Source organism: Engelhardtia mirabilis (assembly GCF_007748095.1).
Lineage (GTDB): Bacteria > Planctomycetota > UBA1135 > UBA1135.
In genome coordinates, this window is record NZ_CP036287.1 from 3,228,265 (window position 1) to 3,689,637 (window position 461,373).

Annotated in this window: 362 protein-coding genes, 6 tRNA genes, 1 other RNA gene, 5 pseudogenes and 1 riboswitch (1 of these 375 only partly in view); of the genes and pseudogenes, 251 read left to right on the forward strand and 123 right to left on the reverse strand. The window is 69.7% G+C overall.

Annotation, left to right across the window (positions count from 1 at the left end; all coding sequences use genetic code 11):
- Window positions 1–94 precede the first annotated feature (94 nt).
- The 14 genes from atpE (at window position 95) to Pla133_RS11890 (ending at window position 14,272) form a co-directional block, all read left to right on the forward strand.
- The gene (gene atpE / locus Pla133_RS11825; RefSeq protein WP_419192405.1) at window positions 95–346 is read left to right on the forward strand and encodes an ATP synthase F0 subunit C; all 252 of its coding nucleotides are present in this window, start codon (window positions 95–97) and stop codon (window positions 344–346) included.
- Between the two features lie 214 nt (window positions 347–560).
- On the forward strand, window positions 561–1,094 hold the full coding sequence (gene atpF / locus Pla133_RS11830) for a F0F1 ATP synthase subunit B (RefSeq protein WP_145065418.1): 534 nt from the start codon (window positions 561–563) through the stop codon (window positions 1,092–1,094).
- On the forward strand, window positions 1,091–1,651 hold the full coding sequence (atpH, locus tag Pla133_RS11835) for an ATP synthase F1 subunit delta (protein WP_419192406.1): 561 nt from the start codon (window positions 1,091–1,093) through the stop codon (window positions 1,649–1,651). Before atpF ends, atpH begins: the two co-directional genes overlap by 4 nt.
- Window positions 1,652–1,829: 178 nt before the next feature.
- On the forward strand, window positions 1,830–3,398 hold the full coding sequence (gene atpA / locus Pla133_RS11840; protein ID WP_145065422.1) for a F0F1 ATP synthase subunit alpha: 1,569 nt from the start codon (window positions 1,830–1,832) through the stop codon (window positions 3,396–3,398).
- Window positions 3,399–3,466: 68 nt separating this feature from the next.
- Window positions 3,467–4,375, forward strand: coding sequence for an ATP synthase F1 subunit gamma (gene atpG / locus Pla133_RS11845; protein ID WP_145065424.1), 909 nt, complete (start codon window positions 3,467–3,469; stop codon window positions 4,373–4,375).
- A 63-nt stretch (window positions 4,376–4,438) separates the two neighbouring features.
- Window positions 4,439–5,878 (forward strand): F0F1 ATP synthase subunit beta, encoded by a 1,440-nt coding sequence (gene atpD / locus Pla133_RS11850; protein WP_145065426.1) that lies wholly within the window; start codon window positions 4,439–4,441, stop codon window positions 5,876–5,878.
- 51 nt (window positions 5,879–5,929) lie between these two features.
- On the forward strand, window positions 5,930–6,349 hold the full coding sequence (gene atpC, locus Pla133_RS11855; protein ID WP_145065428.1) for an ATP synthase F1 subunit epsilon: 420 nt from the start codon (window positions 5,930–5,932) through the stop codon (window positions 6,347–6,349).
- Window positions 6,346–8,169: an aspartate--tRNA ligase gene (gene aspS, locus Pla133_RS11860; RefSeq protein WP_145065430.1), complete on the forward strand. Its 1,824-nt coding sequence runs from the start codon at window positions 6,346–6,348 to the stop codon at window positions 8,167–8,169. Before atpC ends, aspS begins: the two co-directional genes overlap by 4 nt.
- Before the next feature lie 144 nt (window positions 8,170–8,313).
- A complete protein-coding gene (gene infC, locus Pla133_RS11865) occupies window positions 8,314–8,826 on the forward strand; it encodes a translation initiation factor IF-3 (RefSeq protein ID WP_145065432.1) in 513 nt (170 codons plus the stop codon).
- A 393-nt stretch (window positions 8,827–9,219) separates the two neighbouring features.
- Window positions 9,220–9,417, forward strand: coding sequence for a large ribosomal subunit protein bL35 (locus Pla133_RS11870; RefSeq protein ID WP_145065434.1), 198 nt, complete (start codon window positions 9,220–9,222; stop codon window positions 9,415–9,417).
- A 3-nt stretch (window positions 9,418–9,420) separates the two neighbouring features.
- Window positions 9,421–9,780, forward strand: a complete 360-nt coding sequence (gene rplT / locus Pla133_RS11875) for a 50S ribosomal protein L20 (protein ID WP_145065436.1) — start codon at window positions 9,421–9,423, stop codon at window positions 9,778–9,780.
- A gap of 131 nt (window positions 9,781–9,911) precedes the next feature.
- Window positions 9,912–10,955 (forward strand): phenylalanine--tRNA ligase subunit alpha, encoded by a 1,044-nt coding sequence (gene pheS, locus Pla133_RS11880; protein WP_145065438.1) that lies wholly within the window; start codon window positions 9,912–9,914, stop codon window positions 10,953–10,955.
- Window positions 10,955–13,375: a phenylalanine--tRNA ligase subunit beta gene (pheT, locus tag Pla133_RS11885; RefSeq protein WP_145065440.1), complete on the forward strand. Its 2,421-nt coding sequence runs from the start codon at window positions 10,955–10,957 to the stop codon at window positions 13,373–13,375. Before pheS ends, pheT begins: the two co-directional genes overlap by 1 nt.
- Window positions 13,376–13,852: 477 nt before the next feature.
- A complete protein-coding gene (locus Pla133_RS11890; RefSeq protein ID WP_145065442.1) occupies window positions 13,853–14,272 on the forward strand; it encodes a hypothetical protein in 420 nt (139 codons plus the stop codon).
- On the opposite strand, the pseudogene Pla133_RS11895 reads toward Pla133_RS11890, so the two are convergent.
- Window positions 14,198–15,354: pseudogene (locus tag Pla133_RS11895) on the reverse strand (IS256 family transposase). The gene Pla133_RS11890 and the pseudogene Pla133_RS11895 sit on opposite strands and share 75 nt — an antisense overlap.
- 347 nt (window positions 15,355–15,701) lie before the next feature.
- Here Pla133_RS11895 and Pla133_RS11900 point away from each other — a divergent pair.
- Together Pla133_RS11900 and Pla133_RS11905 are read left to right on the forward strand one after the other, a co-directional pair.
- On the forward strand, window positions 15,702–16,136 hold the full coding sequence (locus Pla133_RS11900) for a hypothetical protein (protein ID WP_145065444.1): 435 nt from the start codon (window positions 15,702–15,704) through the stop codon (window positions 16,134–16,136).
- A gap of 1 nt (window position 16,137) precedes the next feature.
- Complete coding sequence (locus Pla133_RS11905; protein ID WP_145065446.1) at window positions 16,138–17,814, forward strand: carboxypeptidase-like regulatory domain-containing protein; 1,677 nt, start codon at window positions 16,138–16,140, stop codon at window positions 17,812–17,814.
- Between the two features lie 106 nt (window positions 17,815–17,920).
- On the opposite strand, the gene Pla133_RS26220 is transcribed toward Pla133_RS11905, so the two are convergent.
- Both Pla133_RS26220 and Pla133_RS11910 read right to left on the reverse strand, forming a co-directional pair.
- On the reverse strand, window positions 17,921–18,055 hold the full coding sequence (locus tag Pla133_RS26220; RefSeq protein ID WP_419192407.1) for a hypothetical protein: 135 nt from the start codon (window positions 18,053–18,055) through the stop codon (window positions 17,921–17,923).
- A 133-nt stretch (window positions 18,056–18,188) separates the two neighbouring features.
- Window positions 18,189–19,438, reverse strand: a pseudogene (locus Pla133_RS11910) (IS256 family transposase).
- 139 nt (window positions 19,439–19,577) lie between these two features.
- Between Pla133_RS11910 and Pla133_RS11915 the strand changes: the two are divergent.
- The 3 genes from Pla133_RS11915 to Pla133_RS11925 all read left to right on the forward strand — a co-directional run bounded on the left by Pla133_RS11915 (window position 19,578) and on the right by Pla133_RS11925 (window position 23,977).
- Entirely contained in the window at window positions 19,578–20,045 is a 468-nt protein-coding gene (locus Pla133_RS11915) for a hypothetical protein (RefSeq protein WP_145065448.1), read from the forward strand.
- Window positions 20,046–20,221: 176 nt separating this feature from the next.
- Entirely contained in the window at window positions 20,222–21,646 is a 1,425-nt protein-coding gene (locus Pla133_RS11920) for a B12-binding domain-containing radical SAM protein (RefSeq protein ID WP_145065450.1), read from the forward strand.
- A 699-nt stretch (window positions 21,647–22,345) separates the two neighbouring features.
- On the forward strand, window positions 22,346–23,977 hold the full coding sequence (locus Pla133_RS11925) for an FG-GAP repeat protein (RefSeq protein ID WP_145065452.1): 1,632 nt from the start codon (window positions 22,346–22,348) through the stop codon (window positions 23,975–23,977).
- Between the two features lie 154 nt (window positions 23,978–24,131).
- On the opposite strand, the gene Pla133_RS11930 is transcribed toward Pla133_RS11925, so the two are convergent.
- The 3 genes from Pla133_RS11930 to Pla133_RS11940 all read right to left on the reverse strand — a co-directional run bounded on the left by Pla133_RS11930 (window position 24,132) and on the right by Pla133_RS11940 (window position 29,450).
- A complete protein-coding gene (locus Pla133_RS11930) occupies window positions 24,132–25,991 on the reverse strand; it encodes a sulfatase (RefSeq protein WP_419192408.1) in 1,860 nt (619 codons plus the stop codon).
- A 58-nt stretch (window positions 25,992–26,049) separates the two neighbouring features.
- Window positions 26,050–26,982 (reverse strand): NAD-dependent epimerase/dehydratase family protein, encoded by a 933-nt coding sequence (locus Pla133_RS11935; RefSeq protein WP_145065456.1) that lies wholly within the window; start codon window positions 26,980–26,982, stop codon window positions 26,050–26,052.
- Between the two features lie 89 nt (window positions 26,983–27,071).
- Entirely contained in the window at window positions 27,072–29,450 is a 2,379-nt protein-coding gene (locus tag Pla133_RS11940; RefSeq protein WP_419192409.1) for a fused MFS/spermidine synthase, read from the reverse strand.
- A gap of 118 nt (window positions 29,451–29,568) precedes the next feature.
- On the opposite strand from Pla133_RS11940, the gene Pla133_RS26225 reads away from it, so the two are divergent.
- The 20 genes from Pla133_RS26225 (at window position 29,569) to Pla133_RS12035 (ending at window position 54,394) form a co-directional block, all read left to right on the forward strand.
- The gene (locus Pla133_RS26225) at window positions 29,569–30,243 is read left to right on the forward strand and encodes a 5'-methylthioadenosine/S-adenosylhomocysteine nucleosidase family protein (protein ID WP_419192410.1); all 675 of its coding nucleotides are present in this window, start codon (window positions 29,569–29,571) and stop codon (window positions 30,241–30,243) included.
- 238 nt (window positions 30,244–30,481) lie between these two features.
- Window positions 30,482–32,014 carry a sugar transferase gene (locus Pla133_RS11950; protein ID WP_145065460.1) on the forward strand — a complete coding sequence of 511 codons (1,533 nt, stop codon included), beginning with the start codon at window positions 30,482–30,484 and terminating at the stop codon, window positions 32,012–32,014.
- 25 nt (window positions 32,015–32,039) lie between these two features.
- On the forward strand, window positions 32,040–33,173 hold the full coding sequence (locus Pla133_RS11955; RefSeq protein ID WP_145065462.1) for a glycosyltransferase family 4 protein: 1,134 nt from the start codon (window positions 32,040–32,042) through the stop codon (window positions 33,171–33,173).
- Window positions 33,170–34,288 carry a glycosyltransferase gene (locus Pla133_RS11960; RefSeq protein ID WP_145065464.1) on the forward strand — a complete coding sequence of 373 codons (1,119 nt, stop codon included), beginning with the start codon at window positions 33,170–33,172 and terminating at the stop codon, window positions 34,286–34,288. Before Pla133_RS11955 ends, Pla133_RS11960 begins: the two co-directional genes overlap by 4 nt.
- 39 nt (window positions 34,289–34,327) lie before the next feature.
- Window positions 34,328–35,539, forward strand: coding sequence for a hypothetical protein (locus tag Pla133_RS11965; RefSeq protein WP_145065467.1), 1,212 nt, complete (start codon window positions 34,328–34,330; stop codon window positions 35,537–35,539).
- A 119-nt stretch (window positions 35,540–35,658) separates the two neighbouring features.
- Entirely contained in the window at window positions 35,659–36,111 is a 453-nt protein-coding gene (locus Pla133_RS26230) for a DUF5658 family protein (protein WP_419192411.1), read from the forward strand.
- Between the two features lie 101 nt (window positions 36,112–36,212).
- Window positions 36,213–37,427, forward strand: a complete 1,215-nt coding sequence (locus Pla133_RS26235; protein ID WP_419195442.1) for a glycosyltransferase — start codon at window positions 36,213–36,215, stop codon at window positions 37,425–37,427.
- Window positions 37,424–38,563 (forward strand): glycosyltransferase family 4 protein, encoded by a 1,140-nt coding sequence (locus Pla133_RS11975; RefSeq protein ID WP_145065474.1) that lies wholly within the window; start codon window positions 37,424–37,426, stop codon window positions 38,561–38,563. Before Pla133_RS26235 ends, Pla133_RS11975 begins: the two co-directional genes overlap by 4 nt.
- Entirely contained in the window at window positions 38,560–39,630 is a 1,071-nt protein-coding gene (locus Pla133_RS11980) for a glycosyltransferase family 4 protein (RefSeq protein ID WP_145065477.1), read from the forward strand. The genes Pla133_RS11975 and Pla133_RS11980 overlap by 4 nt, the downstream gene beginning before the upstream one ends.
- On the forward strand, window positions 39,627–40,562 hold the full coding sequence (locus Pla133_RS11985) for a glycosyltransferase family 2 protein (protein ID WP_419192413.1): 936 nt from the start codon (window positions 39,627–39,629) through the stop codon (window positions 40,560–40,562). Before Pla133_RS11980 ends, Pla133_RS11985 begins: the two co-directional genes overlap by 4 nt.
- Window positions 40,559–42,400, forward strand: coding sequence for a hypothetical protein (locus Pla133_RS11990; protein WP_145065482.1), 1,842 nt, complete (start codon window positions 40,559–40,561; stop codon window positions 42,398–42,400). The genes Pla133_RS11985 and Pla133_RS11990 overlap by 4 nt, the downstream gene beginning before the upstream one ends.
- 66 nt (window positions 42,401–42,466) lie before the next feature.
- Window positions 42,467–44,677, forward strand: coding sequence for a sulfatase family protein (locus tag Pla133_RS11995; RefSeq protein WP_419192414.1), 2,211 nt, complete (start codon window positions 42,467–42,469; stop codon window positions 44,675–44,677).
- Window positions 44,674–45,915 (forward strand): glycosyltransferase family 4 protein, encoded by a 1,242-nt coding sequence (locus Pla133_RS12000; RefSeq protein WP_145065488.1) that lies wholly within the window; start codon window positions 44,674–44,676, stop codon window positions 45,913–45,915. Before Pla133_RS11995 ends, Pla133_RS12000 begins: the two co-directional genes overlap by 4 nt.
- Window positions 45,916–45,920: 5 nt before the next feature.
- Complete coding sequence (locus Pla133_RS12005; protein ID WP_419192444.1) at window positions 45,921–47,084, forward strand: glycosyltransferase family 4 protein; 1,164 nt, start codon at window positions 45,921–45,923, stop codon at window positions 47,082–47,084.
- 7 nt (window positions 47,085–47,091) lie between these two features.
- Complete coding sequence (locus Pla133_RS12010) at window positions 47,092–48,483, forward strand: lipopolysaccharide biosynthesis protein (RefSeq protein ID WP_145065494.1); 1,392 nt, start codon at window positions 47,092–47,094, stop codon at window positions 48,481–48,483.
- Window positions 48,480–49,781: a glycosyltransferase family 4 protein gene (locus Pla133_RS12015; protein ID WP_145065496.1), complete on the forward strand. Its 1,302-nt coding sequence runs from the start codon at window positions 48,480–48,482 to the stop codon at window positions 49,779–49,781. The genes Pla133_RS12010 and Pla133_RS12015 overlap by 4 nt, the downstream gene beginning before the upstream one ends.
- A gap of 352 nt (window positions 49,782–50,133) precedes the next feature.
- Window positions 50,134–51,543: a B12-binding domain-containing radical SAM protein gene (locus Pla133_RS12020; protein ID WP_145065499.1), complete on the forward strand. Its 1,410-nt coding sequence runs from the start codon at window positions 50,134–50,136 to the stop codon at window positions 51,541–51,543.
- A 256-nt stretch (window positions 51,544–51,799) separates the two neighbouring features.
- On the forward strand, window positions 51,800–52,918 hold the full coding sequence (locus tag Pla133_RS12025; RefSeq protein ID WP_145065501.1) for a GNAT family N-acetyltransferase: 1,119 nt from the start codon (window positions 51,800–51,802) through the stop codon (window positions 52,916–52,918).
- 4 nt (window positions 52,919–52,922) lie between these two features.
- The gene (locus tag Pla133_RS12030; RefSeq protein WP_145065504.1) at window positions 52,923–54,020 is read left to right on the forward strand and encodes a polysaccharide deacetylase family protein; all 1,098 of its coding nucleotides are present in this window, start codon (window positions 52,923–52,925) and stop codon (window positions 54,018–54,020) included.
- 32 nt (window positions 54,021–54,052) lie between these two features.
- Window positions 54,053–54,394, forward strand: a complete 342-nt coding sequence (locus tag Pla133_RS12035) for a hypothetical protein (RefSeq protein WP_145065507.1) — start codon at window positions 54,053–54,055, stop codon at window positions 54,392–54,394.
- 273 nt (window positions 54,395–54,667) lie between these two features.
- Here the strand turns inward: Pla133_RS12035 and Pla133_RS26240 are convergent, their stop codons facing one another.
- From Pla133_RS26240 to Pla133_RS12050, 5 genes are all read right to left on the reverse strand, one after another.
- Window positions 54,668–54,826, reverse strand: coding sequence for a hypothetical protein (locus Pla133_RS26240; RefSeq protein WP_419192415.1), 159 nt, complete (start codon window positions 54,824–54,826; stop codon window positions 54,668–54,670).
- Window positions 54,827–54,881: 55 nt separating this feature from the next.
- The gene (locus tag Pla133_RS26245; RefSeq protein ID WP_419192416.1) at window positions 54,882–55,040 is read right to left on the reverse strand and encodes a hypothetical protein; all 159 of its coding nucleotides are present in this window, start codon (window positions 55,038–55,040) and stop codon (window positions 54,882–54,884) included.
- A gap of 90 nt (window positions 55,041–55,130) precedes the next feature.
- A complete protein-coding gene (locus tag Pla133_RS12040; RefSeq protein ID WP_145070878.1) occupies window positions 55,131–56,717 on the reverse strand; it encodes a DUF5989 family protein in 1,587 nt (528 codons plus the stop codon).
- A gap of 60 nt (window positions 56,718–56,777) precedes the next feature.
- Window positions 56,778–58,568: a carbamoyltransferase family protein gene (locus Pla133_RS12045; RefSeq protein WP_145065510.1), complete on the reverse strand. Its 1,791-nt coding sequence runs from the start codon at window positions 58,566–58,568 to the stop codon at window positions 56,778–56,780.
- A 240-nt stretch (window positions 58,569–58,808) separates the two neighbouring features.
- Window positions 58,809–59,018 carry a hypothetical protein gene (locus tag Pla133_RS12050; protein WP_145065513.1) on the reverse strand — a complete coding sequence of 70 codons (210 nt, stop codon included), beginning with the start codon at window positions 59,016–59,018 and terminating at the stop codon, window positions 58,809–58,811.
- 167 nt (window positions 59,019–59,185) lie between these two features.
- On the opposite strand from Pla133_RS12050, the gene Pla133_RS12055 reads away from it, so the two are divergent.
- On the forward strand, window positions 59,186–61,063 hold the full coding sequence (locus tag Pla133_RS12055; RefSeq protein ID WP_145065516.1) for a hypothetical protein: 1,878 nt from the start codon (window positions 59,186–59,188) through the stop codon (window positions 61,061–61,063).
- A gap of 22 nt (window positions 61,064–61,085) precedes the next feature.
- On the opposite strand, the gene Pla133_RS12060 is transcribed toward Pla133_RS12055, so the two are convergent.
- Together Pla133_RS12060 and Pla133_RS12065 are read right to left on the reverse strand one after the other, a co-directional pair.
- Window positions 61,086–62,405 carry a trypsin-like peptidase domain-containing protein gene (locus tag Pla133_RS12060; protein WP_419192417.1) on the reverse strand — a complete coding sequence of 440 codons (1,320 nt, stop codon included), beginning with the start codon at window positions 62,403–62,405 and terminating at the stop codon, window positions 61,086–61,088.
- Window positions 62,406–63,009: 604 nt separating this feature from the next.
- Window positions 63,010–63,086, reverse strand: a tRNA-Val gene (locus Pla133_RS12065).
- Window positions 63,087–63,295: 209 nt separating this feature from the next.
- Between Pla133_RS12065 and ald the strand changes: the two genes are divergently transcribed.
- Genes ald through Pla133_RS12085 form a run of 4 tightly spaced genes read left to right on the forward strand, consistent with a single transcriptional unit; the run spans window position 63,296 to window position 67,239 of the window.
- Window positions 63,296–64,417 carry an alanine dehydrogenase gene (gene ald / locus Pla133_RS12070; RefSeq protein ID WP_145065522.1) on the forward strand — a complete coding sequence of 374 codons (1,122 nt, stop codon included), beginning with the start codon at window positions 63,296–63,298 and terminating at the stop codon, window positions 64,415–64,417.
- Window positions 64,418–64,434: 17 nt separating this feature from the next.
- Window positions 64,435–65,301 (forward strand): undecaprenyl-diphosphate phosphatase, encoded by an 867-nt coding sequence (locus Pla133_RS12075; RefSeq protein WP_419192418.1) that lies wholly within the window; start codon window positions 64,435–64,437, stop codon window positions 65,299–65,301.
- 25 nt (window positions 65,302–65,326) lie between these two features.
- Window positions 65,327–66,319, forward strand: coding sequence for a GDP-mannose 4,6-dehydratase (gene gmd / locus Pla133_RS12080; protein ID WP_145065528.1), 993 nt, complete (start codon window positions 65,327–65,329; stop codon window positions 66,317–66,319).
- An 8-nt stretch (window positions 66,320–66,327) separates the two neighbouring features.
- On the forward strand, window positions 66,328–67,239 hold the full coding sequence (locus Pla133_RS12085) for an NAD-dependent epimerase/dehydratase family protein (RefSeq protein WP_419192419.1): 912 nt from the start codon (window positions 66,328–66,330) through the stop codon (window positions 67,237–67,239).
- A 38-nt stretch (window positions 67,240–67,277) separates the two neighbouring features.
- On the opposite strand, the pseudogene Pla133_RS12090 reads toward Pla133_RS12085, so the two are convergent.
- Window positions 67,278–68,177 (reverse strand): annotated as a pseudogene (locus tag Pla133_RS12090) (peptidoglycan recognition protein family protein); the annotation flags it as partial.
- A gap of 251 nt (window positions 68,178–68,428) precedes the next feature.
- On the opposite strand from Pla133_RS12090, the gene Pla133_RS12095 reads away from it, so the two are divergent.
- From Pla133_RS12095 to Pla133_RS12115, 5 genes are all read left to right on the forward strand, one after another.
- Complete coding sequence (locus Pla133_RS12095; protein WP_145065536.1) at window positions 68,429–71,392, forward strand: tetratricopeptide repeat protein; 2,964 nt, start codon at window positions 68,429–68,431, stop codon at window positions 71,390–71,392.
- Between the two features lie 39 nt (window positions 71,393–71,431).
- Entirely contained in the window at window positions 71,432–72,058 is a 627-nt protein-coding gene (tmk, locus tag Pla133_RS12100; RefSeq protein WP_145065539.1) for a dTMP kinase, read from the forward strand.
- Window positions 72,051–73,169, forward strand: a complete 1,119-nt coding sequence (locus Pla133_RS12105) for a hypothetical protein (protein WP_419192420.1) — start codon at window positions 72,051–72,053, stop codon at window positions 73,167–73,169. Before tmk ends, Pla133_RS12105 begins: the two co-directional genes overlap by 8 nt.
- 47 nt (window positions 73,170–73,216) lie before the next feature.
- Entirely contained in the window at window positions 73,217–73,603 is a 387-nt protein-coding gene (locus Pla133_RS12110; protein ID WP_145065545.1) for a Minf_1886 family protein, read from the forward strand.
- A 294-nt stretch (window positions 73,604–73,897) separates the two neighbouring features.
- Window positions 73,898–75,244: an AI-2E family transporter gene (locus Pla133_RS12115; RefSeq protein WP_145065548.1), complete on the forward strand. Its 1,347-nt coding sequence runs from the start codon at window positions 73,898–73,900 to the stop codon at window positions 75,242–75,244.
- A gap of 126 nt (window positions 75,245–75,370) precedes the next feature.
- Here Pla133_RS12115 and Pla133_RS12120 read toward each other — a convergent pair whose 3' ends face one another.
- A complete protein-coding gene (locus Pla133_RS12120; protein WP_145065550.1) occupies window positions 75,371–77,848 on the reverse strand; it encodes a S41 family peptidase in 2,478 nt (825 codons plus the stop codon).
- Between the two features lie 227 nt (window positions 77,849–78,075).
- Between Pla133_RS12120 and moaC the strand changes: the two genes are divergently transcribed.
- The 7 genes from moaC to Pla133_RS12155 all read left to right on the forward strand — a co-directional run bounded on the left by moaC (window position 78,076) and on the right by Pla133_RS12155 (window position 85,642).
- Window positions 78,076–78,654: a cyclic pyranopterin monophosphate synthase MoaC gene (gene moaC, locus Pla133_RS12125; RefSeq protein WP_145065553.1), complete on the forward strand. Its 579-nt coding sequence runs from the start codon at window positions 78,076–78,078 to the stop codon at window positions 78,652–78,654.
- A 75-nt stretch (window positions 78,655–78,729) separates the two neighbouring features.
- Complete coding sequence (gene accB / locus Pla133_RS12130; RefSeq protein ID WP_145065556.1) at window positions 78,730–79,272, forward strand: acetyl-CoA carboxylase biotin carboxyl carrier protein; 543 nt, start codon at window positions 78,730–78,732, stop codon at window positions 79,270–79,272.
- 13 nt (window positions 79,273–79,285) lie between these two features.
- Window positions 79,286–80,659 (forward strand): acetyl-CoA carboxylase biotin carboxylase subunit, encoded by a 1,374-nt coding sequence (accC, locus tag Pla133_RS12135; RefSeq protein WP_145065559.1) that lies wholly within the window; start codon window positions 79,286–79,288, stop codon window positions 80,657–80,659.
- Between the two features lies 1 nt (window position 80,660).
- Window positions 80,661–81,749, forward strand: coding sequence for a hypothetical protein (locus tag Pla133_RS12140; RefSeq protein ID WP_145065562.1), 1,089 nt, complete (start codon window positions 80,661–80,663; stop codon window positions 81,747–81,749).
- 61 nt (window positions 81,750–81,810) lie between these two features.
- Entirely contained in the window at window positions 81,811–82,767 is a 957-nt protein-coding gene (locus Pla133_RS12145; RefSeq protein ID WP_145065565.1) for a UDP-glucuronic acid decarboxylase family protein, read from the forward strand.
- A gap of 1 nt (window position 82,768) precedes the next feature.
- Entirely contained in the window at window positions 82,769–84,610 is a 1,842-nt protein-coding gene (glmS, locus tag Pla133_RS12150; RefSeq protein ID WP_145065568.1) for a glutamine--fructose-6-phosphate transaminase (isomerizing), read from the forward strand.
- Window positions 84,611–84,691: 81 nt separating this feature from the next.
- Entirely contained in the window at window positions 84,692–85,642 is a 951-nt protein-coding gene (locus Pla133_RS12155; RefSeq protein ID WP_145065571.1) for a GDP-mannose 4,6-dehydratase, read from the forward strand.
- A 48-nt stretch (window positions 85,643–85,690) separates the two neighbouring features.
- On the opposite strand, the gene Pla133_RS12160 is transcribed toward Pla133_RS12155, so the two are convergent.
- From Pla133_RS12160 to Pla133_RS26255, 4 genes are read right to left on the reverse strand one after another with little or no spacing between them, the layout of a single operon-like run.
- Window positions 85,691–87,724 carry a penicillin acylase family protein gene (locus Pla133_RS12160; protein ID WP_419192421.1) on the reverse strand — a complete coding sequence of 678 codons (2,034 nt, stop codon included), beginning with the start codon at window positions 87,722–87,724 and terminating at the stop codon, window positions 85,691–85,693.
- Window positions 87,725–87,771: 47 nt separating this feature from the next.
- Entirely contained in the window at window positions 87,772–88,866 is a 1,095-nt protein-coding gene (locus Pla133_RS12165) for a DUF3419 family protein (RefSeq protein WP_145065577.1), read from the reverse strand.
- A complete protein-coding gene (locus tag Pla133_RS26250) occupies window positions 88,863–89,558 on the reverse strand; it encodes an iron-containing redox enzyme family protein (protein ID WP_419192422.1) in 696 nt (231 codons plus the stop codon). The genes Pla133_RS12165 and Pla133_RS26250 overlap by 4 nt, the downstream gene beginning before the upstream one ends.
- Entirely contained in the window at window positions 89,555–90,331 is a 777-nt protein-coding gene (locus tag Pla133_RS26255) for an N-acyl amino acid synthase FeeM domain-containing protein (RefSeq protein ID WP_419192423.1), read from the reverse strand. The genes Pla133_RS26250 and Pla133_RS26255 overlap by 4 nt, the downstream gene beginning before the upstream one ends.
- Window positions 90,332–91,216: 885 nt before the next feature.
- Between Pla133_RS26255 and argS the strand changes: the two genes are divergently transcribed.
- Entirely contained in the window at window positions 91,217–92,842 is a 1,626-nt protein-coding gene (argS, locus tag Pla133_RS12180; RefSeq protein WP_419192424.1) for an arginine--tRNA ligase domain-containing protein, read from the forward strand.
- A 246-nt stretch (window positions 92,843–93,088) separates the two neighbouring features.
- Here argS and Pla133_RS26260 read toward each other — a convergent pair whose 3' ends face one another.
- The gene (locus Pla133_RS26260) at window positions 93,089–93,241 is read right to left on the reverse strand and encodes a hypothetical protein (protein WP_419192425.1); all 153 of its coding nucleotides are present in this window, start codon (window positions 93,239–93,241) and stop codon (window positions 93,089–93,091) included.
- A gap of 195 nt (window positions 93,242–93,436) precedes the next feature.
- Window positions 93,437–95,668, reverse strand: a complete 2,232-nt coding sequence (locus Pla133_RS12185; RefSeq protein ID WP_145065586.1) for a carboxypeptidase-like regulatory domain-containing protein — start codon at window positions 95,666–95,668, stop codon at window positions 93,437–93,439.
- A gap of 457 nt (window positions 95,669–96,125) precedes the next feature.
- Between Pla133_RS12185 and Pla133_RS12190 the strand changes: the two genes are divergently transcribed.
- The 10 genes from Pla133_RS12190 (at window position 96,126) to Pla133_RS12235 (ending at window position 108,327) form a co-directional block, all read left to right on the forward strand.
- Window positions 96,126–96,863 carry a sugar phosphate nucleotidyltransferase gene (locus Pla133_RS12190; protein WP_145065589.1) on the forward strand — a complete coding sequence of 246 codons (738 nt, stop codon included), beginning with the start codon at window positions 96,126–96,128 and terminating at the stop codon, window positions 96,861–96,863.
- Complete coding sequence (gene rfbD / locus Pla133_RS12195; RefSeq protein WP_145065592.1) at window positions 96,863–97,771, forward strand: dTDP-4-dehydrorhamnose reductase; 909 nt, start codon at window positions 96,863–96,865, stop codon at window positions 97,769–97,771. Before Pla133_RS12190 ends, rfbD begins: the two co-directional genes overlap by 1 nt.
- Window positions 97,772–97,834: 63 nt before the next feature.
- Window positions 97,835–98,860 carry a dTDP-glucose 4,6-dehydratase gene (rfbB, locus tag Pla133_RS12200; RefSeq protein WP_145065595.1) on the forward strand — a complete coding sequence of 342 codons (1,026 nt, stop codon included), beginning with the start codon at window positions 97,835–97,837 and terminating at the stop codon, window positions 98,858–98,860.
- 436 nt (window positions 98,861–99,296) lie between these two features.
- A complete protein-coding gene (locus tag Pla133_RS12205) occupies window positions 99,297–100,079 on the forward strand; it encodes a polysaccharide biosynthesis/export family protein (protein ID WP_145065597.1) in 783 nt (260 codons plus the stop codon).
- Between the two features lie 47 nt (window positions 100,080–100,126).
- Window positions 100,127–101,770, forward strand: a complete 1,644-nt coding sequence (locus Pla133_RS12210; RefSeq protein ID WP_145065599.1) for a GumC domain-containing protein — start codon at window positions 100,127–100,129, stop codon at window positions 101,768–101,770.
- Window positions 101,771–101,800: 30 nt separating this feature from the next.
- Window positions 101,801–103,216 carry a putative O-glycosylation ligase, exosortase A system-associated gene (locus tag Pla133_RS12215; RefSeq protein ID WP_145065601.1) on the forward strand — a complete coding sequence of 472 codons (1,416 nt, stop codon included), beginning with the start codon at window positions 101,801–101,803 and terminating at the stop codon, window positions 103,214–103,216.
- Window positions 103,216–105,105: an asparagine synthase (glutamine-hydrolyzing) gene (asnB, locus tag Pla133_RS12220; protein ID WP_145065603.1), complete on the forward strand. Its 1,890-nt coding sequence runs from the start codon at window positions 103,216–103,218 to the stop codon at window positions 105,103–105,105. Before Pla133_RS12215 ends, asnB begins: the two co-directional genes overlap by 1 nt.
- Window positions 105,102–106,262 carry a glycosyltransferase gene (locus tag Pla133_RS12225; protein ID WP_145065605.1) on the forward strand — a complete coding sequence of 387 codons (1,161 nt, stop codon included), beginning with the start codon at window positions 105,102–105,104 and terminating at the stop codon, window positions 106,260–106,262. Before asnB ends, Pla133_RS12225 begins: the two co-directional genes overlap by 4 nt.
- Complete coding sequence (locus Pla133_RS12230; protein ID WP_145065607.1) at window positions 106,259–107,449, forward strand: glycosyltransferase family 4 protein; 1,191 nt, start codon at window positions 106,259–106,261, stop codon at window positions 107,447–107,449. The genes Pla133_RS12225 and Pla133_RS12230 overlap by 4 nt, the downstream gene beginning before the upstream one ends.
- The gene (locus Pla133_RS12235) at window positions 107,446–108,327 is read left to right on the forward strand and encodes an XrtA system polysaccharide deacetylase (protein ID WP_145065609.1); all 882 of its coding nucleotides are present in this window, start codon (window positions 107,446–107,448) and stop codon (window positions 108,325–108,327) included. Before Pla133_RS12230 ends, Pla133_RS12235 begins: the two co-directional genes overlap by 4 nt.
- On the opposite strand, the gene Pla133_RS12240 is transcribed toward Pla133_RS12235, so the two are convergent.
- Window positions 108,324–112,637 (reverse strand): tetratricopeptide repeat protein, encoded by a 4,314-nt coding sequence (locus Pla133_RS12240; RefSeq protein WP_145065611.1) that lies wholly within the window; start codon window positions 112,635–112,637, stop codon window positions 108,324–108,326. The genes Pla133_RS12235 and Pla133_RS12240 overlap by 4 nt on opposite strands.
- Window positions 112,634–114,064, reverse strand: a complete 1,431-nt coding sequence (locus tag Pla133_RS12245; protein WP_145065613.1) for a sigma-54 dependent transcriptional regulator — start codon at window positions 114,062–114,064, stop codon at window positions 112,634–112,636. The genes Pla133_RS12240 and Pla133_RS12245 overlap by 4 nt, the downstream gene beginning before the upstream one ends.
- 177 nt (window positions 114,065–114,241) lie before the next feature.
- Between Pla133_RS12245 and Pla133_RS12250 the strand changes: the two genes are divergently transcribed.
- From Pla133_RS12250 to Pla133_RS12260, 3 genes are read left to right on the forward strand one after another with little or no spacing between them, the layout of a single operon-like run.
- Complete coding sequence (locus Pla133_RS12250; protein ID WP_145065615.1) at window positions 114,242–115,246, forward strand: glycosyltransferase family 2 protein; 1,005 nt, start codon at window positions 114,242–114,244, stop codon at window positions 115,244–115,246.
- Window positions 115,243–116,277 (forward strand): glycosyltransferase, encoded by a 1,035-nt coding sequence (locus Pla133_RS12255; protein WP_419192426.1) that lies wholly within the window; start codon window positions 115,243–115,245, stop codon window positions 116,275–116,277. Before Pla133_RS12250 ends, Pla133_RS12255 begins: the two co-directional genes overlap by 4 nt.
- Window positions 116,274–117,353, forward strand: a complete 1,080-nt coding sequence (locus Pla133_RS12260; protein ID WP_145065619.1) for a FemAB family XrtA/PEP-CTERM system-associated protein — start codon at window positions 116,274–116,276, stop codon at window positions 117,351–117,353. Before Pla133_RS12255 ends, Pla133_RS12260 begins: the two co-directional genes overlap by 4 nt.
- A 90-nt stretch (window positions 117,354–117,443) precedes the next feature.
- Here Pla133_RS12260 and Pla133_RS12265 read toward each other — a convergent pair whose 3' ends face one another.
- Both Pla133_RS12265 and Pla133_RS12270 read right to left on the reverse strand, forming a co-directional pair.
- Window positions 117,444–118,028: a D-glycero-alpha-D-manno-heptose-1,7-bisphosphate 7-phosphatase gene (locus tag Pla133_RS12265; RefSeq protein ID WP_419192427.1), complete on the reverse strand. Its 585-nt coding sequence runs from the start codon at window positions 118,026–118,028 to the stop codon at window positions 117,444–117,446.
- 25 nt (window positions 118,029–118,053) lie between these two features.
- Window positions 118,054–118,464, reverse strand: a complete 411-nt coding sequence (locus tag Pla133_RS12270; RefSeq protein ID WP_145065623.1) for a PEGA domain-containing protein — start codon at window positions 118,462–118,464, stop codon at window positions 118,054–118,056.
- A 60-nt stretch (window positions 118,465–118,524) separates the two neighbouring features.
- On the opposite strand from Pla133_RS12270, the gene Pla133_RS12275 reads away from it, so the two are divergent.
- Window positions 118,525–120,033: a glycosyltransferase family 39 protein gene (locus tag Pla133_RS12275; RefSeq protein WP_145065625.1), complete on the forward strand. Its 1,509-nt coding sequence runs from the start codon at window positions 118,525–118,527 to the stop codon at window positions 120,031–120,033.
- 82 nt (window positions 120,034–120,115) lie between these two features.
- Here Pla133_RS12275 and efp read toward each other — a convergent pair whose 3' ends face one another.
- Together efp and Pla133_RS12285 are read right to left on the reverse strand one after the other, a co-directional pair.
- The gene (gene efp / locus Pla133_RS12280; protein ID WP_145065627.1) at window positions 120,116–120,685 is read right to left on the reverse strand and encodes an elongation factor P; all 570 of its coding nucleotides are present in this window, start codon (window positions 120,683–120,685) and stop codon (window positions 120,116–120,118) included.
- Window positions 120,686–120,814: 129 nt separating this feature from the next.
- Window positions 120,815–122,641, reverse strand: coding sequence for an RNA polymerase factor sigma-54 (locus Pla133_RS12285; RefSeq protein ID WP_145065629.1), 1,827 nt, complete (start codon window positions 122,639–122,641; stop codon window positions 120,815–120,817).
- Between the two features lie 110 nt (window positions 122,642–122,751).
- Here Pla133_RS12285 and Pla133_RS12290 point away from each other — a divergent pair, with 110 nt between their 5' ends.
- From Pla133_RS12290 to tyrS, 9 genes are all read left to right on the forward strand, one after another.
- Window positions 122,752–123,480: a hypothetical protein gene (locus tag Pla133_RS12290; protein WP_145065631.1), complete on the forward strand. Its 729-nt coding sequence runs from the start codon at window positions 122,752–122,754 to the stop codon at window positions 123,478–123,480.
- A 276-nt stretch (window positions 123,481–123,756) separates the two neighbouring features.
- Window positions 123,757–124,254: a GGDEF domain-containing protein gene (locus Pla133_RS12295; RefSeq protein ID WP_145065633.1), complete on the forward strand. Its 498-nt coding sequence runs from the start codon at window positions 123,757–123,759 to the stop codon at window positions 124,252–124,254.
- 8 nt (window positions 124,255–124,262) lie between these two features.
- Window positions 124,263–125,630, forward strand: coding sequence for a sigma-54-dependent transcriptional regulator (locus Pla133_RS12300; protein ID WP_145065635.1), 1,368 nt, complete (start codon window positions 124,263–124,265; stop codon window positions 125,628–125,630).
- A complete protein-coding gene (locus Pla133_RS12305) occupies window positions 125,627–126,418 on the forward strand; it encodes a UDP-2,3-diacylglucosamine diphosphatase (protein WP_145065637.1) in 792 nt (263 codons plus the stop codon). The genes Pla133_RS12300 and Pla133_RS12305 overlap by 4 nt, the downstream gene beginning before the upstream one ends.
- A gap of 69 nt (window positions 126,419–126,487) precedes the next feature.
- Window positions 126,488–127,135 carry a (d)CMP kinase gene (gene cmk, locus Pla133_RS12310; RefSeq protein ID WP_145065639.1) on the forward strand — a complete coding sequence of 216 codons (648 nt, stop codon included), beginning with the start codon at window positions 126,488–126,490 and terminating at the stop codon, window positions 127,133–127,135.
- Window positions 127,116–127,865 (forward strand): lysophospholipid acyltransferase family protein, encoded by a 750-nt coding sequence (locus Pla133_RS12315; RefSeq protein ID WP_145065641.1) that lies wholly within the window; start codon window positions 127,116–127,118, stop codon window positions 127,863–127,865. The genes cmk and Pla133_RS12315 overlap by 20 nt, the downstream gene beginning before the upstream one ends.
- 390 nt (window positions 127,866–128,255) lie before the next feature.
- Window positions 128,256–130,220 (forward strand): 30S ribosomal protein S1, encoded by a 1,965-nt coding sequence (locus Pla133_RS12320; RefSeq protein WP_145065642.1) that lies wholly within the window; start codon window positions 128,256–128,258, stop codon window positions 130,218–130,220.
- A gap of 4 nt (window positions 130,221–130,224) precedes the next feature.
- Window positions 130,225–131,250 (forward strand): hypothetical protein, encoded by a 1,026-nt coding sequence (locus Pla133_RS12325; protein WP_145065644.1) that lies wholly within the window; start codon window positions 130,225–130,227, stop codon window positions 131,248–131,250.
- Between the two features lie 77 nt (window positions 131,251–131,327).
- On the forward strand, window positions 131,328–132,524 hold the full coding sequence (gene tyrS / locus Pla133_RS12330; protein WP_145065646.1) for a tyrosine--tRNA ligase: 1,197 nt from the start codon (window positions 131,328–131,330) through the stop codon (window positions 132,522–132,524).
- 128 nt (window positions 132,525–132,652) lie between these two features.
- Here tyrS and Pla133_RS12335 read toward each other — a convergent pair whose 3' ends face one another.
- Together Pla133_RS12335 and Pla133_RS12340 are read right to left on the reverse strand one after the other, a co-directional pair.
- Window positions 132,653–134,440, reverse strand: a complete 1,788-nt coding sequence (locus Pla133_RS12335; RefSeq protein WP_145065648.1) for a sulfatase family protein — start codon at window positions 134,438–134,440, stop codon at window positions 132,653–132,655.
- 32 nt (window positions 134,441–134,472) lie between these two features.
- Window positions 134,473–135,639, reverse strand: a complete 1,167-nt coding sequence (locus Pla133_RS12340; RefSeq protein WP_419192429.1) for a DUF1573 domain-containing protein — start codon at window positions 135,637–135,639, stop codon at window positions 134,473–134,475.
- 293 nt (window positions 135,640–135,932) lie between these two features.
- Here Pla133_RS12340 and Pla133_RS12345 point away from each other — a divergent pair, with 293 nt between their 5' ends.
- The 3 genes from Pla133_RS12345 (at window position 135,933) to Pla133_RS12355 (ending at window position 139,011) form a co-directional block, all read left to right on the forward strand.
- A complete protein-coding gene (locus tag Pla133_RS12345) occupies window positions 135,933–136,478 on the forward strand; it encodes a hypothetical protein (RefSeq protein WP_145065653.1) in 546 nt (181 codons plus the stop codon).
- Window positions 136,479–136,739: 261 nt separating this feature from the next.
- Window positions 136,740–137,984 (forward strand): serine hydroxymethyltransferase, encoded by a 1,245-nt coding sequence (locus Pla133_RS12350; protein WP_145065656.1) that lies wholly within the window; start codon window positions 136,740–136,742, stop codon window positions 137,982–137,984.
- 4 nt (window positions 137,985–137,988) lie between these two features.
- Window positions 137,989–139,011, forward strand: a complete 1,023-nt coding sequence (locus tag Pla133_RS12355; RefSeq protein ID WP_145065658.1) for a CobW family GTP-binding protein — start codon at window positions 137,989–137,991, stop codon at window positions 139,009–139,011.
- A 40-nt stretch (window positions 139,012–139,051) separates the two neighbouring features.
- On the opposite strand, the gene Pla133_RS12360 is transcribed toward Pla133_RS12355, so the two are convergent.
- The 3 genes from Pla133_RS12360 to Pla133_RS12370 all read right to left on the reverse strand — a co-directional run bounded on the left by Pla133_RS12360 (window position 139,052) and on the right by Pla133_RS12370 (window position 141,649).
- Window positions 139,052–139,378, reverse strand: coding sequence for a hypothetical protein (locus Pla133_RS12360; RefSeq protein WP_145065660.1), 327 nt, complete (start codon window positions 139,376–139,378; stop codon window positions 139,052–139,054).
- A gap of 142 nt (window positions 139,379–139,520) precedes the next feature.
- Window positions 139,521–140,603 carry an S-methyl-5-thioribose-1-phosphate isomerase gene (gene mtnA, locus Pla133_RS12365; protein ID WP_145065662.1) on the reverse strand — a complete coding sequence of 361 codons (1,083 nt, stop codon included), beginning with the start codon at window positions 140,601–140,603 and terminating at the stop codon, window positions 139,521–139,523.
- A gap of 95 nt (window positions 140,604–140,698) precedes the next feature.
- On the reverse strand, window positions 140,699–141,649 hold the full coding sequence (locus Pla133_RS12370) for a phosphoribosylaminoimidazolesuccinocarboxamide synthase (protein WP_145065664.1): 951 nt from the start codon (window positions 141,647–141,649) through the stop codon (window positions 140,699–140,701).
- Between the two features lie 10 nt (window positions 141,650–141,659).
- Here Pla133_RS12370 and Pla133_RS12375 point away from each other — a divergent pair, with 10 nt between their 5' ends.
- The 8 genes from Pla133_RS12375 to Pla133_RS12410 all read left to right on the forward strand — a co-directional run bounded on the left by Pla133_RS12375 (window position 141,660) and on the right by Pla133_RS12410 (window position 151,202).
- The gene (locus tag Pla133_RS12375) at window positions 141,660–143,036 is read left to right on the forward strand and encodes a 3-phosphoshikimate 1-carboxyvinyltransferase (RefSeq protein ID WP_145065666.1); all 1,377 of its coding nucleotides are present in this window, start codon (window positions 141,660–141,662) and stop codon (window positions 143,034–143,036) included.
- A gap of 10 nt (window positions 143,037–143,046) precedes the next feature.
- Window positions 143,047–144,096: a UDP-glucose 4-epimerase GalE gene (gene galE / locus Pla133_RS12380; RefSeq protein WP_145065668.1), complete on the forward strand. Its 1,050-nt coding sequence runs from the start codon at window positions 143,047–143,049 to the stop codon at window positions 144,094–144,096.
- Between the two features lie 7 nt (window positions 144,097–144,103).
- Window positions 144,104–144,892 (forward strand): MBL fold metallo-hydrolase, encoded by a 789-nt coding sequence (locus Pla133_RS12385; RefSeq protein ID WP_145065670.1) that lies wholly within the window; start codon window positions 144,104–144,106, stop codon window positions 144,890–144,892.
- 53 nt (window positions 144,893–144,945) lie between these two features.
- Entirely contained in the window at window positions 144,946–146,556 is a 1,611-nt protein-coding gene (locus Pla133_RS12390) for a M28 family peptidase (protein ID WP_419192430.1), read from the forward strand.
- A 2-nt stretch (window positions 146,557–146,558) separates the two neighbouring features.
- Complete coding sequence (gene dacB, locus Pla133_RS12395; protein ID WP_145065674.1) at window positions 146,559–148,295, forward strand: D-alanyl-D-alanine carboxypeptidase/D-alanyl-D-alanine endopeptidase; 1,737 nt, start codon at window positions 146,559–146,561, stop codon at window positions 148,293–148,295.
- Window positions 148,283–149,116 (forward strand): inositol monophosphatase family protein, encoded by an 834-nt coding sequence (locus Pla133_RS12400; protein WP_419192431.1) that lies wholly within the window; start codon window positions 148,283–148,285, stop codon window positions 149,114–149,116. The genes dacB and Pla133_RS12400 overlap by 13 nt, the downstream gene beginning before the upstream one ends.
- A 126-nt stretch (window positions 149,117–149,242) precedes the next feature.
- Window positions 149,243–150,064 carry a DUF4388 domain-containing protein gene (locus tag Pla133_RS12405; protein ID WP_145065676.1) on the forward strand — a complete coding sequence of 274 codons (822 nt, stop codon included), beginning with the start codon at window positions 149,243–149,245 and terminating at the stop codon, window positions 150,062–150,064.
- A 43-nt stretch (window positions 150,065–150,107) separates the two neighbouring features.
- Window positions 150,108–151,202 (forward strand): DUF4253 domain-containing protein, encoded by a 1,095-nt coding sequence (locus Pla133_RS12410; RefSeq protein WP_145065678.1) that lies wholly within the window; start codon window positions 150,108–150,110, stop codon window positions 151,200–151,202.
- A gap of 49 nt (window positions 151,203–151,251) precedes the next feature.
- On the opposite strand, the gene Pla133_RS12415 is transcribed toward Pla133_RS12410, so the two are convergent.
- A complete protein-coding gene (locus Pla133_RS12415) occupies window positions 151,252–152,106 on the reverse strand; it encodes an IPT/TIG domain-containing protein (RefSeq protein ID WP_145065680.1) in 855 nt (284 codons plus the stop codon).
- Entirely contained in the window at window positions 152,103–154,265 is a 2,163-nt protein-coding gene (locus Pla133_RS26860; protein WP_419192432.1) for a collagen-like domain-containing protein, read from the reverse strand. The genes Pla133_RS12415 and Pla133_RS26860 overlap by 4 nt, the downstream gene beginning before the upstream one ends.
- Before the next feature lie 180 nt (window positions 154,266–154,445).
- Here Pla133_RS26860 and Pla133_RS12425 point away from each other — a divergent pair, with 180 nt between their 5' ends.
- The gene (locus Pla133_RS12425; RefSeq protein ID WP_145065682.1) at window positions 154,446–156,584 is read left to right on the forward strand and encodes an FG-GAP repeat domain-containing protein; all 2,139 of its coding nucleotides are present in this window, start codon (window positions 154,446–154,448) and stop codon (window positions 156,582–156,584) included.
- Here Pla133_RS12425 and Pla133_RS12430 read toward each other — a convergent pair.
- Window positions 156,565–157,302, reverse strand: coding sequence for a methyltransferase (locus tag Pla133_RS12430; RefSeq protein ID WP_145065684.1), 738 nt, complete (start codon window positions 157,300–157,302; stop codon window positions 156,565–156,567). The genes Pla133_RS12425 and Pla133_RS12430 overlap by 20 nt on opposite strands.
- 233 nt (window positions 157,303–157,535) lie before the next feature.
- Here Pla133_RS12430 and Pla133_RS12435 point away from each other — a divergent pair, with 233 nt between their 5' ends.
- Window positions 157,536–159,833, forward strand: a complete 2,298-nt coding sequence (locus Pla133_RS12435; protein WP_145168381.1) for a glycosyltransferase family 2 protein — start codon at window positions 157,536–157,538, stop codon at window positions 159,831–159,833.
- A complete protein-coding gene (locus tag Pla133_RS12440) occupies window positions 159,830–161,062 on the forward strand; it encodes a glycosyltransferase family 2 protein (protein ID WP_145065688.1) in 1,233 nt (410 codons plus the stop codon). Before Pla133_RS12435 ends, Pla133_RS12440 begins: the two co-directional genes overlap by 4 nt.
- Before the next feature lie 33 nt (window positions 161,063–161,095).
- On the opposite strand, the gene Pla133_RS12445 is transcribed toward Pla133_RS12440, so the two are convergent.
- Genes Pla133_RS12445 through Pla133_RS12455 form a run of 3 tightly spaced genes read right to left on the reverse strand, consistent with a single transcriptional unit; the run spans window position 161,096 to window position 163,646 of the window.
- On the reverse strand, window positions 161,096–162,349 hold the full coding sequence (locus Pla133_RS12445; RefSeq protein WP_145065690.1) for a metallophosphoesterase family protein: 1,254 nt from the start codon (window positions 162,347–162,349) through the stop codon (window positions 161,096–161,098).
- Window positions 162,319–162,873 (reverse strand): fibronectin type III domain-containing protein, encoded by a 555-nt coding sequence (locus Pla133_RS12450; protein WP_145065692.1) that lies wholly within the window; start codon window positions 162,871–162,873, stop codon window positions 162,319–162,321. Before Pla133_RS12450 ends, Pla133_RS12445 begins: the two co-directional genes overlap by 31 nt.
- Window positions 162,870–163,646, reverse strand: a complete 777-nt coding sequence (locus tag Pla133_RS12455; protein WP_145065694.1) for a hypothetical protein — start codon at window positions 163,644–163,646, stop codon at window positions 162,870–162,872. The genes Pla133_RS12450 and Pla133_RS12455 overlap by 4 nt, the downstream gene beginning before the upstream one ends.
- Before the next feature lie 136 nt (window positions 163,647–163,782).
- Between Pla133_RS12455 and Pla133_RS12460 the strand changes: the two genes are divergently transcribed.
- Both Pla133_RS12460 and Pla133_RS12465 read left to right on the forward strand, forming a co-directional pair.
- Entirely contained in the window at window positions 163,783–164,553 is a 771-nt protein-coding gene (locus Pla133_RS12460; protein ID WP_145065696.1) for a ferritin-like domain-containing protein, read from the forward strand.
- A gap of 3 nt (window positions 164,554–164,556) precedes the next feature.
- Entirely contained in the window at window positions 164,557–166,257 is a 1,701-nt protein-coding gene (locus tag Pla133_RS12465) for a carbamoyltransferase N-terminal domain-containing protein (protein ID WP_145065698.1), read from the forward strand.
- Window positions 166,258–166,279: 22 nt separating this feature from the next.
- Here the strand turns inward: Pla133_RS12465 and Pla133_RS12470 are convergent, their stop codons facing one another.
- Window positions 166,280–167,251 (reverse strand): class I SAM-dependent methyltransferase, encoded by a 972-nt coding sequence (locus Pla133_RS12470; protein WP_145065700.1) that lies wholly within the window; start codon window positions 167,249–167,251, stop codon window positions 166,280–166,282.
- A gap of 61 nt (window positions 167,252–167,312) precedes the next feature.
- On the opposite strand from Pla133_RS12470, the gene Pla133_RS12475 reads away from it, so the two are divergent.
- From Pla133_RS12475 to Pla133_RS12505, 7 genes are all read left to right on the forward strand, one after another.
- Window positions 167,313–167,498 (forward strand): DUF5989 family protein, encoded by a 186-nt coding sequence (locus Pla133_RS12475; protein WP_145065702.1) that lies wholly within the window; start codon window positions 167,313–167,315, stop codon window positions 167,496–167,498.
- Window positions 167,499–167,738: 240 nt separating this feature from the next.
- The gene (locus Pla133_RS12480) at window positions 167,739–168,827 is read left to right on the forward strand and encodes a hypothetical protein (protein WP_419195443.1); all 1,089 of its coding nucleotides are present in this window, start codon (window positions 167,739–167,741) and stop codon (window positions 168,825–168,827) included.
- 68 nt (window positions 168,828–168,895) lie between these two features.
- Window positions 168,896–169,432: a GNAT family N-acetyltransferase gene (locus tag Pla133_RS12485; RefSeq protein ID WP_145065706.1), complete on the forward strand. Its 537-nt coding sequence runs from the start codon at window positions 168,896–168,898 to the stop codon at window positions 169,430–169,432.
- Between the two features lie 203 nt (window positions 169,433–169,635).
- On the forward strand, window positions 169,636–170,346 hold the full coding sequence (locus Pla133_RS12490; RefSeq protein WP_145065708.1) for a hypothetical protein: 711 nt from the start codon (window positions 169,636–169,638) through the stop codon (window positions 170,344–170,346).
- A 207-nt stretch (window positions 170,347–170,553) separates the two neighbouring features.
- Window positions 170,554–174,033: a YncE family protein gene (locus Pla133_RS12495; protein WP_419192433.1), complete on the forward strand. Its 3,480-nt coding sequence runs from the start codon at window positions 170,554–170,556 to the stop codon at window positions 174,031–174,033.
- 140 nt (window positions 174,034–174,173) lie between these two features.
- A complete protein-coding gene (locus Pla133_RS12500) occupies window positions 174,174–175,805 on the forward strand; it encodes an integrin alpha (RefSeq protein ID WP_419192434.1) in 1,632 nt (543 codons plus the stop codon).
- A gap of 61 nt (window positions 175,806–175,866) precedes the next feature.
- Window positions 175,867–176,184 (forward strand): VF530 family protein, encoded by a 318-nt coding sequence (locus Pla133_RS12505; protein WP_145065712.1) that lies wholly within the window; start codon window positions 175,867–175,869, stop codon window positions 176,182–176,184.
- Window positions 176,185–176,420: 236 nt separating this feature from the next.
- On the opposite strand, the gene Pla133_RS12510 is transcribed toward Pla133_RS12505, so the two are convergent.
- The 3 genes from Pla133_RS12510 to gluQRS all read right to left on the reverse strand — a co-directional run bounded on the left by Pla133_RS12510 (window position 176,421) and on the right by gluQRS (window position 179,826).
- A tRNA-Asn gene (locus Pla133_RS12510) sits at window positions 176,421–176,496 on the reverse strand.
- Between the two features lie 37 nt (window positions 176,497–176,533).
- A complete protein-coding gene (locus tag Pla133_RS12515) occupies window positions 176,534–178,849 on the reverse strand; it encodes a hypothetical protein (RefSeq protein WP_145065714.1) in 2,316 nt (771 codons plus the stop codon).
- The gene (gene gluQRS, locus Pla133_RS12520) at window positions 178,846–179,826 is read right to left on the reverse strand and encodes a tRNA glutamyl-Q(34) synthetase GluQRS (protein WP_145065716.1); all 981 of its coding nucleotides are present in this window, start codon (window positions 179,824–179,826) and stop codon (window positions 178,846–178,848) included. The genes Pla133_RS12515 and gluQRS overlap by 4 nt, the downstream gene beginning before the upstream one ends.
- Window positions 179,827–180,161: 335 nt before the next feature.
- Here gluQRS and Pla133_RS12525 point away from each other — a divergent pair, with 335 nt between their 5' ends.
- Window positions 180,162–181,775, forward strand: a complete 1,614-nt coding sequence (locus tag Pla133_RS12525) for a DEAD/DEAH box helicase (RefSeq protein ID WP_419192435.1) — start codon at window positions 180,162–180,164, stop codon at window positions 181,773–181,775.
- 141 nt (window positions 181,776–181,916) lie between these two features.
- Here Pla133_RS12525 and Pla133_RS12530 read toward each other — a convergent pair whose 3' ends face one another.
- Window positions 181,917–182,381: an Lrp/AsnC family transcriptional regulator gene (locus tag Pla133_RS12530; RefSeq protein WP_145065720.1), complete on the reverse strand. Its 465-nt coding sequence runs from the start codon at window positions 182,379–182,381 to the stop codon at window positions 181,917–181,919.
- A gap of 195 nt (window positions 182,382–182,576) precedes the next feature.
- On the opposite strand from Pla133_RS12530, the gene Pla133_RS12535 reads away from it, so the two are divergent.
- Window positions 182,577–183,845 (forward strand): threonine/serine exporter family protein, encoded by a 1,269-nt coding sequence (locus tag Pla133_RS12535; protein WP_145065722.1) that lies wholly within the window; start codon window positions 182,577–182,579, stop codon window positions 183,843–183,845.
- 448 nt (window positions 183,846–184,293) lie between these two features.
- Here Pla133_RS12535 and ahcY read toward each other — a convergent pair whose 3' ends face one another.
- Both ahcY and Pla133_RS12545 read right to left on the reverse strand, forming a co-directional pair.
- Window positions 184,294–185,769: an adenosylhomocysteinase gene (gene ahcY / locus Pla133_RS12540; RefSeq protein WP_145065724.1), complete on the reverse strand. Its 1,476-nt coding sequence runs from the start codon at window positions 185,767–185,769 to the stop codon at window positions 184,294–184,296.
- A 66-nt stretch (window positions 185,770–185,835) separates the two neighbouring features.
- The gene (locus Pla133_RS12545) at window positions 185,836–186,822 is read right to left on the reverse strand and encodes an ArsR/SmtB family transcription factor (protein ID WP_145065726.1); all 987 of its coding nucleotides are present in this window, start codon (window positions 186,820–186,822) and stop codon (window positions 185,836–185,838) included.
- Window positions 186,823–186,968: 146 nt separating this feature from the next.
- On the opposite strand from Pla133_RS12545, the gene Pla133_RS12550 reads away from it, so the two are divergent.
- From Pla133_RS12550 to Pla133_RS12565, 4 genes are read left to right on the forward strand one after another with little or no spacing between them, the layout of a single operon-like run.
- Entirely contained in the window at window positions 186,969–188,789 is a 1,821-nt protein-coding gene (locus Pla133_RS12550) for an ATP-binding cassette domain-containing protein (protein WP_145065728.1), read from the forward strand.
- Between the two features lie 11 nt (window positions 188,790–188,800).
- Window positions 188,801–189,772, forward strand: coding sequence for a PDZ domain-containing protein (locus Pla133_RS12555; RefSeq protein WP_145065730.1), 972 nt, complete (start codon window positions 188,801–188,803; stop codon window positions 189,770–189,772).
- Window positions 189,769–191,241: an FG-GAP repeat domain-containing protein gene (locus Pla133_RS12560; protein ID WP_145065732.1), complete on the forward strand. Its 1,473-nt coding sequence runs from the start codon at window positions 189,769–189,771 to the stop codon at window positions 191,239–191,241. Before Pla133_RS12555 ends, Pla133_RS12560 begins: the two co-directional genes overlap by 4 nt.
- Entirely contained in the window at window positions 191,238–192,911 is a 1,674-nt protein-coding gene (locus tag Pla133_RS12565; protein ID WP_145065734.1) for a hypothetical protein, read from the forward strand. The genes Pla133_RS12560 and Pla133_RS12565 overlap by 4 nt, the downstream gene beginning before the upstream one ends.
- A 101-nt stretch (window positions 192,912–193,012) precedes the next feature.
- Here Pla133_RS12565 and Pla133_RS12570 read toward each other — a convergent pair whose 3' ends face one another.
- Window positions 193,013–195,223: a GreA/GreB family elongation factor gene (locus Pla133_RS12570; protein ID WP_145065736.1), complete on the reverse strand. Its 2,211-nt coding sequence runs from the start codon at window positions 195,221–195,223 to the stop codon at window positions 193,013–193,015.
- Between the two features lie 139 nt (window positions 195,224–195,362).
- A complete protein-coding gene (locus Pla133_RS12575) occupies window positions 195,363–196,553 on the reverse strand; it encodes a class I SAM-dependent rRNA methyltransferase (protein ID WP_419192436.1) in 1,191 nt (396 codons plus the stop codon).
- Window positions 196,554–196,708: 155 nt separating this feature from the next.
- Here Pla133_RS12575 and Pla133_RS12580 point away from each other — a divergent pair, with 155 nt between their 5' ends.
- From Pla133_RS12580 to Pla133_RS12590, 3 genes are read left to right on the forward strand one after another with little or no spacing between them, the layout of a single operon-like run.
- Window positions 196,709–198,874: an amidohydrolase family protein gene (locus tag Pla133_RS12580; RefSeq protein WP_145065740.1), complete on the forward strand. Its 2,166-nt coding sequence runs from the start codon at window positions 196,709–196,711 to the stop codon at window positions 198,872–198,874.
- Complete coding sequence (dusB, locus tag Pla133_RS12585) at window positions 198,871–200,082, forward strand: tRNA dihydrouridine synthase DusB (protein ID WP_419192437.1); 1,212 nt, start codon at window positions 198,871–198,873, stop codon at window positions 200,080–200,082. The genes Pla133_RS12580 and dusB overlap by 4 nt, the downstream gene beginning before the upstream one ends.
- Window positions 200,075–201,382, forward strand: a complete 1,308-nt coding sequence (locus Pla133_RS12590) for a BaiN/RdsA family NAD(P)/FAD-dependent oxidoreductase (RefSeq protein ID WP_145065742.1) — start codon at window positions 200,075–200,077, stop codon at window positions 201,380–201,382. The genes dusB and Pla133_RS12590 overlap by 8 nt, the downstream gene beginning before the upstream one ends.
- A gap of 29 nt (window positions 201,383–201,411) precedes the next feature.
- Here Pla133_RS12590 and Pla133_RS12595 read toward each other — a convergent pair whose 3' ends face one another.
- The 3 genes from Pla133_RS12595 to pcnB form a co-directional block, all read right to left on the reverse strand.
- The gene (locus Pla133_RS12595; RefSeq protein ID WP_145065744.1) at window positions 201,412–203,565 is read right to left on the reverse strand and encodes a GDSL-type esterase/lipase family protein; all 2,154 of its coding nucleotides are present in this window, start codon (window positions 203,563–203,565) and stop codon (window positions 201,412–201,414) included.
- 44 nt (window positions 203,566–203,609) lie between these two features.
- Entirely contained in the window at window positions 203,610–204,767 is a 1,158-nt protein-coding gene (locus Pla133_RS12600) for a hypothetical protein (RefSeq protein WP_145065746.1), read from the reverse strand.
- A gap of 531 nt (window positions 204,768–205,298) precedes the next feature.
- Window positions 205,299–206,654: a polynucleotide adenylyltransferase PcnB gene (gene pcnB, locus Pla133_RS12605; RefSeq protein WP_419192438.1), complete on the reverse strand. Its 1,356-nt coding sequence runs from the start codon at window positions 206,652–206,654 to the stop codon at window positions 205,299–205,301.
- Between the two features lie 521 nt (window positions 206,655–207,175).
- On the opposite strand from pcnB, the gene Pla133_RS12610 reads away from it, so the two are divergent.
- The 4 genes from Pla133_RS12610 (at window position 207,176) to Pla133_RS26270 (ending at window position 212,607) form a co-directional block, all read left to right on the forward strand.
- Window positions 207,176–207,251: transfer RNA gene (locus Pla133_RS12610), tRNA-Trp, on the forward strand.
- A gap of 287 nt (window positions 207,252–207,538) precedes the next feature.
- Window positions 207,539–208,432, forward strand: a complete 894-nt coding sequence (gene rsmG, locus Pla133_RS12615; RefSeq protein WP_145065748.1) for a 16S rRNA (guanine(527)-N(7))-methyltransferase RsmG — start codon at window positions 207,539–207,541, stop codon at window positions 208,430–208,432.
- 333 nt (window positions 208,433–208,765) lie between these two features.
- The gene (locus Pla133_RS12620; protein ID WP_145065751.1) at window positions 208,766–209,317 is read left to right on the forward strand and encodes a hypothetical protein; all 552 of its coding nucleotides are present in this window, start codon (window positions 208,766–208,768) and stop codon (window positions 209,315–209,317) included.
- Window positions 209,314–212,607, forward strand: coding sequence for a hypothetical protein (locus Pla133_RS26270; protein WP_419195444.1), 3,294 nt, complete (start codon window positions 209,314–209,316; stop codon window positions 212,605–212,607). Before Pla133_RS12620 ends, Pla133_RS26270 begins: the two co-directional genes overlap by 4 nt.
- Window positions 212,608–212,785: 178 nt before the next feature.
- Here Pla133_RS26270 and Pla133_RS12630 read toward each other — a convergent pair.
- Window positions 212,786–212,874, reverse strand: a tRNA-Leu gene (locus tag Pla133_RS12630).
- A 40-nt stretch (window positions 212,875–212,914) separates the two neighbouring features.
- Window positions 212,915–213,370, reverse strand: a complete 456-nt coding sequence (locus Pla133_RS12635; RefSeq protein WP_419192440.1) for a YbaN family protein — start codon at window positions 213,368–213,370, stop codon at window positions 212,915–212,917.
- A 70-nt stretch (window positions 213,371–213,440) separates the two neighbouring features.
- Between Pla133_RS12635 and smpB the strand changes: the two genes are divergently transcribed.
- From smpB to Pla133_RS12680, 9 genes are all read left to right on the forward strand, one after another.
- Window positions 213,441–213,911, forward strand: a complete 471-nt coding sequence (gene smpB, locus Pla133_RS12640) for an SsrA-binding protein SmpB (protein WP_145065753.1) — start codon at window positions 213,441–213,443, stop codon at window positions 213,909–213,911.
- 150 nt (window positions 213,912–214,061) lie between these two features.
- Window positions 214,062–214,419, forward strand: a transfer-messenger RNA (tmRNA) gene (ssrA, locus tag Pla133_RS12645).
- Between the two features lie 516 nt (window positions 214,420–214,935).
- Complete coding sequence (locus tag Pla133_RS12650; RefSeq protein ID WP_145065755.1) at window positions 214,936–216,282, forward strand: Na(+)-translocating NADH-quinone reductase subunit A; 1,347 nt, start codon at window positions 214,936–214,938, stop codon at window positions 216,280–216,282.
- 1 nt (window position 216,283) lies between these two features.
- Window positions 216,284–217,471 (forward strand): NADH:ubiquinone reductase (Na(+)-transporting) subunit B, encoded by a 1,188-nt coding sequence (locus Pla133_RS12655; protein ID WP_145065757.1) that lies wholly within the window; start codon window positions 216,284–216,286, stop codon window positions 217,469–217,471.
- Entirely contained in the window at window positions 217,458–218,219 is a 762-nt protein-coding gene (locus tag Pla133_RS12660; RefSeq protein ID WP_145065759.1) for a Na(+)-translocating NADH-quinone reductase subunit C, read from the forward strand. The genes Pla133_RS12655 and Pla133_RS12660 overlap by 14 nt, the downstream gene beginning before the upstream one ends.
- Before the next feature lie 24 nt (window positions 218,220–218,243).
- Window positions 218,244–218,870, forward strand: a complete 627-nt coding sequence (locus tag Pla133_RS12665; protein ID WP_145065761.1) for an NADH:ubiquinone reductase (Na(+)-transporting) subunit D — start codon at window positions 218,244–218,246, stop codon at window positions 218,868–218,870.
- Between the two features lies 1 nt (window position 218,871).
- Window positions 218,872–219,489, forward strand: coding sequence for an NADH:ubiquinone reductase (Na(+)-transporting) subunit E (gene nqrE, locus Pla133_RS12670; RefSeq protein WP_145065763.1), 618 nt, complete (start codon window positions 218,872–218,874; stop codon window positions 219,487–219,489).
- A 46-nt stretch (window positions 219,490–219,535) separates the two neighbouring features.
- On the forward strand, window positions 219,536–220,768 hold the full coding sequence (nqrF, locus tag Pla133_RS12675) for an NADH:ubiquinone reductase (Na(+)-transporting) subunit F (RefSeq protein ID WP_145065765.1): 1,233 nt from the start codon (window positions 219,536–219,538) through the stop codon (window positions 220,766–220,768).
- A gap of 30 nt (window positions 220,769–220,798) precedes the next feature.
- Window positions 220,799–221,911 (forward strand): FAD:protein FMN transferase, encoded by a 1,113-nt coding sequence (locus tag Pla133_RS12680; protein WP_145065767.1) that lies wholly within the window; start codon window positions 220,799–220,801, stop codon window positions 221,909–221,911.
- Between the two features lie 74 nt (window positions 221,912–221,985).
- Here the strand turns inward: Pla133_RS12680 and Pla133_RS12685 are convergent, their stop codons facing one another.
- Complete coding sequence (locus tag Pla133_RS12685; protein ID WP_145065769.1) at window positions 221,986–222,177, reverse strand: hypothetical protein; 192 nt, start codon at window positions 222,175–222,177, stop codon at window positions 221,986–221,988.
- Between the two features lie 91 nt (window positions 222,178–222,268).
- Here Pla133_RS12685 and Pla133_RS12690 point away from each other — a divergent pair, with 91 nt between their 5' ends.
- The 20 genes and pseudogenes from Pla133_RS12690 (at window position 222,269) to Pla133_RS12785 (ending at window position 244,308) form a co-directional block, all read left to right on the forward strand.
- The gene (locus Pla133_RS12690) at window positions 222,269–223,366 is read left to right on the forward strand and encodes a hypothetical protein (RefSeq protein ID WP_145065771.1); all 1,098 of its coding nucleotides are present in this window, start codon (window positions 222,269–222,271) and stop codon (window positions 223,364–223,366) included.
- Complete coding sequence (locus tag Pla133_RS12695) at window positions 223,363–224,577, forward strand: lysylphosphatidylglycerol synthase transmembrane domain-containing protein (RefSeq protein WP_145065773.1); 1,215 nt, start codon at window positions 223,363–223,365, stop codon at window positions 224,575–224,577. Before Pla133_RS12690 ends, Pla133_RS12695 begins: the two co-directional genes overlap by 4 nt.
- Window positions 224,578–224,762: 185 nt before the next feature.
- Window positions 224,763–225,662 carry a PfkB family carbohydrate kinase gene (locus tag Pla133_RS12700; RefSeq protein WP_145065775.1) on the forward strand — a complete coding sequence of 300 codons (900 nt, stop codon included), beginning with the start codon at window positions 224,763–224,765 and terminating at the stop codon, window positions 225,660–225,662.
- Window positions 225,663–225,984: 322 nt separating this feature from the next.
- Window positions 225,985–227,100: pseudogene (gene recA / locus Pla133_RS12705) on the forward strand (recombinase RecA); the annotation flags it as partial.
- Between the two features lie 680 nt (window positions 227,101–227,780).
- Window positions 227,781–230,504, forward strand: a complete 2,724-nt coding sequence (gene alaS / locus Pla133_RS12710; RefSeq protein WP_145065779.1) for an alanine--tRNA ligase — start codon at window positions 227,781–227,783, stop codon at window positions 230,502–230,504.
- Between the two features lie 144 nt (window positions 230,505–230,648).
- Entirely contained in the window at window positions 230,649–231,755 is a 1,107-nt protein-coding gene (locus Pla133_RS12715; protein ID WP_145070891.1) for an IS630 family transposase, read from the forward strand.
- 458 nt (window positions 231,756–232,213) lie between these two features.
- Window positions 232,214–232,420, forward strand: coding sequence for a 50S ribosomal protein L32 (rpmF, locus tag Pla133_RS12720; RefSeq protein WP_145065781.1), 207 nt, complete (start codon window positions 232,214–232,216; stop codon window positions 232,418–232,420).
- A 134-nt stretch (window positions 232,421–232,554) separates the two neighbouring features.
- On the forward strand, window positions 232,555–233,565 hold the full coding sequence (gene plsX, locus Pla133_RS12725) for a phosphate acyltransferase PlsX (protein ID WP_419191477.1): 1,011 nt from the start codon (window positions 232,555–232,557) through the stop codon (window positions 233,563–233,565).
- Window positions 233,566–233,823: 258 nt separating this feature from the next.
- Complete coding sequence (locus Pla133_RS12730) at window positions 233,824–234,813, forward strand: beta-ketoacyl-ACP synthase III (protein ID WP_145065785.1); 990 nt, start codon at window positions 233,824–233,826, stop codon at window positions 234,811–234,813.
- Between the two features lie 230 nt (window positions 234,814–235,043).
- Complete coding sequence (locus Pla133_RS12735; RefSeq protein WP_419191478.1) at window positions 235,044–235,964, forward strand: ACP S-malonyltransferase; 921 nt, start codon at window positions 235,044–235,046, stop codon at window positions 235,962–235,964.
- 188 nt (window positions 235,965–236,152) lie between these two features.
- On the forward strand, window positions 236,153–236,920 hold the full coding sequence (gene fabG / locus Pla133_RS12740) for a 3-oxoacyl-[acyl-carrier-protein] reductase (protein ID WP_145065789.1): 768 nt from the start codon (window positions 236,153–236,155) through the stop codon (window positions 236,918–236,920).
- Window positions 236,921–237,236: 316 nt separating this feature from the next.
- Window positions 237,237–237,482: an acyl carrier protein gene (acpP, locus tag Pla133_RS12745; RefSeq protein WP_419191479.1), complete on the forward strand. Its 246-nt coding sequence runs from the start codon at window positions 237,237–237,239 to the stop codon at window positions 237,480–237,482.
- Window positions 237,483–237,642: 160 nt separating this feature from the next.
- On the forward strand, window positions 237,643–238,887 hold the full coding sequence (fabF, locus tag Pla133_RS12750) for a beta-ketoacyl-ACP synthase II (protein WP_145065791.1): 1,245 nt from the start codon (window positions 237,643–237,645) through the stop codon (window positions 238,885–238,887).
- A 526-nt stretch (window positions 238,888–239,413) separates the two neighbouring features.
- Window positions 239,414–239,773: a hypothetical protein gene (locus Pla133_RS12755; protein WP_145065793.1), complete on the forward strand. Its 360-nt coding sequence runs from the start codon at window positions 239,414–239,416 to the stop codon at window positions 239,771–239,773.
- 130 nt (window positions 239,774–239,903) lie between these two features.
- Window positions 239,904–240,872, forward strand: a complete 969-nt coding sequence (locus Pla133_RS12760) for an alcohol dehydrogenase catalytic domain-containing protein (protein WP_419191480.1) — start codon at window positions 239,904–239,906, stop codon at window positions 240,870–240,872.
- Complete coding sequence (locus Pla133_RS12765) at window positions 240,872–242,278, forward strand: UTP--glucose-1-phosphate uridylyltransferase (protein ID WP_145065795.1); 1,407 nt, start codon at window positions 240,872–240,874, stop codon at window positions 242,276–242,278. The genes Pla133_RS12760 and Pla133_RS12765 overlap by 1 nt, the downstream gene beginning before the upstream one ends.
- 2 nt (window positions 242,279–242,280) lie before the next feature.
- On the forward strand, window positions 242,281–243,315 hold the full coding sequence (locus Pla133_RS12770) for a D-alanine--D-alanine ligase (RefSeq protein ID WP_145065797.1): 1,035 nt from the start codon (window positions 242,281–242,283) through the stop codon (window positions 243,313–243,315).
- 42 nt (window positions 243,316–243,357) lie between these two features.
- Window positions 243,358–243,443: transfer RNA gene (locus Pla133_RS12775), tRNA-Leu, on the forward strand.
- Between the two features lie 14 nt (window positions 243,444–243,457).
- Window positions 243,458–244,039 carry a hypothetical protein gene (locus tag Pla133_RS12780; protein ID WP_145065799.1) on the forward strand — a complete coding sequence of 194 codons (582 nt, stop codon included), beginning with the start codon at window positions 243,458–243,460 and terminating at the stop codon, window positions 244,037–244,039.
- Entirely contained in the window at window positions 244,036–244,308 is a 273-nt protein-coding gene (locus tag Pla133_RS12785; RefSeq protein WP_419191481.1) for a NifU family protein, read from the forward strand. The genes Pla133_RS12780 and Pla133_RS12785 overlap by 4 nt, the downstream gene beginning before the upstream one ends.
- Before the next feature lie 77 nt (window positions 244,309–244,385).
- On the opposite strand, the gene Pla133_RS12790 is transcribed toward Pla133_RS12785, so the two are convergent.
- Window positions 244,386–245,702 carry a hypothetical protein gene (locus Pla133_RS12790; RefSeq protein ID WP_145065803.1) on the reverse strand — a complete coding sequence of 439 codons (1,317 nt, stop codon included), beginning with the start codon at window positions 245,700–245,702 and terminating at the stop codon, window positions 244,386–244,388.
- A 139-nt stretch (window positions 245,703–245,841) separates the two neighbouring features.
- Window positions 245,842–246,085: riboswitch (cobalamin riboswitch) on the reverse strand.
- A 188-nt stretch (window positions 246,086–246,273) separates the two neighbouring features.
- Between Pla133_RS12790 and Pla133_RS12795 the strand changes: the two genes are divergently transcribed.
- Complete coding sequence (locus Pla133_RS12795; RefSeq protein ID WP_145065805.1) at window positions 246,274–248,475, forward strand: UshA-like (seleno)protein; 2,202 nt, start codon at window positions 246,274–246,276, stop codon at window positions 248,473–248,475.
- A 13-nt stretch (window positions 248,476–248,488) separates the two neighbouring features.
- On the opposite strand, the gene Pla133_RS12800 is transcribed toward Pla133_RS12795, so the two are convergent.
- A complete protein-coding gene (locus Pla133_RS12800; RefSeq protein WP_145065807.1) occupies window positions 248,489–249,163 on the reverse strand; it encodes a CvpA family protein in 675 nt (224 codons plus the stop codon).
- Window positions 249,164–249,251: 88 nt separating this feature from the next.
- Here Pla133_RS12800 and Pla133_RS12805 point away from each other — a divergent pair, with 88 nt between their 5' ends.
- Complete coding sequence (locus Pla133_RS12805; RefSeq protein WP_145065809.1) at window positions 249,252–251,063, forward strand: hypothetical protein; 1,812 nt, start codon at window positions 249,252–249,254, stop codon at window positions 251,061–251,063.
- 13 nt (window positions 251,064–251,076) lie between these two features.
- Here the strand turns inward: Pla133_RS12805 and Pla133_RS12810 are convergent, their stop codons facing one another.
- Window positions 251,077–251,670 (reverse strand): GyrI-like domain-containing protein, encoded by a 594-nt coding sequence (locus Pla133_RS12810; RefSeq protein WP_145065810.1) that lies wholly within the window; start codon window positions 251,668–251,670, stop codon window positions 251,077–251,079.
- 441 nt (window positions 251,671–252,111) lie between these two features.
- Between Pla133_RS12810 and Pla133_RS12815 the strand changes: the two genes are divergently transcribed.
- Window positions 252,112–252,384: a hypothetical protein gene (locus Pla133_RS12815; protein WP_145065812.1), complete on the forward strand. Its 273-nt coding sequence runs from the start codon at window positions 252,112–252,114 to the stop codon at window positions 252,382–252,384.
- A gap of 256 nt (window positions 252,385–252,640) precedes the next feature.
- Here Pla133_RS12815 and Pla133_RS12820 read toward each other — a convergent pair whose 3' ends face one another.
- The gene (locus Pla133_RS12820; RefSeq protein ID WP_419191482.1) at window positions 252,641–253,375 is read right to left on the reverse strand and encodes a histidine phosphatase family protein; all 735 of its coding nucleotides are present in this window, start codon (window positions 253,373–253,375) and stop codon (window positions 252,641–252,643) included.
- A gap of 334 nt (window positions 253,376–253,709) precedes the next feature.
- Here Pla133_RS12820 and Pla133_RS12825 point away from each other — a divergent pair, with 334 nt between their 5' ends.
- The 7 genes from Pla133_RS12825 (at window position 253,710) to Pla133_RS12860 (ending at window position 266,991) form a co-directional block, all read left to right on the forward strand.
- A complete protein-coding gene (locus tag Pla133_RS12825) occupies window positions 253,710–254,372 on the forward strand; it encodes a succinate dehydrogenase cytochrome b subunit (RefSeq protein ID WP_145065816.1) in 663 nt (220 codons plus the stop codon).
- A 1-nt stretch (window position 254,373) separates the two neighbouring features.
- On the forward strand, window positions 254,374–256,302 hold the full coding sequence (locus Pla133_RS12830) for a fumarate reductase/succinate dehydrogenase flavoprotein subunit (RefSeq protein WP_145065818.1): 1,929 nt from the start codon (window positions 254,374–254,376) through the stop codon (window positions 256,300–256,302).
- A gap of 14 nt (window positions 256,303–256,316) precedes the next feature.
- Window positions 256,317–257,066: a succinate dehydrogenase/fumarate reductase iron-sulfur subunit gene (locus Pla133_RS12835; protein WP_145070897.1), complete on the forward strand. Its 750-nt coding sequence runs from the start codon at window positions 256,317–256,319 to the stop codon at window positions 257,064–257,066.
- A 493-nt stretch (window positions 257,067–257,559) separates the two neighbouring features.
- Window positions 257,560–259,638: a HEAT repeat domain-containing protein gene (locus tag Pla133_RS12845; protein ID WP_419191483.1), complete on the forward strand. Its 2,079-nt coding sequence runs from the start codon at window positions 257,560–257,562 to the stop codon at window positions 259,636–259,638.
- Window positions 259,639–259,971: 333 nt separating this feature from the next.
- Window positions 259,972–261,933 (forward strand): HEAT repeat domain-containing protein, encoded by a 1,962-nt coding sequence (locus Pla133_RS12850; RefSeq protein WP_145065822.1) that lies wholly within the window; start codon window positions 259,972–259,974, stop codon window positions 261,931–261,933.
- 361 nt (window positions 261,934–262,294) lie between these two features.
- The gene (locus Pla133_RS12855; RefSeq protein ID WP_145065824.1) at window positions 262,295–264,364 is read left to right on the forward strand and encodes a HEAT repeat domain-containing protein; all 2,070 of its coding nucleotides are present in this window, start codon (window positions 262,295–262,297) and stop codon (window positions 264,362–264,364) included.
- A gap of 359 nt (window positions 264,365–264,723) precedes the next feature.
- A complete protein-coding gene (locus tag Pla133_RS12860; RefSeq protein ID WP_145065826.1) occupies window positions 264,724–266,991 on the forward strand; it encodes a HEAT repeat domain-containing protein in 2,268 nt (755 codons plus the stop codon).
- 51 nt (window positions 266,992–267,042) lie between these two features.
- Here the strand turns inward: Pla133_RS12860 and Pla133_RS12865 are convergent, their stop codons facing one another.
- From Pla133_RS12865 to purM, 4 genes are all read right to left on the reverse strand, one after another.
- Window positions 267,043–269,190: a fused MFS/spermidine synthase gene (locus Pla133_RS12865; protein WP_145065828.1), complete on the reverse strand. Its 2,148-nt coding sequence runs from the start codon at window positions 269,188–269,190 to the stop codon at window positions 267,043–267,045.
- A 13-nt stretch (window positions 269,191–269,203) separates the two neighbouring features.
- Window positions 269,204–270,451, reverse strand: coding sequence for a PHB depolymerase family esterase (locus Pla133_RS12870; protein ID WP_145065830.1), 1,248 nt, complete (start codon window positions 270,449–270,451; stop codon window positions 269,204–269,206).
- Window positions 270,452–270,694: 243 nt separating this feature from the next.
- Window positions 270,695–271,399 carry a tetratricopeptide repeat protein gene (locus Pla133_RS12875; RefSeq protein WP_145065832.1) on the reverse strand — a complete coding sequence of 235 codons (705 nt, stop codon included), beginning with the start codon at window positions 271,397–271,399 and terminating at the stop codon, window positions 270,695–270,697.
- Window positions 271,387–272,430 carry a phosphoribosylformylglycinamidine cyclo-ligase gene (gene purM, locus Pla133_RS12880; RefSeq protein ID WP_145065834.1) on the reverse strand — a complete coding sequence of 348 codons (1,044 nt, stop codon included), beginning with the start codon at window positions 272,428–272,430 and terminating at the stop codon, window positions 271,387–271,389. Before purM ends, Pla133_RS12875 begins: the two co-directional genes overlap by 13 nt.
- Window positions 272,431–272,805: 375 nt before the next feature.
- Here purM and dxr point away from each other — a divergent pair, with 375 nt between their 5' ends.
- The 3 genes from dxr to Pla133_RS12895 are packed head-to-tail and all read left to right on the forward strand — an operon-like array spanning window position 272,806 to window position 276,850.
- Window positions 272,806–273,981 carry a 1-deoxy-D-xylulose-5-phosphate reductoisomerase gene (gene dxr / locus Pla133_RS12885; RefSeq protein WP_145065836.1) on the forward strand — a complete coding sequence of 392 codons (1,176 nt, stop codon included), beginning with the start codon at window positions 272,806–272,808 and terminating at the stop codon, window positions 273,979–273,981.
- A gap of 18 nt (window positions 273,982–273,999) precedes the next feature.
- A complete protein-coding gene (locus Pla133_RS12890) occupies window positions 274,000–275,862 on the forward strand; it encodes a site-2 protease family protein (protein ID WP_145065838.1) in 1,863 nt (620 codons plus the stop codon).
- Between the two features lie 25 nt (window positions 275,863–275,887).
- Window positions 275,888–276,850, forward strand: coding sequence for a UbiA family prenyltransferase (locus tag Pla133_RS12895; RefSeq protein WP_145065840.1), 963 nt, complete (start codon window positions 275,888–275,890; stop codon window positions 276,848–276,850).
- On the opposite strand, the gene Pla133_RS12900 is transcribed toward Pla133_RS12895, so the two are convergent.
- Window positions 276,820–278,103 carry a CCA tRNA nucleotidyltransferase gene (locus Pla133_RS12900; RefSeq protein ID WP_145065842.1) on the reverse strand — a complete coding sequence of 428 codons (1,284 nt, stop codon included), beginning with the start codon at window positions 278,101–278,103 and terminating at the stop codon, window positions 276,820–276,822. The genes Pla133_RS12895 and Pla133_RS12900 overlap by 31 nt on opposite strands.
- 149 nt (window positions 278,104–278,252) lie before the next feature.
- Between Pla133_RS12900 and Pla133_RS12905 the strand changes: the two genes are divergently transcribed.
- Window positions 278,253–278,729 carry a hypothetical protein gene (locus Pla133_RS12905; protein WP_145065844.1) on the forward strand — a complete coding sequence of 159 codons (477 nt, stop codon included), beginning with the start codon at window positions 278,253–278,255 and terminating at the stop codon, window positions 278,727–278,729.
- 16 nt (window positions 278,730–278,745) lie between these two features.
- Here the strand turns inward: Pla133_RS12905 and Pla133_RS12910 are convergent, their stop codons facing one another.
- The 13 genes from Pla133_RS12910 to Pla133_RS12965 all read right to left on the reverse strand — a co-directional run bounded on the left by Pla133_RS12910 (window position 278,746) and on the right by Pla133_RS12965 (window position 300,334).
- Window positions 278,746–280,530 (reverse strand): HEAT repeat domain-containing protein, encoded by a 1,785-nt coding sequence (locus tag Pla133_RS12910; protein ID WP_145065846.1) that lies wholly within the window; start codon window positions 280,528–280,530, stop codon window positions 278,746–278,748.
- Window positions 280,530–282,173 (reverse strand): TolC family protein, encoded by a 1,644-nt coding sequence (locus Pla133_RS12915; protein WP_145065848.1) that lies wholly within the window; start codon window positions 282,171–282,173, stop codon window positions 280,530–280,532. Before Pla133_RS12915 ends, Pla133_RS12910 begins: the two co-directional genes overlap by 1 nt.
- A 170-nt stretch (window positions 282,174–282,343) precedes the next feature.
- Window positions 282,344–283,348, reverse strand: a complete 1,005-nt coding sequence (locus tag Pla133_RS12920; RefSeq protein ID WP_145065850.1) for a hypothetical protein — start codon at window positions 283,346–283,348, stop codon at window positions 282,344–282,346.
- On the reverse strand, window positions 283,345–283,878 hold the full coding sequence (locus Pla133_RS12925; protein WP_419191484.1) for an RNA polymerase sigma factor: 534 nt from the start codon (window positions 283,876–283,878) through the stop codon (window positions 283,345–283,347). The genes Pla133_RS12920 and Pla133_RS12925 overlap by 4 nt, the downstream gene beginning before the upstream one ends.
- A 115-nt stretch (window positions 283,879–283,993) precedes the next feature.
- Window positions 283,994–284,536: a tRNA (adenosine(37)-N6)-threonylcarbamoyltransferase complex ATPase subunit type 1 TsaE gene (gene tsaE / locus Pla133_RS12930; protein WP_145065854.1), complete on the reverse strand. Its 543-nt coding sequence runs from the start codon at window positions 284,534–284,536 to the stop codon at window positions 283,994–283,996.
- A 176-nt stretch (window positions 284,537–284,712) separates the two neighbouring features.
- Window positions 284,713–285,642 (reverse strand): thiamine-phosphate kinase, encoded by a 930-nt coding sequence (locus tag Pla133_RS12935; protein WP_419191485.1) that lies wholly within the window; start codon window positions 285,640–285,642, stop codon window positions 284,713–284,715.
- The gene (locus Pla133_RS26275; RefSeq protein WP_419191486.1) at window positions 285,639–286,046 is read right to left on the reverse strand and encodes a hypothetical protein; all 408 of its coding nucleotides are present in this window, start codon (window positions 286,044–286,046) and stop codon (window positions 285,639–285,641) included. The genes Pla133_RS12935 and Pla133_RS26275 overlap by 4 nt, the downstream gene beginning before the upstream one ends.
- Window positions 286,043–286,708, reverse strand: coding sequence for a thiamine phosphate synthase (locus tag Pla133_RS12940; RefSeq protein ID WP_419191487.1), 666 nt, complete (start codon window positions 286,706–286,708; stop codon window positions 286,043–286,045). Before Pla133_RS12940 ends, Pla133_RS26275 begins: the two co-directional genes overlap by 4 nt.
- Before the next feature lie 13 nt (window positions 286,709–286,721).
- Window positions 286,722–288,851 carry a helicase-associated domain-containing protein gene (locus Pla133_RS12945; RefSeq protein WP_145065859.1) on the reverse strand — a complete coding sequence of 710 codons (2,130 nt, stop codon included), beginning with the start codon at window positions 288,849–288,851 and terminating at the stop codon, window positions 286,722–286,724.
- On the reverse strand, window positions 288,848–290,620 hold the full coding sequence (locus Pla133_RS12950; protein WP_145065861.1) for a DNA repair helicase XPB: 1,773 nt from the start codon (window positions 290,618–290,620) through the stop codon (window positions 288,848–288,850). Before Pla133_RS12950 ends, Pla133_RS12945 begins: the two co-directional genes overlap by 4 nt.
- Window positions 290,617–296,406 (reverse strand): excinuclease ABC subunit UvrA, encoded by a 5,790-nt coding sequence (gene uvrA, locus Pla133_RS12955; protein ID WP_145065863.1) that lies wholly within the window; start codon window positions 296,404–296,406, stop codon window positions 290,617–290,619. The genes Pla133_RS12950 and uvrA overlap by 4 nt, the downstream gene beginning before the upstream one ends.
- A gap of 449 nt (window positions 296,407–296,855) precedes the next feature.
- On the reverse strand, window positions 296,856–297,167 hold the full coding sequence (locus Pla133_RS12960) for a hypothetical protein (protein ID WP_145065865.1): 312 nt from the start codon (window positions 297,165–297,167) through the stop codon (window positions 296,856–296,858).
- A gap of 371 nt (window positions 297,168–297,538) precedes the next feature.
- Window positions 297,539–300,334, reverse strand: coding sequence for a fasciclin domain-containing protein (locus Pla133_RS12965; protein ID WP_419195388.1), 2,796 nt, complete (start codon window positions 300,332–300,334; stop codon window positions 297,539–297,541).
- A 379-nt stretch (window positions 300,335–300,713) separates the two neighbouring features.
- Here Pla133_RS12965 and Pla133_RS12970 point away from each other — a divergent pair, with 379 nt between their 5' ends.
- Window positions 300,714–301,979: a phospholipase D-like domain-containing protein gene (locus Pla133_RS12970; RefSeq protein ID WP_419195389.1), complete on the forward strand. Its 1,266-nt coding sequence runs from the start codon at window positions 300,714–300,716 to the stop codon at window positions 301,977–301,979.
- 4 nt (window positions 301,980–301,983) lie between these two features.
- Here the strand turns inward: Pla133_RS12970 and Pla133_RS12975 are convergent, their stop codons facing one another.
- Both Pla133_RS12975 and Pla133_RS12980 read right to left on the reverse strand, forming a co-directional pair.
- Complete coding sequence (locus Pla133_RS12975; protein ID WP_419191490.1) at window positions 301,984–302,904, reverse strand: DUF72 domain-containing protein; 921 nt, start codon at window positions 302,902–302,904, stop codon at window positions 301,984–301,986.
- A 31-nt stretch (window positions 302,905–302,935) separates the two neighbouring features.
- Window positions 302,936–304,387, reverse strand: a complete 1,452-nt coding sequence (locus tag Pla133_RS12980; protein WP_145065873.1) for a hypothetical protein — start codon at window positions 304,385–304,387, stop codon at window positions 302,936–302,938.
- Between the two features lie 207 nt (window positions 304,388–304,594).
- Between Pla133_RS12980 and Pla133_RS12985 the strand changes: the two genes are divergently transcribed.
- From Pla133_RS12985 to Pla133_RS12995, 3 genes are read left to right on the forward strand one after another with little or no spacing between them, the layout of a single operon-like run.
- Window positions 304,595–305,485, forward strand: coding sequence for a PIG-L deacetylase family protein (locus Pla133_RS12985; RefSeq protein ID WP_145065875.1), 891 nt, complete (start codon window positions 304,595–304,597; stop codon window positions 305,483–305,485).
- Between the two features lie 29 nt (window positions 305,486–305,514).
- The gene (locus Pla133_RS12990) at window positions 305,515–307,821 is read left to right on the forward strand and encodes a DUF1592 domain-containing protein (protein WP_145065877.1); all 2,307 of its coding nucleotides are present in this window, start codon (window positions 305,515–305,517) and stop codon (window positions 307,819–307,821) included.
- A complete protein-coding gene (locus Pla133_RS12995) occupies window positions 307,818–309,161 on the forward strand; it encodes a DUF1552 domain-containing protein (protein WP_145065879.1) in 1,344 nt (447 codons plus the stop codon). The genes Pla133_RS12990 and Pla133_RS12995 overlap by 4 nt, the downstream gene beginning before the upstream one ends.
- A gap of 57 nt (window positions 309,162–309,218) precedes the next feature.
- Here the strand turns inward: Pla133_RS12995 and meaB are convergent, their stop codons facing one another.
- The 5 genes from meaB to Pla133_RS13020 form a co-directional block, all read right to left on the reverse strand.
- Complete coding sequence (meaB, locus tag Pla133_RS13000; RefSeq protein ID WP_145065881.1) at window positions 309,219–310,205, reverse strand: methylmalonyl Co-A mutase-associated GTPase MeaB; 987 nt, start codon at window positions 310,203–310,205, stop codon at window positions 309,219–309,221.
- A complete protein-coding gene (scpA, locus tag Pla133_RS13005; RefSeq protein WP_419192445.1) occupies window positions 310,202–312,343 on the reverse strand; it encodes a methylmalonyl-CoA mutase in 2,142 nt (713 codons plus the stop codon). The genes meaB and scpA overlap by 4 nt, the downstream gene beginning before the upstream one ends.
- A gap of 2 nt (window positions 312,344–312,345) precedes the next feature.
- Window positions 312,346–314,433, reverse strand: a complete 2,088-nt coding sequence (locus tag Pla133_RS13010; RefSeq protein WP_145065885.1) for a methylmalonyl-CoA mutase family protein — start codon at window positions 314,431–314,433, stop codon at window positions 312,346–312,348.
- Between the two features lie 40 nt (window positions 314,434–314,473).
- A complete protein-coding gene (locus Pla133_RS13015; RefSeq protein ID WP_145065887.1) occupies window positions 314,474–317,926 on the reverse strand; it encodes a methylmalonyl-CoA mutase family protein in 3,453 nt (1,150 codons plus the stop codon).
- 304 nt (window positions 317,927–318,230) lie between these two features.
- Window positions 318,231–320,180, reverse strand: a complete 1,950-nt coding sequence (locus Pla133_RS13020; protein ID WP_145065889.1) for a M28 family peptidase — start codon at window positions 320,178–320,180, stop codon at window positions 318,231–318,233.
- Window positions 320,181–320,382: 202 nt separating this feature from the next.
- Here Pla133_RS13020 and Pla133_RS13025 point away from each other — a divergent pair, with 202 nt between their 5' ends.
- From Pla133_RS13025 to Pla133_RS13045, 5 genes are read left to right on the forward strand one after another with little or no spacing between them, the layout of a single operon-like run.
- A complete protein-coding gene (locus Pla133_RS13025) occupies window positions 320,383–321,816 on the forward strand; it encodes a hypothetical protein (protein ID WP_145065891.1) in 1,434 nt (477 codons plus the stop codon).
- Entirely contained in the window at window positions 321,813–322,490 is a 678-nt protein-coding gene (locus Pla133_RS13030; protein WP_145065893.1) for an ABC transporter ATP-binding protein, read from the forward strand. The genes Pla133_RS13025 and Pla133_RS13030 overlap by 4 nt, the downstream gene beginning before the upstream one ends.
- Window positions 322,487–323,659, forward strand: a complete 1,173-nt coding sequence (locus tag Pla133_RS13035; RefSeq protein WP_145065896.1) for a hypothetical protein — start codon at window positions 322,487–322,489, stop codon at window positions 323,657–323,659. The genes Pla133_RS13030 and Pla133_RS13035 overlap by 4 nt, the downstream gene beginning before the upstream one ends.
- Entirely contained in the window at window positions 323,650–324,633 is a 984-nt protein-coding gene (locus tag Pla133_RS13040; RefSeq protein ID WP_145065898.1) for a metal ABC transporter substrate-binding protein, read from the forward strand. The genes Pla133_RS13035 and Pla133_RS13040 overlap by 10 nt, the downstream gene beginning before the upstream one ends.
- Window positions 324,626–325,294 carry a 2OG-Fe(II) oxygenase family protein gene (locus Pla133_RS13045; protein ID WP_145065900.1) on the forward strand — a complete coding sequence of 223 codons (669 nt, stop codon included), beginning with the start codon at window positions 324,626–324,628 and terminating at the stop codon, window positions 325,292–325,294. Before Pla133_RS13040 ends, Pla133_RS13045 begins: the two co-directional genes overlap by 8 nt.
- A 176-nt stretch (window positions 325,295–325,470) precedes the next feature.
- Here the strand turns inward: Pla133_RS13045 and Pla133_RS13050 are convergent, their stop codons facing one another.
- A complete protein-coding gene (locus Pla133_RS13050; protein WP_419192446.1) occupies window positions 325,471–326,637 on the reverse strand; it encodes an NADP-dependent isocitrate dehydrogenase in 1,167 nt (388 codons plus the stop codon).
- 549 nt (window positions 326,638–327,186) lie between these two features.
- On the opposite strand from Pla133_RS13050, the gene Pla133_RS13055 reads away from it, so the two are divergent.
- The 4 genes from Pla133_RS13055 (at window position 327,187) to Pla133_RS13075 (ending at window position 334,002) form a co-directional block, all read left to right on the forward strand.
- Window positions 327,187–329,571, forward strand: coding sequence for a DUF7948 domain-containing protein (locus Pla133_RS13055; protein WP_145065905.1), 2,385 nt, complete (start codon window positions 327,187–327,189; stop codon window positions 329,569–329,571).
- 175 nt (window positions 329,572–329,746) lie between these two features.
- On the forward strand, window positions 329,747–332,230 hold the full coding sequence (locus tag Pla133_RS13060; protein ID WP_145065907.1) for a DUF7948 domain-containing protein: 2,484 nt from the start codon (window positions 329,747–329,749) through the stop codon (window positions 332,228–332,230).
- Window positions 332,231–332,755: 525 nt separating this feature from the next.
- Window positions 332,756–333,202, forward strand: coding sequence for a peroxiredoxin (locus tag Pla133_RS13070; protein WP_419192447.1), 447 nt, complete (start codon window positions 332,756–332,758; stop codon window positions 333,200–333,202).
- Between the two features lie 215 nt (window positions 333,203–333,417).
- On the forward strand, window positions 333,418–334,002 hold the full coding sequence (locus Pla133_RS13075) for a methyltransferase family protein (protein WP_419191491.1): 585 nt from the start codon (window positions 333,418–333,420) through the stop codon (window positions 334,000–334,002).
- Window positions 334,003–334,042: 40 nt separating this feature from the next.
- On the opposite strand, the gene Pla133_RS13080 is transcribed toward Pla133_RS13075, so the two are convergent.
- From Pla133_RS13080 to lepB, 4 genes are read right to left on the reverse strand one after another with little or no spacing between them, the layout of a single operon-like run.
- Window positions 334,043–335,662 carry a hypothetical protein gene (locus Pla133_RS13080; RefSeq protein WP_145065915.1) on the reverse strand — a complete coding sequence of 540 codons (1,620 nt, stop codon included), beginning with the start codon at window positions 335,660–335,662 and terminating at the stop codon, window positions 334,043–334,045.
- 8 nt (window positions 335,663–335,670) lie between these two features.
- Window positions 335,671–337,035 carry an aldehyde dehydrogenase family protein gene (locus Pla133_RS13085; protein WP_145065917.1) on the reverse strand — a complete coding sequence of 455 codons (1,365 nt, stop codon included), beginning with the start codon at window positions 337,033–337,035 and terminating at the stop codon, window positions 335,671–335,673.
- A gap of 39 nt (window positions 337,036–337,074) precedes the next feature.
- Window positions 337,075–337,794, reverse strand: coding sequence for an SDR family NAD(P)-dependent oxidoreductase (locus tag Pla133_RS13090; protein WP_145065919.1), 720 nt, complete (start codon window positions 337,792–337,794; stop codon window positions 337,075–337,077).
- Window positions 337,795–337,831: 37 nt separating this feature from the next.
- A complete protein-coding gene (gene lepB / locus Pla133_RS13095; protein ID WP_145065921.1) occupies window positions 337,832–338,377 on the reverse strand; it encodes a signal peptidase I in 546 nt (181 codons plus the stop codon).
- Between the two features lie 390 nt (window positions 338,378–338,767).
- Between lepB and Pla133_RS13100 the strand changes: the two genes are divergently transcribed.
- From Pla133_RS13100 to Pla133_RS13135, 8 genes are all read left to right on the forward strand, one after another.
- The gene (locus Pla133_RS13100) at window positions 338,768–340,153 is read left to right on the forward strand and encodes an alpha,alpha-trehalose-phosphate synthase (UDP-forming) (protein ID WP_145065923.1); all 1,386 of its coding nucleotides are present in this window, start codon (window positions 338,768–338,770) and stop codon (window positions 340,151–340,153) included.
- On the forward strand, window positions 340,150–342,690 hold the full coding sequence (gene otsB, locus Pla133_RS13105; RefSeq protein ID WP_145065925.1) for a trehalose-phosphatase: 2,541 nt from the start codon (window positions 340,150–340,152) through the stop codon (window positions 342,688–342,690). The genes Pla133_RS13100 and otsB overlap by 4 nt, the downstream gene beginning before the upstream one ends.
- Entirely contained in the window at window positions 342,687–343,970 is a 1,284-nt protein-coding gene (locus tag Pla133_RS13110) for a diguanylate cyclase domain-containing protein (RefSeq protein ID WP_145065927.1), read from the forward strand. The genes otsB and Pla133_RS13110 overlap by 4 nt, the downstream gene beginning before the upstream one ends.
- Window positions 343,971–343,986: 16 nt before the next feature.
- Complete coding sequence (locus tag Pla133_RS13115; protein ID WP_145065929.1) at window positions 343,987–345,423, forward strand: MBOAT family O-acyltransferase; 1,437 nt, start codon at window positions 343,987–343,989, stop codon at window positions 345,421–345,423.
- Window positions 345,423–346,910: a hypothetical protein gene (locus tag Pla133_RS13120; protein ID WP_145065931.1), complete on the forward strand. Its 1,488-nt coding sequence runs from the start codon at window positions 345,423–345,425 to the stop codon at window positions 346,908–346,910. Before Pla133_RS13115 ends, Pla133_RS13120 begins: the two co-directional genes overlap by 1 nt.
- A gap of 102 nt (window positions 346,911–347,012) precedes the next feature.
- Complete coding sequence (locus Pla133_RS13125) at window positions 347,013–348,338, forward strand: ABC transporter permease subunit (RefSeq protein WP_145065933.1); 1,326 nt, start codon at window positions 347,013–347,015, stop codon at window positions 348,336–348,338.
- Window positions 348,335–349,141 carry an ABC transporter ATP-binding protein gene (locus Pla133_RS13130; protein ID WP_145065935.1) on the forward strand — a complete coding sequence of 269 codons (807 nt, stop codon included), beginning with the start codon at window positions 348,335–348,337 and terminating at the stop codon, window positions 349,139–349,141. The genes Pla133_RS13125 and Pla133_RS13130 overlap by 4 nt, the downstream gene beginning before the upstream one ends.
- Window positions 349,138–351,345: a CPBP family glutamic-type intramembrane protease gene (locus Pla133_RS13135; protein ID WP_145065936.1), complete on the forward strand. Its 2,208-nt coding sequence runs from the start codon at window positions 349,138–349,140 to the stop codon at window positions 351,343–351,345. Before Pla133_RS13130 ends, Pla133_RS13135 begins: the two co-directional genes overlap by 4 nt.
- Here Pla133_RS13135 and Pla133_RS13140 read toward each other — a convergent pair.
- The 3 genes from Pla133_RS13140 to Pla133_RS13150 all read right to left on the reverse strand — a co-directional run bounded on the left by Pla133_RS13140 (window position 351,267) and on the right by Pla133_RS13150 (window position 354,369).
- Entirely contained in the window at window positions 351,267–352,220 is a 954-nt protein-coding gene (locus Pla133_RS13140; protein WP_145065939.1) for a DMT family transporter, read from the reverse strand. The two genes, Pla133_RS13135 and Pla133_RS13140, sit on opposite strands and share 79 nt — an antisense overlap.
- A 289-nt stretch (window positions 352,221–352,509) precedes the next feature.
- Window positions 352,510–353,001, reverse strand: coding sequence for an RrF2 family transcriptional regulator (locus Pla133_RS13145; protein WP_145065941.1), 492 nt, complete (start codon window positions 352,999–353,001; stop codon window positions 352,510–352,512).
- A 516-nt stretch (window positions 353,002–353,517) separates the two neighbouring features.
- Complete coding sequence (locus Pla133_RS13150) at window positions 353,518–354,369, reverse strand: alkaline phosphatase family protein (RefSeq protein WP_145065942.1); 852 nt, start codon at window positions 354,367–354,369, stop codon at window positions 353,518–353,520.
- Window positions 354,370–354,442: 73 nt separating this feature from the next.
- Here Pla133_RS13150 and Pla133_RS13155 point away from each other — a divergent pair, with 73 nt between their 5' ends.
- Both Pla133_RS13155 and Pla133_RS13160 read left to right on the forward strand, forming a co-directional pair.
- The gene (locus tag Pla133_RS13155) at window positions 354,443–357,088 is read left to right on the forward strand and encodes a sulfatase (protein ID WP_145065943.1); all 2,646 of its coding nucleotides are present in this window, start codon (window positions 354,443–354,445) and stop codon (window positions 357,086–357,088) included.
- Window positions 357,085–357,819, forward strand: a complete 735-nt coding sequence (locus Pla133_RS13160; RefSeq protein ID WP_145065944.1) for a metallophosphoesterase — start codon at window positions 357,085–357,087, stop codon at window positions 357,817–357,819. Before Pla133_RS13155 ends, Pla133_RS13160 begins: the two co-directional genes overlap by 4 nt.
- Before the next feature lie 179 nt (window positions 357,820–357,998).
- Here Pla133_RS13160 and Pla133_RS13165 read toward each other — a convergent pair whose 3' ends face one another.
- The gene (locus Pla133_RS13165; RefSeq protein ID WP_145065945.1) at window positions 357,999–359,411 is read right to left on the reverse strand and encodes a GDSL-type esterase/lipase family protein; all 1,413 of its coding nucleotides are present in this window, start codon (window positions 359,409–359,411) and stop codon (window positions 357,999–358,001) included.
- 325 nt (window positions 359,412–359,736) lie between these two features.
- Window positions 359,737–360,609, reverse strand: coding sequence for a Clp protease N-terminal domain-containing protein (locus Pla133_RS13170; RefSeq protein WP_419191493.1), 873 nt, complete (start codon window positions 360,607–360,609; stop codon window positions 359,737–359,739).
- Between the two features lie 130 nt (window positions 360,610–360,739).
- Between Pla133_RS13170 and Pla133_RS13175 the strand changes: the two genes are divergently transcribed.
- A complete protein-coding gene (locus Pla133_RS13175; RefSeq protein WP_145065947.1) occupies window positions 360,740–361,840 on the forward strand; it encodes an SGNH/GDSL hydrolase family protein in 1,101 nt (366 codons plus the stop codon).
- A 30-nt stretch (window positions 361,841–361,870) separates the two neighbouring features.
- Here the strand turns inward: Pla133_RS13175 and Pla133_RS13180 are convergent, their stop codons facing one another.
- Window positions 361,871–363,316, reverse strand: coding sequence for an FAD-binding oxidoreductase (locus Pla133_RS13180; protein WP_145065948.1), 1,446 nt, complete (start codon window positions 363,314–363,316; stop codon window positions 361,871–361,873).
- Between the two features lie 5 nt (window positions 363,317–363,321).
- Window positions 363,322–364,167 carry an SDR family NAD(P)-dependent oxidoreductase gene (locus Pla133_RS13185; RefSeq protein ID WP_145065949.1) on the reverse strand — a complete coding sequence of 282 codons (846 nt, stop codon included), beginning with the start codon at window positions 364,165–364,167 and terminating at the stop codon, window positions 363,322–363,324.
- Window positions 364,168–364,338: 171 nt separating this feature from the next.
- Here Pla133_RS13185 and Pla133_RS13190 point away from each other — a divergent pair, with 171 nt between their 5' ends.
- The 3 genes from Pla133_RS13190 (at window position 364,339) to Pla133_RS13200 (ending at window position 370,586) form a co-directional block, all read left to right on the forward strand.
- The gene (locus tag Pla133_RS13190; RefSeq protein ID WP_145065950.1) at window positions 364,339–367,926 is read left to right on the forward strand and encodes an FG-GAP-like repeat-containing protein; all 3,588 of its coding nucleotides are present in this window, start codon (window positions 364,339–364,341) and stop codon (window positions 367,924–367,926) included.
- Window positions 367,927–367,959: 33 nt separating this feature from the next.
- Window positions 367,960–368,958, forward strand: a complete 999-nt coding sequence (locus Pla133_RS13195) for a lipid A-modifier LpxR family protein (RefSeq protein ID WP_419192448.1) — start codon at window positions 367,960–367,962, stop codon at window positions 368,956–368,958.
- A gap of 104 nt (window positions 368,959–369,062) precedes the next feature.
- Window positions 369,063–370,586 carry a Kelch repeat-containing protein gene (locus tag Pla133_RS13200; RefSeq protein ID WP_145065952.1) on the forward strand — a complete coding sequence of 508 codons (1,524 nt, stop codon included), beginning with the start codon at window positions 369,063–369,065 and terminating at the stop codon, window positions 370,584–370,586.
- A 149-nt stretch (window positions 370,587–370,735) separates the two neighbouring features.
- Here Pla133_RS13200 and Pla133_RS13205 read toward each other — a convergent pair whose 3' ends face one another.
- From Pla133_RS13205 to Pla133_RS13220, 4 genes are all read right to left on the reverse strand, one after another.
- Window positions 370,736–371,239: a hypothetical protein gene (locus tag Pla133_RS13205; RefSeq protein ID WP_145065953.1), complete on the reverse strand. Its 504-nt coding sequence runs from the start codon at window positions 371,237–371,239 to the stop codon at window positions 370,736–370,738.
- Between the two features lie 370 nt (window positions 371,240–371,609).
- Window positions 371,610–372,836, reverse strand: a complete 1,227-nt coding sequence (locus Pla133_RS13210) for a hypothetical protein (RefSeq protein ID WP_145065955.1) — start codon at window positions 372,834–372,836, stop codon at window positions 371,610–371,612.
- Window positions 372,837–372,852: 16 nt separating this feature from the next.
- Entirely contained in the window at window positions 372,853–373,938 is a 1,086-nt protein-coding gene (locus Pla133_RS13215; RefSeq protein WP_145065956.1) for a hypothetical protein, read from the reverse strand.
- Window positions 373,939–374,078: 140 nt separating this feature from the next.
- The gene (locus tag Pla133_RS13220) at window positions 374,079–375,008 is read right to left on the reverse strand and encodes a DMT family transporter (protein ID WP_419191495.1); all 930 of its coding nucleotides are present in this window, start codon (window positions 375,006–375,008) and stop codon (window positions 374,079–374,081) included.
- Between the two features lie 114 nt (window positions 375,009–375,122).
- On the opposite strand from Pla133_RS13220, the gene Pla133_RS13225 reads away from it, so the two are divergent.
- From Pla133_RS13225 to Pla133_RS13240, 4 genes are read left to right on the forward strand one after another with little or no spacing between them, the layout of a single operon-like run.
- Entirely contained in the window at window positions 375,123–375,704 is a 582-nt protein-coding gene (locus tag Pla133_RS13225) for an NUDIX hydrolase (RefSeq protein WP_145065961.1), read from the forward strand.
- Window positions 375,705–375,745: 41 nt separating this feature from the next.
- The gene (locus Pla133_RS13230) at window positions 375,746–377,743 is read left to right on the forward strand and encodes a DUF885 domain-containing protein (protein ID WP_419191496.1); all 1,998 of its coding nucleotides are present in this window, start codon (window positions 375,746–375,748) and stop codon (window positions 377,741–377,743) included.
- 3 nt (window positions 377,744–377,746) lie between these two features.
- Complete coding sequence (locus Pla133_RS13235; protein WP_419191497.1) at window positions 377,747–379,225, forward strand: sulfatase; 1,479 nt, start codon at window positions 377,747–377,749, stop codon at window positions 379,223–379,225.
- Window position 379,226: 1 nt separating this feature from the next.
- A complete protein-coding gene (locus tag Pla133_RS13240; protein ID WP_145065967.1) occupies window positions 379,227–380,393 on the forward strand; it encodes an NAD(P)/FAD-dependent oxidoreductase in 1,167 nt (388 codons plus the stop codon).
- On the opposite strand, the gene Pla133_RS13245 is transcribed toward Pla133_RS13240, so the two are convergent.
- Both Pla133_RS13245 and Pla133_RS13250 read right to left on the reverse strand, forming a co-directional pair.
- Window positions 380,366–381,604 (reverse strand): alkaline phosphatase family protein, encoded by a 1,239-nt coding sequence (locus tag Pla133_RS13245; protein ID WP_145065969.1) that lies wholly within the window; start codon window positions 381,602–381,604, stop codon window positions 380,366–380,368. The genes Pla133_RS13240 and Pla133_RS13245 overlap by 28 nt on opposite strands.
- Complete coding sequence (locus Pla133_RS13250; protein ID WP_145065971.1) at window positions 381,601–383,178, reverse strand: sulfatase; 1,578 nt, start codon at window positions 383,176–383,178, stop codon at window positions 381,601–381,603. The genes Pla133_RS13245 and Pla133_RS13250 overlap by 4 nt, the downstream gene beginning before the upstream one ends.
- Window positions 383,179–383,357: 179 nt before the next feature.
- On the opposite strand from Pla133_RS13250, the gene Pla133_RS13255 reads away from it, so the two are divergent.
- Both Pla133_RS13255 and bamA read left to right on the forward strand, forming a co-directional pair.
- The gene (locus Pla133_RS13255) at window positions 383,358–387,311 is read left to right on the forward strand and encodes a translocation/assembly module TamB domain-containing protein (protein ID WP_145065973.1); all 3,954 of its coding nucleotides are present in this window, start codon (window positions 383,358–383,360) and stop codon (window positions 387,309–387,311) included.
- A complete protein-coding gene (bamA, locus tag Pla133_RS13260; protein ID WP_145065976.1) occupies window positions 387,311–389,365 on the forward strand; it encodes an outer membrane protein assembly factor BamA in 2,055 nt (684 codons plus the stop codon). The genes Pla133_RS13255 and bamA overlap by 1 nt, the downstream gene beginning before the upstream one ends.
- 19 nt (window positions 389,366–389,384) lie before the next feature.
- Here the strand turns inward: bamA and Pla133_RS13265 are convergent, their stop codons facing one another.
- The 5 genes from Pla133_RS13265 to Pla133_RS13285 form a co-directional block, all read right to left on the reverse strand.
- Entirely contained in the window at window positions 389,385–389,591 is a 207-nt protein-coding gene (locus Pla133_RS13265; protein WP_419191498.1) for a LapA family protein, read from the reverse strand.
- A 12-nt stretch (window positions 389,592–389,603) separates the two neighbouring features.
- On the reverse strand, window positions 389,604–391,262 hold the full coding sequence (thiC, locus tag Pla133_RS13270) for a phosphomethylpyrimidine synthase ThiC (RefSeq protein ID WP_145065980.1): 1,659 nt from the start codon (window positions 391,260–391,262) through the stop codon (window positions 389,604–389,606).
- 161 nt (window positions 391,263–391,423) lie between these two features.
- Complete coding sequence (locus Pla133_RS26280) at window positions 391,424–391,822, reverse strand: hypothetical protein (protein ID WP_145065982.1); 399 nt, start codon at window positions 391,820–391,822, stop codon at window positions 391,424–391,426.
- A gap of 131 nt (window positions 391,823–391,953) precedes the next feature.
- A complete protein-coding gene (locus Pla133_RS13280; RefSeq protein WP_145065984.1) occupies window positions 391,954–392,409 on the reverse strand; it encodes an IPT/TIG domain-containing protein in 456 nt (151 codons plus the stop codon).
- Complete coding sequence (locus Pla133_RS13285; protein WP_145065986.1) at window positions 392,406–394,025, reverse strand: alpha/beta hydrolase; 1,620 nt, start codon at window positions 394,023–394,025, stop codon at window positions 392,406–392,408. Before Pla133_RS13285 ends, Pla133_RS13280 begins: the two co-directional genes overlap by 4 nt.
- A 336-nt stretch (window positions 394,026–394,361) precedes the next feature.
- Between Pla133_RS13285 and Pla133_RS13290 the strand changes: the two genes are divergently transcribed.
- From Pla133_RS13290 to Pla133_RS13305, 3 genes are all read left to right on the forward strand, one after another.
- Complete coding sequence (locus Pla133_RS13290) at window positions 394,362–396,554, forward strand: glutamine synthetase III family protein (protein ID WP_419191499.1); 2,193 nt, start codon at window positions 394,362–394,364, stop codon at window positions 396,552–396,554.
- Between the two features lie 967 nt (window positions 396,555–397,521).
- A complete protein-coding gene (locus tag Pla133_RS13300) occupies window positions 397,522–398,673 on the forward strand; it encodes a fatty acid desaturase (RefSeq protein ID WP_145065988.1) in 1,152 nt (383 codons plus the stop codon).
- A 96-nt stretch (window positions 398,674–398,769) separates the two neighbouring features.
- Complete coding sequence (locus Pla133_RS13305; RefSeq protein ID WP_145065990.1) at window positions 398,770–401,994, forward strand: SUMF1/EgtB/PvdO family nonheme iron enzyme; 3,225 nt, start codon at window positions 398,770–398,772, stop codon at window positions 401,992–401,994.
- Window positions 401,995–402,319: 325 nt separating this feature from the next.
- Here Pla133_RS13305 and Pla133_RS13310 read toward each other — a convergent pair whose 3' ends face one another.
- The 6 genes and pseudogenes from Pla133_RS13310 to Pla133_RS13330 form a co-directional block, all read right to left on the reverse strand.
- Window positions 402,320–403,321 carry a reverse transcriptase domain-containing protein gene (locus Pla133_RS13310; protein WP_419191500.1) on the reverse strand — a complete coding sequence of 334 codons (1,002 nt, stop codon included), beginning with the start codon at window positions 403,319–403,321 and terminating at the stop codon, window positions 402,320–402,322.
- A gap of 252 nt (window positions 403,322–403,573) precedes the next feature.
- Window positions 403,574–403,921 (reverse strand): four helix bundle protein, encoded by a 348-nt coding sequence (locus Pla133_RS13315; RefSeq protein WP_145065994.1) that lies wholly within the window; start codon window positions 403,919–403,921, stop codon window positions 403,574–403,576.
- 53 nt (window positions 403,922–403,974) lie between these two features.
- Complete coding sequence (locus tag Pla133_RS13320; protein ID WP_419191501.1) at window positions 403,975–404,565, reverse strand: helix-turn-helix domain-containing protein; 591 nt, start codon at window positions 404,563–404,565, stop codon at window positions 403,975–403,977.
- Window positions 404,566–404,932: 367 nt separating this feature from the next.
- Entirely contained in the window at window positions 404,933–407,758 is a 2,826-nt protein-coding gene (locus Pla133_RS13325; RefSeq protein ID WP_419195445.1) for an SUMF1/EgtB/PvdO family nonheme iron enzyme, read from the reverse strand.
- A 126-nt stretch (window positions 407,759–407,884) separates the two neighbouring features.
- Window positions 407,885–408,466: pseudogene (locus tag Pla133_RS26285) on the reverse strand (S1 family peptidase); the annotation flags it as partial.
- A gap of 30 nt (window positions 408,467–408,496) precedes the next feature.
- Window positions 408,497–409,834: a hypothetical protein gene (locus Pla133_RS13330; protein WP_145066000.1), complete on the reverse strand. Its 1,338-nt coding sequence runs from the start codon at window positions 409,832–409,834 to the stop codon at window positions 408,497–408,499.
- A 159-nt stretch (window positions 409,835–409,993) separates the two neighbouring features.
- On the opposite strand from Pla133_RS13330, the gene Pla133_RS13335 reads away from it, so the two are divergent.
- The 3 genes from Pla133_RS13335 to Pla133_RS13345 all read left to right on the forward strand — a co-directional run bounded on the left by Pla133_RS13335 (window position 409,994) and on the right by Pla133_RS13345 (window position 415,147).
- Window positions 409,994–413,095 carry an SUMF1/EgtB/PvdO family nonheme iron enzyme gene (locus tag Pla133_RS13335; protein ID WP_145066002.1) on the forward strand — a complete coding sequence of 1,034 codons (3,102 nt, stop codon included), beginning with the start codon at window positions 409,994–409,996 and terminating at the stop codon, window positions 413,093–413,095.
- Window positions 413,096–413,905: 810 nt separating this feature from the next.
- Window positions 413,906–414,328 carry a hypothetical protein gene (locus Pla133_RS13340; RefSeq protein ID WP_145066004.1) on the forward strand — a complete coding sequence of 141 codons (423 nt, stop codon included), beginning with the start codon at window positions 413,906–413,908 and terminating at the stop codon, window positions 414,326–414,328.
- A 294-nt stretch (window positions 414,329–414,622) separates the two neighbouring features.
- On the forward strand, window positions 414,623–415,147 hold the full coding sequence (locus Pla133_RS13345) for a cupin domain-containing protein (protein WP_419191502.1): 525 nt from the start codon (window positions 414,623–414,625) through the stop codon (window positions 415,145–415,147).
- A 259-nt stretch (window positions 415,148–415,406) separates the two neighbouring features.
- Here the strand turns inward: Pla133_RS13345 and Pla133_RS26290 are convergent.
- A tRNA-Leu gene (locus Pla133_RS26290) sits at window positions 415,407–415,539 on the reverse strand.
- Between the two features lie 143 nt (window positions 415,540–415,682).
- Between Pla133_RS26290 and Pla133_RS13355 the strand changes: the two genes are divergently transcribed.
- From Pla133_RS13355 to Pla133_RS13485, 28 genes are all read left to right on the forward strand, one after another.
- Window positions 415,683–415,991 (forward strand): hypothetical protein, encoded by a 309-nt coding sequence (locus Pla133_RS13355; RefSeq protein WP_145066010.1) that lies wholly within the window; start codon window positions 415,683–415,685, stop codon window positions 415,989–415,991.
- A gap of 375 nt (window positions 415,992–416,366) precedes the next feature.
- Window positions 416,367–416,633 carry a hypothetical protein gene (locus Pla133_RS13360; RefSeq protein ID WP_145066012.1) on the forward strand — a complete coding sequence of 89 codons (267 nt, stop codon included), beginning with the start codon at window positions 416,367–416,369 and terminating at the stop codon, window positions 416,631–416,633.
- Complete coding sequence (locus tag Pla133_RS13365) at window positions 416,630–417,259, forward strand: RNA ligase family protein (RefSeq protein WP_419191503.1); 630 nt, start codon at window positions 416,630–416,632, stop codon at window positions 417,257–417,259. Before Pla133_RS13360 ends, Pla133_RS13365 begins: the two co-directional genes overlap by 4 nt.
- Window positions 417,256–418,263: a DUF1376 domain-containing protein gene (locus Pla133_RS13370; protein ID WP_145066016.1), complete on the forward strand. Its 1,008-nt coding sequence runs from the start codon at window positions 417,256–417,258 to the stop codon at window positions 418,261–418,263. Before Pla133_RS13365 ends, Pla133_RS13370 begins: the two co-directional genes overlap by 4 nt.
- Window positions 418,260–418,691 (forward strand): hypothetical protein, encoded by a 432-nt coding sequence (locus Pla133_RS13375; protein WP_145066018.1) that lies wholly within the window; start codon window positions 418,260–418,262, stop codon window positions 418,689–418,691. The genes Pla133_RS13370 and Pla133_RS13375 overlap by 4 nt, the downstream gene beginning before the upstream one ends.
- On the forward strand, window positions 418,688–419,086 hold the full coding sequence (locus tag Pla133_RS13380; protein WP_145066020.1) for an HNH endonuclease: 399 nt from the start codon (window positions 418,688–418,690) through the stop codon (window positions 419,084–419,086). The genes Pla133_RS13375 and Pla133_RS13380 overlap by 4 nt, the downstream gene beginning before the upstream one ends.
- The gene (locus Pla133_RS13385; protein ID WP_419191504.1) at window positions 419,083–420,543 is read left to right on the forward strand and encodes a DNA cytosine methyltransferase; all 1,461 of its coding nucleotides are present in this window, start codon (window positions 419,083–419,085) and stop codon (window positions 420,541–420,543) included. Before Pla133_RS13380 ends, Pla133_RS13385 begins: the two co-directional genes overlap by 4 nt.
- Before the next feature lie 74 nt (window positions 420,544–420,617).
- Window positions 420,618–421,013 carry a hypothetical protein gene (locus tag Pla133_RS13390; RefSeq protein WP_145066022.1) on the forward strand — a complete coding sequence of 132 codons (396 nt, stop codon included), beginning with the start codon at window positions 420,618–420,620 and terminating at the stop codon, window positions 421,011–421,013.
- Complete coding sequence (locus Pla133_RS13395; RefSeq protein WP_145066024.1) at window positions 421,010–421,675, forward strand: hypothetical protein; 666 nt, start codon at window positions 421,010–421,012, stop codon at window positions 421,673–421,675. The genes Pla133_RS13390 and Pla133_RS13395 overlap by 4 nt, the downstream gene beginning before the upstream one ends.
- A 123-nt stretch (window positions 421,676–421,798) precedes the next feature.
- Entirely contained in the window at window positions 421,799–422,287 is a 489-nt protein-coding gene (locus tag Pla133_RS13400) for a lysozyme inhibitor LprI family protein (RefSeq protein WP_145066026.1), read from the forward strand.
- Window positions 422,284–422,841, forward strand: a complete 558-nt coding sequence (locus Pla133_RS13405) for a hypothetical protein (protein ID WP_145066028.1) — start codon at window positions 422,284–422,286, stop codon at window positions 422,839–422,841. The genes Pla133_RS13400 and Pla133_RS13405 overlap by 4 nt, the downstream gene beginning before the upstream one ends.
- Window positions 422,838–423,887 (forward strand): YqaJ viral recombinase family nuclease, encoded by a 1,050-nt coding sequence (locus Pla133_RS13410; RefSeq protein WP_145066030.1) that lies wholly within the window; start codon window positions 422,838–422,840, stop codon window positions 423,885–423,887. Before Pla133_RS13405 ends, Pla133_RS13410 begins: the two co-directional genes overlap by 4 nt.
- Before the next feature lie 30 nt (window positions 423,888–423,917).
- Window positions 423,918–424,856, forward strand: coding sequence for a recombinase RecT (locus Pla133_RS13415; protein ID WP_145066032.1), 939 nt, complete (start codon window positions 423,918–423,920; stop codon window positions 424,854–424,856).
- Entirely contained in the window at window positions 424,856–425,125 is a 270-nt protein-coding gene (locus Pla133_RS13420; protein WP_145066034.1) for a hypothetical protein, read from the forward strand. Before Pla133_RS13415 ends, Pla133_RS13420 begins: the two co-directional genes overlap by 1 nt.
- Window positions 425,126–425,154: 29 nt before the next feature.
- Window positions 425,155–426,456: an AAA family ATPase gene (locus tag Pla133_RS13425; RefSeq protein ID WP_145066036.1), complete on the forward strand. Its 1,302-nt coding sequence runs from the start codon at window positions 425,155–425,157 to the stop codon at window positions 426,454–426,456.
- 38 nt (window positions 426,457–426,494) lie between these two features.
- Window positions 426,495–426,812, forward strand: coding sequence for a hypothetical protein (locus tag Pla133_RS13430; RefSeq protein WP_145066037.1), 318 nt, complete (start codon window positions 426,495–426,497; stop codon window positions 426,810–426,812).
- Window positions 426,809–427,048, forward strand: a complete 240-nt coding sequence (locus Pla133_RS13435; RefSeq protein WP_145066038.1) for a helix-turn-helix domain-containing protein — start codon at window positions 426,809–426,811, stop codon at window positions 427,046–427,048. Before Pla133_RS13430 ends, Pla133_RS13435 begins: the two co-directional genes overlap by 4 nt.
- Complete coding sequence (locus Pla133_RS13440) at window positions 427,045–427,224, forward strand: hypothetical protein (protein ID WP_145066039.1); 180 nt, start codon at window positions 427,045–427,047, stop codon at window positions 427,222–427,224. Before Pla133_RS13435 ends, Pla133_RS13440 begins: the two co-directional genes overlap by 4 nt.
- A 109-nt stretch (window positions 427,225–427,333) precedes the next feature.
- Window positions 427,334–428,203, forward strand: a complete 870-nt coding sequence (locus Pla133_RS13445) for a DUF5131 family protein (protein ID WP_419191505.1) — start codon at window positions 427,334–427,336, stop codon at window positions 428,201–428,203.
- A complete protein-coding gene (locus tag Pla133_RS13450) occupies window positions 428,200–428,430 on the forward strand; it encodes a hypothetical protein (RefSeq protein ID WP_145066041.1) in 231 nt (76 codons plus the stop codon). The genes Pla133_RS13445 and Pla133_RS13450 overlap by 4 nt, the downstream gene beginning before the upstream one ends.
- An 86-nt stretch (window positions 428,431–428,516) precedes the next feature.
- A complete protein-coding gene (locus Pla133_RS13455) occupies window positions 428,517–428,846 on the forward strand; it encodes a hypothetical protein (RefSeq protein ID WP_145066042.1) in 330 nt (109 codons plus the stop codon).
- Window positions 428,843–429,205, forward strand: coding sequence for an ASCH domain-containing protein (locus Pla133_RS13460; RefSeq protein ID WP_145066043.1), 363 nt, complete (start codon window positions 428,843–428,845; stop codon window positions 429,203–429,205). Before Pla133_RS13455 ends, Pla133_RS13460 begins: the two co-directional genes overlap by 4 nt.
- Entirely contained in the window at window positions 429,202–429,804 is a 603-nt protein-coding gene (locus Pla133_RS13465; RefSeq protein ID WP_145066044.1) for a J domain-containing protein, read from the forward strand. Before Pla133_RS13460 ends, Pla133_RS13465 begins: the two co-directional genes overlap by 4 nt.
- Window positions 429,805–430,059: 255 nt before the next feature.
- Entirely contained in the window at window positions 430,060–430,401 is a 342-nt protein-coding gene (locus Pla133_RS13470) for a hypothetical protein (RefSeq protein WP_145066045.1), read from the forward strand.
- Window positions 430,398–430,541, forward strand: a complete 144-nt coding sequence (locus Pla133_RS26295; RefSeq protein WP_419191506.1) for a hypothetical protein — start codon at window positions 430,398–430,400, stop codon at window positions 430,539–430,541. Before Pla133_RS13470 ends, Pla133_RS26295 begins: the two co-directional genes overlap by 4 nt.
- Before the next feature lie 553 nt (window positions 430,542–431,094).
- The gene (locus tag Pla133_RS13475) at window positions 431,095–433,500 is read left to right on the forward strand and encodes a hypothetical protein (protein ID WP_145066046.1); all 2,406 of its coding nucleotides are present in this window, start codon (window positions 431,095–431,097) and stop codon (window positions 433,498–433,500) included.
- Window positions 433,500–433,727: a hypothetical protein gene (locus Pla133_RS13480; RefSeq protein ID WP_145066047.1), complete on the forward strand. Its 228-nt coding sequence runs from the start codon at window positions 433,500–433,502 to the stop codon at window positions 433,725–433,727. Before Pla133_RS13475 ends, Pla133_RS13480 begins: the two co-directional genes overlap by 1 nt.
- A complete protein-coding gene (locus Pla133_RS13485; RefSeq protein ID WP_145066048.1) occupies window positions 433,724–434,110 on the forward strand; it encodes a hypothetical protein in 387 nt (128 codons plus the stop codon). Before Pla133_RS13480 ends, Pla133_RS13485 begins: the two co-directional genes overlap by 4 nt.
- A gap of 207 nt (window positions 434,111–434,317) precedes the next feature.
- Here Pla133_RS13485 and Pla133_RS13490 read toward each other — a convergent pair whose 3' ends face one another.
- From Pla133_RS13490 to Pla133_RS13535, 11 genes are all read right to left on the reverse strand, one after another.
- Window positions 434,318–434,599, reverse strand: a complete 282-nt coding sequence (locus Pla133_RS13490; RefSeq protein ID WP_145066049.1) for a hypothetical protein — start codon at window positions 434,597–434,599, stop codon at window positions 434,318–434,320.
- Entirely contained in the window at window positions 434,596–434,763 is a 168-nt protein-coding gene (locus Pla133_RS26300; protein WP_419191507.1) for a hypothetical protein, read from the reverse strand. The genes Pla133_RS13490 and Pla133_RS26300 overlap by 4 nt, the downstream gene beginning before the upstream one ends.
- A complete protein-coding gene (locus Pla133_RS13495; RefSeq protein WP_145066050.1) occupies window positions 434,756–434,941 on the reverse strand; it encodes a hypothetical protein in 186 nt (61 codons plus the stop codon). Before Pla133_RS13495 ends, Pla133_RS26300 begins: the two co-directional genes overlap by 8 nt.
- Window positions 434,942–435,061: 120 nt before the next feature.
- A complete protein-coding gene (locus Pla133_RS13500) occupies window positions 435,062–435,322 on the reverse strand; it encodes a hypothetical protein (protein ID WP_145066051.1) in 261 nt (86 codons plus the stop codon).
- Window positions 435,315–435,518, reverse strand: a complete 204-nt coding sequence (locus tag Pla133_RS13505; RefSeq protein ID WP_145066052.1) for a hypothetical protein — start codon at window positions 435,516–435,518, stop codon at window positions 435,315–435,317. The genes Pla133_RS13500 and Pla133_RS13505 overlap by 8 nt, the downstream gene beginning before the upstream one ends.
- The gene (locus tag Pla133_RS13510) at window positions 435,511–435,777 is read right to left on the reverse strand and encodes a hypothetical protein (RefSeq protein WP_145066054.1); all 267 of its coding nucleotides are present in this window, start codon (window positions 435,775–435,777) and stop codon (window positions 435,511–435,513) included. The genes Pla133_RS13505 and Pla133_RS13510 overlap by 8 nt, the downstream gene beginning before the upstream one ends.
- Window positions 435,778–435,806: 29 nt before the next feature.
- A complete protein-coding gene (locus Pla133_RS13515; protein ID WP_145066056.1) occupies window positions 435,807–436,340 on the reverse strand; it encodes a hypothetical protein in 534 nt (177 codons plus the stop codon).
- Entirely contained in the window at window positions 436,330–436,704 is a 375-nt protein-coding gene (locus Pla133_RS13520) for a hypothetical protein (RefSeq protein WP_145066058.1), read from the reverse strand. The genes Pla133_RS13515 and Pla133_RS13520 overlap by 11 nt, the downstream gene beginning before the upstream one ends.
- Window positions 436,694–436,957 (reverse strand): hypothetical protein, encoded by a 264-nt coding sequence (locus tag Pla133_RS13525; RefSeq protein WP_145066060.1) that lies wholly within the window; start codon window positions 436,955–436,957, stop codon window positions 436,694–436,696. Before Pla133_RS13525 ends, Pla133_RS13520 begins: the two co-directional genes overlap by 11 nt.
- A complete protein-coding gene (locus tag Pla133_RS13530; protein WP_145066062.1) occupies window positions 436,954–437,391 on the reverse strand; it encodes a hypothetical protein in 438 nt (145 codons plus the stop codon). Before Pla133_RS13530 ends, Pla133_RS13525 begins: the two co-directional genes overlap by 4 nt.
- Entirely contained in the window at window positions 437,388–437,732 is a 345-nt protein-coding gene (locus Pla133_RS13535; RefSeq protein ID WP_145066064.1) for a hypothetical protein, read from the reverse strand. The genes Pla133_RS13530 and Pla133_RS13535 overlap by 4 nt, the downstream gene beginning before the upstream one ends.
- Window positions 437,733–438,058: 326 nt before the next feature.
- Here Pla133_RS13535 and Pla133_RS13540 point away from each other — a divergent pair, with 326 nt between their 5' ends.
- The 25 genes from Pla133_RS13540 to Pla133_RS13660 form a co-directional block, all read left to right on the forward strand.
- Window positions 438,059–439,342: a hypothetical protein gene (locus Pla133_RS13540; RefSeq protein WP_145066066.1), complete on the forward strand. Its 1,284-nt coding sequence runs from the start codon at window positions 438,059–438,061 to the stop codon at window positions 439,340–439,342.
- Between the two features lie 17 nt (window positions 439,343–439,359).
- Window positions 439,360–439,683, forward strand: a complete 324-nt coding sequence (locus tag Pla133_RS13545) for a hypothetical protein (protein ID WP_145066068.1) — start codon at window positions 439,360–439,362, stop codon at window positions 439,681–439,683.
- A complete protein-coding gene (locus Pla133_RS13550; protein ID WP_145066070.1) occupies window positions 439,680–440,063 on the forward strand; it encodes a hypothetical protein in 384 nt (127 codons plus the stop codon). The genes Pla133_RS13545 and Pla133_RS13550 overlap by 4 nt, the downstream gene beginning before the upstream one ends.
- Window positions 440,060–441,508, forward strand: a complete 1,449-nt coding sequence (locus Pla133_RS13555) for a DUF4055 domain-containing protein (protein ID WP_145066072.1) — start codon at window positions 440,060–440,062, stop codon at window positions 441,506–441,508. Before Pla133_RS13550 ends, Pla133_RS13555 begins: the two co-directional genes overlap by 4 nt.
- A 3-nt stretch (window positions 441,509–441,511) precedes the next feature.
- Complete coding sequence (locus Pla133_RS13560; protein ID WP_145066074.1) at window positions 441,512–442,594, forward strand: minor capsid protein; 1,083 nt, start codon at window positions 441,512–441,514, stop codon at window positions 442,592–442,594.
- Window positions 442,595–442,728: 134 nt separating this feature from the next.
- Window positions 442,729–443,571, forward strand: coding sequence for a hypothetical protein (locus Pla133_RS13565; protein ID WP_145066076.1), 843 nt, complete (start codon window positions 442,729–442,731; stop codon window positions 443,569–443,571).
- A 36-nt stretch (window positions 443,572–443,607) separates the two neighbouring features.
- On the forward strand, window positions 443,608–444,645 hold the full coding sequence (locus Pla133_RS13570; RefSeq protein ID WP_145066078.1) for a major capsid protein: 1,038 nt from the start codon (window positions 443,608–443,610) through the stop codon (window positions 444,643–444,645).
- A 54-nt stretch (window positions 444,646–444,699) separates the two neighbouring features.
- Complete coding sequence (locus tag Pla133_RS13575; RefSeq protein WP_145066080.1) at window positions 444,700–445,080, forward strand: hypothetical protein; 381 nt, start codon at window positions 444,700–444,702, stop codon at window positions 445,078–445,080.
- A complete protein-coding gene (locus tag Pla133_RS13580) occupies window positions 445,080–445,472 on the forward strand; it encodes a hypothetical protein (RefSeq protein ID WP_145066082.1) in 393 nt (130 codons plus the stop codon). Before Pla133_RS13575 ends, Pla133_RS13580 begins: the two co-directional genes overlap by 1 nt.
- A 6-nt stretch (window positions 445,473–445,478) precedes the next feature.
- Complete coding sequence (locus Pla133_RS13585; RefSeq protein WP_145066084.1) at window positions 445,479–446,501, forward strand: hypothetical protein; 1,023 nt, start codon at window positions 445,479–445,481, stop codon at window positions 446,499–446,501.
- A gap of 1 nt (window position 446,502) precedes the next feature.
- Entirely contained in the window at window positions 446,503–448,047 is a 1,545-nt protein-coding gene (locus tag Pla133_RS13590) for a sialate O-acetylesterase (protein ID WP_145066086.1), read from the forward strand.
- Window positions 448,047–448,610 (forward strand): DnaT-like ssDNA-binding protein, encoded by a 564-nt coding sequence (locus Pla133_RS13595; protein ID WP_145066088.1) that lies wholly within the window; start codon window positions 448,047–448,049, stop codon window positions 448,608–448,610. Before Pla133_RS13590 ends, Pla133_RS13595 begins: the two co-directional genes overlap by 1 nt.
- Window positions 448,607–448,975, forward strand: coding sequence for a hypothetical protein (locus Pla133_RS13600; RefSeq protein WP_145066090.1), 369 nt, complete (start codon window positions 448,607–448,609; stop codon window positions 448,973–448,975). Before Pla133_RS13595 ends, Pla133_RS13600 begins: the two co-directional genes overlap by 4 nt.
- A complete protein-coding gene (locus Pla133_RS13605) occupies window positions 448,975–449,508 on the forward strand; it encodes a hypothetical protein (protein WP_145066092.1) in 534 nt (177 codons plus the stop codon). The genes Pla133_RS13600 and Pla133_RS13605 overlap by 1 nt, the downstream gene beginning before the upstream one ends.
- A complete protein-coding gene (locus Pla133_RS13610) occupies window positions 449,505–450,380 on the forward strand; it encodes a hypothetical protein (protein ID WP_145066094.1) in 876 nt (291 codons plus the stop codon). The genes Pla133_RS13605 and Pla133_RS13610 overlap by 4 nt, the downstream gene beginning before the upstream one ends.
- Before the next feature lies 1 nt (window position 450,381).
- Window positions 450,382–451,875 carry a phage tail tube protein gene (locus Pla133_RS13615; protein ID WP_145066096.1) on the forward strand — a complete coding sequence of 498 codons (1,494 nt, stop codon included), beginning with the start codon at window positions 450,382–450,384 and terminating at the stop codon, window positions 451,873–451,875.
- Between the two features lie 3 nt (window positions 451,876–451,878).
- Entirely contained in the window at window positions 451,879–452,328 is a 450-nt protein-coding gene (locus Pla133_RS13620; RefSeq protein ID WP_145066098.1) for a hypothetical protein, read from the forward strand.
- Window positions 452,329–452,402: 74 nt separating this feature from the next.
- Window positions 452,403–452,681, forward strand: a complete 279-nt coding sequence (locus tag Pla133_RS13625; RefSeq protein WP_145066100.1) for a hypothetical protein — start codon at window positions 452,403–452,405, stop codon at window positions 452,679–452,681.
- 64 nt (window positions 452,682–452,745) lie between these two features.
- Entirely contained in the window at window positions 452,746–456,033 is a 3,288-nt protein-coding gene (locus tag Pla133_RS13630) for a phage tail tape measure protein (RefSeq protein ID WP_419192450.1), read from the forward strand.
- Entirely contained in the window at window positions 456,034–456,996 is a 963-nt protein-coding gene (locus tag Pla133_RS13635; RefSeq protein ID WP_145066104.1) for a DUF2460 domain-containing protein, read from the forward strand.
- Window positions 456,993–458,327, forward strand: a complete 1,335-nt coding sequence (locus Pla133_RS13640) for a Kelch repeat-containing protein (protein ID WP_145066107.1) — start codon at window positions 456,993–456,995, stop codon at window positions 458,325–458,327. Before Pla133_RS13635 ends, Pla133_RS13640 begins: the two co-directional genes overlap by 4 nt.
- Window positions 458,321–458,974, forward strand: a complete 654-nt coding sequence (locus Pla133_RS13645) for a hypothetical protein (protein ID WP_145066109.1) — start codon at window positions 458,321–458,323, stop codon at window positions 458,972–458,974. The genes Pla133_RS13640 and Pla133_RS13645 overlap by 7 nt, the downstream gene beginning before the upstream one ends.
- On the forward strand, window positions 458,974–459,852 hold the full coding sequence (locus Pla133_RS13650; RefSeq protein ID WP_145066111.1) for a DUF2163 domain-containing protein: 879 nt from the start codon (window positions 458,974–458,976) through the stop codon (window positions 459,850–459,852). The genes Pla133_RS13645 and Pla133_RS13650 overlap by 1 nt, the downstream gene beginning before the upstream one ends.
- On the forward strand, window positions 459,849–460,259 hold the full coding sequence (locus Pla133_RS13655) for an NlpC/P60 family protein (RefSeq protein WP_419191508.1): 411 nt from the start codon (window positions 459,849–459,851) through the stop codon (window positions 460,257–460,259). The genes Pla133_RS13650 and Pla133_RS13655 overlap by 4 nt, the downstream gene beginning before the upstream one ends.
- On the forward strand, window positions 460,259–461,373 hold the 5' portion of the coding sequence (locus tag Pla133_RS13660) for a phage tail protein (RefSeq protein WP_145066115.1). The gene runs 550 nt beyond the window's last position; only the first 1,115 of its 1,665 coding nucleotides appear in the window; its start codon is at window positions 460,259–460,261; the stop codon falls past the right edge of the window. The genes Pla133_RS13655 and Pla133_RS13660 overlap by 1 nt, the downstream gene beginning before the upstream one ends.

Below are 461,373 nucleotides of genomic sequence, written 5' to 3' on the forward strand. Positions count from 1 at the left end.
GACCTGACACCCAGAGCGTCGCGTCCCCGAATCAACATCCCACCAACCCCTCGAGCTCGCCGATCGGCTGGCTCGCCTACCGACTTCGGATTCCATGCTGCAAGAGATCTCTGAGCCTGCCGCCGCCGCCTACATGGCCAAGATGGGTGCCGCCCTCGGCGCCGGTCTCGCTCCCCTCGGTGCCGGCCTCGGCATCGGCCGTATCGGCGGCCAGGCCAACGAGGCCATCGCCCGCCAGCCCGAGGCGACCGCCGACATCCGCGGCGCGTCGATCCTCTTCGCGGCGCTGATCGAGGGTGTCGCCCTCTTCGCCGTCGTCGTGACCCTGCTCGTCGCCCTCGGCTGACAAGCAATCGCGGTGGGTAGCGCCCGACGCCTGGTAGGCGTCGGGCACGCACGCCGCCCTCGCTCGAGGACCCCTCGGGGTCCACGTCGGCGAGGCGCGAAGCCCAGCGCTGCGCGCCGAAACCATCGTTCACCACGCCGCGTCGTCACCCGCGCTGCATCGTTACCCGCGCTGCATCGTTACCCGTACCTAGCGATCGCTGGACCCCGACCCCATGATCCAACTCACGGCTTTCCCGCTGCTCGCAGAAGGGGGCTTCAACCCCTTCGAGCTCACGTTCGCGGGCGGCGCCCTTTGGACCTGGGCCATCTTCCTTCTGGCCCTGTGGCCGATCTGGACGATGGTCATGGGCCCGGTCACTCGCGCGCTCCTCGAGCGTGACGAATTGGCCAAGCGCGCCATCACCCAGGCCGAGAAGGCCAGTGCCGACGCCGAGGCCGCCCGGGCCGAGGTCGAGGTGCGGCTGGGTGAAGCTCGCGTGGAGGCCCAGAAGCTCCTGACCCAGGCCCGCGAGCGCGCGGAGACCCGCGAGCGCGAGCTCGTGGACGCCGCCAAGGCGGAAGCGACGGCCCTGCTCGAGAACGCTCGGTCGCAGATCCGCGCCGAGCAGGACAAGGCCATCGCGGCGATTCGCAGCGAGGTCGTCGAGTTGTCCCTGTCCGCGGCATCGAAGGTGCTGGAGCGGAACGTGGGCAGCGACGACGATCGGCGCATGGTCACCGAGCTGGTCGGAGGCGCGAGCCAGTGAGCAGCTTCGACGCCGTCAGCGCGCGCTACGCGGAGGCGCTCTACGCCCTCGCACAGAAGGCCGGAGCCCTCGAGTCCGTGCTCGGCGATGTCGAGCGTCTGACTGCCGAGATCGCCAGCCCGAAGGTGCGCGCCTACCTCTTCAACCCGCGCTTCGCAGCGGAACAGCGCATCAAGATCCTGGACCCGCTCCTGGGCGGCATGCACCAGCTGACCCAGAACCTGGTTCGACTGCTGTTCGACCGCAACCGCGACGGCGTGCTGCTCTCGCTGGGCGACGCCCTGCGTGCGAAGCAACTGACCGAACGCGGAGCCGTCGACGGTGTGGTCGAGAGCGCTCGGCCCCTGTCTGGCGAGCAGCTCGACGAGCTGAAGACCGGACTTCGGGCCCGCATGGGCAAGGAAGTCCTGCTCGACAACCGCATCGTCCCCGACCTGGTCGGAGGCATTCGAGTGATTGTCGGCAGCTCGATGATCGACTACTCGGTCAAGGGCCGCCTGGCCGGGCTACGAGACCGAATGAACCGCGCGCCGCTCAGCGCTGCTGCCCGAGCCTGAGACCGATCCGCTCCGACTGACTGAATCCTGTCCGACTGGCCTCACTGTCATACGGGGCCGGCCCTGCCGGCACCGACCGACCCGCTCTGACCCATCGATTCGCACCGGCGGATCGTCCCGAACACCCTCCGCGGCCGCGACCATCGAGTCCAGCCGACACAACCGACTCCAAGAACCCATGGACCTTCGTCCCGCAGAAGTCACCTCGATCCTCGAGAAGGAAATCGAGAGCTACCAGGGCGACGCCAACATGCAGAGCGTCGGCACCGTGCTGTACGTCGGCGACGGCGTCGCGCGCGTCTGGGGCCTCGACGACTGCATGATGAACGAGCTGCTGGAGTTCCCCGGCGGCGTGCGCGGGGTCGCGCTCAACCTCGAAGAGGACAACGTCGGCTGCGTGCTCCTCGGCTCGGCGACCAAGGTCAAAGAGGGCGACGAGGTCAAGAGCACCGGGCGCATCATCTCGGTGCCGACCGGCGACGCCCTGCTGGGTCGCGTGGTCAACGCCCTGGGTGACCCCGTCGACGGACGCGGTCCGATGGCCGTCACCGCGGACGACTACCTGCCCATCGAGCAGCCCGCGCCTTCGGTGGTCGAGCGCCAGCCGGTGACCGAGGCCATGCAGACCGGCATCAAGGCCATCGACGCCATGATCCCGATCGGTCGCGGCCAGCGCGAGCTGATCATCGGCGACCGTCAGACCGGCAAGACGGCCCTCCTGATCGACTCGATCATCAACCAGAAGCGCACCGGCGGCGGCGACCCGACCAACCCGGAGCAGGTGATCTGCGTCTACGTCGCGATGGGGCAGAAGCAGTCGACGGTCGTCGACGTGGCCCGTCGTCTCGAGGCGGCCGGCGCCATGCCCTACACGATCATCGTCTCGGCCTCGGCCAACGACGAGGCCTCGATGCAGTACCTGGCGGCCTACGCCGGCTGCACCATGGCCGAGCGCTTCCGCGACGCCGGTCGCCACGTGCTGATCATGTACGACGACCTGTACAAGCAGGCCCTGGCCTACCGCCAGGTCATGCTGCTGCTGCGTCGTCCCCCGGGTCGCGAAGCCTTCCCCGGCGACGTCTTCAACCTGCACAGCCGTCTGCTCGAGCGCGCGGCGAAGCTCTCCGACGAAGCGCCCAAGATCAACCCGCGCTACAAGGCTGGCGGGGGGTCGATCACCGCGCTGCCCGTGGTGGAGACCCAAGAGGGCGACGTCTCGGCCTACATCCCGACCAACGTGATCTCGATCACCGACGGTCAGATCTTCCTCGAGTCGGACCTGTTCAACTCGGGCGTGCGCCCGGCCGTGAACGCCGGTATCTCGGTCTCCCGAGTCGGCGGCGCGGCGCAGATCCCGGCCATGAAGAAGATCGCCGGCGGTATGCGCCTCGAGCTGGCCCAGTACCGCAGCCTGCAGGCCTTCGCCCAGTTCGGTTCCGACCTGGACAAGGCCACCCAGCAGACCCTGATCCGCGGTGAGCGTCTGGTGGAGATCCTCAAGCAGCCCCAGTACGCCCCGGTCGGTGTCGAGGATCAGATCATGATCATCTACGCCGGCACCTCGGGTGCCCTCGACGACCTCCCCGCCGGCAAGGTGGGGGAGTTCGAGCAGGCCTTCCGCGAGACGGTCAACTCCTCGGCCCCGGAGATCGTCCAGGAGCTCAAGGACACGAAGAAGCTGTCGGACGAGTCGAAGGCCAAGCTCGACAGCCTGGCCAAGTCGGTCAAGGCCCAGGTCAACGCCTGACCGCGACCGTCCGAGCCTGAGTCGCATTCCCGCACCCGGTCCCCACACACTCGGTTCCAACCCACCCGATGGCTGGCATTCGTGAGCTTCGCGGACGGATCAAATCCGTCGGCAACATCAAGCAGATCACGCGAGCGATGGAGATGGTCGCCTCGACCAAACTCCGTCGCTTCCAGGATCGTGCGGTCGCTTCGCGTCCCTACGCGACGGAGATCACCGGTCTGGTGGGGCGTCTCGCTGGCGTGCTCGGCGAAGACCTGGCCGATCGCCCGCTGTTCAAGCCGGGTGCTGGCGAGGCCACGGCCGTGCTGCTGGTGACCTCGGACCGAGGTCTGTGCGGCGGCTACAACGCCAACGTGTTCCGCGTGCTCGAGGAGTGGCTATTGGCTCGCAAGGAGAGCGGCGACAACTCGTCGGTGCACTTCTTCGTGTACGGCCGCAAGGGGTACAAGTACCTGACCAAGCGCGGCCACAAGGTGGAGCGCTACCTGGTCGAGCCGCCCCTGGAGGAAATCGACTTCCCCAACGCGGCGCGCACCGCGGCGGTCCTGACCCAGGCCTTCGAGACCGGCGCGTACCGGGACGTGAAGATGATCTTCACGGCCTTCATCTCGGCCGCCAAGTACGTACCGGAATCGGTGCCCTTCCTGCCTATCGCACCGGACGCCCTCGGCGCCGGCGATTCGGGGAGCGACGGGTCGTCGGACCTCGCCGCCGGCGGGGACGTGTTGCTCGAGCCCGACGCGAACTCGATCTTCGACTCCCTGATTCCGCGCTACCTCGAGACGCGCATCTACAACGCGCTGATCGAATCGCTCACCTCGGAGTACGCCAGCCGCCGCGCTTCGATGAAGAACGCGACCGACGCGGCTTCGGACATGCAGGGCGAGCTGAAGCTGCTCTACAACCGACTGCGTCAAGAGACGATCACCAAGGAGCTGCTCGACATCGTCGGCGGCGCCGAAGCGGTCCGCTGACCCGCACAGCAGACCACCACCCTCACCCGCACGAACGCTCCTTCGTTCCACGAGCCCTCAGCCATGACCTCCGCGAACCCCGGCACCGTCGCTCAGATCTTCGGTCCCGTCGTCGACGTCCGCTTCCCGGCGGGCCACCTGCCGGCGATCTACAACTCCCTCGTTATCGACGAGGGCGTCGAGTCGACGATCACCCTCGAAGTCGCCCAGCACCTCGGCAACAACGTGGTCCGCTGCGTGGCCATGGCCTCGACCGACGGTCTGCGCCGCGGCGTTTCGGTGGATGACACCGGCTCGCCGATCATGGTCCCGGTGGGAGAGCGCACCAAGGGGCGCATCTTCAACCTGCTCGGGCAGCCCCTCGACACCGTCGCCCGCGGCGGTTTCGAGGACGGTCAGATGGCGCCGATCCACCGTCCGGCCCCGGCCTTCGACGAGCAGGAGGCCATCAGTGAAGTCTTCGAGACCGGCCTCAAGGTCGTCGACCTGCTCTGCCCCTTCGCGAAGGGCGGCAAGATCGGCCTCTTCGGGGGCGCTGGAGTCGGCAAGACCGTGCTGATCCAGGAGCTGATCCGGATCACCGCAGTGGAGAAGGGCGGCTTCTCGGTCTTCTGCGGCGTGGGGGAGCGCACCCGCGAGGGTAACGACCTCTGGCTGGAGATGTCCGAGGCCAAGTACACGACCCCCGAGGGAGACGAGCAGAGCGTGATCGACAACGCCGTGCTGGTCTTCGGGCAGATGAACGAGCCCCCGGGCGCGCGTCTGCGCGTGGCCCTCTCGGGCCTGACGATGGCCGAGTTCTTCCGCGACGAGCGGGGCCAGGACGTGCTGCTGTTCGTCGACAACATCTTCCGCTTCGTCCAGGCTGGCTCCGAGGTCTCGGCGCTCCTGGGCCGGATGCCCTCGGCCGTGGGTTACCAGCCGACCATGGCCAGCGAGATGGGCGCTCTGCAGGAGCGCATCACCTCGACCAAGAAGGGTTCGGTCACGTCGATGCAGGCGGTCTACGTGCCTGCCGACGACATCACCGACCCGGCGCCGGTGGCGACCTTCGCCCACCTGGACTCGACCATCCTCCTCGAGCGCTCGATCGCGGAGCTGGGCATTTACCCCGCCGTGGATCCGCTCAAGTCGACCTCGCGGATGCTCGACCCCCAGGTCGTCGGTGAGGAGCACTACAACGTGGCCCGCGAGACCCAGCGGATCCTTCAACGCTACGCGGATCTCAAGGACATCATCGCCATCCTCGGCGTCGAAGAGCTCTCGGACGAGGACAAGCAGGTCGTCGCGCGGGCGCGCCGCATCCAGAAGTTCCTGTCCCAGCCCTTCTTCGTGGCCGAGCAGTTCACCGGTACCCCCGGGGTGTTCGTGCCCCGCGAGGACACGGTGCGCTCCTTCAAGGAGATCATCGAGGGCAAGCACGACTCGGTTCCCGAGCAGGCCTTCATGTACAAGGCCGGCATCGATGCCGTGCTCGAGGCCGCTCGCAAGATGGAAGGCTGAGGCACTCGCCTCACCTGCCTCGCATAGCCTTCCTGCACGGATAGAACTGCCATGGCCGAGATGACGCTGCGGGTGATCACGCCCGACAAGATCCTGATCGACGAGACCGTTACGTCGGTGCGCCTGCCCGGCATCGACGGGTTCATGGGCGTGCTGCCGCGGCACGCTCACATGATCGCGGCCCTGGACTTCGGCCCGCTGGACTACAAGGACAGCAAGGGCGTGGCCCACGCTGTCTTCGTCGGTGGCGGCTTCGCCGAAGTCAGCGACAACACCGTGCGCGTCGTCGCGCCGGTTGGTGAGACCGCGGGCACGATCGACGTGGCGCGGGCCGAGGAAGCCGAGAAGCGCGCCCGTGAGCGGCTCGACTCCGGGATCTCGGCCGGGATCGCCGACGTGGACACCCTGCGTGCCCAGCTGGCCCTGCGGCGGGCGATGATGCGCATTCGCACCAAGCGACGGAGTCTGTGACGAGCTCGCACTCACGGCCCGACTGGCTGCGCACCCATACCTGCGGTGAGTTGCGCGAGGCGAACGTCGGTCAGTCCGTCGTGCTGAACGGTTGGGTTGATGCGCGCCGGGATCACGGCGGCATCTACTTCGTCGACCTGCGTGACCGCTACGGCATCACCCAGGTCACGCTGACCCCGGAGCAGTCCGACGCCCTGCCCTTCTCGACCGAGTTCGTGCTCGGTGTGCACGGCAAGGTGGTCCAGCGGGAGAACCCGAACCCGGACCGGCCGACCGGCCTGATCGAGGTTCGAACCGAGCGGATCGAGGTCCTCTCGCCCTCGCCGACGCCGCCGATCGACATCATCGACAACCTCGACGCGGCGGTCGACACACGCCTGCGCTACCGCTACCTGGACCTGCGCCGCGGGCCCTTGCAGCGCAACCTGATCCACCGCTCCAAGTTCATCGCCTCGATTCGGCGGGCCTTCGAGGACCAGGAGTTCATCGAGGTCGAGACTCCGGTGCTGACGCGGGCCACGCCGGAGGGAGCCCGGGACTACCTGGTGCCCAGTCGTGTGCACCCGGGGCAGTTCTACGCACTCCCGCAGTCGCCGCAGATCTTCAAGCAGATCCTGATGGTGGCCGGCTACGACCGGTACTTCCAGGTCGCGCGCTGCTTCCGCGACGAGGACCTGCGGGCAGATCGCCAGCCCGAGTTCACGCAGCTCGACATGGAGATGTCCTTCGTCCACGAAGAGGACGTCTTCGCGGTCTGGGAAGGGGTCATGGGCCGCGCGTTCCGCGAGAACATGGGCCTCGAGCTGCCCCAGACGTTCCCGCGCATGCGCTGGGAGGAGGCGATGGATCGCTTCGGCTCGGACAAGCCCGACACTCGCTTCGGCATGGAGCTTGTGGACTTGGCGGAATGGGTTCCGACCTGTGAGTTCCGCGTCTTCCAAGGCGCGCTCGAGGCCGGCGGCCGGGTGATGGCGATCCGCGTGCCCGGCGGCGGTAGCTCCGTCTCCCGCGGACAGCTCAAGTCCCTCGAGTCAGCGGCCAAGGATCTCGGCGCCAAGGGCCTGGCGTGGTGGAAGCCGGGCGAGGAGGGCGGAGCCGCCGGCCCAGTGGCCAAGTTCATGGACGGGGCGGTGGGCGAGGAATTGCTGGCGCTCACGGCCGTCGACGGCGCGACCACGGATGGCGACCTGCTGCTGTTCGGGGCGGACGCCGAGCGGATCGTGTGGCGGGTGCTGGGCGACCTGCGCCTGCGTCTGGCGCGCCAGCTCGACCTGCTGCCCCCGGCGACCGGGGACGGCGCCCAGTGGAACTTCCTCTGGGTGACCCACTTCCCGATGTTCGAGTTCGATGAGGCGGCAGGGCGCTACTTCAGCTCCCACCACCCTTTCACCTGCCCCGAGGACGAGACCTTGGGCGGGGACGAGCCGGACGTTTCGAAGCTCGTCTCCCGGGCCTACGACCTGGTCCTCAACGGCTGGGAGCTGGGCTCCGGTTCGATTCGAATCCACCGCCAGGACGTCCAGGCGCGGGTTTTCGAGCTGCTCGGAATCGACGCGTCCGAGCAGCAGCTCAAGTTCGGGTTCCTGCTGGAGGCCCTGTCGTACGGCGCGCCGCCCCACGGGGGCTTCGCGGTGGGCCTCGACCGGCTGGTGGCCCTGACTCTGGGCCTGGACAGCATTCGCGACGTGGTGGCCTTCCCCAAGACCACCTCCGCGGCCGATCTCATGTGTGGCGCGCCCTCGCGGGTGGCGCCTGACCAGTTGGCGGAGGTGCACGTGGCACCCGCCGGCAAGGCCCTCGAGCGCGACGGGTCCGCGTGACCCGTCCTCGAGGTGCTCGGGCTGGCTGTGGGGGATGTACCCTGCAGCCGACCCGAACCGGGGTAGCGGCCTGCGGGGGGCCGACCTAAGCTCGTCCGCGCCCCCGGGACATCAACCCATTCGTCCATCAGGACAAGGAGCTACGTGGCCAGTCAGAATTACCGGGTTAACCGACAGATTCGCTCTCGAGAGGTGCGCCTCATCGGAGCTGACGGCGAGCCGGTCGGCGTTGTGTCGATCGATCGCGCCAAGGTCCTGGCCCAAGAGGCCGGACTCGACCTGGTCGAGGTCTCCCCGAACGCCCGTCCACCCGTTTGCAAGGTGATGGACTTCGGGAAGTTCAAGTACGACCAGAAGAAGAAGGAACGGGCCAGCGGCAAGAAGGGGCGGGTCGTCAGCGGCCTGAAAGAGCTCCGAGTCCGGCCCGCAATCGACAAGCACGACCTCGAGTACCGCCTCAAGAACGGGCGCAAGTTCCTCGAGGAGGGCCACAAGGTCCAGGTCGTCTGCATCTTCCGCGGTCGCCAGATGGCGCACCCGGAGCACGGCTACGACGTGATGCGGACCGTGGCGCGCGACCTGGAGGACATCTCCAAGGTCGAGTCGCCGCCCAAGATGGCTGGCAACCGGATGACGATGATGCTGGCCAAGCGCTGATCGGAGCCCCCTTTCGGCGCGGGGGATCGCGCCACGGCGCGGCCCGCGCCGAGGGGATCGCCGGCGCCCAGGACTCCGGGTGCTCGCTGCCCAGGTCGCGGCTCGACGTGGTTCCCTCCGTCGCGGGTCGATGGGGACTTGACCGGGTGCGGTCCTGATTGGATGGCGCCCTGGCCCCATCCCAGCCCGGGCCCGCTGCGGCGCAGGCCCGAGCCGTTGGGTCCACCGCGGCACTCAGCCAGCTCCACCCTTGATCCGGCCTGGCCGATCGCTATCCTCTTCGCTCCTCATTCAAGCCCGGGGATCCGTTCCCCGGCCCCTGCGAGCGGTGCGGGCACGCCTGCGACCGGGGACCAACGAGAGCGCCCGAGGGCGCGCAAGGAAGAGTCAGCCATGCCCAAGATGAAATCCCGAGGCTCCGTCAAGCGGCGCTTCAAGGTCACCAAGTCCGGCAAGGTCGTCGGCAGCCGTACCGGTCGCGGCCACATGCACGCGAGCAAGGACGCCAAGTCCCGCCGCGCCAACCGCAAGCCGATCATCCTCACCGGCACCTGGGCCACGCTCATGCGCCGAATGATGGGAGGGAAGTAACCCATGGTTCGCGTTACCTACGGTGCCCCGCGTCGTCAGAAGAAGCGTCGCTACTTCAAGCAGGCCAAGGGCTTCCGCGGCGGGCGCCGCAAGCTCTGGCGCACGGTTCGCGAGACCCTGCTGCGCTCCTGGGCCTACGCCTTCCGGGATCGCAAGCAGCGCAAGCGCCAGTTCCGCCGCCTGTGGATCCTGCGCATCAACGCCGCGGCGCGTCAGCGTGGGATCACCTACTCGCGCTTCATCAACGGCCTCAAGGCGTCGCAGATCGACTTGAACCGCAAGCAGCTCTCCGAGCTCGCGATTCACGATCCCGCCGCTTTCGACACCCTGGTCGAGAAGGCCAAGGCGGCCTGCGGCAGTTGAGCTGACGGGCGACGAAGTCGCCCCCGCACGAACGACGCTCCGCCTGCAGGTCCTGCCTGCGGCGGAGCGTTTGCGTTTCACGACCGAACCGGCCTCCGGCGTTGGCCGCGCGGGCCCCAGGACGAACCGGCATGACTCAAGTCGACTTCGACGATCTCCAGCGCACCGCGGCGGAACGCATCGCGCGTGCCTCCGACGAGGAAGGACTGCGCGCCATCGAGCGCGAGTACCTCGACAAGGGCGGCGTGATCGCCGGCCTCTTGGCTTCGATCCCGACCCTCGAGCCCACCGAGCGGCGAGAGTTCGGTCAATCCGCCAACGGTCTCAAGCAGGCGGTCCAGGCGGCCCTGGCCGATGGCCGCGCGGCCCTGGCGGCGGGACGCCTGGCGGCCGAGCTCGCGGCCGACGACTTCGATCCGACCCTGCCCGGCGCGCGCCTCGAGCGCGGCTCCTTGCACCCCCTGACCCAGGTGCGGCGCGAGGTCGAGGACCTGTTCAGCTCCATGGGCTACCAGGTCCTCGACGGGCCCGAGGTGGAGCTGGACTACTACAACTTCCAGGCTCTCAACATCCCGGTCGACCACCCCAGCCGCGAGGAGCAGGACACCTTCTACTGCGACCGCGAGCACACCCTGGTGATGCGGACCCAGACGTCGCCGGTGCAGATCCGCGCCATGGAGCGCATGACGCCGCCCTTCCGCGTGATCGCGCCGGGCAGGGTGTTTCGCAACGAGCAACAGGACGCTACCCACGAGCACACCTTCCACCAGGTGGAGGGTCTGGTCGTCGGGCACGGCGTGCAGGTCGGCCACCTGACCTGGACGCTCAAGAACTTCCTGACCCAGCTCTTCGACCGCGAGGTGCCGGTGCGCCTGCGGCCGGGCTTCTTCCCCTTCGTCGAGCCCGGCTTCGAGTTCGACATGGGCTGCGCCTTCTGCGGCGGCAAGGGCTGCCGCGTGTGCAAGGGCTCGGGTTGGATCGAGTTCTGCGGCTGCGGCATGGTCCACCCGCGCGTGCTCGAGGCCGGCTTCGCGGGGCGCGACGACGTCGACGTCTCGGCCCTGACCGGCTTCGCCTTCGGCTTCGGCCTCGATCGACTCGTGATGACGCGCTACGGCGTCGACGACATCCGCCAGTTCATGGGCGGCGACCTCCGCTTCCTGGAGCAGTTCTGATGCAGGTCTCCTACCGCTGGCTCGAGCGTCACGTCGACCTGTCCGGGGTGACCCCTTTGGAGGTCGCGCGCCTCTTGACGCTGCATGTGGCCGAGGTCGAGGGTGTCGAGCCCTTTGCCGCCCACCTCTCGGACGTGACCGTGGGTCACGTTCTCGAGCGCACCGCCCACCCGGACGCCGACAAGCTCAGCGTCTGCCGTGTCGACGTAGGCCAGGGCGAGCCGCTGCAGATCGTGTGCGGCGCGCCCAACGTGGCCGCCGGACAGCGTGTGGCCGTGGCCACCATCGGCACCGTCCTGCCCGGCGACTTCAAGATCAAGAAGGGCAAGATCCGCGGCCAGGAGTCGGCCGGGATGATCTGCTCCGTGCGCGAGCTGGACCTGGGCGACGAGCACGACGGGATCTGGGTCCTGCCCGGCGAGCCCGAGGTGGGGCGCTCGGTGGCGCAGGCCTTGGGCCTGGCGGATTGGGTCTTCGAGATCGACAACAAGTCGGTCACCCACCGCCCGGACCTGTGGGGGCACCGCGGCATGGCGCGCGAGCTGGCGGCCCTGCTCGGCCGCGAGTTGAAGTCCCTGGATACGTCCCTGCCCGAGACCGGGTCCGGCGAGCCTTACCCCGTGCGGGTGGAGACCCCGGGCTGCCCGCGCTACCTGGCCCTGCCGATCGACGGGGTGCGCGCCGAGCCCAGTCCCCAATGGCTGCGCCTCCTCCTGCTCGCCGTCGGCCAGCGCCCGATCGACCTCCTGGTCGACGTCTCGAACTTCGTGATGCTCGACCTGGGTCAGCCGAACCACCTCTTCGACCGCCGGCGCCTGGCCGGCTCGATCGAGGTGCGCGAGGCCCGCGAGGGTGAGCTCATCCAGACCCTCGACGGCGAGGAGCGCAGGCTGACGCCGGCAGACCTTCTGATCTGCTCCGGCGACCAACCGGTCGCGCTCGCGGGGGTCATGGGCGGTGAGCTCTCCAAGGTCGAGGGCGACACCAACGAGTTGCTGCTCGAGATCGCCAACTTCCACGGCACCACCGTGCGCCGGACCGCCGCGCGCCTGGCCCTGCGCACCGACGCCTCGGCGCGCTTCGAGAAGAGCCTCGACCCGTGCCTGGCGCTCGAGGCGGCGGGCCACCTGGTGCGGATTCTGGCCCAGATCCAACCGTCCCTGACCCTGCCCTCGCCGATCACCGACGCGGGCGATTGGGCCGTCCCGTCGGTGCGGATCGCGCTGCCCGGCGAGCGCGTGCGCGGAATCCTCGGCGTTGACATGCGTGACGAGCAGATCGCGGCGCACCTGGGCGCCCTGGGCTTCGGCGTTGCGATCGACGGAGGGGTGCTGACCGTGGACGTGCCTACCTGGCGCGCCACGAAGGACGTCACCATCGCCGAGGACTTGATCGAAGAGGTCGGCCGCACGGTCGGCTACGACGCGATCCCAGGGGCCAAGTTGGTGGCTGAAGTGGCGCCCCCGCCGCGGGACCATCGCCGCGAACTGGTCCGGGCACTGCAGGATCGCCTGTCCGGCTCGGCGCGCTTCCACGAGGCGCTCGGCTACAGCTTCCAGTCGAACGACCTACTGCGCGCCACGCGCGGGGCCGACGCGGCCTATGTCGAGGTGATCAACCCGGTGGCCGAGGGCGAGTCCAAGGTCCGCCGCTCGGTGCTTCCGTCCCTGCTCCAGAAGCTCGGGCCCAACCTCCGTCAGCGCGGAGACGTGCGGCTGTTCGAGATCGGCAAGGGCTACCTGCCCGAGCGGCGCGGCGAGCGCGGCGACCCGGCCGAGGTCCACGAGCTGGGCCTGGCCCTCGCCGCGCCCCGCCCCGCCGCCAACGCACGCTTCGACGCCGGCGCCCTGCCGCGGTTGCGCGGAGTGCTCGACGACCTGCTCCACGTCGTCGGCGCCCCCGCTCCCGAGTGGCGGCGCGCGGCCGCGGACCTGCCCGGTTGGGCCCACCCCGGCAAAGCGGTGGAAGCCGTCACCACGGGAGCCGGGGGCGGCGCGCGGGTGGCCCTGCTGGCGGCCATCCACCCGGAGGTCACCCGCGACCTTGAGATCGATGGGGATGCCAGCGGTGCCTGCGTCTCTCTGGACGCGATCCTGGCCCTCGACCGCACGGTCAGCGACTATCGGCCCGTGCCGCGCTTCCCGGGCGTGAAGCTCGACGTGGCCTTCTCGGTGCCGGCCCAGACCCCGGCGGCGGACGTGGCCAAGGTCGTCGACCATGCCGGCAAGGGGCTGGTGGCCAGCGTGGAGTTGTTCGACGTCTACGCCGGCGCCAGCGTGGGCGAGGGCAAGAAGTCCCTGGCCTACCACGTGGTGCTCCAGGCCGCCGACCGGACGCTCGACGACAAGGACCAGCGCAAGTACCTCGACCGTCTGGAGCGCACGGCGGCCCACCAGGGCCTCGAGCTGCGGCGGGAATAGGGCCGCGGACAGCCGCCCCGCGACGGGCCTGCCCGTGGACCCTCCGGGGTGGGGCGGGCGGCGCCGGCTACTATCGGACGGGGCCGCGACGAGCTGGCAGGCAACCCGCGAGCCGAGGGCGACGGGGCCCGTTGCGCGTCCGGTGAGCAACTGACAGGGTCGGATGGACGAGGGGCGCGGGGATTCGGCTCCAGCGCGCTCGCCCTAGCCCGTTCCCTTGCCAGAGGCCCTTCATGCACGCCCCGACCGCGACCCTGAGATTTGACCGGCTTCCCGGCCTCTCGGCTACTCGCCTGTAGCGCTGGAGCGGTCCTTCTTCTGTACGGCGCCGGCGCCGCTCAGAATCCCGCCGTGGATGGCCAGTGGTCCATCAAGCACGACTGGTCCGACCAGATCGACGACCCGGCGACCAACAACGACCCCGATCAAGAGATCGCCCACGGAGCCTTGCTCTCCTAGGGCCTTTACTCCGGGCACGTGCTGCTCTGGACCTACTGGAACGCGCAGAACACGACGCGTGCTTGGCTCTTCGATCCGCAGCAGGCCGACGACTTGATCGAGATCGGCGCTGCCCTGCCCTCGAACATCTTCTGCGCCGGGCACAGCTTCACGAGGCGTCGCGGCCTTGCGATTGTGGGGGGCTTCCCCTTCGGTCACCCCGACCAGAACCGCAAGACCTACCTGTTCAACCCCCTGACGCTCCAACCGACGGTGCCGTCGGGCACGCCGCCCTTTCTGATCGCCCCGGGCACCCCGTCCACGTGGATCGAGACGCCCGAGATGAGGTATTGCCAAGAGCTGTGGATGGAAATCCTGGAGAGGTCACGCGGCGACCTTGATGCCGTCCTTGAATCGGACTCCTCGGATGACGTCTCCGAGGTGTTCGTGGCCGTTTAGCTTCCGCCAGGTCTTCTCGGCCGACTTGGCGAGCTTGTAGACCATGGCGAGGCCGGCGGCTCGGGATCCTGCGCCTTTGGTCCGGCTGGTTCGCAGCCGGATCGTCGCGAAGGTGGATTCGGGTGGGGTTGGTGGTGCGTAGGTGGCGCCAGTGCTCGGCCGGGAAGTCGTAGAAGGCCAGCATTGCCTCACGGTCCTCAAGCAGGCATTCGACCGCCTTCGGGTACTTGGCACCGTAGCTGGACTTGAAGAGGGTCATGGCCGCTTCGGCGTCCTCTCGCGTCTCGGCGTTCCAGATCTCGGTCAGCGAAGCCTTGATCTTGGGATGCATCGACTTCGGGCACTTGTTCAGGACGTTGGCCGTCTTGTGGACCCAGCAGCGTTGCCCCCGCGCGGTTGGCCAGACCTTGGCGCTGGCCTTCCAGAAGCCGAGCGCGCCGTCCGCGACGACCAGCTTCGGAGCGATCGTGAGGCCACGGGCCTCGAGGTCCACCAGGACTTCGGTCCAGGACTGCTCACTCTCGCGCTCACCATCGTGGACGGCCACCAGCTCCTTCTTGCCGTCGGCCGTGGCGCCCATGATCACGAGCATGCAGGCGCGCTCGTCCGTCAGGCGCACGTTCGAATGAATGCCATCGGCCCACAGGTAGACGTAGTGCTTGCCTGCGAGCTCGCGCTTGCTCCAGGTCCGGTGCTCCTCTTCCCACGCCTGTTTGAGGCGCTCCACGGTCGAGGCCGAGAGACCGGCGGCCCCTTCGCCGAGGAGGCCACCGAGCGCTTCGCCGAAGTCGCCGGTCGAGATTCCGCGCAGGTACAGCCACGGGATCAGCTCCTCGATGGTCTTCGAGCGGCGCAAGTATGGAGGCAGGATCTTGCTGGTGGAACTGGATCCGATTGCCGTCGTCGTCCAAGCGACGATCATCGACTCGAGGACGACCGATCGGAATGTCGCCCAAGGCGGTCTGGATCGTGCGCTCGGGGCACGAGCCGTTGCGAACCACGAGCCTGCGGCCCTGCTCGTCCACTTGGTCCGCGTGGGCGTCGATGTACTCGGCGAGGATCTCCGCTTCCTCCCGGTCCAATCCTGTCTTTCACCCTGGCGCCCCGGCCACGGCGATCAGCAGGTAGGGTGGAAGGGGCCAGGAACTATCCACTCAAGGCACAGGAGAGCCAGTATTAGCGGAGCCCTAACATGAATCGCCGCAATGGGTTAGATCTGGGTGCAGGTGCAGGTGCAGGTGCAGGTGCAGGTGCAGGTGCAAGGCTCTCGAGTGTAGAGTCAGCCGCGCGCATCACGGGAATTCGGGGGCTCGGCGCCCGGGGCTCCGATCCCGTCGCGCCTCACCCACTTTCCGTGCAGGAGAGTTTACGTGCAGGAGAGCCCTTCTCTGTGCTCTCCGGCGTCCGCTGAATAGCACAAGAGAGCCCAATGAAGGTCCTGCTGATTTCGCTCCTCACGTCAACGCTTTCCGTCCTAATCGCGCCCGAAGCATGCGCGTTTCAGGATTGTCCGACGACTCATTCTGCGGCCGCGGCTCAAGTTACATGCGCCGGGGCCTGCCCCAACTGCCATCTCCTCTCCTTCGGCGTTCTCGATCCGGTGCTCGGCGTCGGGTTTGCCGATGCCTGCTCCTGTCTCTCTGGTGATGGCACTCCGAAGTGTTGCACGCTGTACGTTATCGAGTACCAATCGGGAGTCGTCGAATACGTCGCCGACGGCGTGTGCCGGCCAAAGGTCGACGGCGACACCTGCGATGCTGGAGCGTGCACGATCGTCACCATCGAAGTGATCGACCCAGAAACAGGGCAGCAATTCGACGTCATTCGAACGGCAAGCTGCATCGAAGCCAGCCAGGGGAACTGAGTTGATCCGCAAGTCGACGGTCGCCGTATTCCTAGCCGTCGTTCTTCTGGCGGTCGTCGTGATGCGCGGTCACAACCTCGGCGGGTCGGGACCGAGAGACTCGGCTCTGCCCAATGCGCCTTTGGTGCTTCCCCACGTTCCCACGCCGCCAGCGGCCGACGCCCGTCCGCGCGCGCCGTCCCGCATCGAACTTGAGCCTTCGACCGCAATGCATCCGGTCGAGCACGTCAAATCGCTCATTCTCCAAGTCGAAGCGGAGGAGGATGTTGCAGCGGATGCGACGCTCGTCGTCCACTGTCGCGGTGCGGCTAGTAGTTGGAACGTCGTGACGTCGGAGAATTGGGCGCCGACAATCCGCGTTCCACGTCCAGACCAGGCCACGGAGTTTCGAGTCGTCGTCGGTGAACAGGTTGGTCATGCCGTGGCCGACGCTGGCGACGCGGTCGTGACGGTATACCTGCGCGGCACAGCCCAGCTGGCCGGGATCGTCGTCGACCGATCCGGGAGCCCTGTACCCCACGCATCAATCTACGTCCGAGAGGACGGCGACGGAGTTCTGACCGGAGGTGCGAGAGTCGATCAGCTCACGCCGGCGGCGATTTCGAACGTCGACGGGCGATTCCGGGTCGGTGGTCTTCACGACGGGCGAGATCTGCTCCTCAGGGCCAGCGCGGGATGGAGTTGGGCATCGACCGACGTCCGTGCTAGGCCGGGTGACGAAAGTGTGATCATCGAGGTGGCGCGGTACGAGGTCGCCGCCTTCCGTGCCGTTGATGAATCAGGCGGTTCCGTTCCGCTGGTGCTGTCGAACGGTCGTCTGGGATTCTCATTCGATCGACAGCTCATGCAGAGCTGCCTCTTCGTCGACCCGATCTCCGCACCTCCCGGAGAGCTGAGGCAGTTGGGCCGGGAACTCGAGCAACTCGGCGCGCGCGCGGTCGCGTTCCCGGAGCGTGTGGTTGACAATGAGCTGGCGATCGAAGTCGACGTTCCCGGCTTTCTTCCGGCAGCGCGTGGCGTGCCGGTCGTTGGTCCTCTGGAGGAGTTGGAGGTCACGGACATCGTTCTGCAGAGTGACGGCACTCCGGTGGTCGACCTACGAGTCCGGTTCCGCGTCGGTCCCGAAGGGCCACCGTCGACTCCGTGGACGAGCGCGGGGCGCTTGAACCTGATCGGGGAGAGCGAGAACGTCTTCGTGACGGTACCGAGCTTCGACGACGAACTCCTCATCAGTGGCCTGAGACCCGAGCCCTACCAATGGTCGCTGCGGGTGGGGGTCGGCCTGGAGTCGCTCCCCGACACTGCCGGTGCGCCAGCGCCCCGGATCGACCTCTCCGTCGATCGAGTCCTCGAGATCGACGTCCCGCCGCGCGCTCAGATCGCGTGCCTTCTCGTTCGAGTCGCAGAAGGCGGAGAGTCGCTCTATGACGGGCTCACGAGAATCCACGTCGCGCCACTCGACGCACTGCGTCACTCCGACAACGGAGCGTGGCTCAGCAGGTACCGAACGGCCACCTTCGCGGGCGCTCCGTACGTGCTCCATGGTCTCGAAGCGGGCGCATGGGTGATCTCACCGTTCGGCGACACCGGGCTTTCCGACGATGAGTATCAGATCGTCGAGCTGTCCTCGACCGGCCGCGCGGAAATCCGGTTCAGCGGGCAATTCAGCCTGCAGTGAAGCGCTTCCGTCGCCGCAACGAGGGCGATCAGTGCGCGCAGGACGGCGCTCGCGAGGTGAGAGGTGGTCGGGTCGATGGCGCGGTACGATTTCAGCTAGTCCTCGATCAAGCGATCGCCATGGTCGATTGCAAATGGAACAGGCGCAAGTGGGATCGAAGTGCCTGATTCATGCCGAGGTTCGGGGTGTAGAGCACGAACAGCAGGAGGCACTGCGAGTGAGAACGAGCGGAGCAAGTCATCGTCAGAATCGCAGGCTTCAGTCTCGCAGTCGTCAACGTCGCATCGCTCGACGCGTGAGGCACACTGAAGGAGGGCGTTCGTCGCGGGGCCGGGAGGTATTGCCAAGAGCTGTGGACGGAATCCCTGGAGAGGTCACGCGGCGACCTTGATGCCGTCCTTGAACTGGACTCCTCGGATGACGTCTCCGAGGTGTTCGTGGCCGTTTAGCTTCCCCCAGGTCTTCTCGGCCGACTTGGCGAGCTTGTAGACCATGGCGAGGCCGGCGGCTCGGGATCCTGCGCCTTTGGTCCGGCTGATTCGCAGCCGGATCGTCGCGAAGGTGGATTCGGGTGGGGTTGGTGGTGCGTAGGTGGCGCCAGTGCTCGGCCGGGAAGTCGTAGAAGGCCAGCATTGCCTCACGGTCCTTGAGCAAGCACTCGACGGCCTTCGGGTACTTGGCACCGTAGCTGGACTTGAAGAGGGTCATGGCCGCTTCGGCGTCCTCTCGCGTCTCGGCGTTCCAGATCTCGGTCAGCGAAGCCTTGATCTTGGGATGCATCGACTTCGGGCACTTGTTCAGGACGTTGGCCGTCTTGTGGACCCAGCAGCGTTGCCCCCGCGCGGTTGGCCAGACCTTGGCGCTGGCCTTCCAGAAGCCGAGCGCGCCGTCCGCGACGACCAGCTTCGGAGCGATCGTGAGGCCACGGGCCTTGAGGTCCACCAGGACTTCGGTCCAGGACTGCTCACTCTCGCGCTCACCATCGTGGACGGCCACCAGCTCCTTCTTGCCGTCGGCCGTGGCGCCCATGATCACGAGCATGCAGGCGCGCTCGTCCGTCAGGCGCACGTTCGAATGAATGCCATCGGCCCACAGGTAGACGTAGTGCTTGCCTGCGAGCTCGCGCTTGCTCCAGGTCCGGTGCTCCTCTTCCCACGCCTGTTTGAGGCGCACCACGGTCGAGGCCGAGAGACCGGCGGCCCCTTCGCCGAGGAGGCCACCGAGCGCTTCGCCGAAGTCGCCGGTCGAGATTCCGCGCAGGTACAGCCACGGGATCAGCTCCTCGATGGTCTTCGAGCGGCGCAAGTATGGAGGCAGGATCTTGCTGGTGGAACTGGATCCGATTGCCGTCGTCGTCCAAGCGACGATCATCGACTCGAGGACGACCGATCGGAATGTCGCCCAAGGCGGTCTGGATCGTGCGCTCGGGGCACGAGCCGTTGCGAACCACGAGCCTGCGGCCCTGCTCGTCCACTTGGTCCGCGTGGGCGTCGATGTACTCGGCGACCTCGGCCTGCAGGGCCGTGATGAGCATCTTCCTCGCGCCCTCTCGGAGAACGTCCTGGAGGATGTCGGCGGTCGGGGCGTCTGGCTGGAACTGGATCGAGTCGCTAGGCTGCTTCATGCGGCGTGTCCTTCCCCCGCGTTGGGGGCTTGGGTGTCGAGTGATGTCGAGCACCAAGGGTACGTCGCGTTTCCTCTCAGTTCACCGTCCACAGCTTCTGGTCATACCTCGGGCGGCCGCTTGGACGCCGCTCTTCCCGGTGAGGCCCGGCGCCTACGACACGAGCTTCACCGGCACGACGGAGTTCTTCGCCGCGAAGATGGACATGCTTCCGAACGGCGTGACCCGCTTCGGAGAGTCCTCACCGGGCTGCCTGCAACCCAGCTACCTGGGAGCGACGCGGACGCCGCTGGCCGGAGCGAGCGACTTCGAGCTCTACGTGAGCTGTGCGCGGAGTGACTCGGCCGGCGTCCTCGTGCTCGGTGCGCCAAGTGAAGGCCTGCCCGTGCCCGGTGTCGGCGCAACGGCTTGGATCGACCTCCGACAGCCGACCCTGGTCCTGCCCTGGTCGAGTGGGCCTGCTGGTTTCTCGAAGTTGCCGCTCCCCTTGCCGGTGGGGTCGAGTGGGGTCGAATTCGGGCTCCAGGGCTTCTTCCCGTCCGGGGATGGCTGCCCCGGCGCCCCGCAGGTGCAGTGGACCCACGCGCTTCGGGTCGAGGTGCGCTGAGATGTCCGTTGGACCGGAGCGGGTGATCCGAGCTGCGCGGTGCGCCTGGGCGGCCCTGAAAGCCCCCAGGGGAACCCCACCCGGTCGGGCCGCCGGGCCCGGCCCGGGATAGACTCACCTGGCGCGAACTGGAGATTTCTGCTCCCAACCCCTCCAGCGCGCCCGGAACAGCTCCCTTGAAGGTCGTCCTCGTCAACCCGCCCAGTCCCCCGGAGTTCCGCGTCAGTCGCGGTCTGATGGGGGGCTTCGGCATGGCCGTCAATCCCGGCCTGCTCTACCCGCCGATCGAATTGGCCCACGTGGCTTCGGTGCTCGAGTCCGACGGCCACCAGGTGGCGATCGTCGACGCGGACCCCTTCGACCTGGACCTGGACGGGACCCTGGCGCGGGTCGTCGCGGAGGCTCCGGGCTTCGTCTGCCTGGACTCGAGTTCGACCTCCCTGGACCAGGACCTGGGCCTGGCCAAGCGCATCCGCGAGGCCCTGAAGGTCCCGGTGGCCATGCTCGGCTCCCAGGTGACCTACACGCCGGGCGAGATCTTCGACGGCGAGAACGTCGACGCCGTGGTGCGCGGCGAGCCCGAGTACACGGTGCGCGACCTGGTGCGTCGCGCGGCCGACGGTGCCGCCTACGCCGAGCGCCGCTTCGAGGGCGTCGAGGGCGTGACCTACCGTCGCGCCGACGGCGAGATCGTGCACGAGCCCGAGCGCGACAAGATCTCGACCCTGGACGACCTGCCGATCCCCGCGCGGCACCTGCTCGACAACAGCCGCTACCGCTTCCCCGGCATCGAGGGCGCGATCACGACGGTCAAGTCCTCGCGCGGCTGCCCGCTCAACTGTTCCTTCTGCGGCTACACCCTGGCCCAGGGTCTGCGCTTCCGCTTTCGCAGTCCGGAGAGCGTGCTGGCCGAGCTGGAGGACCTGTACTTCACCCACGGCATCCGCCACGTGGTCTTCCGCGACCCGATCTTCACCACGCGCAAGGACCGCATCCACGCGATCTGCGACGGGATCATCGCCAAGGGCATGACGGGCCTGGAGTGGCAGTGCGAGACGGCGGTCAAGACCCTCGACCGCGAGGTGCTGCAGAAGATGGCCGCAGCGGGCTGCCGCCACATCTCCCTGGGCGTCGAGTCGGGTAATGCCGAGATCCAGAAGAAGCACTGCGGCAACAAGCTCTCCGATCTGGACAAGGCCGAGGAGGTCTTCCGGGCCGCCCGCGACTACGGCATCGAGACCCGCGCCTTCTGCATGATCGGCTTCCCGGAGGAGACCCCCGAGATGGCCGACGAGACGATCCGGCTGGTGGAGCGCTTCGACCCCGACCAGGTGCAGTTCTGTGCGGTGACGGCCTACCCGGGCACGCCGCTGTACCAGATGCTGCGCGGCGAGCGCGAGTTCGACTACGCGACCATGACCGGCTTCCAAGCCCTCGAGGGCAACGAGCACATGACCGCCGCGCAGATCGAGGAGAAGATCCGCGAGGCCTACCGCAGCTTCTACCTGCGGCCGCGGCGGATCGTGCGTGAGCTGCGTCACCCGGGCCGACTGGCCAGCAAGGTGGCGCGCTACTTCACGCTCTTCCGCCGCCGGGCCTGAGCCGGGCGGGGCAGAGGGTCCCACGGGGAGGGTTTGGCAGGCTTGTCGGGGTGCTGTGCCTTTGGCACGGCCCCGCGGCACGGCCCTGTGGCGCGGGGCCCGCAGCACGGTTCTCCGACACAGGCCGACGTCGGTCTGCGCGGAGTTTGCGATTTCCTGGCGGATCGCGAGGCGCATCGCGCCGTTGTCCTTGGGGCGCGACTGGCCGCAGCGCGAAAGCGGTCACGCTCCAATGCACCCCAGCCCTCGCAGGTTCTGAAACTCGAAACGGATCGCTTCGCAACGGCGGACCCGATCTGACGGTCGGGTCGAGCCCCGGTGCCGAAGGTCCATGGCGAGCACTGGGCGCTGCGCGAGACCACGTCGCGCAACTCGGAACCGCCGGCCGCTTGTCGTCGGGGGAGCCGGCGTGGACTTCTCGCTGCGAGCGAACCAGGGCGGAGTCGAGTGGTGGTTGGGAGCGGCCGCGGCGCGCGCGAATCGGAATCACACTTGTTCGAAACGCCCGCTCAGTTGCTGACCACTTCAGTTGTCCGGCAAGTCGGATCGAATCGCATGCCTCTTCGTGGTCAGCCCCCCCCTTGATCGAGGGATGGGGTACCCGTTGCGCGCGCAGCTCACCAGTGGCTTGCGCGAACCGCCTCCGACGATGCAGGCGGAAGAGGGAACCTCCATCTGTTCTCGACACGAAACATCGACATGAATGCGCCCCTTGCGACCCTCGTCGCCAGTCTGCTCTTCCCTCTGCCCGCGCTCGCCCAGTGCGAGTTGGAGAGCTTCGAAGCTCCCCTGAACGGTCTCTCCGGCTTCGGTCGCGGCGTCGAGCTCCAGAGCGATCGCCTGGTGGTCTCTTCCGCCTTCGCGCGCGTCGGCGCCCATCAGTCAGCCGGCTTCGTCCAGGTGTGGGCCGGAGGCCCAAGTGGCTGGCAGCAGTCGCAAGTCCTGACGGCGCCGATACCGGCGGCCGTTGCGTCCTTCGGTTTGGACATCGCACTCAGCGGCCAGACCTTGGCGATCTCCCAGCGCCAACCGCCGCTCGTGCGCCTCTACCACCAGGGATCCGGAGGGTGGACCCTGTCGGCAACGCTGGCTCCCTCGCCATCCGGCGGCTCGCTCCAACTCTACGGGGAACGCATCGCGCTCGCGGGCGACCGGCTCGCGGTCGGCGCGCCCTGGTATGACGTCGGCGGAACCAACGACGATGGTGCGGTGTACCTCTACCGGCGCATCGCGGGCGCTTGGGAACTCGACGTGGTCCTCACTGGACAGCAGCCGGGCCTGACCTCCAACGCCCAATTCGGATCCGACGTTGCGCTCGACGGCTCGCGCCTTCTGGTCGGGGCACCCTTCGACGACAGCCTGCTGCTGGACAGCGGCGCGGCGTGCCTGTTCGAGGCCGTCGCTGGGGGCTGGAGTCACGTCGCGACCCTGCTCCCTTCACCCGTGGCCAGCGATCCCCTGGCCCCGATCCTCATGGGCCAACGGGTCGCCTTGCGCGGATCCCTCGCAGCCTGCGGCGCCGCCGATGGCGACGTCGGAGGGGAGAACGTCGGTGGCGTGTACGTCTTCGAGGAGGCGGCGGGTTGGTCGACCACGGCGCTGCTGCTACCCGCCGACGTCGCACCCCAGGATCGCTTCGGCACCGGCCTCGCCGTCGATGGGTCGCGGGTCATCGCGGGCTCGTCGCGCCATGGCAAGCCGACGGGTCCGCGCCCGACCTACATCTTCGAGCGTGGCGTCGGTGGTTGGGAGCAGACCGCGAAGCTGCAATCATCGCAAACCGTGAGCAGTGCCCAGATCGACGAGCTGGCGCTGGATTGGGTCGAGGTCGCGGTCGATGGGGGCGTGGTCGCAGTGGGCCGGAACAGCGGTAGCCCGCCTCTGCTAGGCCAGGACCAGGGCTCGGTCAGCCTCTTCAGTCTGCCGGACAAGGGCGGCCTCTCCGGCTGCCCGCCGACCCTGTCCCTGTCAGCCGGCGGCATCCAGAACCTCGACTTCGACGGGGATTCGCCCCTCGCCGGATTGATCTACCTGGTGCTCGGCTCGATGACCGAGCCCACGTCGGACCTCGCCGTCAACGGAGTGGTCGTGCCCCTGGGCGTCGACGGCTACCTCAGCTTCACCCTGAGCCACCCGAACACGCTGCCGTTGCAAGCCGGACTGGGCCTCCTGGACCCGGGCGGCTCCGCCCGGGCGCGCTTCGCCATAGCGCCGGGGACAGACCCGTCCCTGGCCGGCTCGAAGCTGCTGCACGCGCTGCTCGCCATCGACCCCGCGGGGCCGGCGGTGGTCAGTGCCAGCAACCAGGTAGGCCTGGTGCTGCTGCCATAGGCCGAAGTAGGAGGCGCTCCGTGCATCGAGTGGCGTTGGCTCGAGTCGATCCACCGAGCGCCGTTGGCCCGAGTCGAGTCTCGGCCGAGCGCCTCTGCTCGAAGGCGCCCTCAATGGCTGACCGTCGCTACCGGGGATGAGTGAGCCGACCGGGCTACTCGTCGTCCTCGAGATAGCCCAGGGCGCGCAACATCTCGGCGGTCGCCTCGCCGCCGGCCAGGGACACGGGGCGGCCCGACGATTGGCGCTGCCACCAGCCTTGCAGGTCGGCTCGCCCGCGCTCGGCGTCGGCGCGACGGGCCGGCAAGAGGTCCACGGTCTCGGCGGGGTCGCGTTTCGTGTCGAAGATCGCCAGGCGCTCGCCGCTCTCCATCCACAACACCAGCTCCCCGTCGGCGCGCCTGGCGAGCAGGCGCTCACTGGTGCCCGTCGCCATCCAATCTCCGACTTCGGTGCCGAAGCGCAGGGTCGGTGGACGGGACTCGTTGGCGAGCGGAAGGATCGGCGGAAGCCCGCCGCTGGGCTGCAGGTGCAGCCAAGTCAGGATGCTGGGCAACAGCCGGTGGTTCTGCACCGCCGAGTCGACGCGCACGCCGGCGGGCAGACCCGGACCGGCGGCGATCAGAGGCACGATCAGCGACTCGCGGAAGAGCTGGTGCGAGTGGCCCAACAGGCCGTGCTCCAGGAGCTCCTCGCCGTGGTCGCTGGTGACGATCACGAGGGTCGAGTCCGTCAGGCCGAGTTGCTCGAGCTGCTCGACCACTCGAGCTACGGCGCGGTCACTGGCGGCCACCTCGGCGTCGTAGAGGTCGCTGGCGTGGTCGATCGCGGCGCGGACCCACTCCGGCTCGCCCACCCGCGCCCGCAGGTCCTCGGCGAGGTCGTCGATCTCGAAGCCCTCAGGTATCGGCGCCGACGCGAAGCGCGCGCGCAGCTCTGACTCGGGCTGGTAGGGCAGGTGCGGATCGGTCAGGTGCAGGTAGAGCAGGAAGCGCCGGTCACGGGCGCCCTCCAGCCAGGCCAGGGGCGCTTCGACGAACTGAGCCGAGCGGGTCCAGTCCTCGGTCTCGAAGCGCGCGAAGCCTTGGGCGAAGTTCTGCTCCGCGCTGATCAGCGGGTTCGAGGACCATCCGGCGGTGTCGAAGCCAGCCGCGCGCAGGCGCTCGGCCAGGGTCTGGCTGGCGTCGGGCAGGTAGCACGAGAAGCGGTCCAGCACCCCGTGGGCCGGCGGCTCCTGCCCCGTGAGGATCGACGCGGTCGAGGGCCAGGTCCAGGGTGCGACCGACCAGGCGTCTTCCCATAGGACCCCGCGTGCGGCCAATGCCTCCATGGCCGGCGCCGTCGGGCGCTCGTAGCCGTAGGCCGACACGCGGTCGGCGCGCAGGGTGTCGATCACGATCAACACCAGGTTCGGCGCGGCGGGCGACGATCGCGCGGCCTCGACCACGTGGCGCTGCTCGAGAGTCAGCCCGGCGACCGCGGTGCGCAGGCCCTTCAGCTCCGGCGACGTGCAGCGCAGGACCAACTCGCCGCCGTCCGGTGCCGCCACCCGGTGTTCGATCCAGCCACGTCGGCCGACGTCGACACCGCCGATCACCAACTCGTCTTCGAAGATCGGCTCGCCGTTCAAGAGGCCGACCATCGTGGCCCGACCGCGGGCTTCCTCGTGGTCGCGCCAGGCGACGCCGACCTCGAGTACCAGCTCCGTCCCGGGCCCCAGCGCGGGCAGGTCCCAGGCGACTTCGGAGCCCGGGGGAAGCACCAGCGCCGGTCGGTTGCCCGAGCCCGAACCCACGGAGCGCAGGGGACTCACGGCCTGGATCCGCACCGGATAGCGAGCCGGTTCTCGTCGCACTTCGAGCCGCTCGGGGCTGCGCAGCAGCTCGAGGGCGACCTCGCGATACTCGACCTGCTCCGCGCCGCCGCAGCCCGCAAGCGCCAGGGCGATTGCCCCGGCCAGCAAGCGCGGGCCGAGGGCACCCGGGGGGGGCGCGGCGGTGCGGGGGCTGCTCATCGTCCTCGTGCTCGCGCGGCGGAGCTGACGGGCGCGCCCCTCATCGCCCGCGCGCCGCTCAGGCCTTGTCCTCGCGCCACCAGTCGCTGGCGTGCGCGACCTGGGTGATGCCCTCGGCGTAGGTGCGCGGCGCCCACCCGAGCTCGTACTGGGCATTGGAGATGTCGTGCTCGTGGTGCAGCGAGAAGTAGGCCGACGCGCGGCGCTCCTCGGTCACGTCCGTGAACAGACCCTTGATGAAGATCGCCCAGTCGGCCCAGCGCTTGGAGATGTTCTTGCGCTTGATCCCGCCGCCGGCGGCCTTGATCGTCGTGTCGATGAACTCGTTGTAGGAGACGCCGGCGGGTCCGGCGAGCTCGTACATGCAGTCCACGCCGCGTTCGAAGTCGAAGAAGCGCCGGATCGCGTCGACCACGTCGTCCACGTGCACCGGGTTGATCTTCGAGAGGCCGTCGTGGGGCACCACGTAGCGGCCCGACTTCGCGGCGCAACGACGAAGCAGCGGCGCCGTGTGGCGGTAGTCGCCGACGCCGTAGACCAACGTCGGCCGGAACGAGGCCCACTCGAAGCGCTCGGCTCGGATGATCTTCTCCTGGATGCGCTTGGTGTCGCGGTAGTAGCTGTACACCGGCGCGCCGATGACCGCGGAGGAGATGACCCAGAAGCGGAAGTGGCTCGGCGCGTTGGCCTTGGCTTCCGACAACAGGTTCTCGGTGCCGTCGATGTTGATGGCGCGCATCATCTCGTCGGGCACGTGGTCGTGGGCGCTGGCCAGGTGCAGCAAGAGGTCCACGTCCTTCAGGAAACCCGTCAACGACGCGCGGTCGGTCAGGTCACCCTCGTGCACCTCGTACTCGCCGGCGTCGGTCTTGGGCAGGGCGGCGGCCCGGCCCGGTCGACAGAGGACCCGGACCTGGTGCCCCTCGCGGAGCATGCCGGGGACCATGTAGCCACCGATGAAGCCGGTGGCGCCGGTGATCGCGATTCTCATTCCGTGGGACTTGGTGGGGGGACTGGGACGGCGCGCCGGGGGGCGCTCGGGAGCGGTCGGGGCCGGAAACTATACGCCCTGGGCCGGCCCTAGCTGGCCTCGAGTAGCCGCTCGCCGAAGCGCTCGGCGGCGGCGGAGGCGCCCTTGGGCAGGTCGGTCACGAAATCCCGGACCAGTTGTCGCAGCCGTCGGGCGCCGTCGCGGGCGGGCTCGGGCAGGCCCTCGGCGACGCCGTCCTCCACGGCCCACAGCAGCACTTGCTCGCTGAAGCCGGCCAGGAAGCTCTTGGGCGCGTTGAACTCGAGTACCGGCCGATTCTCGACCATCGGTCGCGAGCCCTCGGCGAACGCCCGCAGGCGCGTGTCGTCGGCAACGCGCAGGGCCGCGAGGTCGGCGCCCGAGTCGACGCCGATGGCCCCGAGAATCGTCGCCGTACCCGCCGGCAGCGCGCCGCGCGCGAGCTCGTCGATGGAGCGCAGTGGATCGTTCGACCCCACCAGAACCAGGTCGTAGGCGGTCAGCCAGGCCGAAGTGCGCGGGAAGGCGGCACACCACGACGCGACCACGGTCTGCACGTCGGCGGTGGAGAGCTGGTACAGCGGCAACCACTGGGAGGCCACGCCGCCGGGCGCGAGCAGGTCGCGCAGGCGCTCGAAGTGGTCGACCGCGTAGAGGTCGCTCGAGCCGCGGGTCCAGGGGTGGATCGGGTCGGCTGTCACGAGATCGAAGCGCGGCCCGCCCTCGACGCGGGACCGCGCGCACCAGGAGCGCCCGTCGCCGATGGTCAGTTGCAGCCTCGGATCGTCCAAGAGGCCGCCCGTCCAGGGCTCGAAGGCGGGTCCGACGTCGACCACCGACTGCGACAGCTCGATCACCCTCAAGTGCTCGAGGGACTCCAACTCGGCCAGGGCGCCCGCCGTCGTGCCCATGCCCAGCCCGACCACCAGGGCGGTCTCCACCCGGCCGTGCAGGGCGGCGGGGATCACCGCCAAGAGTCGTTGCAACCGCAGGTCGACCGGAGCGGAGGAGGCCACGACCTTGCCGTCGATACGCAGCGCGAGCTGCGCCGGATCGGTGTCGGGCATGCGCTCGACGACCGCGGTGCAGACAGGTCCGACGGCCTTCGCTACCACGTCGATCTCCTGGGCTCCGCGTCGCGCGAAGGTCAGGGCCAGGAGCGTGGTGAGCCCGAGCGCGGTCAGGAGCCGATTCCGACCGGGCACGCCCGGGGCGAGCAGCCAGGCCAGGACGGCCGGTGCCAGGGCCGCCAGGGTCGCGCCCCGCAGGCCGAGGCCAGGCAACAGCAACCATGCCGCGGCGATCGCGCCCAGGGCCGCACCCAGGGTGTTCCAGGTGTAGAAGCGGGCCAGGAGGCGCGGCTCGTCGACCTCGGCAGCGTCCGTGCCGCTCGACCGCACCGCGCAGGCGATGGCGGCGGGCAGGGCCAGGCCGAAGGCCACCGCGGGCGGAATCAACGCCACCGCCGCGAGGATGAACTGGGACAGCCACATGCCGGTCACCCCGCCCTTGGTGGGGGTGCGGTTGGCGAGGGGCTCGAACACGTCGCCGGAGCCGATCTGCAGGCCCAGGAGCAACAGTCCCGCGCAGGCGGCGGCGACGGCGCCCACCCCGGCGCGCGCCAGGATGGGACGAGGATCGCGGCTGCCGTCCAGCCACAGCCGACCCTGGCGCGCGCCCAGGCCCAATCCCACCAGGTAGGCCGCGAGCACCAACCCGAAGGCGTAGACCGAAGCGCCGGTCAGGCTCACCAGGAGTCGGGTCAGGACAACTTCGAGCGCCAGGCTGGCGCCTCCCAGAAGGCCCGTGATCAGCAGCAGGCGCGAGACACCCGGGACGCTGGGCCGTCGACCGCGCGCGGGCCCCGCTGGTGCGTCGCTCGCCGGTCCGGCCAGTAGCACCAGGGCACCCAGGGCCGCCAAGACGTCGATCGCGGCCCCTGCGAAGATCGTCCCCCGCAGGCCCAACCACGGCAGGGCCAGGAAGGTGGCCACGATCGCTCCCGTAGCCGCGCCCAGGGTGTTCGCGCCATAGAACCGCGAGGTGCGGGCGCCGAGGGTCGCGGACTCGCGCTCGGTCAGCCGACCCATGAGCGGAAAGGTCGCGCCCATCGCCAGGGTGGTCGGCAACAGGAGCGCGGCGGTGAGGGTTCCGTCCAGGGCTCGCGAGGCACCCGCAGGAAAGCCGACCAACCCCGCGGTGGCCGTGGCCACGAGGGCGGCTGCGATCACGACCGCGGCGAAGGCGCGCTCGGGTCGGCGGGCGCGCGCGAGCGGACCGCGCCCGGCCAACATGGCGCCCAGGGCCATGCCGCCCATGAATGTCGCGACCACCACGCCTGCGCCGAATGCGTCGGCCCCGAGGGTGCGCGTGGCCAGGCGCGCCCAGGCCACCTGGTACAAGAGGGCGGCGAGCCCGCTGGAGAAGAAGACGAGGTCACTGGGTCGCATGGGCACGGCCGCACTAGCTCGGCGGGGCAGGAGCGTAGCGGCGGGCGGTGGCTGGCTACACAGCGGGTTCCGCACAGGGCCCTGGTCCCGACGCCGTGGATGGCCCGAGAATGCCCGCATGACCGCCACGCCGACGCCCACCGGACCTCCCGCGCTGCTGGTGGCCCTGCCCCAGGAACTCGGGGAGCTGGGCCTGGGTGCCCGGGTCATCGAGCGCGGTCCCGGGGCCTTCGAGCTACTCGAGCTGGAGTTGACCGACCACCGCGGCCAGCCCGTGCTGGCGGCCGTCGGCGGGGTCGGCAAGGTGCGGGCCGCCCGGGCCGCCAGCCACCTGGTGCGGGCCGGTGCCGGATCCCTGTTGGTGGTGGGCGTCTGCGGCGGGCTCCGGCGCCGTGAGCGTGTGGGGGACCTGGTCCACTGCGAGCGCGCGGTGCAGGCGGACCTGGCCGTTCGATCCGATCGGGAGCGCCTGGCGGATCCCGTGCTGCTCGCCGCCTGGCGCCGGGCCGCGGCCGGCCACGCGGGTTGGTTCCTGACCGCGGACCGGCCGGTCCTGAGTCCCTGGCGCCGACTCCGTCTGGCCCGCGCCTACCTCGGTGCCTGTGTGGCCGACATGGAGACGGCGGCAGCCGCCTGGGTCGCCGACGAGGCCGGTCTACCCTGGGCCGCCCTACGCGCGGTGTCGGACGACGTGGGGTTCGGACCTGCCCACGGGTTCCGGGCGAATTTCGGAGCCCAGGCCGGTCGCGCCGCGTCCACAGTCCCGAACCTTCTGGCCGAACTCGCTCGGTAGTTCGAATCCCGGCCGAGGCCGCGCGCCAGCCCGGATCGGCGACCACTCGGCGGCCGAGCCTGGAGTCCGGGGGCTCATCCACCCGATGGGGCCTCTTGGCCCCCTCCCGCGGGGGTATCCTCCTGCGCCAGAACCCCTTCCGGCCATCCGACCGACCGCCGACCGACCGCCGACCGCCGACCGGCCCCGCGCCGGACCCCCGCACCGAGACCCCGCCAGCCCAGCGCTGCGGACCCACGTGGACTCCCGAACCCCGATCCAGGAACGCGACAACGCGTTCGGACACTTCGTCAGGCGCCACTTCGAGCCCCTGATGCTCGCCGCCCAGGTCCTGATCGACCTGGGGGTGGTGCTGCTGGCGTGCCTGGTCGGATTCCTGATCGGGCAGCGTTCGGGGGGCCCCGGGGCGGGGGTCCCGCTCTCGGTCTACATCGAGCTGTGGACCCTCACGGCGGCGGTCTGCCTGGTCTGCTTCCACGCCTTCGGGATGTACAGCCCGGTCAAGAGCCTCTTGAACGTGGAAGAGTTCAAGGCCATCGCGAAGTCCTGCGCGGTGGCCTTCCTGGTGGTGGTGACCCTGACGCTGCTGCTGCGCAGCACCGAGCCCACCGCGGCGGGCGTGGCCTCGACAGCGGATGGTGACGCGGTCTTCCGCGCCCTGCGCCAGCTCCACGCGGCGATCGACCTGCGACTCGACCCCACGTCCTTCTCGCGTCTGACCCTGCTGGTTTCGTTCGTGCTGATCCTGTTCTTCACGACGGTCAGTCGTTTCGTCTCCTTCAAGACGATCCAGAGCCTGCACCGTCGCGGGATTGGCAACCGCAACGCCCTGGTGCTCGGCACCGGCACCACGGCCCAGTGGCTGATGCGGAAGTTCACCCTGGTCCCGACCCTCGGGCTGCGCACGGTGGGCTTCGTCGGCGATGACCCGGATGAAGTCGGTCGATCGATGGAGCGCTCGGTGGTGCTCGGGACCTTCGACGAACTCGAGGCCTTGATCGGTCGCTTCAAGGTGTCCGAGGTCTTCGTGGCCCTGCCTGAGGCCGCCGAGGAGCGCGTGATGGAGTTCATCGAACGCCTCGAGGCCCTGGGGGTGACCTACCGGGTCGTCCCGCGCTTCTACCACCTGATGAGCCAGCGGGTGAGGATCGAGAACCTCGACTCGATCCCGCTGATCAGTCGGCCGGACCGCAGCCAGGGCACGCTGTCGGCCCTGGTCAAGCGCCTGCTCGACATCGCCCTGGCCCTGGTCACCCTGGTCCTGACGGCGCCGCTGTTCGTCGTCGCGGCGATCCTTATCAAGCGCGATTCGGAGGGGCCGATCTTCTACCTGCAGGAGCGCATCGGGAAGGATGGACGGCCCTTCCGGATCTTCAAGTTCCGCACCATGCACGTGCACCTGTCCGGCGACGCGCCGGCGCCGCGTGACGACCATGACCCGCGCATCACGACCGTCGGTCGGTTGCTGCGACGCTACAGCCTCGACGAGCTGCCGCAGGTCCTGAACGTCCTGACCGGTGAGATGAGCATGGTCGGCCCGCGGCCCGAGATGCCCTTCATCGTGGCCGGCTACGGCGCGCTCGAGCGCGAGCGCCTGCGCGCGAAGCCGGGCATCACCGGCCTGTGGCAGATCTCCTACGCGCGTACCGAGGAGATCCACAAGAACCTCGATTACGACATCTACTACGTCGAGAACCGCTCGCTGCTGTTGGACCTCGTGATCCTCGTGCTGACCGTCTTCGCCGTGGTCAAGGGCACCGGGGCCCATTGAGCCGCGGCGGGCAGACGTTCACTCGATGCGGATTCTGCACGTGATGGAGGCCACCATCGGTGGCACCCGGCGGCACCTGCGCGACGTCGCCTGTGGGCAAGCGCACGCGGGACACGAAGTGGCCGTGATCGCCTCGGCCGAGCGTGAGCCGAGCGTGCGCGGGGATTTCGAGCAGATGCGTGCGGCGGGGGTGCAGGTTCGAGAGCTAGCGATGGTGCGCTCGATCAAGCCGCGCCTGGATGCTTCTCACGCCAAGGCCATCGCGACGCAGTTGCGCGAGTCGCGCCCCGAGATCGTCCACACCCACTCCAGCAAGGCCGGTGCCCTGGGGCGCTGGGCTTCCCTGCGCACGGGCATCGGTCGCCGGGTGCACACGCCCCACACCTTCGCCTTCCTGTTCGACGCCATGTTCAGCGCGCGCAAGCGACGGCTGTTCCGCACGATCGAGGTGCAGCTCGGGCGGCGGACCGACCGTCTGGTGGCGGTCAGCCGCGGCGAGGCGGAGACCATCGCGCGTTCGGGAGTGATCGAGCCCGCGCGGGTGCGCGTGGTCGAGAACGGAATCGACCCCGAGCCCTGGCGCCGGGCCGAGCCGCTCGCGCCGCAGCAACTGGGCCTGCCCGCCGGCGCGACGGTGGTGTTGGTCGTGGGGCTGCTCAACTCGGCCAAGGGTCAGGACCTGGCCCTGCGCGCCCTCGCGGCTTGCGAGCGGCCGGACGCACACCTGCTGCTTGCCGGGCACGGCGAGATGGACGCCGAGCTGCGCACCCTGGCCGCGGAGCTTGGAATCGCCGAGCGCGCCCACTTCCTCGGTTGGCGCGACGACGTGCCGCGCTTGATGGCCTCCTGCGACGTACTCTGCCTGCCATCGCGCTGGGAGGCCCTGCCCTACGCGGTGCTCGAAGCCATGGCCGCCGGCCGTGCGGTGGTGGCGAGCCGCGTGGACGGGGCGCGCGACCTGGTGCAAGAGGGCACCAGCGGGTTCCTCTGCGAGGTGGGCGACGTGGCCGGGCTGGCGGCGTCCCTGGCACGCGCGATCGATCTCGCCGCGCCGCAGCGGGCGGCCCTCGGCGCCGCCGGGCGCGCGCGGTTCGACGCCGGCTACACCATCGATCACATGGTCCGCGGCCTGGACGCGGTCTACTCGGAGCTGCTTTGAAGATCCTGCACGTGGTGACGACCCTCGATGTCGGCGGGGCCGAGATGCACCTGTTGTCCCAGGTGCGCGGTCAATGCGCCCGCGGGCATTCGGTGCGCATGGTCTTCCTCAAGGGCGAGGGCCGCCTGACGGAGGACTTCCTCGCCGCCGGCGCGGAGTGGGTCGGGCAGGTACCCGCGACTCGGCCCTTCGGTCTTTGGAGTCACCTGCGCTGGGCCGAGTTGGTGCACTCGCACCTGCTCAAGGCGGATGTGTTGACCGCGGTCATGGCGACCCTGGCCGGGCGTCGGCGATGCCTGGTCTCGGGCAAGCACAACGACGAACAGGTGCTGAAGCGGCCACTGGTGGGGGCCGTCCACGCGGTTATCGGGCGCCTGCCGCGGCTGACGATCGTGCTCTCCGACCACGTCGGGCGCTTTGTCGAGCGCTACGGACACGTGCCCCTGCGGCGCCAGGCGCGCGTCTACTACGGGCTCGACCCCGAACCCTTCGAGCGCGCCGCTGCGGCGCCCTTCGCCGAGCGCATGGATCTGCGCGCCGAGCTGGGCCTGGGCCGCGGCGACGTGGTCTTCACCTGCGTGGCGCGCTTCGCGCCGCAGAAGGCCCACGACGTGCTGCTGCGCGGCTTCGCCGCCGCCCGCAAGAGCTTCGGACCGCGCCTGCGCCTCTTGCTGGTGGGAGACGATCCCTTCGGCGACGGGCGCCAGAGGGCCGAGGCCGTCGCCGCCGAGCTGGGACTGGGCGACGCGGTCGTCTTCGCGGGGATCCGGCGCGACGTGGCCCAGATCCTGGCGGCCAGCGACGTCTTCGTGATGGCCTCCCTCTGGGAGGGGCTCGGGCTCGTCTTCCTGGAGGCCATGGCGACCTCACTGCCGGTCCTCGCCACCGACGTCTCGGCCGTTCCGGAGGTCGTGGTGGACGGCCAGACCGGCGTGCTGGTGCCGCCCTCGGACGCCGAGGCCCTGGCCCGGGCCATGGCCGAGCTGGCCCAGTCCGCCGACCGCCGCCACGAACTGGGTCGCGCTGGTCACCTGCGGGTGCTCGAGCACTTCGGCCTCGATCGGATGGTTGACGAGACCCTCCATCACTACGAGTCCGTGGCCCGTAGTAGCTGAGTTGCCACCCCCGCGGCGGCTAGACTCCCCCCTGTGACCATGAATCTCCCTGCGCTCATCCTCGCCGTCGCCCCGTCTCTGTTCCTCGCCGGCGAGCCGGTTCAGGAGGGGGCCCAGCAGCGGCCCAGGACCAACTCCGCCAAGGCCGCCTACGCCGATCCCGCCGCGCGCAAGCGGGCGATGGACGACCTCGAGCTGCTCGGGCGTCGGCACGGCTGCCGTGCCTGGGTCGCGGACGACCGTGAGGTCTCGATCGACGTGTGGTCCTCACTGCCGGGCCTGCGCTACGACCTGCTCGAGACCACCTACGTCAACCTCGACCCGACCGGTGCCAGTGGGGACGACGGCTGGATGGTGCACAACTACGTGCCGCGCCTGGTCCACGTTCAGCCGGAGTCCAGCGGTTACATGCTCTCCGAGTACGTCACCGACTCCGACATGGGCGAGAACTACGCCAGCGTCTACCAGCGCATGGTGTCGGACGGCGAGGTGTCCTGGGCCGAGTCGCCCGGGGGCGCGGTGCGTGAGTCCGCCGCCGAGCAGCGCGCCCGGGGCTTGATCGGGCGCGAGCTGCTGCTGACGATGTTCCCGCTCGGACTGGACGTGCAGAACCGGCGGCTCACCTACCTGCGCGACGAGGACACGGGGGCGTCGGTCTACATGATCAAGCTGACGCGCCCGATCAACATCTTCGAGATGGAGTCGGCCAAGGAGTTCGCCCTCTACCTCGACTCCGAGGATGGCTTCCCGGTGCAGATGCAGTTCCGGACGATCGAGTCCATCGGCTTCGACTACACCGTCGCCATGGACTTCGTCGATTGGCGCCACGTCCCGCTGACCGATTCGATTCGCGCCGACCTGCGGCGTCGACTGGTCGAGGCCTGGCGCGACCAGGGCGTCAAGGATTGGGTCGCGCGGCAGCCCGATCCGGAGCTGGCCGACCCGCCGGCGGCGCTGCTCGAGGCCGAGCCGGATCCGGAGACGATCCAGGTGCCCAAGGAGCTGATCCTTCCCTACCGCCGTTTCATGGGCGGCATCGATGCGCCCCAGCTGACCGAGCTGTGGATGGAGGACCCGATCATCGAGCCCCTGCCGCAGGGAGCTCTGGAGCGTCCCTGGCTGTCGAACCGCCTCTTCGGACACCCGGTCCGGGCCGACTTCTGGGACCCGCCGGCCGAACCCGCCGAGAGCGGGGCCGACGGTCGTGCCGACGGTGATGCCGAGGGAGCCGGCGACGGCCAGGACGGCTGAGTCGATCCCCCCTGGCTCACGGCCTCGGTCGTCGGCGGCGCTGACGGCCGCGCCGACGGCATCTTGGGCGGTTCGGCTTGAGCCGTCCGCGGGTCCCGGTCGACGAGGGATGCCTCGCCATGTCCGAGGCCGACCTTGCCGACACCGCCTTCCGCGAACGCAGCCAAGAGCGTCGCAGCAGGCCGACTCCCCGCTTTTCCCGCTTCAGCCTGCTGGGCGGGAGGCGTCGTGGCAATCGGCGTGGGAACGAAGAGCAGGGCGTCTTCGTGGATCTCTACGGCACGAAGCTGTGGCTGCTGATCTTCTGGATCGCGGCCATGAACATCGCCGACTCCTACTTCACCCTGGTTCACCTGCAAGCCGGTGGGGTCGAGGTCAATCCGCTCGCCGATCGGATGCTGCTGACGGGCCGCAGCGGCTTCGTGCTGCTCAAGTCGGGCCTGATCGCCACCGCGCTGGTGGTCCTGTGCCTGCACAAGAACTTCTGGATCGCGCGCTTCGGCCTGTGGGGGGCCGCGGGGGTCTACACCCTGCTGGTGGCCTACCACCTGAGCCTGTTCGGCGTGGAGTGACTCGGTCCGAAGGTGCCGCTGCACGTCGGCACCCGAGGCTGAAGTCGATGCCGCAGCGGGTAGACTGCCGCCGCCGCCCGTCCCCGGGGCGCTCCCTACCGATGCGCATCGCCCGCGTGCTGACTCGACTCAACCTGGGCGGACCGGCTCGGCAGGTGCTCGCCTGCGACCCGATCCTGGCCGCTCGCGGCCATCGAGTGCGGGTCCTGGTCGGGCGACCGGAGCCGGGCGAAGGCGATCTCTTCGAAGCGGCCCTCGAGCGCGGCATCGACGTGCGACGCATCGACCACCTTGCCCGCGGCCCGCATCCCTGGCGCGATCTGCGCGCCCGCCGCGCCCTGGGTCGGGAGCTGGCCGAGTTTCGGCCCGAGCTCGTGCACACCCACGCCTCGAAGGCCGGCGCCCTGGGACGTGCGGCCGCCTGGAAGCGCACCACGGCGCCCTTGGTGCACACGTTCCACGGCCACGTGCTCGAGGGCTACTTCCCGCGCTTGATCGCCCGGCGCCTGATCGCCCACGAGCGGCGTTGGGCCGGCCGCAGCGCGGCGGTGATCGCTGTCAGCGGCGCCACGGCGAGGGACCTGGACCGATTGGGAGTCTGCCCCCTGGAGCGGATCCGCGTGGTGCCGCCCGGGGTCGAGTTGGAGCGCCTGCTCTCGCTGCCCGACCTTTGGGAGTCGCGGGATCCGATGGGAGTCGAGCTGCGGACCCGGCTCGGAATCGGCTCGGGGGACGTGCTGGTCGGCATGCTCGGGCGGCTGGCGCCGATCAAGCGACCGGAGCTGGCCTTGGCTGCCTTCGTGCGTCTAGCCGCGAGCGGAGTCGCCCGCCTGCACCTGGCCTTCGTCGGCGACGGCGAGGGTCGAGCCCCCTTGGAAGCGGCGCGCGCGGCCCTGCCGGGGTCGCTGCGCGAGCGGGTGCACCTGCTCGGCGCGGTGGCTGATGTGCTGCCCGTGCACGCCGCCCTCGACCTGCTCCTTTTGACATCCAAGAACGAGGGCCTGCCGGTGGCGTTGATCGAAGGCGCCGCCGCCGGGCGTCCGGCCGTGGCGCTGGCGGTCGGCGGGGTGCCGGAGTTGATCGAGGACGGCGTCACCGGACGGCTGGTGGGATCGGATGGTGACCCCGAGACCATGGTCTCGGCCCTGGCCCGGGCCATGGCCAGCCTGGTGGACGACGGACCCGGTCGCGTTGCCATGGGGTGCGCGGCCCGCGAAGTCGCTCGGACGCGGCACACTGGCGCGGCCCTGGCCGACCGGCTCGAGGCGGTCTACGCGGAGGCCCTGGCCCTGGGCCGCACGGAGGTTGCTCGATGAAGCTGTTGATGGTCAGTGGCGATCGCCAGTCGTCGATCGGCGAGCAAGGGCCCTTCTTCCAGATGCAGCGCGAGTTCTCGCGTTGGTTCGAGCGCATCGACGTGCTGTGCCCGCGACCCGATCGTCCGGTCACGACCGAGTCGATCCACGGCAACGTGCACCTGCACCCGGCCTCCGGGGGTCGCGCCGCGATGGTCGGTTTCATCAAGCGGCGGGGGTCGGAGCTGATCGCGAGCGAGCGGCCCGACCTGATCGTCAGCCACGACTACGGCTGGTTCTACAACGGTATCGGGTCGGCGAGCCTGTCGGCCCGCAGCGGCGTGCCCTACCTGTCGGAGATCCACCACGTGCCCGGGATTCCCGTCGCCGCCGACAAGCGCGAGGTCTTCGACCGCTTCGTGGCGCGGCGCTACATCGCCTGGGCGCGATCGCGGGCGCGGGCCTTCCGGGTGGTCAACTCGGGTGAGATGCCGGCGCTGCTGCGCCGCTGGGGGGTGCCGGACGCGCAGATCACCGTGCTGCCCTCGCTCTACATCGACCTCGAGCTCTTCGCGCCGCCGAGCGCCCCGGTGCAGATCCAGCAGGACGTGCTGTTCGTGGGCCGGATGGTGAACAACAAGGGACTCGACCGCATCGTCGACGCCCTGGCGCTCCTGCGCGCTCGCGGGCGTCGGGTCAGCGCGACCCTGATCGGTCGCGGGCCCCTGCGCGCGGCGACCGAGGCGCGCGTCGCCCGCGCTGGCCTCGGGGATCAGGTGCGCTTCGTGGATTGGGTGGCGACGGCCACGGACCTGGCCGACAGCTATCGGGCCAGTCGCGTGCTCGTCTGTGCTTCCACCTGCGAGGGGGGCCCGCGCGTCACGGTCGAGTCCATGGCCTGCGGCACGCCTGCGGTCAGCACCCGAGTCGGAGTGATGGGGGAGTTGCTGGCGGACGGGGCGGCCGGGCGCCTGTGTGGCTTCGACACCCCCTCGCTGGCCGAGTCGATCGAGCATCTGCTCGAGGACGAGGACCGGCGCCTGGCCATGGGCGCCGCGGCGCGCTCGATCGCCGAGCGCTTCGAGTACGCGCGGGTGCTCGAGGGCTACGCGCGGGGCTTGCACGACCTGGTGGGTCTGGAGGCGGTGAGGCGATGAGGCTGCTCCTTCTGACCCAGGTACTGGATCGCGACGACGCGGTGCTCGGCTTCGTCGTGCGTTGGATCGAGGGGCTCGCGAACCACGTGGAGCAGGTGCGTGTCGTGGCGCTGGAGGTCGGTGAGACCCGCGGCCTGCCGCAGAACGTCGATTGGCGCGAGATCGGCCGCAAGGGGCGGGTTCGGCGCTACCTGCGCTACAAGCGCGTCCTGCGCGAGGCCCTTTTGGACGACGGCTTCGACGCCGTGCTGGCCCACATGGTGCCGCGCTACGCCCTGGTGGCCCGCGGACCCGCGCGCCGCGCCGGGGCGGGGTTGTTCCTGTGGTACACCCACGCCGGGGTGGATGCGCGCCTGCGCAAGGCGGTGGGGGTGGTGGACAAGGTCTTCACCGCCAGTCCGGAGTCCCTGCGCCTCGATCCGCCCAACAAGGTCGTCACCGGGCACGGGATCGACCTCGTGCACTTCCCGATGGCCGCGGACGCGCCCGCGCCGCCGCAGCGCATCGTCAGCGTCGGTCGGCTCACGCCCGCGAAGGATCCGCTGACCATCATCGAAGCCCTGGCGCAGTTGCGCGCCGAGGGTCGCGACGTGGTCCTGCAACTGGTGGGCGCCGGGCTGGCCAGCGGGGATGACGAGTATGCCCTGCGGGTGGACGCGCGCATCGCGGAGCTGGGTCTCGGGGACGCGGTCGAGCGCACGGGCAAGGTGCCCTACACGCAGATCGCGTCGGTCTATGCCGGTGCGAGCCTGCTGGTGAACTCCAGCCACACGGGCAGCGTGGACAAGGTCGTCCTCGAGGCGATGGCCACCGGGCGGCCCGTTCTGAGCTGCAACGACTCCTTCGACCACGTCTTCCGTTCCCTGGGCGCCAGGGCCCAGGCCCTGCGCTTCGCGCCGGGGGACGTCCGTGGCCTGGTGGAGCGCGCACGGTTTCTGCTGGACCTCGCCGAGCCCCAGCGGGCCGAACTGGGCCGGGCGCTGCGCGCCATCGTCGAGGACGAGCACGAGGTCGAAGCGCTGATGGCGAACCTGGTGCTGGAGATGGGCGGGGGGAGCGACTGGTGAGCACACCTCCCACCGATCGACCGCGGTCCACGGTCTCGGTCGTCGTTCCCAGTTGGAACACGATCGACCTGACGCGTATCTGCCTCGAGTTCCTGTACGCCTCCGACCGCCCGGTGGAAGAGGTGATCGTGGTCGACAACGGCAGCGAGGACGGCTCCGCGGACATGATCGCCGAGCGCTTCCCGGCCGTGCGGCTGGTTCGCAACGCGCGCAACGAGGGCTTCGCGCGGGGCTGCAACCAGGGCATCGAGCTGGCCACCCAGGACCTGGTCCTGTTGCTCAACACCGACACCGAGATGGCGCCGGACGCCCTGGGGTTGATGGTGGCCTGGCTCGACGAGAACCCCGGCTACGGGGCCGTGGCGCCCAAGCTGGTGCACCGTGACGGCCGCGTGCAGCCGACCTGCATGCGCTTCCCCGGGCTGGCCACGCCCTTCTTCTACGACCCGCCCGTGCGTCGTTGGTTCCCCGAGAGCCGCGAGATGCGGCGCTACTACCTGCGCGATTGGGACCAGGAATCGAGTCGCGACGTGGACCAACCCCCGGCGGCGGTGCTGCTGGTGCGGCGCTCGGTCTTGGACGACATCGGACCCTTCGACGAGCAGTTCTGGCTGTTCTACAACGACGTCGACCTGAGCCTGCGGATGGCCAAGGCGGGCTGGAAGACGCGCTACCTGGCGGAGGCCCGCGTGGTGCACCACGTGGGCGCATCGACGTCGCGCTTCGCGAACTTCCTGCCCGAGTGGCAGCGCAATCGCCTGGCCTACTACCGCAAGCACTTCGGCGCGGCGGCCGGGGTCTGGGTCAAGGTCTGCGTGTCGCTCAGTTGGTTCGACCACTGGCTCCGCAACCTCCTGCTGGCCCTGCGCGGCAAGCCCCACGAGGACACGCGCCAGATCACCGAGGCCTTCCGGGAGTTCCTGCGCTCGTGAGCAGTTCACCCGTGAAGAGCGCGACGATCGACGCTCAGCTCGCGCGCCCCCTGGAGCGGGCCCTGGACTGGGCCCTGGGCCTGGCCGACTCCCAGGGCCGGTTGATCTGCCCCGAACATGGCGTGGAGCACACGGGCAAGAGCGCCTGTGTGGCGATCCTGGCCCTCGAGCTCGGTCGCGCCCTGGGGCGCCAGGACTACCTCGATGCGGCCGTGGCCCAGGGCCGACGGCTGGTGGCGCGGCTGGAGCGCGAGGGCGACAGCCCGTGCTTCACCTTCCGGCCCGGGCGCCACGATCCCTTCAACTGTTCCAACAGCGTGATCGACGGTGGGGCGTGCAGCGATGCCCTGGGGTCCCTGGTGCTGGAGTTGGGCGACTCCCTCGGCGCCGACGACCGCGCCGCCTTCGCGCGGGCCTGCGTGCTCCACGCGCGGACGTACCTGCGTTATGCGGCGGTGGACAAGGGTGTGCCGGCCCAGCGCGCCTGGGCCTTGACCGGCCTCGCCCGCGCGATCGAAGTGGAGCGTCGCTATCCGGAGCTGCTCGAGGGCGAGAGTCAGGCACCCGGCGACGGTGTGCTCGTCGAGGCGGGACGGCGAGCGGTCGAGATCCTGGCGGCGATCCAGCATGCCGACGGCAGCTATCCCTACCACCCGCTCGAGTGGGGCGCAGGCCATCCGGGCGCCAGCGACGTCTCGAGCTTCTACCAGTCGCGGGTCACGGGTTTCCTGCTCTTCGCCCTGCCTGGACTCGGGCTCGAGCCGAAGGCCGCGCAGCAACGCGAGGGGCTCGAGGCAGGCCTCGACTTCCTCGCCGGCCTGCAAGGGCCCGACGGCGTCAAGTGCGGGTTGGTCGAGGCCAAGCCCTGGTACTGGGGCGCCACCTACGAGGTCGCGTCCCATCCCTTCGACGTCTTCACCCTGGCGCGGGGCGGAGCCCTCTTCGGTCGCGACGACTGGTTGCGGGCCGCTCGGCGCGCCCACCGCGTCTGGGGCGACCACCTCACCGGCGACGGGCAGCCCACGAGCCACCGTCCGGGTCCCGGTCGCGGTCGCAGCTACCAGTGCCCGCTGTTCTGGGCCGGACACGCCTGCTGGGCCGCGCGCGCGCTGCCCGAGCTCTCCGCGGCGAGCGACACGGACGAGGGGCAGGTCCAGCCCAGCGTGCGCTGGTTCGCGGAAGCCCAGGTCGCCCGCCTCGAGGACGCTTGCGTCGTCGCCTGGGTTCGCGGAGCGCGGCCCCGACCGAACGTTCACCACGGGAGCCCCCTCGGCGCCGGCCTGTTGAGGGTGGTCGAGCGCGGCTCGGGCCGCGAGCTCCTGCCGCGCTGTCGCCTTGGTGGCCACAACCTCGCGGAGTGGAGCGGACTGGCGGGGCACCTGGCACCCGCCCGCGGCTGGCGCGCCGGCGGCGAGGAACTGCGCTTCTCCCTGTGGTTGGCCCGGGTCGAGGCCCGTGCGGGGCGGCTGGGCTCGGCCCTGCGTACGCCGCTAGCGGTGGCCCGCCGCGGGATCCTGGCCTTCGCCCACCCCAGGGTCTCGAGCGCCTTCGACGCCGAACCTGAAGTGGACCTGATCGATCACGGCCTGGTGGTGCGCTCGCGCCTGGCCCACCGCGACGGCGAACACGTGGTCGGGTCGGCCCTCGAGCGCACCTTCCGCGTCGACGGTCAGGGCCTGGCCGTGCGCGACGCCCTGGCCTCGGCCGGTGCCGCGCGTCGGGTGACCTTCTTGCATCCGGGAGCGCGGACGCCGATCGGCGGACCCGTGATCGGCTATCGAATCGGTCCCTCCAGCTCCTCGCCCAGCCCCGGCGGTCCCGCTGGGGGCATCGGGTAGTCTTCGAGGCCCCGCGCTCCGATGCCCCCCGTCGAACATCCCCCTATCCGCCCGCAGCACGCTCCGATGGGGCTGCTGGGGCTTGCGGCCACTGCCCTGTGGGCGGCGCTGATCACCGGTGCCCTCGCCGGAGCCGTCGACGGTCTCATGGCCTGGCTGCATTTCCGCGCCCTGCCGGCCACGGCCATCGAGGCCACGCGCATCGACCGCTGGAGCGACCTCGTCGGAGGCGCCAGTGCGGCGGCCATGCTCTACGCCGGCGTTCAAGCCCTGTGGCTGCTGCCGACCGCACTGCTCGCCTGGCTCTTGTTCCTGCGCCGACGCACGGCCAGGTTCGCCGCGGCGACCCTGCTGACCCTGGGCTTCGCGGCCGGCGCGTTCGTGCTCTTGTACTGGCACACCCGAGAGCGCTTCTTCTACGGCATGCCGGCCACCTCCGCCCCGCGGCTCGCGGTCAGCGGCGCCCTGGCCCTGGGTTCCGTGGTCTTCGGGATTGCGGCGGGTTCTATCCTGGCCCGGACGCGATTCGGCCTTCGGGCTGGCGCTACGGCTCTGTCGCTGCTGCTGGTGTCCGTCGGCGCGGTCTGGGCCACAGGGCAGAGCCGCTCGGTGTCGGACCGCGGACGCATCAACGATCGCAACCGCGAGGTGCCCAACGTGGTCCTGATCGTGATCGACGCGCTGCGGGCCGACGTCTTGGGCTGCTACGGGAACGGAACGGTGGCTACGCCGAATATCGACGCCCTGGCGGCCGGCGGGGCGGTGTTCGACAACGCCTTCGCCAACGCGCCCTTCACCGGCGCGAGCTTCGCGTCGTTCTTCACCGGTCAGTACCCGCGCCGCCACGGGATCCTGACCATGGGGCCGGAGCTGCGCGTCGAGCCAGGGATCACTTTCACCCAGCTGCTCGACGGCGGGGTGCGCGCGGACGGTACGCGGATGCTCGAGGGGGACGTGGTCGCCTCGGCCTTCATGACCGGGGCCCTGTCCCACGGCTCGGGGCTGATGGCGGGCTTCGACGCCTACCGCGAGCTGATGATGGGGCACGACCTGGTCGACCTCGGCAGCCGCTGGAGCGTGTTCCGCTCGGAGCTCGTGCCCTCGATCCTGCGCGCCAAGGTCGAGGGCAAGCTCGACCTCGACCTGCTGGTGAACTCGGCGCGGACCTGGATCGGGCGCAATGCGGATCGGCGCTTCGCGCTCTTCCTGCACCTGTACTCGACCCACACGCCCTACGACCCGCCGGAACCCTTCCGCTCCGACTACGTGGATCCGGACTACGACGGTCCGATCCAGACCTTCTATGCCGACATGCGCGTGGCCCTGGAGCAGGCCGAGTTCGGCGACTGGGACCCGACCGACGCGGACCTGCGCCAGATCTACGACCTCTACCTGGGCGGCGTGGCCCAGGCCGACCACCACGTGGGTCTGCTGGTGGAAGAGCTGCGTTCGCAGGGGTTGCTGGAGGACACGCTGATCATCGTCACCTCCGACCACGGGGAGGACTTCGGCGCCGGGCGGCGACCGGGGACCGACTTCGGTCGCTGGGAGCACAACCACATGTACCGCTCCAACCTCCACATCCCGCTGATCCTGCACTGGCCGGCGGGGATCGAGGGCGGCGCCCGGGTGGAGGCCCTGGTCGAGGGCGTCGACCTGTTGCCGACGGTGGCGGACGCAGCGGGCATCGAGCCGCTGCCCTCCGAGGAGCCCTCGGACCAGGTGGACGGCCGCAGCCTGCTGCCCCTGGTGCGCGGCGAGCGACAGGACCACAAGCCCTTCGCCTTCGCCGAGGACGGTACCTACGTGTCGATCTTCGATCGCCGCAACATGCTGACGCTGGAGCGCTACGCGGTCCTGCCGGATGGGTGGCAGGTGGTCCTGGAGGAGGGCATCGGGTCGGTGCGCTTCCACGACTTCGACCAGGACCCGACCGGGGAGACCGACCTGTTCGCCGACATCGTGCGCGGCGGGAACGAACGCGTGGCGACACCACAGAACGTCGAACGCGTGATGGTCGACGTGGACCGGCTGCGCGCGGCCCTGCTCGAGTGGAACGCGACCATGCCGATCCCGGTCGAATCCGTGGCGCGCTCGGCGCGGGACCTGGAGACGGAGCAGAACGCGGCCCTGGCGGCTGGAGGGTCGCGGGCGCAGGCCGAGGCCGACAAGTTGGAGCAACTCGGCTACGCCGCCGGCTGGAACCAGTACGTGGGCGAGCTGCGCGATCGAGTGCTGGAGCGGCGCGCCGAACGGGCCGAGGACGGCTCCTGGTGAACGCAACGAGCTCCAACTCCGCGGGCGAGAATCCATCCACCGACGGACCCCGACTGGACCTGATCGCCAACGCGCGCATGCCCTCCCAACGGGCCCAGTCGCTCCAGGTGGCGCAGATGGCGGCCGCCTTCCAGGCCGTCGGCGCGCGGACGCGGCTGCTCCACGCGCGCCGCATCCCGACCCCCGCCCTGCCCGGCGGCGCCGACTTGTGGTCCCACTACGCGGTGCCCGACGGTCCGCGGCCCCAGGTCGAGGCCGTGCCTTGCCTGGATTGGATCGACCGTTCGCCGCGCCGCTTGCAGTTCGGCCCCGCACGCCTGCAGGAGTGGACCTTCGCCCGCAACGCCGCGGAGCGCAGCCTCGCCCCGCCCGCCGCGGACCTGGTCCTGTCACGCGAGATCGAGAGCGCGGTGCACCTGTTGCGCTCTGGACACGGGGGCGTGTTCGTGGAGATCCACCGCGTCCCGGGCGGATCCACCCGCCGCCGCTGGCTGCGCGAGGTCGCCGAGCGCGCGCGCGGGGTCGTGGCCATCTCCGGCGGAGTTCGCGACGATCTGCTGGCCCTGGGCGTTCCGGACGAGGCCCTGGTGGTGGAGCACGACGGCGTGGCCCTGGAGCGCTTCGACGGCAGCCTGACGGTGCCCGCCGCCCGCGCCGCGATCGACGTGCCCGCGGAGGTGCCGTTGGTGGTCTACACGGGCGGGTTGCTGGACTGGAAGGGCGTCGACGTGTTGGTCGACGCGGCGCGGCGGCTGCCCGAGGTGCGCTTCGTGATCGCGGGCGGCATGGACGCGGACGTGGCCCAGCTCCGCGACTACGCCAGCGGACTCTCGAACGTGCGCTTCGACGGCTTCGTGGCTCCGGAGAAGGTTCTGTCGTATCTCGTCGCCGGTGACGTGGGGGTGGTACCCAACCGCTCGTACCCGCCGATCAGCGCCAAGTACACCTCGCCGCTGAAGGTCTTCGAATACCTGGCCGCGGGGCTGCCGATGGTCGTCAGTGACCTGCCCAGCCTGCGCGACATCCTCGACCCGGCCTCGGAGGCGATCTTCGTCGAGCCCGATTCGCCCTCCCTCCTGGCGGAGGGGATTCGGCGGCTCTTGGACGATCGGCACCTCGGCTACCACTTGGCCAAGCGCGGGCGGATTCGCGCCCAGCGCCACTCCTGGCGCGCGCGTGCGCGCCGGCTCCTGGACTGGATGCAGACCCGCACCGGCGTGGCCGGAGGTGCAGCTTGAAGGTCGTGTTCCTGACCGATTCGCTCTCCGACCTGGACGGGGTCGGGCGCTATGCCGTGTGCCTGCTCAAGGCGTTGCAGGCGCGCGATCCCGAGCTCGAGGTGCAGGTGCTGCTGGCGCGCAAGCACCGACCGACCTCCGAATCGGTGCCGCCGAGTTGGCCCGTGGAGGTGGTGCTGCCCCCGGACTACTTCTTCTACATGTCGCCCCTGCGCTTCTGGGTCAGCCTGGTGCAGTCCACCTGGCGCACCTGGCGCGTGGCGCGCAGGGCGGATCTGGTCCACGCGATCAAGGACTACCCGCACAACCTGGTGGGGCTCTTGGGAGCGCGCCTGGCAGGGGTTCCCTGCGTAGCCACGGCCCACGGGACCTACACGGTGCAGCCGGTGCTCGACCAGCGGCACCGGCGCCTGGCCGCCTGGGCCTACCGGCGCTTCGACGGGATGATCACCGTTTCAGCCTACACGGCGCGGCGCCTGGCGGACGTGCTCGAGACCACCGGGATCGAGCTACCGCGGATGCGGACGATCCCGAACTGCGTGGAGGTCGAGCCCCTCGAGGCCGAACAGCACCTGGGCGCGCGCCCCTGGCACGGCCTGCGCTTCACCCTCGGCGTGGGCGAGACCAAGGAGCGCAAGGGCCACCACCTGGCCCTGGCCGCCTGGGTGCAGGTGGCCGCTGACCATCCGGACCTGCACCACTTCATCGTCGGGCGCCTGTCGGAGGACGACTACGAGCAGCGCCTGCGTTCGATCGCGGCCGAGGCGGGGATGGCGGACCGCGTGCACTTCCTGGGGAACATCACCGAGGCCGAGAAGATCGACCTGCAACAGCGTTGCGAGGTCTTCGTGCACACGCCGGTGACCGCCTCCGACGGCGGGTTCGAGGGCTTCGGGATCGTCTACCTCGAGGCCTCGGCCTGCGGCAAGCCGGTGATCGGGACCCTGGAGTGTGGTGCCGAGGATGCGATCGTCGATCGCGTGACCGGCTACCTGTGCGAGCCGGAGGTCGAGTCCGTGCGCGATGCGCTCGAGCGCCTGATCGCCGATCCCGTTCTAGGAGCGCGCCTCGGCGCCCAGGGCCGCGCCCACGCGCGCTCCAACACCTGGGCGCGCAATGCGGACGCCGTCCTGGCGCTGTACCGCGAGATCCTGAAAGTGGGGCGCTGAGCGCCACATGAAGCGACTGCTACAGAGCCGCTTCCTCAAGGACTCGGCGATCCTGCAGGCCTCGGGCGCGATCGTTGCCCTGAGCTCGCTGTTGGGCGTGGTGGTCGTGTCCTGGGCGATCGGCTCGGACCAGATGGGTGAGTACATCACCGCGGTCTCGCTCTACGGGCTGTTCTTCATGGTCTTCAACACGGGCGTCATGCAGGCGGCCGTGACCCAGATCGCGTCCAACCTGGCGCAGAAGCGGGTCGAGAAGATCGCTTCCTGGCAGGCCTTCCTCGTGAAGGTCTATGCCCTGGCGGGCATCTTCCTCTTGGTGGTCGGCTACTTCGTGCTGCCGCCCCTCGGCGCCGCGGTGGGGGACAGTCGACATGTTGGCGACATGGCCTGGTGGCTGTGCGCTTCGCCCCTGTTGGAGTTGCCGCGGGTCGTTGCCGCGACGACCTTCCAGGCCTCCCGTCGCATGTCGGAGCTGGCGAGATTGGAGCTGGGCACCGAGCTGGGTCGGCTGATCCTGGTCGTCATCGGCGCCCTCGCGATCGGCGACGCCCGTGGACCGCTCTTGGGCACTCTCGGCGCCACCGTGGTCGGTTCCGTGATCGGCGTCGTGCTCTACCGTCGCATTGCCCACGATCCGGATACCGAGCTGCCCACGCCGCGCGTGATCCTGGCCCACGTGCGCGACGTTCCGCTGCGCAAGGGCCTGCGCCTGGGGATTCGCATCGGGGCCCTGCGTAGCATCGACGCCCTGGCTGGGAACATCCTCCCGCCGCTGTTCATCCAGCACGCGGGGCGCTCGATCGGCTTCCCCCACACCGACCAGTGGGTCTCCTACTTCCGCATCGCCCAGCGCGTGATGCAGGTGCCGGTGATCGCGCTGCAGGGCATCAGCCGCACCGCCCTGCCGGCCCTGAGTCAGATCGCCGGACGCCGCGACGACGTGGCCTTCGAACGCGCCTTCCAGCGCGTCACGGTCGGTTCGGGGTTGATCACGGGGGTGGGGGTGTTGGTGGCTCTCTTGCTCGTGAAGTTACCGGTGACCTGGTTCCTGCCGCCGGACTTCCACGGCCCGGTGCCCCAACTCTGCGCGATCCTGGCCATCGGCTACGGCATCCTCGGCTTCGCCGTGGCCTTCGACTCGTACTACATCCTCACCAACCAGCTCAACTTCGGACTGCGCCTGGCGATCGCTTCGATGCTGGTGACGATCCCGATGGTCTATTGGTTCTGCCTGATCTCGCCCGCCACCGGCGCCGCCTGGGGCATGGTCGTGATCCACACCTGGGGGGGCGTGCACCTGGCGTTCATCGCGCGCTACTTCCGAGCGGGTCGGGGACGCGGGATGTTCGATGAGGCAGCTCCCGTGGCCGCCAAGGCGACGGGGGAGGCAGGCCTGTGAGAATTCTGCACCTGAACGACCTCTACGACCCGCGGATCGGGTCGTCGATCCGACAGATGTACCAGGAGTCCGAGCGCCTGCGCGAGCTCGGCCACGAGGCGGCCGTGCTGAGCGTGACCCAGGACACAGGGCTTCTCGCCGGAGCGACGTTCGGCGAACAAGAAGTGCTCGGGAGCCGGGTCTTCCTGGCCCACTCGGACTACAACCCGCGCTGGCGGGGCTGGGTCGGGCTCGACAACCCGCGCACGAGGGCGGCGCTGGCGGCGGTCTTGGACGAGTACCGCCCCGACGTGATCCACACCCACCTGATCCACACGCACCTTTCCTACGCGGCCCTCGCGGCGGCCCGCCGTCGGGGAGCGGGGGTCGTGTTCACGTCCCACGACGTGATGACCTTCTGCTACCAGAAGCTGACGTGCTTCCACGGTGGTCCCGCAGCGGGCGGGGAGCTGCGCGACTACCCGGCCCACTGGTCCAAGTGCATCCCCTGCCAGCGGCTGCGCTTTCGGCCGGGGCGCAACGCGGCGATCCGGCGCATCCTGGCGCGGGACGTGGATCGCTTCACCGTCGTGTCCGACGAGCTCGGGCGGGCGATCTCGGCCAATGGGATCCGCGTCGATCGGACGGTTTGGAACGCGATTCGGCCCCAGCGGCGGCTGCCGACCGAGGCCGAGGTGGCTGCCTTCCGGGTTGCCCGGGGTCTGGAGGGCGCCCAGACGATCGCGATCGGCGGGCGGCTCCACGAGCAGAAGGGGGTCGGGCAACTCCTGCAGATGGTCGCCAAGCTGGCCGGGGAGTTCCCCAGGCTGCGGCTGATGGTGATGGGCAAGCGCGACGTGTACGACCGCGAGTTCGCCCCCCTGGCGGCCGAGCTGGGGGTCGCGGAGCGCGTGGTGCCGACCGGCTGGCTGGACGGGGACGAACTGCAGCAGGCCTACGCCGCCGTGGACGTGTTCGTCACCCCGTCGATCTGCTTCGATACCTTCGGTCTGGTCAACCTGGAGGCCATGGAGCACTCCAAGCCGGTCGTGGCCACGGTCTTCGGGGGCAGCCCGGAGGTGGTCCTGGACGGGCAGACCGGCTTCATCGTCAATCCCTTCGACGTCGACGGCTTCGCCGGCCGGATCGCCGAGCTGCTGCGGGATCCCGAGCGGGCGCGGGCCATGGGGGCGGCGGGGCACCGGCGGATGGTCGACTTCTTCACGATCGAGCGGCTCACCGATGAGTTCATCGAGGAGTACGACTTGGCCGCCGCGGCGGCCCGGGCCCGCTCCGGGACCGCCCGCAGTCGAGCCTGAGCCGGCCCCGCACGGGCCCGGGGCATCCCCGGCGAACTCGGGCGGCTGTCAGGACCCAGGGGCAGGGCCTGGCGGGCTGGCGATCGACGGATGCAAATCCGCACGCCCGCATTGGTTGCCCGAATCTGACGCCAAGGGTAGATTTTGATCCCAGATACGAGCCGCCATGGGCCGAGGAGACCCCTCCGAGGCCCCCCGGCTCGATCTGCCTGCCCGGTTCGATCCGGCCACCCGGCCCGATCCGACCACCCGGCCCGTGCTCGTCCACTGGTTCCCGGCCCACGCCGGGGTCCTCCAACTCCGCCTCCCAGGGCGCTCAACCCGGTCTGCCGGGCTCCAGCCTCTCCCAGCTATGCGCAAGACGCTCCTCACCTACATCAAGCCGCACGTCCAAGAGGACCCGCTGGCCATGATTCTCGGCATCGCCTACCTCGGCGGGGCCATGGAGCAGCACGGCCTGCCGATCGAGCTGGCGGACGAGCGGATCCTCAACGACACCGAGATGAAGTCCGCCATCGAGCGGAACGACGTGATCGGCTTCAGTGCCCTCACGCCCAACATCCGGCGCGCCATCGCCTGGGCCAAGTACGCCAAGGAGCAGGGCAAGATCACCGTCATGGGTGGTCCCCACGCCTCGGTCGACCAGGGCATCTTCCTGGACTCGGGCCACTTCGACTACGTCATCAAGGGCGAGGCCGAGGAGACGCTGCCGCAGTTCATCAAGGGCCTCGAGGCCGGTGACGACAAGGCCATCAGCGAGGTCGCCGGTGTCGCCGGCGTGCGCGACGGCGAGATCTGGTGCGACAACCCCGCGCCGCCGCTGATCAAGAAGCTCGACGACCTGCCCCTGCCGGCGCGGCACCTCTTGCCGATGGAGAGCTTCTTCAAGCTCAACCCCGAGCGCCTGGCCTACATCTTCACCACGCGGGGATGCCCCTTCAAATGCATCTTCTGCCAGAAGGAACTCACCGGCCGCGGCTTCCGCGTGCGCTCGACCGAGCTGATCGTCGATGAGCTCGAGCACATCGTGAAGACCTACAACCCGGGGGTCGTGCTCTTCGTCGACGAGATCCTGACCCTGCGGAAGAAGCGCATCCACGAGATGTGCGACGAGATCCTGCGCCGCGGACTGAAGTTCGAGTGGATCGCCAACACCCGCGCGGACTGCGTCGACTACCCGCTGCTCAAGCACATGCACCGCGCCGGTTGCCGTCGGATCTACTACGGCTGGGAGTCGGGTAGCCAGCGCATGTTGGACGTGCTCAAGAAGGACCTCACCCCGGAGTCGATCGTCGAGGCCGCCCGCATGACCCGCCGCGCGGGGATCTGGGCCAAGGTCTATCTGATCGTCGGTTCGCCCAACGAGACGCCCGCCGACATCGAGGAGACCGAGCGCGTGCTGCGCCTGGCCTCGCCCGACCTGGTGCGCGTGTCGGTCTTCAACCCGCTGATCGGCACCGAGTCCTGGGACAACTACCAGGCCAACATCGACCTGTCGGACCTGAGGGACAACTACGTCTCGTCCAACCGTTCCGCGTACGTGCACGAGCACTTCACGCAGATCGAGCTGGAGGAGATCCGCAAGAACATGGTCCGTAACTACGAGAAGTGGTACTACGCCTACCCGCAGCGCATGCGGCGCCTGATGGAGCGGACGATGTACTACATGGAGAACCCGGTCTTCGCCCGCAAGCGCGTCGGACGCGCCTTCGGCATCGTTCCGCCCCCGAGCAACAAGATCGACCACCTGCACGCGACCTGATCGCGGAGGAGGGCTGGCAGCAGCCCACGAATCAAGCGGCCCGGCGAGCTTCGCACTCGCCGGGCCGCCCTCGTTCGGAGGGGCGCGCTGCGCCGGCGTTCGGAGCGTTTGCTCGACGGCGGAGTTGCCTCCCGACGATGGACTTGGCTCCAGCTGGTCTGAGTGTCGAGGTCCGCCACGGTTGGCGGTGACTTCGGGTCGGCGGGGAGGTGCCCCGGCGCACGACGGCAGCGCGCGACGGTAGACTCCCAGCACCGTGAGCGAGACCACGATCGATCCCTCCCAGGTCCCGAATGAGGCGCTGCAGTTGCATGGCTGTGGCCCCGAGGACCGGGCCGAGCAGGCGCGCCTGTTCAACGCCTGCTTCAAGAAGGGCACGATCCCCGAGGAGCTGCGCTGGCGCTACGACGACTGCCCCCACGGCTCGGCGGTGAGCTTCGTCAGCCGCCCGCCGGGAGGCGAGGGCATCTCGGGCTACGCCTGCAACCCGCGCCGGGTGCTCGCCTTCGGTGACGAGTCCACGGCGACCCTGGTGGGGCAGACCGGCGACGTGATGACCCACCCGGACTGGCGCAAGCGGGGCATCTTCAGCTCCCTGGACCGCGCCTCGATGGTCGAGGCCGGCCGGCGCGGCTGGGCGGCGGTCTTCGGCCTGCCGAACCGACGCTCGGCGCACATCTTCCTAGAGCTGGGTTGGGACCAGATCGGCCTGATCCGACCCTGGAGCTTCGTGCTGCGGTCGGGGCCCGAGGCACGCGCCCTGCGCTTCACCGACGGGCGCCTCGCCTCCCTGCTCCTGCCCGCCACCGGGCTGCGCTGCCGCCGGGGCGAGGCCCGCCTGCGCCGGGCGGCCGCGGGCTACTCGGTCGCGCCGCTCTCGCGCTTTCCCGAAGAGGTCTGCGCCCTCTCGAAGCGGGTCGAGCGGGAATTCCCCTTCATGGTCCGGCGCGACGCGGCCTACCTGAACTGGCGCTTCATCGACAACCCGGCCGAGCTCCACGCGGTGCTCGGCATCCACGCGGCGAATGGCGACCTCGCCGGCTACGTCGTGGTCCAGCGGCCGCGGGCCGGCGAGCACCTGGGCTACCTGGTCGACGTGCTAGCACCCGACCCCGGGGCTCGGGCGGCAGCGATCCTGGCCGGGCTCGAGGACCTGCGCGCGGCTGGGGCGGCCATGGCCCAGGCCACGGCCGTCGACGACTCCTGGTGGATGGAGCGCCTGGTCGAGGCGGGCTTCCTGCCGCCCAAGGCCGAGAACCACCTGATCGTGATCCGCTACGCCCACGATCGCGACCATCCGGTCGTCGCCGGCGCCGAGCGGGCCTCGAGCTGGTACCTGACCGACGGCGACCGCGACGACACGACCATGGGATGACCCGATGGCCAACCTGAAGCACACCCTCAAGACCAACCTGCGCGAGGTCTACGCCCGCGTCCTGTTCCACACCGGGCTGCACGCCGTGGTCGATCGCTTGATGCCCAGGCGCATGACGATCCTCTTCGGGCACTGCGTCGACCAGGCGGAGTGCAACGGCTTCCTGCCCGCGGACATGAAGATCCGCGCGGACAACCTGGACCGGGTCCTGGGCTGGTTCGGCAAGCGCTACAGCCTCGACAGCATCGCCGGGGGTCACGACAAGCTGGCCGCCGGGTCCGATGGCAAGAGCGTGGTAGCCCTGTCCTTCGACGACGGCTACCGCGACAACCGCACCGCCCTCTTGCCGATCCTGCAACGCCACGGAGCCAGCGCCACGATCTTCCTGGAGTCGCGGCCCCTGGACGAGGGCGTCGTCAACTGGTCCCACAAGTACCACTGGGTCATCGCCCAGCCCGCGGCGGGCGACGCGCCGACGGAGATGTTCGTGCGGCGGTATCTGACCTTGAGCGAGGACGAGGCCGCCCTGGAGGGGCTGCGGCGCGCGCTCGAGGAGGATGCGGGGGAAGACCGGCTGCGCTACCAGGCCAAGCGGGTCATGAAGTACGAGGCGGACCCGGTTGATCGCGATCGCGTGATCGACCAGATCTTCGCCGGCGCCGGCGGGGACCAGGCGGCCCTGTGCGCGTCGCTCTACATGAGCTGGGACGACGCCCGGGCCCTGGCCGCGGCCGGGATCGAGCTCGGCGGCCACACCGTCAACCACGTGATCCTCTCGCGGCTGGATCGCGAGGGCGCGCGGGCCGAGATCGACGGCTGCCGCGCCAGCCTGGCCCGCGAGTTGGGCGGCGGGGGCACGCGCACCTTCGCCTATCCCTTCGGACGCCGCTGGGACTACAACGACGAGACCAGCGCGGTGACCCGCGAGGTCGGCTTCGATTTGGCCGTGAACACGCACGCGGGCACGAATGGGCCCGGGACCGACCGGATGCAGCTGCGCCGCTTGCCCGTGGACGACACGACGCCCATGCACCTACTGGTGGCCGAGGCCTGTGGTGGCTTCGATCTCCTGCGGCGGTTCGGTGTCGACTTGTCCGAGTGACCCCCGCACCAGCGAAGCGAGAGACTACAGCCATGAGCCAGAAGCACGCGTCGAACCTGACCCGCGTGATCGCCATCTACCGCGTCAAGCAGGCCAACGTGGACCAATTCATGGGGCTGCTCGAGCGGCACCACCCGACCCTGCTGCGCCTCGGTCTGGCGACGTCAGAGAAGCCGACGATCTACCGCGGTCTCGAGCAGGATGGGGGACCGATCGTGTTCGAGATCTTCGAGTGGGCCGACGCGGGCGCTCCCGAGAAAGCGCACCACTCACCCGAGGTCGGTGAGATCTGGGGCGCCATGGGGGAGATCTGCGAGGATCGCGACGGGCGACCGAAGTTCATGTTCCCCCACGTGGAGCGGATCGACTCGTAGCGAACGCGACACGGCCGGTCGCGAGGCCGTCCTAGCGATCGGCCGTGGGAGGGGCCCGGTGACGCGCTCGGGACTTCGAAGCGGGTCGTTCAGAGGGCAGGGAAGCTCTGCGCTGTGGACCGCGGAAGGAGCCGAGGGCCGAGTCTCCATTCGCCGCCCTGCCAGGGGAGCAACGGGTCTGCACGCGCCGGGCCCGGTGGCCAGGCTCCGAAGCCTGGGGCCTAGAAGACGGGCCTAGAAGACGGGCCTAGAAGACCGGCCTAGAAGACGGGCCTAGAAGACGTTGTAGACGAAGGCTCCGCCGTCGTCCTCTTCGCCGCCGCTGCCGGTGGCCACCATCAACGCGGTCAGGCCACCGACCACGAGTAGGAAGGGGACGACGATCCAGAGCCAGTTCTCGGCCAAGAAGCCGCGGTCGGTTTCGTTGTTCATCGGAGGATCAGACTTGGTGAGGGGCTCGGGCGTCGGGCACTCGGAGGCGGCTGCGCTAGAAGACCGGGTAGATGAAGGTCGGGTCGGAGCCGTCTCCGCCAGCTTCGCCGAAGGTCATCAGCAGCGCCGCCAGGCCGCCCATCACCAGCAGAAAGGGGACGACGATCCAGAGCCAGTTCTCGGCCAAGAAGCCGCGCTCGCTCTGGGTACTCATCGGTGATCTGCTGGCAGGGGAAGGGCGGTGGGGCCGTTGGCAGCCCCGGGAGGTGCGGGCTCCGATCGGAGCCCGCGCCGTTCTTGCGACCTAGAACAGAGTGTAGATGAAGGGCGCCACGAGCGGGGAGCTGGCTGCAACCACCAGCAGAGACCCGATCGACAGCAGCACGACCACCAGGGGCATCAAGTACCAGTGCCCACGACGGATGAAAGTCGTGATCAGCTCGGTGATGGTCGCGATGCGGTTGCCGAGCTTGTACGCAACGAATCCCAGCACGACGATCCCGAAGGCAGGGATGACCCAGTGGCTGATCGCGGGGGGAGCGGCCTTGGTCAGCTTGGTCACGCCGATGAAGACCGAGAAGACCAGGGCCAGCATGCCGGCGACCTTGATCGGCGGCTGCCACTTCGGCTCGTCCCGATAGGTGCCGTAGTAGAGGATCGTCAGGACGACGAAGAGCGCCAGGTAGAGCTTCACGAAGAAGGGGATTCCCTCGACGTGGGCGTGGAGCGGAGGCAGGGGCGAGCCCTCGTTGGCGGCCGGCAGGCCCAGCTCGTCGGCTCGCAGCTCGAGCTCGGAGTGCAGGAAGCCTGCGAAGGCGCCGTTGCCCAGGGGGTTGAAGTGCCAGTCGGTGCGGAAGTAGATCGGATCACCGGCCGCGCGCGCGGCGGCCAGGGCCGGGCGGGCGTCGACCGTCTCGAGGCCGGCCTTCGTCGCCAGCTCGAGGAAGGTGTCGACGCCGCGGTCGCCGTCCCAGTCGAGGCCGGTCAGGCCACGACCTTGCGGCTTGGGCAACTCGTACCGCTCACGCCAGCCATCCTCGTAGAGGGTCGCGGGCGGAATGGGAGCCACCAGGACCTTGGCCCCGATCTTGTCTGCGGCGCGCTTCAGACCGAGCAGCGCTCCGAGGCTGTGGGCGCGCACGGTCGTCATGAATTCCGGCTCCGGATCGAGCAGGGGAGCGAGCTCCTTCTCGATCGCCTTGGCGCTGCCGGCCGGAGTGAACCCGTGGGCCGCGAAGCCGGCGCGATCGACCTTGCCCATCCACTTGGTCAGCGCCCAGGACTGATGCCAGGGCTTGGCCGATCTATCTTCGAGGCTGCGCTCCTCGCGCTTGCCATCCGCCCCGTAGCGGGGCTTCTCGAGGGGACCGTTGCCTGTCTGGTAGACCGGCTGGCTGTTCCAGTAGAGGTCGTTCTCGTAGGGCAGCAGCAGCACCAGGTCGGGCTCGAACTCGGCCCCGTGGGCCTCGAGCCAGGCGGCCTCCTGGGCCGTGTCCCAGGCTTCGGTGCCCACGTTGACCACCTGGACCATGCGGCCGTCGGCGCGCATCAGATCCTCGAGTTGATCGACGAAGAGGTCCTCGCGTTCGACCGAGAAGCCGTAGGTGAAGGAGTCCCCGAGGGCCAGGATCCGGTACACGCCCTCGGGCTTGGCCGGAGTCGCCATCGGATCGTCGCGCAGTCCGAGCTCGTTCAACTCGAAGTGGGCGCGCAGCTCCGGCGTCTTCTTGGTCTGGGTGAAACCCGGCTTCTTGGACCAGCCGGTCGCCCCGTCGAAGACCAGGGGGCTGACGGTTGGGCCCTTGCCGAGGACCCGTAGGCCGACCTCGAGGACGATGAGGCCGAGGGCGAGGCTGACGAGGATGGAGAGGAAGACGTTGAGTGCGCGCATCGATCTAGGCAGGCAGCGGAGACAGAAGAGTCAGCGGTGGAACCGGGGGGGCAGCGGCGGTCAGCTGACCATCTCGGTCACCGAGTCGCCCTCGTGGCGCAGGGTGAACTTGGTGTCGGCGATCTTCTTCTTGGCGCTCTCCTCGACGACGAAATTGTTCATCAGGAGCAGGTCCATGCCCGACAGGCTGAACGTGTTGAAGGCGTGGCTGGGGTGCTCGACGATCGGCTCGCCCTTCAGGTTGAAGGACGTGTTCATGATCACCGGCACGTCGGTCAGCTCGCCGAAGCGCTCGATCAGTCGGTGGTAGGCCGGGTTGGTCTCCTTGTAGACCGTCTGCAGCCGACCCGAGCCGTCCTCGTGGGTGATCGCCGGGAGCACGTCGCGCTTCTCCTCGCGCACCGGGGCGACGTACAGCATGAAGCGCCCCGGCCACCAGTCGGCGGCCTCGGGGAAGTCGAAGAACTCGTTGGCGCGCTCTTCCAGAACCGATGGCGCGAAGGGCCGGAAGGCCTCGCGGAACTTGATCTTGGCGTTGAGCTTCTCCTTCATCTCCTGCTTGCGCGGATCGGCGATGATCGAGCGCGAGCCGAGGGCCCGGGGGCCCCATTCGAAGCGCCCGCGGTACCAACCGCAGACCATGCCGTCGGCCAGGGCCTGGGCCGCGAACTGGAAGAACTCCTCGTCGTCCTCGTAGTAGGTGTACGGGATGTCGTACTTCTCGAGGAAGGCGCGGATCTCGTCGTCGGAGTACTCGCTGCCCAGGTAGGCGTGGGTCAGACCCGGTCCGCGGGGCTGGTCGAGCAGGTGGTTGTAGGCCCAGTAGGCCGCGCCGACCGAGCCGCCGTCGTCACCCGGAGCCGGGTGGATGTAGACGTTCTCGAAGGGGCCCTGGCGCAGGATCTTGTAGTTGGCGACCGAGTTGAGGGCCACGCCGCCGGCCAGGCAGAGGTTCTTCATCCCGGTCTCCTTGTGGAGCCAGGTGGCCATCTTCAGCAGGATCTCCTCGGTCACCTTCTGGATCGAGGCGGCCATGTCGCAGTAGTAGGGATCGAGCGACTGGTCCTGCAGCTTCGGATCGCGCGCCGGCTTTCCGAAGTGCTGACCGAAGGCCTCCGCCAGCGTCTGGTCACGCGAGTAGTGGTAGGCGAAGTACTTCATGTCGTGCCAGATGCTGCCGTCCTCGCCGACTTCCAGCAGCTCGTAGATCTCTTTGCAGTACTTCGGCTGGCCATAGGGGTGCATCCCCATCAGCTTGTATTCGCCCTCGTTGATCTCGAAGCCGCAGTAGGCGGTGAAGGCCGAGTACAACAGGCCCAGGGAGTGCGGGAAGCGCAGCTCCTTGATGATCTCGATCTTGTTGCCACGGCCGACGCCGTAGGTCGCCGTGCTCCACTCGCCGGCGCCGTCGACGGTCAGGATCGCGGAGTCCTCGAACGGCGAGGTGAAGAAGCTCGACGCCGCGTGGCTCATGTGGTGGTCGGCGAAGAGCAGCTTCGAGCCGGGCACGCCCATCTCCTTCTGCATCAACGACTTGATCCAGAGCTTGTCTGTGACCCAGCGCTGCATCGACTCGCGGAACACCGCCGACGAGCGCGGGAACGTCGCCATCGCCGTGAGCAGCATGCGCTCGAACTTCACGAACGGCTTCTCGTAGAAGACGATGTGATCGACGTCGTGGATCGTCAGTCCGGCCTGGCTGAGCACGAACTCGATGGCGAGCGTGGGGAAGCCCGAATCGTGCTTGAGGCGACTGAAGCGCTCCTCCTCGGCTGCGGCGACGAGGACGCCGTCCTTGACCAGGGCGGCTGCGGAGTCGTGGTAGTAGAAGGAAAGGCCGAGGACGTTCATCGATGGGCTGCGGGCGAGGGGCGAGCGACGGCCGGCTCTCGGCCGTGTCGCACTGCGGGGGGCGTGAACTCGGGCGCGATTCCGGCGCGGTGGCTGCGGCCGAGAGGGCGCTGATTCAGGCTCTTGTGAGGAGATGGCGGGCTGCGCTGCGAGCGTCGACGACTTGGTCGCGCGGGGCTCGATCGCGAGGGGGGTGCCAGCGAAAGGCCGGACAGAGGGCTGTACGGAGCGGTGGGAGAACTAGCCCTGGCGCCGCGCGGCGCTGAGGGTCGAGTTGTTCTCTTCCCACTTGGACCAGTTCCCCGACTTCGGCCGACGCAGGCGGAGGGGGTCGGCGACCAGTTGGTAGACCAGCGCGGGCGGGCCGAGCAGCAGGTAGTAGAGGACCGTCAGGAACACGCGCGAGAGCATGCTCCCGAAGCGCTCGGAGAACTGGATCAGGGCGTTCATTCGGCGATGCGGTGGGGGGCCGTGGGACGGCGCGGGGCCGCCCTGGGGGGGGACGCCCTTCGTCGGGCGCGAAAAGTATAGCCGGCCCCAGCGGGAGCCGTCCTAAGTCACTGTCAACGGCCGGTCGCCGCCTTCGTCCCGGGGCGGCGGCCGGCTAGGCTCTGCCCATGGGGTCGATCGACGCGCAAGGGGGCCGAGCTGGGCACTCCATCCGGTTGGTGTGGAGCCTGGTGTCGGTCCTGGTCCTCGCGGGGGCTCTGCTGATGGTTTGGGGCAGCCTGCATGCCGGACCGGTCAGTGAGGACAGCGCGGCCCTCGGCTACGTCCACCGGGAGGGCCCTTGGGCGGACCTTTGGGGCGCGCAGTACGGCCTGCGGACGGTCCTCTTCTGGCGGCCGCTGGTGACAGCGAGCCTCGGTTTGCAGGAGGCTGTGTCGGGGTCCGCGATGCTGCCCCTGCGGGTCTTCAACCTGGCCTGCCACGTGCTCTCGGCCCTGCTGGCCGCTGCCCTGGCGCGCCGCTTGGGCGGAGGCTGGCTGGCGGCGGCCGCGGCCGTGGCGATTGCGATCACCTTCCCCTACCAGGGCGGCACGGTCACGTGGATCGTCGGCCGGGTCGACTCCCAGTGCCTGCCCCTCGTGCTGTTGACTGCTTGGGCCAGCCTCGCGGGGCGCCGCTGGACGGCTGGCCTCGCCGCCTTGGCGGCATTGGCCACGAAGGAGGCCGGCGCGGCCGCGCCCCTGGTCGCCGCCGCCCTGCTCTGGGGCCGAGGGGACAGCGTCGCGGCGACCCTGCGCGGGGCACTCCCCGCCGCGGTCGGGACTGCCGTCGGCCTGGTCGCACGGACCCTGGCTCTGGGCGAGATCGTCGGCGGCTACGCACCCGAGGGCCGCCCGGTGGGGGGCGACCTGTGGGGCGGTCTCACCTCGGCCGCCGTGAGCCTGGGCAACCTGCCCCTGGCCCTGCCCGCTCTAGTGGTGCTCGGACTCCTGGCCGGGCGAGCTCGACCCCGCGCGATCGTCGGCGCGGCGCTGGCCGCTCTGGCCACGGTCTTGCCCCTCGTGCCGCTGCTCGATGCGGGCGACCTGGAGCTCGTGCACCGGCGTTGGATGCTGGCGCCCGACGTCTTCCTGGGACTGACCTTGGCCCTGTGTCTGGGTGCCCCGGGGCCCGGGCGCCGCGCGCGGTTGGTGCCGACCCTGGCAGCCCTGTCGATCCTGCTGCTGGTCGTGGGTCAGCGGGCACAGGATGCGCGGCTGGACGTGCGCCGTTGGAGCCATGCGGCGAACGAGGCCTCGGCCCACGAGCAGCGCACGCGTCTGGCCCTGGAGGGCGTCGAACCCAGCGCCGTGCCGGTACTCGACGCCACCTTCCCCCGGGTCAACGCGGACGGCAGTGCCTATGTCGCCCAGTGGGGTGTGGCCGATCGATTCCGCGAGCCCTTCCCGAGCACGCCTCGGCCCGTGTGGCCCTGGCGCCGTCTGTTCGAAGCTGCCCAGAGTCCACGGGGCTCGGTGACGACCCCCCGCGACGGCCTGCGCTGGCCTCCGGGAGAAGCCCAGCTGCAGGTCGCGCCCATCGTGGTCGAGATCACCGACGGCGGCCAACCCACGGATCGTGTGCCCTTGGACCTGCGACTGTTGGCTGACGTGGAACCCGGAAGCGGCGTCGAGCTGCGGGTCCTGGGCGAGTATCCCGGGGCGCGGATCGAGTTCGTGGTCTTCACCGAGCTGGGCTACGGCACCGGCACCTGGGTCGGGGCGCCCGACGCCGCACGGATCGAACCCGCTGCGGACGACCCGGATGGCGTCCTGCGCTCGATCCGCAGGCTGCCCCTGCGAGAGGTGTTTCTGGCGTCGAATCGCGAGGGGATGCCCCTCTACCACGTAATTCGCCAGGCCGCCGATCTCGGTGCCCAAGTGGCCTACTTGGAGCTGCGGGCGGTCGATGATGCGCGCGGCAAGACCGATCGACCGATCGCCGCCAGCGCGTGGATCCGACTCGATCTGAGCGACGAGCTGCGGCGGGCGATGCTCGAGCGTTGAGGCGGTATCCCCGAGGGACGGCTCAGCGCAGGTCGAGCGTGCCCTGCAGCAGCTCGCTGTAGTCCGCGTCGAGCTCATAGCGCCCGTTGGCATTGCTGTCACGCCAAACGTCGAGGGTCACGCGGGCCCCCGGGGCGAGGGCGTTGACGAACAGGGCCAGGTCGTCGGGCCGCTGGGGCGCGAAGGGGCGCGGCGAGCCCTCGGCCCGCAGGGCCTCGATCAGATCGCCGGTGCGCAGATCGATATCGGCGGCAGGTCCGCCGGGGCGCACGTCGACCACACGCAGCAGACGCTTGGGACTGCGAATGCCGATCACGATCGGTTCGACCAGCAGCCCCGCTCGCTCGAACAGGAGTCCGTCGCGCCGCTCCCAACCGCGCATGCTGAGCACCGTCGATCGCCCCCCGCGTGAGACGGTCAGTTGCATCTCCTGACCCGGCTGGAGGGGCAGGCGGGCGCGAGTGAACTCCTCGGCCGACGTGACCTCACGTCCGTCGACGGCCACGACCCGATCGCCGCTGCGCAGCTCCGCTCGGTCGGCGGGGCCGCCGGGCGCGACGCGGGCGACCTCCAGGCTCTGGTCCGCCAGGTCGAACCCGAGCCAGGTGCGGGCCATGGAGGGCGAGAGCAGGGAGTCTTCCAACACCTGTCGGACGCGATCGACGGGGATCGCGAAGCCCATGTTCTCGGCTGCCCTGTTGACCACCGTGTTGATCCCGATCAGCTGACCGTTGATGTTGAGCAGCGGGCCACCGCTGTTGCCGGGGTTGATCGAGGCGTCGGTCTGGATCAGGTTCGTGAAGCGCAGCCCGTCGGCCTCCACGTCCCGGTGGAGTCCCGAGATGATCCCGGTGCTGACCGTGAAGGACTGGCCGTAGGGGTTGCCGATGGCGAGCACCGGCTCGGCGATCATCAGGTCCGAGCTGGTCCCCAGGGGAACGGTCGGGAAGGGCCCCGGCGAGCTGATCTTGAGCAGCGCGAGGTCCTCCTCGGGCACCGCCGACACGACTGTCGCGGGGTACTGTCGGTCGTCGATGGCCGGGTCGAAGGACACGACGATGTTCTGGGCACCGCGGATCACGTGGTTGTTCGTGACGACGTAGCCGTCCTCGAAGATCACCACCCCGGAGCCGGCGCTCTGGGCCAGTCGGTCCGGCAGGCGTTGGCCGAAGATCGTCTGTTGCGGGACCAGGACCTCGGTCACCACGTGGACCACTGCCGGCCGCACGGAGCGAGCCACGAGCACCTCGGGCGTCATCCTGCGGGACAACTCGTCAGCGATCTCGCCTCCCGGGGTAGGGGTGAGCTGGGCGGCGAGGGCGAGCAGGAGAGCTGTAGTCATGGTCGCTTGCGGGCCGGGTTGCCGGCGGTCGAGGGGACCGACGTGGCCGCGCTCGAGGTCACTACGGCTGGAGTGACACGGGTGTGAGCGCACCGAGGGGCCCCCCATTTGGCGTTCGTACGGTGCCAGGCACGAAACCGCCGCCTACGCTGCCCTGAGCAGCCGCCCTCGGCGGCCGCTCTGGGCCGCGTAGGCGGCGGTTTCGTGCCTGGCACCGTACGAACGCCAAATGCTCTCGGCGTCCCCAGCCCGGTGCGCTCCGCTCGGCGGGAGACTTCCTGGGTTGATCCGCCGGTGCTGCTCCGCATCTGCGGGTCCGCAGCCAGTGTCCTGGATCAGAAGTTAGGCGTCACTGCCCGGAGGTCCGGTCGATGCTGGCTAGTGTCCTGGATCGGAAATTCGGCGTCACTGCCCGGAGGTCCGATCGATGCTGGCTAGGCGCGCCGACGACGCGTATCCGCTGCGATACTCGGAGGAGGCGCTGGCGACGCCAGCGGCGATCGGAGCCCGGGAAGTGACGCCGAATTTCTGATCCAGGACGCTAGTTCCCCGCCCGCCCTACGACCGGCGTCCGTGGGGGAGCCAGGAGGGCAGGGGGATTGAGTGGTGGGCCATAGTGGATTCGAACCACTGACCTCCACGATGTCAACGTGGCGCTCTAACCAACTGAGCCAATGGCCCACTCAAGGCGGCAGAGACTAGCGCGCGCTCGGGGGGCTAACAAGCCCGTCCTGGCCTGACTTTCAGTCCTCGCTCTAGGCCCAGCTCGCGGGGCACGGAGGCTGGCCTCCTCCGCGGCCGGCACTACACTGCGCGGCTCGCGCCCGCGGTTCGGACTGCGGCGGCGCCCCCTTCGAAAGCCTCGTCCCCGAGCCCCCCCGGTACCTATCGTGAAGATCGGCGTTCCGACCGAGATCAAGCCCCAGGAGAACCGCATCGCCCTGACCCCCGCCGGTGCAGACCGCTTGGTGGCTGCCGGCCACCAGGTCTACGTCCAGTCGGACGGCGGACTCGGCAGCGGTTTCGACGACTCGGCCTACGAGCTGGCGGGCGCGACCATCGTCAGTGACGCCGACTCGGTCTTCGGTGAGTCGGACCTGATCCTCAAGGTCAAAGAGCCGCTCAAGGAAGAGTGGGCGCGGATTCGCAAGGGGCAGACGCTCTTCACCTACTTCCACCTCGCGGCGGATCGCGTGCTGACGGAGGGCCTGATGGCGACCGGCGCACACTGCTTCGCCTACGAGACGCTCGAGGTCGGCCGCACCCTACCGCTCTTGACGCCGATGAGCGAGGTGGCGGGTCGCATGTCGATCCAAGCCGGCGCTCACCACCTCGAGAAGGCCCACGGCGGGTCCGGCATCCTGCTGGGCGGTGTCCCCGGCGTGAAGCGCGCCAAGGTGCTCGTGATCGGCGGAGGCGTGGTCGGGATCAACGCCGCGCGCATGGCCTGCGGCCTGGGCGCCGACGTCACGATCATGGACGTCAACCTCGACCGGCTGCGCTACCTCGACGAGGTCATGCCGGCCAACTGCCGCACCGTCCACTCCTCGCGCTTCGCGATCCGCGAGCACTTGAACCACGTCGACCTGGTCATCGGGGCGGTGCTGATCCCCGGGGCCGCGGCGCCCAAGCTGGTGCATCGTGAGGACCTCGAGCTGATGGGCGAGGGCTCGGTGATCGTCGACGTGGCCGTGGACCAGGGCGGCTGCGTCGAGACCTGCAAGCCGACCACCCACGCCAATCCGACCTTCGTCGTCGACGGCGTGGTGCACTACTGCGTGGCCAACATGCCCGGCGCCGTGCCCCGCACGAGCACCCTGGCCCTGACCAACGCGACCCTGTCGTACACCCTCGAGCTGGCCCGTCTGGGCGGCAAGGCGGCCGTCGAGCAGTCCGCGCCACTGCGTACCGCGGCCAACATCATCGGCGGCCAGATCACCTGCAAGGCCGTCGGCGAGGCCTTCGGCATGGCTTCGGTCGACCCGGCCGAGGCCTACGGCCGGTTGGCCTGAGGGGCGGGATATCGCCCTTGGATCCGGCTGCGTTCCACCCTCTGGCCCAGTTCGCCACCCTGGCCGACGTGACCTACCCCGACGGGGAGGGTCAGTTGCTAGCGGTGGTGATCCTGGCCGTGGTCCAGGGCCTGACGGAGTTCCTTCCGGTCAGCTCATCCGGCCATCTCGTGCTCGGGCGCGAGGCCCTGGGGCTGCATGCGATCGAGGGCGCTGTGATCACGATCGCCCTGCACGTGGGCACGCTGATCGCAGTGTTGGCCGTCTACGGGCGCGACCTGCTCGGAGTTCTGCGCGATGCGATCTCGGGGCGGCCGCGTGACCTGGGCATGATCCTGCTCGGGAGCGTTCCGGCCGCCGTGGTCGGGATCGGTGCGGGCGATGCCCTCGACGGCATCTTCGACTCGCCCGTCCTCGCTGCCTCCGGTTTGCTGGTGACGGCCCTGATCCTCATCACCGGCGACGTCTTCCGGAAGCGGCGCGAGCTGATCGGGATGCCAGAGGAGGAACTCGGCCTGAACGTCGGCGTCTGGGCTGCTCTGTTCATCGGCACCTTCCAAGCCCTGGCGATCCTGCCGGGGATCTCGCGCTCAGGAGCCACGATCTGCGCCGCGCTGATGGTGGGCCTGTCGGCCCCGCGAGCGGCGCGGTACTCGTTCCTGCTCAGCCTCGTCTCCGTCGGTGGGGCGGCCCTGCTCGAGTTCTCGGACGTCGAGCAGATCGACGGCCGCACGATGATCGACCTCGGCATCGGCGTCGCGGTCTCGGCCGCGGTGGGGCTCTTGGCCCTGCGCCTGCTTCTGGTGGCCCTGCGCCGCGGTAGCTTCCCCTGGTTCGCCGCCTACTGCGCCACGATCTCTGCCCTCTGGTTCGCCCTGGGCTGACGCCCTTCCCCCTCCGCACACATTCATGCCCGTCTCCAACAACACCGAGGGTCGCCGCGCCCTGATCACCGGAATCACCGGCCAGGACGGCAGCTACCTGGCCGAGCTGCTCTTGGAGCTTGGCTACGAGGTGTTCGGCGTGGTGCGCCGCGCCAGTACCGAACGTTTCGAGCGCATCGACCACCTGCGCGACCGGGTCAACCTGCTCCACGCCGACCTCTTGGACCAGTCGTCCCTCAACCGCGCCTTCGCCGAGGCGGCACCGGTCGAGGTCTACAACCTGGCGGCCCAGTCCTTCGTTCCGACCTCCTGGAGCGAGCCGGTGCTGACCGCCCAGTTCACCGGGATGGGCGTCACGCGGGTGCTCGAGGCCCTGCGCCAGACCTGCCCAGAGGCGCGCTTCTACCAGGCCTCCAGCTCGGAGATGTTCGGCAAGGTCCAGGAGAGCCCGCAGAAGGAATCGACGCCGTTCTACCCGCGCAGCCCCTACGGTGTGGCCAAGGTCTACGGGCACTGGATCACGGTCAACTACCGCGAGTCCTACGACCTGTATGCCTGCAGCGGGATCCTGTTCAACCACGAGTCGCCGCGCCGCGGTCTCGAGTTCGTGACGCGCAAGATCACCCACACGGCCGCGCGCATCAAGCTCGGCCTGGCCAGCGAGCTGCGCCTGGGCAACCTCGACGCCCGCCGCGATTGGGGCTTCGCCGGGGATTATGTGCGCGCCATGTGGTTGATGCTGCAGAGCGATGAGCCGGACGACTACGTGATCGCCACCGGCGAGACCCACTCGGTTCGGGAGTGCTGCGAAGTGGCCTTCGCGCACCTGGGGCTCGACTGGCAGGATTTCGTCAAGACCGACGACAAGCTGCTGCGCCCGGCCGAGGTCGAGTTCCTGATGGGCGACTACAGCAAGGCCAAGCGGCAGTTGAAGTGGGAGCCCGAGGTCAGCTTCAACAGCTTGATCGAGATGATGGTCGACTCCGACCTGGCGAGCCTGACGGAGCGCAGGCGCTGAGGTTGGCCGTGGCAGGCACCCTGGTCACCGGCGCGTCGGGCTTCGTCGGCGGACGATTGCTGCGACGCCTCTCCTCGGCGGGGGCTGAGGTCTGGGGCTTGGCCCGCCGCCCCCAGGCGTCGCCCCCCGCCCTGCCCGCCGAGCGTTGGATCCGGGCCGATCTGCGTGACCGGGAGGCCGTCATCGCCGCAGTGCAACGGGCCGCGCCCGAGCGCATCTTCCACCTCGGCGCCCTGGCCTCCCCGCGGGCCTGCGACCGCGCGCCCGACGAGGCGCGAGCCAGCAACGTGGCCGGTACGGCAGCGATCCTCGAGGGGGCCCAGGCCGTCGGGGCACGGGTACTGCTGGCCAGCTCGTCCCAGGTCTACGGCCGCGTCGAGGGCCACATCGACGAGCACCACCCGTTGGATCCGGTGACGGTCTACGGCCAAACCAAGCTCGAGGCCGAGAACCTGGCGCGCGACTACGCAGCGCGGGGGCTGCCGGTCGTCATCGCACGGCCCTTCAACCATTCCGGGCCGGGCCAGACCACCGACTACGTCCTGCCGGCCCTGGTCGAGCAGGTTCGCGTGGCGGCGGCGAAGGGTGTTCCCATTCGCACCGGCAACCTGTTCCCGCGGCGCGACTTCCTGCACGTGGACGACGTGCTGGACGCCTACGAGCTATTGATCGAGCGCGGGCAGGCGGGTGAGGCCTACAACGTGTGTCGCGGCGAGGGACTGACCATCGGCGAGGCCCTGCACGGGATCCAGCGCCGCTTGGGCGCCGCCGATCAGCGCACCGAAGAGGACCCCGAACGGGTCCGATCCCAGGATCCGAGCGAGGTGGTCGGTGTGGCCGCCAAGCTCGCCGCCCTGGGCTGGTCGCCCAAGGTCGGGCTGGAATCACTGCTCGACGACATCGCCAAGCCGGCCTTGTAGCGCGTCAGCCACGAGGCCAGGTTGGTGCCCGGGCACTCGGTGTTCTTGAAGTGACGGTGACCGAAGACGGCGCTGCGCGCGATCCCGTATTGACCGCGCAGGCCGTCGATCAGCTGGGTCAAGGCGATCAACGCCGCCGGCGTCGGCCGCTCGCTGTTGAAGTTGCCCAGCAGGCAGATGCCGATGTTGCCGGAGTTGAAGTTCGCGCCCGTGGCGGGGTCGCGCCCCGCGTGGGCGCCCTGCCACTGCAGTTCGCGACCCTGGAACACGCGGCCGCAGGGATCGATCAGGAAGTGGTAGCCGATGTCGGCCCAGCCGTTGGTGCTGACGTGCTCGTGCTGGACCCGGCGCAGGGCGTCCGCCGACGCGGCGAGGCTGGCGCCATGGAGGTGCCCGGCGCTCATGGCCGTGTGGTGGACCGTGATCTTGTTCCAGCGCGAGGCCGGGGTCATGTCGCGGCGATCCGCGGGCGAAGCACCCCAGATCGCGCGCGGGATCGCTGTGCCGCTGAAGCTCGCCTCCACCCGCTCGGCCTTGTCCACATGCCCGACGTCCAGTCCGAGCTGCTCGATGGCCGCCAGACCGTCTTCCGCGCGGTGCTGTTGGTAGGCGCTGGCGAGGCGGTCGGTCAGCACCGCCTGGAAGCCCAGGGCCGCCAGCTCCAGTCGCGTCGAAATCACCTCAGGATCGGCTGAGTTGCGGTCCAGAGCCGCCATCTCGGCGCGACCCTCGGCCAGGTCGAGCAGGGCGTCGAGGCGCTCTTCGGAGGCGGCGCCGGGTCCTTCCGCCGAGAGCCAGCGGTCGATACGGTCCAGACGCTCCCAGCCCATCGGGAGCTGAGCCCAGTCGTTGAATTGCACCCGCGCACCGAGGCGGGGACCTGGGGCGGCGCAGGCGACCACCAGCAGCGCGATCGCGAGGCCCCGGACCAACGCCATGGCACCGCCCGACCGGCCAGCGCCTGCACTTCCTCGCGTCGCAGACCAGGCGCGGGGGGCCTCACCACCTCGACGGGCTTCGAGTCGGGTTCTCTCGACAGGAGAAATCTGGGGCCGCTTGGACGATAGTGAGGAAGGAGCCAAGCCTGCGAGACCGCCTGGGCGGTGATGGGACCGTGGGGCCGTGGCGGCCGCTAGGGCGCCCGCTCGCCCACACTCGTACCACTTTGGATGATCCCGGAGCAACGACCGTGACCCGACCTGTTCAACGACGGCGCCTGCGCGGGCTCGCCACCCTCGGCCTGCTCCTGTTGGGATCAGGCCTGTGCGCCCCGCTCGCAGCGGGCGCTCAGGACGAGGATCTGGAGCTCGAGGCGCTGCTGCGCGAAGTTCGGGTCGAGGCCGATCGACTGCGGCTGCGCGGGGACTGGTCGGCGGCGGGCCGAGAGTTGGACGAACTGCTGGGTGAGGAGCCCTCCGACTGGCGCTCGCGCGTCTATCTCGGGCGCCTGGACCTGGACCGTGGACAGCACGACGCAGCCCTGGACGAGCTCGAGCGGGCCTTGAAAGACGCGGCCGGCGCACCGCCGGCCGATCCGGACCTGCTGCTGCTGTTCGAGACGCAGCTCGAAGCCCTGGCCGAGCTGGGCCGGGGCAGCGAGGTCGAGGCGGTCCTGATGGAGGCCGGCGAGCGTGGTTTCTCGGCCGAAGAGCCGCGACTTGCGGAGCCCGCGGCCCGGGGCCTGTTGGAGATCGGCAAGCGCACACGTGCCGTCGAACTGCGCCGCAGCGCCGCCCGCGCCGAGGTCGACGATTGGCGCTCGCTGCTCGCACGGGGTCAGTGCCAGCGGGCCCTGGGCGACCTGACCGGCGCTTCCGAGAGCGTCGTCGCGGCCGCGGCGGCCTGCGGGACCACGCCCGAGGCGCCGGTGCTGGCCGAGCTGGCCGACATCTACTTCGAAGCCGACGGCGAGGGCCAGCGTGGAAGCGGCTCCCGTCCGGCGGGCGAGCTCTTCCTCGAGGCCTTGCAGCGCAATCCCAAGTGCGAGTCGGCCCTGCTCGGCCTGCACGCCATGGGTCGGGTCAACTGGCGACGCCAGAACCGTGGCGCCATGGAGTACATCGAGGACCTGCTGCGGGACCGACCGACCTCGGTCGAGGGACTCCTGGCCGTGACGCGCTACCAGCTCGATCTGGGCCAACTGCCCGCGGTGCGAGCGCGCCTCGCGCGTCTGGACCAGATCGCCCCCGGCCGTCGCGACGTGGGCACCCTGCACGCGGCACTGGCCTGGGTCGAGCACCATCGCGACGACTGCCGGAAGATCCTCGCGCGCCTGGCGCAGGTCGATCCAGACGATTCCGAGCCCGAGCGTGAGGTGGGCCGCCACCTGCTCGAGCTGTATCGCTTCTCCGAGGGACTCGACTTCCTGCGCTCGGCGGTCGAGCGCGACACCGGCGACCACCAGGCCTGGACGCAGCTCGGACGCGCCCTGGCGAACACCGGCGACGTGCGCGGCGGCCTGGAGGCCTTGGACCGGGCCAAGACCGAGGCCAAGGGCCGCCACGACGTCTGGCGCGAGAACACGCGCGTGGTGCTCGGTCGCATCGTCGACGAGTTCGAGGAAGTCGAAGCGGGCCTTCTGACCTTCGCCTGGCCGCCGACGGGCTCGGACGTGCTGGCGGAGTATTGGGTGCCCTTCTACTCGGAGGCGCGCAAGGATCTGGCCCTGCGCTACGGCTACTCCTCGGGCAAGGTTCGCATCGAGGTCTTCGATCGCCACGGCGACTTCTCCGTGCGCTCGACGGGTTTCCAGGGCTTTCCGGCCCTGGGTGTGTGCTTCGGCCCGGTCGTGACCGCCGTGTCGCCCCTGTCCGAGATGCGCGGCAGCTTCTCCTGGGCGCGCACCTCGTACCACGAGTTCACCCACGTGGTGCACCTGGGCCTGTCGAACAACCGTTGCCCGCGCTGGATCACCGAGGGCCTGGCCACCTGGGAGGAGACGCGCGTCAACCCCTCCTGGGATCGCAACCTGCGTCGGGACCTGCTCGACAGCCACGCCAGCGGCACGATCTTCCCGCTGCGCGAGCTGAACGCGGCCTTCCGCGGACCGCGCATCATCTTCGGCTACTACCAGGGCGGCCTGCTGTGCCGGATGCTGATCGACGAGTTCGGCTTCCCGTCGATGATCAGGCTGCTGGAGGCCTTCGATCGCGGTGAGGACCTGGACGGAGCCATGGACTCCGTCTTCGGGCTCACCCCGGAGCAGATCGACGAGCGCTTCGACGCCTTCGTGCGCCAAGAGATCGCGGGCCTTTCGATCGAGCCGCGCTGGGATCCGGACCAGGTCCGACGCCTGCGGTTCGGGCTGGATCCGGAGCCGCCGCAGGATCCGGCCCGGCTCGAGCGTTGGAAGGACGACTGGGCGACGGTGGCCTGGTCCGCCTACCAGCAGGACAGCCAAGTCGACGCTCAGGAGGCCCTGCGGCGGGCCGAATCGGCGGGGGAGCCGCCCCTGCGCGCCCTGGCATTGCGCGGGCAGATGGCCTTCGCGGCCAAGGACGTCCGGCGCGCGGTGGAGCTCTGGGACCAGTTCCTCGGTGCCGGCGGTGACGACTTCTTCGTGCGCGTCGCCCTGGCCGACCTGGCCTGGAACGACGGCGATTCCGACACGGCCAAAGGGCACCTCTTGGCAGCGGAGGCGGCCTACCCGGGCTTCCCGGACCCGTCCCTCTCGGCCGAGCTCGGCCTGGCCCGGCTCTACGAAGGCTTGGACGACGAGGACTCGGCCATGGCCGCGCGGGAGCGCTGGTTGGGCTGGAACGGTGGTGAGGCCGAGCTGCGGCTGGTCGTGGCAGCCTGGCATGCCCGCGCCGGGCGCTTCACCGAGGCCGAGCGCTTGCTGCGCGAGGCCAACGAGGTCGATCCCTTCCGCAGGCGCATGCACGTGGACTGGGCGGCGGCGCTGCTCGAGCTGGGGCGCTTCGACGATGTGCTGCGCGAGGTGCGCGTGGCACGCATGGTCAGTCCCGAGCTCGACGCCGACGGACCGGCCGAGTGGGGCGACGCGGAGTTCGCCGAGCTCTTCGGCCTCGAGGCCCAGGCTCTGCGCGGCCTGGGGCGCGACGAGGAGGCCCGCGAGCGGGCGCAGGATGGGCTGGATCTCGACGCGCAGGAGCCGCGCTCGCGCGACGTCCTCGACCGGCCCGGCGGCTGAATCGGATCGCCCGGAGCGGGCAGGCGCTAACATCCTGCGGTGAGCCCGACCTCAGACCCCCGGCCCGTCTTCGTCGTGCTCGATGGCGTCGACGGGTGCGGCAAGAGCACCCAAGCCGAGCGCCTTTGCGACGCCCTGCGGCGCGAGGGTCGCGAGCCCCTGCACCTGCGCGAACCCGGCAGCACCGGTGCCGGTGAACGGCTGCGGGCGATCCTCTTGGACCCCGAGGTCGAGCTCGGAGCTGGCGCCGAGACGTTGATGTTCGCCGCCGCGCGGCGGCAGCTCCTGGACGAGCTCGTGCGCCCGGCTCTGATCGCCGGGCGCGACGTCGTCTGTGAGCGCGGCAACCCGGCCACCTACGCCTACCAGGCCGTGGCCGGCGAGCTGGACCCCGACGCGGTCCTGGCGCTCTTGGATGGTTGGTGCCGATCCCCTGCTCCCGACCTGGAGCTGGTGCTCTCCATCGACGTCGACGAGGCCGCTGCCCGCCGCGGCGGCGAACACGACCGCATGGAGCAGAAGGGCCTGGAGTTCCAACGTCGCGTCGCCAAGGGCCTGGCCGACTACGTGCAGCGCCGCGATCGCGCCCGCAGTCTGGACGCCGCGGGCTCCACCGATGAAGTGGCCCAGCGGGTGTTGCAGGAGGTGCGTCGTGCGCGTGGTTGAACCCCTCGGTCACGCGGACGCCATTCGCGGCCTGTGGCGGGCGGCGGCGGCGGATCGCCTCAGTCACGCGCTCCTGGTGCGCGGACCCCAGGGCGTGGGCAAGTTCACGGCCTGCGTCTGGCTGGCCCAGGGGCTGCTCTGCCGAGACCTGGCCGCCGCGGGTGCGGTGGACGACTGGCGACCCTGCGGAACTTGCCCTTCGTGCAAGAAGGTGGCCAGCGGCGAGTGGCGCGGAAACCACCCCGACTTCCTGCGGGTCGACCCGGTCGAGGAGGGTTGGGACGAGATCCCGATCCAGGCGGTGGCCGAGCGCTCCGGCGATTCGGGCGGTCCCTGCGTGGGCAGCTTCCTGAAGCTGCGCCCCGCGGAGGGGGCGAACCGCGTGGTGCTGGTGCGGGAGGCCGAGCGCCTGAACCTGCCGGCTCAGAACGCCCTGCTCAAGACCCTCGAAGAACCCTCGGCGGGGACCTTCCTGCTGCTCGAGGCCAGTCGCCCCGACAGCCTGCTGCCGACCATTCGGAGCCGCGTGCTCGAGGTACGCCTGGGCGCCCTGAGCGACGCGGACACCGAAGCGGTGTTGGCAGCCAGCGCCGCGGACGACGAAGCCCTGGCTGGGCTCGACCTGATCGAACTCGCCGTGTTGGCCCGGGGGGCACCGGGCGAGGTTCTGCGCCTGGCGCGCACCGGTGCCCTGGCCCTGCTGGCGGCAGCGACGCCGCTGCTCGAGGGTCGTGGCGACGCCCTGGCTGCCGCCGCGGCCGTGTGGGAGGTGGACGGCGAGTATCAGGGAGGCACGGCCCTGGCACGCGACCGTGGCCGGGTGCGATTGACGCTGGAGCTGCTGCGCGATGTCCTCGCCGGCGCCCTGCGGGTCGCAGCGACCGGGGATCCCGCCCAGGCAGGTCGGGGCGAGCCGGCGCGCTTGGCCCAGGGCCTCAGCGCGCGCCTGGGAACCCAGGCCCTGACCGACGGACTCGATGGCCTCCTGCGTGTGCGCCGCGACATCGATCTCAACCTGGACCCAGGCGCGGCCCTCGAGCGGGCCCTGGTCGGCCTCGAGGCCCAGCTTGGATCGCCAGCGGGGGCGACAGGGGCACGGCGCCGCGGTTGAATGGAGCACCCGCCCGGGCCGCGAGGTCCGAGCCGAGCCGGAACACCATGGACGACCGCTTTCGATCGATTGCCCTGCGCGACGGGCGCTATGCACCGGAGGCGGTGCGCTTCCTGCTCGAGGGGCTGGACTACGCCATGAAGCTCTCCGGTCGCGGCAGCCTGAAGGGGCAGGCGCGGCACGTGAGCGGCAAGGAGGTTCTGCTCGGGTTGCAGCGCTTCGCGGGCGAGACCTTCGGACCCCTGACGCCGCAGGTCTGGCGGACCTGGGGCGTGAAGCAGACCATCGACTGGGGCCGCATCGTGTTCCTCCTCGTGGAGAACGGGATCCTGAGCCAGCAGGAGAGCGACAGGATCGAGGACTTCGAGAGCGACCTCGACTACGAGCGCGAGTTCGTCGAAGGCTACCGGGTGGATCTGCCGACGCGCCTCTGACGGGGTGCGTCGGTGACCGCCACGCGGTGCCCACTACGCGGTGACCGCCACGCGGTGCCCACTACGCGGTGCCCGCTCGAGTGGCCCGTCGATGGAAGACCGCCGCAACGCCGCGGCGAGGCCGGTGGATGGCTCCGTGCCGAGGCTGACCCTCGAGGTCCCTCGGCCGATGGAACCGGGCGCCGGGGCTGTTCGCCGACTCGGCGTCACGGGCGACAGGCCTTGGGCACCCTGCGCTGACGCGGCGGTGGAAACCCGCTCGCGCCCGGCGGGCCCTGTCCCCATCATGCTCGGATGCTGGAGAACCTGTCTCGCACGCGCCGCAACGTCGCGCTGGGCATCGTCGCCACAGTCGTACTGTTGTTTGCTTGGTACATCCGCTCGGTCCTGAACCCGCTGCTGCTCGGCTACCTGTTGGCATTCATCCTGCAGCCCGTGGTTCGCAAGCTGACGGATCGGGGGATGAAGCGCACGGGAGCGGTGGTCTCCGTGTTCGCCCTGGCGTTCGTGGTTGCGACCGTGCTCGGACTCGGCGTGCTGCACCAGGGTCGCTCGCTGATCGTGGATGTCCTGGCCCCCAAGGACGGTGAAGGCAGAGCGGCCCGGAGCGAGGCGGCGCGAGGCGACCAGGCCGCCGATGAGACCGAGTTCGAGCTCACGCAGGACGAATCCGCCGGCGTGGATGCTCCCGAAGAAGTGGCTACGGCGAAGGGTGAGGCTGCTGCAAGAATGGCGGCGGGCGAGAAGCCGGTCGACGCGCACCGATCACCGGAGTCCGACTCGCCGTCCGCGGGCGAAGCGGAAGAAACCGGAGTGCAATCCCTGCAACGGGTGCGCGACTGGGCGGCCAAGGTGCTCGGTGACGAGTGGGTCCCGGCTTCGGTTCCGAGCCAGAAGGAATTGGTCGGGATCCTGTCGGAGTTCGCTGCCGAGAACGAGGGCGCGGTGCAGGCCGCGGGCGAAGTCGGAGCGCGCGCGGCCGAGTCGATCTTCGCCTACATCCAGCGCTTCTTCGGCGGCTTCCTGGGCCTCTCGACCCTGGTGATCCTGGTGCCGGTCTACGCCTTCTTCTGGCTGTTCGAGATCGAGCGCCTCAACGAATACCTGGCCAGTCGCTTTCCGCGCCGCCAGCGCCATCGCCTGACCAAGACCTTCGAGAAGCTGGGCGAGGTGCTCTCGGTGTTCTTCCGCGGCAGGCTTCTCGTGAGCCTGTTGAAGGGCCTGTTCCTGACGGTTGCCCTGGCCCTGGCTGGCGTTCCCTACGCGCTGCTCTTGGGGCTCGGTGGCGGGTTCCTGTCGATCGTGCCGTTCATCGGCGGGCTGGTGTCCTTCGCCCTGGCCCTGGTGGTGGCCCTTTCCAGCCACGGTCTGGTCTACGCACTCTTGGCCACCGGTGGCATCTTCGCCGCAGCCGAGTTGCTCGAGGGCTACGTGCTCCTGCCGCGCATCTTGGGCGAGAGCCTGGGTCTGTCCGATGTCGCCGTGCTCTTCGCCGTCACCGCCGGCGGTGCGGCCCTGGGTCTGTTCGGTGTCCTGGTCGCCTTGCCCCTGGCGGCGGTGATCAAGATCTGTTGGATGGAGTTCGTTGAGCCGGCCCTCGATCAGTTCGCTGAAGAAGAGAGCAAGTTCGACGCGGGCTGACGCGGGGTCCAGCGTTGGATCGGGCGAGAGCGCGAACCGAGCCGGGCCGAACGAAGCAGGCGGGGCCGACCCTGATCGGTCGACCCCGCCTGAGTGTCACGGGCCGCGGCCCGGTCGCACCGCGATCTACTCGTAGCCGAGTTCGCGCAGCGCGGCGAGCAGGGCGTCGAGCTCCTCGGGTGACACGTCGCCGCGAGCGGCGCGGGCCTCGCGCACGAGCGACAGGGCCGAGCGCAGGGCCTCGCGTGACGTATCGGCGCTGGCCAGCAGCGGTCCCCCGGGGTCGACCTTGTTGAAGGCCGCCACGTACTCGGGGAACTGAGCCACTTCACGACCGGTCTGGCCGAGCAGGAACTCCACGGCAGCCTGGGCCTGTTCGTCCTCCTCGTAGTCGCCCATGGGGAACTCGCCCCCGCGGTTGTCCTGCACGCGTCGACGGATCTCCCGCCGCAAGAGGCTCCGCACGTCGTCCCGCGGCGCGCCCGTGTTCAGGCTCTCGTAGAACTCGTCGAAGTCGGGGTACAGCGAGGTGTCGCGGTTGTCGCCCTCGGCGATCTTGACGAACAGGTCCTCGTACTGGTCCCAATGGTCGTTCACGTACTTGCGGTGAAGGCCGCGGCCGATCAGGTCCAGTTGCTCTTCGATGCGCCAGCCGTCGATGCGCTTCAGCATCACCTCGAGGTCGGGGCGCACGCCACCTTCCGAGAGCACGTTGCCGTCAGCGTCCAGTTCGCGGTGGATCGAGCGACCCGACGGCAGCAGGTAGCGCGCGATGGTCAACTTCAGCCGCGGCGCGAAGTCGAACTCGCCATCTTCGTCGAAGTCACCGACCAGGGGCTCCCAATCGTCGTAGCGGCCGTTGCGGTTCTCGTCGATGAAGCGATCGTCGAAGGAGCCGATCAGCGTCTCGAGGTTCTGTACCGAGCCCTTGCCGAAGGTGCGTTCGCCGACGATGGTCGCGCGCTCGTGGTCCTGCAGGGCACCGGAGACGATCTCCGAGGCCGAAGCCGTGAAGCGGCTGGTCAGGACCGTCATCGGCACTCCGGGCGCCAGCACCGGCGGCCGCTGGGTGTAGAGGGACTGGGGCGCCTCGCCGCGGTAGTCCGCAGTGACGACCTTCAGGCCGCGGGGCAGGAACAGGTCCGCGACGCGCACAGCCTCGGTCAACAGACCTCCACCGTTGCGACGCAGGTCGAGGATCAGGCCAGTCAGGCCCTGGTCGATCATCTGGTCGAGGGCGTCCTCGAGCTCGCTGGCGGCGACGCGGCTGAAGGTCGACAGCTCGACCATCCCGATGCCGCCGGGCAGCATTTGCCAGTGCACGGCCGGGATCTCGATGATCGCGCGATCCAGCTCGACGATCATGTCGTCGGTGGGGCGGTCGATCAGTCCCGGATCCATGCCGCGACGCCAGATGTAGAGCTTGACGTGGGTGCCAGGCTGGCCCTTGAGGCGCTTGATCACGTCCTCTTGGTCCTCACCCAGGGTGGGCCAGTCGTCCACGCGCACGATCTTGTCGTCGGTCATCAGGCCCGCGCGGTAGGCGGGGCCGGAGTAGATCGGCCGCGTGATCGTGAACAGGTTGTCGGCCGGGTCGATGCCGACGTAGGCGCCGATCCCGCCATACTCGGCCTCGAGGTCCTGTACGAAGGTCGCGTAGACCTCGGGGGCCAAGTAAGCCGAGTGCTCGTCGAGGGAGCGCATCAACCCGGACAGGGCGGCGTCGGCCAGGTCGTCGCGGGAGTAGAGCTCACCGTCCAGGTGGCGCTCCTCGATCATCTCCATCGCGGCGGCGATGCGCGCCAACTCGGGCGGCAGGAGCTCGCGGTCGAGGCGGTCCTGCAGCTCGCGGACCTTGCGGTCGCGCAGGCGCCGATCGCGTTCGAGCTTCAGGTAGACGTTGGCCAACTCGGCCTTGTCACCGGGGAGTTGCGTCAGGCGTTCCAGCTCGAGCTCCAGCTCGCCGGCGATCTCTTCGTTGATCGAGGCCAGGCCCAGGGCCGCCAGGCCGCGGACCTCGGCGTCCTCGGAGCCCAGGAAGTCGAGCAGTTGCTGGCGCGCCTGGCGCCGCTCCGTGCCACCACCCACGGCGTGGGCCGAGAGGGCCGCCGCGATTCGCACCGGGGCCGGTCGCTCGCCGCCCTCGCCGATGGCGAGCAGCGACTGGGAGAGGTCGACCCGTGCCTCTCGAGGCCGAGCCTTGAAGGCCCGCGCTCCGAGCATGTTGATGGCTGCCGACGCGCCCGCGGGCGAGGCCGTGCGGGCCAGGCCCAACAGACCCGCCTGGAGGGCGTCCAGGGATTCACCGATGGGGTCCTCGCCCTGGAGGCGGGCGGCGCTGACCAGGAGAAGGCCACTTTCGCCCAGGGGCGCCTCGCCGGCGACCATGCCGTCGAGGGTGGTATCGAGGGCGGCGGATTCCGACGGGCCGGCGGCGTCGCGCAGGGCCAGGGCCTGTTGCCAGACCTGTTCGGGGCCTCGGGAGTTGGCCCGCTCGACCTGGATGTCCACCAGGGTCGCTAGGCCGTCCTGGAAGGCGGCCGCGGCGGTGAGGGTCAGGAGCGGGAGGGCCGCGAGGGTTGCGAGGATCTTGGATCGAGGCATGGAAGCTTGCGCGGGAGCCGACTGATTGACGGCCAGGGAGTTGCCGAGGGGCGGTGGAGAGGTCCAGGGGTGGCCTGTCCCGCTCCGCCGGGCCCTACTATCTATCGACGATACGGACGAGGGAACCAGGGTTGGCTTCGTCACTCGGCCCTCACAATTCGTGAACTTCCCGACGCGGGGTCCCGGGTCACCCCGCGAGCGTCGCCCACCGTCCCCCCCAGCGCGCCATGAGCCAGACCGATTCCACGGCCCAGCCGGATCCCCAGAACATCGCCCCCGAGGCATCGGCCGGGGAGTTGAGCCACCTGCGTAGCGGGCCGGACGGGACCACAAGTCAGATGGTGGACGTTGGTTCGAAGCCCTCCACCGATCGACGGGCCCTGGCCCGCGCGGCGGTGGACTTCCCACTGGGGCGTCTGGACCAGGTCCTGGCTCGAGGGGGACCGAAGGGCCCCGTGGAGGAGGTCGCGCGGGTGGCTGGGATCCTCGCGGCCAAGCGCACGCCGGAGCTGATACCCATGTGCCACTCGCTCGGCCTTGACCACGTCGAGGTGGAGTTCGAGCGGGCGGGGCCCGATCGGCTGGAGATCTACTGCTCGGCGGCCTGCCGGGGCCGTACGGGCGTCGAGATGGAGGCCATGACGGGGGCGGCCCTGGCGGCGCTGACGGTCTACGACATGGTCAAGGGCCTCGACAAGGGCGTCCGCCTGGCGGGGGTCGAGCTGCTCGAGAAGAGCGGCGGGCGCTCGGGGAACTGGTCGCGTCCGGGCTGGAACGGTCGCGCCCCGGTAACGACCGGGGAGTAGGGCGCCCGGATTGGGGCGAGCTTGCGACGATTCGGGCGGCTATCCTGCGCCCCGCGGCCAGACGCCGCAGACCCCATGGAGATCAAGCTCATCACTCAGTTGGCCCGGATCATGTCCCGCGCCGAACTGACCGAACTCGAGGTCGAAGACGAGAAGGAGGGGATCAAGGTCCACCTCAAGCGCGGCGGCAGCGACCGCGGCGCCTCGAACCCGATCGTGAACGTGACCCACGGCGGCGGCCCCCTGGGTGGCCCCCAGATGGGCGGCGCCCACTACGGGGGGGGCGGCGACGGTGGTTATGGCCAAGCAGGTGGCTATGGCCAGGGCGGCCCCGCACCGGGCGGCTCGGGGGACCAGCGCACGCTCCCGCCCGGGACGATCGAGTTCAAGAGCCCGATGGTCGGGACCTTCTATCGGTCCTCGTCGCCGGACGCCGAGCCCTTCGTGGAGAAGGGTTCCAAGGTCGACGACGAGTCGGTGCTCTGCATCATCGAGGCCATGAAGGTCATGAACGAGATCAAGGCCGAGCTCTCCGGCACGGTCGTCGAGGTCCTCGTCGAGAACGCCGAGCCGGTCGAATTCGGCCAGCCGCTGTTCCTGATCCAACGGGGCTCCTGAGCCCGTCGCGCTGATGTTCGGCCGAGTATTGGTCGCGAATCGCGGGGAGATCGCCCAGCGCATCATCCGCGCGGCGAGGGAGCTCGGCGTCGAGACGGTCGCCGTCTATTCGGAGGCCGACGCCGACGCGCTCTACCTCAAGCAGGCGGACGAGACGATCTGCATCGGGCCCGCCGCCGGGGCGAAGTCCTACCTGAACATCCCGTCGATCATCTCCGCCGCGGAGATCGCCGACGTGGATGCGATCGTGCCCGGCTACGGCTTCTTGGCCGAGAACGCGCACTTCGCCGAGGTCTGCCGTTCCTGCAACATCCAGTTCGTGGGGCCGGACCCGGAGACGATCTCGTCCCTGGGCAACAAGTCGCGGGCCCGCGAGATGGCCATGCGCGCGGGCGTTCCGGTGGTGCCGGGCTCGCCCGGTGCGCTCAAGGATGAGGAGGAGGCCCTGAAGATCGCCCGGGAGATCGGCTACCCGGTGATGATCAAGGCCTCGGCCGGCGGTGGCGGCCGCGGGATGCGCCTGGCGCGCAACGACGCCAGCCTGACCAGCGGCTTCCACGCCGCCCGCGCGGAGGCCGAAGCGGCCTTCGGCGACGGGACGATGTACCTCGAGAAGTTCGTCGAGAACCCGCGGCACGTCGAGATCCAGATTCTCGGCGACCAGCACGGCAACCTGGTCTATCTGGGCGAGCGGGACTGCTCCGTGCAGCGCCGCCACCAGAAGGTCGTGGAGGAATCGCCCTCGCCTTCGGTGAGCCCGGCCCTGCGCCGCGAGATGGGGGAGGCGGCCCTACGCATCGCGCGCGAGGCCGGCTACTACAACGCGGGCACGGTCGAGTTCCTGATGGATCGCGACAAGAACTACTACTTCATCGAGGTCAACGCGCGCATCCAGGTGGAGCACACCGTGACCGAGATGGTCACCGGGGTGGACCTGATCCAGGAGCAGCTCCGCATGGCCTCGGGCGAGCACCTGAGCTTCACCCAGGACGACGTGGAGCTGCGTGGACACTGCATCGAGGTGCGGATCAACGCCGAGGATCCCGATCGCAACTTCCAGCCCTCGCCGGGGCGCATCGAGCAGTTCGTGGCCCCCGGAGGGCCGGGCATCCGCCTGGATAGCCACGTCTATGCCGGCTACACGATCCCGCCCAACTACGACTCGATGATCGGCAAGCTGCTCGCGCACCGCGCGGACCGCACCCGCGCGATCCGGACCATGCTGCGGGCCCTGGACGAGTTCGTCATCGTCGGTCCGAAGACGACGATCGGACTGGCGCGCAAGATCCTGGGTCACAGCGAGTTCCTCTCGGGCGAGCACGACACGGGCTTCGTGGAGCGGTTCTTTTCGTCGAACTCCGCGGCCGTCAGCTCGAAGGGCTCCTGAAGTGCTGGGCCAGCTGCGGACGCTCCCGGTCCAGACCTCGCCGGCCGCGCTGGTCTTGGCGGCGCTGGCGGTCCTGGCCGGGTGCAACACCCAGCGCTGGCCGGGTCCGATGACTCCGACGGTCGTGCCCCTGCCCCCGGGTGAGGGCGCGGACATCCAGCCGGGCCTCGAGGAGGTCTTCGTGGTGCGCCACGCCGACCCGGTGCAGCTGCGCCGGACCGGCGCCACCGCCGGCTTCCCCCTGCGCTTCTACAACAAGAAGGAACGCATCGGCGCCGGCGCCTGGGTGCTGTCCGGTGCGGGCGGCAAGGCCGAGCTGTTCTGGCCGCGCGATGGCATCTCGATCATCCTCTTCGAGGAAGGCGCCGCCGTGGTCGGCGAGCGCGACCGCGACGAGCCGGTGGCGACCCTGGCCCGCATCACAAGGGCGCGCCTGATGCTGACCCCCGGGGCCCGGGTGGCCCTCGAGGGCGGCGCGGTGGTGCACGGCGACGACGACGAGAGCAGCGGGCCCTTCCTGTTGCAACGACTGGCCACGGGCGACGTCCTACGCCTGAAGAACCAGGCCAAGCACACGGCCTACGTCGAGTACCGCGACGGCCTTCTGCCCGTCGGGCCGGGCCAGGCGGTGGACCTCCCGATCCTCGACGCCGGTGCCGCGCCCTTCAACTCGCCGGCCTCTGGCCTGCGGGTGGAGGAGGGCGGGGTGGGGCTCGTGATCGAGGGCCCCGCCGAGCTGGTCCAACCGGCCGGGCGCCCCGGCGGCGCGACCGTGGAGGCCTCCGGCCCCGCGCGGATCGCCGCCCAGGGCGTGCGCGTCAGGCTGGGACCCGGCGTTCGCGCGCGCTTCACCGATCTGGGCTGGACAGCCGATAGCCCGCCGAGCGGGGCAGCCGATCGGCCTGGTCGGGCGCCTTCGTCGGAGGAGGAGTCGATTCTGTCCGAGGACGAACCCGAAGAACCCCCGGCCGACGGCGGAGCCTCGGCGCCGGGCGGTCAGAATCAGAACAGCTCCGCTGCGACCGGCTCTCCAACGGCTGGCCCCGCATCGGCCAATCCTGCACCGGGCGGCTCCCCCGGCGGCCCCTGAGGCCGCGGCCCGACCGTCCGGCTCTCCGCACCCCTCCGCTCCCCGACCCCCCCCCGCATCCATGGCCTCCACCCGCGTCCTCATCACCGGCGGTGCCGGTTTCCTCGGCAGTCACCTCTGCGAGCGCTTCCTCGCCGAGGGCAACGAGGTGATCTGCATGGACAACCTGGTGACCGGGGATCTGCGCAACGTCGAGCACCTGTTCGACGATCCGCGCTTCCACTTCGCTCACCAGGACGTCACGGAGTTCATCCACGTCCCCGGCAAGCTGGACTACGTCCTGCACTTCGCCTCGCCGGCGAGCCCGATCGACTACCTCGAGCTGCCGATCCAGACGCTCAAGGTCGGTTCCCTCGGTACCCACAAGGCCCTGGGCCTGGCCCACGCCAAGGGCGCGCGCTTCCTGATCGCGTCCACCTCGGAGGTCTACGGCGACCCGCTGGTGCACCCCCAGAAGGAGGACTACTGGGGCAACGTCAACCCGGTCGGCCCGCGCGGCGTGTACGACGAGGCCAAGCGCTTCGCCGAGGCCATGACCATGGGCTACCAGCGCTACCACGGGGTCCAGACCCGCATCGTGCGGATCTTCAACACCTACGGTCCGCGCATGCGGCTCAACGACGGCCGCGCCCTGCCGGCCTTCATGGGCCAGGCCCTGCGAGGCGAGGACCTGACGGTCTTCGGCGACGGTAGCCAGACGCGCTCGTTCTGCTACGTCGACGACCTGGTCGAGGGCATCTACCGCCTGCTGATGTCGGACGAGCCGCTGCCCGTCAACATCGGCAACCCCCACGAGATGACCATCCTCGAGTTCGCCAAGGCGGTGATCGACATCACCGGTTCGGGCTCGAAGATCACCCACCGGCCCCTGCCCGAGGACGACCCCAAGGTGCGTCAGCCCGACATCACCAAGGCCAAGTCGATCCTGGGCTGGACGCCCCAGGTGGAGCTGCGCGACGGGCTCGAGCGCACCCTGGCCTACTTCAAGAAGCGCATCGAGTCCGGGGAGTCCGTCTGACATGTGCGGCATCGTCGGCGCGCACACGCGCGGCGGCTCGGTCGTCGCGTCGTTGATCCAGGGTCTGAAGACCCTCGAGTACCGCGGTTACGACTCGGCCGGCGTCGGCGTGGTCCATGGGGGCCAGATCGAGGTTCGCAAGCGCGCCGGGCGCCTGGCGGAGCTCGAGGGCGCCCTGGCGTCCGATCCGCTGCCCGGGGCACCGATCGGAATCGGCCACACTCGCTGGGCGACCCACGGCGAGCCCACGGACCAGAACGCCCATCCGCACGTGGATCCCGATGGGCGCCTGGCCTTGGTCCACAACGGCGTGATCGAGAACTACCTCGAGCTGCGGCGCGAGTTGATGGCCGAGGGCGCGGTGTTCCTCTCGGAGACCGACACCGAGGTCCTGGCGCACCTGATCGGGCGGCAGCTGGCCCAGGGCGACACGCCCCTGGCCGCGCTGCAGGCGAGCCTGGCGCGGGTGGAGGGTTACTACGCCATAGCGCTGCTGGTCAATGGCGCCGAGCCCCAGTTGCTCTGCGCGCGGCACGGCCCGCCCCTGTGCGTGGGCATGTCCGCGGACGGCGCCTGGTTGGGCTCGGACGTCCTGGCGCTCCTGCCGCACACCCGCGAGATCCAGTACCTGGAGGACGGGGACGTGGCGGAGCTCGCCGTGGACGGCATCAAGATCGTCGACGGCCGCGGCCGCGCGGTCGAGCGCCCGGTGCGGACCATCGAGTGGAACGCCGAGTCCGCCGAGAAGGGCGGCTACGAGCACTACATGCTCAAGGAGATCCACGAGCAGCCCGACGTCCTGGCGCGCACCCTGGAGGGTCGGCTGCGTCCGGATACCGGCGACGTGGATCTGGGCGGCGAGGGCTGGGAAGACTCGGACCTCGCGAATGTCGAGCGCGTTCAGGTGGTGGCCTGCGGCACGGCGCTGCACGCGGGCTACATCGCCCGCTACATGATCGAGGGCCTGGCGGGCGTTCCGGTGGACATCGACTTCGCCTCGGAGTTCCGCTACCGCGACCCGCGCCTGGTCAAGAACACCATGGCCCTGGCCATCTCCCAGTCAGGCGAGACCGCCGACACCCTCGCGGCCCTGCGCCTGGCCCGCGACCTGGGCGCGCGGCCGACGTCGATCTGCAACGTGGTCGGCTCGACGGTGATGCGCGAGTCCAGTGCCACCCTGTTGACCGAGGCGGGGCCCGAGATCGGCGTGGCGAGCACGAAGGCCTTCGTGGCCCAGGTCGTTGCCGCGTACCTCCTGGCCCTGCGGATGGGGCGCGCCAACGGGCGCATCTCCCGGGAGCAGGGTCGCGAGATGATCGAAGAGCTCAAGCGCCTGCGCGCGCGGATGGAGACGGTCCTCGCGCCCGAGGCGGTGGAACACATCCGTGAGTTGGCCGATCGCCACCGCAACGTGAAGGGCTTCTTCTTCCTGGGCCGCGGGATCAACTTCCCCATCGCCCTGGAGGGAGCCTTGAAGCTCAAGGAGATCTCCTACATGCACGCCGAGGGCTACCCGGCGGGGGAGATGAAGCACGGCCCGATCGCCCTGATCGAGCCCGACCTGACCACGGTCGTCGTCAATTCCATCGGCGGTGTCTCCGAGAAGTCACGCTCGAACATCGAGCAGGTCAAGGCGCGCGGTGGGCGCGTGATTGCCGTTGGCTCGGACCGACAGAGCCACGAGATCGCCGAGGAGGCGGTGGTGGTTCCCGAGAGCTCCGAGTGGCTCTCGCCGGTGCTCAACGTGATCCCGCTCCAACTGCTCGCCTACCACATCGCCGACCTGCGCGGCTGCGACATCGACAAGCCCCGCAACCTGGCCAAGAGTGTCACCGTCGAGTAGCGGCGGCGCCGCGCGCCCGTCCGTTCCCCGAGCGAAGGCTCCCCCCCCCCCGCCAACCCTCCCCGCGACCTCCTCCCGCACATGCAGCGCGTCCTGATCACCGGCGGTGCCGGCTTCATCGGCTCCCACGTGACCGAGGCTCTCCTCGCTCGCGGCGACGAGGTCTGTGTCCTCGACAACTTCAACGACTTCTACGACCCGGCCATCAAGCGCGCCAACGCCGAGGCCGTGAAGGCGGCCGGGGCGCGCCTGGTGGAGGGTGACATCCGCGACGCCGAGGGCATGGCCCGGCTGTTCACCGAAGGGAACTTCGACGCCGTGATCCACCTGGCCGCCATGGCCGGGGTGCGCCCCTCCCTGCTCGACCCGCTGCACTACGAGGACGTCAACGTCCGCGGCACGCTGATCCTCTTGGAGCAGATCCGCAAGCGGGAGGGCCTCAAGTTCGTCTTCGCCTCGTCGTCGAGCGTCTACGGGGCCAACGAGAAGGCGCCCTTCTCCGAGGTCGACGACATCCACCGCTGCATTTCGCCCTACGCCGCGACCAAGCGCGCGGGCGAGCTGCACTGCTTCACCTACCACCACCTCTACGGCATCCCGATCAGCGCCCTGCGCTTTTTCACCGTCTACGGTCCGCGTCAGCGGCCCGAGATGGCGATGCACAAATTCGTGCGGATGACCCTGCAGCGCGAGCCGATCCCCATGTTCGGCGATGGCTCGACGCGCCGGGACTACACCTACATCGACGACATCGTCGACGGGGTGGTGCGCAGCCTTGACCACTGCGAGGGCTACGAGATCTACAACCTGGGCGAGTCGCAGACGACGTCCCTGGCGGAGATGATCGAGATCGTCGGTGAAGTCTGCGGCATCGATCCGATCATCGATCGACAGGCCATGCAGCCGGGCGACGTCGTGATCACCTACGCCGACATCTCGAAGGCCAAGCGCAGGCTGGGCTACGACCCGCACACCACCGTGCGGGACGGCCTGAGCCGCTTCGTCGAGTGGTACCGGCAGCAGCTCGGTTGAGGTCGGTCCGCGGGCGTCGGCGGCTCGGTCTGTGATTGGGGCGGCAGTTCACTCGGCGGGAACCCACTCCTGCCGCTCCAGGTGGTCTTGTGCGGCCGTGCGGCTGAACCAGACCTCGCGCAGGGTCTGACTGGCCGCCAGGGGCAACTGGTCCGAGCGGTGGCTCGAACCTGTTTGGGTCCAGTTGCCGTAGGTCATCAAGGCCTGGGCACGGGGCGGCGTGGCGAACTCGACCGCCGAGACGAAGCTGTCGCCGGCGATGACGCGCATTCGACCGTCGGCGTCGGGGGAGAACTCGAAGCTGCGAAAAATGCCCAGGCCGGCCATTCCGCCGCTGCAGGGTAGGTCCGAGCGGTCCGCGCGCAGGCGGAAAAGATCGCCCCAGGGGAGATCGAGTGCGCCCACGGATTCGACCGCTTGCCCTGCGGCAGCGCCCAGGGCCTCGAGCACTCTCTCCGCCGACGCAATCCCGCGCGGAGTGGCGAGCGGATCGTGCTCGTCCCAGGCCCGCTCGAAGACGTTGGTCTCGTCGCCCAGCGCCTGGACCAGGAGCAGGAAGAGCAGTGCGCCGCTGCTGCCGGCGTCGACGCTGCGATCCCAGGCGGCGAGCACTTCGCCGGCACGTCGGATCGTCGGGTCCCCATGGGCCGCCGCCAGGGGTAACAGGTCATCGAGGATCCGGTCCGCCAGCTCCACGTGAGTCGAGTGCTTGTAGTCCACGAGCTCGTCGAAGCTCACCGATTCGTCGTCCTGGAGCATCTGCGCGGAGTGCTGGGCTCGCAGGGACATGCGTCGAGGAGCGACGTACTGCGGAAAGTCGTCGGGATCGAGCACCGCGGGGAGCGTCGTGTTCCAGGGGGGATCGTTGGCGTTCTGCAGCCAGCCAGTCGTCGGGTTCAAGACCCGCGGCAGCTCGTCGTAGCCCAGATACTCGCTCCACAGGTCACGGGGCGCGGATCCGTCCAGCAGTCCGGAGGGGTCCGATGCGCCTGCGGCGCGCCGCGGTGTCAAGCCGCCGAAGTGGTGCAGCACGTTGCCCTCGACGTCGGCGTAGAGGATCGAGAAGAGCGGAAGCTGCTGGCTCGCCGTGGCGCTCTCGAAGCTCGCCAGGTCCCCGGCCGCACCCATTCGCCACCACTGCCGCGCCGAACCGGGGCGGTCGAGCCCGACCACTCGCAGGGCCAGGGCGCGGTCGGAGTCGCCCGAGACGATCGGGCCGTGGACCGAGCTGCGGATCTCGATCGGCTCCTCGCGCAGATCGCCGTTCGCCGCGCGCACACGCAGTCGATGGGGGTGCCGCTCGAGGCCGCGCCAGGCGCCATCCCAGCGGTAGCGGTCGCCGTCCAGCTCGAGGGCGTAGAGGTCCATGCCGTCCTGGGCGTTGACGGTGTGGGTCCAGCCGAGCTTGTCGTTGAAGGCCATGGCCAGGGTCGGGAAGCCGACCAGCGTGGCCCCGTAGGCACGGTACTCGGGGCACTCCAGATGGGCCTCGAAGAGGCGATAGCGCCCCTCCCAAGGCAGGTGCGGATTGGCCAAGAGAAGTGCCCGTGCACCGGAAGCATGGGCCGGCGCGATGGCCCAGGCGTTCGATCCACCGTCGGTTGGCGGCGTCGTCGCGCCCGCCTGCAGGCTCTCGTTGCTCACGAACGAGAAGTGCAGCACCCGCTGGAGGTGGGCCAAGAGGTCGGCGCCGGTGATCGGCAGCACGACCTCCAGGTCGTCGCGTAGTTCATCCGGGTGCAGGCGACCGAAGGCGTTTACGCCCGCTGCGAAGGCATCCAGATGCCGCGCGAACTCGGGCTCCTGGTCGGCGTACCAGTTCTGCGCTCGCTCGGGGATGCCGACGGTCCAGACCCAGCGGTCGGATTCGATCCAGGACTCGCCCCAGTACTCCGCGCCGCGGCCGCGAGCCTCGCCGATCAAGGTCAGCAGCAGGTCCCCGTGAGCCCGCATCTGGGCCCAGCCGAAGCCGCGAAACAGCCCGTCCGCGTCGGCGGCGAAGACGTGCGGAACGCCCCAGGTGTCCCAAAGGATCTCGGCGTCGGTGGTGGCCTGGGGCCGACCGCAGCTGGCCAGGGCCAAGAGGACGATCCCGAGGGTCGCCCGCCGGGGCCCCGCCGCGGCCGTACCTAGGAGCGATCGCGGGCGCGCGTCCAAAGCTCGTAGCGCGAGAAGTAGCCGACGCGATCGGCGCTGGCCAGGTCGGCCGCCAGGTTCACGTCCATGGTCCAACGCTCGCGAATGGACGCCGGGAGGGGACGTGGGCGCAAGAACGAGCGCAGGAAGACTCGCGCGCCGTCGGCCGCGGCGCGGTCCATCTGCTGCCACAGGTCGTCGTGGCCCGCGTCGTCGCACCAATCCAGGACGTTGCTGGCGTTGACCACGTCGACGCTGCTTTCCGGCATGGTCGCCAGAAAAGCGCCCAGGTCGGCCGTGTGCCAGGTGATGCGATCGAGTTGCTCCAGCAGCAGGGAGTACTGCTCCTGACGCAAGTAGGCGGGCACGGCGTCCGTGCCGGGGAAGCTGTCCCGCCAGATGCGGTGCAGGAAGTAGTTCTCGCGCGGGTCGAGCTCGACGGTCAGGTGCCGCAACACCCGATGGTAGAAGGCCCCGAACTCGGGCTCCGCCATCCGGTCCCACGCGGCGGCGGGAATGAATGCGTTCCCGATGGTGTGCTCGTTGAGAGCCAGCGCGAGGAACTCGTGCACGGCCGTCGTATCGAGGTGCTCGTCGAACAGGGCCGTGCGGCGAGTCCGGTCGGACTCGCCGAGGAGCGCGGCCAGGGGCTCGGCGCCGACGATTCCGGTCAGGCCCTCGCGCAGGGGGGCGAGGAAGGCCGAGAGCTGACCACAGCCGGCGAGCCCGAACCGCTCGATGTCACCGCGCAGATCCGGGTCGTCCAGCAAGCCGCGGTGTACCGCGGCGGGCAGCCGATCCAGGAGCGCTGCGCGAGCCTCGGCGCCGCACGGCACGCTGCCCACCAGGCCGGCGAACTCGACCCAACTGAGCTCGCGCAGGGCCGCCTCCTTGAGCCGGCAGAGTCGCGTCTGGGCCTCGACCAAGTCGACCCCGAACACGTGGCGAGCGCCGTCGAGGGCCGCGTTGAACACGTTGTCCCCGGCGGACGAGACGACGACGACCGTCTCGTCACTCTCGATTCCGAACGCGGCGGAGAGACCACGATGGTCCTCCATCACCTCGGAGTAGGCGGGCCGGACACTCATCGGCCGGCAGCCGCGGGCTCCAGCCGGCGGCTCTCCTGGTGTACGCGGATCACGCCCTCGAGCACGGTCCCCTGCAGATGCAGCGAGGTCCGCAACACGTCCAGCACACCCGCGCGCAACTCGTCGGTGGTGCAGTGCTGCACGATCGTGCGACGGACCTCCTCCAGGTGCCCCTCGTCGATCTTCCCGTGGGCCACGAAGAAGGTCATCTGGCCGTCCGTCAGGGACAGGCTGCTACGCATCGACTGCAGGACTTCGGCGATGTGTGGATAGCAGCCTTCCGCCCACAAGCTGTAGCCCAGTCGTGCGGTGGCGTCCCGCGTCGACGCGACGCGATAGAGGTACGCGACGAAGGCCTGGGTCTCCGGCAGCGGCGAGCTGGCCATGGCGCGCTCGGGGTCGGCGCCCACCGAGCGCAGGTCGTTCAGGGCCATCAGGTCGTGACCGGCCTCCTCGAGCGCATGGTTCAGACAGAACCGCATCAAGGACAGGCGATCCGAATGCAGGTCGAGCGCAGCGAGGGCCTGGTTCTGGGTGTTCTCGCGGGTGTAGTGGTAGATCTCGGTCATCAGACCGACGTACAGCTCGCGGTCGAAGCCGTGCTCCATCACGTGGCGCCAGAAGGTGCCGCGCTTGATCCGAGCCCAGCCGTCGGCGGCCGCGCGTTCACAGGTATCGAGGAAGTCGCTCATCCGTGTTGTCGTTCGATGGTGGGGGACACGAGGGAAGTCGGCCCGGGGTGAGTGGGCCTCGCAGGCGATAGCGCCGCTGAGGATGGAACGTCGCGGGGTCGCTCCGTCCTGACCGGTAGGCTCCACGGATTGCTCTCGTGGAGCTCGAGGAACTCGGTGATGACTCGATCCGACGTGTCCATGCGCCCGCGCACGAAGTGGTAGAGCTGGCCCTGCCGGCTCGCGAGGACCACCTCGCCGCCCTCGATCGCGTGGGCGCCGAAGTGCTCGTAGTAGCGTGCGAGCTTGGGCAGGCAGAGGGCGAAGTAGCTGCGGTGCGAGGTGAACTCGAGCAACCAGCGACAGGCCAGGCAGAGCATCACCTCGGTGATCAGCCGTCGACGCATGTCCGCACGCACGACCACTCGGCTGATCTGAAGGGGCGAGTCTCCGACGTCGCGAATTCCGGCCGGCAAGGGGCACAGCCCGCTGGCCTCCCATCTTCCGTCGAGCGCGGGCGAGTAGCGACAGGCGGCGACTACCTCGTCCCCGATCGTGCAGCAGAACTGGTAGGCGTCGGCGTCGAAGTCGTCCTCGGCGGGGTGCCTGCCCGCGCGGTTGCCCAAGAGATAGTCGCTGTGAGCGCGGTACTCCGTCTGTCGGAGGGTGAAGATGTCGAGCAGCCTGGCCGCACTCGGACGGGCCTCGAAGATCAGGGGGGCGGAGGCCCCGCGCGCCGGAACCGAGTCGATGCGAACTAGCGTCGGGCCAGCTGCGCCGGAGATCGTCGCCAAGTCCGACGCGAGCCCCGATGACCCGACGTACCTCGACGGCGGATGCGGCGCTTCAGAAGGACTCGGAAGTGGTCTCCCCGACCCCACGGACGGCAGCTCGAACGGCGGAATCCGAGCGGGAGGGGAGTCCCCCGCGAGTTCCAAATCGCTCTTCACCCGGTTCTCCTCCTCCAGGAAAGACCCCGAACCGGCAAGGCGGCTCAGGTTGTGAATGGTGCACCCGACGGGACTCGAACCCGCAACCGCTGAATTTGAAGTCCAGCACTCTTCGAACCTGCTCTCGGGACTCGCTCGAGGGTCTCGACTCCTCCTCTCCTGGCGTTCTCGAACCGCGTCGATCGCTCGTCGGTGTCGACCGGTCGACGCTACACGGGTACGCGGTCGGAAGGGGGGAGTCAGGTGGAACGGACAGGGGCGACGAAACTCAGTCGGGTATTTTCGACGCGACTTCCCACTCGAATACGAAGCCGCATCTCTACGAGTGGCCGACGGGGTGAGTCTCTGCGCTCCTGCTCGCCGCTGTTTGATCTCCGGCGCGTGGTCCTGATCACAGTGCTCTTGACCATTGAGCTACGGGTGCACACTGGTTGTCAAGGCGGGCGAGTGCGCGATGGGTCGCGCGCTTGCCGATGTGACGGGCGCGATACTACCATCGACCTCGGACGGCGAAAGTCGGTGCGAACTTTCTCCGCGTGCGGCGTTCGGCGCCAAATGCAACTTCGGTTCGCACGAAGCCGGGAGCCCGGTCGCGACCCCAGTCGGAAGCCAGTGATGAGCGAAGTTTTTCCCGCGGCGAAGCCCGCATCGGTCAGCGCGCTGCGGTCCTTCGAAGGCACGTTACTTGCTATCTGCGACGACGCCGCTCGTGCGGTCGGGTCGAGTTGTATGCGCCCGAGCCTGGGCTACCGCCGTCTGGCCCGCTCGCCGGTGGATCTGCGCCTGTTCTTCACGGACACGTCTGCCCTTGCGGGTGGAATGGCCGGTGCGTTGGTGGAACGGCTGGCGGGCCTGGGGGTCGTGGACACGGTGCGCCGCCGAGGCGCGGAGGTTTCGCTCCGGTTGACCGAGGACTTCATCGATCAACTCGGGCGAGAGCTGGAAGGCGCCGCTCCTTCGGCCATCGCAACGGTGGGGGGCATGGACGGCCGCCACTATGTGGTCAATTTCCTGAACCCCAACGCCAGCAAGCCGCTGCACGTGGGGCACCTTCGCAATGCCGCCTTGGGCATGGCGGTGGCCGCGTCCCTCGAGGCCTGCGGGGCCAGGGTGTTGCGCCAGTGCTACGTCTGTGACATTGGCCGCAGCGTGTGCGAGGCCATGGCAGGCTACGAGGGCCTGCTGGCGCAGCACGGGCAGGACTGGGGCCCGGAGCGGGCCGGGCTGGCGCCCGACCAGTTCGTCGGTCGCTGCTACGCGGACTACGCCCGAGCCAGCGACGCGGTCCCCGGTCGTGGGGCGGAAAGCGGAGCGGACCCCGCGGAGCGCGAGGACACGGTCGTCCACGACCGTGCGGACGAGCTCTTGGCGGCTTGGGTCGCGGGGGAAGCAGAGGCTCGAAGGCTCTGGGAACGGGTGCGTTCCTGGGCCCTGGGTGGGCAGGAGGCGACGTTGGAGCGACTCGGCGCCCGCTGGGATCGGGTACACCACGAGTCGGCGAGCTTGGCCGCCGTCGAACGCCTGACAGCTGCGGGCCTGGCTTCGGGTGCGTTCTACCGCGGCATCGGCCAGGAGGTGCTGTTCGACACTGGGCGCTCCGAGTACGCGACCCTCAAGCTGCTGCGGGAGGATGGCTTCCCGACGGAACACGCCCGGGTGATCGGTCTGTTCCTGGAAGAGCAGGCCGTGGGGGCCCCGCCCTACCGTTGGATCGTCGTCTGCGGTGACGAATGGGGCGCGGCGGGCCAGGCGGAACTGGACGTCGCCCGCAGGTTCGGCGCGGCGGAGCTGGTGGAGCGGGTCGAGGTCTTCGCCCACGGTATGGTCACTGCGGCCGGCTCGAAGATGAAATCGCGCGACGGTCAGGCGGTGCTGATCGACGAGCTGCTCGATCTGTTGATCGACTCCGCCCCGGTACAGGACCTGTTGGAAGAGTACGGACGCCCGTTCGCGCCCGAGCAGCTGGCGGACATGCTCGTGAAGGGCTACTTCCTGTCGAAGCGGGCCTCGAAGGGGCTCGAGTTTACACTCGAGTCGTTCACTGACGAGGCTTCGAACCCAGCCTGGGCCGTGGTGCGCGCTCTGTGTCGCGGTGCGGCGTCGAGGGCTCGAGCGACCGTGGGCGCACCGTCGGATCCGGAACGCTACCGGACGGCCGTCCTGCAGGCATTCCAACTGCGGCAACTCGTCGCGCGCAGCGCGGAGGGCTTTCAGGGGACTTCGCTCATGAAGTTCGTCGGCGGATTCGCGCGTTGGTACCTGGATGGGGCCAGCGACCCGCGCCTGGACCGAGTGGTGGTGGCGGTGTGCTCCGCCAGTCTCGGCACGCTCGGGGTGGCAGCTCGAGGACGTTAGGCGCCGGTGGCCCCGAACGGGTTCGGCCGGGCTTGCGCCCGGCCGAACCTTCGCATCGACTAGGTTCACCGACCCTAGTCCCAAGCGCTATTTGCTATCGCACTTGACTTCGACCCACTGGGGGATCTCACAGACAGGCAGTCATGTCGGGGTCAGGCATCCGCTGACGCCGTTGACGGTGCCGTTCACCGGATCCACCTTGTCACCAGGACAAGCGGGCTTGTTGGCCCACTCGAGGTTCTGGATTCATGTCGGGTGGTAGGTGAGCTTGTAGCACTTGCCCTTTTCGAACGCACAGGGCGACGACGTGATGTCGTTTTGGGCAGCACTGACCATGCCAGCGAGAAGTGCCGGAATGGCAAGCAGGCGAGCCTTGCGGAGAATCGATCGATTCTGCATGGGACGCTCCTTCAGTCGTGCTTGGGGACTATCGAGCGATGGGTCTCGATCGGAACAGGTTGAACGTCAGCCTGCGTCACCGAATCGCAAGAGCTCCGAACTTCGAGGTCATCAATCCCGATGAACGGCGCGGCTGACACGGTCGCGAGCCTAGCACGCCGCAGAGCGACGCGCGGCAAGGCTCGCGATTTCGAACTAATCCTCGAGTGCGACATCGAGGTAAGTGCCTGGTGTGATGGCGGAATACTGCTCCGCCTCGAATCGCCCGAGAGGATCACTGATGGTGATGCGATGCTCGGCGGGCGCGACCTGCTCGTAGATCGCAAAACCGTGATCGTCGGTCTTGATCCCGAAGGAGACGCAACCGCAGTGCCGGTTCTCGGGCGGCTCGAGGCGCACGTCGATGCCCTCGAGGGGCACACCGTCGGGGCCGACGACCAGCACGATGATCGGATCGCTGACGTAATCCGCGGTCTCGAGCTGCACGCTCTGCGACGGGGACATCGCGACGTCTGGCACCGTGCGCACGAATGGCTCGAACCGGCCCCGCATGTCGGAAGCACTCAACTCGAGCGGACGACCCGCGGGGGCGCGCAGGCTGAAGCTACCGTCCAGCTCGCTGAAGGTCATGGCGACCGGATCGTCGTGGGCCAAGTCGTCGGGCTCGAAGATGCCGACAAATACACCGCTCAACGGGCCGCCGGCGGGCGTGAGCACGCGACCCACTAGCTGTGCCATGGACTCGTCCGCGGGTCGCGGGACGAATACCTCGATCGGTCCCTGCAAGGTTGAGGGAACCACGGCGCGATTGTCGACGAGCTCGCCCTCCCACTTGATGTCGTAGGAACCCGGCGCGAGCCCGTCGAAGCGGAAGTAGCCGTCGCTGCGAGTCGTCGTGGTCAAGGGGCGCCACCACGAGCTCGGCCGCCAGGTGTCGAACGCGGCGCCGGAGACGATCAGTTCGAGGTGGACGCTGACCGTGCCCGGTGCAACGGGATCGCCGTCGTCATAGCGCACGACGCCGAACAGCCCACCGGCCTCGGGCAGGGTCACCTGGCCTAGCTCGACGGTCGATCCGGCCGTGCTCAGGGCCGGCCACACGAAGGTTGGCGCGCATGGATCTCGGGTCGGATCCACAAGGGCCAGGATGTATTGCAGGTCTGCCGCCAGGCGCGGCACGCTGAACCCGCCGGATGCGTCGGTGGCGGTGACGTGCGCCCAACGCTCGGTGTAGTGGGGCGGGCGCATGAGTCCTGACACCAGGGCGTCCTGCCCGCGCCCGATCGGGTCGATGGAGGCCAGGTGAACCTCGGCGCCAGCTAGTCCCGCGCCGCTCGCGTCCACCAACCGGCCGCGCGCCACGCGCTCGGGCGCCGCGAGCGTCAGGTCCAGGCGCAGACCCTCGGGATCCGGCTCCATCGGCACCAGGGTCCAGGCCTGGACCTCGCCGAGCCCCTCGGCCGTGGCGCTCACCCGCACGGTCTCGCCGGGGGCGAAGATCGCTTCCGTCGCGTAGCTTCCGTCGGCGCTGCACTCCGGCTGGAGTCGGATGGACTGGCCGCGCGAGTAGGCCTCGACGGTGATCAGCGGGGCGCGCAGTGCTGCGGACCCCGCGCCGGCATGGATCTGGCCGTGGACGCCGTAGCCCGTGCCAACCGACAGCGCCACGGGGATGTGGGTCAGGGGCGTGTCGGAATCGACGCTCTCGACCAAGTAGTGCGAGCCGGGGTGGACCACGCTGACGTAGTTGTCGCCCGGACCGTGGGCGGGGAGCTCCGCCTGGCCCAGCGCGTCGGTCACGGCGCTGGCCAGGGGCGTGCGACCCAGACGACGAAAGCCCGGGAGCAGATCGACCCGCGCGCCGACCAGGGGCCGTCCGTCCCCGTCGACGAGCGACACGTCGAGGGTCTTGGGCGCCGTCAGCCGAATCTCGAGGTCGTCCCCGCCGCGCAGGTGGTCGGCCCACCAACCGCCCTGACCCTCGGCCTCGACAGCCAGGCTCCAAGAGCCAGACGGCGCGGGAAGCGCGAAGCGCCCCTCGGCGTCCGTCGCCGCCTGAAGCGGATCGGTCCCCGGGATCCGCTCGATGGCCGCGACGAAGCCCCAGGCCGGCTCGCCGGGCGCGAGGGTGCAGCGCGCGCCCTCGAGGGGCACTCCATCGCTCCCGAAGACCCGTCCGACGATTCGACCGGCCTGCCCCGTGCGGTACGGGGCGACGAGTTTCGGCTGAATGGTCGTGGGCGTCTGGAAGTTCGCCGCGGGCGCGAGCGCCTCCGGGGCCTGAGAGTCCTGGGTCGCTTCTGCGCTGCGATCGACGGCTTGGACCGGCCCCTCGGGCGAGCGGGTCAGGAACCACAACGCCCCCGCCACCACGGCGGCGAGGAGCCACAGATGGACGCGCGTGGTGGGAGCCGCAGCGGGAGACATGGGCGAGCGAGAGGCGTCGCGGGCAAGGTCGCGCGACGTCGACTCACTCTCCGCTGCCGATTCCGATTCGGCTACGAAGTTGCGAAGTGGGGGAGAGTCAGCGCCGTGGAGGTGCTGGCGTCCCGCCTACCGCACCTCATTCCTCGGGCGCGGTTGCCTGCTGAGTGCGCCTTGGTTCTGCCCGCAGCGAGTCTCGGGCGGGTCCTCCCGGATGCGCCGGCGCTTGCCCGGAGTCGACGACCTGGGCGACCGGTTCGGCTCCCCGCACCTCGGGTCCGGGCCCGACCGCCTGGGGGGATCGAATTGGTGGCCGAAGTGGGTCGCTCGCGGAGGGGGGCCCGCCCTGGCGGGTCCCAACGGCCCCACAAGCGCCCCCCGTGTTAGAGTTCCGCGCCCGTGGGGCCCGTCCCCGCCTCACGCTCCGACCCCTTCGACCCCAGCCCCCCCCCCCGCTCCCATGAAAGGCGTGATCCTCGCCGGTGGCCTCGGTACGCGACTCCACCCGCTGACCAAGATCACCAACAAGCACCTGCTGCCGATCTACGACAAGCCGATGGTGTACTACCCCATCCAGTCGCTGGTGAACGCGGGCGTCACGGACATCATGATCGTGACCGGGGGCAAGAAGCCGGGTGAGTTCCTGAGCCTGATCGGCAACGGCGCCGACTTCGGGCTCAAGCACATCAACTACACCTACCAGCGCGGCGAGGGCGGCATCGCCGAGGCCCTGGACCTGGCCGAGCACTGGGCCGCGGGTGAGCCGATCTGCGTGGTCTTGGGCGACAACCTGATCGAGAAGAACATCGCCAAGGCGGTGGCCGACTTCCGGGCCCAGGGCAGGGGCGCGAAGATCATGCTCAAGGAGGTCCACGACCCGGAGCGCTTCGGCGTGGCCGAGCTGGACGGCGAGCGGGTCGTGGCGATCGAGGAGAAGCCCAAGGCGCCCAAGACCAACCTGGCCGTGATCGGCATCTACATGTACGACGCGCGGGTCTTCGACGTGATCAAGACCCTCGAGCCCTCGGGCCGCGGGGAGCTCGAGATCACCGACGTGAACAACTGGTACATCAAGGACGGTTCGATGACCTACGAGGTCCTCGACGGCTGGTGGACCGATGCCGGCACCTTCGACTCGATGCTGCGCGCCGCGCAGCTGGTGGCCGAGGGCGGCGCGAACCGCATGGACGGCGCGTGATGCTCGGCTCCGGAACCACCGGGCGCGTCCTGGTGACCGGGGCGCGGGGCATGCTCGGCGGGCAGCTCCTGGCGGACGCGCCCCAGGGACTGTCGCCGGTCGGGACTGACCGCTCCGCCGAGGGGCGGGTGTCCGGCCTCGAGCACCACGGGGGCGTCGATCTGACCGTTGCGGACGCCGTGGAGCGCCTCTTCGACTGCATCGATGATCTGGTCGGCGTGATCCACCCCGCCGCCTACACCGCGGTCGACAAGGCCGAGGAAGAGCCCGGCTTGGCGCGCGCGGTCAACGCCGCGGCGGCCCAGATCGTGGCCCGGGCCTGCGCTTCGCGCGGGCTGCCGCTCGTGGTCGTCTCCACCGACTTCGTCTTCGACGGCACCGGCGAGCGGCCCTATCGCGAGGACGACGCGCCGAACCCGACCAGCGTGTACGGCGCAACCAAGCTCGAGGGCGAGCAGTTGGCCCTGGCGGCGAATCCCGGGCGCACGGCGATCGTGCGCACCCAGTGGCTCTACGGACCGGGCGGCAACCACTTCCCCGGCACCATGCTGCGCCTGGCCTCCGAGCGCGATCAGTTGCGGGTGGTGTCCGATCAAGTGGGCTCGCCGACCTCGACCCTCGAGCTCAGCCCTGCTCTTTGGGACGTGCTCGTGCGCGGCGCCGCGGGGGTCTACCACGCCGCCTGCGAGGGCCGGGCGAGCTGGTACGATCTCGCCGTCGCCACCCTCGCGGAGGCCGGCGTGACGGGGGTGAAGGTCGATCCCTGCACGACCGATGAGTTCCCCAGGCCGGCGAAGCGTCCGGCCTACAGCGTCCTCGATTGCTCCAAGCTGGCGGCCCTGCGGGGTGCGCCGCTCGCCCCCTGGCGCGAAGCTTTGGCTCGGTTCCTCGCGCACGAGCGGGCCTGAGACCGCCTCCCGACGGCCCGCTCCCTTCTCCCCGCCTCTCGGCTGCCCGCCCCCCTCAGCGTCATGACCTCCACCTCCGTCCTCGTCACCGGCGGCGCCGGCTTCATCGGCAGCAACCTGCTCCACCTCCTGGCCGAGGTGCGGCCCGACTGGCACCTGGTGAACTTCGACGCCCTGACCTACGCCGGCAACCTGGAGAACCTGGGCGCCGTCGAGGGGCGGCCCAACTACACATTCGTGAAGGGCGACGTGGCCAAGCCGGAGGACGTGGAGCGGGCCTTCGACGCCTGCCCGGCCGGCAGCCGGATCCTGGTCATGCACCTGGCGGCGGAGAGCCACGTGGACCGCTCGATCCAATCCGGGCAGCCCTTCGTGATGACCAACGTGGTCGGGACGCAGGTAATGCTCGACGTGGCCCGGGCCAGGGGCGCTGAGCGCTTCCTGCACGTGTCCACCGACGAGGTCTACGGCAGCCTGGGTGCCGAGGGCTTCTTCCTGGAGACCACGCCCTACGACCCCAGCTCGCCCTACTCGGCCTCGAAGGCCGGCTCGGACCTCCTGGTGCGCGCCGCCCACCGCACCCACGGCTTCGACGTGGTGGTGACCAACTGCTCCAACAACTACGGGCCGTACCAATTCCCCGAGAAGTTGATCCCGTTGATGATCGCCAACGCCCACGAGGACAAGGCCCTGCCGGTGTACGGCGATGGGATGAACGTGCGCGACTGGCTCTACGTGCGCGACCACTGCGAGGCTCTGCTGGTGGCCCTCGAGAAGGGGCGCTCGGGCGAGACCTACAACATCGGGGGCAACAACGAGTACCCCAACATCGCGATCGTCAAGCTGATCCTCGAGACCCTGGGCAAGCCCGAGAGCCTGATCCAGTACGTCAAGGACCGGCCCGGCCACGACCGTCGTTACGCGATCGACGCCACCAAGATCAAGAACGAGTTGGGCTGGGAGCCGCGCTTCCGCTTCGAGCAGGCGTTGCCGCTGACGATCGAGTGGTACCTGGCCAACAGCGAGTGGCTGGGGCGGGTGCGCAGCGGGGCCTACCGCGACTACTACGCGACCCAGTACGGCGGCTGAACCGACGGTTCGGACCGTCGCGGCGGAGGTTGAAGGTGGTGGGGGAGCGGTGGCGCCCGGGGTCACCCGCCCGTAACCACCGATCGGGGGGCGTCCACTCGCGCTCGCCGCGAGCTAGCCTGAGGAGGCGCCCGAGACGCGCGCTCGGCCAGCGGCCAGGCGATGACCCCTGCGCGTCACGGGCTCGACCTCCCCGGCCGTCGGGAAGCCCGGTCCTGACCTGCACTTGGCGCTGGACCTGGCCCCCCCGATCCGGCCTCATACCCCCAGCGCGAGCCACCTTCCCGGGCCCGGGAAGGCGGTCATCGGAATCCCCGCCGGCCCGGCCCGGCCGGACTCCGGTCGGGACGTCCCGATCGCCGACGAAAGACCCGCCCGACCCACCCACCCTCCTCATTCGAGGTCGGCCTCATTCGAGGTCGGGACCCCAGGCTCCATGCGATCGCCGAACACTGGCCTCCTACTGCTGCTCCTCGCCGCCCTGTTCGCCTCGGGCTGCGCGGCAACGCCCGACAAGCGGATCCTGCAGTACCTGAACACCCACGGGTTCGGAAGTCGCTACACGGGCAACGCAGAGGAGGAGAACTACGTCTCGCTGGGGGACTCGTTCGTCTGGACCGACGAGTACGACCCGACCTTGAGCGGCACCGGGCGTGTCGACATCGATGGGACGATCGTGCTGCCCCAGGTCGGCGCGGTGGCCGTGGCCGGCATGACCCGTTCCGAGATCGAGGCCTTCCTGACCCAGAAGTTGGCGCGCTTCTACCCGCGGGTCGACATCAAGATCGCGTCGTTCACGGTCAAGGGGAAGGTCTTCTTCATCTTCGGCGAGGTCGGCAGCGAGGGCGCGCGACCCTTCCCCGGCAACCTGACGGTGTTCGAGGCGGTGATGGCCGCCAAGCCGGTGCAGTACCGCTCGAACCTCGGTCGAGTGCGCCTGGTCCGCGGTGACCCGCGCGACCCGATCATCATGACGGTCAACATCCGCGACATCATGAACGGCGACACGACCTTCAACGTGCTCGTCCAGGAGCGCGACATCATCATCGTGCCGCCGACGATCCTGAGTCAGATCGGCAACTTCCTGGCCGCTCTGGTCCAGCCCTTCACCTCGGTGCTGACCCAGATCACGAGCAGTCTGTATTCGTTCAACCGACTCAACTCCTTCGGAGCGGTCGGGGCCAACAACAACAAGAACAACAACTTCAACCTGTTCTGACCGACCGCTGGCACGCCGCCCCTCCCGGGGCCGGCGGCCCTGGGCCCATGGCACTCCAAGTCGACTCCCAAGACCAGATCACCGAGTTCATCGGTGTGCTCTCGCGCAGGCGCTGGCAGATCATCGTGCCGGCGCTCTACGTGATCATGCTGGGCGTGGTCGTGGGCGTGTTCATCCCCAAGAAGTACGTGGCCGAGATGCAGATCAACCTGCTCGAGGCCCGCATCGACGATCGCGACAACGCGAACCGGAGCCTGGAGCAGACGGCCACCCAGCGCGAGATCGAGAACGCCGAGTACCAGGCCAAGTCCAGCGACCGCGTGCGGCGGGTGATCGATGAGCTGAACTGGTCCGACTATCTGCAGTTGGACTCGGTCGAGCGCAACGAGTACTTGGCACGGGTCAAGAACTCGATCGAAGTCGCCGTGCTGCCCAAGACCGGCGACGAGGGCTCGACCTTCATCGACCTCTCCTATGCGGACGTGGACAGCGGTCGGGCGATCGCCTTTCTGAGCCGGCTCTCGACGCTGTGGGTGCAGGAGGTGTACGACCGCGACACCAAGAACCTGCGGCTCGAGAAGGAGACGCTCCAGAACCTGCGCGACGATGCCAGGAAGGAACTGGAGACCCTGGAGCGTCGACGCGGGCAGTTGATCATCGAGGCCGAGCTCTCGCCGACCCAGCTCGAGGGCGGGAATTCGGGCGGCCGTGAAGAGGACCCGCTGTTCAAGCGGATGAACGCCCGTCGCGACGAGATCGAGGACCTCACAATCGCGATCAGCGAGTTCAACGCCAAGATCGACTCGCTGCAGAAGGAATACGACGCCGAGCCGGCCTACGTCGTCCAGGTGGCGAGCCTGCAGGGCAAGTTCGACCAGCAGATCGCGGCCATCGAACGGCAGATGAGTGAGCTGGTGTCCCAGCAGGACAGGTACCTGCCTGCGAACACCCAGTGGCAGAAGATCCAGGACCAGGTCGCCGACCTCGAGGGTGACGTCGAGCTAATCAGGCAGCAGGCCCGCGAGACGGTGATCCAGAGCGAGCCGGTCCCGAACCCGCGGCGCAAGTTGCTCAGCGACCAGATGGCCACCCTGCGCTCGGAGGCGGACGCCAAGGGGCGGCGGTTGGCGGAGTTGAGCGCCCTCGACACGCGCGACGAGCAGGCCTACGAGACTCGCGTCCAGGCGGTCTCCGAGGTGCGGGACATCGACACCAAGATCATTCTCGCCAAGGCCCGTCTGGTCGAGGCCGAGGACCAGCTCAGCGGTCGCAACACGAAGCTCGAGCTGCTGCAGAAGGCCTACCCGCAGCCCTGGATCGTCACGGAGGAGGCCCACACGGACAAGCGTCCGACCCAGCCCAACGTCGCGATCATCGTGATCTTCGTGAGCATCATGGGCATCGGCCTGGGTCTGACCCTGGCCGTGGTGCGTGAGTTCACCCAGCCGGGCTTCCGCAACCCGGGCGACGCCGCGCGGGCCATCGAGCTGCCGGTGTTGGGGGTCGTGGGGGAGTTCAAGCCCCAGCGGGAGCGCCGGCGAGAGAGCGTGCGACGGATCGTCGTCGGGCTGTCGACCCTGGTGATCCTGGGCGGCGTGGGTTGGTTCACCTGGACCTGGGCCAACCGCCCCGAGCTTCTGAGCACGGAAGTCCTCGAGGTCATCGAGGGCGTCCGGATGGAGCTGCGCTAGTCCCCCTAGCGGGGACCAGGGGGCGACGGCGTGCTTCGCGACCTAATCGTCAGCCTGTCGATCATGGCGCTGATGCCGGTCTCGTTCCGGCGTCCGTACATCGGGCTGGTGATGTTCTCCTGGCTCGCCTACATGCGCGTCCAGGACTTGACCTGGGGTTTCGCCAAGTCGTTCCGTTGGTCGTTCTACATCGCGATCATCATGTTCGTGGGCTTCGCGCTGAAGAAGAAGGACCGCTTCTTCAAGCCCGACATCCGCAACTACATGATGATGGGCATGGTCGTGATGGTGGCCCTGGGGGTCGCATTCGGGCCCCCCGGCGCCGACCCGACCTTCCAGGTCAAGCGTCTGATCGAGTTCGCCAAGATCGTAGGCATCGCGCTGTTCACCACGGGAGTGGTGCGGACGCGCGAGCACATGCGCCTGTTGATCTGGGTGATCGCGCTCTCGTTCGGGTTCTATGGAGTCAAGAATGGCATCTGGGGCATCATGACCCTGGGGCGCACGCCGATCAAACAGGGGCCCGGCGGGCTCATGTTCGACAACAACGACTTCTCGCTGGCCCTCTGCATGGCGATCCCCATGCTCTGGATGATCGGGGAGTCGGAGAAGCGCCAGGTCCTGTCGCGGGCCTTCAAGGCAATGGTTCCGCTGACGGCGTTCACGGTCCTGTTGACCCAGTCCCGGGGCGGCCTGTTGTCGCTCGTCGGTTGCATCGGGGTGCTGGTCTGGCACTCGAAGCACCGGGTCAAGGCGATCATCGCCGGCCTGGTCCTGGCGGTGGTGGGCTTCGCGATGATGCCGGACGGCATGCGCGATCGATTCATGTCGATCCGCAACTTCCGCACCGAGGGCAGCGCCCAGTCGCGCTTCCGCTCCTGGTCGGTGGCGATCCGCATGGCGACCGCCAACCCCCTGCTGGGGGTCGGCCTGTCGAACTTCCGCGGTAGCTACCTGAAGTACCAGCCCAACCCCACCGCGCGGGAGATGGCTGGCCAGGACATCTACGTCGCCCACAACTCCTACCTCCAGATCTGGGCCGAGACGGGGACCATCTCCCTGCTCCTGTACCTGGGGTTGATCGTGCTGTCCTTCGTCACGATCTGGCGCGTCCGCGCCAAGGCCCGACTACGTTACGAGTCGAGCTGGATCATCAACTACGCCACGATGTTCGAGGCGTCGCTGGTGGCCTTCGTGATCGGCTCGACCTTCCTCAACCGCGCCCACTTCGACCTCGTCTACCACTGGTTCGCCGTGATCATGCTCTTCGGTGAGTTCGCGGAGCAGCAGATGAAGGAGGACGCGCGCAACCCGCTCCAAGTCGGATCCAAGAAGGGTCGGCGGGGGACCATTCGTGCCCTGGGCGGCCAGGGCTTCGGCGTCAAGCCGCGGCCCCCCAGCGGCGGCGGCTTCCGGGACACGCCCCTCGTGGAGGGCTCGCGCTGATGTGTGGTTTCACCGGACTGGTCTTCAACGACCCGCGTCACCTGCCCGACCGGGCACAGCTGCGCGCGATGTCGGACACGATCGTCCACCGCGGACCGGACGACGGCGTCGAGATCGTCGCGCCCGGAGCCGGCCTGGCCTTCCGTCGCCTGTCGATCATCGACCTGGACGGGGGGCGCCAGCCCTTCGTGCTGGAGGGCGGCAAGCTCGTGGTCAGCGTCAACGGCGAGATCTACAACTGGCGCGAGCTGCGGGCCTGGTGCGAGGAGCGCGGCGCGGTCTTCCAGAGCGACTCGGATTGCGAGGTCGTCCCGCACCTCTACCGCCTCGTGGGGGACCGCTTCGCCGAGCGCCTGGTGGGCATGTTCGCCTTCTGCGTGCTGGACCTCGCCGGGGACCGGCCGCGGGTGGTCCTCGGGCGCGACCGCCTGGGGATCAAGCCCATGTACTGGGCCTGCGACGGCGAGGGCCTGCTCTTCGGTAGCGAGGCCAAGACCCTCCTGGCCAGTGGTCGTCTGGCGCGCGAGCTGCGCCCGACGGCCCTGCTCGACTACCTGGTCCAGGGCTACGTCGGCGGTGAGGACGCCGCCTGGGCGGGCATGAACCGTCTGCCCGCGGGTTCGATCCTGTCCTTCGCATCCGGCGACCCGGCGCCGCGCATCGAGCGCTACTGGGACCTGCCCCTGGAGCTGCGCGACGACCCGCCGGCCGAGGGCGAGATCCTAGAGCTGCTGGACCGCGTGGTGGCCGATCGCATGATCGCCGACGTGCCCCTCGGCGCGTTCCTCTCGGGGGGCATCGACAGCACGGCGGTGGTCGACTCCATGTCGCGCCAGCAGGAGGGGCCGGTCACCGCCTGTTCGGTCGGCTTCCGCGAGCACTCCCACGACGAGCTCGACCTGGCCCGCGCCACGGCCCAGCGCGTGGGTGCGAAGCACTACACCCAAGTGCTCGATCCCGATCCGCGCGAGGCCCTCGAGGTGCTGCCGTGGCTGTTCGACGAACCCCACGCCGATCCCTCTTGCCTGCCGACCTGGCTGGTCTCGCGCATGGCCCGCGAACACGTGACCGTGGCCCTCTCCGGCGACGGCGGCGACGAGGTCTTCGGGGGTTATCGACGCTACGTGCACGACGTGGCCGAGAATCGCCTGCGGGGGGCGTTGGGCGGCCCCGGACGCGCCCTGGCCGGGGCCCTCGGGCGGGTCTATCCCAAGCTCGACTGGGCCCCACGCTTCCTGCGCGCGCGGACCTTCCTGACCAACGTGGCCGACGACCCGGCCGCGGCCTACTGGCGCAGCGTGACCCAGATGGATCGGTCGGAAGCCCTGGCGCTCCTGTCCCCGGACCTGGCGGCTTCGCTGGCCGACCACGACCCCTTCGAGCGCTTCGAGCAGCACTACCGCCGGCCCCGGGTGGACGATCCCCTCTACCGGGCGCAGTACGCCGACGTGCACACCTACCTGACCGATCAGATCCTGGCCAAGGTCGACCGCGCCTCCATGGGGGTCAGCCTCGAAGTGCGGGTGCCGATCCTCGACCACCGCTTCATGGGGCGCTTCGCCAACCTGCGGCCGCAGTTCAAGGTCAACGGCGGGCGTGGCAAGCACGCCCTGCGCGAGGCCCTGCGCGGACGCCTGCCGAGCGAGGTCCTCGACGGCACCAAGCGCGGCTTCGACACGCCCCTCAAGGCCTGGCTGCGTGGCCCCCTGGCCGCGCCGGTCCAGGAGGCGATCGAGACCCTCCCGACCCAGTGGTTCCGCCGCGACGTCCTGCGCGCGCGCCTGGCCGAGCACCAGGCCGGGCGGCGCGACCACGGGCGCCTGTTGTGGAGCCTTCTGATGTTGGAGCACTGGCGCCGGCGCCACGGCGTCACCGGCCTGGTCGCGTGAAGGTCGGCGTCGTCACATCCCTGTTCCCCTCGCAGCCTCGCCCGCGCGAAGGGGTCTTCGCCCTGCGGCGCTGGGCCGGCATGGCGGCGCGCGGGCACAGGGTGCACGTGATCCAACCCCTGCCGTTCGCGCCCCCCCTCTTGGTGCGAGGCGAGCGGGCGGAGCTGGCCCGCATGGCCGCGCGCGAGGTGCGCGAGGGGATCCCAGTTCTGCGGCCGCGCTACCTGCACCTGCCGCGCTCGGCCCGGGGCAACGCCCGACGCTTCGCGGCGCGAGCCCTGGCGGCCCTGGCCCAGGGCGACGTGCCCGATGTGGTCGTGTGCGACTACGCCTGGCCGGCCTCGGCCTGTGCGCCCGCCCTGGCGCGGCGCGGTCTGCCCTGCGTGGTCAACGGTAGGGGCAGCGACGTGCTGCAGGTCGCAGGCGAATCGGACCTCGGCCCGCTCCTGGCCCTGAACCTGCGAGCGGCGGGGCACTGGACTGCCGTCTCCGCTGATCTGGTGCGGGCCATGGACCGTCTAGCCGGCCTGCCCGGACGGGGGCGGTTGGTGCCCAACGGCGTCGACGCCGAGCGCTTCCGGCCCGGTGATCGCGGCGAGGCCTGCGCTCGAATCGGTCTCGCTCCGGGTGGGCCGCTGGTCCTGGTCGTCGGCCACCTGATCCCGCGCAAGGATCCATTGTTGGCGCTCGAGGTCTTCCGCCGCGGTGCACCTGAGGCGGCGCGGCTCGTCTTCGTCGGCCGCGGGCCTCTCGAGGGCGAGTTGCGCGCCGCGATCGACCGCGCGGGACTCTCGGAACGCGTGCAGCTGGTCGGCGAGGCGGAGCCGGACACCCTGGCGGACTACTACCGCGCGGCCGACGTCTTGCTCCTGACCAGCCATCGGGAGGGCCGACCCAACGTGGTGCTCGAGGCCCTGGCCAGCGGATTGCCGGTCGTGGCCAGTGCAGTGGGTGGCACGCCCGAACTACTCGCTAACCTGCCCGGGTCCCTGGCCCCCGACGGTGATGTCGAGGCCTTCTGCGAGCGTCTGACGGCCAACCTCCATCGGCCGCCCGCCGCTGCCGAGTGTCGCGCCGCTGTCGCCGATCTGACCTGGGAAGCGAGCCTCGAGGCCCTGGAGCGGGCCCTCGCCGAAGCCGTGGAGCCCTGTCCGTGAAAGTCCTCTACCACCATCGAACCCAGGCCGAGGATGGCCAGGCGATCCACATCCGCGCCCTGCAGGACGCCCTGCGATCGGAGGGGCACGAGGTCCACGAGGTCGCTTTGGTGTCCCAGTCCGAGTCCCGCGGCGCCGCCGCGGAGCTCGAGCAGCAACGCTCGCGCTTCGGTTGGATCGATCGAGTGCCCGGCTTCGTGCGCGAGTTGGCCGAGTACGGCTACTCCGCCGTGGCCCGGCGGCGCATCGTGGCGGCCGGTCGCGCCCTGAGACCGGACTTCATCTACGAGCGCTACGCCTTCGGTAACTTCGGCGGACTCTGGGCGGCGCGGTCACTGGGCGTGCCCTTCCTGTTGGAGGTCAACTCGCCCATGGTCCTGGAGCTCGGCCGAACCCGTGGCCTGAGCTTCCCGGGCCTCGCCGCGCGGGTGGAGAACAGCGTCTTCCGCCGCTCGGACCGGGTCTGTGTGGTCACCCGCGTGCTCGGCGACATGTTGGTCGAACTGGGCGTGGACCCGGCGCGGATCCTGGTCACGCCCAACGGCGTCGACCTGGAGTGCTACCCACAGGCGCGCGACGCGGCCCTGCGCCGCGCGGCGCGGGCGGAGTTGGGTCTGGCCCCCGAGCCCGAGGGGGGCGGCACCGTGCTCGGCTTCGTCGGCTACTACCGCGATTGGCACCGCTTGGATCTGGCCGTCGCGGCCCTGGCCGAGCCCGGTCTCGAGCAGGCCGAGCTGGTCTTGATCGGCGAGGGGCCCGCTCGCGAGGGACTCGAGGCCGCGGCCGCCCGCGCCGGCGTGACAGGTCGCCTGCACTTCGCCGGACGCCGCAGCCACGAGCGCATTCCTGACCTGCTGGCTGCCTTCGACGTCGCGCTGCTGCCCGCCATCAACCCCTATGCCTCGCCGCTCAAGCTGCACGAGTACATGGCGGCCCACCTGCCCACGGTGGCTCCCGACCAGCCCAACCTGCGCGAGGTGCTCGAGAACGGTCGCGACGCGGTGCTGGTTCCCGCGAACGACGGCGACGCCTTCGCCAGCGCCCTGATCGAGCTGTGCCGGGACGCGGAGCTTCGCGCGCGGCTGGGCGCGGCCGCCCGGGATACCATCGAGAGCCGCGACCTGACCTGGCGCGGTAACGCGCGGCGGGTGGTCGGCGCGGCCCAAGAGGAACTCGACAGACGATGACCGACCGGACGATGACCGACCGACTGCACGCCCTGTCCTTCGACGTGGAGGAGTTCTTCCAGGTCGCCAACCTGCGCGGACAGTTCGACCGGGACGACTGGGAGAGCGCCCCGTCGCGCATCGACGTCGGCATGGACGCGATCCTCGGCGCCCTCGATCGCAACCGCGCGCGCGCGACGTTCTTCTTCCTCGGTTGGGTGGCCGAGCAGCGGCCGGACCTGGTGCGTCGCTGCCTCGACGCCGGCCACGAGATCGCCAGCCACGGCTACGAGCACCTGTTCCTGTGGGACCTGGGTCCCGAGGGCCTGGAGACGGATCTGGCTCGCACCGAGGAGGCTCTGATGGCCGCCGGAGCTCCGCGTCCGTTGGGCTTCCGTGCGTCGACCTTCACGCTCACGCGGCGCACTTTCTGGGCGCTCGACGTGCTCGCCCGTCGCGGTTACGCCTACGACTCGAGCATCCATCCGGTCAGCCATCCGGTCTACGGCATCCCCGACTTCGAGCCGGGGATCTCGCGCGTCGCGGCCAGCGACGGCACCGAGTTGGTGGAGTTCCCCGTCTCGACCCTGCGCGCCCTGGGTCGCAACCTGCCCGTGGGTGGCGGCGGCTACTTCCGCCTGCTGCCCGGCTTCGTCACCCGCGGGGCCGTGGCGCGCCTGGAGGCTTCCGGGCGACCCGCGTCGATCTACCTGCACCCTTGGGAGTTCGACCCGCAGCAGCCGCGTTACCCCGCGCCGGTGCTCAAGAAGTTCAGGCACTACCTGAACCTGGATCGGACCCTGCCGAGGCTCGAAGCCTTGCTGGCGCGCTTCCGCTTCGCCGGACTGGCCGAAGTCCTCGCGGCAGAGGGCTGGCTGGAGGCCGCCCCGAACGCCTAGGAGCCGGCCCCGGCGGCGACTTTGGAGTCAGCCACGGCTGGGGTGTTCGATGGGTCGCTGTGGGGCGATTCGTCCTTCGCCGAGCCGTCCTTCGCCGAGCCGTCCTTCGCCGAACCGTTCGCCGCCGAACCGTTCGCCGCCGAACCGTTCGCCGCCGAACCGTTCGCCGCCGGCGCCGCCGGTTCTGCAGCAGCGCTCTCGTCCCCGCTGTCTCCCGCATCGGGCTTCTCTTCGGCGGGCGGGGCGGGGATCTTCGTGGCGTAGGAGAGCAGGATCTCGAGGATCTCGAGCCGCAGCGGATCGCTCTCGGTCTCCAGCAGCACTTGTACCGCTGCCTTGGTCGTCGAGCGGTCCGGGGGCGAGCCGTGGTGCAGCATCGCCAAGGCGAAGATCCGCGCCAGGTCAGGCACGGCGAGGCGATCGGCGTTGGCTTCCCGATCCTTCCAAAGCTCGCGCAGGATCCGCAGGCCTTCTTCGAGGTCGGAGTCGGGCGAGTTGATCAGGGACTGGGCGCGAATCAGAGCCAGGGCCGGGTCGTCCGCGGGGCGATTCTCCATGCGGCGGATGGAGACCAGCATGGAGGTCACCCGCTCGGGGTTGCGGCCGAGAGTGGCCTGAAGCCTGGCCGCGCTCAAGATCGCCGCCGGCGAGGGGACCATGGCGCGCACGATCTCGTAGTGGGCCGCCGCGTCGAGGCGGCGCCCTTCGATCTCGTAGACCTCGCCCATCATCAACCACAGGTCGAGCGACTGGGGCAGGAGCGCCAACTCCGACTCGACGAACGCCTCGGCGCGCTTCGGAGCGTAGGTGGCCAAGAGCTCGGCCCAGGCTCGGCTCGTGCCCGCACGCAGTCGATCGATGGCCACGCCACCGGTGCGCTCGCGGAACTGATCGAGCAAGAGCCACGCCCGACCGATGCCGATCTGCAGGCTCTCGCGCTGGTGGTCGATCTCGTAGCGCGCCCGCGCCAGGACCACCAACGGATCGTCCGGCAAGCGGGCCGACAGGGCCAGCAGCTCGGCGGAGTAGACCGACGGGGCGATCGCGTCCGTACGGTCCGCGAAGTCGAGGGCGGACAGGAAGGCGGGGGCGTATTCGAATGCCAGCTCCCGGTCGGCCGCGCGGAAGAAGCCCCCGTAGGTCGCCACGGCGTCCGCGAAGTCACCCGTGGACTGCTGCAATCGCCCCATGATCAACTGGGCCGCCAGGTGCCGCGGGCGCTGCTCGAGCACCTTGCTCACCAGGGCCTTGGCCCGCGGCAAGCGGCCGGCAGACTCCTCTTGCAGCGCTTGGGCCAGGGTCGCGTCGACGCTCTCCTCGTCGGGTGCTCCCAGCGCCGCGGCTCGCGCTGCTCGCAGACGCAGCAGCTTGGGGTGCTCGGGTCGCAACAGCCGCTCGGTCTCGATCGACAGGAGCAGGTCCCAGGCCGATGAGAAGCGCGGGAAGACGGTGGTCAAGGCCTCCAGCAGGACCGCGGCATCCCCGTCGCGACCCAGCCGCAGGTTGGCTTCTGCCGCCAGGTACGTCGGCCACAGGGCTCCGGCCGGATCGGCGGTGAGGTTGCCCAGTTCGGCCATGGCCCAGATCGACCATTCGTCGAACTCCAGAGCCATCAGGATCGCCAGCGCGCGGCGCGGATCCTTGGGATCCTCCGCGCTGCCGCGCAGGAAGTTCGCGGTCTGCACCGTGCCCTCGCGACCGAGCTCCGACCAGGGCGCGGGGGTCTCGCTGCGAAGGAACTGGATCGCGCGCAGAGCGAGGGCCCAGCGGGCGGACTGACCCGACTCGATCAGGCCGTCGATGGCCAGTAGGTTGGCTTCCTCGAGTCGCTCCTCGAGCGCCGCCAGCAGGCAGGCACCGAGCGGACTGGGGGTGTACGAAGTCGAGCGCAGGGCGCGCACCCGGTTGGCGAGGTCAGTCCAACGCCGCTCCTGAACCGCCATCAGGAGCTCACCCATCTCCGCCACGCCGTCGTCGCGGAAGGCCAGCAGGCGTTCGAGCGCGTCGCGCGCACTGCTCGCCTGGCGTCCCTGGAGGTGGGCCAGGGCCAGTTGGGCCACCACCTCACCGCTGCGACTGCTGGGGAGCTGGTCGAGGCGCTCGAGCAGCATCAAGGCCGGTTGCCACTGACGCTCGAGGAGCAGCTGTTGGGTGACCTTCAGGACCTCGTCGGGGTCGAGGGCCTCGGCCTGAGACACGCCGGCGAGGACCTTCGCCAGCCGGTCGGTCTGACCCAGGGCCGTCGCCGCGGCGACGCGTAGCCGCACGGCCGACGCGAACTGCGGATCGGTGGGCACGATCGTCGCGAGGTGCTGCATGACCCGTTCAGGCCGCCCGCGCGCCAGGTCGATCTCCGCCGCCAGAAGTCTGCCGGGGGTCCCCAGGGTTGCCGGGTCGGCCTCGGCGAGGGCCTGGGACGCGAGCTCGGCCTGGCCGGTCTCGAGCAGCTCGCGACCGAGCACGAGGACCCCGGTGTAGTGGGGGTCCAAGCGCATCAGCGCGAGCAGTTGATCGGGGGTCAGGCGCCCGGCGTGCTCCAGCTCGCGTAGCTCGGCCAGGGTCTTGGCTGCGTTGGGGACATCCGCCAGGCGCGCGAGCAGCAGCGGAACCATCAGGTCCAACCGATTCAGCGTGCGATAGACATCGATCAGGAGGTCGTTCGCCGGCAGCAGATTCGGGTAGTCCTTGAGCAGCTTGCGGCAGACGTTGATCGCGCCACCCTCCGCACCCGCCGCCAAGTGCATCTCGGCCAGCCGATAGCGTTCGTAGGGATTGCGCGACTCGGTGTCGTACCACTCGCCGCGGGCGAGGACCTTGCGATAGATCAGGTCCAGGTCACGGTCGGCCTCGAGCAACGAGCGGTCCCCGATCTCGATCCAGCGCGGCAGTAGCTCGGCCGTTCGGTGGGGCAGCAGCGCCAGGGCGTGGGTCAACTCGACCAGGGGTTGCTCGAGGGGCGTGTTGCGCTCGATGCGGAACTCCGCCAGGAGGCGCCAGGCCTCGCCCGAGTAGTCCGGCGCCTCACGCACGCAGCTCTGAAGTGCCGTGCGGAAGCTGTCCCAGTCCTCGCGATCGCGGGCCAGGTCGGCCAGGGTCCACCAGGCCTCGCCGATCGCCCCCGGAACCGGTTCGACGTCCGGTCGGTCGGCCACGAAACGCGACAGGTGGGACGAGCCCGCCTGGCGGTTGACCCCGTTCGACAGGGCAATGCCGCGATAGAAGAGGGCCGCTTGGCGTTGGGGCAGGCTCGCGTCGCCGGCCTTGAAGCGATCCGCGAGTTCATCGGCGACCCAGGCCAGGCGCGCCCAGCTCTGGTTCTCGTAGACGATCCTGGCCCAGGTGGGCAGGAAGTCCTGGTCCATCCAGACGCCGCCCTGGGCCGGCAGCGTGGTCTCCACCACGGTCTCCGCCAGGTCGTTGCGGTCGACCTGTGAAAGACTCTCGGTCAGGAGCTGCATGCAGTCGCGGTTGCCGGCGACTCCGTCGAAGCGCCGCAGGGCCAAGCCCAGGTCGACCACGTCCTGATGGCGACCCGCGCGCTGTAGCAAGTCGAAGAGGTTGAAAGCGGCGGTGGCGTTGGCCCAACGGCCCACGGCCACCTCGAAGTCGCCACGGACCACCGCAGCGATGTCGGAGGCCTCGTCCACCAGCGTGCGCAGTTCGGACTTGCTGCTGTCCGACGACCCGCTGAGCAGCAGATCCAGCTCGTTCTGGAGCGTCGCCCGCAGGGGTGCATCCTGGGGCAGGTAGACCACGCGCTCGGCCAGGCCCACGGCGATGTCGGAGGCCTCGTCGGGCAGTTCGTCCTCGATCAAGGTCTCGACGGAACCCCAGGCCAGGTCCAGGCGCTCGCGGTGGATCTGACCGCGCAGGACCTCGACGCGTGAGTTGTTCGGGTCGTCGGCGAGGATCGCCTCGACCCGTGCCTCGGCCGAGTCGTAGTTGTCGAGGGCCAGGTCCATCTCGGCCAACTGGCGCAGGGCGTCGTTGCGCTCGTAGAACTCGTTGTCCAAGAGGGCCAGGAAGTCCGCCTCCGCGTTGGAGTAGGCCCCCCGGCGCAGGGACAGTCGGCCGCGCTCGTCCAGCAACTCGGCCAAGAGGGTCTGGTCCCCCAGTCGCTGGGCCAGCTCGACGCCGAAGTGCAGCTCCCGGAAGGCGCCCTGCACGTCCTGTGGGTCCTCCTCCAGGTGCGCGCGGGCGGCGTCCAAATAGTCCGCTGGCCCCCGCGCTGCGCTCGTGCGAATCACATACGCGAGGGTTGCCGCCCCGAGCAGGGCGAAGAGAAGGAGGAGCCAGGGCAGCTTGGTCATGCGGACGGAGACGTCTTCCTACGGCCGTCGGGCCCGGTCGATAGAAGTCCGTACTTTCTCATCTTGTTGAACAAGGTGCTCCGCGTCACGCCGAGGAGCCCGGCAGTTTCGTTCCTGTTACCGCCGCAGGCCTCGAGGGCCAGCCGGATGAAGCGCCGCTCGGGGACCTCGAGCATGGTCTTGAGGGGGCCCAAGGGGGGGTCGCCCGCGCCCTCGGGGGGCGACGCGGGCTCCGCCTGGCGCAGCAGGGGAGGCAGGCAGTCCTCGGTCACCTCTGGCCCGGTGGAGAGCAAGACCGCCCGTTGGATGGCGTGTTCGAGCTCGCGCACGTTGCCTGGCCACGAGTGGGCCGCGAGGGCGCGCAGCGTCGACGGGTCGATGCGCTCGGCCGGCTTGCCGAACTCGCCCGCGTAGCGGCTCAGGAAGGACTGCGCCAAGAGCGGCACGTCCAGAGGGCGCTCACGCAGGGGTGGCACGTCCAGGGTGACCACTTGGATCCGGTACATGAGGTCTTCACGGAAGCGGCCGGCGGCTACCTCGTCCATCAACCGGCGGTTGGTGGCCGCGATCAAACGCACGTCGACCTGCCGGGTCTTGGTCTCGCCAACCCGCTCGAAACGACTCGATTCGAGCACCCGCAGAAGCTTCACCTGGAGTTCGGTCGAGGCTGTCGCGATCTCGTCCAGGAATAGGGTGCCGCCGTCCGCGGCCTCGAATTTGCCCTCGCGGTCCCGATCGGCGCCTGTGAAGGATCCCTTGGCGTGACCGAAGAGCTCCGACTCCAGCAGCGACGATGGCAGTGCCCCGCAGTTGACCTCTATGAACGGCCCCTGGGCGCGGTCCGAACGGCGGTGGATCGCTCGGGCGAGCCGCGTCTTGCCGGTCCCGCTCTCGCCCTCGATCAAGAGGTTGGCCGAGCTGGGCGCGACCGCCTCCACCAGGCTGAACAGGCGCCGCATGGTCGGATCCCGGCTGTCGAGGCCATCCAGGGTCACCCGGGCGTCGAGGTTCTCGCGCAGGGTCTGGTTCTCGCGCTCCAGGGCCCGCTGCTTGAGGCCCCTGTCGATGCAGCCCGCGACCTGCTCGGGAGCCGCAGGCCGGGGCAGGCAGTCGAAGGCCCCTGCCTCCAGGAGCGCCCTGCCGTCGCCGGGCAGGCCGAAGGTATCGAAGAAGACCACCAGTGGGTCGCCGGGGGCCACGTGGGCCACCGCAAGGAAGTCGCTTCCCACGCTCTCGAGGTCGGCCAGTACCAGATCGAATTCGCCCAGGACCAGCAGGCCTTCGGCTTCGCCCCGTCCCTCGGCGCTGGCCACTTCGATGCCCTGCCGACGGAGCAGGGCCGGCAGGTCGCCCCAGACCCGCGGATCCGGATCGATCAGCAGTAGTCGGGGCGGCGCGGTCGTGGTGGTGGCGGCGGCGGGGGGCATGGTGGAGCGGGGCGGCGTCCATTTTCTTCGACATGGAGGGCCGCGACCCTGAATCGGACCTGGCCGGCGGGACGATCTGGCACCCGGGCTCGACCTGGAGCCGTCGAGCGCACGACAACAGGTAAGTCCGTCCTGCCCCGACGGACGGGGCCGCCCGGCCCGGTAATCTCTGGCCCCATGGACGCGCCGCCCCAGCCCCCCAAGGATCGCGACGGACCGATCGCCGTCTCGGTGGTGGTCCCGATCTACAACGAGCGGGAGTCCCTTCCGGTGCTGCACGGGGAGATCGCGGCGGCCATGACGGCCCTGGGCCAGCCCTGGGAGGTGCTCTACGTGGACGACGGGTCCACCGACGGCAGCCTGGGGATCATGCTGGGTCTGCGGGAGGTGGACCCTCACATCCGCATCGTGAAGTTCCGGCGCAACTACGGCCAGACCGCGGGACTCGGCGCCGGCTTCGACCACGCCCGCGGGGCGGTGGTCGTGACCCTGGACGGCGACCTGCAGAACGACCCCGCCGATATCCCGCGGCTGCTCGAGCGGGTCCACGACGGCTACGACATCGTCGCCGGCTGGCGCAAGCGGCGCGAGGACGGCTTCATCCTGCGGCGCCTGCCCTCGATCATCGCCAACCGGTTGATCGCCTGGTTCACGGGCGTGTCGATCCACGACACCGGCTGCACCCTGAAGGCGTTCCGCCGGGAGCTGGTGCGCAGCCTATCGATCTACGCCGACCAGCACCGCTTCCTGCCGGTGCTCTCAGCCGGCCGAGGGGCGCGCGTGACCGAAATGGTGGTCAACCACCGCCCGCGGCGTTTCGGCGTCAGCAAGTACGGCCTCAGCCGCGCCGTGCGCGTGCTGTTCGACCTCATGAGCATCAAGCTCGTGACCCAGTTCTCACAGCGGCCGCTGCACTACTTCGGCCTGCTCTCGATGACCTTCGCCGGTCTGGGCCTGTTCTTCGCCAGCGTGGGGTTGATCAGCTTCCAACCCGATCCGGACCTCGGGCGCGGCGACGGCCGAATCAACCGCTGGGAATGGATGGTCATCACGGTGCTGATGATGGTCTTCTGCCTGGTGGTCTTCTACGCACTGCTCGGCCTGCTGAGCGAGCTGGTCGTCAAGGCCAGCGGCATGCATCGCCGCGGAATCCTCAACCGGATCCTCAACGAGCTCCATTGAACGCGCCCCAAGACACCACATCGGACGACTCGCAAGTCGATCCGGCTCCCGTTCTGGCCACGGTGCACCGCTCCCACCGGGAGGGCTATGCCGGTCCTGTTGACGTGAGCATCGTCGTGCCGGTCCAGAGCCCGGAGGCCGAGGTCCGAGACGTCACCCGCGCCCTGGGCACGCAACTCGACCGCCTGGGCAAGACCTGGGAAATCATCTTCGTCTTCGATGGCGTCGAAGGAATGGCCTGGGAGGCGGTCCAGGGCTTGCACGCCGAGCGGGGCCAGCAGATCAAGACGATCCTGTTCAAGAACCCCTTCGGCGAGTCGGTCTGCCTGTCGGCCGCCTTCGAGCGCGCCCACGGCGGCCTGATCTTGACCTCGCCCCAGTACGTGCAGGTCGATCCGCTCGAGCTCGAACGCATGCTGCAGGCCATCGACGAGGGCGCCGATTTCGTCACGCCGTGGCGGCACCCGCGGGTCGACCCGGTCCTGAACCGCCTGCAATCGGGCTTCTTCAACTGGGTCATCCGGCAGATCATCCGCGGCGAGTTCCACGACCTGAACTGCTACTTCCGCCTGATCCGACGCGAGGTGCTCGAGGAGATCTCGGTCTACGGCGACATGTACCGCTTCTTGCCGGTGATGGCCTTCCGCCAGGGCTTCCAGGTGGTCGAGGTCCGCGTGCGGCACCTGACCGAGTGGGGCCGCGCGGGCTTCTTCGGGATGGGCGTCTACATCCGGCGCTTCCTGGACGTGCTGGCGGTCATGTTCCTGGCCAAGTTCACCCTGAAGCCCCTGCGCTTCTTCGGGACCCTGGGCGGCCTCTCGGCGCTGATCGGCGGAGGCATCTGCACCTGGCTGGCGGGCGAGAAGCTCTTGCTCGACGTGAGCATCTCGGGCCGTCCGATGCTGGTGGCCGGCGTGCTGCTCTTGGTCCTGGGCGTGCAGATCATCGGCTTCGGCCTGGTGGGGGAGATCATCATCTTCAGCCAGGCGCGCAACCTGAAGGAGTACCGCATCGAGCGGATCTACGAATGACGAGCGCCAGCAGCCCCGAGCAGCGGGCGAACGAGGACTTCGAGATCCGACGACTGTCGCCCGAACACGACGAGGCGCGCGATGATTTCGTGCGCGCTCACCCGCGCGGCACGGTCTTCCACCAGTCCAACTGGCGGCGGACGGTCAACCGCGTCTTCCACCACGCGGGCTGGGACTACGGCGCTTGGCGTGACGATGAGCTGGTGGGGGTCTTGCCGATGATGCGGATCAAGGCCCTGCCGCGCGGCGAGAACCTGATCTCGATGCCCTACGCGGTCTATGGCGGCGCGCTCGGACAGACGCCGGCGGTGACCGAAGCGCTGCTGCGCGAGGGCATGGCCGAGGCGCGTAGGCTGCGCGTGGGTAGGCTCGAGCTGCGTTCGATCGATTCGGCGCCGCCGGCCCTCGGGCTGGTGGAGAGCGACCTCTACTCGACCTTCGTCAAGCAGCTCCCCCAGACCCCCGATGAGGTGCTCGCGGGGATGCCGAAGAAGTCCCGCGCGGAGGCCCGCAAGGCACGCAACAAGCATCGGCTCCAGTTGGTCGAGGGCCGTTGGTACGTGGAGGACTTGGCTCGGCTGTTCACGCTCAACAAGCGCCAGCTCGGCTCCCCCAGCCTGCCTGCCGATTTCTTCCGCACCCTCCTGGAGGAGCTCGGCGACCGGGTCGTCGTGCACCTGGTGGTGAGGGACCGCGAGCCGTTGATGGGGATCATGTCCTTCTTGGACGGCGACACCTTGATCGCCTACTACTCGGGCACGGCCCCCGACGCCGACCGCAACTTCAGCGCCAGCAACTTCGCCTACATGGCTCTACAGGAGTGGTCGGTGGAGCAGGGCTTCCGGGTCTTCGACTTCTGCCGCAGTCGGCGCGACTCGGGGGCCTACAGCTTCAAGTTGCACCAGGGCTTCGAGGCGATTCCCTTGCACTACAGCTACTGCTTGGTGACCAAGCAGGGTCTCCCGGCGCTCACGCCGTCCAACCCGCGCACGGCCCTGTTGCGCCGCACCTGGAGTCGTCTACCCCTGCCGGTGGTGCAGCGCCTGTCGCCGATGCTGGCGCGCTACCTGGCCTGACGCCCGGCGTTTGCGACACGGCGCGGTCGGAATACGGCGCCGTCGGGACCGAGCGCCGTCAGGACCGAGCGCCGTCAGGACCGAGCGCCATCAAGTCGCCGGGCCGAGGAGCAAGTCCACGGCTGCGGCGAGGTCGGCAACCACCGTGGGCTCGCCTTGCAGGCGCGCGCGAGCCAAACGCTGTTCGGCTTCGCCCTTGCCCGTTCGCACCAGGATCGCCCGCGCTCCGCAGGCCTCTCCGGCCCGCAGGTCGCGGTCGGAATCGCCGATCGTCGCAGCTGTCGCAACGTCGACGCTGAAGCGCCGTGCGGCCTCGAGCAACATCCCGGGAAGGGGTTTGCGCCATGAAGCGAAGGCTCCGAAACGCTCGACCTCGTGGTCCGGGTGGAAGGGGCAGTAGAGGATCTCGTCGAGGTGGGCACCCTCTGCGGCCAGGCCCTCGCTGATGCGCCCGTGGATCGCGGCCAGGCCGGACTCGTCCAGCATCCCGCGGGCGATGGCGCTCTGGTTGGTGACCAGGGCAACCGGGACTCCGGCCCGATTCAACCGCGCCACAGCGGCGGGCGCTCCGGGCACGAACTGCCAACCCTCGGGGTCGGTCAGGTAGCCGGTCTCCGTGATCAGCGTCCCGTCGCGGTCCAGGAAGACGGCCGACGGCGGTTGGGGATCGTCCACGGGGTCCGTCATCTGACCGGAAGTGCTAGTCCTCGAGCAGCCGCAGTCGAATGTGGATCCGACTGGGTTGCAGGTCGTCGTCGACCTGGAGCGGGAGCAAGAGCCCCCGGGCGTTCAGGAAGAGCGGGAACCAGAAGGTGTCGACGCCGATCCACCCGGCCGTCCAGGGGGTGACCGTGGTCTGAGTCCCCGGCCCGACGATGCGAGTGGCCGGCACGTAGCCCGCGAGGCCGACGTCGATGCGGTGCCAGTCCGTGCGCGGCAGGAAGATGGCGGCGGGGGTGACGTAGCCGGACTCCTGCCCGTCGATGGAGATCGTCGCGCCAGGAGGGGTGCTGGCGATCAGCACGCCGGGTTGTCCGCGGGAGAGCTGACAGGAGACCAGGCTGCCGGCCAGGCAAATCGTGGCGAGGAGTCGGGAGCCGTTGGCTGCCATGGTCCCTATTCTGTACGCCGACAGGGGGCCTCGGCAACGACGCCGTGATCCTGTTACTCGATGCCCAAACTTCGACTCAAGCCGCCCCGCGATCCCCTGGCCCTGGGCCTCGGCGTCTTGGCACTGCTCCTGGGCACGGTCCGCTTCGTCAAGCTCGGCGAGTGGGGGCTGTGGATCGACGAGGCCTTCACCCTGGCGGACTCACTCCACGGAGGGGGCTTCTCCAACCCCATGGGCTACGCGCTCTACGAGCGCTTCCTCTCGGGGCTGGGCCGCCGCGCCACCGAGTTCGACCTGCGCCTTCTGCCCGCCTTGGCCGGATGGGCCTGCATTCCGGCCCTGTGGTGGGCGCTGCGGCCGGGCTTCGGCGCCCGGGCCTCGAGTGCGGCGGCGCTCTTGCTGGCGACCTCGAGTTGGCATCTCTACTGGTCCCAGAGCGCCCGCTTCTACACCTTGGCGATGGTCCTCTCGATCCTCGGCGTGGGGGTCGCGATGCGCGCCTTCCGTCGGGAGAGCTGGGTCCTCCTGCTGGTGGGGATCGGCCTCGCCGGCTCCGCAGCACTGGCCCATCCAACCGCGGTCTTCGTGATTCCGGGGCTCGTGGTAGCGCCCCTCGTCCTGCGCCGCATGGGTCGGGACTGTGGCCAGGCCCTGGTCCGGACTGCAGTGGCGGTCCTGGTGGTCGGTGCCCTGCTCGGAACCGGCTGGGGCATCACCCTCATCGGCAAGTGGGGCAACATCAAGCCGGACAGTGCGAGCCCCGCCCACCTGGCCCTGACCACCGGGTTCTACGCCACGCCCCTCTTGGGAGCGGCTGCCCTGGCGGGCGCGGCCCTGGCCACCCGGCGTCGCCAGGCCGGGGGCCTCGTGGCTCTGTCGATCGTCGTCAGTGGTCTGGGCCTGGCCTTGATCGCCTCGCTCGTCGTGCGAGTCGCCGCGCAGTACGTCTTCCTGCTCCTGCCCTGGCTGGTGACCCTGGCAGTGCTGCCGCTCGCGAGCGAGACCGAGCGACCCGAGGGGGAGCCGGACCTCGACGAGGACGACGAAGAAGAAGAGCCCCGTTGGCGTCGCCGAGCGCGGCTCGACGAGGGGCGCCCGCCTGCCAGGCGGGCACTCTTGCGTCGTCCCCTGGTGGCCACGGGCTGGGTGGCGGTGTTGACCCTCCCCGCCCTGACCAACTGCCTGCTCTACCTGGGGCCGCGCCATGGTGAGCGTCCGCGCTGGAAGGACGCCTACCTGACGGTCTTCGATCAGCGTCACGTCGGGGACCTGGTACTCGGCATGGCCGCGCCGGTGGGCGAGTACTACCTCTCTCCGAACCGAACCGACCTGCGCGACATGCGCGAGGTGGTCTACCTCGACAAGTTTCGCGCGAATGTCCCGGTGTTCTGGGATCGCTTCGCGCGGCGGACCTGGTTCGTGGTCAACCTCGAGGAACTCGAGGAGTGGGACTCGGTCGACCGTCAGCGCATGCAGCGGATCCTGCGCGAGGACTGCAGGCTCGTCGCGGATTTCCCTCTGAACGTCGAATCGAGGGATCTCAGCGTCTCGGTCTACCTGCGCGACTGAGCGTCGGCGCGGGAGGCCCCGGAACTCGCGCTAGCGCACCGCGCGGAAGGGGACCGAGCGGAAGGGGACCGCGCGGAACCGGCTACTCGTTGGCGCGCCCGAGGAAATCGCCAGTGTCGGTGTGGATCTTGATCTTCTCGCCCACTCCGATATGCATCGGGACCTTGACGGTCATGCCGGTCTCGACCACGGCGTTCTTCTTGACGTTGGTGGCCGAGTTGCCCTTGACGGCGGCTTCTGCCTCGATCACCTCGAGCACCACGGAGGGCGGCAGTTCGACGCCGATCGGAGTCGTGCCGTGGAAGGTCACCTCGACCGTCGAGTTCGGGCTCACGAACCCCATCTTGTCGCCGATCAACTCCTCGGCCAGGGGGAACTGGTCGTAGGTCTCGGCGTCCATGAAGATGTACGTCCCCTCCCCGTCCTTGTAGAGGTACTCGGTCTTCTTGCGGTCGAGGAAGGCCACGTCGACCGAGTCGTTGCCCGACAGCCGCATCGATCCGGCAGCGCCGTTGATCAGGCTCTTGGTCTTGATCTGGATGATCGAGCGCAGGTTGCCAGGGGTCTTGTGGATGTACTCGGTGATGAGCAGGAGGTCGCCGTCCTTCTCGAGGACGTGGCCTTTGCGGACATCGGTCGCCTTGACGCTCATGGAATGAATCGAAGGTGCTTGCCGGGAAGGGTCGGGTGGGGCCAGGCCGACTCGGGCGCGGGCCTACGAAGCGCGCAGGGTAACAGCTCCCGGCCGCCGAGGATGCGCCCCAGCCCAGCCGGGCGTGGCTCAGAATCGGCGGCGCTCGCTCGAGGACGGGATCTGGAGCATCTTCCGGTACTTGGTGACCGTGCGGCGAGCGATGCGGACGCCGTGCCGTTCCTGAAGCGCCGCGGCCAGTTGCTCGTCCGAGAGGGGCTTCTCCCCGTCCTCCGAGTCCACCAACTCGCGAATGCGCTGTTGGATGGCGACCTGGCTCGCCTCGGCGCCGCTCTCGTCGGTGGTGCCCGAGGTGAAGAAGTACTTGAGCGGGAAGATGCCCCGACTGGTCTGGGCGTACTTGCCGGCCACCGCCCGGCTGACGGTCGAGATGTGGACGCCCGCCTGGTCCGCGATCTCCTGCATTCGCAGGGGCTTCAGGGCTTTCGGACCCTTGGCCAGGAAGTCCCGTTGATGTTCGAAGACCGCGTCGGCAATTCGCAGCACTGTGCTGCGCCGCTGGTCGAGGGCGTCGATGAACCAACGCGCCGTCTCGAGTCGTTTCCGCAGCCAGCGCCGGGTCTCGTCGTCGTCCGCGTTCAGGACGATCAGAGTCTCCTCAGGCTCGGGCGTTCGCTTGGCGGGGGACTCATTGGTTCCGGCGGTGTGGCCGTCATGGCCCTCGCCTGGGCCGCCGTCGCTCGACCCCACACTCGGGGCAGCCGCGCCCTTGCGGCGCGAAAGGAGCTCCTCGTAGGCGGGTGAGACCCTCAAATCCGGCGTCCGTTGGCGCCCGAGGCGCACCTCGATCTCGCCGTCGATCTCATCGACAACGACGTCGGGGATGATTGCCGTCGCCATCGAATCGCCGAACTCGCGACCCGGACTCGGATCCAGCTCGCGCAGCAGCTCGAGCGCCGCCTTGATCTCATCGATCGAGTGCCCGGTCGCCTTGGCCACGCGGGGGAGGCGATTCTTGGTGACGTCCTCGAGGTGGTGTTCCACCAGGTCGTGGACCAGTGGGCTCTCGATGCCGCGCGCCTCGAGCTGCAGCAACAGGCAGTCGCGCAGGTCCACGGCGCCGATGCCCGGGTGGGTGGCGCGACGCATGATCGTCAAGACCTCGGCCACCTCCTCGGCGTCGACCGGCCGACGCGCCAGGGGGAACCGTTCGGCGGCGGTCAGCTCGTGGCCGTGTACCCCGTCGGTCTCGGGCACCCCGTCGGCGTCTGGCCCGCCACTGGCGCCGGCTGGCGACGGTCGCTCCTCCGCATCCGGCTCGCCCCCGACGGCCGCGGCGCCGGGCTCCGAATCCTGCTCGACCGCGGGTCGGTCCTCGGTCACGACGCCGTCGCTGCCGCCCGGAATGTGATCGAGGACATCCGGAGTGCAGGCAGCGGCGACCTCGTCCAACGATTCGGGCAGGTAGCCCCGCTCGTCGAGGCTGTAGGCGATGAACTCGGCGATCTGCCGCTGGCGGTCGGTCAGGTCGACCAGGGCCAGTTCCTCGACCAACGCCGTAGCCAGGGACCTGGGGCGATTGGGCGTGTTGGCCATCGCCTCGAGCTTGCGGTCGCCCTCCTCGGAGTCGTTCCGAACCCGACTCGGCGCCTCCTCCTGATCGCGCTGATAGCGATCGATCTCGTCGCGGATCGAGTCGCGCAGGCCCTGCTCGATGCTGGCTTCCTCGCTCACCGGCGCGGACTCGCCGCCCTCGCTCTCGCCGCCGGCCCCGTCGAGTGCCGCGTCGGGCGGGGTCTCGGCAACCTCGAGCAGCGGGTTCTCCAAGAGCTCCTGCTCGATGCGGTCGTGCAGGTCCATGCTCGAGAGCTGGAGGATCTGCATCGCCTGGATCATCTGCGGCGACTGGACCAGTCGCTGCTCCATCCGGGCGTGTTGGGAGATTCCGAGTCTCATCGAGTGGGTGTGGGGGCGGTGCGAGGGGCGGGCTCGGAGCAGCGGCTGCCGGCCAGGTTCGAATTATAGGTGTGCAACGGCGCTGGGTTCGCGGGTTATGACATCTCGTCATGGCGAACCTATCCCTGCTCGGAAGCGACGGCTCCGCGGAACGGACAGTCGAGCTACCCGATGTCCCCGTCACTGTCGGCGGTCCCGGTTCGGATCGCGTCCTGCCCGGACTGGCCTCCGGGACCCTGCGCTTCCACGTGGCCGAGGGCCTCGTCGAGCGCCCCGCGGGTTCGGCCGAACTGCGTGTGGACGGCAGGACGGTCGAGCGCGCGAGCCTGGCCGACGGGCTCGTGATCGAGTGGGCCGGCCTGCGCCTGCGTTTCGAGTCCGAAGCGACTCTCGACCAAGTGGCGCTTCCGCCGGCGCCGGCGCCAGAGGCCTGGCAGCGCTTGAAGGCGGGCCTCTTGGCCGAGATGGGCCGCGCTGACAAGAAGGCCGCCAAGCGCTGGCAGGAAGCGGTGGTCGCCGGCTCCTTCAACTCCGCGGCGGCGGCCGCCGAGATCAACGCGGCCAGCGGCGTGCCCGACGAGGACCCGGCGCTGGTCGAGCGGGCGGGTCGCCTGGGCCGCGACCTGCTGATGCAGCCGACCCTGCGCGGGGCCCGCGGGGCAGCCCGGGCGACCCGCCAGGCCGGTCGGAACGTCTTCGCCTACGCTTTGACCCAACTCGTGATCGTGCTGTTCTTTGCCTTCGTCTTCTCGATCGGGCTGCTCGTGGCCCGATTCCAGGGGGTCGAGCTCGACGGGTTCCTCGACTCCGTGCTCGACGTCGTTCTGTTCCGCGGGTGAGGCCGCCGGTCGGGGGCCGACGATTCGATCCACACGACCGATCCACACGACCGATCCACACGACCGATCCACGCAGCCGAGGTGGGCTCGCAGAGGGCTCACAAGGCCGGCACGGCATTCGCCATCCCTCCAGTCCGGCAGCCGGCCCATCAGGGCTGCCCCCGCGGCCATTGTGTCGGCTCCAGCCATGGTCCCGGTGGGGGCTTGCCGTATGTTGCCCCGACTCGGCGCGGCCCGTTCCGCGCCCCTCCCACTGACCCCCGGAGCACCCGGCGCATGGCCCAGGACCTCTTCTCGCTGACCCAGATTCGACACCTGATGCGTGTCGAGTTCTCGCGTGCCCAGCGCTATTCCTACCCACTCGGTGGGCTGGTGATCCGCGTCGACGGAATCGAGAAGGTGCGCGTCGGCCACGGCTTCGAGGCGGCCGACGACGTCGTGGCCCAGGTGACCGACATGCTGGTCGCACGCACCCGTGCCTGCGACCACCTCGGGCGCCTGGTGGACGACAGGCTCGTCGCCGTCCTGCCGCACACGGACTCGTCTGGCGCGCAGGCCCTGGGCGCGCGCTTGGTCCAGGCGGCGCACGAGCTCGAGGTCACGGTCGCCGGCCAGAAGCTTCCGGTCACGGTCAGCGTGGGTTCGACCTGCTTCGAGGACTCGAACACCCTGTTCTTCGACGCCCTGGTCGACGCCGCCGACGCCGCCTTCGAGCAGGCGGTCGCCGCGGGTGGCGACCGGGTCGTCCACGTCAGCCCTGCCGAAGTGGCCTGAGACCCCGGATGAAGATCCTTCTGGCCGAGGATGAAGTCACCATCGCTGTGACCCTGACCGACTCGCTCACCGATGCTGGGCATCAGGTCGTACACGTGTCGGACACTGATGCGGCCTTGGCCAGCCTCGAGGCGGACGCGCCTGACCTCGTACTGACCGACATTCGCATGCCCGGCAAGGGCGGCATGGCGGTGCTGGAGCGGTCCGTGGCCCTGGATCCGACCCGCGCAGTGATCCTGATCACCGGCTACGCCAGCGTCGACCAAGCCGTCGAGGCCATGAGCAAGGGCGCGGCCTGGTACGTGCAGAAGCCCTTCCGCAACGACGCGGTGGTCGACCTGGTCGGGCGCTTCGGGCGCTCGAGGGAGATCGAGGCCGAGAACCGTGAGCTGAAACAGCGGCTGCAACGGCTCGAGTCGATCGAAGGGCTGGTCGGCGCTTCGCCCGCGATGCAGAAGGTCTTCGACCGCTTGAGGACGGTGGCCCCGACCGAAGCGACGGTCCTGATCGAGGGTGAGAGCGGGACGGGCAAGGAGCGCGTGGCCCTGGCCCTGCACCGGCTGAGCTCGCGCCCCGACGGGCCCTTCATCGCGCTCTCCTGCGCGGCCCTGCCCGAGAGCCTCCTCGAGGCCGAGCTGTTCGGCCACGAGAAGGGGGCCTTCACCGACGCCCATCGCGAGAAGAAGGGGCGCGTGGAGCTCGCGGGTGGCGGCACCCTGTTCCTCGACGACATCGACGACATGCCCCTGACGGTGCAGGTCAAGCTGCTGCGGGTGCTGCAGGAGCGCACCTTCGAGCGCCTGGGCAGCGAGCGCACCCAGACCGTCGACATGCGCGTCATCGCGGCCACCAAGGTGCCCCTGCGCGAGGCCGTGCGTGGCGGGACCTTCCGCGAGGACCTTTTCTATCGGATCAACGTCGTGCCCCTGCCCCTGCCGCCCCTGCGCGATCGCGCCGGCGACGTGGCGCTCCTGGCCCAGGCCATGATCGAGCGCTACTTCCAGCCGCGGACGGCGGGGGAGGCGCCGCCGACGATCGCGCGCACGACCCTGCAGTTGATGGAGCGCTATCCCTGGCCGGGCAACGTGCGGGAGCTGGAGAACGCGATCCAGCGCGCCCTGGCCCTGCGGGGCGATGGGCGTGAGTTGGCGCGCGAGCACCTCTTGCCGATCGATGATCGATGGCGCGGCGCCACGGAGGTCCCGGAGACCATCGCGCCCCTGCGCGAGGTACTGCGGGAAGCCGAGGCTGAACACCTGCGGCGGGCCCTGGAGTTGACCGGGGGGCACCGGACGCAGAGTGCGGAGCTGCTCGGGATCTCGCGCAAGGTGCTGTGGGAGAAGCTCAAGGACCACGGCATCGACGTGGAGGAATGAGTGCCGCCGGCGCACAGGCGGCGGCCGACCGGCGCCCCGAGCTCGAGCTGTCGGCTGGGACCCTGCTGATCGGGGACCTGCACCTGGACGTGGAGCTCGACGGGGCCGCGCGCGGCTTCGCCGATTGGCTGGGGGGTCTGCCGGATCCCCCGCGCTTGATCGTCCTGGGCGACCTCTTCGAGTACTGGGTCGGCGACGCCCAGGCTCGCACGCCCGGAGGCCGCGCCGTGCTCGAGGCCCTGCGCGCGCGGGTCGGGGCGGGCTGCGCGATCGACGTGATCCCCGGGAATCGGGACTTCCTTCTGGGCCCACGCTTCGAGCAGGCCACCGGGGCGCGGGTGCGATCCCAGGGCCTGATCGGGGTCCTGCCCGGCGGCAGCCGTGCGCTGATCGTCCACGGTGACGAGCTTTGCACCCTGGACGTGGGCTACCAGCGCCTGCGTCGGGTGCTGCGCTCGCGGGCCCTCACCTGGCTCGCGCCGCGCCTGCCCCTGGCGATCTCCCAGGGCCTGGCCCGGCGGCTGCGGCGCGCCTCGCGCACGGCCTTGGAGACGAAGCCCCGCGCGGAGGCTCAGCAGCAGCCGGACGCCGTGCGGGACCTCTGTGCCGAGACCCGTTGCGGCGTCTTGATCTGTGGGCACGCCCACGAGTGGCGCGACGAGCAGTTGGACGGTGGCCCGCGCTGGCTGGTGGTGGACGCCTTCGGGGCGGGGCGCGACCTGCTCCAGGTCGGCGGCCAGGGCGAGATTCGCGGGTCCGCGAGCCGCGATCTTCCCCCGTCGCCTTGATCGATCGCGCCCCCTGCTCGATCCTTTGTCGCCACGGCCTCGGCCAACCCGGCACTGTCGTCCCAAGCCATGATCATCGCCATCGATGGACCCGCCGGAGCGGGGAAGAGCACCGTCGCCCGCCGGCTGGCGGAGCGCTTGGGTGCGGCCTTCCTCGACACGGGCGCCATGTACCGTGCGGTGACCCTGGCCTGCTTCCAACGCGGGATCGATCCGTCCGACGCCCAGGCCTGTGCCGCGACCGCGCGCTCGCTCGAGATCGGCTTCGAATCCGACGGGACCATGACCGTCGACGGCGCGCCCACCGATCCGGCAATTCGCAGCGAAGACGTGAACCTGCGGGTCTCGGAGGTGTCGGCCCACGCCGGGGTGCGCGAGACGATCGTGGCCCAGCAGCGGGCCGTGGCCGAGCGCCTGGGCGACGTTGTCGCCGAGGGCCGCGACACGACCACGGTGGTCTTCCCCCAGGCCGACCTGAAGGTCTACCTGGACGCCTCGCCTGCCGAGCGGGCCAGGCGGAGGGCCGCGGAGGTGGGCCGGCCCGACAAGGTCGAGCGCATCGAGGCCGCCCTGCGGGCCCGGGATGCCCACGACTCCGGTCGCGCCCACTCGCCACTGCGCTACGACCCGCAGGCGGCCCTGGTGCTGACCGACGGCCTGGGGGTCGACGCGGTGGTGGACCGTATCCTGGCCCTCGTTGAAGAGCGGCGGTCCTGAGGTGGGGGAGCCGGCCACGGCCGCACCCGGCCCGAAGTCGACCACTCCGTCGGCAGGCGGCGGCGGATCCGTGGTCACGCGCGTGGGGCCGATCTACGCGATCGGCTGGATCCTGAGCTGGCTCTCCTGCCGGGTCGTCTTCCGAGCGCGCCTGGTGGACATCTCGAAGGTGCCGGCCGGTCCCGTGATCCTGGTCGCCAACCACCGCTCGTACCTGGACATCCCGCTGATCGGAACGGGTCTGTACCGGCACGTCTGCTACGTCGCCCGCCACACCCTGGCCGAGAGCCGCTTTCTCGATTGGTTCATGGGTCGCTGCGGCGCGGTCCTGGTGCGCCGCGGTACGCCCGATCGCGCGGCCCTGGTGGAGATCGAGGCGCACCTGCGCGCCGGCGACGTGGTGGCGATCTTCCCCGAGGGGCGCCGGTCGCGGGACGGGAGCCTGGGGCCCTTCAAGGGGGGCGCGGCCCTCGTCGCGCGGCGCTGCGGCGCACCGATCGTTCCGGTCGCCCTGGTGGGGACCGACCGCGCTCTGCCGTCTGGGGGCCGGCCGCGGCTGGTGAGGGTTCGAGCGGTGTACGGGGACCCGATCGACAGCTCCCGCAGGGACGCCATGGAGGTCGCCCGGGGCGAGGTGGCGCGCATGCTGGCGGAGGCCGGCCAGCCCGTGATCCTGGCCGACGCGGGTTCGGCGGAGACTGACGCGGATGGCGGAGCGGTGGTCCGCTAGGTAGCCCCCGACCGGGGCGGCGCGGGCCGGGACGAGACTGGACCGGGCTGTCCGGGGTCGCTCCGGGGGGGCCGGGACGACGTGCCCCACGAACGGGCCGCACCCCGCCCGGCTCTATTTCTCTGCCCTCGCCCCTGGGCGTGAGCCGGTCGAGTAGTCATCCTCTCCGGCTCGTTTTGGTGCGACCGGGTCCCGCCGGGGGCCGCGCATGGCCCGGATCCGCTCCAGAACGCCAACGAATCCGCCCACCGACCTCCAGCCCCGCTCGCCCCGCGATCCCCCGTCGCGCTGACCGCGCCCGTCCGAGCATGACGCCCTCCCGGCTCGCGTAGCCGTGGAACAGGGACGTCTGTGCGCTCGAACTGCGCTTCGCGAGCCCCGTCTCGACGAATGTCCCTAGCCCACCGCCGGATCAAAGAATTCGAGCTCGACCCGGCCGACCTCGACGCCCAGCTGCTGCAAGCGCTCGGCGACCTCAACGAAGAGGAATACACCGAGAAGCTGGCCAGCTCTGTCAAACAGCTGCAGCCAGACACCATCGTGCAGGCCTTGGTCGACTCCGTCGACGAGCGCACCGGCCAGGTCGTGATGGACATCGGGGGCAAGGCGGAGGGCAACCTGTCCCTCTCCGAGTTCGGCGACACGATGCCGGAGGCTGGCCAGACCTACGAGGTCTACTACGGCGGTCTCAACGAAGACGACACCGCGAACATCTCCAAGCGCCGGGCCGACCGCCAGCGCGCTTGGGAGGCTCTGCACGACAACCACGAAGAGGGCGACGAAGTCCACGGCGTGGTGCTGCGCAAGATCAAGGGCGGCCTCTTGGTCGACGTCGAGGGGGTGCCGGTCTTCCTGCCGGCCAGCCAGGTCAACCTGCGCCGTACCCACGACATCTCCGACTTCATCGGCGAGCCCATCCGCGCGCGGATCATCAAGATCGATCCGGAGCGCATGAACGTCGTCATCTCCCGGCGCAAGCTGCTGGAAGAAGAGCGTCAGCGTCAGAAGGAGACCCTGCTCAAGGACATCTCCGAGGATCAGGTCCGCATCGGCACGGTCAAGAACATCGCCGACTTCGGCGTGTTCGTCGACCTGGGCGGCATCGACGGCCTGCTGCACATCACCGACATGTCGTGGGGCCGCATCCAGCACCCCTCGCAGATGGTCGAGATGGGTCAGCAGCTCGAGGTCAAGGTGCTGCGCGTCGACTTCGACCGCGAGCGCATCGCCCTCGGTCTCAAGCAGAAGTCGGCCAGCCCGTGGGAGGGCATCGACTCCCGTTACCCGGTCAACTCCAAGCACGTGGGCGAGGTCGTCAACCTTATGACCTACGGCGCCTTCGTGAAGCTGGAGGACGGGGTCGAAGGTCTGGTTCACATCTCCGAGATGTCCTGGACCCGCCGCGTCAACCACCCCTCGGAGCTGGTCAAGATCGGCGACAACGTCGAGGTCGTGGTGCTCGAGATCGACAAGGACAAGCAGGAGATCTCGCTCGGCATGAAGCAGGCCGAGGCGAACCCCTGGGACCTCGCGCTCGAGAAGTACCCGCCGGGCACCGTCATCGAGGGCACGGTTCGCAACCTCACGTCCTACGGCGCCTTCATCGAGATCGAAGAGGGCATCGACGGCCTGCTGCACGTGTCCGACATGAGCTGGACCAAGAAGGTCAGCCACCCCTCGGAGGTCGTCCGCAAGGGCGACAAGATGCAGTGCGTCGTGCTCTCGGTCGATACGCAGAAGAAGCGCATCGCCCTGGGCCTCAAGCAACTGTCTCCCGACCCGTGGCTCGACGTCATCCCGAGCAACTACCACGTCGGCGACCTGCTCTCGGGCTACGTCACGAAGATCACCAACTTCGGTGTGTTCGTGAAGCTCGAGGAGGACCTCGAGGGTCTGCTGCACATCTCCGAGCTCTCCGATCACAAGATCACGAGCCCCGAGGAGATCGTGAAGCCGGGCATGAAGATCGAAGTGCGGGTCATCCGCGTCGATATCGAGGAGCGCAAGATCGGCCTCTCCTTCGTGCACGCCGACTTCGACGAGAACGCCAAGGTGATCGCCGAAGCGAAGGCGGCCGAGGCCGCCGAGCTCGAGGCTGCCAACGCGGGCGAAGTGGTCATGGGCGAGGGCATCAACATCGAGGCCAGCGTGGTCACGAAGTCGGCACCCGAGGCGGATGCCGCCGAGGCGCCGGCTGAGGCGCTGGCCGAGGCCGGAGCCTCGGAAACGGCGACCGAAGAAGCGGGGACGGACGAACCCGCTGCTGAGGAGGCTGCCGGCGAGCCCGAGGCAGGTGCCGCCGCTGTTGCGGAAGAGCCCGAGGCCGACGCGGAGACCAAGCCGGAAGGCCAGTGATCCGATGCACCGACGACTCGAGCGCGTAGGTCGGACTGCCCTGGTGGTCGCCCTTGCGCTCGGGTTGTCGGTGAGTTGCAAGATGCCCGGAGAGATGGTGGTCGAACCCGCGCCCAAGCAGCAGCGGGCCGCCATCCCCCCGGCCGACGTGGAGGCCCTCGAGCAGTTGCGCCTGGCCGTTGCCGATGGCGAGGACGCGGTGGCCCGGGGGATCCTGACCGGGATCCTGGCCCGGGATCCGATCCCCGAGGTCGAGGAGGCCGCCCAGGTCTACCGGCGGATCCTGGACGGTCGCGAGTTCGTGTCGCAACTCGACCTGCGGTTGGTCTGCAGCTCGGGAGAGCTGCCCAACCACATTCGGTTGGAGTTCGTAGCGTCCAGCACGCTCCCCGTGCCGGTGACGGTGCACTTCATGCCCCCGACCCTGGTGCGCCGGACCTACGCGGTCAGCCCGGGCGGGCTGGAGTCGCGCAACCGTCGGGGCGACGTGCGCACCGACTTGGCGGTGATCGAGGTGCCGGCGGGCGGGCAGCAGGTGGCCTTCCTGGGCGAGTATCCCCGGGCCGTGGGCGGCGCCCTCGCCGTGCGCGAGCACTTCGAGCTGCATCCTGCCGGGGCCTGGATCGAGCGCAACGGCGAGCTGCTTCCCGCCCAGGACCTGGCCATCCGCGAGGCCGAGCGCACGAGCATCGCGGGGTTCCTCCCCCCGGAGGCCGTCCCGCCCGGATCGGTGGTCGACTACGTGAGCGACCCTCGGGTCCTGGAATTGCCCGATGACGTCTTCCTTCCGGCCCTGCTCGAGCGCGCGGTGCGCGTAGCGCCCTCGGAGCGCAGGCTCTCGGTCGATCTTCTCGCCGCGGCCGTGCCGGGCTGGTCCGACGACCAGGTCTCCGCGGCGTCGCCGGCGTTGCGCTGGTTGACCGACGCGATCACACCCGGGAGCGATCCGCGAGCGTGGCGCAGCTACTTGGCCGCCTGGAGTCGACCGCCCGCTGCGGACGGCGCGGCGGCGCTGGTTCTTCCGCGCTGAGTCGCGGGGCTGGTGACGCCCGCCCCTCGGGCCGGCGCAGCCTTGTGCCTGCCTGCCAAGGCGTCAGAATCCGGGGCATGGCCACCGACATCGAAGAGCACCTCGCCGTCTTTCGTCGCGGTGTCGTCGACCTGATCGACGAGCAGGAGCTGCGCGCGAAGCTGGCCCTGGGTCGGCCCCTGCGGATCAAGTTCGGGATGGACCCCAGCTCCCCGGACCTGCACGTGGGGCACGCGATCCCGCTGATGAAGCTGCGTGCCCTGCAGGACCTCGGGCACCAGATCGTGCTGATCGTCGGCAGCAGCACCGCGATGGTCGGCGACCCCACCGGACGCAACAAGCTGCGCCCGCAGCTGACCCGCGAGCAGGTCGAGATCAACCTGGCGACCTACATCGACCAGGCCGGCAAGGTGCTCGACATGGAGCGCACCGAGGTCCACCGCAACTCGGACTGGTTCGACAAGTTGGACTTCGGCGGCCTGTTGGCCCTCTGTGGGCGCACGACCGTGGCCCGCATGCTCGAGCGCGACACCTTCGACCAGCGCATGAAGGCCGGCGAGGCCGTCGGCATGCACGAGCTCTTGTACCCACTGCTACAGGGCTGGGACTCGGTGGAGATCCGGGCCGACGTGGAGCTCGGCGGAACCGACCAGCTGTTCAACCTGCTGTTCGGGCGCACGCTCCAGGAGCAGGAGGGCCAGTCGCCGCAGGTGTGCTTCACGACGCCCCTGATCAACGGCTCCGACGGTCGCAAGATGAGCAAGTCCTACGGAAACGCCATCGCCGTCACGGAGGAGCCCAAGGAGATGTTCGGGAAGATCATGCGGATCCCCGACGAGGTCATGGGCCAGTGGTTCGAGCTCCTGACCGACGCGAGCCCCGCCCAGATCGAGGCGCTCCTGGCCGGGCACCCGAACGAGGCCAAGCACGAGCTGGCGCGCCGCATCGTGGGCTACTTCCACTCGCCGCAGATCGGTCAGCGCGAGAGCGAGGCCTTCATCGCCCAGTTCCGCGACAAGCAGCTCCCCGACGACATCCCCGACGTGGTCTTCGACGGTGAGTGGAGCGCGGATGGCCTGCCCCTGCCCGTGCTGCTGCGCGGCGTGGGGCTCGCGCAGAGTTCTTCCGACGCGCGGCGCTTGATCGAACAGGGTGCGGTGCGGCTCGATGGGGAGGTCGTGTCCGACCCCAAGCACCTGCTAGTGCCGCCCGCGGCCCCGCTGCTGATCCAGGTCGGCAAGCGCCGCTTCGCCCGGGTCAGCGCCAAGGCCTGAGTCGCCAACGCGGAGCGGGCGTCAGACAGCCTCACCCGGGCTATTCCACCTGAGAGGGCCGACCAGCGAGGTCGAGGTCATCGCCAGCCATCGCCACCAGCCGCGCCGGGGGCCGCCGCTCCTGTCGCTCAAGGCAGGGGCACGGCGGGGATCGGGCCCAAACCCCAGGGCGGGTTCAGGTCCGGACCGTCTCCGCCGCCCTCGTCCACGTAGCCGAGGGCCTGCATCTGACCGGTGAACATCTTCTTGGCGCTGGTGGCGCGAGCGTCGTCGCTCGACCAAGTCAACGCCGCGTGGCGCTGGCGCAGCTTGTCGTTCTCCTGCTCGAGCTGCCCCCAGGCTGCGACCAGGCGCGGATCGGACAGGTCCCCGACGGGGTTCTGTTCCAGCGGATCGTCGACCAGGTCGTACCAGGCGGCCGAGAGCAGGCGGATCTTCTCGCCCTGCTTGACGGAGAAGCGGCGGATCAGCTTCTCGGTCGGCGTGCGGTAGCAGTCCGTCACCACGTGCTTGGCTACAGCGCCCTCTGCGGCGCTCGACATGACCCGCGGCCGAGTTCGAAGGCTCGCGAGGGCGGGTAGCTCCGGCAACTGCTCCCCGCGCAGGATCGGCAGCAGGGAGCGTCCGAAGACGTGCTCGGGGATCGGCAGCCCGACAGCTTCCAGTAGGGTCGGTGCCACGTCGCTGAGGCTGACCTGCAGCTCGCTGCGCGCGGGCAACTCCTCGAAGCTCCCGACCGGCGGCACTACCAACAGTGGCACGCGCAACTGCTCGTCGTAGAGCGAGTGGCGGTGGCCCCAGGACCCGTGGTCGTAGAACTCCTCACCGTGGTCGCCGGTGATCAGGATCCAGGCCTGGTCCAGGCGCTCCTGGGCCGCCAACTGGTCCAGCAACTGGCCGACGTGGTCGTCGGTCCAGGCCATCTCGCCGGCGTACAGCGCGATCAAGTGCTCGTGGTCGCGCGCGGGCAGGGCCAAGGGGTTGCGTTCGGCGTCGAAGATGCGGGGGTTCGCGTAGAAGTCCCGCCCGTCGAGCGTGCCCTCGTAGTCGGGGTCGAAGCGCGTGTCGTAGGGCGCCGGCGGAACGTAGTCGTAGTGGGGGTCGAAGAAGTGGGCGAAGACGAACAGGTCGTCGTCGCCTGCGGCCTTGGCACCGGCCCCGGCTCGCCGCACTACCTCCGGCGACGACACGTCCCGGTGGGACTGCACGTCGGCCATCATCCATTGGTTGACGGCGTTGATGTCGTCGCCGCGTGAGACCGCCTGCTGCCAGCGGGCCTCCAGCTCGGTCCCGCCCGTCATCGCGCAACCGTAGTCGTCGAAGCCCTGGCCGAAGCCGAACTCGCTGAACAGGTAGGGGCCGCTGTAGGCGCCGATGGTCTTGAAGCCGGCCTCCGAAAGCAGTTGCGGAAGGGTCGGGGTGAGCGGGTCGATCCGCACGTTGTCGTCCTGGACCCCGTGCAGCATGGGCGGCTGGCCAGTGAACATCTGCGCGTGGGACGGCAGGGTCCAACTGGTGCCCGAGATGGCCTGGTCGAAGACCGTGCCGCGCTGGGCCAACTCGGTCATGCGCGGCGCCAGCAGGTTGTCGTCGAAGCGCAGCAGGTCCGCCCGGGTGGTATCCAAGGAGATCAGCACCACTGTCTGCGGCGGCGCTCCCTTGCCACACCCGGTCAAGGCAATGAGCCCACCACCCAGGCCGACGAGGGCGCCAGCCCTGCCGAGCCGGACGGCGAGATTGCGAGCCCTGCCGAGCCGGACGGCGAGATTGCGAGCCCTGCCGAGCCGGACGGCGAGATTGCGAGCCCTGCCGAGCCGGACGGCGAGATTGCGAGCCCTGCCGAGCCGGACGGCGAGTGCCGCGGACCCGTCAGGGCTGAGGGACGGGCGGGGTCGGGCGGGGGCGAATCGGGGCATGGCGCGCGGAGGGGCGTCTCGAGCGAGGTCGCTCAGGGGCGCGAGACCGTCACGAAGGGGATCTCGATCGACGGATACTGTGCGTCGTCGAGCTGCGCGAGCAAGCGCCCTTCGTATTCGATTCCGGGTCGCGGGCTCGCGACGCGCACCCGCAGGTCCCAGGCCGATGCGGAACCACTCGCGGTGGGCCTGACCGGGACGGCTTCCACTTCCACGTCGACGAGGTCCAGGGGGAGGACTTCGACCGCGTCCACCCGGAAGTGGTGTCCCGGCAAGTGCGAGACGATCCGAACCTCGTGCTGCAGGCCACCCTCGAAGGCGCGCAGGGCGACATTGGGGGGCGAGACCTGGATGTCGGGCACCACCAGGGCCCGCACAGGGAACTCGAATGGGGGCCCGGCATCACCCGCATCGTCCTGCGTGGAGAGGCGCACCAGACCGCCTGCGAAGCCCTCGTCGTGGCCCGGCGAGAGGGTTGTGGTCATGACCCAATGGTCGAGGGATCGGGGGTCGGCGCCCAAGGAGACCACCCAACCTTCTGGTGCCTCGAGCACCTCGACGGGAGTCAGCCGCGCCGGCCCCGCACGACCGATGGACACGTCCATGGTTCCGCCGATCGACGCAGGGGCGCTGCCCAGGTCGGCGACGTCCGGGACGGCCGTCAGGTCGCGCACAGCGATCAGGTGCGCCTCGAGGCTGATGAAGGCCGACTTGGGCGCGTCGGTCACCATGCGGACGGTGACCAGCTTGTCGCGGTTGGCCTCGTGAACCACGGCGGTGTCGATGCGTAGGACCACTCGCAGGGTCGCACCCGGCGGGACCTGGATCAGCCCGTTCGGATCGCTCGTGTCACCCTCGATGCGCTGCCCGTCCAGGGTGATCGCCTCGACCAAGGGAATGGTGCAACTGCAGCTCGCGCTGGCGCGCTGCACCGTGACGGGCAGGGACTCGGTGTTGACGAACTCGAAGGCGTGTTCGAGGACGGAGCCCTGCGGGACCTCGCCGAAGTCGTGGAAGCCCGGCCTGGCCCGTGACCCCTCGATCTGCGGGTCGGCGGGGGTGCCGCCAGCGACGAAGACCAGGCCCGCCGGCTCGCGGTCGGGGACGGAGCTCGACGGGCCACATCCACCGCAGAGCAGGGCTCCGGCCAGTAGGCCTGCCGGGAGGCAGGCAATGAGCGCGGAGCGGAGCTCAGGCACGAGCCCAGCCAGGCCCCGGGGGCTGTGAGGGCTGTGGGGGCTGTGGGGGCTGAGCGGTTCCGAAGAGGGGCTGTCGGTCGCGGTGGGCAGGGGCCGATTCATGGGGTAGACATCATGCAGGGGCGTGGTTGCAGCCAGCCAGGGGTAAGGGCGTGGCGTCCATCGGAGCTAGCAGCCCGGGGTGCGTGGGGCACCCTCGTGGGGCCGCGTAAGGCCTCGGAATCTCGGCACCAACAGCCGCGCCCGCGCGTCGTACACTTCGCCACCGCGCCCTGGGCGCCTCCCATCCAGCCATGAACCAGACCAAACAATTCGTCATCTGGGGCGCCGCCGCGATCGTGCTCGGCGTGGTGCTCGCGATGATCGTCCCCGGGCGTGAAGGCGCTGGGGACAGCGCCCTGCCCCAGACGCGCTCCAAGGAGACCTCGGAGCAGCGCAAGGAGCGCCTGCGGGCCCCCAGGGACGCCAAGGAGGACACCGCGGCGGCGGACTTCTTGGACAAGCGTTGGGGACACATGGGCGACACCGGAGCCGTGACGGCCCACGTGGACCCCTTCGGCACCCGCTACTACGTCGAGAAGAAGATCTTCGTTGGCCGTGGCCACGGGGGCGTGCCGATCTACGCCAAGGCCTACTCGACGCCCTCCCGGATCCACCCGGACGCGATCAAGCTCAAGAGCCCAGACGACGCCCAGGGCGCCCGGGTGACCCTCGAGAACTGGGAGCCGGGTGAGCTGGCCCAGCGCATGGCGAGCGTCAAGCACGCGAACAACCCCGAGGACCTCCCGGAGAACCTTCAGCACCTGCACCCGAAGCACCCGGACTACACGGGGCTCTAGGACCGAGGATCTCGGGGACGCGGGTCGTCCAGGACGGGAACCCGGGTTGCCGGACAGGAGCAGGGCGCGGGTCGGCAACGTCGACCCGCGCCCTGCTTCGTTCCGCCTGCCCGGTCCGCGATCCGGAGTCCCGGACCAGGTGCTCGGGCAGGTGCCGAGCGCACGGGCCTCCCGATTGATTGCCGGTGTGGATCGATGGGCCGGTGCGCGGGTCGCCGCGGATAGACTCCGGCGCTCCACCCCCGGACCAAGGCTCTCCCCATGTCTGCCCCCCGAACCGACAGCACGGTCTGGGCGTCGATCGACGCCGAGGCCCGCCGCCAGGAGGCTCAGCTCGAGCTGATCGCCTCCGAGAACCACGCCTCGCTCGAGGTCATCGCTGCCATGGGCACGGTGCTCACGAACAAGTACGCGGAGGGCTATCCGGGCCGTCGCTACTACGGCGGCTGCGAGTACGTGGACGAGGTCGAGACCATCGCCCGTGACCGCGTGAAGGAGCTGTTCGGCTCCGAGCGCGCCAACGTCCAGCCGCACAGCGGGACCCAGGCGACGATCGGCGCCCTGATGGCGATGGCGGAGCCGGGCGACGACATCTTGGCCATGTCCCTCGACCACGGCGGTCACCTGAGCCACGGCCACCCCAAGAACGCGTCGGGGGTGTTCTACAAGTTCCACCATTACGGCGTGCGCCGGGACGACGAGCGGCTGGACATCGACCAGGTGCGGACCATGGCGCAGGACCTGCGCCCCAAGGTGATCGTCGCCGGGGGCTCGGCCTACCCGCGCACGATCGACTTCGCGCCCCTGGCGGAGATCGCGCGTGAGGTGGGGGCGAAGCTGCTGGTCGACATGGCCCACATCGCGGGTCTGGTCGCCACCGGCGCCCACCCGAGCCCGGTGCCCCACGCCGACGTCGTCTCGAGTAGCACCCACAAGACCCTGCGCGGGCCCCGCGGCGGGCTGATCCTCTCGACCAAGGACTTTGGCAAGCAGGTCAACAGCGCAGTCTTCCCCGGCGGCCAGGGCGGGCCCTTGATGCACGTGATCGCGGCCAAGGCCATCGCCTTCCGCGAGGCCGCATCCGCCGAGTTCAAGACCTACATCGATCAGGTGCTCTCGAACGCGCGCATCCTGGCCGAGACCCTCGGCGAGCGCGGGCTGCGGATCGTCTCCGGGGGCACCGACAACCACCTGCTCTTGGTCGACGTCAGCTCCGTCGGGCTGACCGGCGACGTGGCCGAGGATGCCCTGCACGCGGTCGATCTGACCTGCAACAAGAACCTGATCCCCTTCGACGCACAGCCGCCGATGAAGACCTCGGGCGTGCGCCTGGGGACCGCTGCGATCACGACCCGCGGCCTGGGCGGGGAGGACGTGCGCCGCATGGCCCACTGGATCGCCGACGTGCTGGACGCTCCCGAGGACGCGGGGATCCGCGCTCGGGTCAAGGCCGAGGTGGCCGAGTTGGCCGTGGCGCGTCCGATTTACCCCACGGCCGCGGTCTGAGGCCTTGGCGCTTCGGGGAGCGCGCGAGTCCGCCGCGGGCGTGGTGCCGGTCACCCTGCTGACCGGCTTCCTCGGAGCCGGCAAGACCACGCTCCTCAACCGGATCCTCTCCAGTGAGGCCGCGGGGCGAACCGCCGTGGTCGTGAACGAGTTCGGAGACCTGGGCATCGACGGCTCGCTCGTGGTCGGCGCGGACGACGACGTGGTCGAGCTTCGCAATGGCTGCCTGTGCTGCACCGTGCGCGGTGACCTGGCGCGGACGGTGACCAAGCTCCTGGCCCGGCGCAGCGGGTTCCTGCGGCGACTGCGCTTCGACCGCTTGGCCGTGGAGCTCTCCGGCCTGGCGTCGCCCGGACCGGTGCTGCAGACCTTCCTGCTCGACGACCGACTGCGGGTGGAGACACGTATCGAGCGGGTCGTTGCTCTCGCCTCCGCACCGGACCTGGTGCTGCAGCTGGAGCGGCATCCGGAGGCCGCGGAACAGTTGGCCTACGCGGAGCTGGTCGTCCTGGGGCACGTGGACCGGGCCTCGCCCGAGGTCGTGGAGGCCGCCGCGGCCGCGGTCGCGTCCCGCAATGCCTTGGCTCGGGTGGTGCGAGCGGAGCGGGGGCAGGTCGATCTGGACTTGGTCCTGGGGACCGACGCTGTCGAGTCGGCGCCGATCTTCGGCGCGGCTCCCGAGTCGGGCGAGCCGGTGGCCATGCTCGAGCTGCAAGGGGCGGGGACCACCCACTCGCCCGACGTGAGCACGGTGGCTCTGACCGCCGACAGCCCCCTGAGCCTGCACGCGGTCAAGATCTGGCTGCAACACCTGACCTCGCGCCGCGACCTGGACCTGATGCGCCTCAAGGGCATCCTGCGCTGCGCGGAACAACCGGCGCGCGCCGTGGTCGCCCAGGGCGTCTATCAGTGGTTGGAGATCGGGCCCGGCGAGGGCGGCGCTCCGGCCCAGTCCCGCCTGGTGCTGATCGGGCGTGGTCTCGACGAGGACGAGCTGCGTCGCGGCTGGGCCAAGTTGATGGCCTGAGCGTCATCGGTGGCCGAGCGGCGACTTAGGCCCACCGCCGTCAGGCGCTGCGCTGGTAGCCGAGTTCGCGCAGCACGTGCCAGACCTCGCTCCAGTTGGGGAACAGGCGCGAGTGGGTCTCGCGGTAGTCGTCGATCGCCTTCTGGACCCGCTGCTCGTCGTCCTTGGATCGCACCCCGCTGGCGTAGCCGAGGCCGCGCACGACCTCGAGCACGCTGCCCAGGGGCAAGTGTTTGACCATGTTCCGACGCTTGAATTCGTCGATGGCCGAGATGAACTCGACCACCTCGTTCTCCATCTCGTCGGGCTTGGAGACCATGGCCTTGGCGGCCTTGGGCGGTTGGTTCTCGGAGGGCTTGGACGTCATCGCGCTTGGGGGCTGGGGGCGCCGCTGGTTCAGCACCGCAAGGGGGCCCATCGGCGAGCCCCAGGGCCCGTCTGAAGTCCAAGCACGATCCGAACGTGCTTCCTGCCCCGGCGGACAAGAAAGCGCGCGCGGTCCGCGCGGGTCAGCTAGCCGGCGCCATGGCTCCGGCCTGGCGCAGGAGCGCCTCGACCTTGGCCATGTTCGGTCGTTCGATCAGGCCGTGCTCGGTGACGATGGCCGTGACCAGCTCCGCCGGCGTGACGTCGAAGGCCGGGTTGTAGACACCTACGCCCTCGGGCACCGTCCGACGCCCGAAGCCGTTGGTGATCTCCTCGGCTGCGCGCTCCTCGATCGGGATCAGGTCGCCCGAGTCGGTGGCCGCGTCGAAGGTCGAGACGGGCGCCACCACGTAGAAGGGCACCCCGTGGCGGGCGGCCAGCACGGCCACGGTGTAGGTGCCGATCTTGTTGCAGACGTCGCCGTTGCGCGCGATGCGGTCCGAGCCCACGAAGACCGCGTCGACGCGGCCCTCGAACATCACGCGGCCTGCCATGCCGTCGGTGATGACCTTGACGTCGATCCCGGCCTGGTTCAGCTCCCAGGAGGTCAGGCGGGCACCCTGCAACAGGGGCCGTGTCTCGTCGGCGAAGACCGAGATCTTCTTGCCCTGCTCGGCGGCGACGTACATCGGCGCCAGGGCCGTGCCCATGCCTCCGGTCGCCAGGGCGCCTGCGTTGCAGTGGGTCAGAAGGGTCATGCCGTCACGGATCAGCTCCGCGCCGTGCTCGCCCATGCGGCGGCATTGGTCGGCGTCCTCGGCGTGGACCCGCTGGGCCTCGGCCAGGAGCTCCTCCGCCAGGGCACGGCCGTCGGCGCAGCCGCCCGCGACGGCGGCCGCGTGGCGCTTCATGCGCTCCAGGGCCCAGAACAGATTGACCGCGGTGGGCCGGGCAGCCGCCAGGGTCGAGCAGACCTCGTCCAGGTGGCGCAAGAGGTCGGGCACCGAGCGCCCGGTCTCGTTCTGGATGCCAAGCACGGCGCCGTAGGCCGCGGCGACCCCGATGGCCGGCGCCCCGCGCACGGCCAGGCGGTAGATGGCGTCGACCATGCCCGGCACGTCGCGCACGTCGAGGTACTCGGTGCGCTCGGGCAGGAGGGTCTGTTCGATGAGGCGCGCGTGTCCGGACAGCGCGCCCTCCCAGGTGATCGTCTGAACAGCAGGCATGGAGGGGACCTTTCGGGGGGAGTCTACCCCGTGGTCGCAGCCGGGGTCGGAGGGGGGGGGGAGGGCTGGACGGGCTCGGCCGGCGCCCGCGAAGCTCAGAGACTCGAGAGCCGACGGCCGGTGAGTCGCTCACACAACTCGACGTAGCGCAGCGAGAGCCGCTCGAGCACCGCCGGGTCGGCCACGGGGGCGGGCGGCTGCTTGTTCCAGTCCAGGGTCTCCAGCCAGTCGCGCAGGGGCTGCTTGTCGTAGGCCGGCGGGTTCGTCCCGGGCTGCCATTGGGACACGGGCCACATGCGCGAGCTGTCCGGGGTCAGGGCCTCGTCGATCAGGATCAAGTCGTCGCCGATGAGCCCGAACTCGAACTTGGTGTCCGCCAGCAACAGACCGCGCTGGGACAGGACCTCGGATCCGCGGCGGAAGAGCGCCATGGCGGCCCGCTCGGCCTGGGCGTAGACCTCGTCGCCGACTCGCTCGCGGGCCTGGTCGAGACTCAGGGGCAGGTCGTGGGCGTCGTCCTTGGTGGTGGGGGTGAGCATGGGGTCGGGCAGGGCCGCCGCGTGCTCGAGCCCGCTCGGGAGCTCCTGGCCCCACAGGCCGCCCGTGCGCTGGTATTCCTTCCAACCCGAACCGGCGAGGTAGCCGCGCACGACCCATTCGACGCTGGTCGGTCGCGTGCGCCGGACGATCATGATGCGCCCGGCCAGGGTCTCGCGTTCGGCGGCGCTGAGGCCGGGGACATCGTCGACCGAGGTACTCACCAGGTGGTTCTCGATCACGTCCCGCGTCTGCTCGAACCACCAGGTCGCGACGGCTGTCAGGACGCGCCCCTTGTTGGGAACCCCCTCGTTCAGAACCACGTCGAAGGCCGACACGCGGTCCGAGGTCACGAAAAGGAGGTGATCGCGATCGAGGTCGTAGAGATCGCGCACCTTGCCCGCGGCAACCAGGGCCAGGCCGCCAGGGCCCTTGGATCCGGGCGCAGCGACTTGGCTAGCGGTGCGTGCGCCGAGGTAGATTCCGCCCTGCTCGATCGGTCGGGACATCGGGCTGAGTATGTCAGGCAAGCAATCGACAGACAACGCGGGGCGGAGAGTCGACGGCTTCCTCCCCGGGGGTGCCGTCCAGGGTCGCCTGCGGACGCCGCCGTCCAAGTCGATCGCCCAGCGGGCTCTCCTGGCTGCGGCGCTGGCGAGGGGCAGGACCGTGTTCCGCCGCCTCGGCGCCGGAGACGACGTCACCGCTGCTTGCGGCGCGGCGGCAGTCCTGATGGGCCAACCGAGGCCCGGCTACGACCGCGTCCTGACCGAGGTCACGGGGCGCCCCCTGCCGCATCCGCGTGCCGGCTATGTGATTCAACTCGGGGAGTCGGCCACGCTGGCGCGCCTCGGGACCGGTCTGCTGGCGCTCTGCGTGGAACCGGAGCACAAGCACGTCCTGAACGCCTGGAACCACAGTTCCCTGGCGCAGCGCCGCAGTCTCGCCCTGACTCGCGCCCTGACCGAGGCCGGTGCGGAGTTGGAGATCCCGGGCCCGGGGACCTGGCCCTTGGGCATCCATCGGCTCGCGGACTGGGACCGGCTGGTTCTGCGCGACCCCAGCTCCAGCCAGGAGCTCACGGCGCTGGTCCTGGCCGGTGCGGCCCTGGGCGGCGAACGCGTGGTGCGGGTCGAGGGGAGCGTGCCGAGCCTGCCCTACTTGAAGCTCACGGCCGGCGTGTTGGCCACCTTCGGCGTCAGCGTCGATCCGCCGGAGTCGGCCGACGGGTCCGGCCTGTGGCGTATCGGCGGCGAACTGGTGGCCCCCGCGAACCCGCTGCGGATCGAGCCCGATGCCTCCGCGGCTGCAGTCGCCCTGGCGGCCGCCTGCCTGAGCGGCGGCGAGCTCGAAGTGAGCGGCCTGGGCCTCGAGTCGATCCAGGGGGACGTGCGCATCGTCGAGCACCTGCGTGCCTTCGGCTGCGAGACCGGCGCGGAGGGCGAGCGCCTTTGGGCCCGTGGTCATCCGCGTCACCCGGCCTGCGTCGATCTCGCCGGGGAGCCCGACCTGGCACCGGTGCTGGCGGCCGTGGCCGGCGCCCTGGCCCTTGCCGATCCGGACTCGGCGCCCACGCGACTCGACGGGCTCGGCACCCTCGCGGGCAAGGAGAGCTCGCGCATCGAGGTGCTGGCAGAAGGCCTGCATGCCATGGGGCTCGCCGTGGAAGCGGGTCCCGATCACCTGACCATCGCGCCCCTGGCGCGGGGGCACCGGCCTCGAACGGACGAGTCGCTCTTGCTCGATGCGGCCGGGGACCATCGCATGGCTTTCGCCTTCGGCCTCCTGGGGCTGGTGCGACCTGGAGTGGGCGTGCTCGGCGCGGACGCCGTTGCGAAGTCCTGGCCGGGCTTCTGGGACGATCTCGAGCGCCTGGGCGCACGCCGCCGCGGCTAACATGCTCGCCATGAGCGCCAGCGAAGCCCCCTCCGACACGCTCCCGTCCATCCCCACCGGGCCCGTCGTGGTCGCCGGCGGCGCCGGATACATCGGCAGCCACTGCGTCCGCCAGCTCGTCGATGCGGGAGTCGAGGTGATCGTGCTCGACAACCTGAGCACCGGCCATCTGCCCGCCGCCGAGCGGGCGTCGCGGGGCAAGGCCAAGGTCGAGCGGGTCGATCTGGGCGATCCCGCGGCCCTGCGCGAGCTGTTCGAGCGCACCAAGCCCTCGGGGGTGATCCACTTCGCCGCCAAGTGCTACGTGGGCGAGTCGGTTACCGATCCGGCCAAGTACTACCGCGAGAACGTCAGCTACACCCTCGAGCTGCTCGAGGTGATGCGCGCCACGGGAGTCGATTCGATCGTCTTCAGCTCGACCTGCGCCACCTACGGCGAGCCGGTCGAGATCCCGATGACCGAGGCCCACCCCCAGTCCCCGATCAACCCCTACGGGCGCACCAAGCTCCACATGGAGCACATGATCGAGGACTTCGCCCACGCCTATGGCCTGCGTTTCGCGGCCCTGCGCTACTTCAACGCCGCGGGCGCGTCGCCCGAGGGCGACATCGGCGAGCACCACGAGCCCGAGACGCACCTGATCCCGCTGGTGCTGCAGGTGGCCCAGGGGCGACGCGAGAAGATCATGATGTTCGGGGAGGACTACCCGACCCGCGACGGCACCTGCGTGCGCGACTACATCCACGTGGTCGACCTGGCCGACGCGCACCTGCGCGCCCTGGCCCAGATCCAGCAGGGAGCCGATCGAATCGTCTGCAACCTGGGGACGGGGACGGGCTACACCGTCCGCGAGTTGATCGAGCTGGCGCGCGAGGTGACCGGCCACGCGGTTCCGGCTGAGGTCACCGGGCGCCGCGAGGGCGATCCGGCGCAGCTCGTGAGCGGCGGCACGCGCGCCCGCGACGTGCTCGGTTGGGAGCCCAAGCGCTCGGAGCTGAAGACGATCCTCGAGGACGCCTGGCGCTGGCACCAGGGCAACCCGGACGGCTACCGGGCCTGAGGGCTCCATGGCCCCATCGCCCTCCGCCGAGCTGGTCGTCCTGGGCTCGGGCACGATCCTGCCGCGCGCCGGGCACGGGTGCTCGGGCTACGCCTTGCGGCCGAGATCGGGCGCCGCGTGGACCCTGGTCGACTGCGGTCCCGGCACCGTGCGCAGTCTGGGCGCGGTGGGCATCGGCGTCGAGCAGATCGAGCGGGTCGTGCTCAGCCACTTCCACACCGACCACTGCCTGGACCTCTTCGCCCTCGCCTTCGCGCGGCGCAACCCGAACCTGGGCGCCGTCCCGCAGCTCGAGGTCCTCGGCCCGCCCGGCCTGACGGACCTGATCGAGCGTGCGCCCGCGGCCCTGGGTCGCCACGTCGAGGACCCCGCGCGGACGGTGACAGAGCTCGCGGCAGGACAGGACGGGAGCCTCGGTTTCGAGCGCGCCGACCTGGTCGGGGAGGGTCATCTCAACGGCCACACGCCCAACGCGCTGAGTTGGCGCCTGACCCTGCCCGGGGGCTTCGTACTGGCCTATTCGGGCGACAGCGGGCCGACGCCCGGCCTGGCCCGCGCGGCCCGCGGCGCGGATCTGTTCCTGTGCGAGTCGGCCTTCCCCGATGGGGAGGAGTCCGAGCACCACCTGACGCCGACGCAGACCGGACGCATCGCGACCGCGGCGGGCGCGCGGGCCCTGTTGCTCACGCACTGCTATCCGCAGCTCGACCCCGACGACGCCGCCAACTGCGCCGGACGGGTGTTCGCGGGCCCGATTGCGACGGCCTTCGACGGTCTGCGCGTCCCACTCCACTGACCGGCCGCGCTGGACCCTGGTCCGAGCCGACCCAGGACTCGACAATGCAGCGCATGGATGCCCTGACGAGACCGACTTGGTTCTGGGTGGCTTCCCCCTGCGCCTTGGCCGTGGCCTTCACGGTCGCCAGGGGGCCCGCGGTCGCGGCGGACGAGGAAGCTCACCTCCCGGGGTTCGAGTCCATCGTCGAGGAGGACGTTCAGGCCCACCTGACCCTGCTCTGCAGCCCCTACCTGGAGGGCCGCGACAGCCCCAGCGAGGGCCTGAGCTTCACGGCGGACTACATCGCCGGACTCCTGGGCCAGTGGGGCTTCGAGGGAGCCTTCGACGGGGGCTTCGTGCACGGCTACACCCGCGAGCTGCCAGGTCCCAACGCCGGCGGTTGCCGCCTGGGCGCGCGCGGCGAGGCGGGACTGGACGAGTTCAAGCTGGGCGTGGACTTCGTCCCGCTGCCGGCTGCCCTGGGCGAGGCCAAGGGCGAGCTCGTCTTCTGCGGCTACGGGATCGGTGTGCGCGGCTTCGACGAGGTGCGTGGCTTGCCGCTCAAGGGCAAGGTCGCGATCTTCGCCCACGGGGAGCCCCGCCATCCCAAGGCGCTGGACGGTCCAGAGCTGACCCCCGCGGCCAATGTCTATCGCAAGCTCGATCGACTGGCGGACGAGGGAGCGGTGGGGGCCCTGGTGGTCCGCCGCGACCCGCCGGCGGACGTGGAGCGGCCCGAGGGTTGGCCAGAGATGCAGCCGATGGGCTTTCGTCGCACCTGGGCCATCTGGAACGGCGAGCGGCCTGACGCCGAGCTCGACAGCTCGATCCCGGCCCTGGAGATCAGCGAGGCCGTGGCCCGCAAGCTGCTCGGGGACCTGTACGACCAGACCCTGGCCGAGATCGACGAGGGCGGCAAGCCGGTGCGGGTCGAGACACCGGAGGTCGAGATCGACCTGGCCGCCGACGTGGACCCGCGTCAGGAGGTCGAGTTGCCGAACATCGTGGCGCGTCTGCACGGCACCGACGAGGCTCTGGCCGGCCAGGTGGTGATCCTGGGCGCGCACATGGACCACATCGGCGCCGACCCGCGCGGCCGCATCGGCACCGGCGCCGACGACAACGCCTCCGGTGTGTCGGCCCTGCTGGAGGTGGCCCAGGCCCTGTCCCTGTCGCGGCCGCGCAGGGACGTCATCGTGGCCGTGTTCTCCAGCGAGGAAGACGGGCTCTTGGGCAGTCGCGCCCTGGTCGATTCAATGCGCCGCGGGGTGCCGCTGGCGACCAGCGAGGCGGTCGCGATGGTCAACCTCGACATGCTCGGCCGCGGCAGCGCCAAGTCCGTCAACGTGATCGGCAGCGACGAGTCGCGCGACCTCGACCGGCTGCTGACCCGCGCCAAGCGCTTCGAGAAGACGGGGCTGTCGAAGGTCATCACGGGCGAGGGGGCCGAGCTCTGGATGCGCTCGGATCACTACCCCTTCTTCGTGGCCGGGATCCCGGTTCTGTTCCTGTTCGAAGAAACTCCGATCTCGAACAACAAGGACTACCACACCTGGCGCGACACTCCCGACCTGGTAGACCCGGTCAAGATCGCGCGCTCGGCGCGACTGGCCTTCAATCTGATCTGGCTCCTGGGCGTGGAAGACGACGTCCCCGACCGTCCCGAGGATCAAACACGTTGAGCATGCAGGCAGTCAGACGGTGTGGCGCGGTCGATTGGCGACTGACGGCCGCCTTCATCGGGGGCGTGGTCTTCGCCGTCGTTCTGGGGTTGGGCTTCGACGGTCTGACGCCGAACGAGCCCGTGGGCGCCACCGATCGCGCGCGGCTCGAGGTCGGAGCAGCAGAGCAACTGTCGCAGTCGGGCACAGGTCCGCTGAGCCCGGACGACCTCGCCATCGACGATGGAGCGGACGGCACGCCCGGTGGCGGGGGCGATGCGCCCGACGACCTGCTCCCTGGCCGCCAGACCAGGGGGCGCTGGACTCCCGCGCGCGAGGCGATCGACCCCAGGCTCCAGGCCCTGCTCGATCGTGAGGCCGACGGCGCTCTCGATTCCGTTGCGAAGGCCTCGGGCGGCAAGGCGGGGCGCTCGGATTGCCTGGTGTCCTTCCTGGCCGTGGACCTCGAATCGGGAGCGGTGGTCGCGAGCCGGGCACCCGACCGGTCCATGGCGCCCGCTTCCAACCTGAAGTTGGTCACGACCCTCTCGGCGCTGCACGTGTTGGGTCCCGATTGGCGCTTCCGGACCCCCGTCGAGGCGGCGGGGCCGCTCAACGCCGGCGTGCTCGGCGGCGACCTCGTGGTCCGCGCGGGCGGCGATCCGCTGTTCCGCGACGGCGACCCCGACTACGCCCGCGGTCGCCTGGCCCAGTTGGCGGGCAGCCTTGCGGAGGCCGGGTTGCGGCGCGTGGACGGGGCCCTGGTGTTGGACCTGGGCAGCTTCGCGCCTGTCGGGCCGGCCCCCGGTTGGCCCACGTCGTCCGCCAGTTGGACCGGCTCCTACGGCTACGTGGCGGGACTGACCGCCAACGCGGGCCTGGTCGACATCGCCTTCGAGGCCCTGGCGGGCGGTCGCACCCAGACCACCATCGCCCCCAGCCCGACGGGGCTGCGCGAGGAGTCGAACGTGGCTTCGACCTCGCAGACGGTCAACGACGTGCAGATCGGGCTCTACGACTCGAGCGGACGACTGGTGCTCAAGGGCGAGCTGGGCCCGCCCGGCCGCAGCTTCGAGCGCGACATCCGCCACCCGAACCCCCCGGCCCTGTTTGCGGCCCTCTTCCTGCGCGCCCTGGCGGACCGGGGCATTGACGTGCGCGACGGATTCCGCGAGGCGCGGGGCGTCGCTCCCGGACGGGAGTTGGCCGCCCTCGAGACCCCTTGGATCGACCTGATCACGCCCATCAACCAGGACTCGGTCAATCCGGTGGCGGATGCGGTGTTCCTGGCCATGGGCGGAGCCACCAGCGGCCAATGGACCCGCGAGGCCGCCCGGTCGGCGGTGGCCGGGGCCCTGACGGACCTGGGCATCGACCCGCGGGGCCTGCACCAGGTGGGCGGCTCGGGCCTCAGTCGCGACAACCGCATCTCGCCCCGGATGGTCGTCGAGCTACTGCGAGCGGCCCTCGCCCAACCTCCCTCGGTCAGGCAGCGCTTCCTCGATTCCCTCGCCGTGGCCGGGCAGTCCGGGACCCTCGAAGATCGAATGGGCGGTACCGCCGCCAGTGGCCGACTGCGCGGCAAGACCGGGTTCATCCAAGGCGCCAGCGCCCTGTCGGGCTACGTCGAGACCCTCGGCGGTCGCCAACTGGTCTTCTCGATCGTGGTCGAGTACCCGCGTCTTGGTGGACTCAACAACTCGGTCTGGAAGCCGATGCACGACAGCATCGGGGCACACCTGGCCCAGTGGAGCCCGTGATGGGGCGGCTCGGGCCGGATCTGACCACGCCCGAGGGGCGGCTCGAGGTCGCGCACGCGGCGGCCGAGTTCGCCCGCGAGGCCGGCGCGTTGCAGCTCGCCCGCCTGGGACAGTTGCGCGCCGGTGAGGTGCGCTCCAAGTCGGCGCGGCGCGACCTGGTGACCGAGGTCGATCTGGAATGCGAGCGACTACTGGTGGAACGTTTGCGCGAGCACTTCCCGGGTCACGCCATCGAGGCCGAGGAGGAGGTGCGCGACGCACGCGACGAGGAGCGGCCGCGCTGGTTCGTCGATCCGCTGGACGGGACCGTCAACTTCATCCACGAGCTGCCCGCCTTCGCCGTTTCGATGGGGCTGTTCGTCGGCCGGCGCCCGCTCGCGGCCGTGGTCCACGCGCCGCGTCTCGCCGAGACGTTCGTTGCCGCCGAGGGAGCCGGTGCGACCCTCAACGGCCAGCGGATTCGGGTCTCCGACACCACCGAGTTGGCCGACGCGATCGTCGCCACGGGCTTTCCCTACCGCCGCAACGAGCTGCCCAACAACAACCTCTCCAACTTCGACCGGTTGTTCCTGGAGGTGCGCGGGCTGCGCCGCATGGGCTCTGCCGCCATCGACCTGGCCTACACCGCCGCCGGGCGCATCGACGCCTATTGGGAGCTCCACCTGGGTCCCCACGACATGGCCGCTGGGGCGCTCTTGGTGCGCGAGGCGGGGGGGCTCGTGACGGATGTGGACGGGGGCGACGATTGGCTGCGCAGCGGCGCTGTCGTGGCGGGACCCGAATCCCTGCATCGGGCGCTGGTGGCTCTGGTCGAGGGGTGAGCGCAGGGGGGCTGGGGTCCCCTCGACCCGCCAGGGAGAGATCGGGGTTCGTGCTCAAGCTGTCGAGGTGCGCCGCACGAAGACAGACCAGCACACCGACCCGGCGCACCGCCGGAAAGCCTCCCCATGCACTCCGACATCTCCACAGATCACGAGGAACTCATCGCCTCCGGCCGAGTCCTCGCCAAGCGCCTCGAGTCGCTGCGCCACGCGGCCAAGACGCGGGTCGCCTCCCAAGAGTTCCAGGATGCCGTCGAGGGCGCGGTGGCCGCGCTCGAGCGCGGGCTTGGCCTGCTCGGTGAGGATCTGGAGAGCACCCTCAACTGTCCCCACGGTTCGACGGTGATCGCCCAGCGCATGTTGGCCGCAGTCACCATGGCCACGGACGAGCCCGGCACGTCCCTGGGCGCCGACGAGGACGCTGCGGGTGATTGGTCGGCCGGCGTAAGTGGGCAGGCCGCGTTGTCCGGCACCACCGAGATGCTCTCGATGGCGGACTTGCTGGAGCTGCTCGGCTCGTTGCAGAAGACCGGCGAACTCGAGGTGCAGACCGAGAAGGAGACGATCACCATCGAGCTGCGAGCCGGCAAGCTGGTGCACGCGATGACCAACCACACGCCAGCAGGCGAGCGGTTGGGCGAGATCCTCGTCAAACTCGGCTACGTCACCGAGACCCACCTGGAGGCGTTCGCGCGCGGCTTCGTGGGCACCGGTCGCAAGCTCGGTGAGGTCCTGGAGAGCGGCTCCCTGGTCACCGCCGACCAGCTCGCGACGGCCTTGGCCGAACAGATCCAACAATTGTTCGTGCGACTCTATTCGTCCTCCCATGCTCGCTTCGTCTTCAAGTCCAAGGACGTGAACGGCGGCGGGAATCAGAAGGTCGAGATCGGTCTGCGGAAACTGCTCTTCGAGAGTGCCCGGATCAGCGACGAGCAATCGTACGGCTGATCCCCCGTCGTCGTCCCCGCCCCAGCGGCCAGCAGCTCCCCGATTGAATTCCAACACCTATCGAGTTGTCTGCCCTTGCCAAGTGCGCGGAGCCGACCCGCAGAGCCTGAACGCAGTCCTCGCAGAGGCCGGTGTGGTGTCGGCGGCGTCCGACCTGTTGGGCACCAACTACGAGCGGCGGGGCGACGAGGAGCATTTGACCTTCCTGGTTTCCGCCGGCGATCTCGATGACGCCGTGGCGCGGGCGAAGTCGCTCGCGGTGGAGGTCCTGGCGCTGATCGAAGAACGCTTCGGCCCAGGGACCCTGGAGTTCGAGGACGATCAGGTCATGACCCACACGGAGCTCCTCGGTAGGGGCCTCGTGGCGTCCGATCTCGGTAGCCTGCTCGACCGCATCGAGGAGGGTCCCCAGTGGACGATCGAGCGACCCTCGGCCCAACTGATTCGGCGCGTCCGCACGGCGATTGGCTCAGCCAGTCCGAAGTCTGGCAGCATGCGCGTGCGCCTGGGCCGCGTCTGGACGCCCTGTGAGCCGCGACCCGAGGGAAGTCCGGCCTGGCGCATGCGGTCGGGGAGGGACGTCGGTCTGCCCCGAACAGCCGAGCTGGCCACGATCGCCGGAGTGCGCTTCGAAGTTGCGCGCGAGGGAGTGGCCGAGTTCACCGCGATCCTGCAGCTGCGCTGCCAGGGGACCGGTTGGACCGCCGTCTGCCACGTAGGCGTCCTGGAGGAATGGCTGGGGCGACGGGGCTTCGCCACGACCCGTCGGCATGGCCACGGCGAGGCCAGCGTGATGTTCCTTCCTGTGGCCGACCCGCTCGACCTGCTCTGGTTCCAAGGGACCAGCGGAGCCAGCGCTGGGCTCGGAACCGACGAACTGGTGGGTCGCTTGCGGGCCTGGCGCCCGCGCTGCGACATGGCGATCGTCGACGCGGGCGAGTCGGCGCTCACGCTCTACTTCCACCGACTGCCCGAGGACCTGACGGCATTCGCGGCGGAGATGGTCGTTCTGTGCCCCGGCGCGAGTGCGGCGGACTTCTCGGGCCAGGCGATCGGACCTCCCGCCCTCGAGAACTCGTTCCAGGACCTGGCCCGAGCCCTACAGCAGCGTCGCTGCTTGCGACTCGTCTGGGACTGATCGCCACGTACGCCCACCCGCGGGCGGGCGCACGTGGTCGGGTCCGCCGCTACTGCAACAGCGTCGACGCTCGGTTGACGAGCTGCACGTCCAGGGGCGCCAGGCTCTGCACGGCGATGCTCTGGAAGTGCAGGAACAGTCCGCTCAGGCCCGGGTCGTCGGGAATCGTCGCCCGGGTCACCACGATTCCGTCCGGCGCCGGGTAGGGCTGGATGAAGATCAGTGGAATCAACGGTGCCGGGCCGATCAGCAAGTTGCCGTAGGGCGGCAGGGGCAGGTTGGTGACGAAGGGCGAGGCGTACATGTCGAAGAAGCCTCCGGGCGCGCCATAGTTGGCGAGCTCGATCTCGCCCGTGCGGTAGGCCACGGGAGACGAAGTCACCGCGGGCGTGTGGACGAATCCGCCGCCCAGGGACGCCGTGCCCAGGGACGTACTGAGCAGTAGGTCTGCGGGTCCGTTGGCACCAGCGGGCACCGTCGCCGTGACGGTCGAATCGGACAGGACGACCAGACCTGCGAGGGGTGAACCGTCGAGACTCGCGACGACCGGAGCCGCAAGTCCACCGCGATCCAGGTGGATCCCGCACAGGGTCACGACCGTCCCGCCCGACTTCGGCCCGAAGGGCGGTTCGACCGCGAAGACCGCGGGCTGGTCGGTCGCCAGCGGATCGGTCAGGGTCAAGGAACCGAGCTGCGCGCCGAAGCCGGGCGAGGCCAGGCCCGACGACGGTTCGAGCGCGGGCTGGTCGAGGATGGCCGCGAAGCCGATCGAACAGGTTCCCGCGCCACCGCCGTCGAGGGCGAGGGTCTCGAGGCGGAAGCCCGCGCTGCTCGCGAGCTGCGCTTGGGCGAGCGGCGCGCTGGCGACGGCCAGGGCCGCCCAACCGAGTCTGGACCCGATCATCGCTCGATCTCCGAGAGGACCCGCCGCAGGGGCGACTGGTCGGGATCGACGAGCTGCCAGCCCATGGCCGCCGCGGTGTCCTCGTTGGGAGTCAAGTCGGGGTTGAGGATCCCGTTCTCGATCAGGATCGCTCGCAGGCCCTCGGGATACTGCGTTCCGAACCGAACACCACGCACCAGCGGGATGTAGGCGCGGTTGACGCCGATCGTCTCGATCTGCTCGAAGCCGCGGCGCTTGCCCTGGACGAAGTAGTCGACCGAGACGTCGGCGGAGCCTCGGACCACGATCTTGTCGAGGCCCTTGGACTCGACCCAGACCAACGCCGGACCGCCGACGGGGGTGACCTGCACGGTCAGACCATCGGCGTTGCTGGCCAGGCGGAAGTCCTCGGGCACCTCGATCTCGAGCGCTCCGGCGGTGATCTGCGCGGAGCCGCGGAAGTAGGTGCCGGCCTCGTTGCCCTCGAGAGCCACGAAGCGCAGCTCCCGCGAGGGATCGCTCGGGTGCGGCTGGATGAAGTACTTGGCACCCGTGCCTCCGAAGTCACCGACGGAGAAGACTCCGAAGCCGGAGGGCGAGAGGACCTCCCCGCGCACACCGGTGGTCGCGCCGCTGCCGAAGAGCGAGACCCCCTGGACGCCGACGCCCGAGGGCGAGGTCGTCTGACCGGAGACGCCGTAGGTCGGTCCCGAAGTGCCGTCGGCGACGCCGAGCACCGCGGTGCCGAGCGCTGCACTCGAGTGGCCCTCGACCCCGAAGCCGAGGGGCGGCGCCTCGCCGAAGACTCCGTCGGGGAAGCTGATGGTGCCGCTGATGACGGTCGAACCGTCGATCAGATTGGGCCCAGCGGGACCGGGCGCGCCTGCTGGACCGGCGGGGCCGGTGGCGCCCGCGGGTCCGGTCGCGCCGTCGTTGCCCGGCAGGCCCTGGGGACCCTGGGGACCCTGGGGACCCTGGGGACCCGTCGTGCCGGCCGGACCCGTGGCGCCCATGGGACCGGTCGCTCCATCGGCGCCGTCGTTGCCCGGGAGGCCTTGGGGACCCGTCGGGCCCGCGGGTCCCGTTGCACCGATCGGCCCGGTGGCGCCGTCGGCGCCATCATTCCCGGGCAGGCCCTGGGGTCCCTGCGCGCCCGTGGGACCGGCGGGACCCGTCATTCCGGCGGGGCCGGTAGCGCCGTCCGCGCCAGGTAGCCCCTGCGGACCTTGGGGCCCTTGGGGACCCGCAGGTCCGATCGGACCCGTCGCGCCGGTGGGGCCTGTGGCGCCCGCCGCCCCATCGGCTCCGTCGTTGCCCGGGAGGCCTTGGGGACCCTGTGGACCTGTAGGACCCGCTGGACCGGTTGCGCCGATGGCTCCATCCGCGCCGTCGTTTCCGGGCAGACCCTGTGGGCCAGTCGGGCCTGCGGGACCGGTCGCGCCCTGTGGTCCCGTCGACCCGTCGAGGCCGTCGGCGCCCGACGGGCCTTGGAGCCCCTGAGGTCCCTGAGGTCCGATCGCGCCGTCGTTGCCGGGCAGGCCCTGATCACCCTGGGGTCCTTGGGGACCTGTCGGGCCCACCGGACCGATCGGACCCACGGGCCCCTCCGGACCCACGATCCCGCCGCTGCCGACCCACTGGCCGGTCGAATCGATCACCGTCGCGCCACCCACCGACACGGAGTTGGGCGTGATGTCACCCACGACGTTGTCGGCCACGAGTGCGAACGGGACGGAACCCACGCGAACACGCGGCGACATCTCGGGATCGGTTCCGACCTGCAGCGCAACGAAGCGAGTGCTTCCCGCGAAGGCCGCCGGCACCAGTGGCGTGCCGTCGCCGAGCAGTAGGTCGACGAGCCCATTGAGAGCGGTCGCGCTGTTGGCTTCGGACCACAGGAGCGTGCCTCCGATGGCCGCGTCGTACAGCCGTACTTCGACGTCGACGGCGCCATTCAGCGGCACGCCGCCCGCATCGGAGAGACGCACTTGCAGGTGCAGCAACTGCGGTGGCGCGGTCTGGAGCGCGACCGCTGCAGTCGCTGCTGCGGAGTTCGGCGCAGACACTACCCATGCCGCGGACACGAGGGCCGTCGGCAGGAGCACCGTAGGCAGCATGACCGCGGGAGCGAGAAACGGCGGGAAGGCCACGATCAGGGCCGGGAGCAGGCCAAGCTTCATGGGGACAGCCTTCGGCTGGTCGGGGGGGGAGATGGGGGAGCGGGCATCGACGATCCGAGCGGAACGCGGATGAACCCAACGGGGGGACGAATCCGATTGCCTTACCCGTTCCCCCCAACCTACCCATAATCTGGATTCCTGCCCGACACCCCGCTCACTCCCCCCCTGAAGCGTCCCGTCATGCACGGTCTCCCCAACGTCGCCTCGTCCCGCAAGATCGCCGTCGCCCCCCTGCTGCCCATCGGAACGGCCCTGGTCGTGGGCGGGCTCCTCGGGACGCCGGCCGCGGCTCAGTTCTCCGTCGACAGCTCCGGCATTCCCGGTGGTTCGGCCAACAACTCGACCACGGAGAACGTCGATTTCGCTGATGTCGACCTCGACGGCGACTGGGACGCGGCCTTCGCCGACGGCGGTGACGACGGCAACGACCAGAACCGAATCTGGATCAACCGCGGCGGCCTGCAGGCCGGCCCCCTGGGCGACTTCATCGACGAGACGGCAACGCGCTTTCCCTCCGAAGCCGACGACAGTCGCGACATCGAGTTCGCCGACATCGACGGCGACGGGGACGTGGATCTCTACGTGTCGAACACCGCCCAGCTCACCAACCAGGGCAACAAGTGGTGGGTCAACAACGGCCTGTTGCAGGGTGGCACGACAGGCTTCTACACCGACGAGACCGCGACGCGCTGGGTCAACTTGAACGGTCCCAACTCGTCGATCTCGCCGAGCCTGTTGATCGGCAACACCTTCATCGACTGGTCCTGCGACTGCGACTTCGGCGATCTGGACAACGACGGTGACCTGGACCTGGTCCACTCGTCCTACGGCGGCGCCTTCGGCGGTCAGGTCCCGACGCGCATCTTCCTGAACGATGGTGCTGGGCACTTCGAGGAGTTCAACCCCAGCGGCTTCAAGCTGGGCACCAACATCATCAGCAACGGCCAGCCGGCCCTCTGGGCGGAGGGCGTCCAACAGGCCAATACCGGCAACACCACCGGTGGCCAGGCCGACATCGCGAGTTCGGCCCTGGACATCGACGTCGGCGACATGGACGGCGACTTCGACCTCGACATCCTGCACGGGGCGCGACAGGAGGATCCGCGGGTCTTCCACAATCGCCTCGAGGAGAACGGCGGCATCCTGGGCTTCCGCGACGTTTCCGACGCCGTCTTCCCGGGTGGCAACGGCGATTGGGAGTCGGGCGGTGGCAACTACGAGCAGGAGATGGCCGACATGGACGGGGATGGTGACCTCGACATCTACGGCCTGAACTGGAGTGGGTTCAATGACGTGACCTTCCGCAACAACGGCGACGGCACCTTTTCGAACCTCAGCACGAACCTGCCCAACTCTGGCGCCGACGACAACGAGGGCGACTTCCTCGACTACGACAACGACGGCGACCTGGACCTCTTCGTCGCCAACTTCTCGGGAGCCGACAAGCTCTACCGCAACGACGGCAACGGCAACTTGACGGCGGTGCCTCTGGGCACGAGCTACTCGGCCACGTCCCTCGACGCGGATGCCTGCGACGTGGACGGTGACGGGGACTACGACGTGATGGTGGCCGAGGACAACAAGCAGGCGAACACCTTCCTGCGTAACACCACCAACGTCCCCGACACCCACGCGCCGTACATCCCCAACCTCGAGTCGGTGTCGAATGGGGCCGCAGCGGCGGGAACCATCGCGATCCGGGCCCAGGTCTACGACAACGCGCCCTACTACATCACCTGGTACAACCCGACGGTCCTGCGCGTGAACGTGGGAGGGGTGGATCTGCCCGACGTCGCCATGCCCAGCAGTGCTGGCCAGATCTTCCGGGCGGAGATCCCGCGTAATCTGGTGGGGACGGTGACCTACTCCGTGCGCTCGGAGGACAAGTACGGGAACGTGGGCCTGTCGGCACCGGACTCGTTCGTCCACAGCGGCGGGCCGGTGGGGAGCTCCTTCGGTAGCTTCTCGAGCGGCGGCGGCGGCCAGCCCACGATCGAGGCTCTGAGCCTGCCCCTGGCGGGTTCACCCCTCTACCTGGCCGGTCGCAACGTCTCGGCGGGCGCCCCGGTGTTCTTCCTGCTTGGAACCAAGAAGACCGCGTCGACCCTGGACCTGAGCAACGGCCTCCTGCTGAACGTCTCCCTGCCGATCGTGATCCTGCAGTCGGACCTGGCCGACGGGAACGGGGACGCCGTGACCGTGATCGGACTACCGGCGGCAGCTGCGGGCCTGACGGTTCACACGCAGATCGTGACCCTCGATGGCACTTCGGGGAACGACTTCGCGAGCTCGCGGGGCCTCACGCTCCAGATCCCTTGAGTCCGCCGCGCGGCACACCGATCAGCATCCGGTTCATCGGCGTGATCGTGGACGGGATCTCGCGCCAGCGCGTGCGGTAGCCGCGTGCCTCCATGGTGTAGGTGCGGTGGACGTCGTAGGCCACGTCCTCACCCAGGGCTTCGCGCAGGGCCGCCGGCGCCTCGCTCAGGCCGTGGTCGCGGCAGCAGGGCAGCACCGCGACCGGTCCGCCCAGACCCGCTGCCACGTCCAGGCAGGCGTCGGTGAGCTGGCCGCAGGCGTGCACGCCGATCACCGACGCGCCCTCGGGGAGGTCTTCGCGGGCTCGTTCCAGACGGCCGATGCGGTAGCTGACCTGGCCCTCGATCCACGGCGCGGCGCGCAGGGCGGCCCGCAGCACCGGCTCGAAGGACTCCGGCTGGCGCCGATCGCAGAGCACCACCCGCTGGGTCTCGGGCTGGAACACGGCGAACAGGATGCCCGCCAAGCCGTGGCCAGCGCAGAAGTCGACCACCACCTCGGTCCGCAGCCACTTGCGCGCCACCGCGAAGAACTCGCAGGCCTCGGCCAGTTCCTTGATCGGCAGGGCACGCTCGGCGCACAGCTCGCGGACCAGACGCTCGACCAGGCCCTCGCCCTCGAAGTGGCGAGCCGTGTTGCGCCCGACGCGGGTCTTGGAGCCGGCATAGGTCTCGAGGCCCGGCTGGTTGAAGGCGCGCAGAAGGCGGAAGGTGCTCATCGGTGGGGCAGAGCCTAGTTGCCTCGCGCTCGAGTTCCGAGCGCACCTCGGCGGCTGGGTCCGGTTCTCGGCGTTGCCCGAGCCCCGCGACCCGGCCCGGCTCCCGGGCGGCTCCAGGCCCTTGGGCCGGTTAGACTTCCGGCCGAACCCTCCCCCCACGCCCCTCCCCCCACACCCCTCCCCGCCGGCCCTTGCCTCCGTCCGAACACCCCGTCCGCTCGATCTCGGTCCTGATGCCGATCCTCAATGGGGAGGCCTTCCTGGAACGGGTTCTGGGGGGCCTCGCCATCCAGGCGACGCGGATCCCTTGGGACTTCACGGCGGCGGACTGCGGCAGCACCGACCGGACCCTGGCGATCTTCGAGGCGGCTCGGGCGAGCTTTCCGGTGCCCCTGCGGGTGCACGGGATCCACACCAGCGAGTTCAACCACGGCGATACGCGCAACGTGCTCGCCGCGCTGACGGAGGGCGAGCTACTGGTCTTCGTGACCGACGACTCGATCCCGGTGGGTGAGGACTGGCTCGACCAGCTGGCGGAGAACTTCCGCGACCCCGCCGTGGCAGGGGCCTACCTGCGGAACGTGCCGCGGCCGGAGGCCGACGTTCTGGCCCAGGTCTTCTCGGAGTTCGACCCCGGCTACCAGCCCGGGCGCCAGGTCACGACCCTACCGGATCCGGCGACCTACGACCGACTCGACGGCAACGAGCGCCGGCTGCTCTACAACTTCAACGACACCGCATCGGCCGTGCGCCGCTCCTTCTGGGAGCGCCACCCCGACCCCCACACAGACTTCGGCGAGGACATCATCCGCTGCCGAGCGATGCTCGAGGGCGGCTTCAAGGTGGTCTACGACGACCGCGCGGTGGTGCACCACAGCCATGAGTACGGTCCCGAGGAGACCTACGTCCGGGCCATCATCGACGGGGCCTTCAACGCAGAGCGCCTGGATCGGATCTGCCTGCACGCGGCCGAGGAGATCGACGTGCAGGTGGCCCGGCAGTCCGAGCGCGATCGGGCGGCCCTCGTGGCCCAGGGCTATCGCGGCGCCGAGCTCGAGCGCGAGGTCGAGCGCGCCGAGGCGATCCGCCGGGCCTACTTCAAGGGTCTGCTCGAGGGCGGCCGCAATCCCAAGCGCTTCCGCATGTCGACCCTCTTGCCGAGTCCCCGGCCGCGGGTCGCCGCGATCGGCGTTCCGGCCGAGCTGGAGGCCGGGCTGCGCGCGAGGGGCTGGGAGCTCACCGACGACGTGGCTTCCGCCGAGGTCCTGCACGTGCACGGCGACGGCGCCCAGCAACGCGCGCTACTGGCGAGCGCGGTCGCCGAAAGGCGCCCGACCCTGTGGACGGTCAGTCCGGCCTTCGCCCGCGAGCACGGCTTCGCCAAGGCGCTGCTGGGAGCCGACGAGTTCGGGCAGCCCAAGCGCAGCGAGCGCGTCCCCGGTGGCCTCGACCTGGCGCCCAAGCCGGCGGAGATCCCGCTCGAAGCCTGGGTTTGGCGCACGGACGCCGAGTACGCCGACCTGCGCGGCGCCGCGGCCAACCGCGTGGTCGACGGGGACACCGAGCGCCTGGTCTGCACCGAGGTGCGCTACCGCGCCCTGGCGGCGCGGGCCCGATCCTTCCGCCAAATGGACCTGCGCGGCATCGACGCCGATCGCTTGGAGGGCGCCGCGCAGAGCCTCGACGCCACGCGCCTGCTGCTGCGTGAGGAGGGTGCCGCCGCCGAGTGGGACCTGACCGCGACCAGCCCCGGGCGGCGCGAGCTGCGGATCTTCATCGACTCCCTGGCCCAGGAGCACCACGTGCAGATGGGCGGGCAGGTCTTCCTTGACGGCGAGCACGTGGCCAACCTGGGACCTTTCCGCGGCTGCTGGGCCGACGAGTCCCGCGCCCTGCGGGTGCCGGTGGTCCTGGGCGCAGGCGTTCCGGTACTGCGCCTGCACAGTGGGTTTGGCTCGTCGGGCGCCGGCACCCTGCGGGTCTCGCGCATTCTCGTGCTGGACCCGTCGGTCTCGCCGGGAGCCGAACGTCCCCTCGAGCGCACCTGCGACCTGCGCGGCCAGGATGGGACCCCCGATGGACCCGGCGCCGTCGCCCAGGAGTGCGACATGGTGCAGCTCGGGCCGCAGCGCGCCTCGATCCACTGGCAGATCGAGGGCATCGGGACCGGCCTGCACGAAGTCCGCGTCTGGCTCTACTACGCCCCCGAGGAAGTCCACCTCCAGCAGAGCGGCCGCATCGTCGCCGACGGTCTGCCCCTGGCCAGCTTCGGCCCCCTGGGGCCGCCCGACGGCGGAGGCCACCGCGAGGTCGCGATCGTCGTGGACCTCGTCGCGCCAAGCTTCCGCTTGGGCTTGATCAACACGCTCGAGCCCTTCGGGCCCCCGGGCATCTGCCGCGTCAAGCGGGTCCTGGTGCGCCCGATCGACGCGGGGACGCCGGTCCGCATCAAGCCCTTCCAACGCTTCACCCGTCGTCCGGTCCACGTGGACGCCGCCACGCCGCTCTCCGCCGAGGGCTCCGCAACATGAGTCGTTCCCACGCCGACCTCTACGTGGAGCACGGCGACCCGGTCGGCGACTCCGACCTGCCCCTGGCCTCGGTGGTGATCATCAACTGCGACGGTCGTGCGATGCTGGGTGCCTGCCTGGCCTCGATCTCGGCCGGTGACTACCCGGCCGACCGGCTGCGGATCGTCGTCGTGGACAACGGTTCGACCGACGGCAGCGTGCAGTGGCTCGCGCGCGAGCACCCGCGCGTGGTGGTGGTGCCGAACGACCGCAACCTGGGCTTCACACCCGCCTGCAACCAGGGCGCGGCGGCGGTCCCCGAGGCCGAGCTGCTGATCTTCCTGAACAACGACCTGGAGGTCGAAGCCGGCTGCCTGCGCGAGCTGGTGGCGCCGATCGTGCGCGGGGAGTGCGCCAGCACCGGAGCCAAGCTATTGAGCGGCGACGGCTCCACCGTGGACCACGCCGGGGGTGGCTCGAACTTCCACGGCATCGCGGTCTCCCAGGGCTACAAGGAAGCGCCCACCGCGGAGCACGACCACCCGCGCCGAGTGCTGTTCGCCTGCGGCGGGGCGATGGCGATCCGGCGCGACGTGTTCGACGCCATCGGCGGCTTCGACGCGGACTTCTTCGCCTACTACGACGACCTCGACATCGGTTGGCGCACGAACCTGGCCGGCCATGCGGTGCACTACGCGCCGCGGGCCGTGGCGCGGCACCACCACTCGGGCACCTCGCGGCGCTTCCCCTTCGAGCAGGTGCGCCTGTTGCAGGTCCGCAACGCGCTCCTGTGCGGAGTCAAGAACTACGACGACGAGAACCTGAACAAGCTGCTGCCGGCCATGTTCGGCCTGGCCATGCGGCGCATGTGGGTCTTCGCCCGCGTGACCGACGACAGCGAGTTCCGCATCGAGCTGACCGATCCCAAGGTGCAGCGCTGGTGGCGTCGGACCCTGCGGCGGCTGACGGGGCGGGATCGGTACTACCGCCTGAACCGCGTGGCGGCCGGCGACTTCTTCGGCATCAACGACGTCCTCGGGCGCTGGGAGCACTGGATGTTCCGCCGCGCCGACGTGCAGAGGACGCGCAAGGTCGCCGACGAAGAGCTGTTCGAGATGTTCCTGAAGCCGCTCTGGTGTATCGAAGGCGAGCTGGGCTACATGCAGCTCCAACACGGCCTGCTCCAGCGCTACGGGATGGAGGACTACCTGGCGCGCTTCGAGCGGGACGGCAGCGATCCCTGGAAGTAGTCCCGGGACCGCGCCGATCGCGCTCGCTCTGCCTCAGCGCTCACGTGGACTCAACAGGCGCACGTCGATCGGCTCCAGCCAGGGTTGGGGCGTCCCCGGGGCCAAGCTGCGGTCGCCAGCCAACCAGGCGTCGAGGCTGAAGTCCGAGTCGCGGGCCCGGCGGTTGATCCCGACCAGGGCCAGCACGTTGGTGCCGGGGTGCACGAGTTGACGCCAATCGCGCACTTCGAACGACTCGAAGTGCAGGGCCTCCTTCAACTCGACTTTCGGCTCGCCGCTGGTCCAATCGCCCTCGGCGATCCCACCCCGTGCGACCTCGGTGCCGTTCAAGTAGGCCACGAACGCGTCGTCGTAGCGCGCCATCAGGCTCAGCGACTCGGTCTGGGCGCACAGCTCCGAGTCGAACTCGAAACGGGTGAACAAGTGAGAGCTGACGCCCTGCATCGAGTCGAGCGTGGTGGCGTCGTCATCGTCGCCAAACCCGAAGCCCGCGGGGCCCCGGTCCCAAGCCAGGGCGTCAAAGCCGAGCTCGGTCCAGCCCTCGGGAACCTGTTCCTGGGCGATGTAGCTCCAGGTCGCACCCGGGGGCACGATCGCTCGGTAGAGCCGCGGGTCGAGGGGATCGAGCACCTCGCCCAAGCGCAGGATCTCGAGGCTCAGAGCCTCGGACGAGAAGTCCAGGCGCAGCACGTGGTGCCCGTTGGTGACCACGGCGGGCGCTTGCAGGTACCAGAGGTTGCGGCGCGGCGTGCGCTGGGGCACGCCCAGCCCACCCTCACCCACGTAGATCACGCCGGCCGGATCCAGGGCGTCGGCGCGGATCGGTTCGGTGCGTTTGATGCAGTGGCCGTCGGACTCCAGGGCGATGTCGACGCCGTAGCGGTCGAACAGGGGCGCCCAGAAGGGCTTGGCCGGGCCTGGTGCCTTGACCGCCGGATAGAGCGGCCGGTGGTAGTTGGTCAACAGCCAGCGCGAGTCGTGGTTCGCCGCCTCCAGCTCCGACTCCAGCCAGGTGAGCTGGTCGCCGGCCACCGAGATCTGGGAGTTCAACGTGACCAAGGACACGTCGCTCGAGAGTCGCGATCGGTAGTAGTTGAGACCGCGTCCGCCGGGATCGTCGAAGACCTCGTCGAACAGAGTCCCAAAGTCGTGGTTGCCGCGGGTGGGGAGAATCGGGAGGACGCGGCCAGTCTCGGTCGTGCACAACTCGTTGTGCCCGAGCCACTGACTCCAGAGCTCCCACTGGTCGCCGTACATCACGTAGTCGCCGCCGTGGGAGAGGGCCAAGATCGAGTGTCCTGGTCGGCCAGGTGGGCGATGGCGCTGTTCATCACACAGCGCATGGCCAGGCCGCTGCGCGAATCGCCGCCCACCAGCAGGGAGAAGGCTCGTCCGTCGGCCGGTGCCGTTTGGAAGTGGAGTTCGCGGCTCGTGCTGCCGTCGGAGTCGATCACGAAGACGTAGGTCGTCGAGGGCTCGAGGCCCGTCAGCCGCGCGTGGTGGAAGTGGGCCGGTGTCGCGTCCTCGGCATCGGATCCGGCGTAGGGACCATTGCGCTGGGCCTCGACGATCCGCTCGGGAGCGGCGACCACCTGGTCGGCGCGGCGAATGAGCACACGGTGCCGCGTGCCCGGCTCGGCGGTGGTCCAGGAGATGGTTGCGGTCGTCGCGGGGTTCTCGGTCCAGACCACGCGCCACTGGGCCGGCTGGGTGCCGACCAGCGGCGTGATCCTGTTCAGGAGCCACGGATCCGGCTCCTGAGCAGGCAAGGGTGCGGAGAGGACGCAGAGCAGGGCGAGGATGCGGATCATGATCGGTTGCCGTCGGAGAGGACCGGACGCAGCAGGTACCACAGGGCGAGGGGAGCCAGGCCATTGAGAGACCGCAGCAGGGTCTCGAACAGGAACTCGGGCCCCAGGGCCACCGTGCGCGAGAGCGCGGTGAGGGTTCCCCAGAGGGCCGCCCAGGCGGCCAGCCAGCGCCAGCGGCCAAGGAGCAAGCCGGCGGCGATGGCCAGGTCCATCGTGCCGATCCCCGACAGGACCGCGCGCGCCGTCGACTCCCGCGGCGCGAGGTCGAGCCAGCGTCGGCTCGATCCGAGCAACAGGTCGACGAACGCCGGATGGTGACCCAGGGCCTCGAGCCCGTGGGTCGCGAAGGTCAAGGCGCAGGCGCAGGCCAGGATTCGTCGGGCCACGACAGGACGCCCGGCGGCCAACGCCGGCAGGGCGAGGGGCGCCAGCCACTTCGTGGCTGCCGCGATCGGCGCCAGCTTTGCAAACGCTTGACCTCCGACGCTGGCCGTCGCGCCAGCCGCCACCAGGAAGGCCGCACACGTGGCGATCGCGGTCGTCCAGGGGTGGCGGCCCAGGAGCGCCGACAGCGCAGAGAGGCCGGCCAGGGACGCGAGGACGAAATCGGCTTTCCTGGCCACCTCCTCAGGGGCGCCTAAGCCCATGAAGAGCAGCCCGTTCAAAGCCGACCCGTGGCGCAGGGTCGTCCACACCAGGGCGGCGGTGCTGAGCACGACTCCGGCGCGGAGCAGGCGACTCGGTGCGAGAGTGGGGTCCTCGACGGTCACCATAGGCGCCAGGATAGGTCTCCGGCTGTAGGACCGTACCGGCGGCGTCGGTTGGACCGCACCGCGCGGCCCCCGCGAGCCGCCGCCCCCAGGCCAGCCGGGTAGCCCACAGCGCCAGGTCGGCGCCTAGAATCGGACCATGCTCTCCCTTCTTGAAAAGCGTCGTTACCGGGCCGTGTGGTCCGACCCTGCCCGCAAATTGCGAACTCTCGAGAGCTTCGCAGAGACCGAGGCCGACGGTGGGCACGACCTCGAGGTCGCCGCGCGCCGCGTGCAGGACGGCGACCTGCGCGAACACCTCCTGCGCCACGCCCGCGACGAACGCCGTCACGCCGACATGTTCCTGGAAGCGGCGGAACGCCACCGCCAGCGCACGGGCCTGGGGGCGCGGGGCGCGGACGAGGCGGACCGGGCCTACGACCTGTCGCGCGGTCGCAAGGACGAGGTTGACGCCCACGGCTTCTTCAAGGCCGGCCTGATCGACGAGCTGGGCGAGGTCTCGTACATCGCCATGGTCCACGTGGCCGAGCAGAAGGCCGCCAAGATCTTCGCCCTGCACCGCAGCCTGGTGGACGACGACCCGGAGCTGGCGGCGGCCTTCGATCAGATCCTGAAGGACGAGAAGTACCACTGCGCGTACACCGAGAAGTTCCTCGACAAGTGGCGCGGCGTGGGGCGTGAGAAGGAGGTCAACGCCGGCCTGAAGTCCGCGCGGAGCTCGCGCTTCATCGGCGCTTGGCGCCGGCTGGGCCTGCGTTCCGGATCGCGCTTCTCGCAGTTCATGTTGTTCGTCATGTACTGGACCGTCTTGCTGCCCTTTGGCGCCCTGGCGCGCCTGGGCAAGCCCAAGCCCGCCGTGCGCGAACTGAGCCAAAGCAACGCGCGCGAGCGGCTTTCCTCCCAGTACTGAGCCATGCGAATCCTCGGTATCTCCGCCTTCCATCGGGACTCGGCGGCGGCTCTGATCGTGGACGGACAGGTGGTCGCCGCGGCCCAGGAGGAGCACTTCACCCGGCTCGCTCGGGACAGCGCCTTCCCCACGCGCGCAATCCGCTTCGTGCTCGGTGAGGCGGGCGTGGAAGCTCCGGAACTCGACCAGGTGGTCTTCTACGAGAAGCCCCTCAAGAAGTTCGAACGGGTGCTGGTCAGCAACCTGCGCGCCTTCCCCAGGTCGTCGACGAGCTTCGCCAAGGGGCTCTTCGTGTGGCTCGGAGATCGCATCTGGATCAAGGACCGCATTGCCTCCGACCTGGGCGTGCCGGCGGACAAGATCCTCTTCGCGGAGCACCTACCGGCCATCGGCGCCTGCGCCATGGGAACCTCGCCGTTCGAGGAGGCGGCGGTGCTCGTCGTCGACGACGCCGGGGAGTGGAGCACGACCCTGCTGGCCCGCGCCGACGCCCAGGGTCTCGAGAGCCTGGTCGAGGTGCGCTACCCACACTCCCTGGGGCTGCTCGCGTCGGCGGTGACGCAGTTCCTGGGCTTCGCTCCGGGTGAGGACGAGGAGAAGGTCGAGGCCCTGTCGGCCCACGGCTCGCCGCGCTTCGCCGACGCGATCCGCGCTTGGATCCGCGACGAGGGCTGCCTCTTCGCCCTCGACGAGGGGGCCTTCCGGTTCAACTTCGAGTCCAGCCGCCTGTGGGGCGATGGCTTCGAGGCCGCCTTCGGGCCGCCGCGCTTCGCCGGCGAGCCCCTGCGCTACCAGGACTCCGATCGGCGGGATGCGGACCTGGCGGCCAGCCTCCAGGTCGTGCTCGAAGAGCGCACCCTGGCCCTGGCCGCCGAGCTGTACCGTCGGGCGCCGTCCAGGAACCTCTGCTTCGCGGGCTCGCTGGCGAAGAACCGGCGCCTGCTCGGGCGCCTGATGGCCGAGGGGCCCTTCGAGCGGGTCCACGTCTCGGTGGTGCCGGGCAAGGCGGGCGGCGCCGTGGGGGCCGCGCTGCTGGCCGAAGAGGCGGGGGTGCTCAGCCGCCGCGTGTGCGAGTCCGGCTTCGTCGGAGAGTCGCTCCTGGGCCAGGCGGAGCCCGGCGCGCAGTGGCTCGAAGGCGATCCGGACGGCGTGGCCGAGGTCTCTCGCCGTCTGGTCGACGGTGAGCGCGTGGCCTGGATGCAGGGCGCGATCGAACTCGGCGGACTGAGCGGCCAGGGCCGCGTGGTCCTGGCGGACGCTCGTCCGCCCGAAGCCTGTGGCGCCCTCTTGCGGGCGGTTCAGCACGTCGAGCCCTTCCTGCCCTGCCGCCTGATCGTGCCCCGCGAGGAGGCCGAGCGTTTCGTCGAGCTGCCCGAAGGCTCCGACGCCGCCCTGGCGCGCGGTCAGCTGCGAGTCGCGGCCAAGCAGTCGCTCGTCGACGCGGCGCCCTCGTCCGTCATGGCCGACGGCACGACCTGGGTCCAAGTGGTGGATGAGCACAGCGCGCCGCGTCTGCACGCGGTGGTCCGCGCCTTCGGCGCGGCGACGGGCACCCCGCTGCTGCTCTGCACCGACTTCAAGCTGCGCGGCGCTCCGATCGTTCGCAGCGAGTCCGAGGGTCTCGATGCGTACATGCGGAGCACTCTGGACAGCCTGATTGCGGGTCCGCGGCTCTACCGACGCGAGGCGATTCCGAAGAAGTAGTAGCGGCGGGGAGTTCGCCCCCTCACCCGCGCTTCCTGCGGGCCACCAAGGCGACAAGACCCGCGTCGGGATCGTTCAGCCCCGCCAGCATCCAGCCCGCGCGCAGGCCCGTGCGCCCCAGGGCACCGGGGCGATCGGTGGCCTCGAATATCCCGCCGCGTCCATCCTGGGGCACCGGCGGCACGCTGCGGACCCACTCGAAGCCCAGGCCCTCCAGGGTTCGCAGCACGCCCGGCATCGGCAGGATGTGCTCGAGCGGGTGGTAGTACTGGTCCTGGATCCAGATGCGCTTCTTCTCGTCGCTGAGGTCACGGCGACGCAGGATCGGATCGAGCAGCGCGATCGGCTTGCCGCGGACCTTGGACAGGCCCCGACGCAGGCAGTGGAAGGCCCGGCCCCAGGTCTCGTAGAAGCCGAGCAACAGCACGCCCCCCGGCGCAACGGCCCGCGCCACCGACGCGATCGCGCCCTCCGGGTCGGGCGTGTGGTGGACCACGCCGCGGCAGATGACGGTCTCGAAGCTGGCCTCGGCCAGGGGCAGGTCGAAGAGGTCCGCCCGCACGAATTGCAGGTTCCTGGTGTCCGTGCGCTCGCGGAAGGCGTCCCCGCAGGCCAGGGACTCCTTGCAGCCGTCGACCCCGAACACCTGGCGGTGGGGCGCGGAGAGGGCCAGGAAGGCGGCCAACTGGCCGGTGCCGCAGCCGCAGTCCACAACCCGCGCATCGGGCGGGATCGAGCGGTCCAGGGCCGCTAGAAAGCCGGATTTACGGGACCGATCCAAGATCGTGCCGGCGTCGTCCGCCGGCGCGTAGCCCGGGAAGGGCGAGTGTGTGTAGAACTCCTCGACCTCGGCGGCGCGCTGTTCGCGCTCGGTGGGGCCGAGAACGTCCAACAGGGCCCCGCGGCGAACGAAGCCGAGGGCACATGCAGGGCAGGCGGACTCGGACTCGATCGGTCCGAAACAACGGGGGCAGGTCGATTGCACGGGACTCATTGTGGGATCGCAGGGAGCGCGCTAGTCTCGTCCAAGACCTCGCCATTTGGGCGCTGAACCCATGAAAGCCTTCTTTCGAGCCCTTGGTACCCGATCGTCGACGGCAGTCGAGTTGCTTGTCGGAGTCTGGAACAGCGAGTTCTGGTGGCTGGTGCCATTGGTCCTCGTGCTGCTCTCGGTTTCGATCATCTTCGTTTTCTTGCAAGCCGCGCCCCTCGTGGCCCCCTTCGTCTACACGGTCTTCTGAGCCGTCAGGCTTCTGGTCCGCTGGGCGCTTGCCCCAACAGGTGGGAGCATTCCGTCGACCGACGAAAGCAATCGAGTGGTGCCCGCAGAGACGGCGGTCGAGCGTGACTCGACCGACGCTCGCGATGCGTCGGGGGCTCGAAGCGGGACCGATGGGAGTGGTTCGACGCTGACGAGTTCGTCGACACCCGCACGCGGCAGCTCGAGCCGCCGCGGTCCGAGCCGTCGGATCCGGTTGATCGTGACCCTGGCGGCCCCGCTGGTAGGCCTGTTGCTGGTCGAACTGGGCTTGCGCGTGGTCGTCCTGACCGACATCGTTGCGGATGAAGCCTGGGCCCAACCCCTGCGCGAACCGCTCAAGTACACCCGCCCGCGCTCACCCTCGGGGTCGGACTACTGGAAGCTGTTCTACGGGCAGAAGGAACCGCAGGAACGCTGGCTGCCCAGACGCCACCCGATCCTCGGTTGGATCCGCGAGGACTTCGATGCCCAGACCTACGAGCACGTCGACGAGGTCAACTTGGCCGGCAGGCGACCGGTCCTGCTATTCGGCTCGTCCTTCGTGCGCTGCCTGCCGCCGGTGGTGGACTGCCACGAGGATCTGCTCGAGCAGTCCCCCTGGGCCTCGGATCTGGCCCTCTTGAACTTCTCGGTCACTGGCTACGGGCTGGGGCAGGTGGGCACGCTGCTCAGCCTGGCCCTGCCGCGCTTTCGGGCCCAGAACCCGATCGTGGTGGTGGCGATCCAGATCGACGAGGACCTGGACCGCCTGACCCTGACCTTCCGCCACGGGCCCAAACCGAGCTTCAGCCTGAAGCAGGACAAGACCCTCGCCATCCACGTGCCGGACGAGCTCGACGTGGATCGGTACCTGGCGCTGCATCCGCCGCAGATCACGAGCTACGCCTGGAACCACCTGTTGTTCGGAACCGAGCTGATCCCCAACCCGCCGCGCGAGGGCTGGCGTGGGATGAAGCGGCACTGGCAGACGATCCTCCCGATCGTGCCCCGCATTCTCCTGCAGGTGCAGAAGGAGCTCGCGGGGCTGGACTACTTCGTGCTGCTGCTCGGCAGCCCGTCGTCCGTGGACCCGGACTTCAAGGGTGACTGGCGACACGCCGTCATGGCCGAGTCTCTCAAGGGACTCCAGGTACCCTACGTCTCTGCCCACGAGATGCTGCGCGAAGCCGTTCGCGGGGGAGCCCTGTCGGTCGACGACTTCTTCGACGCGGAGAACGGTCATCCCAACGAGCGCGGTGTCGCGCTGATCCAGCGTGCACTGGAACGTGGCCTGGCCGGCGACTTCGACCCCTTCACTTCCGCTCGCTAGCGCAGGCTCACTCGCCTTTCGGAAGCCCGACCCTGGCGGACTCGACGCACAACGGATAGGACCGGCGCATGGTTGATGTCGAACGAGCGGGTCCGGAGCAATGGGAGCGGGTTCGGGCGCTGCGCCTGGCAGCCCTCGCCGATGTGCCTGATGCGTTCGGTCGGCAGTTGGCCGACGAGCGAGATCTTGATCCGGCGTTCTGGCGCGGTCGCCTCGAAGGGGCGCGGGCGGCGACGTTCCTGGCCTCGATCGAGGGGCGCGACGTGGGGCTCGTGACGGGCGCGCACATCGTGGCCGAAGTCGTCGGCGGCGATTCGCCCGAAGCTGCCGCCAGCGGCGGTGCGCCTCAGGTCGGTGCCGGCCTCTACAGCATGTGGGTGGAGGCCTCGGCGCGGGGCCGGGGCGTCGGGGATCGACTCGTGGAAGCCGTCGTCGATTGGGCGCGCCGGCGCGGATGCAGCCGGCTGTTGCTGGACGTTGGAGACGACAACGGTCCTGCGATCGGCCTCTACCTTCGCCACGGCTTCGCTCCCACGGGTCGGCGTAGTTGCCTGCCACCACCCAGGGAGCATGTCACCGAACACGAGCTGGCGCTGCGGCTCTGAAGGGGGCTCGGTCACAAGCAGATCGGCCACAAGCTGGACTGATCGAGCTCCTGGATCGTCAGTCGATGGCCGCCGGGAGCGAGATCGTGATCCAGGAGGTTCGCCCGGGCTCCGAGGACCGTTACCCCATTGGTGCACTCGCGGTCGGAAGCGTTCTGAGGGCGGGAGCAATCGGAAGGCGGGAGTATCCGGAGGAACAGACGATGGCATCCAAGAAGAAGCTCAAGGGTGGCGCCCGGACCGGTGACGATCGATTGGACCGCGTGGTTCAGTTCGACGAGGCGAGCCGGGGCTACGCCATTCGTCAACGGAAGGGGCAACGCACCAGGCGCTCCTACACCTGGCGCTGCGACAAGTTCCTGGACCAGGGCGAGGAGGGCGCCTGCGTCGGCTTCTCGATCGGGCACGAGCTGTCGGCCCATCCGGCTCCGGTCCAGCGCATTGGCCCGAGCTTCTGTCGCAAGAAGATCTACTGGGAGGCCCAGCGCCGCGATCCCTGGGAGGGGGGCGAGTACCCCGGTGCCCGGCCGCACTACGGCGGGACGTCGCTGCTCGTCGGGGTCAAGGTCGCGCGCAGCATGGGTTGGTTCGAGGAGTACCGTTGGAGCTTCAGCTTCTCGAGCTTCCTGCTCGGACTCGGCTACCACGGCCCAGCGGTGATTGGGATCACTTGGCACGAGGGTATGGTCGAACCCGACGCCCAGGGCTTCGTGAGACCGACAGGCGGCGAGATCGGGGGCCACTGCATCCTCGCCAATGGCGTCGACGTGAGGGAGCGGACGGTCACCCTCCACAACTCCTGGGGCAAGAGCTGGGGCACGGGCGGCGAATGCAAGGTCCGCTGGCGGGACATGGAGGATCTACTCGCAGACAGCGGCGAGGCCGTGTTCTTCGTGGATCGCTCGACGCGTTGAGCCTGTCGGGGCCAGACGAACCGATTCTGCGCCGTGGGGGAGCCTCGCGCCCCCTCTGTCGGCGTGGGATGCCTGGAGTGCCGGTTCGCGTGCGGTCCATGTTCGTCCTTGGCGGGCCGTGTGCCTGTGACTAGTTTCGGACACCGCCCGTCGGTACCCCCGGACCGAAGTTGGCGGCCTGTTCTGGTTCCTGCCCGATCTAGCAACATGACGACTTCGAATCGCTCGCAGCTCGCGACCCTGGCAGCGTTCGTTCTGTCCGTAGCCCTTCCCTGCGGAGCTCTGACACAGGGTTCGTTCGTCAACTGGGAGCACCCCCACGTGCATCCCCTCGAACTGACTCCGAGCGGCGTGCGACTGTTGGCGGTCAATACCGCCGACAACCGGCTCGAGGTCTTCGATGCCTCCGGCGGCACGCTGGTGCCCCTTTGGCCCATCGACGTGGGCGTCGATCCCGTGTCCGTTCGCGCGCGCAACGACACCGAGGCCTGGGTCGTGAATCACGTCAGCGATTCGATCAGCATCGTGGACCTCGGCACCGGAGAGCTGAAGTGGACGCTGCCCACGGCTGACGAGCCAGCGGATGTGGTCTTCGCCGGCACGCCGCTCCGCGCCTTCGTGACGTGCAGCCAGGCGAACTTGGTGCAGGTCTTCGACCCTTCGAACCTGGCGCTGCCACCGGTCGAGATCGCTCTGGACGCCGAGGAGCCACGTGCCCTTGCCGTCTCGCCGGGCAGCGATCGCGTCTATGTGGCGATCTTCGAGTCGGGCAATGGAACCACGGTCCTCGGCGGCGACAAGGTCGAGGAGACGGTGCCTGCGGGGACGCTCTTCCCCCCCAACATCGTCGGGGAGCCGTTCACGCCCTACGGCGGTCAGAATCCGCCACCCAACAGCGGATCGAGCTTCTTCCCGGCGCAGAACCCGATCAATCCGCCGCCTCCGCGCGTTTCCCACGTCGTCAAGAAAGACGACCAGGGGCGCTGGATGGACGACAACGGTGCGGACTGGACCCAGTGGGTGTCCGGCAACGACGCCCCCCTGTCGGGGCGCATCGTCGGCTGGGACGTCAACGATTACGACCTGGCCGTGATCGAGACTTCAGATCTCTCGGTGAGCTACGTCAGGCGTCTGATGAACGTCGACATGGCCCTGGCCGTCAATCCGGTCGATGGGCGGGTGACGGTGGTGGGCACGGACGCCATCAACGAGGTGCGCTTCGAACCGAACCTGACCGGCATCTTTCTGCGCGTGCTGGCGGCGTTCGTGGACGTGGACCAAGCCGCGAGCTCGGTGGTCGACATGAATGCCGGTCACCTGGACTACTCGGTCGGCACCCTGCCCCAGACCGAGCGCGACAAGTCCATCGGTGACCCGCGGGGGATCGCCTGGAACGCCGCGGGAACCCGCGCCTACGTGACCGGGATGGGCTCCAACAACCTGATCGTCCTCGACAGCACCGGGGCCCGGGTCGGGCTGGCGCCGACGATCGAGGTGGGAGAAGGGCCGACGGGCGTCGTCCTGCACGAGAGCGCGGGGCGGGCCTACGTGCTGAACAAGTTCGAGGCCTCGATCTCGGTGGTCGATCTGCAGTCGGAGCTCGAGACGGCGCGGGTCGACTTCTTCGACCCCTCGCCGCTCGCGATCAAGCTCGGCCGCAAGCATCTCTACGACACCCACAAGGGCTCGGGCCTGGGCCATGTGTCCTGCGGCTCGTGCCACGTGGACTCGCGGCTGGATCGACTCGTCTGGGACCTCGGCGACCCCGGAGGCGAGATGAAGAGCATCGCGGGTCAGAACCTCGCGGCGGGATTGCCCGTGTTCAGCTACGAGACCTTCGAGGACTGGCACCCGATGAAGGGGCCACTGCAGACCCAGACCCTGCAGGACATCATCGGCAAGGAGCCCTTCCACTGGCGCGGCGACAAGTTCGGGATCGAGGACTTCAACGGTGCCTTCGTCTCCTTGCAAGGTGATGACGCCGTGCTCTCGCCGACGGAGATGCAGGAGTTCGAGGACTTCCTGGCCACGATCACCTTCGCGCCCAACCCCAATCGCAACTTCGACAACAGTCTGCCCACCGCGCTGGACGTCTCCGATCACCTGGCGACGGGGCGCTTCCACCTGCCCGCGGGTACGCCCCTGCCGCCGGGCAACGCGGAGATCGGGCTGCTGCGTTTCCGGCCGCCGGTGTTGCTCTCGAACAACAAGGCCTGTGCGACCTGCCACACCCTGCCCACGGGCTTCGGCACCGACCACACCTGGGACGGCACGGCCTTCGTGCCCCTGCCCCTGGGGCCCCTGGGCGAATCGCACACGATGCTCACCGCGAGCCAGACCCAGGCGGCCCACACAGTGCGCGTGGCGCCCCTGCGAAACGTGTTCGAGCGCACGGGCCTGAGCTACAACCGGGTCAACAACCGCTCGGGAGTCGGGATTCGCCACGACGGAACGATCGATGCCGTCGAACGCACCATCAGCAACCCGATCTTCACCGGAATCGACTCGGACCAGGACGTCGCCAACCTGGTCGCGTTCCTGATGTCCTTCTCCGGCAGCGAACTACCCCTTTCCGACGGGACCAAGCCTCTCGAACCACCCGGGCCCCTCTCGAAGGACACCCATGCAGGCGTCGGGCGGCAGGTGACCATCGAATCCCTGGCAACCACGTCACCCGAGCAACTCGCAACGATCCAGACCATGCAGGCCATGGCGGATCAGGGTCGCGTCGGGGTCGTGGCCAAGGGACGCCGTGCGGGAGAGGAGCGTGGCTTCACCTACGTGGGCGCGGACCTGTGGCAGTCGGACCGGGCTTCGGAGCTCGTCTCCACGGCCATGTTGCAGTCGGGGGCCACACCCCAGGAGAAGATGGTCTTCGTTCTGGTGCCCCTCGGCACCGAGCTGCGCGTGGGGATCGATCGCGACGAGGACGGATTCCTCGATCGTGACGAGCTGGACGTGGCGGCGGATCCGGCCGATCCGCTCAGCACCCCGGGAGCCTGTGTGGCAGCGATCCCGGCCGCTCCCGTGAATCTTGCGGCCAGTTCGCCCGACAAGTTTCAGATTCGGCTGACATGGAACGACCTCGCCGCGGACGAGACCTTCTACGAGGTCGGACGGTCCGTGGCCGGCGTTGGCAAGTTCGATCTGATTGCGCGACTGCCCGCCGATACGACGTCATTCACCGACATCGGGCTGCTCTGCGGACAGCCCTACGACTATCGGGTCGCGGCCCGGAACTGCGCCGGTGCCGCGGCCGCGACGATCGCCGCGGTGACAGACGGCTGCCAGAGTCTGGTGGGGGACGTCGCACAGCTCTCGCTCGCTTCCGGCGGGACCCAGAACCTGGCCTTGGAAGCCGGACCGACCTTGGCTGGCGCGATCTACCTCGTGCTCGGCTCGTTGAGTGGCACCGCTCCGGGGTTCTCCTTGGACGGCGTCGTGCTGCCGCTCAACGGCGACGACTACTTCCAACTGACCCTTCTGAGCGCTTCCGGCCCGCCGATCGTCAACTCACTCGGCGTGCTCGACGACTCGGGGAGGGGCACGGCGGACTTGGTCCTGCCTGCAGGCAGCGCTCCGACCTTGGTCGGGACCACGGCTCACCATGCCTTCCTGGTCATCGATCCAGCGAGTGCGGCCGTGCGGTTCGCGAGCAACGCCGAGTCGGTGAGCCTGGTTCCCTAGTGCCCAGGTTCAGGCATTCGGTATCCCTTCCCGGGCTCCGATCGCCGCAGGCGTCGTCGTACCTCCTCTCGCCCTGGCTCCTGGCGAGCCAGTTGGTTGCGGGGGTGTGGGGCGTCTCGCAGCCTGTGCTCGAGGACGAGGTGAAGATCAGCTCTCACTCAGGAGGCTTCGGGGGCCCCTTGGAAGACTTCGACTGGTTCGGGCGTTCCGTGGCCCATTTGGGCGACTTGGACGGCGACGGCTTCGGCGACTTGGCGGTCGGAGCCGTGCGCGCCGACACGGGAGGCATCGATCGAGGGGTGGTCTGGATCCTGTTCCTGGACGGAGCCGGTGGCGTCCGCGCGTCGGTCGAGATCGGCTCTGGCGTTGGTGGGTTCGCGGGCAGCCTGGCCGACGGCGATCGATTCGGTTCGGCCCTGGCCAACCTGGGCGATCTCGACGGCGACGGGGTCTGCGATCTCGCGGTGGGAGCCAGGTTCGACAGCGACGGGGGCGCGAAGTCCGGAGCCGTCTGGATCCTGTTCTTGCGGCCGGACGGCACTGTTCGAGCGCAGCAGAAGATCAGCGCGACCCAAGGAGGCTTGGGTCCCGGCCTGGACCCCGGTGATCGCTTCGGAGCGGCTGTCGCGTCGATTGGCGACCTGGACGGTGACGGCGTGGCGGAGCTCGCGGTCGGCGCCCCCTACGACGGGGATGGCGGCGCTCGCAGCGGCGCCATTTGGATCCTGCACCTCACGCCCGGAGGGATGGTCGCCGGCAGGTCGAAGCTCAGCGCGACCTCCGGCTGGGCGGGCTCAGGCCTGGACCCGGGCGATTCCTTCGCCCGATCCCTCGCTGCCCTCGGCGACCTGGACGGCGATGGCACGCCGGACCTGGGCGCCGGTGCGATCGGCGACGACCAGGGAGGATCCAACGCCGGAGCGGTCTGGATCCTGTTCCTCGGCTCCGATGGCAGCGTGAGCGCGAGCACCAAGATCGCCAGTCAGACCGGTGGCTTCAGCGGTGCGCTGGATCCGGAGGACGTCTTCGGCCGCTCCTTGGCCGTGGTGGGGGACCTGGATGGCGACGGCGTCTCCGAGCTGGTGGTCGGCGCCGACCAGGACGACGACGGCGGCGTGAACGTCGGGGCCCTTTGGCTGCTCTTCTTGCAGCCCTCGGGAGTCGTCCGCGGCGAGCAGAAGTTGAGCGCCACCAGCGGCAACTTCAGCGGCGACCTCGACCCATTCGATCGATTCGCATTCTCGCTGGCCGCGATCGACGACCTCGACGGTGACGGGCGAGCCGAACTCGCCGTGGGCGCGGACGCGGACGACGACGGCGGACCCGATCGCGGCGCCGTGTGGATCCTGTCCCTGTGCCGTGAAAGCGATTGCCCCGTGCTCTGGTCGGACACGGCCACGGTTTCGCTTTCGGCCGGTGGCAACCAACTGCTGACCATGGAGACGGGCCCTGGCCTGGCCGGGTACCCCTATCTGCTGCTGGGCAGCCTCTCCGCGACCGGGCCAGGCCTGACCCTGGACGGCCACCACTTGCCACTGAATCCCGATCCCTACTTCGAGCTCACGCTGATCGAGCCGTCCAGCTCACCACTGGTCGGCTCGTTCGGGGTGCTCGACGCCCAGGCGGAGGCGCCCGCGAGTTTCGCCCTCCCGCCGACGAGCGACCCGGCGCTGGCCGGGGTGGTGGCGCACCACGCGTTCGTGGTCTTCGACGCCTCGTCGCTCGAGGTCAAGGCGACGAGCAACGCCTTGGCCGTCAGCCTGAAACCCTGAGCGAGGGCACGGGCGCAGACTAGAATCCGCGCCACAGTCCTGCGCTGCGCCACCACCCGCCATGAACGAAGAGCAACCCAAGAACCCCCTCCACGGCATCACCCTGAAGGCCGTCGTCGAGGACCTGGTCGAGCGCTACGGCTGGGCCAACCTGAGCGAGCGCATCCCGATCCGCTGCTTCGAACTGGACCCGAGCATCCAGTCCAGCCTCAAGTTCCTGCGCAAGACCCCCTGGGCCCGCAAGAAGGTCGAACGCCTCTACGTCGCGAGCCTCCGCAAGCGCCAGCGCACCGCCCGACGAGCGGCGCTCGCGGCCGAAGCCCGGCAGGCGGGCGCGGCGGAGGGTCAACCCCCGACGCCGACCGAAGGACTCGAGTAGGTTCCTGTCGCCCGCTCGCAGGACGAGTTCGGTCTGCGAGGTCCGTGGCGGTAGCGATGCCACGACACAGCAGCGCCGAGACACAGCAGCGCCGAGACACCTGCCCGCACCGATTCCACCGGGCCGTCCGACGCCCATCGGGTCCATGCGGTCCGGCTCTTGGCCGCACTGCTTGCCGGGACAACTCGACTTCCGTTCCGGGAGGACCCTCGGAAGGAGTAACGCCGTGGAAGAAGTGGCTCCCCGAGTAGGACTCGAACCTACGACCTAGCGGTTAACAGCCGCGCGCTCTACCAACTGAGCTATCGGGGAACTCAGGCCGACTAGGGTAGGAATCGGCCAGGGGGAGTCAAGGCCCTGAGTGCGGTGCGCGAAAGGTGCCGGGGGCTGGGACGGAGGCGGCGGCCCGGGCGCCGGAGGGGTGTAGCAGCGCCACGGTCCAGAGGACCTCGCCGAGCGCGATGGCGGGGCCGCCGTCTTGCGGGCCAAGGCGCTGGATGAAGGCTGGCCATGGGGCGCGCGGCACGTCCGCAGCCCCCGGGGCGGCGCTGGGGTCCACGTGCAGGAGGCCGATCTCGAGCTGGAACACGCCGTCCGGACCGGGGACGGCGGCAGCGTCCGCGAAGACTTCGATCGATCCCTGACGGGTCTTGAAGGAGATCGTGAGCCGAGCGGTGCGCGGCAGGATCCAGCCCGGCGGCAGGGTCACGCGGAAGGGCCCCGGCGGTCGCACCGGGTCGAGCTGGAGCTCCGACCCGATGCCCGGCCCCTCCAGGCCGAGTGGCGGGAGGGTCTCCAGCAGCCCTGCCCCGACGATGCCGGGTCCGCGGATCTCGATCGCCGCCAGGCCGCGGGCCAGCCGGAAGTCGATGCTGCGCGGCGCCTCCGAGGCCAGGTCTCGGCCCCCGGCTCCGAGCTCGGTCGGGGCAACCTCCACGCTTGTCGCCAGGCGGCGCCCGTCGTCGGTGATCCAGTCGACCTGAAACACGCCCGATTTCTCAACCTCCAGGCGCAGGCCCGCGAAGCCGCGGGTCGGGATCGGAGGGTCGAACCGGGTGGTCAGGGCTCCTGCGACCGGGGTCCAGGTCAGCTCGCGGTAGTGATCGAAGCCTTCAGACCAGGCCATCGTGTCGGTGCCGCGCACGACGAGGCGACGGGAGGCGCGAATTCGGTCGAGCTCCTCGAGCGGCGCATCGGATCCGACCTCGTCGCGCTGGACGTCGAGCAACCGCACCCTGCCCTGCAACAGGCTCGGGTCACCGAGGGCTTCGAGCAGTTGCTTCTCGCCGACCACGTCCACGATGCGCGGACCTGCCCCGGACCGATGGGGCCCCAGCGGCGCCAGGAGTGCCCGGCCCAGGAGCGGGCCGACCTGGGCGATCCCACCCATGTCGAAGGGCGGCCAATGCAGGATGAGCGTGTCGTTGGGTCCGAGCCCTGCACCAGCTTCGAGCAGAGACTCGAGTTGCTGGCCGCGCTCCGCCGCGGCGATCCCCTCGGTCTGCCGCACGTGACGTCCCAGGATCACGTCGACCAGGAGGGCAACTGCGAGAAGGGCCAGCCCGACGACTCGACTCGCCCGGCCTCGCGCCAAGGCCGCGGCGACGGCCAGCCCGCTCCACAGGGCCACGACGGCCAGGGGCAGGTAGGCGGCGCGGCCGAGGATGTTGGTCAGCTGCCCCTCGTAGAGCGTGCCCACGGGGGCGGTCACCGCGACCAGGGCGCCCGCGAGGGCGAGCCAGCGACGCGCCGCGCCCGGGGCCGCGACCAGGCCGCACAGCGCGATCGCCCCGATCCAACCGAGCGCGAGCTGCAGCGGGGTCGCCAGCTCGAAGAGGCCGGCCAACGCCGGCCGCACGTCGGCGAAGAGGGGATCGCGGTTCCAGGGCAGCAGCGCTTGACCCAGGGCTGCGACTCCCCGCACCAGGATCTGCGGCGCGTCCACCAACGTCGGCGGCGTGTGCTCGTCGTAGGTGGGCCGAAAGCTGCCCAGGTAGAGAATCCGCCCCAGGGCGCCGGCCAGGAACGCGCCTCCGATGGCGATCAGTTCGCGTCTTCGCCGTGCGGAGCGCGCGGGTAGCAGCAGGCACCAGAGGGCCAACACCGGCGGTATCACCATGCCCGGCGTCTTGGACACCATGGCCAACCAACACAGCACCGCCAGCGCGGCCACGCCGCCCTCGCGCTCGCGGCCCGCGAGAAGCGCGCGCAGGGCCGCGACCCCGAACAGGGTCATCAGCAGGTCGCCCCAGGCGGAGGTCCACGAAAAGGCCTGGGCCGCGCCGTGGGCCAAGCCGAACAGCAGGGCGGCTATCAAGCCGGCGGCGCGAGCTCGGTGGGGGGCCAGCTTCGACGCCACGCTCGCCACGAGGGCCGTCACCACCAGGTGCAGAGTCAGGCCCACCACGTGGTAGCCGAACGCCCCGTGGGGCTCGGGCAGCGCGAATTCCAACACGCCCCACAGGAACCACAGGGGCCAGCGCAGGGCGAAGCGCGGGACGTGCTCACCGTCGGCCGCGAAACCCATCGAGAACAGCTCCCAGGGTCGGCCGAGCAGCGCGAAGTCGTCCACCTGGAAGGGCAGGTGGAGGACCCAGGCTTGGGCGATCGCGACCACGCCCAGGACCACGATCAGGAGCGGGTCGATTCGACGCAGGGCGTTCATCGCTCGCCGCCTGCCCGCGAGGGGAGGAGTCGATCGGGGCGGAAGACAACCGGCTCGCGGCCCAGGCGCGCGGGGTCCCAACGGTCCAGCCAATCGCGGGCGCTGTGCCGCGCACCGCGCTCGCCCATGCCACAGGTCTGCGCCAGCCAGGCGATCAGATCCGTCGCCGCGACGCCCTGTTCGCGCAGCTCCGCCAAGGACGGGTCGCCGTCGCGCTTGGCAAGCCGTCGGCCGGCCGCGTCGACGACCAGGGGCAGGTGCATCCAGCGTGGCTCGCGGAGCCCGAGTCGCTGCTGCAGGATGGACTGGCGCACGGCGCTCGGCAGCAGGTCGTCGCCGCGCACGACCTCGGTGACGCCCTGGCGCCCGTCGTCGACCACCACCGCCAGTTGGTAGGCGATGGCCCCATCGCGGCGCACCAGGAGGAAGTCGCCGCACTCCTGCGCGGGCTCGGCCCGGAACTCGCCCGCCAAGGCGTCGTGGATCGCGAAGGACCCATCGGGGACCAAGAGCCGCACGCCGGCGGGCTGGCCACTCTCCGCCTCGGCCTCCGCGACGCTCGCGTAACGCCCCCGACAGGTGCCTGGGTAGCGCAGCTCGCCGCCCGTCGCGTGGGGGGCCGAGAGGGCGCTGCGGATGTCGGTCCGCGAGCACACGCAGGGGTAGGCGTCACCGGAGGCGAAGAGCCGCTCGACTGCCTGTTGGTAGGGGGTCAGATCCGTCGACTGGAGCAGCTCGTCGTCCCAGTCGAGCCCGAGCCACTCGAGGTCGCGCCGCGCGGCGTCCGCGAACTCCGGGCGACAGCGGTCACCGTCGAGATCCTCGATCCGCAGGTGGATGCTCCCACCTTGGGTTCGTGCCGACCACCAGGCGGCCAAGAAGCTGCGAGCGTGGCCCAGGTGTAGGGGCCCAGTGGGGCTCGGGGCGAGGCGTCCGACAACCGTGGCGTCGTCGCGGAGCGTGGCGGGCGGGCCCATCGTCGGAATGTTAGCGCCGCGCAAGCCTCGACCGACGGTCAGCGTCCCGCGGTCGGCGCCCGCCTGGTCCGACCTCGCGCAACCGCTCCCATCGCCGACCTCCGTGACCCGTCGATCGGGTCGAATCGCAGTTCCGTGAGAACTAAGGGGAGCCAATCGTCCAACTTCGGCCGATAGAGACTATGTTCCACCAGCCGATCGAAGCCCCCTGGGCCTCGGACTCGGCCCCAAGAGAGGCGGCAATGGCCGCCTCGGCCGCACTCAGCGGCCGCCGGCGCACGACAGGGCCCCCGACAGGGCCGCGCCGAGCACCCTTCCGATCGCTCCCATCTCTGTTGTGGGGAGCAGATCCAGGGCGATCGCCCGCCAACAGCGCGGCGACGCACAGCGAGACCGTTATTTCTCGACGTACATCCTCTGCCCGTCCGGCGACCACGCGCGGACCGGCAGCCCCTGACCAGCCCGCCGCCCCCGAGGGGCGCCCGGCGGCCAGCTTCGACTCCCTCGACCTCAGCCCGGAACTCTCCAAGGCCGTCACGGCCGCCGGGTTCACCGAACTGCGGCCGATCCAGGCCCACGCCCTGCCCCACGCCCTCGCCGGGCGCGATGTGCTGGGCCTGGCCCAGACCGGCACCGGCAAGACGGCGGCCTTCGCCTTGCCGATCCTGCAACGCCTCTTGGGCCGCCGGGCCAACGCCCCGCGCGCCCTGGTGGTCGCGCCGACCCGTGAGCTCGCGGCCCAAGTGCAGGCGGAGATCGCGCTGCTCGCGAAGTTCACGCCGCTGACCTCCATGTCGATCTTCGGCGGGGTTCCGATCCCGCGTCAGGTGCGAGCCCTGCGCTCCAACCCGGACATCGTGGTGGCCTGCCCCGGAAGGCTCCTCGACCTGATGGGGCAAGGCGCCATCAAGTTGAACTGCGTGGAGGTGCTCGTCCTGGACGAGGCCGACCACATGTTCGACATGGGCTTCTTGCCCGACGTCCGCCGCATCCTGAAGGCGCTCCCGGAGCGTCGCCAGAACCTGCTCTTCTCGGCCACCATGCCGCGCGAGATCCGCAAGCTCGCCGACACGGTGCTGTTCAAGCCCGCAGTCGTCGAGCTCGCCAACGCGCGCCCGGCCGAGACCATCGCCCACTCCATCTACCAGATGACCGAGGGTGACAAGGTCGGTGCCACCGAGGCGCTCCTCGAAGGCGACGACTTCCGCTCGGCGATCGTGTTCCTGCGCACCAAGCGGCGGGCCAAGAAGCTCGCCGAACGCCTGGACGCCCGCGGCCACCGCGCCGTGGCCATGCAGGGCAACATGAGCCAACCCCAGCGCGAGCGCGCCCTGCGCGGCTTCCGCGACGGGACCTTCGACGTGCTGGTGGCCACCGACATCGCGGCCCGCGGCCTCGACATCGCCGGCGTCAGCCACGTGATCAACTTCGACGTGCCCAACACGCCCGACGCCTACACGCACCGTATCGGCCGTACCGGCCGCTCGGAGCAGACGGGTCAGGCCTTCACCTTCGTCACCGCGGAGGACCACGACCAGGTGCGCCAGATCGAGAAGCGCCTGGGTGCGCCGATCGACAAGCGCAAGCTCTCCGAGTTGGGGCACATCGAGAAGGCGACGTTGAAGGGCGCCACCGGACGCGGACGCAGCTCCGACGACGGCGGCTCGAGCCGAGGTAGTTCGGGCCGAGGTGGTCCGGGCCGTGGCGGTCCGAGTCGAGGCGCAGCGCCGCGCGGTCGCTCGACGCGAGCTGCGGGGCCCAGCGCTCCGCCGGCCCGCGCACCCGCGCGCAAGGTCTCCTCGACGGCCAAGGTCTCCAACGCCCCTGCCGCCGCTTCTCGCGGCGGCCCCGCCTTCGGCGTGGGCGTGCACGAGTCCTCCGGCGGCGGTCAACGGCGCCAGGACGGCGGCGGTGGACAACGCCCGCCGCGTCGTCGGCGCGGCGCCTGAGCCCGGTCCGTCGCCAGGTTCCTGACCGCGAGTCGGGAACCGTGCGGCGGTGGATCAAGGTCGCCGCAAGGAGCAGGTTCTGCTCCCTGCGGCGACTTCTTCGTGCATCGGGTGCTTCGCGGAACCGATCCTGCCGCAGCTTCAGCCGTCGAGCAGGTCGGGGAAGGTCGGCCGGCGGTGGTGCTCGTAGACCAGCACCGTGCGCACGTCGGCGACCTCCGAGCGACCGCCAATCTGGCCCATGGCAATGTCGCGCAGGTGATCCGTGTCGCGGGCGGCCACGTGCAGGAACAGGTCGTCGTTGCCGGCCACGAGGAACACGTCGACGATCTCCGGCAGGCTCAGGAAGTAGTCGATCACCGCGCGGCTGTTCTTCTCGCCGTGGTCGGCCAGGCGCACGGCGACCAGGGTGCGCAGGCCGACGCCGAGGGCCTTGGGGTCGACGTCCGCGTGGAAGCCCCGCAGCACGCCGTCGTCGCGTAGACGCTGGACGCGGGCGTGGCAACTGGAGGGAGCCAGGTGGACCCGGGCGGCCAGCTCCTTGTTCGACAGGCGCGCGTCCTGGGCGAGCTCCGCCACGATGCGGCGGTCGATTCGGTCGAGCATGGGAAGGCCAGGGGGTGAGGGGATGGCGGCGGGGTGACTCGATCGGCTCGGGGGGGGGCTGGCAGGCTGACTTCCGTCGATCCTGCGCCGGTTGGCCCGGGCACTGGTCCAGGATTCCGCCAAGGGGGCCCGCCAGGGTCCAACTCCGAAGATCGCTCGGGGAAATACTGCCTCATCCGGCGTTAGTTTCAATCCGTGCGAACCATCTCGACCGATCTGCGGGGACGCCCCGCTCCAACCGACCTTGGCTCTGCCCCCCGAACACCCGAGGAGCTGATCGAGCTGGGGGACCTGCTCTTCGACCTGGCCGTCGGACTTCACCGCGCCGGGGCCTCGGCGACCCACCTGGAATCGGCCCTGGGTCGCTCGGCCAAGCGGCTCGGCCTGCGGGCCCAGATCCTGGGCACGCCAACCTCGCTCTTGGTCGACATGGACGATGGCCGCGGGGTGCGGCTGGCCCGGGTCGAGCCCGGGGAGCCGAACCTCGAGCGCCTGGCCGACATCGACAGCCTGCTCGAGGAGCTCGAGGAGGGGCAGGTCGGTCCGCGGCGCGCCTTGTACCGGCTGCGCTCGATCGTTGGTCGCCGGCCCAGCTTCGGTCCGGGGCTCGAGCTGGCGGCCGTGGGGGTCGCATCGGGTAGCGCCACTGTCTTCTTCGGTGGCGGGGCGGCCGACGTTGCCGTTGCCGGGGGGCTCGGCGTCGCGGTGGCCGTGATGGGGCGGTTGTCGACCCTCTCGGAGCACCGTCGTCCCCTGTTCGAGCCCGGCGCCGCCCTCCTCGCGGCGGCTGCGACCACGGCCCTGGCGCGCCTCGGCCTCCCGATCGCGCCGCTGATCGTGACACTCGCGGCGCTGATCGTGCTGGTGCCTGGCTACTCGCTCACGATCGCCCTGGGCGAGATCGCCGCGCGTCACCTGGTGTCGGGCACCGCGCGCCTGGCGGGAGTGATGGGCACCCTGCTCGGCATGGGCCTGGGGATCGGCCTCGGCCGGGCGCTCGGATCGCTGGTGCCGCTCGAAGTCGCCCACTCGCCGACGCCCCTCGGCGAATGGGCCCTCTGGTCGGCGGTAGTGATCGCGTCCCTGTGTTTCTCCGTGCTGTTCCACGCGCGCCTGCGCGACGTGCCGATCGTGATGTTGGCCACGGTCACGGCATTCGTGGGCGCGCGTGCGGGCGCAGTCGTCCTCGGCCCCGAGCTGGGAGGCTTCGCGGGAGCACTCGTGCTCGGCCTGATGGGCAACCTGGTCGCACGCCGCACGCGGCGACCGGCGAGCACCGTCGTCCTCCCCGGCTTGATGGTGCTGGTGCCAGGAAGCATCGGATTCAGGGCCGTCGCCCTGTTCCTCGAGTCGGCCCCGCTGGACGGACTTGCGACCGCCTTCCAAACGGCGATCGTAGGTAGCTCCCTAGTCGCTGGCCTCCTGGCCGCGAACATGCTGCTTCCGCCGCGTCGCAGCTTGTGAGCATTCGCGTGGGTGGTGCTTTGGAGCTCCGCCACGTCGACATGCGATCCTGCGCCCCACTAGAGCATCAGGCGCCGTAGACCTGTGGTGCCCAACCAAACAGCTGCCACCTAGTGTCCTGGATCAGCAATTCGGCGTCACCTCCCGGGCTCCGATCGCCGCTGGCGTCGCCTGCGCCTCCTCCGAGTATCGCAGCGGATACGCGTCGTCGGCACGCCTAGCCAGCATCGATCGAACCTCCGGGAAGTGACGCCGAACTGCTGATCCAGGACACTAGTCGTGCGAAAAAGGCCCTTCGTCATGGGCCAGCTGCGCAGGTCCGGCTCCTGGCGGAGTTGCCCCCGAGCGGTGAGCTCAATATCCCCCGACAACGCGCGACGGCGCGCCCCCCGTGGGGGACGCGCCGTCGCGATCCAGTCTCGGCGCCGCCTGGGACGCCAATCTCGGCCTAGTAGCGGTAGTGCGCGGGCTTGAACGGCCCGGTCGACGGCACGCCGAGGTACTTGGCCTGGGTCGGGGTCAGCGTGGTGAGGTTCACGCCGAGCTTGCCCAGGTGCAGGGCCGCGACCTTCTCGTCCAGGGACTTGGGCAGCACGTAGACGGCCTTGTCGTACTTGCCGCTCTTGTCGCCGAAGAGCTCGATCTGCGCCATCACCTGGTTGGTGAAGCTGGCCGACATCACGAAGCTCGGGTGGCCCGTGGCGCAACCCAGGTTGAGCAGGCGCCCCTCGGCCAGGATGATCACCGAGTGACCGTCGGCGAAGGTCCAGGAGTCGACCTGGTTCTCGTGCTCGCGGGGGTTCTTGATGTTGACCTTCTTGATCCCCTTCAGCTTGGCCAGGCCGGCGATGTCGATCTCGTTGTCGAAGTGACCGATGTTGCCGACGATCGCGTTGTGCTTCATCTTCGACATGTGCTCAGCCGTGATGACGTCACGGTTGCCGGTCGCGGTGATGAACACGTCCGCGGTGGAGAGGACCGACTCGAGGGTCGTGACCTCGAAGCCTTCCATTGCCGCCTGCAGCGCACAGATCGGGTCGATCTCGGTCACGATCACGCGCGCGCCCTGGCCGCGCATCGACTGGGCACAGCCCTTACCGACGTCGCCGTAGCCGCAGATCACGGTGACCTTGCCCGACAGCATCACGTCGGTGGCACGCATCACGCCGTCGACGAGACTGTGACGGCAGCCGTAGAGGTTGTCGAACTTGCTCTTGGTGACCGAGTCGTTGACGTTGATCGCGGGGAACAGCAGCTCGCCCGACTCCTGCATCTGGTAGAGGCGGTGCACCCCGGTGGTGGTCTCCTCGGTGACGCCCTTGATGCCGGCGGCGATCTTGGTCCACTTGTCGGTGGACGCGGCCACGCTCTTCTTCAGCAGCGCGATGATCTCGTGCCACTCCTCGGGGTCGTCGTCGGTCGCGTCCGGCACGGAGCCGGCCAGCTCGTACTCGCGTCCCTTGTGGACGAGCATGGTCGCGTCGCCACCGTCGTCCAGGATCATGTTCGGTCCGCCGTCGGCATCGGGCCAGGTCAGCGCCTGCTCGGTGCACCACCAGTACTCGGCCAGGGTCTCACCCTTCCAGGCGAAGACCGGCACACCCTGGGGGTTCTCGGGGGTCCCCTTCGGACCGACCGCGATCGCGGCGGCCGCGTGGTCCTGGGTCGAGAAGATGTTGCACGACGCCCAGCGCACTTCGGCGCCCAGGTCGACGAGGGTCTCGATCAGGACCGCCGTCTGGATCGTCATGTGGAGCGAGCCGGTGATGCGCGCGCCCTTGAGCGGGAACTGGCCGGCGTACTCGTCGCGCAGGGCCATCAGGCCAGGCATCTCGACCTGGGCCATCTCGATCTCTTTGCGGCCGTATTCGGCCAGGGCGAGGTCGGCGACCTTGTAGTCGATCTTGGTGGTGGTGGTGCTCATGGTGGGTCGGGTTGAGGTTCGATTGCGGGCTTGCCGCGTCTTGCGTGGAATGAACAGTGCCTGGGCTCAGGCGGCCGGAGCCGTTCCGCGAGCCAGGTAGAGGGGCAGTTCGGCCGTCTGGCCTTCGGGACCGACGGGCCGGTAGCGATCGTCGACCGGGTCGAGGCTCACGCGTTCGAAGCCGGCGCGGCGCAGGCCGTCGAGCACGTCGGCGGGCTCTAGGCCCAGGTGCCGATCGCCGAGGGCGGGGCGCAGCCAGCCTTCGCGGTGGGGCATCAGCTCGACGATGGCGACATTGCCGCCGGGAGCGAGCACGCGCCGCATCTCGCGCAGGGGCCGAGCCAGGTCGGGCAGGTGGTGCAAGACCATCGAGGCGACGACGCCGTCGACCTCGCCGTCGGCCAGGGGCAGCGAGTCGAACTCACCCTGCCGGAACTCGAAGCTCGCACCTTCGCTGCGCGACTCGAGCCGCTCGCGCGCCTGGCTCAACATGCCTTCGGAGCGGTCGACGCAGATCACCCGCTGCACCAGAGGACGCAGTGCGTCGGCCAGGTAGCCCGTCCCGCAGCCGAGGTCGGCGACGGTCAACCGCCGCGGCAAGAGGTGCGCCAGGGCCCGTTGGCGAGCCTGGCCGGTGGCGAAGTCGCCGGCGATGGTGTCCCAGCGCCCGGCGACTCGATCGAAGAACTCGTCCTCGCGGTCGCGACGCTCGGCCAGGATCAGGTCCAAGCGGGTCAGGTCCGCGCCGTGCTCGGGGACCGCGGCGAGCTCCTCGCTCAGGCTGACCCACAGGCGCGCGGCCAGGCCGTCGCCGGGGGAGAGGCGCAGGTAGTTGCTCGTTCCGGCGTGGCGCTCAGCCAAGAGACCCGCGTCGCGGAGCTGCCGCAGGTGATTCGAGACTCGACTCTGAGCCATGCCGAGGCAGCGGCTCAGCTCGCCGACCGACAGCTCCTCACGCTCGAGAAGCCCCAGGATCCGCAGGCGGGTGCCATCGGCCAGGAGCTTCAGAAGGCCCGTCAGGGCCCGTTGGGAGGGGTCGGATACGATCACCACGGCATGAAGTCATAACATCATGAGGTCGTGATGCAAGGGCTCCACCGGAACTTATCGGCCGGATCGCCCCGGCGGCTTGCGTGCACTTCGTGCCTGCGCCCCGAGTTGCCTGCGAGATCCCATCGGCGGCCACTACCCTGACGGCCATGGCATTGCGGATCGAGGGGCTGCGGGTGTCCTACGGTTCCCGGCGGGCTGTGGAGGACCTTTCTCTGGTGGTCCCGGACGGCTCGATCACCGGGTTCCTGGGGCACAACGGCGCGGGCAAGACCAGCGCCATGCGAGGGGTCCTGGGCCTGGTCCCCATCCGGGCCGGTCGAGTCTCCGTGGACGGTATCGACGCCGGCCGCCACCCGGCCCGAGCCCGCGCCCGTATCGGTGCCCTGATCGAGACCACCTCCTTCCAGCCCGGATGGAGCGCCCACCGCAACCTCACGGAGTTGGCGCGCCTGGGCGGAGCGAGCCTGCCCGACGCCCGCCGCGACGCCAGCCACCGCCTGGAGCAGGTCGGCTTGACCCACGTGAGCGCCGAGCGGCCGTCGAGCTTCTCCCAAGGCATGCGCCAACGCCTGGGTTTGGCCCAGGCGCTGCTCGGCGGGCGCCGCACCCTGCTGTTGGACGAGCCGACCAACGGCCTCGACCCGGAGGGCATCGCCGAGCTCAGTGCCTTGCTGGTCCAATTGCGCGATGAGGAGGGGGCGGCGATCCTCCTCTCGAGTCACCTGCTCTCGGAGGTGGAGGACCTGTGCGATCGCATCGCCGTCCTGCGCGAGGGGCGCCTGGTCGCTTCGGGCACCACCGAGCAGCTCCTCGTTGGCGCGGGAGCGCCCCATCGCGTGCGCGTCAAAGAGCCGCTGCGGGCCACGACCCGTCTGACGGAGTTGGGGATCAGCTCCCAGGTGGACGGCGCGCGGGTGGACTTCGAGCTGGGCGGCGCCGAGCCCGCCGAGGTGCTCGAGAGCCTCGTCGCGGCCGGCGCAGGCGTGGAGCGCTTCGGGCCCCAACCGCGCAGCTTGGTCGGTCTCTACCGACGGGCGACCGAGGGCGAGTTCACTGCGGAGTCCCTTCCGCCCGCGCCCTCGCCCGACCCCCACGCCAGGTCGGCGCCCAGCGGGGTCTGGCGCCTGCTGCGCTTCGAGTTGTCGCGACTCGCCGGCAGCGCCTGGATCCTGGCCCTGCCCGCGGTCCTGGCCGGAATCTCGGTCGCTCGCCTGGCGGCACGCGCGCGGGAGGCTGCGGCCCAGGTGGAGGCCGAGGGCCTGTTCAGCGCCACCGAGCCCACGGCCTTCGCCGCCACCGCCGCCGGACTCGCCGTGGCCCTGCCCGCCGCCGCCCTGATCGCGAGTCTCGGCGCGAGCCTCCTGGTGGCCGGCGAGCTGGGTCGCGGGACCCTGCGGAACGTCGCCCTGCGGCCTCTCACGCGCCTGCAGTTGCTCGCGGGCAAGGCCAGCGTCGCGATCGGCCTGGGACTCGCGGCCTGGTTCTGCGCGGCGATGACCTCCCTCGTCGCCGCCGCGATCTGGTTCGACTTCGGCGACCTCGAGGAGGTCCTCGTGACGGGCGATCGCTTCCCCCTGATGACCGCGGCCGAGTTGTGGCCCGAGCTCAACGCCGCGCTGCTCGGCACCCTCGTGGCGATGCCGGCCGTGGCCGCCGTGGGGTTCCTGGTGGGCGTCCTGACCCGCCGCGGGGTCGTGGCCGTGGTACTGGCGCTGATCATCCACCAGCTCCTGGACGGCGCGCGCGCCATCGCTCGGACGGGAGATTGGGAATGGATGCTGCCGTCCACGTACCTGCCTTCGCCGCTCGGTGATTCGTCACGGGTTCAAGCACTGGCCCTGCTGTCGGACGGCGCCACCAACGCGCCCTTCGAATACGTGGCCGGTGAGTGGTGGGTGCCCCTGGCCTGGACCGTCGCCTGCCTGGTGTTGGCAACGCCAGTTCTGCTCCGCCGCTCCATTCCCTGACCCTCGACTCCATGCTCGCTCGAGTTCTGATCGCAATACTGCCCGCCGGTCTCGGTGCCTGCGCCGCGCCGCTCGCGCTCCAAGCGCCGCCCCTGGCGGAGTTCAGCGAACCCGTGGCCCTTCTGACCGAACCCGACGACGAGGCCCTGCGCCAGGAACTGCCCCTCGGCAGCTTCAGTGGCCTCGAGGTCGGCGACTCTCGCGACACGCTCGCGTCCTTGACCGAGGCACCCGTGGGTTTGACGGTGACCGCGGTCGTTGAGAACTCGCCGGCGGCGGCGGTCGGGCTGGAAGTGGGGGACTTGCTGCTGGAGGCCCGGGTGGGGGCGGAGCTCGTGGAGCTGTCTTGGCCGAGCCAGTGGCGCGCCCTGGAACTCGAGAATCCCGCCGGGACCTCGATCGAGCTGCTCTACGACCGCGCCGGCTCCGAGCGCGAGGTGACCCTGACCTTGGTTCGACGGGTCGCACCTGCCGGCCGGGGCGAGACCGAGCGCTTCCGCGAGGATGACCACGTGGGCGTGGTCCTGCGTACCGCCACCGAAGTCGAGGCCCGGACCGCCGGTCTGGCCCCGGGCGCGGGTGCCGTGATCGTCGGACTGGCCGCATCGAGCCCCTGGCGCGACGCGGAACTGCGCTTCGCCGACCTGATCACGGCCGTCGACGGGGTCGAAGTGGCCTCGCCCGAGGTCCTGCTCGACGCCATCCGCCGCGCGGACCGGCGCGCGCGACTCTCGCTCGAGGTCTGGCGAGAGGGACAGATGGTCACGACCGAGGCAGCGGTGTCGCGCAGGATCAGCGCCGTTACCGACATCTCGCTGCCGCTGATCTTCAGCTACGAACGCCGGGCACGGGTGCGGAACTGGTCCGCGATCCTCGGGCTCCTGCACTGGGAATCGACCTCGAGCTCCTGGAGGCTGCGCCTTCTGTGGCTGTTCAACCTGTCGGGCGGCGAGACCGATCGCCTGCAGGAGGTGGACGGTTGAGCGCCCTGCTCGTCTCGGCCCTCGCGCTCGCCGTCGCTCAAGGCAGCTCGCCCGTGTCGGTCCAGGCCCTCGCGGTCGCGACGGAAGAGAAGATCGTGGGGCTGTGTTCCGGCGATCTCGACTCGGACGGACGCGCCGACCTGGTGATCGCGGTGCGGACCGCGGACAAGTCGATCGAGCTGCGTGCACGCCTGCGCGCGGCAGGTGGTCAACTGGCCCCCGAGACCGCCTGGCGTCAGCGGCTGCCCGGCGATGTGACGGCTTTCGCGATCGGCGAGTTGACCGGCGATCCGGGCCGCGAGGTCCTGCTGCTGGGCGGCTCGGGTGCCTTCGTCCTGGCGCCCGGGGCCGAAGAGGCTGCGCGCTTCTCGCGCCTGTGCGGCGCTGACTTCCTGTGGCAGGTGCCGGTTCCAGGGGAACTGCTCGCCTGGCCCGATGCGATCCTCGACCTCGACGGTGACGGCGACGATGACCTCCTGATCCCCGAGCCCGCGGGCTACCTCGTTGCGCGTCAGGACCGCGGGGCAATCGACGACCCATGGAGCGACCAGCAGCGCATCGACCTGTCCGCTTCGGAGCTCGAGCGCGCTGCCCGCGAGTCGACCTTGGACATCGCCATTCGCATGCGTCCGGATGCGACCCAACGGGGCGCGCGAACCCTGGCCGAGGTCAGTGAGCGCACGTCGGTCCTTTGGCATGGCGCTTGGAACAACGACGGACGCCTCGACCTGGCGGCCCTGGCCGGCCAGCAGCTCTCGGTCTGGTTGGGCGGCGACGAGTTCGCCGAGCCCAAGGACCTGAAGTTGCCCCTGACCGTCGACATGGAGCGTCGCCTCGACGTGTCCTTCGCGGTCCACCTGGGCGACGTCACCGGGGACGGCCTGGCCGATGCAGTGATCGCCGCACGCGATCAGAAGGCCTCCAAGGACCGCACCCAGGTGCTGGTCTACGGCAACTTGGCGGCGGGTTTCGAGCGACCGGACCAGGTGCTCGTGATCGACGGCCTGGTGGGCTCGACACGGTTGCTCGATGTGGACGGCGACGGCGCCCAGGACCTCGTGGTGACCGCCATCCGGGAGGACTTCCTCGACACCCTGCGTAGCGGCGGAGGCGAGTCGGTCGAGGTCGAGCTCTACGTCTATGCCAGCCGCGAGGGGCGTTTCACCCGGTCCCCGATCCTGCGCCACCGGCTGGTCTTCCCCGGCGATGTGCGGGATCCGTTCTTCGATCTGTGCGCCGACGCCACCGGCGATGGAGGTCGAGATCTCCTGGTGCAGACTGCGGCGAATCGGCTAGAGCTCTTCTACGTCCGCATCCGCGGTGACGAGTGGAGCGTGGTGCCGCGCAGCCTGTGGCAACGGGGCTTGGCCAAGGACTCGTCGATCCGTCCGCTGGCCGGTACGGAAGCGGGGCGCAGCTACGCCGTCGTCGAGGAATCCCAGGTCCTGCTGCTGGTGGTGGGTCGGTGATCGGCGTTTGCTTGAGCCTCTTGGCCGTGCCGACCTCGGACCTGCGGGTGACCCAGGTCCTGGCCCCGACCGCGAAGGTCGTCGTGGCCGCCCCCCTGCGCTGCGGCCCGGACGCGACGGTTGACCTCTTGACGATCGACGTCGAGGGGCAGGTGCGGGTCTACGGGACCGACGCGGCGGGTCAACTGCCCTTTGCGGCCCTCGCGCGCGGCTCCCTCGACCTGGCCAGCCCCTCCCGCCTTCTGGTCGACATCGGCCGGCTGACCGCGGACGACGGTCCGCCCGCTCTGCTGACCCTCTCTCCCCGCGGTTGCGAGTTGTTCGCCCTCGATGACAGCCGCACGCCCGCGGGTCCCGGTCTGCGGCTCGCGCGTCGCGCGACCTTCGACCTGCGCTTGGGTGCGCCCCAGGCGGCGCCTTTCATCCAGGACGTGGACGGGGATGGCCGCGTTGAGGTGCTGGTGCCCGAGGTCGGTGCCGTCAGTCTGTGGAACATGGCCGTCGAGGAGGTCGAAGGCCAGCCGCGCGCGAGCGCCAGCCGCAGCCTGCGCGTCGAGGCGCGGGCTCAGGTCGACCAGCAGACCGAGGCGCAGGATCTGACCGACACCCTCAGCTCGCGCGTGCAGCTCCCAGGCCTGTCCACCCTCGACCTGAACGGCGACGGGCGCTCGGATCTGGTCGTGACCGAGGGCACGCGGCGCGCCTTCCACTTGGCTCGGGCGGAGGGCGGCATCGCCGAGGCGCCTGACGTGACCTTGGACCTCGACCTCTTCCGCGATCCGAGCTCAACCGGCGGCGGCTTCGAACCGGGTCGCATCCTGTCTCTCGGCGGTGCCGCGAGCCTGGATCGGCGCGACCTCGACGGCGACGGCATCCAGGACCACGTGATCGTGGCCGGACGCAAGGTCTGGGTCTTCCCCGGCCGGGCGGACGGCCCCCAGTTCCAGGAGCCCTCGACGATCCTGAAGAGCGCCGAGGAGGTCACTGCCACCGCCATGTTCTCGATCGACGACGACGACCTGGCCGAACTGGTGCTGCTGCGCCTGAAGCTGCCGTCGGTCACGACCCTGGTGCTGGGGCTGGTGTCCTCGTTCGATGTGGAGTTGCGTGCCAGCGGCTACCGCAACCTCGGTGGCGGGCGCTTCGACACGAGCCCGGATTGGAACGGTGGCGTTCAACTTCGAGTACCTCCGATCCTCGACATCGTGCGCGACCCCTACGCGCTGGTCGAACGATTCAAGGCTCTGGGGGAGAGCTACGGCGAGATCCTGGCGGGGGACTTCGATGGTGACGGCGTCGAGGACGCGGCGATCGTCAGTCCCGACGGAGCCGAGGTGGAGCTGTGGCTCGGGGCGGAGGCGGAGCGGGGTGAGCTGACCCGCGACGACCTCGAGCGCGATGTTCGCACGGCGCTCTTCACCGATAGTGAGCGCGTATGGGACATCGATCGGCTGCTCGGCTTTCTCGGTTCCCAGGGCACCGACCGAGTCCAGCGCGTCACGGAGACCGCGACCCTGGCCGGTCGAGTCGAGCTGCCGGCGGTACAGGGCCGCCCGCTCGAGTTCCTGGTCGCCTGCGACCCCGATGGTGATGGCCGCGACCTACTCGTGGTCGGACTCGGGGACGATGCGGGCATCACGCGCCTGCACGTGGTCGAGCTGCTGCCCTGATTTCAGCAATCATCCGCTTCGAACGGAGCAGGGCGACCGTGCGTGACACGGTCGCCCTGCTCTGACTCACGACCTGGCGGGCCGCGGCGCGGACGGCACGCCTACTTGGTGCTCGCCGCTTCCTCGGCGCGCGAGATCAGCGGCAGAACTTCGACCGCGACGACTTCGATGTCCTGGGTGCCGGTGGGCAGCTTGACGGTCACCTGCGCGCCGGCAGGCGAGCCGAGAATGCTCTGGGCCAGGGGCGAGCGATAGCTGATGACGCCCTTGGCCGCCGTGTCCCAGGGACCCAGCACGCTGACAGTGCGTTCCTCGCCGGTATCGAGCTCCCGATAGGTCACTTGCGTGCCGGGGGCCACCACGTCCTGGGGGATCGCGGCGTTCTCGATGAGCTGGGCTTGGCGCAGCTCCTCTTCGATCTCCATGGCGCGCGCCGTCAAGGTGCGCTGGTCCTCCATGGCGGCTTCCCACTCGGAGTTCTCCGAGAGGTCGCCGTAGGAGGCCGCCTTGCCGATGGCCTCGGAGTTGGCGGGAATCTTGACCTCACGCAGCTCGCGCAGCTCCGCCTCGCGACGGGCCAGGCCAGCCTCGCTGGTCCAGATGCCATCTTCTTCCCAGAAGGGGCGGTTGGAGTCGCGGAAGATGTCGGGGAAGCGCTGCACCGCGGCGTGGGTGAAGGCGCGGTCGATCGAGCCGTCGACGCCCTTGGAGAGCATCGGCATCAGCTTGCGGACCTCGGCCTTGCTGGCGTCGGCCAGCAGCGTCTGCATCAGCGTCGGCTCTCCGTCGGAGAGCAGCGTGGTCAGGCGCGTCATCGTCCGCGTGCGGAAGACGTCGCCGGCACCGGCCGCGAAGAGCGACCCCGCCAACAACAGGAACGAGTGCAGACGCTGCACCGGCCCCGTGAACTCGCCCTGGAGTTTGCCGCGCTCGAACCACTCCGCGAGGCCCACGAACAGGGCCGGGTTGCGGGTGGGGCGGACCAGCAGGGAGGAGTAGGTCCCGGCCAGCAGGTCGGCCTGTTCGGCCGTGACGAGCTGATCGATCAGACCGCGCACCATGCCGGGGGGCGTATGCATGAGGTCGTGCATGGCGGCCGCGACCCAGCCCTCCTCGCCGTGCATCTCCTTGAGCAGGTCGATGCAAGCCTCCTGCTCGCGCGCGCCGGGCATCCGGTGGAACAGTTGCCACAGCTCGGGCACCACCGACGGGTCCGTAGGCGGCTCGGCCCGGTAGGCCTCCTCGAGACGCTCGCGCAGGGGCTGGGGTGTCTCGGACCGCTCGGCGCGCAGGAGCATCCAGGCGGCCAGTCGGTGTTCGTCGGCTTCGGTGGTGCCGTCAGCCAGCTCGTCGAGGGTGTCCAGCACGGCCGCGCGCAGCTCGTCCGACAGGTCCTTCTCGGTCAACAGGTCGCGTACCCGTGTGTTGGCGGCGCCCAGATCGCGCGCCAGCCGCAGCTGGCGACGCATCGAATCGGCCGGGTCGACCTCCTTGTCGAGCAGGCGGATCTGGGACTTCTGCCCAGTTCCAGTGACCTCGACCATGTTGGACTTCTCGGCCTCCTTGCGCGCCCGCCGCCACCAACTCGTGAAGGCGGTTCCCTCGAGCTTGACCTGGGCCATGGCGCTCTTGAGCACCACCTGGTTCATGCGGCCGTTGTAGCGCTTGAGCACGCCGACGAGACACTCGAGGGGCTCCTCCTTGAGCAGGCGCGACAGCTCGACCGGATCGCGCACGACCAGGCCGCGCAGGTCGTCCGGCTCGAGCACCTCGCAAGTCTCGATGATCGACTTGATCGGCATGCGGTCCGAGCGCCCGCTGGCGAAGCGCACCTTGGCCTCGAGGTTGGCCGCGTCGAGGTTGGTCACCTCGCCCACGCCCCAACCGGAGCGGTGGAACACAGCCGAACCCGGTCCCAGGTGGATCAGCTGACGCAGCAGGCGCCAGGCCTTGCGCACGTCGTCGGTGCTCTCGTGGAAGTCGACCAGGCGGGTGTAGTCTTCCCACCAGCCCTCTTGGCCCCAGCCGGTCTTGGCGTTGCGGAACAGCCGCGTGGACAGTTCGCCCGGCGGCCCTCCGCCGAGTAGGCAGCGCCCGAGCAGTTCGGCTGCGTCCTGGTGGCGCCCGTTCTGTTCGAGCAGGTCAGCGTGCTCCCGTACGAAGGGCAGCATGCGGGTCATGACCTTCGCTTCCGCGGCAGCATCGATGACCCAGAGCACATCGTCGATGGGTCCGTCCGAGAGCATGATCTCGGACCAGGCGTCTTCGAACGATTTCCAGTCTTTGGCGTGGAAGTGAGAAACGAGCGTCATGGATGGGTCTGGCGACGGCGGCGACGGCGGAGCGAGCCACACATGATGCCGCTCCACGGGAGCCGTGTCGACGCCGGGAAGGGCTGACTCTTATCTCTGGGGCTCCCAGATCCGAGTCCCGGCGGACCTGCGCGACGATTCAGTCGACCGCCAGGAGCGCGCCCTTCAGGTACCGCGAGCGCGCGAAGTCGGGCTCCTGCGGGTGATCCGGACCCGCGCCAACGACCTCCAAGAGCCTCAGACGCCGATCGGCGCGCCGACCGGCCTGGAAGACCATCCCCAGGAATGTGGGCAGATCCACGGCTCCGGAGCAGGAGAAGGTGGCCAAGAGGCCGCCGTCCGCCACGGCTCCCATCGCCAGGGTGTTGAGGTCCGAATACTTGTGCATTGCCCCGTCGGCATCCCGTCGGCCCGCCGCCAGCTTGGGCGGATCGAGGACGACCACCTGCCAGGTCTGGGCGGCCTCCAGGGCGCCGCGCAGGTAATCGAAGGCGTCCAGGTGGTGGAATTCCACGTCCAGGTCGTTGAGCCGGGCGGCCCGCTGGGCGCGTTCGAGGACGGTCTCGTCCAGGTCGACCGCGGTCACCGACCGGGCCCCGGCCAGGGCCGAGTGGAGCGCGAATCCGCCCGTGTTGCAGCACAGGTCGAGGACCGTCCGACCCGGCGCGAGACGCGCTACCCGCTGGCGGTTGTCGCGCTGGTCGCAGAAGAAGCCCGTCTTGTGCCCGAAGCCCGGCTGCACCGGATGGCGCAGCCCGTACTCGGTCACGATCGTCTCCTCGGTCTCGGGGTCCAGACCCTCCTCCATGCCGAGGTCCACGAAACCCTCCGCACGGCGGGCGCTGCCGGGCACACGGTGGGCGATGCGAGCCCCGGGGTAGAGCCGCTTCAGGGCCGTCTCGACCTCCGCGCGCAGGTTCCAGAAGCCCAGGGCGTGGTGCTCGCACACGAGCCAGGGGCCGAGCCGATCGACCACCAGCCCGGGCAACAGGTCGCCCTCGCCGTGGCAGACGCGGTAGGCGTCGGTGACCTCCTCGAGCCGCAGGGTGCGCCGCCGCAGGTCGGCGGCCCGCTTGAGGCGGTCGTAGAGGAAGCGCTCGGGGTGGGCCAGGGCGTTGCGCCGCCCGCGGTTGATGAAACGCAGCCCCACGTCCGAGTAAGGGTTCGCCAGGGCGTGTCCCACGAAGCGCCCGGAGGCGTCGATCACCTCCACCAGGGCGCCCGGGTGGACCTCCTGGTCGGCGCTGTCGATGCGGCGCGAGTAGATCCAGGGCCCACGGGTCAGTCGGTCGTCCGCCAGGTGGACCTGGGGCATCGAAGCGGCGCTCATGGGCGGGAGCATAACGCCGCAAGACCCACACGCCGGGGCTCGGACCTGGCCGCTGCCCGCGAAGTCGGGGACTGCGCGCCGAACGCGGGCCGCTGGCGCCCGGGGGGACCCGGCCGGTGCTCGCAGCCGCGCGGCCCGGCCGTAGACTCCTGCCGATGGTGCTCTCGACCCTTGCTACCGCCACCGGCGGCGCGCTCCTCCTCGACCTCGTCGCGCTCGTCGGCGGAACGGTTCACACCATGGAACCGGGTGCGGAGCCCCGGGTGGCGACGGTGCTGCTCGACGGCGACCGCATCGCGGCGATCGGGGAGGACATCGAGCTGGCCCCGGGAACCGTCCGCATCGACGTGAGCGGCAAACACGTGGTTCCGGGCCTGATCGACTGCCTGGTCAACTTCGACCCGGAGCACGACGCCCTGTATCTGGCCAGCGGCGTGACCACGGTGCGTGACGCCGGAGGCGACCTGTCTTCGGTCCTGGCCCTGCGTGACCGTGGCATCCGGGACCAGGGGCCGGGCCCCTGGCTGCTCAGCGCGGGCGCGGTACTCGACGGCTACCCCCCGGCCTCGGCCGCGGCCCTGGCCATCGGTCGCGTGGAGGACGTGAAGTGGCTGGTGGGGGAGCTGGCCAAGGCCGGCGTCGACTACCTCTCCGTGCAACCAGGCATCTCCGCCGAGGTCTACGACCAGATCCTGATCGAGGCCGCCGCTCACGAGCTCGAAGTCTGGGGGCCGCGGCCCACGGCGGTGGACCTGACCCACGCGCTCGAAGGTGGGCACCGCGGCTTCTTCGCCCTCGACGCCTTCCTGCCCAGTGGCGTGCGTTGGGAGTTCGTCCTGCCGATCGCGTTCAAGTCGGCCATCGAGCAGGCCGCGGCGTCGAACGTCGCCGTGGTGCCGGTCCTGGCGGGCGTCGAACGCATCCTGAAGGAGCCCGCGGATCCGGCCCCGGAGCTGCGCTACCTGGCGCCGGCCTACGAAGCCCTGTGGTGGACCGACTGGGAAATGCGCAAGGGTCTGCTGTCGGACGAGAACTACCGCAAGACGAGCGAGCGGGTGGACGGCAAGCGCGATGGCCTGGCGCGCGAGCTGCTCGCGGCCGGTGTCGACCTGATCCCCGGCTCGGCTGCGCCCCTGGCATGGGCCTTCCCCGGGCGCTCTTTCATCGAAGAGCTCGAGGCCTGGGTCGGCGCGGGCATCAGCCCCGAGGACACCTTGCGAGCGGCGACGGCTACTGCGGCGCGAGTGCTGCGGATCGACGACGAACGCGGCACTCTGACTCCCGGCAAGATCGCGGACCTGGTCGTGATCGACACCGATCCCCGCGAGAGCATGGCGGGTTTCCGCGCACCCGAGGTGGTCTGCGTGCGGGGCATGGTTCTGCGCAGCGACCTGCTCGCCGACATGGTCGAAGCGATCGGCCGCTCCCAGGACGTGGTCCGCGAGGAGAACCTGCGTCCGATCGCGATCGAGCTGCCAGAACTGCCGGAGGGAGACCTCCTGATGGGCGGCCAGGTCTCGACCCGTTCCCTCGGCTCGCGCCTCTCGTCGGAACGCTTCGCCGTGGTGCGACGCCTGGACGGCAGCCTTTCGTTCGTCGGACGCATGGTGATCCCTGCCTCGGCGCGCTACGACCTGTCGACGATCGACGTGGAACAGATCGTCGTGGGTGGCCAGTTGAGCGAGTTCCGCGTGCGCGCGGTCACCGGCGAGGAGGAGTTGGTCGTCGCCGGGCGTTGGGACGCCGGTCGCTTTCTGTTCCGCCGCTTCCTCAACGGCCAGAGCATCGACACCAGCTCCTCGGCGAACCGCACGGAGGTGATCAACATGGATCACCTGTCGGACACGATCACTACGGCCCTGGTGGTGGGGCAGATCGAAACCGATCGCGTGGCATGGGTCTCGGCCTTCGGCGCGCTCTACGAGCCGGTGGAGGTGCGCTGGGAGATTCAGAGCTCGGAGACGGGCTCGCGCATGATCCGCACCAGTGAAGGCGGGTTGATGGAGATGCACTTCGACGCGCGCGGCATGCCCACCGGTTGGGTGCGGGTGATCGGCGGGCGCCAGAGCGCCACGATCCTGGAGGCGGCCGAGACCTTCGGGGGCGCGGGGCTCCCGGTTCGCTTCCCGCGGCCGAAGCCGGTGGAGGCCGGTGCTCCCGCGGCTGGCGGCCCCGGGGCCGAGTCCCCGAGCGCGGGGGCCGTCGGTCCTCCGGCGCAGGGCAGCGACCTCGAGCCGGCCGAGACCGAGAGCGGCGTCGCCGACGGGCCCGAGTCCGCCGACGAGGCACCCCGCGAATCCGGCTCCGAGGACGGTGCGTGAGCGACGTCCCCGCGCGCCTCGCCTCGCCGCTGAACCGCGAGGTTCCGCCGGCTGCAGCCGGTGAGTTCGAGCCCCTGGGCCTCGGCTCGCTGCTGGTCTGGCCGCCGGTGGTCCTGGCGCCCATGGCGGGCGTCACGAACTACCCCTTCCGCAGCCTGTGCCGCGAGTTCGGCGCCGGTCTCTTCGTGTCGGAGATGATCACGGCCCGCGGCTACCTGATGGGCAATCGGCTGACGCACCTGTTGGCCTCCTCGAGCGGGGACGAGCGGCCGCGCTCGATCCAGGTCTACGGCTCCGATCCGATCGACGTGGGCGAGATGGTCCGACGCTTGGTGGGCGAAGAGGACGTCGACCACATCGACATGAACTTCGGCTGCCCCGTGCCCAAGGTCACCCGCGCCGGCGGCGGCAGCGCGATCCCGGTCAAGCCGCGGCTCCTGGCGCGGCTGGTGCGCGCCGCGGTGGCCAACGCGGGCGAGGTGCCGGTCACGATCAAGGTCCGAAAGGGCCTCTCGGACGAACTCGAGACCTTCCGGGGTGCCGGGCGAGTGGCCCAGGAAGAGGGCTGCGCGGCGATCGGGCTGCACGGTCGCACAGCGGCGGAGCTCTACAGCGGCGAGGCGGACTGGAGCGCGATCGGCGAGTTGGTTCGCGCGGTCGACATCCCCGTGCTCGGCAACGGCGACATCTGGGAGCCCTGGGACGCCCTGCGGATGATGCGCGCGACCGGCTGCGCCGGCGTGATCGTGGGGCGCGGCTGCCTCGGACGGCCTTGGCTGTTCCGGGAGCTGGCGGAGGTCTTCGAAGGCCGCGAGCCACAGCTCCCGCCGAACCTGGCTCGCATCGTTCAGATCATGGTCGACCACGCCCAGCGCCTGTGCGACTTCTTCGGGCCGGTGATGGGCATGCGCCAGATGCGGAAGTGGTGCTCCTGGTACACGAAGGGCTTCCGGGGCTCAGCGGCGGTGCGCGGGGCGCTCAACCGCGTGGAGTCGATCGAGGAGATGGTGCGCATCGTGAACACCCTCGACCTGGACGAGGACTTCCCCGAGACCGCCCTGCGCGCCCACCGCGCCAAGGGCAACAAGACCCAGCGGGTGACCCTGCCCGAGGGTTACCTGAACGACCTCGACGACGACACCCCGCCCAAGTCCCCCCACAGCGCCGAGGAGATCGAGGCCTGGGAGCAGACCCTCTCCGGTGGTTGAGCCGGCGGCGCGGGTGGAGGTCGGGGTCGCGATCGTCGGGGCCGGAGCGGCCGGCTTGTGGGCGGCGCAGGTCGCCGCGTCGCGACTGGCCGAGCTCGGGCGGCCCGATCCCGGCGTGCTGCTGCTCGAGAAGACACCGCGCACGGGCACCAAGGTGCTCGCCAGCGGCGGGACCCACTGCAACCTGACCACGACCCTGCCACCGGACGAGGCCGCGGCCCTGTTCGGCAAGGAGGCGGAGCGCTTCCTACTGCCGGCCCTGTGGAACCTGCCGCCCGCGGCTGTGCGCGAGCGCTTCCACCAGCTCGGCGTGCCGACCGTCGAAGCCCCGCTCGAGAAGATCTTCCCGGCCAGTGGGCGAGCCAAGGACGTGCGCGACGCCATGGAAGCGGCGGCCCGCGCGGCCGGCGCTTCGATCTGGCTGGATGCGTCCGTCGCGAGCGTGGCTCGCGAGGGCGAGCGCTGGCGCACCGAACTGGCCGACGGCCGCGTGGTCCTGTCGCGGGCGCTGATGCTGTGCCCAGGCGGCAAGAGCTACGCGGGCAGTGGAACCACTGGGGACGGCTACGTTTGGCTGAAGTCCCTCGACCTGCCGATCGTCGAGCCGGTGCCGGCCCTCGTGCCCCTGACCTCGCCCGAGGTCTGGGTGCGCGAGTTGACCGGGATCGCGCCCCAGGACGTCGAGGCGCGCCTGCTGTCGCCCAAGGGCAAGGTCCTCGCCACCCGCCGCCGGCCGGTGGTCTTCACGCACCAGGGCCTGTCGGGTCCCGGCGCCATGGACCTCTCCGAGCCGGTCGCACGCTACGAGGCAGGTGGGCGCATTGGACCCTTGCCGCGCCTGGCCCTCGACCTCGCGCCGGATCTGGGTCGCGACGAGCTGCGCGCGCTCCTGCTCGACGCCGCAACCGCCAAGGGAGCGCCGCGGTTGTCCCGCGCCCTGGGCCTCGAGCTGCCCAAGCGCCTGCGCGCGCAGATCGCGGCGAGCGCGGGTCTGGACGAGCTCGATCCCCGCGTCGGTCACATCACGAAGGCCCAGCGCCACGAGCTGATCGAGACCCTCAAGGGCCTACAGGTCCCGGTCGACGGGACCCTGGGCTACGACAAGGCCGAGGTCACTGCGGGCGGGCTGGCCCTCAAGGTCGTCGACCCGAACACCCTCGGCGTCCGCGGCCACCCCGGCCTCCACGTCTTTGGCGAGCTGCTAGACATCCAAGGGCCGATCGGCGGGCTGAACTTCCAGGCCGCGTGGTCGACCGCGGAGCTGGCCGCGATCGACGCCGTCGCGCGCCTGTCCACCTGATCGGGGCACGGCGCCGGCGCCCGCTCGGCTCAGGGGCCCAGCAAGCGCCGGATGGCGGGCTCGATGGCGTCCATCCAAGCCACTTGCCCCTCGGCGGTGACGTGGATCGCGTCCGCGGCCATGCGTCCGTTGGTGTGACCGTCCTCGTCCAGGAAGAGCGGACGCAGATCGAGGTACTCGACACCGTCGCGTGCGGCGAGGACCCGAGCCCGCCCGTGCACCGCGTCCAAGGCGCTTCGCCGTGGATCGTCGGGGTCGAGACCGACCGGGAAGGGGCCGCAGATCAGAACGGTCGCCTGGGGCTGGTTTCGAGCCAGGGACTCGACCACCGCCTGCAGGCCGCCCGCAACCTCTGGTCCCGTGTGACCGGCGGAGTTGACGTTGTTCACGCCGATCTGGAGCACGATCACCCTCGGCGCGAGCTTGGCCAGGGCGCCGTGTTCGATGCGGTACAGCAGGTGCTCGGTGCGGTCGCCCGACAGTCCCAAGCAGATCGCTCTCTCGAAGCGGTCGATCGCCCGCGGGCCGTTCGGATGGCTCAGTCGGTCGCCCGCTCCTGTCAGACCCTGGGTGATCGAATCGCCCAGGAAGACCAGGTCGCGCTGGGGGTTCGCCTCGGCCAGTGCGGCCATGCGCTCTACTTGGTCCGACCAGGAGCTGTCCGGACCCCAGCCCGCCGCTGACGAGCGGTATTCGACCGATGGCAGGGGCCAGGTGGCCGGGTTGTGTCGGTCGATGCCAACATCGCGCAGCAGCGCCCGTGCCAGCGGCGCCACCGGTTCGAGGCCATGGGGATGGTGCCCCTCGCCCGGCTTGCTCCACAGGGTGGCGTCGCCACCGGCGGATCGATAGCGCTCGAGCAAGGCGAGTCCGTTCTCTTCCGGAGGCACGACCCGGTCCGCCGTGCCGATCAGGACATGCACGGAGATGCCTGCGTCCACGAGGGGCGCAAGTCGTTCCAGGGCGCCATTCCCGGCAGCCATGGCGTCTTCATCGGTCAGCCCCCAGACCTCGAGCAGCTGCAGCCAGTCCGCGTCGGAGCGCTGGCCGTTGCGCCCGCCCGGCCAGGAACGGAAGTCACACACGGCGTTGTCGAGCACGATCGCTCCAACGCGGTGCGGGTGGGCGATGGCGAACTCCAGCACGGGCAATCCGCCGCGCGAGAGGCCGTGGAGGACTGGCTGGGGGCCGAGGCCGAGTTCATCGACCACGATGGAGTAGGCCGCGTCCCAACGCGCCATCGCCGCGGGCGCTCCGAAGAGACCCGCGACGTCGCAATAGAACAGGTGGAAGCCGCGCTCCAGCAAGGCGACGTCGAGCGCTGGCTCGTGGCCGAAGAACCTCGCGCGCCAGATCCAAGGACGGCCGGCGGCAACAAAGCGGGGCAGCACCAGGGTGCAGCCTGCGCCGTCCCCGGGAAGCCCGAACTCGAGACGGTCGAAGCCGTGGTAGTCGGTCTCGCTGCAACCGAGCGGCCCCTCCAAGAGCCGCCCGCGAATCGGCGCGGGCTCGGGATCGCGCTCGATTCGCAGGATCGACGCGAGGTGGTCCGCCAAGGCCGCGGCGCCGAAAGCGTTCGGGTGGACACCGTCGACGACCTGGTCGGGTCCCCAGACAGATCCGAGGTCCACGAACTCGACGTCGGGGCGAGCCTTAGCCAGGGCACGATAGCGCGCGCCGAATGTCTGGATGCGGGGGGCGCGTGCGGTGAGGTCGGCCCGGCGCTCGGGCGAGAGGCCCGGGGCCTGCGCCAGCATGGGGGTCGGCGTACACAGCAGAATGTGGTCGACGGCGAAACGCCCGCGCACCGCATCGAGCAGCCGCTCGACATCGGCGTCGAAGCGCTCGAGGTCCTCCCAGGGTGAGGCCTCGCCTGCGGCGACCGAGTCGTTGGTGCCGAGCACGACCACAGCCGTCTCGAACCCCGTCGACTCGAAATCCTTCCAGGCCGCGGTCTCGAGGAGCGGCCGCGCGGCGACGCTCGACAGGCTCGCTCCACCGGCGGCGATCACGGCCACCTGCGCCCCCGGACCCAGGCGCTGTGCGAGGAGCTCCGGCCAGGCCGCGGTCCCCGGCGGCGAGCCTGCCCCCGCGGTGATCGAGTCCCCGAGGCAGAGCACCGACTGGGCTCCGGCCGGGGCGAGCAGCAGCGACCAGGCGACGAGCAGCGGGATCCAGCGCATGGCCCGACGTTACCCGCCGGCCCTGTCGGGCGCGCGAAGCTGGCTCAGTTGCCCTTGGCCTCGAACGCGCCCATGTCGCGCATGACCGCGATCAGGCGGCCACGCACGTAGACCTCGTCGGCCGCCAGCGCTGCGGCCCGGCCACGGGCGGCTGCCAGGAGGTCCTCGTCCTTGCCCAGGCGACGGATCCAGTCGCGCAGGAAGTCGCCGAAGTCCTTCGGCGCGGGCAGGGCCTCGGCGGCCTTGGTGGGCTCGGAGCCGTTCTCTTCCCAGAAGGCCTGGAAGGCGGTCACGTGGCCGCTCGAGAAGCCGTCGCGCATCACCGGCTCGGCGATCAGGAAGCAGCGCGACAGGGCCTCGCGCAGGCTGCGGTGCTCCTTGGCCGGCACGAACAGCTCGCCGATCAAGCCGTACATCTCGTCGTGCTCGCTGTTGGGCACCGGCGCCACCCAGCGGCGGTCCCACTTGCGCTCGGGCACCAGGCTGTGGACGAGGCCGAGGGTGTCCACGTCCGGCATCTCGATCTCGGCCCCCGAGGCCCAGGCGTCGTAGAGCGAGACCTCGGGGAACACGTTCCCGCTGCGGTCGGTGTAGCGGTTGTCGAAGGCCGCGAGGGTCTTGCGCTGGGCCCCGTCGTCGAGCCAGCGCAGGACCAGGGCCTCGGCCAGGTCCAGGTCGGGCGCAAAGCCTTTCAGCGCATTGGAGACGATGCGGTGGGGGTCCTGTTCGCTCGCGAGCCGCTGGACGTCGCCCGTGCCCCAGTCGTAGACGTAGCCAGGGTCCAGGCGCCGCTTCGGAATGCCGCGCTTGAGGTCGTCACGCATCTTGCGGGCGGCCTTGCTGTCGACCTCCAGCACGCGTCTGGCGATGGGCTGTCCCGGCGCGTGCTCGACGGGATCGAACCAGTGGATCGGCGGCGCCTCGGGCCACAGGCCGGGGTCGCGATCGCTCTGGGACAGGGCGAAGCGGATCACCTGGAGTTGGAACCGTTCGCTGTGCGACAGGTCCATCCGCAGGTAGTCGACCACCCCGCGTTGCTTGCGCTCGTCCATGGACTCGAAGGCCGCCAGGACCTCCGCGTCGGTGAGCTCGTCGCCGATGGCACGGACCGCGCCCGACGTCGGGGGCGCGGTCGTGACGGCCGGGTTGGACGGGACCAGGGCTTGGGCGCAAAGGAGCGCCCCGATGGTGAGCGGCAGCATGGTTGGGCAGATGGTGCCAAGCCAGCGGGCGGGGTCTACAGCCCCTTGGACCCATTGCGTTCGAGGATCGAACAACGGGGCAGGACTGGCGGGGTCGATGACCGCAGAGCGATCGTCTCGATGGGTCGGATCCCCGGCCCTTGCAATAGCCCCGGCGCGCCGAAAGTCACCGTCCGGCCGGCCCTGGGCGCCCGTGGGGTCGCTGGCCGCCCCGCTCTCGGCCCGTTCACCCCATCAGAGCCGGGGGGGGGGCGACCGCCTCGATCCCTCCCCGCTAGTGGGGGACCGGACGTGCTCGCGACTGGAAACCAGGCGGGCACCGGTACCGACCCAGAGGGATCGAGGCGGGTGTCCGGAGGAAATCGCACCCGCGCGGGCGAGGCTCCCTCGGACGCCTGAAAACTATCCCGGGCTCCGACGGCGCGCCAGGGCCCCGGGGCCGGATCCCTGGGCCCGGGCGCGGATCTGGGCGGGCTCCCCGGCCCAGGGCCTCAGGAAGCGGGTTGCCCCACGCTCGGGACCAATAAGTCTTCAGTCGTCGGCCGAGGCCCGCGGCCGACGGCGCCGCCGACGGCGCTTGGAGCGGATCTGGTCGACCTCGACGTCGTCGACCTCCAGGGCCGCCCGGTAGCGCTGCTGCCAGCTCTCCAGCAGGTCCCAGCCCTCGTCCCGGGCCTCGGTGCGCAGGTGGAAGAGCTCGAGGGTCGCCTCGAAGTCCGGCGAGCGCATGAACAAGAGGGGACGGAAGCGCTTGCTGGAGGGCTGGGAGAAGCGCCGCTGGTTGGCCAGCATCCGCCGGGCCTGGCCCAGGTCCCGGCGCGAGAGGCGCGAGGGGGCACCGATCGGCTCCAGCAGCTCGCCCAGGGCGGTCTGGATCTGGCCGTCGGTGACGGCCTTCTGGGTCTCGAGGCGTGCCAGGACCCGCTCGGCCAGGGGCGCGAAGAGCACCGCCAGGGCCAGGGAGATGCTGGGCTCCTTGCCGCGCCGGGTGCGCTGGTCCAGGTCCGTCAACAGGCGCCAGAGGTAGTCCGGGTCGTCGGCGCCGCTGCGCGCCCACTCGAGCCAGTCCGCGATCTCCGGGCACAACACGCCGAGGGCGCCGCACTCGTCGAGGAGCTTGAAGGCCGGAGCCGAGTGGGCGGAGCGCAACAGCTTCAGGATCTCCTCCACGACCCGCGGCGGGGCCGAGCGCTCGAGCTCCTGGGACAGGTCGCACATGGCGTTCCAGGTGCGCGGCTCGATGTCGAAGGACAGGCGCGTGGCGAACTTGATCCCGCGCAGGATCCGCACCGGGTCCTCGGCCAGGCGCACGTAAGGATCGCCGATGGTGCGCAGCTGCCTGCGTTCCAGGTCCTCGAGCCCGCCGACGAAGTCGATCAGCTTGTTCTCGAGGGGGTCGAGGAACAGGGCGTTGATCGTGAAGTCCCGGCGCGCGGCGTCCTCGGCGGCGGTCCCGAACTCGTTGTCGTCGACGATCAACAGGTCGCCGTCGTCCCCGTCGCTCTGGGGCGGGGCCGCGCGGAAGGTCGAGGTCTCGACGATGTGGTCGCCGTAGACCACGTGCACCAACTTGAAGCGCCGTCCGATGATGCGGCCGTTGCGGAAGATGCGCTTGATCTGACGCGGATGGGCCTCGGTGGCGACGTCGAAGTCCTTCGGCTCGAGGCCAACGAGAAGGTCGCGCACGCAGCCGCCGACCAGGTAGGCCTCGAAGCCGCGCCGGTACAGGCGCGACACGACGCGCAGGGCGTCCTGATCGATCTTGTGCCGTGGGATGCGATCGGCGGGGGAGACCTCGGCGCCGCTCAGGTCGCGATCGGCGCGGGGCACCTGGTCCTCGTCGAACTTGCCCGCGGAGCGCAGGCCCCGCTCGCCACGCCCGACCACCGGCCGGGGGGCCCGGCGGCTGCGCTCGCCCCGGGGGGCATCGCCGGAGGGCGCATCGTCCGCCCGCGGCGCACGTAGGTTCGCGGCCCCATCCGGGGAGGTCCTGTCCGGCGCGGCACCGTCCGAGGACGCGCCATCCTCGCCGCGCGGCTCGCGAGATCGCGAACGCTTGCGCCGTCGACGCTTGCGCGCCGGACCTTGGTTCGGATCCCGATCGGACCCGGGGTTCGCCCGGTCCGCTTGCTCTGAGGCCTCTGTTCGGTCGCTCAACTCGTATTGTCTGCTCGGGGCTCGGGGGGGCAGCGCGGGGATCCGCGTGCCGCGCGCCCGGCCGGCGCGTGCGAGTGGACCCACCAGCGGGTCTTCGTCGACTGTGGTTCTGGAAGGCCGAGAGGCTACACCATCCCCGAGCCTCGAACCATCGCGCTGGATCCCACGGAAGTCCGCCTCCGAACCCAGGATGGGCCCCCTGCGGCCTTGATGGCCCGCCTGCACGGGAGTAGTTTGGTCGCCCCTCGGATAGGGCAGTAGCTCCAACGGTAGAGCGGTTGATTCCAAATCAATAGGTTGGGGGTTCGAATCCCTCCTGCCCTGCCACCCCGTCCGGGTGATGTTCGCTCGGCGGGCACAAGCCGTCCATCGGTCAGTTCGATGCGCGTGCGAGGCAGAGCGATGAGCGCCCCCCCCAGCGGATTCGGACGGCAATTCCAGTTCAGTTGGAATGGACTCAGTTGGAATGGACCGGGTCTGGGGCCAATGGTCGCACTGCCACTGTTGGTAGGACGGCTTTGGACTAGCGGCCTCTATGGCCCGCGCGATGGCCGGCTGATACCCTCTTCGCCCTCCAGAGAGCGCCTTCCGTGCTCGACCTGGAGGTCCCTGCCATGCTCAGCAACGACTCGGATCAGCCCGGCGACGACGATCTCCTGGACCTCGACTCCGGCACCTCGATGGAGGATGTCTCGGGAGACGATGACCTGGACGACGAGTCCGGGGAATCCTCCGACGACGAGGAACAGCCCCTCGACCCCGAGGCCAAGGCGGCGGCGGCCGCCGCTGCGAAGGCGGCCCAGGAGGCGGCCGAGGACGAGCCGGATCCGGCCCTGGCCAAGCTGCCCCTGCCGTCGATCGACGAGCTGAAAGCCGCGCTGGACTGGGCCTTCCAGGCCGAGGAGGTGCTGCCCGGCGTGCTCGACCGCTACGCGGAGCACGCGCGGCTGGTGCTAGAGGGCAACCAGCGCCTCAACCTGACGGCGATCGTCGACGCCAAGGAGGTCGCGGTGAAGCACTACCTCGACTCCTGGCGGGCGACGCGGCTCTTGCCCCTGATGGGGCGGACGGTGGTCGACCTCGGTTCGGGCGCGGGCTTCCCCGGGATGCCGACGGCGATCTGTGAAGAGAACTGTCGCGTGACGTTGGTCGAGACCAGGCGCAAGAAGGCCGACTTCATGGCCGCGACGATCGAGACCATGGGGATCAAGAACGTCAAGGCCGAGTGGGCCCGCGGCGAGGACTACCTGGTCAAGGGTCGCTGTGACGTGGTGTTCATGCGCGCCCTGAGCTCGGTGCGTGAGAACGTGCGCCTGCTCCGCAAGGTCCGCCACTCCTTCCACGACCTGGTCATGTTCAAGGGGCCGTCGTGGTCGCGGGAGGTCCGCGCCGCCGAGCGTGAGGCGGAACGCCTGGGCTTCGCGCTCGACACGGTCTGGGAGCACGAGCTGCCCGGTGAGATGGGCTCACGAGCCCTGCTCGTCTACCGCGCGCCGGGGGCGCGCTGATCCGGGGGCGCCGCGCGCATGCCGTTCTGGGCCTGGATCCTGCTCGGTCTCGCGGCCGTACTGCTCGTGATCATCGTGGTCACGATCAAGTGCTATCCGCAGGACAACAGCTTCTGAGTCGGTCGAGCCTGGGCGATACCTCGGCCTCCTAGGTTCAGGCTCGCCAAATCGGCGATCGGCCGCTAGGCTCCCGGCAGTGCAGCTCAGCTTGCCCTGTCGCTGCTCGCCCGCTCGCTTGCTGTCCGGTCCTCGGAGGAGAACTTGGATCGTATCTCTGGCCCTCTTTTCGTTCGTCGCTCGACGTCCGTCGTCGCTCGGCTCGCCCTCATCGCGTTGGGACTGCTGGCGACGGGAGCCGCTTCCTGCGCCTCCTTCGGCGCCCACCGCCTCGACCAGCTCTACTACCTGGGCGTCTTCGACCCCAGCGAGCAAGTTCCGCCGGCCGTGTATCGCGTGCGGGTGACGGGTTGGTCCGCGCCCGTCTCGACGACCAACTACGCGGCCGGATGGGTGCCCGCGGCCTTCGTCGATTCCTTGGGCACGACGCTCTCCTTCCATCCCGAAACCCGGGAGCTGGAATTCCAGGACAAGAACGGCACTCGCGGCGACGTGTCCTTGAAGACCGGGCGCCGGATGATGCTCTTCGGCCCGGAGGGCTTCCGCGAGGCTCCCGCCGATCACCGACTGGCCGTGGTGATGTCCTCGGACCCGTCGGACTTCTTCAGCGCCATCGACGACGCCCTCGGTCAGCTCTCGGCCGCAAAGTCCCTGGAGGCGACCTCGAGCCCCGAAGTCACCCGCAAGGTGACCTCAGCGGTGTCTAAGGCGCTCCGCGAACGGTCGGCGATCGAGAGCTTCGAGACGGAACTGGAGGCCGGCCAATGAGCCTCCCGAACCGCTCAGCCTGGACCTCCCGAGCACTAGCGCTCGGCGGCTGCCTGCTGCTCGCGGCCTGCGCCCGGCTCGCGATCGAGGTCGACGTCTACAAGGGCCCCCTGGCCAATGAGCACGACGTCCAGGTCCAACAATTGAGCGTGATGGCCGTCGCCGCCAAGCCGCTCTTGGTGAAGGTCCGCGACAGCCTCGAGGTCTACGCGCGCGGCGAACCGGGAGTGCGATCGTTCAACCAGGCCGACCTACAGAAGCTGGACTGGTACCGCGACTTTTGGACCCGCGATCCGAACGAGCTGCTGACCCTTGACGAGCAGGACCCGATCGGCGCGCCGGACTACAAGTATTTTCGCAGCCCCGAGGCCCGGCGCGTTCAGAGCATCTTGGGCCTATTCAGGGACCTCTCCCGCGACTCGGGGGGCGACCTGTGGGGTGAACTGATCTCCGAAGCTCTCGACGCCTACATGAGCTTCGAGCCGCTACGGGCGTTTCTGAACGGGGAAGTCGAACCGTCGGCGGAGCTGGAGGCACTGCAGACCGCACTCGACGGGCATTCGGTCGAGCCGGGCCAAGAGACGGCGGTGAACCTGCGCAGCGTCCTCAAGAGCTTCCTGACGGCTGATGGGTCTCGCCGCGACGGCCAGGGGCTCCTGAAGGCGGCGATCGAACACGATCCGTCCATTCGCAGCTTGGCCGGGATCCCCGAGACGACCGATCTTGAAGAAGTCGGTGCAAACTACACATTCGAGGCTCTCTCGAGCGAAGTCGTCGCAGAGGCGATCGCGTGCGCGGTCTTCGTCAAACCGGCCAAGGTTCTCGATCGACCCGTGATCGAAGTCTGCGTGGAGGAGATCCAGGTCGTCGCAGAAGCCTTCGGAGCTTCGCGGGCACGCCTCGAGACGGTTTTCGAGCGCTCTCTCGAGTACCTGGGCGCGGCCGACATGGACGAGTCCCCGCTTGCATCCCAACGCCGTGGCCTAGCGGCCGAGGCCGTAGGAAAGCTGCTTCACACTTGGATGCTCCGAGCGGCCCTGACCAGCGTCGACCCCGCCCAAGCACAGGCACGTAAGGTCGTCACGGATGAGCTCGGCGAGCAGCTCGATGCGGTCTCCGAGGCGTTCGCGGCTCGGGATAGGGATGAGATCAAGCGAACCACGAGCAGATTCGCGTCGAACTTGGCCGAGCGCCTGGTCGCCCCCATGAGCGGTCCCGTGCTCGCGAGCGCACTGCTTCGACTCCATCGCGAGTTCATCCTGCGTTTCGATCTCGACGACTCCCAAGAGGACGACGTTCGTCGATTCGGACCCTATTCGAGCCGAACAGGCAGCGCCGGGCCGATAGCCCGCTCACGCCGTGCGTACGGATTGGTCGTCGGGCCGAAGATTGCCGTCGAGTCGGAGGCTGCTCACTCGGAGGACTCCAAGGCGGCGAGCGTCGAGGTCGAGAAAGAGGTCGAGAAAGAGGTCGAGAAAGAGGTCGAGAAAGAGGTCGAGAAAGAGGTCGAGAAAGAGGTCGAGAAAGAGGTCGAGAAAGAGGTCGAGAAAGAGGTCGAGAAAGAGGTCGAGAAAGAGGATGACGTCCACCTCGAAGTCGGCGAGGCCCGAGCTCTGGGTCGTCAATTCGACCAAGCCAATCGCCAAAGCCTCGGCGGTGGTGGGGCGGGGTTGAGCCAAGGGCGGCTCGTGGATGGGCTCGACACCCTGATCAACAACTATCTCGACGACAAATACGCCGACGAACCCTTGGGGAATGCGGAGGCTAGCCGGCGGGCACTGACCGATGCCTTGATCCGGTTCGCGGAGAAGCTCCGAGTGCTCGGCAGCTTCGACTCGATCGCCGGGGGTCAGGACCTGACGACGTACACGGATCTGCTCGGGGCGATTTCCAACTCGATCCTGAGTGTCGCCAACGCGCTGGAGAGCGCCGAGACCTTCGAGCGGGGCATCGCGGATGCCGGGCCGTCTGCCCGCGCGGCGGCGGGCGCGCTGCTCTCGGATACCTCTGCGGGCCCCGATGAACCCGCCAAGGACGTTCTCGACCGTGTCATCGACAAGTTGCGGTACGAGCTGATCGCCGAGCTGAAGGAACACGGCGAGTCCGAAGCCGCGACGCAGCTGCGAGCCGCCATGGCCTTCGCCTACGAGCAGCGCAGTGGGATGATCCACATCCGGCCCGCCACCGCCTACCTGCGGACCAGCTACCTGGTCGACGATCGCAATCGCGGTCGAGCCGCTGATTCCGGCGGCGACGGCCCCGACCTGGAGTGGATCGATCGCCAGTTCTGGCAGAGGATCAACACCGTGACCCTCAGGGGCTCCGGCAAGACGGAGTACGTGGTGGTCAAGGACGACGTGGGCAACTGGTACGTCAAGGGTTTCTCCGCCTCCAACGAGGACCTGATCAAGACCACCAAGGGTCTGGCTCTCTTCGCCGCCTCGGGCGGGGTCAGCCCAGTCGCCATGGCGCGGGCCGCGGCCCTGCTGGAAGGTGCGGACGGTGCTCTCGAGCAGGAGGAGCAGGGCTACGGCCAAGCGGTCCTGACCCTCTTCGAGGCACAGCAGGACTGGAACCGCGATCGCCTGCTGGCGGTGGCCCAACAGCTCGCCACGGACCTCGGTCGAGTGCGGGCCGAGCTTCCGCAGTCCCTTTCGGATGCTCTCGATCCGGCCGGTTCGCGGCGCACGGAGAAGCGAGCCCTGATCGAAGGGACGTTGCTTCGGTGTGCCGGCGACTTGGATCGAGTGTCGGCCATCCCCGATGCTCCGCCGACAGGGGATGGGTTCAAGAGTCAGTTGGAGGAGGCCAAGAGCATCGCGGAGCACTTGGTGGCCAGCCTCCAAGAGCCGGCGCTCGATGGACTGCGACAGGATCTGGTGGAGTACATCCAGGCGAAAGAGAAGGTCGCGGTGGCGCAGAAGACTCTGCAGGCCGAGCGCGACGAGCTCTCTGCACTCGAGGCGCAGACCAACCCGCCTGCGGACCAGGCCGATCTGGACACGGCCAAGGACGAGGTGGCGGCGGCCGAGGTCGAGGTGGACCTCCTCCGAACCAGACTCGCCAACGCGGCCTCCGCGGGTCCGTTCGATGACAGCTGGGGCGCGATCCTGGCGGAGATCAAGGTCAGTACTCCTCTCGACTGGACGGCCGCAGAAACCGAGGGCTTCGCAACGACGATCGGGGCCGTCTTCGGACCCGCGTTGGAGTCGGCTCGCTCGACGCGGTCACGGGACCTGAGCGAGCATCTGTCCCGACTCGATGCCCTGCTCCTGGATCGCGTGGAATAGCCACGCGGGGGAGTGGGGTCGGTAGGTGGAGAACCCCACGGCACGCGGGGAGCGACCGATCGGGCCGCTTCCGCCCCACTGAATTTCGGGGAGGCCCCCTGTGGAGTTCGGGAAGAACACCGGGCCTCGACTCCCCGCCAAGGCTCACCTGGCCGCGCAAATCGGCGGCACAGGGAGATGGTGCCCGAGGGGGGACTCGAACCCCCACCCGCGATAAAGCGGACTAGGACCTGAACCTAGCGCGTCTACCAATTCCGCCACCCGGGCACGAGTGGAGCGAAGAAGCTAAGGACCGCCCGGGCGGCGGTCAACGGCCAGACGGGAGATCTTCGGGCTGTCCGCTTGGATCGCGCGACACCGCCGGCGGGCCGGAGGGGCGGGTCCAGATGAAAGTCAGTACGGCGGCGACGGTGAGTCCGACGAAGGGGAGCAGGTTCAAGGGCACGCGGCCACCCGCGATCGGCCAGGCGATGAAGCCCAAGAGCACCGCGGTGCTGACCCACTTGGCCCGCAGCCGGATCGCCCCGTAGGCGCCCCAGTCGGCCAGCAACTGCCCGAGCACCGGGCTGGCCAGGAGCCAGTTGTGCAGCCGCGGCGAGCTGTTGGAGAAGCACCAGGCCGCCAGCAGCAGGAAGGGCGTCGTCGGCAAGAGGGGCACGACCACCCCGACCGCACCGATGGCGGCGAAGGTCAGGCCCAGGGCGGCCATGAGGGGGCGGGTGAGGCGGCGCAGGTCGAATCCGATCGTTCTGGCGTGGAACATGGGCTAGCTCGATGGGGGAGGGAAGTCCGAGGACCACATCCCCATGCGCGGCCGGATATCCTCGACTGCCATGGCCGACTCGCCACGCCTCCGCCGCCCCATCGCAACCAACCGACGGGCCAAGCACGACTACCTGTTCCTCGAGGAGTTCGAGGCCGGGATCGCCCTGCTCGGAACCGAGGTCAAGAGTCTGAGGGCTGGGCGGGCTTCGATCCAGGAGGCCTACGCCCTGGTCAAGCACGACGGGGTGACCCTGATCGGGGCCAACATCCCCGAGTACCCCCAGGCCGGGCCGAAGATGAACCACGAGCCGACCCGGGCCCGGCGCCTCTTGCTACACCGCAAGGAGATCGAGCGGCTGTTCAAGAAGGTCCGGGAGAAGGGCGTGACCCTGGTGCCGCTGGAGCTGCTGTTCGACGGGCACCTGGTGAAGTGCCGGCTGGCCCTGGCGCGGGGCAAGAAGCTCCACGACAAGCGCTCGTCGGAGCGCGAGAAGGAAGCCAAGCGCGACATGGCCCGGGCCATGGGTCGCAGGCGCTGACGGGCGAGCTGCCAGGGCGCTGGAACGCAGCGTCGAAGGAGCACGGTGTCGAAGGAGCACAGTGTCGAAGGAGCACAGTGGGCAGCAGACCCGTCCCGTCCTATGATCTCGCGGGTCCCCGGTGGCTGATTGCGGCGCCGAGGACCAGGTGGGGGCGTACCGGTTTCGACTGGTTCTGAATCCGCTGCGAGCTGCGTGTCGGGGATCCCGAGTCACCCCGCTAATCATCCCGGGAAAGGCATCTTTACGTGCCGACAACTACGCAATCGCTGCCTAATCAATAGACAGCCGTCTCCAGGGGGTACGCCCGCGGCCCTTTGGAGACGCAATCAGCGGGCTGGTCGCCGAACTGCGCCTCGGGGTGGAGCGACGAGACTTACCGAGGCTGGGCTGGGCGTAGCAAGTTCGCGAGCGCCGACCGGCCGAGAAACAAAGCGCGAACTACACACGTAGACGCTCCGGTCGGGACGGTTCCAGGACGCGGGTTCAATTCCCGCCGCCTCCACCACCCTCCCCGGCGGCACCGTCGGTGCTGCCGGGGGCGACCTCACCACCCATGACCGCGAGTGAAGTCTGGCTCGACTCACTCGCCGCGCCTCGACCCACGACCCTCGACGGCGTCGCAAGCGAGTTCGAGTGGCGCTCGCCCTCGGAGCCGGCGCGACACGCGGACCGGCATTTCGTGCCGGACCAGACGGAGTGCCCGAAGCTGTGGAGGGGACCCCGCTGGGCTGTCCCGCGCGGGCGAACGCGGCCCGCGCCGAGCACGAAGTTCGCCGCACGCCCTCGGGCCGGTCTCGGGATCGGGCTGGATTTGGGCACGAAAAGCCCCCCTCGTCGCTGAAACGGGAGGGGGGTGCTGCCTATCATCACGCGCCTTAACGCGGTTCGCCCGACTCCCGGGCCGCCCGCCGCTGTCGGCGGGGGTCCTGCGGAGATCCGAACGACGTTCCAGCTGTGCCACCCCCCTGCGGCACCCACCCGTCCGACGGGTCTCGCCGAGGTCACGCGACGCCCCCAGTCCATGCCCCCGATCACGATCAAACGCGGTCTCGACGTCCCCATCGACGGTCGCGCCGCCACGAGCACCATCAGCGACCGACTCGACGTCGGGCAGGTGGCCCTGCTCCCGCAGCAAGCGCGCGGGATCAAGACCAAGCTGCTCGTCGAGGAGGGCCAAACGGTCCAGGTCGGCCAGCCCCTGTTCCATGACCGGCGCGACGAGGCGGTGCTCTTCACCGCACCCAGCGCTGGCAAGGTCCGGGCGATTCACCGCGGAGCCCGTCGACTGCCGCTGTCGGTGGTGATCGACGTGGAGGGCAGCGGGCAGATCGATCTCGATGCGCCCAAGCCCGGCAGCGCCAGCCCCGAGCAACTCAAGGCGGCCCTGCAGACCTCGGGCCTGTGGGCGAACCTGCGGCGGCGCCCCTACGACACCATCGCGCGCACGGACGACAGTCCGGTCGGGATCGTGGTCACGGCGATGGACACGCGTCCCCTGGCGCCGCGCCCCCTGGACGCGCTCGCCGGGCGCGAGGATGCGTTCCGCGCCGGCCTCGCCGTCCTGGTTGCGCTGCAGTCCGGAGCGGTGTTCCTGTGCGTCGCTCCCGGGGAGAACTGGGGCGCGCTGACCGCGGAGGGCGTGCGGACCGAGACCTTCGCGGGTCCCCACCCGGCCGGCAACGCGGGGACCCACATCCACCACCTCTGCCCGGTGGGCGGGGGACGGGTCGCTTGGCACATCGGCTACCAGGCGGTGGCCGACATCGGGCAGTTCTTCACCAGCGGCAAGTTGAGCACCACCCGGGTGGTCGCGATCACCGGTCCCATGGCCCGCGAGCCGCGCCTGATCCGCACGCGGCAAGGAGCCGCGCTGGCGGCACTGTCCGCGGGCGAGGGCGCCCAGGACGAGGTGCGTGTGGTCGACGGATCGGCCCTCGACGGTCGACACCTGGAGCTGGCCGGCCCCCAGGGCTACCTGGGGCGCTATGGCAACCAGTTGACCCTGCTGGACGACGCGGTGCGCCGCCAGCTCTTGGGCTGGATGATGCCGGTCGCCGGTCGCTACAGCCTGACGAACCTGCTGCTCGACAAGTTCTTCCGCAAGCGCTTCCGGATGGACACCGATTCCAACGGCAGCCTGCGTGCGATCGTGCCGATCGGGGTCTACGAGCGGGTGATGCCCCTCGACATCCTGGCCACGCAACTGATCAAGGCCCTCGCCAGCCACGACATGGAGGGAGCCGAGAAGCTCGGCGCACTCGAGCTGGCCGAGGAAGACCTGGCCCTGTGCGAATACGTTGACCCCTGCAAGCTCCCCGTCACGGAGATGCTGCGCGACATGCTGACCCGCATCGAGAAGGAGGGCTGACGTGCAGTTCCTCCGCGAGCAACTCGACAAGGTCGAGCCTCACTTCCACAAGGGCGGCAAGCTCGAGAAGCTCTACCCCTTCTTCGAGGCCGCCGACACCTTCCTCTACACGCCCGGATCGCGGACCCAGTCGGGCCCGCACGTCCGCGACGCCGCTGATCTCAAGCGGACCATGATCATGGTCGTGCTGGCGCTGATCCCGGCGACCGTGTTCGGGATCTTCAACGCCGGCTACTGGGAGATGCACGCGGCCAACCCCGCGGTGCAGCTGGCGTCGCTGACCGTCCCGCAGATCGTCGAGGCGATGCTGCGCGGCGCCTGGGCCTTCCTGCCCATGTACGCCGTGACGATCGCCGTGGGTGGCCTGCTCGAGGCGCTCTTCTCGGTGATCCGCAAGCACGAGATCAACGAGGGCTTCCTGGTCACCAGCCTGCTGTTCCCGCTGACCCTGCCCCCGGACACGCCCCTGTGGCAGGTCGGGCTGGGCATCGCCTTCGGTGTGGTGATCGGCAAGGAGGTCTTCGGCGGCACGGGGATGAACATCCTCAACCCGGCGCTGACGGCGCGAATCTTCCTCTACTTCGCCTACCCGGCGCAGATGTCCGGGGACCTCGTCTGGGTGGCCAACAACGCCAACTGGGTCGATGGCTTCTCCGGAGCGACGCCCCTGGGGACGATGTTCGTCCACGGCGCCGACACCTCGCAGTACCTCTACACGTGGTGGGACGCCTTCTGGGGCTTCATCCCGGGTTCGGTGGGGGAGACGAGCTTCGTCGCCTGCCTGATCGGAGCGGTGATCCTGATCGCGACCGGCGTGGGGAGCTGGAGGATCATGCTGAGCTGCACCATTGGCATGGTTCTTACGGTGCTGCTGCTGAACGCCTTCGCGCCGCGCCCGACCCACTACATGGCCGTATCGCCCCAGTGGCACTTGGTCGTGGGCAGCTTCGCCTTCGGCACCGTCTTCATGGCCACCGACCCGGTCTCGGCCGCCCAGACCAACCTGGGACGCTGGATCTACGGCTTCGGTATCGGCGCCCTGATGATCATGGTGCGGGTCCTCAACCCCGCCTACCCAGCCGGAATCATGCTCGCGATCATCTTCATGAACGTGTTCGCGCCGCTGATCGACTACTACGTCACGAAGGCCAACATCCGACGCCGGGAGGTGCGCCTTGGACTTCAGTAACAAGTACATCGTCGTCTTCGCGACGATCCTCTGCCTGGTCTGCTCCCTGGCGGTCTCCGTGCTCGCGGTCGAGCTGAAGCCCCTCCAGGAGGTCAACAAGATCCTTGACCAGCGCCTCAACGTGCTGGCCGTGGCTGGCGTGATCGAAGGTGGCGCCAAGCTGCCCAAGGAGGAGGTCGAGAAGCTGTTCGAGTCGATCGAGGAGCTGGTCGTCGACCGTCGCACCGGCGAGGTGCTGCTCACGGGCGCGGAGGCCGCGGCCGTCGACCCGATCAGGGAGGCCAAGGACCCGGCCCTGAGCGAGCCCACGCCCCCCGAGCACCAGCGCACCCAGCTCGCCCGACTGCCCAACCGACTGAAGGTCTACAAGGTCGGGATCGAGGGCCACGAGTGCTGGGTGATCACGATCTGGGGCAACGGCCTTTGGTCCACCCTCTACGGCTACATGGCCATCTCGACCGACCTGTCCGAGGTCGTCGGCATCACCTATTACGAGCACGGCGAGACGCCGGGTCTGGGGGGCGAGGTCGACAACCCACGCTGGAAGAGCCAGTGGGTCGGCAAGCAGGTCTATGACGAGAACGGCGATCCCCTGGTGACCGTCGTCAAGGCCGGCATGTCCACCCACCCCTACGAGGTGGACGGGATGTCGGGCGCGACGATCACCTCAAACGGCGTCAAGTGGATGGTCGACCTCTGGCTCGGCCCGGATGGATACGGGACCTTTCTGCACGGGGTGCAGCAGTAGGCGCACCGCGCCTACCCGCCAACCATGAAGACCGAGACCAAGAAGATCCTCATCGATCCGCTGCACACGCAGAACCCGATCACCCTGCAGGTGCTCGGAATCTGCTCTGCGCTGGCGGTGACCACCAAGCTCGAGACCGCTCTGGTCATGAGCCTGGCCCTGACCTTCGTGCTGACCTGCTCGAACACGGCGATCTCGCTGCTGCGCAACAAGATCCCGAGCAGCATCCGCATCATCACGCAGCTGGCGGTGATCGCCTCGCTGGTGATCGTGGCCGACCAGTTCATGAAGGCCTTCCTCTTCGACGTCAGCAAGCAGCTGTCTGTGTTCGTCGGCCTGATCATCACGAACTGCATCGTGATGGGACGGGCCGAAGCCTTCGCCATGGGGCATCCGCCCGGCAAGGCGGCCCTGGACGGCCTGGCCAACGGCCTCGGCTACAGCTTGATCCTGATCTACGTCGGGTTCTTCCGGGAGCTGTTCGGCTCCGGGAAGCTCCTGGGACACAACGTCCTGGCCAGCGTCAACGAAGGCGGCTGGTACTACCCCAACGGCCTGTTGGTGCTCTCGCCCGGAGCCTTCTTCCTGATCGGGCTGTTCATCTGGATCCAACGCAGCGTCGAACCGTCGATCCAGGAAGAGGGCAACTGAGATGGAACTGATCAACCTCACCCTCAAGGCCATCTTCGTCGAGAACATGGCCCTGGCCTTCTTCCTGGGGATGTGCTCGTTCCTGGCCGTCTCCAAGAAGGTCGAGACGGCCATGGGCCTGGGGATCGCCGTGGTCTTCGTGCTGACCCTGGTCACCCCGCTCAACAACCTGATCTACAACTACCTCCTGCGGGAGGGCGCCTTGTCCTGGATCATGGGGGCGGAAGCGGCGGCCAAGTTCGACCTGTCGTTCCTCGGCTTCGTGGCCTACATCGCCGTCATCGCTTCGGTCGTGCAGATCGTGGAGATGTCGATCGACAAGTTCTCGCCGAGCCTCTACGCAGCCCTGGGCGTGTTCCTGCCGCTGATCGCGGTGAACTGCGCGATCCTCGGTGCGAGCCTGTTCATGGTTCAGCGCGAGTACGGCTTCCTCGAGTCGATCGTCTACGGCTTCGGATCGGGCGTCGGCTTCTGGCTGGCGATCATCGCCCTGGCCGCGATCCGCGAGAAGCTCAAGTACTCGAACGTGCCCCCCGGACTGCGCGGGCTGGGCATCACCTTCATCACCGCGGGGCTCATGGCCATGGGCTTCATGATCTTCGGCGGTATCCAGCTCTGATCGGCGGCGGATCCAAACCCCACGCCCCGCTACCGAATCCCAAGCAATGACCACGATCCTCCTCGGTGTCGGAGCCTTCACGCTGGTCGTGATCGGCCTCGTGTTCGTGCTCCTCGCGGCCAAGAGCCAGCTCGTCAACACGGGCAAGGTCAAGATCGTCGTGAACAACGACGAGGAGCACGCCCTCGAGGTCCCCGCCGGCGGCAACCTGCTCACGACGCTGGCCGCGAACAAGCTCTTCGTCCCCTCCGCCTGCGGCGGTGGTGGCACCTGCGCCCAGTGCATCGTCAAGGTGCGCGAGGGTGGCGGTGGCCTGCTGCCCACGGAAGAAGGCCACATCAACCGGGCCATGGCCCGCGAGGGCTGTCGCCTGTCCTGCCAGGTCAAGGTCAAGGACAACATGCGGATCGAGGTGCCCGCCTCGGTCTTCTCCGCGAAGAAGTGGAACTGCACGGTCGAGTCGAACGACAACGTCGCGACCTTCATCAAGGAGTTCGTCGTTCGCCTCCCGGAAGGCGAGAGGATCGACTTCAAGAACGGTGAGTACGTCCAGATCGAGGTCCCGCCCTACAAGTGCGACTACAAGGACTTCGTGATCCAGGACGAGTACCACGAGGACTGGGACGGCTACAACATCTGGCGCTACAAGGCCTGGAACGACGAGCCGATCGAGCGCGCCTACTCCATGGCCAACTACCCGGCCGAGGGCGATGACCTGATCATGCTCAACATCCGGATCGCCAGCCCGCCGCCCAACGCCCCCGAGGGCACCAACGGTGGCAAGGCCTCGTCCTACATCTTCAGCCGCAAGCCGGGCGACAAGGTGGTGATGAGCGGTCCCTTCGGTGACTTCCACCTGAAGGACACCAAGCGCGAGTGCTGCTTCATCGGCGGTGGCGCCGGCATGGCGCCGCTGCGCAGTCACATCATGCACATGTTCAAGACGCTCGGGACGGACCGCAAGGTCTCGTACTGGTACGGCGCCCGGAGCCTGCGCGAGATGTTCTATGTGGAGGACTTCGACGAGCTGGCCGAGAAGTTCGACAACTTCTCCTGGAACGTCGCCCTGTCGGAGCCGAAGCCCGAGGACAACTGGACCGGGCACGTGGGCTTCATCCACCAGGTCGTGCTCGCCAACCACCTCAGCAAGCATCCGGCCCCCGAGGACATCGAGTACTACCTCTGCGGACCGCCGATGATGAATTCGGCCGTGCTGAAGATGCTCGATGACCTCGGTGTCGACCCGGAGATGATCGACCTCGACGACTTCGGCGGCTGATCCGCGCTTACATCGAAGGTCGACCTGACGATGACTCGCTCGACGGGGAGAGCCTCGACCAACGGGGCTCTCCCCGTTGGCGTTCGCTGCAGTCTGCTGTTGGTGATGGCCCTGGGCGCCTGTTCACCGACCGACCCCCAGAAGACCGACGCCGTGCACAGGGTCTCCGGCCTGTCGATGGGGACGAGCTGGAATCTCGTCGCCGTCGACGCGCCCGGCGGGGTCGGTGGTGCAGGGGTGAGCCAGGACGGGCTCGCCGCGGCCGTACAGCAGGAGCTGGACCAGGTCGATCGAGCCATGAGCACCTGGAAGGTCGAGAGCGAGCTGAGTCGCTTCAATCGGTCGAGTGCCGGGGAGACGACCGACCTGTCCGCCGAGACGGCCAGCGTCGTCGAGCTGGCCCTCGACGTGTGGGATCGCAGTGGGGGAGCTTTCGACCCGACAGTCGGACCACTGGTGGACGTCTGGGGCTTTGGCGCCGGATCCCGCAACACGATGGCCCCTTCCGACGAGGAGCGAGAACGACTCCTGTCCCTCGTCGGCATGGACGGCCTCGAGCTCCTGCCTGCCGCGAACGATCGGCACGAGCTACGCAAGCTGCGCGAAGGGCTCCAGCTGGACCTGTCCGGCATCGCCAAGGGGTTCGCGGTGGACGAAGCCGCCGCTGCGCTGGAGGCCCTCGACCTGGCCGGCTACTTCCTCGAAGTCGGCGGCGAGGTGCGGTTCGGCGGGCAGAGCCCTCGCGGCGACCGATGGCGCGTCGGCATCGAGCGCCCGATGGTCGACGGGCGTGAAGTGGCCCTGGCGGTGTCGCCCGACTCTGGCGCGGTGGCCACCAGCGGTGACTACCGTCGATTCCGTGACGTCGACGGTGCACGAGTCAGCCACACGATCGATCCGCGTACCGGCCGTCCGGTGCTCGACGCGCCGGCCTCGGTCACCGTGGTGGGGCCGAGCTGTGCGCGAGCTGACGCTCTGGCAACCGCCTTGATGGTCCTGGGGGCCGACGCCGGCCTGCGGCTGATCGAGGAGACCCAGGGCTACGAAGCCCTGTTCCTACTGCACGACGGCGGGGCCTTCACCGAACGCCAGAGCAGCGGCTTCGCCGGAATGCGAGTCGAGCTGCCCGCGGCGACTCACTGAGCTGCTCGAGCCCGGCGCCGACCTCGCCCCCGGCCCCCACAGGTTTCCGCCGGGCGTCCGAGTTCTGCCGCCGGTCAGACGGCCTTCGGCGCGGTCGGACAGACCTCGCGCTTCTCGCGCTCGCACAGGCAGTCCCCCAGCGGACGGCCGTCGGGCCCTCGACCGCCACAGGATCCGCTCAGCTTCTTGCCGCTGAACATGACCCCGACCGCCATGGCGAGGACGCACGTGCCGAAGAGGACGAAGGCTGCGATGAAGGTGGTCATGGTTCGGATCCGGACTGGGGCGCCAGAGAATAGGACGTTCTGGAGCCCTTCGGAAGGTGTCGAGGTGGCCTGCGGCGTAGACTTTCCGCCCATGTCTCGCGACCGGACTGATCCCCCCCTCGGTCGGCCAGGGCGCCGCCTGCTCGCGTCCCTGGCCCTGATCGGTGCGACCCTCCTGACGGCCTGCAACGGCCCGGGCAAGGCGCTCCACAACCTGCGCGAGCTGCATGCGACCGATGGGGAGATTCGACCCCAGGCGCGCCTGGTGAGCGGCTTCCAGTACCGCTGGAAGACCCTCTTCGGGAGCGAGTTCGAGTCGGCACCGGACGGCGATCCGAAGGTCAGGGTCGCGCGCCCGCAGAAACGGGCCCTGAACGAGCTGCTGACCCTGGCCGACTACGAAGGCCGCAATCGCCGGCTGGCGACCGCCCGGATCGAGGTCTGCGCGCTGCTGGCCACGGCTAGTCGTTCGCAGCTCGTGCGTGAGCGGGCCATCCGAGTGCTCGGAGACGTCGCGCGCGACCTCGACCTCCCGTCGATCGTGCAGCTCCCGACGGGCGCCGCCGAAGGATCGACCACCGACGACCGGTCCCTGGTCCAGTCGGTGGCGGCGCGCCTGGCGGCGGCCGATGACACCGCTGCCATGGAGGCTGCCCTGGAGGCCGCCGCCGGCTTGGAGCTCGATCTGGAGGGGGCCCGCGCGCTCCTGCGCCAGGTGGGCGAGCTGCGAGGCCCGGCGGTCCGGGGCGCCGAGGAGCCCCTGGATGCCCTGACCCTTGCCCTGGAACGCCGCTGCGTGGCCCTTGCCTTGGGTCTCGCCGTCCGCGATCCACGGGAGTGGGTCCGCGCGGCGGCCGTCGAGGAGGCGTTGACCTTCGACCCGAGCCTGACCCACGAGATCCTCTCGGCCGCGATCGAGTCCCAGGCCCTGCGACTGATCGAGGTCTGCATGCGGCACCTGGCGAGCGTCGGACCCTCCGAGGACCACCCCCAGGAGGCCTGGTTCGAGCTCGCGGTGCGCGCGCTCGACCAGGGCGTGAACTTCCAGGACGGGCCCGTGATCGTCGCCTCTTGCGCCGCCCTGACGCGCCTGGCCCCGGTTCAGCTCGAAACCCTGCGAGCCGAAGAGTGGCTGATGTGGTTCGAGGACTATCGCGCGGGAGTGCCGGCCCCCGGAGTCGATCGATGAGCCAACCCGCCACCGGCGCCAAGCGTTGGCTGCGTTGGGCCCAGCCGATCGTCGGGGCTCTGATCCTGGCTTTCGTGGCCTCACGTCTGCCCTGGAGCGACCAACTCGTGCTGACCGCCGCGGACAAGACGGAGCACGTCCTCGCTGGCGAACTCGAGGGGGACTGGAAGGCCGGCGATGGTGACGGCGTGGTGGCGACCTTTCGCCCCACGGAGCGTCCCGGCTCGCTGGGCACGCCCTGGTCCCCCCAGGCTGCCTACGAGCTCACCTGGACCGGCGAGCGTTGGGAGGCCCAGGGCCAACCCGTCGAGCTCCGGCCGAGCATGCCGCGGGTCTTCGCCGACCTGAATCCCTACGGCCTGCTGGTCGCGATGGGCTGCTTCTTCGTCGCGCTGATCTGTGGCGTCACGCGCTGGTGGCGCCTCTTGAACCTCGCCGGCTGCGTCGTGCGCTGGTGGGACACCTTCCGCCTGACCTTCCTGGGCCTGTTCTTCAACATGGTCGTCCCCGGACTGACCGGGGGCGATCTGATCAAGGCCGTCCTGGTCGTGCGCGAGAACCCCAAGAAGCGCGCCGATGCGTTGGTCTCGGTGTTCGTCGATCGGATCCTCGGCCTCGGTACCTTGGCCGCCCTGGCCGCCGTGGTGATCTTCGTCATCGGCGGCCCCTTCGCGCCGCTCAAGACACCGATCAGCGTGGTCCTCGCGATCATGGTGCTCGGAGCGCTGACCTACGTGAACCCGACCCTTCGTCGCTTGGTGCGCTTCGACGCGTTGATGGCCAAGCTGCCGCTGGGGGAGAAGTTCAAACAGCTCGACGACGCGGTCGTGTTCTACACCGGTCACCCGCTCGAGCTGCTGTTCGCGATCGCACTCTCCCTGGGTAACCATTTCGGCGCGATCAGTGGGGTGATGGCCCTCTCGATCGCGTTCGGCATGCCCCTGGCCGCAATCGGGTTCTGGGACTACGTGGCCATCGTGCCCGTGGCGAACATCGTCAGTTCCCTGCCGATCGCACCCGGCGGATGGGGGCTGGGGGAGGCCGTGTACGGCTACCTCTACAAGCTGATGGGCCAGAGCATCGCCATCGGCGTGGCGGTCAGCGTCACCTTCCGGCTGTGTCAGATCCTGCTGGGCCTGATCGGGGGGCTGTACCTCCTGCGACCGGGCGCCAGCGACGAGGTGCACCAGGCCGAGGCCGAGCTGCTCTGAAGGATCTGAGCTGATCTGACGGACCCGAGCTGCTCTGACGGACACCGGGGCAACCACGCCTTGGCGCGCTCCGGCGAGACGGTTCTAATGCCCCTCCCCAACCCGGCCATGGACGGGATCGGCCGGCCTCGCGCCGGGCGCCCGGACGAGTCGAATCCCCCTCCACCCGCTGCCCTCCCCAAGTCATGTCCCTGCTAGTCATCGGCACTCTGGCCTTCGACGACGTCGAGACTCCCTACGCCAAGCGCGATGACGCGCTGGGCGGCTCGGCCACCTTCTTCGCCGTCTCTTCTAGCTTCTTCGGGCCGGTGCGGCTGGTCGGGGTCGTGGGGCAGGACTTCCCCGATGCGATCCTGGCCAGGCTGCGCGACCGCTCGATCTGCACCGAGGGCGTGGAGATCGCCGAGGGCAAGACCTTCCGCTGGGGCGGCCGCTACGAGGCGGATTGGAACACCCGCCATACGTTGAAGACCGAGCTCAACGTCTTCGAACACTTCGATCCCAAGGTTCCCAGCGACTACTGCGGGTCGGACTTCGTGTTCCTGGCCAACGCTGCACCCGCGGTGCAGATGAAGGCCCTGGCCCAGTGCACCAAGCCGCGCCTCGTCATGGCCGACACCATGAACCTGTGGATCGACATCGCCCGCGACGAGCTGGTCGAGCTCTTGGGCAAGGTCGACGGACTGGTTCTCAACGATGAGGAGGCGCGCATGCTCTCGGGCGAGCGACACCTGATCTCGGCCGCGCGCAAGGTGCTCGAGATGGGGCCCAAGTTCGTGGTCCTCAAGAAGGGCGAGCACGGCGCGTTCCTGATCAGTGAGGACGCCCACTACGCGATCCCCGCTTACCCCGTCGACGAAGTCGTCGATCCCACGGGCGCCGGTGACAGCTTCGCCGGGGGCTTCATGGGGTACCTGGCCGCGGCCCAGGACACGAGTGCGGCGACCCTCAAGCGGGCCATGCTCTACGGCACGGTCACGGCGTCGTTCTGTGTCGAGGGCTTCAGCATCGATCGGCTCGAGGCCTGCGACCGGGGCGCCATCGAGCGGCGCTTCAACGAGTTCCACTCGATCGTCTCGCTCTGAGCGGCGGGGACCACCTGCGCTCCAGCCTCGGGTCTCGACCATCACCAGGTCGTCGGCCCAGGGCCGGACCCGGGCCGGGACTTGGAAGCGGGGCCCTGGAGGGCCGGCGGCGGGGCGGAAGAACTCGCCAATCGGGGTGCAACCGGCGGCGGCCCCGACCGTCCACCTCTTGGCACCCCTTTCCGGGCGGTTCGGATTTTGTTCGGCTCGGCCTTGGATCCGGCCCCCGCAGGGTCCTATCCTCCCTCCAGGCAGTCGTGAGGCGCACCGAAGTCCGGTCAAAGCGCTCCCACCGCCCAACCACTAGCCGAGAGATTCGCAGATGACCACTCGCTCGAAGGCCGACGCGGCCGCAGCCAAGCAGCAAGACAAGCAGTTGGAGCAGCGCAACAAGGCGCTGGAAGCGGCCATGGCCGACATCTCCAAGGCCTATGGGACCGGCGCAATCATGCGCATGGGGGCAGGCACTCAGATCAAGGCGATCGAGGGCATCTCCTCCGGGTCCCTGGCCCTCGACATCGGTCTCGGCGGCAAGGGCTTCCCCAAGGGACGGATCGTCGAGGTCTTCGGCCCCGAGAGCTCGGGCAAGACGACCTTGAGTCTGCATGTGATCGCCAACTCTCAGAAGTCGGGCGGGATCTGCGCCTTCGTCGACGCGGAGCACGCCATGGACCCGGCGTACGCGCGCCGTCTCGGGGTCAAGCTCGATGACCTGTTGGTCAGTCAGCCCGACACCGGTGAGCAGGCCCTCGAGATCGTCGAGACCCTGGTGCGGTCCAATGCGGTCGACGTCATCGTGATCGACTCCGTGGCTGCCCTGGTGCCGCGGGCGGAGATCGAGGGCGAGATGGGAGATGCCTTCGTCGGCCTCCACGCGCGCCTCATGAGCCAGGCGCTGCGGAAGCTGACCGCCGCCATCTCCCGCTCGGACTGCCTGGTGATCTTCATCAACCAGATCCGCGAGAAGATCGGGGTGATGTTCGGGAGCCCCGAGACCACCACCGGCGGTCGCGCACTCAAGTTCTACTCGTCGGTCCGCTGTGACATCCGGCGCATCGGCCAGATCAAGGAAGGCGAGACCGTCGTCGGCAACCGCACGAAGGTGACCGTGGTCAAGAACAAGGTCGCGCCGCCCTTCCGCAAGGTCGAGTTCGAGATCCTCTACAACCGTGGCATCAGCCTCGAGGGCGAACTGCTCGAGCTGGGCATGAACGAGGGAATGATCGTCAAGTCCGGCACCTGGTTCTCCTACAAGCACCCGACCCAAGGCGAGATCCGCCTGGGCCAGGGTCGGGAGAAGGCGCGCCAGTTCATGATCGACAACCCGGACCTGCGCGACGAGTTGGACCAGTTCCTGCGCGAGAAGCTGATCACCAAGCCCCTCGAGGAGCAGCAAGAGCGGGACTCGATGGAGAGCGATGCACGTCTCGCCGCGGAAGGGCGAGCCGCTGAGCGCAGCGCATCTGCGAACGCCGCAGCAAGCAGCGCCGCAGCAAGCAGCGCCGAGTCGGCTGACGGTGAGTCGGCTGACGGTGAGTCGGCTGACGGTGAGTCGGCTGACGGTGAGTCGGCCGAGGACTCCGACGAGTCTGCGCCGACGACGGCTTCTGGCCGCAACGGCCGCGCAGCGGCTGCCGCCAAGGCCTGACGGACCTTCGGGGTTGTCGGACCGCCGGGGTCCTTGCCAGCACGGCAACGGCGCCCGGCGGCAATCTCCCCCGGCGGCAATCTCGCCCGGCGGCAATCTCGCCCGGCGGTCTTCTCGCCGGGGGGCCGAAGCTCGGCAGTGCCGCTCCAGGCTGTGAAGTCTCCCTGCTCTGGGGTCAAGGAATCACGCTGCTTGGTGGAGCCTCGGCCGTCGAAGCCCTGGCCCTTGCCCTCGAGTCTCGCGGTCCCCTTCCCGAGCCCCCTGAGCGGCCTCGAGAGCGCCCTTGGCGCACCGGGATAGCAGGGGGATCGGTCCGTGAACTGCCGGAGGCCGGCGGCCAGTCCTTTCGGCCGAGGAGTGGCCCCCGCTAACCTGTTCCGCCCGTGCAGCTGGACCCACCCGCGGATCCGGCCATCTGGCGGGGCCTCCTTGGACAAGCCCGACTCTCATCCCGGAACCCGATTTCGACCATGTCCTCCGATCGCAGCGCGGCCGCAGTCCGACGCCAATTCCTCGAGTACTTCGAGGAGCGCGGCCACCGCGTCGTCCCCTCGAGCCCGGTCTTCCCCCAGGACGACCCGACCCTGCTGTTCACGAACGCGGGGATGAACCAGTTCAAGGACGTCTTCTTGGGGACCGGTACCCGGGACTACACGCGGGCGGCGGATACCCAGAAGTGCATCCGCGTCTCGGGCAAGCACAACGACCTCGAGGAAGTGGGGGTGGACACCTACCACCACACCTTCTTCGAGATGCTCGGGAACTGGTCCTTCGGGGACTACTTCAAGCGCGACGCCATCGTCTGGGCCTGGGAGCTGTTGACCGAGAAGTGGGGTCTGCCGAAGGATCGCCTGTGGGTAACCGTCTTCGGCGGCGACGAGGCTGATGGACTGCCGGCCGACGAGGAAGCCGAGGAGCTCTGGAAGACCCTGACGGACATCGACCACAGCCATGTCCTGCGATTCGGCAAGGGCGACAACTTCTGGGAGATGGGTGACACGGGCCCCTGCGGGCCGTGCAGCGAGATCCACATCGATCGCGGTGAGCCAGGCTCCGACCCGATGGTTGGCGCCGACCCCGTGGCCGGAGTCAACGCCGGCAACGAGCGCTTCATCGAGCTGTGGAACCTCGTCTTCATGCAGTTCAACCGCATGGACGACGGCTCGCTGAAGCCCCTCCCGGCGAAGTCCGTGGACACGGGGATGGGCTTCGAGCGTGTGCTCTCGGTCTTGCAAGGCAAGCTCTCGAACTACGACACCGACCTGTTCACGCCGATCTTCGAACGGCTGACAGCCATTGTCGGGCACCGGTACGGCGGCTCGGCCGGAGAGAAGGACATCGCCTTCCGCGTCATCGCCGACCACGTGCGTGCGGTCAGTTGCGCCTTCGCCGATGGCGCACTGCCCAGCAATGTCGGCCGGGGCTACGTGCTGCGACGTTTGATCCGTCGCGCGGCCCGCTTTGGCCGCCAGGCATTGGGGATCGAACAGCCGTTCTTGACGGATCTGGTGCCCACGGTGTCCAAGGTGCTGGGCCAGGCCTTCCCCGAAGTCTCGGCGCGGATCGAGCATATCCAGCTACTGGTCCGGTCCGAGGAAGAGGCCTTCGGGGCGACCCTTGGTCGGGGGCTGGTCCGCTTCGAGGAGCTCGCAGGCAAGGTCGGGGCCAGCGGCAAGGGGTCCATCGCCGGCAAGGAGGCCTTCGAGCTCTACGCCACCTACGGATTCCCGCGCGACCTCGTCGATTTGATGGCACGCGAGCGCGGTCTCTCGGTTGACCAGGCTGAGTGGGATGCGGCCGAGAGCGCGCACCAGGATGCGAGCCGTTCCGAGGGCAAGTTCACCCAGCTCCTGAGCGCGGAGCAGCTCGATGGACTTCCTGCGACCGAAAGCACCTACCACCAATCCCGAGCTGGGTCTGGCCACCGATCCGGAGATGGGTCTGGCGATCGTCACGGCGGCGAATCGGTCGAGCTGAAGGCCAAGCTGCTACGCCTCGTCAACAGCGCCGGAGGAAGATCCATAGCCGTTCTCGACCGCAGCCCCTTCTACGCCGAGTCCGGGGGGCAAGTGGGGGACACGGGAGTCCTGCGGGCCGTCGACGGCTCCTTCGTGCTGACCGTCGAGGACACGCAGAAGCTCGGCTCAGTCGTCGCCCACGTCGGAACCCTGTCAGGCAGTGCCCAGCAGGGTGCCGCCGTGATCGCCTCCGTGGACCAGGAGCGTCGCGCGAGCATCCGCCGGAACCACACTGCGACGCACCTGCTGCACAAGGCCTTGCGCGAGGTGCTCGGCGACCATGTCACCCAGCAGGGCAGCTACGTCGGGCCTGAACGCCTTCGATTCGACCTCTCCCATCCTCGCGGGATCAGCCGAGATCAGCTCGACGAGATCGAAGCGAAGGTCAACGCCCAGGTGTTCGCCAATGCCACCGTCGCGACCACCGTCGAGGACCTGGAAGCGGCAAAGGATCGGGGCGTCGTGGCGCTGTTCGGCGAGAAGTACGACGACCGCGTACGGGTGGTCGACGTGGGTGGTTGGTCGACCGAACTTTGCGGGGGCACCCACGTCTCCGCTGGCGGCGACATCGGACCATTCGTGATCGTGGCCGAGCGGGCGATCCAGGCCGGCGTGCGGCGAGTCGAGGCGGTCACGGGTACGGCGGCCGTCGCACTGATCCAGGACCAGCGTCGAGTGCTCCAAGGTGCTTCCCAGGCCTTGAAGGTCGCGCCAGAGGAGCTCATCGACCGGATCTCCGCCTTGCAGGCCCAGCTCAAGGAGGCCAAGAAGGCCAAGTCCGCGGCGGACAAGGCCGATGTGGGCGCCCTCTTCGATCAAGTTCGGGCCGGCCTGACAGAACGCTCCGGAGTGCTCAGCGGCGCGGTATCCATCCCCGACCTCGGGCGCGATGCCCTGCGCGACCTGGGCAGCCGCCTCAAGGGCTCCGCCGCCGACCTGGCTGCGGCCGTCTTCGGTCGCGAGGGCGACTCGGTGCCTTTCCTGATCCTCTGCGAGGGCAAGGCCCTGGAGGCCGGGCTTGCGGCGGGTGAGTTGGCCAAGGCCGCCAAGGTCCACATTGGTGGCGGCGGTGGTGGGAGGGCCAACTCGGCCCAGGGCCAGGGCGACGATCCGGCCGGTGTCTCGGCGGCCGTCGACGCAGTGCTCGCGTCGATCCGCGCGAGCCTGGGCGACTGACGCGACCGGCTCGATCCATCCGCGCGGGACCGGCGCCCCCCCTGGGACCGACCTAGTGGGGCGAGTCAAAGATTCGACTAATAAGTTGCAAGTTTCGGGCAAGTCGGGCTCGGCCGCGCCGATGGTTGCATCATGACGACCAAGATGGGACGGCCGAAGGCGAAGCTCGTGTTGTCCGAGCAGGAGCGCGCGGAGTTGAATCGGCTGGTTCGGCGTCGCTCGACGCCTGCGGCAGTGGCGGTGCGGGCGCGCGCCATCCTTCGCTGTGCGAAGGGGCTGGACAATACCGATGTCGCCGACGAGTTGGGGCTGCACTTTCAGACCGTTGGTCGCTGGCGTCGCCGATTCGTGAAGGAGCGTCTGGACGCGCTGTACGACGAGCCTCGGATTGGACGGCCGAGGAGCGTCTCAGATGACGATGTCGCCCGCGTCGTGGACATGACGCTCCACCGTAAGCCGAAAACCGGGACCCACTGGAGCTCCCGCCAAGTCGCGAACGAGCTCGGATTGTCTCAGAGCGCTGTGGCGCGGATCTGGAAGGCCTTCAGCCTTCGTCCAGACCGCAGCGAGTCCTTCTCCTTGTCCCGCGACCCTCAGTTCGTCGAGAAGGTCCGGGACATCGTGGGCCTGTACATGAGCCCTCCGGACAATGCGCTCGTGCTCTGCGTCGACGAGAAGTCCCAGATGCAGGCACTGGATCGCACTCAGCCCCTGCTGCCGATGACGCCGACGCACCCGGAGCGACGCTCGAATACCTACGTGCGCCACGGGACGACGTCGCTGTTCGCAGCGCTCGACATCGCCACGGGGCGAGTCATCGGCAAGTGCTTCCGTCGACACAGGTCGAAGGAGTTCCTGAAGTTCCTGGGCGAGATCGAGCAGTCCGTGCCCAAGGAGCTGGACGTCCACCTCGTGATGGACAACTACGCCACGCACAAGACGCCAGCCGTGAAGCGGTGGCTGCTACGCCGACCCCGATTTCACGTGCACTTCACGCCGACGACGTCGTCCTGGCTCAACCTCGTCGAGAGCTGGTTCTCGATCGTCTCCCGGCGAGTGACTGAGCGCGGCGTCCATCGAAGTACGGCTGCGCTCGAGAAGGACGTGAGGGCGTTCATCGATGCCCACAACGACGAGCCGAAGCCGTACGTCTGGACCAAGACCGCAGACCAGATCCTCGCCAGCCTCCGCCGCTACTGCGACACAGCGAGCGCCATTCGTTCCAGGCAAACAAATGAGTCGAAGCTTTGACTCACCCCACTAGTGTCCTGGATCAGAAATTCGGCGTCACTGCCCGGAGGTCCGATCGATGCTGGCTAGGCGCGCCGACGACGCGTATCCGCTGCGATACTCGGAGGAGGCGCAACGACGCCAGCGGCGATCGGAGCCCGGGAAGTGGCGCCGAATTTCTGATCCAGGACACTAGGGTGGGCGCTGCTGGTCCCGATCGGGCGCCGCGGACCCCGCACCGTCGGCCCAGGTCGATTGACGGGGGCCCCCCCCCTGCGTAATCTGCGCGCTTCGCCGCAGCGGGAGAAGGTCTTCCAGAGCCCTCCGGGACCTTCGGACGCTCGCGACGACGCTACAAACCGGCCAAGCTCGGGCGCCCCGTAGGGTCGCGCACTGGGCTCTGGCGTCCCACACGCCCCTCGCCCCACCTGTCCGTCGTCCCACCTGCTGCGGACCCTCCGCGGCCCACAGGATCCGTCATGGCACACCCCAAACGTCGTCAGTCCACCCACCGCCAGGGCATCCGGCGATCGCACCTTGGCCTGGCCGAGATGCAACTGAACAGTTGCGCCCACTGCGGGGCCCCGATCCGTCCGCACCACGTGTGTGACAACTGCGGCTGGTACGGCTTTGCCAAGGGCGCCGACAAGCAGGGTCGTGACGTCCTCGAAAAAGAGGACTTCTAGATCGATCGCGGTCTGAGCCGATGTGCGGTCGTCAAGGTCGACCGGCACGGAGACAGATCTCACCGTCCTCGTCCCACTCCGAGAGTGTGGCGGCCCTGGCCCCCCCCTCGACGCGCTGTAACTTGGCCGCGAACATGACCGACGCACGCATCGCACTTGACGCGATGGGCGGCGACGAGGCCCCCGAGGTGATCCTCCGCGGGGCTGTTCGCGCTTGCTCGTCACACGTGGCGGCCCCCCTCGCGCCCGAGCGCATCCTGCTGGTCGGTGACCGGGCCAGGATCGAGTCCGGCCTGAACGAGATGGGCGGCAACCCAGGCTTCTCGATTCGGCACGCCTCCGAGGTCATCGAGATGGGGGACTCGCCAGCCACCGCGCTGCGCTCGAAGCCCGATTCTTCGATCGGAGGCTGCGTCGCTGCGGTTCGCAGCGGGGAGGCCGCCTCCGTGGTCAGCATGGGCAACACCGGGGCCGTCGTGGGAGCTTCCACGATAGGTCTGGGGACCCTCGAGGGAGTCAGGCGTCCAGCCATCGCGGTGACGATCGAGTTGACTGGTCGGCCGTTGACCCTGCTCGACATGGGGGCCAACGTCGCTCCCAAGCCGGAGCACCTGCTGCAGTTCGGTCTGATGGGGGCGACCTACGCCCAACACGGACTCGGGGTCGGTTCGCCGCGAGTAGGCCTGCTCAACATCGGTGAGGAATCGGGCAAGGGCACCGACCTGCTGAAGGAGGCGTACGGACTCCTCGCGAGCTCAGGCCTCGAGTTCGTCGGCAACGTCGAGCCGGGCGAGCTGTTCATCGATCGGGCGGACGTGCTCGTCACCGATGGATTCACCGGCAACATCGTGCTCAAGCTGATGGAGGGCTTTGCCGGCTTCCTCTTCGGCTTGATGAGGCGAGAGCTGAGCGAGCACCATGCGGCCTGGGGCGGCGAGGCTCTCGGTCGGCTGAAGCGGCAGATCGACTACTCCGAGTACGGCGGCGCCCTGCTGCTGGGTGTACGCGGGGTGGTGGTGATCGGCCACGGCCGGTCGGACGAGTCCGCGGTCGCCAACGCCCTCGCCGTAGCTGCCCGGACGGTCGATGCTGGGGTCAATGCCCTGATCGTCAAGGGCATCGCTGGCGACCCCGCGGCGATCTGAGGGTCGTGCGCCGGGCCCTGCGAGTCAGGTGCGGAGCGACGGCCGGGCCCGAGCCCGCGGACGTCCCGTCGGCAGGGTGTCGACCCACAACCAGGTGCTAGGCGCATCGGGCCTCACCAGGGTCACGGACTCCATCGAGCCATCGGAGCGGACGCGGATCGAGGATCGTCCCGTTGACGGCTCTCGCCCATGGGTTCAGAGGGGCCGAGCCAGTAGGATCTGGCCTCGCCCGCGAGAGCGGTCACCGGAGACATGTCCATGGCAGGAATTCGCCCCGTAGGGTTCGCAGGAACCGGCTCGTACCTCCCCGACCGCGTCGTTCCCAACTCGTGGTTCGAGGGATTCCTCGATACCTCCGATGAGTGGATCGTCCAGCGCACGGGCATTCGCGAAAGGCGCTTCGCATCCGAAGGCGAGACCACGTCGACGATGTGCATCGAGGCTGGCAAGCGCGCCTGCGAGGCTGCTTCCATCGACCCCAAGGACCTGGACCTGGTCGTGGTGGGGACCCTGACCGGGGACTACCAGATGCCGTCGACGGCCTGCATGGTCCAGGACGCCCTGGGGTGCAAGAACGCGGCGGCATTCGACGTATCCGCCGCCTGCACCGGCTTCCTCAACGCGACCCACGTCGCCGAGGCGATGATCGCCACAGGCAAGGCTCAACGCGCCCTAGCGATCGGAGCTGAGACCCTTTCGCGCTTCCTGGACTACACCGACCGCGGAAGCTGCGTCCTGTTCGGCGATGGCGCAGGAGCCGCCGTGCTCACGCCGTTCGACCAGTGCAAGCGCGGCGAGATCATCAAGACCAAGCTCGGCGCCGACGGTGAGAAGTTCGACTTCATCATCATTCCAGGCACTGGCTCCAAGCAGCCGCCGAGCCCCGAGGGCCTGGCCAACGGCGATCATCTGATCCACCTCAAGGGTCGCGACGTCTTCCGCTTCGCCACGGTCAAGATGGCTGAGCTGATCGGCGAGATGCTGGAGGGCATCGAGGAGGAGGAGCTGGGCCTGATCGTTCCACACCAGGTCAACCGCCGGATCATCGATGCGGCCCTGGACCGTCTGGGGCGTACCGACGAGAAAGTCATCGTCAACATCCAGCACTACGCCAACACTTCCGCCGCGACGGTTCCAATCGCCCTGGATGAGGCCGTCCGCGCCGGCAGCATCGAATCGGGCAAGTACGTCGTCCTGGTCGCATTCGGTGCAGGGATGACCTGGGGCGCGAGCTTGCTGCGCTGGTAGAAGTCCGGGCGGCTGTTACGCCATGGGCGACCAGCGATCCGCTGCACCGGAAGGCGCCCATCCGGCCGCTGCACCGGTAGGCGCCCATCCGGCCGCTGCACCGGAAGACGTCCCGCCGTCGGCTGCGCTGGTAGGCGCGTCGCCGGCCGCTGGAGCATGACCGATTCCATCTGACTCGTCCGCCACCATCCACTGCCAGTAGCGCACTACTCCACCGTCCGCGCATGACCATGAATGAAGCGATCATCCTCCCCGGTCAGGGGGCGCAGTTTCCCGGAATGGGCCAGGACTGGTACGAGGCCTACCCCAAGGCGCGCGACTTGTTCGACCGGGCGGACGGGGTGCTTGGATTCGCCCTGACAGAAGCGTGCTTCCATGGCGGTGTGGACGTTCATCGTACCGACATCGCCCAGCCCGGGATCTTCACGACCAGCGCCGCGATCTTGACGGTCCTCTCCGACAACGGGCTGGAACTCGGTTCGGCTTCGATGACGGCAGGCTTGAGCCTGGGCGAGTACACAGCCCTCTGGGTCGCCGGATCGCTGTCCTTCGAAGATGCCTTGCGCCTCGTGCGGCTCCGTGGAGAGGCCATGCAGGCTGCGAGTGAAGCCACGCCCTCGTCGATGACGAGCCTGATCGGCGCGGACTTGGCCGTCGCCGAGAAGCTCGCGGCCATGGGAGCCGAGGCGGGAATCTGCTCGGTGGCCAACTTGAACTGTCCGGGCCAGGTCGTGGTCTCCGGGGAGCTCGCCGCGCTCGACATCGTCGAGTCCCATGCCTCCGACCACGGCGTCCGACGCGCGATGCGGCTGAACGTGGCCGGCGGCTTTCACTCGGAGTGCATGCGCCCCGCAGCAGACCGCCTGGCGGCGGCCCTCGCCGAGGTGACGGTCCAGGCTCCGCGGATCCCCTTCGTCACGAACGTCACCGGAGCCCCCGTGAGTGACCCGGGGCAGATCGTGAGCCACCTGGCCAACCAGGTCTGCTCGCCGGTGCTGTGGGAACAGAGCATGCGCTGGGCCCTCGGGCAGGGGCACACCCAGTTCCTCGAGCCCGGACCCGGTCAGGTCTTGGCCGGCCTCATGAAGAAGATCGACCGGGGCGCGACCGTGCGGTCTGCTGCCCACCCCGAGGACGCCGAGACGGCCTGAGGGCCCTTCGGGAGCTCCCTCTGGCAGCCTGCTCGAGGGGACACCTTTCCGCTTCGGAAGGCCGAGGACCTCCGGCCGACCCCATCCGGACCGGGTTTGAAGGGCTTCTGAGACCGACCTATCATCGCCCCCCGTAAGCTCCCTGACCGATCGACCAGGGGCCCGACGCCCCCTTCCCCACCCTGCAAGTGACCGACACCGAAGACAAGCAAGCACGTCCCCTCGCTGGCAAGGTCGCGATCGTGACCGGCGCATCGCGCGGTATCGGGCGAGCGATCGCCCTCGACCTGGCCCGAGCCGGCGCCTCGGTAGCTTGCATCGCCACCTCGGCGGAGCGCTGCGAGGAGACCGTGGGCCTGTGTAGCGAGTTCGGCGTGGAGGCCACCGCGCACGGCGTCGACGTTGCCGACCACGCGGCCGTCACGGCACTGGTGGGGGAGATCGTCAAGGCCCGCGGCGGCCTGGACATTCTGGTCAACAACGCCGGCGTGACCCGTGATCAGTTGCTCCTGCGGATGACCGAGGAGGACTTCGATCGGGTCATCGGTGTCAACCTCAAGGGGACGTGGAACTTCCTCAAGGCGGCAACCCGACCCCTGATGAAGGCCGGTGGGGGTCGCATCATCAACATCGCCAGCGTGGTCGGGATTACCGGCAACGCGGGCCAGGCCAACTACGCGGCGAGCAAGGCCGGGATCCTGGGCTTGACCCGTTCGGCCGCCAAGGAACTCGCCGGTCGCGGAGTTCGAGTCAATGCCGTGGCGCCCGGATTCGTGGCCACCGACATGACTGCCGCCATCGACGAACAGGCTGCGGCCAGCCTCAAGGACAGCATCCCCCTGGGCCGGGTCGGCGCTCCCGAGGAGATCGCGGCTGCCGTGGCCTTCCTGGCGGGCCCCGGTGGGGACTACATCACAGGACAGACCCTTGTCGTAGATGGGGGGCTGAGTCTCTAGAATCCCTCGCTGGGGTTCCAGAATCCCGACCGAAGCCTCTAGAGTCCTCCGCGAGCAGCGTCCTCAGCGGGACAGCGGGTCCCTCCCGACGCCCCCAAGACTCACTCCTTCCAGGATCGATCTATCCTGGCTCGAGACGACCCGATCGAACCAACCCTGAACGAACAGCGCACCGATCCTTCGGATCGGTGCTGGGGCGCCCGCCGGGCATGCCTCGACTATCCTTCCCCGGGCGCCACCGCGCCACACACCCCGACCCTCCGCCTAGCACTGCGCTGCGTGGGGCCCGGGCCAAGAGCCACCACAGGAGTCCAAGGTGACCAACAGCACGGAGTCGGTCGAAGACCGCGTCAAGAAGATCGTCTGCAACCAGATGGGGACCACCCCCGACAAGATCTCGCGCGAGACATCCTTCGTGAATGACCTCGGCGCGGACTCGCTCGACACGGTCGAGCTGGTCATGGAATTCGAGGACGAGTTCGAGATCTCGATCCCCGACGAAGACGCCGAGAAGATCCAGACCGTCGGCAACGCGATCGAGTACATCGGATCCAAGTCCTGAGCCCGCTGGGGAGCCCGCGCGCCAGCCGTCTGTCGACGGCGCGTTCGGGCTCCTCGACAACTCGAGCGAGGCTCGCTCGGCGTCCCTGAACGGGCCACCCAGGTGGCTCCGTCCGTTCCGCCGTGGGACTCGCTATCGATCCGATTTCGGAGAACGAAACATGCGCCGCGTAGTGATCACCGGCTTGGGCACCGTCAACGCCCTTGGACCGGACGTCGAGACCTCCTGGCGGCGAATGGTCGCGGGTGAGAACGGCATCCGCGAGATCGACTTCTTCGACACCACCGACATCCCGGTGCGGTTCTCGGGGCACGTCGACTACGACACCAGCGTCGATTTCGTCGGTCCCGACACCCGCAAGCTCGACCCCTTCACGATGTACGCCCTGCGCGCATCACGGGAGGCGGTCCGTGATGCAGGGCTCGACTTCGCGTCGGTCGATCCCGCGATCCGGGAGCGCTACGGGTGCATCATCGGCACCGGGATCGGTGGGATCACCGGCATCGAGGAGCAGCACCTGCAGCTCCTGGAGCGCGGACCCCGCCGAGTTAGCCCGCACTTCATCCCGAAGATCATGGCCAACGCGGTCAGTGGTCAGGTGGCCATCGAGCACGGGCTCATGGGAACCTGTTTCACGACCTCGTCAGCCTGTGCCAGCTCAGGTCACTCCATCGGGATGGCCCTGATGTCGATTCGGGCTGGGGAGTCCGATCTGGTCCTGACCGGCGGGGCGGAGTCGGCGACGACGCCGTTGTCGGTCTCGGGCTTCAACTCGGCCAGGGCCCTCTCGACCCGCAACGACGACCCGGCCTCGGCCTCGCGTCCCTTCGACAAGGAGCGCGACGGTTTCGTCATGGGCGATGGCGCTGGGATCTTGGTCTTCGAGGAACTCGAACATGCCCGCGCGCGCGGCGCCCGGATCTACGCCGAGGTCAAGGGCTATGGCTCCACTGACGACGCCTTCCACATCACGGCCCCGAAGGAAGACGGCTCCGGACCGGCCCGGGCGATTCGCCTGGCCATGAAGTCCGGAGGGGTCGATCCCGAGACGGTGGACTACGTCAATGCCCACGGCACGAGCACGGCGCTGAACGACGCGATGGAGACGAACGCCATCAAGGCGGCCTTCGGAGACCGTGCGCGGAAGTTGGCCATCTCGTCGACCAAGTCGATGATCGGACACCTCTTGGGCGCGTCGTCGGCCGTTGAGCTGGTGGCGACAACGCTCAGTATCCATCACGGAGTGGTGCACCCGACGCGCAACTACACGACGCCCGATCCGGTCTGCGACCTGGACTACGTGCCCGGCTCAGCGCGGGAGCTGAAGGTTCGCAATGCCCTCTCGAACTCCCTCGGGTTCGGCGGGCACAACGTCTCGATCTGCATCGGCCAGCTCGACAGCTGATCAGCCAGGGTCAGTCCGTACATGGGCGATGGGCTCGCCCGTCCAAAAGCACCTTCGCCCAGTGCTGGGCGCCCCACGCCAGAAGGTCGGGGCGCCCAGCGCACGTTCGGGCACCGGTCCTTCCGCTCGCGATCGACAGGGGCACAGCAGCTGTCCTCAGCGGGCGCGCCGGGCACCGGACCATCCGGGGCGGGCACGTGTCCTGGATCAGAACCTCGACGGCACCTCCCGGGGCTGGGCGCAGCGGCGGGCCGAGCGTCGTCGGCTCGCCTGGCCCACTTCGGTTACCAGGATCCGCGGCGAGCACCGCCGCCTTCCTGATCCAGTGCATTAAAAGCCGACCGCGAGGTCGCTTTACGTGGCGGTGTGGTGCTGTATGCTCGAACCGACGATCGCCGGGCAGCGCCCCGTGGCCTCCCCCCCCGGATGACGCCCGGCACCGCCTGCTCGCCGTACACCGGATCTGATCCGGACCATCCGGCTCGCCCCTCTGGCGCGCCAAAACCAATCAACGGAGATCAGCACGTTGCACAGGAAGTTCCAGGAGCTCCTCCACGAGTACAAGAAGGAAGTCTTCCAGGTCGAACACGACAAGAAGAGCATCGAGGAGGTCACCCACGAGTGCGTCGAGATCGCCGACGAAGTCCTGGCCCAGAAGTACAACTACCACTTCCACAAGCTGCCTGACGCCAACCGCGCCGAGATCATCAACATGATCAGCAACTACACACGGGAGGCGATCCTGCCCCCCGTCGTGCAGAACCTGGTTCGGCGACAGGTCGTGATTGAGCGCCGCGTGGACGCGCTCGTAGGCCTGATCGAGTCCATGCTGGACGCTCTGTCCACCGCGCCGTCAACCTCGTCACCGAGCTCTTCGGTCGATTGATCGGCAGCTCTCCCGCGGGCACCGCCGCTCGAGGCGGTCTCGCCGGGGACCCCGCTCGGCGCCCGCCGGTGATGCACCAGGCGGGCGCTTGCATAGGCGGAACGCCCACTCGAACCCCTGCACCTGCGCCATGAGCGACTCGACCATGCGTGCCCTGGTCCTGGGTGATGGAGCGCCGCGAGTCGATCGCCGCCCGCGCCCGGAAGCGGTCAGGGGTGAGACTCGGGTGCGGGTGCTCTTGGCCGGCGTGTGCGCCACGGACCTGGCCCTGGCCCAGGGCTACATGGGGTTCAAGGGAGTCCCGGGACACGAGTTCGTCGGCCTGGCCCTCGACGGTCCCCTGGAGGGCCGCCGTGTGGTGGGGGAGATCAACGCGGGTTGCGGGACCTGCGGCTGCTGCCGGGCCGGCGATCCTCGCCACTGTGAGTCCAGGTCGGTGCTCGGGATCCTCGGCCGCGACGGGGCCTTCGCCGAGGAGCTGCGGCTGCCCCACGGCAACCTCGTCGAAGTACCGGACGGGGTCGACGACGATGCCGCGACCTTCACCGAGCCCCTGGCAGCCGCCCTGGCGCTCTTGGATTGTCTGGGCGACGCTCGCCCCGAGCGGGCCTTGGTCGTGGGAGATGGGCGCTTGGGCTTGCTCTGCGCCTGGGCCCTCGCGGATGTCGGCATCAACGTCGACCTGCTCGGCAGGCACCCCGAGCGCGGAGCCTGGGCCGGTGAACGGGTGCGGCACATGAGCCGCCCCCTCGACGATCGGCCTCCACCGCGGCGCTATCCCCTGGTGGTCGAGGCCTGCGGACGGACCGACGCCGTCGCGCGCGCGCTAGCCTGGACGGCGCCGCGCGGGACCCTGGTGCTGAAGACCACGGGCGCGGAGCCGGTTCTCCTGGACCTGGCTCCCCTGGTCGTGGACGAGATCCGCCTGGTCGGGTCCCGCTGTGGACGGTTCGAGCCGGCCCTGGCGGCTCTGGCGCAGGGTCGCCTCGACCCCCGCGCCTTGATCGAGGGACGCTACCCCCTCGAACAGGCGCCCCTGGCCCTCGAGCACGCGGCACGCGGTGGGGTCCTCAAGATCCTGGTCGATATAACTCCCTGATGAACCTCGAGAACGAGTTGCGCGAGCGCGCCGAGGCCCACGGACAAGGGCACGTCTTCAGCCACTGGTCGGCTCTCGACCAAGCTGGTCGGGAGGGCCTCTTGGCCCAGCTCGCGGAGGTCGACTTCGAACTGCTGAAGCGGCTCACAGCAACCCTCGCCGAGCCCGGCTTCGACGCGAACGGGCGCAGTTTCGACCCACCCGAGCTGTTCCCCCTGGAGCGTGACGCCGACCAACAGGAGCGCGCCCTCGCGGCCCGCGCGACGGGCGCTGCCGAGCTCGCAGCGGGCCGTGTCGGCTTCCTGCTCGTGGCTGGAGGCCAAGCATCGCGTCTGGGCTACGACGGCCCCAAGGGCGCCTTCCCCCTCGGCCCGGTCACCGATCGGCCCCTGTTCGCATGGCACGCGGCGCGCCTCTTGGCCGCCGGTCGCCGGCATGGCTTCGCGCCGCGTTGGTACGTCATGACCTCGCAGGCCAACGATGCCGACACGCGCGCCTTCTTCGAGCGCCACGACCACTTCGGGTTCCCCCCGGAGGACGTGTTCTTCTTCAGCCAGGCGATGCTCCCGGCCCTGGACCTCGAAGGACGCATCCTGCTCTCCGGTCCCGGCCAGCTCTTCCTGGCGCCCAACGGCCACGGTGGCACCCTCGACGCGCTGGCGCGGTCGGGAGCCCTCGCCGACGCCACGCAGCGCGGCATCACCCAATTCTCGTACTTCCAGGTCGACAACCCCCTGGTGCGACCGGCGGACGAGCTGTTCCTCGGCCTGCACGTGGAGGCCGGCGCGCGCATGTCGAGCAAGGTCGTGTCCAAGAACGATCCGGGTGAGAAGGTCGGCGTCCTGGGGCGCATCGACGGCTCCCTCGGCTGCATCGAGTACTCGGACCTGCCGGGCGAGCTGCGCGATGCGCGGGACGAAGCGGGCCAGCTCCTGTTCCGTGCCGGCAACATCGCCGTCCACGCGATCGCGGTCGAGTTCGTCGACGAGTTGACGCGCCACGGTCTGGAGTTGCCCTGGCACGTGGCGCGCAAGCGCATGCAGGTGCTCGGCAACGACGGCGCGCCGACCGAGGTCGACGGCGCGAAATTCGAGACCTTCGTCTTCGATGCCCTGTCGAAGAGTCCGACCAGCGTGACGCTCGAAGTCGAGCGCGCACTCGAGTTCAGCCCGGTCAAGAACGCATCCGGGGGCGACTCGCCGGACACCAGCAGGCGCGACCTGTGCCGGCTCTTCGCCGACTGGGTCAGCGAGGTCGGTCACGAGCTCCCCGAGCGACAGATCGAAGGCAGCCCCGCCCTGGAAGTCTGCCCCCTGGTGGCCGAGGACCTGGCCGAGTTCCAGGCTGCCGGACCGCCCGAGCCCCTGGCTCGCGACGGCGGCCACGTCTACGCCGAGCGGAGCTGAGCATGGGCGTCGATCTCGCCCAGGCAACCGTCGCGGTCTTGATGGGGGGCACCTCCGGCGAGCGCGAGGTCTCACTCGACTCGGGGCGTTGCATCGTTCAGGCCCTGGGCGAGTTGGACGGCCGCGGTCCCGCTGAGGTGACGCCGGTACTCTGGACCGCCGACGGCAACTTCGACTTCGCCGGCGAGAAGCTGGACGTGGCCCAGGCCCTGGCGCGCATGGCGCGCTTCGACGCGGTCCATCTGGCCCTGCACGGCGGCATGGGGGAGGACGGCACGCTCCAGGGCGCTCTGGACCTGGTCGGCGTGGCCTACACAGGTTCCGGCGTGGCTGCATCGGCCCTCGCGATGGACAAGCCGCGATCCAAGATCGTGGCCGAGGCCGCCGGCGCGCCAGGCGCTCCCGGGCTGGTGGTGACCCGCCGGGACCTCACTGGCGGCCCGCGCGCGGTCCTGGACCGCCTGACGGCCCTGGTCGCCGGCGGCGCTTTCCTGAAGCCGAGCGACGGTGGCTCGTCCGTGGCCATGGAACGCCACCTGCCGGGTGGGGACCTGCTCTCGGCCCTGGAGCGCTGCTTGGAACAGGCTCCCGCGGTGCTGGTGGAGGCCGCCGTCCAGGGCCTGGAGGTCACCTGCGCCGTCCTCGAGCGGGGCGCCGGACCGCAGGCCCTGCCGGTGGTCGAGATCCGCCCAGCCGCCGGGCGCTTCTTCGACTACTCCCAGAAGTACGCCACGGACGGAGCCGACGAGCGCTGCCCGCCGGAGTTGCTCGACGACGCCGCTCAGTCGGAGATCCAGCGTCGGGCAGTGGCGGTGCACCGGGCGTTCGGGTGTCGGGGCCTGACGCGCGTGGACTTCATGGTCCGCGAGCCCGAGCGAGGCCGGGATTGCGGGCCCGTGTTCCTGGAGCTCAATACCCTGCCCGGCTTCACCCCGCGCTCCCTCGCCCCCTTGGCGGCCGCTGCTGCGGGGCTCAGCTACCGGGACCTGTGTCTCGAGCTGTTGGCCGATGCGCTGGACCGTCGAGTCGACAGTTGACCAACGACGGACGCGGAACGAGACTTCACCCCCGAGTTCGGGGCCAGGCTGGCGGAATGGTAGACGCGGCAGATTCAAAATCTGCTTTCCGTAAGGAAGTAGGGGTTCGACTCCCCTGCCTGGTACCACACTCCCCCGCGCGATGAGCGATTACCAAGGGGCCCCCGAAGAGGGCGACGGGCGATTCCTCGCCGAGCTCCTCGGTGGCATCTCGAAGCGCGCCCAGGCGCTCGAGGCCGAGCTGCGCCGACTGGCGACCCTCGACGGCGCCGAAGCGGCACGACACTCAGCGGCCCTGGAGTCGGAGCGCGCGCGCCTCGGCTGGGGCTTGGTGGTCGCTGCGGGCCTGCTCGGTGCGGATGGCGCACCGGCACGTCGAGAGGTCGAAGGTGCGGAGTGGTTGGCCGATCTGGTCGATCTCCCGTCGCACTCGGTCCCGCGCCAGTGGCCGCGCGTGCGTGCCGCGAGCGCCGACTGGAGCCTGGCCCACGCGCTAGTACGCTGGACCTGGGAAGCCGGCCTGCGGGGCGGCAGGAGCCCCCAGCTCGAGCGCCGCGGGCCCTTCTGCGACTGGATCGTGGACCAGGTCGACGGCGCGCCGCCGCCGCCCATGGTCGCCGCGCTCCTGCAGCAAATCCCCGGCGCCAGTGCCGCGCGCACCACCGACGGATGGCGCCTGACCCTGCCGTCCGAACGCTTCGAGGCCGCCGAGGTCACCTCGTGAAGTGGTCCTGGTGGCCCTTCGGTCGCCGCAGGGTAGCCACGGGCGATCCGGCACGGGTCGCCCAGGCCGAGGCCGTGCTCGCGGAGCTGCGTCCCCGCTTTCGCGCGGACGGCGGCGACGTGACTCTGCTCGGCGTCGATGGGGGACGGGTACGGGTGGAGCTGCGCGGTGCCTGCAGGTCGTGCGCCGCCAGCGTCCTGACCCTCAAGGGCGCCCTGGAGCCCCGCCTGCGCGAGCAGCTCGACTGGTTCGAGCGACTCGACAGCTGAACACGACTCGAATGAACACAGCCGCCGGACGGAAGTCGATTCCCTCGCCCGGCGGCCGCTTCAGGTGACCGAGTCCGTCAGAGCGAGCCCATCGTCGTCGCTCCCTCGGGGGCTCCGAAGGAGTCCAGCAGCAGGCCCTGGAAGGTCAACAGGCCTTGGAGGCCGCCTGGGTTGAAGAAGGTTGAGTGCGAGCTGCCGTCGGGCTGCACGCCCAGCTGGAACGGCAGGAACTGGATCGACCCCAGGTCGAGGCCGGTGAACAACGGCGGCAAGGTGCCGACCGCGAACTCGGGTCCAGTCAGCGCCGTCGGGCCCCACAGGAGCAGCATCGAACCGGCGGGGTCGAGCCCGGCGAAGTCCAGACTGAAGCTCCCGGGGCCGCTGGTGCCTGCGCCGGTCACGGTCAAGGTGGGGCGGGCCGGGCTGAGCGTGCGACGCTCGTCGAAGCTGAAGAAGTCGGTCCGGCCGTAGATCAGCCGACCTCCGGCGGAGGGCTGGTAGGGGGCGAACTGCGCCGCACCGGTGCCGGGGATGAACTGGGCAACGGTGATCCAATCCCCGAGCTGGCCCTCGACCAACACCGGCGAGGCGGCCGCCGAACCCGCCACCAGCCGCAGCCGGTTGGTGCCGGCGCTGAAGCTGGCCTCGGCCAGGTAGATCAGGTCCTGCGTGCGGTCGGCCACCATCGAGCTGGCGCCGTCAAAACCGCTGGCGTAGACGATCCCGTCCGCCTCGGACATGGGCGTCGCCGGCGCCGCGATCGACGCCGCGGGGTAGAGCAGCACGTCGGTGTAGACCGCGGGGTTCTGAGCCAGGTTGCTGTAGGTGGCGTAGAAGAGGTTGCCCGAGCTGTCGAAGGCGATCGGCCCCGAGGGCCCGGCCACGTGCAGGATGTCGACCTTGGCCCCGCTGAACGGATCCAGTCGGATCACGTCGTTGCCGGTGCCGAAGCCGCCCTGGGCAGCGCTGACGTAGAGCTCGCCGCTGGGCGCGAACTTGGCGTCGTAGTTGAAGACGACGTTGGCGATCAGAGCCACGCCGGAGCCGTCGAGCGCCACCCGGAACATGTCGCCGTTGGTGGTCTCGCCGACCACAGCGAAGCTCTCGTCGGGGGCGATGGCGAAAGCTCCACTGAAGAACGAGCTGCCCAGGTCGGCGATATTGAGCTGGAAGGTGCCGTCCGCTGCCCAGCGGTCAACGAAGCGACCGTCGTAGGTGAGCAGGTCACCGCTCGACAGCTCGCGGACAGATCCCGAGGGGTCGACCGAGAGTTGGGACCCGAAGCCGTTGGCGACGGTCTCCTGGGCCAGGGCGGTGGGGGCGAGGCAGGCCCCGAGGGCCAGGGCGATGGGGGCCAAATGCGCGGTGAGTGGGCGCAGAGAGGTCAGGAACATGGTGTCGGTGTTGATTCGATTTCCTCGTCGAACCACCGATCGCCCGCCCGATCCGGCCCCGTCGAGCACACGACCTCCCCCGGCGGGACCCGCCGCGGACTTGTGATGTTCGACCTGGCACCGGACCGTCGCACGCGGTCGGCAGCCGTTCGCACCGGGCAGGTCTCCTGACTTGCCGTCTCAGGCGTCGCCCCAGCCTTCCCAGGCCCCCGGGGGGGCCCAGTGACCGACGGTCGATCCGAAGACCGTCCGTCCGCCGGGCGCTCGGACCTCGGAAGACATCCGAGGAACAGCGCGTCGTGGAGGCGACACCTACGGCTCACAGTGGCGGGACCGCGCAGGACTCACACCTGCTTCCCTGCACCGGGGCGTTCGTATGAAGTGTCTTGTTTTCGCGAGGGTAGCCCAGATCTGGCCAGGCGCAACGGGCGTCCAGGAGGATCCCCCTCGGGCCCCGAAACTCTCCAGCCCTGCGGCCCCGGAACCGAAGTGCGGAGAAAGCCTGGGCGATAGGCTCCAACGATTGGGGCTCCGAGCGGGTATTGGTACACAGCCCCGAGCCCACCCCACCATGTCCTCAGACTCGTCCCTTCACCGCCTCCCCGTCGCAACGCCCAGCGGCCCAAGCCGCGCAGCCCGCGCCGGCGTCGCGCTGACCGCGCTCGCCGCCACCGGAGCACTGGTCCTGGGCAGTTGCGACCCGCGCCAAGCCGAGTCCTCCGACCTGCGCTTGCTCTACACGGCCACCCTCGACGGCTACATCGAGCCCTGTGGTTGCACCAAGGGCAAGACCGGCGGGATCGATCGCATCGCCGCGGCCGTACGAGCCAACCGCGCCGATCACCCCGGAACCCTGTTCATCGACGCCGGCGACCTGTTCTCCGATGCCCTGCGGGTCGACGACCTGAAGCGCGAGCAACTCCTGATCAAGGCCGACGAGATGCTCGGCATGTGGGCCGAGCTGGGTTGCGAGGCCATGGGCCTGGGTGACCTCGACCTCGCCCTCGGCGTCGAGGCGCTCCAGGACCTCTCGGCCCGCCACGGGGTCCCGATCCTGTGCGCGAACCTCTTCGACGCCGACGGCCAGCGCCCCTTCGAACAGTCCATCGTGCTCGAGCGGGGCGGCCTGAAGATCGGCGTGTTCTCGCTGCTCGGTCGTCGCATGCAGGAGGCCTACGCCAAGGACAACACGCCCGAGATCCTGCTGGTCCAGCGGCGGGCCGCGGAGCTGGGACTCGAGGTGGGGCCCTGGCACGAGGCAGCGGCGGAAGTGATCGCCGACCTCGCACCGCGCACCGATGTCCTGCTGTGCGCCTCGCACCTGGGCGTGAAGGTCAACCGACAGTTGGCCGAGGCCTTTCCCGAGCTGGACCTCGTCTTCGGCGGGCACACCGACAACGAGCCGAACCCGATGGAGATCATCGCGGGCACTCCCGTGACGAGTTCGGGCATCAAGGGCTCGCGGCTGAACCGCGTCGACTTCTGGTTCGACAGCGCCTACCGCAAGTCCGAGGGGCGCGGCGAGCTGGCCGACGTAAGTCGCTGGATCGACGCGCAGATCAGCTACGACGTCACCGCCAACGGCATCGTCATGGTCGAGGGTCGCCGCGCGAGCCTGGGCGAAGCCGAATGGCGCAACCGCGCCACCGGCGTGCACCAGGCCAACCGCGGCGCCCAGGAGTTGATCGAGGAGCTCGGCGAGATGCCGGGCGGCGGGCGCTTCGCCTTCACGACCGTCCCCTTGGCCATGTCGGCCCACCGCGACGAACGGGCGCTGCAGGTGATCTCGAACTACCACGATCGGCTCGACGACCACTGGCAGGCCGGCGCGCCGCCGAGCAACCATCCCACGCCGCGCTTCGTGGGGCCCGAGAGCTGCTACGGGTGCCACACCGAGCAGTACGAGTTCTGGAAGTCGACGCAGCACAGCCGCGCCTTCGCGACCCTGGCGGCCACCCGTCAGCACACCGATGTGGAGTGCATCGGTTGTCATACGGTGGGCTGGGAACAGGCGCGGGGCTTCGATCATCCGGCGGCCTCCGCGGGGTTCGAGAACGTCCAGTGCGCGGCCTGCCACGGCGCCGGTGGTCCACACGTGAAGGGCGGTCTGAGCTACTTCGATCGCCAGCGGCTGATCGACGAGCCGCCTTCAACCTGTGCCAAGTGCCACAACGACGAGCACGACCCGCGCTTCAAGTCGGACTTCGCTCAACGCTTGCCGCGAGTGACCTGCCCGCCCATGCCCCTGGCCGGTGGCGGCAGCGGGCCGCTGCTCGCGTCCTACCGCGAGGGCGCCGAGTTGGCGGAATCCCTGGACGCGCCCGATTGGGGCCTCAGCTCGCAGTTGTGGCTGATGGCCGGCGAGACCAGTCGCAGCTTGGACGCGGCGCGCACCTGGTCCGAGCAGGATCCGCGCAACCAGGTCATCAAGGCCAATCTGGCGGAGAAGTTGGTCGTCGCCGGCGAGTACGCGGAAAGCCTGGTGCTGGTCGACGAGATCCTGGATCGACAGCCCAGCAACGGCCGCGCATGGACCATGAAGGCCGCCGCGCTCCTCGGGCTCGGTGAGAACGAAGCGTCCCTCGAAGCCGGTCGAGAGGCCTACTCGATCATGCCCGACGACTGGACCAATGCGCGCCTGCTGGCCGAGGCGGCCGCAGCGCTGGGCGATCGCATGGGCGCTGTCGACCTGCTGCGCGCCCACCTCGAACGCAGGCCGATGGACGAGGAGTACCTCGGCGCGCTGCTGGCGAGCCTGCTCGGAACGGACTGACCTGCGCCAGTCGTCAGTTGCGCCCGCCGCCGGTGGGCGCGGCGGGTTGCGAAACGTCGCCTGAGCCGACGCCGCCTTCTGCTGCCCCGTCCCCCTGCAGTCGTCGTTCGATCGCGAGCGCCGTGCGGGCGTCGAAGAGCAACGAGGCCTTCTCGCCGAGCACGTCGACCAAACGCTCACTGCGCGTGCCCTCCAGGTGTTCGGCGGCCCAGATTCGCGGGGTGATCTGCAACAGGAAGGCGACGCCCACAGCGTGCAGCACGAGCGCGGTCAAGACCCCCGCCACGGCGCCCCCGAATCGATCCACGAGCCCCAGGTGCAGGGCCTCGAGCAGGCTCTTGCCCAAGCGGCCGACGAGCACGACCAGGATCAACCCACCCAGGAAGACCCCGAACCAGGCCAACGCACCCAGCAGCGTCGGATCCATGTCCCCCGCGCGGGGTGCGACCCACTCGGCCAGGCGCGGACCCAAGGTGCGCGCGGCGACGACGGCTCCGAGTACGCCCAACAGCCGCACGGCCTGCCACCACAGACCCCGCCAGATCCCCAGCAGCGCGAACAGTGCCACCAGGGCCAGGCCGACGCCGTCGACGCCGGAGCCAGCGACGGTGCTCCAGACCCCCGCGAAGTCGAAGCCGCCAGCGTCCGATCCGGAGGGAGCCTGTAGCAGCAGGGGGAGCGGGAGCATCGAGTTTCCTGGTGGGGGAGTCGGCCGGGGATTCCGGCGCGGGCCTGGATAGACTACGGGGCTGCGACCGGCGGCGAAAAGGCTGACGATGACCCACCATCCGATCGAACGAGGTGTGGAGCTCCTGCGTGAGCTCGTGGCCGACGACCCCCAGCTCGAGGCCGAGCTGCTGGCCAGTCGTGTCGAATTCTTCGGCCGCGAGCCGGCCGGGGACCCCGAGTCGCCCGAGCGGGTGCTGGCCGAGCGGCGCCACGCCGAGTGGTTCCTGTTCGAGCGCTCGACCCGGCGCGACGGGGAGCCGCCCTGGCAGGTCCTGCAGGAGCAATGGGAGGCCCGGGCCGATGGAGAACTGGCTTCCATCGCCAGCGCCCTGATGCACTCTCGCACGGGAGTCTTCGAAGTCGGCGACGTCGAACCCGGCGTCGGCCTCTGGCTGCACGACCTCTTGGGCCACGGAGTGTTCGCCGTCCACGAGGCCGAGGCCTCGGCCCAACTGCGGACCGGTGACGTCCTGGCCGGCCGCATCTTCCCCTGCGGCGACTCCCAGTTCCGTCTCTCGCCCGCGATGGCCTGCTTCCGCAATCAGCGCCTGCTGGAGGCCCTGCGATCCGACCTCGGATCCCTGCGAACAGGTCGCCGCGGCACCTTGCGTGTGGCCCAGCTCGAGATCGAGCGGATGTTCTTCGGCCGTTCGTCGACCCAGAGCCTGGAGCCGACGGAGGGCGTCGGCGACTACGACTCGGCCGAGGCGCCGTCGTCGGAGCGGCAGCTCACCGCGGAGTTGCTCGAAGTCCTGGTCGAGGGTGGCGTCGAGCGGGAGCGCGCCGAGGCCTGGGTCGAGTCCCTGCGCGGAGCCGCCAAGGCCGCGGGACCGGCAGCCGGAACCTCACTGCGCGGGGACCTCCTGGACCAGCTGGCCTTCGAGACCCAAGTCGATCTCGACCGGGCACGGGCGATCATCGGCGAGGCCTGGATCGCGTTCGCCGAGGCGGTGCCCGAGAGCGCCGAGGCGATGCCCGAGAGCGCCGAGGCGGTGCCCGAGAACGAGCAGCCAGACCAGGCGACCACCAACGAGGTCGAGACGAAGAGTCGCCCTCCGAAGTCAGGCGCCAGTGCAGCCGTGGCGCGAGCCCTCGAGAACTTCGATCGCGGCCGCGCCGCCGGCCAAGACCTGGATCAGCTCTTCGACGCCCTCGAAGGTGAGCTGGGCCTAGACGACGAAGACGAGCACGACCTGGAGAGTGCCCCGGACTTCCCCGGCGTGATCGCCGCGGTGATCGAGGAGTACCTGTGGGAGACCTCCCAAGAGTCGCCGGTCAGCGATCACGATCGACGCACGTTGGATGCCCTCGGCCGCTACGCGCGCGCACTCGGCGTGCTCGAGGATCTGGGGCCCGAGCACCTGACGTCCTTCGCGACCCTGTTCGCCACGGAGCGCGGACTCATCCCCGACGGCGCGGCCGCTAGGAAGCTGCTTTCAACCCTGGAGCGCTTCGCCCGCTGGGTCGAGGAGGCGCACCATTCGCCCCTGTGGACCAGCTTCGAGCGTCGCTACAAGGACCTGGTCGAGACGCTGCCGCGCACCGCCGATGCCAACCAAGCTCTGGGCTCCGGTGGTGTCGACGTGGGCTCGCCCGAGCGCCATCCGGTCGAGGAGGACCTGTCGCTCGAGTGCCTGGGGCTGCGCTCCGACAACGGCTGGCTACCACTCGAAGCTCCGAGCGCCGCCCTGAAGCGCATCCGCGTTGGCGATCAAGTAGCCGCGGACACGTCGGGGGACGCCGCGCGGGTGCTACGCGTCTACGCGCCGGCGACGGTGGCCGTGGATCCCGCCTCGGGACCGACCGTTTCGTCCGACGGCGCCGAGAACGGCGACGACGACGGCGAATTGGACTACTGAATCGCGGGCGAGGTCAGAGGGGACGCCAGGGCATCTGGAGTTCGGCCAGCAGCTCCTCGGGTCCGCGCACGGTTCCGGGATCGGTCAGGTAGATCTCGCGGATCGGGCCGGTCAACACCCAGGAGCGCGCGCCCATGTACTCGAACACGCCACCGTAGGCGTTCTCGAGGTCCCGGTAAGCGCCGCGCACGAAGCCGTAGACCACCGGCTCGCTGGGCAGGATGTCGTAGCCCAAGGGGCCCGCGACCTGGATCGGTCCGGTCACCGGCAGGCAGATCCGGGAGCGGCGGTCGATGGGGGCCACGCGCGCCGGATCGTCGTAGAAGAGGGCGAAGGGCGGCCCGCTCGGGGCGACTCCTTGGCTGTAGGCGTGCTTGGCCAGGGTCTCCAGGTAGCGCCGGGTTTCGGAGTAGTCGCCGAGCAACTCCAGGAACACGTAGGGCTGGTCGAGCCGTTCTTTCCAGTCCACCTCGACCGCGACGCCGACCGGCGCCGATCGCATGGCGTTGCTGGTCTGCATGTTCAGGGTGCTGCTGGTTCCGAGGAGCGAGCAGCCGCCGAGCAGGGCAGCGCAGATCAGGGCCGAGATCGAGGTCCGGAGCTTCATGATCCCCAATCCATCGACAAGGAAGCGCGGGGGCCCAAGGTGAGCGAAGCTGCTGGAGTCGCTCCTGGGACCTGAATCGTCGGTGTGCCGCCGGGGCGTGCACGATCGAGAAACGGATCGCGCCGAGGGGGCCGGCGTCCGGAGAGAGCCTCCCCGGCGGACTCAGCTCTGATCGAGGCCGGGGGGCGGAGGAGCCAGCGATCGGGCCTGCCGGCCCTTCAGGGCCAGATAGTGCGTCCGATAATGTTAGTTATGTCGATACCGGATGGGGTCGCCCGGACCCGACCTGGTGCGCCGGCTTCGAGGCGACTCCAACAACCCCGACTCGCGTCCGACGGACCTGCTCTGCGCCCGAACCGACGTGCCTGCGCGATGACTTCCGAGTCTCCGTTGGGCCTGCCGCCCTCCACGGCTAGAGTCTTCCGCCCGAGGTGAACCCGAGTGGCTGACGACAAGAAGTGCTTCCTGAACAGCGAACGACCCTGCGACCTGACCTGCAAGGCCGCATTCGAGGTCGACGACCCGGTCGACAACATCGACTGCTCATTCGTCTGGCTGTCGTTCCACGCCGGTGAGGCGCTGTTCGAGCTGCGCGGCGTGCTCGAGAACTTCCGCGGCGGCGCGGGCCCGAGCGGCGGAAAGCCACCGGCCAAGGGCAGCGGCCCCTACAAGGGTTTCGGCGGTCCCAAGACCCCGCCGCCCGCGGACAACTGAAGCCGGGCCGAACCGGCCGGCACTCGGTGATCCCGACTCGGGCCGGTCAACCCGGCGCTCGGTGATCCGGACTCGGGCCGGTCAACCCGGCACTCGGTGATCCGGACTCGGGCCGGTCAACCCGGCACTCGGTGATCCGGACTCGGGCCGGTCAACCCGGCACTCGGTGATCCGGACTCGGGCCGGTCAACCCGGCATTCGGTGATCCGGACTCGGGCCGGTCAACCCGGCACTCGGTGATCCGGACTCGGGCCGGTCAACCCGGCACTCGGTGATCCGGATCATTGGGCGCTCGGTACCAGCCGCGCGCGGCGGGTGCCTCGCGATCGGTGTTGGCGCCGACCAGGTACGGGCGGTCGCGGTGCGCGGTTTCGGTGTCGATTTCCAGGCCGCAGCGTTCGAGGCTGCCGACCGGCCAGTCGATGGTCGTGATCGATGCCGGCGGCACATGAAGTCGGCGCACGTGCTCGGCCGGTAGTCCGAGGGTCCAGCCGACCGTGGAGCGGATCACCCAGCCATGGGCCACGATCGCCACATCGGCGCCCGGCGAGGCGCTGGCCAGGGCCTCGAGTGCCGGCAGAACCCGAGCGCGAAGGTCCGAGATGGACTCCCCAGCGGGCGGACGAACGTGTTCAGGGTCCGCGTTCCAAGCTTCCAGCGCGCCCGGGTGCTGGTCGCGCAAGTCGACGATCCGCTGACCCGCCCAGTCTCCTCGGGAGATCTCGCGCAGCCCGGGCAGAGCTGCGACCTCCAGCCCGCGGCTGGCTGCGATGGCCTCTGCCCCGAAGATGGCCCGCGCCAGGTCCGACGAGGCGACGGCTGCGAGTTCGACATCGGCCAGGGTACGCGCCGCCTCTCGCGCCTGATCACGCCCGAACTCGGACAGCGAAACGTCCAGATCGCCGTAGAGCCGACCCAGCCAGCGGTCCTCGACGAGCCCGTGGCGAACGAGATGAAGGCGGGTCGTGGCGGGATCGCGGGTGGCTTTCACGCAGTCGTCATAGAGCGATGGACACCCGCCCACAAGCCCCTCCGGTCGTTGCCCCGGCCCCCGCCAGGCCTGTAGAGTCTGCGGCGCCGACCTACCCTGCCCGACCAGCGGCCCACTGGAATCGCGTCTCGATGTGGACGACGGAAACCCCTGGTGGACACCGAATGGATCGAGCTGGTGGGGGTCTCGCGACGCCGGGAGACGACGGATGTACGACGCGTCCGCGACGTCTCCGACTCAAGGCCCCCACCGTTGCGTTTCACGGCAGTCTCGCGCTCCAGCCGTCCCGTTCCCCCACCGCCGCGTTCCTAGAGAGTGAACCTCTGACCAGAGCATGGTGACCTGGCTCCAAACCTTCGTCCGATCCTCGGTCGGCAAGAAGGCCTGCATGGCGATCAGCGGCCTACTGCTGGTCGGCTTCCTCGTGGCGCACCTGGCGGGCAACTTGACGTTGTTCCTGCCCGATGACGGTGCTGCCTTCGACGCCTACGCGCAGAAGCTGCACGATCTCGGCCCGCTGCTGTACGTGGCGGAGGTCGGTCTGCTCGCCTTGTTCGTGGTCCACATCGCCTTCGCGGCCTGGACCACGATCGGCAACCGCAAGGCGCGCACCTCGCGCTACGCCGTGCAGCCCGATCACGGCGAGCGCACGGTGGCGTCCAGCACGATGCCGATCACCGGTTTGATCGTGCTGCTGTTCCTGATCGTGCACCTGATCCACTTCAGGCTGGACGAGCGCTTCGAACAGGGTCCCTTCGACCTGGTCGAGGGCACCCTCGCCGGGCCGATCGCCGCGCTGATCTACATCGTCGGCGTCCTGGCCCTGACGCTTCACCTGACCCACGCGATCGGCAGCGCCCTGCAGACCCTCGGAGTCAATCATCCCCGCTGGAGCCCGCTGCTGCGGCGCGCAGGCGTGGGCCTCGCGCTGATCCTCGGACTCGGCTTCCTTTCGATCCCGATCTACGCCCTCATCGCCTGGGGAGGGTCGAACTGAGATGGTGAAGAACTCAACCGGTCTGCTCGACTCGAAGGTCCCCGGGGGCGATATCGCCGATCGCTGGGACAAGCACAAGTTCGACCTGAAGCTGGTCGCTCCGGCCAACCGTCGCAAGTTCAAGGTGCTCGTGGTCGGCACGGGCCTGGCGGGGGCCTCGGCCTCGGCGACCCTGTCCGAGCTGGGCTACGACGTCACCGCCTTCTGCATCCACGGCTCGCCGCGGCGGGCCCACTCGATCGCGGCCCAGGGCGGCATCAACGCGGCCAAGAACTACCAGAACGACGGCGACAGCGTCTTTCGCCTGTTCTACGACACGGTCAAGGGCGGTGACTTCCGCTCGCGCGAGTCCAACGTCCACCGCCTGGCGCAGATCTCGACCGAGATCATCGACCAGTGCGTCTCCCAGGGGGTGCCCTTCGCCCGGGAGTACGGCGGCACCCTCGCCAACCGGTCCTTCGGCGGTGCCCAGGTCAGCCGGACGTTCTACGCCCGCGGCCAGACCGGTCAGCAGCTGCTGCTCGGCGCCTACAGCGGGATGATGCGTCAGGTCCAGTCCGGACACCTGAAGCTGATGACCTCGCGCGAGCTGCTGTCCGTCGTCAAGGTCGACGGCGTGGCGCGCGGGATCGTGGTCCGCAACCTGACCACCGGCGCCTACGAGCGCTTCGCCGGCGACGCGGTGCTGCTGTGCACCGGCGGCTACGGCAACGTGTTCTTCCTGTCGACCAACGCCAAGAAGTCCAACGTCACCGCAGCCTGGCGCGCCCACAAGAACGGCGCCTTCTTCGCGAACCCCTGCTTCACGCAGATCCACCCGACCTGCATCCCCGTCTCGGGCGACTACCAGAGCAAGCTCACGCTGATGAGCGAGAGCCTGCGCAACGACGGTCGTGTCTGGGTGCCGAAGGAGGCCGGCGACAAGCGCGGGCCGGAGATGCCCCCCGAGGACCGGGACTACTACCTGGAGCGTCGTTACCCGAGCTTCGGCAACCTCGTTCCCCGCGACGTGGCTTCGCGCGCCTCGAAGGAGCGCTGCGACGCCGGCTACGGGGTCGGCGAGACCGGGATGTCGGTCTACCTCGACTTCCGGGACGCCATCGCCCGCGACGGCGAGGACACGATCCGCTCGAAGTACGGGAACCTGTTCCAGATGTACGAGCGCATCACCGGTGAGGATCCCTACCGCGTGCCGATGCGGATCTACCCGGCCGTGCACTACACGATGGGTGGCCTGTGGGTGGACTACAACCTGGAGACCACGGTGCCGGGTCTGTTCGCCCTGGGCGAGGCCAACTTCTCCGACCACGGCGCCAACCGCCTGGGAGCGAGCGCGCTGATGCAGGGCCTGGCTGACGGCTACTTCGTGATCCCGGCGACCATCGCGGGACACCTGGCCGGGCGCAAGCTGCAGCCGGTGGGCACCGACGACCCCGCCTTCGGCGAGGCCGAGGCCGCGGCGCGGGCCCACAACGAACGCCTGCTCGGCATCAAGGGCTCGCGCACGGTGGACAGTATTCACCGCGAGCTGGGCCTGTTGATGTGGGACTACTGCGGCATGGCGCGTACGGGCGCGGGCCTGACCGAGGTCAAGTCCAAGATCGCCGCACTGCGCGAGACCTTCTGGAACGACGTGCGCGTGCCCGGCAGCGGGCGCGACCTCAACACGGAGCTCGAGAAGGCAGGCCGGGTGGCCGACTTCCTGGAGTTCGCCGAGGTCTTCGCCGAGGACGCTCTCGTGCGCGAAGAGTCCTGCGGCGGTCACTTCCGCGAGGAGTACCAGACCGAGGAGGGCGAGGCCCTGCGCGACGACAAGAACTTCTGTCACGTGGCGGCCTGGGAGTTCAACGGCGAGGACAAGGCGTCCACGCGGCACACGGAGCCCCTCGAGTTCGAGTACGTCAAGCTGACCCAACGGAGCTACAAGTGAGCACGAACCGATCCCTGAAGCTGACGCTGAAGGTCTGGCGCCAGGCCGGCCCCGGCGCGCCGGGTCACTTCGAGACCCACGAGCTGGACGGCCTGTCCGAGCACATGTCCTTCCTCGAGATGCTGGACGTGCTCAACGAGAAGCTGGTGCTCGAGGGCGGCGACCCGGTCGTCTTCGACCACGACTGTCGCGAGGGCATCTGCGGGAGCTGCGGGGTCGTCATCAACGGCCGCGCCCACGGCCCGGATGCGGAGACCGCCACCTGCCAGCTCCACATGCGGCGCTTCAAGAGCGGCGAGACGATCTTCATCGAGCCCTGGCGCTCCGAGGGTTTCCCTGTCGTGCGCGACCTGATGGTCGATCGCAGCGCCTTCGACCGGATCATCTCGGCCGGTGGCTACGTCTCGACCAACACCGGCTCGGCGCCGGACGGCAACGCCGTGCCGATCCCACGCGAGGACGCGGAGCAGGCCTTCGACGCCGCAGCGTGCATCGGTTGTGGCGCCTGCGTCGCGGCCTGCCCGAACGGGGCCGCAATGCTGTTCGTGTCGGCCAAGGTCGGCCACCTGGCCCACCTGCCCCAGGGGCAAGCGGAGCGCGAGAGTCGCGTGCTGGCCATGGTCCGGGCGATGGACGCCGAGGGCTTCGGCAACTGCACCAACCACTACGAGTGCAGCGCCGCCTGCCCGAAGGGCATCTCCGTGGAGAACATCGCCCTGCTGAACCGGGACTACCTGCGCGCATCGCTGCTCGAGCGCGGGTGATATCGATCGGTGGGGGACCCGAGCGGGGCCGTCGGCCGGGCTCGATCCCCCACGATTCTCTCCCCCATCGGGCATGCCCCCCCACCGGGTCTCGGCGCCCCAGCAGGGGCAGTGGCGTTACCCATCAGGAACACCTATCGACCTGGTCAGGGGGCGAGCACCTTGGTGACCGCTCTCCAGGGCCCTGGAACACAGGTTCGACAATCCCCCACGGGGCTCCCCCACCTGTCCGAGCGGCGGCCCTGAGCGTCCCCGCCGGCCTCCTGGCCCCCTGGGATGGCGATTCCCGCGGACCGCGCCGGTTCTCGAAGTCCACCAAGGCCTGGCATCCAGGCCGTCACAGTCACAAGCTAGCGATCCATCGGGGGCAGGCACGCTTCTTGCCAACGGTAACCCTGGCAGGAGGCACCGCAGCCCCTCCTCCGAGCGGATCCCCCGCGAGACTCCTCGCACCAGCTTCCCGCATCAACGCTGCAGCTTCCACAAGAGCACGATGAAGAGACTTCTCATTGCAGGCCTCGCGATCACCGGCGGCAGCCTCTGGGTCGGTGAACTGGGCGCCCACGGCGGCACCTACCGAGGCCCTGGCGACACGGTTCCCCCCGGTGCCGGTGGCGGCGGCGGCGGTGGCCCGGCCACGGGCGCCCCGTCCGGGCCCGCCACGGGCGGCCCCAGCGGCCCCACCACCCCTGGACCGACCGTGCCCGGTCAAACCGGCGGCACGTCGGCCGGCGCAGGCACCACCACGACCACCGGCGTCGACGTCGGTCCGGACCTGACAGCCTGGAGCTTCTGGTGGGAGTTCAACAAGGAGCCCTTCATCAACCTGAAGGCCGCCATCCGCTCCGAGGTCACGACCACCGGCAGTGGCGACTTCTTCCTGGGTCAGGGCGAGACGGAGCAGGCCAGCGACACGCTGCGCCCGACGACGCAGCAGATCCGCGGACAGATCGTCCCCGCGCTCCTGTCGGCCCTCGAGAAGGAAACCAACAACGACATCGTCACCGGCTGCCTGATCGCCCTGGCGAAGATCGGTGAAGAGTCGGCCGAGAGCGGCGACAACGCCTTCGAGAAGACCATCTCCGGTTTCCTCAAGGACGGCAGCCAGGAGATCAGCGAGACCGCTGCCCTCTCGCTCGGCATCCTCGCCAGCGACAACTCGATCGACCTGCTCGAGGCCCTGGCGCGCGACAGCAAGCTCGGACAGGACGCGGTCGGTTCGACCGAGGTCGATCCGCGCTCCCAGGCCTTCGCCGCCTACGGCCTCGGCCTGCTCGGCAACCGCACCGGCGATCCCGCGGTGCGCTCGCGCGTCGTCGCGATCCTCACGGACCTGCTGCCGAAAGCCGAGACCATGTCCCGTCAGGACCTGGCCGTGGCCTGCGTCATCTCCCTGGGTCTGACCCCGCTCGATCCGGCCCCCGCGGCCACCGACGCAGACGCCGAAGTCTCCAAGGACCCCACCGCCTCGCTACAGGCTCAGATCGACTTCTTGCTCGAGTTCATGCTCGACGAGAACAAGAACTACATGCCGCGGGCTCACGTCCCGACCGCGGTCGCGCGACTGATGACTGGCCTCAACGACGAGGTCTACCGTCAGCGCATCGTCGACGCGATCCTGCTCCCGGTCGACGCCCGCAAGGGCAAGAAGTTCGTCCAGGAAGTCCGGCAGAGCTGTGCCCTCGCACTGGGTCTGATCGGTGACGCCGACGACGATGCGATCGACGTCGAGATCCGCAATGTGCTCCTCAAGGACGTTCAGGGGTATCAGAGCCAGACGCGCAAGTTCGGCCTGATGTCCATGGCCAAGGTCGCCGCCCGCCCGGGCAGTGGCGCCAAGGACCTCGACAAGAACCGTCGCGAGCTGACCGACGAGTTGGTCAAGAACCTGCGGAACTCCGGCGGTGAGGACCAGTGGGCGATCATGGCGCTGGGCGTCTACGGCTACACCCTCGGTAAGAACGAAGAGGTTCCGCCGGCTTCGCTGTCGCTTCAGATCCGTGACTCGCTCGGCAAGGCCAAGAGCCCCGACGACATCGGTGCCGCCTCGGTGGCCGCCGGCCTGTTCGGTGACCCGGAGGCCCAGGAAACGCTGCTCAAGCTGCTCGGCTCCACCCGTGATCCGGTTGCCCAGGGCTACGTGGCCCTCGGCCTCGGGATGCTGAACCAGAAGGAAGCCATCCAGCCGATCCAGGAAGTGCTGGCGGAAGCCGAGTACAAGCCGGAGCTGCTGCAACAGGCGGCCATCGCCCTCGGCCTTTTGGGTTCCAAGGAGACGGTCGGCACGCTGATCGACATGCTCGAGAACGCAGGCTCCCTGGCCTCCCAGGCCGCGGCCGCCTCGGCCCTCGGCTTCATCGGTGATCGCAATTCGGTCGAGCCGCTGGTTGAGATGCTGGAGGACGGCGACATCACGGACACCGCCCGCGGTTTCGCGGCCGTGGCCCTCGGGATCGTCGCCGACAAGGAAGAGCTGCCCTGGAACTCGAAGATCGCGGTGGACCTCAACTACCGCGCGAGCACCTCGACCCTCAACACCCTCGACGGCAAGGGCGTGCTCAACATCCTTTGATGAGCGCCCGGGCTGACTGGCCCTGAGGGCCGGTCAGCGCCGGACAACCACTGGGTCGGGTTTCGTCCCGATCGACGGCAGGGCCCGTCCGACTGCAAGGTCGGGCGGGCTCTGCCCGTTCGGAACCCGCCCGTTCGGAATCTGCCCCGTCCTGGGACTGCTCCGATCGGGTCTCGCCGGCTTCAAGGCCATGCACGGGCATTCGTATGGCACGTGCCTTGCTGCTCTATGGGAGTGCCCAGCTGCGATGGTCACTGAGGTTGCCCGAGCAGCGTCCTTGGACCTCGGGATCCTGTCGCAGCACACCACCCCGATTCGATCCAGGTTCCGACCATGCAGACCCACGCCGTTGCACGGCTTCTCTTCGCCACCATCGGCTGCTCGAATGTCGTGGCCACCGCCCACGGAGCCGCCCAGACCGCGGGCGACCCACCCACCGCGACGGCGGGATCGACGGAAGAGTGCCAGCCGGGAACGATGGGGCCCGACGCCATCGCGTCCATCGGCTCGGGACGCGCCAATGGCCTGAGCTCGGACCGCGAGCCGGTCGCGACCGACGTGACGGACTGGACCACCTGGTGGGAGTTCAACAGGGACCCGATCCTGCGGGTCTGCGCGCCGCCATGGGAGTTCGGGATCACCGGACCGCGCGTCGTGAAGCGTCCAACGGCGAAGCAGATCTGGGCTGAGGTCGTGCCGGCGCTACGCGCGAGTCTGCTCGAATCCAGTGATCCGTCGATCGTCTCCAGCTGCCTGATTGCATTGGCCCAGATCGGCGAGAAATTCGGCGCCGGGAGCGATGATCCCATCGATTCGATCCTCGCTGGCCTGCTCACCAGTGAAGACCCGAACATCAGGGCCGACACGGCACTGGCTCTGGGGATCCTCGGCGTCGATAGGTCACTCGGCCTACTCGCCGGGCTCGCGCGGGGCGACGAGATCGCGCGGCAGGCTGTCGGCGCCAGAGCGATCGATCTGAAGACTCGAGTCTTCGCCACCTTCGCCCTGGGCCTCTTGGGTAACCGCACCGGGGCCCCTGCGATACGGACTCGGATCGTCTCGTGTCTGACCGAGTTCCTGACCCGACCCGAGCCGTCGGAGCCCCAGGACCTGGCCGTGGCCTGTGTGATCTCCCTGGGTCTGACTCCGCTCGAGCCAGCGCCCGCCGGAACGGAGCGCGAGGGATCGGATCCGGCCGCATGGCGACAGAACCAGATTCAGTTCCTGCTCGGATTCATGCACGACGAGAGCAGGTCGAGCGTTGCCCGGGGTCACGCCGCGACAGCCGCCGGCAGGCTCCTGATGTGGCTCGATGACGACGCCTTCCGTGAGCAAGCCGTGGATCGGATCCTGCTCCCACTCGCGACCCGCAAGGCCGCCGGGTACCCCGCGGAGGTCCGCCGCGGTTGCGTCCTCGCTCTGGGGATGATCGGCGACGCGGATGATGACCCCGTCGACGTGAGGATCCGCGCAGCACTTCGAGATGATGTCCCGAACCTGATGTCCCAGTCGCGTCGCTTCGGCTCGATAGCCATCGCTCAGGTTGCCGCGAACCCGGGCCGGCGCTCGCCCAACGTCGAGAAGAATCGCCGTGAGCTGGCGGAACTCCTGGTGGGAAGACTGCGACTCAGCTCGGGTGAGCAGGACTGGGCAGCCCTGGCCCTCGGTCTCTTCGGGCTGCTCACCGAGAACCAGGGAGGTGGGCCGGATCCCGCCCTGGCGCTCGCCCTGCGCGAGTTCGCGGCCGCCGCCAGATCGCCGATGACGACCGGCGCAAGCGCGCTCTCCATCGGCCTGTTCGGCGACTTCGTTTCAAGGGACTGGGCCATCGCGGCCTTGGAGCGAAGCTCGGATCCGAGCACCAGGGGCCACGTCGCACTCGGCCTCGGGCCACTGGGCGACAAGCACGCGATCGAGCCGGTTCGCGCCGCGCTGAAAGAAGGCAAGCTGCCGGTACCCGAGGCGGCTATCGCATTGGGCCTGCTCGACTTCACCGACACCGTCACCGAGTTGGTCGAGTTCATCGCCGGCGAGGCACCGCCGGCCTCGAAGTCCGCTGCAGCCGCTGCCCTGCGCCTGCTCGGAGGTCGCGCCGCGGTCGCGCCCTTGGTCGCACTGCTCCGCGACGAGACCGCGGACGCAGCACGCCGAAGTGCCGCGGCCGAGGCACTGGGCAGGATCATCGACAAGGAGGGACTTCCCTGGAGGTCGAAGTTCACATTCGGCCTCGATTACCACTCGCGCACGCCGACGCTCGACGCCCTGCTCGGGAGTGATTCGATCGACGGGCACTGATCCTCGCGCGCTCGCACGCCCAGACCTGGCGTCGACTCAGATCAGCGCTGTCCGACCCCCGGCGAAGCCCGCCCGACTCCAGGAGTCGGGCGGGCTTCTCGCTTGGCTGCCGAGCGCCGCGCATCGGGTTCCATTGCCACGCGCCGGTGACGTCACCCTTTCGGAGCATCGCTTGCCGCTCGCGAGCTGCGCCCCGTCCACGGCCTTGCCGCGCAACCGCTGCAATCGCTCCGGCAAGGCCAATCGCGGCCGTTCTTCATCCGGCACGCCTCTTGCGTTCAGTCGAACCGTCGAAGGCCACGCGGCCCCTTCGACTTGCGGATCCTTCGCGACTCGGCTGCACGCATTCGAACTCAAGACCATGAAGAAGCTCGTGATTGCAGGCCTCGCCCTGGCGGGCGCCGGCATCTGGGTCGGCGACCTCTCCGCCCACGGCGGCACCTACCGCGGACCCGGTGACACCGTTCCCCCTGGGGCCGGCGGCGGAGGCGGAAACGGCCCCCCCACCGGCGCCCCGACGGGTCCGGCCGGTGGAACGACCGGCGGAGGCACTCCCGGGCCAGTGGTCCCCGGCGGCACCACTGGCGGAACCCGCGGCGCCGGCACCACAGGCCTCACGGGGGCCAGCGAAGAGTCCCTCGACCTCTCGGCCTGGACCTTCTGGTGGGAGTTCAACAAGGACCCCTTCCTCAACCTGAAGGCGGCGATCGCCAATGGAAGCGGGACCACCGGCGGCATCGACTTCTTCCTCGGCACCGGCGAAGCGGATCAAGGCGACGTCACGCTGCTGCCGACCCAACGGCAGATCCGCGACGAGATCGTGCCGGCCCTCCTCGGTGCGCTCCGCACCGAGTCCAACCCGGACATCGTCACCGGCTGCCTGATCGCCCTGGCCAAGATCGGCGAAGCCACCGACGAGAACGGCGACAACGCCTTCGAGCAGGTCATCACCGGCTTCCTCGACAGCGGCAGCCAAGAGATCAGCGAGACGGCGGCCCTGGCCCTCGGCATCCTCGCCAGCAACCGGTCCGTCGATCTGCTCGAGGCCCTGGTGCGCGACAACAGCCTGGGCCAGAAGGCCGTGGGGTCCACCGAGGTCGACCCGAACTCGAGGGCCTTCGCCGCCTACGGCCTGGGCCTGCTCGGCAATCGCACCGGCGATCCCGCGGTTCGCGCCCGAATCGTGTCGATCCTGACGGACGTCCTGCCACGGGCGGAGCTGCTGGCGCGCCAGGACCTGGCCGTGGCGTGCGTGATCTCGATCGGGCTGACGCCCCTGGATCCGGGCGGTCTGCCGGCCGAGGGCGAAGGGATCGACCCGGCCGCCTCCCGCCAGCAGCAGATCGACTTCCTGCTCGAGTTCATGGTCGATCAGCGGCGCAACTTCATGTCCCGAGCCCACGTGCCGGCGGCGGTGGCGCGGCTCTTGGACGGCCTCGACGACGAGGCCTGCCGCAAGCGCGTGGTCGATCAGCTCCTGGTCCCCGTCGATCCGCGCAAGGGCAGCAAGTTCGCCGCCGAGCTGCGCCAGAGCTGCACCCAAGCCCTCGGCTTGATCGGCGATGCGGACGACGATCCGCTCGACCGGGAGATCCGCAAGGCGCTGATCGCGCAGGTGCCCGAACTCCAGGGGCAGTCGCGCAAGTTTGGCTTGATCTCCATGGCGAGGGTTGCCGCCAATCCCGGACAAGGAGCGGCCAACCTGGCGGCCAATCGCGCCGAGCTGACCAACGCCCTCGTGGCCGGCTTGCGTCGGACGAGCGGCGAGGATCAGTGGGCGGCACTAGCCCTGGGCCTGTACGGCTACCTTCTGAACCACCGCGACGAGGCTCCCGCCGCGGCCCTCGCCCAGGCCCTGCGAGAGCGCCTTGGCGCCTCCAGGTCGGGTGACGACATCGGGTCCACTGCCGTCGCCGTGGGCCTGTTCGGCGACCTCGGTGCCCGGGATGGCCTGGTCGCTCTGCTGGAGGAGGTCAACGACCCCCAGACCCAAGGCTACGTCGCCCTCGGACTCGGCCTCTTGGGCGACAAGCGCGCCATCGAGCCGATCCAGAAGGTGCTCGACGACGCCGAGTACAAGCCGCAGCTCCTGCAGCAAGCGGCCACGGCCCTCGGGCTGCTCGGCTCGAAGCGCACCGTGGAGACCCTGGTGGAGATGCTCGACTCCGCGGGTTCCCTCTCCTCCCAGGCCGCCGCGGCCTCGGCCCTCGGCTTCATCGGCGACCGCAGTTCGGTCAGCCCGCTGATCGCGATGCTCCAGGACGACTCGCTCACGGAGACCGCCCGCGGCTTCGCCGCCGTCGCCCTGGGGATCGTGGCGGACAAGGAGGAACTGCCTTGGAACTCCAAGATCGCGTCCGACCTGAACTATCGGGCCAGCACTCCGACCCTCAACTCCATGAGCGGACGTGGGGTGCTCAACATCCTCTGAGAGCAGGAGGGTAGCGGGCGGGGATTCGACGACCGGCGGTCGGCGCCTCGCGCGTACCCGCACGGCACCGGGGCATTGATCCGCATCCCGGCGCCCACGGCGCGCCTGCATCCGTGCGGGCGCGCCGTCTTCTCAGGCCGGCGGCCTCGCGGGAGCGACGGCGTCCCCGAGTATCCCCAGTCGAACCTGGACTGCCCGCCCCACGCCGGAGGTGCGCTCCGTCGAGCGGTTTCGCACACCGAGAACCGTCCGTGGGGCTTGCGAGACCCGGAGAATGTGCCCAGCCAGGTCTGGAAGGCCTATCCCGAGCGTGGTACGGAGTTTGATCGGGATCGGCCCGAGGGGCCCTGCCCCGCACCATGCTTCGCCAAACAGGAACCACCCTCGGGACCGAGATCCGAGCCGGGCATGAACCCGAGCTGCGGCCCCGCTTGGGTCCGACCCCGCAGGGCCGACCGAGGTTCCCGGTCCGTCCGCTGGGCTCATTCCTGCTGCTTGCCGCGGGCTTCGCGTGTGTGTCCCTGGCTCCCTCCGCCCTGGCCCAGCACGGTCAGCACCCGACCGGGGACCCCCTGCTCGACCCGGGCAGCCTCGGGCGCGAGCCCGGTACGCGCGTCGGTGGGAGCTCCGCTGGCTCGCCCCTGGGCGGTGGCAGCACGCCGACAACCCCACTGGCTCCTCCCGGGAACGGCGCTCCCCCGGACGGGGCGGGCGGCACCGGCGGGAGTGGAGCGGGCTCCGGTGGACCGATCGTCCCCGGTGGCGGGGCCGGGATCCCGGGCACCCAGCCGCCGCTCGGTCCCGTCGTTGCAGCGACGGCGAGTTTCGACCTGCTCGGCGATGAAGCCCAGCCGTGGGAGCTCTGGTGGGACCTGAACCGCCACCGCTACGTCGACGCCCGGGCCGATGCTCGCGCCGCGACCACCACGGGCAGCGCGGACTTCTTCCTCGGCACCGGTGAGAGCCTCGATGCGCCGGTCGCCACGCGGTCGCTGCCGACGGACCTGCTGCCCACCCTGCTCTTGGCCGCCTCCGACTCCGACCCGCGCCTCGCAGCGGAGGGTCTGCTGGCCCTGGGCGAGCTCTCCGAGCGCTTCGCGGGCGATCCTGACGCGCACATTTCGATCCGCGCGGTGCTCGCTTCCCGCGCGACCGACCCGAGCCTGTTCGTGGCCGACGCGGCGGTCCAGGCCCTGGCCATCGGCGCTGGCGACGGGGATCTCTCGCTCCTGGCGGCGCTGCTCCTGGATGAGCCGGTGGGTCGCGAGTTCCAAGGCGGGGGCGAAGTCTCCCCCATCCGCCGCGGCTACGCGGCCCTCGGCCTGGGTCGCTTGGGCGCCACCACGGCGCGCGAGGACGTGCGTCGCCTGGCGGCCCACTACCTGATCCGCGGCTACGAGAGCGCCCCCCGCAATCGTCAGGACCTCGCCGCCACCTGCCTGGTGGCCATGGCCCAGATTCCCCTCGAGCGCACTGGCCTGCGTGATCCGGGCGGGATTCCCGAGCCCCCGAACTACTCCAGGCTGGCGCTGCTGCGCTACCTCGTCGGCCTGGTGGAGAACCGCCGACGCCTGGACGACACCGTACTGGCCCACCTTCCGTCGGCGGTGGCCATCGCGGCCTCCGGTCTCTCCCGCGACGAGCGCGACGAGCTCTCGTCCGGATTGGCCGCACCGCTGCTCGACGTGCTCGAGCGCCCGCGTCGCGAGCCCGACACCTTCGTGCGCCACGCAGCCCTCGCGGCCGGGGCCCTGGGCGACTGGGACGACGACCGCGTGGACGACGAGCTGCGCGACGCGCTGATCGAGCTGTTCGACGCCGCGGACGCCCACACCCGCGCCTGCGCCATGCTGGGCCTGGGCTCGATGCTGGGCAATCCCGGCTCGACCGCACCCGGCGAGGGCTTCGGCAAGGCGAGCGAGGCGCTGCTCGAGGTCGTCACCCGTGGGAGTGCCGCCGACCGTCCTTCGGCCGCCATCGCCCTCGGCGTGGCTGGTGCAGCCCTGCGCGACCACGGGGAGCTGGTCCCCAGCCGCTGGGTGATCACGATTCGCGCTGCCTTGGTGCAGGCGAAATCGGCCCAGGAGCGGGTGGCCCTGTGCCTGGCGGCAGGCCTGTTGGGCGACACGGGCGCGGAATCCGCAATCGTCGGCGCCTACGAGCGAGTGGCCGAGAAGCGAGACCGCAGTCGGATCGCCGTGGCCCTGGGCCTGCTCGGGTCTCGCGAAGCGATCAAGCGTCTGCGTGACGACCTGGACGGCGACCTCGCGGACCGTATTGCCACGCGCCGCACCGCCGAGGCCTCGGCGCTGTGTGGCGACGTCAACGTGGCGGCCCGCTTGACAGCGATGTTGCAGGCGAGCTCCTCACGGGTCGCGAACATTTCTCTGCTCGACGCCATGGCGGAGGTCGGTGACGACGACCTGCTGCCGCTGTTGATCGAGCAGGTGGGCGACGAGAACGTGGACTCGGGTCAGCGCTCGCGAGCCGTCCGCGCCATCGCGCGCATCGCCGATGGAGAGGACCTGCCTTGGATCGCGCCCTACACGGCGCTGGTCACGGTTCCCGGTGCAGCGGCCGCGCTGTTCGTGGGCGACGGCACGGGAGCCCTCGAGCGCCTGCCCTGAGCTGAGCTCTCCGCCTCGCGCGCGGGCCAGCCGGCGCGGCTGCGCCCGTGCTCACACCTTGCGGCGTCGCGTGGCGAGCACACCGCCCATCAGGGCCAGTCCACCAAGTCCGACGAGCGCTGTGCCGCGTCCTCGCTCCGTCGCTCGGTTGCGCGCGTCCTCGCGGGCGATGGACTCCGACAGCCAGCCACGGTTCTCCTCCAGGCGCGCCCGCCACCACTGCTCCGCAGTGGCGTCCAGCTCCACCGCTCCCAGGCCGGCGTCCAAGGCATCCAAGTGCGGTGCCGCGGCCCGCGGTCGTCCGGCGGCCAGGGCCACGGCGGCGCAGCGCAATTCGAGCTCCAGGTCACCCGGTTGCAGTTGCAGTCCGAGCGACGCGCAGGCATAGGCGCGTTCGAGGGAACCGGCGCCCTGATAGACCCGGCTGGCTTCGCGCGCGGACTCCAGGTCCATCGTCGTCTCCGCGCCCAGCAGCTCGGCCGTCGCCGAACGCCCGAAGGCGGGTCCGGGAAGTTGATGGGCCGCCGCGGCCGCGAGGGAGGCGCGCTGCAACGCGAGCAGTGGCGTGCGATCGTCCGTCAGCGGCGCCGCCCCACCGGCGGGGAAACGCCGCGTGGCGCCGGGAACCTCGCGCGGCGCAAGCAACGCGTCGATGACGGGCTCGCCGGACTTCCAGAACGAGCCGGCAGGATCCGGCAACCCCGCGCCGCGGCGCGCGACGAGAGTCACGTTGCGTGCGCCGGGGACGTCGAGGGCCAACACCTCCGAGTCGAAGGCGGACGCGATCGTCGCACCCAAGGCGTCCACGAGCGGATCCTGCAAGCCGAAGGCTCCGACGTTGACGGTCAGCCAACCACCGGGCGAGAGGTGCCGCGCGAGCTGGTCGAAGAACTCGACCGTGCCCAGGTGCGGCGGGATCTCGACCTGATTGGCATAGGTGTCGAGCACGATCTGGTCGTAGGGACCGACCAGGGGCAGCAGCGCCGCGCGGGCATCCAAGCCCGCGTGCACCGCGAGCGAGGCATCGGTTGTAGGCAGGTCGAGGAACTCGCGCGCCAGTTCCACCACCGCGGGGTCCAGCTCGACGCCGTCGCCGACCAACTTGGTCCGAAGCGGCACGGAACCCTCGAGCACCCGCCAGGCTGTTCCGGCCCCGAGGCCGAGCAGCAGCACGTTCCAACGCTCCGGGGTCGCACCTCGCTCGGCCGCGGTCCACCAGGGAGGCAGGGCGAAGTCGTTGTAGTAGTAGCCGTAGGGCAGCAGGCCGGCCTGGTCCTGCCACACGGATTGGAACGAATCGCTGCGTTCGTTGACCTCGAGCCTACGCCGCACCGGCTCGCCCGAGGGCACTTCGACCACCCGCACCCGCTGGTAGCGCGACTCGAGGACTCCCAGGAGGCGCCGACCGGAGGGGTCGACCGCGCCGACCTCCGACGCTGGATCCGGCCCCAAGAGTGCCGTCCCCGTCGCGCCGAAGACGGCCAGGGCGCCGACGGCTCCGGCAATCCGGGCGCCGCGGTCGGCCGCGCCGACGATCAGGCCCGCTGCTCCCAGAGCCAGGCCGGCGACGGCGAAGGTCCCGGACACTCCGAGGCTCGGAAGGGCCAGGTGGCTGGTCAGGAACGTGCCCGCCAGGCTGCCCAGGGTCGACACGGCCAGGACGAGGCCCCCGGCGGTACCGGCGTGTCCCCCACGCCGGCGTTGAATCGACTCGACGGCAAGGGGTCCGACCGCACCCAGGATCGCAGCCGGGGGCAGGAACAGGGACAGGGATGCCGCGAGGCTGCCCCAAGTCAGCACCGCGCTGGCCTCGGCGAGGGCCAGGTCGGCGGGCAGGAAGTAGCTACATACGGCAGTGCAGGCCCAGGGCAACGCCACGGTGAATGCCGCGCCGAGACCCAGGGCGAGGGCCAGCCAAGTGGCGGGCCTGCGCCCGGCCGCCAACCGAGCGCCGAGGAGATAGCCGAGGGTCAAGGCCGCCAGGACAGTCCCCAGCACGTTGGTCCAAACGGTCAAGCTGCTCCCGAACCAGGGTGCGATCAAGCGCACGGCGGCCAGCTCGACCGTCATCACGCCCGCCCCACCCACTGCGGCGGCCGTCAGGACGACGAACCCCGGGGGTGCGCTGGACGCACGCCCGGGGCCGTACTCGTTCTGCCCGGGAGCGCGGCCGCCGGGGCCATCGGCCGGTGAGTTCACGGGCAGCCCGCGATCACTCGGCCTCGGGCACGTCGTAGGCCCGCGAGGCGGTGTAGATCCGACCCGGATCGCCGCTGCGATACACGCGGTCGAGCAAGAGGTTCAGCTTGCGTTCGAGCTGGGTCTCATGCTCCACGCCGTTCAGCACCACCCGCACCGGCCGGTCCAGGTCCACCAGTCGATCGTTCAAGTAGACCGTCACGCGGGTCATGCCCACCACCTGCAGGGTGATGGTGTTCGACTCCCGATCGGCCTCAGCGATCACGCTGGTGCCCTCGACGTCGGTGTCGACCCCTTCGGCGTTGATCCAGAAGCAGCCGGTGCTGAAATCGGTGCGCGGCGTGAAGGAGACCTTGGTGGGGTTGGCGGAGCGCCTCTGCCCGGAGAGCCAGATCCATGCTCCCGCGGCGTCGGTCGACCCTTCGACCGTGCAGTTCTCGTAGCCCAACTTGCCGATTGCCTCCGCAAAGGAATCGGCGCCGGAGCTGCCACTGATCCACAGGGTCGCGATGGTCGAGAAGTTCTCGGCGGGTGTCGCGCCCACGTCGCCAGCACGGCCGACAACCGCAGCGAAGCGATCGGGGAACAGCGAGGCGACCTCGGCCACCACCGCCACCCCAGCGCCCTTGCCCGCCAGGTAGACGCGGTTGGAGTCGACCGAGTAGGTCCGCAGGGCGGAACCCATGGCAACCATGACCGATTGCAGCCCGCCCGCCTCGTTGACGGCGTTGGTCCAATCGCTCACATCGGGCGGCATGTGAACCGCGACGATCACGGCCTCGGTGGCGGCACCGGTGCTCAGCCAGTCGTCGCGCAGGTGGTCGTCCGCCTTCTGACCCGCGTCGGGAACCGTGAGCACCAGGGGGTAGGGACCGCTGTCGAACTTGTAGTCCTTCGGCGCGTGCACGCTCATCTCGATGCCGCGCTCTTCCTCCTGGCTGATCTTGCCCTTGCCGGGTACCCGATCCTCGCCATCCGCCGCTTGGACCATGACCAGCTCGAGGTCCTCGACCATCGCAAGGATCGGCGCCTTGGCCTTCTTCTCGAGCTTCTCGACCGTCTCCTCCAGGTCGCCGCGCGCCTCGAGGGTGCCCTTCTCCTCCTTGAAGGCCTTGTAGTAGTCCGCGACGGCCGCAGCGAGCTTCTTGTGATCGCTCTTGGCGAGTTGCAAGTCGAAGGCAATGGCACGCAGCGGCGCGGCCAGAGCAACTGTCGAGAAGGCGAGGGTAGCCGCGAGGGCCGGGAGACTCAGTCGTCGCATGGTCACTGGGTCGATTGGGGTCACTGGGTCGATTGGGGTCACTGGGTCGATTGGGGAAGTCGTCGGTCGGCGTCCGACCCCGCTGACATGGTCACCGGGGGCAGCCGGGGCATCCAGGGTCGGGGCCGCATTATCACGGACGCGGGCGGCTCGCGTCAGCCGTTCGTCGCACAGGCCAGTCCACTCTTAGGCCGCGATGCCGCTCTGGTCCCGTCTCGAGGGGCCAACTCGAATCCGCGGCCCCTAGTGAGGCGCGTCGACCAGTTGCGTCGCGGCCCAACCCCGCAGGGCCCAAGCGTGGGGTTCCGGACCCGCCAACCCTGGTCTGAAGGCTGCCCGCGCCGCCTGCAAGTCACCCGCCAGCAGCAACAGGCGGGCCATCGAGAGGCCTGCATTCTGGGACCCATACCGCACTGCCCGCGCCAGGTGACGCCTGGCCAGGCGGGTTTCGCCGTTCCCCAGCCGCAGCAGGCCCCGGTGGTTCCAGAGCGCGGCATCGCGCGGTTCCAACTCGAGCTGCTCGCCCAGCAGCCGATCGGCCTCTTCGATTCGACCCAGGTCGCCCAGGGTAAGAGCCGCGTTGATCACGCTCCATTCCGCCCGGACCCGGCGCTGCAGGGCCACTTGCAGCTCCGCGGCGGCTTCCCGATGGTGAGCGGCGAGGATCGCCTGCCCCAGCTCGAACGCCTGCACCTGAACTGCCTGGGTCGGCGCGCCCTGGCCGGCGTCGAGCAGCTCGACGGCGAGACCGCCCGCCGCCAGTAGGTCGGACTCCGCCAGCGCCTTCACCTGTTCCCAGTCGCTGGCCTGCTCCCCGTCTTGCTGGTCGAGCCCAGGTTTCGACGGCTGCGACGACGTCCCGCCCGAGGGCTGCGAGAGCGCGACCGCCACAGGAGCCAGCCCCAGGATCAAGCCGGCCAGCACGCGGCGCGGACTCAGTTGCCCCAACGGACAACTCCCTCGCCCTCGACCACCTGTCCGATGCGGTGGGCGCGCTCGCCGGCCGCATTCAGCTCACGCACCACGGCGTCGGCGTCGTCGGCCTCCACGGCGAGGACCATTCCGATGCCCATGTTGAAGGCGCGGTAAGCCTCGTCCATCGCTATGTCGCCGCCTTCGGTCAACAACCGGAACAGGCCGGGCACCGCCCAACTGCGACGGTCGATGACCGCATCCACGCCCGGGCGCAGGACGCGCACGACATTGCCGGGCAGCCCACCTCCGGTGATGTGCGCAATCGCGGCCACGCGCCGCTGCTCGACCAACGGCCAGACCGGATCGAGGTAGCAGCGATGGGGCGCGAGCAGCGCCTCGCCCACCGTGCGGCCGCCCAGCTCGACAGGCTTGTCTCCGAGTTGTAGGCCCAGTCGCTCGAAGACGACCTTGCGCGCGAGGCTGTAGCCGTTGGTGTGCAGGCCGTCGGACTCGAGTCCGACCAAGACCTGTCCGGCGGCGATGCGCGAACCGTCGATCAGGTGCTCGCGGCGCACGTAGCCGACGATGAACCCGACCAGATCGAAGTCGCCCTCGGCGTAGAGACCGGGCATCTCCGCTGTCTCACCGCCGAGCAGCGCGACACCGTGGTCGCGACAGGCCTCGGCGCAACCGCGGATCAGGTCCGAGACCACCGTCGGGTCGAGGCGGCCGGTCCCCACGTAGTCCATGAAGAACAGGGGCCGGGCACCTTGGGCCAGGATGTCGCCGATGCAGTGCTGCACCAGATCGCGACCGACTCCGTCGTGGACTCCGGCGCGCTTGGCCACCTCGAGTTTGGTGCCCACGCCGTCGGCGCTGGCGACGAGGATGGCACCGTCGGCGCCCGCGGCAGCCAGGTCGAAGAGCCCACCGAAGAGGCCCACGTCGGCGATCACCCCCGGTGTGAAGCTCGAACGGATGGCCGCCTTGGCGGCGGCCAGGGCCGCGTCCTGGGCGTCGATGTCGACACCGGCGTCGCGGTAGGTCAGGGGCTTGTGGGTCAAGGGGCTGCGCTCCGACGGTGGGCGGCGAGGGGGCCGATGGACGGGATCTGTGGGCCTGCTGGGCCGCGGAGGGAGCCGCGGCGCCTTTTTCGCAGTCGCGAAACGGCCTAAGCTACGCCCTGACCCCGGTGCCCACAACGAGCGGCGCTCGGCGCCGGTCGCCGGAGCCTCCGCTCGGAGGCTCGCCGCCTCGGCGGGGGTGGCCCGGACCCCGCCGCGCGCCCTGGCGAAGCACCTCCCGCCCCCACCACGGTCCACGACCAGCGTCAGCTTGCAGATCCCGACTCCGCCCGTGACCGACCGAGCGACCCCAGGGGCCCAGGCCCTCGGACCCGCTCAGGCTCAGGTCCGAAGCTGCCGACGAAGGCGTCCAGGATGAGATCGCTCCTCTGTCTCGGCAGCACGGGCTCCATCGGGAGTCAGACCCTGGATCTGGTCCGCGCCGACCCGCAGGGGCTGCGCGTCATGGGGCTCAGCGCGGCGCGTTCGGTCGAAGCGCTGCTGGCCCAGGTGCGCGAGTTCCGCCCGGCCTTCGTGGCCCTGGCCGACGCCGATGCCGCCGAGCGTCTGCGCCCGGACCTCCCTGCCGGCACGACCCTGTTCAGTGGTACCGAGGCGAACCTGGAGCTGATCGCAGCCGCCGACTTCGACGTTTGCGTGCACGGGATCGTCGGAGCCGCCGGGCTGCAGCCCTCCGCGGCCGTGCTCGAGCGCGGACGCACCCTCGCCCTGGCCAACAAGGAGTCCCTGGTCCTGGCCGGCGCGCTCCTGATGGACCTCGCCCGCGAGCGCGGCACGTCGATCGTCCCGGTCGACTCGGAACACTCGGCGATCTTCCAGTGCCTGCGCGGCGAGCGCATGGACCGCGTGCGGCGCGTGGTCCTGACCGCCAGCGGCGGCCCCTTTCGCGATCACGACGCCTCCGACCTGGCCCGCGTGACGCGGGACGAAGCCCTGTGCCACCCCACCTGGGAGATGGGCCCGCGCATCACGATCGGCTCGGCCACCCTGATGAACAAGGCGCTGGAGGTGATCGAGACCCACCACCTCTACGGCCTCGAGGCCGGGCAGATCGAAGTCACGATCCACCGCCAATCCGTGGTGCATTCGATGGTCGAGTTCGTCGACGGCTCGGTCATGGCCCAGATGGGGCCGCCCGACATGCGCGGACCGATCCACTACGCGCTCCACCATCCGGACCGGCGCCCGAACAACCTGGTCGGTTTCGACCTGGGCGTGTTCCGCGAGTTGACGTTCGAGGCGCCCGATCACGAGCGCTTCCCTGCCCTCGCCCTCGGCTACCGTTGCGTCGAGGAGGGCGGCGACGCCGGCTGCGTGCTGAACGCGGCCGACGAGGTCGCTGTCCAGGCCTTCCTCGACGGGCGCATCCGCTTCCCCGACCTGGTCGAGGTCAACCGGCGCACGCTCGACGGCCGCGCCGCCGCTCCAGCCCTGCGCGCGGGCATCGATGGCTTGATCGAGCGCGACGCTTGGGCGCGCGCGGCGGCGGCCGCCGCCGTGGTCGAGTTCGAAGGACTGCCCGCGAGCTGAGCTCGCCGCCCCGATTTCATGATCGATCTCTTCCGCGTGCTCCAGGCGGCCATCGGCATCGGCTTGGTGATCTTCGTCCACGAGGCCGGCCACTTCCTAGCCGCGCGCTGGTGCGGCGTCCGCGTGCACGTCTTCAGCCTGGGGATGGGCCCGAAGCTGTTCGGCATCAAGCGCGGTCACACCACCTACCAACTGGCGGTGATCCCGGTCGGGGGCTTCGTGTCGATGGCCGGCGAGCTCCCCGATGGCAGCGGCCGCGCGCCGGAGTCTTGGGAGTTGCCGGCCAAGTCCGTCGGACAGCGCTTCCTGGTCTATTCCGGCGGCGTGCTGATGAACATGGGCCTGGCCTTGGTGCTGTTCCCGATCCTGTTCTGGAGCGGGGTGCCCTTCAGCAAGCCGGCAATCGGTACGCCCGATCCCGGCGGCCCGGCCTGGCGCGCGGGGCTGACCAACGGCACCGAGATCGTCGCCGTCAACGGCCACAGCGTGCTCGACGGTCTCCACGTGGCAACGGAGATCGCCCTGGGCGATCGCGACCGGGTCGAGCTGCTGGTGCGCGACCCTGGCAGCACGTCGACGCGCAAAGTGGTCGTCGAGCCCGAGCACGACGAGCGCATGGGCTTCAACTCGATCGGGCTCGGGCGCCCGGCCCTGGACCCCGAGCACCGCATCGACGTGGCCGAGGACACGCCCGCCTGGCGTGCCGGCCTGCGACCCGGTGATCGCCTACAGAACGTCGACGGCCTGCCCGCGGCGATGCAGCTCGAGGATCAGTTGCGCGTGGCGATGCAAGACCGCAGCCCCCTCGAGCTGACCGTCCTGCGTAAGAGCGACGGCAGCCCGTTGACGGTCTCGATCCAACCCGACCTCAAGGAGGGTCCGGGTCGACCGCGGCTCGGGATCCTGCCGGCCCTGTGTGTGGTCGCCGCCCTGCGACCGGGGCCGGCCACGGACGAGTTGGGCCTGCGCGTCGACGACGCTTTGATCGCCATCGGTGACCGGCGCATCCTGCAGCGTGGCGACCTGCCCCTGGCTTGGCTCGCGGCGGAGCCCGACGAGCCCTTGGTGATCGCGCGCGATGGCGGGCGCTTGGCCATCGACCGTCCGCAGCTCGACGACGCGACGCTGTTCGCGATGGTCGATGACATCGCCCTGGCCCTCGATTACGAGACCCTGCGGCTCTCGGTCGCAGCAGGCGAGGGCGCGGAACAGGCGGGGCTGCGCGGCGGCGATCGATTGCTGGCCATCGACGGGCGCGCGGAGCCCACCTGGGTCGAGGTCTTCGAGATCGTGCGCACCGCAGCCGAGGAGGAGCGCAACGTCGAGCTGCGGGTGGAGCGAACTTCTTTCGCCACCGAGCCCGCGCCGCAGATCCTGACCATCGTCGCCGCCCCGATTCCCCAGGCCGACCCGGTCGACGACGGCCGCTACAACGAGTTCGGCTTCGGCGCGAATGTGTGGGAGTACACCTACCGCGCCGACGGTCCGCTCGACGCCGTACGCGTGGGACTCGCGACTTCCTGGCAGTACGTCAAGCAGACCTGGCTGACGCTGCGCGGGATGATGGTGGCGGAGATCAGCACCAAGAACATCGGTGGCCCCGTGGCGATCGGTCAGATCTCCTACGCCTTCGCCGAGAGCGGCTGGGCCAAACTGATGTACTTCCTGTGCCTTCTGAGCGTCAACCTGGCGATCATCAACGTGCTGCCGATCCCCGTCTTCGATGGCGGGCATTTGTTGTTCTTGTTGATCGAGAAGGTCAAGGGCTCGCCGGTCTCCGAGCGTGTCGTCGGCTACAGCCAGTTGGTCGGTGTGGTCTTCGTCGTCGGCCTGTTCGTCTACGTGACCTACAACGACATCGCGCGGGCCTTCGGCCTCTGACGGGCTCGGAGCCGTCGCCAACACGGTGAACGAAGCACGACAGGCTCCGCCCGGCTGGAAGAGTTGGGGCCGTGTGCTGCGGCTGTCCTTGACCGCCACGGCCGTGGCGGACGTGGCCGCGGGCGCGCTCTTGGGCGCTGGAGCCTGGCCGGGCGGCGACGCCGTGCGCCCCGCCGCACCCTGGCTCGCGATCCTGGCCTCGCTCGGCGTGTACCACGGGGGCATGGCCCTCAACGACTGGGCCGACCGCGACGAGGACGCGCGCGTGCGGCCCGACCGACCGATTCCCAGCCGTGCGGTGGATTCGCGCACCGTGTTGATGGTGGCGGTGCTGCTGCTGGTCGGCGGCCCCTTGATCGGCGCCTTCGCCTCCTTCTGGTGCGGAGCAGCCTTCGCCGCCGTGGCCGCCTGCGCCGCCCTCTACGACGTGGCCGGTCGCGGGCCTCGACGGGGTCCGCTGCTGCTAGGCCTGTGCCGCTTCGGCAACGTCGGCGCGGGACTGCTGGCGGGAGCGGCGGCCGTGGGCGGACAGGTCCGCCTCGAGCACCTCGTGTTCCCGCTGGTCTACGCCCTCTACGTGGTCAACCTGTCGATCCTCGGTCGGCTGGAGGACGACACCAGCCGCGAGCCCGGGCGCGCGCCGGCGATCGCACTGCACGTGGCCACCCTGGGCTTGGTCCTGGCTCCCTTCGCGGGTGCCCTCGTGGCCCCGATCGAGCGCGGCTGGCTCGGCGACCTGGCGCCCTGGGCCGGTGCGGCCTTGGCCTTGTCTGCCGCAATCGGCCTGCAGCGGGCCGCGGCCCGGCGGGAGCCCTGGACGAGGCCCGACGTGGAGCGCGCCATGGGTCTCTTGCTGCGGCGCCTCTTGATCCTCACCGCCAGCGCGGTGCTGGCCAGTGGCGCGCCCGGCTCGGAGCTACTGGCCCTCGCGATCCTGGCCGGCTACCGCGTCAGCCATCAACTGCGGCGGCTCTTCCCGCCCAGTTGATCCGCTTCGCCGAGTTCGGCTGCGCGGCGGGCGAGCCAATCGAGGGCCAGTCCACGATCGGTGTGTTGCCCCTCGAGCTGCAGGTCCTCGTGTTCGCTCAGCAGCTCGCCCCAGGCCGGCCCGCGGGGGACTCCGGCGGCTCGAAGGTCGTCACTGCGAAGCAGCGGCGCCGGTCGCCGGTCCGCCGCCGGCACCTCGGTGGCGGCACGTGCGAGTTCCGATCGCCCGGCCCCGTGGGTCGCGGGACAGACCTCGGCGAGTGCCCCAGCCCAGCGCAGCGCCAACGGCTCGTCGAGTTCGCGCAGGGCGCGTAGCAGGCTGCTGCGCCTGCGGCCTGCGTCACTCAAGGCCTGGCCCAGTTGCCACAGGGCGCCGATCTCCCGTCGATCCGCCCTGGAGAGCCGCAGGCTGTCCAACTCGTCGGAAGCCTGCCCGCCCCCGGAATTCCAGAACAACGCGGCCATGAACACGGTCGTCCCCGCACCGTCGCCCAGGGCCTCGATCAGCGCGCGCCGAGTGCCGGCCAGCGCCTCGTCGCCCCAAGAGTCGAAGCGGGCCACCAGGGCCCCCACGCGCGCCAGGATGGCCACGGCCGCCAAGGTTCCCGGCCAGGCCCCGATCCGGCCGAGTTCACTGGCCACGCGCTCGCCGCTGACCCGCGCCAGGCCCGGCGCGGCTGCGCTGGCGGCCTCGAGCACGTCCTGGGGCACGGTCAGCCCATAGCGCCCCGCGAAACGACCCAGTCGCAAGAGACGCAGGGCGTCCTCCTCGAAACGCGCGCGCGGGTCGCCGACCGTCCGCAAGAGGCCACGCTCCAGGTCCGCGAGCCCGCCCTCGGGGTCGGCCAGGGTGCCATCCAGGGGGTCCAGATAGAGGGCATTCGCAGTGAAGTCGCGCCGAGCGGCATCCTCCTCGAGGCTCACACCGTAGTGCACCCGCTCCGGTCGCCGGCCGTCGGCATAGTCGCCCTCGCCACGAAAAGTCGTCAGCTCCACGTCGCCGTCCGCGCTGGGCAGGATCATCGTGCCGAAGGCGCGCCCGACCCCCACCGCGCTCGGGAAGAGGACCTCGATCTCCTCCGGCGTCGCACCCGAGGCCATGTCCAGATCCTTGGGTGCGTAACCCAGGGCCAGATCGCGCACCGCCCCTCCGACGATCCAGGCCCGATGCCCCGCTGTTCGCAACACGCCGGCCACCTCGATCGCTCGCTCGCGGAGCGCCTGGGGCACGTCTTCGATCGCAGGTGTTCGCACGGGCTTGAATCTGGTGTGGTCCGAAGCGGATCATCGCGGTCGTGCAAAGGACGCCGCTGAACCGTCGAGGGGCCCGGGCAGTTTGGACTGTCGCGGACGGGGTTGCGAGCGGCAGTCGCGGCCCGGGGCGATGCGCCTGGCGAGCCGGCATGGGCCGCACCAGTTGGCTGGCGATCATCGCCGTGGCCACGGCCCTGGCAGCCCTGTCCGTGTCGCGCATGCAGGTCTACGCCGTCTACGCCAACGAGCGCGATGCGGTCCGAACCCTGCGTCAGTTGGCCGACCGCGTCGATCAAGGCGGGGGGTCGCTCCAGGACACGACCCTCGAGGCTGCAGCGGGGAGTGACTTCGATCCGTCGGGCAACTCACACTGGAGCGAGGGGGGCAACCTCCTGCGCCGCAACGGCTACCTATTCGGTGTCGCGCCCGACGCCGAAGGCCGCCCGATCTTGCAGGCCTGGCCCTGGCGCCACTCCGAGACGGGCCTGGCCGCCTACGCCCTCGAGCCGAGTCGACAGCTGGTGGCCCACCCCAACGAGGCCGGACAGTGGAGCGGTCCCCAGGCGCGGCCCGCGGTCGAAACGCCCGGCTGGCTCGACGTCACCGGCGCCCTGTCCCGCTACTGAGGGCGATTGCCCCGGCTCAGTACCAGAGCCACAAGAGGCACTGGAACCCGATCCGGCCCTGGTCGTCCTGGGTCCGCAGCGCGGCGCGCTTGAGCCTCGGGGCGACCTCGGCCGCGGGGCCGAGACCCACCAGCAGTGAGGCCGCGTAGAGGCGCTCGAGCGGCGGCAGGTCGTCGTTCTCCATGCGCTCGGTCAGGGCCGTACGCGCGAGGTCGTCGCGCTCGCCCCCGATGGCGAAGGTCAGGTCCAAACGACGCACCGGGTCCGGTTCCTCGAGCAGGAGCTCGATCAGGTACTTACGCCCCTGCGGGCCCGTGTTCGTCGCGTGCACGCAGAACCAACGGTGCGCCGGCGCCCCGGAGAGGATCGCGCCCTCGGCCGCGGCCTGGTCGGCGTAAGCCATGAGCAGCTCCGCCGCGGCGCGGGTCCTGACCACCGAGAGGGCCTGGAAGCTCGCCGCGCGTTGGGACCAGGGCAGCTGCTCCTCGGCTTCGATGCGTCGGCGCAGGCGGTCGTAGACCCGACCGGCCAGGGCCGGGTCTCGCTCCATGCGCTCGCGCAGGCTCGGCAGGACGCGGGTCAGGACCACCGGCGACTCGTCGAGGGCCAAGAGCGCCCGCGACACGGCCTCCTCGTCGCCGAGGATCGTCAAGCCGATCTGTGCCTCGGCGGCGACGGTCGGGTCCTCGCCGTTGAGGGCGCTGCGCAGGGCTCCCAGGGCGCGCTCACGTTGGGCTTCGGTGGGCGCGAGCTCGGGGTGCTCGCCGTCGGCGGCGGCGGCCAGGCCGCTGTGCAGGGCCGCGGCAGCGCTGGCGCGGATCGAGCTCTCGGGGTCGGTCTCGAGCACCGCGGCCACCACTTCCCACAGGCCCAGGCTCGCCGCAGCACGCAGAGCCGTGGAGCGCACGACGGTCCGCTCGTCGGACAGGGCGTCGTACAGGTCCTCGCGCGCGGACTCGTCGCCCCGCGCCGCGAACATGGCCGCGAACCAGGCCCGCGCCCGCGGATCCACGTCGCGGCGAATACGCTCGGCCTCGGCCAGGGTCTCGGGAACCTCCGACAGCGCGATCAGCGGCAGGATCGACTCCTCGACGTCGAGCACCTCGCCACGTTCGATCCAGTCCAGGAACAAGAGCTCGGCGCGCGCGGCATCGGTGGCGTGCATGGTGAGGGCAGCCAGGCCACGCTCGTTCGAGTCGCCGACCCGCGCCAGACCCGCCAGGTAGTCGAAGCGATCGGGCGGCGCGCCGGTGCGGCGCAGGCCGCGCAGGGCCACGGTCCGAATGGTGCGCTGCGGATGGTCGAGGGCGCGGGCCAACTGCTCCGGTGCGCCGGCGCCGTCGTTCTGGCCCAGGGCGCCCAGGGTGTTCTGGATGGAGCCGGCGCGGCTGGCGTCGTTGAGCTGGAGATCGAGCAGGCGCCGCAGCTCGGGCACGCTGTCCTCGCCCATGGCGCCGAGCTCCTCGATGGCCCGCTTGAGCGGCTCGCCGCGGCCGTGTTCGAGCTTGTCGACCAGGATCCCGATCAGGTCGGAGGTGTCGCGGTCGTAGTAGTGATCGTCCCCACAGGTGGCGAAGATCGCCTCGATCCACGGATCGGCGCGCAGGACCTCGGCCACGGGCCGCTCGGGACCGACCAGGCCGGTACCGGAGGTCCCGGCGGGCTGTTGGGTGCCGCCGATCGATCCAGCGGTCGTGGTCGCCCCTTCGGGCTTTCCGCAACCTGCCAGGGCCAGCACGAAAATCAGCGAACAACCGAGCGCCGGCCGACGCGGCCGCAGCCCGTGGGCGAGCGCACCCATCAATTCTGGTCGATCGAGCCCAGAGCGTCGGATATCTGCCCCGTGGCCTTGGCCAGGGCGACCCGCGACTTGGCGTAGGCCGAGAGGCTGGCCTGCTCGGTCGAGAGGGCCGCCGCGAGCTGCTGCTGGAACTCCAGCACCTGGAAGGTGGTCGCCAGACCCTCCTCGTAGCGCGCCTGCTCCGCCTGGAGCTGACGCGCGGTGAACTCGCGCGACTTGCGCGCGGCGAGCACCGCCTGGGCCTGGTACTCGACTTCCCGCACCGCGTTGCGGATCTCGCTCACGACGGTGGCCTCGACCTGCTCGAAGCTCAAGCGCGCCGCACGCAGGCGCGAGCGGGCGGCCCGCTCCGCGTAGCGCGCCGTGCGATTGCGCAGGGGCAAGTTGAAGTTCAGCGACCCGGTATAGGTCATGAAGTCGAGCTGCGAAGCGGTCTTGAAGGCCCCGGCCGGCTCGTCCTCGATCGACACACTGCGGGCATCCAGGTTCAGGTCCAGACCCGGCAGGCGACTGGACTCGGCCCGATCCAACTCCACCTGGGCGGCATCCACGTCCAAGAGGGCCTGGATCAACTCCGGGCGACGCTCCAGGGCCTGTTCGAGGATCTCGCGCCACGGCGCGACCTCGGCCGCACCCTCTACCACCGGCAAGCTGGTCAGGGGCTCGATCGGAATGGTCCACAGGTCGAGGTAGGCGTCCCATGCATCGTCGCTAGCCTCGCCACGGCGCAGGAGCAACGCCTTCAATCCGTCGGATCGCGCCTGGACGTCCGTGCGGGCCCGCAGGAGCCGCTCTTCCTCCTGCGCCACCTGGGTTTCGGCCTGGAGCACGTCGACCTCCGTCCCCACCCCGACCCGCAGTCGCTCGCCATTCTGCGAGAGCTGCTCCTGGGCCAGCTCGAGTGCCAGGACACGCACCTGCTCCTCCTCGCGGGCGGCGACCAGGTCCCAGTAGGCGTTGCTGACATTGGCTACGAGGTCGTCGCGGGTCACCCTGCGCCCGGCTTCGGCGCGGCGCAGGCTGATCTCCGACTGGCGCTGGTCCGCCGTCGCGGTGCGGGACCAGGCCCCGCGCAGCAGCGGCTGCGTGAAGCCGGCGCTGAGGCTGGCGTTGGTGTAGTCGCCGTCCGGGAAGGGTCCCGGGAACATCGGGTCGCCGACGATGCCGGGGTTGTTGGTCTCCGTCAGGGACTCGTCGAAGCCGACGCGGAAGCTCCCGCCGGTGGTGACCGGCAGGACCAGGTCGGCGCCGATCGAGGTCACCTGATCCGCGATGGCCGAGGCGCCGGCCGCGATGAACGTGTTGGCCTGGGGCTGGTCGGAGTCCGTGTAGGACGCGGCCAGATCCAGGACCGGGTCGAAGGCGCCCCAGGATCCCAGGCTGCTGGCCAGGGCCTGCTCGACGGTCTCGTCCTCGAGCGCCAGGCTCAGGTTCTCCGCCACGGCGATCCGCAGGGCATCACCCAGGGTGAGTTGCAGGCTGGTCCCCGGCGCGCTCTTCGGCGGCTCTTCCGGGGTCACCCCTGCGGATGACGCGTCGGCGGGGGCCTCCGTCTCCTGGACCGCCGCACGGCCCGCGGGAGCCAGCGACAGGAGCAGCAGGAGGAAGGCGGGAACGGTGCGGCGGGCAGGGGGCGTCGACATGGGCGGGTGAGGATAGGTGCGCCCGGTCGACCGTCCAAGCAAGCCCCGTCCGCTCCCTCGAACTGTCGGGGAGAATCCTCACGGGGGACCGGCTGCAACGGGTGCCGCCGACCACCGATCCGGCGGGGTCGGGCCTGCGGCGACCGGGAAGAATCAGCCGCGAGGACCTCTCAGCGCTGACCGTCAGCCCATACGAGCCAGGACGCCCAGGGTTCCGACGCCGCGAGGTTCTCGAGCCCAGCCGAGGCTCCCCGCAGCCACCAGCCCAGGTCGAGGCCGCGAGCCTCGCCGCCCGACGCGCCAACGCCCGAAGGGCTTCGGCCGGCAGGACCGACCCCGTAGGACGCCGCGCGCTCCAGCGCCGCCGGGGCCAACTCGCGCCAGGGCAACTCGACGGCCGAGAGCGCCGCCACCCGCAGTCGCGCCCGGTCCGCCGATCGGCGCGAGAGCTCGGACTCCGGATCCAGGGCCAGGGCATCGAGACAGGTCTCGAGCACCGCCAAGGAGGTCAAGGGGTCGGACAGGTCCGCCGTCAGCGCCGCCGCCGGCAGGTGCCCCACCCCGCGCCGCAACTCGATCCGCAGGGCGATCCAATCCGCCGCGGACTTCGGTCGCGCGCTGTCCACCAGACCGGCCACGTCGATCGGATCGGGCAGGGCCGCCGTTCCGATTCGGAAGCGGTCGATCCGCAGCCTGTTCTCCACCTCGCCGCGGCGCTCCGCCAGGGCCTCGGCAGCCTCGTCGTCGGGCAGCTCGAGCGGCGACCCGACCCCCGCCGGATCGTCGCGATCCACGGGCAGGAAGCTCAGCACGAAGTCCGGCATGGTCTGGGGAGCGATCACGTACCAGGCCACCGCCGGCAGTGCCAGCAGGTGAACCAAGACGCTGGCCGCCACCACGCGCAGGGCGACCGAGCGCTTCAATGCACGTCGCACGCGCATATGGAATGGCATCCCCCCCACCGTCTGCTCGATTACGCGCACCGCCACCCGGCGCGAAGCCAGGACGGACGCGTCGTACTCCTCCGCGGCCAGGCGGCGAGCCTCCATGACCGTGTCCCGCAGTCCTCGATCCGCACCGTCGCCGGGAAACTCCACGCGACCGCGCTCGAGCCAGTCCTGCAGGCGCTCGGCGCGCTCGAGGTCCGAGGGTTGCTTCGAATCCGCGCCGCTCATCGTCCGACCCCTTCGGTGTCACGTTCGGCCAAGGCCGCGCGCAGCTTGCGAACCGCGTGGAACATTCGCGACTTCACCGTTCCCACCGGGATCGAGAGGATGCTCCCGATCTCCGCGTAGTCGAGCTCCTGGATCGCCCCCAACTCGAAGACCTGGCGGTGACCGACGGGCAGCTCGGTCAGACACGACTCCAAGCGGCTGTGTTCTTCACGCACCACGGCCAGCTCCTCGGGGTCGCGCTCGCGACCCTGGGTGCGGTGCTCCGGTGCGTCCTGGTCATCGTCGCCCGCCCCGCCCGCCGCGCGCTTGGGCCGCACGGCGCGACTGCGCTCCGCGTCGATCCAGGCGTTGCGCGCCACGCGGAAGGCGAAGGCCGGGAAGCGCTCCCGCGCGACGTAGTTGTCCGCGGCCCGGTAGAGCTTGATCAGAACGTCCTGGACCAGGTCCTCGGCCTCCTCGAACGACGCCCCGAGGCGTCTGAAGAAGCCGAGGAAGGTTGCGGATTCCCGCTGGACGAAGGCCTCGTACACGGATGGATCTCCTGCGCGAAGCGCCGTCAGTGGGTCCCTTGCATCGGTCCAATCGTCCCTCAAGGGTCAGCCACCTGCGCGCTCACGAACAACAACGGCCGGTTCCGGGCTGGGTTCACGTGGGATTGCCTTGCCTGGGAGGAATCGTGCACGAATGGGCCACCAGCACGGCCCAGAGCCCCTCCAGGGGCCCCAGCGAGCCCCCCTCGCCGGTGATCAGCCGGGCCGTGACCCGGCGCCGCCGGGGGTCTAGGTGGGCCAACTCCAGGGCCAGGTGGGGTCGCGGCAGCCAGGCCTCGACGTGGCCCGCCCACTCGATCACCGCGGCCGACTCGCCCAGGAGCAGCTCCTCGCCCCCAGCGGCCAGGAAGGAGGCCTCGCGCTCGGCCATCCAGGCGTCCAGGTGGTGCAGGGTCAGACGGCCCGCGTACTCGTGGGCCAGGGTGTAGGTCGGGCTGCTAACCGGGTCCTCGGACTCGATGCCCCGCGCCAGGCCGCGTACCAGGCAGGTCTTGCCGGCTCCCAGCTCACCCGAGAGGGCCAGTACACAACCGGGCAGGAGGGCCCGTCCGAGGGCCTCGCCCAGCGCTTCGGTCTCGTCGGCCGAGTTCGACACGAAGCTGACCTCGGGCGGCACCGATCGGGGTTGGGCGGTCATCACGCGGCCCAGGCTAGTGTCCTGGATCAGAAATTCGGCGTCACTTCCCGGGCTCCGATCGCCGCTGGCGTCGCCTGCGCCTCCTCCGAGTATCGCAGCGGATACGCGTCGTCGGCGCGCCTAGCCAGCATCGATCGGACCTCCGGGCAGTGACGCCGAACTTCTGATCCAGGACACTAACAATCGCCGTGCAGGTAGCCGAGCTGCGCCGGCGCCGGTACACGGTCGCCTTCCCGGTCCCGCACGACGACGCCCTCACCGCGCACCACTCGACCGAGGATCCGCGCCCCGGGCAGTCCGGCGGCCAGCACTCGCATGGCCGCCGCCCGCGGCAGGGTCGCGAGCAGCTCGTGGTCCTCTCCATCGATGAGGGCATGTGCCAGGGGCGTGCGGCCCGTGCGGCGAGCCAGTCGAACCGCGTCCCGGTGGATCGCCGGATCGCTCAGCTCCAGGCGCACTCCCGAGGCCCGAGCGAGGCGCGAGGCGTCGAGCCACAGGCCGTCGGACACGTCGATCATGGCGCTGGCCCCGGCCTCGCGCAGGGCCCGGCCGGCGGCCAGGCGCGGCTCGATCCGCAGGTGTCGGCCGAGCAGGCTGCCGCCGGTCGGTCCCGTGCAGAGCACCACCTGTCCCGGGCGCGCACGATCGCGTCCCGGCGGGCGGCCCCTGCCCGGCAGCTCGCCGAGGGCCGTTACCGCGGCGCTCGCCGGTCCGACGCCCAGGGCCAGGTCACCGCCTACCAACTCGGCACCGAAGCGCTCGGCCTCGGTCCAGGCGCCGCGGATCAGGGCGCGCACGGCGGCGTCGGTCCAATCCCGCGGCAGGCGCAATGCCAGCAGCACCGCCCGCGCCGACGCTCCGCAGGCCGCGAGGTCCGAGAGGGTCCGAGCCACGGCCTTGCGGCCCAAGAGCCGCGGCGCGGTTCCGACTGCGGCGTGCACGCCCTCGATGACTTGGTCCGTGCACAGCACGGGGCGACCCTGCATACGGCGCAGGACCGCGGCGTCGTGGCCCTGGCTGCCGTCGAGCAGCGACGGTCGCTCGCGACTCGCCAGCCAGCGGTGGATGCGAGCCTCGCTCCAGCGGCGCTCACCTGCGGCGCTCACCAGCCGACCGCCATGATCAGTCGCGCCACCACGCGCTCGGTCGCGATCGGTCCCAGGTCGTCGCTGTCGTTGCCGGGACAATCGTCGCGCTCGGTCTCGATCCAGAGGGCGCCCCGTTCGATGAGCGCGCGCGCGGCCGGGTCCAGGTCGCGAGGTGCATCCACGACCCGACCCAGGAGCAGCTCGCCGGCGCGACCTTCGAACAGCACCGCAGCCCCGGGGCCGAGTTCCTTGGGTCTGCGATCGACGATCACACGATCCCCCGGCGCGAAGCCGTGCAGCGGCGAGCAGCCCTGCTCGGGCAGGGTCAGCATGTCGGCGCGCCAGAACAGGTAGCCGAGGCCCGCGGCCGCGACGATCAGCACCGCCCGGCGCGTGACGAGCAGAAATCTCGAGGGACTCACCGGTCGTTCTCCCAGGCATCGAGCAGGGCGGCGGTGCCGCGGGCCGCGGTTCCTGGATCCGACTGACCCAGGATGGCCCCCAGCACGGCGATGCCCTTCGCGCCGGCGCGCCGCAGCGCCGCGGCGTTGGTCGCGTCGACGCCGCCCAGAGCCCAAGTGGGCCGCCCGTCACGTCGCAGCTCGGATTCGAACCCATCGACGCCCAGGGGCGCGCGCCAGTCGACCGCCTCCGGGTCCGGGTGCGAGCGCGTCGCGGCCACCGGTGCGAGCAGCAGGTAGTCGCAGCCTTGCCGATTCTGCTGCGGGTCGTCGGCGTGGGCCGAGAAGCCGATGGGGACCGCTTCGCCAACGAGAGTTCGAGCCGCGCTCGGTTCGAGGGACCACCAACCCAGATGCAAGGCGTCGCCGTCGCAGGCAGCGAACAGGTGCGCGCGGTCGTGGATGCCGAGCCAACCGCCCGCGCCCAGCTTTCGGCGCAGCTCCCCAGCCAGGGCCAGGAAGTCGCGGTCGAAGAGGCACCGCTCCCGAAGCAAGACGCCGCGCAGGCCCGCCGCAACCGCCGCCTCGCAGCGCTGCACCAGCGCCGCGCAGTCAGCCAGAGTGAGATTGCCCGGGGTCAGCGCGACCAGGGGCGGAGGCGTCCAGTCCTGATTGGCGACCAACCGAGACACCGGGCTAGTCGACCAGATCCGGATGCAGCTCGACGATGTAGCCCAGGTCGCGCAGCAGCGCCCGCATGCGCCGCGGCGTCGTCTTGCCGCCGAGCTGGATGCAGGTCGGCTCCAGGACCCGGACCACGTAGCTGCGCGCACCCGGGCTGGCGGCCAAGCGCCGCAGGGCCTCGGTGTCCTCGGCCCGCAGCTTGAGGTCCGCGTCGATCACCATCAACCCGGCCTGCAGGGCCCAATCGCGGATCGAATAGGTCACGTTCTGCGGCACGGGCGTGCGCGAGTTGCTCTCGAGGGTGGTCAGGATGCGATCGAGACGCATGCCCTCGATCAGGGCCCGCCGGACGGCCTGCTCGACGATCCGGAAGTGGATCGTCTCCCCGACCTTGTCGCGCACGCAGAAGCGATCCAGGTCGTGCATCAGCTCCGCGTCGTCGCTGCTCTTGAACAGCACGACCTCGAAGTCGGGGGTCACGACCAGGTTGCCGACGCCCGGGCGAGCCGAGGTGCCCGCATCCAGGCCCAGGAGCCGCGCGCCGCTGTGGGTCAGCCGCAGGGCCACCGGGCGACCGGCCGCGTCGTAGCCCAGGTCGACGACCCCCAGCAGGTACAGCCGCTGGCGCGCCCAGCGCACCAGGTTCCAGGACATGCGCTGAATGTCCTCCAGCGGGCCGTTGCGGCCGCGTTGGTTGCGGTCCGCGATGGCTTCGGCCACGTCCAGGTCGTCCAGGCTCGCCAGGTACTGGTTGCGCGCCAGGAACGGCAGGTACATCAGGTCGTACCAGGTGCCCGGCTCGATGCGCTTGAGCATCCGCAACAGGAGTTGGCGCAACTGTCCCTGATGGAAGGGATCCATGCCCTCGATCGCCTCACCCAGTGCGAAATCCAGGAGGCGCTCGAGCTTCTCCTGCAGGGGCTTGCTGCCCCACATCCGCCCTTCCGAGGTCACGCCGAGGGTGCGCTCGCCGGTGCCGTCCACGAGCCCTTCGCTGCGTGCGAAGCCGAAGATGAACTGCAGCACTTCCTCGCGCGAGAGCTCGCGCCCGGGGTTCGGGATCAGGTGCTGCAGGATCTTCTTCTCGGTGGTCTTGAAGATCTCGCCCTTGACCGTGTAGCGGACGTCGTTCTCCTGCAGGAAGGCCAGGAAGCGACTGACGTTGGTGAACACGTCGATGCCGCGCGCCAGCTCCTCGTGGGGGCGGTCCGGGTCACTGGGAACGGCCACGCGCCGCAGCCAGGCCAGGGCGACCTCGTTGAAGACCACCAGCGTGTCGTCGCAGTGGGCGATGCCGTAGCGCGACAGGTCGACCGGTTGCACCGTCCCCACCAGCGACTGCTCGAGGATCATCGCCCAGCGCCGACCGTTCCAATGGGGCAGGTCGATCTTCATGCGCTCGAAGAGGGCCTTCGAGAGCACCCCACCGAACTCGAGGATGGCCTTCTCGACCAACTCGCGCACTCCGCCGGGGAGGCGCTCGACCCGCGCCACGGCGGCCGAGTCCGTGGCGTACATCTTGTACATCTCGCGCAGCCGCTGGGGCGTCACGAGGGCCGCGCGGGCCGGATCCGAGTAGGCCTTGTCCAGGTGTCCGCGCAGGGTCACCAGGTCGAAGATCCCGCGCATCCGCACCCGCCGCGCGCGCACCAGGGCGTCGGCCAGATCGGTCGGAATGGCGTAGGAGCCGTTCTTCCCCGATCCGCTGGCCGCCGCACCGGTCTCATGGTCGACGGGGATCACCAGGGCACGGCGCTCGAGCGCCTCCAGGCATGAGCGCAGGTCGTACTCATTCAGGTGCGCCAAGCGCCTGGCCGTGGAGAGGGCCTCGAGCGTCGAGCGGTAGTCCGGCACGCCGATCAACTCTTCGAAGACGCCGCCCAGGCGCTTGCCGAGCTCGGCAACGCGACTCTCGAGCGTCTCGGGCTCCGACATCCACTCGACCACTTGCCGTCGGACGATGGACTCGCCGCGGGGGATCTCCGCCGTGTCGGTCCCCGCCCAGAAGCGGTAGAGCTCGGTCAGGTCGCGTTTGGGCCGCAGCGAGACGGCCTCGTCGACACCCAAGCGCGCGACCGCGGCCTTGCGTCCAGCGGCGATGCTCTTGGGCTTGCCCATGCTCTCGGGATTGTCTTCCCTCACGTCATCTCTCCATGACCCGCGAGCTCCTCCGCGCCCGCGGCTTCGACGATTTCATACGAGTAGCCCTGCTCCGTGAGGAAGAGCTGGCGCTTCTGCGCGAACTCCTGATCACGGGAGTTGAGCGTCACGACGGCGTAGAACGCGGCCGCGGATCCATCCGACTTCGGTCGCAGGATGCGTCCCAAACGTTGTGCCTCTTCCTGACGGGACCCGAAGGTCCCCGAGACCTGGATCGCCACGTTGGCGTCCGGCAGGTCGATCGCGAAATTTCCGACCTTCGACACGATCAGGATCCGCTCTGCGCCGGAGCGGAAGGCCCCGTAGAGCCGCTCACGCTCCGCGTTGGGCGTGCGCCCGGTGATCAGTGGGACACCCAACTGGCGCGCGAGATCCTTGAGCTGGTCGATGTACTGGCCGATCACCAGCACGCGCCCCTCGGAGTGCTTGCGGATCAAGTGCTCGACGACCCGCAGCTTGTCGGGGTTCTCGGAGGCCACGCGGAACTTCTTGCGCGCGTCGGCCGCCTCGTAGGAGGGCTTGAACTCCTGCGGCAGGGGCACGCGCACCTCGACGCAGCGGGCCGTGGCGATGAAGCCCTGCCCCTCCAGCACCTTCCACGGCACGTCGTAGCGCTTGGGACCGATCAGGCAGAAGACCTCGTCCTCCTTGCCGTCCTCGCGCACGAGCGTCGCCGTCAGACCCAGTCGCCTGCGGGCCTGGAGCTCCGCCGTGACGCGGAAGATCGGCGCGGGCAACAGGTGCACCTCGTCGTAGACCACCAGGCCCCAGTTCTCCTGGCGGAACAGGTCGAAGTGCTCGAACTCGCCGGCCCGGCTGCGGCGCCAGGTCAACATCTGGTAGGTCGTGATCGTGACCGGCCGGACGATCTTCTGGTCGCCCGTGTACTCGCCGACCTCGTCCTCGCCCAGGGCCGTCTTGTCGAGCAGCTCTTCGCGCCACTGGCGCACGGCCACCGTGTTGGAGGTCAGGATCAGGGTCTTGGTGCCGACCAGGCTCATGGCCGCCAGGGCCACCACCGTCTTGCCCGCGCCGCAGGGCAGCACGATCACGCCGGAGCCGCCCAGCACACTCCCGCCGCGGTAGAAGGCCTCCGCCGCCGCGCTCTGGTAGTCGCGCACCTGGAACGGCGTGCCACGCCGTGTGGTCGCGCGCAGCCCGATGGCGTAGGGATCGCCGTCGCGATAGCCCCCGCGGTCGTCGACCGGGAAGCCAATCCGAATCAGGGCCTGCTTGAGCGGCCCACGCTCGAGCTCTCCCAGCCGCAGTCGCCCCTCGTCGTCGCGCTGCACCAGGGCGGCGATAGCACGATGGGTCAGGACCTCGCGCACCGCCTCCGGATCGTCGGAGACGAGCTGGAAGCCCTCGGCATCGAGGCGCTCGATCCGCAGCAGGCCGTAGCGCCCGAACCAGGAGCGGATCTCGTCCAGGATCGTGGGCGGGATCGGCACACAGGAGTACTCGAAGAGCTCGTCCTCGACGTCCTGGGCGGTCATCCCGAGGGCCGCCGCGTTCCAGATCGAGACCGGGGTGATGCGGTAGCTGTGGAGGTAGTCGGGGCTCTTCTCCAGCTCCGCGAACTTGGCCAGGGTGTCCCGCGCGGCCGCGTAGCGCGGGTGCTCCTCGGTCAGCGGGCGGCCGTCTTCGTCCTTGGCAGCGCGGCCGTCGGCGTCGATCACCGAACGCACCGTGTGCAGCAGCAAACTCTTGTCCGACTGGACGATCAGAGGGTTGTCGGGCAGCAGTGTCACGTGGTTGCCCCCAGGCTGCGCGCCTTGCGCCTGCGGCCGCGCACGGGCGCCTCGGCGCCGGATGCGGTCAGCCACGGCCCGGTGCTCGAATCGCGGTTGGCGATGATCTCGTCCGGGGTCCCGTCGGCGATCAGACGACCGCCGTCCTCGCCACCGTCGGGGCCGAGTTCGACCAGTCGGTCACAAGCTGCCAGGAGGCCCGTGTGGTGCTCGATCACGACGACCGCGTGGCCGCTGTCCGCCAAGCGGTGCAGCACGTCCACGAGCTTCTGCACGTCGGAGGAGTGCAGGCCGGTACTGGGCTCGTCCAGGACCACGACGCTGCGCTCGACATCGTCGGCGCGCAGCAACTCGGCCGCCAGCTTCACCCGCTGGGCCTCGCCGGCCGAGAGCGTGGTCGAGCTCTGCCCCAGGGCGATGTAGCCCAGGCCCACGTCGCACAGGGTCGCCAGGACCCGCGCCAGGCGCGGCTGGTGCTCGAGCAGCTCCAGGGCCTCGCTCGCCGGCAGCTCCAGGAGGTCCGCGATGGAATGCCCGCGGAACCGCACGTCGAGCACCTCGGGGCGATAGCGCTTGCCGCGGCACTCCTCGCACTCGAGCCACAGGTCCGCCAGGAATTGCATCTCGACCTTCGTGGCCCCGCGGCCTTCGCAGGCCGGACAGCGCCCCTTGGACGAGTTGAAGGAGAAGTTCGCGATCGTGAAGCCGCGCATGCGCGCCTCGGGTGTGCGCGCGAACAGCTCTCGCAGGGGGTCCATCAGCCCGACCGCAGTGGCCGGGATGCTGGCCGGCGTCCGACCCAGGGGGCTCGCGTCGACGACCACCACCCGCCGCGCGCCGCGCGCGGCCGGAACGGTCGAACGCCAGCGCCCCTCCGGACGCTCGCCGCGCAGGGACGGCACCAGGCACTCCATCACCAGCGAGCTCTTGCCCGAACCGGAGGGTCCGCAGATGCCAGTGAGTTGGCCGTAGGCCACGTCCAGGTCGACCTGCTTGAGGTTGTGGACCTTGCCGCCGACGACTCCCACCCGGTCGCGTCCCTCGGGGGCCCGCCTGGCCGCGCGCAGGGTGAGTTCGCCCCGCAGGCCCTTGCCCGTCAGGGAGTCGGCGACCTGCGCGACTTCGTCGGGCGTCCCCGACGCGACGACCGTGCCGCCGTAGCGCCCGGCGCCGGGGCCCATGTCGATCAGGTAGTCGGCCCGGCGCATGACCTCTTCGTCGTGCTCCACCACGATCACCGTGTTGCCCAGGTCGCGCAGCTCGAGCAGGGCGTCGGTGAGCCGCTCGATGTCGCGCGGGTGCAGGCCGACGGTGGGCTCGTCCAGCACGTAGCAGACTCCCACCAGGCGCGACCCCAGGCTCGCGGCCAGGCGCACTCGACGGGCCTCGCCACCGGACAGCGTCGACATGGAGCGGTCCAGGGTCAGGTACCCCAACCCCACCTTCCGCAGCAGTTCCAGCCGCGAGCGCAGCTCCTCGACCACCGGCGCGACCGCCTTCGATCGCGCGGCCGGCAGCTTGAGCTTTGCCAGCCACTCGTGGATCCCGTCGATCGACGCACCCAGCAGCTCCGGCAGCCGGTTGCGACTGACGGTCACCGAGCGCGGTACGGGTGCCAGGCGTTCGCCCGCGCAGGCGCGGCAACTCGCGCGGCGCATGACCTTCTCCAGGATTGCACGCCACTCGGGGTCCTCGGACCGCGCGTGCCAGCCGTCCACGGCGCCGCACAACCCGGTCCACTCGGCGCTGAAGTTCTCCTCCAGCTCGAAGTTGGCGCCCTCCTTGGAGATCTGCACGCGGTAGCTCTCCTTGGCGCCTTGCCCGTCGATCAACAGCCGCTGGTGGGCCTCGGTCAGCCGCTCGAAGGGCTTGGCGAGGTCGATCCGGTGGGCCTTGGCCACCGCCCGCAAGAGGTGCTCGTAGTAGCCCTTGCCCTTGGTCAGGTAGCGCCCGACCTTGCCCGAGATCGCCGTCGGCGCGCCGCTGGCACCCAGCACCAGGGGTTGGCCCGGGTTGTCGATCAACAGCTCCTCGGCGCAGCGCCACTGCTCGCCCAGGCCGTCGCACTCCGGGCAGGCGCCCACGTGGGTGTTGAACGAGAAGTGCCGCGGCTCGAGGTCGGACTCGATGGAGAAGCCACACTCCGAACAGGCGCCGCGCAGGTTGAAGTCGAGCCGCTCGCCGCCCTGGATGGCGACGCCCACGTGACCCTGGGCCAGGTGGTCGGCCTGCTCGACTGCCTCCGCGATGCGGCTCTTGGACTCGGCCTTGAAGGCCACCCGGTCGATCACCAGGTCGATCTGCGACGCGCGGGTGATGCGCGGCAGCTTGGCGTCCAGGCGGTGTTCGACGCCGTCCACGAGCAGGCGCGCGAAGCCCGCCGCCTGCCAACCCTCGGCCAGGCGCTCGAGGGCCTCGGCGAGCTTCGCCGGTCGGCGCCCGCCCGGGGGGAAGGCCGGCGCGACCACGTAGCCCTTCTCGCCGTCGAAGGCCTTGAGCACCGCGCGGGTGACCTGGCCCGGACCGGTGCGCTCGAGCTTCTCGCCGTGGTCGGGGCAGCGCCGCACCCCCGCCCGCGCCCAGAGCACGCGCAGGTGGTCATGGATCTCGGTGGTCGTGGCGACCGTGGAGCGCGGATGCCCGAGGGAGGTGCGCGCTTCCACGGCGACGGCGGGCCCCAGCCCTTCCAAGCGCTCCACCGGCGGCCGATCGCGGGAGCTGAGGAACTGGCGCGCGTAGGTCGAGAGGGACTCGACGAAGCGCTGACGGCCAGCGGCGTAGATCGTGTCCAGGGCCAAGGAGCTCTTGCCGGAGCCGCTCGGACCGGTGATCACCGTGAGCGCGTCGCGCGGGATCTCCACCGAGACGCTACGCAGGTTGTGGATCGTGGCGCCGACCACCTCGATGCATTCGCGCGGCGCGACGGGCACCGAGGGCGCGATGGCCGGGCCGCTGGCCAGGTTGCGTTCGGCGCGCAGGGCCTCGCCGGTGTAAGACTCGGCGTGGGCCTCCACCTGCTCGGGGGTGCCGGCGACGATCAGCTCGCCGCCCTCGGCGCCCCCCTCCGGACCCAGGTCGATCACCCAGTCGGCCGAGCGCAACACGTCCAGGTTGTGCTCGATCACGAGCACCGAATGGCCCCCATCCACCAGGCGCTGGAGCGCGCCCACGAGGCGCGCCACGTCCTGGGCGTGCAGTCCGGTGGTGGGCTCGTCGAGCAGGTAGAGGGTGTGCTTGCGCCCCTGCTTCTGCAGGTGCTTGGCCAGCTTGACGCGCTGGGCCTCGCCGCCGGAGAGAGTCGTCGAGGGCTGACCCAAGGTCAGGTAGCCGACGCCCACGTCGACCAGCGCCCGCAGGGGCCGGGCGATCTTGGGTAGGTCTCCGAAGACCTCCAGGGCCTCCTCGATGGTCAGACCGAGGACGTCCGAGACGTTGCGGTGCTTGTACTGCACGCCGAGCGTCTCGTCGTTGAAGCGCTTGCCCCCGCACTCCTCACAGGGCACGGTCACCGGCGCCAGGAACTGCAACTCGATCAGCTGGGCGCCGGCACCCTGGCAGACCTCGCAGCGCCCGCCCTCGACGTTGAACGAGAAGCGCCCGGGCCCCCAGCCGCGCATGCGCGACTCGGGCATCTGCGAGAAGAGATCGCGGATCGGCCCGAAGGCCCCGGTGTACGTGGCCGGGTTCGAGCGCGGCGTGCGGCCGATCGGCGCCGCGTCGATGACCACCAGGTCCTCCACCGCCTCCGCGCCCTCGAGCGCTTCGTAGGGCTCGGGCTCGGGAGTCTCGAGTCCAAGGCGACGCGTCAGCGCGCGCCGCAGGGTGCGATTCACGAGCGTCGACTTGCCCGAACCGCTCACGCCGCTGACCGCGGTCAGGGTCCCCAGGGGGAACTCGAAGTCGACGCCCTTGAGGTTGAAGCCGGTAGCTCCCGTGAGCCGCAGGCGATTGCCATTGCCTTCGCGCCGCACCTCGGGCCGCGGGAAGGTCAACAGGCCCGCCAGCAGACGCCCCGTCGGTGAATCGGTGTGGCTGATCTCGGAGGGCGGCCCCTGGGCCACCAGGCGCCCGCCGTGGGCTCCCGCGCCCGGCCCGATGTCGATCAGATGGTCAGCCGAGCGCAGGGTGTTCTCGTCGTGCTCGACGACGATCACGGTGTTGCCCTGGTCGCGCAGGGCGCGCAGGGCGCCGAGCAGTCGACCGTGATCGCGCGGGTGCAGCCCGATCGAGGGCTCGTCCAGCACGTACATGACCCCCTGCAGGCCTGCGCCGAGCTGCGCGGCCAGGCGGATCCGTTGGGCCTCACCGCCCGAGAGGCTGTCGGCCGAGCGGTCCAAGGACAGGTAGCCCAGGCCCACGTGGCGCAGGAAAGCCACGCGCCGATCGATCTCGAGTAGCAGCGGCTCGGCGATCTGCCGCGCGCGGTTGCTGAGCGCCAGGCGCTCGAAGTTCGCCGGCAGGTCGTCGATGGCGCTCTGGAGCAGCGTGCGAATCGCCGTGCCCCCCACCGTTACCGAGCGCGAGACCTCGTTGAGGCGCGTGCCGCCGCACTCCTCGCAGACGCCGTGGGAGAGGAACTTCTCCACCATCTTGCGCCGGCCGCCCTGCTTCCAGGCGCGCTCCAGGGCGGGGATCACGCCGCGGTAGCGGCGGTTCCAGGTCACCGATCCCTGGTAGCGCTTGCCGTTCCAGTTGCTCTGATCCTCGAAGCGCTTCTCGCCCGTGCCGAACAGGATCGCGCGCCGCGCGGCGGGCGTCAGGTCCTTCCAGGGCGTGTCCAAGTCGAAGCCGACCTCCGCGCCGATGTTCGCGAGCAGTTCGAAGTCGACGCGCGGGAAGTTGAGCGCCCCGCCGCTCTTGCGCGTCACGGCCAGGGCGCCCTCGCGGATCGTCAACTTCGCGTCCGCGACCACCAGGGCCTCGCTGGGACGACGAAGAACGCCCAAGCCGTCGCAGCTGGAGCAAGCGCCGTGGGGCGAGTTGAAGGAGAACAGGCGCGGCTCGAGGGGCGGCGCTTCGCGGCTGCACTGGGGGCAGCTCTGCAGGGTCGAGTGCGCGTCCTCGCGCTTGGCGTCGAAGACGATCACGTCGCCCCTGGACTGCTCCAGGGCCTGCCCCACGGCCTCGCGCAGCCGGGCCAGGGTGCCTTCCTCGATCCGCATGCGGTCCACCACGACCTCGACGGTGTGGCGCTTGTAGCGGTGCAGCTCGGGCACCTCTTCGATGCGGTGGACCTCGCCGTTCACGCGCACGCGCACGAAGCCGCGCTTCGCCAGGTCCTCGAACAGGGCCTTGTGCTGACCCTTGCGGTCGCGGATCAAGGGCGCGAGCACGTGCACCGACTGGCCGTCGAAGGCCTCGAGCAACTGCTGCACCACCGCCTCGGGAGTCTGCGAGACCAGGGGCTCACCGTGGTCGGGGCAGTGGGCAATCCCGGCGCGGGCGTAGAGCACCCGCAGGTGGTCGTAGATCTCGGTCAGGGTCCCGACCGTCGACCGAGCGCCCCGGGGAACGGCCTTCTGGTCCACCGCGATGGCGGGCGCCAGGCCCTCCACGCTGTCCACGGCCGGCTTCTCCATCCGCCCCAGGAACTGGCGCGCGTAGGCCGAGAGGGTCTCGAGGAAGCGCCGCTGGCCCTCGCGGAAGAGGGTGTCGAACGCCAAGGAGCTCTTGCCCGACCCGCTGACCCCCGTGACCGCCACCAGGCGGTTGCGCGGGATGGCCACGTCGAAGCCCTGCAGATTGTTCTGCCGGGCTCCGCGAATGATGATGCTATCTGCAGCCATCCGAGGGACTTAGGAGCGGGAAGGACTCGCTGGGGCGGGCTCTGGGCCGCGCGCGGAGGGAAGGCGGCGGGTGTGCGGCGGGGGCGCTCGTGTGGGGTCCAACAGGGTTGGTCCGGCCCGAATCGAACCCGCGAGGATAGCAGCCCCCGCGGGGTGCCGGAAGCGCGGCTGAAAAGGCACCGCCGGGCCCCCGTCTGGCCCCCGCCTGGCCCGCCGTAGGGGCTGATCGAGAGTTCTCGCGACTTCCCGTGCTCGATCTCGGCCAAACCTTAGGCCGCGCGGCCCTCGGCCGACATCGCCACGCTTCACCAACCCCATCCGTCCCGAGCCAGCCATCCGGGAGCCCCACTCCCGCGTCACTCCATCCGACTCCCTTCAGCGTCGGCGCGCGAGCCGCGGACCCCGCTCGAAACCGGGCTCCCCGCCCGGAGGCGAGGAGCCCTTCCCAGTCAGCTGGCCTTCGGTCGACGACCGCGCGGGCGGCGCGACTTGGGCAGCGCCACGCCCTGTCCTTCGAGGTACTCCGCGAGGGGCGCTCGGCTGTCTGCGAGGGCATGGGCCAGGGCGGTCTCGCCCTCGACCTTGGCCGTTTCCATGGCCTTGTCCAAAGTACGAACGGCCGAGAGAGCAGCCCGGTGGGCCGCGGATTCCTTCAGTTCCTTGGCCGCCGCGCGCGCCTTGACGCGTTCGATCTCGGTCTGCAAGTCCTTGATGATCTCTTCGGGGCTACGACGACGCTTGCGAGTGCCTTTTTTGGCCATGATTTCCGTCCACGCCAATCGCGCGGGTGTGTTGGGGGTCTTGAGAGAGAGGGTTGGGTCCAATTGCGCATCGCCGTGGAATCCGGGCCTCGATGCCGATTCTGCTGTCGAGGATCCTGCGATTGCCTACCGAGACATGCCGATCAGGGGTGGCCCGATCGAAGCTGCCGTGTGGCGTCAATCCGGTCCCACGCCCAGTGTCAATCCGACGTCGGGACTCGGGCCGATGCGGGTGAAGAGTAGAACTCAGTCGATCAATCGAGCCAAGCAGAAGGGCCGCGTGCCGGGGAGTTTTCCCCGCACGCGGCCCTATTCCGGGGCGCAGGCCGTCTTCGGTGGACCGAATTCAGGCCGCGCCGTGCCCGGCTGGGTCAGAAGGAAATCGCAAAAACTTCCGGAGCCGCCGAAGTCGCTCCCGTCTCGAGCCCGTCGGCAGCGTCCGTCGGCGGCAAGAAGAGCAGCCGGGTGGCGTCTTGGGTCAGCGGCCAGACCGCACACCAGCGATCGATGCTCGGCGACTGCGGGATCGATCCGGTCGTTGAATCGCCCGACGTGGAGGGCGTCGACGGCGTCCACTCCAGCACGAAGACCATCGCCGGCTCGAGCGCCTCACCCGAGGCCAGGATCAGCCGCGCGCCCATGACCTGGGCCGGCTCGTCGATCAGGACCAGCGCGGCCGTGGGACCGTCCGCCAACAGGGAGGCTCCGTCGTTGCGACCACGCCACTGGGAGGCCGCCGCGAGGGCCAGGCTGCCGCTGCCCCCATCCGCGATCGCGCGCGCCGTGGAACTCGCGCCGATGCCGACCAGGGGGGTGACCATCCCAGCCCGACCGGAGCTTCCAAGAGCCATCATCGCGGCGCCCGAGAAGCCCGCCTCGTCCGCGCCCGTCGAGCCCGCGCCTTCCTCCTGATCGGCCACGGTCAACTGGGGCAGGACCGCGGTGGACGGCACGAGGACACGGTCGATCAGGTGCACGACCCCGTTCGACGCCAGAAGGTTGGCGACCACGACTCCTGCTTCGGTCCCGATGGTCAAGCCACCGACTCCGTTGTCGGTGATGTTCAGCACTTCACCACCCAGGGTCGTCACCGACCCGGCGGCAAGGAGGTCCGCCGCACACAGGAACTCACCCACCACCACGTGGTACTTCATGACCTCGGTCATGTAGTCGTCGTAGGCCGGCTCCTGCAGGTCGGTGAACATGAGACCGAGATCCGTCGCCAGGTCGATGTACGCGATGTCGTCCGGAGCGAAGAAGGTGAAGGGTCCCGGCGTCGCCAGGGTCACGTCCAACCCGGTCTGCTCGAGCACTCCCTTGATGGCTCCATAGCCCGACACGGGAAGTCCTTGAACGAGCTCGGTCACGTTGTCCGGCACGAGCTGCTGGTAGCCGTCGAGGATCACCGCGTCGATCACGTGGACCACACCGTTGGTGCAGGCCACGTTGACCGAGGAGATCGCGACGCCGTTGACCAGCACCACGTCCCCGGCTCCGAGGGTCACGTCGATGGCGGGCCCAGCCACGGGGGTCAGGCTGCCCGCGCCCAGGGCACCGGCGGCCGTCTGCTTGCTGTTCGCGACGTGGTTCAGCACCAGCGTCTGCAGGTTCGCGGCCTGGGAACCGTCGAGCAGGCAATTCAGCAGGCCGGGAGGCAGGGCCTCGAAGGCCGCCTCCGTCGGTGCGAACACCGTGCGCGCCGTCGCCTGGCTGCCGTCGAACAGGGCCTTGGCCCCGGTCGCGTCAATCGCGGCCACGAGCGTGTCGAGCCCGCGAGCCTCGAGGGTGCTGTAGATGTCCGTGGGGACCGACAGAACCCGGTCGATCCGGTGCACGTACCCGCTCGACGCCGGGAGGTCGGCGTCCACGACCTTCGCGTCGTTGACGTAGGTCGTCGCACCGATCTGCTCGACGATCAGGTCGCCGCCCTGCAGGCTGGCCTGTTGCCCCGCGACGAGCAGCGCCTGGGAGTCGAGCTTGCCGGCCACCGCGTGGTAGGTCAGCAGGCCGGGCAGGTCGCCCGCGGGCCCGTTCGCGATCAGCAGGTCGAGTTGGCCGCTCGGAAGCGCCTCGAAGGCCCCATCCGTGGGTGCGAAGAGCGTCGCCTTGGCGTTCAGATCGCTCAGCGCTGCGCTCAGATCGGCGGCCGAGATGGCCACGCTCGCCAGGTCCAGGTCGTAGCCGGAGACGGAACCCGCGACCGTATCGGTCCCGAGCAGGCGATCGATGCCGTGCAGGACGCCCTTGCCTCCGGGAACGTTGATCGTCTCGACCAGGGCGCCACTGACCCGCAGGCCGTTCCCTTCGGGACGGAAGAAGAGGGCGGGACCTTGGGAGCTGGCAACGCTGCCGGCCTCGAGGCCCGCAGCGGCCGAGGCCTTGCCCGGGGCGGAGTGGTAGAGCACCAGCTCGAGCAACTGCTCGGCGTTCTCCGGCGCGAGCAGCTCGTCCAGGGTCTGGGTCCCGACCAGGGACAAGAGCGCCGCGTCCGAGGGCGCGAGCAGGGTGTACTCGGCGGTTGGATCCTGGAGCACGGCCGCGACCCCCAGGTTCGCCAGGACTGCCGCGAAGATCGTGTAGCCACGCTCGTTCAGGGTCGCGATCAGGTCATCCGCCGGCGGCAGCAGCACCGAGTCGAGCCGATGTACGAAGCCGTTCTGCGTCTTGATGCCGACGGGCTCGAGGGGCAGGTCGTTGGCGTAGAGCTGGGTCCCGAGCCGCTCGATGAAGACCTGCCGACCGTCCAGGGTGTCGACCTCGCCCAGGCCGGTGCCCGTCGCGCCCTGCAAGGCGGCGGTCCCGAGGCTCGCGGCGAGGACGTGGTAGGTCAGCACGTCCGCCTGCTCGGCCGGCGTCAACGATCCGAAGAGGCTGCCGTCCGCCAGGGGTGCGGCGAGGGCGGCGTCCGTGGGAGCCAGAACCGTGGCGGCACTGGCGCCCTCGACCGTTGAGGTCAGGCCGGCGGCGTCGAGGGCCTGGACAAGGTCACCGAAGCCCGCGTTCGCCAAGGCCTGGGAGGCGGACCCTGCGACCGTCGCCGACCCGCCGTCACTGCCACCACCACACCCGGCCACGAGTGCGAGCGCTATCCCGGCTCCCAGCGCTGCTCTCGGACTACGGACTCGTTGGGAGAGGAAGTTGAACTCGGGGGTCGTGGCTGTAGTCATCGCGAAGTGGGCAGTAGGGTTAGGCACGTCGCCTACGAGTCTCGAAAGACCAGTGGCGGGCCCGATCGGGCAGACCGTCGCACCGGTGATCGGTGCGCCGCAGAGCCGGAGGGGAGGCAGAGCCGGAGGGGAGGCAGAGCCGGAGGGGAGGCAGAGCCGGAGACGAGGCAGAGCACTAGGGCGAGGCAGAGCCCCAGGGGGACCTAGAGAGCGGCCTCCCAGGTCCTGATACTCTGAACGCCGGCATCTTAGGCCGCGAACAGGTCGTGCAAGACAGGCTCTGCGGATCTCTACCTGGGACGAACACTTGTACAAACGCCAAGCATCTTTGCGCACGTTGGCAACCCGCCCCGGCGGCCGCTGTCGATGCATCCGCCGTGTGGCGCTGGGCTCGACCCTGGCGCTGCTGGGGCTGTCCTGCTCGCTTCCGAGCGCCTCCTCCTCCCGCGCGATCCCCGCCCCCGCCCCACCCGAGGGACGGCTGACGCCACTCGCGGGCGACATCGAATTGGTCGAGAGTGCCCCGGTCGGAACCTCTCTGGATGCACCGGACCTGCGCAATGCAGGCGAGGTCTGGGTCGAGATGATCGACGCGGCCAGATCGACTTTGGACCTCGCATTCTTCTACGTAAGCGACAACGAACCCAGCCGCCTGACGGCAGTCATCGAGGCCATCGAACGCGCCACCAGCCGCGGTGTGCGGGTGAGGCTCCTGCTCTCGGCCGGCTTTCGCGCGAACGTCCCCGAGACCGTCGAGCGACTCTCGACCCACGCGGGTATCGAGCTGCGCTGGCTAGACCTGAAGCCCCTCGGTCTGGGCGTGTTGCACGCCAAGTACTTCATCGTCGACGGGGCCTCGGTCTTCGTCGGCAGCCAGAACTTCGACTGGCGCTCGCTCGAACACATCCAAGAGCTCGGCCTTCGCGTACGGGATCCGGACCTGGGAGCGGCCTTCGAGCAGGTCTTCGAGTTCGACTGGACCCTGGCCGCCAGCGGCACGCTGCCGTCGCCCGCGGCGTCGCAAGCGGATGGGTCCGCGCCGGTCGGCGGGCCGAGGCACTCGGTCAACCTGCGCGGTTCCCTGGTGGAGCCGGTCTTCAGCCCGCTCGAGCTGCTCCCCGAGGGTCTGCAATGGGACCTCCCGCGCTTGATCGAGTTGATCGATGGAGCGACCGCGACGGTACGCGTGCAGCTGCTCTCCTACCGCCTGGTCGGCTACGACGGTGAGTACTTCGACGACCTCGACCGCGCCCTGCGGCGCGCGGCGGCGCGGGGCGTCGACGTGCGCCTGATCGTCGCCGACTGGGAGAAGCGTCCCGGGGCGATCGAGGATCTCAAGAGCCTGCAACCGGTGCGGAACGTCGAGGTGCGGATGTTGACCATCCCCCCCGCCGAGCAGGGGCACATCCCCTACGCCCGCGTGGTGCACGCCAAGTACCTGGTGGTCGATGGACAACGCGCCTGGGTCGGGACGAGCAACTGGAGTCGCGACTACTTTCACTCCAGCCGCAACGCCGGCCTGGTCCTGAGCGGCGGGGACTTGCCGCCGCGCTTGGACCAGTTCCACGCCGAGGCCTGGAACAGCGAGTACGCCTTCGCGATCGACCCTTGCGAGGACTACGAGCCCGCGCGCATCGGCGACTGACTACTCAGCCGAAAAGGTCCGGCTGCCGCGCCGACTCGAGCGGGTCGGGGCGGCGCAACTCCAGACCCAGGCGCCCGGGCGCGGCGTCGGCCACGAACTGGGCCAGCTCCACCACCAAGCCCTCGTTCGGCTGATGAAGGCACAGCCAGGCCTCGCGCAGGCCGGCTTCGAACCAGGCGCCCAAGCGCTCGATCCACTGGTCCAGCCGCTGCAGGTCGGTGGGATGCAGCGCGTGGCCGGCGAAGCGCACGAAGGTGAACGGCGCGCTGACCCGCATGTGGAGCACGTCGCGGCGCAGGGCCACGTCGCTGATCACGGCGCCGACCCCGTGGGCCTCAAACAACTCGAAGACGGCTGCCGCGGCGCCGCGGTCCGCGAACCATCCGGGGTCGCGCAACTCCACCGCCAGGGGGCCGCGAGCCGCGAAGCGCTCGAGCCAGCGGGCCAAGGCACTCAGCTCGCTCGGCCCGAAGTCGGGGGGCAGCAGCAGCCAGCAGGGACCCCGGCGTGTCCCCAACCCCTCGACGGCGCTGAAGAAGGCCTCACTCTCACGCTCCGCCCCCACCAGGCGCCGCTCGTGACCGATCGCCCCCAAGAGCTTGGGGGCAAAGCGAAAGCCTGCTGGCACGGCCGAGGCCCAACGCTCCAGCTGCGCCCGCTCCGCGGCGTAGAAGGTCGTGTTGAGCTCGAGCGCGTCGAAGTGCCGGGCGTAGGTGGCGAGGGCCCGCCGGCCCTTGGTGCCCGGTGGCCCCAATCGCCGTGCGAGAGCCGGTTGGGCCCACACCGGGGCCCCCATCCAGACCCTGCGAGGAGCATCAGGGAGTCGAAAAAGCGAAAGGCTCGCGGCGTTCGCGTCGTCGTCCCGCGGCAGGCTCAGGTCGAGCTCGTCGAGCAGCTCGACGCTGGACGGTCGTCCGAATTCCAAGCGCTGTTCGCCTGTGGGCTCCGCGGGCGGATCAGAAGCTGAGCAGCCACTGCTTCCAGGGCTTCTCGAGGTTCTCGATCTTGGTGCCCAGCGCATCGTCGAGGGCGCTGGACGAGCTGCCCTTCGAGGTCAGGTAGACCGCGCGCATGTACTCCATCAACGCTGGCCGCGTGCGTTGACCCTCACGCTTGCCCTCGGGCATGCGCGTGTCCGGATCGAGCAGGTAGGCCACGAAGGTGTGTGCACGGGCCTCGATGTCGCGGCGCTCGTCGAACTCGTTCTGCAGGAAGAACTCGTAGTTCAATCCGATCAGCGAGGTCAACTCGTGGCGCCCCTGGTTCAGGGGCATCCGATCGGCGCGGCTGCGCGAGCGCAGCACGTCGTCGGGGTCGAGGGCGAAGTCCTTGCGCTTCACGAAGCCCGGCCGACCGAGGTCGAACTGGCCGCCGAACCAGTTGCCGAAGCCCACCTCCAGCCAGGCGGCCTCGCGGTAGAAGCTCCAATCGTCCGACCAGACCGTCTGGGTCTCGCCCAACACGCAGGAGTACAGCAATTGCTGAGCGGCCAGCTCGAAGAAGCGCAGGGGGTAGTTGCCGCGCTCCCCGTAGTAGGTGCGGATCTCGTTGCCCGAGCCGGTCTCCGGCGGTCCGCTCGGCGAGAGGGTCAGACCCGGCGCGTAGTAGGGCACCTTGGCCGAGCCGGTGGCAGGGAAGCGCTCGACGTCGCGGTAGATCCAGGCCGTCATCGGACGGCGCACGACTTCCTTGGTCTGCAGCTCCGAGATGGCGCCGAACTCCGCCTGGAAGTCGACGTACATGCGCTCCAAGTCGAAGAGCAGGTCGACGGCCTGGGTCAGCTCGGCGGTGCTGCGGACCACGTAGTGCTCGCCGTGCAGCTCGAGCGGGTGCCCCGTGTCGCGGTGCCACTCCGCCCAGTCCTCCGCGTCGAGCATGCGGGCGCCGTCGTCCGCAGCCCACTTCCACTTGCCGTTGCGTTCGCGGTGCCCCAGGAACTCGTGGGCCCGCGCCTCATTCGGGTTGCGCGTCAGCACGTGGTACGCCTGGGCCTGGGCCAGCCCGTCGAGCCCGTTGTCCCGCGCCCACTCGACCAGGGCCCAATCCTCGTCGATCGAGGCACTGGGCGAGCGCACCGAGAGGAAGGCGCCCACCGTGTCGGTGACCGTCTCGATCTGCAGCACGTCCTCCTTGTCGATGTGCTTCACGCGCCCCTTGGGCAGCATGAAATGCACCTCGCCCTCGGGATCGTTCTCCCACAACAGGCGCCCGAAGATCTCGTCGCCATCGGTCATCAACAGGCGGTCGCGCGCGTCGTCGTCGCGGTACTGGGCAGCCGCGCTGGGCGCCGTTCCGATCAGCATTCCGGCTGCCAGGGCGAGCCCCAGCAGTGCGGGGTCCGCGGCGGAGCGAGCGCTTCGGTCGGACGCGACGATGCGGGTGAGCTCGGCGGTGTGGGTGAGCTTCATGCGGATCTGGGGTTGCTGCGGACTGTCTCGTTCTGGCGGGCGACATCGGCCTGTTCCGGCGGCCGACATCGGTGCTGCCGATCGCCGCAGCCGCAGCCGTCGCCGCCGAGACGGGGGCAGACCCCCATCAAGCTAGCGAGACCACGGCCGTGGGTCACGGGCGCCGGTTCTGGCGTCGCCGCCCACCTTCGGCCAGGATGGCTCCAGATGGCTTCCACCCCTTCTACGGAATCTGGGCCCCTCGGAGACGGGTTCTCGAGCTTCGCCGGCTCCCTCGTCCACGTGCCCGACGGCACGTCCCCCTCCGAGGCCCTCGCGCGCACGACCCACCTGGCGATCGTCGCCCACCCCGACGACCTCGAGTTCCTGGCCTACCACGGGATCGCCGCCTGCTACGGCTCCGAGGACCACTGGTTCACCGGCGTCGTGATCACCGACGGCGTCGGCGGCCCTTCCCTGGGCCAGTTCTCGGCGGCGGAACTGCGGGCCGAGCGCCAGCGCGAGCAGCGGGCGGCGGCGGATCTCGGGCGCTACTCGGCAGTGGTCATGCTCGGGGCCTCGAGCGCTCAGTTGAAGCAGACCGAGCCCCCGGTGGAACTGCGCGCCGACCTCCGGCTCTTGGTCCGCGCCTGCTCCCCACGGGTGGTCTACCTCCACAACCCGGCCGACCGCCACGACACCCACGTCGCTTGTCTGGTGCACGCCATGCAAGCTCTCACGGAGCTGCCCCACCACTCGCGCCCGGCGCGGGTGTTGGGCGTCGAGGGTTGGCGCGACCTGGACTGGCTGACGGGCAGCGACCGACAGGAACTCGACGTGAGCGCGCGGCCACACCTTGCGACGGCCCTGGCCGGGGCCTTCGACTCGCAGATTGCCGGAGGCAAGCGCTACGACTTGGCCGTTGGCGCAAGGCGCCTGGCCCACGCGACCTTCGGCGACTCCCACGCGCCCGACGCTGCGGCGGGCGTGACCCTCGCCATGGACCTGACCCCGGTTCTCGCCGAGGGTGGCCCGAGCCTGGCCCAGCTCGCCGCCCGGGCGGTGGAGCACCTGGGAGCAGACATCGCGGCCCGCTTGGAGCGATTCCAGGAGCCCTAGCCTTTCGTCCGACGGATGCCCACTGCGCGATGCCCCACCTCAACGCAGCACCGTTCCTCTTGGCCCTCGCGGCGGGCGCCCTCGTGGGCGCGGGCCAGGCGCCCGACGAGCGCGCGCTGTTGAGCCGCGACATCGAGCAGGTGGTGACGCCGTTCCTCGAGGACTTTTGCGTCACCTGTCACGGGGGCGACGAGCCCGCGGGCGGCCTGGGCCTCGAGCGCTCAATCGACGTCGAGAGCGTGCAGCAGGCGGAGTCCGAATGGCGCTACTTGGCCCAGCGCGTACGACTGGGTCAGATGCCGCCCAGCGGAGAGTACGCCCCCACGGACGACGAGCGCGCCGACCTGGTGGACTGGGTCGAGCGCGCCCTGGCCCTGCGCTACGACCCGTCCATGGCGCCGGACCCAGGCGCACCGGTGATTCGACGTCTGACCCGCGGCCAAGCGCGCGCGACCCTGCGCGACCTCTTCGCGATCGAGATCGGCGCCTTGGGCCTCTTGCCCGAGGACGATGTCGCCCTGGACTTCGAGGGCATCGGCAGCGCCCAGCACCTGCCCGCCGCGTCCGTCGACGGTCTGCTCGAGTTCGCCCGCGTCGCCGCCCGCGAGGCCGTGCTCTACGACTCGAACGGCTGGCCGGCGCGGGTGCGGCACCCGGCGGCGGAGCTCGATCCCGAGCGTCAGGGCCGCATGGCCTCGACGCGCGAGGTCGGCGGCCCCCACGAGTTTCCGCGACCCGGCCAGTACGTGCTGCGCTTCGCGGCCTGGGCCGACCAGGCGGGCGACGAGATTGCGCGGGCCGGGCTGGTCGTCGACGGCGAGACCCTGGCGAGCTTCGAGGTGCATCCCGAACGCGGTGACGAGCCCGAGGTGCTCGAGCTCGCGTTGACGGTGCAGTCCGCGGGCACGCGCCAGGTCGCCGTGCGTTTCGAGAACGATTACTACCAACCCGACGATCCCGACCCCGGCCAGCGGGACCGCAACCTGGCGCTGGTGTGGCTCGAGGTGGAAGGGCCGTTCGAGCCGCCGCGGCTCTCGCCTCTGCTCACGAGCTTGCTCGAGCGGCACGGGGTTTCGCTCGAGAACGAGCCGCCCCCCGGCGCCCGCCGCGAGCTGCTCGCCGAGCTGGCTCGGGCGGTGTGGCGCCGCCCGCCGGCCGAGGACGACGTCGAACGACTCGCCGCGCTGAGCGAGGAGCTCAGCCCCTTCGGCGCGGGACTCCGGCTCACGCTGGAAGCGATGCTCGCCTCGCCCCGCTTCTGGTACCGGATCGAAGCCGACGGCACAGGCGCGGGCCCCGTGCGAGCCCTGGACGGTTTCGAGCTGGCCACGCGACTGTCCTTCTGGCTGTGGGGCTCGACTCCCGACCAGACGCTCCTGGATCTGGCGCAGAGTGGCGCGTTGACGGAGCCCGATGTCCTGGCGCAGCAGGTCCGACGGTTGCTGTTCGACCCCCGCTCGCGCCACCTGTCCGAGGAGTTCGTCCCCCAGTGGCTCGCCCTGCGCCGCTTGCAGGAGCGCGAGTTCGACGATCGCGAGTTGGTGCCATCGATGGTGCGCGAGACGGAGCTGCTGTTCGAGGCCGTGCTGCGCGAGGCGCTGCCACTGCGCGCCCTGCTCGACGCGCAGTTCACCTTCGTCGACGAGGACCTGGCGCGGCACTACGGGATCACCGGGGTCGAGGGGCCCCACATGCGACGGGTCTCCACCAGTGGCACCGGCCGCCGCGGCCTGCTCGGGCACGCCTCGATCCTGGCCGCCACCAGCGAGCCAGCGCGCACCTCGCCGGTCTTGCGCGGCAAGTGGATCCTCGACGCGCTGCTGGGTGATCCGCCGCCCGCGCCGCCGCCCGGCGTGCCGGCCTTGGCCGCGAACCAGGTCGCCTCCGCCACCAGCCTTCGCGCTCAACTGGAGCTCCACCGGGCGGACCCGGCCTGTGCCGTCTGCCACGACACCATGGATCCCCTCGGGCTGGCGCTGGAAGGCTTCGGGCCGCGCGGGCGCGAGCGCAGCTTCGACGGTGCCCATCCGATCGACGATCGGGCCACCCTGCCGGGCGGCAGCGAGCTGCATGGGGCCGCCGGCCTGGTCGAGTTCCTGTGCGACGATCCGCGCTTCCTACGCACCTTCGTGGAGAAGCAGCTCGTGTTCGCCCTGGGGCGGGCCCTCGGACCGGCGGACCGCGGCGAGGTCGCTCGAATCGTCGCCGGCTTGGACCCACGACAAGCGACGATCGTCGACGTGATCCAGGCGCTAGCGGCCAGCCACCCCTTCCGCTTTCGCCGTACCATCGACCCTCGCCCCGATCCGGAGTCCCCGTCGAGGCGGCCCCTATGACTGCAACTCGAACCAAGTCCGCCCTGTCCCGGCGGACCCTCTTGCGCGGCCTCGGAGTCGGCCTGGCCCTGCCCTGGCTCGAAGCCATGGCTCCCGCGACGCGATCGAGCTTGGGTCTCACCTCGCCTGACCCCGCGGCGCGGCGGCTGATCTACGTCTACGTGCCCAATGGCGTGCAGCCCGGCGCGTGGTTCCCGAGCACCGAGGGCCCCCTGGCGGAGCTGCCGCCGACCCTCGCGCCCCTCTCCCCCTACCTCGACACCCTCTCGGTCCTCGGCGGCCTCGAGTGCGACAAGGCCAAGGCCAACGGCGATGGTCCGGGGGACCACGCGCGCGCGTCCGCGGCGTTCCTCACGGGCGTCCAACCGCTCAAGGCCGACGGCCAGGTCCACCTGGGCCCCAGCGCCGATCAGATCGTCGCCGACGCCCTGGCGGGCACGACCCCCATGCGCTCCCTGGCGGTGGGATGCGAGGGCGTGCTGCGCTCCGGGCAATGCGACTCGGGCTACGCCTGCGCCTACTCGACCCACATCTCCTGGCGCAGCGAGACCACACCGGCGCTCAAGGAGTTTCGACCGGGCCCCCTGTTCGACCGCCTGTTCCGCGGCGCCGACTCCGAGCTGACCAACGCCGAGCGCGCGCGTCGACGCAGCGTGTTGGACTTCGTCGCCGACGATGCCGCGCGGCTGCAGCGGCGGCTGGGCAGCGCGGATCGGGCGAAGCTGGACGAATTCCAGACCGGATTGCGCGACCTGGAGCAGCGCATCGCCCGCCTGGCCAGCGCCAACGCCGCGGTGCCCGACGAGCTGCGGCCGCAGGACCCCGGTTCGGACCTGGGTGAGCAGGCTAGGGTCATGTCCGACCTGATCGCCCTGGCCTTGGCCCAGGACCTCACGCGCACGGTCACCTTCATGCTCTTGAACGAGGGCAACAACCGCCCCTACCGCGAGCTGGAGATCGACGAGGGCCACCACGGCCTGTCCCACCACAAGGGCGATGCGGCGTCGATCGACAAGCTCGCGCGGATCGAGGCCTTCCATGTGGAGCAGTTGGCCTACCTGTTGGGCCGCCTGCGAGCGACGACGGAAGGCGACGGGAGCCTCCTGGATGCGGCGATGGTCTGCTACGGGAGTGGCATCGGCGACGGCAACCGCCACCAGCACAGCGAGCTGCCGATCCTCCTGGCCGGGGGTGGCGCAGGCACCTTGACTCCCCTGGGCTACCGCCGGTTCCCCGACCGCACGCCCCTCAACGACCTGCACCTGGCGCTGATGGAGCGCATGGGCGTGCAGCCGGAGCGCTTCGGCGACGGACGGGCCCCGCTCGACCTGCGTGCGTAGCGGCCTCGGTAGGCGTTCGTACGGTGCCAGGCACAGAACCGCCGCCTACCGAGGCGACTACAGGCCGAATGCTCGCAGGAGCTCCCGGGCGGCTTCCGAGGCAGGCAGCTCCGCTGCTCCGACCCGGCGCTCGAGGTCGTCCAACTTGGCGCGAACCGCCGGATGCGTGCGGAACGCGTCAACCAGGGCCTCTTCCAAGTGGCTCCACATCCAGCGCTTGCGTTGGTGGATACGGTTCGCCTCGAACACGCCGGCGCCCTCGAGGGCGGCGCGGTGCTCGGTGATCGTCTCCCACACTTCCTCCAGGCCCGTGCGCTCGAGTGCGCTCGCAAGCAGCGTGCGCGGGCGCCAGCACTCCCGCCGCGGCCGCAGGTAGTGCAGCGCCGCGTCGTACTCCGCCCGCGCCGCCTCCGCCCGCGCGCGGTTCTCGCCGTCGGCCTTGTTGACCACGATCAGGTCGGCGTGCTCGACGATGCCCTTCTTGATGCCCTGCAGCTCGTCGCCGGCACCGGGCAGGAGCAGCACGCAAAAGGTGTCGACCATCTCCGCCACGGCCGTCTCGGACTGGCCCACGCCCACGGTCTCGACGAGCACCACGTCGTAGCCTGCCGCCTCCAGCACGACCATGGCCTCGCGGGTGCGGCGCGCCACGCCGCCCAGGGTCGCGGCCGAGGGGCTGGGGCGCACGAATGCCGCCGCGTGCATGGCCAGCGCGTTCATGCGGCTCTTGTCGCCGAGGATCGAGCCCCCGGTGATCGTGCTCGACGGGTCGACGGCGAGCACGGCGACCCGGTGCCCGCGCTCCACCAGGTGCAGTCCCAGAGCTTCGATGAAGGTGCTCTTGCCCACGCCGGGCACGCCCGAGATGCCGACCCGATGGGCACCGCCGGAGGAGGGCAGAAGAGCCCGCAGCAGTTCGGCCGCGCCCGCCTCGTGCTTGGCCGCACGACTCTCGACCAGGGTCACGGCGCGGCCGATCAACGCCCGGTCTCCCGCGCGAACTCCCTCGGCCAGGCGCAGGGCTTCCGAGACCTCGGCGCTCACGGGGTCTCGGCCCGGCCCAGTGCCTCGAGGACCTCCAGCGCCGCCTCCGCGATCACCGTCCCGGGACCGAACACGGCGATCGCGCCCAGCTCGCGCAATTTGGGCACGTCGCCGGGGGGGATCACCCCGCCCACGACCACGCTGATGTCGCCGCGACCAGCCTTGGCCAGTTCCTCGCGCAGGGCCGGCACCAGGGTCATGTGACCGGCCGCCAGGGAGCTCACGCCGACCACGTGCACGTCGTTCTCGACGGCCTGGCGCGCGGTCTCCTCGGGGGTCTGAAAGAGGCTGCCGATGTCGACGTCGAAGCCCAGGTCCGCAAAGGCGCTGGCGATCACTTTCTGTCCGCGGTCGTGGCCGTCCTGGCCCATCTTGGCCACCAGGATGCGCGGCCGGCGTCCTTCGCTGAGTGCAAAGTCCTCGACAGCTCGGCGCGCAGCCGCCACGCGACTCTCGTCTTCGCCCACCTCGGCAGCATACACACCTTGCAGGGAGCGCACCTCCGCTCGGTGGCGGCCGAAGACGACCTCGAGCGCGTCGGAGATCTCACCCACCGTGGCCCGCGCGCGGGCGGCTTCGATGGCGAGCTCCAGCAGGTTGCCCTCGCCGCTCGCGGCGCAGGCGGTGAGCGCCTCGAGGGTGCGCTTGACCGCCGCACCATCGCGTTCGGCGCGCAGGCGTTCCAAGCGCGCGATCTGCGCCGCCCGCACGGCCGCGTTGTCGACCTGTAGCACGGGCACCTCGTCAACGGTCTCGGGCAGATAGCGATTCACGCCGACGATCGTCTGGCGACCTGAATCGATCCGCGCCTGGGTCCGCGCCGCGGCCTCCTCAATGCGGATCTTGGGCAGCCCCTGCTCGATCGCGCGGGTCATCCCGCCCAGGGCCTCGACCTCCTCGATCAGGGCCCAGGCCTTGTCCGCCAGGTCCTGGGTCAGGCGCTCGACGTAGTAGCTGCCGCCCCAGGGATCCACCGAGCGGGTCGTGCCCGACTCGCCCTGCAATTGCAGTTGGGTGTTGCGCGAGATGCGCGCCGAGAAGTCCGTGGGCAGGGCCAGGGCCTCGTCCAGGGAGTTCGTGTGCAGGGACTGAGTCCCGCCCTGGGTCGCCGCCATGGCTTCGACCTGGGTCCGCACCACGTTGTTGAACACGTCCTGGGCCGTGAGCGACCAGCCCGAAGTCTGGCAGTGGGTCCGCAGCATCGACGACTTCGGATTCCGCGGCTCGAAGGGCGCCATCAGGCGCGCCCACAAGAGACGCGCCGCGCGCAGCTTGGCGATCTCCGTGAACGTGTTCATGCCGATCGCGAAGAAGAACGACAACCGCGGCGCGAAGGCGTCCACGTCGAGGCCGGCGGCGATGCCGGTCCGCACGTACTCGAGACCGTCGGCGAGGGTGTAGGCCAGCTCCAGGTCGGCCGTCGCGCCGGCCTCCTGCATGTGGTAGCCCGAGATCGAGATCGAGTTGAAGCGCGGCATGCGCTGGCTCGTGTACTCGAAGATGTCGGCCACGATCCGCATCGAGGGGCTGGGCGGATAGATGTAGGTGTTCCGCACCATGAACTCTTTGAGGATGTCGTTCTGGATCGTCCCGGCGAGCTGTTCGGGCGCGACGCCCTGCTCCTGCGCAGCGACCACGTAGAGCGCCAGGATCGGCAGCACCGCGCCGTTCATGGTCATCGACACGCTCATCGTGTCCAGCGGGATGCCGTCGAACAGCACCTGCATGTCCAGGATCGAATCGATCGCCACCCCGGCCATGCCCACGTCCCCCACCACCCGCGGATGGTCGGAGTCGTAGCCCCGGTGCGTCGCCAGGTCGAAGGCGATCGAGAGCCCCTTCTGCCCGGCCGCGAGGTTGCGCCGGTAGAAGGCGTTCGACTCCTCGGCGGTGGAGAAGCCCGCGTACTGACGGATGGTCCAGGGGCGCTGGACGTACATGGTCGGGTAGGGCCCGCGCACGAAGGGCGCGACGCCGGGTAGCCCGCCGAGGGTCTCCACGCCGATCAGGTCGTCGGCGGTGTAGGCGGGCTTGACGCCGATGCCCTCGGGGGTCGACCAGCGCGCGACGAAGTCGGTGCCCCGTCCACGGTTGCTGTGGGGCGCGCCGAACTCGACCTTGCCCAGCTCAGGAATCACGCTCACGCTCCCACCTCCTCGAGTTTGGCGCCGGAGAACTCCAGGGCCGTGCGCAGGTGCGCGACCACGTCCATGCCGAGGTGCACGAAGTGCTCGGCGCCCGCGGCGCGCAGGGCGGCCTCGCGTTCCCCCGGTTTGCCGGCCACGGCGGTGTGGGTCGCGCCCGCTGCGCGCAGTCTCGCCAGGGCGGGCTCGAGCTCGGTGGCGTAGCGCTCGTCGGAGCCCGCCACGCAGACCAGGGCCGGACGCCGCTCGGCGATGGCGGCGCTCAACTCGGCAGGGTCCGTCGGCAAGGGTGCCGCCACGGTCGGGATGCCCCCGACGGCGTAGAGGTTCTCGATCCAGCCCACCCGCGCACGGTGCTCGGACGCCGGACCCAGGGTCGCGATCCACACGGGCCGGGCGTCGGCACCCAACTCGTCGGCGGCGTCGCGCAGCGCCTCGAAGGCCCAGGCCTCGCGCCGGGCGACCAGGGGCGGCGCCAGGGCCGGCTCCGAGTCGCCGGAGAGGGCCCGCATGATGCGCGCGAAGTCCGCGCCGTTGTTGACCACCTCGCGCAGCTTGGCCAGGTCGACCTGCGGGTTCAGCTCCAGCGGCGACGAGGGGACGGCGGACACATCCGGATCCGCCGCGCGGGCGGGCTCGGGCAGGCTCTCCCCGTGTTGCGGGAACTCGCTGACGCCGGTGATCGGTCGCTTGCGTCGGGCCACGTCCTGGGCCAAGCCGGCCCAAGCCTCTTTCAGCTCGGAGGCCGCGCCCCCGCCGGTGATCCACTCGGCCAGCCTCCCGTCGAGCTCCTGGGCCCTGCGCCAACCGGCAGCGGCCAGGTCGGCGGTCAGTTGCTCCACCAGGTAGGCACCGCCCGCGGGGTCGGCGACCCGACCGAGGCCACTCTCCTCGGCCAGCACGTGGTGCAGGTTGCGCGCTACGCGTCGACCGAGCTCCGAGGGCTGCCCCAGGGCGTCGTCGTAGCAGGCGGCGTGGATCGCGTCCGCGCCGCCGCAGATCGCCGCGAAGGTCGTCGTCGACGCGCGCAGCACGTTGGTCCAGGGGTCGCGGCGGGTCAGGATGCGCGACGAGGTCGCCGCCCGGATCCACGGGGCCGGCACGGGATCGATGCCGCAGCTCTCGATCAGGTGCGCCCACAGCCAGCGCAGGGCGCGCAGTTTGGCGATCTCGGGGAACAGCTCGCGATCGACCTCGACCGCGAAGGCGATCTCGCGGGCGGTGACGGCGGGGTCGATGCCGCGCTGCTCCATGGCGCGCAGGTAGGCCGCCGCCGTGGCCACCGCGACGCCCAGTTCCAGCGGCGCGTCCGCGCCGGCGCGGTGGTAGGCGCTGACGTCGACGCCGATGGCGCGGCAGCCGGGCAGGTACTCGGCGCTGAAGCGCACCAACTCGGCGAGCTGGTCGAAGCTCGCCTCGAGGGACCCGGGCAGGGCGCCGTCGCGCGCCAGCACGCCCAGGGGGTCGGCTCCGAAGCGTACGTTCAGCTCGCCGTCGGCCACGCCGGCGCGGGCGGAGACGTCGAGCAGCGCTGCCGCGGCGGGCGCGAAGGCCGCACCGGCATCGAGCTCGAGCCCCACGGCCTCGAGCACCACGCCGTCCAAGAGCAGCGCGAGGTCGGCCCCGCGGCGCACCACGACGCCGTCGTCGGCACCTTCGAGACCCCAGGCCGCCTCGGCGTCGAACTCCAACCACAAGCCCGAGGCTCCGCCGGCCAGGTCGGCGCGCAGCGCTGCGCCTTCCGTCGCGGGGTCGGCTCCGCTGGCGCGGCTGAGCACGCACCAAGGTGCGACCCGCTCCGCCTCGACCGACTCCTCCGCCGTGGCGCCCGAGCCGCCGCCCTCGCCGAGCACGCGCACTCCGCGCACGAAGGGTGCCCGCCCGGGCGCGCCCAAGTCGTAGTCGGGGCGCGACGTGTAGAGCGGCTCGAGCGTGAGCCCGCCGCGCAGGCGCGTGCGCAGGGCTCGATCGAAGTCGGCGCCGGCCAACTCGCGCTCCACGCGCTCGCGCCAGCTCGAGGGGTCGGGGGAGGCGAAGTCAGCGCGCGGCAGCGCGCCCGACGCGTCGGTTTGGTTGGTCGTCATCGAGTCCTGGTTCACACCGCGCCGCGGGACGCGGCGCCGGTCACATGTTGCGTCGGTACCTGCCGCCCACTTCGAACAGGGCGCCGGAGATCTGACCCAGGCTGCAGACCTTGGTCACGTCCATGAGCTGCTCGAAGAGGTTCTCGCCGGCCAGGGCCGCCCGTTGCAGCCCCTCCAGGGCCGCCGGCGCGCGGTCGGCGTTGCGGGCCCAGAAGGCGTCACGGGCACGGATCGCGCCCTGCTGTTCTTCGCCCGTCGAGCGGATCACCTCGCCCGGCACCAGGGTCGGCGAGCCCTTCGAGTCGAGGAAGGTGTTGACCCCCACCAGCGGCAGGGATCCGTCGTGCTTCTTGCCCTCGTAGTAGAGGGACTCGTCCTGGATCCTCGAGCGCTGGTACATGCGCTCCATGGCGCCCAGCACCCCGCCGCGGTCGGCGATGCGGCGGAACTCGGTGTAGACCGCCTCCTCCACCAGGTCGGTCAGCTCCTCGATCACGAAGGCCCCCTGCAGGGGGTTCTCGTTCGCGGCCAGGCCCAGCTCCTTGTTGATGATCAACTGGATCGCCAGGGCTCGGCGCACGCTCTCCTCGGTGGGCGTGGTGATCGCCTCGTCGTAGGCGTTGGTGTGCAGCGACTGGCAGTTGTCGTAGATCGCGTACAGCGCCTGGAGCGTGGTTCGGATGTCGTTGAACGCGATCTCCTGGGCGTGCAGGGAGCGGCCGCTGGTCTGGATGTGGTACTTGAGCTTCTGGCTGCGCTCCCCGGCCCCGTACACGAAGCGCATGGCCTTGGCCCAGATGCGCCGCGCCACGCGGCCGATCACCGCGTACTCCGCGTCCACGCCGTTGGAGAAGAAGAACGACAGGTTGGGCGCGAAGTCGTCCACCGCCAGCCCGCGGCTCAGGTAGTACTCCACGTAGGTGAAGCCGTTGGCCAGGGTGAAGGCCAGTTGGGTGATCGGGTTCGCCCCCGCCTCGGCGATGTGGTAGCCGGAGATCGAGACCGAGTAGAAGTTCCGTACGCCTTCGCGGCAGAAGTACTCCTGGATGTCGCCCATCATCCGCAGGGCGAACTCGGTCGAGAAGATGCAGGTGTTCTGGGCCTGGTCCTCCTTGAGGATGTCCGCCTGCACCGTGCCGCGCACCACGCGCAGGGTGTCGGCCTTGATCTTCGCGTAGGTCTCGGGGTCCAGCACCTCGTCACCGCTGACGCCGAGCAGGGCCAGGCCCAGGCCGTCGTTGCCCTCGGGCAGCTCGCCGCGGTAGACCGGGCGCTGCGCGCCGCGCTGGGCGTAGAGGGCGTCGATGCGCTTCTGAGCCGCCTCCATGCCGCCCGTCGCGTGCAGGTGCTTCTCGCACTGCTGGTCGACGGCCGCATTCATGAAGAACGCGAGGACCATCGGCGCCGGACCGTTGATGGTCATCGACACCGAGGTCTTCGGGTCGCACAGGTCGAAGCCGGAGTACAGCCGCTTGGCGTCGTCGACCGTCGCGATCGAGACCCCGGAGTTGCCGACCTTGCCGTAGATGTCCGGCCGGATGTCGGGGTCCTGACCGTAGAGCGTGACCGAGTCGAAGGCGGTCGACAGGCGCGCGGCGGGCATGCCGCGGGAGACGTAGTGGAAGCGCCGGTTGGTGCGCTCGGGGCCGCCCTCGCCGGCGAACATGCGGGCGGGGTCCTCGCCCACGCGCTTGAGCGGGAACACGCCCGAGGCGTAGGGGAAGCTGCCCGGGACGTTCTCGGTCAGGAGCCAGCGCAGCACGTCACCGGGGTCCTGGTAGCGCGGCAGGGCGACCTTGGGGACCTTGAGCCCGGCCAGGGTCTCGACCTTGAGGTCCTGCTCGATGACCCGGTCGCGCACCTGGAAGCTGAACTTGTCCGCGCTGAAGCGCTCGACGGTCTGCGGCCATTCTTCCAGCAGCCCGCGGCACTCGGGATCGAGTTGCTTTTCGAGCTCGGCGGCCAGGGTATCGAGGGCTCCGGCGTCGAGGGCTCCAGCCTGGTCCCCACGCTCGCGCAGCAGCTCGGCCGTCCCCCTGACCTGCGCCCAGCGCCGCGCCAGGGCCGTCTGGCGCTCGGTGAACTGATCGCGCCGCTTGGAGGCGTCGGCGATCTCGGCCAGGTAGCGCACGCGGTCGGCCGGGATCACGCCGGGCACCGCCCCGTGGTCGTCGGCGATCGCCCCGGTCGGGTGCAGGTCCGCCCCCGCCTTGGACACCAGTTGATCGATCAGCGCGCGGTACAGCCGGTTCATGCCCGCGTCGTTGAACTGCGAGGCGATCGTGCCGAAGACCGGGAAGTCCTCGACCGGCACGTGGAAGGCCTGGCGCGCCCGCTGGAATTGCTTACGCACGTCGCGCAGGGCGTCCAAGGACCCGGCCTTGTCGAACTTGTTGATCGCGATGCAGTCGGCGAAGTCGATCATGTCGATCTTCTCGAGCTGCGTGGCGGCCCCGTAGTCGGCGGTCATCACGTACAGGGACACGTCGCAGTGCTCGACGATCTCCGTGTCCGACTGGCCGATGCCGCTGGTCTCCACGATCACCAGGTCGTGCCCGGCGACCTTGGCCAGGTCGATCGCCGTCTGCACGTGGGCCGACAGGGCCAGGTTCGCCTGGCGCGTGGCCAGGGAGCGCATGTAGACCCTCTCGTCGTGGATCGAGTTCATGCGAATGCGGTCGCCCAGGAGCGCCCCGCCGGTGCGCCGCTTGGAGGGGTCGACCGAGATCACCGCGATCGTCTCGGTCTCGAAGTCCGTCAGGAAGCGCCGCACCAGCTCGTCCACCAGGGACGACTTGCCCGCCCCGCCGGTGCCGGTGATGCCCAGCACCGGGATCGTCTTCGACGGCTTGTGGCGCTCGACCAGGTCGCGCAGGTCGCCGGCCACCTCCGGCAGGGTCTCCGCGGCCGTGATCAGCCGCGCCAAGCTCTGGTGGTGGCGCTGCAGGAGCCCCGCCTCCGCGGCCCCCACCATGTCGGCCGACACCGTGGGCCGGTCGCAGCGCCGCAAGAGGTCGTTGATCATCCCCTGCAGGCCCATCGAGCGGCCGTCGTCGGGCGAGTAGATGCGCGCGACCCCGTGGGCGTGCAGCCGATCGATCTCGCTGGGCAGGATCGTGCCCCCACCCCCGCCGAAGACCTGGATGCCCGCGCCGCGCTCGCGCAGCAGGTCGACCATGTACTCGAAGAACTCGACGTGGCCGCCCTGGTAGGAGGTCACCGCGATGCCCTGGACGTCCTCCTGGATCGCGCAGTCGACGATCTCGGCCACCGAGCGGTCGTGACCCAGGTGGATCACCTCGGCCCCGGAGGCCTGCAGGATCCGCCGCATGACGTTGATCGCCGCGTCGTGACCGTCGAACAGGGAGGCGGCCGTGACCAGGCGGATCGGTCGGGAGGGCTGGTAGGCCTCGGTCTCGGGCGCGTGGCCGGCGGAGGGGCCCGACGCGGGCGCGGCGGACCCGCCGGTGGGCTTCGTCGAAGCGGTGCTCATGGGATCGGGGATCGGCTCGGGGGGGCGGCCCGGGCGGCGAGGCGGTGCTGCCGAGGCGAATGGCGGGGGCTCGCGGACCCGCGGCGGCGGCGGGGCCATCCGAGGGTCGAACGTGCGGGCTGGGACCGGGCGATTGTAGGGCCCGAGGGCCCCTCTACCAGGGTCGCCTGGGCCGGGTGGACCCCGATAGGGTTCTGGCCGGGCGCCGCAGGGCGGTCGGCAAGGTGCCCGCGAACGGACCGGGGGGACGCGGATCGGCTGGTGCCGACCCGCGTCCCCCCGTCTGGCTACACCTCGTAGCCGGCTACTTGGCCTGAAGAGTGATGTCCAAGGTCAGCTCGTCGCCACCACGCTTGACGCCGACTCGCACCACGTCCCCGGGTTCGTGGCTGGCCAGCATCCCCATCCAACCCATGACGTTCTCGATCTTGACGCCGTTCCAGCGGACCATCAGGTCGCCGTCCTCGATGCCGCCCTCGTCGGCCGAGCCGCCGGGGGTGACGCTTCCGACCAGCACACCGATGGCGTCCTCGTCGTAGCTGCCGGGCATGATTCCGAAGCGCACCTTCGCGTCACCCCGCGAGGCCTGGGGCGCCGAGGCCTCGGCGGGCTCGGCCTGGGCTTCGGTGAATTCGAAGCGCTGGTCCCGCGTCGACATGGCGCTGACGATCTGCTGCCAGAGGTCGATCGTGAGCAGGGCATCGACCCGGTTGATCTTGTCGACCGTGTCGCGGGGCGTGTGGTAGTCGTCGTGGAAGTCGGCGATGATCCCGAACAGGACCGGCACGCTGTTGCGCTCGAAGGCCATGTGGTCGCTGCCCCCACCGCCACGCCGACTGGTCACGATCTCCAGGGGTGAAGCGTCGAAGAAGGGTTGGACCCACTCGGCCATGCCGACGCCGGTGCCCCCGCCGGACACGCTCAGGCGCTTGTTGGTGATGCGCCCGATCATGTCGAAGTTCAGCATCAGCACGTGGTCCTCGATCGGCAGGATCGGATTGGCCACGTAGTGGAACGCTCCATTCAGACCCGACTCCTCGGCGTCGAAGGCCATGAACAGGATCGAGCGGGCCGGCGTCCCCTCCGGCAGCTCGGCGTACTCGCGCACCATGCGCTCGGCGAGCATGATCACCGCCGCCGTGCCGGAGGCATTGTCATCCGCGCCCGGGTGCAGCTCGCGCCCCGCGGACTCGCGGTCGCGCGAGCCGAAATTGCCCATGCCCAGGTGGTCCATGTGCGCGCCGACCACGATCAGCTCGTTGGCCAACGCGCCATGGCCCTTGAGCAGGCCGGCGACGTTCTGGGCCATCAGCTCCTCGCGCACCACTTCGGCCTCGAGGGTCATGTTGCCGTTCAACTTCACGACCGAGCGCCCCTCGTCCGCCAGCTTGCGCAGGTCCATGAGGGAGCGTCCCTCGGGATCCATCGCCTTGACCACGCCCTCACCGGCCTCGGTCGAGAGCATGATCACCGGCACCTCGGCCGCGCTGCCGCCCATGGAGAAGCCCGAGAGCTGGCTCGCACGCGGGTCGGCGCAACCGGGGGGGTTGATGATCACGATGCCGGCGGCGCCGCGGCGCGCTGCATCGCGCACCTTGCGGGCGAACCCGGCCCTCGCGCTCCACGGACGGCTCTCCTCGGCCCAGCGACTGTTGCCTTCGCCGTCCATGGGCTCGAAGCGCAGCATGACCGCAACCCGGCCACTGAGGTCGTCGTCCTCGGCGTAGGAGGAGTACTCGCTGTCGCCGGGCCCACTGGCGATCGAGTAGCCCACGAACACGGCGGGCGCCGTCACGGTCCCGCCCGCTCCCAAGCTCAGGGCGGTGTAGTCGGTGCCCGCGATCAGATCGGTCCCACCGGGGGCCGAGAAGCCCTGCCCTGCGAGGGTCGAGGTCCCCGACAGGGCGAAGGGCTGGCGGAACCCAGGCACGCCGTCGACCTCGAAGGCCTCGTCGAGCCCGGCCTGGCGCAGGTAGTGCTCGACGTAGTCCCGCGCGATGTCCATGCCACGGGTCCCCGGCAGTCGTCCCTCGAGGAAGGGACTGGCCAGGAACACCACGTGGTCGTTGTAGGCCCGGAAGTCGGGTCCCAGCTCGGCCAGCGCATCGGTGACCGGGTCCTGGCCGAGCCAGGGGTCGTCGTCGCCGACCGGGGTCAGGGCCGGAGCGAGGCTCGCACTTGCAGTGGCCGCAAGGGCCGAGAGTGCCAAGGGGAGCGCGAGGGCGGAGGAGACCGCGAGGGAGCGAAGACGCATGAAAGCTCGCGCCGTCGGTGCGGCGCGCGGGGGTTGGGTCGGAACGGGCTGACCGCGGCGATCGGTCGCGGCCCCGTGGGGCTGGCCAACTCGTGTGGGCGGTCGTGACGGCGACGTGGGCGCCGGGGATTCCGGGGCGGGCCTGGGCGGACGTCGACTGCTAGTCTAGTGCGCCCGAGACGCTCCTATGAGCCCACAATCGATGACCGCACACCGCCATTTCCGGCCTGGCACACTCCTCGCGGCGTGTGGGCTGCTGCTGACGCTCCTCGTCAGCGGGCTCGCGGGCGGGTCGCTCGGCTCGGCGCCGATCCACGCCTCGACCGCCTCTAGCGCGTCTGTGGCGGAGTCCGTGCTCCCCGCCGCCGCCCGCGGCTGGCACCCGTCCGACGGACCCGACGCCGACGTCCGCATCTGGATCGACGAGGGCGCGATCCGCTTCCGCGTCGAAGCCAACCTGGCCTTCGCGGACGCCATGCTCGACGTCCCGCGCGAGTTCGAGGACCACCTGGACGAGGTCGAGCGCGAGCCCCTCGTCAAGGCGCTCTTCGCGGCCTACCGCGAGCACAACCGGGTCACGGTCGACGGGGTGCAGATCGATCCGGTGCTGGGCGACTGGCGCGTGCTCGACGCCCTCGAGGAGTTCATCCCGCTCTTCCCGCTGAACGGCGCGCGGGCTCTGACCCGCATTCGAATCGAGTACGAGTACCCCCTGCTCGGCACGCCGCGCTACGTGTCCCTGGTCTGGGGTCTGTACCCGGTCGACACGGTCGCGCGTCTGGGCCCCGACGGCCCCAAGGTCGCGATCAACGCGCAGCTCAACGCCGGCGGCTTCGACTACCCCGTGCAGTTCACCGAGGGCGAGCCCGAGTACATCTGGCACGGGGAGCTGCCGACCGCGGATGAGGTCTTCCTGCCCGTGCCCGCGGCTGCCCAGGAACACGAACCCGTGGAGCCGCCCCTGGGCGGGCTCGCGCTGGGGGTCGCCGTGAGCGCCCTGGGCGCCCTGGGGCTGCGGCGCAAGCGCAGGCTGTGGCCGGCCGTCACCCTGGGTCTGGGCCTGGCCGTGTTGGTGCTGACCGGTCTCGAGTACCGCGCCGCGCAGAGCGCCGACGAGCCGCTGCAGCCGGCCGAGGCCCTGGCCGTGTTCGAGCCCCTGCACGAGAACATCTACCGCGCCTTCCGCTTCGACGACGAGTCGCGCATCTACGACGCCCTGGCGCGGAGTGTCGACGGCGAGCTGCTCGAGCGGCTCTACCAGCAGGTCTACCGCAGCCTCGTCAACGAGGAGGAGGGCGGCGCCGTGAGCCGGGTCGAGGCCCTGCGCCGGATCGACTCGCAGGTCGACTCGATCGGCGAGCTCGACGACGGTCGCCGCGGCTTCACCGTCACCACCCGCTGGCAGGTGGACGGGGCCGTGATCCACTGGGGTCACGCCCACCGCCGCACCCAGGAGTACGGCGCGCGCTACACGGTCGCCGAGAACCCGGCGGGCGCCGAGACCGGCGCCGGCTGGCGTATCGTCTCGAGCGAGATCCTGGACCAGCAGATCGTCTCGGCCACGCCGGGGCTCGAAGAGGAGATCGGCGAGACCGGCGGACCGGCGACGGTCGCGCCGGCCAGCCGCGAGCTGTGATCGCCGCACGCGACCTGCGGCTGGCCTACGCCGGCGGCGACTTCGTCCTCGACGTCCCCCACTTGGACGTGGCGCGGGGCGAGCAGCTCGCGATCGTGGGTCCGAGCGGCAGCGGCAAGACGACGTTCCTGCACCTGGCGGCGGGGATCCTGCGGCCCGACTCCGGCCAGCTCTCTGTCGACGGCCGCGACCTGGACGCCATGGACGACGCGCTGCGCCGGCGCTGGCGCGTGGCGCGCATCGGGCTGGTGTTCCAGGACCTCGAGCTGCTGCCCTATCTCGACAGCCTCGACAACGTGCTCCTGCCCCTGCGGATCGGCGGGGGAAGTCTGGATGCCGAAGCGCGCGAGCGGGCCCGTGGCCTCTTGGCGGACTTCGGCGTGGCGCACACCACCCACCGGCGACCCGCGCGCCTGTCGGGGGGCGAGCGCCAGCGGGTGGCCCTGGCACGCGCGCTGGTCACCGAGGCGCCACTGCTGTTGCTCGACGAGCCCACCGGGAGCCTCGATCCGGACAACGCCGAGCGCGCCGTGGGGCTTCTGCGCGCGAGGGCCGCGGAGCGAGGCGCGACCTTGCTGATGGTCACCCACGACCGCGCCGCCGCCGCGGGCTTCGAGCGCGTGCTCGACGCCGGGGCCGGGCTCGAGGCGCTCGACGCGGAGCTGCGCGCGTGAAGGCCGTGGCCTACTTGACGCTGAGCGAGGCGCGCCACCGCCCGGGGCCGCACCTCTTGTTGATCGGCACCCTGGCCCTGGCCCTGTTCCTGCCCTGGACCACGCGCGCGCTGGTCGGGCGACTCGAGACCGCGTTGGTGGCGCGGGCGGACGCGACGCCGCTGACCGCGGGCAGCGCCGGCAGTCGTCTGGACCTGACCCTCGCCAGCCTGTACTTCCGCGAAGTGGACCTCGAACCCGTGGGCGCCGACCTGTGGGACGAGCTCGCAGCGGACCACGGCGGCGTGGCCGTGCCCCTGCGCCTGGGCGCCCACGCGCGCGGCTTCCCCGTGGTCGGCACATCGCCCGAGTACTACGAACAGCGTGGCCTGGGGCTGGCTTCCGGCGAACGCCCGCTGATCGTGGGCGAGTGCCTCCTGGGCTCGGAGGTCGCGCGCACGCTCGGACTGACGACCGGGGCCGAGCTCTTCTCGGACCAGGACGAGCTGTACGACCTGTCGGTGCCCCAGGCCCTGCGGATGCACGTGTGTGGCGTGCTCGCTCCCTCGGGCGGGCCCGACGACCGCGCGGTGTTTACCGACGTGGGCACGAGCTGGGCCATCGAGGGCCTGGCCCACGGCCACGGCAACGCGAACGACCCGGCCCTGGATCCACGCCTGGTGATCGCCGACCTCGAGGGCAACCGTGTGCTCAGCGGCGCCTACGTGCCGCCCGCCGAGATCGGCCCGGCGGACCTGGCCGACTTCCACGCCCATGGGGAGCGCGCCGACCTGCCCCTGTCCGCCGTCCTGTTCTTCCCCCACTCGACCAAGGCGCGCACCCTGGTTCGCGCGCGCATCGACCTGCGCGAGGGGCTGCAGATGGTCGCGCCGCGGGCGGTGGTCGACGAGATCCTTGGCGTGGTCTTTCGCGTCCAGCGCCTGCTCGACCTGTTCTCGATCGCGGTGGGCGTGACGGCCCTGGCCCTGGGGGGCTTGATCGTCGGCCTATCGATACGTCTGCGCGCACCCGAGCTGCGCACCCTCGACCGCCTCGGTGCGGGGCGCTCCGTCGCCGCGCAACTGGTGGGCACGCAGGTGGCCGGACAGCTCGCTACCGCCTTCGCCGTGGCGGCTCTGGCCGTCGCTCTGACCCTGGCACTCCTCCCCGACCTGACCCGATGGCTCTGACACGATCGATCCGCTCGTCGCGCAACAGCGTTCCCGCCCTCTTCGCGGCCCCGCTCGCCCTGGCCCTCGGTGGGCTGCTGAGCGCCTGTGGCGGCGCCGGTGGCACGGGCACGGCCGAAGCGATCGAGCCCGACCAGGTGGTGCGGACCACCGCCTACCCCGTGCACTTCCTGACCGAGCGCGTGGCCGGGCCCGAGATCGAGGTGGAGCTGGTCCTGCCGGCCGGCGCGGACCCGATCTTCTGGCAGCCGCCGCGCGAGGTCCTCGCGGCGCTCCAGGGCTCGCGCCTGATCGTGACCAACGGCGCGGACTTCGAGCGTTGGATGCGCTCGGCCAGCCTGCCCTCGACGCGGGTCGTGCGCTCCGCGGACGGCTTCGCCGATCGTCACCTGCAGTTCGAAGGCGCCACCCACAGCCACGGCCCCACCGGCGAGCACAGCCACACGGGAACCGACGGTCACACCTGGATGGACCCGCGCAACGCCGAGGACCAGGCCCTGGCCATCGCCGCGGCCCTGGCGGACGCCTACCCGGACCAGGCCGAGCAGATCCAAGGGCGCATGGTCGCCCTGCGCGCGGACCTGCGCGCCCTCGACCGGCGCCTGACCCAGATGCTGCCCGCGCTCGCTCAGGTGCGCTTGATCGCCTCCCACCCGGCCTACGACTACATCGCGGCCCGCTACGGGCTGGAGATCGTCAACCTGGACCTGGACCCCGCCGAACCCCTGGGCCTGGCGGACTTCGCGTCGATCGAAGCGGCGACGGATGCCGGCCGCGTGAACGTCCTCCTGTGGGAGTCCGAGCCCCTGGCCGAGACCGTGACGGAGCTCGACGAGCGGCTCGGCGTGCGCTCGGTGGTCTTCAGCCCCGCCGAGGGTCCGCCCGCCGCGGGCGAGCCCGACTACCTGGGCGTCATGAACGCCAACCTCGACCGACTGGGCGAGGCTGCGGGAGTCACGTCCGAGGGTGAGTGAGCTCCCCTCCGACTGGCAGGCGCAGGTGCGACGCGCCTGCGCCGGGGCCAGGGCCACGGAGTTCTCTCGCGGGCTGTTGCGGGTGGAGTTGGATCTGGGCGGGGTGACGTCTGCGATGCTGTCCCGCCACGACGAGCTCGGAGCGGCGGGGGGCGAGCCCAACTCCATGCACGAGAGCGGCGCGAGCCTCGAGCAGCTCGGACTCGGCGAGTTGGGTGCGATCCTGCGCTCCGACCTCGCCGAGCCCCTGCGACGCGCCTTCCTGGCCGACGTCGCCAGCGCACCACTGACCAGCGAGTACGCCTACATCGTGGACTACGGGGAGCGCGGCGATCGCGACCTGGCCCTGCACGTGGACGAGAGCTGCGTGACCATCAACCTGTGCCTGGGCGACTGGTTCGAGGGCGGCGAGCTGCGTCTGGCTGGCCTGCGCTGCGGGCGGCATCGCCAGAGCGAGCCGCGGGAGGATGAGCTGTTCGCCGTCGACCACGAACCCGGCCTGGCCTGGATCCACCTCGGCGCCCATCGCCACCTGGTCCCGCCCCTCGACCAGGGCCGGCGGCGCAACCTGATCGTCTGGTGCAGCGCCGCCGACGGGCCGCTCAGCGCCTCGATGGAGTGTCGCCCCTTCTGCGGCGATTGGCTCCCCGACGCCGGCTGAGTCGTGCGTGGACGGGATCGGTCGCCGCCCGAGCCCGGCGCGGGCGACTCCCTACGCCACTTGCGCCGAAGCCCCAGGGCGTCGCGTCGGCAGCGCGCCGAAGCAGCAGCGCACCGAAGCACGCCGAAGCACAACGCGCCGAGCGTTCCACGGCCCTGCCGCCCTCCCGTCCCGGCTCACAGCCCCTGCAAGCCGCGCAGCTTCGACTCGATCGCCGACATGAACTCGTCGGTGGTCAGCCAGGGCGTCTCGGGGCCGATCAAGTGGGCCAGGTCCTTCGTCATCTGCCCGCCCTCGACCGTATCCACGCAGGCGCGCTCGAGGTTCTGGCAGAAGCTGACCAGGCGTTCGTTGCCGTCGATGCGCCCGCGGTGCCCCAGGCCCCGCGACCAGGCGAAGATCGACGCGATCGGGTTGGTCGAGGTCTTCTCCCCGCGCTGGTAGGCGCGGAAGTGGCGCGTGACCGTGCCGTGGGCGGCCTCGGCCTCGATCGTCTTGCCGTCGGGTGTCATCAGCACCGAGGTCATCAGCCCCAGCGAACCGAAGCCCTGGGCCACGGTGTCCGACTGCACGTCGCCGTCGTAGTTCTTGCAGGCCCAGACGAAGCCGCCGCTCCACTTGAGCGCCGCGGCCACCATGTCGTCGATCAGGCGGTGCTCGTAGGTGATCCCCGCGGCCTTGAACTGGTCCGCGAACTCCGCTTCGAAGATCTCCTGGAAGAGGTCTTTGAAGCGCCCGTCGTAGGCCTTCAGGATCGTGTTCTTGGTCGACAGGTAGACCGGCCAGCCGCGGTTCAGCCCGAAGTTCAAGCAGGCCCGCGCGAAGCCCCGGATCGACTCGTCGAGGTTGTACATGCCCATCGCCACGCCCGGCTCCGCGAAGTCGTAGACCACGTGGATGGTCGGCTCGCTGCCGTCGGAGGGGGTGAAGGTCATGGTCAGCTTGCCGGGGCGGTCGACGACCATGTCGGTGGCCCGGTACTGGTCCCCGAAGGCGTGGCGACCGATGACGATCGGCTTGGTCCAGCCCGGCACCAGTCGCGGCACGTTGCTCATCACGATCGGCTCGCGGAAGACCGTTCCGCCGAGGATGTTGCGGATCGTCCCGTTGGGGGAACGCCACATCTTCTTCAGGCCGAACTCCTCGACGCGCTGCTCGTCGGGCGTGATCGTGGCGCACTTGATGCCGACGCCGTGCTCGAGAATCGCCTCGGCGGCGTCGACCGTGACCTGGTCCGAGGTGGCGTCGCGGTGCTCGATCCCCAGGTCGAAGTAGATCGTCTCGAGGTCGACGTAGGGCAGGATCAGGCGCTCCTTGATCCAGGCCCAGATGATGCGGGTCATCTCGTCGCCGTCGAGCTCGACGACCTTACCGCTGACGGGGATCTTGCTTGCGTTGCCGGTCACTTGAGGGGGGGATCGAAGATTCGCGCTCGGTCGCGCTGTGGCGGGGGGAGCGACCGGCCTCGCGGCCGGCGCAGGGGGCGCAGAGTCTATCGGTCGGCCGAGTCGGGGGCCACCGCACAGGACAGCGGCCGTTGCAACCACGTCCGGGCCGCCCGACACCGGCTGAGCGACACCGGCGGTCCTGAACCTGCGCCACCGCGAGCCCCCGAATCGACAAAGTTGCAATCGGGTCCGTCGCGCGTGGGGCGTTCTCCGTTCATGCCGCCACGGGTGGCTCTTGCCGGCCCTGCGCCCCTTCCCGACCGGCGGTCCAGCGCGACGCCGACCATCCCTTGTTTCCGACCATCCCCCCTCTCGAACATGACTTTGAACTCGTCCTTCAGGTGCCCGCTGGTTCCGCTTCTGCTCGCGTCATGGGCTGCACCGAGCGCCATCGCGAGTGGCGGCAGCTCGATTGAGGCCGTCGACGCAACCGCCTCCAGGGTGATGGTCCGATCAACCAGCGTCGGGGCGCTGAGCGGCTTCGTCGAGAACCTCGGCCAGGCCCATCCCGACGCGCGCTACACCGTCCGACAGGGACCGGTACAGGGCTGGATCACCGAGCGCGGGCTGGCCCTGGTCCTTCCGCCCGAAGGTCCATCGGGAAGTGCCTGCGCGCTGCACCTGGAGTTCGTGGGCGCAGCGACGCATGCCGTCGAGGCCCAGGAGCTGGTGCCCGGTCGCGCGCACTTCATGCGAGGCGGACGAGAGACGGTGCTCGGGGCGCAGACCGCAACCAAGGTGGTCCTGCGCGACGTACTCCCGGGCCTGGACGTGCTTTGGACCCAGAGCGCTGGGGAACTCGAGTACGACATGTTGCTCGCGCCGGAGCTGGCCGCGAGTTCGATCGCCCTGACGGTCGACGGGGCCACGGCGTTGTCGCTGATGGATCCGCGTACCCTCATCGTGACGACCGCGGCTGGAACCCTGCGGCAGACCCTGCCCGCCGCCTGGGAGCTCGAGCCGGATGGAACTCGAAGGCCACTGGAGGCACGCTTCGTCCTTCCGGGCGACGGAACGGTGAGTTTCGCGCTCGACGGTCGCACACCGGGTCGTGCGGCGGTGATCGATCCAGTCCTGCACTATGCGACCTACGTCGGTGGCGCCGGACCCGACCTCGCCCTGGACGTGGCCAGTGACGGCTTCGGGCGCATCTACGTGACCGGCGCGGCCGGCGCGGCCGACTTCCCCACCACGGCGGGTGTCGTCGACGACCTTCTGGTGAACGACGAAGCCTTCGTGATCTGTCTCGCGCCGGACGGTGCGTCCGTGATCTGGTCCACCTTCCTCGGGGGCATCGGCGATGACGTGGGGCGAGCCCTGGACGTGAGCGAGGACGGCAGCCTGGTCTGGGTGGCGGGCTCGTCCCGCAGCTCCGACTTCCCCCTGCCTGCGGCCGCGCTCGATCCCACCAAGGGCGACTTCGACGATGGCTTCGTCGCGCGGCTCAGCGGCGAGGGCACGGTGCTGGACTGGGGGACCTTCCTGGGAGGAGCGGGGCACGACCGCATCGAAGACCTGGCGCGCACGGTCTCCGGGGACGTCATCGTGGCCGGGACCACGGATTCGCCCAACTTCCCGGCGACCGCGGGCGTCGGGCAGACGTCGCCGCAGGGTGGCGAGGACGCGTTCCTCTCCAAGCTGAGCGCCGCCGGCGACGCGCTGATCTGGTCGACCTACTTCGGCGGCGCTCTCGACGACGGTGGTCACGCCTTGGCGGTGGCGGCGAACGACCAGGTGTTCTTGGCCGGCACGACCTCGTCCTCGGATCTGCCTACGAGCGGCACTGCGTTCCAACCCACGCGCGCGGGCAGCGAGGACGGCTTCGTGGCACGCTTCACCACGACCGCTTCGACGATTCTGTTCGGGACCTATCTCGGGGGCAGCGGCGAGGAGCAGGTGCGTGCCTTGACCCTGGGCGTCGGCGGCGAAGTCCTGGTCGCCGGTCGCACGGGATCCTTCGACTTCCCGACCACGGCGGGTGCCTTCCAAGCCGGTCCGCAGGGCGACGACGACGGCTTCGTCGCGGCCCTCAGCGCGACCGGATCGACCCTGCTGCGCTCGACCCGCGTCGGCGGCAGCGGCGCGGACGAGATCCACGGGCTGACCACCGAGCCATCCGGCGTGCTGCACGTCGTGGGCGCGACGGCATCCTCCAACTTCCCCGTGACGCCAAGCGCGCTGCAGCCGTCGAACGGCGGCGCCTTCGACCAATTCGTGGCCACTCTGGCAGGAGACCTCACGGGCAGCAGCTACGCGAGCTACTTCGGCGGACCCGGGGACGACTGGGCTTCGGCCGTGGCCTACCACCCGTTCACCGGTCGCGTCACCGTGGCCGGCCAGGCTCTCGACGGCGCGCCGACCAGCGACGGCGCCCTTGCCGGGAGCGCAGCGGGGGCTTCCGCCGACGTGACGATCCTGTCGCTCGGATCGGGCGTCTGTCCGACCGCCCCCCAGGCCATGTTGCTCGGCGCGCCCTGCGGCACCGCGACGCTCGAGCTTTCGACGCCGCAACTGGGCACCTACGTCGAGTTCTCGGTCAGCGCAGCGCCGCCCCTGTCCCTCGGCTCGCTCAACTCGAGTCCGCCCGCGCTGTTTCCATTGCCGATCGAAGGCGGCTGCGTTCTGTGGCTCGACCTGGGCTCACTCTCGACCTTGGCCTACTTCCTGACCGACGAGAACGGGGCGTGGACGGCCTCGGTGCCGTTGGCCCACGACCTCCCCATCTGCGGTGCCCAGGCTGCCTATCAAGCCGTGGTCATCGACATCGCCGGCGGTCCGCTCAGCTTCGGACAGGTCACCAATGCCGTGCAAGTGACCTTCGGGGGCTGACGGACCTTGGCGAAGGGGGCGGGAGTCGAGAGGGAACCAGACCGTGGGGGCGATCGTCGCAATCGACACCCCGTCCGGGATCGGCCCGCTTAGGATCCTGCATTCCTCGACGAGGGCACGGGACGACCATCGCGGTCCGCCCCCGCCCCCCCACTCCCCGCCCAGGAGCCCCCCAATGGGAATCCAGTCCGCCCTAGCTAGCTCGCGCTCGTTCACCCTCGTCGTCGTGGCCTCCATCGGCCTGCCGGCCCTGGCCCAGGCCCAGACCGTCGCCGAGTCCGCCAGTCGACTCGCACGCCTCCCCGGCGGATTCGTCGAGAACCGCGGGCAGGAACCGGATGCGGTGCGCTTCCACGGACGGCAAGGGAGGCTGCACCTGTGGGCCACCGAGGCTGGCCTGACGCTGGGCCTGCCTGCCGTGGATCAGGCGGGCCGCGATACCGCGCTGGAGCTTCACTTCGGCGCAGGACAGGCTCGCTCGATCGAAGGCCGAGCGCCCCTCGACGGTCCGAGTCACTTCCTGCGTGCTGGTGAGGAGTCCGTGGTCGGGGCCGTGAACTTCGCCGAGGTGCTCTACCGCGAGCTGGCGCCCGGACTCGACCTGCGCCTCAAGCAGACCGACGGCGCGATCGAGTACGACCTCGAGCTCGCGCCAGGCGCGACCCTCGACGGGTTCTCGATCGAGATCGCGGGCGCGTCGGGTGTGCACCTGGTCGCACCGGACGAGTTGCGGATCGAGACCCCGGCGGGCCCCCTGATCCAACGTATCCCGGCCGCATGGCAGGTTCGCTCAGATGGTGAGCGCGAGGCCCTCTCGGGCCGCTTCGTGCTCCAGGGCGACGACCGTGTGGGATTCGCCCTCGAGGGGCGCGATCCCTCACTCGCGGCGGTCCTGGACCCGGTGCTGGGCTTCGCGGGCTACATCGGCGGTTCGGCCTGCGACTTCGTGCAGGACGTTGCCCTGGATTCCCTGCACCGCTCCTTCGTCGTCGGCATCAGCCAATCGGCCGACTTCCCCACCAGTCCTGGGGTCATCGACACCACCTGGCTCAATGACGAGGCCTTCCTCGCCAGCTTCGACCCGAGCGGCACCAACCTGCGCTTCGCGACGTTCCTGGGCGGCAGCGGCGACGACGTGGCCCACGGCCTCGATATCGACCTGCTCGGTGAGCGGGTCTGGATCGTGGGCGAGACCGAGTCGGCCGACTTCCCGGTGACCCCCGGCGCCTTCGACATCGTCAAGGGCGACTTCGAGGACGCCTTCGTCGCGCGCGTCAGCGCGGACGGAACACTGCTCGACTGGGCCACCTTCCTGGGCGGCAACAACAGCGACCGCGCCGTGGCGATCACCGTGGAAGCCACGGGCCGCAGCTACCTGGTCGGGACGACTTCCTCGACGGACTTCCCCGTCACCCCCGGAGTGGGTCAGCCAGGTCCCGCCGGGGGCTCGGATGCCTTCGTGGCCAAGCTGTCCGCCTCCGGCGCGAGCCTGCTCGTGTCGACCTACTTCGGCGGCTCGAACGCCGACGAGGGCACGGGCGTCGTGACCGGCTTCGGCGGTGAGCTGATCGTCGCGGGCACCACCCGCTCCGACGACATCCCGACCTCCGTCGCCGCCGTCCAGCCCGCCCGTGCGGGCGGCGACGACGGCTTCATCGCACGTCTTTCGGCCAACGGCGGGTCCCTGGTGTACGGCACCTACCTCGGCGGCAGCGGTGACGATCGCATCGCGAGCATCGCCACCTGGCCGGCCCAGACCATCTACGCCGTGGGCGTGACCGAGTCGGCTGACTTCCCGACCACGGTGGGAGCCCTGTTCACGTCGCCCCAGGGACTGGACGACGCCTTCGTCAGCGTGATCAGTGCCGACGGCAGCGGCTTCGTGCACTCGACCTACCTGGGCGGCAGCGGCAACGACGCGGCGACGGATGTGGCTCTCGACCCGGTCGGCACCACCTACGTGGTCGGAACCACGACCTCGCCCGACCTGCCGGTCACCGGTGACGCCTTCCAGTCGACCCTGGCCGGCGGCTCGGACATCTTCCACTTCATCGTGGCCTCGGACGGGACGGCGATCGACTTCGGGACCTACTACGGCGGTGCCCAGGACGACTCCGGTCACGGCATCGACCACGACGACTTCACCGGGTCGGCTTGCTTCGGCGGCCACGTCCTGGACGGGGTGCCCTCGAGCCCGGGAGTCTGGGACCCGAGCTTCAACGGCGGCTCCGGAGACGGGTTCCTGGTCTGCTACTCGCCCCTGCCCTGCCCCACCACGGCCCTGTCGGTCAACTTGGGCAGCCCCTGTTCGTCCGCGACCCTGACCGTGCCGCCCCTGGTCCAGGGCAGCTACATCACCCTGACCATCACCGGCGCGCCGCCGAATGCCTCGGGCCTGCTCTACACCAGCCTCGCGGGCTCGCCGCCCTTGCTCTGGGAGGGGCTCTGCGACATCTGGATCAACATCTTCAGCGCCAACCCCTTCGCGCCGGTGTTCACCGACGCCAGCGGCAACTGGAGCCTGTTCATCGGGCTACCCAACGACGCCCCTCGGTGCGACCAGAAGGTCACCTTCCAGGCGCTCGTGCTCGATATCGCCGGCGGCCCCCTGTCCTTTGGTCAGCTCACGAACGGAGTCGAGTGCACCTTCGGGAGCTGACCAGGCTCGGCCGATGAACTCCCCGGCTCAGGTCCGTCCCGGCCTTGGTTCGACTCCGTACGACCGACCATGAAGGTGCTCCTCAATCTGCTGCCCGCCGCCGTGCTCATCGCGGGGTTGGTGCTGCGCGCCACCGGCTGCTGAGGCGACACGCGTTCCATGCTCGGTACGGGCATGATCCTGGCCGGCGCCGCCGGCCTCGCGTGGCGCTCGTCCGTCTCGTGGAGCTGAACTCGGACCTCCATATGGGGGTCCGAGGACGCTGACCTGACGTGAGCGGTCCCCGCCGGGTCCAGCCCGACCCGCTGAGTCCCGGCGGATGACCTCGGGGCCGGTGCCATCGCCGGCCGGTGCCGCCCCCCCCCAGCTCCCGCGACGCGATCCGTCCGCAGGAGCCGGCAGTCGACGGTGTGGACGCTGGCCCTGGGCCCGGGCGATACCTAAGGTCTGGCCATGGATTTGCGTCGCTGGCTCGGCGTCGGCCGCACCGCGGCGCGACGGCTCATGAAGAGTGAAGGACCCACCATGCCCACCATCGGCGCTCCGGCTCCCGAGTTCGACCTTCCCACCCACTCCGGCCAGCGCATGCGACTGGCGGACCTGCGCGGCAAGCGCGTGGTCCTGTGGTTCTACCCCAAGGCTGACACACCTGGGTGAACGCTGCAGGGCAAGGGCTTCCGTGATCGAAGCCCTGACTTTGAAGCCGCCGGCATCCAGGTGCTCGGCATCTCCTTCGACACCCCCGCCGAGAACGCTGCCTTCGCCGAGAAGTTCGGATTCCCCTACCCGCTGCTCTCCGACGAGACCCGAGAAGTGGGTCTGGCCTACGGAGCCTGTGACAGCAAGGGCGACGGCTATCCCCGCAGACTGACCTTCGTGATCGACGCCGACGGGCTGCTGATCGAATCGATCGAGACCAAGGACCCGGCCGGTCAGGCCGACGACTTGGCGGCCCGCATGATCGGAAGCTGATCCAGCAACCCCGCGACCGCACCTCCGCGTCGGCAACTCCGCGACCATCACTTCCACCTGGCCCCCCCACCCGGCCCCCCAACCAGGCTCCTGGCTCGACCCCCAACTCCGGGCACGACTCGCCGCCGGCCTCTCGCCGGGGCCGGCGGCGCCGGAGCAAGTCCTCGCTCGACATGGCGGCGTCCGAGGTCCCCGACAACACGCACGACGACCCGATGTCGACCGTTCCCCAGTTCTTCGCTCACCACCGGCTACTTCTGAGCCGCGCCTTCGCCGTCCTTCTGGGTGTCTACATCCTGTTCGGGCCGCCGCCGCCCACCTTCGCACCCTGGGTAGCGAGCCTCTCCGGGCTGACTGGATTGGCACTGCTGGCCATCGCGGCGTTCGGGCGCGTCTGGTGTCTGACCTTCATCGCCGGCAAGAAGAACGTCGAGGTCGTGAAGTCGGGTCCCTACTCGATGGTCCGCAACCCGCTCTACGTATTCAGCTTCGTGGGGGCGATCGGCTTCGGGCTGGCGATCGAGGACCCGCTGCTGACCTTTACGATCGCGGCCGCCTTCACGATCTACTACTACTTCGTGGTCAGAAGCGAAGAGGCCTACCTGCTCGCCAACCAAGGCGAGTCCTACCAGCGCTACTTCGACTCGACCCCGCGCTGGATCCCCAGACCCAGCCTCTACACCGAGCCCGACTCGGTCGAGATCGACCCGCGCCGCATGCGCCGCGGAATCCTCGACGCGATGTGGTTCATCTGGGCCTACTTCCTGCACGAGATCCTCGAAGCGATCCAGCGGGCCTGACGGCGCCGGCGACGGGGTCCGGGGCAGCGGCGGGCACGACCTAACGTGACGGCCCGCGCAACCTGATCGTCTGCGCCTCGGGGACGGCTTCGACCACGAACGACTCGTCCCCCAAGTAGGCCCGATGGCCGTTCGGCCCGCCCGCCTGACGCCAGACGACGGTCCACTCGCCCGGGGCGCTGAGGTGCCCCCGAAAGCCTTCGTCCGTCCGCTCCAGCGAATCGACCCGGGGATCGTCGAAGGTGGAGAGGTCGGTTCGGACTGCCTCGGCCACCAGGTCGAACTGCTCGAGCACGCTGCGGGGCAGGCGCAGGACGACTTCACCCCCGGGCTCCATCCGTACCGTAGTCGGTCGATCCACGCCTTCGACGCGGGTGCGAAAGCAGCCCGGGACCCAGATCTCCGCGTCCACGCGGACGCCGCCGGCGAGGGGGCTTTGGGCCAACAGCGGATCCGATCCGAAGCGGGTCTCCCAGTAGCGGCGGGCCACCGTTCCCTCGTGCTCGATCGCGCTCTCGAGGTGGGCCAAGCCCTCGCTGGCCGGGGAGCCGTCGGGCAGGCGAACCTCGATCGGCAAGGGAACGAAGCGCGCCTTCGAGGAGAGTTCGAACAGTCGCTCGTCCTGGGTCAGCTTGCCGCGCCTCAACTCGACGTCCGCGAAGGTCAAGATCGGCGCGCCGACGAAGCTGCTCCAGAGCTCGGCCCGCACGGTCCCGGCGTAGTCGACGTCCATGCGTACATCGCTGATGTCGAACAGCGTCTCGGTGGCGAGCAGGTCCCCCTTCGGCCCGCGAAGTTCCAGTCGCCATTCGGGTTCGGTCTGGGGCGCAGGGGTCTGGGAGCCGAGCTTGAAGCCGATCACGACGTCCGACAGATCGAGGTCGGCGCCGGCAGGCCGCGGCAGCTTCGCGTTCCGACTCAGCGCGAGGTAGGCGGGGCTCAGCAACTCGAACACGCGGGGCCGTCCGCCGATCTCTACGTCCGGCAGAACGCGCGCGACCTGATGGGTCTCGAGGAAGTCACCGACCAACGGATCGAGATCGAGATCCGGCACGAGTAGTCGCCAACGCTGGTCTCCTGCGGGCCGAGCCCCGCGCAGCTCGAACTGGCCTCCCGCGCCCACCTCGGCGCGCCCGACCATCCAAAGCACAGGTCCCGCTAGCTCCCACGATTGCGGGGGTTCGAGCTCGATCGCGAGGACGAGCCCACGCTCGGCCAGGGGAGCCGTGCCCTCGTCGGTCACCAGGCGGCCGGAGCACAGCTCGGGCCAAGGCCTCAACTCCACCCGACCCAGGTCGACGACTGACGATCCGTCCGCGTCAGGGAGTTCGATCAGTGTGCCTAGCCCCCCTTCCAACGGATCGCCGATCAGCAACTGTTCGGGGACCTGATTCTGGACGAACTGTCCCCGCACGAGCAGCTCGACGGAGCCGTCGCGTTCGGTTCGCACGCGGGTGGCCCTCCTGATCCGCAGCCCGGCGGTGCAGGTGGTGAACTGCAATCGCTCGCGCCCGATCGGCTCACCGGAGGGATCGACCAGCACCATGGAGTAGGTCCAATCGATCTGGCGTGCACTTGCGCCCCCTGCGATCGCGGCACTCGAGCCGCGGGGACAGACTGCGGACAATGCCAAGAGCGACACGAGGACTCGGACGGCCACGAGCCCCCTCAACTGCGCTGGACCGAGATCGTCTTGGGCACCGTGAACTGGCGGTGTCCCTCGACGGTGCCGATGAAGCCGAAGCCGGACTGGCCGTGGCCGACCCAGGGGCCCGCGGCGGAGAGGTAGCGGTTCACGCCCACCTGGCCGCTTCTGATCCCACTGGCCACGCGCATGCCGCGCTCGAGGTCGCCGGTCCAGACGTTGGCGCCCAGGCCGAAGGGGGTGCTGTTGGCCAGACGCACGGCCTCGGCCTCGCTGCCGTCGAAGCGCGACACGCTGACCACCGGACCGAAGGTCTCCTCGCTGGACAGGCGCGCGCTGGCGGGCACGTCCATCAGGACGGTGGCCGGATAGAAGAACCCGTCCCCGTCGAGCGGCGCGCCGCCGGCCATGAGGCGGGCGCCCGCGGACACGGCGTCTTGGACCAGGGCGTGGATCTTGTCGCGCTGGGGGCCCGAGACGATCGGACCGAACTTGGCCCCCTCGCTGAAGCCGGAGGACGGCGCCCAGCCACGCGCCTTGTCGACCACCAGTCGTTCGAACTCCTCGGCCACGGCGTCCGCGACGTAGATGCGCTCGACGCTGCAACAGACCTGGCCCGCGTTCCGCAGAGAGTGGCGCACCGCCGACTCGGCCGCGGCTTCGAGGTCCGCGTCGGCGAACACCACCAAGGGGTCCTTGCCGCCCAGCTCGAGCACCAGGCGTTTCAGCCCCGCCGCCGCGGAGCCCATGATTCGCATGCCCGTCTCGCGGCTGCCGACGAAGCCGATCATGTCGACGTCGGCCGCCACCAGCCTCGCCCCTACATCGCCCAGGCCCTGCACCACTTGCAGCACGCCGTCGGGCAGGAAGGTTCCGACGATCTCGGCCAGCACCGCGCCGGTCAGGGGCACGTGCTCGCTGGGCTTGAAGACCACCGCGTTGCCGGTCGCCAGGGCGGGCACCAGGATCGACATGGGCATGCCGACCGGGAAGTTCCAAGGCGTGATCGCCGCGACCACGCCCAGGGCCTCGCGCCGGATGACGGAGTCGACGCCGTCGCCGGGGACGCGTTCCTCGGCCACCGCCGTGCGCACCTCCTCGAGGGTGCTCGCCATGCCCCGCGCCCGCCCACGCACTTCGGCCAGCGCCTCGGCCCGGGGCTTGCCCATCTCGCGGGTGACGAGATCGGCGATCTCCTCCGCCCGCTCGCCGAGACGTTCCGCGGCGGCGGCGAGGGCGTCGATGCGCGCCTCGATCGGCACTGCCGCCCAGCGCGGCTGGGCCAGCCGAGCGGCGCGCACCGCGGCATCGATCTCCTCCGCGGAGCTGACGGGGATCATGGAGATGGTCCCGCCGGTGGCGGGGTCGATGTCGGCGAACTCGGTCATCGTGAGTCTCGGAAGGCAGGGTCGTCGCGGGCGGCGGGCCTACAGTAGCCAGCCCCCGGCGACCTCGAGGTCCTGGCCGGTAGCGTAGCCGCTGTCCTCCGACAGCAGCCAAGCGGCGGCCCGCGCGATCTCTTCCGGTCGCCCTGTGCGCCCCATCGGGATCGCCGCTTGGCGTGCGGGATTCAGAGTGTCCGCGTGCGCGCCATCGTGGGGCACGATGCCCGGCGAGAGCATGTTGACCCGCACGCCGTGGGGCGCTTCCTCCTTCGCCATCGAGCGCACCAACAGGGCCAGGGCCGACTTGGTTGCGGCGTAGCCGGCCGCCTGAGTGCGTGCCCGCCCGCCGCCCAGGCCGGCGCAGCCGAAGAAGAGCCAGGCCCCGCCACTGGCCCGAATGGCCTGCCGGCCGGCCGCGACCAGGTTCCAGGCGCTCATCACGTTGCTCTCGAAGAGCCGGCGCAGGGTCTCGGGCTCGAGCTGGTCGAGCCGGCCCGATTCGAAGTCGCCCACGGCATGGACGACGCGGTCCAAACGCCCCTCCGCCTCCAGGACCTGACCCACCACTGCGTGGGCAGCGGCGGACTCGAGCAGGTCTGCCCGATGCAGGCGCCCGGCGAACTCGGGCTCGAGCTGGGAGGCTCGGTCGGAGCTCGTGCGCCACACCAGATGGACGCGGTCACCGCCGGCCGCGAGTTCTCGGGCCACGGCCAGTCCCAGGCCGCGGGCCGCTCCGGTGACGAGGCTGACGCGTTGGTGCATGGCCCCGAGGATCGCCTGCGGAGCCGCGCGATGCCAGTCAGTCCAGGATGCCGATGCGCGCCGGAGGCCAAACGCGCAGCTCGACCCGGCCGCGCAGGTCCTGGACCGGGACCAGGCCGAAGTCACGACTGTCGGCACTGTGGGGCCGGTTGTCGCCCATCACGAACACGTGGCCCGGGTCGACAACGGTGGAGACCACGCGGTCGTCGCGGTCGGTGACGGCGTAGGGCTCCTCCAGCCGCGAGCCGTCCACGAAGACCCCGGCGGGCCCGACTACGACCCTCTCACCCGGCAGGCCCACCACCCGCTTGATGTAGTCCAACTGCGGATCGACGGGCGAACGCAGCACCACGATGTCGCCCCGATTCACGTGCCCGAAGACGAAGCTCCAGGGTTCGACGAGGATCCGGTCGCCGTCGTGGATGCCCGGCTGCATGGATGCTCCGCGCACCACCGAGAGGTTGAAGAGCAGCGTGTAGGCGAGCATCCCGGCCACCGAGACGAACAGGCCGTCGCGGAGGCTGCGAGCGCGCCGCGAGAGCAGCAGGCGGGGGATCGGACGGGAACGCCAGGCACGGACCATGGGCAGGACTATCGGCCGCCCCTGGAGCGGGTCTTGATCCCGCTTGGGTCGGAAGCCGTGACGCCGAAAGCCATGACCTGGCTCGAGGATCGGTCCGGACCTGGCCCAGGGCCGCCGCCGCGCGCGAGGCTCCAGCGGTCGCCGAGATCCGCCACCGGCGCGTTCCGCTCGCTCGCCCCTGTGCCCGGTGGATCGACCCCACCGCCGACGAGGCCTCTCGGCCCGACGTGGACGGCTCGGATGCAAGGTGCCGTCAGCGGGCGGTAGGCGAACGCGGGCCGCCGTTTGGACTGCTGGGCGTGGATACCGATGACCGATGCGGGCTAGCCTGGGCCCCAGGGTGCGGCCCCCCGTCGCTCCCGCGCCCCACCCGATAGCCCACCCCCCTCTCTGGTGTCCGCCCGCAGCCGTCTGATCGTCGTCGCCAACCGCCTGCCGGTCCACCGCGTCAAGCGCGCCTCCGGTTCCGGCTGGGAGACGAGTCCGGGCGGTCTGGTGAGTGCCCTGGCGCCGATGCTGCGGGAACGCGAGGGGGCCTGGGTCGGCTGGCCCGGCTACGCCGGCGAGGCCCCCAGGCCGTTCGAGCACGAGCGCATGAGCCTGATCCCGGTCGGCCTCAGCCGCAGCGACCTGGACGGCTTCTACCTGGGCTTCTCCAACGCCACCCTGTGGCCCCTGTACCACGACGCGGTGCGCTACCCCGAGTACCACCGCCGCTGGTGGGCGCCCTACGTCGACGTCAACAACCGCTTCGCCAAGATCACCGCCCGCCACGTGGCCGACGGGGACCTGGTCTGGGTCCAGGACTACCAACTCCAGTTGGTGCCCTTGATGCTGCGCCAGCGCAAGCCCGGCGTCCGGATCGGCTTCTTCCTCCACATCCCCTTCCCGCCGGTCGAGCTGTTCGCCCAGTTGCCCTGGCGCCAGCAGTTGCTGGAGGGCCTCTTGGGCGCCGACGTGGTGGGCTTCCAGACCAAGGTCGGCGCCCAGAACTTCGTGCGCGCGGCCCGGCGCTTCGCGGGGGCGCGGGGTCACGAGGGGCTGCTCGAGCATCGCGGCCGCCGGATCCAGGTGCGCCACTTTCCGATCTCGATCGACTACGCCGCGATCGACAGCGCCGCGCGCCGGCCGGAGGTGGCCCAGGCCGCGGCCGAGATCCGCAAGCACACCGCGGGCGGTCGCAAGCTGCTCCTGGGCGTCGATCGCCTCGACTACACCAAGGGCATCGACCTGCGCCTACGCGCCTTCGAGACCCTGCTCGAGCGCTACGAGAACAGCAACGACGTGGCCTGCTTCGTGCAGATCGCCGTACCCAGCCGCGAGCACTCACCCGAGTACGCCGACATGCGGACGCGCATCGAACAGCTCGTCGGGCACATCAATGGCACCTACTCGGAGCGCGGCCTGACGCCGGTCCACTACCTGTACCGCAACATCCCGTTCGACGAGCTCCTGGCCTACTACCTGGCCGCCGACGCGATGGTGGTGACGCCCCTGCGCGACGGCATGAACCTGGTCGCGAAGGAGTACGTGGCCACCCGCTTCGACAACGCCGGAGCGCTGGTCCTGTCCGAGTTCGCCGGAGCCGCGCAGGAGCTGAAGCAAGCGATCCAGGTCAATCCCCACGACGTCGACGGCATCGCCGCGGCCCTCGACCAAGCCTTGACCATGCCCCAGGACGAGATCGAACGACGCATGCGATCCATGCGCAGCCGAGTGCGCCGCCACGACGTCTACGCCTGGGCGTCGTCCTTCGTGGAGGCCATGGCCTCATGAACGAGTTGTTCGAGCGCATCGACGAGCTGGCCCGGGAACCGGTGCTGCTGGTGGCAACCGACTACGACGGCACCCTGGCGCCTATCGTGGACGATCCCGCGGCGGCCCTGCCCCATCGCGAGGCCCTGGTGGCCCTGGCGCGGCTGGCGGCCCTGCCCGACACCCACGTGGCCGTGATCAGCGGGCGCGCCCTGGCGGAGCTGGCCCGCTTCACCGGCAACCCCGACGGCCTGCGCCTGGTCGGGAGCCACGGATCGGAGTTCGACGTGGGCTTCGCCTCGTCCCTGAACGAGGCCGAGCGGGCCCTGCGTTCGGAGCTGCTCTCCGAGTTGGAACGCATCACACAACTGGGCCCGGGCCTCAGCGTGGAGCCGAAGCCGGCCGGTGCCGCCTTCCACTGGCGCAGGGCCGCGCCCGGCTTGCAGGAGACCGCGCGCGACGCCGTGCTCCAGGGCCCCGCCGCCCGCGATGGCGTGCATGTGATGTCGGGCAAGTGCGTGCTCGAGCTGAGCGTGGTCAGTACCGACAAGGGCCAGGCCCTCGAACGCTTGCGACACGGTGCCGGGGCCCAAGTGGCGATCTACCTGGGGGACGACGTCACCGACGAAGACGCATTCGCGCGGCTGCACGGGCGCGACGTGGGCGTGAAGGTCGGCGACGGCGAGACCATGGCCGGTTTCCGCGTCGCCGATCCATCGGACGTCGCGCGTGTGCTGGCTCGTCTGGGCGAGGCCCGACGCGCCTGGCTGCGCGGACCGGCGACCGTGCCGATCGAGGCCCACTCGCTGCTCTCCGACCAACGCACGGCGGCCCTGGTGACGCCCGACGCGCGCGTGGTGTGGTACTGCGCCCCGCGCATCGACAGCCCGGCGCTGTTCGCCGAGTTGCTCGGCGGGCGCTCGGCCGGCTACTTCAGCGTGGCATCCGTGGACGGCAGTGCACCCCTGCGCCAGACCTACGAGGGCGCGACGATGGTGTTGCGGACGCGCTGGAAGCACTTCTCGGTGGTCGACTACCTGGACTGCTCCCAGGGGCGGCCGCGTCAACGGGCCGGCCGCACCGACCTGTTGCGCGTCTTGGAAGGCAACGGACGCGTGGCCGTCGAGTTTGCGCCGCGCCTGGACTTCGGTCGCAGCCCGACCCGCCTGCGCGCGGTGGAGGGCGGGCTCGAGGTGGTCGACGCCTTCGATGGCATTCTCCTGCGCTCACCCGGAGTCGAGTGGACGATCGAGCCCGACGGACAACACCAGACCGCCCGCGCGGAGGTGGAGTTGGGGCAGGCGCCGCTGGTGCTCGAGCTCAGCTATGGCGGTGGCGCGCGGGGTCAGGCCACGGCCGAGCGCGCCCGCAGGCGTTCGACGCACCTGTTCTGGTCGGACTGGGCCGACGGCCTGCGCCTGCCGAGCGTCGCCACCGACGCCGTGCGGCGCAGCGCGCTGGTGCTGAAGAGCCTGTGCTACGGCCCCACCGGCGCGATCCTCGCCGCCCCCACCACGAGCCTGCCCGAGCACGTGGGCGGCATTCGCAACTGGGACTATCGCTACACCTGGCTGCGCGACGCGGCCCTCTCCGCCCACGCCCTGGTCGAGCTGGGCAGCCTCTCGGAGGGCATGGACTACCTGGACTGGGTGCTGTCGGTGGTCGAGGAACTGGACGGGCCCCAGCAACTGCGGCCGCTCTACGACGTGACCGGGCGCGACCTGGGCCCCGAGGCCGAGATCCGCGAGCTGTGCGGCTACGCCGGCAGTCGGCCGGTGCGAGTCGGCAACGCGGCCGCGGCGCAGGTGCAGCTGGACGTCTTCGGCCCGATCGCGGACCTGGTCCTGGCCCTGGCCCGCGCCGGTGCGCCCCTGGCGTCGAGCCACTGGCGCCTGGTCGAAGCCCTGGTTCTGGCGGTCGAGCGGCGTTGGGCCCAGCCGGACCACGGCATCTGGGAGATCCGCGCGGCCCCGCGCCACCACGTCCATTCCAAGACCATGTGTTGGGTCACCGTCGACCGGGCCATCGCCCTGGCGCGCGACCACTTCCACAAGGACGTGGGCGAGTGGCCCGCCCTACGTGACCGCATCCGCGACGAGATTCTCGAGCGGGGCTACAAGCCCTCGCGTGGAGCTTTCACCGCCGCCTACGAGGGCGACGATCTCGACGCGGCCACCTTGCTGCTGGGCACCTGCGGCCTGATCGACTGCGGCGACGAGCGCTTCGTGCGGACCGTCGACGCGATCGAAGCCGAGCTACGCGCCGGCGCGACGGTCTATCGCTACCGCTCCAATGACGGCCTTGCGGGAACCGAGGGCGGCTTCCACATCCTCGCGGCGTGGTTGACCGACGCACTGCTCGAGACCGGTCGCGGCGAGCGCGCGGAGCAGTTGTTCGAAGCACTCTTGGACTGCTGCGGACCCACGGGCCTCTTGTCCGAGCAACTCGACCCCGAGACGGGGCGAGCCCTGGGCAACCATCCCCAGGCCTATTCGCACCTGGGGTTGATCTTCAACGCGGTGCGGCTGGCGCGACACGGCCGCGGGGGTCGCCGTTGACGTCTCCCCTGCTCACCAACCGCGAGCCGGCACCCAAGGGCGACCTGTTGCGGCGCCTGGGCCTGGCAGTCGTCGAGTTGCTCGGCATCTTCGTGACCGACATCTCCCTGCCGACGAGCGTGGCATTCGGCGCGTTCTACGCCGTGCCGCTCTTGTTCTGCTTCCACCGCGCACGCCGCAAGGAGGTGCTGGTGCTCGCAGCCGCTTCGTCGATCTTGGCCCCCCTGGGTGCCTTCATCGGCAGCGACGGTTGGGCGACCCCCGAGCTGGGCGTTGTGATCTCGGCCTCGACCGCGGTCTTCGCGATCTGGCTCACGGCCGGCCTGGTGTTGAATCGGCTGACAGAGGAAGAGCAGCTGATCGCCACGCGCGAGTTGAACGAGATCGCCCTTGGCGCAACCGAGGAGGGCGTGGTCGTGACCGACGCCCAGGGAATCGTCACTTGGCTCAATCGCGCGGCGGAGGGCATGCTCGGTTGGCGCCGGGTGGAAGCCGAGGGCCGCAGCCTTTCCGACGTCTACCGCCGCGTCGACGACGAAACGGTGACCCGCGCACCTGAACTCCCGGTGGACGTGATCATCGCTCGCACCCGCAGCGGCGCGCGGCTACCGGTGGAGGAGACCACGGGAGTGATCCGCGATCTCCAGGGCGCTCCGCTGGGCCACGTGGTGGTGCTGCGCGACGCCAGCAAGCGCGAGTCGCTCGAACGCGAGCTGCGCCAGATGGCCTTCCGCGACCGACTCACGGGCCTGCCGAACCGGACGCTACTGGCCGAGCGCCTGGCCCTCGAGCTGGACCACGCCGCCCGTGACCAGAGGATGCTCGCCGTGCTGTTCATCGACCTCGACCACTTCAAGGAGGTCAACGACACCCTCGGTCACCAAGCCGGCGACGACCTCCTGCGAGGCGTTGCGGCCCGACTTCAGGAGTGCCTGCGCGCGGCAGACACGGTGGCGCGACTGGCAGGCGACGAGTTCGTGATCCTGACCCCGGGGATCCACAACCGCCAGGACGCGACGCTGGTGGCCCAGAAGGTCTGCGCGGCCCTCTCCGAGCCCTTCCACCTGGGTTCCCACGAGCGCACGGTTCTGCCGTCGATCGGTATTGCCGTCTTCCCCGAACACGGCGTCGATGGGGACGTGCTGCTGAAGCAGGCCGACGGTGCCATGTACCTGGCCAAGCACGAGGGTGGCGGTCGCTTTGCCTTCGCCGACGGCATCGCGGACTCTGAATCTGGGTCCGGCCCTGGTTCTGGCCGGTCCAAGTCCCACAGCGACTGATCGAGCAGCCCCCCCGATGCTCTTCAACAGCTTCGAGTACGTCCTGTTCCTGTGGACCGTCTACGTCCTCTTCTGGACCCTGCGGACCAGGCGCAAGCTGCGGCACACCATGTTGCTGGTCGCCAGCTACTGGTTCTACGCCCAGGCCGACTGGCGATTCCTGTCGCTCTTGGTGGTCAGCTCGCTGGTCGACTTCTGGGCCGGCCGCGGCGTCCACGACGCGCTCGAAGCCGGCAACCGCCGTCGCGCCCACGCCTTCCTGGGCCTCAGCCTGGCGGTCAACCTCGGATTGCTCGGCACCTTCAAGTACGCCGACTTCTTCCTCGGCGGCTTCAGCGACCTGGCACAGGCGGTCGGCCTCGACCCGATCGGCCTGCGGCTGGACCTCGTGCTCCCGGTCGGGATCAGCTTCTATACCTTCCAGACGCTCAGCTACACCTTCGACATCTACCGCGGCAAGCTGCGGCCGATCGCGAGCTTGCTGGACTTCTCGCTCTACGTCTCCTTCTTCCCCCAGCTCGTCGCCGGCCCGATCGTGCGCGCGATCCAGTTCCTGCCGCAGCTCGAACAGCCGCCCGAGTACGACGATCGACGCGTTTCCTCGGGCCTGTTCCAGATCCTGCGCGGCCTGGTCAAGAAGCTCTTGATGGCCGACGTGCTCGGCGCCCACCTCGTGGACGCCGCCTTCGCCGACGCGGACACCATGGGCCAGCTCGGCGCGCCGGCCCTACTGCTCGCCACCTACGCCTACGCCCTGCAGCTCTACGGCGACTTCGCGGGCTACTCCGACATCGCCATCGGCTCGGCTCGCCTGCTGGGCTTCGAGCTGCCCAAGAACTTCGACGCGCCCTTCAAGTCCCGCTCGCTCGAGGAGTTCTGGACCCGCTGGCACATCACCATGTCCTCGTGGTTCATGGACTACGTCTACGTGGGCCTGGGCGGCAGCCGCGTGGGCTTCTGGCGCTACGCGCGCAACGTGATCGTGGCCTGGGGCCTGGTCGGGCTGTGGCACGGCGCGGCCTGGACCTTCGCCCTGTGGGGCCTCTACCACGGGCTGTGGCTGGTCGCGGTGCGCTGCGTGCGGATGCTGCTGCCCGACGAGCGCCTGCCCCAGAACAAGCTGTTCGCCGTCTTGGGGGTGCTGTTCACCTTCCACGTGGTGGCCTTCTCGATGATCCTGTTCCGCTGCCCGGACCTGGCCACCTTCAGCTCCGCGGTGGCGCAGCTCGGTGACTGGTCCATGGGCCTGCCGAATGTGCCCTGGCAGATCTGGTTGGTCCTAGGCCTGGGCTACGCCAGCCACCTGATGCCCGACGCCTGGCAGCAGGCCCTCGAGCGCGGCTGGGAAGCGACGCCGCGCGTGGTCCAGGGCCTGGCCCTGGCTGCATCGATGGTGCTGCTGTTCGCCCTGCACCCGCCGGGGTTGGCGCCGTTCATCTACTTCCAGTTCTGATGGCTCGACTGCTAGACCTCCTGCGCTGGATCGGTCCGCGGACCGTCGCGATGGTGCTCTCGCTGGCGGCGCTGGAGCTGGGTCTCTACCACCTGGGCGACTACGGCAAGTGGATCGTCCAGGAGCAGAGCGCGCGCTACGGCTGGCGCATGCTGCCGAACCAACGGGGCTGGTCGCGCGACTTCGACGTACGCGAGCAGACCAACGACCGGGGCTTTCGCGACGACCGCGATTGGGGGAGTGCGCCCCTCGAGGACGGCGGCTCTTGGTTCTCGCAGATCCTGCCCGCGGCGCCCGTCGAGGAGGACGCGGACCTCCTGCGAATCGCGACGGTCGGCAACTCGATGACCTACGGCACCAGCGTGCCGGTGGGTTCGACCTGGCCGCGGGTGCTGGAGACCCTGATCGCCGAGGAGTTCGTCCGGCGCGGCGACCCGCGCGGGGTGCGGGTGATGAACTTCGCCACCCAGGGTTACACCTTCGAGCAGATGGCGCGGATCTACGAGGACGAGATCCGCCCCTGGGCCGTCGACCTCCTGATCTGGCCCACCATCGCCGCCGACACGCGTCCCATGCGGCCCGCCACCGACGATGTCGACTACGACTTCCGGCGCACGGTGATCCGCACGGCGACCTACGACATGCTGCGCGAGCAGGTGATCGATCACTGGCTGCCCCCGGCCGGGCGCGGGGGCCCCGAGCGGACGCCGCGCCAAGTCAAGACGGAGTTCCGCCAGCGGTTGCGCCCGGCGCTCGAGTTGGCCGTGCGTGGTGCTGCGCCCCTGCCGACGAGCGGCGACGGCGAGGAGCGCGCACAGCTCCTGGCCGCGATCGATGCGGGACTCGCCCGTGCCTTCGAGCGCACGCCGCTCGATCGTCTGGTGCGGGAGGTCTGGACCGAGTTGACCCGCCCCGATCTCATCGAACAGGCGCGGAGCCTGGGGCTGGACCTGGCCTCCGAGGCCTGGCCGGCCTTGGAGTCGAGCCTGACCCTCGAGCTCTGGGAGCCGCTGGATTCCGCGCAGAAGCGCACGCCCTTCGCACCTGCTCAGCAATTCCTATGGGACCCGCGGGGCGCGCGCCTGTTCCGCATCGCCCGTGAGTTGCAGGCCCCCGGGGGGCAACTGGCGGTGCTCCTGTTGCCGAACATGCACCTGACCCTGACGGCCGAGGCCCCCTCGCCCGCGGTCTACTGGCAACCGTGGAGCGCGAGCGACCCTGTGGCCCAGCTCGGCAGCACCAGCTTGATCGACGCCGTCGACGCCTTCCGCGAGCCCATGGCCGAACTGGCCGAAGTCCTGCGAGCTCGGGGCTTCGTCGAGGGTGACGGTGGTCAGGACCTGATCGGCGATGACTATCCATTCGTGGACCAGAGCCTGTTCCTGCTCCGCGACACCGGTCACTACAACGTGGCCGGACACCGCCGCTTGGCCGAGGTCGTCTTCGCGCGGCTGCTCGCGTCCGGCGCCCTCGAACCGGCGGACTGAGCGCGAATGACCCCCACCCGGAACCGTAGAGTCTGACCCGCCCGCTTCGCGTCTCCCACCCGCTCGCCTCCCCGCCACCCCCCTCGGTTCCTTTCACTCGGCATGCCCCCCCTGCTCCGCGCGGCGTTGCGAATCGCCGCCAAGGACCTCCGCAGCTGCCTGCGGGACCGACAGACGATCATCTACGCGGTGGTCCTGCCGCTGGCGATGTACCCGGTCATGTTCTGGATCATGCTCCAGGCCCAGATCCTGATCGAGGGTAAGCGCAGCGCCCAGACCCTGTCGATCGCGGTGTTGGTCGAGCAGAGCGCCGCCGAGCGCGCCGCCGAGCTGACCTCCGACCTGGGCCTCGATACGGACGCGACGAGCTTCGAGGCCTGGGCTCCGCTGGAGGTGCTCGGAACGAGCGAGCCCGATCTGGCGGCCGCCGCCCGAGAGCGCGCCAGGACCCTGCTCGAGCTCGATTCGCCGCCCGACGTGATTCTCGCCGTCTATTCGCCCGCGGGCGAGCAGCCGACGCTCGCGATCCTCTACGACGGCGCTCGCGCGCGTTCCACCAACGCACGGGAGCGACTCGAGCAGAAGCTGGCCGAGTTGGCCGAGGTCGCCCGCGACGACGCCCTCGAGTCGGTGGGTACCGACCGCAACGAGCTCGCGGGGCTCGAGTTTCGACCGGTCAACCTGGCCACCGGCAAGGAGGTCGGGGCCTTCATCGCCTCGATGTTGCTGCCCATGATGATCGTCGTGATGGCGGTCATGGGCGCCTTCTACCCTGCTGTGGACTTGACCGCCGGTGAGCGCGAACGCGGGACCGAGGAGACGACCCTGTTGCTGCCCGTGCCGCGCACCGCGGTGCAGCTGGGCAAGCTCTTGGCCGTCACGGCCATCGGCGGACTGGCCTCGTCCATGAATCTGCTCGGCATGGGCGTCGCGGCCGGGCACCTGCTCGGGATGACCGGGGCCGGCGGCCTGGACTTCCAACTCGATCCCCTGGCGCTGCTGCTGGTCGCGCCGCTGGTGCTGATCTTCGTGCTCTTCACCAGTGCGATCCTGACCGCCATCGCCTCCTTCGCGGAGACGTTCAAGCAGGGCCAGTCCCTCTTGGGCAGCGCCCAACTCCTGTTCATCTTCCCGGCCATGGCTTCGAGCCTGCCGGGGCTCACCTTGACGCCCGGCATCGCCGCGATTCCCGTGGTCGGAGCCGCCGTCGGCTTCCGCACCATCCTGCGCGGCGGGCCCCTGGGCGAGCTGCCCTGGGGTGGCCTGGCCCTCTGCGCCCTGGCCATGGTGGCCTACGCGACTCTCGCCGTGCTCGTCTCCGTGCGTCTGCTCAACCAGGAGCTGCGCACCGGCGGCAGCACCTCCGTGGTCGCGCGACTGCGCGCAGCCGTGGGCCTCACGGGCGGTGGGAGCCGCCAGATCCAATGACGTCCATCGATCCCCAGCGGCCCGCGGCCGAACCCGTCAAGGGCGAATCCGCCGTGCGCACCGAAGCCCTGACCAAGCTCTACGCCGACGCCAAGCGAGGCGAGGTGCGCGCCCTCGACGGCCTCGACCTCGATTGCAAGTACGGCGAGATCTACGGGCTCTTGGGCCCCAACGGCGCGGGCAAGTCGACCACCCTGCGGATCCTGGCGACCATGCTGGCCCCGACCTCGGGTCGCGCCACCGTCGCCGGGTACGACGTGGCGAGCGATTCCTTGGCGGTGCGACGCAACGTCGGCTTCCTCTCGGCCAGCACGGGCCTCTACCCGCGCCTCGACGTGCGCGAGACGCTCGAGTACTTCGGGCGCATGCACGGCCTCGAAGAGCGCGCCCTGGCCGATCGCATCGATGAGCTGATCGAAGCCTTCCGCATGGACTCCTACGTCACCCGGCGCTGTGAGCACATGTCCAGCGGCCAGAAGCAGCGCGTTTCCATCGCGCGCGCGGTGCTGCACGACCCCACGGTGCTGATCCTGGACGAGCCCACCACCGGTCTCGACATCCTCTCGACCAGCGACATGATCGACTTCATCGCCTCGCGCAAGGACTCCGGGCGCTGCGTGCTGTTCAGCACCCACGTGCTGTCCGAGGCCGAACGCCTGTGCGATCGCATCGGGATCATCCACCACGGTCGCCTGCTCGGCAGCGGCACCCTGCCCGAGCTGCGAGAGCGAACGGGCGCCGAGTACCTGGACGGCATCTTCCGCGCCTTCGTCGAGGTCGACGAGCGGGCCCACATCGCATGACGACCAGCTCCCGACCCGGCGCCGGGGGAAGTGGCGCGAGGGCCAGCGGTGGACGCAGCGTCGTCGCCCTGGTGGCGCGCGGCGAGCTCCTGCGCCTGCTGCGTGATCGCAAGGCGGTGTTCTTCGCGCTTGTCCTGCCGCTGCTGCTCTACCCCCTGCTGTTCTTGGGCTCCGAGAAGCTCGGGCAGGCCTCCGAGCGCCGCATGGAGGACCAGAGCGTCGCCATTGCCGCGAACCTGGAGGCTCTCGATGGGGACCTGCGCCAGCAGTTGCTGGACCGCCTCCCCGCCCCGGACGGCGCCACCTTCTCGATCGCCGACGAGTTGCTCGAGGGGCTGACCGACGGGGCGGCACCCGAGGCTGGAGCTGTTGGCGAGGATGCTTCGAACGCCGGTGGCGACGACCACTCGGGCGAGGATGCCCAGCGCGAACGTGCGTCCGAACTGCTCGAGGAGCTAGCGGTGGACCTCCTGCTGGTGGCGCGCCCTTCGGACTCGGAGGGCTCGCCGCCGGTGATCGTGGCCTGGTTCCGTCGCAACGACGAGTCCGGCATGCGCGCCAGCCAGTTGATTGGCAGCGCTGTCTCGGACCTCTCGACGACCCTGTTCGAAGCCCGCCTGGTCGAGCTGCTCGGCGTCGACCCGGCCCAGTCCTTCGCGGCCACGAGCGAGGACGTGGCCAGCGTGGCTGACAGCGCGGGCCTGGCCCTGGGCAAGCTGCTGCCGTTGATCGCCGTGCTCGTGGTGCTCAGCGGCGGCGCCTTCGCGGCCCTGGAGGCCTTCGCCGCCGAGCGGGAGGTCGGCACCCTCGAGACCCTGCTGGTGCAGCCGGTCGAGCGCATCGACATCGCCCGCGGCAAGCTGATCGCCGTCCTGGCCACGGGCCTAGCGGCCTGGATCGGCAACGCGGCGAGCTTGATCGCCTGTGCCGCCGGCGGATTGCTCGCGACCATCGACGAGGGTCTGGCCGACGCCCCCGTGGCCGTGCTGATCGGGCGCGTGGGCCTGGGCACCGTGATCATGTTGCCGACGATCGCCCTGATCGCGTCAGTGCTCGGGATGGTCTCCGCCCGCGCGCGCAGCTACCGCGAGGGCCAGAACTACATCCTGCCCCTGACCCTGGCCGGCATGGCCCTGGCGTCGCCGGCCGCGGCGGCGGACGTGGTGTTCGATCCGCTCCTGGCGCTGATTCCGGTGCTGGGGCCGTCCTTGGCCATGCGGGATGCACTCGCCGGTTCCCTGGCGCCAGTGCCGGCCCTCGTCGCCCTGGCGAGCTCCGCCGTCTACGCGCTGCTGGCCCTGCGCGGCATCGCCAACACCCTGGACGCGGAACGCCTGCTGCAAGGGGCCGACGTCGACGCCGAGGCGGGCGCGCGCCGCGCCCACGCACGCCGCGCGATCCTGTGGGGCGGCGTCGGCGTCGGCGCGGTGCTGCTGATCGGATCGTGGCTGCAGTCCAAGGACCTGGTCTGGGGCCTGGTCGCGACCCTCTGGGGCCTGGCCCTCGGCATCGCCCTGTTGGCCGCGCGCGACCTCGGCAAGAAGCTCGACCTGCGACCTGCGGCCGTACTCGGCCTGACCGGCGGGAGTCCGGTGGGCGTTGGACTCGGCGTCTGCGGTGCCCTACTCGCTGGGCCCGGTCTCGGTCAGATGGCCGGCAAGGTGCTCGAGCTGCAAGAACGCGTGCTGCCCATGCCCACTGTGGACGCGGGCGCCATGGAGCAGGTCTTCGCGGCGCTGCTCGATCGCCCCTTGATCGTGGCCCTGTTCCTGGTGGCGATCAGCCCCGCCATCTGCGAGGAACTGCTGTTCCGCGGAGCGGTCCTGACCGGACTGCGGCGAGATTTGAGCGTGGGCAAGACCCTGGGCTGGCAGGCGCTGCTCTTCGCCCTGGCCCACGGCTCGGTGCACCGGCTCGTGCCCACCGCCAGCCTGGGCCTGATCCTCGGCCTCTTGCGCTTGCGAACGGGCAGCATCCTGCCCTGCATCGCCCTGCATGCCAGCTACAACGGAGTGCTCGTGGCGGCTACGCAGATGGATCCCGAGGGCCGCGCCGCAAGCCTGCTGCAACACCCGGCCTGGATGCTCGCCACGATCGCCGGCCTGGCCCTGGCCCTGTTGCCGCGTCAGGCCGCGGTGGAGAGCACCACGCCCACGACTCCGACGAAGCCCAACGCTGTGCCCACTGCCGATCGCCAGCCGTAGCGCTCCCCCATCCGCAGCCCGATCGGCAAGGCAAACAGCGGCGTGGTCGCGAACAGGATCGCCGACACGCCCGGCGACAGGCTCCCGAGCGCGAGGCTGTGGAGCGGCAGGTTGAGCACGGCCCCGACCAGGATCGGGGGCAAGAGCAAGAGCAGCGTCGGCCGGTGACCGAGCCCGCCGACCAGCTGGGTCAGGCTGCGGCGCATCCCGCCGCGACCTCGCAGCCCTCCGAGCGCGATCGCGATCAAGGCCGCCCCAGCCACGCCGCCGACCAAGCGCAGCACGGTGCCCGGTAACAGGTCGACGCCCTCGAAGCCGCGACGACCGCTGACGATCGCGAAGGCCTGGGAAAGGGCAGCGAGGGAGGCCAGGCTGACGCCCACGCGCTTGTCGCGGGCCGTGGCCAGGTTGCCCGACCCACCCCGGTCGGAAACCACCAGCGCGATGCCGGCCAGGGCCACCGACATGGCGACCAGAGCCTTGGGCGGGAGCGACTCGCCATCGAACAGGAAGGCCAACAGGGCCGCCAGGGGCGGGATCAAGTTGACGCTCATCGCGGCCAACTGCACCCCGCAACGGGGCAGGGCCGCGAAGTAGAGGGCGTCGCCGATGGCGAAGCCGAACAGGCCGCTGAGACCGAGCCAGCCCCAGGCTGCGGTGCTCGGGATGGCCCACCCCGCCGCAGCCCAGACGCAGGCGAAGACCACCAGCGCGACGGTGTTCTTGAATAGGTTCGCCGCGACGGGCCCCGCGTGGGACTTGCCGCGCAGGGCGCGGGCGAACTGATGCGACGCCAGCGCCCAGCCGGCAGCCGCGGCCATGCCTGCGGCGGCTCCGGCGATCGCGGTCGAGTTTCCCAGCACGGCGTCGGGCATGGCGGCGAAGCGCGTCGAGATCGCGGAGCGGAGGCGGATCGATCGTGCAGCGCGAAAGGACTCGGAACGTCGTCGCCGACCCACCGTGTCAGAGCGACATCGCCGCCCGCCCCCTGCAGCGCCACCCTAGTGTCCTGGATCAGAAATTCGGCGTCACTGCCCGGAGGTCCGATCGATGCTGGCTAGGCGCGCCGACGACGCGTATCCGCTGCGATACTCGGAGGAGGCGCTGGCGACGCCAGCGGCGATCGGAGCCCGGGAAGTGACGCCGAATCTCTGATCCAGGACACTAGCGATCGCTCAGGTGCAACCCCGCTCCCAAGGGCCCCGAGCCGCCGTCGGTCGGAACGGGCAGGGGGTAGTGGCTGTCGGGTCGCTCGGCCGCGAATCGGGAGAGGTCGTCGAGCGACGTCTGTGCCAGCACACCCAGGTACTGGTCGCAGGCCGACTTCCAGTAGTGGTGCAGGGGGCAGGCGCGTTCGTCCGTGCACTCGGCTTGACCCAGCATGCACGTGCGCACACGGGCCAGGTGCTCCTGGGCATCGACCACCTCATAGAGGTGGATCTGCTTGGGATGGCGCGCGAGTCGGAAGCCGCCGCTGCGGCCGCGCTGGCTGTGCACCAAACCTCGCGCGACCAGGGGCTGCAGGATCTTGGCCAGGAACGGTGCCGGAATGCCGAGGCGCTCACCCATGTCACGGGCGAGGTGGAAGCTGCCCTCTTCCTGCATGGCCAGGAAGGTCAGCGCTCGGATTGCGTATTCGCTTGCTCGGGAGATCAAGGGCGGCCCAACCGGTGGTGTTCGTTAGCTAGCTAAGAAGACGATTTTGTCCGTTGAGCATAAGCGGAAGACCCCCCGCTGTGTCCAGCGAAGGGTCTTCAGAAGTGTCTCGCGGCTGGCTGACCCCGATGGGCCTCGGAATTCGGGGGCCGACGTTGACGGCGCTGCTCGGAGGCCACGCCGTCGAGGTCTTGACCCGGCGAAGTGTTCGAGCGACGCCGAGTATCGGCCCCATCCGGGGCCGTAGGACTCAGCGGTTCTTCTTGCGGGCGCGCAGGAACTTGCCGGAGCCCATGCCGATCTTGCGGACGCGGCGACGACCGCGGGTCGGTCCACCGGACTTGGTCTGTGATTTGGCCATGGGATTGAGTCTCGTTGCTGGGGGCTGGCTGGCTGTTGGCGGGCCTGCCCGCCGATTTGAGCCGCAAAGTCTCGCAGCTCGGCACGCCTGGGGCAAGGGCGCAGACCCTCGCTGGGCACCTGGGGGGCTCATTTGCGGGCTCATCCGACCTCAACTCAGTGAGCCCGCCAGTGCTCCAGACGCCGCTGGCCGTTGCGCCACACCGCGAAGAGGCGCTCGATCGTGTCGGCCTGGCCCGGGGCGCCTGGGGCCAGATCCCGCGGCGCGAGGCTTGAGCGGGCGGGATCGACGAACATCCGCGGCCAGTCGGGCTGGGCCGGCGGCGCCGCCGGCCGGTGCAGAACCAGGCCTTCGACCACCACCGCCTGCCGGTCAGCCGGAACGTCGGGAAAGAACGTCTCCAGCACCAGCAGCCGCTGGTGCCGAGCCAGGTCCGGCGAGAGCAGGTCCGCCGACCGGTCGCGGCTGGTCCAGGGCGCCCCCACCGCTGACGCCAGGGTGCGAGGGAGGTCGTGGAGGGAGGCCGCAAAGCGCTCGCGGCGGCCCGGCTCGGCCCCGGAGCCGAGGATCGCCAGGGGTACCCGCACGGACCGATCGCGCAGTGGATCGTCCATGGACACGGGACCCGCCAGGCCCGCGACTGCGGCCAGTCGTCCTCCAGGCGCCCCGGCGACCCAGGCCTCGATCCGATCGACCAGGTCGGGATCCGTCAGGTTGGCCCCCACGTGCACCAGGGCGAAGCGCGGCGCCGAATCGCCTCTCCTCAGCCAGTCGAGGGCGGCCTGGAGGTCGCCGTCGGCGCCTGCGTGCTCGAATCCCTGGCCGAGCAGGGGCAGCCTCGCCCAGGACTCTGGGACGAACCAGGCGCAGCCGTAGCCTTGGCTGGCGAGGGCAGTCGCGAGGGTCTCCATGGGTTCGCCGAGGTCGTCGCCGCTGCCGAGCAGGCCCGTGTTGCGCGGCCAGCGGCCGGTCAACAGCGACGCCAATGCCGGCAGGCTGCGGGGCACGGGGGTTCGCGCCGCGGGGAAACTCAGCGCCGAGCCAGTCCCAAGAGGTTGACCACCGGCCTGGCCTACGACGATGAGCAGATCCGCGCGAGGCGCGATCGGCTCGGCACCGCAAGCCGCAGGCAGCGACATCGACAAGATCAACGCGAGCCGCGCGAACGCCGATCCGAAACAGGTCACCACGGGCACAGTGTCGGTCCGGCGGGCCGTACTTGCAGCCCCCAATGCGGCGCGGGTCGCAGACAGCGACCGGCGCCGTTACGCTCCCGATGGCGCAGCCCGCGCCCCCGACCCCATGGCCGACGAGGTCCAGCCGAAAGACAGCCCCCTTACGCCCTTCCCCGTGGTGGCGGCGGTCGGCTTCGCGCTCGGCGCCGCCGCGCTCCACTCCCGATGGCGGGTCGAGTGGCTGGAGCACGCGGCCGGTCCCGCCGACGCCGAGCGAGTGCGCTGGGTCCTTTCCCATCACTTCGGCTCCACCCTGCTGGCGGCCCTCGGAACCTGCATCGCGGCGGCGCTCCTGGCGCGAGCACTGTGGCGCGAACGCGCCGTCGGGGCGATTGTCGGTGGCCTCGCGTTGGCCGGCGCCAGCCTAGGGGTCTGGATGGGATGGCTCGCCGGCCCCCCCGCGCTGCCGCCGACGCTCGAGACCAGGTGGCTGATCGAAGGCATGGGCGCCTCCTGGGTCCTGGGAGTCATCGCCACGGGGAGCGCGTTCAGCCTGGTGCTGCTGGCCCGTCCGCGCGGGGTCCTGGGCGCCCTGCTGGGCTTCGGCGGAGTGGCCCTGTGCGCCGTGGTCTGGCTGGAGCGAGCCGGCGTCGCGGCCGACCCCTTCATGGTCGAGACCAGTCAGGTGGTCCAGAACCTCACCGATGGCGCCGTGAACTGGGATGTCGTCACCCAGCGCGCGGACGGACCCGTGCACGTGGCCATGGTCACACCCGCGCGCGAGAACCGGCTGGACGGGGTCGACCTGCCGACACTCGTGCTGCCGCCGCCGGCGGCGGTGTCGTTCGAAGTCCCTGACGACGACGCGCCCCTGTGGCTCGAGCTGCGGGCCGGCGCCGACGCGGAGGTCGGTCGCGGCGACCAGCCGGCGGTGGTGCGCTGGGAGGTCCGCGTGGACGGCGAGCTGCGCTGGTCGGAGGAACGGATCCTGCTCGACGGCACCCCGGCCCACAAGCGGGTCTGGAGTGTGGTGAGGGATGACGAGTCGGCACCCGGCCTGTCGGTCGAGCCCGGTCAACGGGTCGAGCTCGCCACGGGTCTCGCCATGCCCCCGGATCGCTCCGAGTCCCTCGGTCCGCTCGCAACCGGCTTCGGGCGGGTGCGCCTGATTCGCCGCCCCGCGCGTCCGCTCGAGCAGGCCTCGCCCGATCGACCCAACATCGTCTTCGTGGTGGCCGACACCCAGAGGCGCGATCGCCTCTCGGCCTATGGCTACCAGCGCCCCACTTCACCCAACGTCGACAGCCTGGCGAGGGCCGGCACCCTGTTCGAGCGGGCCTACGCGACCTCGACCTGGACCTGGCCCTCCACCGCATCGCTCTTCACGGGCCTGACACCCTTTGCCCACGGCGTGCGCGCGGCGCCGACGGCCTACCTGGCCGACGAGCTCCGAACCCTGGCCGAGATCCTCAGCAGCGACGGCTACCGCACCGCGGCCTTCTCGGGCAACCCGCTCGTGGCCGCCCGGCGCAACTACGACCAGGGCTTCGAGCGCTTCGACGACGATCCCTTGGTCTTCCGACGCGGGACGCTGCTGGTCGACCGGGCCCTGGAGTGGCTCGACGAGGTGAGCCACGAGCGCTTCTTCCTCTACGTCCACTTGATCGACTCCCACGACCCCTACCTGCCCCTGCCGGAGCAGTGTGAACGCCTGGGCCTGCCCGGGCGGCCGGAGGGCTGGCGACAAGACCAGGAGAATCTGATCCGGCAACAGCTCGTGCTCGCCGCCCAGCGCGCCGAGGACGGTCGTCCAGATGCAAACGAGCTGCTGTCCGCCGCCGATCGCGAAGCCCTCGATCAGCTCTACGACGCGGCCACGGCGACCACCGATGCCCAGCTCGGTCGACTGCTGGATGCCATCGCGGCGCGTGGCCTCGAGGACCGCACCCTGGTGATCTTCACCGCCGACCACGGCGAGGGTCTGCTCGAGCGCGGTCTCTACGGCCACGGCCTGACCCTGCACGAGGAGGAGTCGGGGGTGCCCCTGGTGGTCGCCGGCCCGACCATCGAGGCGGGTGCGCGGATCGAGCAACCGGTCTCCAACCGCCATCTCATGCCCTCGATCGCGAAGCTCCTGGGCCTCGAGCTGCGCGGCGCCCCTGGCAGCGTCGATCTGTTCCACCCGCGGTCGATGGAATCCGGGCCGATCCTGGTCAGCTCCGACCACGCCCTGCGACACGGTCGGCGCTCGCCGACCCACTCACTGCGGGTGGGTAACGAGGTTCTGCACTGGACTCCTACCGCAGACGGCCCGCGGTTCTTCGCCGGGCAGCCCGACGTGGTTCGGCTCTACGACCTCGCCGCCGATCCAGACGCCCTGTTTGACCTTGCGAACCAGCGCCCGGAACGGGTCGCGGAGCTGCTCGAGCTCTTGCGCGAGCGCCTTGATGCCGAGTCCGCCAACGCGGTAGTCGGCGCCCTGGGCACGGGCGAGGCGACGCTCGAGATGCTGCGGCGCGCGGGCTACGTCGAGCCAGAGGAGACGGAATGAGCCAGCTCGGCAGCGGCGGGCGGCGGATCTTCATCGGTGACGTGCAGGGCTGCCGCGAGGAACTCGAAGCGCTCCTGGCCGCCGTGCGATTCGACCCCGCCGGCGACCAGCTGCGACCAGTGGGAGACTTGGTCAATCGTGGACCCGACAACGTGGGCGTGCTGCGCCTCCTGTCGAGCCTCGGCGCGTGTTCGGTGCTCGGCAACCACGACCTGCACCTCCTGCGTTGCGCGCAGGGGACTCGGCGGGTGAAGGGACGTGACACGATCCGCGACGTGCTCGAGCATCCCGAGCGTGGGGCCCTCTTGGGCTACCTCGCTGCGCAGCCCTTCCTGCGTGCCGACGACGACCTGTTCCAAGTCCACGCTGCCCTCGAGCCGACGTGGCGCGATCCGGCGGAGGTGCTCGCGGGGATCGATCCGCTGCAGGTGGACCCGCGCAGCGAGTTCTGCACCCGCGTGCGCTACTGCGATTCGCAGGGGCGTCTTCCCCAGACCGACCGCGACGACCCCGGCGAACCCTTCGCCCCCTGGCACGACTTCTACGACGCCGGTGCCCACGGGGGCCGCTCCGTGGTCTACGGGCACTGGGCCGTGGCCGGCCTGGTCCGCACGAGTCACACCCTCGGGCTCGACACGGGTTGCGTCTGGGGCGGCAGCCTCACGGCCTGGATCGCCGAAGAGGACCGGCTGGTGCAAGTGCCCGCCCGTCGCGTCTGGTCGCGCTTCTGATTCGCGGACACAGAACGAGTCGACCAATCGCGGGGCGGTTCGCTTGCATCCGCGGCGCAGAACGGACGACGGCCGAGCTCAGGGCGTGGCACCCATCGCGCGGACTCCAGCGATCAGGCCCCCGTTTCCAGAGCCCGTTTCCAGAGCCCGTTTCCAGAGCCCGTTTCCAGAGCCCGTGATCAGGACCCAGTCGGCAGACCACGCAGGCGCACTTCGCTCAGCGCCACTTGCGCCTTGGCCTTCTCGCCCGGCGGCGGCGGTATCACCTGCAGTGCGGTGACCTCGAAGCGGACGAAGCTCACGTCGTGCCAGTCGACACTGACCTCTTGACCCGCCGCCCACTGGCGTCCGGGGCCCTGGGTCAGGGGGATCAGACCGCGATTGACCCAGTCGACGCCATTGACCGAGGTGAACGCTTCCACCCGCAGGATGCCGTCCTTGTTGACCCAGGTGTCGTTGCCCGTGGTCACCTGACGACCGTTCCAGAACTCGAGCAGGCTGACGTCCGTGGGCTGGGGCAGGGCGAGCTGGATATAGGGCGCGACCACACTCGAGGGCACCGAGTCGTTGGAGAGGTCGGACTCGATGTCGAACAGGTCCGAGCGCCAGGCGGACTCGCTCAGCTCGTCGAACTCGTGCAGCCCCTCGTACATCCCCGCACCCAGGCCGGACCCGTCGACGGCTAGGTCAGGTTGGTAGGCCCCGAAGAAGCCAGAGGCCGTCGCTGTCACGCCGGTCACCACTGGCTGGAGCACGGGCGGCTGCGGCATGGCCTCACCGAGGGCGACCAGGCCCGCGGCCCACTCGTTGGCCATCTTGACGTAGCAGTTGAAGTCCGGATGGACGTCGGTGCCGTCGCCGCTGACGAAGGTCGGGCAGGCGGTCTGCATGTCGGCCAGGACCAGGCGTTGGCCGGCGCCGGAGAGTTCCGCCAGGAGTTCCGCAAGCCGCGCGTTGTACCAGCGCACGAGCAGGTTCACCGACGGATCGGCGGTCGGGATGATCGCAGCGACCACGGTGGTGATCTCCGGGTCGAAGGCGTGGATCCGCTCGAGCAGGTCGCGCAGGCGCGGGAGGCTCTCCTGCCACGTACCGCCCTCGAACATGTCATTGGTGCCGGCGTGCAGCAGCAGCACCTCGGGCGCGTGCAGGGTCAGGATCTGCTCGATCGACGAGTCCGGCTCGAGCCCTTGGCCGTCGTGGAAGACGAGATCCGCCAGGGTCCAACCGCCGTGACCCTCGTGCTCCGGGTCGGGCAGGAAGACCGGAGAGTTGACCGTGCTGCTGCCGACGAAGTCGATGCTGTCGACGCCAGCGGTCTGGAGCGCCACCTGCAAAGGGAAGCGGTAACCGGCCGTTGCTCCGAAGCCCACGGTGATCGAATCGCCCAGGGGCATCACCCGCACCGAACCCGGCTCGGCTGCGACGATCTTGGCCCAGGTCCAGGGCGCGCCCTGGGCCGTCGGACTTCCGCCGCCATCACCCGCACCCGAGTCGAACGCGGAACCGCCGCCACCTCCACCACAACCGGCGAGCAGCAACGCGCCCGAGAGGGCGAACCAAACGCCCCGTCCGTCGAATATCGAATGCATGGAATCCGCCCCGCCGAATTTGTACCCCATCCAGGCCAGCGAGGATTGCTAGGTCCTTGTACGAGGCGGCAAGACGACTCTTAGAGGTAGGTCAGCCACCCGAACATTCAACGCACGGGCAATTCTTTCCGAACGCACCGGGAGTCGAGGAATCGATAGTCGCCCTGGCAAACGGCTCGCCATCCCGTCGGAGATGGCCGTGGGCGCGGGTCGGGGCGGTCGAACCGGAGCCTCGCACCATTTACCTAGCGCCACTGGGGTCAGCAGAATTCATGGCAGGGGGGCGGGATCGCCCGTCCGCGGCGCCCCTGCTCGCCCCCCGCAATCAGGCCTGAGCGGGCTGGCCAGCGTCGGACGATTCGGCCTCGGACGGCTCGGCTGCCGCTTGCGCCGCCACGTTGCCCGCGCTCTCGGCCCGCAACTGCCCCAGTAGCTCCGAGCGCACGTCTTCCGGACGAAGACCGAGCTTCACGAAGATGTTATGGGTCATGCGATCGGGATCGGTGACCAGTGCCAGCAGGAGGTGCACGGTCCCGATCTGGGTGTGCCGCAACTCCTGGGCCTGCTGCCCGGCGGCCTGCAGCACCCGCTGGGCCGCCGGCGAGAGGGAGCCGCCGCCCATCGGGGCGCCGGCTCGCGCCGCCGGTTGGGCGCCGCCCGCCTGCTGGGCCGCCTGGGCCTTCCGCATGGCCTCGGCCTGGGCCTTCATCTGCTCGTTCTGCGGCAGGGTCTGGAGGTGATCTATGATCGCCTTGCCGAGCGCCTCGCGGTCGCCACTCACCCGCTCGAGACCCTTGGACGCCAGGCCCTCGGGATCCTGCAGGTTGGCCAACAGCAGGTGCGCGCTGCCCAGGGAGTCGTGGGCCATGCTGGTGGCGATCTGCACCAGGACCTGCATGGTCTGCTGACCGCGGGGCGTGAAGGGCAGCTGCTGCGGGGGCTCCTCGACGGTGCCCACCCCGGCCAGCTCGTCGATCGCTGCCACCCAGGCCTCCGCGTCGATCGAGACGCTGTCCACCAGCTTGCGTGCCTGGGCCCCGTCGAGCTTGAGCAGTGCCGTGGTCAGGTGCTCCGGACCGATGGCGTTGCGCTTGGTACGGGCGACCTCGTCCCGCGCGACCTGAACGGCCTGGCGAGCTTCGTCGTCGAAGAGGTCGAAGATGGACCGCTGCTGCGGCTGGGGCTGGGGTTCAGACATGGCTCGGAGCTGGATCGTCGGTGTGCGGGCGGAACAGGTTAGCGAGTGGGCGCGCCGCTTGCCCAGGCGCGCGATGGTTCCCCGCATCGGCCCGTGTCGGGGGGCCGCCCGACCCCGCTACCATGGCGCCGTGCCGCCCCTGACCTCCCCCAAGCGCCGCCTCCTGGTTGCCTCGGTGACCCTGCTGGTCTGCCTGGCTGCAGCCGAGCTCGGAGTCCGACTCGCCGGGCTGGCCGCCGGCACCCTCCCGAGGGCGCCCTATGGCGGAGGGGACGTCGAGGCGCTGCTCGCCTGGCAGCAGGACTTCGGCGCCCGCGGCGAGGTCTTCGGCGGCCAGACCCACGACCCCCTGCTCGGCTGGGTTCCCGCGCCGGGTCTGCGCGACTTCGTCGAGCCCGGGCACCCCCCTCGCTCGACCAACTCGGTCGGCATGCGCGGTCAGGCGGAGTTCGCCCTCGAGCCGACCGAGGGTCTGGTGCGCGTCGCCACGATCGGGGACTCGTTCACCTTCGGCACCCACCAGAAGGACGAGCGCATCTGGCCCGCCCGGCTCAGCGAGGCCTCACTGAGCCAGGGCAGCCGGCCGTTCGAGGTGCTCAACTTCGGCGTCCCCGGCTACGGCACCGACCAGGCCCTGCTGCGGCTGGAGCGCGACGTGCTGCCCTACCGACCGGACGTGGTCGTCTGGGGCATCTTCGAGACCAACCCGAGCCGCTCGCGGCGCCTGTTCAGCTACTACGCCAAGCCGCGCTTCGACCTGGCGGGCGGCGAGCTGCGCCTGGGGCACACGCCGGTGCCGGCACCGGGCGAGCTCGCGACGGCTGTCTGGGACGTGCCCCTCGCCGCCAGCCCGTGCCACCTCTTGCGGTGGCTGCAGATCAGTCGCGTGGAGGTCGTCGGACCCGGCACCGCGCCGCTACTGGAGCTGCACCGAGCCCTGCTCGCGCGCGCCGCCCGCGCCTGCGAGGAGGCCGGGGCCAAGCTCTTGGTGGTGCCGATCCCGACCCTGCGCTGGGCGGAGCTGCCGCCTTCGGCGACCGAGCTCGCGACCCATGCCATGGCCGCGGAGGGCGCGTTCAGCTCCCACGACCTGCGCCCGATCTTCGAGGGCACCGCCAAGGCCGGCGCGGGTCCCCCGCTGTACATCCCCGGGCGCCACTTCTCAGCCGAGGGCCACTGGATGGTGGCCAATACGATCGCCGGTCGCATCGACGAGCTGGGCTGGCTCTGAGTCAGCGCCGCCGTCGGGACGCCGCGGGCCTCAGGCGAACAGTCGCCGCCAGAGATTGGTCTGCAGCAGGAACTCGGGGTCCAGCTCGCGTTTGAGCCCCAGGAAGGCCTCGAGCTTGTCCGCGTCGAACATGCGCCGCACGGCGCTGCCGTCGATCACCAGGTCCTTGGCGAAGTAGAACTTGCCCCCACCGGCCAGGACGATCTCGGTCAGCTCGGCGCAGTGCTTCCAGAGCTTCTCGCGCCCCGACTTCGTCACGCGGAAGTCCATCGCGAAGCTCCAACCGTCGACCGCGTGGGTCAGCCAGAACGGATCCGGCCGGTGGCGCTTGAAGACGCCCAGGTAGGGCACGATCCCGCGGTGCTGGCAGTGGCGCAGCATCTCGGTGTAGACGTCGTGGGCCGTCTCCTTGGGCAGGAAGCTCTGGTACTGGATCAGGCCGCCGGGCCCGTAGGCGCGCTTCCAACCGGGCACGTAGTCGAGCAGGAAGGCGAAGGCCGCGTGGCTCTGGCGGTGCGGCGCCGCCTTGGCCTCGCGCTTACCCATGAAGTGCTTCGTCGCGTTGAGCCACGGCATCCCGAGGTCGTTGCAGATCGGGCGCAGGAAGCGCCAGACCTCCGACTTCGGGAAGCCCAGGATGTGCGCCGGCAGCTCCTGGTGCGCGAGGGCCAGGGTCTTCTCCGGGTTGCGGTCCTCGCCCGGCTTCAGGTAGCGCGCCTCGTGGATCAGGCCGCGCCCGATCCCGTCGCCGCTGCCGAAGCAATCGATCCAACCGACCAGGTAGTCCGCAGCGGCCTTGCGCTCCTCGATCGAAGCCATCATCTCGCCCAAGTTGGCGGAGCTGATGGCCTGCACTTCGAGGTCGCCCGAGTACACCCGCTTGGTCTCGAGCCGGATGCGGCTGAAGACTCCGAGCATCCCGAAGCCGCCGATCGCCGCGTGGAACAGGTCGGAGTTTCGCTCGCGGCTGCAGGTCACGACTTGGCCGTCCGGTCGCACCAGGTCGAAGTCGAGGATGGCGTCGCCGATGGTGCCCACGGCGTAGTTGTTCTTGCCGTGGATGTTCATCGCGGCCGCGCCGGCGATGGTCGGGAACATGGTCCCCGAGACCACCCGCGGCCAGAAGCCTTGCGGCACGATCTCGCGCCACAGTTGTTGGATCGTGACGCCGGGCTCCAGGTCGGCGATGCCGGTCTCGGCGTCGAAGCCGAGGATGCGGTTCATGCGCCCGATGTCGAGCACGTGCCCGTCCTCGTTGACGCTGGCGTCGCCGTAGCTGTTGCCGCCCCCGCGCAGGCCCAGGTGGCGGCCGTCGGCCCGGGCCACGTCGAAGCAGGCGCGGATCTGGTCCACGTCGGTGGGCCGCAGGACGCGGGCGTGGGCCCCGACCGCCATGCCCCAGCCGGCCACGAACTCGAAGTCGGAGCGCGGGGCGGCGGTCGGCGTCGGGCGGGATTCGGTCACGAGCTCGCTCACGGGGATCAGATCGACAGGCGACGGAAGACGACCGAAGGGATCAGCTTGATGATCGTCCCGACGATCCACCAACGGCCCTTCACGTAGCGGGTGTTCACCCGGTTGCGGGCCGCCGCCAGGATCTGGGCCGAGGCCTCCTCGGGGGTCGAGAGCCAGAACAGGCCGTCCATGCCCTTCGTCATGGCCGTGTCCACGAAGCCCGGCTTGATCGTGCAGACGTGCACGCCGACCTCCGAGAGGCGGTTCCGCAGGGCCTCCAGGTAGGTGTTCATGGCCGCCTTGCTGGTGCAGTAGACCGGGAAGCCCTTGCGCCCGCGGTCACCGGCGATCGACGACACCCCCACGATCGTCCCGCGGGTCTGGCTGGTGAACAGGTGGGCGGCCGGGTTGCACCAGGCGATGCAGCCGGCGGTGTTCACGTTCAGGGTGAACAGGTCCTTCGCCGTGTCGTACTCGCGGGGCTCCATGGCGGGCATGACGCCGGCGGCGTAGATCAGGAGGTCCAGGCCGCCCAGCTCGCGCACCAGGTCCTCGAACAGGGTCGGGATGGCGGTGATGTCGAGCACGTCGTGGGTGCGGGTCAGGACGCGCCCGCCGCTGGTGACGCCCAGGTGCTCGGACTCGGCCGCGAGCTTGTCGAGCTCCTCGGCCCGCCGGGCCAGGGCCGCGACGTGGTAGCCCTCGGAGACGAGCTGGCGCACCAGGGCGGCGCCGATGCCCGAGCTGGCGCCGACCACGATCGCCCGCCGCTGGTCCACGGGGACCCCGGACAGGGCCGGGGGCCGCGCGGGGGCCGCGGCCTGGGCCGGCGTGGGGCGGTCGGTGGGGGCGGCGCTCGTGGCGTCGGGCATCGATGGTCGGCGGCGGGGCCGCGGGGGGCTGGGAGGACTCGGGCGGGCGAGGGTCGGCCCGTCATTCTCCCCCACCACGGCCGGCGGGCCAACCCGAGGCCGCCCGTTCCGGGTGAAGCGGGGGTGATCGAGGCGCGAGCGCCATGGATCGGAGCCGGTCGATCTGGTGCCATGGGCGTCGAAGTCATGGGAAACCACCACAGCACGCGCTCCTCGCTCCGGCCCTTCGCAGGCATCGTCGTTCCGCTGCTCCTCCTGGGGGCGAGCGCCAACCTGGCCTCCTGCGGGAAGACCGAGCCGCAGCCCAAGGTCGGCGACCCGACCGGCGCGGTGCTGACCGCCCGCGAGCGAGCCGCGGCCCTGTTCGCGGAGGAGCGCCTGAGGGAGGCCCGCGAGGCCCTCGAGCCCCTGGTCACGCTCGAGCGACCCGATCCCACCGATCTGCTGCGCGCCGGGATCCTCGACCTCGAGCTGGGCGGGAGCTTCACCGCCGGTCGCGAAGAACTCACGGCCCGCGCCCTCGAGTCCCTGGAGTTGGTGACGGCCCTTCTGCCCGAGGATCCGGCGGCTTTCTACGTGCTGGGTCAGTACTACTACGACTTCGACTTCGAGCTGGCCGAGCCCTACGCCCGCCGCGCCTACGAGCTGGCGCCCGACGACCCGCCGACGGCGATCCTGTACGGCAAGCTGCTCACGGACCTGGCCTACGACATGGAGCCGGCTCAGGCCGACGCGACCCTCGCGGAGGCCGAGCAGGTCTTCGAGCGGCTCCTGGACCAGGGCGTGGAGTTCCTCGGCTCCTGGACCCTGATCGCCCTCTCGAACTACGCCAACCTGCTGCTCGAGCTGGAGCGCATCGACGACTCCGCCAACGCACGCGATCGCGCGCGGACCCTGGAGGACCGGGGCCTGACCCGGCCCTCCACCACTCAGATCAGGCGCGGTGACCTGGGCGCGCTGCTCTTTCCCCAACCCCAGGGGTCGGTGGCGCGCCCACGCAACGACCTCGAGCCGGGGACGGCGGCGGCTGCCAGCTTCCCCGCGGGCCTGCGCTCTCTGCGCGCGTTGACCCTGTCCGAGCGCGCCCACCCGATCAGCATCGCCGACGTCGACGAGAACCTGACACCGGACCGTGACTACGAGGGCCGGCCGGCGGGGACCGTGCAGGTGGACGCCCACCTGGACCCGCAGCAGCTCGTAGGCGACGACGGCCGCGCCCTGTGGCTGATGCGGCCGAGCGAGGACGGAGCCTGGCGCGGGAGCGTGATCGTGCCAGCCGAGGGCGACGGCGAGATCGAGGCCTGGGAGGCCATCGACCTGGGCGAGGACCGCGGCGAGCGCGAGCTCTTCGAGGGCCTCAGCCAGGGCCGGCCCTACGCCAAGGGTTTGCCGGGCAGCCGCGACGGCGTCCAGCGCAGCGACCTGGAGCTCGCGGTGGCGCGCGCGGGCGTCGTCGAGCTGTGGCAGTGGTCCGCCCCCGCGGCGAGCTACTCCCCGCGTTTGGAGCCCATCGCCAGCTATCCGGGGCGATGCGAGTCCCTGGTCACCTGCGACGTGGACCACGACGGCGACCTGGACCTGATCCTCGCCGGCGATTTCGGCGCGCGGTTGCTGCGCAACGACGGCGCGGAGGGCTCCGGAGGCTTCACCGACGCCACGCAGCAGCTCGGCCTGCACGCCTCGGCCAAGTTCACCTGGGTCATCCCCGAAGACTTCGACAGCGACGCGGACGTGGACCTGCTGTTCGGCGGGCCCGCCGGCGCCTTCCTCGCCAGCAGCGATCGCAGCGAGCGCTGGAGCGACGCGAGCGCGAAGCTGCCCGCCTCGGCCAGTTGGGCGCGCGCGCCCCTGGTCGCCGACTTCGACGCGGACGGCTTCTGCGACCTGTGGCTGCCCACCAGCGGCAAGCTGTTCGTCAACAGCTACGGCGAGCGCTTCATCTCCGGCGATGCGCCGGCCTTCCCCGCGCCCGCGGACGCACGGCCCCAGGCGGTCGACATCGATCTCGACGGCGCCTGGGACGTGGTCTGGACCGATGCGAAGGGGCTGCTGCAAGGCGAGCTCGCCCTGGCCTTCGACAGGCGCGCGGCCCTCGATCCGATCCAGGTCGGCACCGGCCACTTCGTGATCTCCGACCTCGATCGCGACTGCAACCACGAGGTCGCGTCCGCCGGCGGCGAGCAGATCGTGCGCCTCGCCGGCTGCCAAGGCGTGCAAGTCGGCTTCAAGGGCGTGAAGGACAACCCCCGTGGCGTCGGCGGCATCCTGCACGTGCGCGCCGGGGACCTGTACACGCGGCGCTACCTGCGCGGCGAGCCGGTGCTCGTGGGCGCGGGGGAGCGCGAGACCCTCGACGTGGTCCGCATGGTCTGGCCCAACGGCGTGATCCAGTCCGAGCTCGACGTGGGTTTGTGCGGTCGGCGCGTGCTGGAGCAGATCGAAGGGCTGATCGGCTCCTGCCCCTTCCTCTACACCTGGAACGGGACCACCTACGAGTTCGTCACGGACGTGATCGGCATCACGCCCCTGGGTCTGCCCATGGCGCCGGGTCAGCTCGTGCCGCCCGACCACGACGAGTACGTCCTGGTGCGCGGCGAGCAGCTCGTGCCCAAGGACGGCTTCCTCGAGCTGCAGTTCACCGAGGAGCTGCGCGAGGTGACCTACCTGGACCAGGCGGAGCTGATCGCGGTGGACCATCCGGTCGGCACCGAGGTCTTCCCCGACGAGCGCTTCACCTTCCCGCCCTTCCCCACGCCCCACACCCACACGGTCGAGCGCCTGGCCCTGCCGATCCGCGCCGTGGACGACCGCGGCAACGACTGGACCGCTTCCCTCGCGGCCCAGGACATGGACCTGGCCAAGCCCTTCGTGCCCCACCGCGGGCAGTTCATGGGCCTGGCGGCGCCACACGCCCTCGAGCTGGAATTCGACCCGGCGGACCTCGAGGGCGCCGAAGGCCTGCGCCTGCTGATGTGCGGTTGGCTCTACTGGACCGACGCCAGCGTCAACGTGGCTGCCGCGCGCCATCCGGGCTACGAGTTCATCCCGCCCATCCTGCAGGTGCCCGACGGCCAGGGCGGCTGGCGCGACGCCGGTCCGCCGATCGGCTTCCCGGCCGGCAAGACCAAGACCATGGTCGTGGACGTGGCCGGCATCCTCGACCCGGCCGACCCGCGCATCCGCATCTTCTCGACCCTGCGGCTGTACTGGGATGCGATCCGCCTGGCGACCTGCGGTGACGACACCGAGCGAGTCGAGACGCGCATCGCCGCCAGCTCCGCGAAGCTCTGGGAGCGCGGCTTCTCCTGCCCGATCTACCTCGACGGCGACGAGCGCCTGGAGTGGTTCGAGTGGGACAACACGGAATGCACGCCGCGCTGGAACCAGCACCCGGGCGACTACACGCGCTTCGGCGACGTGCTGCCCCTGGTCGAGTCGGTGGACGACATGTTCGTGATCCTGGGCGCGGGGGACGCGCTGACCCTGCGCTTCGACGCGGCGAAGTTGCCGGAGCTGCGCGAGGGTTGGCGCCGGGACTACCTGTTGTTCCTGGATGGTTGGGCCAAGGACCGTGACCCCAACACCTACGAGGCCCTATACGTGGAGCCCCTGCCCTTCCACGCCATGAGCGGCTACCCCTACGGCGCGGACGAGCACTTCCCCGATTCACCCGCGCACCGCGAGTACCAGCGCACCTGGAACACGCGCCCCGCCAAGCGTTGGATCGAGCCCCTCGCGAGTCCGTCCCTTCGACGCTAGCCCGCTCCCAGAGCCCTGACCACGCACCATCGCATCGCCGTCCTCGCGACGTCGGTCGCGCTCCTCGCCGCCTGCGCCGCGCCCGACCGGCGCTGGTCGGTGCGTGAGGAGAACGACCTATTCTCCAGCGGCGCCGGGCGGGACCGGGCCTACAGCCAGGGGCTCTTGCTCGGCTGGGAGGCTGACCCCGAGGGGAGCCTGGGGCGCGGCGCGGCCGCGGTCCTGTCGCCCTTGGGGTTCCTCGATCCCCTGCCAGACGAGTCCGAGCCGGACGTCGAGCACGAGCGCACCCTGCGCGTGTTCCTGGAGCAGCGCATCTACAACCCGCGCGACCTGGACTCGATGGACTTCGTGCCCGACGAGCGCCCCTACGCCGGGATCCTGCAGCTCGGGGCCACCGCGCGCCACGCGCGCCTGGACCCCGACGCCGCGCGCCGCCGGGACTGGCTCTACGCCTTCGAGCTGGCCCTGGGCGTCACCGGCGACTGGTCCCTGGGCGAGATCGCCCAGCGCGGGGTGCACTACGTCCTTGGCGAGGCCGACGCCGCCGGCTGGCAGTACCAGGTCGAGGAGGAGGTCATCGTCCAGACGGCCTGGGACCTGCGCAATCGGACGCTCTACGGCCGGCTGGGTGCGGCCGAGTTCGACCTCGTGTCCGGTGCCCGCCTGGAGCTGGGCACGGCCTTCACCAACGGCCAGCTCGGCGTCGAGGCGCGCGGTGGCCACAACCTGTCGCGCAACGACCGGCCCTGGCTCGGGCTGACCGACGACTTCGCCATCTGGGTCTCGAGCGGCGTGAACCTGCGCCATGCCCTGTACGACATCACGATCGACGGGAGCCTTTGGAACGACGACCCGCAGATCTCCCTGACCCGCGAGGAGAGCATCTGGCAGTGGTGGTTTGGACTGACCACCCGCTGGCGCGGCTTCACCCTGGGCTACCGCTTCCTGCGCCAGCAGAAGGAGTACGCGCAGGAGCTGGGCCCCCACGACTGGGGCACGATCGCCCTGGGCTACCGCTACAGCTTCTGAGCTCGGGGTCGGCTGCGGAGTTGCAATCTGGACGGCGGGGCTCCCGCTGCGCTCTGGGACGGGATAGTCTCGATCGAGGTCCCGAATCCCAGACTCTCCCCACCATGACCCCCACCCGCGTCCTCTCCCTGGCCCTGCTCCTGGCGGCCCCCGTCGCCGCCCAGACCTCCGAACTCAGCCGTGGCGGTGGAGCCATCCCCGGCAGCGCCACCTGGAGCGTCGCCGGCGACCCCGGCCAGATCTACGCCATCGTCGTGGCCCTCGACGAGACGCCGACCGAGATCCTTCCCGGGGTCTCCTTCGCCATCTCCGACGCGCTGCTCGACCTCACCTTCACCCTGCCCGGCTTCATCGGCCTGCTGGACGGCAGCGGCAACGCCACGGCGAGCGTGCCCATGGTCGACCCGGGCCTGGCGGGCCTGGTGATCTCGGCCCAGGCGGTGACCGGGCCGACCTTTGGTTCGCCCTCGAACCTGGTGCGCACGACCCCGGCCGTCTCGGGCACCTTCGCAGCGACGGTCGAGGCCCCGGCCCTGCCGATCCTCGGCGGCGCGATCTCTCAACTGCCGAACGGCGACCTGCTCCTGGCCGGCGGCAGCGGCCCGGCGGCCCAGCGCTACACCGACGAGCTCGAGCGCTTCGAGCTGGACGGCCTGACCTTCGGCGTGGGCCTCCTTTCCCAGGCCACGGCCCTGGCGGACGGACGCGTGCTGTTCAGCGGCGGCCTGGGCCTCGACGGCCAGCCCACCGACGCCTGCGCCGTCTTCGATCCCACCACCGGCGACACCACCGAGCTCACCATGGGCTCGCCCCGCGCCGGCCACCAGGCGACGCTCCTCAGCGACGGTCGGGTGTTCCTGACCGGCGGCTTCGGCGACGTCTCGATCGACTTCACGGCGATCTTGACCGACCCCCTCTCGGCCCTGTCGGTCTTCAACGGTCTGCTGGCCAGCACCGAGTTCTTCGACCCTGCGTCGCTGACCTTCGCGGGCGGGCCGAACATGCTCGAGCCCCGCGCCCTGCACACGGCCACGGCCCTGAACAACGGCAGCATCCTGGTCGCGGGCGGCATGACGCTGATCCCGATCCTCAACATCCCGACCGTCTCGGCCACGGCCTACACCTACAGCACGCTCCTGGGCGTCTTCGGCCTGCCGATCTTCTTCGACGGCCCGCGCCTGGCCCACTCGGCGATCAAGATGGCCGACGGCAGCGTGATCCTGGTCGGCGGGATCACCCTCGACCTCGAAGCCCTGATCACCTCCGGCGGCGACCTGACCCAGATCGCCATCGGCGCCCGCGACGACGTGGTGCGCTACACCAGCGGCCTGTTCAGCGGCGGCTTCTCGACCGTCGGCACCCTCTCGGAGCCCCGCGCCCTCTCGGGTCTGGCCCTGCTCCCCGACGGCCGCGCCCTGATCGCCGGCGGCTTCCGCGCGACCCTCTCGTCCTCGGCCATCGACCTGGGCGCGGCGTCCTCCGCGGACCTGTACCAGGTCGGCAGCGGCGTCAGCGTGACCGGCTCCATGGCCGGCGCGCGCACCCAGCCCCTGCTCGCCAACCTGGCGGACGGCACGGTGCTGGTGGTCGGCGGCGGGCCGAGCGACGCGGAGATCTACCAGCCGTGAGCTGATTCGAGGCACTTGCTGCCCGAGCGCGTCACAGATGCCCTCGAGACGGGCCTTTCGCGGGGCGCCGATCGACTTCGATCGGCGCCCCGCTGCGTGGGCCCCTGGCGGAGCGGCCGCGCCGCCGCTCGCGCTGAGTCCACTCGGGACTAGAAGCCGCTCGGGCCGGGCATCAGGCCCTCGATGACCAGCGGAAGCAGGCCGTCCCCCGACAGGTCAACCACGGGGAGAGCCTCCGTCGAAGGCCCTTGCGCGATGGCCGCCGGCTGCTCGTCGCAGTCGTACCAGTGGCACGACTCACTGACGTACACCGAGACCTTGTGCGGTACCCCGTCCGGACCGATCCGTTCCTGCTCGCTGACGCAGGTGCGGTTCTCGACGTGCCAGACGATCGGGCTGGGCGCGCAGGGGCCGTCCTCGAACTCGTGGATCAGCTCAGAGCTGATCAGTTCTCCGTCCGAGGAGATCTCGTACTCGAAGACGTAGGAGTACCCGTCAGCATTCGCCGGCGGGCACCCGGTCAGTTGCTGAGTGGTGGAACACGAACCGGGCCCGGACGACGGGATCGTGACCTCGTTGACCTTCACGCCACCCACGAGGTCGTAGGAAGAGTCGACAGCGTCGTAGCCGTCGGTCACTGCCGAGACGGACACACCAACCGCGCCGAGCGACGGCAGGGCGGTAGAAGCTGCGAGCGCGGCTGACGCCAGTGCGAGACGAAGGGACGCGAGGGGAAGACTGTGAGCTGAGAGCATGGTCGGAAAGTCGGAGTTGCCGTAGAGAGAATCGGACATGGATTCGACCTGGCGCTCCTGTCACCTGAGCACCGAAGATCAGTCCAGCAACGTCTGCTCGCGCCCCATTTGGCGTCTCAATTGCGCCAAACTTTCCCGCAGCGTCGCACGAGTGTCTCCAACCCCTCCGACGCGACGCGCGATCGCGCCGGCTGCCATCATCCACCCGGTGCAGGCCCGTCTCCTTGCCCCATGGTGCGCTCTCTGAGATCCACGAGCCACTGGCTCGTCAGCGACCGGCGCCCCGCTTCATGGCGTCGGTCAACGAGACTTCGACGGTCCCGCTCCAGTAGCGATCGGCGTGCCACTGGGTCTCGATCATCTCGCTCGTGCCACGCAAGCGCAGGCTCCAGCCATCGGCACCGGCGCCTCGCCTTGCCAAGGCACCAGGTACGGGTCCGAGCGGGTCCTCCAAGCTTGGCGTGCCGAACCGATCGCGCTCGCTGCTCCAAGCGGACTGGCGGGGATGTCGCGGCAAGCGGTTGGTCGCCACGACCTCGCCGTCCTCGAGCAGCTCCGCGACGAGAGCGAGCCCTAGGCCTCGCAGCTCAGGATGGAGCTCCGTGTCCGGCTCGCACCGGATCCAGGCAAAGGCGTCCGAGTACCCGGGTCCACGTTCAGCGATGCGCAGCGACACCGCCTCGCTGACGGCCGCGTCGACTTCGGGCGTCGAAACTGGCGTCCAGGCTTCGTCGAGACTCGCAACGACCTCGACCGAGAGGTCGAGCGTGCCTTCCCAGAGCAGCGGGTAGTCCCAGGCAGCGCAGTCGACCTTCCCGTCGTCCTCGCGATCGGCCCTGGACGCCTGCTCGAGGGCGTCCCCGTTGAAGCCGCCTCTGACCGTGACCTCGCAGGGGATCTCGTGGCGCCCGAGCGCGAGGTCGCCCAGCTCCTGGTAGGTAGCGTCCTCGAGCCCCCAGAAGTAGCCCGTCCCGCAGATCTCGGGCAGCAGGCTGCCACAGCGCGGCGCACCCAAGCGACCACCGCGCGGGTCGACGATCACCCGCGCCATGCCGAGCCACTCGGGAGCCGTCATCGAGACGGCGAAGGGCAGATCCTGCGGCCAGCGGCGCGGCACACGCAGGACCCCGGTGTCGACGAGCGCATGACGCCACAGCTCGTCCGACATCCGCTCGCCGCCGCGCAGGCGGTCGCGGACCTCTTCCGTCACCGGGTGCAGCGCCTGCTCGCCCCCGATGGTCCCGCGCTCGATCCAGACCGGCGGCAGGAGGGGGATCAAGTCGGCGAGCGATAGCTCCGCGAGTCGCTCGGGTGCAGGCGGCGTGGGGTACCAGACCGTGTCGACCGGTGCCTGCGCGGCGCCGGACTCCGCGCCGGCTTTCGGCCCGCAGCCAGCCAGACCGACCAAGCCGGCGACACCGACCAACTGGACAAGGACCGCCTTCGCCCGAGAGAGGCCGGCCTCGTTCGACGTACCGCGTACTTGATTCGTCATCGTGCTCTCTCCCCGATCACTTGGGTCCCGGCTCCATCAGCTCGACCAAGGGAATCTCGAGCTCTCCGCTCCAATGGCGACGGGCGTGCCAGAGGCGCTCGAGCCCCTCGCCCGTGCCACGCACCCTCACGGACAACAGGTCGCGTGCGTCGACGTTGGTGATGAGCCCAGGATGGACCGCTTCGAGGAAGACCGAGTCTCCGGGCACGCCGAACGCGTCGAAGCTCCAGTCGGAGTTCATGCCGTAGTCACCCACGGCCAGGCGAGCCGGCTCGCCCACCGGGAAGCCACGCCGCAGCACCTGGAGTTCGAGCGAGAGCCCCAGGTCCCGCAGCTGCGGGTGGGCGATGCTGTCCGGCTGCACCCGCAGCTGCGCCCGGGGCTGGGACCAACCCCTGTCCAAGAACTCCAGCGACAGGGCCGACCGCACCGCTCCGTCGACGTCCGCATCCGCGACGGGCGCGATCGCCCCCGCGAGCGACTCCACCACCTCGACCTCGATCGAGAGGGTCCCGCGCCACAGCACCGGCCTCAGGGGAGCCTCGCCCCCGGGCGAGGTCCACCAACTCTCCGGTTCACTCTCCACGAGCACGTCGAACCCCAGGTCGTGACGACCGAGGGGCAGCACGCCGAGTTCCTGGCACAGCTCTTCGTGCAAGATCGACATGGAGGCGAGTCCGCACAACATGGGGCGCAAGTTGCCGCAGCTCGCATCGCCCAGCCCCTCCCGCACCGGATCGAGGCTGATCCTGATCTGCTCGCCCACGGGGAGGGCGCGCATCGAGACGGCGAAGGGCCGATCCGCGCACCAGCGCGGGTGGTAGCGCAACACCCCCTTCTCGAGCAGCAGACGGCGCCACTGGTCGTCGGGCAGACGATGTTCTCGAGCACGCGCCCAGACCTCCTCGGCGACCGGCACGAGCTGCCGCCGGCCGTCCGCGACCGTCGACCAGTCGTCGACCCAGGGGAGCCGGTCGACCAGGCTGGCCGCGTCCAGCTCGGCGAGGTCTTCGATGACCGGGGCCGGTGCAACTTGCCCCGACGACGCGGGAAACAGTGCGCAAAGGGTCGCGGCGACTACAGAGCAGGGGAAGGTCCACATGGGTGGGTCCTCTGGTGGGCGAAATCGAGATCGGACCGCGCCGCAAGTGGCGTCGCCCAAGGCCACCATCCTGGGCCTCGCCCCGCGCTCCCACCACCGCTCTCGACGGCCATTTCTCGCCGGGCGCTTCGCGGGCGCCCTCAGCGCCGGCGCGTGACCAGCGCGATGCCCGTGAACATCAGCGCTGCCGCCACGATCATCAGCGGGCGGAAGTGCTCGCCGAGCAACACGATCCCCGCCGTGCCCGCGATCAGGGGCTGCACGTAGATGTAGATCGCCGTGACCGACGCCGGCACGCGCGAGAGGGCGAAGGTGTTGAGCAGGTAGCCCACCACCGTCGGGAAGGTCAGCACCAGGGCCAGTCCCCACCAGGCCACGCGCGTGTCGACCCCGCTCGGTATCAGGTCCTGACCGAGACCCAGGAACGGCGTGGCCCAGAGCGACATCACGTAGACCCAGGCGATCACCACCAGGGGCCGGTAGCGCGTCAGCAGCCGGCGCGAGAGCAGCAGGTACCCCGCGTAGCTCAGGCAGTTGCAGGCCATCAGCAGGTTGCCGAACAGGTGCTGGCGCGCGAGGTCGGGCGAGTCGCCGCGCTGCAAGAGCAGCACGATCGCGCCGCACATGGCCACGGGCACGCCGATGGCACGCTTCCAGTGCATCCGCTCGATGCGGAACGCGATCGCGAGGGCCACGGTGAAGACCGGGATCAGGGTCATGATCAGCCCCGCGTTGACCACGGTCGAGCGCGACACGCCCTCCAGGGCCAGGAGCTGGTTCATGACCACGCCCAAGAGGCCGCACACGAACAACAGCGGCAGATCCCCACGCTTCGGAATCGCGCCGCGACCGGCCACGGCGAAGGCCAGGCCCAAGAGCACCGCCGAGCCGACCCCGATGCGCCAGACCGCGATCGCACGAGGCTCGAGGCCCTCGAGCGCCAGCTTCACGAAGAAGGGGAACAGCCCGAAGCAGAGCTGAACGGCCACGAGGGCCAGGTGGCCGGACACGACGCTGGGCTCCGCGAGCGGCGCGGCGACGGCCGACGGCGTCGCCGTGCGGGGTTGCATGGCGAAGAGGTTAGGACGGGGACGCCGGGACGACAGAGTCGAGCCCGGCATAACCTCGCGCCCGGAGCGACTCGCGCCCTGGCTCCGCGGCGGGTCGGCCGCCAGGATGGCGCCATGGACGACACCGACGAGCCGCGGGCGTGGACCCATCACGGAACCCGACGCGGACCCGACCTGCGCCTGTTCCAGGTCCGCTTCGACGACCTCGAAAACCCGCGCACCGGCGAGGTGCTCGAGCGGCTGGTGCTCGAGACCCCCGACTGGGTCAACGTGGTCGCCCTGACCCCCGAGCGCGACGTCGTCCTCGTGCGCCAGTGGCGCTTCGGCAGCCGCTCGAACACGCTCGAGATCCCCGGCGGCATGGTCGACCCGGGCGAGGAGCACCGGGCGGCGGCCGAGCGCGAGCTGCGCGAGGAGTCCGGCTACACCGCGCAGAGCTGGCGCTACCTGGGCTCGGTCCTGCCCAACCCGGCGATCCACGACAACCGGCTCCACATGTGGCTGGCCGAGGGCTGCCGCCCGGGCGGTCCCCCCGAGCTCGACCCCGGCGAGGACATCCAGGTCCTGACCCTGCCCCTGGCCGAGGTCCTGGAGGCCGCGACCGACGGGCGGATCGAGCACTCCCTGGTGCTCTGCGCCCTGATGCGCGTGGCGGGGCTGCGCACTCCTGGGACGGGCGCTCCGGGGTCCGTATGATCCTCCCCTGGCCTATCGGGGCGCGTCCCCCTGCCAACACGATGCTCCGCAAATCCCTCCGCCGATCGATCTTCCCCGTCCTCCTCCCCGGGCTCCTGGGCTTGGCCGCGTGCCAGTCCGTGCAGCCCCCTGCGCCGGCCGAGATCGGCTACTGGCAGGAACCCGCCGCCGGGGTCGAGACCCGCGAGCTGCGACTCCTGGTCACGCAGTTCTGGGAGGGTTGGATCGACTGGCACCCGATCGAGGCGGCCCAGCTCGGTGACCCGGTCGCCCTCGGCGAATGGCCGGCGGTGGCGGACCACGTGCGCGGCGCGCGGCAGGAGCAGGTCTGGGAGCTGCGCACGAAGCTCGGACTGCTCGACCCGAGCCACCTCTCGCCGTCCGAGCGCATGACCTACGACGTGCTGCTCGACGCCATCGAACGGGAGAAGATCGAGCTGCGCGCGGGCACCGACCGCTGGATGGTCGACCCGGTCGCCGGGCCCCACGTGCGCATGCTGGCCGTGGCCCGCGAGCAACCCGCGAACACCGCCTACGAGCGCGAGCAACTGCTGGAGCGTTGGAGCGCCTTCGCCCGCGCGCTGACGTCCTTCGAGCGCAGCGCGAAGGAGCGCTCCGGCGCCGGCTTCACCGCCCCCCGCGGGGCCATCGACCGCACGGTCGAGCAGCTCGACACGCTGCTCGCGATCGACACCTTCGACAGCCCCTTCATGACCCCCGCCTGCGGCGGTGGTCGCTGGGTCGACCTGGGCCCCACGGAGACCCTGGCCAACGTCGCGAAACGCGAGCTCGGCGACGCCCTTCGCAACCGCGAGCTGCTGCTGATCAATCGGCACGTCGCCGACCCGGAGGTGCGCGCGAGTGGCACGCGCGTCCTGCTGCCCAGCGCGACGGATGCCCTCGATCCCGACGAGCGCGGTGCCTTCGTCGAGTCGGTGCGCGAGGTGATCGAGCAGCAGATCGTTCCGGCCCTGCGCTCCTGGCGTCAGGTCCTGGCCTTCGAGCTGGCGCCCGAAGCGCCGAAGCCCAACCGGCCCGGCCTGGTGTCGATGCCGAGCGGCACGTCGATCTACCGCGACCTGGTACGCGTCCACACGACGCTGCAGAGCGACCCGGGCGCGTTCTCCCGCCGCGCCGAGGCCGACCTGACGCAGATCGAAGACCGGCTCTACGGCCTGGCCGCCAGCGCCCTGGGCGTCTCCGGCCGAGCGCAGCTGCAGACCATCCTGCGCGGCGATCGCTCGCTCTTCTTCAACGACGCGACGTCGATCGAGGCGGCCATGCGCTCGGACGTGCGGCGGGCCCAAGGGTCGCTGCGGTCGTGGTTCCTGGACGACACGGCGGTTCCGCTCGTGGTCGGCCTCGCGCCGGCGCTCGAGCCCGTCGATCGCGAGGCCGTCAGCTACCGGCCGCCGCCGGCGGACGCCAGCCGTCCCGGTCGACTGCTGATCGAAGCCAGCTCCGACCGCCAGGCCCGCTACTCCACCGCGGCCGCGGCCTTCGGCGGCGGCGTCCCCGGTCGACACCTGCTGCGTGGGCTCGTGGGCGAGCGCCCCGAGCTGGCCCTGTTCCGCCGCTACGCCGGTCCCGAGGTGCTCGAGATCGGTTGGGCCGACTACGCCGAGGAGTTGGCCGACGAAATGGGTCTGTACCCCGACGACCTGTCGCGGGTCGGCATGCTCGCCCGCGCTGCCCTGCGTCGCGCCCGTGCCGTGACCGACGTGGGCCTGCACCTCGAAGGCTGGAGCTACGCCGATGCGAGCGCCTACCTGCGCGCCCATAGCCTGCTCTCCCCCACGGAGATCGACCTCGAGCTGGACCTGATCCTGGCTCGCCCGGCGGAGGCCCTCGCGGCCGTCGCTGGCGGCGATGCCCTGCGCGACCTGCGCGAGGCCGCGGAGCAGTCCCTGGGCGCGGGCTTCAAGGTCGCGCGCTTCCACGAGGTGGTCACCGCCGAGGGTTCGATCAGCCTGCCCCTCTTGGGCAAGTTGGTGGGGACCTGGGCGGCCATCGACGGCGCGGCCGTCGTGGAGCCCTAGGTGGTGGCACGCGCCACGACCGCCCTGGTGGGCGCGGCGCTGGCCTTGGGGTTGGGCTCGGGCCTGTGGTCCTGCGGCGGCGGCGAAGGCGCGGACGCAAGCCCGGAGCGTCCGCGCAACGTGATCCTGTTCGTGGTCGACACCCTGCGAGCCGATCGCCTGGGTTGCTACGGCTACGAACGCGACACCTCGCCCAACATCGACCTGCTCGCGGCGCGCGGGACGCTCTACGAGAACAACCGCTCCCAGGCGCCGTGGACGGTTCCGTCGATGATCTCGATGATGACCGGGCTCTACGTCACCGACGAGGAGCAGGTCCTGCCGCCCAACCAGCCGACCCTGGCCGAGTTGGTGCAGGAGTCCGGTCGCACCACCGCGGCCTTCATCGGCAACCGCGTGCTGACCACCAACCGCGGCTTCGAACGCGGTTTCGACCACTTCGAGTACACGTCTAGGAAGCGCGCCCTGTCGGTTTTCAAGCGCTTCCGCGACTGGTACGAGGCCAACGAGGTCGAGCTGGAGAGCGGGGACGGCTTCTTCGCCTGGTTGCACGCCCTGGATCCGCACCACCCCTACGAGCCCAAGGAACAGTACGACGTGTTCGAGGGGGCGCGGCCCGGCCAGTCGGAGCTCGAGCGCCGCTGGGCACGCGAGGCGCCGCGCTTGGCCGAGCTGTCACCGAACCTCGAGCCCTGGAGCCTCGACGAGGCGCGCGAGTTCATCGAGGTCGAGAGCAACCGCTACGACGGCGAGGTCCTGGCCTCCGACGCGGCCGTCAAGCAGTTGATGGAGTTCCTGCACGAGCAGGGACAGCTCGAGGACACCCTCCTGATCTTCGCCGCCGACCACGGCGAGCTGCTCTACGAGTACCCCCACTACCCGCTCGAGCTGTCGATCAAACGCGAGAGCAACGGCGGACTCCCGCGCGGCGTCGCCGACATGTTTGCGGTCGGACATCGCGCCTGGTACTACCCCGAGTTGTGGAACACGCCGCTGATCCTCGCCGGCCCCGGGATCCCGGCCGGCCAGCGGCGCACGGGGCTCTCGGGCAACCTCGACCTGTGGCCGACGATCCTCGAAGCCCTCGAGATCGACACCGACGGACTCGCCATCGACGAGGGCGCCCTGCGCGAGGGTCGCAGCCTGGTCGGCGGGCCGGAGATCGAGCGTGAGCGCATCTACGCCCACGGATTCCAGACCACCGCGGTGCTCGAGGCCGAGGGCCTGCAGCTGATCGACCACGCGCCGCGCCGCTTCCTGCTCGACGAGGACGGGCCCCGGGTGCAGGAGCTCTACGACCTGCGGCTGGCGGGTGAGATCCACGACCGCATCGACGAGTACCCGGCGGACGGCGCGCGCATGACCTCGCAGATGGGCGCTTGGCGCTCGAGCCATCAGCGCCAGGTCGTGATCACCGTGCCCGGCACCGAGGCCCAGGACGCCCTGCGCGAGCTGGGTTACCTGGACGAGCTGGGCGACTGACATGACCCCGCAACAGCCGTCCCTGCCCCAGCGCTGCCAGATCGCCATCATCGGTGGCGGGGTCGCCGGTCTGTCGACGGCCTGGGCTCTGGCGCGCGCCGGTCAGCGCGACGTGGTCCTGGTCGAGGCCGAGTCCGACTGCGCCCGCCACTCCAGCGGCCTCAACGCCGCGATCCTGCGCACGCTGATCGACGAGGATCCGGTGGCGGAGCTGGCCGCGCGATCGGCTCCGTTCTTCGAAGCTCCCCCGGCCGACTTCGCCGCGGTGCCGCTCCTGCGGCCCGTGGGCCTGGTGCTCACCGCCGACGTCCCTGAGAAGGCCGCGGCCCTGGACCTGGCGGCGGCACGCACCCGCCGTCCGGTCGAGCGCCTCTCGCCGAGCGAACTCCGACGCCGCGCGCCCTTCGTTCGCATCGACGCCGAGACCGCCTGGTGGATGCCGACCGACGGGGTGCTCGACATCGCCGCCCTGACCGACGGCTACGCCCACGCCGCGCGCGCCCTGGGCGTCGCCATCCATACCGGGTGCCCCGTGGCGGAGCTGATCGTCGAGGGCTCGTCGATCGTCGGCTTGCGCACGCGCGACGGCCGCGAGCTGCGCGCCGACCAGGTGGTGCTCGCCGCCGGCGGTTGGGCCGGACGACTCGGTCGAGCGGCCGGCTCGGGCGTCGAGCTCGCGCCCATGCGCCGCCACCTGCTGGTCACTGCTCCCGATCCCAGGGTGGACCCCGACTGGCCGGTCTACTGGAACGTGGGCGACACCTTCTACGCCCGGCCGGAGAGCGGGGGCCTGATGATCTGCGCCTGCGACGAGAGCCGCGTCGATCCCGACCGCTGCGACGTGCAGTCCGAGGTACTCGAGCTCGTGGCCGCCACCGCCGCGCGGCACCTGCCCGACTTCGCCGACGCCGCCGCCGCGCACCTTTGGTGCGGCATGCGGACCTTCGCCGAGGACCGCGAGTTCGTGATCGGGCCCGACCCGGACCTGGGCGGCCTGTTCTGGGTCGCCGGCCTGGGCGGGCACGGGATGACGACCGCCCCCGCGGTGGGCGAGCTCGCCGCCGCGGCCCTGATGGGCCGCGCAAACACGGGGCTGCTCGCGGCCTTCGCCCCTGGGCGAGCGGGCGCTCGGGCCGCGGCTCAGGAACCGGGCGCGACCGCGGGGTAGCGCTCGAGCTTGGCCTTGCAGCCGGCCAGGATGCGGGCCGACCACTGGCTCATGTGCTCGACCAGGCCCGCCGCTCGGCTCGCGGCCACGTCGTGCTCGCAGCGCGGATCGGCGGTGACATCGTGCAGCCGCTGCGCGCCGCCGGGTACAGCCGCAAGCTCGAGGTTGCCCCAGCGCAGCGAAGCAGCGAAGGGCTTGATCCCGGCCGTGTCGATCCAGACCGGCCCCGCCCACTCCAGTTCGCCGCGTAGGTCGGGCGCGAAGCTGCGACCGTCGAGCTCTAGCGGCCAGGTCACCCCAGCCATCTGAGCGATGGTCGCGACGATGTCGACCCCGCCCACCGGCCGCTGGGCCACGGTCTTGGGTTTGACCAGCTCGGGTTGGGCGCAGACGATCAACGGCACCGCGTTGGCGCAGCTCACCACCGGCGCCAGGGGCCCCAGGTCGGCGCGGCCAGCGAGCGGCGTCGGCGCCACGCCCGTGACCACGAGCAGCGATCGCTTGGCGACCCCCGTCGAGACCATGGTCTGGGCCACGTCGCCGATCGCGGCGTCGATGTCGACCAGGGCCGCATCCCGCACGGGCGCGGCCACGTCTCGCAGGCCGGCCACGTGCACCCACAGGAGCGTCGGCTGCTGCGTGGACGCGAGGTCCCCCATCAGGCCCGCGGCCGTTCGCAAGCTCTGACCTGCGGGGCCGGGCACCGCGTCGACCCGGTCGAAGCCCGTGCGCGCGCCCAGGGCCAGGGCCGGACCGCCGTCGGAAGGGACCAACCCGCGTGTGCGCCAGCCGACCGAGCCCAGGACCGACGCGAGTCGCGGCAGGGCCGGGTTGGCCGCGCGACGATCGCCCGCGGCGGTCGCGCCGTGGCTGGCCGGGTGCAGCCCGCTGAGCACGCTCACCAGGGCCGCGGCCGGGTCGACCGAGGCACTGCTCGCGGCCATGAAGGTGGCGCCGGAGCGGGCCAACTTGCCCAAGCTGGGCAGCACCGGTGCGTTCGGGCGCAGACCGGTCACGTCATCGGAATACAGCCCGTCGACCGTGACCAGGACCACCACGTCCATCGCTGCCGGACCCGTGGCGGTCCCCCCCGGCGTGGCCTTCGTCGCCCCCGGAGCGGGCGCGTCACCGCCGGGCTTGTCGCCCTTGGAGCAGGCCCCGAGCAGCGGCAACAGCGCCAGGGCCAGCAGGGTGCGTCGTGTTCGATTCACTGCCCGCCCTCCTCGGAAGTCTCCACGGCCGGATCCTCGTCGTCGTAGTCCCCGTCGTCGCCTTCCTCCGCGTAGCCGAGGGCGTGGAGCGCGCCGAGGGAGCTGTCGCCCATCGTGGCCTTGATCGCCGGGTAGCGCAGGCGTACCTGCTCATTCGCCGCGCGCACGAACTTCACGTCGCGCGCCAGGCGTTCGACCACCTGGGGCATGTCACCCGCTCGATTGAAGCGCTCGCCGGGATCGAACCAACGGTCGAAGAGCGCGCGCTGGGCGGTATCCGTGCTGTGCAGCAGGTACTTGTAGGGCCCGCGTCGCAGGGCCAACCACTCGTTGCCGGGTGTGGCCAACTCGGACCAGACCGCGCGGTAGTCGACCGCGTGTCCACTGGGCCCGCCACTGCCGCGCAGGTGCGCGGCCCAGGAGGCTCCCTGGGCATCGGGCAGGGGATCGAGACCGAGCAGCTCGACGATCGTCGAAGCCAGGTCCACCCCCATCACCGGCGCCGTCACGCGCGCGCCGCGGCGGGCGTCCGGGTAGCTCTCGGGCAGGATCGCGATCAAGGGCACGTGCAGGATCTCGTCGAAGATCGACTGGTGCGAGGTCGTCCCGTGCTCGCCGAAGCCGTCGCCGTGGTCGGAGGTCACGATCACGATCGAACTCTCGAGCCAACCGACCTTCTCCAACTCCTCGAACACCCCGCGCAAGAGGTGGTCGGTGAAGGCGATGCCCGAGTCGTACAGGTCGCGCAGGTGGTCGTACTCGCTCTCCTTGCGCCCGTCGAAGCCGCCCCAGAAGCGCTCCTGCACGTTGCGGTAGAAGCTGCGGTCCGCCTTCCAGGCCTCGGCCGCGTCCTCCGGGTAGGCCGTGCGGGTCGAGTCGATGCCGCCGCTGTAGTTCGGGTCGACGAACTTCGCCTGCCACTCGAGGGGCGGCGTGTAGGGGTCGTGGATCTCGTAGGTGTGCAGGAACAGGAAGACCGATTCGTCCTCCTGCACGTCGCCGGCCGCGTCGTCGATCCAGGCGATCGCCCGCTCGAAGACGCGATCTGCCCCGCCGCCCCGGGCGTCGTAGAGGTCGAAGCCCCGGCCGAAGCCCAGCTCCGACGACATCATCCCGCCACCCGTGAAGCCGGCGGTGATGTAGCCAGCCTGGGAGGCGCGCTCGATCACGGTCGGCAGGTCGTCGCTCGGAGCCCAGGCCGCCCGACCGTAGTAGTTCCGCACGCCGTGTACCGTCGGGTGCACGCCGGTGAACATCGACATGTGCGAGGGCGCCGTCTTGGACGAGGGCGCGGCCACGTCCTCGAACAGCACGCCCTTGCGGGCCAGCTCGTCCAGAAACGGGCTGGTCGGGCGGTCGTGGCCGTAGCAGCCCAAGTGGTCCGCCCGCAGCGTGTCCAGGGAGACCAGGATCAGGTGCGGCCGGGTGGCGCGCGGCGCTTGCGGCGGGGCCGCCTCGAGCGATGTTGCAGTGCCTGAGAGCAGCGAAAGTCCACCCATCACCGGCAGCGCGGCGAGGATGCCGATTCCGACGACGAGGACTCCCGGACGACTACGGGGGGCGAACGTGACCATGGGGTGAGTATACGGCTGGCGAACGTCCGATCCTGGAGCAGGGCGCGCCGATCCCCTGTCGATCGGTTCCCACGTCTGCTCGTCTCCTCTCGTATCCGAGCACAAGGTCCATGTCGTGCCCGTCCGTGTCCCGATCGAGCCGCGAAGCGCGAGGGTCGCGGCGATAGGATCCCCCGTCCGTGGAAGAACTGGACCCGCCCGCCCCACGCCGCCCCTTCTGGCGCCGACGACTCGTGCGACTGGCCCTCTTGGCCGGGTTGCTCGGGGGCGTTCTGTACGTGGCGCGCGATCGCCTGGTCTGGACGCCCCTGGCGCGCATGGGGGCGAGCTGGGTCGCGAGCGAGACCGGCCTCGAGCTGAGCTTCGAGCGCCTCAGCGCCAGGGGCGTCAGCCGGGTCGAGCTCGAGGGCATCGAGCTGCACGACCGCACCCACAGCCCACCCCGCGTCGAGGGGCGCTTGGGACGCGTCGAGCTGTCCCTGCAGCCCTGGGCGCTGTTGCGAGGCGATCTGAAGGGCCTGGTGGAGGCGGTCGCCGAGGACGGAAGCGTGGACATCAACTTGCCGGCCTTCGGCGGTGGCGACGGCGAGGCCGCCCCACTGCGGCCCTCCGACTTGCCTCCCGTTACCCTGCGCCAGATCGACCTGACCCTGACCCTCGAGGGAGATCGTCGGGTCGAAGTGGACCAACTCTACGCGCGGGTCGGCGAGCAGGGCGTGGCGCGCCACATCGAGCTGGGCGCAGCCAGTCTGCGCGTGACCGCGGCCCGGGCGCCCCTGTGGAGCGGCGCGGACTTGGCGCTCCAGGCCCACTGGGAGCCGGAGGAGCTGGCCGTCTCCTCGCTGGCCGTCGCCGGGTTGGAGCGCGAATTGGACCTGCGCCTGGGTTTCGACGCGGCGGGCGCGCCGTCGCGTCTGCTGCTTCAGCTCCCCATGCAGGGTGGCTCGCTCTTGGCGCGCACGGCCCTGGTCGACGGCGCGCCCGCGCCGATCGGATGCGAGCTGTCGATCAGCTCCCTGCGCGATCTGCTCGAGGCCGAGCTGCCCTGGGCCCGGGCCCTGGCGGATCTCGAACTGGCACTGCCAGCACCGCTCACGGGGCTCGACGGAGCCCTGTCCTTCGACGGCCGGGTCGACCCACGCAGCGGTGACGTCGATGGCAAGCTGACTCTCGCGGGCCTGACCCACGACGCTTGGCCGGCCCTGGAACTCGAGGGCAACTCCGACTTGGCCTTCGCCGACTACCGGCTCCGTCTCGAAGGCGCGCGACTGGTTCCGGCAGAGGGGACCGGGATCGACATCGCACGACTCGAGCTGGACCTGGCCCATGCCAGCCCCCTCGCGATCCTGACCTCCGCCGACGGCTCGGCGCGGCTGTCCGTGCAGTCCGACTCCGAGCTGTGGAGCCTGCCGCAGCTCGCGAGCGTGCCTCACACCGCGATCGAAGCCTCGGCCCACACCGACATGGGCCGAGCGGGCTTCTCCTTCGAGCAGTTGAGCCTGACGATCACCGGCGCAGCCTTCCGACTCGACTCGGGTGAACTCGAACTGGTGCAGGCCGCCGACGGCGCTGCGGCCTGGCGTCACGCCTTCGACGGGCACCTTCAGATCGACGACCTCGCGGCCCTGGTCTCGCAATGGGGTGTGGAGCCGCCGCTCGGCGGCAGTGGATCCGGCCGACTGTCGAGTGCGGGCATCGGCCTCGACCTGGACGCGCTGCTCGACGGCAGCTTCGACGAGTTGGACCTCAGCCGCTGGCTCCCGGACGCCCAGCAGTCACCCAGGGCCGAGTTCGCGCTGCGCCTGCGACCGACGGACGGGCCGGGCCTGAGCCTCGACGTCCTGCAAGCGGAGCTGACCACCGACGAGGACCTGGCCTCATTCGCCGGCTCGGTGACGATTCCCTTCGACGACCCGCTGTCGGCGCAGATCGACGCCATGGACGGCTGGGCCCGCGCGGCGCACCTCGCCCATTGGTCACCGAACCTGCCGGACTTCGCGGCCGAGGTGTCCGTGGGCGGCAGCGGACCCCTGTCGGCTCCGAAGTTGCGCCTGGGCCTGGGTTGGCGCGACCCGCTGCGGCCCGAGAGCCTGTCGGGCGACGCGATCGCCGATTGGACCGGTTCCGAGCTGTTGATCGAGCAGGCCGGCGTGCGCGTCGAAGGAGCGCGGGTCGAAGCTGCGGGGAGCCTGACCCCCACGGCGGGCGGCGGGTTCGACGCGCAGGTCGTCACCCTGCGTTTCTCCACCGATGTGGGGGCCATGGCGCTCACTGCTCCGGCGGCCCTGCGCCTGACAGCCGGCGGCGAGCTGGAGCTCGAGCCCTTCGCCCTGTCCGGCAGCGCCGGCGAGCTCACGGTCGAACGCTCGGACGTCGGCGACTGGCTCGCAACCCTCGAGGGCGTCCCCGTCGGTGATCTGGCCACTCCCTGGCTGCCCCATGGGCTGCAGCTCGGGATCCTCGACGGCAGCATCGAGCTGCGCGGCGACAGCGATCACCGGACGCTGGCGGGTGACCTGACCCTGGGTGCTCCCCGTTGGCGCGGGAACCTCCCGGACCGCGGCGGCGTACCCGAGGCGGCGGAGCTCGCCGCGACCCTGGTCGAGGCCCGCTTCGCCCTCGAAGTCGAGGCGGGCCAGGGCCCGTCGGGCACGGTGGAGTTGGCCCTCGACGGCCTCGGTTCGGCCGGGATCTGGCCCGGGGTCACCTCGGTCGGGACTGGCGGCTCGGCCCACCTGGCCCTCGCCCTCTCGGAGGGTGGGGACCTGCGGACCGACCTGACCATCGCCCTCGACGACCGCGCGGACCTGACCATCACCGGCGGCGCGACCTTGATCGAGGACAGCTCGGGCTGGCCGGACCCGACTCAGATCGGCGCTACCGAACTCGACCTGACCGGCCATGGACGCCTGGCGACCCTGGGCGCCCTCTCCGGACGGATCCCCGGCCTGCGGGTGGTCGAAGGCGCGTTCGATTTCGCCGACCTCACGGTCGCCGGGACGCTCGCCGCGCCCGAGGTCGAGTTCCACGGCGAACTCATCGACGGCCAACTGCGCTTCGACAACGGCCTGCCGCCGATCCGCGGCTTGGCCGGTCCGGTAGCCCTCGAGGCGGGCCGGGTGCAGCTGACCGACCTCAGTGGCGAGGCGGGTGCGGCGCCCTTGCACCTGAGCGGGTCGGTGACCCTGGCTGCCGACCCCGTCCTCGACCTGACCCTCGCGGGCGAGAACCTGCTGCTCCTGCGCCAGCCGGACCTGACCGTGCGGGCCGACGTGGACCTGGAGCTGACCGGGCCCCTGTCCGGCGCCCTGCTGAGCGGCTCGACGCTCCTTCGCAACTCGCGCTACACCCGCGATGTGGACTTCTTCGGGATCCGCGGCGGCGCGTCGCGGCCCAGCGTCGGTGGCCGCGGGTTCGAGCTGTTCCGACTGCGTCAGCCGCCCCTGTCGAACCTGCGCTTCGACGTCGCCGTGAGTGGCGCTCCCGGCGAGCCCTTCGTGGTCCAGACCAACGTGGTGCGTGGAACCCTGCGGCCGGACCTGCGCCTGCAGGGCAGGGGCGAGGCACCGCAGTTGGTTGGCAACGTCTACGTGGATCCGACCCGCGTGACCCTGCCGTCCACCAAGCTGCGCACGACCGGGGGCACCATCCGGTTCGATCCGGCGAACCCCTTCGTGCCCCAGATCGACCTGCGCGGGCAGACGCGCATGCGCGGTTACGACCTGTCCGTCGCGGTCACCGGCGACTACGACTCACCCGAGATCGTGGTCTCCACCGTGCCCCCCATGTCGGACCGCGACGCCCTGCTGCTGCTCGCCACGGGCCAACTGCCCGAGGCCGCGTTGACGGCCAGCGGCGGGGTGCAAACGGCGCAGATGCTGGCGGTGTTCCTGGCCCAGGACATCGGTAGCCAGTTCTTCGGCGCTTCCTCGGAGGGCGACGACGGGCTGATGGATCGCTTCGAGGCCTACGTGGGACGCGACGTGAGCAAGAACGGCCTGGAGACGGTGGAGATGCGCTTCCGGTTGCTCGAGGACTGGTTGGTCGAGGGCGACAGCGTCTACCTCGCGGGTGAGCGCGATGCGTACGAAGACGTGAACGGCGGCGTCCGCCTGGTGTTCCGATTCCGCTGATGTCGCGTCCCACGATCCACCTCCTGGGTGCCGCGCTCCTCGCGCTGCTGCTGGCCGGCTGCGTCGCGACGGCCGTCGACGACCAGGTGCCCCTGGCGCGCCCCGTCGAGTTCGTCGGTGATCCCGACGCCGATCGGACCGCGCTCGCGGAACTGGTCTCGCCCTGGATCGCCGACTACGTCGCCACCGAGGGCGCCGACGCCTACCTCGACGACGCGGCCTACGAGCTGCGCACCCGCTACCTCGACAACGGGCACCCCTTCGCCCAGGTCAGCTACGAGGTGGCGGGCCCCGACGCCCCGATCCGCTTCACCCTGGAGCCGGGCCCCATCGTCGTCCTCGGCGAGCTGACCATCCTGGGTGCCGACTGGCTGGGCCTGGACTACTCGTCGAACTTCTTCCTCTTCCCCAAGCGCTCGATCGGCGGCAGCAACCTGGCGGTGTTCACCGACCGCGCCCTGCGCGACGGCATGGACGCCCTCGACGCGGCCTACTTCGAGGCCGGCTTCCTCGACGTCCAGATCCAGGAGACCCGCGTCGACGTGGACCGCGACGCCGAGCGCGCCGAGGTCGTGGTGCAGGTCAGGGAGGGTCTGCGCTACAAGGTCGGTCGGCTCGAGCTGCAGGGGGAAACGGCGCTCGACCCCGAGGACCTCGAAGAGCTCCTGGGACCCTTCCGCGCGCGGAGCTACAACCCGCGCCTGCCCTACGACCTGCGCAACGACCTCTTGGAGCTCTACGGCAACCGCGGCCGGCCGGACGCGACGATCGAGTTCCAGCGCACCGTGGACCGCGAGAGCGGAGTCGTCGACCTCGTCCTGCAGGTGCAGGCGGGACCAGAGGTCCACATTTCCGAGGTCCGCCTGGTCGGCAACACCGACACGCGCGACTCGTTCATCCTCGATCGCATGGAGCTCGAGGTCGGCGATCGATACTCCCGATCGGACGCGCGCAAGAGCTTCGAGCGGATCTACCGCACCGGCCTGTTCGATCGCGTAGCGGTGCAGTTGGTCAAAGAGGAGGGCGAGCAGCGGGCCCTGGTCGTCGAGGTTGAGGAGCGCCCCTCCCAGGAGGTGTTCCTGGAGCCGGGCTACGGCGCCTACGAGTTGTTCCGCATCAAGACCGGCTATCGCGAGCAGAACCTGTTCGGGACAGGCCGGCAGCTGAGGATCGAGGGTGCCCTGGCCGTGCGTGTGCGCGGCGCGGAGATCGGCATCACCGACCCCGACTTCTTCAACCGCGACCTGACCGCCGACCTCTCGCTGACCTACGACGAGCGCGCCTTCCCCTCCTTCACGCGCGCTGAGACCAGTACGGAGTTCTCCCTACGCTGGCCCTGGTCGACCCACCTGGAGGGCCAGGTCAGCTACCAGTTCCGCGCCACGACGATCTTCGACGTCGACGTGGTCGACGTCGAGCTCCCCGACGCAGGCGACAACGTCGACATCTCGTCGATCTCGTTCACGCCGCTCTACGACAGCCGCGACCGGCTGTTCGTGCCCCAGGCGGGCCAGGCCTCGAGCCTGAAGGTGGAGTGGGCCTCGCCCATCCTCGGTTCCGAGCTGGAGTTCACGCGCACCACGCTCAAGGCTGCGCGCTACATCTCCTTCGACGAGGAGGGCAACACCGTGCTCGCCATGGGCGCCGAGGTCGGAGCGATCTTCCCCTCCGGCGACACCGACTCGATCCCACTCCAGGAGCGCTACTTCACTGGCGGAGCCAAGTCCGTGCGCGCCTTCAAGCAGTACGAGCTCGGCCCTGTCGACGACAACGGCGAGCAGATCGGCGGCGAGGCCTACAGCCTGGGCACGATCGAGCTGCGACAGAACCTGGGGCCGAGTCGACTCCAGGGCGCCCTGTTCAGCGACTACGGCAACGTGCTGCTGAACGCCGAGGAGCTGCTCGAGCTCAAGGACTACGAGGGCGGCTTCGGTTTCGGCCTGCGCTACGTGCTCCCCGTCGGGCCGATCCGCCTCGACGTCGCGTTCAATCCGGCGCCCAAGTCCGGCCAGGACGACTACGTCATCCACCTGGCCGTGGGCATGCCCTTCTGAGCAGCCGCGGCGTTGCCGCTCAGCCCTTGCGGAAGATCTTCAGGCCCATGGGCAGGCCGGCCAGGAGGCCCAGGAAGGCGGACAGGCCGATCAACGCCGCCTTCGACATGGTCACGTTCCAGAACAGCAGATCGACCGTGATCGGGTTCAGGTTCTGGAAGATGACGATCACGAGCAGCAGCGCCGCGGCCGAAGGCAAGGCGACACGGGGACTGGGGATCTTCACGCGCAGCCTTTCTCAGGGAACGGGGCGGTAGATCTCGCCACCTGTCTCGACGAACTCTTTGCTCTTCTCCGCGAGGCCCCGCTCGAGTGCGTCCTCGGCCGAGATGCCCTCCTTGGCTGCCGCGGCGCGCACGTCCTCGGTGATCTTCATCGAGCAGAAGTGCGGACCGCACATGGAGCAGAAGTGCGCGGTCTTGGCGCCGTCGGCCGGCAGGGTCTCGTCGTGGTAGGCGCGCGCCGTGACCGGATCGAGGGCCAGGTTGAACTGGTCCTCCCAGCGGAACTCGAAGCGCGCGCGGCTGAGGGCGTTGTCCCAGGCCTGCGCTCCCGGATGCCCCTTCGCCACGTCAGCCGCGTGGGCGGCGATCTTGTAGGCGATCACCCCCGCCTTGACGTCGTCGCGGTTGGGCAGGCCGAGGTGCTCCTTGGGCGTGACGTAGCAGAGCATCGCCGTGCCGTACCAACCGATCTGCGCCGCGCCGATGGCGGAGGTGATGTGGTCGTAGCCCGGGGCGATGTCGGTGGTGAGCGGACCGAGGGTGTAGAAGGGCGCCTCGCTGCACAGCTCCATCTGCTTGGTGACGTTCTCCTTGATCAGGTTCATGGGCACATGGCCCGGTCCCTCGATCATGGTCTGCACGTCGTGCTTCCAGGCCACCTGGGTCAGCTCACCCAGGGTCTCGAGCTCGGCGAACTGGGACTCGTCGTTGGCATCGAAGATCGAGCCGGGTCGCAGGCCGTCGCCCAGGCTGAAGCTGACGTCGTAGCGCTTCATCAGCTCGCAGATGCGCTCGAAGTGCTCGTAGAGGAAGTTCTCGCGGTGATGGGCCAGGCACCACTTGGCCATGATCGAGCCGCCGCGCGAGACGATCCCGGTCAAGCGCTGGGCGGTCTTGGGCACGTAGGCCAGGCGCACGCCCGCGTGGATCGTGAAGTAGTCCACGCCCTGCTCCGCCTGCTCCTCGAGGGTCTCGAGGAACAGGTCGATGTCCAGGTCCTCGATCTTGCCGCCGACCTTCTCCAGGCACTGGTAGATCGGCACGGTGCCGATCGGGACCGCCGAGTTGCGCACGATCCACTCGCGCGTCTCGTGGATGTCCTTGCCGGTCGAAAGGTCCATCACCGTGTCAGCCCCCCACAGGGTCGACCAGCGCAGCTTCTCGACCTCCTCTTCGATCGACGAGGTCACCGCGCTGTTGCCGATGTTGGCGTTGACCTTCACCGCGAAGTTGCGGCCGATGATCATCGGCTCGATCTCCGGGTGCTTGCGGTTGGCCGGGATGATCGCGCGGCCGGCCGCGACCTCGGCGCGGACGAACTCGGGCTCGCAGCCCTCGCGCGCCGCGACGAACGCCATCTCCTCGGTGACCACCCCCCGGCGGGCGTAGTGCATCTGGCTGAAGTTGGAGTCGCCGCGTTCCTCACGCGCGCGGATCCACGCCGCGCGGGGCTTGGGCAGACCCTCGCGCGGATCGATCCCGCGCGGTCCGCCGGTGTCGTACAGGTCGATGTGACCCGGCTCGCCGGCCAGGTGCACGCGCCTCAGCGGCACGTGGAGTTCGGTGCCCCCGTGGTCGTGCACGCGGAACAGGCGCTCCGACTTGGGGAACGCCTCCGCGTCCTCGGGAGTGGAGGGTCGGGCGATCGTGCGTTCCGCTGCCAGTTCGGCCATGGGTTCGTGGGGGTGATTCGGGGACCTGGGACCCCGCGAGTCTCGATCGAGGGCCGCGGCCCCGAGCGGACGCGGACCCTCTCAGGTCGCCGCCCGCGCGCGCGACAACGGTACCCGAGCAGGTCGGCGAGTCCTCGCTCCCGGGACTGAATCTCGCGAGATCAGTAGTTGTCGACGTCCTCGCCTAGGAAGTACTCCTCGAGCTCCTCGTCGAGGTCTTCGTCCTCGTCCTCGTCGTCGTCATCGTCATCGTCGTCATCCATGTCCTCGTCGCCCTCCTCCTCGTCATCCGAGGCGGGGACTTCGAGCAGGTCGCGATCGTCATCGCGATCATCGTCGCGATCGCCCTCGTCATCGAGGCCGCTGACCGACCCGTGGGCCCGGGGATCCTCACCGTCGGGATCCTCATCGTCGGAATCATCGCCGTCGGGGTCGTCGTCAAGCGTGCCGTCGTCGTCGAGCAGGTCGAATTCGGCCTCTCGATCGGTCTGCGCGCTCAGATGGTCGGAAGCGTCCCTCGACCCGGGCTCGCCGGGCGTCAACGGATCGTCGAGTGTCATGGCTGTCGGGAGGGCAGGACCCGCCGTCGACGGGGCCGCTCCCTCGCGGCCCCCGTCGCCCGGCATCAGCGGACATTTCTCCAGCCGAGCGCGCCCAGAGCCAAGCAAAAAAGTGCGGTCGGTGACCTCACTCAGAGGTCGACTGCAAGGCTCCCCTCGCGACCGTCCGGAAGGCGGACCCCCACCGTGACCGGGCCACGCCGGAATTCGGGCAACCAGACCGTGATCAGGCCCCCACTCCGGACCATGACTCCATCCACCTCGACTCCGTCGATGGAGACCCAGGGCCCCCTCGAGGCGCCGTAGAAACCCGAGCCCGTGAGGTCCAGTCGGCGGTCGACCCGCTGGCCGGCGTCCGGCCCACGCAGCATCTCGAAGGGCTCCACCGCCACCACCTGCGCGCCGGTCAAGGCGAAGGGCTCGCGCCCCAGGTCGACCTCCGCGGGGAGTTGGCTCGCGCCCGGTCGCGGGTCGGCCACGGTGGGCCGCTCGGGACCACGCATCCCCGCGCGCGCCCACATCACGCCGGCCGTACCGGCGACGGCCAACAGCGCCAGGAGCGCGACGATCGGGAGGTACTTGCTCATCGGGTGAACTCCACGCGGTCGAAGGCGACCTCGCCGCTGGCGGTGCGGTCGGCGATCCAGCCCGCGAACTTCAAACGGTCGAGGTCCAGCCGTGGATTGGCTTCGACGAAGGCTGCCAGGGGCAGCCGCGTGGTGCGTAGCACGGACTTCTTGGGGAAGGTCTGGAAGAAGCTCCCCTGGTGGGAAGGCGGGTACGGAATGTCGCCGTAGGCCGACAGGGGCACGGTGGCGAGGTCTCCATCCATGTCGATCAAGCCGATCGAGAGGTCCTGGGACAGCCCCACCGGATTGAGGTGGGCGTCGATGCGCTGGGCGAACTGGATCGAGAGGAACTCCCACCGCGTGGCGTCGAAGTCCGGCGGCGTGGCGGCGAACCAAGTGCCCTCACGCTGGTTCCAGCCGGCGACCGCGCCCGTGGTGCCGTGGTAATAGGTGTAGGGCACTTGATCGAGCGAGGCCTCGAACAGGAAGGCGAAGGCGCGGTGCACGGCGCTGGTCCCGCTGCTCGTGCGCCACGGATCGCTGCCCGCCTCGAAGTCGTCCAGTTGGAAGCGGTCGGGATCCCGATACAGCGGGAGGATCGTCGCCTGACCCGTGACCGGCGCCATCTCCGGTCCGTCCGCGAAGACCGCCGAGGACTCGGGCACCGGCGCCAGCCTGCGCGCCATGAAGCCGGCCAGGTACCCCATCGCGATCTCGTGGTGCAACTCGCGCGAGATGTCCGCTTGGTTCTCGCAGCTGCACGTGATCGACTCGGTGAACCAGAAGTGGTTCGCACCGTGGATGTACTCGAAGCTGCGGTCCTGCGAGAGGGCGCGGTCGTGCAGGTAGATCGGCCAGCCGTTGTCGACGTCGCCGTCCTTGGAGCCATAGAGCCCCATGAAGGGCAGGTCCGGGGGCAGTTGGAGCTGCTCGAAGTCCGTGGGGGCGATGGTGCCGACGGCGAGGATCGGCAGACCGTCCAGGCCGTGCAGGGCTTCGATGGCTGCCGCCACGGCGCCCTCGCCCCCGCGCGAGTGCCCCATGAAGCCCAGGCGCGTGGGGTCGATCGCCCCGGCCAGCCCGGCGGGGGCGGTCCCTGGCTGGTTGGCCAGGTCCAAGGTCCGCACCAGGGTCTCGAGCATGATCTGGCCGCGCTGCTCGATCCCCGACTGGTAGGAACCGATCACGCCGAGGTTGACCGAGGTCGCGACGATCCCGTGGGACGCCAGCCGGTCCATCAGGTAGCCCGCCTGGAGGTGGTTGGTCTGCCACACCCCGTCCAGGAAGTAGCGTCCGTGCCCGAACACGACCAGGGGGAAGCCGCCCGCCGCGGAGGTCGACGCGGCGGGGGGCAGGAGTCCGCCGGAGCCGTCCGAGGGATAGCTGATGCGCCCGTAGTGGGTCACGTCCACCGGCGCTCCTCTGAACGGGTCGGTCACCTGCACGGTGCCGAAGTGCCAGTCGTAGTGGCCGGGTACGAATGGCCCCGGCTGGAGCTGGGGCAGCGTGTCCGCGGACTGCCTGCCCCCAGACGGAGCGCTCCCGGACAGAGCGCTCGCGGGCAGTGCCTGGGCACTTCCAGCGCAGAGCACGGCCACCAGAGGGACCACGGCGATCCGCAAGAACGAGAGCATGGCGAGTGGGAGCTGGTGATGCGGAGGACGAATGTCTGCCGCGGCGATCGGGCGATTCTAGCAGCCCGAGAATTCTGCTCGCGGGTGGCGTCCGCCCGTGCCGCCCGCCCCTCAGAGACCCGACCGCCGGCGAACCGGACGAGATCCCGCTGGCTTCGCGCCGAGCCGGGCTTGGACTCCCAAGAAGCGGCCGCCGGAGGCGATTGACCCTGCTGACAGCTTGCCAACGCCTTCGCAATCTCTAGCCTCGGGGGCACTGACCTAGGGCTCCCCGGGAGGGACGGTCCAACGCGGCCCCCTCTAGGGCCTCCGTCCCGACCGCCAACCCCTCCACCGATGCCCCTCACGCCCCGTCACGCTGCGCTTCAGTCGATCGCAGAGGGCCACCCCGCGCCCTCTGCGCCGGCCGCGATCTCCTCCGGACTTCCGGAGTACTTCGGCTCCAAGGTCTTCAACGACGCGGTCCAACGCCGCCGCCTGCCCAAGGCCGTCTACAAGGCCCTGCGGCGCACGCTGGAGATCGGCGCGCCCCTCGACGTCGAGCTGGCGGACTCCATCGCCAGCGCCATGAAGGACTGGGCCCTCGAGCACGGGGCGACGCACTACACCCACTGGTTCCAGCCCATGCACGGGCTGACGGCCGAGAAGCACGACGCCTTCCTGAGCCCGACGCTCGAGGGCGGCGCACTGCAGGAGTTCTCGGGCAAGGAGCTGATCCTCGGCGAGCCGGACGCGTCGTCCTTCCCCTCCGGCGGCGTCCGCAACACTTTCGAGGCGCGGGGCTACACCGGCTGGGACCCGGGTTCGCCGGCCTTCCTGCGTGAGACCGAGTTCGGCTCGACGCTGACCATCCCCACCGTCTTCGCGTCGTGGACCGGCGAGGCCCTCGACACCAAGACGCCGCTCTTGCGCTCCTGCGAGGCGCTCGATCGCCAGGCGCGGCGTCTGTTGACGCACCTGGGCGGCGAGCCCGTCGCCAAGGTCAGCGCCACCGTCGGTCCCGAGCAGGAGTACTTCCTGGTCGATCGACGCCTGCACCGCCTGCGCCCGGACCTGCACAGCTGCGGCCGCACGGTGCTCGGCGCGCGCCCGCCCAAGGGCCAGGAGCTGGAGGACCACTACTTCAGCCTGACGCCGCGGCGCATCCTGAACTTCATGATGGACCTGGAGTTCACCCTCTGGGAGCTCGGCGTGCCGGTCAAGACGCGCCACACGGAGGTCGCGCCGCACCAGTTCGAGCTGGCGCCCTTCTACGAGGCCGCGGCCCTGGCGACCGACCACAACATGCTGACGATGGAGGTCCTGCCGGACGTGGCCGCGCGCCACGGCCTCAAGACCCTGCTCCATGAGAAGCCCTTCGTGGGCGTCAACGGCAGCGGCAAGCACGTCAACTGGGCCATGGCGACCGACAGCGGCGACAACCTGTTGAAGCCCGGCAAGACGCCCCACGAGAACCTGCGCTTCATGACCGTCCTGGCGGCGGTCGTGCGCGGCGTCGACACCCAGCAGGAGCTGTTGCGGGCCACGATCGCCTCCGCCGGCAACGACCACCGCCTGGGCGCGAACGAGGCCCCGCCGGCGATCATCTCGGTCTTCCTCGGCGAGGAGCTGCAAGAGGTCGTCGACGCCCTGATCGAGGGTCGCGCGCCGAAGATCGGCGAGGGCCGCGGAAGCGAGCCCCTGAACCTCGGCGTCACCAGCCTGCCGCCCCTGCCGATCGACACCAGCGACCGCAACCGCACCTCGCCCTTCGCCTTCACCGGCTTCAAGTTCGAGTTCCGCGCCGCGGGTTCGGGCCAGTCGATCGCCTTCCCGGTGACGGTGATCAACACCATGGTCGCCGACTCGATGGACTACCTCTCGGGCCTGATCGAGAGCCGCGGCGGCGACCCGGAGACCATCGCCAAGATCGTGCGCGAGACCCTCGCCGCCCACCAGCGCATCCTCTTCAGCGGTGACAACTACTCCGAGGAGTGGCGTCAGGAGGCGGCGAAGCGCGGTCTCGCGAACCACGACAACACCCCCGCCGCCCTGGCGATCCTGCAGAAGGACGAGACCCTCGACCTGTTCGACCGCCACAACGTGATGACGCGGCGTGAGACCGCGTCGCGCGCGACGGTGCTCTACCAGGCCTACGCCGAGGGCGTCGTGGTCGAGGCCCTGACCCTGAACGAGCTGGCACGCACGTCGGTGCTGCCGGTGGCCCTGCGCTACCAGCGCGTCATCGCCGACGCCATCAAGTCCACCGCGGAGGCCGGTCACGGCATCCCGCTGGACGGCGAGCGCGCCCTCCTGGCCGAGGTCTCGAGCGAGATCCAGGGTCTGATGAAGACCACGGACGAGCTCGCTCGCGTGCACCACACGATCGAGTCCGGCAGCCACGAAGCCCCCGCCCTGGCTTCGGCCGTGCGCGGCAATCTGGTCCCCGCCATGGCCGCCGTGCGCGCCCACTGCGACAAGCTCGAGTCCCTGGTCGACGACGAGCTGTGGCCCCTGCCGAAGTACCGCGAGCTGCTGTTCGCGCACTGATCGACACCGACTGGCCGCCGGTGCCTGCAATGGCAGTTCCGCCGGCGGCTCCAGCGGTGGCTCTCACGGCCGGCGAATCCGACGGGATTCGCCGGCTGTGTCCGTTCGGGCCGGATGTGCCCCTTTGGGCCGGCTGTGCCCCTTTGGGAGAGCAAACCGTTCGAGGGCATGGACCGTTAGGAGCGCCGGATCCACTCGGAGCGACGGTCACTGACGGGCCGCCCTGGCCTCGATCCCTCCCCAGCTCGAACTCCAGTTCCGAGTCGGACACTCCGACATCGAGCTGAACCAACTCCGCGCCGACGTGTGTGGCTCGAGGGACGCCGGAGGGTGGTAGCGGTGGACGGACTTGAACCGCCGACCCGCGAATCGTGATTCCGCGGACCGACTGGCCTGAGCGCGCTACGGCACAAACGGTTGGGTCGATCGCCGAGACGGACCTACCGCGCAGCTTGCCCGGGTAAGCGGGGCTCGAGGAGATCGTCGTGGCCTGGTCCGCCCTACCGGACGCGGTGCGTTCGGCGGTTCTGACGCTCATTCGGGCCGGGCGAGGGGCCCACGAGCGGCCCTCGCAGCCCGGGTCCTAACCGCGGAGCGACGGGGAGAGGCGCCCCCGCTGCTCGGCGGCGACTCTCGCGAGGCAGCGCGCACTGGGCCGAGCGAGGGGCCGGACGGGAAGGCCGTGCGACCGGATCTCCCGCGCCAGTACCTGCCCGCCCCGTCGCCCGCCGATCGATCGAGGCGCGCCCGGCTGGCGGATCCACGTCCGCCAGAGCTGGGACCCGAGGAGGACGATTCGGGGCTCGACACGGCCCCGCGATCCGAGCCCAGTCGGGCCTGGCTGCGAGGTCGGGGGAGACGGGTGCCGCCATCGGATTCGGCAGAGGGGGGACGGCAGCAGGGGAGGTTCGCCACGTCGTCGAGCCCCGCGCGAGGCGGTTCCTCGCGGCCTCTGCCCCGATCCCCGATGCAATCGAATCGTCAGATGCAGGCCACGCGGGACGCGCTCCCCGGTGGCCGCCCCGTACAGATCTTCTGGACTTGGCTCACCGGCCTCCCGGCCACGGGCGAGCTCCCCGCCATCCGCTGGACGCCCTGGACCCGCCTCGCGGTGTCCTTGCTCGTGCTCGGCAGCGGCGTGGCCGCCGCCACGTGGGCGACGTCCGGCCCCGCCGTCCAGTGGCTCGCCCTGGTTCCGGCCTGGCTCCTCACCACGGGTGCTCTGCGCCACCTCTACATCGTCACCGGCCACTACGCGGCCCACAGCGACTTCTCCGGCTCGAAGCGGGTCGACCGCGCCCTGGCCGAGCTCTTCTCGACCCTGTCCTTCACCATCCCCTTCGACCTCTACCGCCGCGACCACGCCCGATTCCACCACTCGAGCCGGCTGGGGACGCCCCTGGACCCCGACGTCCGCTTCCTGTGGCGATCGGGTTTCGGGCCCGGCCGGTCGATGGCCCAGCTCTGGCTGCGCCTCGCGACCAGCCTGATCTCGCCCGTCTACCACGGCCGCTACCTCTGGGGCCGGATCCGCTCGAACCTCTGGGACGCGCCGCGATACCGCGTGGTGCTCGGCTGGGCCTACGTCGTGTCGACCGCTCTGGTCCTCGCTGCGACCGGCAGTGCGGCGACCTGGGCCCTGGTCTGGCTGGTGCCCGCCGTGCTCGGGTTCCAGGCCTCGGCCCTGCTCCAGTTCCTCTCCGAGCACCGTTGGTGGCTCGATCTCCCCGCGGGCAAGCTCCGGCTGGCGCGCCTGACCTTCGGACGCTTCCTGCTGCTCCCCTTCCCGGATCGCAACCTGACCGGACCCGCTCGACACACCGGCGCACTCGCGTCGTTCTGGGCGAAGGTCCTCCTCCTCCAGCTGCCGGCTCGGATCGCGGTGCTCGTCGGGGACCTGCCCCAGCACGACCTGCACCACCGCCGCTCGGTCTACGACTGGGCCAACGCCGTGTTCGTGCGGCAGCGTGATGTCGAGGCCGGCAGCCCCGGCTTCCCCGAGCCCTACGGTGGGGTCGCCGGCACTCTCGCCGACCACGTGGGCGAGGTCTTCCGGAGCTGGGCCGAGCGAGGGCGTCCGACCGCGGAGGAACTGGCGGCTCTCGAGAGTGCCCAGTAGGCCCATGGGCCCAGCGGGCCGCCCGGGGCGAGTGAAGCCCCGGGCCGGCCCGGCCAACTCGCCGCACGATCCCGACTCCCGCTACCTTGAGCGGCGATGAAGGACCCGGAGATCTGGCCTCCCTGGCTCGTCCGTATTCGCGCTCAGCAGGGAAACGAGGAGGGAGTCGGCGCTGGTCTGCTGATCGCCCCCGACCTCGTCCTCACCGCGTGGCACGTGGTGAACGTCGACGGCAAGTACCGTGGCACGGCGACGTCGGGCGGGACCCCGATGGCCGCGGCCAGGATCGACCTGGAGATCGGAGGCAAGCACCGCCGGTCCATCCCGACCCCCCACCAGCGGCATGTGTCCTTCGCCGACAAGCCCGTCGACGACGAAGGCCAAGGCCGCGACTACGACCTCGCGCTGGTCCGGCTCGAAGAGGACCCGGTCCCGATCGATTCGGGCGACCTCCTTCCGATCGCCCGCGGTGTGCGACGACTCGAGTACCTGGCCCTCGGTGACCTCGGTCCGGACGAGCCCTTCCAGGTCGTAGGGTTTCCGGGTGGGAGCCTGCGCACGAAGCGTTTCGACGACGGTGCCCCCGACCCGGAGCGTGCCGGCGACGAGTTCTACGAGGTCCACCTGGGCCACCGAGTTCCCGAGGGCTACAGCGGCGGACCCATTCTGGCCGAGGTCGACGGCCAAGCTCTGTGCCTGGGGCTCGCGAGCCTCGGTGGAGCCACGGTCGGCTCTTCGGTCCAGACCTTCTCGGGAGCGATCATCGAGTTCCTCGATCAACAGAAGGTCCTTCGACGCGAAGGCGATCGGCTTCAGGTACCGACCGAGGACCTCGGCCGATTGCTCCTGCGCAGGCCACTCGAGTGCATCGCGGAACGCAACGACCGGCTTCCGCCGATCTTGTCCCGGTCCGCCCGCAAGGAGTGGAAGCTGCACGACCTGTTCCAGGAGCGGATCGTCGTGGACCGGGCAGCGACGGGCGGTGGCGACAGTGACGGTAACGCGAAGGCCGGTGGCCTGAGGGAGTTGGTGGATTGGACGCCCACCGTCGACTCGCCCCCGCGATGGGTCCTGCGAGGCGCGGGGGGAACCGGCAAGACGACTCTCCTGCGCCACCTCGCCTTCGAGCTGGCCCGCGAGGCGAATCAGGCCGGGGATGGCGCAGCGCTGCCACCGGTGGCCATCTTCCTGCGCCTGCCCCTCATCGTCCGTCGAGGGCCCGACTGGAGAGCGGCGCTGTTCGACGAGCTGAGAGATCGCGTGGATCGTGCTGCGATCCTCACGAGGGCGCTCAGCTCGCGCGTTTCCGAACCCCGGATCCTGCTGCTGCTCGACGGGCTCGACGAGGTCGACGCCGGAGAAGTGACCGAGAACACCATCTCGCTCCTGCTTCAGGGCCTGCCCGATCACCTCCCCGGAGTCGGCCTGGTCGTGGGCACTCGCCCGACGGGCTTCGACGACCGAGAGCCGGCGCTCACGCGACACTGGAACACCGCTTCGGTCGAGCCCCTGGATCGAGATCACCAGATCCGACTGGTCACCGAGGTGTCGAAGGCGATCGGCCGGCCTTGCTCAGAGAAGGCGACCGCCGCATGGGTCCATCAGATCAGTCGGGACGAGCGATTCGCCGACATCCGCGGCAACCCACTCTGGTTGACGCTGGCCGCCCTCGCCGTGGACCCGGAGACGGGGGCTCCACCGCCGTCCATGTCGGGCCTGCTCGCCAAGGCAGTCGACCACCTTGTAATGGGCATGCACCGCGGCGACCTCGAGCCCAGAGCTCGCCGCAGACGTACTCCCGTGGCAGGTCCGATCCCCAGCGCGGCCCGTCCGGTCTTGGGAACGATCGCACTCGCCATGACCCTCCAGCGTCAGGACGAACTCCGCTTCGACGACCTGGTCGAGGTCTGCAAGAACCTCCGCAAGAGAGCGGACCACGACGTCCGAGGCAGCGATGAACTCTGGGCTCGGTTGACGGAAGCCTGGGAATTGCTCGAGGACGATTCGGAGGAGAGCATCCTCGATCAGCTTTCGCTCGGCACCGATATCCTGAGCCCGCTCGAGGAGGACGGCGAACAAGTGGAAGACGGGGGATCCGACGCCGACGAGCTCTGGTCCTTCAGACATCGGACCGTGAAGGAGTTCCTCTCTGCCGATCAGCTCCGCCGCATGCTCGAAGGCGACGACGCTCCTCACGCCCAACAGCTGATCGAGGCAGGCCTCGACGCCGACCTCGAGGGCTCGGTCCGGCACTGGGCCGGACCTGCGGCCCTTCTCGTCGAGATGCTCGACGACGCGACCGGGGCGGAACGCGTGCTCCGGTGCCTCGCACCGAGGGATCCCGAGGCCGCTCGCCGCGCCCTGCTAGGAAGACCGAACGCCACGGTGGGCTCGATCCACATCGTCTTGGCGTCGCTCGAAAAGGAAGGGGACCGCGCGGCGGTGATCGAGCAGATCGATCGGCTGATCGAGGATCGTCAGGAGGCCTTCGATCTCCTGCGAAGCCTCGGCCTCGATCCCCGGATCCGAGCGGACCTGTACTTCGTCGACGAAGCACTGCTGGCCTTCGGAGTGCGGCACGAGGATCTCGCGGACGAGGCCGATGCCGCGAGACTGCGGATCTACGAGGAGCTGCCGGTCGAGCCGACGTGGCGTGCACCGTTCGAGCGGACGTTCGGGGATCCGGGGGTGCCCCTGTGGCGACCGGTAACGCGGCACCTGACGTTCGGTTACGGCGATCGCGAGCTGGAGCAGGTGACGGAGCAGCCGTTCCAGATCTCGGCGGTTCCGGTGACGGAGGAGATGTACCGGATATTCGACCCGCACGATGATCAGCGGAAGTCGGAGCCAGGTCTCCTTCCGGCGCGCTCGGTCAGTTGGTGGGGTGCGATGGCCTTCTGTCGCTGGGCCGGAGCGAAGCTCGGTTTCGGTCTCGCCGGGAGCCTGCCGACAGAGCGTCAGTGGGAGTGTGCCGCGCGGGCCGGGACCGAGAGCGACTACTGGTTCGGCCCCGAGGCGCTCGACGAGCATGGGTGGTATGGGCAGAACTCTGAGTCTCGTGCCCACGATGTCGCGACTCGGCCGCCGAACGGCGACCGGCCCCAGCAGCCCAACCCGAACGGCCTTTTCGATGTCCACGGAAACGTCTGGGAGTGGTGTGTGGACCTCTTCGGCCGCGACGGCCCGAGGCGCGTGTTGCGCGGCGGTTGCTTCTGGTACGCGGCCGCGAGCTGTCGCTCGGGGTTCCGCTACTGGGACCACCCGGCGGACCGCGACCGGCTCCGGGGCTTCCGCGTCGTCCTCCCGGCCGACCTTCGATGATCGATCTTTGAGATGTGTTCGAATGTGGACCCGAACGGACGTTCCATTCCTCGCGCGGCCCTCGATGACCGAACAGAATTCCGGTCGTCCCGTTGTTCCGGTCGTCTGCGACCGATCGGTTCTCGAACGCCCCAGATCCCCGGGAACCGAGCCTCCGGTCCCCGCCCAGAAATGGCCCGTTGTGACCGGCCGACCCGACATCCGGAAGCAGGACGACCCTCAACGGCCATCAGGTTCCGGATCGGGCCTACCCCCTCCACACCCGAGGAGCGCGGCTCGGCCACCAAGGTCAGCCCGACGCCCTCGACCGCTCTGACGGCTTTCCTCAGACGCACAGGACGCTTCCCAACGCTCCTGCCCAACCCTCAGCAGGAATGGCCGGCCCGGTCCCACGAACGTACCTGGCCGCCCGTGCGCCCATCCGCCTCGCGTGCCTCGGGAGGGGTTCGATCCCGCTGCGGGTTACCAAGTGTCCGAGGGCATCGAGGCGACCGCTGCAGGATCGCGGGCGAGCCCCGGGGCGCTTCAATCGCAGACCGAGTCGCTCGTCGAGGTACCGCCCCACGTCGTCCCGCGCGGCCCGCAAGGCCGACCTAGAGTCACCGAACAGGAACAGATCGTCGACGTAGCGGACATAGCCGGGCACGCGAAGCTCGCGCGCGACATGGCTGTCGAGGCCCAGCGGCACAACGTGGGCCGCCAAGACCTGGCTCGTGTACGCACCGATGGGCAGTCCCTCGCCGGGCGGCGGCCAATCGGGATCCAGTCGAGCGAAGGCTCGTACGTGACGATCGTCGTAGAGGCCCCGCCCGGACTCCAGGATCCGATCGACGACCTGCAGGAACCGCTCGTCGCGGATCCGGCGACGGAGCAGGGACCGGACCAGCTCGATCCGGATGCTCGGGAAGTAGCTTCGAACGTCCAGATGCACGAACCACGCATGACGGCGGACCAGCTCCAGGATCCGGAGCAACGCGCGATGGGTTCCCCGTCCGGTGCGGCAGGCGTAGTCCGCGTCCGATAGGGATCGCTCGAGCACAGCCTCGACCAGGCGCGCGACCGCCGTGTGCACCACTCGATCCAGGACCGATGCTCGTGCGATGACCCGGGGCTTGGGATCGTGCAGGAACAAGAGATCGAAGGCCCCGTGCCGCCAACGGGCGTCCACGAGCGCGGCACGCAACTCGCGAAGCTCGGATTCCCGGCGGAACAGGAAGGTCGCGACATCCGCCCGCCGCCGCTTCCCCCGGACGGTGACCCGCGCAGCCTCGTCGAGCCGGTCCTCGTCGACCAGCTGCTCGAAGAGGCCGCCCGTGGTCCTGGTCAAGGTGCCCCTCCGGACGCTCGCCACCGGCGGTGACTACGGGAACGGAGGGGCGAGGTCGGACGAGCGGGCCGGAAGGTCCGGCTGCGACGTCCGCGGGGAGGGGCCTGATCGCGGATCCGCTCGCCTCGCGAGCTCCGTCCGCGGGCTGGGTCGGCCGGGAGGACGACGCGGAAGCCCTGGTTCCGGTTGCGGTTCGCCGGGTGGTTCCTGTTCCGGTACCCCGAGCGACAGTTCGCGGCCGTGTTCCAGTAGCTACCGCCGCGCATCACGCGCCTCGGGCCGTGGGGCCCCTGCCCCTGCACCGGACTTGGAGAATCGCCGGGAGCTGCGGCCCCATCCACCGAGCATGCGGCCGATCGTGTCGAGCTCCGCCGAAGCGAACCGCATCCGTCGCTTCGTCAGGTAGCCCAGCGACTCGGCGAGCCGCAGCAGCACCCGGAGGCGGACCACACCTCGATCGGCGGCGCGACGATGGTCGTCCCTCTCGGCCGGGAAGGTCAATGCTATCGAGACATCCGCGACGAGGTCCTGGACGGCGTCGGCGACCCGTCCGGCCGAGCACATGGCTTCGGGTTGCGGCCATCGCGCGACCTCGGCCAAGAGCCAGGTCGCGAGGTCATGGCTGCGTACGTAGAGAGGCGCGCGTCGCCAAGTCACCGCTCGCGCCTCCCGAGCTTCTCGCTCCAGCGGATGAGGCCCCCCAAGGTCGGAAGGACCTCCGACTCAATCCGCGCGGCCCAGGCGAGCTGCTCCCCCTCCGGCTCGGCGTCCTGGATCAACAGGAGGCCCACGCAACGGCTCATCAAGCACCGGGCGCGGCGGAGGGCCTCGCCCTTACGATCCGCGTCGTAGGCGTGGACGCCCTCGCAGACGGCCAGCAGTCCGGACAGGAGCGCGCGCTCCGCAGCGGACGACGATGATCCTGTCGATGCCGCGGTTGCTCGCATAGCCGCGAGAACCGCGCGCCCACGACGAAAGCACTCGACGTCCTCCACGGATCGCCGACGGTCACCGTGCCGCACGGCCGCCCTTGAGGGAAGGGCCTCTTCGACCGCCTCGCGCACATCGTCGGCTCGTCGTTGGAGCGACTGACGCTGATCCTCGGTCAAGGGCAGGCTCTCGCGCCGGATGCGCCAGGACTTGCCATGCTTGGCCCCCCGCAACTCACCCCGTGCGAGCCGTGCACGGACGGCGCGCGGGCTCACCCCGAGAACGACGGCAGCTTCGCGAACGCTCAGTTCCATCCCGGTGGATCGAACCGGCTGGATGGATCGAGGTTCCGATCCAGAAGACGATCTCGTGGACGTCGTGGAACTCGTGACCTCCTCGAGGATGCCGATGACCGGATCGAGGGACGAAGTGGCCATCGACGGCCGCATGAGTAGCCATCAATGGCCGCAACTGGCCGTCGCGACGTGTGAGCGGTCAGTGCGGGAGGTCGAACCGAGTCCAATCGGAAACGACACCGGCACGCGACGGCCGAACGGCGCAGGGGTCGCCTCGGTCTCGGGATCCCACCGGAACTGGGTCCGGCCACGTGGTGCCGAGAATCGGCACTGCGCGTCCCCTCGGCGACGCTCGGGCCGCTCGAAGACACATCTCAAAGATCGATCATCGAAGCTCGGCCGGGAGGACGAGGCGGAAGCCCAGGTTCCGGTTGCGGCCCGCCGGGTGGCTCCTGCTCCGGTACCCCGAGCGACAGCCCGCGGCCGTGTCCCAGTAGCTACCGCCGCGCAACACGCGCCACGGGCCGTCGCGGTCGAAGAGGTCCAGACACCACTCCCAAACGTTCCCGTGGACATCGAGAAGGCCGTTCGGGTTGGGCTGCTGGGGCCGGTCGCCGTTCGGCGGTCGAGTCGCGACATCGTGGGCACGAGACTCAGAGTTCTGCTCATACCACCCATGCTCGTCGAGCGCCTCGGGGCTGAACCAGTAGTCACCCTCGGTCCCGGCCCGCGCGGCACACTCCCACTGGCGCTCGGTCGGCAGGCTCCCGGCGAGACCGAAACCGAGCTTCGCTCCGGCCCAGCGACAGTAGGCCATCGCACACCACCAACTGACCGAGCGCGCCGGAAGGAGACCTGGCTCCGACTTCCGCTGATCATCGTGCGGGTCGAAGACCCGGTACATCTCCTCCGTCACCGGAACTGCCGAGATCTGGAACGGCTGCTCCGTCACCTGCTCCAGCTCGCGATCGCCGTAACCGAACGTCAGGTGCCGCGTTACCGGTCGCCACAGGGGCACCCCCGGATCCCCGAACGTCCGCTCGAACGGCGCACGCCACGTCGGCTCGACCGGCAGCTCCTCGTAGATCCGCAGTCTCGCGGCATCGGCCTCGTCCGCGAGATCCTCGTGCCGCACTCCGAAGGCCAACAGTGCTTCGTCGACGAAGTACAGGTCCGCTCGGATCCGGGGGGCGAGGCCGAGGCTTCGCAGGAGATCCAAGGTCTCCATACGATCCTCGATCAAGTGCTCTACCTGAGAGATCACGGCCCCCCGATCCTCCTCCTCCTCGAGCGATGAAAGGACGATCATGACAGCATTCGTCGAAACCGCTCGACTCGCCATCAACGCGCGTCTCGAGATCGCCGGCGCATCCTCGAGGCTCTCGAGCAGGACTTCGACTTCCCCTTCGACGAGTCGTTCCGCCAGCATGCCGAGCGGCTCGGACCAGAAACGCGCGACGTCGTCCTCTCCATTGTCGCTCTCAGCGTCACCATCCATGCTCCCCTGTTCTGCGCCAACCAGCTCGAGCCAGTCGCACCAAGAACGCAATCCGGCCGGACCCTGCGAACTCAACCAGCCTTCATTCGTGCTCAACCTGAGCGCACTCAGGATGCTTCGCGCATTGTCAGCCAGACGAACGTCGTCAGCATCGATCTGCGAGAGCGCTCGGTCGAACCGCTGCAGAAGTGCACGACGCACAGCCCCAGCGGCCGACCGCGCGCGAGCAAGAACATCGTCCTGCCCCCCTGCCGCCGTCCACCTCTCCCAGAGCCATTCCGACGTCAGAAACTCGAGCGTCGACCGGTGCCAGAAGCGCCAGTCCTCGTCAATGTCATTTCCGCGTCGTCGGATCCTCCGCTCTGGCGGTGTCAGGATCGAATTGCGTTCGAGCCACCTGAGGACGTCATTCGGAGCGCAACGTTCCTTCAGATCCAGGAGGTCCCGGCGAAGGTCGGTCCATGGCGTCGGAGCGCTTCCATCAGCGCCGCGCTCCGAGTCCTTCAGATCCTCGAGCCATGTCTCCATGACGCTGCGAGGGACCTGTACCAGGCCCTCCGAAGACATCCGGTGGGCCAACCATCGGAGCACGGGCCGGACGGACCGTGGAAGCGCCTCGGGCTGCACCGAGTCGTCGTCCGCCACTTCGTGGATCTGCCGCTGATCGCGGCGGTGCTTGCCCGCCTCCAGTCGACGGAGGATCGCGTCGAGCAGGTCGACCCGCGAGCCTGGCTCACGGTCCTCCTCGAAGATCACGATGGCTGCCATGGTCAACCACAGCGGGTTCCCGCGTTCCTCGTCGTAGCGGGCATCGACTTGGATCCGGTCGACCCAGTCCTCGAGTGCCGCCGCGTCCATCGTCGGCTTCGCGGGGCCGCCGAACTTCCGGTGCTGCCCCACCAGCTTGACGAGCAATTCCTTCTGCCGATCGGCACCCAGAGGTTCGACGCTCGCCAAGCTCCACGCTTTGAACTGGGCGCTCCGTTCAAGGTAGCGTGACGGTCTGGTTCCGAGCGCCACGGGCGTTCTGGGCAGCTCGCGCGGGATCGAAGCGAGCAGGGCCCCCACGTTCGGCCGCTCGGCCTTGCTCACCTCGTCGTAGCCGTCCAGCAACAGCACCAGCTCACCGCGAGGATCTTGCGCGCCGAGCAGCTCCCCCGTGTAGTGGTCGACCTTTTTCGTGACGTATTGGACGAGGTCTTCGAACGGACGAGTGCCGACGTTCTTCAGGTCCGGTAGACGGACGAGCAAAGCGACCCTGTCGCCTTCGTCGATGGGACGATCTGAGCCGGTCGCGAGGCGAGCGTCCGCGAGCCGCTTGGCCAGCTGGCGAAGGATCGTCGTCTTGCCCGTTCCGGCTTCACCGCGAAGGATGATCCGGGGTTGATCCGATTCCGCGGAGGGTGAGTTCGAGCCGGGCCCGGACGGGACCTCACTTGCCGGTGACTCCTCGTCGAACGCATCCTCGAGCCCGAGGTGTCGCGCGAGGGACGTCTGTCCATGCACCGCGGCGCGAACCGCCTCCCCGTCCCGCGGAACCTCCAAGGTGACGCGATCGACGAAGACGTCGTCGAGGCTGAGATCGGGTGCCCATGGGAGGACGTCGCACTCGGCCGAGAGCCGACCGAGAAACGGTTTCAACAGCAGTGAGCGAAGATCGGGTGAGCTCGGTAGCGCGAGCGATTCGCCCCCGCCGTCCCGCTCCTCGATCACCCGCCGAGCGTTGTCGAGGAACGGTCCGACGGTGCCTGCCAGCAGGTAGCCCGAGAACGGGTGATTGGACCCGCCGACGATGGTGATCCCGACCCAGTGGAGATCCGATCCGACACGCAGCAGCAGGGGCCCTCCACTGAAGCCGCCGTGGACCCTCCCGTGTTCGGCCCCAAGATCACGAGCCTCCCGATGGAGGTGGTCAGGGTCCCAGCCCTCGAGCCGTGCGCTCTGGTCGTCTGGGCTCTCGACGCCGTCGGGGAAGCCCCAGATCGCGAACGACGAACCGCGGGCGACCAGCGCTCGGGCCTCGAGCTCACCAAGACCACGGGTCAGCGACGCAACGGCATCCCCCTCGGCCAGGCCAGGAACCCTCAGCAGTGCCAGGTCCACCGAGCGCCCGACCCCAGAGAGGTCGCCCGACGCGAACAGGACGTCGGCCGACGACGGGTCGTACGGACCGATCGAGTGAATGGACGGTTCGGAGTCCAGTGCCGTGGGGTGATCGGCAAGTGTCACCACGACGCCCTTGGCAGGATTCGGCGACTCGGACCGGCCACCACTGAACGTCCCGGTCCGGCTGAGAACGTGCCAGGCGGTCAGAACCCATCCCGGCGCGACGATCACGCCGGAACCGAAGTTGTCATCAGTCGTCGTCTTGCCGTTCTTGGTCTTCTCGACCCGGCACTGGATGCGAACCAGGGATGGCACCGCCGAAGGCCAATCGAGATCAGGCAAGCTTCACGCCCCCGGGATGCGGTCGAGGATCTCGCGCGCCCATTGTTTCGAGGTCACCGATCCGTGCTCCCCAACGTGCTCCAGCCCGGCAATCCAACCGGCACGATGGGACTCCGGCACCTCGCTCCAGTTGTCCGCATCGGCCAGAACGTGAGCCAGTGCCAGCCCGCACAGCTGGACCTCGAACTCCTCGTCGTAGAGCAGGTGGGAGAACGCCGCGTCATCGGGCAGCTCGAGTTTCTCGCGAAACTTCTCGAGTAGCTCCTCACTGCCGACCGCACCGCCGCCGTCGACGACGACGATCTCACCGTGGCCATCGGAGCTACCGCGCTGAACCGCCGTTCCCCTGGCAGGACCTTGATCCTGAATAACATCGGTCGCCCTGAGTCCTCTGCGGTTGAACCGGTTCAGCGACTCGATGAAGATCGATGCAGCGAGCATCGCAACCGGCTTCCCGCTCCAGGATTCGCCGCGCGGACCGTTTTCGAGCGAACGAGGTCCCGACAACGCTTTCCAAACGGCCGCTTCGAGCAACGCCGGGGCCTTCTCGATCGTGGCGTCCGAGATGAAGATGCTCTTCGACGCGCCCGCCTTCCGAGGTCGGCGCGCGTAGCCGATGTCGATGACTCGAGCCGTCACCAGCCGCAGGACAGTCTCGAGCAGCTTACTCCCAAGGATCGTCTGCACCACGAGGCCGGGACCGCTCTCAGGGATCGGGCACAGACCCCAGCGCATCATCGGATTCTTTACGACCTCGTCGTCGTCCGCGCCCTCCTTCTTCCTCTGCTCCCCGGTCCAGAAAGTGCGGCCGGTCTCGATGTCCGGCAGCGCACGCCGCGGTCCACGAAGGACCGCCCGTAGCTGGGACCCGACAGATTCAAAGGGGTCGAACTTCAGAGCCTCTACGGCCACCCTCCAGTCGTCACTCGACCGCGCCGCCCGCTGGAACTGGTCCATCCGCTTCTTCTCGGACTTCTGGCTTCCGTATCGGAACAGGCTCTCGTCGATCCAATCCTCGGAGTAGGGGTGGAGTGCGAGCAACAGCGCGTGACCGCGAACTCGATCGTCACTGGTTCGGGCCGACAGCGTCCACTCTCCCCGATCCAGTTCCTCGGGGAACGGATAGGGCTTCGCGTGGTACTCCATCTCGACGTCGTCCACGAAGACGTAGTTGCCATCGGCCGCCTCGTCGTAGGCGATGAGCGTCGGGGAGATCGGATGCCGCGAGGCGCTCTCGCTGACGGGCTCCATGGGGAACTCCGTCATCCCCCCGGGGGGCGGATCGGGCGGCTCGGGCGGATCTCCGGCTTCGTACAGCGGACGGACGTCGAACTCGCTCATGGCACTCGGAAACGATCGGGTGATTCGGATCGGCCGGGTCCACAGGCAACCTCCTCCCGGCTCCGTGGTCGAACCTAGCGCCGCCAACGGGGTCCGGGAAGGCCCTAGCCGGCGTCGACACGCCGCTTGTCAGGCTGCTAGTCTCCCGAGACCCGGCCCATGCTCCCGAGCACAGACAGATCTCGACCCTACGTCCTGCGTGTCACCTCCGACGACGGGAACCCGGCGGCGGGGATCCTGGTCTCGGAGAACTATGCGGTGACCTGCTGGCACGTCGCCAACGGCAGTGGAAAGTTCAGCGAGAAGGTCCCCAACTCCCGTGAGGCGGCATGGGGGCTCTGCGCCGGCGGTCGGCCGGCCGAGGTCGTGGCCTGGGGCGACCTCCCTGGGATCGGCTATGAGGTAGACGTGGCTCTGCTGAAGCTCGAGGGTGCGCCAGCGAGTCTCGAGAGTGCCGACCTTGCCCTGGCGTACGACTCCCGACTCTTCGACCAGCTCCTCGACAGTGTTTCCTACCTCGAGGTGGAGGGGTTCCCTCGCCACTCGCCGACCTCGCACGTCGAATCCTGCCGGCCACACAAGGGATCGGGATCGTCGAGTACGAGCCGGGGTGGCCAGGTCACCGAGTTCGGCCTCTTCGCCCGCGTCCACGAGGGAGTCAGCGGCGGACCCGTGGTCGCCGGACGTGGAGGCGAGGAGGTCTGCGTCGGGATGGCCTGTCTCGGCAGCTCGAGGTCGCTGCAGATGGCGGCCGTGTCGTCGGGTGAACTGCTGGCGCTCCTCGAGCACCACTTCGACGGAGAGCTTCCCCATGCGGTCCGAACCAGGCCCCTCGACGACTGGCTCATCGACCATGGCGTGATCGAAACGCGCGGGTCCTATCTCCGTGCACTGAGGGCTCGGGTCGAAGAGGACCACGACTTGCTCAGGATGCTCGGGGTCGATGACCTCGCCGACGAGTTCTTCGATCGGGTCTACGTCCGACTCGAGGTCGGAGTCAGTCCCTCGTTCGCGCAGCGTCTAGCCGATCTAGGCGATGAAGAAGACGCCAGCATTCCCCCGTCTGGTGTCCGCCTAGACCAACTGCTGTCGATCCCGCCTGCCCGGTTCGGCATCGCCGGGCCGCGATTCGTCCTGCGCGGCGAACCAGGCTCGGGCAAGACCACGATCCTGCGCCAGCTCGCCTGGTCCCTCGCCGGCGACGACGACGCCGCCTGGACGCCGGTAAGGATCGGGCTCCCCGACTTCGCGCGCTGGAGAGCGGGGCAGAATCGAAAGGGCGACGCCTGGGACAAGCTGCTCGACTACCTCGAGGAGCAGCAGGACATTGCCGATGCTCGCCGCGAGGCGCTCGTGGCCGAGCGCGAGCATGGGCGTCTGCTGCTGCTCCTCGACGGGCTCGACGAGGTCCGCGGCGAGTTGAGAACCACCACTCGCTCCTGGCTCGCGAACCTCTCCGAACAGATGGGCTCGTCCGCCATCGTCGTGGCGACGCGGACGATTCCGTATCGCAAGCCCGCGGGCGGCTACGTGGAGGCGGACGTCGAGCCCATGGGAATCGCTCAACAGAAGAAGTTCCTGAGCGCCTGGATCGGCGACGAGGGGGCGGCCGAGGATCACATCAAGCGCTGGGCCGACCTCCCCCACAGCCGATTGTCGCTTCTGGCCGGGAACCCGCTCTGGTTGACGTACTTCGGCTTGCTCTTGCGCCGTGGCGAGACGCCCGATGAGTCTCGCAGCGCACTCTACGAGCAGGTCCTCGAGCTGCTCCTCTCCGGTGAGTTCCAGGATCCTCCGAAGAAGAACCCGAATCCGGCCGTGATGCGCGCTGGGCTCGTGTTCCTGGCGGTCCAGATGAGCAAGAAGGGCGAGACAGCAGTTCGCAAGTCGGACCTCGACGCCCTATTCCAAGAGCAAGGCGTCGAGACGGACGTCGCCGTCCGCGCCGTGCTCAACGAATGGAGCCGACGCCCTGACGATTTCCTCCAGGACGTGCAGGCGATCACGGGGATCATCGGTCGATACGGCGAGAAGGAGGGGAGGAACTGGCGTTTCTGGCACGGCCAGCTTCGTGAGGTCCTGGTCATGATTTGGCTGCGGAGCCTCACCCGCGACGAGCAGCTCGCCGAGGCCGCCGCGCTGGCGGAGGATCACCTCGGCTTCTTCGCCGAACCGTTCGCGCTCCTGGTCGGCACGGATGAGCTGGCCGACAAGGACGAGATGATCGAGCGGCTCGTCGAGCACAATCCGGTCCTGGGGCGCAGAGTGCTGGCCAGTGCTACAGGAGTGTCGCCGTCGACGGTCGAGAAGGTGCTGGGGCTCGATTCGTCGGACCCTGAGCGTCGCGGCGAGATTCTCCTGGACCTGCCGAACATCCTGGGTCGCGGGGAGGGGGCACGGGCCGCAACGATTCAACTCGTCGAACGGCTGTGGATGGCGAGCCGGTCCAGCGAGGAGGAGATGTGGGCGGACTGCTACCACCTGGACGAGCTACTCGTCGCGCTCGAGGAGGAACCGGGTGAGCTAGTGTCCACTCGTAGAGCCCTGTACTTCCGGCGCTTTGGACAACCGGACCGTCCGACCTTGAAGGAGTTGTTTCCGCCGATCCACGGGCTCACCCCCTTTCCTCGGATCGATCCCGGTTCATTCGCAATGGGTGACGGGGACGCTCCCAGTCGCCAGCAGGTGAAGATCCCAACCCCATTCCGGCTCGGGGCAACTCCCGTCACCGAGAGCCAGTTCAGCTTGATGTCTGGCAGGGAGATCGAGACGAGTAGCCGTAAGCCGAAGGGCGAGATCAACTTCTTTGGAGCCATGCTGTACAGCAGGTTCCTCGGTTGGGCGATGGGATCGGATCAGCCGGGCGACCTGCCGACCGAGGCTCAGTGGGAGTACGCAGCGCGAGCAGGCAACGAGGGTGACTACTGGTTCAGCCCTGGGGCCCTGGACGACCACGGCTGGTACGAAGGCAACTCGGGAGGTCGGGTCCACGACGTCGCCACTCGCCCCCCGGATGGCGAGGAGCCGCAGCAGCCGAATCCGAACGGCCTGTTCGACGTGCACGGGAATGTTTGGGAGTGGTGCCAGGACCTTCTCGGCGGCGCCGGCCCGTGGCGCGTGATGCGCGGCGGTAGCTTCTGGGACTCGGCCGCGAACTGTCGCTCGGGGTACCGGATCAGGAACCACCCGGCGAGCCGCCTCTGGGACCTGGGCTTCCGCGTCGTCCTCCCGGCCGACCGGAGCTTGGCCATCGATGATTGATCTTTGAGATGTGACTGTGAGGGGTAGGGAGCGGCACGATCGGCCATCCATTGCCCGAGTGCGGCCAGCAGCTACCGCGGGTTGCTGACGGACTGTCCTTGGCGGCCGATCTGCATCGGAGTCCGACTGGTCTCGGCATTCTGGGCGGCCGCTGCGGATCTCTTGGACCGACGAGAACGGCCGCACGCTTCGGACTCCTCGCGCCAACTGGCACTGGGCGGCCCAAGTGCGGCCGTCCTTGACCGCGGTCCAGCGGCCGATTCCATGGCGTTCCTCGGCCGCTCACCACGCGAATGGACGGTCCGAGCTCATTGTCGCCCGATCGGATGGCGCCGCGCCGATTCACTTCGGCCCGGCGTCTGTTGCCCGGGGATGCGCCGACAAGACCGCCTCACCTGGATCAACCAGGACGACCGGCGATCTGGCGAGGCGACCTCGCAAACTCGCCGCCGCGTCTCCACGAGATCGACGGACCGGATGGCAAGCTCGATTGCACCGCCTCTGAGCGACCCGTCGCGCCGGCGACCCTGACGCGGTGACCGCCGCCGACTCGGGGCCGATCGGCGGCCGGGCCCCTGCGATCGAGCTCTGCGCGATTCGAAGGTCGGAATCGTGCCCTGGCCACGTCGAGCGATCCCAGTCATGCCGAAGGGGTCACTCGGATCTGCAGGGAGCCTCGCCAAGGTCCTCATGACGAGCCGGCCCCGTTGGGTCGGATGGCGGCCGCGTCATCTGAGAGGCGAGGCCCGACCACTTGATCGTCCCGCCCACGCACGGCTCACCGAGGCACGGGGGCACGGCAGGCGGGGCATGAGCTCCCGCTTCGAGCCCGCCCTGCGCCTCACCTTCTCGATCGGCCTACGGTCCCCGCTCGATCCGTCCGCTTTTCTCGGCGGCTGGATCCGCTGGGACCGTGCGCGCGCGCGTCGTCGCCGGGCCCTGGACTCCCTTTGCCGCACCTTCGGGAGCTTCACCGCGTTCATGGCCCAGGGGGAGTGGCACGGCGCGTCGGAGCCCACGCTCGTGGTCGTGGTCGTGGTCGAGGTGACCGACGCCGCGGGCGAGGCCGATGTGATCGCCCGCGCGGAGCAAGAGGCCTTCCAGCTGGCCTCGAGCCTCGGCCAGGAGGCCGTCGCGCTCGAAACCGAGCGTGTCGGATTCGCCCTGGTCGGACGCGAGCAGGATCGCGCGGGCGGAAGCTCGAGCGCGATCGGCGCGCAGGTCGTCGGATGAGAGATAGAGCGTGGGCCGGCGCTCCTCGTCGCGTGTGGAGCGCGACATCGCCGATCACGCACGGCCGTCGACCCGTCCCCGCGACCGCGGACTGCGGTCCGCACTGCCTGGTCCGCATCGCGGAGCATGCCCGTCCCGCCCGCGAGCGGCCGCGCCTTCCCTTGGAGGCCCCTTCTCGGTGAGGGGGGGACGGCAGCCGAGCCAGCGGATCGGCGCTCCGCCGAGCTCGAGGGCTTCCCTCGGCTCTCCCCAACGACCGGTCGGCGCGTCCCGACCGAGAGCCGGAGGGCCTCCATGGCCGAATCGTTCCCTACCAACTTCCTCGACGCCCAGCGTTTCACCGCCGCGTCGAGCTACTTCCAGCAGGGCCTCGCTGTCCTGTCCAGCCTCGGCGCTCGGATCCCGAGCGGGCGAAACTACGTTGGGCAGCCGCTGGACCCCGGCCCCGACGGCGAGGCCTTCGCCTGCCGATGGGCCCCGGAGGGCACCACGGCCCCCCACGACCACGGTGGTGGCGAGGGCCTCGTGCTGGTCCAGGAAGGTCTCCTCATCGAGACCAAGTTCGAATTCGACGGGTCGGAGTTGGTCCCGGTCGAGCGGCGCATGCTGCTCCCCGGGGACATCACCTGGCTCGGTGGACGCGACATCCACACTGTCGAGGCCCACGAGCCGTCGTGGTCGCTGCACTTCTACTGGGGCAAGGGCGACACCTACCGGATCTTCGACCCGGTCGGACGCGTGACCCACGAGGTGCGGGACACCGGCGCGTGGCTGCCGGTCGACCCCGACTCGATCGTGGCGTCGACTCCCTGGAGCTGACGACAGAGGAGTGAATCGGCGCGTCGTCGGCCTAGCAGGCGGCGCGCCGCTTGCGTTCGAGGCGTCCAAGGGATCGCGGCCTTGGGCGAGGCACCGACCCACTTACCGACGAAGGGTGATTCGGGAGGCAACTCCGTGCCGCCCAGTGTCACTGATCAGGTTCGCGCTGGCGCGTGCTCGAGCATTACCGATCTGGCCTCGGACGCTCCTGGGCCGGATCTGGGCCCTCTCCCGGCCGCTCCCATGGACGGCCGGAGGGTGGTAGCGGTGGACGGACTTGAACCGCCGACCCGCGGATTATGATTCCGCCTCGGGGGCTGGAGGCCATTGGAAGCCCTCCTGGGGGGTCATCCGGCGAGCCCCGCGAATCCGCGACTCGCCCCCACGCCTCCGAGATCGAGGCCGCGGGCCTGGCCGAGGGGGAGTTCATCTTCGTGCCCTCGCGCGCGGCCCTGGTGGCCCTGCTGCGGTGCCACCAAGACCTCTGGGCGGCCCTGGGCAAGGGCCCGATCATCCTGCGCGGAAGGGGGTCGAAATGACCTCCCTCGGTCCCTCCACCTGCGAAGGCTGCAAGCACACGCTGCCCACGGGGTTCGCCCGGTACTTCGAGCGCGCGGACGACCCGGAGTCCTACGACTACCTGTGCTTTCGCTGCGCGATCCGCCGCGGCCTGGCCTCCAGGAACGCCGTCGATCGCCGGACGATCTTCGAGCAGATCGAGACCATCGTCAGCTCAGATCGGTCCGAGCTGTGGGGCGAGGCGCTGTACCAGCGCAACCTCATCTGCCTGCCCGGACGGCTGACCACGCTGCTCGAGGGCGGGGAGATCCGCAATGCGGGCTGAGCCCCACCAATCCACCGCGCCGGCCGCGAGCTGGCGCCGAATCCCGGCTGCAATGCCGCCTTGCCCCCTTCATGGGGCGTCGGGCGCTGCAAGAGCCGGGGCTAGCAGAGGCAGCGCCATGGGGGCGCCCGTCGGGACTTACCACCCCACGAAGGCGGGCGCCCACCTCCCCACGAATGGGGAAAGCCCCGGCCACCCCGAAGGGCGGCCAGGGCCAGCAGAGGCCATGACGCCTTCGCGGTCGGGAACCACCCCGGCCAGCGTCACAGACCAGCGGGGAGCCTACCGCGCGCCCGACCAGCGCGCTAGATCCCCCCGATCCCACCCCGCCTGACCAGCGGATCCAGCAGAGGCCACGGAGCAGGAGATGCCCCAGTGACAGACTCGAACCAGTTGACCAGAGATCAGCGCAGCGCCCTGGAGTGGGCCAAGCGCGCCCACATCCTGCGAGCGGAGCGCACGACCGAGGACGTGGGCTACCGCAGCCCCGACGGCGGGCCCCGGCACGGCAGCGAAGTGGTGCGGGAGTTGATCGCCAGGGAGTTCTTGGCCCGCCGGGATGACGGATCGGTGCGGATCACCCTGCTTGGGATCCACGCGGTCAACAAGGGCGGCGGCGACGACGGCGGGAGGGCGGCGTGAGCGAGTACCACAAGATCCAGACGGTATGGCTCCGCGACCCCGAGACGAATCACAAGACGCTCCTGGAGGGGCGCTGGGCGAAGCCCGAGTTCGAGTACCTGCGAAAGAACTCCTGGACCTTCACCGAGAAGATCGACGGGACCAACGTCCGGCTGATTCGCGCGAACGGCTGCGACGTCCGGGGCAAGACCTTTCGCGCGCAGCTCCCTCGTGGAGTCTTCGAGGCCGGCGCGAGGATCGTGAAGAGCTCAGCCTTCGCTCGCCTTCCGGAGGAGATGGTTCTCTACGGCGAGGGCTACGGGGCGAAGATCCAGAAAGGTGGTGGCAACTACCGCCAGGACCAGGGAATCGTCCTCTTCGATGCCTGGTGTGGGATGTGGCTGGAACGGTCGAGTCTCGAAGAGATCGCGGAGTCTCTGGGGCTGGAGGTCGCCCCCGTGATCGGCTCGGGGCGGCTGAGCATCGCGATCGACTGGTGCCGCAGCGGCGATCTCAAGTCCCGCTGGGGTGACTTCCCCGCAGAGGGCATCGTTGCCCGCCCCGAGGTCGAGATGCTCAACCGCCGCGGCGAGAGGGTCATCACCAAGATCAAGTGCCGGGACTTCCGCGAAGGGAGGGCGGCGTGAGCGCATCCCGCAACGGCCGCCTGAACGACCGCCCGGCGATGCAGTGGTACACCGGCGACTACCTCTCGAGCGGCAAGGTCCAGCGCATGGACTGGGCCGAGAAGGGGGTCTACGTGCACCTGCTCAACCGTCTCTGGGAGGCCGGGGGGTGGCTCGCCGACACCCCCGATGACCTGGCTGACGCCCTGGGCTGCGATCCCGAAGAGGTGCCGAGCCTGGTCACCGATCGCGTCCGTCGGTGCTTCGTCTTCGAGGATGGGAAGCTGGCGAGCCCGCGGATGCTGCGGGAACTGGAGCATGCCGACGCCTACCGCGAGGCGATGTCGGAGGCGGGTCGCCGGAGCGCCGCGAAGCGCCAGGCCAAGGCCGCACCCCCCTCCAAGGCCCCGAAAACGGCGATCGAGGCCAACCAGGCTCAACCAGGTTCCAACCTGGTTCAACCTGGTTCAACCAAGGTTCAACCTGGTTCAACACCCAACCCAACCCAACCCAACCCATCCCAACCCAGTAAGACCCCCCAACCCCCCACCGCTCCCGAGCCCGAGCCCCCGCCCAAGCCCCGGGCGGCAGCGCCTGCGGCGCAAGCTCGCTCCGCTCGCGGTGGTCGGGCCAAGGTCGCGGCGTGGGATCAGCTCCTGGCCCCGGGTGGCGAGTTCGAGCGGCTGCGGGGCGGCCCGTTCTGGGCGATGCTCGAGGTCTGGACCGAGCACCTGGCCGCCAGGCTGTCCAAGGCCCACACGCTCGTCGGCGCCCGCACGGCGCTGCGCAAGATCGAGACCATGGGCCCAGTGCGGTTCGGCTGGGCCGTGGAGCACTCGACGGCCGGGAACTACCAGGCCCTGGTCGAGCCCGACCGACCTCGCGCCGGGCGCCCAGTTGGCACCGTGGGCGAGCAGATCGCCGAGCAGGTGCGAACCGGCGCGCTCGAGCTCGTCCCGGCCCCGACCGAGGACTTCGACTGGCGCAAGGCCGACCGCGAGCGGCGGCACGGGAGGCGGGCATGAAGCGCGCCGAGCACGTCGCGAAGACCCTCGCGTTCCTGGGCGAGTGCTACCCCGGGCTCCGCAACGGCGGGCCGGCGCAGCTCGCGGCCTGGTCCGCGATCCTCGGGAGCTACTCCCTGGCGCAGCTCCTCGAAGCGGCCGAGGCCGTGGCGCGGACCCACACCTACGGGATCCCGGCGCCCGCGCACCTGGTCGAAGCGATCGAGGGCCGGCTCGTCTGGAGCCAGGTCCCCTACCGCGACATCTGGGGTTCGCTCCGGGTCGACGGCAACGGCCGGCGGGTGACCGAGGCGAAGCTGGTCCGCCGCTTCCCGGACGGGCGAGAGGAACCCGCCGACGATGCGCTGGACGACGAGCGCCCGATGCTGCCGCCTGGCGCGAAGACCGCGGGGATGCTCGCGGCGGAACTGGCTGGGGGTGACTCGTGAAGCGCTCCAACCCCAACCGCCGCGAAGCCTGGAACCAGCGCCGCAACCGCAAGCGCCTGGAGCGTCACCGCGAGTTGAAGCGCAGGAGCGCCAATCGAGGATCCGGGTTCCAGTTCGAGCGGGAGCTTGCCGAGCGTCGCGCGGCCCTCGCCGATCGACGCTGGGCCCGCGAGGAGTTCAGGCGCCTGGTGCTGATTCGCGCCGGCCATCGGTGCGAGCGGTGCAGTTCGGCTTGGGAGCTTCAAGCTCACCACTTCCTGCCCAAGTCTCGCGGCGGCCCAGACCTCCCGGAGAACGGCATTTGCCTGTGCGCAAAGTGCCACCGGGGCGTCCACGACCACACGGTCGAGGACTGGGCGAGCTGGATCGATTCGCGGAAGGCGGGTGCGGCGTGATTCTTCGACGATACGGAGCGTGCGAGGGCGCCCAGCTCTTCGACGAGCTAGTCGTCGACAACTTCGCTGGAGGCGGTGGAGCCTCCATTGGGATCGAGCAAGCCCTCGGTCGGTCGGTGGACGTGGCGATCAACCACGATCGCGAGGCTGTCGCGATGCACCGAGCGAATCACCCGGGCGCACGGCACCTCTGCCAGGACGTCTTTCGGGCGAAGCCTCTCGAAGTCACAGGCGGTCGTCCCGTGGGTCTCGCATGGTTCAGCCCCGACTGCACCTACTTCTCGAAGGCCCGCGGCGGACGCCCCATCCGGGACACGCGCCGCAGGGATCTGGCTTGGGTCGTGATCAGGTGGGCGAAGACCGTTCGGCCCCGGGTGATCCTCCTCGAGAACGTCGAGGAGTTTCGAACCTGGGGGCCGCTCGGCCGCGACCGACGCCCATGCCCCCGCCGCCGTGGCCGCACATTCGAGCGGTGGGTCTCCGAGCTCCGGTCCGCGGGCTATGACGTGGAGTGGCGGGAGCTGCGCGGCTGCGACTACGGAGCGCCGACCACTCGAAAGCGGCTCTTCCTGATCGCCCGGTGTGATGGCCAGCCGATCTCCTGGCCGGAGGCGACGCACGGCCCCGACCAAGCCCTTCCGTTCCGATCCGCCGCAGAGTGCATCGACTGGTCGATTGCCTGCCGCTCGGTCTTCGAACGCAAGAAGCCGCTGGCGGACAAGACGCTGCACAGGATTGCGACCGGGCTCCGCCGCATCGTGCTCGAGGCGCCCCAGCCGTATCTGGTCCGCCTCCAGGGGACCTCGGAAGCCCACCTTCGAGCGGCTTCGAGCGCCACAGATGCCCCGCTCGGCGCAGTCTGCGCCGGCGGCGGACACCATGCCCTCGTCGCGCCCTTCACTGTCCCCAGGCACGGAGAGCGACCCACGCAGGCCCCGCGCTGTCGCGCCATCGATCGTCCAGCGCCGACAGTCACCGGCACAGCGAACGGCGCGAGCCTCGTCGCGGCCTGGCTCGTCAAGCACTACGGCGGCGTCTACGGGCACGGATTGGAGCGTCCCGCAGGCTCTGTCACGACCCGCGACAGCCACGGCCTCGCCTCCACGACCCTGGAGGGGCCGACCGATCGTGGCCGGCTGGTCGCCGACCTGATCCGCACCTACGCCCCTGGCCCATTGCGGACTGATGAAGCAGGGAGGGTCCTGCTGATGGTGGACGGGGCCAACCACGCCCTTGTCGACGTCGGGATGCGAATGCTCGATCCCCGGGAACTCTTCCGGTGCCAGGGCTTCCCCGAGGACTACATCGACGACTGGGGCATCGACGACGACGGATCGCGCGTGGCGTTCACCAAGGCCACCAGGACGCGCCTGGTCGGGAACAGTGTTTGCCCCCCGGTGGTCGAGGCGATCGTCCGTGCCAACGCGCTGGAGCTGGCAGCGGAGGCTGTGGCATGACCTGGAAGCAATCCCGAACCCTCCCGAAGTGGTGGCTCTACGCAGACGGCCGATCGGGCCCTCGCTGCGAGATCGTGCACTCCGAGGCTGGATTCCACGCTTCGCACTACACGGGGTTCGTAGCGGAGTCGCGGCCGTTCCCGACGCTCGCGCTGGCGCAGCGATGGTGCGAGTGGGCGGAGGATGAGGTGGAGCGCGGGCTCGAGATCGCCGCCCCGGCGCTCCGCGCGATCGTTCAAGCGGTTGTCGCCGAAGGTGAGCATCGGCAGGCGCCGCTTCGTGCGCGCGTTGATCGCATCGTCGAAGACATCCGCCTCCCCGGGCTCTACCCGCTGGGCCACCCGCTGCACTACCACGGATCGAGACTCGGCTTGCAGCCTGGACCTGAAGAGGGCGCACATCACGGCGGCCTGCCCAAGGTGCAGATCGCCGACGAGGACCTGGCGAAGCTCTGGGAGGCGACGCAGTGACCCACCCCAACTGGACAACCCCCCGCCCCGGCCTCTGGTCCTTCGCCCAGGGCGACAAGGAGCGCGCCCTCGTCGTCCGCGACGACCAAGCCCGCACGCTCGACCCTTGGACCTGCTACCTGATCGCCGGCGATGGGAGCCTGACCGAGATCGGGGAGCGCTCGACGCCGGTCGATGCCCGCGCACTCGTCGAGCGGGAGCTGGCTCTGCGCGATGCCCGCCGAAAGGCCCTGTCGCTACCGGCGCCGCTTGGCCTTGGGCTTCTCGCCCTCGGCCTTCTCGCAGGCCCGCTCAATCTCGAGGCGCAGGCGCTCAGCGCGCCCCTCGGCATCGGCCCGGAAGTGCGCGACGGCATCCGCCGGCAGTTCGTCGAAGAACGGGGCGCCCCCAGCCAGTTCCCGCCTGGCCGCCAGGTACGCGCGCACCGCCCGAGCGATGTCGAGGGGGCCCCCGTGCCGCTGGGCCCTGTTGGCGGCGTCGACGGCCTCTTCCGTGGGCATCCTGTGGACGCGCACCAGGTGGAGCTTGAGCCCGTGCCGGCTCATCTCGTCTTCGTCGTCGTCGCACAGGGGGCACGCAACCGGATCCACCGGGACCGCGGCGCGCCCTCCCGCCTTCCTCTTGGACTGGGCCATCCCGGGGAGGATCTGGCCCGAGAGTGAAAAGATCCAGGATTTCCCCGGATCTGACTTGTGCTGGTCTATCCGATATGGTGATATCTAATCATCGAGAGGGCGGTGGGGCTGACCACCCCGCAAACCAGCCGCCCCGGAAAGCAGAGAGCCATGGCTACCACGACCCGACCGACCTCCCGCAAGCGGCCCCTTCTGGGCTCGCTCCAAGTCCGCGACGCGATCGACGAGATCGCCGCGACCCTTCGCACGGTCCCGATCGGAGCGAGCTTCGCCTTCGGTGACGACCGGGCCCGCTCCATCGACATCGGGGGCATCGTCTACCCCGACCAGAAGGGCTACGACCCGCGCGCGCTTCGCGAGCGGATGGACTACTCGCCCAACGACGAGGCGACCGACGACGAACTGCGCGCCGGCTGGGCCCGCGTCGAGGAGTTCGATCTGGCCGCCGAGGAAGTGCGCGAGGCGCTGGAGCAAGCGCGCGAGCAACTCAACGACGGGCAGACCGAGACCGCGATCGAGACCCTGCGCGCGGCTGGCGCGAAGTGGGTGGACTTCCTCGATGCCGAGTGCTCGCTGGCCTGCGACGTTGCTCGGGAGCACTTCGAGCTGCTCGGGCTGGGAGAGGGGGCGTCGGCGTGAGCAGCTCAATCGAAACCAGCGGCCCCCAACTTCTCACTGAGCCGCCCGAGGACTTCCTGGAGCGCCTGGCGGATATGACCTGGAACCACGAGAAGGAGCGGGATGGCATCAGCATCGACGAGATCCATGCCTTCGACGCCATCAACCACGTGGTCAGCGGTACCGTGGAGATCGACGGTTTGGAGTACGGCTTCCAGATCGAGTCGGGCGACATACACGGGACGCTGGTTCACGCCTGGGGCGCCGCAGAGGATGTTGGCCGGTACGTGCCGCCCGAGCCCGAGCAGCGGACGTTCATCCCGCGCGACCGGGAGTTGCCGACGCGGCGCCCCGAGATGTTCGCCGTCTATCTGGCGTGGCGCGATACGCCCTGGTTCAAGGAGAAGGTTGGCGGGCTCAACTACGACTCGCACTTCGCCCCTGGAGGGAAGACCGAGAGCTACTACAGCGACTGGGCTGCCCAGCGAGGCATGACCGTGGGCGGCATGAGCGACTTCCGGGCGATGCTCGCGGAGTACAAGGCTGGTCAGGCGATGGAAGGGGGCTCCAAATGATCCTCCCCACCCGCATCCCCTCCCCCACTCCCGAGGAGCAAGCCGCCCTCGAAGAGTGGCGCACCGTCCGCCGCACAGGCATCGGGTCCTCCGACGCCGCCTCCGCCTGCGGGCTCGACAAGTATCGCTCGTCCCTCCAACTCTGGGGCGAGAAGGCTGGGCTCTTGGCCGAGCCGGACCTCGACGATGTGGAGGTGGTCTACATGGGCCGCGTGCTCGAGCCGGTGATCCGCGAGGAGATCAACCGGCGAACGGACTTCGAGGTCGTGCCCTACGACTCCGAGGACCTCGCCGGGGCGTTCCCTGACTGCGAGCTCGCTGGCATCTGGAACGGGCAGCCGCTCTACCGTCACAAGACCGAGCGATGGCGCCTGGTGTCTCCTGACGGCTTCGTGAGGGCGACGCGCGAGATCGAGTTCACGGACGACACGGGGACCGTCGTGCTCGTCCCCGGCGAGCTGTTGCTCCTGGAGTGCAAGTCAGTCGGCTTCTACGCCGGCGCCGACTGGGACGCCGAGCCTCCGATTCGGCCACTGATGCAGGTGACGCACGGGATGGCGACCTTGGGGCTCAAGGCCACGATCGTTGCGGCGATGGTCGAGCGGAACTTCCGCCCGTACTACCAGCCGCTCAATGACCGCCTGGCCTTGAACATGCTCCAGCGCGAGCGGGCCCTATGGGGCTGCGTCGAGAGCATGACCGAGCCGCCGTTCACACAGGAGGTAGACCCCCGCGCCTGGATCGAAGCGCACGATCGACTGCACCCCGACGACACGGGAGAAGAGGTCGAGGTCGACGCGGTTGTCGATGATCTGCTGGAGACCCGGGACGAGCTGAAGGAGCGGATCAAGAAGACCGAGGAACACGCCAAGGCGATCGAGGCGAGGCTGGCCGAGGCGCTCAAAGACGCGACCTTTGGGCGGACTCCATCCGGCCGCAAGTTCTCACGGAAAACCATCGCCGTAAGCGGTGGCACTATCGAGCGAAAGCCCTACACTTATAGGCGCCTTCACGTCGGGAAACCGACGGCGCCGGCCGCGGTCTGACCAGCCGCGACAACCCGAAAGCAGAGAGCCATGACCAACCAAGGACTCATCAAGTCCAACGACTCGCGGATCGTCCAACTCCGCGGGAACCTGGACCGCATGGGCGATCAGATCGAGCGGGTGTTGCCCGCGATCATCTCCCCAGAGCGATTCGTGGCGACCATCGTCGCCTACGCCCAGCGAATGCCCGCACTGTTCGAGTGCGAGCCGCTCTCGCTCTACGCTTCCGTCATGGAGGGCGCCGTCGCCGGCCTCTCGTTGGACGGGTTCACGGGCGAGGGCTACCTGATCCCTCGCTACGACAAGCGCATCGGTGGCAAAGCCTGCACCTTCCTCCCGGGCTACAAGGGCCTGGTGAAGTTGATGATCCAGGGCGGCGGAGTGGACACCGCGGTCGGCCGCCCAGTGTTCGAGAAGGATCACTTCGAGTTCCGCTACACCGCGGAGCGCGACGAGCTGGTCCACGTCCCGACGCGCGAGGGTGAGGCTGGCTTGCTGATCGGCGCCTACGCCATTGGGCGCAAGCGTGGCCAGGATCCCGTTGTCCGAGTGTGCTGGCGCCCCGAGATCGACGCGGCGCGCGGCAACGGCGCGCAGAACTCGTTCGGCTGGCAGGACCACTTCGCGGCGATGGCCTCTAAGACCCCGCTGCGCCGGATGGCCAACATGGTTCCGCTGTCCCCGGTTGCCGCGGTGATTGCGCGTCGCGAGGATGCGATGGACGGAGGCGCGCACCTTCCACTCGTCGATCGAACAGTGATCGACCAAAGCGTAGCCGCGAGCCTGGAGCGCGTGGCCGGCCGGGATATCCCGGAGGAGGAGTCCGCGTCGACGCGCGCTGACGAGCTGGCAAATCGACTTGGAGGCTCCGAGCGCGAGCCAGGCTGCGACGACGAGCCCCCGCTCGACCCCGAGGACGTTGCGCTGTTCTCAGGCGCTGGGCGCGGTGGCGACCCGGAGGGCGCGTGATGACCTCGAAGCAAGACTGCATCAGCCGCTTCAACTCGGACGCCACCCGCCGCTCCGGCTACTGCGAAGGCATAGCCGAGGCCACAGATCACCTGCGCCAAGGAGTCGGCGTGATCGTCAACGACTTCGTGCGCGACTCCGCCGACATCCTCACGCCGGGGCGGCCCGGCTTCGACCCACGCGCGGCAGCTCTCGTCGAGCGGCTGCGGACCTTCATCGACCCCAGGCATTCCACGCCACCGGGGCAACCCCAACCCGCGAACGGCTGACCACCGCTAGCGACTACTGAGCAGAGGCCATGACCGAAAACACCATCACGATCGAGAACGTCGGCGCCATCGAGCACCTGGAGATCCCCGTACCCGAAGGGGGCGGCATCGTTGTCCTGCGTGGCCTGAACGGCCGAGGGAAGACGACCGCGCTGTCCGCTGTCGACCGGGCCACCGGGGGAGACGCGAGCCTCACCCCGCGCGACGGCGCAGCCAAGGGGCGCGTCGATGGCCTGGGCGTCAAGCTGACCGTTGGCCGCAACACCCGGCGCTCGGGCACGCTCACCGTCTCGGCCATCGCCGGCGCGGACCCGAGCGTCCTGGTCGACCCCGGCATCAAGGACCCCGAGCGCGCGGACGCGGCCCGGATCCAGGCGCTGTGCCGCCTCACCGGGCTTCGCGCGACCTCGACTCTGTTTGCAGCCGCCGCCGCTTCCTGCGGCCTCGACCTGGACCGCGCGCTGGACGGGCTGAACATGGCCGATCCGGTCGCGGTTGCCGGGAAGCTGCGCCGGGACGCCCAGGCTCGCGCCCGTGACCTCGAGTCCCAGTCGGAGCGAGTCCGGGCCGGGGCACTGGCTGGGAAGGAAGCGGCCGAGGCTTCCGAGCCCCTGGACCCGAAGGATGCAACGGACGCCGAGGCGGAACGCGCCGCGCTGGCCTCCGATGTGGCGGCCCTGGCCGAGGACCGTACCTGCCACGAGCGCGCCGAGCGCGAACTGGCGAAGCTGGCCGCCGAGTCGGAGGCGCTGCGCGAGCGGCTCGACGATGTCGAGTTCAAGCAGCGGCAGATCGCCAACGCCAGGCCGACCTGGGGCGAGAAGCAGGAGCAGGCCCTCGCCCAGCGCCGCGAGGCCATCGGCGCCCTCGACGAGAAGGTGAAGGCTGAGCGCACGCGCATCGAAGCCTTCCGCCGCCTGGAGGAAGCGAAGCTCCAGCTCGCCGCCTCGACCAAGCTCGCCACCGACGCGAAGAGGGTCCGGGATGCCGCCCAAGGCTTCGACGGGGCGATCACGGAGCTGATTGGTGGCGTTGTCCCCGAGGGCATGACGATCGAGGGTGGCCGAATCATGGTCGCCTACGGGCGTCCCAGCCCGACGCCCATTGCCGAGCTGTCCTCCGGCGAGCGGTGGCGGATCGCCCTCGACATCGCGATTGGTGCCGCGGGCGAGGGTGCGCTGTTGGTCGTGAGCCAGGAGGCGTGGGAGGGGCTCGATCCCATCAACCGTGCCGACCTAAACACCGCCGCCAAGGAGCGGGGCGTGGTCGTGATGACCGCCGAGGCTGCCGCCGGTGCAGTGCGCGCCGAGATCGAAGGGGGTGCCCTGTGAGCAACGATCCCCAGATCCCCCACCCCGTCCTCGACCGCATGGGCGCCGCCGTCGCCTGGAAGCGCAAAGCGGAAGCCGCCGGCATCAAGCTCGGCCGGGTTCCTGGCAAGGCGGAGACCTTGCGTTCGAAGATCCAGGAGCGCCACGGTGCCGCCGTGCTGGCCTCCGCCACGGCGCGCCTCGAGCTGTCGGAGGCCGACACGCTGGCCGCGCAACTGGCCGCGCTGGCCGATGGGGTCACCGACGACCTCCCCGACATGCTCCGCGTGCTCCGAGCCGCCGAGCAGGTGGAGCCCGCAGCCACCGAAGCCACCGAAGCCGCCGAGCAGCCGGAGCCGGTCGGAGGTGAGTCGTGAAGTCCCCGACGCTGGAGCCCCGCGCCATCCGCGCCAAGGTCGGCGACAACGTGCGCGCCCTGCGCCTGGGGCTGGGCCAGAGCCAGGAGGAGTTCTGTGCGACCGTCGGCCTGTGCCAGTCGCGCATCTCCCGAATCGAGTGCGGGCACAGTTCGCTGCGCGCCGACGACATCGCGAAGATCTGCCTGGCGCTTCGCGTCAACGCGGGCGTGCTGCTCGAGGGGGTGGTGTCGTGAAGGCAGAAACCCGCCTTGAGCTGCTCGGCCTCTTGGCCATCGCCGTGTTCTTGATCGCTCTTTGGGTCGGCAAGTCGTCGTTGGAGGCCCGCGCCTTCAACCGCGCGACGGGTAAGAGCGTCACGGCTCTGGACGCGATGTTCACGACCTTACGGGTCGAGGGGGCTGCGCGATGATCCCCGTCCTCGACCCGCTGGCTCGGATCCTCTCCGACACCATGCTCTGGACGGCGGTGCTGCTCGTGATCGGGCTCAACCTCCCGCGGTTGCGGAAGGGGGTGCGGTCGTGAAGTACCTCGACCACGACGAGCAGTGGTACCCCTATCACGGCCCGCGCGCGGGCACGGGCACTCCGCTAGGCTGGACGAAGACCAGGCGCGGAGCGCGCCTCAGCGTCGACCCCTTCGATGGCGGCTGGGCCGACGATCTGATCGACCGCGCCTTCGCAATCATGGCCCTGTGCCCGCAGCACACCTTCCAGGTGCTCACGGCGCACCCGGAGCGGATGCGGGAGTACCTGACGGCGCCTTTCCGTGTCGGGGACGAGATCGCCGAGGCGGTGCGTCGGATCAACGCCGAGAGAATGAGCGAGGTTGAGCATTGGGCCGCGGACCACGATGTCCCGGCCTGGCCCCTCCCCAACGTCTGGCTCGGGGTCAAGGTCGGCAACCAGGCCGAGGCCGACGAGCGGATTCCGCACCTGCTGGACACCCCGGCGGCGCTGCGATTCGTGGTCTACGAGCCGACGGGGGCGGTGGACTTCCTCTACTTGCAGCCGGTCGATCCACCGACCGAGATCGACGCCATCAACGGTACGCATGGAGTCCTCCGCCCGCATGGCGGAACGTGCGCCAAGCTCGACTGGATCATCATCCAGGGCCAGACCGGCCGCAAAGCCAAGCCCTGCGACGTGGACTGGTTCCGCTCGGTCGTCGAGCAGTGCAAGGCGGCGGAAGTGCCGTGCTTCGTGCGGGGGCTGGGGTCGCACCCGTTCTGCGGCAAGTATGAGCACGCGCTTGGCCTACGCGAGGCGACCGCCTACACGGCGCGGTGCTCGATGGACGTTCACCACCCGAAGGGCGCCGACCCCTCCGAGTGGCCCGAAGACCTGCGGCGCGTCCGCCAGTTCCCCAAGGGGATGGAGGTGCAGCCGTGAAGTGGCTCGACCGCGCCCTCTGCATCCTCGCCGCCTGCGCCTGCCTCGGCGTCGGCTACCGCTTCGGACACCACGCCGGCATCCGAGAGGCCGAAGCCACCTACATCGAGCGCCTGCGCGAGGCTCCCAAGCTCCGCCAGTCGCTCCCCGATCTTGCCCCGAACGAGAGCGGCCTCCCGCTCTACTCGGGTGCCTGGCGCCTGCCGGAAGGGAGCAAGGTGCGATGAGTTCGTGCAAGAACTGGATCGGAGACGAGTTCTTCTCTGGAGACCGCCAGTCCGAGGACGTTTCGATGAAGCCACTCCTCGGCAAGGTGATCGGCGAGGCGTTCCGAATCGCTTTGGTGGACTCGCTGCCGCCGGAGACTTCCGACGAGAGGCGAGTGGCGATCTACCGCGACGCCCACGCCATCTCGGATGAAGAGTGGCTCGGCATCGACCCAAACGCCCTGGCTCGGAATGTTGGCGTTCGGATGCTGGGAACCGGCGGGTGGACAATCCGCGGGGCCTACTCGGGCAGCGCCAGCGCGCGGGAGGTGTTCGACGCAACGATCGGGAACGCCGACGAGAACCTGGCGGACAGGCTCGCCGCCGAACTGGGCGAGCACCTGAACAGCGGCGGCGAGGGAGGTGGGAACCGATGAGGCTCATCTCCTTCTCCATGACGGAGCCCCAGATCCTGGACCGATCGAAGACCGTGACTCGCAGGACAGGCTGGCGGCACGCGAAGGCCGGCGACCTGCTCCGAGGCGTCCACAAGTGCATGGGCTTCAAGCCCGGTGAGAAGCCCCGGACGCTCGCCACGGTGCGCGTCGTGGAGGTCCGCCGCGAGCGGCTCGACGCGATCACAGACCAAGACGTAGCGCGCGAGGGCTACCCCGGACAGTCGGCGGACTGGTTCGTCGCGAAGTTCTGCCAGGCGATGCGCTGCACGCCGGAGACAGAGGTCGCGCGGATCGAGTTCGAGTACGTCGACGAGGGCGAAGGAGGTGGCGCTCGATGACCGACTTCGAACCGACCGCCTCTCCGCTCGAGTGGCCCGCAGGCTGGGTCCGGACGACTTCGCCCACCCGAGCCCGATTCGACGATCGGCTCACCGTCGCGGCCGCGCTCTCGGTCCTGCGGGCCGAGCTGGATCGCCTCGGCGCCTCCGGCGTGGTCATCTCGAGCAACTTGCAGCTCAGGCTCGACGGGCTCCCCCGCTCTGGGCAGGGCGAGCCTCGAGACCCTGGTGCAGCGGTCTACTTCCGTCTCAAGGGGAAGCCCCACGTTCTCGCCTGCGACCGATGGTCGCGCGTCGCCTGGAACCTCCGGGCGATCTCGAAGCACATCGAGGCTCTCCGCGGGATGGACCGATGGGGCGTGGGTTCACTGGAGCGCGTGTTCACCGGCTACCAGGCACTGCCGGCGCCGGCGTCCGCCGTGAGCTTGCGCTCCTGGTGGGACGTCCTGGGCGTGGAGCGCAGTGCGACCACTGAGCAGGTCCAGGCCGCATACCGCGCCCTCGCCCGTGAGCGTCACCCCGACGCAGGTGGCTCTGACGCGCTCTTCTCCGAACTCGGCCGAGCGCGCTCTGAGGCGCTGCAGGAGATCTCTCGATGACCTCGGCACCCCTCACCGACCGCCAGCGCCTGGAGGGCTGGCTCTGCTTCTTCCGGGCGAGCATCGAGTCCGGGCACGTCGCCTGCATCCCGCGTCCGGCGGTCGAGGGCATGGTGGCTCTCGGCTGGATGGTCCACGAGCACCGCCACGAGAACGGCGGCCGCCTCCAGCTCACCGACGAGGGGAAGCGGGTCGCTGACCTGGAGGGCCCCGCCTGGGGGCTGACTCCGAGCTTTGCGAAGGACGGGGGGGCTCGTGACCCAACTCGGCCTCTTCGCCCCCCTGGTCCACCCAGACACCGACAAGGGGGCCACGATCGAGGAGCGGTTCCGGGCCTTCGACGCCGCGAACCCCAGCCTTCGCGCCGAGCTGCTGCGCCGAGCCCGCGCCCTCCGAGATCGCGGCGTCACCCGCTTCGGCGTCAAGGCCATCTGGGAGGCTATCCGCTACGACGCATCGGTGAGCGTCTACGGGGCCGGGACCTACCGGCTCAACAACTCGTTCACCGCGCTCTATGGGCGGCTGCTCGTCGAGTTGGATCCATCCCTCGAGGGCGTGATCGAGACTCGGCGCCGGCGGGGGGAGGTGGCGGCTTGAACTCCACCGAGCGGGAGCTGGCCGAGACTCAGAAGGCCCTCGGCCGCACGCGCGGGACGCTGGCCAACGTGCTTGGACTCGCGGCGCTTTTCAGCCCGAGCCCCAAGCCAAACACCTCGAGCATGGTCGCGGATGACTGATCGTCCGCACTCACTGCCTCTGAGGCACCGAACGCGCGGCTGTGGTTTGCCGCGTGGTCATGGCTGGCGGGCGGGTCGTCTTCGGGCGGCTCGCCCGCTTTCCAGTCCCAAATCCTGCACTCCCTGAGGGATAGATGGCGCGATTTCACACGATCACCGGTAGGGCTCCGAGGCCGGTTGGGGGCCCGCGGTGCCCGAACTGCGGCCATGACCGAAGTTGGTCCAGGCGAAGCCATGCCGAAAGCGCTTGCCGCCGCCGCCGGCGAGTGTGCGGTGACTGCGGGCAACTCTTCGAGACCGAGGAGCGCTCGGTGCTTGTCTATCCGGCCCACATGGCAACGTTTCCCGATCCGCACGCGGCGAGTGAGCTGCGCCGTGAGGCGTGGAAGCTTCTGGAGTCCATCGACTCAGCTCCCGAGGATCGCGAGGCGTCGTGAGCCAGTGATCGCGCGCAGGGCCCAGGCGGAAGCTGGGGGCCTCGCGAGCTTCTGCAATCAGGGGAGGCGACTGCTCCGGTCCTGGGGGCTGGGTCGACCTCTCCAACGCAGAAGCTATGACCTCCACTCAGATCCTCGTCGCCGGCCGCATCGCGATCGCGACTCTGGCACTGGCCGCACTCGCCGCGGTCGCGGCCATCGCGCAAGAGGGCCCCGCGCCCTGGGCCGTTCCGATCCCGACCACTGCCGCCACCGTCCGCGTCACCGTCCCGGACACGCCGAGCGCCTGGCCCCTGCGCTTCATGGTGGGCACGCCGAAGGGCGTGGAGCTCCACCCGGGCGACCTCTCGCCGCTGACCGTGCTCGCCCCTACCGGCGGCGGGAAGCTGGCGACGCAGATCGACTCGATCCTGCGCGAGCCCGACGGGTCGATCCGCTCCCTGTGGGTCTCGGCCATGATCCCCGCCGGCCTCGAGGCTGGCTCCGAGCTGGCGATCAAGGTCATCGAGTCCCCGCGGCCGAAGCAGGGCCCAGCCCTCGCCCCGGTGATCCTCAAGGCACTCACCAAGCCGAACGGCTGGGGCTTCGAGGTCGCCGGCATCGATGGGGGCTGGTACGCCGCAAGGTTCGAGCGCCCGGCCACCGTGATCCGCGCGGGCCCGGTGGAGACCGTGTTCCGCATCTCCTCGCCGGTGCTCCCCGTGGTGCTCGAGAAGGACCCGGCTACGCAGCTCCCCCACCTCGGCGTCGTGACCATGGACCTGCGGGTCTGGAGCGGCATCGAGGCGGTCGACATCCGGGTCCTGTGGGAGGGCGGGGCGGTCGACGACCCCAACGCCTGGGCCCTGTTCGACTCGGCGACCCTGCGGATTCCGCCTGGCGCCGAGTGCGCGCCGCTCATGCCGACCACGGGCTGGGGTGGAGTCGACCAGACCTCCGAGGGCTCGATGATCCGCCTCGCCGCGGCGGGCGACGGGCTCCACGCGACGCTCCCCCACCACGCCAAGCTCTGGGCCCTCGGGGCGACCGCGCCGGGCAGGTGGGACGACCTCGAGCCGATCCTCGCCGGCGGAGGCTGGGGATGGGCGGACTCGGGCCCCTGGTCCCCGCAGGCGACGCGGTGCACCACCGCCGACCTCAAGGCCCCGCCCCTCGGCTTCCTGGGCCTCGCGGGGCGCGCTGAGCTGGCCGAGCGGGCCCGCGATGGCTGGGAGGAGGCTCGCGCGAAGGGCTGGCCGCTGGAGGGCTCCTACGGCCCCACGAGCTGGCGCCACCCCTCAGGCATCGGCTACGGAGCCATGACCGGCGGCGAGGGGATCGACCCCTGGCCGTTCCTGGACTTCGCCTGGGCCGCGCCGGCCGCGACCTTCGAGCTGCTGACCGGTCGTCTCGAGTCGCGCCTCGACCGCACGCGGGTCTCCCTGGTTCACCTCGACGGCACGACCTGGGATCCGTCGGACGCCGGGGCCCCGTTCAACTTCGTGGCCTCCCCGGAGCCCCCGTACGCCCCCGGCTGGATCACCGCCTGGCCGAGCTACTCCCAGGACCCGCTGGGCTTCCGCGACGCCCGGCCCGAGTACCGCGAGGCCACGGCGAAGCTCGCCGACGCCGCCCTGGTCGGGGATCGCAGCTACGGCACCGACGACATGCAGCACTGGGTGCGGGGCCGCCGCGCCCTCTGGCCCCTAGTCGAGCTGTACGGCGAACCGATGGCCCGGCTGCTGCTCGAGCGCCAGTCCGCGGCGGTGCGCGCCGACCTGTTCGATGGCGAGGGAGCTGGGGAGTTCACCGAGACCCTGGCCTGGATGAACCTGACCGACGGCCAGGGCCAGGACTTCGGGCGGGACTTCGCCTGGGCCGGGCACCACATCGCCATGGCCTACGCCGCCGGCAGCGACGCCGAGCGGGCCGCGCTGGCCCCCTGGTGCGCGACGTGGGTCGACGTGCTCCAGTCCTCCCTGACCGCCAACGGCAGCTTCCAGGTCATCACCGAGGGCAAGGAGCTGGGCTACGCGCTCCAGGCCGCGGCCGACAACCTCGGGGAGGTCCCGGCCTTCTACCCGTCGCAGACCTACCAGAACTGCCTCGTGGCCGGCGCTGGGCTCCAGATGCGCGGGGCCTTCCTGGGAATCTGGGACCGGGACGAGATCGACCTCGCGCTGTCCCGCATCGCCCAGGGCATCTCCACCGTCGCCTGGGGCGAGAACGAGCGAACGCCCGACTACCGATTCGCCGCATCCTTCCAAGATGGCCAGGCGCTCGCGAAGCGGGCCGAGGTCGAGGCCACCTACTCCAGCCTGCTCCACCCCAAGGCCGAGGGCGACGACGGGAACAAAGGGCAGAGCCTCCACGTCGCGCTGGCCCTCGCCGCCGGGCTGATCTGCGGGCCGACGCACGAGATCGGGGATGCGGCCGACCGGTTCCTCGGCGACGACTGGATCAAGGGCGCGCAGCTCGAGGTCAAGTCCGCGCCCGGCAACGGGGCGGTGCTGCTCGGGGCGCTGCTCACGGGGGGCGACTGATGGACGAAGACCCCCCGCTCGACCTCCGCCGCTCCTGGAAGACCGGCGAGCAGCAGACCGCCGTGGGCGCCGCCGGGCTGATGGCGCTCGGCGGCGTCGACCCGGAGATGGCGCCATACGTCGCAGCCATCGCCATCGCCGTGGTGCTCGGCCGCGCACTCGTCAAGGCCGCGACGGCGCTCGCCGCCCGCCCCATCGAACCCAAGGCCCCGGACGCTCAGTCGTGACCGAAGAGACCGCAGCCGCCACCACGCAGCCGATCGGGCGCTCGACCCCAGTCCAGCTCGGGCTGATCTTGCTCCTCGGCACCACGATCTTCGGGGCGCTCTACGGGTTCATGGAGGCCAAGGCCCAGGCCCGGATCGACGCCACCGAGGCGCGCTACCAGGCCCAGCTCGCCCAGCTCCAGAGCAGTGCCAAGATCGCGGCGGACATCGCGGAGATCCGGCGCGACATCGGGGAGATCCGGGTGGAGCAATCGCGGGCCGCCGCCGACCTGGAGAAGCGCGCCGCCGACCGGATCTACCGAACGGAGTGGATCCACTGGCGGGACCTGTTCGAGACGCTCAACCCCGAGGTGCAGGTGCCGAAGTTCCCGTCGAGGAACTAGGGGCGCGCCGAACCATTCGGAGTTCCTCAACGGTTGGGAAGGCGGCGCGCGCTGCGGCAATCCGCCTAACGTACTCCTCCATGGGATCCATGCGGAGAGCTTCCGACAAAGAGCGGAAGGTCGCACGGAGTTCGCTAGCAGAGGGCGGCCTGCTGGCTTCGCTGGCTGCCCGGCAGAAGCGGCGGATCGACTCGGCTTGTTCGGGGCTCATCGCCGCCCGACCTCGACATGCTCGATCGGGGAGAGGGGCTCAGCAGCAGCATGGAGGGAGCGCAAGGCCCCTGCCAGCTCATCGAATGAGGCAGTCGTTTGCAGCGACAGCGCCTTGACCTTCTCGCCGACGCCTTCACCGAACTGGGCGTCGAGACTTTCCATCTCACGCCGCTCCCGGGCATCTAGTTCGGCTCGCATTGCCGCCGCGGCCCCGCCCAGGCTGGGCCGGAACGCAAAGTGCGAGGCAAAGAGCCGCCTGATGTCGCCTTCATTCATCGCTCCACCTTACCGCCCTCCGGCTCATCCGCCACAAACCGCCCACTCACGATCACGCAGTCATCCCCCATGGCGTCCCTCACGGCCTGGCGGTCGGTGGAGACGACTGGGGGCAGCTTGCCGGTGGGGTCGATGGCGGCGTGGCAGGGGATGGGGTCAGCCATCAAGATCCTCCAAGCTCCGCACGGGAGCCTCTTCCTCGAACTTCGTGACGAGCCAGTCCGCGAACTTCTCCGCGATGAAGCCATCGAAATGCTCTCGGCCATTCCGCTTGCAGGGGAATCTGCCGAGGATCAGCCCAAGCCTACAGGCCAGGGCTTCCAGTAGTGCTGTTTCAGTCATGGTGGTAGGTGCCGGTCTCTCCCGGCTGTCACGACTAGAAGCCCGTCGTTCGGTCAGTTGTCAGGCGGCTGCCTGGAGGGGTTCGACAGATAAGTCGAGGTTCGGCATCCGCGTCGACAACTACGCTCGGTTATGGGTCAGCTCGAGGGGCCCATCGAACAAGACGGGCGTGCCCTCATCGTCCGCGGCAAAGCCCCAGCCTGCGTCCGCCGCGTTCCTAGGGAAGTGGGCGAACATGCGGGCTCCACTCCAAGCCAGTTCCACGATGGCGCCACCATTCTCGTCGCTGGAGACGCTCACGGTCCCAGCCTTGCCCTCAAGCTGAAGGATGGTGGCGCGCAGCCGTCGGGGCAGGTCGGCGGGGGTGGGTTGGTTAGTCATCGGTCCGCGCCTCCCGCCGCGCACGCTCGTTGAGCTTCGCCAGCTCACGCGCCTCTTTCATGATTGCGCGGTAGGCCCGAGCCGCACCTAGGTGCCGAGCAATCGGCCCAAAGGGCCCGAAGCGTCTGTAGATGACCTCCGCTGCTTCGATCATCCCGACGTACTTGGCCATGTTCGTGGCTAGGCGGTCAACCACGAAGATCCTCCGGCCGGTAGATCGCCCAGTCGTCGTCCCCGTGGTCGATGCACGCGAACTCGCCATCGTGGTCGGCGAGCGGCCCCATGTAGACCCCCTCGGCGTTGGGCCGGCGAAGGGCCAGCATGGCGGGCACCTTCTCGTTCCAGGTCGTGATGTCGAACTCAGCCGTGTATCCGTGGGTGATCTCGGACAGCTCGGTAGCGGCCGTGTAGGTCTTGCCGGCGGTCAGGGACGGGATGGTGGTCAGGGTGGTCATGGCTTCTCCGTTTGGTTCGGTCCAGGAGCCTAAGTGGCCCCTGATTCGGTTTCTGGGGCGATCTTGGCGAGGGCTTCAACCTCACCGGCACGGACCAGGCCCTCCAGCATCTTGGGTGTGATCGGGGAGTCCTCATCCGCAGCCCACGCTTCACGCGCAGCACGTTCCCACTCCGCCAGCTTCTCGGCCAGCTCGTCCCGCTCCCCTCGGAGCCCTCGCACGTCACATGATCCGTGGACCTCGACGAGTAGCTCGTCGCGCTCGGCCTCCAGCTCGTCCCGCTCGGCCTCCAGCGCGGCAGCGCACCCACCCCTGTGCAACGGGCAGTCACCGTCGCCGTTGGTATCCCTTGAGCAGCCGCCTTTGTGCCGCTCTAGGCGCTTGCGCCATGCGTCCTCCATCCGTGCAAAGTCGGCCTCCAGCTCCGCCACGCGGGGTGCGTGCTCCTCATACTCCACCCACCCGCCATCGGCGCACGGCTCCATGACGGGCACGTACTCGCCCGCGCCGATGTGGTGGAGACTGGGGTCGTAGCGCTTGATCGGTTCTTGGTTAGTTGCCATCGAGGGCCTCCGCCGCATTCATGGCGTCAAGTGTCTTGGTCAGGATGTTCCTGGCGCGCTCCATGTCCGCGTAGACCTCCACCTGCTGTTGCTCTAGTTCCGCCACGCGGGCATTGGACGCCTTCAGGGCGTCGGCCAGGGCGGGGACGAGGGTGCGGGCCTGTGCAGCAAACACGAGTGCGTTGACGCAGGTCTCCCTGTCCTCGTGCTCCACGTTGAGGTGCGCGAATGCGACATCGCTGAGGTGTGTACAGCCTTCCGGCCAGTGGACCGGCGCGAGGGCTCGATCGTTGAGCGTCCACGGCCCATCGGTCACCCCATCAAGCGCAGCCCGCGCCCGCTCGATCAGGTCGTCATTCCCCATCGGTGACCTCCCCCTTGCGCTTCATGCGCGTGATGACCCCACGCAGCGCCGCGTTGCTGCGCTCTAGCCTCGACGTGTCCGCTCTCTCCGCCGTGTACAAGCGTTCGTAGCGGTTGCGCTCGTCGATTAGACCTTGGTAGCTCTGCGCCATGATCTCGGTCGCGTCCGCGATCCTCTGGAGGCTGCCCGAGTTGATGCCTTCGACATTCCCCGGCGTAGACCACTGCTTCCGGCTAGCTTCTCGCTGGTTCACGACTCCACCTCCCCATCGACTTCGAGGGGCTTGGGCCGACTTGGGTGGCCTTCAACCGCGCGGCCCACGTTCCCGTCCAGCAGCCGGTCCAGTCGCCATGCTGCGTATCCGAGGCGGCCGAACTCCCTGTCCGAGAGTTTCCAGTGCCCGTCGTCTGTCGGGGTCGGATCAAAAGCGTCGATCACCTGTCCGACCTCCTTGCGGGCGAGACGCACGGCCTCTTTGATCTGATCCGTGTCCTCCCCAGCCTCCTGGCCGGGGGCGAGGGTCCAGAGATCGTCGGGTAGCAAGTCGTAAGCGAAATCCCCTGACTGGTCGCACCACCCATCCTCGTACCAGTGGAGGTCCCTCCAGGTGCCGCGACGCTCGCAGAACCGATACCACCGCCCATCCTTCGGCGGCTCCTCGTCGGAGACGAGCTTCCAGGGGCTCACGGCTGTACCTCCCCGCCGTCGAAGAACCTGTCGAGGCGGTCCAGCAGGCGCCTGCGCTCAGCCTCCACCATCGACTCCGGTACGCATACGCCGGCCTCGGTCATCGCCTTGCCCAGGGGGTCGAAGGACGATTTCGCAAGGCCGGAGATGTGCATCTTGGCAAGCACCGCAGCAACCGCCCGCTGCAGCTCCGACGCGCGCGGGCCGCCGTCGCGGTCAACTGGATCCAGTTCCGCGCGAATGGCCGCGAGGGCGTTGAAGACCGCGCTGCGAAACCGAGCCTCTGCCGCCTTGAGCGCGCGATTCTCGATGACGTTGTCGACGGACTCGGCGGCGCTCACAGCACACCCCCGATCAGCAGGAGCCCAGCGGCGTAGCCCGCTGCGAAGGATGCGAACGCCGGCAGCGCCAGCGTGTATACGGAGCCCTCAATCTGGGCTCGCTCTCGGTTGGTCATGTTTCTGCCTCTGCTGTGGCCGGGTGGTAAGTCCGGCCGGAACTCCAGGAGGGTACACGCCCGCTCCCCGGTTGGTGTCAACGTTACCGCAAAAAGGGCGGGCTGGATCAACTCGCCAGGGGGCGCCGCATCGTCCCGTGAGTGGTAGCAACGATCGAGCTGCCGCCGAGATGGACTCGGCTCTCCCCGAAGGCGGAGCAGCGCCAGTTGATGCGCGCCGCCCGGGACTGCCGGCTCGTCGTGGCGGGTGGAGGCCGACGGTCTGGGAAGTCCGAGTGGGCCAAGCGCCACAACGTCGGGGCGACCTTCGAGCCGTTCACGGCCCCCGGTCCGCCCGGATGGTGCGTCTTCGCCGCGCCAACCCACCAGCAGGCGAAGCGCATCTACTGGAAGGATCTCCTCTCGTTCATCCCCAGGGGCCTGATCCGCAAGGTGGTCAAGTCCGAGCTGACGATCGAGCTGGCCACGAACTGGGACATCACGGTCCTGGGCATGGACGCCCCCGAGCGCGTCGAGGGCCGCCCGCTCGATCGCTTCTGCGGGGACGAGTTCGACGACTTCCGGGATGGCGCCTGGGAGGAGCACGCGCGCCCGGCGATGGGCACGCCTGGGCGCCTGGGCTGGGCTTGGCTCTACGGGACCCCCAACGGCCGCGGCCGCCTGTGGCGGATGCTCCAGCGCATCTGGGCCGGGGAGATGGGCAAAGCCTTCGGGATCACCTGGACCTCCGAGGGGGTCGTTCCTGACGAGGAGATCGCCGAGGCGCGCGCGCAGCTCGACGAGCGGACGTTCCGCCAGGAATACATGGCGAGCTTCGAGCTCACGACCAGCCGCGCCTACTACGAGTTCGACCCCGTGGAGTCGATCCTGCGGCCGGGGGAGGCGGAGTACGACCCCAACGCGCCGCTCCTGATCGGCCTCGACTTCAACCGGGAACCCGGGATCGCGGTGGTGGCCCAAGACCTCCCCTATCGCGGGGAGCGCGCAGGAATCGACCCCAAGCCGACGGTGATGCTCGGCGAGGTCTACATCCCGCGCAGCTCCACCACGCCCGCAGTCTGCCGCAAGCTCCTCGAGGACTGGGGCAATCACCAGGGGCCCTGGGTCGTCTACGGGGACGCGAGCGGAGGCCGGCGCACGTCGCAGGCGGTGTCCGGCTCCGACTGGGACCTGGTGAAGGACCACCTGCTGCGGTTCACAAAGGGCCACTCGAAGCTCTCGATCCGCCGGGCGAACCCCCCGGTTATTAGCCGAATCGTGGCCGTGAATAGCCGCCTTCGCTCGGCCGACGGCGTGCGCCACATGCTGTTCTCGAAGGCCGCTCGGCACCTGATCGAGGACATGGAAGGTACGCAGATTCTCGAAGGGTCTGCCGGGGAACTCGACAAGTCGGACGGCGAGCGCACGCACCTCTCGGACGGCGCGGGCTACCTGATCGAGAAGCGATATACCCTCCCGGGCCGCGCAACTGTCGGCTCGGGCTCCATCTACTGACACCAAATCGACACGACATGGAAGCCAAGGAACTGCTCGAAGTGCTCGCGGACTCCGCCGAGACCCAACTGCGGACCCAGATCGCCGACTACTTCGAGGAGATCGGGGAGGACCTTGAGACCGGGGTCTCTGCCAACCTCGCGAAGCTGGCACGCCTGGCCGCGATGGAGGGCGACGAGGCGCGACTCAAGCGCGTCGCCGACGGCACCCGCGCGCACCTCGCGAACATGAATCGCGACACGCAGGACGAGGTGGTCAGCTTCATCGAGGCCGCCGCGGTCAACGCCCTGGGCCTCGTCGCCATGGGCGCGCGCCACGTCGCCGGGGAGGTGCGGTCGTGAGGGGTGCTCTCGCGCTGATCTTGGCTGCCGCCACGCTCGCCGGCTGCATTGGCGTCGGCTCCGAAGTCCCGACCGAGCCCCACCGAGGCAACGTCGCGAACCTCGTGCAGTTCCATGACGCCGGGGTCGAGTGGGAGGTCGACGCCGAGCTGATCTCCGAGGGCGAGGCCGCCCAGTGGACGGCGGAGTCGGGGGCCATGCTCTCGACGTTCAACGCCCTGGAGATGATCTCGCCCTACCTCGGCGCCACGTTCCTGCCGGTCGTCGCTCGCGTGGAGCGGTACGCCGTCGAGCAGCCGGGGCTTTCCGAGGCCGACCGGTTGGAGCGCACGACCTACGCCACCATCTACCGAAACGGCTTCGAGCCGAAGCAGCCGTGACCACAGCCGCCATCGCCGACAAGGCCCTAATCGAGGAAGGCGTCGGGTGCCCCTCGCTCGACGTCCAGGCCCGCAAGGAGCACTGGGGCCTTCCCGAGGCTCTGCTTGGCGGGACCACATCCATGCGCCGAGGGGGCGAGCGGTGGCTTCCCAAGTGGACGATCGAGAGCCCAGAGCGCTACGCCGAGAGGCTCCAGCGATCCTTCCTGTTCGGGATCTTCTCCCACCAGGTGGGAGCGCTCGCCTACATGCCGTTCCAGGACCGGGCGACGATCACCCCGGACCTGCCCGAGGGTTTGAGCCTCATGCGCGGCGACATCGACGGGCAGCGCACATCCATGGAGGACCAGGCGCGCCAGCTCGAGCAGGAGGCCCTGGCCTACGGCATCGCCGGGATCTATGTCGAGGGCCCGGCGAACGGCGAGGGCGTTGTGACCCGTGCGGATGAGATGGACCGGGCGGCGGTCGACCCGCGCGGCGCGCAGCCCCGGTTCAAGCTCTACCGGCACTCGGACATCCTGGAGGCGACGATGGACCCGGCAACCGGGGCCGTCCGCAGGGTGCGCCTGCTGGAGCGAGTGGTCGAGCAGCCGGAGGACGGCTACCAGGAATCGCTGGTCAACTACGCGATCGAGGCGACTCCGGCTGCGATCCAGCGCTGGAAGTTCGTCAAGGGCAAGGGGTGGGAGAAGGACGGCGAGGAGCGGGAGAACTCGTTGGGCATCGTGCCCTTCGTGATGCTCGACCTGTCCGACGACGGCCGCCCGCCGCTCGACGACCTGGCCTGGCTCAACCTCAAGCACTGGCAAGTGCAATCGGACTTCGGGATGAACCTGGCGTTCGGCGCGATCGGACTGCTGACGCTCTCGGGTGATGTCAAGGGCTCCGACGACAGCCCAGGCGTCGCAATCCAGGCCGGCGGATTCATCCACTTCGAGCGTGAGGATGGTAGCGCCTCCTACGTCGAGCAGACCGGAGCGGCGCTCGGAGCCCACCGCCAGGAGGTGCTGGACATCGAGACCCGTGCAGTCGTGACCGGCTCAAGCCCCCTCACCGAGGTCTCTTCGGTGCGCACCGCCACCGAGGTCTCTGCGAGCGATCGCCGGGCGCTGACCAAGGCCGAGTCGTGGGCGCGTCAGGTGTCACACGCCTTCACCAGGGCGATGATCTTCGCCCACAAGTGGGTCGGCGTTGATCCGGACCCCGACCTCTTCGTGAGTTTCTCCTCTGACTTCGCGGCCCACCAGGAGAAGGCGTTCCACCTCCAGCAGATCGCGTTGGCCGTGGCCGCTGGCACGCTACCGCGCGTCGAACTCGTCCGCGCGCTCCAGCGCTTCGGCGTGATCGACTCCAGCAAGCCCGCAGAGGAGCTGATGGAGGGGGCGCAGAACGACTCCCTGCCGCCCCCTCTCGGATCCGACGAGACGGACGACCAGGCAGCGTAAGCCGTGGCCGACGCTCGCACGGCCGCAGGGCTCAACGCCACGCTGAATGAGCGGGTGCTGGATCGGACGATCCGGCACCTGGTCCACGTCGAGAGGTTCAAGGCGGGGTTCTCGCGCAGGACCCTGGCCTTCCTCGACGATGAGCTGCTGCCCGACCTCCTGGGCCAGATCGAGGGCCGGCTCGCTCGGATCAACACCGGCGCGGCGGTCACCCCGTACACGAATCAGCGGCTCGCCGAGCTGTTCAGGTCGATCTCGGGGCGCACCGCGGAGCGCATGAGCGAGGCTCGCTCGATGGTGGTCGGGGAGCTGCTGGAGCTCGCGAAGGCCGAGGCGGACTGGCTGCCCGCGATGGTCGCCCAGGAGTCCCCGGTCTCGCTCTCGATGGTCGGGCCGAGCACGCGCCAACTCCAGGTGATCGTGCGCTCCAAGCCGTTCCGCGGCGCGATCCTGCGCGACCACTGGAAGGGGCTCGAGCGGTCAGTCCAGCAGGGCATCCAGCAGGCAGTCCAGCTCGGGATCGCACAGGGCCAGGACCCGCGCGCCATCGCCCGCCGAATCCGAGGGACGCCCACACAGCCCGGGGTCTGGCCGGCGAAGCGCAATCAGGTCGAGGCGCTCGTCCGCACGGCATCGGCTCATGTCCAGAGCCAGACGCGGGAGGTGCTCTACGCCGAGAATCCGCGGATCGTCTCAAAGGTCCAGTTCGTCGCGACGCTCGACACGCGCACCACAGTCACCTGCGCCTCGCTCGATGGTCGCACTTTCGAGGCCGACCTGGGGCCTCGCCCTCCGCTGCACTGGAACTGCCGCTCGAGCACTGTCCCTGTCATCGCGTCCTTCCGAGACCTCGGCATCGATCTCGACGAGGCGCCCCCCGGCACGCGCGCGAGCATGAACGGGCAGGTCGCCTCGACGGTGACCTACCAGGAGTGGCTCAAGGCCCAGCCGGCCGAGGTCCAGAACGAGATGCTCGGCGCCACCAGGGCCAAGGCGTTCCGAGCCGGCACCCCGATCACCAGCTTCGTGGCCACCGACTACTCGCCGTTGACGATCGGTCAGCTTCGCGAGCTGGAGCGGATCTAGGCGGCTCGGGTGGCAACGTTGCCCCAATGAGCGCGGCTCGTGGCGAGCGGCTTGATCGGCGTGCAGTCTCCCCTCGACGGCCTTCCCCGGAGCGCGATGCCTGGTCGGGGCGATCCCGAGGCTGCGAAAGACCAATGACGCTGAAAGCGAAGATCGAATCCCTGGACGAGGTCCCCGAGGCCCTCCGCGAGCACTACTCCCCCGCCGATGGCGACGATGGAGGCTTCAAGCTCTCCGTCGAGAAGTCGGGCGGGCTGGCGTTGGTGAGCGAGGAAGGCGCCCTCAAGGCTGCGCGCGATGCGCGGCGTGAGGCGGACGAGGCGAAGCGGCTCGAGCGTGAAGCTCGGCAACGGCTCGAAGCCTTCGGAGACCTGGAGCCCGGCAAGGCGCGCGATGCGTTGGCCGAACTCGACAAGCTCAGGAAGAACCCGCCCAAGGGTGGGGAAGTGGACATGGACGCGGTCAAGCGCGAGCTGATGGAGCGGGAGGTCAAGCCCCTGCTCGATCGTGCGCGTGAGACCGAAGAGAAGCTCAAGGCTCAAGCCGAGCGGCTCAGCAGCTCCTATGTGTCCGCGGAGATCAAGCGCGTTCTCTCCGACCCCGAACTCGACGGCCGCTTCGGCTTGCTCGGCGACCACATGGCGCGCCGGATCAAGGCCCAGGTGACCGACGAAGGAGTGGCCCTCCAGGTGCTCGACCGCGACGGTCAGCCGTGGAGCCGCTTCGACGACAAGGGGACGGTGACCGCAGCGACTGTTCGCGACCTGGCCGAGGAGCTCGCCAACGATCGCGAGTTCGCCCCGGCCTTCGGAGCGCGATCGAAGTCGCCGCACGGCGTCAATGGGTCTGGAGCCGCTGGTGGTCGGAAAACCGACAACCCCTTCAAGTCCAAGACCCCGAACGTCACCGAGATCAGCAGGCTCGCGCGGGAGAACCCCGCCGAGTACGCGCGGCTCAAGGCGGAAGCCGGAGCCTGATCTCGGGTGGTCGAGGTCGAGCACACCTAGACTCCAATGGCTCTCACTCAAGTCGGCGACGTCATCGTCCCCGACATCTTCACCGACTACCTCCAGCTCGAATCGGCCCTCAACAGCCGCTTCCTCGGCTCGGGCATCGTCGCGACCGACGCCCTGCTCAACAACCTCATCCGCGGCGGCGGCGCGACCTTCGACGTTCCCTTCTGGAACGCGATCCCTCAGGGGGACTCTACCCCCGGCGGCGACACCACCACTGCGATCACCGCGCAGAAGGTGACCGCCGGGAAGCAGATCGGCGTGCGCCTGGAGCGGAACGCCGCGTGGCAGGCCGCCGACATCGTGTCGATCCTGGCCGGTGACGACCCGCTCGGCGTGATCTCGCGCCAGGGTGGCCGCTACTGGGGTCTCGACCAGGACAAGGTCCTGATCGCGGTCGCCAAGGGCATCCTCGCGGCCGAGGCGGCCTCGCGGAACCCCGAGACGTCGGCGACCGAGGTCATCTGGCAGGAAGGCACCGCCGGCGATGCCTTGGGCACCGCCCCGTCCGCCACCGACCTCTTCAGCGAGAACACGATCCCCAACGCCTTCGCGGCGACCGTCGGCGATGCGTCCGACGCGTTCGACACGATCGCGATGCACTCGATCGTCTACCACTCGCTGACGAAGCAGAACCTCATCACGTTCCGCCCCTTCGGCGAGCAGAACATCGAGCTTCCGACCTTCCTCGGCAAGCGAGTGATCTTCACCGACGCGATGCCGACCGCGGCGGACAACGCCCGCACGCTCTACACCTCGGTCATGTTCCGCTCCGGCGCGATCGGCTACGGCGAGGCGCCGATGACCATGCCGCTCGAGATCGAGCGCGAGGCGCTCCAGGGCAACGGCGCCGGCATCTCGACGATCGTCAGCCGCCGGCAGTTCATGTTCCACCCGGGCGGCTACCGCTGGGACAGCCCGGCGAACGCGGCGAACCAGTCGACGCCCAACAACACCATCCTCCAGACCTCCACGTCCTGGACGCGCGTCGTCGAGACCAAGCTGGCCTCGATGATCTTCATCCAGACCAACGGCTGATCGAGGCCGGGCCCGTGCGCGCGTCGCTCGGGCCCGCCTCCAACGGAGAGCAACATGACCGAAGATCAGATCACCGAAGAGGTCGAAGCCGAGCCGGAAGCGGCCGAGGTCGCGGAGCCGGCCCACAAGCCGACCAAGGACCAGATCCGCGCCGTCATGGACGCGGCTGGCGATCGCGCGCTGCTGCGGCGCGAGGCCACCCTGGGCAGCTCGGCAGCGCGAAACAAGCTGCTCCAGATGGCGCACGGGTCTCCGGCTGAGGAAGTGCTCCGCGCGATCGATTCCGCCGAGGTCGAGCACCTGCGCGAGCTGCTGGCCGCCACGGAGGCTGAGCGAGACGCGGCGCGAGCTGATCTCGAGGAGTTGCTCGCGGCTCCGCCGATCGATTCCGCCGAGGTCGACACCGAAGCGGTCGAGGGCGAGACCACCGACTGATGGCTTCGGTGTTCCGCAAGGCCGGCGCGCGCGTGCCCGCCCGGGGGATCCCGGGTTGGGCGCGCGTGGTCGGCCGCAATCGCCCCGCAACGGTCATCCCTGACCGCGGGCGCCTGTCGTTGCCGATCGCCCTACTCGACGGCAAGGGTCCGACGTTCCCCGCGTCCGCCTTCGAGATCCCCGACCCCTCAGCGCTCTACAGCCTCGGCGTCTCCAAGGCCGGCGGCGGCTCGACCACTTGGAGCTCCGAGCGCGGCACCGGGGACATCGCCGTGCAGCTCGCCGAGGGCGGCCTGGGCTCCTGGCCGGCCGCGGGGACCGCGCCGAACCTCACGATCACCATCGCCCTAGCTGGCGGTGGCTCCCACTCCTGGCCCCTGTCCGTCGCGTGATCGTCCATGGCTGACCGCAAACCGCTCTACAGCGTCGACGAGGTGGGCCCCGCCGAGTTCGACTCCACCGACACGATCGGCGTGGTCGACGGCGGGACCGGCGCGGTGGACGCGGCCGGCGCCCGCTCCAACCTGGGCGCGGCGGCCGCGGCGGACCTGACGGCGGCCGAGGGGGACATCACGACCCTGCAGGCCGACGTGGCTGCACTCGAGGCCGAGGCTCCCCGGTCGGAGCTGGCTGGCACCGAGATCGACTTCACGGCCACGCGCCGGAGCTACTTCAAGACCCTCGCGTCGGACACCACGTTCACGATCGCCGCCAGCCCCCGCCAGGGCGCGGTGGTCTTCCTGGAGTTGGACGGGGACTTCGAGGTCACCCTGCCAGCCAACGTGGTCCCCACTGAGGGCAGCTACGACGGCTCGGGCGGCACCACCACGCTCCTCGAGTTGCGGTGCGTCTCCAACGCCGGCGGCGCAGTGCTGTTCGAGGCCCGCTTTCGGCGCTTCACCCCGGCGAAGACCGGGCTCATCTTCCGCCAGGTGATCCCCGCGCTGTTCGACGACGGCGAGCACGCGAAGAACGCGAACCAGGCCAGCGGCAGCCCGAGCACCGAGACTCTCTTCTCGCGGCTGTTCGATCTGGAGAGCTACCGCAGCCCCCTCGACGGCCTCTTCCACTTCCGCCTGGTCTGGCCGTCGCTGTCCAAGTCGGTCTCCTGGACCCAGCTCTCGAACCCGCTCGACACCTACGAGGTCGTCGATGGCTTCACGGTGGGCTCGTCAACCGGTGGCGCGGACGCCGCGGAACTCGACGGGCTCTCCCAGTCTGTCTACGGCGCCGCCCTGCTCGACGGCATCAGTGACCAGAACATCGTGATCGGCAGCGGCCTGGTCACCGGGTCGAGCTTCATGGTCGGCATGACCGCGCCCGTCACGGCCAACATCGCCGCGGTCGGCTCGAACAACGTCAACCCCGCTGAGCCCAGCGTGAACACCGACATCGTCGAGCTCTACGTCGACGCCGCCTAACATGGCTGGATCCAACCTCCTCGACCTGCCGAGCATCGGCCAGTTCCCGCGGGCCTTCGCGCACGCCCTCGCCCGCCATGGCGCCACCCCACGGCGGGTTGGCGTGACCCTGTGGGGCCAGAGCAACATGGGCGACGGCGGCAACTCCGGCCCCGTGATGGGCAGGCCCGGCGAGCCCGACGCTCTGGACGAGCGGGTGTTCTACCTGTCTGCCGCCGGCAACGTGGTTCCCGCCAAGCACCCGGTGCACGAGATCCCGGCCGCCCTGGCGATCGGCCCGGGCCTGGCGCTGGGCAAGACCGTCGCGCAGATGCTCGGGGGCCAGACGGACGTGGTCCTGATCCCGTGCGCGGTCGGCGGCACCGGCTTCGCGGCCGGCGACTGGACCCCGGGAAGCGGCGACGAGTTCAACGCCGCGGTCACCAAGATCAACGCCTTCCTCGCGCTGGAGGGAGCCTACCTGTTTGGCTTCGCCGGGATCCTGGGGGAGGCGGATGCGGCCGCCGGCGATGCGGCGATCAAGGCTTTCCTCGGCAACATGGAGGGTTTCATCGACGCCGTCCGGGGCGCGACCTACCTCAACAACGACGTTCTGGGCGGGCACGACTCCAAGCCCTTCGTGATGGCGACGGTGATCGAGCAGGCTGCGGGGCGCAACCGGATCAACGACCGGCTGCGGCGACTGGCCGCCACGCGCGACCACTACGCCTGCGTCGAGTGCACAGACCTCACCGACACCCCGGACTCGACGCACTACGCGCCGGCTGAGCTGCGGATCATCGGATCCCGCATGGGCGCCGCGCTGTTCCAGGCGCAGGGTCGGCAGGTGGCGCACCCGGCGGCCCTGATGCCGGTTCCGACCCCCTCGATCCGCATCTACGCCAACGCGGCCACCACGGCCTTCGCGGACATCCAGGTCGAGGACAACCGGAACAACGGGACCCCCGCGACCCTGACCAACGTGACCGGCTCCGGCGCAGTCGGGGCCAACGGCGACGATCGGGGCAACTGCATCTTCCTCAACGGCGTGGCGGCCATCGACGTCAACAACTTCACGCTGCCCAGCGAGGGGTACACGATCGCCGCGTGGATCGCTCCCACGTTCACGACCACCCAGAACGTCATCATCGTCGGCGTCCAGAACACGGCCACGTTCAACCCGGGGCACGAGTTCCGCCTGCTCTACGACGCGACGAGCACCAACCGCTACCTCAGCGCCCGGACGGCCGGCAACGCCGGCACCGACGGCGTGACGCCTCTGCGCGCTGACCGCTGGCAGCATGTCGCGGTCGTCTCGGTCCCGCTATCCGGCGGAGGCGGCGGCCACCACCGCCTGTTCCTGAATGGGGTCTATCAGGGCGGGCGCGCCCAGGCGGCGACCGCTGACCGCCAGGTGCGCATTGGCGCCAAGGTGCTCGACACGAGTTCGACATACATCGGGTTCATGGACGAGGTCACCTTCTGGGAGGACGCCCTGTCCCCCAGCCAGATCCGTCGGCACATGCTGGAGACGGCCGGCGCGGACCTGCCCTACCCCTCGATCTGATGGCGCTCATCGTCGAAGACGGAACCGGCCTCGCGACCGCGGAGAGCTACCTCAGCGTCGTTGACGCTGATGCTCTGATCGCGTCGCTGGTCGCCGATTCGACTGACTGGGATGCGCTCGCCGAGGCGGACCAAGAGGACGTTCTGCGTCGATCGACCGCCTGGCTCGACGAGACCTTCGGGCAGCGCTACAGCGGGGCGCGGCGCACCAGAGAGCAGGCGCTTCTGTTCCCCCGCGTCGGAGCGATCGAGAACGGTTGGGCGGTACCCGAGGCGGAGATCCCCTCGCAGGTCCAGCGGGCCCTCGCGGTCGTCGCCGCAGTCGTGGCCTCGAACCCCACTGTCTCGATCACCCCCACTGCCAACTCATCGGGGGCGGTGCTGATCGCCGAGGAAGAGGACAAGGTCGGCGAGCTGTCGACGCGCACCAAGTACGCGGGGAGCGGGAAGCTCGACTCAGGCTCGACCATCTCCGAGCTGGGCGCGGCGGGCGCTGCAATGCGCCGGGTGCGCGACATCCTGCGACCGATCCTGGTCCCTGGAAACGTGGCGGTGCGCGGGTGACCGAGCTCGACGACAAGTTGCAGCCGAAGACGCTGGAGCTGATCGAGAGGCTCGGGACGACCGCCCAGCTCACGAAGAAGTTCCACGCATACACCAACGCCGGCGGCACAAACACCGGGTCCACGCAGACCTACACGCTCAAGGTCGGGCCCTTCCAGGGCATCGGCGAGGCGTTCCGGGACAGCACGGCCCTGCTCGAGGCGGACCTCGTCTTCTACACCCCCGGGCTGGATGCCGAGGCAACCTGCGAGCCCGGGGACACCATCAGCGGCAGCGGCGTCACCGGCACTGTGGTCCGGGTCGACCCCCTGCGCTCCGGCGAGCGGATCTCCGCCTTCCGGGTCTTCATCAAGGGGAAGGGCTGATGGCTCTCCGGGGGGTCAAGGCTTTCAACCAGAAGATCCGGCGCGCCGCCAGGGCGATGTCGGAGGAGATCGCTCCGCTGTTCGTGGCCAAGCTCGGGCTCGAGTTGACCCGTGGGGCCGTGCTCAGCACTCCCGTCCGGGCGCGCCAGGTCGACCCGCGGAGCGGCAAGCCCCGCAAGAACCAGGTGGCCGGCGGCACCCTGCGGGGCAGCTGGAACCTCGACATCGGGAGGGCCTCCGACCGCGTGCACCCGAAAGATCCCACCGGGGCCTCGGCCGTGCAGCGAGCGACCGCGGTCGCAGCCAGCCTGCGCCGAGTCGTTCCGCGACTGGTGGTCTCGACCCCGGTGGCCTACGCACCGGTCATCGAGGCTGGCAGGCGGCGCGGCGACGACGGGGTGATGCGCGGCTCGATTCAGGCCCCTCGCGGGATGCTGCGGATCAACGTCCGGCGGCTGTCCAAGTCGATCGCGCCCCTCTCCGTGACCTCCGAGGTCGAAGCCAAGGCCAAGGCCGCGGGGTTCGACTCGTGACGCTCCTGGCCGACATCGGCGCGGAGCTTCGAGCGAGCGTCCGCGCGGCGACGCCCTCGGTGACCGCCGTCGCCTTCGACAACACCCCGCCGCTCGATGCCTCGTTCGTGCCCACCGCGGTCGCCGAGGGCGCCTCCCTGCTCGAGTTCCAGCTCGGATCCGGTGGCGCAGGTGAACCCCTCGGGCTCGGTGCACGGGCGCTGTGGCGCATGGCCGGGCGCGCGACGTTCTCGGCCAGGGTCCCGGTCGACGAGGGCGAGGACGCGGCACGCACGCTCCTGGAGACCGTGACCGACGCTCTCGGGCCCGCCTCGTGGCCGCAGGGCGCAGAGGCTGGCGCCGCATCCATCCAGCCGGGGTTCCTCGACGGCCCCTTCTGGCGCATGGACGCCACGCAGCCCTGGACCGTCACCTACCAGGCGGTCCGCCCCGTGGCACGCCGTCTCGACCTCGGCGGAACCTTCCCCGACATCGGAACCGCGCTCCGCGACACCTTCATCGGGGTGGTCGGCGCGGACCTCGGGCTGACCGTCGAGGTGCCGAACACCGACCCCCAGTCGTCGCTCAACCCGTCCACGCCCTACCTCGTGCTCTTCCCGCTCCCCGGGCAGCGCGAAGCGGTCGCCGGCGACGGGGACTCCCTGGAGTTCGAGGAACTGGGCCTGGTCCAACTCTCCAGCTACTGGCCCCTCTTCACCGGGGCTGACCAAGCACTCGCCGCCGTCGACTCAGTGATCGACCTGGTGCGCGGGCTACGTGCAGGGGCCGTCACCTTCGGCGCCCCCTACTTCGAGACCGTCGGGGTGGACGGCGAGCACTGGAGGCTCGACGTGATCGCCCCCTACACCGCCCGAACAGCAGAGGCCCTCTGACATGGTCACTACCACCTTCCCCCAAAAGGTTGCCAGCGCGAACCGCGTGCGGGTCGCCTACCGCCAGGAGTCAACCTACGGCACCGCAGCCGTCGGCAAGTATCGCAAGGCGCGCTTCGCCGATGAGTCGATCGAGCCGCTCAAAGAGACGGGGGAGTCGAACGAGATCAGCGACGACCGCGCTCCCGGCGAGTCGGTGGTCACGAAGCAGGGCGGCGGGGGCGCAATCAACGGCGAGTTCTCAGTTCACACCTTCGACGACTTCATTCAAGGTTCGTTCTACTCCTCGGGGTTCGCCCAGGCGAACTTCGGCGAGAACGTCACCAGCGCGCTGATCTCCTTCGATACCAACTCGGGCAATCAGCGCCTGGTCGGCCCAGCCGGTTCGGCTGACTACTGGAGTTCGACCGTCGGGCTGGCCTCGAACGACGTGATCCAGGTGCGCGGCTCGGAGGATCCGTCGCTCGACGGGACCTACGTGGTGGTCTCCACTGTGCCCGCCACGGACCCCGACCCGATGGTGGTCTCCCGGATCTACACCACGTTCACGCCCACCGTCCAGGCGGCTGGCGAGGAGGTCCAGGTCGTCAAGGTCGGGACGCTGGTCCTCAGCACGATCACGGTGACCCCCGACGGCGGCGACGCGACGCTCGCGGTCTTCAACGACTCGGGCGCAAACGCCGCCTTCGCCAATGCCGCGGTCGGCGACTTGGTCAAGCTGAGCCGGAACACCGGCACCACGGCGAACGACGTGCTCGCCCGCATCACCGTGGTCACCGACGACGACACGGTGCAGGTCCGGCGGTTCGATGGCAGCAACTTCGCCGCCGACTCCACGGCGAGCTACGTGATCGACTTCGGCGCCGAGGTCTCGAACGGGACCACGGGCAGCTCGTGGACGATCGAGAAGCAGAACACCGATCTCACCAACACGTTCAAGCGCGGCACCGGCCAGATCCCGGACACGATGGACCTGTCGATGAGCCCCGACGGCCAGGTGACGGTCGGCTTCGGGTTCAAGGGCAAGGTGGTCGAGACCAAGGCCGCGACGGCGGCCACTGGGCTGATGGAGGCGGCGTCGAACAACGTCACCTCCGGCTCGCGTAACTGCACCGCGGTCATTCAGGCGGGAGCGGAGTTCATCCTTCGGACGTTCTCGGTCAGGATCGCGAACAACCTCCGGGAGAACGACGCTCTCGGCCAGGTCGGCCCGATCGCGGTTACTGAGGGCGAGTTCTCGGTGACCGGGGAGATCAACTCCTACAAGACCGGCACCGCCAACGGCCTGATCGCCGAGGGCCACCTCGACACATCGCTCGGCTTCATCATCGAGGACGACAACGGCCTTGCCGCCGCGATGCTCGCTCCGCGCGTGAAGTTCGACTCGGCGCAGTCGCCGACGACCGGCAAGAACTCGGACGTGGTCGAGCGGATCCCGTGGCGTGCCGGCAAGCCGGCTTCGGCTGCGGTCCTCACCTACGTCACCTGGATCTGAGCCATGGTGCGCCTCTCCGACTTCGCGCTCGACATGGAGCGCGTGAACCAAGGGACGTGGGTCGACTGGGCCAAGACCGGGATCCGATTCCGGGTCCGGCTCGCCGACTCGCGCGTGGGCTTCCGCGATCGGCTGCTCGAGGGCTACCGGGCGCACGAGGGCTGGCGACGAGAGAACCTGAGCAACCTCCTGGCCTCGCGCTGGATCGTCGACAGCTTGGTCGACGACGAGCGTGAGTTTTGGTCCGCCCTGATCGCCGAGGAGCTGGTCACGGACTGGGATGGCGTGGACGCCGAGGACGGCGAGGGCGCCGAGTCATACACGCCGGACGGCCTTGCGCGGCGGATCTCGACCCTGGCGTTCCGCGAGCTGTTCGAGTTCCTGCTTCGCGTCTCGCTCAACTCCGGCCTGTTCCGGGCGAAGCGCGCGGAGGCTGAGAGGGGAAAGCCCTAGCCCGACTCGACTGGTGGAGCCGCTGGGGTGACTCGCTCGAGAACCTCCAGGCGCTCCACTGGCCGCACGGGCGGATGACTGAGGTTCGCGACGAGTTCTTCGAGCTCGCCCCGGACCCGACCTCCGAAGACCTCGACCAGGTCTTCCGACTGTGCAGCAACTCGCGCGCGTGGAACGGACCGATGCCCCTCCCCTTCCCTATCTCCGAGATCGTCGCAGCCGCCCGCGTCCTGGGAGTCCAATCCCCGGCGCGGGTGCGCGAGGTCGTGGAGACGGTGCAGGTGATGGACGCCCAATGGCGGAACTCGATCCGAAGCCGAGCGGAAAGCGAGGGCGCCGATGCCGACTCTTGAGGCAACGATCGATGCCGCCAAGGCCAAGAGAGGCGCCGACGAGTTCAACCGCGCCGTCGACTCGATGGCCGACGAGGCGGAACAGGCCGGACTCGAGGTCAACAGGCTCGAGGTCCAGACGGATAGGCTCGGCACCACGGCCTCACGCACTGCCGTCTTTGCCACCTCCCTGGCAGTGGCATTCGCGGCATTCGCCGGCGGTCGTGAGGCGGTTCGTACCCTCGCCGACTTCGAGCGTGGCCTGATCGGGGTCGGGAAGACCGCCGACCTCGAGGGTTCTGCCCTCTCCGCGCTCGGGGACGACATCCGCGACCTGTCGCGCGAGGTGCCGGCGACCACGGCCGAGCTGCTCGAGATTGCTCAGGCTGCCGGCCAGCTTGGGGTCAAGGGGCGCAGCGACATCCTCGCCTTCACGGAGACCCTGGCGAAGCTCGGGGGCGCCTCAGACCTCGCAGGCGAAGAGGCTGCCCAGACCCTCGCGCGGCTGCTCAACATCACCGGCGAGAGCGCCAGTGAGGTCGGACGCCTCGGATCGGTGATCGTCGCCCTGGGCAACTCCCAGGCGGCGACCGAGTCCCAGATCGCGCGGTCCGCGTCGGAAGTTGCGAAGGCGACCGCGGCCTATGAGGTCTCCTCGGCTCAGGCTTCGGCGCTCGGCGCGGCCCTGGCTGCGTTGGGTGTCCAGGCCGAGCTGGGGGGATCCACGGTTGGCCGCTCGTTCCGCGCGATCGATGCGGCCGTTCGCTCCGGCGGACCGGCGCTTGAGGCTCTGGAGAGGCTGACCGGCCGCGGAGCCGCTGACCTTCAGGTCAACTTCCGAAGCGATCCGGTCGAGGTCTTCCGGGACCTGATCCGCGGCCTACGCGACCTGGGGAGAGAGGGGGGTGACGCAACGGCTGCCCTGGAGTCCATTGGACTTACCGGGGACCGGCTGCTGGCGGTAATCCCAACCCTCGCCCAGGGCTACGACGTCCTCACCAGTTCCCTAGCGACTGCGAATGCGGAGGTCGAGAACGCCACAGCCCTGGACAAGGAAGCAGCCAAGGCCGTCGAGGCGCTGTCCAACCAATGGAAGCTCCTCGGGAACTCCGTCGAGTCCTCCGTTACCCAGTTCGGTGACTCCACGGGGGCCCTCTCTGACGCAGTGAGGCTGACCCGGGAGGTCGTCGACGAGGTGGCGGGGCTTGACACCCGCAGCTCGGGCGCTTCGCTCAGCGTGGAAGCGCTTGCGACTGCGGTCCGAAGCCTCGGCGGCGCGCTGGCGGGAGTTGCGGTCGGCGGCGGGATCCAGGCGCTTGGTACCGTCCCTCGCGCGCTTAGTTCGGTCGCACGAATCGCGGCTTCGAACCCCTTCGTCGCTCTCGGCGCAAGCGCAGGCGCGCTGGCTGGGCTATTCGCGAGCGCCAGCGCCGAGGCGCGGGAGCTGAGCGAAGAGCTGGAAGGGGTGCTCAACACCGGGGATCAGGTCGAAGCCTTCTTCAGAAGGTTATCCGACCTCGAGGTTGGAATCGGGCGCGCTGAGACGGAGGGGGACCTCGATCGCCAGCTCGAGAAAGCGAAGCAGGTCCAGGCCGAGCTGACCCGATTTGCCGACTCGCTTGCGGCCGCGTCGGCCCCCGACCGCCTTTCCGTCTCCTCCCTCAGGGGCGAGGGGATCAGCGGAGAGGTTCTGGACCAGGTCCTGGACGCCGCAAGGATCGACTTCGCGCAGAGGTTCAGGGACTTCTCGAGCAGCGTTGCGGAAGACCTGGCAAGCGAACTAGAGGGGGTCGCAAGTGGGGCCAGCCGACGCATCTCCGACCAGTCGATCGACGGCGCGCTGACTCTCGCCGATCAGCTCACCCGGACGCTCGGACTCGACGCGCTCGATGCGTCAGGCGTCGACCTCTCGCCCGCCGTGAATGCAGTTCGGGACTTCACGGAACTCGCTGACGAACTTGAGGTGGCGAAGCGTCGCATTCGCGATGCAAGCCTCGAAGACGACGGCGCCGGTCGGCGCGCTCTCATCAGCAGCGCCACGCGCGACCTTGAACGGCTGCGACCGGAGCTGGCACAGGCGGCGCAGGGGCTCGCCGAGGTGGTCCAGGCCAGCTTCGACGGAGTCGAGATCGGTGTCGTCGACAAAGATACGGTCATCGAGACTCTGGACGCCATCCGCCCCGAGGCGACAGCTCGGGTCGAGGCGCTCACCAGGGACCTCGAAGAGCGTGCCGCGGCCGGTGGAGAGCAGGTCGGAGGCGCTCTCGGGGAGAACATCAAGAGCGGGCTTGAAGGCTCGTTCGCAGCAGGCAGCGCGCGCCAGTTCCTGCCGCTGGAGCGCTTCTTCGCTGGGCTCCAGTTCGAGACCGCTCTAGCCGGCGAGGCGGCAGACGCGCAGAGCGACCTGCGAGCCGCCAGGGATGGCGCCGCGGCTGCGTTCCAGAGCGGCCGCCTCGACCTGATCCCACAAAGCATCCTCCAGGCGATCGCGCTGACGCGGCTCCAGACCGAAGCCGAGCGCGAGCTTGCCGAGCAGCGGGCGGAATCGGCTGACCTGGCGCTGGCTGCCCAGCCCAACGACAACAGGGCCGCCGCCTTCGAGGGTGAGGTCGACCGGTTCAGCCGATCGCTCCAGGAGCAGTTCGAGCTCGTCGGGAAGTCCCGCGAGCAGCAAGAGGAGTTACTCCTCATCCGAGACCTCAACTCCCTGGCGCTCGCCGCCGAAGCTGAGGGCCTGGACGCCGTCGCGGTCTCGATCCGAGGGCAAGAGGATGCGATCGTCAGCCTGCTCCAGCGGCTCCAGGACGAGCGCGCCGCGGCCGAGCTGGTGAACCAGATCAGCGAGGGCCTCGCCGGCGCCGGCACCGACTTCGTCGACCAGTTCATCGAAGACCTGGACCGCGTCGAGGACGCGCTCGAGGTGCTCGCGAACCGCGTGCGCCGGATCTTCCTGGAGGCGCTGCTGTTTGACCCGCTCGACGACTTCCTGGGGAGTTTCCTCAAGGACTTCTTCTCGGGCTTCGGGTCAGGCATTGGTGGCGGCGGCAGCAAGGGCGGCAGCTCGTTCCCAGGAAGTGCCGCCAACTCAGGCACCGGCGGAGTCGCCGGCGGCGGCAGTTCGTTCCCTGGAAGCTCGGCCAACTCTGGCTTGGTGCTGAAGTCGCTACCAGCCCCCGAGATTCCGCCAGGACTGCCAACAGGTCCAGGGTTCGCCACTCCCGGCAGCTTCTCGGGTGCAAAGGCCGGCAGCTCCTCAACCTTCGTGGTGAACGTGACTCAGAACTTCAGCGGCCAGACCGACCGAGCCACCGTCGACTACGCCGCCCAACAGGTCGGCAAGCGCGCTCGTCGCGCAGTCAGGGAGGGCCGCTAGATGGCGTTCGACGAAGTCGTGTTCCCGCTGACGCCGAGCTACGGCACCAGCGACTCGGTCGACCACGGCGGCGACCACTTCCAGTCGAAGGGCGGGCGGCTGTTCTACGTCGCGCACTCGGGAGACCCTGTGCGGCGCTGGAACCTCCAGCTTGATCGGCGGCAGAAGACCGAGATCGCGAACCTCTCGCGCTTCATGCTCGCCAGGCGCGGCGGGCGCAACGGCTTTCGCTTCACCGATCCCCGGGACTACACGACGAACCAGGACGGTCGAAGCGCCTACGGATACCTCGACACCCTCATCGGCATCGGGGACGGCTCAACGCGCGCCTTCCAGCTCCTCAAGAACTACATCAGCGGGTCGTCGGCAGTTTCCCGGATCATCACCAAGCCGGTGCCCAGCGAGTTCGCTGCGGGCGTCAACGGCGTGCTCACGGACCCCTCGGACTACTCACTCGACGCCACCACCGGCATCGTCACCTTCGACACGGCGCCCAGCCTCGGCCTCGCGGTAACCGCCGGCTACGAGTTCCACATCCCGGTCTCTGCCGGTCCCCAAGCAGACCGCGGCTTCGGCGTCCAGTTCGACGCCTACAACTCCGAGACGGGCGTCGACCTGGACCTGATAGAGCTGCTTCCCGAGGACGCTACGCAGCCGCTGACGATCGGTCACCGAGGCTCGACTACCAGCGACAACCCGAGCGGCTACGTCGCGGTCGAGAGGCTCGGCCCGCTCGTCTGGGAGATCACCGACAGCAGCACGACCGGTTGGCTCCTGCCCGATCCTCAAGGGCTCTGGCCTGGTGGCCCGTACTACGCGCTCGTCAATAACTCGGGCACCTCCAAGGCGGTCCAGTACCCCAGCGGCGCCGTGACCTTCGGGGCGGTCTCGGCCAGCTCGGCACGGCGTGTCTTCCTGGTCCGCAACTCGACCACCGGCCAATACACCTGGACCCTCCTGTGACGGTCACGGTCGAACAGTTCGGCAACGCCAGGGACATCACCGACACAGGTGCCGATATCCCCTTGAGCTGGCTGGACCGGGTCGTCGTTGTGCGCGTGCTCCAGGACGATACGGCGACCGTAGTGCTGCCCGCGTGCAACATCGAGGCCGCGCAGTTCCCGGGCTTCTACCTGGAGATCGCCTGCATCCCCTTCGACCCGTCGACGACCACGGCCACGGTCGAGGTCAGGGATGCGGCAGGAGGTCTCGTCACTTCGATCTCCAGATTCAGCGCCCGCTCGCTGTTCCTGGTGACGCCGGGGACGCTCGCCGGATCGTGGTCGGCGACGCCCGGGGGTTCCACGCTCACGAACGCGAGCCCCACCGTCGGCCGGGAGACGCTCGTCGTCGGGGGCTACAACGCGGCCGGGTCGATCTCGGACACATGCTCCAGGTACGACGGGCTGCTACAGGTCTGGATCACCGAGCCGGCTCTTGCGATCGGTCGCGCCGGCGCCGCGGCGTTCTCGCTCGAGCCACCGCTCGGCGGCCTCGGCGCGGACGGCACGGGGCAGGCTTGGGTTGTCGGCGGGCAGGACGCGACGCTCGCGGCGACGAACTACGCCGACACCTTCGAGGCGGGGGTTCGCAACTCCGAGCTGGGCCTTCCGGTGACGACCTACTGGGCCGGCGGCGCAGAGACCGGCGGCAGCACCGGGATCGTCACTCCCGGCATCGGCAACCTGTCCGGCGTCTACGAGGTGTCGAACCCCGACACCAACCCCGTCACCTGGACCGCCAAGGCGAGCACCCCGGTCAGCTTCTCGTCGACCTCGTGCGCGGCGAACACTCGCAGCGCCTCGCCCGCCCGCGTCTACCTCACCGGCGGCAACAGCCCGGCCTCGATCTCGGGCCAGTCGACTCTCGTCTACACGATCAGCGCCGATTCCTGGAGCGCCGACGCCCCGGGTTGGCCCGCGCGGACGCCCACATGGGAGCGGGCCACGACCTGGCTCGATCTCGACGAGCGCCCGGGAATGCTCCTGATCGGCGGCCTGTTCGACTCCACGGGCGTCGCCTACGAGTCCGATCAGGTCTGGCGCTTCTACGAGGCGAGCACCAGCAGCTTCGGCTGGAAGGAACTGCCCTCGATGCCCTTCGGCCGGCACTCGCACGGGACGAGCTGGCAGGAGGCTGCCGGCCGCGCCTACGTGGTCGGCGGCTCATTCACCCCCACGGGGACCACCGACTCGGTCCTCTCCATCGGCCGGGACTGGGCATGGCGGGCGAGCGAGACCCCCATGGTCTCCCCCCGCCGTCAACCCGCAGTCACGGAGTACGCCCCTTGGTAGACCTGGCGCTCATCGAGCAGTTCCACCGCCGCTTCCACACGATCCCCCAGCTCGAGGCGGGCCTGGTCCGGGGCGAGGCCGCGACGCCTTGGGGTGTGCTTCGCCAGCTCGCGCGCGAGGTTGCGGCGCGCCGCGACGGGATCCGCCAGCGGCTTGTCCAGGCCGAGGACGCCAAGCTCGAGTCGGAGGCCGCCGGCAAGAGCCAGCGCCCCGTGCGCGCCACCGTGCTGGCCCAGACGGCCGTCGAGCAGGTGCGGGCCGCCGAGGACTTGGCGGCCGAGATGCTCGCGCTCGCGGGCGTTGCCGACGCGCTGGCTCAGCAGTTCGCGGGGCTCACCGAGGCGGAGATGGCCGAGCTCGACGATACCGAGCAGGCGGGGCGGCTGCTCATGCGCGCCCTCTCGACCCTGCGCCTGACGGGGCGCCCCGACGCCCAAGCCCTCGATCGGGCCTGGAGGCTGGGCCATGCGGGCCGGGGCATGGCTGGCCTGTTGAGCGACCCCGAGGCGCTCGGGACCCACGTCCAGGGCCTCCTCGACCGCCTGGAGAGCGTGCCCAAGACGCAGGCAGTCGAGCGCGCCCAAGCCGTCGCCGCCCTCCGCCAGGAGGCCACCTCGATCGGCTTCCTGCTGCCCCCCATCGACTGATGCCGCTTCTCTCCCTACCGCAGCCGATGCAAGAGATCGCCCAGAGCCGCGTGCAGCGGCCGGCGCTCTGCTACATCGTGGCCCGGCGGGACGGGCAGACCCTCGCGATCACCAACGCCTCGAAGGTGATCCCCTGGAGCGGCTGGCGGTTCATCCCCACGGCCTCAGCCCAGGACTCGGCGGTCGAGCAGGAGACGGGTATGGCCCCGGGCACCCTCGACCTAGGCGGCGTGATCTCCTCGGACCTCATCACCGACGACGACCTCGACGCCGGGCGCTACAACGACGCGCGGATCACGCGCTACCTGTTCGACTTCGAGCACGTCTGGCTTGGGCCGCTCACAACCGACGTCTTCCACGTCGCAACCGTCGAGCGCACGGGCTCCTACTGGACCGCCCAGACCACCAGCCTCGCGGGCAAGCTGGACCGCAAGGTCGGGGGCCGCTACCAGCGCACCTGCGACCACCCGGAGCTGGGAGACCCCGTGAAGTGTCGGGCGGACATCGCCCCGCTGTCGCTCTACGCCAGGGCGATCACGGCCGTTGACGCCTCGGCCGCGCGCAGGGTCTGCACCGTCGACACCGCGCTCGGGTCGGGGTTCGCCACCGACCGCTTCACTTTCGGAAAGCTCATCGTCCGCCGGGGCAACAACCACGGGATCTCCAGGAAGATCGCGGCCTGGAGCGACTCGACTAAGGTCGTCCAGCTCGCGAGCCTCATGCCGCTTCCGCTCGAGGTCGGGGACGTGGTGGACCTGATCGTCGGCTGCGCGCGGGACTTCATCACCTGCCGCGACGACTTCGGGAACGCGATCAACTTCGGCGGCAACGACCGGATGCCCGGTCCCGACGAGATCCTCAAGCCGGCAACCTCTTGAACGACTCCACGCGCATCGCAGCGGCCGAGGCCGCGCTGGGCTACATCGGGACCCCGTTCCACCACCAGGGGCGCGTGCCAGGCGTGGGGCTCGACTGCGCCGGCATCGCACTCGCCGCCTACGCGGCCCAGGGCGTCGAGCTGCCGACGATCGACGCCTACCCGTCAGATCCCCCGCCGGAGCTGCTGCGGACGTGGCTGGAGCAGCTCGCGACCGAGGTCGACGGGCCAGAAGTCGGGGGCCTTGTGCTGCTGCGAGTCGGAGGCCCCTTGGCTGGCGCTCGGCACCTGGGCCTCTTCGTCGATGGTGGGCGGTTCGTCCACGTCATGCGCGACTTCAAGGTCCAGACGCAGGTGCTGGACCCGAAGTGGCTGCGGCGGGTTGACAGCTACTGGAGGGCTGCCTGATGGCGACGATCGCGTTCGCTGCGCTCGGAGCCGTCACTTCCAGCGGCCTCGGCGTTGGCGCAGCAGCCGCACTTCAAGGCGCCTTCGTGGCCGTCGGCGGGATCATTGACTCGGCTTTCGTCTTCCCCTGGCTGTTCCCGGCGGACGACATCAAGGGTCAGAAGATCGACGGGTTTGGGCTAATGCGGAGCCAAGAGGGTTCGCCTGTGGCTTGGGGCCTGGGGCTCGGCCGCGTGGAAGGAACCGTGATCTACAAAGGCCCGGTGGGCGAGATCGTCGAGGCTTCGAGCGTTGGGGGCAAGGCCGGCCCGGATGCCACCAATTACAGATACCAGACGACACTGATCGTATCCCTGATCGGCGACGCCCACGACACCGACGCCACACTCCAGTTGCTCGCCGCAGATGGCGAGCCGATCGTTCAGCTCGGCGGGGGCAGCTTCCAGCAGGGAAGCGACATCACGGCGACGCTCACTTCCAACGGGAGCCCAAGCCCGCTCATCTCGGTATCGCTGACGCTCACAGCGCCCAACGGCGGGACCGATCTCTCGGGCTTCACCGAAGGAGTTATAGCCTCCGTGTCTGGATTCCTAACTGCCGAGCTGAACGTCAGCAAGGTGGTGCAGAGTTCTAGGACAAACGGCGACCTTTCCACCTCCATCGAGTTCTGGGGTCAGGCGGGTGAGTTCGGACCGAACGTTAGCCAGGGGCCTGGCCTGCTCGTCTCGGTGAGCCAGTCGCTGCCGTTCTTCGACTCGTCGGTCGCAACTGACGTGCGCGTCTATTCAGGTGGGGCGGGCCTCTTGGAGATCGACCCACACGTTGAGTCCCAAGTCGGCGCCGGCAATCTCTCGGCATTCTCCGGTCGCCTGCATGTGGTCCTCCAAGGGTTCAACCTGACCCGCTTCGGCAACCGCGTCCCTCAGTTCACCGGGGTTTTCGGCAACTCCCCGTCGTCCACCGAGGCGCTCTTTCGCACATCGATGGAGCGAGGCGGTCTACACAGGGGCGACATGCTGATCGACTTCGGCACTGGAGCGTTCTTCGCTCGTGGGATCATGGCTAGGGGCCCACAGACCACCCGGGCCCTGCTGTCCCAGCTGCTGCTTACCGG

Bases quoted from the DNA above. Each gene is read 5' to 3' on its own strand.
- Pla133_RS26245 (WP_419192416.1), bottom strand. From the start codon at position 55,040: ATGAGTACCCAGAGCGAGCGCGGCTTCTTGGCCGAGAACTGGCTCTGG.
- Pla133_RS13305 (WP_145065990.1), top strand. From the start codon at position 398,770: ATGAAGGACCCGGAGATCTGGCCTCCCTGGCTCGTCCGTATTCGCGCT.
- Pla133_RS13300 (WP_145065988.1), top strand. From the start codon at position 397,522: ATGCAATCGAATCGTCAGATGCAGGCCACGCGGGACGCGCTCCCCGGT.
- Pla133_RS12690 (WP_145065771.1), top strand. From the start codon at position 222,269: ATGTCTCGCGACCGGACTGATCCCCCCCTCGGTCGGCCAGGGCGCCGC.
- rsmG (WP_145065748.1), top strand. From the start codon at position 207,539: ATGCTCAGCAACGACTCGGATCAGCCCGGCGACGACGATCTCCTGGAC.
- Pla133_RS12960 (WP_145065865.1), bottom strand. From the start codon at position 297,167: ATGGCCAAAAAAGGCACTCGCAAGCGTCGTCGTAGCCCCGAAGAGATC.
- Pla133_RS13185 (WP_145065949.1), bottom strand. From the start codon at position 364,167: ATGCCCGACGCCACGAGCGCCGCCCCCACCGACCGCCCCACGCCGGCC.
- Pla133_RS13160 (WP_145065944.1), top strand. From the start codon at position 357,085: ATGAGCCAGCTCGGCAGCGGCGGGCGGCGGATCTTCATCGGTGACGTG.
- Pla133_RS13480 (WP_145066047.1), top strand. From the start codon at position 433,500: ATGGACGAAGACCCCCCGCTCGACCTCCGCCGCTCCTGGAAGACCGGC.
- Pla133_RS13090 (WP_145065919.1), bottom strand. From the start codon at position 337,794: ATGCACCAACGCGTCAGCCTCGTCACCGGAGCGGCCCGCGGCCTGGGA.
- Pla133_RS12405 (WP_145065676.1), top strand. From the start codon at position 149,243: ATGCACTCCGACATCTCCACAGATCACGAGGAACTCATCGCCTCCGGC.
- Pla133_RS12920 (WP_145065850.1), bottom strand. From the start codon at position 283,348: ATGAGCGGCGCGGATTCGAAGCAACCCTCGGACCTCGAGCGCGCCGAG.
- Pla133_RS12665 (WP_145065761.1), top strand. From the start codon at position 218,244: ATGAAGACCGAGACCAAGAAGATCCTCATCGATCCGCTGCACACGCAG.
- atpD (WP_145065426.1), top strand. From the start codon at position 4,439: ATGACCTCCGCGAACCCCGGCACCGTCGCTCAGATCTTCGGTCCCGTC.
- Pla133_RS12350 (WP_145065656.1), top strand. From the start codon at position 136,740: ATGTCTGCCCCCCGAACCGACAGCACGGTCTGGGCGTCGATCGACGCC.
- Pla133_RS13460 (WP_145066043.1), top strand. From the start codon at position 428,843: ATGAGGCTCATCTCCTTCTCCATGACGGAGCCCCAGATCCTGGACCGA.
- Pla133_RS13075 (WP_419191491.1), top strand. From the start codon at position 333,418: ATGTCGACCGTTCCCCAGTTCTTCGCTCACCACCGGCTACTTCTGAGC.
- Pla133_RS12145 (WP_145065565.1), top strand. From the start codon at position 81,811: ATGGCCTCCACCCGCGTCCTCATCACCGGCGGTGCCGGTTTCCTCGGC.
- Pla133_RS11900 (WP_145065444.1), top strand. From the start codon at position 15,702: ATGAAGGTCCTGCTGATTTCGCTCCTCACGTCAACGCTTTCCGTCCTA.
- Pla133_RS12050 (WP_145065513.1), bottom strand. From the start codon at position 59,018: ATGAACGCCCTGATCCAGTTCTCCGAGCGCTTCGGGAGCATGCTCTCG.
- Pla133_RS13520 (WP_145066058.1), bottom strand. From the start codon at position 436,704: ATGGGGAATGACGACCTGATCGAGCGGGCGCGGGCTGCGCTTGATGGG.
- Pla133_RS12915 (WP_145065848.1), bottom strand. From the start codon at position 282,173: ATGTCGACGCCCCCTGCCCGCCGCACCGTTCCCGCCTTCCTCCTGCTG.
- Pla133_RS13120 (WP_145065931.1), top strand. From the start codon at position 345,423: ATGGCTCGACTGCTAGACCTCCTGCGCTGGATCGGTCCGCGGACCGTC.
- Pla133_RS13135 (WP_145065936.1), top strand. From the start codon at position 349,138: ATGACGACCAGCTCCCGACCCGGCGCCGGGGGAAGTGGCGCGAGGGCC.
- Pla133_RS13650 (WP_145066111.1), top strand. From the start codon at position 458,974: ATGCCGCTTCTCTCCCTACCGCAGCCGATGCAAGAGATCGCCCAGAGC.
- Pla133_RS13410 (WP_145066030.1), top strand. From the start codon at position 422,838: ATGATCCTCCCCACCCGCATCCCCTCCCCCACTCCCGAGGAGCAAGCC.
- Pla133_RS13615 (WP_145066096.1), top strand. From the start codon at position 450,382: ATGGTCACTACCACCTTCCCCCAAAAGGTTGCCAGCGCGAACCGCGTG.
- rplT (WP_145065436.1), top strand. From the start codon at position 9,421: ATGGTTCGCGTTACCTACGGTGCCCCGCGTCGTCAGAAGAAGCGTCGC.
- Pla133_RS26230 (WP_419192411.1), top strand. From the start codon at position 35,659: ATGTCCGAGGCCGACCTTGCCGACACCGCCTTCCGCGAACGCAGCCAA.
- Pla133_RS13495 (WP_145066050.1), bottom strand. From the start codon at position 434,941: ATGACTGAAACAGCACTACTGGAAGCCCTGGCCTGTAGGCTTGGGCTG.
- Pla133_RS12790 (WP_145065803.1), bottom strand. From the start codon at position 245,702: ATGTTCCTGACCTCTCTGCGCCCACTCACCGCGCATTTGGCCCCCATC.
- Pla133_RS12495 (WP_419192433.1), top strand. From the start codon at position 170,554: ATGACGACTTCGAATCGCTCGCAGCTCGCGACCCTGGCAGCGTTCGTT.
- Pla133_RS12890 (WP_145065838.1), top strand. From the start codon at position 274,000: ATGATCGATCTCTTCCGCGTGCTCCAGGCGGCCATCGGCATCGGCTTG.
- Pla133_RS13490 (WP_145066049.1), bottom strand. From the start codon at position 434,599: ATGAATGAAGGCGACATCAGGCGGCTCTTTGCCTCGCACTTTGCGTTC.
- Pla133_RS13425 (WP_145066036.1), top strand. From the start codon at position 425,155: ATGACCGAAAACACCATCACGATCGAGAACGTCGGCGCCATCGAGCAC.
- Pla133_RS12460 (WP_145065696.1), top strand. From the start codon at position 163,783: ATGCTCTCCCTTCTTGAAAAGCGTCGTTACCGGGCCGTGTGGTCCGAC.
- Pla133_RS12450 (WP_145065692.1), bottom strand. From the start codon at position 162,873: ATGATCCGCATCCTCGCCCTGCTCTGCGTCCTCTCCGCACCCTTGCCT.
- nqrF (WP_145065765.1), top strand. From the start codon at position 219,536: ATGACCACGATCCTCCTCGGTGTCGGAGCCTTCACGCTGGTCGTGATC.
- Pla133_RS12205 (WP_145065597.1), top strand. From the start codon at position 99,297: ATGCGATCGCCGAACACTGGCCTCCTACTGCTGCTCCTCGCCGCCCTG.
- Pla133_RS12285 (WP_145065629.1), bottom strand. From the start codon at position 122,641: ATGAGACTCGGAATCTCCCAACACGCCCGGATGGAGCAGCGACTGGTC.
- Pla133_RS13130 (WP_145065935.1), top strand. From the start codon at position 348,335: ATGACGTCCATCGATCCCCAGCGGCCCGCGGCCGAACCCGTCAAGGGC.
- Pla133_RS13375 (WP_145066018.1), top strand. From the start codon at position 418,260: ATGAAGCGCGCCGAGCACGTCGCGAAGACCCTCGCGTTCCTGGGCGAG.
- Pla133_RS13320 (WP_419191501.1), bottom strand. From the start codon at position 404,565: ATGGAACTGAGCGTTCGCGAAGCTGCCGTCGTTCTCGGGGTGAGCCCG.
- Pla133_RS13500 (WP_145066051.1), bottom strand. From the start codon at position 435,322: ATGACTAACCAACCCACCCCCGCCGACCTGCCCCGACGGCTGCGCGCC.
- Pla133_RS13330 (WP_145066000.1), bottom strand. From the start codon at position 409,834: ATGAGCGAGTTCGACGTCCGTCCGCTGTACGAAGCCGGAGATCCGCCC.
- nqrE (WP_145065763.1), top strand. From the start codon at position 218,872: ATGGAACTGATCAACCTCACCCTCAAGGCCATCTTCGTCGAGAACATG.
- Pla133_RS12965 (WP_419195388.1), bottom strand. From the start codon at position 300,334: ATGACTACAGCCACGACCCCCGAGTTCAACTTCCTCTCCCAACGAGTC.
- Pla133_RS11955 (WP_145065462.1), top strand. From the start codon at position 32,040: ATGCGGATTCTGCACGTGATGGAGGCCACCATCGGTGGCACCCGGCGG.
- Pla133_RS13570 (WP_145066078.1), top strand. From the start codon at position 443,608: ATGGCTCTCACTCAAGTCGGCGACGTCATCGTCCCCGACATCTTCACC.
- Pla133_RS12735 (WP_419191478.1), top strand. From the start codon at position 235,044: ATGAATGAAGCGATCATCCTCCCCGGTCAGGGGGCGCAGTTTCCCGGA.
- Pla133_RS13020 (WP_145065889.1), bottom strand. From the start codon at position 320,180: ATGCGTCTTCGCTCCCTCGCGGTCTCCTCCGCCCTCGCGCTCCCCTTG.
- Pla133_RS26860 (WP_419192432.1), bottom strand. From the start codon at position 154,265: ATGAAGCTTGGCCTGCTCCCGGCCCTGATCGTGGCCTTCCCGCCGTTT.
- Pla133_RS26260 (WP_419192425.1), bottom strand. From the start codon at position 93,241: ATGCAGAATCGATCGATTCTCCGCAAGGCTCGCCTGCTTGCCATTCCG.
- tsaE (WP_145065854.1), bottom strand. From the start codon at position 284,536: ATGACCGCCCAACCCCGATCGGTGCCGCCCGAGGTCAGCTTCGTGTCG.
- Pla133_RS13155 (WP_145065943.1), top strand. From the start codon at position 354,443: ATGAGCAGATCCGCGCGAGGCGCGATCGGCTCGGCACCGCAAGCCGCA.
- Pla133_RS13585 (WP_145066084.1), top strand. From the start codon at position 445,479: ATGGCTGACCGCAAACCGCTCTACAGCGTCGACGAGGTGGGCCCCGCC.
- Pla133_RS12475 (WP_145065702.1), top strand. From the start codon at position 167,313: ATGAAAGCCTTCTTTCGAGCCCTTGGTACCCGATCGTCGACGGCAGTC.
- Pla133_RS12635 (WP_419192440.1), bottom strand. From the start codon at position 213,370: ATGTTCCACGCCAGAACGATCGGATTCGACCTGCGCCGCCTCACCCGC.
- glmS (WP_145065568.1), top strand. From the start codon at position 82,769: ATGTGCGGCATCGTCGGCGCGCACACGCGCGGCGGCTCGGTCGTCGCG.
- Pla133_RS12830 (WP_145065818.1), top strand. From the start codon at position 254,374: ATGGTGAAGAACTCAACCGGTCTGCTCGACTCGAAGGTCCCCGGGGGC.
- Pla133_RS12345 (WP_145065653.1), top strand. From the start codon at position 135,933: ATGAACCAGACCAAACAATTCGTCATCTGGGGCGCCGCCGCGATCGTG.
- Pla133_RS12805 (WP_145065809.1), top strand. From the start codon at position 249,252: ATGACCCACCATCCGATCGAACGAGGTGTGGAGCTCCTGCGTGAGCTC.
- Pla133_RS12370 (WP_145065664.1), bottom strand. From the start codon at position 141,649: ATGTCCCGACCGATCGAGCAGGGCGGAATCTACCTCGGCGCACGCACC.
- Pla133_RS13605 (WP_145066092.1), top strand. From the start codon at position 448,975: ATGGCTCTCCGGGGGGTCAAGGCTTTCAACCAGAAGATCCGGCGCGCC.
- dxr (WP_145065836.1), top strand. From the start codon at position 272,806: ATGAGATCGCTCCTCTGTCTCGGCAGCACGGGCTCCATCGGGAGTCAG.
- Pla133_RS12275 (WP_145065625.1), top strand. From the start codon at position 118,525: ATGCCCAAACTTCGACTCAAGCCGCCCCGCGATCCCCTGGCCCTGGGC.
- Pla133_RS12980 (WP_145065873.1), bottom strand. From the start codon at position 304,387: ATGAAGCTCACCCACACCGCCGAGCTCACCCGCATCGTCGCGTCCGAC.
- Pla133_RS12910 (WP_145065846.1), bottom strand. From the start codon at position 280,530: ATGGGTGCGCTCGCCCACGGGCTGCGGCCGCGTCGGCCGGCGCTCGGT.
- plsX (WP_419191477.1), top strand. From the start codon at position 232,555: ATGACCGACGCACGCATCGCACTTGACGCGATGGGCGGCGACGAGGCC.
- Pla133_RS11930 (WP_419192408.1), bottom strand. From the start codon at position 25,991: ATGAGCAGCCCCCGCACCGCCGCGCCCCCCCCGGGTGCCCTCGGCCCG.
- Pla133_RS13400 (WP_145066026.1), top strand. From the start codon at position 421,799: ATGGCTACCACGACCCGACCGACCTCCCGCAAGCGGCCCCTTCTGGGC.
- Pla133_RS13210 (WP_145065955.1), bottom strand. From the start codon at position 372,836: ATGACGAATCAAGTACGCGGTACGTCGAACGAGGCCGGCCTCTCTCGG.
- Pla133_RS12600 (WP_145065746.1), bottom strand. From the start codon at position 204,767: ATGCTGCCGCTCACCATCGGGGCGCTCCTTTGCGCCCAAGCCCTGGTC.
- Pla133_RS13240 (WP_145065967.1), top strand. From the start codon at position 379,227: ATGACCCCGCAACAGCCGTCCCTGCCCCAGCGCTGCCAGATCGCCATC.
- Pla133_RS26235 (WP_419195442.1), top strand. From the start codon at position 36,213: ATGCGCATCGCCCGCGTGCTGACTCGACTCAACCTGGGCGGACCGGCT.
- Pla133_RS12855 (WP_145065824.1), top strand. From the start codon at position 262,295: ATGAAGAAGCTCGTGATTGCAGGCCTCGCCCTGGCGGGCGCCGGCATC.
- Pla133_RS13220 (WP_419191495.1), bottom strand. From the start codon at position 375,008: ATGCAACCCCGCACGGCGACGCCGTCGGCCGTCGCCGCGCCGCTCGCG.
- mtnA (WP_145065662.1), bottom strand. From the start codon at position 140,603: ATGCCTGCTGTTCAGACGATCACCTGGGAGGGCGCGCTGTCCGGACAC.
- atpC (WP_145065428.1), top strand. From the start codon at position 5,930: ATGGCCGAGATGACGCTGCGGGTGATCACGCCCGACAAGATCCTGATC.
- Pla133_RS13465 (WP_145066044.1), top strand. From the start codon at position 429,202: ATGACCGACTTCGAACCGACCGCCTCTCCGCTCGAGTGGCCCGCAGGC.
- Pla133_RS12550 (WP_145065728.1), top strand. From the start codon at position 186,969: ATGGCATTGCGGATCGAGGGGCTGCGGGTGTCCTACGGTTCCCGGCGG.
- Pla133_RS12770 (WP_145065797.1), top strand. From the start codon at position 242,281: ATGGGCGTCGATCTCGCCCAGGCAACCGTCGCGGTCTTGATGGGGGGC.
- Pla133_RS12120 (WP_145065550.1), bottom strand. From the start codon at position 77,848: ATGCCTCGATCCAAGATCCTCGCAACCCTCGCGGCCCTCCCGCTCCTG.
- Pla133_RS12060 (WP_419192417.1), bottom strand. From the start codon at position 62,405: ATGACTACAGCTCTCCTGCTCGCCCTCGCCGCCCAGCTCACCCCTACC.
- Pla133_RS13545 (WP_145066068.1), top strand. From the start codon at position 439,360: ATGGAAGCCAAGGAACTGCTCGAAGTGCTCGCGGACTCCGCCGAGACC.
- uvrA (WP_145065863.1), bottom strand. From the start codon at position 296,406: ATGGCTGCAGATAGCATCATCATTCGCGGAGCCCGGCAGAACAATCTG.
- Pla133_RS13200 (WP_145065952.1), top strand. From the start codon at position 369,063: ATGACCCCCACCCGCGTCCTCTCCCTGGCCCTGCTCCTGGCGGCCCCC.
- Pla133_RS13230 (WP_419191496.1), top strand. From the start codon at position 375,746: ATGCTCCGCAAATCCCTCCGCCGATCGATCTTCCCCGTCCTCCTCCCC.
- accC (WP_145065559.1), top strand. From the start codon at position 79,286: ATGTTCGGCCGAGTATTGGTCGCGAATCGCGGGGAGATCGCCCAGCGC.
- Pla133_RS13060 (WP_145065907.1), top strand. From the start codon at position 329,747: ATGGGAATCCAGTCCGCCCTAGCTAGCTCGCGCTCGTTCACCCTCGTC.
- Pla133_RS26280 (WP_145065982.1), bottom strand. From the start codon at position 391,822: ATGACACTCGACGATCCGTTGACGCCCGGCGAGCCCGGGTCGAGGGAC.
- efp (WP_145065627.1), bottom strand. From the start codon at position 120,685: ATGAGCGTCAAGGCGACCGATGTCCGCAAAGGCCACGTCCTCGAGAAG.
- alaS (WP_145065779.1), top strand. From the start codon at position 227,781: ATGTCCTCCGATCGCAGCGCGGCCGCAGTCCGACGCCAATTCCTCGAG.
- Pla133_RS13420 (WP_145066034.1), top strand. From the start codon at position 424,856: ATGACCTCGAAGCAAGACTGCATCAGCCGCTTCAACTCGGACGCCACC.
- Pla133_RS12425 (WP_145065682.1), top strand. From the start codon at position 154,446: ATGCACGGTCTCCCCAACGTCGCCTCGTCCCGCAAGATCGCCGTCGCC.
- Pla133_RS12210 (WP_145065599.1), top strand. From the start codon at position 100,127: ATGGCACTCCAAGTCGACTCCCAAGACCAGATCACCGAGTTCATCGGT.
- Pla133_RS12570 (WP_145065736.1), bottom strand. From the start codon at position 195,223: ATGACGCTCGTTTCTCACTTCCACGCCAAAGACTGGAAATCGTTCGAA.
- Pla133_RS12515 (WP_145065714.1), bottom strand. From the start codon at position 178,849: ATGAACGCCCTGCGTCGAATCGACCCGCTCCTGATCGTGGTCCTGGGC.
- Pla133_RS12110 (WP_145065545.1), top strand. From the start codon at position 73,217: ATGGACGACCGCTTTCGATCGATTGCCCTGCGCGACGGGCGCTATGCA.
- Pla133_RS12765 (WP_145065795.1), top strand. From the start codon at position 240,872: ATGAACCTCGAGAACGAGTTGCGCGAGCGCGCCGAGGCCCACGGACAA.
- bamA (WP_145065976.1), top strand. From the start codon at position 387,311: ATGTCGCGTCCCACGATCCACCTCCTGGGTGCCGCGCTCCTCGCGCTG.
- Pla133_RS13620 (WP_145066098.1), top strand. From the start codon at position 451,879: ATGGTGCGCCTCTCCGACTTCGCGCTCGACATGGAGCGCGTGAACCAA.
- Pla133_RS13415 (WP_145066032.1), top strand. From the start codon at position 423,918: ATGACCAACCAAGGACTCATCAAGTCCAACGACTCGCGGATCGTCCAA.
- Pla133_RS12040 (WP_145070878.1), bottom strand. From the start codon at position 56,717: ATGCGCGCACTCAACGTCTTCCTCTCCATCCTCGTCAGCCTCGCCCTC.
- pheT (WP_145065440.1), top strand. From the start codon at position 10,955: ATGCAGGTCTCCTACCGCTGGCTCGAGCGTCACGTCGACCTGTCCGGG.
- Pla133_RS13250 (WP_145065971.1), bottom strand. From the start codon at position 383,178: ATGGTCACGTTCGCCCCCCGTAGTCGTCCGGGAGTCCTCGTCGTCGGA.
- Pla133_RS12320 (WP_145065642.1), top strand. From the start codon at position 128,256: ATGTCCCTAGCCCACCGCCGGATCAAAGAATTCGAGCTCGACCCGGCC.
- Pla133_RS12490 (WP_145065708.1), top strand. From the start codon at position 169,636: ATGGCATCCAAGAAGAAGCTCAAGGGTGGCGCCCGGACCGGTGACGAT.
- Pla133_RS12020 (WP_145065499.1), top strand. From the start codon at position 50,134: ATGCGCAAGACGCTCCTCACCTACATCAAGCCGCACGTCCAAGAGGAC.
- Pla133_RS13010 (WP_145065885.1), bottom strand. From the start codon at position 314,433: ATGACGACCAACCAAACCGACGCGTCGGGCGCGCTGCCGCGCGCTGAC.
- Pla133_RS12260 (WP_145065619.1), top strand. From the start codon at position 116,274: ATGACGAGCGCCAGCAGCCCCGAGCAGCGGGCGAACGAGGACTTCGAG.
- thiC (WP_145065980.1), bottom strand. From the start codon at position 391,262: ATGGCCGAACTGGCAGCGGAACGCACGATCGCCCGACCCTCCACTCCC.
- Pla133_RS26270 (WP_419195444.1), top strand. From the start codon at position 209,314: ATGAGCCTCCCGAACCGCTCAGCCTGGACCTCCCGAGCACTAGCGCTC.
- Pla133_RS12155 (WP_145065571.1), top strand. From the start codon at position 84,692: ATGCAGCGCGTCCTGATCACCGGCGGTGCCGGCTTCATCGGCTCCCAC.
- Pla133_RS12305 (WP_145065637.1), top strand. From the start codon at position 125,627: ATGAGTGCCGCCGGCGCACAGGCGGCGGCCGACCGGCGCCCCGAGCTC.
- Pla133_RS26240 (WP_419192415.1), bottom strand. From the start codon at position 54,826: ATGAACAACGAAACCGACCGCGGCTTCTTGGCCGAGAACTGGCTCTGG.
- Pla133_RS12455 (WP_145065694.1), bottom strand. From the start codon at position 163,646: ATGGTGACCGTCGAGGACCCCACTCTCGCACCGAGTCGCCTGCTCCGC.
- Pla133_RS12595 (WP_145065744.1), bottom strand. From the start codon at position 203,565: ATGCGCTGGATCCCGCTGCTCGTCGCCTGGTCGCTGCTGCTCGCCCCG.
- Pla133_RS11975 (WP_145065474.1), top strand. From the start codon at position 37,424: ATGAAGCTGTTGATGGTCAGTGGCGATCGCCAGTCGTCGATCGGCGAG.
- Pla133_RS12415 (WP_145065680.1), bottom strand. From the start codon at position 152,106: ATGATCGGGTCCAGACTCGGTTGGGCGGCCCTGGCCGTCGCCAGCGCG.
- Pla133_RS13565 (WP_145066076.1), top strand. From the start codon at position 442,729: ATGACGCTGAAAGCGAAGATCGAATCCCTGGACGAGGTCCCCGAGGCC.
- Pla133_RS26250 (WP_419192422.1), bottom strand. From the start codon at position 89,558: ATGAGCGACTTCCTCGATACCTGTGAACGCGCGGCCGCCGACGGCTGG.
- Pla133_RS12055 (WP_145065516.1), top strand. From the start codon at position 59,186: ATGGGGTCGATCGACGCGCAAGGGGGCCGAGCTGGGCACTCCATCCGG.
- Pla133_RS13165 (WP_145065945.1), bottom strand. From the start codon at position 359,411: ATGCATTCGATATTCGACGGACGGGGCGTTTGGTTCGCCCTCTCGGGC.
- Pla133_RS11925 (WP_145065452.1), top strand. From the start codon at position 22,346: ATGAATGCGCCCCTTGCGACCCTCGTCGCCAGTCTGCTCTTCCCTCTG.
- Pla133_RS12430 (WP_145065684.1), bottom strand. From the start codon at position 157,302: ATGAGCACCTTCCGCCTTCTGCGCGCCTTCAACCAGCCGGGCCTCGAG.
- Pla133_RS11980 (WP_145065477.1), top strand. From the start codon at position 38,560: ATGAGGCTGCTCCTTCTGACCCAGGTACTGGATCGCGACGACGCGGTG.
- Pla133_RS13540 (WP_145066066.1), top strand. From the start codon at position 438,059: ATGCGCGCCGCCCGGGACTGCCGGCTCGTCGTGGCGGGTGGAGGCCGA.
- Pla133_RS12795 (WP_145065805.1), top strand. From the start codon at position 246,274: ATGTCCTCAGACTCGTCCCTTCACCGCCTCCCCGTCGCAACGCCCAGC.
- Pla133_RS12190 (WP_145065589.1), top strand. From the start codon at position 96,126: ATGAAAGGCGTGATCCTCGCCGGTGGCCTCGGTACGCGACTCCACCCG.
- Pla133_RS12290 (WP_145065631.1), top strand. From the start codon at position 122,752: ATGGCGAACCTATCCCTGCTCGGAAGCGACGGCTCCGCGGAACGGACA.
- Pla133_RS12575 (WP_419192436.1), bottom strand. From the start codon at position 196,553: ATGAGCGCCGCTTCGATGCCCCAGGTCCACCTGGCGGACGACCGACTG.
- Pla133_RS11870 (WP_145065434.1), top strand. From the start codon at position 9,220: ATGCCCAAGATGAAATCCCGAGGCTCCGTCAAGCGGCGCTTCAAGGTC.
- Pla133_RS12335 (WP_145065648.1), bottom strand. From the start codon at position 134,440: ATGCCCCGATTCGCCCCCGCCCGACCCCGCCCGTCCCTCAGCCCTGAC.
- Pla133_RS11965 (WP_145065467.1), top strand. From the start codon at position 34,328: ATGAATCTCCCTGCGCTCATCCTCGCCGTCGCCCCGTCTCTGTTCCTC.
- Pla133_RS12650 (WP_145065755.1), top strand. From the start codon at position 214,936: ATGCCCCCGATCACGATCAAACGCGGTCTCGACGTCCCCATCGACGGT.
- Pla133_RS13115 (WP_145065929.1), top strand. From the start codon at position 343,987: ATGCTCTTCAACAGCTTCGAGTACGTCCTGTTCCTGTGGACCGTCTAC.
- Pla133_RS12010 (WP_145065494.1), top strand. From the start codon at position 47,092: ATGAAGCGACTGCTACAGAGCCGCTTCCTCAAGGACTCGGCGATCCTG.
- Pla133_RS12360 (WP_145065660.1), bottom strand. From the start codon at position 139,378: ATGACGTCCAAGCCCTCCGAGAACCAACCGCCCAAGGCCGCCAAGGCC.
- Pla133_RS12825 (WP_145065816.1), top strand. From the start codon at position 253,710: ATGGTGACCTGGCTCCAAACCTTCGTCCGATCCTCGGTCGGCAAGAAG.
- Pla133_RS12270 (WP_145065623.1), bottom strand. From the start codon at position 118,464: ATGGCAGCCAACGGCTCCCGACTCCTCGCCACGATTTGCCTGGCCGGC.
- Pla133_RS12470 (WP_145065700.1), bottom strand. From the start codon at position 167,251: ATGAGTCCCGTGCAATCGACCTGCCCCCGTTGTTTCGGACCGATCGAG.
- Pla133_RS13285 (WP_145065986.1), bottom strand. From the start codon at position 394,025: ATGCTCTCGTTCTTGCGGATCGCCGTGGTCCCTCTGGTGGCCGTGCTC.
- Pla133_RS13015 (WP_145065887.1), bottom strand. From the start codon at position 317,926: ATGAGCACCGCTTCGACGAAGCCCACCGGCGGGTCCGCCGCGCCCGCG.
- Pla133_RS13140 (WP_145065939.1), bottom strand. From the start codon at position 352,220: ATGCCCGACGCCGTGCTGGGAAACTCGACCGCGATCGCCGGAGCCGCC.
- Pla133_RS13575 (WP_145066080.1), top strand. From the start codon at position 444,700: ATGACCGAAGATCAGATCACCGAAGAGGTCGAAGCCGAGCCGGAAGCG.
- Pla133_RS12240 (WP_145065611.1), bottom strand. From the start codon at position 112,637: ATGACCAAGCTGCCCTGGCTCCTCCTTCTCTTCGCCCTGCTCGGGGCG.
- Pla133_RS12045 (WP_145065510.1), bottom strand. From the start codon at position 58,568: ATGAACGTCCTCGGCCTTTCCTTCTACTACCACGACTCCGCAGCCGCC.
- pheS (WP_145065438.1), top strand. From the start codon at position 9,912: ATGACTCAAGTCGACTTCGACGATCTCCAGCGCACCGCGGCGGAACGC.
- Pla133_RS12035 (WP_145065507.1), top strand. From the start codon at position 54,053: ATGAGCCAGAAGCACGCGTCGAACCTGACCCGCGTGATCGCCATCTAC.
- Pla133_RS13335 (WP_145066002.1), top strand. From the start codon at position 409,994: ATGCTCCCGAGCACAGACAGATCTCGACCCTACGTCCTGCGTGTCACC.
- Pla133_RS13590 (WP_145066086.1), top strand. From the start codon at position 446,503: ATGGCTGGATCCAACCTCCTCGACCTGCCGAGCATCGGCCAGTTCCCG.
- Pla133_RS12435 (WP_145168381.1), top strand. From the start codon at position 157,536: ATGCCGATCCTCAATGGGGAGGCCTTCCTGGAACGGGTTCTGGGGGGC.
- Pla133_RS13630 (WP_419192450.1), top strand. From the start codon at position 452,746: ATGGCCGACGAGGCGGAACAGGCCGGACTCGAGGTCAACAGGCTCGAG.
- Pla133_RS13290 (WP_419191499.1), top strand. From the start codon at position 394,362: ATGCCCCTCACGCCCCGTCACGCTGCGCTTCAGTCGATCGCAGAGGGC.
- Pla133_RS12860 (WP_145065826.1), top strand. From the start codon at position 264,724: ATGCTTCGCCAAACAGGAACCACCCTCGGGACCGAGATCCGAGCCGGG.
- ahcY (WP_145065724.1), bottom strand. From the start codon at position 185,769: ATGAGCACCACCACCACCAAGATCGACTACAAGGTCGCCGACCTCGCC.
- Pla133_RS13595 (WP_145066088.1), top strand. From the start codon at position 448,047: ATGGCGCTCATCGTCGAAGACGGAACCGGCCTCGCGACCGCGGAGAGC.
- tyrS (WP_145065646.1), top strand. From the start codon at position 131,328: ATGGCCACCGACATCGAAGAGCACCTCGCCGTCTTTCGTCGCGGTGTC.
- otsB (WP_145065925.1), top strand. From the start codon at position 340,150: ATGAACGAGTTGTTCGAGCGCATCGACGAGCTGGCCCGGGAACCGGTG.
- Pla133_RS13085 (WP_145065917.1), bottom strand. From the start codon at position 337,035: ATGACCGAGTTCGCCGACATCGACCCCGCCACCGGCGGGACCATCTCC.
- Pla133_RS13635 (WP_145066104.1), top strand. From the start codon at position 456,034: ATGGCGTTCGACGAAGTCGTGTTCCCGCTGACGCCGAGCTACGGCACC.
- Pla133_RS12375 (WP_145065666.1), top strand. From the start codon at position 141,660: ATGTCAGGCAAGCAATCGACAGACAACGCGGGGCGGAGAGTCGACGGC.
- Pla133_RS13475 (WP_145066046.1), top strand. From the start codon at position 431,095: ATGACCTCCACTCAGATCCTCGTCGCCGGCCGCATCGCGATCGCGACT.
- Pla133_RS12325 (WP_145065644.1), top strand. From the start codon at position 130,225: ATGCACCGACGACTCGAGCGCGTAGGTCGGACTGCCCTGGTGGTCGCC.
- Pla133_RS12235 (WP_145065609.1), top strand. From the start codon at position 107,446: ATGACCGACCGGACGATGACCGACCGACTGCACGCCCTGTCCTTCGAC.
- Pla133_RS12845 (WP_419191483.1), top strand. From the start codon at position 257,560: ATGAAGAGACTTCTCATTGCAGGCCTCGCGATCACCGGCGGCAGCCTC.
- Pla133_RS12760 (WP_419191480.1), top strand. From the start codon at position 239,904: ATGAGCGACTCGACCATGCGTGCCCTGGTCCTGGGTGATGGAGCGCCG.
- moaC (WP_145065553.1), top strand. From the start codon at position 78,076: ATGAGCCAGACCGATTCCACGGCCCAGCCGGATCCCCAGAACATCGCC.
- Pla133_RS12250 (WP_145065615.1), top strand. From the start codon at position 114,242: ATGGACGCGCCGCCCCAGCCCCCCAAGGATCGCGACGGACCGATCGCC.
- atpF (WP_145065418.1), top strand. From the start codon at position 561: ATGATCCAACTCACGGCTTTCCCGCTGCTCGCAGAAGGGGGCTTCAAC.
- Pla133_RS12810 (WP_145065810.1), bottom strand. From the start codon at position 251,670: ATGAAGCTCCGGACCTCGATCTCGGCCCTGATCTGCGCTGCCCTGCTC.
- Pla133_RS11940 (WP_419192409.1), bottom strand. From the start codon at position 29,450: ATGCGACCCAGTGACCTCGTCTTCTTCTCCAGCGGGCTCGCCGCCCTC.
- Pla133_RS12700 (WP_145065775.1), top strand. From the start codon at position 224,763: ATGTCCCTGCTAGTCATCGGCACTCTGGCCTTCGACGACGTCGAGACT.
- dacB (WP_145065674.1), top strand. From the start codon at position 146,559: ATGCAGGCAGTCAGACGGTGTGGCGCGGTCGATTGGCGACTGACGGCC.
- Pla133_RS13050 (WP_419192446.1), bottom strand. From the start codon at position 326,637: ATGACCCGCATCATCTGGGCCTGGATCAAGGAGCGCCTGATCCTGCCC.
- Pla133_RS13345 (WP_419191502.1), top strand. From the start codon at position 414,623: ATGGCCGAATCGTTCCCTACCAACTTCCTCGACGCCCAGCGTTTCACC.
- Pla133_RS13510 (WP_145066054.1), bottom strand. From the start codon at position 435,777: ATGACCACCCTGACCACCATCCCGTCCCTGACCGCCGGCAAGACCTAC.
- atpG (WP_145065424.1), top strand. From the start codon at position 3,467: ATGGCTGGCATTCGTGAGCTTCGCGGACGGATCAAATCCGTCGGCAAC.
- fabF (WP_145065791.1), top strand. From the start codon at position 237,643: ATGCGCCGCGTAGTGATCACCGGCTTGGGCACCGTCAACGCCCTTGGA.
- Pla133_RS12555 (WP_145065730.1), top strand. From the start codon at position 188,801: ATGCTCGCTCGAGTTCTGATCGCAATACTGCCCGCCGGTCTCGGTGCC.
- Pla133_RS12115 (WP_145065548.1), top strand. From the start codon at position 73,898: ATGCTGGAGAACCTGTCTCGCACGCGCCGCAACGTCGCGCTGGGCATC.
- Pla133_RS12715 (WP_145070891.1), top strand. From the start codon at position 230,649: ATGGGACGGCCGAAGGCGAAGCTCGTGTTGTCCGAGCAGGAGCGCGCG.
- cmk (WP_145065639.1), top strand. From the start codon at position 126,488: ATGATCATCGCCATCGATGGACCCGCCGGAGCGGGGAAGAGCACCGTC.
- Pla133_RS12505 (WP_145065712.1), top strand. From the start codon at position 175,867: ATGAACGAAGAGCAACCCAAGAACCCCCTCCACGGCATCACCCTGAAG.
- Pla133_RS13225 (WP_145065961.1), top strand. From the start codon at position 375,123: ATGGACGACACCGACGAGCCGCGGGCGTGGACCCATCACGGAACCCGA.
- Pla133_RS13040 (WP_145065898.1), top strand. From the start codon at position 323,650: ATGGCTCTGACACGATCGATCCGCTCGTCGCGCAACAGCGTTCCCGCC.
- Pla133_RS12165 (WP_145065577.1), bottom strand. From the start codon at position 88,866: ATGAGTGTCCGGCCCGCCTACTCCGAGGTGATGGAGGACCATCGTGGT.
- Pla133_RS12990 (WP_145065877.1), top strand. From the start codon at position 305,515: ATGCCCCACCTCAACGCAGCACCGTTCCTCTTGGCCCTCGCGGCGGGC.
- Pla133_RS12800 (WP_145065807.1), bottom strand. From the start codon at position 249,163: ATGCTCCCGCTCCCCCTGCTGCTACAGGCTCCCTCCGGATCGGACGCT.
- Pla133_RS12685 (WP_145065769.1), bottom strand. From the start codon at position 222,177: ATGACCACCTTCATCGCAGCCTTCGTCCTCTTCGGCACGTGCGTCCTC.
- Pla133_RS13580 (WP_145066082.1), top strand. From the start codon at position 445,080: ATGGCTTCGGTGTTCCGCAAGGCCGGCGCGCGCGTGCCCGCCCGGGGG.
- Pla133_RS13340 (WP_145066004.1), top strand. From the start codon at position 413,906: ATGAGCTCCCGCTTCGAGCCCGCCCTGCGCCTCACCTTCTCGATCGGC.
- Pla133_RS13170 (WP_419191493.1), bottom strand. From the start codon at position 360,609: ATGTCTGAACCCCAGCCCCAGCCGCAGCAGCGGTCCATCTTCGACCTC.
- Pla133_RS12185 (WP_145065586.1), bottom strand. From the start codon at position 95,668: ATGTCTCCCGCTGCGGCTCCCACCACGCGCGTCCATCTGTGGCTCCTC.
- Pla133_RS13215 (WP_145065956.1), bottom strand. From the start codon at position 373,938: ATGTGGACCTTCCCCTGCTCTGTAGTCGCCGCGACCCTTTGCGCACTG.
- Pla133_RS12390 (WP_419192430.1), top strand. From the start codon at position 144,946: ATGGATGCCCTGACGAGACCGACTTGGTTCTGGGTGGCTTCCCCCTGC.
- Pla133_RS12295 (WP_145065633.1), top strand. From the start codon at position 123,757: ATGGCCCAGGACCTCTTCTCGCTGACCCAGATTCGACACCTGATGCGT.
- Pla133_RS12300 (WP_145065635.1), top strand. From the start codon at position 124,263: ATGAAGATCCTTCTGGCCGAGGATGAAGTCACCATCGCTGTGACCCTG.
- lepB (WP_145065921.1), bottom strand. From the start codon at position 338,377: ATGGTCCGTGCCTGGCGTTCCCGTCCGATCCCCCGCCTGCTGCTCTCG.
- Pla133_RS12850 (WP_145065822.1), top strand. From the start codon at position 259,972: ATGCAGACCCACGCCGTTGCACGGCTTCTCTTCGCCACCATCGGCTGC.
- Pla133_RS12695 (WP_145065773.1), top strand. From the start codon at position 223,363: ATGAGCCAACCCGCCACCGGCGCCAAGCGTTGGCTGCGTTGGGCCCAG.
- gmd (WP_145065528.1), top strand. From the start codon at position 65,327: ATGCCCGTCTCCAACAACACCGAGGGTCGCCGCGCCCTGATCACCGGA.
- Pla133_RS12385 (WP_145065670.1), top strand. From the start codon at position 144,104: ATGGCCCCATCGCCCTCCGCCGAGCTGGTCGTCCTGGGCTCGGGCACG.
- Pla133_RS12580 (WP_145065740.1), top strand. From the start codon at position 196,709: ATGGTGCTCTCGACCCTTGCTACCGCCACCGGCGGCGCGCTCCTCCTC.
- Pla133_RS11935 (WP_145065456.1), bottom strand. From the start codon at position 26,982: ATGAGAATCGCGATCACCGGCGCCACCGGCTTCATCGGTGGCTACATG.
- Pla133_RS12985 (WP_145065875.1), top strand. From the start codon at position 304,595: ATGGCTTCCACCCCTTCTACGGAATCTGGGCCCCTCGGAGACGGGTTC.
- Pla133_RS13055 (WP_145065905.1), top strand. From the start codon at position 327,187: ATGGTCCGATCAACCAGCGTCGGGGCGCTGAGCGGCTTCGTCGAGAAC.
- accB (WP_145065556.1), top strand. From the start codon at position 78,730: ATGGAGATCAAGCTCATCACTCAGTTGGCCCGGATCATGTCCCGCGCC.
- Pla133_RS26225 (WP_419192410.1), top strand. From the start codon at position 29,569: ATGACCGCCACGCCGACGCCCACCGGACCTCCCGCGCTGCTGGTGGCC.
- Pla133_RS11995 (WP_419192414.1), top strand. From the start codon at position 42,467: ATGGGGCTGCTGGGGCTTGCGGCCACTGCCCTGTGGGCGGCGCTGATC.
- argS (WP_419192424.1), top strand. From the start codon at position 91,217: ATGCGCCCGAGCCTGGGCTACCGCCGTCTGGCCCGCTCGCCGGTGGAT.
- Pla133_RS12730 (WP_145065785.1), top strand. From the start codon at position 233,824: ATGGCAGGAATTCGCCCCGTAGGGTTCGCAGGAACCGGCTCGTACCTC.
- Pla133_RS13280 (WP_145065984.1), bottom strand. From the start codon at position 392,409: ATGAGCAAGTACCTCCCGATCGTCGCGCTCCTGGCGCTGTTGGCCGTC.
- Pla133_RS13190 (WP_145065950.1), top strand. From the start codon at position 364,339: ATGGGCGTCGAAGTCATGGGAAACCACCACAGCACGCGCTCCTCGCTC.
- Pla133_RS13625 (WP_145066100.1), top strand. From the start codon at position 452,403: ATGACTGAGGTTCGCGACGAGTTCTTCGAGCTCGCCCCGGACCCGACC.
- rfbB (WP_145065595.1), top strand. From the start codon at position 97,835: ATGACCTCCACCTCCGTCCTCGTCACCGGCGGCGCCGGCTTCATCGGC.
- Pla133_RS13025 (WP_145065891.1), top strand. From the start codon at position 320,383: ATGACCGCACACCGCCATTTCCGGCCTGGCACACTCCTCGCGGCGTGT.
- Pla133_RS12530 (WP_145065720.1), bottom strand. From the start codon at position 182,381: ATGCTCGACCGAATCGACCGCCGCATCGTGGCGGAGCTCGCCCAGGAC.
- Pla133_RS12780 (WP_145065799.1), top strand. From the start codon at position 243,458: ATGAGCGATTACCAAGGGGCCCCCGAAGAGGGCGACGGGCGATTCCTC.
- Pla133_RS12030 (WP_145065504.1), top strand. From the start codon at position 52,923: ATGGCCAACCTGAAGCACACCCTCAAGACCAACCTGCGCGAGGTCTAC.
- Pla133_RS26220 (WP_419192407.1), bottom strand. From the start codon at position 18,055: ATGACTTGCTCCGCTCGTTCTCACTCGCAGTGCCTCCTGCTGTTCGTG.
- rfbD (WP_145065592.1), top strand. From the start codon at position 96,863: ATGCTCGGCTCCGGAACCACCGGGCGCGTCCTGGTGACCGGGGCGCGG.
- atpE (WP_419192405.1), top strand. From the start codon at position 95: ATGCTGCAAGAGATCTCTGAGCCTGCCGCCGCCGCCTACATGGCCAAG.
- Pla133_RS12995 (WP_145065879.1), top strand. From the start codon at position 307,818: ATGACTGCAACTCGAACCAAGTCCGCCCTGTCCCGGCGGACCCTCTTG.
- Pla133_RS12440 (WP_145065688.1), top strand. From the start codon at position 159,830: ATGAGTCGTTCCCACGCCGACCTCTACGTGGAGCACGGCGACCCGGTC.
- Pla133_RS13355 (WP_145066010.1), top strand. From the start codon at position 415,683: ATGACCTCCCTCGGTCCCTCCACCTGCGAAGGCTGCAAGCACACGCTG.
- smpB (WP_145065753.1), top strand. From the start codon at position 213,441: ATGGCCGACTCGCCACGCCTCCGCCGCCCCATCGCAACCAACCGACGG.
- Pla133_RS12485 (WP_145065706.1), top strand. From the start codon at position 168,896: ATGGTTGATGTCGAACGAGCGGGTCCGGAGCAATGGGAGCGGGTTCGG.
- rpmF (WP_145065781.1), top strand. From the start codon at position 232,214: ATGGCACACCCCAAACGTCGTCAGTCCACCCACCGCCAGGGCATCCGG.
- Pla133_RS12245 (WP_145065613.1), bottom strand. From the start codon at position 114,064: ATGCCCCCCGCCGCCGCCACCACCACGACCGCGCCGCCCCGACTACTG.
- Pla133_RS12465 (WP_145065698.1), top strand. From the start codon at position 164,557: ATGCGAATCCTCGGTATCTCCGCCTTCCATCGGGACTCGGCGGCGGCT.
- asnB (WP_145065603.1), top strand. From the start codon at position 103,216: ATGTGTGGTTTCACCGGACTGGTCTTCAACGACCCGCGTCACCTGCCC.
- Pla133_RS13515 (WP_145066056.1), bottom strand. From the start codon at position 436,340: ATGGCAACTAACCAAGAACCGATCAAGCGCTACGACCCCAGTCTCCAC.
- galE (WP_145065668.1), top strand. From the start codon at position 143,047: ATGAGCGCCAGCGAAGCCCCCTCCGACACGCTCCCGTCCATCCCCACC.
- Pla133_RS26300 (WP_419191507.1), bottom strand. From the start codon at position 434,763: ATGGCTGACCCCATCCCCTGCCACGCCGCCATCGACCCCACCGGCAAG.
- Pla133_RS12680 (WP_145065767.1), top strand. From the start codon at position 220,799: ATGACTCGCTCGACGGGGAGAGCCTCGACCAACGGGGCTCTCCCCGTT.
- Pla133_RS13430 (WP_145066037.1), top strand. From the start codon at position 426,495: ATGGGCGCCGCCGTCGCCTGGAAGCGCAAAGCGGAAGCCGCCGGCATC.
- Pla133_RS12905 (WP_145065844.1), top strand. From the start codon at position 278,253: ATGGGCCGCACCAGTTGGCTGGCGATCATCGCCGTGGCCACGGCCCTG.
- Pla133_RS13125 (WP_145065933.1), top strand. From the start codon at position 347,013: ATGCCCCCCCTGCTCCGCGCGGCGTTGCGAATCGCCGCCAAGGACCTC.
- atpA (WP_145065422.1), top strand. From the start codon at position 1,830: ATGGACCTTCGTCCCGCAGAAGTCACCTCGATCCTCGAGAAGGAAATC.
- gluQRS (WP_145065716.1), bottom strand. From the start codon at position 179,826: ATGGGCCCGCCCGCCACGCTCCGCGACGACGCCACGGTTGTCGGACGC.
- Pla133_RS12870 (WP_145065830.1), bottom strand. From the start codon at position 270,451: ATGCGACGACTGAGTCTCCCGGCCCTCGCGGCTACCCTCGCCTTCTCG.